This is a genomic window from Chryseobacterium sp. WG23 (genome assembly GCF_024586575.1).
Taxonomy (GTDB): domain Bacteria; phylum Bacteroidota; class Bacteroidia; order Flavobacteriales; family Weeksellaceae; genus Chryseobacterium.
The window spans coordinates 1-352,555 of record NZ_JALCZE010000005.1; the positions used below are offsets into that span (position 1 = coordinate 1).

At 36.2% G+C, this 352,555-nt stretch carries 326 protein-coding genes, 2 tRNA genes and 2 pseudogenes; 154 read left to right on the plus strand and 176 right to left on the minus strand.

The window, feature by feature from the left end; all coding sequences use genetic code 11:
• The 13 genes from MP477_RS08685 to MP477_RS08745 all read left to right on the plus strand — a co-directional run.
• On the plus strand, nt 1-4,555 hold a 4,555-nt coding region (locus MP477_RS08685), incomplete at its 5' end, for a non-ribosomal peptide synthetase (RefSeq protein ID WP_257190087.1).
• A gap of 63 nt (nt 4,556-4,618) precedes the next feature.
• The gene (locus tag MP477_RS08690) at nt 4,619-5,344 is read left to right on the plus strand and encodes a thioesterase II family protein (RefSeq protein WP_257190088.1); all 726 of its coding nucleotides are present in this window, start codon (nt 4,619-4,621) and stop codon (nt 5,342-5,344) included.
• Nucleotides 5,345-5,379: 35 nt separating this feature from the next.
• On the plus strand, nt 5,380-6,594 hold the full coding sequence (locus MP477_RS08695; RefSeq protein ID WP_230033197.1) for a TCR/Tet family MFS transporter: 1,215 nt from the start codon (nt 5,380-5,382) through the stop codon (nt 6,592-6,594).
• A 209-nt stretch (nt 6,595-6,803) separates the two neighbouring features.
• Nucleotides 6,804-9,041 carry a TonB-dependent receptor gene (locus MP477_RS08700; protein ID WP_257190089.1) on the plus strand — a complete coding sequence of 746 codons (2,238 nt, stop codon included), beginning with the start codon at nt 6,804-6,806 and terminating at the stop codon, nt 9,039-9,041.
• Between the two features lie 49 nt (nt 9,042-9,090).
• Nucleotides 9,091-9,750, plus strand: a complete 660-nt coding sequence (locus MP477_RS08705) for a hypothetical protein (protein ID WP_257190090.1) — start codon at nt 9,091-9,093, stop codon at nt 9,748-9,750.
• A 178-nt stretch (nt 9,751-9,928) separates the two neighbouring features.
• A complete protein-coding gene (locus tag MP477_RS08710) occupies nt 9,929-11,260 on the plus strand; it encodes a 2TM domain-containing protein (RefSeq protein ID WP_257190091.1) in 1,332 nt (443 codons plus the stop codon).
• Nucleotides 11,247-11,558, plus strand: coding sequence for a 2TM domain-containing protein (locus tag MP477_RS08715; protein WP_257190092.1), 312 nt, complete (start codon nt 11,247-11,249; stop codon nt 11,556-11,558). The genes MP477_RS08710 and MP477_RS08715 overlap by 14 nt, the downstream gene beginning before the upstream one ends.
• Nucleotides 11,559-11,601: 43 nt before the next feature.
• On the plus strand, nt 11,602-12,171 hold the full coding sequence (locus MP477_RS08720) for an isoprenylcysteine carboxylmethyltransferase family protein (RefSeq protein ID WP_257190094.1): 570 nt from the start codon (nt 11,602-11,604) through the stop codon (nt 12,169-12,171).
• A gap of 79 nt (nt 12,172-12,250) precedes the next feature.
• Nucleotides 12,251-13,873, plus strand: coding sequence for a hypothetical protein (locus MP477_RS08725; RefSeq protein WP_257190095.1), 1,623 nt, complete (start codon nt 12,251-12,253; stop codon nt 13,871-13,873).
• 18 nt (nt 13,874-13,891) lie between these two features.
• On the plus strand, nt 13,892-14,392 hold the full coding sequence (locus MP477_RS08730) for a hypothetical protein (protein ID WP_257190096.1): 501 nt from the start codon (nt 13,892-13,894) through the stop codon (nt 14,390-14,392).
• A 164-nt stretch (nt 14,393-14,556) separates the two neighbouring features.
• A complete protein-coding gene (locus MP477_RS08735) occupies nt 14,557-14,853 on the plus strand; it encodes a 2TM domain-containing protein (RefSeq protein ID WP_230033208.1) in 297 nt (98 codons plus the stop codon).
• A gap of 22 nt (nt 14,854-14,875) precedes the next feature.
• Nucleotides 14,876-15,151: a 2TM domain-containing protein gene (locus tag MP477_RS08740; RefSeq protein WP_230033210.1), complete on the plus strand. Its 276-nt coding sequence runs from the start codon at nt 14,876-14,878 to the stop codon at nt 15,149-15,151.
• Between the two features lie 58 nt (nt 15,152-15,209).
• Nucleotides 15,210-15,953, plus strand: a complete 744-nt coding sequence (locus MP477_RS08745; RefSeq protein WP_257190099.1) for a LytTR family DNA-binding domain-containing protein — start codon at nt 15,210-15,212, stop codon at nt 15,951-15,953.
• A 200-nt stretch (nt 15,954-16,153) separates the two neighbouring features.
• On the opposite strand, the gene MP477_RS08750 is transcribed toward MP477_RS08745, so the two are convergent.
• A complete protein-coding gene (locus MP477_RS08750; RefSeq protein ID WP_257190100.1) occupies nt 16,154-17,380 on the minus strand; it encodes a DUF6051 family protein in 1,227 nt (408 codons plus the stop codon).
• 184 nt (nt 17,381-17,564) lie between these two features.
• Nucleotides 17,565-18,461: a hypothetical protein gene (locus tag MP477_RS08755; protein ID WP_257190101.1), complete on the minus strand. Its 897-nt coding sequence runs from the start codon at nt 18,459-18,461 to the stop codon at nt 17,565-17,567.
• 148 nt (nt 18,462-18,609) lie between these two features.
• Between MP477_RS08755 and MP477_RS08760 the strand changes: the two genes are divergently transcribed.
• Nucleotides 18,610-19,329 (plus strand): hypothetical protein, encoded by a 720-nt coding sequence (locus MP477_RS08760; protein WP_257190106.1) that lies wholly within the window; start codon nt 18,610-18,612, stop codon nt 19,327-19,329.
• A gap of 23 nt (nt 19,330-19,352) precedes the next feature.
• Nucleotides 19,353-19,703: a hypothetical protein gene (locus MP477_RS08765; RefSeq protein WP_257190107.1), complete on the plus strand. Its 351-nt coding sequence runs from the start codon at nt 19,353-19,355 to the stop codon at nt 19,701-19,703.
• 59 nt (nt 19,704-19,762) lie between these two features.
• Here MP477_RS08765 and MP477_RS08770 read toward each other — a convergent pair whose 3' ends face one another.
• Entirely contained in the window at nt 19,763-19,972 is a 210-nt protein-coding gene (locus MP477_RS08770; protein WP_257190108.1) for a hypothetical protein, read from the minus strand.
• Between the two features lie 271 nt (nt 19,973-20,243).
• On the opposite strand from MP477_RS08770, the gene MP477_RS08775 reads away from it, so the two are divergent.
• The gene (locus tag MP477_RS08775; RefSeq protein ID WP_257190109.1) at nt 20,244-22,088 is read left to right on the plus strand and encodes an SPFH domain-containing protein; all 1,845 of its coding nucleotides are present in this window, start codon (nt 20,244-20,246) and stop codon (nt 22,086-22,088) included.
• Between the two features lie 64 nt (nt 22,089-22,152).
• On the opposite strand, the gene mnmA is transcribed toward MP477_RS08775, so the two are convergent.
• Complete coding sequence (mnmA, locus tag MP477_RS08780) at nt 22,153-23,340, minus strand: tRNA 2-thiouridine(34) synthase MnmA (RefSeq protein WP_230033226.1); 1,188 nt, start codon at nt 23,338-23,340, stop codon at nt 22,153-22,155.
• Nucleotides 23,341-23,538: 198 nt separating this feature from the next.
• Here mnmA and MP477_RS08785 point away from each other — a divergent pair, with 198 nt between their 5' ends.
• Nucleotides 23,539-24,066 carry a hypothetical protein gene (locus MP477_RS08785; protein WP_230033228.1) on the plus strand — a complete coding sequence of 176 codons (528 nt, stop codon included), beginning with the start codon at nt 23,539-23,541 and terminating at the stop codon, nt 24,064-24,066.
• 158 nt (nt 24,067-24,224) lie between these two features.
• Here MP477_RS08785 and MP477_RS08790 read toward each other — a convergent pair whose 3' ends face one another.
• Nucleotides 24,225-26,765, minus strand: a complete 2,541-nt coding sequence (locus tag MP477_RS08790; protein ID WP_230033230.1) for an ATP-dependent Clp protease ATP-binding subunit — start codon at nt 26,763-26,765, stop codon at nt 24,225-24,227.
• A 151-nt stretch (nt 26,766-26,916) separates the two neighbouring features.
• Here MP477_RS08790 and MP477_RS08795 point away from each other — a divergent pair, with 151 nt between their 5' ends.
• The 5 genes from MP477_RS08795 to MP477_RS08815 all read left to right on the plus strand — a co-directional run bounded on the left by MP477_RS08795 (nt 26,917) and on the right by MP477_RS08815 (nt 30,657).
• On the plus strand, nt 26,917-27,141 hold the full coding sequence (locus MP477_RS08795) for a uroporphyrinogen decarboxylase (RefSeq protein ID WP_257190111.1): 225 nt from the start codon (nt 26,917-26,919) through the stop codon (nt 27,139-27,141).
• A complete protein-coding gene (locus tag MP477_RS08800) occupies nt 27,141-28,235 on the plus strand; it encodes a glycosyltransferase (RefSeq protein WP_257190115.1) in 1,095 nt (364 codons plus the stop codon). The genes MP477_RS08795 and MP477_RS08800 overlap by 1 nt, the downstream gene beginning before the upstream one ends.
• A 145-nt stretch (nt 28,236-28,380) precedes the next feature.
• Nucleotides 28,381-28,800, plus strand: coding sequence for a SufE family protein (locus tag MP477_RS08805; RefSeq protein ID WP_230034228.1), 420 nt, complete (start codon nt 28,381-28,383; stop codon nt 28,798-28,800).
• Between the two features lie 2 nt (nt 28,801-28,802).
• The gene (locus tag MP477_RS08810; RefSeq protein ID WP_257190117.1) at nt 28,803-29,768 is read left to right on the plus strand and encodes a glycosyltransferase family 9 protein; all 966 of its coding nucleotides are present in this window, start codon (nt 28,803-28,805) and stop codon (nt 29,766-29,768) included.
• 4 nt (nt 29,769-29,772) lie between these two features.
• Nucleotides 29,773-30,657 carry a glycosyltransferase family 2 protein gene (locus MP477_RS08815; RefSeq protein WP_257190118.1) on the plus strand — a complete coding sequence of 295 codons (885 nt, stop codon included), beginning with the start codon at nt 29,773-29,775 and terminating at the stop codon, nt 30,655-30,657.
• A 62-nt stretch (nt 30,658-30,719) separates the two neighbouring features.
• Here the strand turns inward: MP477_RS08815 and MP477_RS08820 are convergent, their stop codons facing one another.
• The 7 genes from MP477_RS08820 to MP477_RS08850 form a co-directional block, all read right to left on the minus strand.
• Nucleotides 30,720-32,252 carry a hypothetical protein gene (locus MP477_RS08820; protein WP_257190119.1) on the minus strand — a complete coding sequence of 511 codons (1,533 nt, stop codon included), beginning with the start codon at nt 32,250-32,252 and terminating at the stop codon, nt 30,720-30,722.
• Between the two features lie 335 nt (nt 32,253-32,587).
• On the minus strand, nt 32,588-32,959 hold the full coding sequence (locus tag MP477_RS08825) for a JAB domain-containing protein (RefSeq protein ID WP_257190120.1): 372 nt from the start codon (nt 32,957-32,959) through the stop codon (nt 32,588-32,590).
• Nucleotides 32,960-33,059: 100 nt separating this feature from the next.
• Nucleotides 33,060-33,461, minus strand: coding sequence for a hypothetical protein (locus MP477_RS08830; RefSeq protein ID WP_257190121.1), 402 nt, complete (start codon nt 33,459-33,461; stop codon nt 33,060-33,062).
• A gap of 64 nt (nt 33,462-33,525) precedes the next feature.
• Entirely contained in the window at nt 33,526-33,840 is a 315-nt protein-coding gene (locus MP477_RS08835) for a hypothetical protein (protein ID WP_257190122.1), read from the minus strand.
• 68 nt (nt 33,841-33,908) lie between these two features.
• Complete coding sequence (locus MP477_RS08840) at nt 33,909-34,280, minus strand: hypothetical protein (RefSeq protein ID WP_257190123.1); 372 nt, start codon at nt 34,278-34,280, stop codon at nt 33,909-33,911.
• A 6-nt stretch (nt 34,281-34,286) separates the two neighbouring features.
• Entirely contained in the window at nt 34,287-34,571 is a 285-nt protein-coding gene (locus MP477_RS08845) for a hypothetical protein (protein ID WP_257190125.1), read from the minus strand.
• 38 nt (nt 34,572-34,609) lie between these two features.
• On the minus strand, nt 34,610-35,173 hold the full coding sequence (locus MP477_RS08850; protein WP_257190126.1) for a hypothetical protein: 564 nt from the start codon (nt 35,171-35,173) through the stop codon (nt 34,610-34,612).
• A 104-nt stretch (nt 35,174-35,277) separates the two neighbouring features.
• Here MP477_RS08850 and MP477_RS08855 point away from each other — a divergent pair, with 104 nt between their 5' ends.
• A complete protein-coding gene (locus MP477_RS08855; protein ID WP_257190129.1) occupies nt 35,278-35,499 on the plus strand; it encodes a helix-turn-helix domain-containing protein in 222 nt (73 codons plus the stop codon).
• 343 nt (nt 35,500-35,842) lie between these two features.
• Here MP477_RS08855 and MP477_RS08860 read toward each other — a convergent pair whose 3' ends face one another.
• The gene (locus MP477_RS08860) at nt 35,843-36,214 is read right to left on the minus strand and encodes a hypothetical protein (RefSeq protein ID WP_257190130.1); all 372 of its coding nucleotides are present in this window, start codon (nt 36,212-36,214) and stop codon (nt 35,843-35,845) included.
• 478 nt (nt 36,215-36,692) lie between these two features.
• Between MP477_RS08860 and MP477_RS08865 the strand changes: the two genes are divergently transcribed.
• From MP477_RS08865 to MP477_RS08880, 4 genes are read left to right on the plus strand one after another with little or no spacing between them, the layout of a single operon-like run.
• The gene (locus MP477_RS08865; protein ID WP_257190131.1) at nt 36,693-38,018 is read left to right on the plus strand and encodes a hypothetical protein; all 1,326 of its coding nucleotides are present in this window, start codon (nt 36,693-36,695) and stop codon (nt 38,016-38,018) included.
• Entirely contained in the window at nt 38,011-38,955 is a 945-nt protein-coding gene (locus MP477_RS08870) for a hypothetical protein (RefSeq protein WP_257190132.1), read from the plus strand. The genes MP477_RS08865 and MP477_RS08870 overlap by 8 nt, the downstream gene beginning before the upstream one ends.
• A gap of 6 nt (nt 38,956-38,961) precedes the next feature.
• The gene (locus tag MP477_RS08875) at nt 38,962-40,917 is read left to right on the plus strand and encodes a hypothetical protein (protein ID WP_257190133.1); all 1,956 of its coding nucleotides are present in this window, start codon (nt 38,962-38,964) and stop codon (nt 40,915-40,917) included.
• 6 nt (nt 40,918-40,923) lie between these two features.
• Complete coding sequence (locus MP477_RS08880) at nt 40,924-41,895, plus strand: hypothetical protein (RefSeq protein WP_257190134.1); 972 nt, start codon at nt 40,924-40,926, stop codon at nt 41,893-41,895.
• A gap of 29 nt (nt 41,896-41,924) precedes the next feature.
• Here MP477_RS08880 and MP477_RS08885 read toward each other — a convergent pair whose 3' ends face one another.
• From MP477_RS08885 to MP477_RS08915, 7 genes are all read right to left on the minus strand, one after another.
• Nucleotides 41,925-43,052: a DUF3871 family protein gene (locus MP477_RS08885; protein WP_373567415.1), complete on the minus strand. Its 1,128-nt coding sequence runs from the start codon at nt 43,050-43,052 to the stop codon at nt 41,925-41,927.
• Nucleotides 43,036-43,956 carry an ATP-binding protein gene (locus MP477_RS08890; protein ID WP_257190135.1) on the minus strand — a complete coding sequence of 307 codons (921 nt, stop codon included), beginning with the start codon at nt 43,954-43,956 and terminating at the stop codon, nt 43,036-43,038. Before MP477_RS08890 ends, MP477_RS08885 begins: the two co-directional genes overlap by 17 nt.
• Nucleotides 43,957-44,164: 208 nt before the next feature.
• Nucleotides 44,165-46,714 (minus strand): DEAD/DEAH box helicase family protein, encoded by a 2,550-nt coding sequence (locus tag MP477_RS08895; RefSeq protein WP_257190136.1) that lies wholly within the window; start codon nt 46,712-46,714, stop codon nt 44,165-44,167.
• Nucleotides 46,715-46,763: 49 nt separating this feature from the next.
• Nucleotides 46,764-47,957, minus strand: a complete 1,194-nt coding sequence (locus MP477_RS08900) for a site-specific integrase (RefSeq protein ID WP_306552734.1) — start codon at nt 47,955-47,957, stop codon at nt 46,764-46,766.
• 322 nt (nt 47,958-48,279) lie between these two features.
• Nucleotides 48,280-48,354, minus strand: a tRNA-Val gene (locus tag MP477_RS08905).
• Nucleotides 48,355-48,389: 35 nt separating this feature from the next.
• Nucleotides 48,390-48,464: transfer RNA gene (locus MP477_RS08910), tRNA-Val, on the minus strand.
• 41 nt (nt 48,465-48,505) lie between these two features.
• Nucleotides 48,506-49,750: a folylpolyglutamate synthase/dihydrofolate synthase family protein gene (locus tag MP477_RS08915; RefSeq protein ID WP_257190137.1), complete on the minus strand. Its 1,245-nt coding sequence runs from the start codon at nt 49,748-49,750 to the stop codon at nt 48,506-48,508.
• Nucleotides 49,751-49,934: 184 nt separating this feature from the next.
• On the opposite strand from MP477_RS08915, the gene MP477_RS08920 reads away from it, so the two are divergent.
• The 5 genes from MP477_RS08920 to MP477_RS08940 are packed head-to-tail and all read left to right on the plus strand — an operon-like array spanning nt 49,935 to nt 54,131.
• Nucleotides 49,935-51,257: a TolC family protein gene (locus MP477_RS08920; RefSeq protein ID WP_230033241.1), complete on the plus strand. Its 1,323-nt coding sequence runs from the start codon at nt 49,935-49,937 to the stop codon at nt 51,255-51,257.
• Nucleotide 51,258: 1 nt separating this feature from the next.
• The gene (locus MP477_RS08925; RefSeq protein ID WP_257190138.1) at nt 51,259-51,849 is read left to right on the plus strand and encodes a SprT-like domain-containing protein; all 591 of its coding nucleotides are present in this window, start codon (nt 51,259-51,261) and stop codon (nt 51,847-51,849) included.
• Nucleotides 51,850-51,851: 2 nt separating this feature from the next.
• On the plus strand, nt 51,852-52,934 hold the full coding sequence (locus MP477_RS08930) for a mannose-1-phosphate guanylyltransferase (RefSeq protein WP_257190139.1): 1,083 nt from the start codon (nt 51,852-51,854) through the stop codon (nt 52,932-52,934).
• 32 nt (nt 52,935-52,966) lie between these two features.
• The gene (locus MP477_RS08935) at nt 52,967-53,629 is read left to right on the plus strand and encodes a hypothetical protein (RefSeq protein ID WP_230033254.1); all 663 of its coding nucleotides are present in this window, start codon (nt 52,967-52,969) and stop codon (nt 53,627-53,629) included.
• On the plus strand, nt 53,598-54,131 hold the full coding sequence (locus MP477_RS08940) for a GNAT family N-acetyltransferase (protein WP_257190140.1): 534 nt from the start codon (nt 53,598-53,600) through the stop codon (nt 54,129-54,131). Before MP477_RS08935 ends, MP477_RS08940 begins: the two co-directional genes overlap by 32 nt.
• A 66-nt stretch (nt 54,132-54,197) precedes the next feature.
• On the opposite strand, the gene bcp is transcribed toward MP477_RS08940, so the two are convergent.
• A complete protein-coding gene (gene bcp / locus MP477_RS08945) occupies nt 54,198-54,647 on the minus strand; it encodes a thioredoxin-dependent thiol peroxidase (RefSeq protein WP_257190141.1) in 450 nt (149 codons plus the stop codon).
• A gap of 33 nt (nt 54,648-54,680) precedes the next feature.
• Between bcp and nth the strand changes: the two genes are divergently transcribed.
• Complete coding sequence (nth, locus tag MP477_RS08950) at nt 54,681-55,301, plus strand: endonuclease III (RefSeq protein ID WP_257190142.1); 621 nt, start codon at nt 54,681-54,683, stop codon at nt 55,299-55,301.
• Between the two features lie 247 nt (nt 55,302-55,548).
• Here the strand turns inward: nth and MP477_RS08955 are convergent, their stop codons facing one another.
• Both MP477_RS08955 and MP477_RS08960 read right to left on the minus strand, forming a co-directional pair.
• On the minus strand, nt 55,549-55,995 hold the full coding sequence (locus tag MP477_RS08955) for a DinB family protein (protein ID WP_230033261.1): 447 nt from the start codon (nt 55,993-55,995) through the stop codon (nt 55,549-55,551).
• Between the two features lie 92 nt (nt 55,996-56,087).
• On the minus strand, nt 56,088-57,884 hold the full coding sequence (locus MP477_RS08960; RefSeq protein ID WP_257190143.1) for a DUF885 family protein: 1,797 nt from the start codon (nt 57,882-57,884) through the stop codon (nt 56,088-56,090).
• 168 nt (nt 57,885-58,052) lie between these two features.
• On the opposite strand from MP477_RS08960, the gene MP477_RS08965 reads away from it, so the two are divergent.
• The 4 genes from MP477_RS08965 (at nt 58,053) to MP477_RS08980 (ending at nt 60,785) form a co-directional block, all read left to right on the plus strand.
• A complete protein-coding gene (locus tag MP477_RS08965; RefSeq protein ID WP_230033265.1) occupies nt 58,053-58,514 on the plus strand; it encodes a hypothetical protein in 462 nt (153 codons plus the stop codon).
• Between the two features lie 175 nt (nt 58,515-58,689).
• The gene (locus MP477_RS08970; protein WP_230033267.1) at nt 58,690-59,394 is read left to right on the plus strand and encodes a MotA/TolQ/ExbB proton channel family protein; all 705 of its coding nucleotides are present in this window, start codon (nt 58,690-58,692) and stop codon (nt 59,392-59,394) included.
• Between the two features lie 91 nt (nt 59,395-59,485).
• Complete coding sequence (locus MP477_RS08975; RefSeq protein WP_047484449.1) at nt 59,486-59,884, plus strand: biopolymer transporter ExbD; 399 nt, start codon at nt 59,486-59,488, stop codon at nt 59,882-59,884.
• Nucleotides 59,885-59,900: 16 nt separating this feature from the next.
• Nucleotides 59,901-60,785, plus strand: a complete 885-nt coding sequence (locus tag MP477_RS08980; protein ID WP_257190144.1) for a ferric siderophore ABC transporter substrate-binding protein — start codon at nt 59,901-59,903, stop codon at nt 60,783-60,785.
• 14 nt (nt 60,786-60,799) lie between these two features.
• Here MP477_RS08980 and MP477_RS08985 read toward each other — a convergent pair whose 3' ends face one another.
• The 10 genes from MP477_RS08985 to MP477_RS09030 form a co-directional block, all read right to left on the minus strand.
• Entirely contained in the window at nt 60,800-61,192 is a 393-nt protein-coding gene (locus MP477_RS08985) for a hypothetical protein (RefSeq protein ID WP_230033273.1), read from the minus strand.
• Between the two features lie 51 nt (nt 61,193-61,243).
• On the minus strand, nt 61,244-61,609 hold the full coding sequence (locus MP477_RS08990) for a four helix bundle protein (RefSeq protein ID WP_257190145.1): 366 nt from the start codon (nt 61,607-61,609) through the stop codon (nt 61,244-61,246).
• A 48-nt stretch (nt 61,610-61,657) separates the two neighbouring features.
• On the minus strand, nt 61,658-63,061 hold the full coding sequence (locus MP477_RS08995) for a nucleoside recognition domain-containing protein (protein ID WP_257190146.1): 1,404 nt from the start codon (nt 63,059-63,061) through the stop codon (nt 61,658-61,660).
• 338 nt (nt 63,062-63,399) lie between these two features.
• A complete protein-coding gene (locus tag MP477_RS09000; RefSeq protein ID WP_373567416.1) occupies nt 63,400-63,909 on the minus strand; it encodes a hypothetical protein in 510 nt (169 codons plus the stop codon).
• 54 nt (nt 63,910-63,963) lie between these two features.
• Nucleotides 63,964-64,818, minus strand: a complete 855-nt coding sequence (gene accD / locus MP477_RS09005) for an acetyl-CoA carboxylase, carboxyltransferase subunit beta (RefSeq protein WP_230033288.1) — start codon at nt 64,816-64,818, stop codon at nt 63,964-63,966.
• A gap of 96 nt (nt 64,819-64,914) precedes the next feature.
• The gene (fbaA, locus tag MP477_RS09010; protein WP_209800764.1) at nt 64,915-65,985 is read right to left on the minus strand and encodes a class II fructose-bisphosphate aldolase; all 1,071 of its coding nucleotides are present in this window, start codon (nt 65,983-65,985) and stop codon (nt 64,915-64,917) included.
• 69 nt (nt 65,986-66,054) lie between these two features.
• Nucleotides 66,055-66,921 carry an NAD kinase gene (locus MP477_RS09015; protein WP_230033290.1) on the minus strand — a complete coding sequence of 289 codons (867 nt, stop codon included), beginning with the start codon at nt 66,919-66,921 and terminating at the stop codon, nt 66,055-66,057.
• 1 nt (nt 66,922) lies between these two features.
• Nucleotides 66,923-67,576: a CBS domain-containing protein gene (locus tag MP477_RS09020; RefSeq protein ID WP_115919380.1), complete on the minus strand. Its 654-nt coding sequence runs from the start codon at nt 67,574-67,576 to the stop codon at nt 66,923-66,925.
• A gap of 187 nt (nt 67,577-67,763) precedes the next feature.
• Complete coding sequence (locus MP477_RS09025; RefSeq protein WP_230033292.1) at nt 67,764-68,294, minus strand: RNA methyltransferase; 531 nt, start codon at nt 68,292-68,294, stop codon at nt 67,764-67,766.
• Between the two features lie 5 nt (nt 68,295-68,299).
• Nucleotides 68,300-68,920 (minus strand): toxin-antitoxin system YwqK family antitoxin, encoded by a 621-nt coding sequence (locus MP477_RS09030; RefSeq protein WP_230033294.1) that lies wholly within the window; start codon nt 68,918-68,920, stop codon nt 68,300-68,302.
• A gap of 55 nt (nt 68,921-68,975) precedes the next feature.
• Between MP477_RS09030 and MP477_RS09035 the strand changes: the two genes are divergently transcribed.
• Nucleotides 68,976-69,575, plus strand: a complete 600-nt coding sequence (locus MP477_RS09035; RefSeq protein ID WP_257190149.1) for a hypothetical protein — start codon at nt 68,976-68,978, stop codon at nt 69,573-69,575.
• A gap of 12 nt (nt 69,576-69,587) precedes the next feature.
• Here MP477_RS09035 and MP477_RS09040 read toward each other — a convergent pair whose 3' ends face one another.
• The gene (locus tag MP477_RS09040) at nt 69,588-70,466 is read right to left on the minus strand and encodes a bestrophin family protein (protein WP_257190151.1); all 879 of its coding nucleotides are present in this window, start codon (nt 70,464-70,466) and stop codon (nt 69,588-69,590) included.
• 105 nt (nt 70,467-70,571) lie between these two features.
• Between MP477_RS09040 and MP477_RS09045 the strand changes: the two genes are divergently transcribed.
• Both MP477_RS09045 and MP477_RS09050 read left to right on the plus strand, forming a co-directional pair.
• A complete protein-coding gene (locus tag MP477_RS09045; protein WP_257190153.1) occupies nt 70,572-70,733 on the plus strand; it encodes a hypothetical protein in 162 nt (53 codons plus the stop codon).
• Between the two features lie 164 nt (nt 70,734-70,897).
• The gene (locus MP477_RS09050) at nt 70,898-71,776 is read left to right on the plus strand and encodes a cupin-like domain-containing protein (RefSeq protein ID WP_257190154.1); all 879 of its coding nucleotides are present in this window, start codon (nt 70,898-70,900) and stop codon (nt 71,774-71,776) included.
• Nucleotides 71,777-71,979: 203 nt separating this feature from the next.
• On the opposite strand, the gene MP477_RS09055 is transcribed toward MP477_RS09050, so the two are convergent.
• Nucleotides 71,980-72,510 carry a GNAT family N-acetyltransferase gene (locus MP477_RS09055; protein ID WP_230033302.1) on the minus strand — a complete coding sequence of 177 codons (531 nt, stop codon included), beginning with the start codon at nt 72,508-72,510 and terminating at the stop codon, nt 71,980-71,982.
• Nucleotides 72,511-72,633: 123 nt separating this feature from the next.
• Here MP477_RS09055 and mutS point away from each other — a divergent pair, with 123 nt between their 5' ends.
• Entirely contained in the window at nt 72,634-75,222 is a 2,589-nt protein-coding gene (gene mutS, locus MP477_RS09060) for a DNA mismatch repair protein MutS (protein WP_257190155.1), read from the plus strand.
• A gap of 29 nt (nt 75,223-75,251) precedes the next feature.
• Here mutS and MP477_RS09065 read toward each other — a convergent pair whose 3' ends face one another.
• From MP477_RS09065 to MP477_RS09075, 3 genes are all read right to left on the minus strand, one after another.
• The gene (locus tag MP477_RS09065; RefSeq protein ID WP_257190156.1) at nt 75,252-75,410 is read right to left on the minus strand and encodes a bacteriocin; all 159 of its coding nucleotides are present in this window, start codon (nt 75,408-75,410) and stop codon (nt 75,252-75,254) included.
• A 53-nt stretch (nt 75,411-75,463) separates the two neighbouring features.
• The gene (locus MP477_RS09070) at nt 75,464-75,625 is read right to left on the minus strand and encodes a hypothetical protein (protein ID WP_257190157.1); all 162 of its coding nucleotides are present in this window, start codon (nt 75,623-75,625) and stop codon (nt 75,464-75,466) included.
• A gap of 113 nt (nt 75,626-75,738) precedes the next feature.
• Nucleotides 75,739-76,584: a hypothetical protein gene (locus MP477_RS09075; RefSeq protein ID WP_230033306.1), complete on the minus strand. Its 846-nt coding sequence runs from the start codon at nt 76,582-76,584 to the stop codon at nt 75,739-75,741.
• Nucleotides 76,585-76,734: 150 nt separating this feature from the next.
• Here MP477_RS09075 and MP477_RS09080 point away from each other — a divergent pair, with 150 nt between their 5' ends.
• The 3 genes from MP477_RS09080 to MP477_RS09090 all read left to right on the plus strand — a co-directional run bounded on the left by MP477_RS09080 (nt 76,735) and on the right by MP477_RS09090 (nt 78,370).
• The gene (locus tag MP477_RS09080; RefSeq protein ID WP_257190158.1) at nt 76,735-77,223 is read left to right on the plus strand and encodes a TlpA disulfide reductase family protein; all 489 of its coding nucleotides are present in this window, start codon (nt 76,735-76,737) and stop codon (nt 77,221-77,223) included.
• Nucleotides 77,224-77,233: 10 nt separating this feature from the next.
• Nucleotides 77,234-77,887, plus strand: coding sequence for a thioredoxin family protein (locus MP477_RS09085; protein WP_257190159.1), 654 nt, complete (start codon nt 77,234-77,236; stop codon nt 77,885-77,887).
• Between the two features lie 99 nt (nt 77,888-77,986).
• Nucleotides 77,987-78,370 carry a DUF2809 domain-containing protein gene (locus MP477_RS09090; RefSeq protein WP_257190160.1) on the plus strand — a complete coding sequence of 128 codons (384 nt, stop codon included), beginning with the start codon at nt 77,987-77,989 and terminating at the stop codon, nt 78,368-78,370.
• Between the two features lie 25 nt (nt 78,371-78,395).
• On the opposite strand, the gene MP477_RS09095 is transcribed toward MP477_RS09090, so the two are convergent.
• The 5 genes from MP477_RS09095 to MP477_RS09115 are packed head-to-tail and all read right to left on the minus strand — an operon-like array spanning nt 78,396 to nt 81,996.
• Nucleotides 78,396-78,824 (minus strand): hypothetical protein, encoded by a 429-nt coding sequence (locus tag MP477_RS09095; protein ID WP_257190161.1) that lies wholly within the window; start codon nt 78,822-78,824, stop codon nt 78,396-78,398.
• Between the two features lie 10 nt (nt 78,825-78,834).
• Nucleotides 78,835-79,755 carry a YARHG domain-containing protein gene (locus tag MP477_RS09100; RefSeq protein WP_257190163.1) on the minus strand — a complete coding sequence of 307 codons (921 nt, stop codon included), beginning with the start codon at nt 79,753-79,755 and terminating at the stop codon, nt 78,835-78,837.
• Nucleotides 79,752-80,390 (minus strand): DUF2306 domain-containing protein, encoded by a 639-nt coding sequence (locus MP477_RS09105; protein ID WP_257190164.1) that lies wholly within the window; start codon nt 80,388-80,390, stop codon nt 79,752-79,754. The genes MP477_RS09100 and MP477_RS09105 overlap by 4 nt, the downstream gene beginning before the upstream one ends.
• A gap of 5 nt (nt 80,391-80,395) precedes the next feature.
• On the minus strand, nt 80,396-80,791 hold the full coding sequence (locus MP477_RS09110; RefSeq protein ID WP_257190165.1) for an energy transducer TonB: 396 nt from the start codon (nt 80,789-80,791) through the stop codon (nt 80,396-80,398).
• Nucleotides 80,788-81,996: an NAD(P)/FAD-dependent oxidoreductase gene (locus MP477_RS09115; RefSeq protein ID WP_257190167.1), complete on the minus strand. Its 1,209-nt coding sequence runs from the start codon at nt 81,994-81,996 to the stop codon at nt 80,788-80,790. Before MP477_RS09115 ends, MP477_RS09110 begins: the two co-directional genes overlap by 4 nt.
• 113 nt (nt 81,997-82,109) lie before the next feature.
• On the opposite strand from MP477_RS09115, the gene MP477_RS09120 reads away from it, so the two are divergent.
• The 4 genes from MP477_RS09120 (at nt 82,110) to MP477_RS09135 (ending at nt 85,991) form a co-directional block, all read left to right on the plus strand.
• Nucleotides 82,110-82,604: a thioesterase family protein gene (locus tag MP477_RS09120; RefSeq protein ID WP_257190168.1), complete on the plus strand. Its 495-nt coding sequence runs from the start codon at nt 82,110-82,112 to the stop codon at nt 82,602-82,604.
• Between the two features lie 66 nt (nt 82,605-82,670).
• Nucleotides 82,671-83,735: a thiamine-phosphate kinase gene (gene thiL / locus MP477_RS09125; RefSeq protein WP_257190169.1), complete on the plus strand. Its 1,065-nt coding sequence runs from the start codon at nt 82,671-82,673 to the stop codon at nt 83,733-83,735.
• A gap of 79 nt (nt 83,736-83,814) precedes the next feature.
• Nucleotides 83,815-84,633, plus strand: a complete 819-nt coding sequence (locus MP477_RS09130; RefSeq protein WP_257190170.1) for an AraC family transcriptional regulator — start codon at nt 83,815-83,817, stop codon at nt 84,631-84,633.
• Between the two features lie 167 nt (nt 84,634-84,800).
• The gene (locus MP477_RS09135) at nt 84,801-85,991 is read left to right on the plus strand and encodes a multidrug effflux MFS transporter (RefSeq protein WP_257190171.1); all 1,191 of its coding nucleotides are present in this window, start codon (nt 84,801-84,803) and stop codon (nt 85,989-85,991) included.
• A gap of 12 nt (nt 85,992-86,003) precedes the next feature.
• Here MP477_RS09135 and MP477_RS09140 read toward each other — a convergent pair whose 3' ends face one another.
• Nucleotides 86,004-87,833 (minus strand): acyltransferase family protein, encoded by a 1,830-nt coding sequence (locus MP477_RS09140; protein ID WP_257190172.1) that lies wholly within the window; start codon nt 87,831-87,833, stop codon nt 86,004-86,006.
• Nucleotides 87,834-88,001: 168 nt separating this feature from the next.
• Between MP477_RS09140 and MP477_RS09145 the strand changes: the two genes are divergently transcribed.
• A complete protein-coding gene (locus MP477_RS09145) occupies nt 88,002-88,910 on the plus strand; it encodes a DUF6268 family outer membrane beta-barrel protein (RefSeq protein WP_230033339.1) in 909 nt (302 codons plus the stop codon).
• Nucleotides 88,911-88,966: 56 nt separating this feature from the next.
• Here MP477_RS09145 and MP477_RS09150 read toward each other — a convergent pair whose 3' ends face one another.
• From MP477_RS09150 to pepT, 6 genes are all read right to left on the minus strand, one after another.
• Nucleotides 88,967-89,701, minus strand: coding sequence for a LytTR family DNA-binding domain-containing protein (locus MP477_RS09150; protein ID WP_257190174.1), 735 nt, complete (start codon nt 89,699-89,701; stop codon nt 88,967-88,969).
• Entirely contained in the window at nt 89,698-90,747 is a 1,050-nt protein-coding gene (locus MP477_RS09155; RefSeq protein ID WP_257190175.1) for a sensor histidine kinase, read from the minus strand. The genes MP477_RS09150 and MP477_RS09155 overlap by 4 nt, the downstream gene beginning before the upstream one ends.
• 79 nt (nt 90,748-90,826) lie before the next feature.
• Nucleotides 90,827-91,420: a porin family protein gene (locus tag MP477_RS09160; RefSeq protein ID WP_257190176.1), complete on the minus strand. Its 594-nt coding sequence runs from the start codon at nt 91,418-91,420 to the stop codon at nt 90,827-90,829.
• A gap of 166 nt (nt 91,421-91,586) precedes the next feature.
• A complete protein-coding gene (locus tag MP477_RS09165; protein WP_230033347.1) occupies nt 91,587-91,823 on the minus strand; it encodes a hypothetical protein in 237 nt (78 codons plus the stop codon).
• Between the two features lie 178 nt (nt 91,824-92,001).
• Nucleotides 92,002-92,568 (minus strand): energy transducer TonB, encoded by a 567-nt coding sequence (locus tag MP477_RS09170; RefSeq protein WP_257190177.1) that lies wholly within the window; start codon nt 92,566-92,568, stop codon nt 92,002-92,004.
• 6 nt (nt 92,569-92,574) lie between these two features.
• Nucleotides 92,575-93,822 carry a peptidase T gene (gene pepT, locus MP477_RS09175; RefSeq protein WP_257190178.1) on the minus strand — a complete coding sequence of 416 codons (1,248 nt, stop codon included), beginning with the start codon at nt 93,820-93,822 and terminating at the stop codon, nt 92,575-92,577.
• Nucleotides 93,823-94,010: 188 nt separating this feature from the next.
• On the opposite strand from pepT, the gene MP477_RS09180 reads away from it, so the two are divergent.
• Both MP477_RS09180 and MP477_RS09185 read left to right on the plus strand, forming a co-directional pair.
• The gene (locus MP477_RS09180) at nt 94,011-94,859 is read left to right on the plus strand and encodes a hydroxymethylglutaryl-CoA lyase (RefSeq protein WP_230033352.1); all 849 of its coding nucleotides are present in this window, start codon (nt 94,011-94,013) and stop codon (nt 94,857-94,859) included.
• A 305-nt stretch (nt 94,860-95,164) separates the two neighbouring features.
• Nucleotides 95,165-96,001: a sulfurtransferase gene (locus tag MP477_RS09185; protein ID WP_257190179.1), complete on the plus strand. Its 837-nt coding sequence runs from the start codon at nt 95,165-95,167 to the stop codon at nt 95,999-96,001.
• 46 nt (nt 96,002-96,047) lie between these two features.
• Here MP477_RS09185 and MP477_RS09190 read toward each other — a convergent pair whose 3' ends face one another.
• Genes MP477_RS09190 through MP477_RS09205 form a run of 4 tightly spaced genes read right to left on the minus strand, consistent with a single transcriptional unit; the run spans nt 96,048 to nt 97,949 of the window.
• Complete coding sequence (locus MP477_RS09190; RefSeq protein WP_047484523.1) at nt 96,048-96,374, minus strand: SUF system Fe-S cluster assembly protein; 327 nt, start codon at nt 96,372-96,374, stop codon at nt 96,048-96,050.
• A 3-nt stretch (nt 96,375-96,377) separates the two neighbouring features.
• The gene (locus MP477_RS09195; RefSeq protein WP_230033354.1) at nt 96,378-97,079 is read right to left on the minus strand and encodes a 3'-5' exonuclease; all 702 of its coding nucleotides are present in this window, start codon (nt 97,077-97,079) and stop codon (nt 96,378-96,380) included.
• Between the two features lie 16 nt (nt 97,080-97,095).
• On the minus strand, nt 97,096-97,443 hold the full coding sequence (locus MP477_RS09200) for a tRNA-binding protein (RefSeq protein WP_084086357.1): 348 nt from the start codon (nt 97,441-97,443) through the stop codon (nt 97,096-97,098).
• Complete coding sequence (locus tag MP477_RS09205) at nt 97,440-97,949, minus strand: hypothetical protein (RefSeq protein ID WP_257190181.1); 510 nt, start codon at nt 97,947-97,949, stop codon at nt 97,440-97,442. The genes MP477_RS09200 and MP477_RS09205 overlap by 4 nt, the downstream gene beginning before the upstream one ends.
• 212 nt (nt 97,950-98,161) lie before the next feature.
• Here MP477_RS09205 and MP477_RS09210 point away from each other — a divergent pair, with 212 nt between their 5' ends.
• The 3 genes from MP477_RS09210 to MP477_RS09220 are packed head-to-tail and all read left to right on the plus strand — an operon-like array spanning nt 98,162 to nt 100,571.
• The gene (locus MP477_RS09210; RefSeq protein ID WP_257190182.1) at nt 98,162-98,917 is read left to right on the plus strand and encodes an SDR family oxidoreductase; all 756 of its coding nucleotides are present in this window, start codon (nt 98,162-98,164) and stop codon (nt 98,915-98,917) included.
• Between the two features lie 54 nt (nt 98,918-98,971).
• Nucleotides 98,972-99,319: a YciI family protein gene (locus tag MP477_RS09215; protein ID WP_230033357.1), complete on the plus strand. Its 348-nt coding sequence runs from the start codon at nt 98,972-98,974 to the stop codon at nt 99,317-99,319.
• Nucleotides 99,320-99,335: 16 nt separating this feature from the next.
• On the plus strand, nt 99,336-100,571 hold the full coding sequence (locus MP477_RS09220; RefSeq protein ID WP_257190183.1) for an RNA polymerase sigma factor: 1,236 nt from the start codon (nt 99,336-99,338) through the stop codon (nt 100,569-100,571).
• 162 nt (nt 100,572-100,733) lie between these two features.
• Here the strand turns inward: MP477_RS09220 and MP477_RS09225 are convergent, their stop codons facing one another.
• Nucleotides 100,734-102,665, minus strand: a complete 1,932-nt coding sequence (locus MP477_RS09225; RefSeq protein WP_257190184.1) for an acyltransferase family protein — start codon at nt 102,663-102,665, stop codon at nt 100,734-100,736.
• A gap of 202 nt (nt 102,666-102,867) precedes the next feature.
• Here MP477_RS09225 and MP477_RS09230 point away from each other — a divergent pair, with 202 nt between their 5' ends.
• Nucleotides 102,868-103,551, plus strand: a complete 684-nt coding sequence (locus tag MP477_RS09230; protein ID WP_257190185.1) for a RimK family alpha-L-glutamate ligase — start codon at nt 102,868-102,870, stop codon at nt 103,549-103,551.
• Nucleotides 103,552-103,845: 294 nt separating this feature from the next.
• Here the strand turns inward: MP477_RS09230 and MP477_RS09235 are convergent, their stop codons facing one another.
• On the minus strand, nt 103,846-104,670 hold the full coding sequence (locus tag MP477_RS09235; protein ID WP_257190186.1) for a universal stress protein: 825 nt from the start codon (nt 104,668-104,670) through the stop codon (nt 103,846-103,848).
• 230 nt (nt 104,671-104,900) lie between these two features.
• Between MP477_RS09235 and MP477_RS09240 the strand changes: the two genes are divergently transcribed.
• The 16 genes and pseudogenes from MP477_RS09240 to MP477_RS09315 all read left to right on the plus strand — a co-directional run bounded on the left by MP477_RS09240 (nt 104,901) and on the right by MP477_RS09315 (nt 125,151).
• Nucleotides 104,901-106,019, plus strand: a complete 1,119-nt coding sequence (locus MP477_RS09240) for a sensor histidine kinase (RefSeq protein ID WP_257190187.1) — start codon at nt 104,901-104,903, stop codon at nt 106,017-106,019.
• Entirely contained in the window at nt 106,016-106,780 is a 765-nt protein-coding gene (locus MP477_RS09245; RefSeq protein ID WP_230033369.1) for a LytTR family DNA-binding domain-containing protein, read from the plus strand. Before MP477_RS09240 ends, MP477_RS09245 begins: the two co-directional genes overlap by 4 nt.
• Nucleotides 106,781-107,399: 619 nt before the next feature.
• Nucleotides 107,400-108,521 carry an efflux RND transporter periplasmic adaptor subunit gene (locus MP477_RS09250; protein ID WP_257190189.1) on the plus strand — a complete coding sequence of 374 codons (1,122 nt, stop codon included), beginning with the start codon at nt 107,400-107,402 and terminating at the stop codon, nt 108,519-108,521.
• Between the two features lie 30 nt (nt 108,522-108,551).
• Nucleotides 108,552-111,716, plus strand: a complete 3,165-nt coding sequence (locus tag MP477_RS09255) for an efflux RND transporter permease subunit (protein WP_257190190.1) — start codon at nt 108,552-108,554, stop codon at nt 111,714-111,716.
• A complete protein-coding gene (locus MP477_RS09260) occupies nt 111,703-113,118 on the plus strand; it encodes an efflux transporter outer membrane subunit (protein WP_257190191.1) in 1,416 nt (471 codons plus the stop codon). The genes MP477_RS09255 and MP477_RS09260 overlap by 14 nt, the downstream gene beginning before the upstream one ends.
• Nucleotides 113,119-113,330: 212 nt before the next feature.
• Nucleotides 113,331-113,909: a DUF4840 domain-containing protein gene (locus tag MP477_RS09265; RefSeq protein ID WP_230033377.1), complete on the plus strand. Its 579-nt coding sequence runs from the start codon at nt 113,331-113,333 to the stop codon at nt 113,907-113,909.
• Between the two features lie 140 nt (nt 113,910-114,049).
• Nucleotides 114,050-114,577, plus strand: a complete 528-nt coding sequence (locus tag MP477_RS09270) for an RNA polymerase sigma factor (RefSeq protein ID WP_257190192.1) — start codon at nt 114,050-114,052, stop codon at nt 114,575-114,577.
• On the plus strand, nt 114,570-115,943 hold the full coding sequence (locus MP477_RS09275; RefSeq protein WP_257190193.1) for a PorT family protein: 1,374 nt from the start codon (nt 114,570-114,572) through the stop codon (nt 115,941-115,943). Before MP477_RS09270 ends, MP477_RS09275 begins: the two co-directional genes overlap by 8 nt.
• Before the next feature lie 45 nt (nt 115,944-115,988).
• Nucleotides 115,989-116,951 carry a T9SS type A sorting domain-containing protein gene (locus tag MP477_RS09280; RefSeq protein ID WP_257190194.1) on the plus strand — a complete coding sequence of 321 codons (963 nt, stop codon included), beginning with the start codon at nt 115,989-115,991 and terminating at the stop codon, nt 116,949-116,951.
• A 429-nt stretch (nt 116,952-117,380) separates the two neighbouring features.
• Nucleotides 117,381-118,232 (plus strand): annotated as a pseudogene (locus MP477_RS09285) (YifB family Mg chelatase-like AAA ATPase); the annotation flags it as partial.
• 42 nt (nt 118,233-118,274) lie between these two features.
• Nucleotides 118,275-120,221: a recombinase family protein gene (locus tag MP477_RS09290; protein WP_257190195.1), complete on the plus strand. Its 1,947-nt coding sequence runs from the start codon at nt 118,275-118,277 to the stop codon at nt 120,219-120,221.
• Nucleotides 120,222-120,400: 179 nt separating this feature from the next.
• Nucleotides 120,401-121,855, plus strand: a complete 1,455-nt coding sequence (locus tag MP477_RS09295) for a hypothetical protein (protein WP_257190196.1) — start codon at nt 120,401-120,403, stop codon at nt 121,853-121,855.
• Entirely contained in the window at nt 121,855-122,964 is a 1,110-nt protein-coding gene (locus MP477_RS09300) for a hypothetical protein (RefSeq protein WP_257190197.1), read from the plus strand. Before MP477_RS09295 ends, MP477_RS09300 begins: the two co-directional genes overlap by 1 nt.
• A gap of 10 nt (nt 122,965-122,974) precedes the next feature.
• Entirely contained in the window at nt 122,975-124,174 is a 1,200-nt protein-coding gene (locus MP477_RS09305; protein WP_257190198.1) for an RHS repeat-associated core domain-containing protein, read from the plus strand.
• A 2-nt stretch (nt 124,175-124,176) separates the two neighbouring features.
• Complete coding sequence (locus MP477_RS09310; protein WP_257190199.1) at nt 124,177-124,692, plus strand: hypothetical protein; 516 nt, start codon at nt 124,177-124,179, stop codon at nt 124,690-124,692.
• Nucleotides 124,693-125,151 (plus strand): hypothetical protein, encoded by a 459-nt coding sequence (locus MP477_RS09315; RefSeq protein ID WP_257190200.1) that lies wholly within the window; start codon nt 124,693-124,695, stop codon nt 125,149-125,151.
• Between the two features lie 386 nt (nt 125,152-125,537).
• On the opposite strand, the gene MP477_RS09320 is transcribed toward MP477_RS09315, so the two are convergent.
• The 7 genes from MP477_RS09320 to MP477_RS09350 form a co-directional block, all read right to left on the minus strand.
• Nucleotides 125,538-126,044, minus strand: coding sequence for a hypothetical protein (locus MP477_RS09320; protein ID WP_257190201.1), 507 nt, complete (start codon nt 126,042-126,044; stop codon nt 125,538-125,540).
• A gap of 18 nt (nt 126,045-126,062) precedes the next feature.
• Entirely contained in the window at nt 126,063-126,428 is a 366-nt protein-coding gene (locus tag MP477_RS09325; protein WP_257190202.1) for a hypothetical protein, read from the minus strand.
• A 12-nt stretch (nt 126,429-126,440) separates the two neighbouring features.
• Nucleotides 126,441-126,851, minus strand: a complete 411-nt coding sequence (locus MP477_RS09330; protein WP_257190203.1) for a hypothetical protein — start codon at nt 126,849-126,851, stop codon at nt 126,441-126,443.
• Nucleotides 126,852-126,863: 12 nt separating this feature from the next.
• Entirely contained in the window at nt 126,864-127,148 is a 285-nt protein-coding gene (locus MP477_RS09335; RefSeq protein WP_257190204.1) for a hypothetical protein, read from the minus strand.
• Nucleotides 127,149-127,488: 340 nt separating this feature from the next.
• Complete coding sequence (locus MP477_RS09340) at nt 127,489-129,336, minus strand: hypothetical protein (protein WP_257190206.1); 1,848 nt, start codon at nt 129,334-129,336, stop codon at nt 127,489-127,491.
• Between the two features lie 6 nt (nt 129,337-129,342).
• Complete coding sequence (locus tag MP477_RS09345; RefSeq protein ID WP_257190207.1) at nt 129,343-129,933, minus strand: recombinase family protein; 591 nt, start codon at nt 129,931-129,933, stop codon at nt 129,343-129,345.
• Nucleotides 129,934-129,979: 46 nt separating this feature from the next.
• Nucleotides 129,980-130,522, minus strand: coding sequence for an antirestriction protein ArdA (locus MP477_RS09350; RefSeq protein ID WP_257190208.1), 543 nt, complete (start codon nt 130,520-130,522; stop codon nt 129,980-129,982).
• Nucleotides 130,523-130,936: 414 nt separating this feature from the next.
• Between MP477_RS09350 and MP477_RS09355 the strand changes: the two genes are divergently transcribed.
• Nucleotides 130,937-132,238, plus strand: a complete 1,302-nt coding sequence (locus tag MP477_RS09355) for a PIN domain-containing protein (RefSeq protein ID WP_257190209.1) — start codon at nt 130,937-130,939, stop codon at nt 132,236-132,238.
• Nucleotides 132,239-132,243: 5 nt separating this feature from the next.
• On the opposite strand, the gene MP477_RS09360 is transcribed toward MP477_RS09355, so the two are convergent.
• Nucleotides 132,244-132,507, minus strand: a complete 264-nt coding sequence (locus MP477_RS09360) for a hypothetical protein (RefSeq protein WP_257190210.1) — start codon at nt 132,505-132,507, stop codon at nt 132,244-132,246.
• Nucleotides 132,508-132,835: 328 nt separating this feature from the next.
• On the opposite strand from MP477_RS09360, the gene MP477_RS09365 reads away from it, so the two are divergent.
• From MP477_RS09365 to MP477_RS09405, 9 genes and pseudogenes are all read left to right on the plus strand, one after another.
• Complete coding sequence (locus MP477_RS09365) at nt 132,836-133,618, plus strand: GIY-YIG nuclease family protein (protein WP_257190211.1); 783 nt, start codon at nt 132,836-132,838, stop codon at nt 133,616-133,618.
• Nucleotides 133,619-133,669: 51 nt separating this feature from the next.
• The gene (locus MP477_RS09370; protein ID WP_257190212.1) at nt 133,670-135,229 is read left to right on the plus strand and encodes an ATP-dependent endonuclease; all 1,560 of its coding nucleotides are present in this window, start codon (nt 133,670-133,672) and stop codon (nt 135,227-135,229) included.
• Nucleotides 135,214-136,218, plus strand: coding sequence for a UvrD-helicase domain-containing protein (locus MP477_RS09375; RefSeq protein WP_257190213.1), 1,005 nt, complete (start codon nt 135,214-135,216; stop codon nt 136,216-136,218). The genes MP477_RS09370 and MP477_RS09375 overlap by 16 nt, the downstream gene beginning before the upstream one ends.
• A 310-nt stretch (nt 136,219-136,528) precedes the next feature.
• Nucleotides 136,529-137,368, plus strand: coding sequence for a hypothetical protein (locus tag MP477_RS09380; RefSeq protein ID WP_257190214.1), 840 nt, complete (start codon nt 136,529-136,531; stop codon nt 137,366-137,368).
• Between the two features lie 43 nt (nt 137,369-137,411).
• Nucleotides 137,412-140,096 (plus strand): UvrD-helicase domain-containing protein, encoded by a 2,685-nt coding sequence (locus tag MP477_RS09385; protein ID WP_257190217.1) that lies wholly within the window; start codon nt 137,412-137,414, stop codon nt 140,094-140,096.
• An 11-nt stretch (nt 140,097-140,107) separates the two neighbouring features.
• Nucleotides 140,108-140,632, plus strand: coding sequence for a hypothetical protein (locus tag MP477_RS09390; RefSeq protein ID WP_257190219.1), 525 nt, complete (start codon nt 140,108-140,110; stop codon nt 140,630-140,632).
• Nucleotides 140,633-140,680: 48 nt separating this feature from the next.
• Nucleotides 140,681-141,772: a DUF4297 domain-containing protein gene (locus MP477_RS09395; protein WP_257190220.1), complete on the plus strand. Its 1,092-nt coding sequence runs from the start codon at nt 140,681-140,683 to the stop codon at nt 141,770-141,772.
• Between the two features lie 38 nt (nt 141,773-141,810).
• Entirely contained in the window at nt 141,811-143,520 is a 1,710-nt protein-coding gene (locus MP477_RS09400) for a hypothetical protein (RefSeq protein WP_257190222.1), read from the plus strand.
• A gap of 65 nt (nt 143,521-143,585) precedes the next feature.
• Nucleotides 143,586-144,287 (plus strand): annotated as a pseudogene (locus MP477_RS09405) (YifB family Mg chelatase-like AAA ATPase); the annotation flags it as partial.
• A gap of 17 nt (nt 144,288-144,304) precedes the next feature.
• Here the strand turns inward: MP477_RS09405 and MP477_RS09410 are convergent.
• The 4 genes from MP477_RS09410 to MP477_RS09425 all read right to left on the minus strand — a co-directional run bounded on the left by MP477_RS09410 (nt 144,305) and on the right by MP477_RS09425 (nt 148,181).
• Nucleotides 144,305-144,718 (minus strand): recombinase family protein, encoded by a 414-nt coding sequence (locus MP477_RS09410; RefSeq protein ID WP_257190223.1) that lies wholly within the window; start codon nt 144,716-144,718, stop codon nt 144,305-144,307.
• Between the two features lie 252 nt (nt 144,719-144,970).
• Nucleotides 144,971-146,854: a right-handed parallel beta-helix repeat-containing protein gene (locus MP477_RS09415; protein ID WP_257190225.1), complete on the minus strand. Its 1,884-nt coding sequence runs from the start codon at nt 146,852-146,854 to the stop codon at nt 144,971-144,973.
• 169 nt (nt 146,855-147,023) lie between these two features.
• Complete coding sequence (locus MP477_RS09420; protein ID WP_257190226.1) at nt 147,024-147,290, minus strand: hypothetical protein; 267 nt, start codon at nt 147,288-147,290, stop codon at nt 147,024-147,026.
• A 72-nt stretch (nt 147,291-147,362) separates the two neighbouring features.
• Complete coding sequence (locus tag MP477_RS09425) at nt 147,363-148,181, minus strand: GLPGLI family protein (protein WP_257190227.1); 819 nt, start codon at nt 148,179-148,181, stop codon at nt 147,363-147,365.
• A 574-nt stretch (nt 148,182-148,755) separates the two neighbouring features.
• Between MP477_RS09425 and MP477_RS09430 the strand changes: the two genes are divergently transcribed.
• Complete coding sequence (locus tag MP477_RS09430; protein WP_257190228.1) at nt 148,756-151,872, plus strand: non-ribosomal peptide synthetase; 3,117 nt, start codon at nt 148,756-148,758, stop codon at nt 151,870-151,872.
• A 58-nt stretch (nt 151,873-151,930) separates the two neighbouring features.
• On the opposite strand, the gene MP477_RS09435 is transcribed toward MP477_RS09430, so the two are convergent.
• Nucleotides 151,931-153,148: a spondin domain-containing protein gene (locus MP477_RS09435; protein WP_257190229.1), complete on the minus strand. Its 1,218-nt coding sequence runs from the start codon at nt 153,146-153,148 to the stop codon at nt 151,931-151,933.
• A 215-nt stretch (nt 153,149-153,363) separates the two neighbouring features.
• On the opposite strand from MP477_RS09435, the gene MP477_RS09440 reads away from it, so the two are divergent.
• Nucleotides 153,364-153,657 carry a hypothetical protein gene (locus tag MP477_RS09440; protein WP_230033394.1) on the plus strand — a complete coding sequence of 98 codons (294 nt, stop codon included), beginning with the start codon at nt 153,364-153,366 and terminating at the stop codon, nt 153,655-153,657.
• A gap of 15 nt (nt 153,658-153,672) precedes the next feature.
• On the opposite strand, the gene MP477_RS09445 is transcribed toward MP477_RS09440, so the two are convergent.
• On the minus strand, nt 153,673-154,149 hold the full coding sequence (locus MP477_RS09445) for a YdeI/OmpD-associated family protein (protein ID WP_257190230.1): 477 nt from the start codon (nt 154,147-154,149) through the stop codon (nt 153,673-153,675).
• 77 nt (nt 154,150-154,226) lie between these two features.
• The gene (locus MP477_RS09450) at nt 154,227-156,434 is read right to left on the minus strand and encodes a S46 family peptidase (RefSeq protein WP_257190231.1); all 2,208 of its coding nucleotides are present in this window, start codon (nt 156,432-156,434) and stop codon (nt 154,227-154,229) included.
• 86 nt (nt 156,435-156,520) lie between these two features.
• Between MP477_RS09450 and MP477_RS09455 the strand changes: the two genes are divergently transcribed.
• Nucleotides 156,521-156,955, plus strand: coding sequence for an META domain-containing protein (locus MP477_RS09455; RefSeq protein WP_257190232.1), 435 nt, complete (start codon nt 156,521-156,523; stop codon nt 156,953-156,955).
• Between the two features lie 88 nt (nt 156,956-157,043).
• Here the strand turns inward: MP477_RS09455 and MP477_RS09460 are convergent, their stop codons facing one another.
• From MP477_RS09460 to MP477_RS09475, 4 genes are all read right to left on the minus strand, one after another.
• Nucleotides 157,044-157,454: a hypothetical protein gene (locus tag MP477_RS09460; RefSeq protein ID WP_257190233.1), complete on the minus strand. Its 411-nt coding sequence runs from the start codon at nt 157,452-157,454 to the stop codon at nt 157,044-157,046.
• A 6-nt stretch (nt 157,455-157,460) separates the two neighbouring features.
• A complete protein-coding gene (locus MP477_RS09465; protein WP_257190234.1) occupies nt 157,461-160,010 on the minus strand; it encodes a collagen-like protein in 2,550 nt (849 codons plus the stop codon).
• 5 nt (nt 160,011-160,015) lie between these two features.
• Entirely contained in the window at nt 160,016-160,501 is a 486-nt protein-coding gene (locus MP477_RS09470) for a T9SS type A sorting domain-containing protein (protein ID WP_257190235.1), read from the minus strand.
• Between the two features lie 159 nt (nt 160,502-160,660).
• Nucleotides 160,661-161,368, minus strand: coding sequence for a LytTR family DNA-binding domain-containing protein (locus MP477_RS09475; RefSeq protein WP_257190236.1), 708 nt, complete (start codon nt 161,366-161,368; stop codon nt 160,661-160,663).
• A 200-nt stretch (nt 161,369-161,568) separates the two neighbouring features.
• On the opposite strand from MP477_RS09475, the gene hflX reads away from it, so the two are divergent.
• The 9 genes from hflX to MP477_RS09520 all read left to right on the plus strand — a co-directional run bounded on the left by hflX (nt 161,569) and on the right by MP477_RS09520 (nt 171,057).
• On the plus strand, nt 161,569-162,792 hold the full coding sequence (gene hflX, locus MP477_RS09480; RefSeq protein WP_230033417.1) for a GTPase HflX: 1,224 nt from the start codon (nt 161,569-161,571) through the stop codon (nt 162,790-162,792).
• A gap of 71 nt (nt 162,793-162,863) precedes the next feature.
• A complete protein-coding gene (locus MP477_RS09485) occupies nt 162,864-163,421 on the plus strand; it encodes a DUF4919 domain-containing protein (protein ID WP_257190237.1) in 558 nt (185 codons plus the stop codon).
• A gap of 20 nt (nt 163,422-163,441) precedes the next feature.
• Nucleotides 163,442-164,728 carry a sodium:proton antiporter gene (locus MP477_RS09490; protein ID WP_257190238.1) on the plus strand — a complete coding sequence of 429 codons (1,287 nt, stop codon included), beginning with the start codon at nt 163,442-163,444 and terminating at the stop codon, nt 164,726-164,728.
• 26 nt (nt 164,729-164,754) lie between these two features.
• On the plus strand, nt 164,755-165,474 hold the full coding sequence (locus tag MP477_RS09495; protein ID WP_257190239.1) for a DNA alkylation repair protein: 720 nt from the start codon (nt 164,755-164,757) through the stop codon (nt 165,472-165,474).
• 132 nt (nt 165,475-165,606) lie between these two features.
• Nucleotides 165,607-166,275, plus strand: coding sequence for a hypothetical protein (locus MP477_RS09500; RefSeq protein ID WP_257190240.1), 669 nt, complete (start codon nt 165,607-165,609; stop codon nt 166,273-166,275).
• Between the two features lie 17 nt (nt 166,276-166,292).
• Nucleotides 166,293-168,314 carry a hypothetical protein gene (locus tag MP477_RS09505; RefSeq protein WP_257190241.1) on the plus strand — a complete coding sequence of 674 codons (2,022 nt, stop codon included), beginning with the start codon at nt 166,293-166,295 and terminating at the stop codon, nt 168,312-168,314.
• Nucleotides 168,315-169,550: a hypothetical protein gene (locus tag MP477_RS09510; protein ID WP_257190242.1), complete on the plus strand. Its 1,236-nt coding sequence runs from the start codon at nt 168,315-168,317 to the stop codon at nt 169,548-169,550. It abuts the gene before it with no gap.
• A 31-nt stretch (nt 169,551-169,581) separates the two neighbouring features.
• Nucleotides 169,582-169,920, plus strand: coding sequence for a DUF6122 family protein (locus MP477_RS09515; protein WP_230033431.1), 339 nt, complete (start codon nt 169,582-169,584; stop codon nt 169,918-169,920).
• A gap of 66 nt (nt 169,921-169,986) precedes the next feature.
• Complete coding sequence (locus MP477_RS09520) at nt 169,987-171,057, plus strand: calcium:proton antiporter (RefSeq protein ID WP_257190243.1); 1,071 nt, start codon at nt 169,987-169,989, stop codon at nt 171,055-171,057.
• Between the two features lie 43 nt (nt 171,058-171,100).
• On the opposite strand, the gene MP477_RS09525 is transcribed toward MP477_RS09520, so the two are convergent.
• Nucleotides 171,101-171,481, minus strand: coding sequence for a group III truncated hemoglobin (locus tag MP477_RS09525; RefSeq protein WP_257190244.1), 381 nt, complete (start codon nt 171,479-171,481; stop codon nt 171,101-171,103).
• Between the two features lie 156 nt (nt 171,482-171,637).
• Between MP477_RS09525 and MP477_RS09530 the strand changes: the two genes are divergently transcribed.
• The 3 genes from MP477_RS09530 to MP477_RS09540 all read left to right on the plus strand — a co-directional run bounded on the left by MP477_RS09530 (nt 171,638) and on the right by MP477_RS09540 (nt 173,526).
• The gene (locus MP477_RS09530; protein WP_257190245.1) at nt 171,638-172,609 is read left to right on the plus strand and encodes an ion channel; all 972 of its coding nucleotides are present in this window, start codon (nt 171,638-171,640) and stop codon (nt 172,607-172,609) included.
• The gene (locus MP477_RS09535; protein WP_257190246.1) at nt 172,610-173,098 is read left to right on the plus strand and encodes a YkgJ family cysteine cluster protein; all 489 of its coding nucleotides are present in this window, start codon (nt 172,610-172,612) and stop codon (nt 173,096-173,098) included.
• A gap of 113 nt (nt 173,099-173,211) precedes the next feature.
• Nucleotides 173,212-173,526: a hypothetical protein gene (locus tag MP477_RS09540; RefSeq protein ID WP_257190247.1), complete on the plus strand. Its 315-nt coding sequence runs from the start codon at nt 173,212-173,214 to the stop codon at nt 173,524-173,526.
• Between the two features lie 42 nt (nt 173,527-173,568).
• On the opposite strand, the gene MP477_RS09545 is transcribed toward MP477_RS09540, so the two are convergent.
• From MP477_RS09545 to MP477_RS09560, 4 genes are all read right to left on the minus strand, one after another.
• Nucleotides 173,569-173,937, minus strand: coding sequence for an iron chaperone (locus MP477_RS09545; RefSeq protein WP_257190248.1), 369 nt, complete (start codon nt 173,935-173,937; stop codon nt 173,569-173,571).
• 130 nt (nt 173,938-174,067) lie between these two features.
• Nucleotides 174,068-175,426 (minus strand): NADP-specific glutamate dehydrogenase, encoded by a 1,359-nt coding sequence (gene gdhA, locus MP477_RS09550; RefSeq protein ID WP_230033445.1) that lies wholly within the window; start codon nt 175,424-175,426, stop codon nt 174,068-174,070.
• 190 nt (nt 175,427-175,616) lie between these two features.
• Entirely contained in the window at nt 175,617-176,726 is a 1,110-nt protein-coding gene (dprA, locus tag MP477_RS09555) for a DNA-processing protein DprA (RefSeq protein WP_257190249.1), read from the minus strand.
• 35 nt (nt 176,727-176,761) lie between these two features.
• The gene (locus tag MP477_RS09560) at nt 176,762-177,529 is read right to left on the minus strand and encodes a rhomboid family intramembrane serine protease (protein ID WP_257190250.1); all 768 of its coding nucleotides are present in this window, start codon (nt 177,527-177,529) and stop codon (nt 176,762-176,764) included.
• A gap of 248 nt (nt 177,530-177,777) precedes the next feature.
• On the opposite strand from MP477_RS09560, the gene MP477_RS09565 reads away from it, so the two are divergent.
• Both MP477_RS09565 and MP477_RS09570 read left to right on the plus strand, forming a co-directional pair.
• Nucleotides 177,778-178,704 carry a DUF3078 domain-containing protein gene (locus MP477_RS09565; protein ID WP_257190251.1) on the plus strand — a complete coding sequence of 309 codons (927 nt, stop codon included), beginning with the start codon at nt 177,778-177,780 and terminating at the stop codon, nt 178,702-178,704.
• Between the two features lie 238 nt (nt 178,705-178,942).
• Nucleotides 178,943-179,866 (plus strand): DUF3078 domain-containing protein, encoded by a 924-nt coding sequence (locus MP477_RS09570; RefSeq protein ID WP_257190252.1) that lies wholly within the window; start codon nt 178,943-178,945, stop codon nt 179,864-179,866.
• 71 nt (nt 179,867-179,937) lie between these two features.
• On the opposite strand, the gene sufD is transcribed toward MP477_RS09570, so the two are convergent.
• The 7 genes from sufD to MP477_RS09605 all read right to left on the minus strand — a co-directional run bounded on the left by sufD (nt 179,938) and on the right by MP477_RS09605 (nt 184,845).
• A complete protein-coding gene (gene sufD, locus MP477_RS09575) occupies nt 179,938-181,245 on the minus strand; it encodes a Fe-S cluster assembly protein SufD (protein WP_230033456.1) in 1,308 nt (435 codons plus the stop codon).
• A 102-nt stretch (nt 181,246-181,347) separates the two neighbouring features.
• Complete coding sequence (gene sufC / locus MP477_RS09580) at nt 181,348-182,091, minus strand: Fe-S cluster assembly ATPase SufC (RefSeq protein ID WP_230033460.1); 744 nt, start codon at nt 182,089-182,091, stop codon at nt 181,348-181,350.
• Between the two features lie 18 nt (nt 182,092-182,109).
• Nucleotides 182,110-182,616, minus strand: coding sequence for a GNAT family N-acetyltransferase (locus MP477_RS09585; protein WP_257190253.1), 507 nt, complete (start codon nt 182,614-182,616; stop codon nt 182,110-182,112).
• 6 nt (nt 182,617-182,622) lie between these two features.
• Complete coding sequence (sufB, locus tag MP477_RS09590; protein ID WP_047484614.1) at nt 182,623-184,071, minus strand: Fe-S cluster assembly protein SufB; 1,449 nt, start codon at nt 184,069-184,071, stop codon at nt 182,623-182,625.
• Nucleotides 184,072-184,106: 35 nt separating this feature from the next.
• Entirely contained in the window at nt 184,107-184,313 is a 207-nt protein-coding gene (locus MP477_RS09595) for a four helix bundle protein (RefSeq protein ID WP_257190254.1), read from the minus strand.
• Nucleotides 184,264-184,371 (minus strand): four helix bundle protein, encoded by a 108-nt coding sequence (locus tag MP477_RS22815; RefSeq protein ID WP_257190255.1) that lies wholly within the window; start codon nt 184,369-184,371, stop codon nt 184,264-184,266. Before MP477_RS22815 ends, MP477_RS09595 begins: the two co-directional genes overlap by 50 nt.
• A gap of 144 nt (nt 184,372-184,515) precedes the next feature.
• The gene (locus MP477_RS09605) at nt 184,516-184,845 is read right to left on the minus strand and encodes an iron-sulfur cluster assembly accessory protein (RefSeq protein ID WP_230033464.1); all 330 of its coding nucleotides are present in this window, start codon (nt 184,843-184,845) and stop codon (nt 184,516-184,518) included.
• Nucleotides 184,846-185,281: 436 nt separating this feature from the next.
• On the opposite strand from MP477_RS09605, the gene MP477_RS09610 reads away from it, so the two are divergent.
• The gene (locus MP477_RS09610; protein ID WP_257190256.1) at nt 185,282-186,139 is read left to right on the plus strand and encodes a GLPGLI family protein; all 858 of its coding nucleotides are present in this window, start codon (nt 185,282-185,284) and stop codon (nt 186,137-186,139) included.
• 51 nt (nt 186,140-186,190) lie between these two features.
• Here MP477_RS09610 and MP477_RS09615 read toward each other — a convergent pair whose 3' ends face one another.
• The 13 genes from MP477_RS09615 to MP477_RS09675 all read right to left on the minus strand — a co-directional run bounded on the left by MP477_RS09615 (nt 186,191) and on the right by MP477_RS09675 (nt 202,214).
• Nucleotides 186,191-187,054: a neutral zinc metallopeptidase gene (locus tag MP477_RS09615; RefSeq protein WP_230033468.1), complete on the minus strand. Its 864-nt coding sequence runs from the start codon at nt 187,052-187,054 to the stop codon at nt 186,191-186,193.
• A 77-nt stretch (nt 187,055-187,131) separates the two neighbouring features.
• Nucleotides 187,132-189,210 carry an LTA synthase family protein gene (locus MP477_RS09620; RefSeq protein ID WP_257190257.1) on the minus strand — a complete coding sequence of 693 codons (2,079 nt, stop codon included), beginning with the start codon at nt 189,208-189,210 and terminating at the stop codon, nt 187,132-187,134.
• Between the two features lie 214 nt (nt 189,211-189,424).
• Complete coding sequence (gene ribH / locus MP477_RS09625; RefSeq protein WP_034734563.1) at nt 189,425-189,943, minus strand: 6,7-dimethyl-8-ribityllumazine synthase; 519 nt, start codon at nt 189,941-189,943, stop codon at nt 189,425-189,427.
• A gap of 3 nt (nt 189,944-189,946) precedes the next feature.
• Nucleotides 189,947-190,654: a tetratricopeptide repeat protein gene (locus MP477_RS09630; protein ID WP_230033470.1), complete on the minus strand. Its 708-nt coding sequence runs from the start codon at nt 190,652-190,654 to the stop codon at nt 189,947-189,949.
• 202 nt (nt 190,655-190,856) lie between these two features.
• Nucleotides 190,857-191,393: an adenine phosphoribosyltransferase gene (locus MP477_RS09635; RefSeq protein WP_230033472.1), complete on the minus strand. Its 537-nt coding sequence runs from the start codon at nt 191,391-191,393 to the stop codon at nt 190,857-190,859.
• Nucleotides 191,394-192,593: a hypothetical protein gene (locus MP477_RS09640; RefSeq protein ID WP_257190258.1), complete on the minus strand. Its 1,200-nt coding sequence runs from the start codon at nt 192,591-192,593 to the stop codon at nt 191,394-191,396.
• A gap of 50 nt (nt 192,594-192,643) precedes the next feature.
• The gene (locus MP477_RS09645; protein ID WP_257190259.1) at nt 192,644-193,660 is read right to left on the minus strand and encodes a hypothetical protein; all 1,017 of its coding nucleotides are present in this window, start codon (nt 193,658-193,660) and stop codon (nt 192,644-192,646) included.
• Between the two features lie 144 nt (nt 193,661-193,804).
• Entirely contained in the window at nt 193,805-195,136 is a 1,332-nt protein-coding gene (locus MP477_RS09650) for a quinol:cytochrome C oxidoreductase (RefSeq protein ID WP_257190260.1), read from the minus strand.
• Between the two features lie 8 nt (nt 195,137-195,144).
• The gene (locus MP477_RS09655) at nt 195,145-195,840 is read right to left on the minus strand and encodes a cytochrome c (protein WP_257190261.1); all 696 of its coding nucleotides are present in this window, start codon (nt 195,838-195,840) and stop codon (nt 195,145-195,147) included.
• Complete coding sequence (locus MP477_RS09660; protein WP_047484637.1) at nt 195,833-196,354, minus strand: DUF3341 domain-containing protein; 522 nt, start codon at nt 196,352-196,354, stop codon at nt 195,833-195,835. Before MP477_RS09660 ends, MP477_RS09655 begins: the two co-directional genes overlap by 8 nt.
• The gene (nrfD, locus tag MP477_RS09665; protein ID WP_047484639.1) at nt 196,341-197,738 is read right to left on the minus strand and encodes an NrfD/PsrC family molybdoenzyme membrane anchor subunit; all 1,398 of its coding nucleotides are present in this window, start codon (nt 197,736-197,738) and stop codon (nt 196,341-196,343) included. Before nrfD ends, MP477_RS09660 begins: the two co-directional genes overlap by 14 nt.
• 25 nt (nt 197,739-197,763) lie before the next feature.
• Nucleotides 197,764-200,832 (minus strand): TAT-variant-translocated molybdopterin oxidoreductase, encoded by a 3,069-nt coding sequence (locus MP477_RS09670; RefSeq protein WP_257190262.1) that lies wholly within the window; start codon nt 200,830-200,832, stop codon nt 197,764-197,766.
• Between the two features lie 23 nt (nt 200,833-200,855).
• A complete protein-coding gene (locus MP477_RS09675) occupies nt 200,856-202,214 on the minus strand; it encodes a c-type cytochrome (RefSeq protein ID WP_202272019.1) in 1,359 nt (452 codons plus the stop codon).
• Nucleotides 202,215-202,395: 181 nt separating this feature from the next.
• Here MP477_RS09675 and MP477_RS09680 point away from each other — a divergent pair, with 181 nt between their 5' ends.
• Nucleotides 202,396-202,953, plus strand: coding sequence for an SPOR domain-containing protein (locus MP477_RS09680; RefSeq protein WP_230033492.1), 558 nt, complete (start codon nt 202,396-202,398; stop codon nt 202,951-202,953).
• Nucleotides 202,954-203,008: 55 nt separating this feature from the next.
• Here MP477_RS09680 and MP477_RS09685 read toward each other — a convergent pair whose 3' ends face one another.
• From MP477_RS09685 to MP477_RS09715, 7 genes are all read right to left on the minus strand, one after another.
• Nucleotides 203,009-204,286, minus strand: coding sequence for a DUF6080 domain-containing protein (locus MP477_RS09685; RefSeq protein ID WP_257190263.1), 1,278 nt, complete (start codon nt 204,284-204,286; stop codon nt 203,009-203,011).
• A gap of 75 nt (nt 204,287-204,361) precedes the next feature.
• The gene (locus tag MP477_RS09690) at nt 204,362-204,670 is read right to left on the minus strand and encodes a T9SS type A sorting domain-containing protein (RefSeq protein WP_257190264.1); all 309 of its coding nucleotides are present in this window, start codon (nt 204,668-204,670) and stop codon (nt 204,362-204,364) included.
• A gap of 9 nt (nt 204,671-204,679) precedes the next feature.
• On the minus strand, nt 204,680-205,318 hold the full coding sequence (locus MP477_RS09695; RefSeq protein WP_257190265.1) for a choice-of-anchor J domain-containing protein: 639 nt from the start codon (nt 205,316-205,318) through the stop codon (nt 204,680-204,682).
• 85 nt (nt 205,319-205,403) lie between these two features.
• On the minus strand, nt 205,404-206,945 hold the full coding sequence (locus MP477_RS09700; RefSeq protein WP_257190266.1) for a YdiU family protein: 1,542 nt from the start codon (nt 206,943-206,945) through the stop codon (nt 205,404-205,406).
• 75 nt (nt 206,946-207,020) lie between these two features.
• On the minus strand, nt 207,021-209,399 hold the full coding sequence (locus MP477_RS09705; RefSeq protein ID WP_257190267.1) for a transglycosylase domain-containing protein: 2,379 nt from the start codon (nt 209,397-209,399) through the stop codon (nt 207,021-207,023).
• Nucleotides 209,400-209,405: 6 nt separating this feature from the next.
• Entirely contained in the window at nt 209,406-209,873 is a 468-nt protein-coding gene (locus MP477_RS09710) for a gliding motility lipoprotein GldH (protein WP_230033508.1), read from the minus strand.
• The gene (locus tag MP477_RS09715) at nt 209,863-211,257 is read right to left on the minus strand and encodes a regulatory iron-sulfur-containing complex subunit RicT (protein WP_230033510.1); all 1,395 of its coding nucleotides are present in this window, start codon (nt 211,255-211,257) and stop codon (nt 209,863-209,865) included. Before MP477_RS09715 ends, MP477_RS09710 begins: the two co-directional genes overlap by 11 nt.
• 278 nt (nt 211,258-211,535) lie before the next feature.
• Here MP477_RS09715 and MP477_RS09720 point away from each other — a divergent pair, with 278 nt between their 5' ends.
• The 5 genes from MP477_RS09720 to MP477_RS09740 all read left to right on the plus strand — a co-directional run bounded on the left by MP477_RS09720 (nt 211,536) and on the right by MP477_RS09740 (nt 217,554).
• A complete protein-coding gene (locus MP477_RS09720) occupies nt 211,536-212,777 on the plus strand; it encodes an OmpP1/FadL family transporter (RefSeq protein ID WP_257190268.1) in 1,242 nt (413 codons plus the stop codon).
• A 10-nt stretch (nt 212,778-212,787) separates the two neighbouring features.
• On the plus strand, nt 212,788-214,350 hold the full coding sequence (locus MP477_RS09725) for a G-D-S-L family lipolytic protein (RefSeq protein ID WP_257190269.1): 1,563 nt from the start codon (nt 212,788-212,790) through the stop codon (nt 214,348-214,350).
• A gap of 85 nt (nt 214,351-214,435) precedes the next feature.
• On the plus strand, nt 214,436-215,374 hold the full coding sequence (locus tag MP477_RS09730; protein ID WP_230033518.1) for a ribose-phosphate pyrophosphokinase: 939 nt from the start codon (nt 214,436-214,438) through the stop codon (nt 215,372-215,374).
• A 55-nt stretch (nt 215,375-215,429) separates the two neighbouring features.
• A complete protein-coding gene (locus MP477_RS09735; protein ID WP_257190270.1) occupies nt 215,430-216,083 on the plus strand; it encodes a 50S ribosomal protein L25/general stress protein Ctc in 654 nt (217 codons plus the stop codon).
• A 250-nt stretch (nt 216,084-216,333) separates the two neighbouring features.
• Complete coding sequence (locus MP477_RS09740) at nt 216,334-217,554, plus strand: cysteine desulfurase (protein WP_257190271.1); 1,221 nt, start codon at nt 216,334-216,336, stop codon at nt 217,552-217,554.
• A gap of 53 nt (nt 217,555-217,607) precedes the next feature.
• On the opposite strand, the gene MP477_RS09745 is transcribed toward MP477_RS09740, so the two are convergent.
• The 6 genes from MP477_RS09745 to hemA form a co-directional block, all read right to left on the minus strand.
• Nucleotides 217,608-217,730, minus strand: coding sequence for a GNAT family acetyltransferase (locus tag MP477_RS09745; RefSeq protein WP_230033521.1), 123 nt, complete (start codon nt 217,728-217,730; stop codon nt 217,608-217,610).
• A gap of 149 nt (nt 217,731-217,879) precedes the next feature.
• Nucleotides 217,880-218,911 carry a uroporphyrinogen decarboxylase gene (gene hemE, locus MP477_RS09750; RefSeq protein ID WP_230033522.1) on the minus strand — a complete coding sequence of 344 codons (1,032 nt, stop codon included), beginning with the start codon at nt 218,909-218,911 and terminating at the stop codon, nt 217,880-217,882.
• Nucleotides 218,908-219,354: a hypothetical protein gene (locus MP477_RS09755; protein WP_257190272.1), complete on the minus strand. Its 447-nt coding sequence runs from the start codon at nt 219,352-219,354 to the stop codon at nt 218,908-218,910. The genes hemE and MP477_RS09755 overlap by 4 nt, the downstream gene beginning before the upstream one ends.
• Nucleotides 219,351-220,037 (minus strand): uroporphyrinogen-III synthase, encoded by a 687-nt coding sequence (locus MP477_RS09760; protein ID WP_257190273.1) that lies wholly within the window; start codon nt 220,035-220,037, stop codon nt 219,351-219,353. Before MP477_RS09760 ends, MP477_RS09755 begins: the two co-directional genes overlap by 4 nt.
• A gap of 70 nt (nt 220,038-220,107) precedes the next feature.
• Nucleotides 220,108-221,016: a hydroxymethylbilane synthase gene (gene hemC / locus MP477_RS09765; RefSeq protein WP_257190274.1), complete on the minus strand. Its 909-nt coding sequence runs from the start codon at nt 221,014-221,016 to the stop codon at nt 220,108-220,110.
• Entirely contained in the window at nt 221,003-222,277 is a 1,275-nt protein-coding gene (gene hemA, locus MP477_RS09770) for a glutamyl-tRNA reductase (RefSeq protein WP_230033537.1), read from the minus strand. Before hemA ends, hemC begins: the two co-directional genes overlap by 14 nt.
• A 319-nt stretch (nt 222,278-222,596) precedes the next feature.
• On the opposite strand from hemA, the gene MP477_RS09775 reads away from it, so the two are divergent.
• The 7 genes from MP477_RS09775 (at nt 222,597) to MP477_RS09805 (ending at nt 230,791) form a co-directional block, all read left to right on the plus strand.
• Nucleotides 222,597-223,622: a rod shape-determining protein gene (locus MP477_RS09775; protein WP_045491741.1), complete on the plus strand. Its 1,026-nt coding sequence runs from the start codon at nt 222,597-222,599 to the stop codon at nt 223,620-223,622.
• A gap of 28 nt (nt 223,623-223,650) precedes the next feature.
• On the plus strand, nt 223,651-224,505 hold the full coding sequence (mreC, locus tag MP477_RS09780; protein ID WP_257190275.1) for a rod shape-determining protein MreC: 855 nt from the start codon (nt 223,651-223,653) through the stop codon (nt 224,503-224,505).
• Complete coding sequence (locus MP477_RS09785) at nt 224,498-225,004, plus strand: rod shape-determining protein MreD (RefSeq protein WP_230033541.1); 507 nt, start codon at nt 224,498-224,500, stop codon at nt 225,002-225,004. The genes mreC and MP477_RS09785 overlap by 8 nt, the downstream gene beginning before the upstream one ends.
• Nucleotides 225,001-227,034, plus strand: a complete 2,034-nt coding sequence (locus MP477_RS09790) for a penicillin-binding transpeptidase domain-containing protein (protein ID WP_257190276.1) — start codon at nt 225,001-225,003, stop codon at nt 227,032-227,034. Before MP477_RS09785 ends, MP477_RS09790 begins: the two co-directional genes overlap by 4 nt.
• A complete protein-coding gene (gene rodA / locus MP477_RS09795; protein WP_230033544.1) occupies nt 227,031-228,260 on the plus strand; it encodes a rod shape-determining protein RodA in 1,230 nt (409 codons plus the stop codon). Before MP477_RS09790 ends, rodA begins: the two co-directional genes overlap by 4 nt.
• A 43-nt stretch (nt 228,261-228,303) precedes the next feature.
• Nucleotides 228,304-228,936, plus strand: a complete 633-nt coding sequence (locus MP477_RS09800) for a pentapeptide repeat-containing protein (RefSeq protein WP_257190277.1) — start codon at nt 228,304-228,306, stop codon at nt 228,934-228,936.
• Between the two features lie 349 nt (nt 228,937-229,285).
• A complete protein-coding gene (locus MP477_RS09805) occupies nt 229,286-230,791 on the plus strand; it encodes an alpha-L-fucosidase (RefSeq protein WP_257190278.1) in 1,506 nt (501 codons plus the stop codon).
• Nucleotides 230,792-230,975: 184 nt separating this feature from the next.
• On the opposite strand, the gene MP477_RS09810 is transcribed toward MP477_RS09805, so the two are convergent.
• Nucleotides 230,976-231,686, minus strand: a complete 711-nt coding sequence (locus MP477_RS09810; protein WP_257190279.1) for a C40 family peptidase — start codon at nt 231,684-231,686, stop codon at nt 230,976-230,978.
• Nucleotides 231,687-232,024: 338 nt separating this feature from the next.
• Nucleotides 232,025-234,220: a glutamine synthetase III gene (locus MP477_RS09815; RefSeq protein WP_230033552.1), complete on the minus strand. Its 2,196-nt coding sequence runs from the start codon at nt 234,218-234,220 to the stop codon at nt 232,025-232,027.
• 312 nt (nt 234,221-234,532) lie between these two features.
• Between MP477_RS09815 and MP477_RS09820 the strand changes: the two genes are divergently transcribed.
• The 5 genes from MP477_RS09820 (at nt 234,533) to MP477_RS09840 (ending at nt 240,282) form a co-directional block, all read left to right on the plus strand.
• Nucleotides 234,533-236,224 (plus strand): hypothetical protein, encoded by a 1,692-nt coding sequence (locus tag MP477_RS09820; RefSeq protein ID WP_257190280.1) that lies wholly within the window; start codon nt 234,533-234,535, stop codon nt 236,222-236,224.
• Nucleotides 236,225-236,387: 163 nt separating this feature from the next.
• Nucleotides 236,388-236,858: a DinB family protein gene (locus MP477_RS09825; protein ID WP_257190281.1), complete on the plus strand. Its 471-nt coding sequence runs from the start codon at nt 236,388-236,390 to the stop codon at nt 236,856-236,858.
• Nucleotides 236,859-236,997: 139 nt separating this feature from the next.
• Complete coding sequence (locus MP477_RS09830; protein ID WP_257190282.1) at nt 236,998-238,836, plus strand: M1 family metallopeptidase; 1,839 nt, start codon at nt 236,998-237,000, stop codon at nt 238,834-238,836.
• Nucleotides 238,837-238,941: 105 nt separating this feature from the next.
• Entirely contained in the window at nt 238,942-239,700 is a 759-nt protein-coding gene (locus MP477_RS09835) for a type III pantothenate kinase (protein WP_257190283.1), read from the plus strand.
• Nucleotides 239,701-239,748: 48 nt separating this feature from the next.
• Nucleotides 239,749-240,282: a GNAT family N-acetyltransferase gene (locus MP477_RS09840; protein ID WP_257190284.1), complete on the plus strand. Its 534-nt coding sequence runs from the start codon at nt 239,749-239,751 to the stop codon at nt 240,280-240,282.
• A 62-nt stretch (nt 240,283-240,344) separates the two neighbouring features.
• On the opposite strand, the gene MP477_RS09845 is transcribed toward MP477_RS09840, so the two are convergent.
• The 9 genes from MP477_RS09845 to MP477_RS09885 all read right to left on the minus strand — a co-directional run bounded on the left by MP477_RS09845 (nt 240,345) and on the right by MP477_RS09885 (nt 247,187).
• Complete coding sequence (locus MP477_RS09845) at nt 240,345-240,776, minus strand: nucleoside deaminase (protein WP_230033562.1); 432 nt, start codon at nt 240,774-240,776, stop codon at nt 240,345-240,347.
• Nucleotides 240,777-240,779: 3 nt separating this feature from the next.
• Complete coding sequence (locus MP477_RS09850) at nt 240,780-241,403, minus strand: hypothetical protein (protein ID WP_257190285.1); 624 nt, start codon at nt 241,401-241,403, stop codon at nt 240,780-240,782.
• A 55-nt stretch (nt 241,404-241,458) separates the two neighbouring features.
• Nucleotides 241,459-242,379 carry a YafY family protein gene (locus MP477_RS09855; protein ID WP_257190286.1) on the minus strand — a complete coding sequence of 307 codons (921 nt, stop codon included), beginning with the start codon at nt 242,377-242,379 and terminating at the stop codon, nt 241,459-241,461.
• Between the two features lie 450 nt (nt 242,380-242,829).
• Nucleotides 242,830-243,075 (minus strand): hypothetical protein, encoded by a 246-nt coding sequence (locus tag MP477_RS09860; protein WP_230033565.1) that lies wholly within the window; start codon nt 243,073-243,075, stop codon nt 242,830-242,832.
• Nucleotides 243,076-243,202: 127 nt separating this feature from the next.
• Complete coding sequence (locus MP477_RS09865; RefSeq protein WP_230033566.1) at nt 243,203-243,757, minus strand: hypothetical protein; 555 nt, start codon at nt 243,755-243,757, stop codon at nt 243,203-243,205.
• Nucleotides 243,758-243,761: 4 nt separating this feature from the next.
• Nucleotides 243,762-244,445, minus strand: a complete 684-nt coding sequence (locus MP477_RS09870; RefSeq protein WP_257190287.1) for a hypothetical protein — start codon at nt 244,443-244,445, stop codon at nt 243,762-243,764.
• A 68-nt stretch (nt 244,446-244,513) separates the two neighbouring features.
• Complete coding sequence (locus MP477_RS09875; protein WP_257190288.1) at nt 244,514-245,101, minus strand: DUF2589 domain-containing protein; 588 nt, start codon at nt 245,099-245,101, stop codon at nt 244,514-244,516.
• 359 nt (nt 245,102-245,460) lie between these two features.
• Nucleotides 245,461-246,498 (minus strand): patatin-like phospholipase family protein, encoded by a 1,038-nt coding sequence (locus MP477_RS09880; protein ID WP_230033580.1) that lies wholly within the window; start codon nt 246,496-246,498, stop codon nt 245,461-245,463.
• 188 nt (nt 246,499-246,686) lie between these two features.
• Nucleotides 246,687-247,187 carry a M15 family metallopeptidase gene (locus MP477_RS09885; protein ID WP_257190289.1) on the minus strand — a complete coding sequence of 167 codons (501 nt, stop codon included), beginning with the start codon at nt 247,185-247,187 and terminating at the stop codon, nt 246,687-246,689.
• 259 nt (nt 247,188-247,446) lie between these two features.
• On the opposite strand from MP477_RS09885, the gene MP477_RS09890 reads away from it, so the two are divergent.
• Together MP477_RS09890 and MP477_RS09895 are read left to right on the plus strand one after the other, a co-directional pair.
• On the plus strand, nt 247,447-249,030 hold the full coding sequence (locus tag MP477_RS09890) for a Na+/H+ antiporter (protein ID WP_257190290.1): 1,584 nt from the start codon (nt 247,447-247,449) through the stop codon (nt 249,028-249,030).
• A gap of 185 nt (nt 249,031-249,215) precedes the next feature.
• Nucleotides 249,216-250,487, plus strand: coding sequence for a Y-family DNA polymerase (locus MP477_RS09895; RefSeq protein WP_257190291.1), 1,272 nt, complete (start codon nt 249,216-249,218; stop codon nt 250,485-250,487).
• A gap of 58 nt (nt 250,488-250,545) precedes the next feature.
• On the opposite strand, the gene MP477_RS09900 is transcribed toward MP477_RS09895, so the two are convergent.
• Entirely contained in the window at nt 250,546-251,157 is a 612-nt protein-coding gene (locus MP477_RS09900; protein WP_257190292.1) for a YdeI family protein, read from the minus strand.
• Between the two features lie 4 nt (nt 251,158-251,161).
• A complete protein-coding gene (locus MP477_RS09905) occupies nt 251,162-252,295 on the minus strand; it encodes a serine hydrolase (protein ID WP_257190293.1) in 1,134 nt (377 codons plus the stop codon).
• Nucleotides 252,296-252,394: 99 nt separating this feature from the next.
• On the opposite strand from MP477_RS09905, the gene MP477_RS09910 reads away from it, so the two are divergent.
• Nucleotides 252,395-253,708, plus strand: coding sequence for a M48 family metallopeptidase (locus MP477_RS09910; RefSeq protein WP_257190294.1), 1,314 nt, complete (start codon nt 252,395-252,397; stop codon nt 253,706-253,708).
• A gap of 21 nt (nt 253,709-253,729) precedes the next feature.
• Here the strand turns inward: MP477_RS09910 and MP477_RS09915 are convergent, their stop codons facing one another.
• From MP477_RS09915 to MP477_RS09925, 3 genes are all read right to left on the minus strand, one after another.
• Nucleotides 253,730-255,262 (minus strand): hypothetical protein, encoded by a 1,533-nt coding sequence (locus MP477_RS09915; protein WP_257190295.1) that lies wholly within the window; start codon nt 255,260-255,262, stop codon nt 253,730-253,732.
• A gap of 103 nt (nt 255,263-255,365) precedes the next feature.
• The gene (locus MP477_RS09920) at nt 255,366-256,187 is read right to left on the minus strand and encodes a hypothetical protein (RefSeq protein ID WP_257190296.1); all 822 of its coding nucleotides are present in this window, start codon (nt 256,185-256,187) and stop codon (nt 255,366-255,368) included.
• A gap of 109 nt (nt 256,188-256,296) precedes the next feature.
• Nucleotides 256,297-257,838, minus strand: a complete 1,542-nt coding sequence (locus MP477_RS09925) for a glycine--tRNA ligase (RefSeq protein ID WP_257190297.1) — start codon at nt 257,836-257,838, stop codon at nt 256,297-256,299.
• Nucleotides 257,839-258,090: 252 nt separating this feature from the next.
• Between MP477_RS09925 and MP477_RS09930 the strand changes: the two genes are divergently transcribed.
• Complete coding sequence (locus MP477_RS09930; protein WP_257190298.1) at nt 258,091-258,786, plus strand: pseudouridine synthase; 696 nt, start codon at nt 258,091-258,093, stop codon at nt 258,784-258,786.
• Between the two features lie 431 nt (nt 258,787-259,217).
• On the plus strand, nt 259,218-260,255 hold the full coding sequence (locus tag MP477_RS09935; RefSeq protein ID WP_257190299.1) for a quinone-dependent dihydroorotate dehydrogenase: 1,038 nt from the start codon (nt 259,218-259,220) through the stop codon (nt 260,253-260,255).
• Between the two features lie 47 nt (nt 260,256-260,302).
• On the opposite strand, the gene MP477_RS09940 is transcribed toward MP477_RS09935, so the two are convergent.
• Both MP477_RS09940 and MP477_RS09945 read right to left on the minus strand, forming a co-directional pair.
• Entirely contained in the window at nt 260,303-261,139 is an 837-nt protein-coding gene (locus MP477_RS09940; RefSeq protein ID WP_257190300.1) for a hypothetical protein, read from the minus strand.
• A gap of 74 nt (nt 261,140-261,213) precedes the next feature.
• Nucleotides 261,214-262,458, minus strand: coding sequence for a DUF445 domain-containing protein (locus tag MP477_RS09945; protein ID WP_257190301.1), 1,245 nt, complete (start codon nt 262,456-262,458; stop codon nt 261,214-261,216).
• Nucleotides 262,459-262,719: 261 nt separating this feature from the next.
• Here MP477_RS09945 and msrB point away from each other — a divergent pair, with 261 nt between their 5' ends.
• The 4 genes from msrB to MP477_RS09965 all read left to right on the plus strand — a co-directional run bounded on the left by msrB (nt 262,720) and on the right by MP477_RS09965 (nt 265,006).
• Nucleotides 262,720-263,166: a peptide-methionine (R)-S-oxide reductase MsrB gene (msrB, locus tag MP477_RS09950; protein ID WP_257190303.1), complete on the plus strand. Its 447-nt coding sequence runs from the start codon at nt 262,720-262,722 to the stop codon at nt 263,164-263,166.
• 21 nt (nt 263,167-263,187) lie between these two features.
• On the plus strand, nt 263,188-263,583 hold the full coding sequence (locus MP477_RS09955) for a hypothetical protein (RefSeq protein ID WP_257190304.1): 396 nt from the start codon (nt 263,188-263,190) through the stop codon (nt 263,581-263,583).
• An 88-nt stretch (nt 263,584-263,671) separates the two neighbouring features.
• Nucleotides 263,672-264,424: a murein L,D-transpeptidase catalytic domain family protein gene (locus MP477_RS09960; protein ID WP_257190305.1), complete on the plus strand. Its 753-nt coding sequence runs from the start codon at nt 263,672-263,674 to the stop codon at nt 264,422-264,424.
• Between the two features lie 159 nt (nt 264,425-264,583).
• Nucleotides 264,584-265,006 (plus strand): hypothetical protein, encoded by a 423-nt coding sequence (locus tag MP477_RS09965; protein WP_257190306.1) that lies wholly within the window; start codon nt 264,584-264,586, stop codon nt 265,004-265,006.
• 99 nt (nt 265,007-265,105) lie between these two features.
• Here the strand turns inward: MP477_RS09965 and fabF are convergent, their stop codons facing one another.
• The 5 genes from fabF to MP477_RS09990 all read right to left on the minus strand — a co-directional run bounded on the left by fabF (nt 265,106) and on the right by MP477_RS09990 (nt 269,923).
• Nucleotides 265,106-266,347 (minus strand): beta-ketoacyl-ACP synthase II, encoded by a 1,242-nt coding sequence (gene fabF / locus MP477_RS09970; RefSeq protein WP_257190307.1) that lies wholly within the window; start codon nt 266,345-266,347, stop codon nt 265,106-265,108.
• Nucleotides 266,348-266,551: 204 nt separating this feature from the next.
• Nucleotides 266,552-267,820 carry an acetyl-CoA C-acetyltransferase gene (locus MP477_RS09975; RefSeq protein WP_257190308.1) on the minus strand — a complete coding sequence of 423 codons (1,269 nt, stop codon included), beginning with the start codon at nt 267,818-267,820 and terminating at the stop codon, nt 266,552-266,554.
• A gap of 10 nt (nt 267,821-267,830) precedes the next feature.
• A complete protein-coding gene (locus tag MP477_RS09980) occupies nt 267,831-268,436 on the minus strand; it encodes a TetR/AcrR family transcriptional regulator (RefSeq protein WP_257190309.1) in 606 nt (201 codons plus the stop codon).
• A gap of 114 nt (nt 268,437-268,550) precedes the next feature.
• The gene (locus MP477_RS09985; RefSeq protein ID WP_230033632.1) at nt 268,551-268,970 is read right to left on the minus strand and encodes an OsmC family protein; all 420 of its coding nucleotides are present in this window, start codon (nt 268,968-268,970) and stop codon (nt 268,551-268,553) included.
• Nucleotides 268,971-269,056: 86 nt separating this feature from the next.
• Entirely contained in the window at nt 269,057-269,923 is an 867-nt protein-coding gene (locus MP477_RS09990) for an AraC family transcriptional regulator (RefSeq protein ID WP_257190310.1), read from the minus strand.
• 196 nt (nt 269,924-270,119) lie between these two features.
• On the opposite strand from MP477_RS09990, the gene MP477_RS09995 reads away from it, so the two are divergent.
• The 12 genes from MP477_RS09995 (at nt 270,120) to MP477_RS10050 (ending at nt 289,894) form a co-directional block, all read left to right on the plus strand.
• Nucleotides 270,120-270,998: an AraC family transcriptional regulator gene (locus MP477_RS09995; protein ID WP_230033636.1), complete on the plus strand. Its 879-nt coding sequence runs from the start codon at nt 270,120-270,122 to the stop codon at nt 270,996-270,998.
• Nucleotides 270,999-271,376: 378 nt separating this feature from the next.
• The gene (locus MP477_RS10000; RefSeq protein ID WP_257190311.1) at nt 271,377-274,334 is read left to right on the plus strand and encodes a SusC/RagA family TonB-linked outer membrane protein; all 2,958 of its coding nucleotides are present in this window, start codon (nt 271,377-271,379) and stop codon (nt 274,332-274,334) included.
• Between the two features lie 10 nt (nt 274,335-274,344).
• The gene (locus tag MP477_RS10005) at nt 274,345-275,970 is read left to right on the plus strand and encodes a SusD/RagB family nutrient-binding outer membrane lipoprotein (RefSeq protein WP_230033647.1); all 1,626 of its coding nucleotides are present in this window, start codon (nt 274,345-274,347) and stop codon (nt 275,968-275,970) included.
• Between the two features lie 165 nt (nt 275,971-276,135).
• Nucleotides 276,136-277,428 carry an MFS transporter gene (locus MP477_RS10010; protein WP_257190312.1) on the plus strand — a complete coding sequence of 431 codons (1,293 nt, stop codon included), beginning with the start codon at nt 276,136-276,138 and terminating at the stop codon, nt 277,426-277,428.
• 42 nt (nt 277,429-277,470) lie between these two features.
• The gene (locus MP477_RS10015; RefSeq protein WP_257190313.1) at nt 277,471-278,442 is read left to right on the plus strand and encodes a glycoside hydrolase family 130 protein; all 972 of its coding nucleotides are present in this window, start codon (nt 277,471-277,473) and stop codon (nt 278,440-278,442) included.
• 114 nt (nt 278,443-278,556) lie between these two features.
• Entirely contained in the window at nt 278,557-280,788 is a 2,232-nt protein-coding gene (locus MP477_RS10020) for a GH92 family glycosyl hydrolase (protein WP_257190314.1), read from the plus strand.
• Nucleotides 280,789-280,820: 32 nt separating this feature from the next.
• The gene (locus tag MP477_RS10025) at nt 280,821-282,248 is read left to right on the plus strand and encodes a glycoside hydrolase family 125 protein (protein ID WP_257190316.1); all 1,428 of its coding nucleotides are present in this window, start codon (nt 280,821-280,823) and stop codon (nt 282,246-282,248) included.
• Nucleotides 282,249-282,360: 112 nt separating this feature from the next.
• Complete coding sequence (locus tag MP477_RS10030) at nt 282,361-284,766, plus strand: endo-beta-N-acetylglucosaminidase H (protein ID WP_257190317.1); 2,406 nt, start codon at nt 282,361-282,363, stop codon at nt 284,764-284,766.
• A gap of 101 nt (nt 284,767-284,867) precedes the next feature.
• Complete coding sequence (locus tag MP477_RS10035) at nt 284,868-286,202, plus strand: alpha-L-fucosidase (protein ID WP_257190320.1); 1,335 nt, start codon at nt 284,868-284,870, stop codon at nt 286,200-286,202.
• Nucleotides 286,203-286,213: 11 nt separating this feature from the next.
• Nucleotides 286,214-287,074: an ROK family protein gene (locus MP477_RS10040; RefSeq protein WP_257190321.1), complete on the plus strand. Its 861-nt coding sequence runs from the start codon at nt 286,214-286,216 to the stop codon at nt 287,072-287,074.
• Between the two features lie 16 nt (nt 287,075-287,090).
• Nucleotides 287,091-289,373, plus strand: a complete 2,283-nt coding sequence (locus MP477_RS10045; RefSeq protein ID WP_257190322.1) for a GH92 family glycosyl hydrolase — start codon at nt 287,091-287,093, stop codon at nt 289,371-289,373.
• A gap of 23 nt (nt 289,374-289,396) precedes the next feature.
• Entirely contained in the window at nt 289,397-289,894 is a 498-nt protein-coding gene (locus MP477_RS10050) for a phosphoheptose isomerase (protein WP_257190323.1), read from the plus strand.
• A gap of 93 nt (nt 289,895-289,987) precedes the next feature.
• On the opposite strand, the gene MP477_RS10055 is transcribed toward MP477_RS10050, so the two are convergent.
• The 9 genes from MP477_RS10055 to MP477_RS10095 form a co-directional block, all read right to left on the minus strand.
• Nucleotides 289,988-290,095, minus strand: a complete 108-nt coding sequence (locus MP477_RS10055; RefSeq protein WP_230033673.1) for a hypothetical protein — start codon at nt 290,093-290,095, stop codon at nt 289,988-289,990.
• A 24-nt stretch (nt 290,096-290,119) separates the two neighbouring features.
• Entirely contained in the window at nt 290,120-290,398 is a 279-nt protein-coding gene (locus tag MP477_RS10060; RefSeq protein WP_230033675.1) for a hypothetical protein, read from the minus strand.
• A gap of 124 nt (nt 290,399-290,522) precedes the next feature.
• A complete protein-coding gene (locus MP477_RS10065) occupies nt 290,523-291,086 on the minus strand; it encodes a hypothetical protein (protein ID WP_257190324.1) in 564 nt (187 codons plus the stop codon).
• 27 nt (nt 291,087-291,113) lie between these two features.
• Nucleotides 291,114-291,308 (minus strand): hypothetical protein, encoded by a 195-nt coding sequence (locus MP477_RS10070; RefSeq protein ID WP_257190325.1) that lies wholly within the window; start codon nt 291,306-291,308, stop codon nt 291,114-291,116.
• Between the two features lie 315 nt (nt 291,309-291,623).
• Nucleotides 291,624-294,311: a TonB-dependent receptor domain-containing protein gene (locus MP477_RS10075; RefSeq protein WP_257190326.1), complete on the minus strand. Its 2,688-nt coding sequence runs from the start codon at nt 294,309-294,311 to the stop codon at nt 291,624-291,626.
• 68 nt (nt 294,312-294,379) lie between these two features.
• Nucleotides 294,380-294,739: a hypothetical protein gene (locus tag MP477_RS10080; protein ID WP_257190327.1), complete on the minus strand. Its 360-nt coding sequence runs from the start codon at nt 294,737-294,739 to the stop codon at nt 294,380-294,382.
• A 19-nt stretch (nt 294,740-294,758) separates the two neighbouring features.
• Complete coding sequence (locus MP477_RS10085) at nt 294,759-295,382, minus strand: hypothetical protein (RefSeq protein WP_257190328.1); 624 nt, start codon at nt 295,380-295,382, stop codon at nt 294,759-294,761.
• Nucleotides 295,383-295,460: 78 nt separating this feature from the next.
• On the minus strand, nt 295,461-296,147 hold the full coding sequence (locus tag MP477_RS10090) for a response regulator transcription factor (protein ID WP_002982671.1): 687 nt from the start codon (nt 296,145-296,147) through the stop codon (nt 295,461-295,463).
• 89 nt (nt 296,148-296,236) lie between these two features.
• Entirely contained in the window at nt 296,237-297,772 is a 1,536-nt protein-coding gene (locus tag MP477_RS10095; protein ID WP_230033695.1) for a sensor histidine kinase KdpD, read from the minus strand.
• Between the two features lie 200 nt (nt 297,773-297,972).
• On the opposite strand from MP477_RS10095, the gene MP477_RS10100 reads away from it, so the two are divergent.
• Entirely contained in the window at nt 297,973-298,458 is a 486-nt protein-coding gene (locus MP477_RS10100) for an SRPBCC domain-containing protein (protein ID WP_257190329.1), read from the plus strand.
• Between the two features lie 111 nt (nt 298,459-298,569).
• Here MP477_RS10100 and MP477_RS10105 read toward each other — a convergent pair whose 3' ends face one another.
• The 5 genes from MP477_RS10105 to MP477_RS10125 all read right to left on the minus strand — a co-directional run bounded on the left by MP477_RS10105 (nt 298,570) and on the right by MP477_RS10125 (nt 305,306).
• A complete protein-coding gene (locus tag MP477_RS10105) occupies nt 298,570-298,908 on the minus strand; it encodes a hypothetical protein (RefSeq protein WP_047484784.1) in 339 nt (112 codons plus the stop codon).
• A 256-nt stretch (nt 298,909-299,164) separates the two neighbouring features.
• Entirely contained in the window at nt 299,165-301,210 is a 2,046-nt protein-coding gene (locus MP477_RS10110; protein WP_230033704.1) for a S9 family peptidase, read from the minus strand.
• A gap of 158 nt (nt 301,211-301,368) precedes the next feature.
• A complete protein-coding gene (locus tag MP477_RS10115; RefSeq protein WP_257190330.1) occupies nt 301,369-303,714 on the minus strand; it encodes a T9SS type A sorting domain-containing protein in 2,346 nt (781 codons plus the stop codon).
• Between the two features lie 170 nt (nt 303,715-303,884).
• Complete coding sequence (locus tag MP477_RS10120; RefSeq protein WP_047485086.1) at nt 303,885-304,625, minus strand: uroporphyrinogen-III synthase; 741 nt, start codon at nt 304,623-304,625, stop codon at nt 303,885-303,887.
• Nucleotides 304,626-304,637: 12 nt separating this feature from the next.
• Nucleotides 304,638-305,306 carry a DUF4271 domain-containing protein gene (locus MP477_RS10125; RefSeq protein WP_257190331.1) on the minus strand — a complete coding sequence of 223 codons (669 nt, stop codon included), beginning with the start codon at nt 305,304-305,306 and terminating at the stop codon, nt 304,638-304,640.
• A gap of 224 nt (nt 305,307-305,530) precedes the next feature.
• Here MP477_RS10125 and MP477_RS10130 point away from each other — a divergent pair, with 224 nt between their 5' ends.
• The 4 genes from MP477_RS10130 (at nt 305,531) to MP477_RS10145 (ending at nt 309,016) form a co-directional block, all read left to right on the plus strand.
• Nucleotides 305,531-306,247: a polyprenol monophosphomannose synthase gene (locus MP477_RS10130; protein WP_230033708.1), complete on the plus strand. Its 717-nt coding sequence runs from the start codon at nt 305,531-305,533 to the stop codon at nt 306,245-306,247.
• Nucleotides 306,244-306,699, plus strand: coding sequence for a DUF4296 domain-containing protein (locus MP477_RS10135; RefSeq protein WP_230033710.1), 456 nt, complete (start codon nt 306,244-306,246; stop codon nt 306,697-306,699). The genes MP477_RS10130 and MP477_RS10135 overlap by 4 nt, the downstream gene beginning before the upstream one ends.
• Before the next feature lie 67 nt (nt 306,700-306,766).
• Entirely contained in the window at nt 306,767-307,897 is a 1,131-nt protein-coding gene (tgt, locus tag MP477_RS10140; protein WP_257190332.1) for a tRNA guanosine(34) transglycosylase Tgt, read from the plus strand.
• Between the two features lie 6 nt (nt 307,898-307,903).
• Nucleotides 307,904-309,016 (plus strand): LptF/LptG family permease, encoded by a 1,113-nt coding sequence (locus tag MP477_RS10145; RefSeq protein WP_257190333.1) that lies wholly within the window; start codon nt 307,904-307,906, stop codon nt 309,014-309,016.
• Here the strand turns inward: MP477_RS10145 and MP477_RS10150 are convergent.
• On the minus strand, nt 309,010-309,723 hold the full coding sequence (locus tag MP477_RS10150) for a biotin--[acetyl-CoA-carboxylase] ligase (RefSeq protein ID WP_257190334.1): 714 nt from the start codon (nt 309,721-309,723) through the stop codon (nt 309,010-309,012). The two genes, MP477_RS10145 and MP477_RS10150, sit on opposite strands and share 7 nt — an antisense overlap.
• Before the next feature lie 87 nt (nt 309,724-309,810).
• Here MP477_RS10150 and rsfS point away from each other — a divergent pair, with 87 nt between their 5' ends.
• The 5 genes from rsfS (at nt 309,811) to MP477_RS10175 (ending at nt 314,489) form a co-directional block, all read left to right on the plus strand.
• On the plus strand, nt 309,811-310,179 hold the full coding sequence (gene rsfS, locus MP477_RS10155) for a ribosome silencing factor (RefSeq protein WP_230033733.1): 369 nt from the start codon (nt 309,811-309,813) through the stop codon (nt 310,177-310,179).
• A 17-nt stretch (nt 310,180-310,196) separates the two neighbouring features.
• Nucleotides 310,197-312,218 carry an ATP-dependent zinc metalloprotease FtsH gene (ftsH, locus tag MP477_RS10160; RefSeq protein ID WP_257190335.1) on the plus strand — a complete coding sequence of 674 codons (2,022 nt, stop codon included), beginning with the start codon at nt 310,197-310,199 and terminating at the stop codon, nt 312,216-312,218.
• Between the two features lie 134 nt (nt 312,219-312,352).
• Entirely contained in the window at nt 312,353-312,934 is a 582-nt protein-coding gene (locus MP477_RS10165) for an LUD domain-containing protein (RefSeq protein WP_209800513.1), read from the plus strand.
• A gap of 24 nt (nt 312,935-312,958) precedes the next feature.
• Entirely contained in the window at nt 312,959-313,831 is an 873-nt protein-coding gene (locus tag MP477_RS10170; RefSeq protein WP_257190336.1) for a phosphatidate cytidylyltransferase, read from the plus strand.
• A 4-nt stretch (nt 313,832-313,835) separates the two neighbouring features.
• Nucleotides 313,836-314,489, plus strand: coding sequence for a phosphatidylserine decarboxylase family protein (locus MP477_RS10175; protein WP_257190337.1), 654 nt, complete (start codon nt 313,836-313,838; stop codon nt 314,487-314,489).
• A gap of 151 nt (nt 314,490-314,640) precedes the next feature.
• Here the strand turns inward: MP477_RS10175 and MP477_RS10180 are convergent, their stop codons facing one another.
• The 4 genes from MP477_RS10180 to MP477_RS10195 form a co-directional block, all read right to left on the minus strand.
• Nucleotides 314,641-314,988: a DUF1801 domain-containing protein gene (locus tag MP477_RS10180; RefSeq protein ID WP_257190338.1), complete on the minus strand. Its 348-nt coding sequence runs from the start codon at nt 314,986-314,988 to the stop codon at nt 314,641-314,643.
• Between the two features lie 19 nt (nt 314,989-315,007).
• Entirely contained in the window at nt 315,008-316,846 is a 1,839-nt protein-coding gene (locus MP477_RS10185; protein ID WP_230033751.1) for an ABC transporter ATP-binding protein, read from the minus strand.
• A gap of 231 nt (nt 316,847-317,077) precedes the next feature.
• A complete protein-coding gene (locus tag MP477_RS10190; protein ID WP_257190339.1) occupies nt 317,078-318,001 on the minus strand; it encodes a M28 family peptidase in 924 nt (307 codons plus the stop codon).
• 178 nt (nt 318,002-318,179) lie between these two features.
• A complete protein-coding gene (locus tag MP477_RS10195; RefSeq protein ID WP_230033755.1) occupies nt 318,180-318,569 on the minus strand; it encodes a DUF4293 family protein in 390 nt (129 codons plus the stop codon).
• 144 nt (nt 318,570-318,713) lie between these two features.
• Here MP477_RS10195 and rho point away from each other — a divergent pair, with 144 nt between their 5' ends.
• Together rho and MP477_RS10205 are read left to right on the plus strand one after the other, a co-directional pair.
• Nucleotides 318,714-320,552, plus strand: a complete 1,839-nt coding sequence (gene rho, locus MP477_RS10200) for a transcription termination factor Rho (protein ID WP_257190340.1) — start codon at nt 318,714-318,716, stop codon at nt 320,550-320,552.
• A 218-nt stretch (nt 320,553-320,770) separates the two neighbouring features.
• Nucleotides 320,771-321,367, plus strand: a complete 597-nt coding sequence (locus MP477_RS10205; RefSeq protein WP_257190341.1) for a superoxide dismutase — start codon at nt 320,771-320,773, stop codon at nt 321,365-321,367.
• A 56-nt stretch (nt 321,368-321,423) separates the two neighbouring features.
• Here the strand turns inward: MP477_RS10205 and MP477_RS10210 are convergent, their stop codons facing one another.
• From MP477_RS10210 to MP477_RS10225, 4 genes are all read right to left on the minus strand, one after another.
• On the minus strand, nt 321,424-323,262 hold the full coding sequence (locus MP477_RS10210) for a T9SS type A sorting domain-containing protein (protein WP_257190342.1): 1,839 nt from the start codon (nt 323,260-323,262) through the stop codon (nt 321,424-321,426).
• A 17-nt stretch (nt 323,263-323,279) separates the two neighbouring features.
• The gene (locus MP477_RS10215) at nt 323,280-324,017 is read right to left on the minus strand and encodes a hypothetical protein (RefSeq protein WP_257190343.1); all 738 of its coding nucleotides are present in this window, start codon (nt 324,015-324,017) and stop codon (nt 323,280-323,282) included.
• A 199-nt stretch (nt 324,018-324,216) separates the two neighbouring features.
• The gene (locus tag MP477_RS10220; RefSeq protein ID WP_230033766.1) at nt 324,217-324,636 is read right to left on the minus strand and encodes a DUF6146 family protein; all 420 of its coding nucleotides are present in this window, start codon (nt 324,634-324,636) and stop codon (nt 324,217-324,219) included.
• A gap of 52 nt (nt 324,637-324,688) precedes the next feature.
• A complete protein-coding gene (locus tag MP477_RS10225; protein ID WP_257190344.1) occupies nt 324,689-325,888 on the minus strand; it encodes an endonuclease in 1,200 nt (399 codons plus the stop codon).
• 393 nt (nt 325,889-326,281) lie between these two features.
• On the opposite strand from MP477_RS10225, the gene MP477_RS10230 reads away from it, so the two are divergent.
• Both MP477_RS10230 and MP477_RS10235 read left to right on the plus strand, forming a co-directional pair.
• On the plus strand, nt 326,282-329,026 hold the full coding sequence (locus tag MP477_RS10230; protein WP_257190345.1) for a TonB-dependent receptor: 2,745 nt from the start codon (nt 326,282-326,284) through the stop codon (nt 329,024-329,026).
• 10 nt (nt 329,027-329,036) lie between these two features.
• Entirely contained in the window at nt 329,037-331,196 is a 2,160-nt protein-coding gene (locus MP477_RS10235; protein WP_257190346.1) for a DUF5689 domain-containing protein, read from the plus strand.
• A 69-nt stretch (nt 331,197-331,265) separates the two neighbouring features.
• On the opposite strand, the gene MP477_RS10240 is transcribed toward MP477_RS10235, so the two are convergent.
• From MP477_RS10240 to MP477_RS10265, 6 genes are all read right to left on the minus strand, one after another.
• Entirely contained in the window at nt 331,266-331,835 is a 570-nt protein-coding gene (locus tag MP477_RS10240) for an inclusion body family protein (protein ID WP_257190347.1), read from the minus strand.
• 257 nt (nt 331,836-332,092) lie between these two features.
• Nucleotides 332,093-332,563: a DUF6702 family protein gene (locus MP477_RS10245; protein ID WP_257190348.1), complete on the minus strand. Its 471-nt coding sequence runs from the start codon at nt 332,561-332,563 to the stop codon at nt 332,093-332,095.
• A gap of 58 nt (nt 332,564-332,621) precedes the next feature.
• Nucleotides 332,622-333,374 carry a TIGR00730 family Rossman fold protein gene (locus tag MP477_RS10250; protein WP_230033778.1) on the minus strand — a complete coding sequence of 251 codons (753 nt, stop codon included), beginning with the start codon at nt 333,372-333,374 and terminating at the stop codon, nt 332,622-332,624.
• Nucleotides 333,375-333,384: 10 nt separating this feature from the next.
• Entirely contained in the window at nt 333,385-334,098 is a 714-nt protein-coding gene (locus MP477_RS10255) for a nucleotidyltransferase family protein (RefSeq protein ID WP_047484835.1), read from the minus strand.
• Nucleotides 334,099-334,169: 71 nt separating this feature from the next.
• Complete coding sequence (locus tag MP477_RS10260) at nt 334,170-334,586, minus strand: RNase adapter RapZ (protein ID WP_257190349.1); 417 nt, start codon at nt 334,584-334,586, stop codon at nt 334,170-334,172.
• 84 nt (nt 334,587-334,670) lie between these two features.
• Nucleotides 334,671-335,696: an aminoglycoside phosphotransferase family protein gene (locus tag MP477_RS10265; RefSeq protein WP_257190350.1), complete on the minus strand. Its 1,026-nt coding sequence runs from the start codon at nt 335,694-335,696 to the stop codon at nt 334,671-334,673.
• A 121-nt stretch (nt 335,697-335,817) separates the two neighbouring features.
• Here MP477_RS10265 and xrtF point away from each other — a divergent pair, with 121 nt between their 5' ends.
• Complete coding sequence (gene xrtF, locus MP477_RS10270) at nt 335,818-336,348, plus strand: exosortase family protein XrtF (RefSeq protein WP_257190351.1); 531 nt, start codon at nt 335,818-335,820, stop codon at nt 336,346-336,348.
• Nucleotides 336,335-336,769 (plus strand): exosortase F system-associated protein, encoded by a 435-nt coding sequence (locus MP477_RS10275; RefSeq protein ID WP_257190352.1) that lies wholly within the window; start codon nt 336,335-336,337, stop codon nt 336,767-336,769. The genes xrtF and MP477_RS10275 overlap by 14 nt, the downstream gene beginning before the upstream one ends.
• Before the next feature lie 30 nt (nt 336,770-336,799).
• Here MP477_RS10275 and MP477_RS10280 read toward each other — a convergent pair whose 3' ends face one another.
• From MP477_RS10280 to dnaB, 11 genes are all read right to left on the minus strand, one after another.
• Nucleotides 336,800-337,798 (minus strand): cation diffusion facilitator family transporter, encoded by a 999-nt coding sequence (locus tag MP477_RS10280; protein WP_230033788.1) that lies wholly within the window; start codon nt 337,796-337,798, stop codon nt 336,800-336,802.
• A gap of 56 nt (nt 337,799-337,854) precedes the next feature.
• Nucleotides 337,855-338,847 carry an aspartate-semialdehyde dehydrogenase gene (locus MP477_RS10285; RefSeq protein ID WP_115916649.1) on the minus strand — a complete coding sequence of 331 codons (993 nt, stop codon included), beginning with the start codon at nt 338,845-338,847 and terminating at the stop codon, nt 337,855-337,857.
• Nucleotides 338,848-338,921: 74 nt separating this feature from the next.
• Nucleotides 338,922-339,362 (minus strand): hypothetical protein, encoded by a 441-nt coding sequence (locus MP477_RS10290; RefSeq protein WP_230033799.1) that lies wholly within the window; start codon nt 339,360-339,362, stop codon nt 338,922-338,924.
• Between the two features lie 85 nt (nt 339,363-339,447).
• Nucleotides 339,448-342,051 (minus strand): TonB-dependent receptor, encoded by a 2,604-nt coding sequence (locus tag MP477_RS10295; protein WP_257190353.1) that lies wholly within the window; start codon nt 342,049-342,051, stop codon nt 339,448-339,450.
• 208 nt (nt 342,052-342,259) lie between these two features.
• Nucleotides 342,260-343,120, minus strand: coding sequence for a carboxylating nicotinate-nucleotide diphosphorylase (nadC, locus tag MP477_RS10300; RefSeq protein ID WP_230033810.1), 861 nt, complete (start codon nt 343,118-343,120; stop codon nt 342,260-342,262).
• Between the two features lie 13 nt (nt 343,121-343,133).
• Nucleotides 343,134-344,705: an L-aspartate oxidase gene (nadB, locus tag MP477_RS10305; RefSeq protein ID WP_257190354.1), complete on the minus strand. Its 1,572-nt coding sequence runs from the start codon at nt 344,703-344,705 to the stop codon at nt 343,134-343,136.
• 30 nt (nt 344,706-344,735) lie between these two features.
• Complete coding sequence (locus MP477_RS10310; protein WP_257190355.1) at nt 344,736-345,362, minus strand: NAD(P)H-dependent oxidoreductase; 627 nt, start codon at nt 345,360-345,362, stop codon at nt 344,736-344,738.
• Nucleotides 345,363-345,482: 120 nt separating this feature from the next.
• Nucleotides 345,483-347,744: a T9SS type B sorting domain-containing protein gene (locus MP477_RS10315; RefSeq protein ID WP_257190356.1), complete on the minus strand. Its 2,262-nt coding sequence runs from the start codon at nt 347,742-347,744 to the stop codon at nt 345,483-345,485.
• Nucleotides 347,745-347,837: 93 nt separating this feature from the next.
• Nucleotides 347,838-350,093 carry a T9SS type B sorting domain-containing protein gene (locus tag MP477_RS10320; RefSeq protein ID WP_257190357.1) on the minus strand — a complete coding sequence of 752 codons (2,256 nt, stop codon included), beginning with the start codon at nt 350,091-350,093 and terminating at the stop codon, nt 347,838-347,840.
• A gap of 165 nt (nt 350,094-350,258) precedes the next feature.
• Nucleotides 350,259-350,735 (minus strand): ribonuclease HI, encoded by a 477-nt coding sequence (rnhA, locus tag MP477_RS10325; protein ID WP_257190358.1) that lies wholly within the window; start codon nt 350,733-350,735, stop codon nt 350,259-350,261.
• Nucleotides 350,736-350,781: 46 nt separating this feature from the next.
• Nucleotides 350,782-352,371, minus strand: a complete 1,590-nt coding sequence (gene dnaB / locus MP477_RS10330; protein ID WP_084086489.1) for a replicative DNA helicase — start codon at nt 352,369-352,371, stop codon at nt 350,782-350,784.
• Between the last annotated feature and the right edge of the window lie 184 nt (nt 352,372-352,555).

Here is a 352,555-nt window from a genome sequence, read left to right on the forward strand (position 1 = left end):
GAAGGGAGAAAATGGAAGGCTGTACAGTACAGGAGATTTAGTACGCTGGCTTCCGGATGGCAATATAGAATACATTGGCAGAAATGACTTCCAGGTAAAGATCCGGGGTTACAGAATAGAATTGGGAGAGATCGAAAACCGTTTGTCTCAATATCCTGAAGTAAAACAGTCGGTAGTCTTAGCCAAAGAGAACAATGCGGGGATGAAATACCTTGCCGGATATTATGTATCAGAAGAAGATATTGATAATGAAATTCTTACGGAATACCTGTCAGAATCTTTACCGGAATATATGGTACCGAATGTTTTTGTTCATTTAACCTCTTTACCATTAACGATCAACGGTAAACTCGACAGAAAACAGCTTCCTGAACCGGAATTCAGCGGAGACAGAGAATATGTAGCCGTAGAAAATGAGTTACAGAGAACATTATCCCGAATCTACGGTGAAGTGTTGGGGCTTGCCGCTGAAAACATCAGTGTCCACGATGATTTCTTCCGATTGGGAGGAAACAGCATCATGGCGATTAAGTTAGCCAATAAGATCAAGCAGGAGCTTGGTATACAGGTGAAAGTAGCTAAGGTACTTACTCATAAGACGATAGCTTCCCTCGCCAATGTGTTAAGTGGAGATGATCATGTGGATGAACAGGTAACCATAACCCCGATAGTAATATCATCACCTGAAGAGCAGCGTTTATCTTTTGCTCAGGAAAGACTTTGGTTTATAGAAGCGTATGAAGGAGGAAGCAGTGCATACAATATCCCAATGACTGTTATTCTGAATCAGAAAACTGATGTTTCCGTTCTGTGTAAAGCTCTTGAAGCGGTAGTAATGCGTCATGAAGTGCTCCGCACATTGATTAAAACGAATGAAGATGGAATGGGCTATCAGGTAGTTACAGATCTTATTCCTGAATTTAAAATAACAGAAGTAGAGACGAGAGAAGAACTGGATCAGCACATAAATAAATGTGCCAATAAAGTCTTCCGTCTGGATTCAGAAATTCCTGTAGAGATCAATATCTTCAGATTCAAAGGACGGCATTATCTGTCTGTTGTGATTCACCACATTGCTTTTGACGGATGGTCTACAGAGGTCTTTTTAAAAGAATTGAGCAGTCTTTATCATACATTATCATTAGGAATAGCTTCTACACTTCCTGAATTGAAGATTCAGTACAAAGATTTTGCTTTATGGCAGCGTAATTATCTTTCAGGTAAACGTCTGGATAGCCAGATTGAGTATTGGAAGGTTAAATTCGATGATTATCAAAGTCTGGATTTGCCAACGGATTTCCATAGACCTGCAGACATCTCTTATGAAGGAGAAACGATTAATGTTGATATATCAGGAGAAATATCCGAAGGGATCAGAGATCTCTCCAGAAACCTTGGAGTAAGTGTATACAGTGTCATGCTGAGTGGATATTATCTGATGCTTTCAGCCTATTCCGGCCAGGAAGATATAGTCGTGGGAAGCCCTATTGCCAATCGCCATTATGTTGGTCTTGAGGATGTTATCGGATTTTTTGTCAATACATTGGCGCTAAGAGAGAAAATTGACTCAGAGCAAAAAGTGAAAGACTTTATTCTTCAGGTAGCAGGCTCGGTAACAGAAGCACAATCTCACCAGGATCTCCCATTCGAGAAGCTGGTAGAGGAACTTGGAGTAGAGCAGGATACCTCCAGACACCCTGTCTTCCAGGTAATGTTTGGGCTGCAGAATTTTGGAGGTGGAAATTCAGCAGTGAAGGAAGAAGAAGCCTTATTCTTTTCTTTTGATGGTGAAGTCGACTACCAGGCGGCGAAGTTTGATCTGACGACAATGGTGAATGATGGTCCGGAAGCGATACAGATGACTTTCAACTATGCAACCTCTCTGTTTAGAAAAGAAACGATTGTCCGTATGGCCGATTCTTATCAATTCCTTCTGAACCAGATGGTAAAATCAGGAACAGGGAATACAAAAATTGATGAACTTTCTCTGATCGCGGAGAAGGAAAGCAAACAGATTGTAGAAGTTTGGAATAATACCCAGAAAGCATATCAGGATAAGTTTACGATTCATCAGCTTTTTGAAAACCAGGTTGAAATGACTCCGGATACTACAGCTTTAGTATATCAAAATGTAAGATTATCCTATCGTGAATTGAATGAAAGGGCCAATCGTTTGGCCAATCATCTTATCAATGAATATCATCTTCAGCCGGATGATCTGGTACCTCTATGTCTTGAGCGTTCTGAAGATATAATTATAGCAGGTCTTGCTGTAATGAAAGCCGGAGCGGCTTATGTTCCTATGGATCCATCATATCCGGTAGATAGAGTTAATCATATTGTAAAGGATACGGGAAGCAAAGTTATTCTTACCCAAAAAAGTACAGTCAATAAATTAATAGAATCCTCTTTAGGAAAAACAGATTTAATGGTACTGGACAGCGAAAAGGTTATAGAAAAGCTTGATCAGTCAAATGCTGATAATCCTGCTGCCAAAGTAAGCTCAGACAACCTGGCTTATGTGATTTACACCAGTGGAACAACAGGACTTCCTAAAGGGGTAATGATTGAGCATTCAGGAGTGATCAACCTTATAGAATCAATGATAAAAATTCACCGACTTGAAGAATATCAGGAAGTAGGATGTTTTTCGAACTATGTATTCGATGCCTTTGTCTATGAAGCATTTCCGGCATTATGTAACGGGAATACCTTGTGGATTTACAGCAATGATCTTAGAACATCAGTGAACGAACTTAATGACTACATCAAAGAAAATAATATAGAAGTTTCCTTTATACCACCGGCTTTATTGAGGGAGGTTATAGATAACGGAACCCATTTGAAATTGATTTTTGCAGGAGGGGAAAGCTTCCCTGCCTTAGATAAAAATATTGATGATATTATCTTGGTGAATGAGTATGGGCCAACCGAAGGAACAGTCTGTACAACACTTCATTATTACAAAGAAGATGGCAACCCATTAAATATCGGAGATCCTATCAACAACACATCGGCGTATGTATTGGATAACCATTTCCGTCCTGTTCCTGTAGGGGCAGTAGGAGAGCTTTATATAGGCGGAGCAGGTATTGCCAGAGGGTACTTAAACCAACCTGAGCTCACGGAAGAACGCTTCCTGGACAATCCATTCCAGACATTAGAACAAAAAGAAAAAGGAGAAAATGGTCGACTATATAAGACCGGTGATTTAGTGCGTTGGTTATCTAATGGAGAACTGGAATATATGGGAAGAAATGACTTCCAGGTGAAGATCCGCGGCTATAGAATTGAACTTGGAGAGATTGAAAACAGGCTGCTCCAGTATCCCGGAGTGAAGCAGGCAGTCGTTATGGCCAAAGAAAACAGAGGAGGAATGAAATATCTTGCCGGATACTATGTTTCTGATCCGGTTATAGATCCGCATATGATCTCTGAATTCTTATCAGAAACACTTCCGGATTATATGATTCCGAATGTGTATATCCATCTGGAGCGCCTTTCTTTGACCATCAACGGAAAAATAGACAGAAAACGCCTTCCTGAGCCTGAGTTTATTGGAATCTCAGAATATGCTGCTCCTGAAAATGACATGCAACGAAAACTTGCCGGTATTTATGGAGAAGTATTGAATCTGGATCCGGAAGCAATTAGTATTCATGATGACTTCTTCAAATTGGGAGGAAACAGTATCATGGCTATTAAACTGATCAACAGGATACATCAGCAGCTGGATGTTCAGCTTAAAATTGTAGAATTGTTCAAAGAGAAAACGGTAAGTAAACTTTCCAGAACGGTGATGAGCTATGGAAAAGAGTATAAGCCAATCGTTGCTTTTAATCAGGAGAGCAACAATCCGAAAATGTTCCTTATACATCCTGGAAATGGAGGTTGTGAAGTCTATCAGTCATTGGCAGAACAATTGAAAGCAGAATATGACTGTTACGGAGTAGATTCCTACAACCTATACAATGAAGAGAAGATCAGTAACCTGAAAGGGCTGGCTCATTATTATCTGGCTCATATTGATGACATACAGAAGGATCATCAGCAGGAAGAATATATCCTGTTAGGATGGTCTTTGGGAGGAAATATTGCTCTGGAAATTGCTGCAGAGCTTGAGAACAGAGGACATCAGAAAATTACAGTTTATCTGCTGGATACTATTTTTTACGCCTCTGATCAGAAGCTGGTGGAATACCTTTCGTTCCCTACAGATGAAGAGCTGAGTGAGAAGCTGAATGTTTCTATTGATGACCGTCAGTTTACAGCCACTAAAAACTTTATGTCGGCAGAGTATACGATTATTAAAGAAAATATTTCAAACAATCTGAATTCAACAAAAGTGGTTTTATTCAAGGCAATGCTTGAGGGAGAAACCTTTAATGAGTCATTTAACAGCCATGTACAGGGATCAGCCTATAACAATGTAGATTCAGTCATTGAAAACCGTGATTTATTATCTGTTTATCCTATTAATGCATCCCATCAAACGATGCTGGAGCAGAAAGAGCATATTATTGACCTTATCCTTAAAACAGCTGCCAGTAATTAAAAAAAACCTGGGAGATGGTAAAAAGTCTCCCATGTTATCAACTACACACACTAAAGAAAACCTATGAACAGAACAACATCATATAAACCACAAGTATTTTTACTGCATTACGCAGGCGGAGACAAAAATTCTTTTCGCCCGCTAATTGAAGGCCTAGAACCCTTTTTTGAGGTAGAAACCCCTGAGCTTCCAGGTAGAGGAGATCGTATGGCAGAATCATTTTTAAAAAATAAACAGGACGCTGTAGCAGATCTGCTGAGTCAGGTAAAAAAAGCACGGAAAAAAGAAGTTCCCTATCTCATATACGGACATAGTATGGGAGCTATTTTAGGACATGAAATTTGCCTTGCAATGGAAGAATCTATGGATGCTCCCGCTTATTTTGTCCCCACAGGATATCCCGGACCCAAAATAAAAAATAACCCGCCTATTGCCGGACTGCCAAGAACAGAATTTTTTGCCGAAGTACGAAAATTGGGTGGACTTTCGGATGAAGTCATGGAATTTGAAGAATTGCTGGATTTTTTTGAGCCCGTACTCAGAGCAGACTTCGGACTGCTGGAAGACAAGGAAAATATTCCGTTTGATGAAAAAATAAAGACTCCTGTTTTTGCGGTGATGGGAAAAAATGAACGATATGCATTGAATATAAGAAACTGGAACCATTATACTGAAGCAGAATGTGAATGCCAGATCGTGAATGGGAACCATTTCTTTATCAATCAAAACTTCAATTACCTGGCACAAGTCATTAAAAATCTAATGAATGCGACGATGGCGAAATCGTAAAATATTCATACTTACCTTAAAAAATAACCCTGCTTATGCAAACAAAAAAAGATTACGCATTAGTTTTTATTTTTATTACCATCCTGATTGATATCATTGGAATAGGGATCGTTGCTCCCGTGCTGCCTACCCTTATTTTAAAGCTCTCAAACGGAGATTTAAGTACTACAACACAATATATAGGCTGGTTTATATCCATATATGCTTTAATGCAGTTTATATTTGCCCCAATCCTTGGGAATCTCAGTGACCGTTTCGGACGGAGACCTGTACTTTTATGGTCTCTATTGGGACTCGGAATAGATTATCTGATTCTTGCATTTGCACCAAACCTGATGTGGTTATTTGTAGGACGGATAATAACAGGAATTATGGGATCCAGTATGACTACCGCTACCGCATATATTTCAGATATCAGTACTCCTGAAAAGAAAAGTCAGAATTTCGGAATGATAAGCGCTGTTGCCGGACTTGGTTTAATCATAGGACCTGTGATTGGAGGACTGCTGGGGCAATATGGTGAACGAATCCCTTTCTATGCCGCCGCCGGGCTGAGCCTTCTTAATTTTATGTATGGCGTTTTTGTTCTCCCCGAATCTCTTAAAGAAAGTAACAGAAGGCCTTTTTCCTGGAAAACTGCCAATCCCATAGGAGCTATTAAAAGTATTAAAAAAGAGATACTGGCCCCAACATTGATTATTGCATTTGTATTCATCGCTTTGGCTGGTCATGCAATGCAGAGCACCTGGAATGTGTATGGGATGGAAAAGTTTAACTGGAAGGCGGATATGATAGGATATTCATTAGGGTTTTTTGGCGTTTTAATGGTGATATCCCAGGGATTGTTTATTGGATTATTTATCAATAAGCTGGGGCAGAAGAAATCGATCATAATTTGCTTGTTTATTTACTGTGTCAGTCTGTTATTATTTGGTTTAGTAAATAAATCTTGGATGGCTTTTGCCGTCATGGTTCCTTATGCATTAGGAGGGATGGCTACCCCCATACTCCAAAGTGTGATTTCTTCAAAGGTTCCCGACAACAAGCAAGGGCTCCTTCAGGGAGGGTTGTCGAGTATTGGCAGTATTACTGCTGTTTTTGGACCTTTGTTAATGACCAATGTATTCGCCTATTTTACATCTAGCCATAGTCCTGTGATCTTCAGTGGAGCTCCTTTTGTCTTAGCTTCTGTTTTGGCCTCAATTGGGAGTTTCTGTGTATATGCTGCAATAAAAAATGAAAAATCTTAGGATAATTTCAGTAATATCATGACAGCTTCAGATTTATCTTTTTAGAATCTATTCTTTCAGTTTTAAAGAACATCCCGAAGGAAAAATGGTTGTAGATTTCTGTATCCTATTCATTAATTTTCCATTCAGTAAGCAAACAATGCCTTTCAGTAAAAATTTTTTTACAAAAAGGCATTTCTTGTGATATTTTTGATCCAGAAATTATAACCATGAAAATACAAGGACAAAAATTACTATTCCTATTTTTCTTTTTAGCTTTTATAATGGCATATTCCCAGGTAAAAGTTTCAGGGAGGGTAGCTTTTAAAAATAAGGGAATAAATGAGGTAAACGTTACACTCAAAGATACTTATGATGGAGCTACAACAGATGGGCAGGGAAATTTTTATTTTGAAACATCCGAAAAAGGAAGCCATATCCTCACCTTCACACATCCAAAATACGAAACCGTTGAAAAATCAATTGTTATTGAAAACCAGGATGTTGCTGTAAATGCAGATCTGAAGGAGCAGATCAGTGAAATTGATGCGGTAGTTGTTTCTGCAGGATCTATAGAAGCAAGTGACAAGAAAAGAGCCACAGCATTGCTTACTCCTATTGACATTTATACCACAGCAGGAGCAGATGGGCAGATATCTTCAGCACTAAACTATCTTCCGGGCGTTCAGAAAGTAGGTGAATCCGGAGGCCTTTTTATCAGGGGAGGAACAGGAACAGAATCCAGGATTTTTATGGATGGAAGTCTGATCAATAATTATTTTTCTAATTCTATCCCCGGAATTGCAGGAAGAGACCAGTTTAATACTTCTCTTTTTAAAGGAAATGTATTTTCAAGTGGCGGATACTCTGCTCTTTACGGGCAGGCTCTTTCCGGAGTGCTGATGCTGGAAAGTGTTGACCTTCCCGATCAAAGCTCTTATGATATTGGGATTTCTCCTATTTTTTTGAGCGCCGGATTTCAAAAATTGGGAACCAATAAAGACTACTCTTTTGGCGCCTCTGTAGGCTATTCAATTTTAAGCCTGATGCAGAAAGCCCTTAATTTTAATACAGATTTTATTGATGCTCCCCATGGACTTAACGGTGACTTAAATTTTAGAGTTAAAACAAAATCAGGAGGCTTTTTTAAGTATTACGGAATGTACAATTCCAATACAATGGGGGTGAGGTCAGAAAGTCTCGAGCCGGAATACGATTTTGGGCTGGTAAGACTCAAAGGAAAGAATACCTATCATAACCTGTCCTTCAGACAGAAATTCGGGAAATATCTGTTAAATGTAGGAGGATCCTATTCCTATAACGAATCGGACCTTAATTTTTCTACAGAAACCCATGAAAATGAATCAGATAGAACAAAGCTGTTGACAGATGGAAACTATATCAATTTTAAAGCGGTCCTCGAAAGAAAAATTAATAAAATCAGCGCAGTAAGAGGAGGGTTTGAACTCAATAATGCAGATGAAAAACTCAATTTTGAAAGTGTACAGAAGAATTATAAAGACCTGATTTCTTCAGCTTTTGTAGAAACAGACCTTGGATTCAGCAATGCATTGTCTGCAAAAATAGGAGTGAGGGCTGAGCATTCTTCTTTCCTGGGAAAAAGTAATATTGCGCCCCGTTTTGCATTGGCTTACCGCCTTGCAAGAGACTGGACAACCTCTTTGGCTTACGGCCTTTTTTATCAGAATCCCGAAAGCAAATATATCAATGGCCCGGCAGAATTAGGCTTTCAGAAGTCACAGCATTTTGTTTTCCAGGTTCAGAGAAGTTCAGAAGGAAGAAGCCTGCGTCTTGAAGCTTTTTATAAAAAGTATGATCAGCTGATTAAAACATTTAATATAACCCAGGGAAATCAGCAGAATCAGACGGCTTTAAATAATGACGGTTACGGATATGCAAAAGGATTAGAACTATTTTGGAGAGACAACAAAAAGACATTCAAAAATATTGATTACTGGATTACCTACTCTTTTCTGGATTCAAAAAGAGATTTTCTTAATTATCCGGTAAGTTTAAAACCTAATTTTGCCGCGGAACACACCCTTTCAGCTGTTGTTAAAAGGTTTATTCCGGAATGGAAGATGGGTGTGAACCTCTCTTATACCTACGCCAAAGGCCGTCCCTACTACGATATTGCTTCTGCGTTTGATAACGGAAAAGCCATTAATTATACCAGAAATGAAGGAAGACTGAAGGATTATAATGCCCTTAATTTCAGCATCAACTACCTTCCGAATCTTGGAAAAAAAGATGGAAAAGCATTTACTGTACTGGTATTAAGTGTTTCCAATGTTTTAGGATCGAAAAATGTATATGGGTACAATTTTTCCATGGATGGCTCACGAAGTTCAGCGGTGGTTCCCCCTGTTAATACTTTTGTATTTGTGGGAGCATTTATCAGCTTTGGAGTAGATAAAACAGAAGATGCTATCAATAATAACCTATAAAAGTATACCTTAGACCAACAATATAACTAACCTTTAAAAAAATAATATAATGAAAAAATACTTTTTAAGCTTTGCTTTAGCTTGTATGAGTTTAACCGCTTTTGCTCAGACAGATTACGAAAAAATAATGACCGAAAAAATAGGCAGAATAGAAACCTGTAAAACACCGGAGGATTTTCAGGTCCTGGCCAACGATTTTGAGAGAATAGGAAGTAAAGAAAGCTCACAGTGGCTGCCTCCCTATTATGCCGCTTTTTCCCAGATTCAAAAAGGAAGAGTGATGATGAGAAACGGAAATATGCAGGAGCTTGATGGAGTGGCATCGCAGGCAGAAAAATATCTGGGCCTGGCGCAGAGTCTTGCCGGAGCTGATAATGCTGAAATTCATCTGCTGAAGAAAATGGCTTTTTCCCTGAGAATGATGGTCAATCCTTCGCAACGTTTTATGACAGATGGAGCAAGAGCTTCAGAAGAGCTTAATATTGCTGAAAAACTGGATGCCGCTAACCCCAGAGTTGCATTGATCAAAGCCGAAGACATTTATTTTACACCAGAACAGTATGGAGGAAGTAAAACAAAAGGACTGGAAATGTTCAAAGAAGCATTGGCTAAATTTAATAATTATAAGCCTAGGACTGCACTGGATCCTAATTGGGGAAGATCCGAAGCTGAATATTTTATCAGTCTTCCCGTTGAGAAAGCTAAATAAAAAGCAACGGGAAGAGAGCTGAAAATAGCTGTACTTTAAGTCTCAAAAACTAACCATCCAAAAAACCTTCATCCCATGAAGGTTTTTTGATACCATTCAGGATGAAAAACAGGCCTTTCGGTAAGAAATAATTTTTGATACCTTTAATAAAAACTAATTTTGAGCTAAGAAAACGATCATGAAGCGTAATAATTTTATAACACTGTTTTGGGTCTCTATGGCTGTATCCATGTTTTTCTTTTTTGCCTTTACATCAGAAAAGACCATAGAGAATTTCCTGTATACAATCCTTATTTCCATGCTGTATTCTTTCGTATTGGGAGGAGGAAACGGAATGCTTAACAGCTTTCTGAATAAAAAAATTCCCTGGGCAGAAGCCACCACGAAAAGAGCAATTTTAAGTATTGCCTCTATTCTTATCCTGAATTTTGCGCTGGTTTATTTTTGTAATTATGTCAATTTTGTGCTGATCCAGAAAGCGGTGACTACAGAAGTTTTTTTTTCGGAGAAATATAATTTTATCAATTGGTTTACCATCAATGTAGCACTGCTTATTTCGGCCTTTCTCCATGCAAAAGGATTTATGGAGGAGTTGAAGAAAACTTCCCGAAAAGAAGTGGTGGAGCAGAAGCTTATTGCAAAGTCTGCCAATGCACAGTTTGAGAGTTTAAAAAACCAGCTGGACCCTCACTTTCTTTTTAATTCATTAAATGTCCTCAGTGCTCTGATTGATGAGAATCCACAGCAGGCACAGAAGTTTACCGCTTCAATGTCAAAGATTTACCGGTATGTACTTGAGCAGAAAGATAAAGAGCTGGTGACGGTAGAAGATGAGATTGAATTTGCAAAAACCTATTGTAATCTTTTAAAAACAAGATTTGAAGACAGCGTAGATTTTGTCTTCGATGTTGCCCAGGAAGACTATCAGAAATATGTAGTTCCACTGTCGCTCCAGCTATTATTGGAAAACTGTATCAAACATAATTTTGCTACTTCCTCAAAACCTCTGGTCATCAGAATATTTTCGGATGGGGGAATTCTCTGCATTGAAAATAACCTTCAGTTCAGGGAGCAGATCAAAGAAAGCTCGGGGATAGGACTTTCCAATATTGTACAGCGGTATGCTCTCCTTACCAGAAAGAATGTTTTTATTGAAAAATCAGATGATTATTTTAAAGTAAAACTTCCGATGCTTTCCACTAAGCCTAATATTGTCAGTGTAAAACCTGATGATGAAATAAAAGCATACAAAAGAGCACAGAAAAGAGTAAAAGAAATTAAAGGATTTTATACCAACCTGATTTCTTATTGTATTATTATTCCCTTTTTAATCTTTATCAATCTCTTTACAGGAAGCCGCAGCCACTGGTTTTGGTTTCCGGCACTGGGTTGGGGAATTGGCCTGGCTTCCCACGCATTTCAGGTTTTCGGAATCGGAGAATCCTGGCAGGAAAAGAAGATTAGAGAAATTATGAATCAACAAAAAAACAGAAATAATGGAAACATTTGACGAAAATGATATTCAATACCAGCTCGCTAAAAAACAGGTAGACAGATTAAGAGGCTTTTATGGTCATCTATTTGCTTATATTGCTGTCAATGTGATGATTGTTGTGTATAATTATGCCAATCTGAAGCCTGGAGAAAGTTATTTTCAGTTTAAAAACTTCTTTACAGCAATATTTTGGGGAATTGGTCTCTTAGCACATGCTGTAACGGTTTTTATACCCAAAACTAACTTTATGAAAAAATGGGAAGATAAAAAGATCAGGGAACTGATGGAAAAGCAGCACTCTAAAGAAGACTGATCATGGGGAGTGTATAAATAGGTCTTACTAAAAAATAAACAAAATGGATACACTGCAAATCGTATTTAATGTTTCTATGGGTATTTGGTTTCTGAGTGAGTTCTTGTATAAAAACATATTGAAATCCAATAAAGAAGATCAAAAGAATAAAGATAAATCTACTTTGAACATTTTGTGGCTGGCCATTCCCTTCTCAATAGCTTCTTCCATAATGATTTCTCATTATATCCGTCTTCCGGTGGTTAAAGGAAGCTGGATACTGTATATAGGAGAGTTATTTATTATTACCGGAATACTTTTCAGGTTCATCATCATCAGGTCCTTAGGGAAATACTTTACCGTAGACGTGACTATAAGACAGGATCATCAGATCAAAAAAGAAGGATTTTACCAATACCTGAGACATCCTTCTTATGCCTTTTCCCTGCTGACATCTTTGGGATTAGGATTGTATTTAAACAACTGGATTTCATTGATTTTTGCTTTTATTCCTCCGTTTTTAGCCTTTGCTTACAGAATAAAAATTGAAGAACAGGCTCTTGTAGAACAATTCGGAGAAGAATACATTGAATACAGAAAAAGAACAAAGAAACTGATTCCTTTTATTTATTGATAATTAAACTCAATAGTTTTTATCTATTTAATAATTAATTGTATGATTCTTTGATTAGTCTTGTAAAAAACATGCACTAATGAATTTCTACAAAATTATTTCGTTATTGTCTGCGTGTGCCTTAATGCCCACACAGGCACAATCTCCGGGTGGTATAAATTCCGGATTGATTATCTGGATGAAAGCCAGTACCGGGTGGACTGCATCAAGCTGGACCAATCAGGCCCCATCACCATTATTTGCCAACCTGCCACAATTCACTTTAGGAAGTGTTGCTGCCCCAGCAAGAATAAATAATGTGGGTTTTAACTTTAATGATGCTATTCAGTTTACGGCAGGACCGGGAAGTTCAACAGGGTCGGCTTATAGCACAGGCAACTCTTTTGCTTTAGGCAGCTTTTATGGAGGCACAACGCCTACCGATAGAAGTATAACTTATTTTGGAGTTTCTAATAGCTCGAACTTTGATCTGCTTTCAAATTTTTGGTCGAATAATACAACCGGAACATGTGGATCAAATAGGTGTAATTCCGGTTTCAGAACAAATTCCGTTCAGTTTGGAAATGCAAGTGTAGGACTCACTTATGCAGCAACAGCACAAAATAATATTGGTGCAGGGAGAAGAGTAAGCAGCACAAACAGAAGCGGATTTGTAAATGGAATTGAAGCGAACGCTACCAGTACAGGCAATTTATCAGACGCAGGAAGCTATACATTTAGTTTAGGATACTGGCCTGTTTTTTTTGCCAGCTATGCTATTCCTGAAGTACTGTGGTATAACAGGAATTTATCTAATATTGAGGTTAATAGGGTAAGTTCATATCTGGCCTTAAAATACGGGACAACTCTTACACAGACTACAGCTCAAAATTATATTGCCGGAGATGGAACAACCGTTTATTGGAGCAATACCAGTGCTACATCTGCCGGAACATTTATTTATAACATTTTTGGGATCGGAAGAGATGATGCTTCGGGCCTTCAACAGAGGGTTTCCAGTTCTGTAAATAATTCCGGAACTACAACAACATCAGGTTCTTATATTACGGTGTCTACTAATAATAATTTTACTGCTGCCAATACTTCTGCTAACCACCCGGACATTTCAGTTAATAATAATTTCCTGATGATTTCTGATAATGGAGGTCTTTTAAATACTTATTCAACAGCTATTACAGGGATGCCCAACATGCAGAGAAGTAACCGTATCTGGCAAGCACAGAAAACAGGAAATGCAATAGGCTGTGTTTATTATCGGTTTAATTCCATTACAAATCCTACAGCCAACCAACGCTATTATATGATTGTAGCAGATAACCCGGGCTTTACTACCAATGTTTCTATCAAAGAAATTGCTGTTTCTGGAGGAACAGCAACAATACAGCTCAATCAAAATACAGGTTCTGCTAATTATTTTACCATTGGTCTCTGGGACAACACCACTGTGGCGGATGTTCCCGATACTCCATTTGGAATAGATGTTACAAATACCGCCAATTGGAAGCCTGTTTCCAAAAACGGATATATTCAGATCAATGCCGTAGGAAAACCGGTTGTTTTAACAAGAGTTACTGCTGTAGCATCAATTCCGTCTCCTGTTGAAGGGATGCTGGTTTTTGATACATCAGACAATACCACTAAAGTGTATAATGGAACGGTGTGGAGAGCCTTAGGAGGTAATTTCAACCGATATTGTAATTAATCTTAAATAAGCATAACAATGAAAAAAATCAATATAATTATATTAATCTTGTCCGGAGCTTTTTTTATGTTGCTAAATGCACAGGTAGCTATCGGGAAAACAAATGTTGACGGGTCTGGGATATTAGACTTTGGAACAAGTACTACAACGATAAGAACAATCATAATGAATCCTATTAACCTGCCAGCCTGTAACGGAGGTACCCGTGGTGCTATCGCCAGTAATGCATTGACAGGCCAGCTTGCAACCTGTAATGGAACCGTCTGGACAAACTGGGGGAGTGCTTCTACTCCTGTGACAGTAAGTGGAACAGATATAGGAGGAGGTGTTATCATAGGGGCGTCTACTTCAAGTGCCGTAGGCTCTTTAATTCTTGAATCAAACAATAAAGCACTTATTCTTCCAAAATATTCCTATCCTGATCTGCAGATTAAACTTCCCGTTAAAGGAGCATTGGTGTATGATGTAACCCGTAAAGCAGTGGTCTACTATAATGGTGCAAACTGGCAGGTTTTATAATAAAGGGTAGGGATTGTATTTGACACTGGTTTCCATTAATCGTAGAATTTTACAGCTCAGCTGTAAAATTCTACGATTCAGTTATATAAAATTGATGTAAAGGTATTTTTCATCATACATTTGACCCAACAAAAACAAATTACTAACCTTAAAAACAATACGTTATGGAAATTTTATCATCCGGTAAAGAAACAATAGCTTACGAAAAAGCTTCAAAAAGAGTAAAAGAATTAAAAGAATTCTATGGCAATCTTAGTTCGTTCTGCTTGGTCATTCCTTTTTTGGCAGCACTGAATCTATTAACGGCTCCCGGGTATCTATGGTTTTTATGGCCAATGCTGGGTTGGGGAATTGGAATAGCTTTTCATGCCATCAGTGTATTCGGAATCGGAAAAAATTGGGAAGAAAAAAAGATCAGAGAATTAATGGCTGAGGAGAAAGGAAAAACAAAAACACTATAATAATTTAAAACATTTAAGAATCATGGATTACAATACAGCATACGAAAGAGTTAACAAGATCAGAAAGTTCTATAAAAGCCTTTTATGGTTTGGTATCATTGCAGGAATCATCCTTTTTAATGATTTTTTGAAAGATCATTTTGTAGGAATTAACCTATTCAGCGGACATATCTTTCTGGTGATATGGGCGGTAATTCTTACAGTAAAAGCAGTAAAGCTATTTGTTTTTGATGCTGAATGGGAGAAAGAACTCATCCAGAAAGAGCTTGGAAAAAACAAAAAGCCTATAGATTTTTAAAACTGTCTGCTTTTATTTAACTTTATTTCCTAAAATCTGAATTAAAACGAATAACCCGATGATCAGAACTGTCATTATCGAAGATGAAAAACCTGCTTCAAGAAAATTAGAAAGAATGTTAAGTAACTTTACTGATATTGAGGTAGTTGCTAAAATAGAATCTGTGGAAGAAGGGGTTGGCTGGTTCACGGAAAATGAACATCCCCAGCTGATATTTTCAGACATTGTTTTAGGAGATGGGCTGTCTTTCGATATTTTTGAAAAAATACCCACCAAAGGTTTTATTATTTATACAACAGCTTTTGATCAGTACACCCTGAAAGCATTTAAATTAAACAGTATAGACTACCTCTTAAAACCTATATTGGAAGAAGATCTTTCAGCAGCTGTGGAGAAATTTAAATCATTTATTCCGGCAGACAATACAACAGGCTCCCAAGATATCAAGCAGCTGATCAAAAAGGAAAAATCTACCCTTTCCAGAGTGTTGGTAAAGATCGGATACAACCTTAAGATTGTGCAGACAGAGGAAATAAGCTGCTTTTTCAGTGAAAACAAAATTGTATACCTCCAGACCCAGGAACGGACCTATCCCTCAGATTTTACATTGGATGAGCTGGAAGATATTCTGGAAGAGAAAAAGTTTTTCAGAGTAAACAGGCAGTTTATTGTCAATTCTGATTTTATTAAAAATATCCATACTTCACCATATTATAAAGTGGAACTTGCATTTCAGCCGGAGGATGAAATTACAGTAAGCAGAGACCGTGTCAAAGACTTTAAAGATTGGCTGGTAAGTTAGGCCTGTTTAATCCTGAAATTTGAATTTTTGAAATAGAACGGTAATATTTTCAGGTGTTTACAGGAATTTTTACGTAAATTTTTAACCAACTAAAAACATAACCATGGACCTTATTATTTTATTTTTTAAATTTTTCCTTGAGATCTTTTACCCTCAAAGTTAAACCGTTTCCTGCCTTAAAAGTATAGATTTTGAAGAGCTTATTGCCCGTAAAAATCACTGGCTGACTTTACAAACTCGTGAAACCCTTTAGTCACTTCTTTCTTATTTTTATGAGTAAGCGGGAATGGTACCATATGAGAATATTCAAAAGGGAAATCCTTTATTTCAACTTCTACATCAATATCCCTGTAACCACCTTGTAGCGTATTCAAAGCCTCAATAGGAGGGGCAACGTCATCCTGTTTCAGTACATATACCTTTATCTGGGACTGAAGCTCCCGGATTCTGTCCTCCCTTTCTTTTTGGAAATAATTATATCTCAGCATTTTTTTAAACCAGCTTTCCTGCGGATGTAAATCCTCATTTTGGTAATGCTTTAACCGTTTGTCAGTTTTAAAATCTGAAATTAATAACTCTGTAAACGCAGACTGTACTTTAATGGCTGCCTGAGCATCCATAATATATTTTGAGATCGGAAACATTCTGTCAATGGTCATTCCTCCACAGAAACAAAAAAGCCTGGACTGAGAAAAGTAGCCTCCGGGATCAGCCATTTTAATAATCATGGAAAGAAACGAGCCTATAGAATATCCAAATAAATCTAAACCTGCATCCGCAGCAATACTTTTTATTTTGTTGTTCTTAATGTCTTTTATTACTTCAATGATATCTGAATACGTCTGTAATCCTGACCAGAAAATCCTTTGCGGATGAGCCTCCAGCCTGGAACTTATTGCTGCATTTACAAAAGAATAATTAGTGTTTTCAGGATATCTTTTTCTCCTGAAATTGACAATATCTGTCATATGCTTGCGGTCACTCCAAATAGGATCAGCCCGGTTCATATGAAAGGCAATAGGAAACAGAATAATCGCCTTATGGGTTCTTTGAGCCAGTTCATAGGCCCAGGGCAGATATTTGTCCCACTTCTTTTCATTCAGCCCGTGAAAAAAAATAATACTTCCTTTCGCTGTTTTTATATCAGCCCTTTTAAGAATATAATACTCAAAATTTTGATTACAGCTGATGTCGAAATCCTTTGTATCTATCGATGGCTGATGATAAACCAAATAAGCATTCTCATTGATCTCCGGTTGAGGGTGATGTCTCAGGCATTCAGCAGTAGAAGATCCATACAGTAAACCTGAGGCTTTTGATAAAAAGGGGATAGACTCTATGGTCACATTTAAATCCTTTATTTCTGTAAACTCTTTTTTGGAATCAAAATGACTTTTCAAAACCTCATATAATTCATAATATTCCATAATAAGATAATTAAGGCTTATAATTAGAACTATTAATGTATGTAATTATTACTGTAATACACAGATTTTAAGCGTTTAAATATATTCTAGGCATAGGAGAACATCCTTATACTGACTTTTCTATTTGTACCTCCAGACCTAATCTCTTATCCCGAATCTCGAACCTAGTGTTGATTTCGTTCAACTATCTGTAATCAATCCTGTTAGCTTCAGTATCTTCAAGCTGTTTTACTATGGTTTCCGGAATCTCGTCACTGTCTATCGGAAAGCTGATGGAATCTGAAATAAAGTTTTTCCGGTCTGCCTTCCTGAAAATTTCAAATAAGGCAATAGGTTCCTGATTGAAGCTGATACAGGTACTGATAAAGTGAAGTTCATGCAGTTTATAGTCAGGGTTTTTAAGCTTTTCCTTGATATCTTTAATTCTTGAAACAAAGTGTCTCTGCCGGATAAAAGTATTGCTGTTCATAATAATAAAAACATAATCTGAATAAGCGGTCACTTTCCCGAAATACTTATGGTGATCACCTCCGCTTCTCTCAACAAAATATTCTCCCGTAGTTTCAGATTTGTAGATCTCTGTCGCGGAACGCCAGATTCTGTCTTCTTTTGCCTGTAAAGGATTCTCGGGAAGATTTCTGTTATAAGAATACCAACAGCCCACTAAACGGTCTAAGAGAGTGGTATTCAGCACTGTATTATTCATATCAATTTTAAGATCATTAAAATTGAAAGCTTCTGTATTGGAATTAATGAAATCTATATAATTTGAATAACCCAGAACCCTGACAATCAGGCTTATCTTTGCCAGATTGGGACGGCTTAAAACGGCATTTTCATTGTGATGGTATTTCTTTAGTTTATTGATAATCAGATGCTCATAAAGGTAGTTTAACCCCAGGATGTCAGGATCTTTTTTTATCTCTTTTTCAGCATAATCGTTGATAATGAGATCATTAATTTCAGCACTGATGTAAGACCATTCCGTTTTGGTAACGTCTTGCCAATGGTTTTTCTTTAGAAACTGCCGGCTTAAGAAGTTCATGAGTTTCTCAAGGTGTAAAATATCTTCTTTTTTCATCTGTTTATTTTCTTTATTCAGGTTTCAGATGGACTTCGAAATTCTGCAAGACTAATTTAAGATTTTTATCGATTCAAATGAGACTATTGAAAGACTTTTATATTTTAAAATCAATTGATATTTGAGTAGAAAAATTAAAATAAAGACAATGGAAACAAAAATGGTATTACAAGACGAATTTCTTTGGAACAGGATCCAGGGATTTTCCTTAGATGCTCCTGATGCCGATTTTCCTTTCTCAAAAAAGCTGGCAAAAGAAGAAAACTGGACTTTGGATTTTGCCCGAAAAGCAATTGAAGAATATAAAAAGTTTGTTTACCTCTGCTGTATTCTTCCCAATGGAGCCTCTCCAAGCAAAATAGTGGATAAAGTATGGCACATGCATTTGATTTACACCCAAAATTACTGGGAAGAGTTTTGTCCTCACATTTTAAAAAGAAAGCTTCATCATCATCCTTCAAAAGGAGGAACAAAGGAAACAACAAAACACCGGGATTGGTTTTCAGAAACCCTGAAAAGCTATAAAGAGATTTTCCAATTGGAAGCCCCAGCCGATATCTGGTTTCAGCAAAGAAAAAAGCAATATTGGAGCAGCTGGTGGAAGAGGCTTCGCTTCATACCGTTACTGATCATTCTTACAACACTGTCATCCTGTCTTGGTGAGATTGTCATCACACTGGGGTCGGTGATACTTTCAATAGCTGTCATTTTTATCATCAGTGCCATTGCTAATACATTTCAGGAAAATAAAGCTAAAAACGGCAATGATTCCGGAACAGGTTGTGGAGGAAGCAGCTGTAGCGGAGGAAGTAGTTGTGGAGGAGGCTGCGGAGGCGGTTGTGGTGGATGCGGAGGATGTGGCGGGTAAAAGTATCAATTAAAACAGTAATTATGAAAAAATATATCATCCATTTAGTTCCGTTTATCATCAGTTTTACATGGCTTGTGGAAGAATGTCAGACATTGAATCCCATTTTTTTAAAAGGTCCTGAATTTCTAAAATTATATATCTTTCTTTTACTGGGATTTTATGCTTCCATTTTTATGCTGAGGCTATTTCATGAAGCTGTTTCAAAAGTAACTTTTTATGGGCTGGCTTTCATTTTTGGATTAGGCATTTTAAAGCTGATCAGGGGACTGATGCTGGGTAAGCCTATTGGGCTTTTAGTGATGATCCTGATCATTGAATGTATTGCAGGAGCATCAGTTATTCAATATTACTTCAAGAATAACACGAAGTAGTTGACTTAAAAAAAATAAACCCGAAAACACAATAGCTTCGGGCTTATCTATATGACTGATTAAATGTCTTTCTGTTCCTTCTTTATTGATTGGTAGCCATATTTTCGGAGCATAATATAGGTAAGAACCACCAAAATGAGGCTTAATCCAATATTTGAATGGTCGGGATGTACAATGGCCTGATACAGGTTATAGCCAAAAACGGCAGATACCAAAGAGATTAGAATATGGTTTGCATAAGCATACAGTTTTTTTGCAGTCGTTTTCATAGAATGTTTTTTAATGTTATTTACTCAGTAAGTACAACAATTTGACAAACGTTACAGAAAAAAAATTCTCTTTTTTCATTACATCATTATTCTTCTCTGAAATACGAATTTTTATAGCTCTGCGTGATGATTTCTTTCAAAAACGGCATATATTTTTTACAGTAAGACAGTTTTAACATCAATATAATTCTGAAAAACATAAAAGAAAGACTTTTATTTTTTTAAATCAAAAGACATTTGAGTAATAATACATAATAAAAAAATTATGATCATGGAAAATATTTTACAGTCAGTATGGTTTATCCCAGCAGTTATCATTCTCTTTGGTTTTGTTTTCTACAAATTCATACTAAGGGTTTTCTTCGGATTGGTAATTGTGCCGGAAGATAAAATAGGGTTGGTTACCAAGAAGTTTGTTTTGCTGGGAAGGCAGGAATTACCGGAAGGACGTATCATTGCGACCAACGGAGAAGCAGGATTTCAGGCTCAGACACTGGCACCCGGGATTTATTTCTGGAAATGGATATGGCAGTATTCTATTCACTTTCAGTCTTTTACTATTGTGCCGACGGGGCAGATAGGACTTATTTTGGCCAGAGATGGACATGAGCTGGAAACAGGCCGGATTTTGGGCAGAAAAGTAGAATGTGATTCTTTTCAGGATGCCGAAGCCTTCTTAAAAAACGGAGGCCGGAAAGGGCGGCAAACTGCCATCATTGCTCCCGGCTCTTATAGAATAAATACCTTATTGTTTGAGGTTTCACTTACGGATATGACACAAATTCCTGATAACGCAGTAGGCATTATCACTACTTTAGAAGGGAAACCTCTTGAAGAAGGGCAGATTGCCGGAAAAATAATCGACGAGCATAATAAATTTCAGGATGTAGATGTTTTTTTAAACAGTGGCGGATATAAAGGTCTTCAGGAGCAGGTGATCCTTGCAGGATCTTATTTCCTGAACCCCTGGTTTGTAAAACTTGAAATGGTAAAGATGACTGAAATTCCGATTGGTTCAGTAGGAGTGGTCATCAGCTATGTAGGTGAAGAAGGAAAAGACTTGAGTGGAATAGAATTTAAACACGGCAATATAGTGGAAAGAGGCTATAAAGGAGTTTGGGGTGAACCACTTGGACCGGGAAAATATCCGATAAATCCTTATATTATGAAAACAGAATTGGTTCCGACCACGAATCTTGTATTGAACTGGGCATCAGCGAGGAGTGAAGCTCATCAGCTGGACAAAAACCTTTCGACCATTACCGTTCGAAGCAAAGACGGATTTCCTTTCGACCTGGATGTCTCCCAAATCATTCATATCCCTTCCAATGAGGCCCCGAAAGTGATCGCACGCTTTGGAAATATGATTAATCTTGTTGGGCAGGTTCTGGAACCTACAATAGGAAATTATTTCAGAAATTCTGCTCAGGACAGTGATGTAATTGCTTTTCTCGGAACCCGTAAAGAACGGCAGCAGTCTGCCAGAGATCATATCAGCAGCGTTCTGGAACAATATAACGTTTCAGCAGTTGATACACTGATAGGAGATATTGTTCCCCCGGAAACACTCATGAAGACCCTCACAGACCGAAAGATTGCGGAAGAACAGAAAACAACCTTTGAAATGCAGAAACTGGCTCAGGAAACACGACAGAGCTTAGAAAAAGAAACTGCGGTTGCCGATATACAGAAAGAAATTGTAACGGCAGATCAGGGGGTATTAATTGCTGAAAGAGTAGCAGCAGCAGTGGTGAAAAAAGCCAATGGTGAAGCCGAAAAAACAAGGCTGCTTGCCAAAGCCAATGCTGAGCAGATCTCATTAATGGGTAATGCTGAAGCAGAGAAAATACTGGCGATTGGTAAGTCGAATGCTGAATCATATAAGCTGTCTGTTGATGCAATGGGTGACGAAAATTTCACACAATTAAAAATTATGGAATCTATTGCCAATCAGAATGTAAAAATAATGCCGGATGTATTGATCGGTGGAAGCGGAGATGCAGCTAACGGAGGAATCAGTGGATTACTGGGACTGAAGATCCTGGAACAGGTAGAAACTAAAAAAATGATGACAAAAAAGCCTGAAAAAAGAAATTTTGACGATATGTCGACATAAAAAACTGTAACTAAAAAAGAACCCCGGGATAATTACCCGGGGTTTTATACTTTTAAGAGTGTGGTTAAGATATCACACCACTTCCGATAAGTTCGTCATCTATATACCAAGAGGCAAACTGCCCTTCAGCAATGGCAGACTGAGATTCCTCAAATTCAATATAAAAAGCATCTTCAAACTGATATAAAGTAGCCTTCTGCAAAGACTGTCGGTATCTGAATCTCGACATTACCTCCATAGATTCACCATTTTTCAGTTTCATGTCTTCACGTACCCAGTGCAGCTCGGCATTGTCTATTTTTAACGCTTTTTTGTACAGTCCTGGAAAATGGCTTCCTTCACCTACAAAGATGATGTTGTTTTCCATATCTCTCGATACAATAAAGCAACTTTCTTTATGACCGCCTATTCCAAGACCCTTGCTTTGTCCAATGGTGAAAAACTGAGCCCCCTGATGCTTTCCGATTACTTTTCCGTCCGCTTTTTTATAATTGATTTTTCTCGACAAAAATTGAAGCTCTTCCTCTTTGGAGGAAAATTCCGGTATTTCTTCTGAAAATAAAGGAGAATCTTTGAAAATTTCTACAATCTCCCCCTCTTTAGGCTTCAGCTGTTGTTGTAAAAACTGGGGAAGACTTACTTTTCCAATAAAACATAATCCCTGAGAATCTTTTTTATCGGCTGTTACCAATCCTATTTCTTTGGCGATTTCCCTCACCTGAGGCTTTGTAAGCTCTCCAATTGGGAACAACGCCTTTGACAGTTGGTCCTGGCTCAGCTGGCAAAGAAAATAAGACTGATCTTTATTATTGTCTTTTCCTGCCAAAAGATGGAAAATTTCTTTACCGTTTTCGTCAAAAGTGGAATTCACTCTTGCATAATGTCCCGTAGCTACCTTATCAGCACCTAAAGACATGGCTGTTTTCATAAAAACATCGAACTTTACTTCTCTGTTACACAAAACATCAGGATTCGGAGTTCTTCCTTTCTCATATTCCGCAAACATATAATCTACAATGCGTTCCTTATAAAGTTCGCTCATATCAATCACTTGGAAAGGAATTCCCAGCTTCTGAGCGACCATTAATGCATCGTTGCTGTCCTCAATCCAGGGACATTCATCTTCTAACGTTACGGAAGCGTCATTCCAGTTCCTCATAAATAAAGCCACAACTTCGTGACCTTGCTGTTGCAGCAAATATGCTGTAACACTAGAATCTACACCTCCGGAGAGGCCTACTACTATTTTCATTTTATTTCAATTTTACGAAACTCTTAACGGGAGTTCTTAGTTTGATGCGGCAAAAATACAATTAAAAAAATTCGTAAAAAAACCATAATTTTAAACATTGATAAAAACGATGTTAAGATAGAAAACAAGACTAACGAAGTTTTTAACACTAATGCAGGAGGAAATTGATTAATTACCTTATACAAAATATAGATACATATGAAAAAGTTTATTATTCCATTGATGCTGATATGCTCAGGATCAGTTTTTTCCCAGATTTCAGTCGGAACACCCACTCAGGAAACCAACAGATGGACTTTTGGAGGAGGAATAGGTGTGGGTTTTGGAAGCAACAGTTCTTTTTACCTGCAGGCATCTCCAAGAGTAGGATACAGGCTTACCGAAGATCTTGAAGGGGGAGTTGTAGGGAGTGTTTCATGGCAGACTTCAGATTATTATAAGTCTACGATGTTTGGAGTAGGCCCATTTGTGAATTATTATATTGCAAGATCGTTTTATCTGGGAGCCAATTTTCAACATTATTTTATTAATTATAAAGACAAATACTACGATTATAAATACAATGAAGAAGAAAATGCGCTCTATCTTGGAGGAGGATATATGCAGAGAATAGGTAATAATTCTTTTATGCAGATCGGGTTGATGTATAATGTGCTTTATAAAGAAAATTCAAGTGTATTTTCAAGCGGACTGATTCCTAATATAGGATTTGTAGTGGGGTTATAATGATGCTTATCTGCGAATGTAAAACCATATAGACGTTTGTACTTTCTTACGTTTAATGAAAATAGCCATATCAGAAAGGATGTAACGAAAACTTACGAAAAAACAAAAAGCATCGGAAATTTTCCGATGCTTTTTTATAAGTGTTAAATTCATTTATTTTAAGACTGGGGAGAAGACTTTTCAGCCGCCGTTTTCTTAGGCTTTGAAGTTTTTCCGATTAATCCGTCCTTGGCTTCGTTAACTTCAAGGACAACGGTTTCTCCTTCATTCAATTGTTTATTCACAAGCATTTCTGCCAGTAAATCCTCAATGTATTTCTGAATTGCCCGTTTCAATGGCCTTGCACCGAAATCTTTATCCCATCCTTTTTCAGAAATAAAGTCTTTAGCCTCTTCAGTTAATTCTACTTTATAACCTAATTTTTCAAGTCTGCCATAAAGCTTGTTAAGCTCGATATCAATAATTTTCTTGATATCATCCTGTACAAGAGAATTGAAGATGACAATATCATCAATTCTGTTTAAGAATTCAGGAGCAAATGCTTTTTTAAGGGCATTTTCAATCGTACTTCTTGCTCTTGAATCTGTATTGGTCTTTTTAGCTGAAGTTCCGAAACCTACACCGTCACCGAAATCTTTAAGATCCCTGGTTCCGATATTGGAAGTAAGGATAATGATCGTATTTCTAAAATCTATTTTTCGGCCTAAGCTATCGGTAACATGACCTTCATCGAGGATCTGTAACAGAATATTGAATACATCAGGGTGAGCTTTTTCAATCTCATCCAGAAGAACCACAGCATAAGGCTTTCTTCTTACTGCTTCCGTTAGCTGACCGCCTTCCTCGTATCCAACGTATCCCGGAGGCGCTCCAACCAATCTTGAAACGGCAAATTTCTCCATGTACTCACTCATGTCGATTCGGATCAGAGATTCATCAGATTCGAAAAGTTCTCGTGCCATTACTTTTGCAAGCTCCGTCTTACCAACCCCGGTTGTTCCAAGGAAGATAAAAGTACCAATTGGGCGGTTAGGGTCTTTAAGACCGGCTCTGTTTCTTTGAATAGCCTTCACTACTTTCTTCACAGCATCTTCCTGACCGATCACTTTTCCGTTCAGTTTCTCATCCATCTGAGCTAATTTATCAAGCTCATTTTTGCCCACTTTTGTTACAGGAACACCGCTCATCATAGAAACTACTTCCGCTACATTTTCTTCTGTTACGGTTTCCTTCTTCTCTTTTACATCTTTGTCCCATTTTTCCTGTGCTGCATTCAGTTCCATCTGAAGACGTTCCTCTTCATCCTTAAGCTTTCTTGCCTCAAGATAATCCTGTGCTTTTACCGCTTTCTGCTTCATTTCTTTGATATCCTCAATTTTCTTTTCAAAATCAATGATCTCAGTAGGAACTTTCATGTTCTTAATATAAACACGGGAACCTGCTTCGTCCATAGCATCAATGGCTTTGTCCGGTAAAAAGCGGTCTGTAATATATCTTGATGTCAAATTGACACACGCCAGAATCGCTTCAGGAGTATAAATGACATTGTGATGCTCTTCATACTTATCTTTAATCTGGTTTAGAATCTGAATGGTTTCCTCTATAGAAGTAGGCTCCACCATTACTTTCTGGAATCTTCTTTCTAATGCTCCGTCTTTTTCAATATACTGACGGTATTCATCCAGAGTAGTAGCCCCGATGCATTGAATCTCACCTCTTGCCAACGCCGGTTTAAACATATTGGAAGCATCTAAGCTTCCCGTAGAGCTACCTGCACCTACAATGGTATGAAGCTCATCAATGAATAAGATGACATCTCTGTTTTTTTCCAGCTCAGTCATAATCGCCTTCATTCTTTCTTCAAACTGACCACGGTACTTTGTTCCGGCTACTAAACTTGCCAGATCCAAAGTGATCACACGTTTTCCGTAAAGAACCCTGGAAACTTTTTTCTGCTGAATTCTTAAAGCCAGCCCTTCTGCGATAGCAGATTTACCGACTCCCGGCTCCCCGATAAGAAGAGGGTTGTTCTTCTTTCTTCGTGATAAGATTTGAGAAACTCTCTCAATTTCTTTTTCACGGCCTATCACAGGATCTAATTTTCCATCTCTGGCCAAAGAAGTTAAGTCTCTACCAAAGTTATCCAATGTAGGCGTTTTACTTTTTGCAGAGCCTAAATTTCCTGTAGGCTTTCTCATCTGCTCAAATTCCTCTCTTTCATCATCATCATCATAAGCACTCATCTGTGGTGCCTGTCCGGAATTTTTAAGCATAGTCTGGTACTCTCTTGAAACACCCTCGTAGTCGATGTCATAAGCCCCTAGAATATTTGAAGTAGGATCCTCATATTTATAAAGAATGCCCAAAAGCAGGTGAACGGTATTAATTTCATTGCTTTTATACTGTCTGCATTCTAACTCTGCACGTTTAATAGCATGATCTGCCATCTTGGTGAAAGAAATATTGGTAACCTCCTCAGAAATAGGATTAAGACTTGCTGTATTTAGAGTTTCAATTTTTCTTCTGATTTGTGTTAAATCCGCATTAAGGTTTTGAAGGATTTCTTTTGCAGAGTTTTCCGTTTTTATAATACCTAAAAGTAGATGTTCTGTATTGAGAAATTCACTTTTCAGCCTTTTAGCTTCGCTTTTGCTTTGTTTGAACACCTGGCTCAAACCTTGTGAAAACTTATAATCCATAATATATCTCATTAGAATAAAAGCAACGTTGCTTTTTATTCATTATCTAAATTACAAATATTTTACCAAAAATCAATTAATGACTTTATGGCAGAAAAAATTTTATTATCTTATTGAAAATGATTAAGTTTGTTATTCGTAAAAAATCCCCATGAATCCCGAGATAACTACTTATATTGGCTATTCTGCTTCCGTTTTTATTGTATTGAGTTTCATACTGAAAGATGTAAGAAAAATCAGAGTTGTTAATATGATTGGCTGTTTTTGTTTTGTCATTTATGGTATCTACAACGGGATGCTTTGGCCGGTGATCATTCCAAACGGGCTTATTTGCTTTATTCAAGTCTACCATTTATTGTTTGGGAAAAAAAGCTGATGAATAAAAAAATCATTATATCTGCTTTCAGTAATTTGTATACCGATCAGCGCATTGAAAAAATATGCAGAACGTTGTATGAAAATGAATATCAGATAGATTTAATAGGGAACGACTGGAACGGAGCAGGAAAAATGGAGCGCCCATATCCTTTCTCCAGGGTTCATCTGGGTTCAAAAAGCTTAAAAACAGCTTATTTTGAATTCAACTGGAAATTGTACCACCAGATAAAGAAAAAAGCAGATCAGAATACCATTCTGTATGCTAACGATGTGGACGCCTTGTTTCCCAATTACCTTCTTTCTCAGAAATTAAATATTCCATTGATTTTTGACAGCCATGAAATTTTTTCGGAAATGCCCGCTGTTCAGGGTAAGATGTCACAAAAGCTATGGCGGTATCTGGAAAATACAATTATTCCAAAGCTGAAATTTATGATTACAGCAAGCGGAAGCTATGCCCAATGGTTCCAGAACAAATACGGAATACTTCCCGTAGTGATCCAAAATGCCCCAAGAAAATTGGTGTTTGATATTGAAATTCCTGAAAATAACCCTAAAAAGCTTTTGTACCAGGGAGCAATCAATCCATTTCGTGGAATAGACAAAGTGATTCTTGCCATGCATCATCTTGATAATGTAATACTACACATTGCAGGCGATGGGCCGAAGAAAAAAGAATATGAAAATCTCGTCATTAAAGAAGATCTTCAGCATAAAGTAAAATTTCTTGGGAAATTAATTCCTGATGAGTTAAGAAATATTACGGTAATGGCAGATTGCGGAATGAGTATTGAAGAAAATGGAGGTGACAGCTATCTCTACTCACTGCCTAATAAAATTCTGGATTGCATCCAGGCCCGGGTTCCTTTAATTCTGTCAGATTTTCCAGAAATGCAGAATGTTAAAAAACAGTTTGATATAGGGGAGATTATTCAAAGCCACCATCCTGAACATATAGCCGCTGCTATTAAAAAGGTTTTAAACAAAGGCAGAGTCAATTATCAGCAAGAGCTTGAAAGGGCTTCAGAAGCTATATGCTGGGAAAATGAGGAAATAAAATTACTTCAAATCATCCAAAAGGCAGCTCAATAATTTTTTAAAACATTGAGGCAATCCTATTTAATTTTATACTTTTATCATTTATCAGCAATGATTTACAGGTTAAATTTAATGAAAATTGAATTAAAAAATTAAAAGTCTAAAATTAATTATCTTTGCAGAAAGAAATTGGATTAAAATGACCATTAAAGAAAAACAGCAGGAAATTATCGACGAATTTGCGTTTCTTGAAGATTGGGAGCAGAAATATGAGTATATCATTGACCTGGGTAAAGAACTAAAGGGGCTTTCAGAAGATAAGAAAATAGATGACAACCTTATTAAAGGCTGTCAGAGTAAAGTGTGGATTGATGCTGAGTTTAAAGAAGGAAAACTTTTCTTTAATGCAGACTCTGACGGAATATTGCCAAAAGGAATTGTTTCTCTCTTAGTGAGTATTTACAGTGGTCATTCTACCCAGGAAATATTAGATTCAGATTTTGAATTTATTTCAGAAATAGGATTACAGGAATTCCTTTCCCCATCAAGAGCCAATGGATTGATGGCAATGACCAAACAAATCAAATTTTACGCTGTTGCTTATCAATTGAAATCATAACCGTGACCAGAATTTTAGCATATCGTTTTTCTGCATTTGGAGATGTTGCCATGACGGCACCTGTTTTCAGAGAGTTTCTGGAACAAAATCCTGATGTGGAAATTATTATGGTTTCCAGGAAGAATTTTGAAGCCTTATTTGCGGGGATTCCGAATGTGATATTCAAGGGAATTGATCTGGATGAGTATAAAGGTTTTTTTGGGTTAAGAAGATTAAGTAATGAGCTGATCAAGGAATTCAGTCCGGATTATATTGCCAATCTTCATGATGTGATCAGAACTAAAGTCTTAGATAAATTTTACGCAAGAAGAGGCCTGAAAGTCTTTAAAATAGATAAAGGAAAGGAAGAAAAAGAACACCTTACAGATGTCTGGAACCTGAATAAAGTACAGCTGAAAAAAACAGTGGAACGGTATGCTGATGTATTCCGTGCTATGGGCTTTCAGGTAACGCTTTCAGAAAAGCTGAGACCTCTTTCCGAAGATAAATCGGGGATAGGTTTTGCTCCTTTTGCCCAACATAAGGGAAAAATGCTTCCTTTGGAAAAATCATTTGAACTGGCTAGAATACTGGCGCAAAAAAATACCGTCTATTTTTTTGGGGGAGGAAAGAAGGAAACAGAAACGCTTGAAAACTGGGAAAGTCAGATCCCTAACACGAAAAGCCTTTCCGGAAAGTTGAGCCTTACGGAAGAACTTCATAAAATAGCAGGACTGGAAGTGATGATTTCTATGGATTCTGCCAATATGCACCTGGCAAGTCTTGTAGGGACAAGATGTGTTTCCATATGGGGAGCAACGCATCCTTACGCCGGATTTTTAGGATTTGGACAAAGTGAAGACGACGTGGTTCAGGTAAAAGATCTTACCTGCAGGCCATGTTCTGTTTTTGGCGATAAAGAATGCTACAGGGGAGATTGGGCATGTCTTGAAGAATTTAATATCCAAAAAGTGATAGACAAAATCTGATGACATGGAGCTTTCAATATGTATTCCCGTATTTAATTTTGATGTCCGTGAACTCGTCGTTGGGTTAAAAAAAGAAATTGATATCAATGGCATTGATGCGGAGATTATTTTGATTGATGACGCTTCAGAGACTTCTTTTAAACAAATTAACACTTCTCTTCAGGATCATGTTCATCATTTGATTTTTCTGGAAGAAAATATTGGAAGATCCAAAATCCGGAATCTTTTTCTTCAATATGTGCGAGGAAAATATCTTCTGTTTTTAGACTGTGATGTAAAGATTGACAGCAAAAAATTTCTTCAGAACTATTTGTGCCAACTAAAAAAGAAGCCGGATATAGAATTGATATACGGCAATTTTAAAATTGCATCTCAATACTCCAACACACTCAGAAACAGATACTCTGTGGAAAGAGAGGTTTTTTCGGGAGATCAGTCGGCTGATTTTTCACTGTTTAAAACCGTAAACTTTATCATCAAAAAAGAGGTTTTCGAGAAATTTCCTTTTAATGAAGAGCTGACGGAATATGGCTACGAAGATTTTATTTTTGCCAAGCTTCTTGAGCTGAATAAGGTAAAGTTTCTGGCGATTAATAATCCTGTTATTCATTTTGATGATACCAGTAATGAAGTTTTTCTAAGAAAAGCATCAATAGGTATGAATTCTTTGTGTAAGCTTTCAAAAGGCAGCCAAAATATTGCTTTTATAAAAGATATTAAGGTATATAGGGCGGCGATGAAATTAAGGCAATTAAAACTGGATTTTCTATTTCTTCTTATATATGGGATCTTTGAAAGAAAAATTAAAAAGAACCTTCTTTCGGAAAGCCCTCACATGAAGTGTTTTGATTTTTATAAACTGGGTGTATTGCTCAGGAAAATGAAATAACCTTTTATCCTTAAAACAAAAAAATCTCCCAGTTTCCTGAGAGATTTCTACTTTAAATAGTTTTATTTGTACTCAATATTAAATAAGAATCCATTGTCAATAGCTCCGTTTTTGTCTCTACATAAAATCTGCAAAGTATTATTGCTTAAAATGCCATAGCCAAAAGAAGGCAGGGTTGTAATGCTTGCATCCCCTTGCTGGGCTGTAATCTGTAGACTTTGGATCGTATTGATAGTATGGGGCAATGTAATGAGGTAGATTCCCTGGCTGTATCTCATTGACGTTAATCCATTTGTTCCATTAGTATATGTTCCATCTGCATTGATACTCAGCCTTCCGGTATTATATTCTTTCTTTAACTTTATAATGTTTTTTAAGTTTAAACTGGGCCTTAAAACTTCATCACTATAATAATTAAAATCAGTAATTTCAAAAGATTCTGAATTCCAGGGAATATGCCAGGCTGGTTTACCTGCTTCCGGAATAAAACTATTACCAGCGAGAAATCCATTACCTGTCATATTTAAAACCTGGTTTCCCTGGGCTTCTGCTGCTACCAGAATATTATAATAGGTGTGGTGGTCATTTGAAAGACGGTTAAAGGTATTCCCGGTTATATTATGTACTCCCTCTCTAAGATTGGTTATTTTTATATCAGCCTCTCCTTTATTACCTTCAAAATAATTATTAATTGCATTAAGGCCAACAGTTCCATTGGCAGCATTAAATACAATATCTAATGGATTGCCGGAATTTCCTTCAAATCCACAACTGTCAAATTTTACATTGTGACAGTTTTCTAAATAGACGCCAGAAACAGAGTTTGAGTGAAATCCACAACTGACAAAATTTATTAAATTCGGAGGAGTAAATCCTCCAGGTTGCATTGAGCCTTTTAATGCTGTTTTGCACCATCTTGCATTGACTCTGGTTAACATACCCAGGGCTACATCATTAAATTCTATTCCATTACTAAACCTAAAAGCATCAATGTCTTCCAATTCAACATAAACTGCTTTTTCAAATTTAAGACCGGTTCCACCGTTGCTAATTCCTATATCTGGTCTTACAATTGAAAATCCTTTCATTTTTACGAACTGAAATTCATTCATTCCTTTGAAGTAAATGGCTGTATTGCATTCATTATTATTTTCGCTTTTTATTATTGTTACACCAATACCTGCTCCTTCAATTTCATAACTTTTTAGATTATTTGTTTGGGATATGTCTATTGATATTTGATTAATAATTTTAATAACTCCACCTGGAAGCTTTAATTTTGCTCTAAGCTTGATTGCTATATCAATTGCTTTTTGTAAGGGTAAAGTATCATCAGCTTGGCCATCAGCTTTCAATCCTATTTTTTTAATATTAAAAGAATTGTTTGCAGTAAATTCCGTATCAACATAATACGTGTTATCCTTCTTTCTATATATGAAGCTGTCTAGCTTAGAATCATCCATTAAACTGCCATCATACCAATATGCAGTTTTTTTGAAATTTACATTCTCAAAAGTATGGCTATCTATTAAGCTTACTAAATCATCCATTGGATAATTACTTGTTGGTGAAAAAAAATCATCCGTGTAAATCATTTGTTTTTGTATTAATTGTTAAAATATTTATTTTAGTCCTTTAAGTTTAACTCAAAGGTAGTAGGGGATAGCGTCAAAAGTTGACGTATTATTTTAAAATTATCTGAAATAACCTTTATTTTAACAAGTGAAAACAAAATGTAAGAGTAAAAGAAAATTTTAGAGGGAAGGAATTCATCTCTATAGTGCATAAAAAAATCTCCCAGTTTCCTGAGAGATTTTGTGGGCCCTGAGGGATTCGAATTCTTTTAGTTTACAGACTGATATTTAATATTTTACATATTTTTTTGAATGGGGGTATGCCTATAAGTATGCCTTTTGAGGTCATTAATAATCTACAATAGTCCTTCATCATTAAAACTTGTATAATTCTCTTTCGTAATGATGATGCTATCAAGAAGAGCTATATCAAGTAGCTTACAAGCTGTATTAAGCTTCTTTACTATAGCTAAATCTGCATTACTTGGATTAAGATTGCCACCTGGGTGGTTATGTACTAATATTAATCCAGTTGCTAAACATTTCAAGGCTACTGATAAAATCAGTCTAATATCTACTAAGCTACTTGTAATACCTCCTTTGGATAGACTATAGAAGCCAATGACAGTATTTGAAGAATTTACGAAGAGTATTTTTACCTCTTCTTGCATTTCTATTATTCTATTATCCCAGATTGTCCTGATAATTTCTACTACATCACTACTCATAGTGAGCTTAGCCTCAGACATTTTGCAGGGATGGTATGTTACCTGTATCTCTGATACTGTTTTTTCTGTATTAATTTTTTTTTGGAGTATGTGAGGAAGCTTATTTCACATTTTTTGTAACCCCAAAATCATAAAACTTGTTTAGCACCTTTTTTTGATACATTAAGATAGTTACATCCTCTTCATCATGATAGGACAGTTTCAGAGTTACTGAGTTAGGAAAGTAGACTAATAATTCTGTTAGTCTATTTTTAAGATTCTCTACCCTATTCTCTTTGTATTTCAACTCAACCCTCATAAGCCTGTCAGCATTAAAGTATAAGAGTATCTGTTTAACTTTTAAGCCAAGAACTTCATTTATCTCTCCAAAGTATTCGTAAGATACTAAGGAGAGATTATTTTCGATAAACTCATAAGGTGGTACAGATATAATATCAAACTCAAAGTCATTATGTTCATCATCTAGCCTGAATTTTAGATACTTGTATATGTCATTCTTCATTTATTTTTAGATAGTTAAAGCTACCTTATTAGAGGTTGCTGATTGTTGTTTATCAAAAAGCTTATTAGTCGTATTCTGCAAGAACTGGTCTGTATTCTATAGCTTCTATACACCCACTTTTGATTTTAATTGAGAGATAATTTCCCTCAGCTTTATTAAAGCCAGGGATGAGGTTACCTGGGACTAAGATGTCACAATTAATCCAGTCATGAAATACCTTATTATCATCTTCAAGAATTTTATTAACATAAGATTTCTGATAAGCTTCATCATTAAATCTGCTGTATATCTCACAGATGTATAACTTACCTCTGTTCAGTTCCCAGGTTACAATACTGTTACTAAGGAAGAATGTAGAAGTAGTTATTATGGTAAACATGCTCTTTTTAAGGTTTTCACCAAAGTCAACATTACCTGTGGCACTGTAATAGTGAATAACTTCTAGTATCATGCTATCAGAACAATAAGCATGATAACACTAATCATACTTGTAATTAATGATAGCCTGGCATCAACTCTACCTGGGATGTATAATGGTGGTCTTCTAACTATATGATATTTGTACACATAGTTGTTAGCCATTACCATTGAAATCAGTAACCCTGCAACTATGAAGATTATTGCCCAATACCACTTGGAATAAAGAAACATTGTTATTGTGGGTGCTATTAAGCCTGTAAGAAAGAACCAAAGATTTAATAGTACTGTTTTTGTTCCTCTGTAGATAGTAGGAATATCTCCATCCTCCTCAGCAACATTTTTTGTTGCATTATGTAAGCTAAGGCTTAGAAAAACCAAAAAACAATAAACTAAGGACATATTATACTAATGCTTTTCATTGGAGTCTTTGGCTGTGCTGTTTGTATTGGTTTTCTTACCATGTTCATCATAAAATGCTATGTAGAGCTTGTTCTGTCTCTTGTTGTAATATCCAACAAGATGACTTTCTGAGCTTATTTCTTTATAATCTTCTGGTAAAACAACCTGTACAGGATAGTTGACGAGGTTATATCCTTCAATGTTTGACTCTTGGTAGAATTTAATGCCAAAGACTCCTAATAGTATACCTAATACAAATGTTATTGTGACTAGTAGTGATTTAAGTTTCATTTTTAATTAAGATTAAAAGTAGTTAGATGTATTGATGCTTATTCTGTAAAACTAGACCTGGAAATAATAAACACCTTATAGTTTAAATCATCAGTTTTTTCAAGGTTTTCCCCAAATATGAATACAAAGTCTGTTGTCTGCATAATGGTTATCATATTACCATTACCCTCAGTATGTTGCTTATACAGTTTTGCTCCCAGGTAATGGTAGGATTGTTCTATTAAACTTTCATACAAAGCTTCAGAATTGAACATATACTGAACAGCAATTTTTTCCTTTAACTCTTGAATATCTCCATAGAAAACCCCACTACCATCATTACCTTGACCAGGGAAGTAGTAAATTTCATCCTTACCATTAGTAAAGAGGTTATAAGTATTATTCTTACTTCTAAAATAATATCCTTTATTCAAAAGACTTTTAGAAACTCCTGAAAAAGTTGATGTTGTTTTAAGATGAACTAAGTAATCAAGACCTATACTCTTTGTATCATGTTTTGTTGAGGTCTTGACTGTTTGAGTCTTAGTCTTGCTTCTCACTTGACTTTTAAATGTTGTGGTTATACTTACTAGTACAGTAATTAAGAGTAAGGTTGTTCTCATAGTTAAAAATGTTTAGTTAAGGTTAGGCAAATATATATAATTATCAAAAATGATAACGATAATATTATCATTTTTGACCACTTTTGACATCAGTTATTGTGTTGATGGAAAAAGTAGACTTTCAAATAGCTTTAGGTAAGAGGATAAGACAGCTACGAGAAGAGAAAAAAATGTCTCAGGCTGAATTAGCCCTGTTATGCAATTTTGAGAAGTCTAATATGAATAGGATTGAAACAGGTAAGACCTGCCCCAGTAGTTTTACTTTATACAAGATTTCCATTAGCTTAGAGGTGAAACTCTCTGAAATCACAGATGTAATCGAGTAATTCAATCTCTCTACATACAAGGTCAAAAGTTACTGTAATCTTCTAGTAAGAGGTTACCTGGATGCTTCTGATATTATTTTCTATGACTTGTATAAGGACCAAGTATAAGTTGAAACTTTTAGCTATTAATAAAATCGTACCTAATCTTTAATTTCATTTAAAGCTAAAGTTACTTGGATATATTTAAAGGTAAGTATGAGGAAACAAGAAAAAATAAAGTAAAAGAAAAGGACAAAATTTACTCCCTTTCTTTAGAGTCTCCAGGTAAATTTTGTCCTGGAATAAGTCCCACTTTTTGTTTCTGTATATATACAATTTACAAAAACTGGGACTTATTGGATTTTTACTGAATAGTATTCAAAAGGTTACCTGGAGCTGTATAATTCTCTAAATAGTTATTGTGTGCTAGTTGTGAACTTTCATCAGGTGTGTACTCATACCTGTGATTCAGGGTAATAAGTTCTCCTGTTTCTTTGATAGTGTACTGGTAAGGTTCACATTCAACCTTGACAATATCTCCTTTCATCATAGTTCCTCGAAGACTTCTGCACACAGCTTCATCAAAGGTGGCAGGAATATAGCATTTTTTGGCAGAAGCATAATATTGACCTGTGGTCTGACTTTGTAAAAGTTCAATACCACTGTTAATTTCAAGAACACAGAATGTAGTTCCATCTTCTTTTTTTCTTTTGGTGTAATTCGTAATCGTTACCATAGTCTTTTTGATTTTGAGTTAATTGTTAATTATTGAAACAAGACACAAACCTTTACATCACCACTATTACCTGGGGTTTAAAGGTCTAATGCCTGTTGTCTCCTAATAGGTGGGGGTTATTCAGGAGTGTTATATTGTAAAAGAGAAAGATTGATACTCTACTTTAACTGCTCCAGGTTCAGTGTTGATGTGAGATGGGTAGAAATCAGTATAGGCAGGTGCAGTGAAAGCACATTCACAAGATAACACAGAGCTATCAAAAGTAAAGAAGTGAAATTGTAGTTACAATTGTTCACAGATGTAATAATTGACCTGTGGAAATTTCTGATCACTTGCAAGATGGGGAGGGGGATTTTCCTTTTTAAAATAAGTGCATCCCAATTATGCAGGTGTTGAACACAAGCATAATTTTTTTTGAAAAAAAAATAAAAATTAAATAAGTATTAATATCTTTGTAGATTAAGGAAATCAAAAAACTTTGGACTATAGGAAAAAATTTGAGACTATTTTAGCACAATATCAACAGCAAGGAGAACCTGTTTTTGTTGAATTTAGGCAATTAGTTGATTCTGTAAAATTCACAGAAAGAGCCACACATTCTATACATCCCTACACAGCAAAACTACTAGCTAATATTCCATATTTTTTTTTCAATAATTCTTACTTTATAAACCCAAAACATAAGATTTTAGATCCTTTTTGTGGATCAGGGACTGTTTTGTTAGAAGCAAAATTAGCTGGATTAAATTCATATGGAAGTGATGCTAATCCACTTGCAAGATTAATAACTAGAGTTAAGTGCAATAATTTTGATATTGTAAAAATTCAGAGTTATAAAGAAGAAATACAAAAAAAACTAAACGACAACGAAAAAGAAGAGGAAATTTCTTATAAAAATTTAAAATCTTTAGAATTCTGGTTTGAAAAACATATCCAACTTCAGCTAAAGTCAATTTATAATGCTATACTTCATATTTCAGATATTAAGTATAGAGAATTTTTCCTGCTCTGCTTTTCAAACTGTGTCAGAAAGGTTAGTAATGCTGATTCTAGAATTTCAGTTCCAGTTAAAATCAATCCAACAAGATATTCAGAGACATCACAACATAGAATAAAGTATGAAAAAAAATTAGAAGAGCTTAAAGTTGTTAATGTTACTGAAAAATATTTCGATATTGTTAATCAAAACATTAAAAGGGTTAAAAACAAAATCAATATAAATACCTCAAAGTATGTTGGTAAAGTGATTTCAAATGATTCTCGAAATTTATCAAATTTGAAAGATGAGTCTATAGATTTAATTCTTACTTCACCACCCTATGCTGGTGCACAAAAATACATAAGAGCATCTAGCCTAAACTTATATTGGTTAGGATATAACAACCTTAATGACCTAGATAAGGAGAACATTGGTAGAGAAAATTATAAAAAAGACGAATATAAAATACTTAGAAAAACAGGAATTAAAAACGCAGACTATTTATTACAGAAAATATTTGACATTAATCCTTTGAGAGCTTATATTGCAGCAAATTATTTACTTGAAATGACTGATGCATTACAAGAAAGTGCTAGAGTTTTAAAGAAAAACAGTCACTTAATTCTTATAGCATCAAATAATATGGTCTGTGGATTTGACTTTAAAACTCAAGAATATTTGAAAGATATTTTATTACAGCTTGGCTTTAGCATAGTTTGCGAAATGGTTGATGATATAAAATCATATGGTCTTATGACAAAAAGAAATAAAACAGCTAGTATAATTACCTGTGAACATATATTGATACTTAAAAAAAATGGATGATAAAAAAATAGAAGAACTTCTTCATAAAATAAAAATTTTTAACGAAACAGTATGGGAACACAAAGTTTCTAGAAAAAAAGTATTTAGTTGGCTTGGTAATTTCAAAGATGAAGAGAAAACAGATTTATTATTTTTACTATCACAGTTTATTTATTTCAGTAAATTTCAGATAGATAATATGCTACTTTCAATCCATAGAGATTTCTTTAAATACTCTATTGTTGAAGAATTTAGAGTGAACAATTTTGATACTTTAGATGAAACTTTAATTAAATCACACCTTGATGATGTTTTAAGCAAAACAAGATATGTTCCTATTGGAAATCCTTCAGAAAGTAGTGCTAAACTATACTATGATTTTAGAACAATAAACAATTTAAAGAAAAGACTCTTTATAGAACAATCAGAAATTAACAACTTAAAAGGAGAAGATATTGATTATTTTATTTTCATTGACGATGTTTGTGGTAGTGGAAGTCAAGTAAGCACTTATACAAGAACATCCATCACCAATATAAAAACAAATTTTCCAGATGCAAAAATAATTTATTATACTTTAGTAGCATCACAAAAAGGATTTGACTATGTAAAAAGTTTAAATTATTTTACATCTCAAAATTCTGTAATTTTCCTTGATGATACATATAAATGTTTTAGTCCAGATTCAAGATTCTTAAAGAACAATGATTTTGGCATTGATGTAGACAAGTTAAAAATAGTTTGCGAAAAATATGGATATGATCTTTTCAAATCTATATTGATAAGAGGAGGTGAAGATGAAAATCTTGCAGTTCACCACCAATTGGGGTTTAATGATGGACAATTAATGTTAGGGTTTCACCACAATACTCCTGATAATACATTGCCAATTTTCTGGTATAATGAAGACATGATATCTTGGAATCCAATATTTGAAAGAAAAAATAAAGTTTATTAAATAAATATGAATTCATATAACAATCCATTTGATAGGACTAAAGCAGTTGATTATTCAGATGACGAACTATTTAGTAACTGGGTAGACTTCCCCAACAGGGGCTTCAATAGTATTATTAAACCTACACTTGAAATGCCAATGATTATACTTGGTAGCAAGGGTAGTGGGAAAACTCATATTATGAAGCATTTTAGCTTCAAAATGCAGAAGTTAAGGAGCACAAATAATATTTGTGATACTATTATAAAGGAAGGGTATTTAGGTATTTATCTTCGATGTTCAGGTTTGAATGGATATAGATTTAGTGGAAGGAATGAAAGTGAAGAAACCTGGACTGATATTTTTTCATATTACTTAGAGCTGTGGTTGAGTCAATTATACCTCGATTCAATAATTGAATTAATTAAAACAAACCAACAACTTCACTCCTACGAAAAAAAAATTGTTGAGGAAATATACGACTTATTTAATGTTAGTAAAAAAGAGACTATAAATGATTTTGCTTCATTAAAAGCCTTTATAAATGTTCAACAAAGAAATATAGACCACGCCATAAATAATATTTCTCTCAGTTCACAGGGTATCAAAGAGCAATTAGTAATTTTAGTTAACCCAGGTGAACTTATATTTCAAATTCCCACTATAATTACTCGTATTTTACCAGATTTTTCAAAAATTAAGTCTGTATTTTTATTGGATGAATATGAAAATTTTTCAGCCAGTCAGCAAAAATATTTTAATACATTAATACGAGAAAGACAAGATCCTGTTTGCTTTAAAATAGGAGCAAGAAGATATGGCTTAAAAACTAAAATGACTTTAAGTGGAAATGAGGAAATAAAACTAGGATCAGAATATGAATTAATTGATTTAGATGAAGATTTTAGGAGAGATAAAAAGAACTACAAAGAGTTCTTAAAAAAGATATTTTTAAAAAGAATATCTAATGAATTTCCAGAAATCGAATTAGATATTACAAAACATTTTGAGTGCTCTAATTTTGATAATGCTATAGAATTAATAAATACGAAAAAAAAGCATATATCCAAATTTGAGTTGAAACTCACAAAATTGAAATTGACAAATATTACTGAAATAGTTAAAAATATTTCATGTGAAAAGAATCCTCTAGTTGAAAGATTAAATATCTATCTGATCTACAGAGGAATAAAAAACAAAGAAGATATCTTAAAATTATCAGAGGAATGTAAAATTTTTAAACAGGCATATCTAGAGGGTAAAGTGGTAGAACAATATGAGAAGATTTTGAAATATTACAAACAAGATCTAATTGACACACTGTATCGAGAAAATGGATTAAAAATAGATAATTACTGTGGCTTTGATAATTTAGTTAAGATATCAAATGGTATTCCAAGACACTTTTTAATTATCATGAAACATATCTACAGATGGGCTGATTTTTATGATGAAAGACAAGATACTATCAGTACTGAAATACAATTATTAGCAATCAAAGATACAGTACTTTGGTTTTTAGAGGATGCTAAATCTGGCACAAGCAATTTCAATTTTAAATATAGTATTGAAGGAATAGGCGATTATTTAAGAGAAGTAAGGTTTTCTGATCTTCCACCTGAATGTAGTATTTCAACTATTGAAGTAGAGGATTTTAAACTTTTTCCTCAGCTTGAGGAGATATTTTCTTTTTTTGAACAATATTCCTATTTTATAAAAATTGATGCAGGAAGAAGAAGTAAAAATTCAAACCAGAGAAATACAATGTACCAAATAAATGGACTGCTTGCTTGCTGGTATGAATTATCAATTTCTAGAAGAGGTATCTTTAAGGTTAATGAAGAAAATCTCAAAATAATTTTATCACCTCAAAATCAAATGGAATATAATAAAGTGCTTAAGCAAGAACTGTCTAAGTATAATACCCCATTTGCAAATGAAGATAATGGTGGTAAAAAAAACATTATTGAATCATTATTCTAATAAATTATGAATTATGAATTTTTTTATAAGAAAAAGTATGAAATTATTAGTGACAAAATTGATAATGATCATTTGTTAACAAATTATGACATACTTATTTCAGCATATAACTCAAGCACAAGAGTAAATTTTGTAATGGAAAACATTACAGCTCTTGAAAAACATATTTTCATCCTTTCAGAATACAATTTTTCTCAAGATGAAGTTGATCATCTAAATGGTAAATATCAAATTTTTGACATTAAAGAAACTGATGAAGCTGATGTTCTAGGTCAATATTTTCTAGAGTTTATACTTCCTAATAAAGGAAAAAAAATAATATTTGATCTAACAGGTTTTTTACGCCCTCATATAGTTTACTTTCTAAGATTATGTAAACAGTTTGATGTGCTAAAAATAGACTTTTTATATTCTGAGCCAAATAACTATAAGAAAAAAGAAAACACACAGTTTTCAATGGATTTTCAATATGTTAGAGATATAAAAGGATGTTCAGGCAGCCATAATCACGATACTTCCAATGATTTTCTTATAATTGGTTCAGGATATGATTATAGCTTGGTTATGAATATCGCTAAAGAAAAAAAGCAAACTAAAAAAGTACAAATACTTGGCTTTCCTTCGTTACAGGCAGACATGTTTCAACAAAATATATTGAAAGCATATCAAACAGAGGAGGAAATATATCCCAGTATAGAATTAGATTCAAAAGAAATTATTCTTGCACCAGCAAATGATCCTTTTATTACAGCTTCATTACTTAGTAAATTCATTAAAAAATCGAATAGTGATAACCTAATAACAAATTTGTACCTATGTCCTTTATCTACAAAAGCGCAAACATTAGGAATAGCATTATTTTTTGTTAGTGAATGTATTAACTCAAATGTAAGCGTAATTTTTCCTTTTTGTAATGGCTATGAAAAAGAAACCTCAGAAGGCATCTCAAGATTTTGGATTTATTCTGTAGAATTATAGTCACTTTTATAATAAAGTGACTATAAATATTAACTCAAAAACCAATGGTACTTATTATCACCATTGAGTGTTTTTTGGATGCCCTGAGTAAATTCAAAGGCATTCAAATTCCTGTCAAGGAATGTATCTATATAACTGCTCTTGTTTGCCTGTGTAAACAGATTATACACATTCCAGAGGTTAATATCCCCATCATCATTCCTACAAAAGCTTTCATCTTCGTAGTAGTCTTTTGCTACTGTATTAAGCTGACTGTCATTGAAGTTCAGACTTGGAATAACCAACTTTTCTTTTTTAGGTAAATGCTGATACAGCCTTGACCTACCTAAAAGTTGGGCGAATTGATGCTCTGTAATGTGGCTGTGAGATAGAGACTTCATAACCTCCAGGTGGCTTTGTGCATTGTAATTCTGAATAACAGCAGTAATTTTCTCTTGTAACTCATGATAATTTCCCACTCTCATTTCTTCAACAAAACCATCAGAACTTACACAAAGGTTACAACAAACCTTATTTTGAAAGCCAATGAAGAACTTAAATTTTTCAAAAGTTTTCTTATTATACAAATTCTCCAGATTATAACTTCTTACTCCTCCCAAAGTAAGAGCTAATTCATTACCATTGATAGTATCTACAATAGATGGTATTTGAATAATAAAAGCCATTCTTTCATAGTAAATGGTCTTCTCATGGTCTAATAATTCCTTAGCACTTTTATAGATAGCATCAGGAGTTCTGCCCTTAATTTGGTGTGATACTCTGATTTCAGGGTTGCTGATATTATGGTGAGGAAACAGCTTTAATACTGTATTCATAACAATCTCTATAAATTCCTGGTGAGCAATGGTCTTTTCATTATCCTTGCTGAACACAGGGATAATGCAGTCACTTTTAAGGTGGCTCAAATCTACCTGCAAGGTATTGGCTTCAATAAATGGCTTATGAATATAGGTAGAGCCTATTGTGCTAGTGACAGTACTGACTGCATTAGAAATCAAAAGAGGCTGAACAACTCTTGGTTCAACCTCCTTTATTTCATTCATTCTTCTTGGGTAAAACACCTCTGCATCTTGGATATTTACAGCCTCCAGGTTAAGGTGACTGCTTATTTGGGCATTGTGCAGTTCCATTACTGCTGTATTATCTATGTACTCCATTAGTTGAAAAGTTTTGAGGGTTGGACAATTTGATTAAAAATGATTTTCTGGCTTCATATTCTGATTTAAGCTGTTCCTGATAACCTGGATACTGTTTGTATAGAGACAAAAGTTCAGCCACAGTATTACAGTCTCCAATTTTACTAATCAGTTTACTAATCTCTTTAGGTTCCAGGTAATTCTGTGAAGCTTGTACAGAAGTTGCAACAGTTGCAGTTTCTGCAATTCCTGCATTACACCAGTCAAGAATCATTCTGCCAGTTTGAGAAGTAATAAGGAATTCAGGTTTGTTCATAAATAGTCCTGTTCTGTCTTTACTTGCTTTAGCCAAATGATTATCATTGACTAACTCGAAATTGACAGTAAGTTCATATTCAAAGCCATCTCTGGTGATTTCTTTAGTTCCATGTTTTACAACTTTTGTTTTACCATTAGAACCAATATCTAAAGAATAGTCCATCTTCCTTCTTGTAGTGGTAATGATATGACAGCTTGACTGTAATATCTTGTTGATGAACGCTTGATGTCTTGGAGTTACATTAGCCCAATCCTGAAACCTACCACCTAGTTTCTCATGGATTTCTAAGCATCCACCAGGGCCATTCCATTCATGGCTGGCTGAATCTATGATAATGACTTCTATTTCTGATTTTTCACATAGTTCAATAGCTTGTATGTATCTTTCAGGTGAATAGGGGGCTTGTAAGTCCAACACCTTATAGCTACCCAGGTCAGAATACAAGGAAGCTGAGGAGTTTTCTGTGTCTATGACTGCTATTTTACTCCAGTCCTGTGTCATTCCATAGGCTAATAATAAAGCTGATTTGGTCTTTCCAAACCCAGAAGCTCCAGATAATCCTAATCTGAGCTTTACTTGTTGTCTTTGTGACTGTTTTAATTGCATAATATTTGTATTTAAAATTGTTATGATTAATTTGTAACTTTTATAAGATTCTTTTTATAGAGTTCCTAAGGTGTAAACTTTAAAGTGTTTTTGCTGTGTTGCAAATAAAGAAGCCAACCTTACTGAATTGTAGGTTGGCTTAGTATAATGAAAACTAAAAAGTCCCTGTTTTTGTTTTTATATATATAGTCTCTACAAAAAGTAGGACTTATTCTTGAAGACGATTTAACATGTCAGCATAATATTCATCAGTAGTTTTATACTTGGAGCTATTATCTTCGACAGATTTTGGGATTTGTAAAATGAATTCTTCAACAACACTAGTGTAAACTTCATCAAAATCACTTGTTAATAACAGGTTAATTGTTGATGATTCAGGTAATTCAATGATTTTTTCTATGGTATGAATACCTTGATTCTTTCCATTTACCTTTACTTGATGAGTTTCATCAGATAAGATAAAGAAGTCATTAATGAGAGCTTTGTAGATAGATTCTATCTTCTTTTCTACATTATTTTTATTTACCAAGTTTCTTCTAAGAAGAAAAATATCATTCTGAAATAAAGAGTCTTCACCAAGAACAGTCATAATATTTTCTATTAGCTTGATGTCTTCAAGAGTTTTAAAATCATCAGATGGCTTAGTTGGCAAATACCTAAATTTGGGTGTTTTTGAACTTTCCTGTATTGCTTGAATCATCTTTTCTCTTAATGAGCCTAAATCTTGAAAAGCTTTTATTCTTGCCTTTTGCTTACCTGAATATTTAGAATTTGAAAAATCAAGAGAAGTTGCACTGACTATGCAGTCTAATAAGTATTCACTTCTAGTATAGTCAACATTGTTTTCAATTGGTAGTGTACTCCCATAACCTTGATAAAGCTTATGAATGAATAATAAAAATTGAATTTCAAATATTCTATTTGCTCCAGGTTTAATTGGGGAGTATTTATCAGATTTTTTTTCTTTTAACTGCATTTGGAAGTTGTTGAAAAACTCTCTTTTCAAGTCTTCATAAAACATACTGAAATTACTGTATATGTGTTTCATTCTAAAATACTCTATTCCAAAATGTTCATCAAAATATCTTGATAATTGTTGTTGAATCTTTCCTTCATCAAAAAGCAAAGAACCCTTTTCGTTTACTTCAGTAAGAGTACAGTTAATAAATTGATTAGTAAAAGCACAGTATGTAACATATGCTGATAGGTCTTCACCAAAGAATTTAATCTCATTAGCTAAATATTGTTCTCCTTTATTGAGTTTCCATATTTCAAATGGTGGATATTCAAGCCTAGGTAATGATGTGTTTCTTTTTGTTTTGTTTACTTCCAAATCCTCATTTACCACAAATCCATATAAAGTTTTATGATAAAAATTGTGAAGAATATCGTTCTGTTTGTTTAATGCAATATATTTTACTGGGCTTTTCTCTTCAGGATTGGTATGTTTAATTTTAGAGTAGTGCTCTTCAAATTTAGTTTTTTGCTCTTTGGACATTGCTGTTTTCTTCAAAGATTCAAAGTCAAACTCATCAGGTCTAGGAAGGATAATATGAATTTCTCCTTTTGTTCTCTGTCTTGCTAAAGCTTGGATTATATCATTTGTACCATTAGAGAAAATTCCATATAAATTCTTAAAAAACAGTCTTGCACCTCTAGGTGGCAGTATAATGATAAAGGAATGGTTATCCTTTTTTATACTAACTCCAGTCTTAAAGTTAGTACCTATATTACACATATCATTTTTGTACCTGTTTTTAGGTGGTTCATTTTCAGGTCTTTGATTGTAGAGTAATTCAGAGGTACAATCATTCAATGTCCCAAACCTATCTTTTAGTTTCTTTCCTATTCCATCCTTGTCCTTAATAATACTTTTTGCCAGACTCTTTGAATAAGAGAGAATGTCAATATTTCTATTTCTTTTTAATAGGTCATCTACCACATTTACAAGTTCATTGGTAGTTAATTTGAAATTATAGTCAGTAGAGTAATGAAGATATAGCTGGCTTTGTTTTTCAGGAAATATCCTCCTAACTGATTCTATGATTTGAATCTTCATGTCTGTTAGTTCAGCAAGATATTTTATTACAACCTTTGATGCTTCATTGTAGGTGGCACTTAAGATGATGTTTTTGTGTATTACATCTTTCCATTTCCACAGATAGAGCATGAACTCTTCCTTAAAGTTTTGGATTGAATCATGAATCTCATCATAAATAAAAAACACTTCAGAACTGTCGTTAACAGACTCACCAATTAGATTGTCAATGTAAAGCCTTTTAGCATCAGAGTTTTTAAAGCCATCTTCTCCTGGATTTCCAAGTAGGGTATTTACTGTAAGAACATGCACTCTTTTATTTTTGTAAGTCTCTTTTTTGTTCCTTCCTAGATTGGAATAGCTATAAATATCTTGGCTTGGCACGTTTCCTTCTTGATTTATATCTGTTACATACTGCTCTACTAAGCTTACAAAGGGTGTTGCTACAATAATTTTACTCTTGGGTTTAATCTCGTAGATAGCTTTAATAAGTTTTATAATAGCATAAGATTTTCCATACCCAACTGGGGCATTTACTACAACAGTGTTTTTTTCTGATATAGACATAGTGTCTTTCAGAGCATCAAAAATATATCCATCATCATTAGGTTCAATAATAACTTTGTTATCAACATCAAACCCTACAGAAATGAAGTCCTCAGGATTAATTTCTTTAAATTCAATGGGGAAATCTTGAAAGTGTTTGTTTGGTAGTTCCATATAGTAATTAACTGCCTTGTAAAAATAATACAAAGCAGTTAATATCATGTCATTTCAACTTAGAATTTAACTTACTCATCTGTTCTCCAATCTTCTTCTTAACCACCTTAGCATAATGCTGTTGAGTAATTCCTATCTCTGAATGCCCTAGCAACTCAGAAACTATTTCCATAGGAACATCATTGTAAAGTAGAATAGTGGAAGCAAAAGTCTTTCTAGCTATGTGGTGAGTAAGAGTTTTGTTGATGCCCATAATCTCTGCAATTTCCTTTAAATAAGAATTAAACTTCTGATTAGTAATTACAGGGAGAAGTTGAGTATCAGTTTTATACTTGCCTAAAATACTTTCAGCTTTGTATAGTAAAGGAATCTCATAATCCCTTTTAGTTTTCTGCCTGTGTATATGAATCCACTTGTTACTATCATAGCCTGTCTGAATATCACTTGCTTTAAGATTTGCCATCTCTGTATATGCTAGCCCTGTGTAGCAACAGAAAATAAACATATCAGCAACTTGCTGTAATCTTTCAGATGCAAACTGATGTTTCTCTAGTGCTTCCAGTTCCTCTTTAGATAAGAACACAACTTGTTTCTTAGGCTTCCTGTTCTTGTAGAGTAGAAAAGGGTCTTTAGCTAAGTAATCTAATCCTACAGCTAATTTTACTATCTGTTTGAATCTTTGTATAGTTTTATGAACAGTGTTCTGCTTAAACAGTTTTTCAGCCTTTAGATAGAACTCAAACTCAGTAATAAATGCCATAGTCATATCTTTCAGAAGATAATCAGACTTTTTGTACTGATGTTTTATGAAAGACTTTATATGGGTCTGTGTCTGATAAAACTTAGCTACAGATACTTTAGTGGTAGAAATACCTATCAGCTTTTCCTGTTTAGTGATATGAAGGTGAAACATTTCAGTAATTGATTTATCCTGCTTAATATTTTCTCCTTTGTATTGTCTGTAGATGTCATCTACATCAAAATCCTTTTCCTGAACTTGTAGGAATAAAAAAGCTTGATTAATGTCTTGTTTAATCAGGCTTAGTTGAGTGTTGATTTGTGTGTTTCCTTTATTGGGAGGATGGGCTTTCTGCTTGGAAGCATTCCAGTATTCTGGGTTGATAAATATCCCAGTTGAAAATGGTTTTCTTTGGCTGTCTAAAGTGATTCTACACTCAATAGGACAAAGCCCTTTTATGTTAGCTTTGTTTCTTCTTAGTAAAAATAGTATTGATAATTTCATAGTGTTAATGGGGATTTTAATGGGTAACCTAGATTAGAAATGGGTAACCTAATGGGTAACCTGAGTCTAATTTGTTTTGTGATTTTTGGAAGCAAATTTTTTCTCTTTTTAACTTTAATTTTAAGATAAAAATGAATGCAAACTGTTTAAAAACATAAATGGGTAACCTAGAATGAAAATGGGTAACCTAAAATTTTGCCTTAAAATTGAAAAATATTGAGATTTGAAAACTTAGGATTTACATGAGAATTACTGTAAACTCCCATGTATAGGAGAGAGTTGTATAAAACAAAAAAAATCTCCCAAAAAATTGAGAGATTTGTGGGCCCTGAGGGATTCGAACCCCCGACCCTCTGGGTGTAAACCAGATGCTCTGAACCAACTGAGCTAAGAGCCCTGAACTTTTTTTGAAAGGCTTCAGTTACCTTTGTGTGGGCCCTGAGGGATTCGAACCCCCGACCCTCTGGGTGTAAACCAGATGCTCTGAACCAACTGAGCTAAGAGCCCCTATACTTGTTTCCTCGTTTAGAGTGGTGCAAATATACGACTTATTTAGAAATCTCCAAATTTTTTTCTAAAAATTCTCCAACTACAAAGTTGCTTCCGCCGATAAAAATCATTTCTTCATTTGTACATCGCTCTTTTGCAGAAAGATAGGCTTCCTGTACAGAATTGAAAATTTTATAAAAAATTTTTGCTTCGCGAAGTAGATTTTCATAATCGTCCGGGTGTCTTCCCCTATTGATAGATGGTTTTGCAAAATAAAATTCAGAATTCTCGGGAAGTAAATCCATCACTTCATCTATCTTTTTATCGTTCACAAATCCCAAAATGACATGCTTATGCCTGTCTATAGAATTAAGTTGTGAAAAAACATACTCTAAACCGGCCTGATTATGTCCTGTATCACAAATAGTAAGCGGATTCTTTGAAAACTCAAACCAACGGCCAATGAAGCCTGTATTTTGATGAACACTCAGCAGGCCTTTCTCAATGGCTTCATCTGAAATTTTAATACTTAATTTTTTTAATTCTTCAATCATAGCCAATACCACACGGATGTTCTTCTGCTGATAATTTCCCTTTAAATCTGAGGTAAGGGTAGTAGGAAGTAATGTGGAGTCTATAAAATGAGCATTTTCCCGTGCCGCTTTTTCTCTGATGATATCTTTTACCAATTCGTTTTCATCGCCTGAAATAATGGGGGTATTGGGTTTGATAATCCCTGCTTTTTCTCCTGCAATCTCTTCAATAGTGTCTCCCAATATGTTTTGATGATCAAGCTGAACATTAGTGATAGCGGAAATCAGAGGGTTTATAATGTTTGTTGAATCCAGTCTTCCGCCTAATCCAACTTCAATAATGGCAAAATCTACCTGCTGCTGGGCAAAATACTCAAAAGCCATAATGGTGGTAAATTCAAAAAAAGAAGGAAGGATATTTTCAGGGAGCTTTTTAAGTTTTTGAATAAAATTAAAAACAAATTCCTGATCACAGTTTTTACCATTAATTTTGATACGTTCTGTAAAGTCGATAAGGTGGGGGGAATTGTATAAGCCAGTTGTATAGCCGGCCTCCTGCAGTACAGAAGCCAGCATATTGCTTGAAGATCCTTTTCCGTTGGTCCCTCCGATATGGATACATTTTAACTTCTCCTGAGGGTTTCCGAAAAAAGCGCAAAGTTTAATAATATTATCCAGTCCCGGTTTATAAGCTTTCTGCCCGTCTGTCTGATAGTTGGGCATCTGTATGAAAAGCCAGTCTATAGCTTCCTGGTATTGTTCATGTGTCATGGTGCAAAATTCTCAAAAGTTTTACTAAAATGAAACAATAATTTTTTCAATCTGTAACTTTTTTATATTTAGTTCGTCTAATAGGGAAAAATCTTAATATGAAATCGTTGTGATTTATAAATTACAATACTGATGAAGATGACACGATTCCATATGACCATTAAGAACAAATAAACATATACATATGAAAAAAGTTTGGATTATCGTTTTTGGATTAGGCTGTTTGGGATTGAACGCTCAAAAGAAATGGTCCTTAAAAGAATGTGTAAGCTATGCAGTGGAGCATAATCTTCAGGTTATCCAAAATCAATATACCAAACAAAACCAAGAATACAACCTTAAAGCAGCAAAAAAAGACTATTTGCCTTCCGTATCGGGGAGTATTACGAGTGGGGTGAGTTTCGGGCAAGGATCATTAGGAGCAGGAAGTTATAGAAACGATAGATTCAATAACAGTGTTGGTGTAGGTGCCGATATTTTGGTTTATAACAATGGGAGATTGGAGAAAAATGTAAGAAAACTCCAGTTTGATGTAGAGGCCAGCCAGTATGATATTGAAGCAATTAAAAATGATATTTCGGTACAAATTGCACAGCAATATTTAACCGCTTTATTGAACAAAGAAATTGTTAAGATTTCTCAAAGCGCTGTAGAAAATGCTAAAAAACAGCATGACAGAGCAAAGATAACCACTCAGGTTGGGACTACCGCACAGACTGTTTTAGCGGAAGCAGAGGCAGCCTGGGCGAGAGAAAAGCAAAATCTTAAGACCGCAGAGGTTAATGTAGGAAGAGCTCTGTTTGCGATCGCTCAGCTTTTGCAACTTTCAGATTATAAAGATTTTGATGTGGAAAATGTAGATATTCCTGAAGCACTAGATTCACAGTTGGTAACGGCTGACGAGGTTCTTACAAAAGCCTATGATATACAACCCCAGATAAAAGCAGCCGAAAGCAGGATAAGATCTGCTGAAGCACAAACTGAGGTAAGTAAAACGGCATTCTGGCCTACATTAACAGCAAGTGCTGGTCTTAACACTTTCTATAATAGGCAATTTAATGTTCCTCCAGGTGTGGTGCAGGGAACATTTTTTGAACAATATAAAGATCAGTTTGGACAAAATGTAGGATTATCACTTAATATCCCTATCTTCAATAAAGGGAAAACAAAATTACAGGTTGAGCAGTCCAAATTAAATGAAAGTGTTAGCAAAATTACCCTTGAACAGCAGAAACAAACAGTAAGACAAAATATACAGAAAGCCCAGTTTGACGCAGATGCCAATTATGAAAATTATCTGGCTGCTGTAGAAGCAGAGAAAAGCTCAAAGCTGGCTCTTGATTTTGCTGATAAAAGCTATGCTGCAGGAAGATCAACCATCTATGACGTAAATGTTGCAAGAAATAATTATGCAAATGCACAGGGATCAGTAGCACAGGCGAAATATAATTATCTTTTCAGCCTTAAGCTGTTGAATTTCTATGCAGGAATTCCATTAAGTTTGTAAAATGCCGATTAAATCATTAGAAAAATATTTACCACCAAACACACTTACGTATTTAAGAATCTGGTTTTCAGATTATTATATTCATATAAAAGTTACAAGAAACCGGAATTCCAAACTGGGAGATTATAGAAAGCTTCCGGACAATTCCCATGAAATTACAGTAAACTCTACTCTTACTCCACAGCTTTTTTTCTTTGTGCTGACGCATGAGCTGGCACATTTAATTGCTTTTGAGAAATATGGAAGAAGAATTTCTCCCCATGGTAATGAATGGAAAGAAACATTTAGAAAAATGCTTATTGAAAGTCTTGATATTTATGATGAGGATCTAAAGCCGATCATTGTAAAGTTTTCAAAAGCACCTAAAGCAAATTTTATGGCTAGCCCTGATCTTGTAAGATATTTTCATACTGAAAAACAAGATGATAGCCTGCAGTTTATTGAGGAGCTCCAAAAGGGAGAATTTTTTATATACCGCAACGAAAAGTATTTATTAGAAGGTCTGGTTAAAAAAAACTATCTTTGTAAGAACCTGGCTACTGGAAGAAAGTATTCTTTCAAACCTTTAGCAAGGGTAGAAAAATGTAGCTAAGAATGTTAAAATCAGATAGATACTGTGTGATAATGGCGGGTGGAATCGGTAGCCGGTTCTGGCCGATGAGTACACAGAAATTTCCAAAACAGTTTCAGGATATTTTAGGAGTGGGGCGTACTATGATTCAGCAGACTTATGACAGAATCAGTAAGCTTATTCCTAAAGAACAGATATTCGTGATTACGAATAAAGAATATGTTGCACTTTCCCAGCAGCAGCTGCCTGAGATTCCTGAAGAAAACATTGTAGGTGAACCCCTGATGAAAAATACAGCGGCCTGTAACCTGTATATGGCTAATAAGATCGCTGAAATTAACCCTGATGCTACCATGATTGTTCTTCCGGCAGATCATTTGATTCTTAAGGAAGATGTATTTTTGGAAAAAGTAGAGCTTGCTTTTGACCTTGCTTCAAAACATGATTACCTGGTAACGCTGGGCATTACTCCTACAAGGCCTGATACGGGATATGGATATATTCAGTTTGTAGAGAAAAAAGGCTCAGAATATTTTAAAGTAAAAACATTTACAGAAAAACCTATTCTTGAAATTGCCCAGAATTTTCTGGAAAGTGGAGACTTCCTGTGGAATGCAGGAATATTTATCTGGAATATAAAAAGTATTCATCATGCTTTTGAAATGTACCTGCCTGAGATGATGCAGCATTTTATGGCCTGCGAGTATAATTCTGAAAATGAAAACAGCTGCATTGAAACCATTTACCCTAAAGTACAGAAAATTTCCATAGATAACGGAATTCTGGAAAAAGCAAAAAATGTATATGTAATTCCTGCCAATTTAGGATGGAGTGATCTGGGTACATGGACCTCTGTATACGAAAATACGGATAAAGATGAAAACGGGAATGCTGTAAAATTAAAGCATTTACTGACCTACAATTCTAAAGGAAATATTATCCGTCTCAAAAACAATAATAAGGCGGTCATTATTGATGGCCTGGAAAATTATATCGTTGTAGATACCGATAAGGCCCTTCTTATCTGCCCACGCGATAATGATCAGCTGATCAAGGATTACGTTCTCGATTTAAAAAGCTTTAAAAAAGGAGATAAATTTATGTAAAAAATTGGTATATTTCTGCTGATTTCTAAAGTATGATAAAAATTACCACCCAATTCACGATTCTTGTATTTGTACTTTTAGGATTCCTGGGATATGCTCAGGAAAAGAAAAAGTTTTCAAACATTCCAAATATTCTACAACGTATAGAACCTGATGACAAAATAGATTCATGGGTGCTGGTATATAATAGCTATGGCAAAGGTCAGGAGCTAAAAACTTCTGGCGGAAAGATAAGCTACACCCCTCAGTTTTCAGGTTTTAATCTGTTCCCAAGTGAAGACAGCTTTTATTATATTGCTTACTCGGCGGGAGGTAAAATCAGCTATATTATGGATGTGGATGGCCTGAAAAAATTTGTAGGTAAAATCGATAATGCTGAAGAGGCAGCTGTTGTGCTGACCGCTGACGGATATCTTGTAGATGAGGAATTTAAAGATCTTGCAGGCAATTATCATGAAGACCGCACCAACTATTATTTAGATCTGGGAAAACTGACTTCAAAGGAATGCCCTTATCAAAAAACTCATTATACATTGACCGTAAATAAATCTACGGGAGAAATAGCCAATGTAAAAGATAATGGGACCTATATTGAGCTTTATAATAAAAAATGTGCTAATAACCCCCGTCTTTTAAAGATCGAGAAAAAAGAAGAACCAAAAGATGAGCCAAAAAGAACTACCAAACGAAAATAAATCTTACGAAACTGAACGATTGATTCTCCGTCCAATGTCTTTAGAGGATAAGGAGCTTATTTTTGAACTTTATAACAGCCCAAAGTTTATCCGGTATATTGGTGATCGTAATATTAAAACAGTTGATGCTGCTGAAGATTATATCAGAAATAAATTTATTCCGCAGATTGAAAGATTAGGCTACGGAAATTACCTTGTCATGACTAAAGAAGGGAATAACAAGATTGGAGGAGTAGGAATCTTTGAAAGAGATGGTCTTGATGTTGTGGATATCGGATATTCTCTGTTGGAAGAGTTTGAAGGTCAGGGATATGCTTATGAAGCGGCTCAAAAGGTTAAAGCCATTGCAATGGAAGAGTTCGGATTGTCGAAAATATCTGCCATTATTTCAAAAGATAATCTACCTTCTCAGAAGCTGATTGAGAAACTGGGGCTGAAATTTCAAAAACATATTACTCTTCCCGGTGAGGATGAAGAATTAAACTATTACGAAACAGACTAATAATCACAATAAAAAAATACAAATAGATTCACGAATATCATTTGTGAATCTATTTGTATTAAAAGACTATCCCTCCAAAATTTGCTCGGCAGCTGTTTTTGAAGTTACTTTGTCAATGAGTCTTGTGCAGATTCCGTTTTCATCAAAAATAAAAGTTGTTCTTACAATTCCCATATAGGTTTTTCCGAACGTCTTTTTTTCCTGCCAGACTCCAAATTTTTCAATGATATCATGATTTTCATCAGCAATAAGATCATATGGGAATGCAAACTTACTATGAAAATTTTTCTGCTTTTTTACAGAATCCCCACTTATTCCCAATAACTGAAAACCGGCTTTCTCAAGCCTGGAATAATTATCACTCAGATTACAGGCCTCCACAGTACATGTTGGGGTGTTCGCTTGAGGATAAAAGAAAACAACCAGCTTTTTCCCAATTAATTTTGATGAGGATACTGTTTCTCCATCCTGATTTATTCCTTCAAATTCAGGTAATTTGTCTCCAACTTTCAGCATAATGATTTAATTTTGTTCAAATTTAAGGGTTACATGACAAAAAAACAAAGAGCCGAGCTCGTTCAGATAGAACTGGATAAATTATATCCTACCACACCTATTCCTTTGGATCATACCGATCCTTATACACTAATGGTTGCAGTAGCACTTTCTGCCCAAACGACAGATAAAAAAGTAAATCAGGTGACTCCCGATCTTTTTGCCGTAGCAGGAACTCCGCAAAGAATGGCAAAACTGGAAGAATATCAGATCAAAGAACTGATTAAAGAAATAGGACTGTCCAATACCAAGGCTAAAAACCTGAAAAGAATGGCCGAGCTTTTATTGGAAAGACATAATGGAGTGGTTCCCCAAACATATGAAGAATTGGAAGCGCTTCCCGGAGTGGGGCATAAGACCGCTTCTGTAGTCATGAGCCAGGGATTCGGATTCCCGGCATTTCCGGTGGATACACACATCCATCGTTTGATGACACAATGGAAACTGACATCAGGGAAAAATGTAGTGGAAACAGAGCGTGATGCAAAAAATCTGTTTCCCGAAGAGGTTTGGAATAAACTTCATCTTCAGATCATTTTCTATGGTAGAGAATATTCACCGGCCAGAGGAAAGGGGGACAAGGATTTCATTACCAAAATGATGTTTGAGAAATAAAAGACGATCTATATCTATTTGAAGTCAGAAATAGTTGGCTATTCTGATATATTTTACAGCCCGTAACCTTATAGGTTTCAAAAATCTATAAGGTTTTGGCAAAAAGCTCAATGTGCAAAGAAAGGGTTTTCAAAAACAAATTTTTTCCAATAATCATAACCTATTTTAGGATATGTTTTCGGACGCCTCTTATTTCATATGTTTAATTTGGGCATCAGACTTTTACGAAATTATCAATTAGTAAGACTTAAATATCCAGCAGTCTTCTATGATAATTAATTTGCCCCAAATGATAATCCAAATGGGTAATCAGGTGGATCAAAAAATAATCTGTGGTCATTTTATATCCTAAAGGTTCAAGAGGATATTCTTTTTTCAAATCATCATCAGATAGTTGGCCTAATACGGAATCAGCCATTATCACAGTAGCTTCAACTTTTGCAATAAGCTCAGCTTTTGGAATGTTTTTCAAAGAAAATTCGAGGTCGCGTTGTCTTACATATCCGGTCTTTCCAAGCTCTGCTCCAATGAAACTGTTAAGGTTTCCCACCAGATGAAGACAAAGATTGCCTCCGCAATTGGCAATGTTTTTATCAGTCTTCCATAGATTTTCCTCATTTTGATAAGCTTCAATTTCTGCTTTTAATTTATTTAAATCTCTATTGTAAAGAGATCTCAGACTTTCTATAAACATATCTTATTTTATTTTTAAAATTATTGAAATTTTCTGAATGAAAAAAAGGTGCTGAAATAAACAGCACCTCTTAGGGTATTTAGATAAAAAATCTATTTTTGTTTTTTAGCCCAAAGTTCCATTTTTCTGTTCAGAACCTCCAGTGGAAGGCATCCCTGGCTTAGTACTTCATCATGGAAGCTGGCCAGGTTAAATTTATTTCCAAGTTCTTTTTGGTATTTTTCTCTTAATTCACGGATTCTTAATGAGCCTATTTTATATCCAAGAGCCTGACCAGGCATTGCCATATATCTTTCCACTTCTGCAGTAGCAGATCCTTCATCATAAGAAATATTACTTAAGAAGTATTTAATAGCCTCTTCTCTGGTCATTTTTCCTGTGTGGATGCCCGTATCAACTACCAGTCTTACCGCTCTCAGCATCTGATCACTCAGATATCCCATTTTCTGATAAGGATCTGTATATAACCCGAATTCAGGTCCCAGAGTTTCGCAATAATGCGCCCAGCCTTCTCCATAGGCTCCAAACCATCCGAATCTCATGAACTTGGGAAGGTTTGTGTTCTCCTGTTGAAGAGAAACCTGATAATGATGCCCGGGGATCGCTTCATGAAGGAAAAGGGACTCCATTCCCGAAGTGACATTAAATTGTGAGGGATCCGGAAGAGGAACATAAAAAATCCCTGCTCTTTTGCCATCCGGAGTTCCGGGAATATATTCAGCACTGGCACTGGCTTCTCTGAATTTTTCCGTTTGCCTGATTTCAAATTTGGTTTTCGGGGTAACGTTAAACATCGTCTTAAGCTTCGGGGTAATCTTTGCTAAAATGCTGTTAAAGCCTTGTAAAACTTCTTTAGAAGTTTTATAAGGCATTGCTTTTGAGTCTGTTTTAACAAAATTGATAAATTCTTCCAGTGTTCCGGTGAAGCCTACCTGTTTTTTTACCTTTTCCATTTCAGCACGAAGCATGGCTACCTGCTGCTGTCCGATTTTGTTGATCTCTTCAGGTGATTTTTTGGTGGTAGTCCAGCTTTTTACATAATAGCCGTAAATTTCGTTTCCATTGGGAAGGCTGTTGTAGCCATCATTATCTCTTGCTTTTGGAAGGTATTCCTTTTCCAGGAAATTACCCATTTTAGTATAGGCAGGAATAATTTTTTTGGTAATGGCCTCTTTATAAAGTTCTGAAAATTTATCTTTCTGAGCCTGGGTGAAACTTTTCGGGAAGTTTTTAATAGGTCCGTAGAAAATGTTTTTTTCCATATCAGGAGTGATAATTTCCTGAGAGGTCATTTGGGGTATCATTTTGGTAACCAGTTTTTTAGGGAGAACGATTTTATTGTTTATCCCTTCACGGAAGTTGTCTGCGGCGGCATCCATCCATGCCGGGAATTTTTCCATTCTTTTTAGCCAGTCGCTGTAATCTTTTTCCGTTTTAAAAGGTTGGCTTCCCTGCCCGCTTCCATACAGCGGAAAATTTAAAGGAAGACCTCCAAACTGAGTAAAAGGAATATATTCCGGATGATAGGCATAAGCCTCTATTTTATCCTTTAAGGTATAATCCAGTACATCATAAACGACTTTATCTTCATCGGAAAGGCTTTTATAATCTACATTGTCCAGTTGCTTTTGTACCGAATTATAGAAAGCAACTTCTCCTGAAATAAAATCTTTATCAATAGTAATGGGAAGCTGGTCATTGTATCTTGTATCTCCCTGTGCTGTAGCGTCTAAAGGGTAAAGTTTAAGATACTGTTCATAATAATTGGAGGCAATAGAATCCAGATTGGTAGGAGTAACTTTGGTAAGGGGAGAATCAGACTTCCTGCAGGAAGCAAGGCTTATCATCAATCCCAATCCCAAAATACTTTTTGATAAAACATTTTTCATTTTCAGAATCTTTATGAAACAAAAGTAAGTATTATTGGGTGATTCAGACTCATCATTAAACTTGAATTAAAAAATTATTTTCAAAATCCTTTTAACTTTCAATCAATTTTTTATCTTTGTCTAAAGCATTTAACAATCATATTATTACAGTTCTTTTTTTAAGAAAAAATGAAAGGGATTTTAAAAATTTACCATCCGGACGAAACATTAAAGTACAATATCCGAAATACTTATTGTAAACCAGTCTACAGCAACCAGCAACATTTTTTAGAGGTTGAAATTATAACGGATGACGGTTTGGATCATGTAGATGATGATTCATTACAGTACAACTTTCCGCAGCTTTCACTCGAAGTTTTCGATTTTCCTATTGAATCAGCGGAATTAGAAGGCAAAACGATTACAATCAGTGATTCTGATGAGGAAACTTACACAGAAGTAGACCTATTCGATGATGAAGATGCCTACATCTATGATAATGAGCTTCTATTTGAGAAAAATGAAGAGGACGTGCTTCAGGTTATATGGAAAGGAACTATTGATGATTTCTACACAGGATCAGATACGCCGATTCCTTTCAGACTAAAGTGCGAATTCAGCCAGGATGATATTGTGGTAGACGAAGACTAAACATCGCTACTCTCAATTTTTATATCAAATTTCTTTTCAAAATTTCTTTTGGAAAGAAATTTGCTGTTTATATCTGATAACAAACTTTAAGTTGTTTTTAAGCAATTTTTAAGATATCATTTCATAATATTCCACTACATTTGTCGTTAAAACTTTTATAAAAAAATTCACATTAATGCTGTTAACGGAACTTACTCAGATTTTATTTGCGCAAATTGCTACACCTGCAGTTGCTACAGACAATTTAGAATTTTCATTTTGGAAGATCATGTTCCACGGAGGAGCTTTCGCTAAAATAGTGATGGCAATTGTACTGCTGTTGGGAGTGTTTTCTTTATACCTGTTTTTTGAGAGGTTTTTCTTTATTAAAAGATTAACATCAAAAACAGATTCCAATTTCATGAATAATATTGAAGACTTTGTGAAAGCAGGAAAGATTGAAGCGGCTGCAGATTATTGCAAAACGCAAAACTCTCCGGAGGGAAGAATTTTAGAAAAAGGAATTTCAAGATTGGGCCGTCCTGTTTCTGATATTGTAAGCGCAATGGAGGCTCAGGCTCAGGTAGAAGTGGCCAATATGGAGAAAAACCTTAACCTTTTGGCTGTGGTTCCAAGTATTGCTCCTATGTTAGGGCTTTTGGGAACGGTGATCGGGATGATTATTGCATTCTTTAATTTATCACATGCAACGGGATCTTTCTCTCCTAAAACACTTTCAGAAGGTATTTATACCGCTTTAGGACAGACAGCTGTAGGTTTGGCAGTTGCTATTCCTGCTAATTTTTGTTACAATATTCTTTTAACAAGAATTGACAAGTTTGTATTGAAAGCTCAGAATATGTCTGGTGAATTTTTAGATCTTATCAACAAACCTTTATAAATCTTTCTTATGAAATCGCTGCCAAAAAACCTTTTCAGGAAATTATTAATTGAGCGATTCCATCTGACCATTAACCTATTAGAAGAAACAGATGAAAATTCAAAGAAGAAATAAAGCGAATCCGGAATTCAGTTTAGCAGCGATGACAGATGTTATCCTGTTGATGCTGATCTTCTTTATGATAACATCCTCTGCCGCCAACCAAAGTGCCATAGAGGTGAATCTTCCAAAAGCCGGAGCTACTGAGGATAATATTCCTAATCCTTTGACGGTAAGCATTAAACCTGATGGTTCATTTTTTGTAGATGATAATCCGGTAAATAAAGGTGAGCTTGAGCAGATTATTGTTAATAAGCTAGCTAATCAGACCAACAAGTCTTTTACCATCAGAGCTGATGAAAATACACTGCATAAGGATGTGGTTTTTGTGATGGAAATTGCTGAAAAAAACAAGCTTAATATTGCTATTGCAACCGTTAAAGATAAATAAGTAAGAATCATTGAAGATGAGAAGCTATACTGCCAACAAAAACGAAGAAAATAAAGACAGGGTAAAGAGTGCTTTGCTTACCGTCCTTATTTGGTCTGCCGTTTTGCTTTTTGTTTTTTTATATAAATTAAAACCCGAACTGGATAAAGATCCCGAGGTCATCACAACCATGCTTGTTAATTTCGGTGACAATAGAAACGGAAAAGGAATCGAAGAACCGGCCGAGCAACCGGGCAGTTTAGCGGCTGCTACGGAAGAGGTTACTCCCGAGCCGGCAGAAACACCCGTTCCTGAAACAAAGACGGTTGTAAAGCCCGAACCTGCACCTGAACCAAAGAAAGCTGAAGTGAAGGAAAAGGTGATCACAGGAAATAACTCGAAAACAACAGTTCCTAAAAAAGAGGAGTCAAAAAAAACAAATAAAAAAGAAACTACCAGCACCAGTGCCTCTAAAAACACTAAAAAAGCAGGGGCTGCCACTGCAAATTCCAAAACAGGAAATGGGGATGGAAAGGGGAATGCCGCTATCGGAAACCTGATCAAAGGAAGAGGTACAAAAGCAGGAAGCCAAGGAACTGGTGAGGGCATTGGAAACGCCGGAGATCCCTTAGGCGGAGACGGAAACGGAGACAGTAAGGTAGGAATAGACAGAAAGCTTGTTGGATATATTCCCGGAACAATGGGTAGAGGAGGAGCTCAGCCTGCTCATAGCTGTACTGCAAGTGGGTCTATTACCATTGCTTATACCGTAGATAAAGCAGGAAATGTAGTTTCTGCAAGAAGAGTAGGAGGCGTTTCAGATCCCTGTGTATCTTCTACATCCGTTACATGGGTTAAGAAGTATGTAAAGGCCGAAAAAGCCAGCACATCTTCAACCGGAACGTATAAAATAACATTCTAACATACAAAAGCACTTTATTCAAGTGCTTTTTTTATTTCATTAATTCTGTTGATGACAGGAAGAGCAAAAATTCCACTGGTCTGAAGATACAGCTCATAAAACGTTTTTGCTTTGTCCAGAAAATCATTGTTTTGACCTTGTTTTCCTGTGAAATAGAAAAGATTACCCAGCATTTCGTAATAATCTTTATGGTCCCTTTCCTGTCTTTCATTGACTATTTCTATCAGCTCTTCTTTAGTCTTTGAAGAGATTTCGGTAAAACTCACCTTAAAAATATCTCGCATGAGTGTATCAAAATCCAGTTCTTTCTGCATTAAACTTTCTTCCGGTTTATCTAAAATAAGCTTTTCCAGTGCCTGGGTCAATTGACGGATGAGTCTTAGGGTAAATTCTTTATCTGTAATCATAATGGGTTATTTTTGTTGCTAGTTGCTAGTTGCTAGTTGCTGATTATGTAGTTATGTTCGCCAGCTTAGCCGGACGTATTTTATAAAGTTGTTAATTTTTCCTCCTAAGAGTTTGTATTGCTCGGCTTTTTCTTTAAAGCCTGTACTTAATTCCGGGTAAAGCCTTATTATTTTTGATAGATGGCATACTGTTTCATCACAGCTAGCTTGAGAGTAGGTAAGAAATCTGATAAAGTCTCCTTTGTAATTATTTCTTCCATATCCTTCAGCAATATTGGTCACAACAGAATCTGCGGACCGTCTTAGCTGGCTGCCCAGCTCATATATTTCATATTTTGGTAATATAAGAGAAAGCTGGTGTGTTTCAATAAACAACTCAAAAGCAATATTATAAATATCAAGTTTTTCGTAGCTCATTAATAACTTTTTAACAGTTAAAACTAATACCTGGCAACTATCAACTGGTTATGCAAAAAACAAATAAGCTAGAGCAATAGACGTAATAATACCCACAAGATCGGCGAGAAGCATGGCAATTACCGTGTATCTCGTGTTCTTTACCGCTACGGCGCCAAAATAAACGGCGATTACGTAGAATGTGGTATCTGAGCTTCCCTGCAGAACGGCAGCAAGCTGTCCCTGGAAGCTGTCGGGTCCAAAAGTACCCATGGTATCCACCATCATTCCTCTTGCTCCGGAACCGGATAGAGGTTTGATGAGTGCTGTTGGAAGTCCGTCAACAAATCGGGGATCAAGGCTGGCAACGTTGGCAACCCATTTCATTCCGTCGATGATTACATCAAAAACACCGGAAGTTCTTAATAACGAGATGGCAATTAACATTCCAACCAAATAAGGGATAATCTTTACACAGGTGGTAAAACCTTCTTTTGCTCCTTCAATAAAAGCATCAAAAACATTGATTTTCTTATAAACGGCACCCAGTACAATAGCCAGGAATATAAAGAGAATCAGTCCGTTGCTCAATACTTTGCTGAAATCGTCCAGTTCATCCTTGCTTAGCTGTACGAGATAAACTACCAGTAAAGCAATCACTGCAGAAATTCCTCCTACATAGGCAATAACTACCGGCCGAAGCAGATTGATCTTCTGATATAAAGAAACGATAATCATGGCGGCCAATGTTGCTGCAAAAGTAGCAATCATACAGGGAAGGAAGATATCAGTAGGTGTTTTTGAGCCCATTGATGCCCTGATAGCGATAATGGATACGGGGATCAGGGTCATTCCTCCGGCATGAAGGCAGAGAAACATGATCTGAGAGTTGCTGGCAGTATCTTTATTGGGATTCAAGCTTTGCAAACTTTCCATGGCTTTTAACCCAAAAGGTGTTGCCGCATTATCAAGTCCCAAAAGATTGGCACTGAAATTCATCAGCATATGTCCGAAAGCGGGATGATTTTTGGGAATATCGGGAAAGAGTTTTGAGAAAAAAGGTTGAATGAAACGGCTCAGAAGATTAATTCCTCCTGCTTTTTCAGCAATACTCATGAACCCCATGAAAAGGGTCATGATACCAATAAGGCCAATACATATTTTTACGGCTGTTTCCGAAGTTCCGATGACACCATCAGCTTCCTGAACACGGTAAACCTTTACATTCTGCTTTAAAGAGTCTGTTTTATAGTGAATTCTGCTGTCTGCAAAATCATTTTTCTTCATCAGGCTGTCTCTGACAATGGGAGTGAGGGCGCTCATCTGCTGTGATGCAATTTGAACTGTATCTCCACCTTTCCCTACCACCATATCATTGAAAATGGTTTTGTAGTGACTTGATGAAATGTATTTTATACTTGCAATGGCTATGGCGATGATAATAAAAGCCGACCAAATTCTGCTGAGAACCATCCGATTTAATTAATTGTTTAAACTTATCAAAAATACTTTAAACCACAAAGGGGATAAAAGAATTAAACACTTTAGTTTCTGTAAAATAAATATTATGCAGCTGAGAAAAGTCCTTAATCTTTAAAAATCTTTGATTTCCACCTTTTGTATGCTGATTTATTTTAACGCTATGTTCGCCAAGATTTTATTGGGAAGTAAAAATTACGATCGCAGCGGCGTTAACACTTGGCAGAGTTCATAAGTTAGAGATCCTTGCTGAACGAAGTGCCTTGCGACCGAAAATATGCATAAGGATTTATCATCCCTTTGCGTATTCTCTGCGTTTGAAACAAAAAATATTACTCTTCAAGATAAACCAGATGACCTTCAAAATCATCATCCAGATTTTTCAGTACCTTGGCATCATCCATTTTCTTTACCAACCCATCAATGAAGAAATTTTTTTCAAAGAACTGACGGTGAATACCAGGCAGGAGCTCCATGAAATAATCCATTCCGATTTTGTTATTATGAAGATCCATTTTGGTTTCCAAAGGTTTATTGGGAAACAGTTCTTCATGCATATCCGTCATTCTTTTGCAAAAATCCAGTGCTTTTTTAGGGGAAGAAACCTTACAGCAGTATGAGGTGATGAAACAAGACCATAATGCATGCCTGAAGGCATTTCCTATGCCATTATTAGAGGCTGTTTCAGGGAATTTCTTCTGTGCAATGGCGAAAGCCTGAACGGTAGCATGAAAGCTTAATATGGCAAAAAGAGGATGGGGGAGAACAAGCGATAAAAGACGCATAATCTTTTTAAAGCTCATACTCCGGATGGTATCAAAAATTATTTTAAAAGTCCTCATAAATAAAAATCTCTCCCCAATTAGAGAGAGATTGTATTGTTTAGATTAAAGATACTATGCTTTTACCGCTAAAAAATTAACTGTTTTAGCTACAGTATCCTGAATTTCAGTTCTTTTTACAATAAAGTCTACAAATCCTTTTTCCTGTAAGAATTCTGATGTCTGGAATCCTTCCGGTAAATCTCTTCCGATCGTTTCACGGATAACTCTTGGTCCCGCAAACCCGATAAGAGCTCCCGGTTCAGCCATGATGATATCAGCCGTCATAGCGAAAGAAGCTGTAATTCCACCAAAAGTAGGATCACAAAGGTAGGCGATATATAAAAGCCCCGCTTCTGAAAGCTGAGCTAGTTTAGCCTGAACTTTAGCCAGCTGCATCAAAGAATAAGTAGCTTCCTGCATTCTTGCTCCTCCAGACTGACAGATGATCATATAAGGAAGTTTGTGCTGAATACAGTAATCTACTGCTCTTCTGATTTTTTCACCCATTACAGAACCTAAAGATCCTCCTATGAAAGCAAAATCCATACAAGAAACCACCATTTCAGTTCCTTTTACAGTACCTACAGCATTTCTGATGGAATCTGTAAGTTTTGTTTTAGCTTTTACTTCTTTTAAACGGTCTTTATACGGCTTTGTATCTTTGAAGTTTAAGATATCAATACTTTCAACATTAGCATCCAGTTCGGTAAATTTACCTCCGTCAAAAAGGATGTCAAAAAATTCTGCACTTCCTATTCTCACATGAAATCCGTCTTCAGGAGAAACATAGTTATTTCTCTTTAGTTCATCGTGTTCCACAACTTTTCCAGATGGAGTCTGATGCCAAAGGCCTTTTGGAACATCCTTTTTTTCATCAGTAGAAGTGGTAATGTTTTTTGCTTTTCTTTTAAACCAGTCGAATGCCATTTTTTATTTGTATTAATGTACGATGTATCATGCAAAATGTATAAAAACAGAGTGTTATGATTACCCTGTACTTTATACATTTTACTTTTTACAAATTTATTTTAAAGTATTTACGTTATTTAAATCTTCAAATGCTTTCACCAATCTTGTAGAGAATGTATCCTCACCTTTTCTTACCCAAACTCTTGGGTCGTAGAATTTTTTGTTAGGTTTTTCCTCTCCTTCAGGGTTTCCGATTTGAGCTCTTAAATAATCAATATTGTTTACCATATAATCTCTTACTCCTTCTGTATATGCAAACTGAAGGTCAGTATCGATATTCATTTTGATGACTCCATAGTCGATAGCTTCTCTGATTTCTTCTAAGGTAGATCCTGAGCCTCCGTGGAATACAAAGTTGATCGGCTTGGCAGCAGTTCCGAACTTTTCCTGAACATATTTCTGAGAATTGTCAAGGATTTTTGGAGTAAGAACTACATTTCCTGGCTTGTAAACTCCGTGTACATTACCAAATGCAGCTGCAATAGTAAAGTTGTCAGAAATAGCTTTTAGTTTTTCATACGTATAGGCTACATCTTCCGGTTGAGTATATAATTTAGAATTATCAACGTCTGAATTGTCAACACCGTCTTCTTCTCCTCCTGTAACTCCTATTTCTACTTCAAGCGTCATTTTAAGTTTAGCCATTCTTTCGAAATATTCAGCTGAGATGTGAAGATTTTCTTCCAAAGATTCTTCAGAAAGGTCCAGCATGTGAGAAGAGTAAAGAGATTTTCCTGTCTGCTTGAAGAATTCTTCGTTAGCATCCATTAATCCGTCGATCCAAGGAAGTAATTTCTTAGCACAGTGGTCTGTGTGTAAAATTACCGTTGCTCCGTAAGCTTCTGCCAGAGTATGGATATGTTTTGCTCCTGCGATAGCTCCTAAGATGGCAGACTTTTGTCCGTCATTACTTAATCCTTTTCCTGCATTGAAAGCAGCTCCGCCATTTGAAAACTGGATAATTACAGGAGCATTTAATTTTGCTGCTGTTTCCATAGTAGCGTTTACGTTGCTTGATCCAATTACATTGACTGCAGGTAATGCAAATTTGTTTTCTTTAGCATACTGAAAAATATCAGTAACTAACTGACCTGTGGCAACTCCTGCCGGAAAAATTCTGCTCATGTTTTACTTTTTATTATAAATTTATTAGGTGTTTTTATTCCTGTAAAGGTAATCATTTTTAGGAAATGACTAATTTCTTTTGTCTCTTCCCCAAAGTAGCTTCTGGCGAATGGTTTCGTAGAAACTTAAATTATTCGGCTGTACCAGAAGAAGCTGAAAACTTGCCTTCCTGATGATGATTTCCTTATCTGTTTCAATGTGTATCAACCTGGAATCTAAGGAAAGAGAATACTGTGGTACACGGCTTTCCACTTTGAATTTTATTTCCACTTTATCATTCACTACTAAGGGTCTCACATTCAGGTTGTGAGGAGCAATTGGGGTAATGACAAAGTTTTCATTATTGGGAGAGATTATAGGGCCTCCGCAGCTTAATGAATAGGCGGTAGAGCCGGTGGGTGTTGAAATAATCACGCCATCTCCCCAAAATACATTCAGAAATTCATTATTGATGAATGAATCTACAGTAATCATTGATGTTGTTTCCTTTCTGGAAACGGTAACGTCATTGAGTGCATAAGGGAAAGAGTCTTTCAGCTTTGGAGAAACCACTTCTATCACAGACCGGCGGCTTGTTTTTACATCTCCTTTTAAGATAGAATCTAATTCTTTGAATGCTTCTTCTTTGGTGAAAAAAGCTAAAAATCCCAGTCTTCCGGTATTGACTCCTACGACAGGGATCTCAAGATCTTCGATAAAGGTTAAAGAATTAACAATGGTTCCGTCTCCACCAAAAGTGAAGAAAAGATCCACTTCTTTATCCACAAGATCCTGCTTATTGTTAAAAGTTTCGAAAATTTTTGAAAATTGAAGCGCTTCAGCCATTTCATCATACAGAACGGATTTTACACCTCTGCTTTCAAGCTCAGAGATAAACTTGCTTAAGTATAAAAAAGTATCAAGATCTTTTTTCTGAGAATATATAGCTGCCTTCATGTTATATTTCTATAAATTTTTGAAAAAAACCAAATCGGTCTTTAAACAGATCGGATTTCTCATCAGAATAATATTTCTCAACAATTCTGTAATCATACCGGTCAAAAGTAGAATCTATCGAGGCCAGGTTTTCATTACTGATCTTTATGGTGATGTGAATGACCTCATCAGACATAAAGCTTATAAATCCGCCATAAAATTTTGAGTTATTGCTTTCAATAATATTGGCGATCTCGGTCATTGAATATTTTCTGGCAGGAGTTTCTATGGTAAGAATAGCTCCGGTTTCTGAAAATAACGGATACCGGGAAAGGTCCTGAAAAACATCTTCACAGGTAATATACCCTAAATATTTTTCATTCTTATTGATTACAGGGATCACATTAGAGCTGAAAGTATAAAACAGCCGGATACTATCCATAACATTACTGTCTTCCAGAATGGCAAACCGTTCAAGCTGATGTTCAAGATCCTTCAGTGTGCCTCCATCTTCCTCATAAAGGAAATCTTTGGCGATGGCCCCATAAAAATGGTGGGATTTTTTAATGAAAATATGGGAATATCCAAAGTCTTCCAACATATTCCTTGCTGACTCTATTGAGTCAGATAAGCTAAAACACGGAAAGTCTTTTGAGATATAGTCCTTGATAAACATTGTGCTAATTTATAAAAAATTAAATGAATCTTTTTCTGAAAACGCGACTTTTTTTGTGATCAGTCAAAAAAAATGACCTCAAAATTTGTTCGTGCCGAAAAAAAAAGTACCTTTGTCGCCTTTCATTTTTACTTTTTATTAGATTTATTTCAAACTGCACTGTCTATTAATGACATATGCAGTTTTTTTATTTTAGGGCTTTTGCAAACTCCCACATGACAATTCCGCCACATACACTTACATTAAGAGAGTGTTTTGTACCAAGCTGTGGAATTTCCAGAAAAACATCAATATTGGGTAATGCCTCATCACTTATTCCTTCTACTTCATTTCCTAAAATAAGGGCGTATTTTTTTGACCGGTCAATGGTAAAGTCTGTAATGATCTGACTGTTGGTAGTCTGTTCAATCCCTATAATTTCGTAATCTCTGCTTTTCAAATCAGCAATAGTGATATTAATATCCTTTTCATGTGCCCAGTCTACACTTTCTGTAGCTCCTAATGCCGCTTTATGGATCTCACGATGGGGTGGCTGAGGAGTGATTCCACAAAGAATTATTTTTTCAATCAAAAAAGCATCTGCTGTTCTGAAGGTTGCTCCTACATTATGCATGCTTCTGAGATTATCTAAAATGATAACCAATGGAATCTTTTCTACTTTTTTAAATGTTTCAACATCTATTCTGTTAAGCTCTTCCAGCTTTAGTTTCTGTACCAATTGTATTATTTTGTTGAGATTAATTTTCCGTCTCTGTAGACCTCTGTTTTTTCAATGCTTCCGTCTTCCCGGTAATAAATTCTGTTGCCATTGCGTTTATCATTGACTAATTCCGTTTCCCGTTCTAGTTTTCCGGAGGGATAATACGTTTTCCATTTCCCTTCAGCCAGTCCTTTTTCATGTTGCCCCACCTGTTTTATCGTTTTTCCGTCTTCGTGATAAAGGGTGCTCGCACCATCCAGTTTCCCGAATTTATAATTGGAAACCTCATTTATTTTCCCATTGGGAAAGTAGAATGTAGCGGTAGAACTATCATCATAGATATTTTTTTCGCCGTTTCTGTAATATTCTTTAGAGGTAAGAATGCCATTTTTGTCGTAATACTCCCAGGTTTTATATTTATATCCTTTTTTATTTTCTCCCTTGGCCTTTACTTTACCATTGTCGTGGTAATAAACAGCGTCACCATCTATCTTTCCCTTTTTCCATTCTACCACATTTTTTACCTGTCCATTTTCGTAAAATTCTTTACAGCTTCCTTCCTGTAATCCGTCTTTATAGCCGCAGGGTTTCTGAGCTGAAAGAGCAGCAGACGCGGAGAAAAGTAATATAAAAAAGTATTTCATAGCTATTTTTATTTCAAAAATACTAAAATACTTATATTTGGTTCAAAAATATACTATGAAAAAATTACTTACTTTATTCATATCGATGCTGGGCTTTATTTATTTGCACGCTCAGAATACGTATTATCCCCAAGCTTTTTTTGATAAAAAACTTGCCAGAGATATGCTGGCATTCGGAAATTCTACCATTGAAGGAGTAGCTTCTACAAAGCAAAAAACGACGTTTGGCATTAAGCCCCTATTGGGAGAAAAGCATTATGCCAGACAAGGAACGGTGGTTATGCTTTTTCCGGTAACCCCTTATTTTGAGGAGTTTTATAATATGAGAAAGAAGTATGAAAATAAAAAAACTACCGTTTATATGTCCGAAGATGCTTTTAAATACAGAGTAGAAGCATTAACAGATGACCGGGGTAGATTTAAGTTTGAAAAACTGAAGCCAGGAAAGTATTATCTTGAAACAATTATCAATTTTACGGCAACGGCAAATTATCAGAAACAAACAGGCACAACAGATACTTACAATGGTATGGGAGGCTATATGTATTCTACTCCTATATACAATACATTTTTCTACGGATATTCTGCGGCTAACCGGGAAAGTAAGTTTGTTGAAATTAAAGCAGACGGTGAACTTAAAGAAATCAGCCTTTAAAAGGTTGATTTCTTATTTTCTACCCATAATCTGATGAACATTTTTTTCAATATTCTGTGCCAGCATCTCCATAGGAATGTCATTTTCATCATTATTAAAAGGATCTTCAATTTCTTCTGCAATAAGCTCTAAACTCATCAGGACATAATATACAAAGACCGTAAGGGGAATCATAAACAGCCCGATAGTAATGACATACGCAATGGGAAGGGCAAAGACATACAGAATAATAAATTTCTTAATAAAAGAGGAATATGAATAAGGGATAGGAGTATTTTTAATTCTTTCGCAGCCTCCGCATACATCCAAAAAGCCAGATAGCTGAGTATCCAAATAAACCATTTCAATCTCTGAAACTTTACCTTCTTTTTTTAATTGATTCAGTTTATGGCTTAAAAGGATAACAATTTCGCTTGGCCCATGGTTTTTTAATGATTGTTCAATCTCAGAATAATCCTCATCCAAAGCCAGCCTTGTAGATTCTTTGGAAAGATGTTTTGCCAGAAAGTGAGGGAAAAATTTTAAATATCTTGCGATCTGCTCAGCATCCTGACGGCTGTCACCCAGAATTGTATTTATTTTTACCGCAAAATTTCTGGAATCATTCACCAGCTTTCCCCATAATTTTCTTCCTTCCCACCATCTGTCATACGCGGTATTGGTCCTGAAAACCAATAAGAGCGATAGCACAAACCCCAGTAAGGAGTGGATCATTCCTACATTACTGATCCCTGATTTTGAAGTCAGGTGAAAATATTCCACTTCTAAATATTGAATCCCCCAGGAATATAATCCTATAAGAATCATACTTGGGAAAAGTATTTTTAAAGTGTCACTTTTGTGTAAGCTGAAAAGTATTTTAAGGAAATGCTTGGTATTATAGGCTCTCATAAATTCGCATATACTACAAATATAATTTTTTTTCAATTAGTGTTCGCGTACGGGAAACCGTAAAATATATTCTGATAAAGCTCTTTATTTTGTTAAAAAAATAAAATGAGCTATTATAGAAAAGGGCATTTCAAAAAAAATGGAACATGGGTGAGTGGACATTATGTAAATACTTTTGGCAGAAAAAAAGGCTCTGGAAGTCCTCAGGGCTGTGCTGTTATTATTTTTGGAGGAATAATTTGGGTGTTGTTATATGTATTAAAATAAAGCATGTAATTCATCATTCTGTCCTTTTTCTGGCAGGCTTATGTAATGGATAAATAGTATATCTAATCTTCTGTCTCTTTGTTATTTGTCATCTTTACTTTCTATAACGTTTCCGCAGGTTTCAAAAAAATCACTATTTTTATTTCGCACAAAATACCAAAATAATGATCCTCGAAAACGTAGATGTAGTCAATGATATCAGTAAAGAAGATTTTCAAAAGAATTATTTTAAAAAACAAAAACCTCTTCTGATTAAAAATTTTGCCAGCCGATGGGAAGCTTTTGATCAGTGGAATCTGGGCTATATCCGTGACAAAGCTGGTGAGCAGGAAGTTCCGTTATATGATAATAAACCGGCTGATGCTGCTAAAAATTCAGATGCTCCGGTAACAAAGATGAAAATGAAGGATTATATTGATACCATAAAAACTAAGCCTTCAGATCTTCGCATTTTTTTTTATATCATTACAGACAGGCTTCCGGAACTGCTTAAGAATTTTACATATCCGGATTTGGGGATAAAGTTTTTTAAAAGACTTCCTACGCTTTTTTTTGGAGGAAGTGAGGCACATGTTTTAATGCATTATGATGTGGACCTGGGAGACTTTATGCATATTCATTTTGAAGGGAAGAAGAGGATTTTATTATTTGATCAGAAGCAGTCTGCCTTTTTATATAAAGTGCCGTTATCTGTTCATACCATCTATGATGTGGACTATGAGAATCCGGATTATGAAAAATTTCCGGCATTGAAATATGCGGAAGGATATGAAATTTTCATGGAACATGGTGATGCCCTTTTTATTCCGGGAGCATTCTGGCATTTCAACAGATATCTGGAGCCTGGCTTTTCATTATCCCTGAGGGCACTTCCCAATAAACCGAAGGTTTTTGCCAATATGCTGTATCATGTTTTTATTATGAGATATACCGATAAACTTATGCGTAAACTTTTTAAGGCTGATTGGGTAAATTATAAACAAAAATGGGCGTATAAAAAAAGCTCTGAAGCCTTGGAAAAACATTTGAAAACTGAAAAGTAACCTATCGAAGTTTAGAATGTTTGGTTTTAACGCTAAGCTCGCAATATTTCTAATATATTAATTTTATAAGGGTTCGCAAAGGCGTTACACTCAGCTAAACCATTATAATACTTTGATAAGTGTAACGCCTTTGCAGACGAAAAAAATGCTGAAAATTAGTTTCTTTGTGATCCTTGCGTTTTATCTTATACTTTAAATTCTGGTTATTTATTGATCAGTCCAAAAAGTTTCGCATCCACGAATTTTCCTTTTTCAAAGAAATAGTCTTTTAAAGTACCTTCTTCATTAAAGTTTAAGGAAGATAAAAGTTTTTCGGAAGAGATATTCTCCGGATCGATAAAAGCATCTACACGGTGTAATTGCATACTCTCCAACCCGAATGTTAAAATAGGAAGAATAGCTTCCTTCATATAGGATTGCCTCCAGAATATGGGATTCAGTTCATAGCCAATCTCTGCTCTGAAATGTTCCGGATACCAGTTGTGATAGCCACAGGTGCCTATTACCTTATTTTCAGATTTCAGTTCCAGCGCCCATCGGAATCCCTTTCCTTTTTCAAATTCACTGTTAAAGTGCCGGATAATGTTTACCGCATCTTCTTCTGTTTTGAATGCTTCCAGATCATAATATTTCATTACTTCCTCCAAAGAAAAATACTCAAAAAGGTCTTTTGAGTCTTCAGGGGTAAGTTGGCGCAGCAGAAGTCTTTCAGTTTCTAACACAGGAAATTCCATAGACTGTATTTTAAGGTGAAAATACAATTAATTCCTGATAGGGAAAAGTATATCAGAGATTAACCGATAAACAATTCTGTAACCATGGATTTATTTCTTTAAATTTGGGGCTCATTTTTTACTATGGCAAAATTGAAGAAGGAAACTCCGTTAATGACTCAATATAATACCATCAAGGCTAAATACCCTGATGCACTTTTACTTTTCAGGGTAGGGGATTTTTATGAAACTTTTGGGCAGGATGCCGTGAAAACCTCTCAGATTCTGGGAATTGTCCTTACAAAAAGAGCCAACGGGGACGGAAGCATAGAATTGGCGGGATTTCCCCATCATTCCGTAGACTCTTATTTACCCAAACTGGTAAGAGCAGGAATGAGAGTGGCAATTTGTGACCAGCTGGAAGATCCGAAAATGGTAAAAGGAATTGTAAAAAGAGGAGTGACAGAACTGGTTACTCCCGGAGTGACATTCAATGACCAGGTATTAAATTCAAAAAAGAACAATTTCCTGCTTTCTTTACACAAAGAGAAAGAGAAATATGGAATTGCGCTGGTAGATATTTCTACAGGAGAATTTTTGGTGAGTGAAGGGAATCTCGAGAAGCTTTTACATATCGTCAGTACCTTTGATCCCAGTGAAATTATATACCAGAGGAGTGTCCAGATTCCGGAACAGTTTAAAAATAAAAATGCTTTTAAACTTGAAGACTGGGCTTTCCAATATAATTTTGCCTATGAGAAATTGACGAACCATTTTAAAACGTCTTCTTTAAAAGGGTTTGGGGTAGAAAACCTGCCTTTAGCCATTACTGCAGCAGGGGCAATTTTTGCCTACCTGGTAGAAGATACCCATCATAACCTGCTTGCTCATATTACCAAACTTCAGGTTATTCCTCAGGAAGATTATCTGATGATGGATAATTTTACCTTAAGGAATCTGGAGATTGTATATCCAAGCAATCCACAGGGGAAATCACTGTTGGATATTATAGATAAAACGTCTACTCCCATGGGAGGAAGGCTGTTGAGAAGGAGAATTATCCTTCCTTTAAAATCTGTGGATGAGATTATGAGAAGACTTTCCCTGATAGATTTCTTAAATGAAAATGACGGGTTGAAATATGAGATCTGTCAGCTGTTAAAATCAATTTCTGACCTGGACAGGTTAATGGGAAAGCTGGCGGCTGAAAAAATCTCTCCGAAAGAGCTTGGATACCTTCGTCAAAGTTTAATCAATATTCATACAATAAAAGGACTTCTGCATCCTCATGCCGATGTATTGGCCTGGCTGGAGCCTCTGTATGACCTGGAAGAGCTGATTAAGTTTTTACAGAATAATCTTAATGAAGAACTTCCGGTAAGCATAGCCAAAGGAAATGTCATTAAAAATGATGTTTCTGAAGAACTTGACAGATTGAGAGGTCTTCAAAACAAAGGCCGTGGATTCCTTGATGAAATGTGCCAGCGGGAAATAGAAAGAACAGGAATTACAAGTCTTAAAATTGATTTTAACAATGTTTTCGGATATTATATTGAAGTCAGAAATACCCATAAAGATAAAGTTCCCAATGACTGGTTAAGAAAACAAACCCTTGTGAATGCGGAGCGGTATATTACGGAAGAATTAAAAGAATATGAAAGCCAGATTCTGGGTGCTGAAGAGAAAATAAGTGTCCTGGAGAATGAGCTTTACAGAAATGTTTGCAGCGAAACAATGGTGTATATTGACCAGATTCAGGAGAATTCCAATATCATTGCTCAGCTTGATGTAGCTTCCGGATTGTCGGAACTGGCTGTTTCTGAAAGTTATACAAAACCTGTTTTGAATGACGGATATGCTATTGACTTGCAGGAAGCTAGGCATCCGATTATTGAAAATGCACTTCCTTTAGGAGAAAAATATATTCCGAATGATATTTTCTTAGACAAAGATTCACAGCAGATCATTATGGTTACAGGGCCTAACATGGCCGGTAAATCGGCAATATTACGTCAGACGGCCATTGTATGTCTTTTGGCACAGATCGGAAGCTTTGTTCCTGCGAAACATGCTGAAATCGGACTATTGGATAAAATTTTTACCAGGGTAGGAGCTACAGATAATATTTCTGCCGGAGAGTCTACTTTTATGGTAGAGATGAATGAAGCGGCAAATATCCTGAACAATATTTCCGAACGAAGCCTGATTCTTTTGGATGAGATCGGACGCGGAACATCTACTTATGATGGGGTTTCTATTGCCTGGGCTATAGCAGAGTATCTTCATCAGCATCCTACACAGGCTAAAACCTTATTTGCAACCCATTATCATGAGCTGAATGAAATGACCGTGAATTTTGAAAGGGTGAAAAATTTCCACGTTTCTATTCAGGAAAATAAAGGAAATATTATTTTCTTAAGAAAACTGATTCCGGGTGGAAGTGAGCATAGTTTTGGTATCCACGTTGCAAAGCTGGCGGGAATGCCTGCAAAAGTAGTCAACAGAGCCAATGAAATACTGAAAACCCTTGAAGCCAGCAGAACTCAGGGCGGAGGAACATCTGAGAATATTAAAAGGGTAACAGAAGAAAATATGCAGCTTTCTTTCTTCCAGCTGGATGATCCTGTTTTGGAGAATATCCGTGAAGAACTGACGAAAATAGATATCAATACACTGACACCTATTGAAGCTTTAATGAAGCTGAATTCTATAAAAAAAATGATTGGAGGGTAATCCAATCATTTTTTTTAATTTTATTGTCGTTAGCAGCAGTATCCATCTGCACCTCTAGGGCCAATAATTAAAAAATGGCTTACTCCTCTAAGTTTACATAGGCCTTCTGCACAGGCAGCGGCACCACCATTGATTTCTTTCAACTCATTCTTCGTGAGTTTTCTCTTTTGAATGTCTGAATTTTTCATAATGATTTGGATTAAAGTTATAGGTTTACATGTTCTTGTTTACGCTGAGATAATTAACAGCAAGGTCCGTCCTGAATGCCGTACACTCCAGACATTTCCTGTCCTGTATTCGGGTCAAAACAGCTCAATACCAATGGGCAGTGTGGTCTTGCTCCACTGATTTCTTTCATTTCTTTTTTTGAAAGTTTTCTTTTTTGAAGGATTGATTTTTTCATGATAATTTTAATTTGGTTGTATGCTAATATACAAATTTTATCAATTAATTCTACTGATTGTGAGTAAAATAGCTATTCTTTGCAATAAAAAAGAGAGCCTAAGCTCTCCTGTATTATAAATGATTGTATTCATAAGTGGTGACTTCTGTATTGGTAACAGAGCTGCCCGTCTTATCATAATATTTCCGGGTATCTTTTATAGGATAGCCACTTGCATTGTAAACGTAAATGGAGCTGAATATGGTCCATTCGGTTCCTGTAGAAATAGAATACTGAATCACATTTTTGTAGTCTGTGACATTATGGGCTGATCCGTTTTCATCTTCCTGATCCATCAGTTTCAAATACCCTGTTACATTTTTGAAAGGAGCATTTTTTGTATCATAAACGATAGGTTGTAAGATGCCATTTCCTGTATCAAATCCCCCTGATGGGAGTGGGCTTGTCACAGTTTCTGTCCAGTTTTTAATTGAACCATCTGCATTTAATATTGCATTTCTGGTATATGCCTTTGTCACACTGGATCCACCTGTAGATAAAGTAACCACCATTTTTACATTATTGGGTGATGGATAAGTATATATGATTTCTGTAGTGGATGAAAGGTTAGTAGCTGTATGTACCGTTGCTTTTTTACTTAATCTGCTGCTGCCATCATAAGTGTAAGTCGTAGTATAGGTAGAATTGGATCCAGAGGTAACAGACTTCGTAATCAGATCTCCTGTATAGAAAAAGGTTGTAACAGTTCCGTCCGTGAGGTTTTTAGATTCAGATAATTTGGTTCCGTTATAGGTATAGGTAGATACATCTCCATCTGCTACCATCTTGGTGACCAGAACAGGGGTATTATTATTGTTATTGTTATTATTGCCGTTATTGAGCACTGCTTCAATATCATCATCACTGCTGGAGCATGAAGCCAAAAAGAAAATTGGCAGAAGTAAATAAGTTTTTTTCATTATCTTTTATTTAATGAGTGTAAAAATATCAAAAAAAAGAATCTGATCGTAAAAATAAAACACCAATTTGTGTGTAAAATAAAAAATAGAGAATTAAATATGTGTAGGCTGAGCAGAAGACTGATTTATAATATTTTATTACATTTGGATATGAAAAATTTAATAACAATAATAACTTTGTTTCTATTTGTTTCAGTTTTCAAGGCCCAGCAAACGGAAGTGAAAGTAATGAAATATGAAGAGCTTGAAAAACGCATTCATCAGGAGGATTCCCGGTTTCTTATTGTTAATTTTTGGGCAACTACCTGTGCTCCCTGTGTAAAAGAGCTGCCTCATTTTATGGAAGTGAATAATCAGTATGCCGGTAATCCGAAATTTAAAATGATTCTGGTTTCATTAGACAGGTTGGTAGATAAAGAAAGGGTTTTAAAATTTATTAAAACTAAAAACATCACAGCCGAGGTTGTTTTGCTTGATGATATTAAAAGAATGAATACCTGGATTCCGAAATTTGAAAAAAACTGGGATGGAAATATTCCGGTTACTATTTTTTATAAAAATGGAGAAAAAGTGTATTTCAATGATGGAGAAATGGGTAAAGAAGAACTTGAAAAAATAATTACAGAAAATCTACAATAAATAATTGAATATGAGAAATTTAAAAATTTTATTAGCAACATTCGCCATTGGTTTGGGACTGCTGAGTTTCACCACAATGAATGATAAGAATCATTCCTCTCAGCATGAAAAAGTAAACTCAAAAGGGTATGAAGTAGGAGACGAAGCCGCGGATTTTAAGCTGAAAAATATTGATGGTAAAATGGTCTCGTTAAATGATTTTAAAAGTGCTAAAGGCTTCATTGTAGTTTTTACCTGCAACCATTGCCCCTATGCAAAGAAGTATGAAGACCGAATTGTAGAACTGGATAAAAAGTTTAAAAATCAGGGGTATCCGGTAATTGCCATTAATCCCAATGATCCTAATGTGCAGCCTGAAGACGGTTATCAGCAGATGATTGAAAGAGCCAAACAGAAAGGGTTTACCTTTCCTTATTTAGTGGATGAAGGACAGAAAATTTATCCTCAGTACGGAGCAACAAAAACACCTCATGTTTTTGTACTGCAGAGAGAAAATGGAAAAAATATTGTAAAATATATTGGTGCCATCGACAATAATTATGATAACCCGAATGATGTATCTGAATATTATGTTCAGGATGCTGTCAACGCTTTACTCAAAGGAGAGCCGGTGAAAATGTCAAAAACTGTTGCTATCGGATGCACGATCAAAGTAAAGAAATAATATATTTGCCTAAAATTATGATCGGTGTTCATTGAATGCCGATTTTTTATGGCCTATATTTTATAATAATAAAGGCTGCATCCAGTATACATGATCCATATGAAATTTAAATTGAACCTGAAATATCTGCTTTTTAGTATTTTTATTTTCCTGACAGAAGTAGTAATTGCTACCGAACTGAAGAATGTCTTTTTTATTAGGGCCTATCTCGGTGATGTTATTGTAGTAATACTTCTTTATACCCTCGTAAAGAGTTTTATAAAGGTAAGCAATGACCGGAAGCTTATTCTCGGCATCCTGGCGTTTTCCTTTGTGATAGAATTTGCCCAATATTTCAATATTGCAGAAAAACTGGGTTTCAAACCCGGAAGCCTGATGTATATTGTGATCGGAAATTCTTTCTCATGGATTGACATTTTGTGCTACGCCGTAGGCTGTCTGTTTCTATATGTCCTTGTACAAATAAAGCCCTCAAAAAACTGAAGGCTTTCTATTGAGATTGATGCATTTATTTTACAGTCTTAAAAATCAGGGGCTGTCTCATTCTGATCCTCACTTTTTCACCGTCTTTTTCACCGGCAATCCATTTTGTATTGATTTTTTTGAGCGCTTTTAGGAACTCATCCCTTATGATTTCATTTTTGTAAGCTTCTATTTTTATATCAGACATGCTGCCATCCTTTTCTACAACAAACATTGCCGTAGCGGAAGCTTCTTTAATCCCCGATGCAAGTAAAGTCTGTGTTTGGAAGTTACTTACAAATTCCTTTCGAAAAGCTTGTAATCCGCCTGGAAACTCAGGATTTTTATCTTTTGACTGAGCATGGGGAGAAGAAACAGAATTCGCCTTTGGACGTGTGCTAGTAAGTAGGTCCTGTTGTGCCTTGGCAGAAAATAAACCTAAAAACACAAGTGATAAAAGCAGATATTTTTTCATGAGTTTACTTTTATCTTCCGAAACTGTCATATTTATCTTCAGCATACTTGGTAAAGCGGTTTAATAAGGCAACATTTTCTTTTTCCATGGGAGAAAGTTCGTTATCTACATTACTGGAAACAGGGATGTACCAGTCTGTTTGTTCAAAGAAGTTTCTATAGGTTTCCTTTTTGAAAGAATAACCGTGTCTGGCAAATACAGAATTTTTGATGATCTCAAGATCAAGTTTTCTTAAGTTTTTAAGATCCTTTTCTGTTAATTTCTGCTTGGAAGCATTAAGCCTGAATATGGCTTCAGAGGCCACCCTGTTTTTAGAGGTTTTATAGCTTTCTGTTTTTCCGGTTTCCTCATCGGTGTACTTTTCTACAAAGTCTTTCGGATTAGACCAGTCTACCAGATTGGAATCTTTATCCAGCATGAAATTCGGGTTATAAACAAATTCTTTTTTTGCTAATTTCAGGGTTTTAACAGGTGCTTTTACGGCTGTTTTATTGAAAGCGTTCCATTTTCCGGTTAAGCTGTCGCCATTGAGCTTTACTTCAAACCGTCCATCAGTCTTATCATTTCCCGGCTCATCCAGGACAAATAATTTTGAAGCTTCATTAAAGACCCCTCTGAAAGGACGTTGGTTTCCACTTACAATACTTTGTCCATAAACGCTGTCCTTTGTTATCCTGTTGATTTTTAAAGAAATCCTCTTATAAGATCCTCCTTCGTACTCAGAACCATCCGACTCGTCAATCATTTTCTCCATGCCGGCAAATTCACCGGTATAAATTCCATAATATTCTTTATAGATCTCCGGGATTACCACAGAATTTTTTTTTGCGGTTAGAGAATCTTTCCCTGATTCACTGGTTTTTCCGTCCTTTTTACAGTTCATTAAAGAAACTGCCAATAAAGCGGTAAGGGTGTAATTTAAAATTTTCATATCTGTTTTTTGGTAATTAAATATTCAATCAAAAGGATATTGGGAATCCAGCCCAGCCATGCAATGATTTGATAGACATCCATAGGATTGGGATGGAATAAATATACAATAATAACTTTCCACATTCGCAGGGTAATCGCAGATAAAGTAAGGGCAAAACTCCGCCACATCCATTGCTTATGTTCTTTAAACTTTTTCTGTTTTGCAGACTGATAGGCTTTATACGTAGAAACCCACCAAAGACTCCCTAAAATAACGAAAGAGATTTTGGAAAGGTAGCCTCCGTTGGCAAAAAATCCCATGTAGATTCCAGAGGGTGCAGCCAGAATCAGGATTAAAAAAATATAGACTTTTCCAATATTCCTGTGAAAGTTTCTTATTCCGAAATCCTTTCTGAGAATAGCCAGAAATCCGGTAAACAGTAAAAAAATACTGGTATACACGTGGATGTAGAAAAAAACGAGATATTCCGGTCTGTCCTGAACTTCCGTCTGTTTGATCATCAGAAAGCTTACATTTGGATTGAAAGGAATATATTCAAGAGTGATTTTCAGCATCAGCCAAAAGAAATATCCGAATCCTAAAATCAAAAGGATCTTGAAGCGTTTTGAGTTGTTTTTTTTGGCAGAAAGCATATTTTTTAATCAAGACTTACTGATACTTGTGTGGTATACCAATACTCAACCGGTTTATTCTTATAAGTGGCAGGTTTCCACTTTCTGCTGATGGTACTGATGGCCCGTACCACTTCTTTATTAAGACCTTCATGATCTCCAGTTGCGTTCACAGAGCTGATCTCTCCTTTGGAATCAATTAAAAATATAGCTTCTGACTTTACTGTTCCGGTTAGTGATGATAAAGCTTTAAAATTCAATTTATTCATAACAAGACTTCTGAACGAGGCGATCCCTCCGGGAAATTCAGGTTGCGTATCTGCTTTGTTGGTGTAAGTTTTTGTAGAATTCTGTTCGTGCTGTATTTGAGAAAAACATAAACCAAATGCCAGCAATACAACTAATATTGATAACTTTTTCATAATTCTAAGGTATTTAAGTCCTGTGCAATCAGCCACCCTTCACTCCAGCATGCCTGAAAATTAAAACCTCCGGTAACCGCATCTATATTGAGAACCTCTCCGGCAATATAAAAATTGGGAAGGATTTTTGAGGACATATTTTTAAAGTTAATTTCCTTTAAATCAACACCTCCTGCGGTCACGAACTCATCTTTAAACGTAGATTTTCCTGTAACCTTCAGCTTTTTTTTGCAAAGGTTTTCAAGGATTTTCTGCATTTCTTTTCCAGAAATATTAGAGACTTGTTTATTAAGATCAACTTTTGAAACATCCAGTACTTTTTGCCAGAATCTGTTGGTAACTTCAAAGATCTTTGCCTGCCCAATCGTCTTTTTCGGATTGGATTGTTTAAAATTCTGGAAACTTTCTTCCGCTTCATCCATAGATCTTGAAATAAAATTCACTTCGATCTCAAAATGATACTTTGATTTGGCCAGACTTATGGCTTCCCACGCAGAAATTTTTAAAACGGCAGGTCCCGAAAGGCCCCAATGTGTAATAAGGAGAGGTCCGCTTTCCTCTGTCTTTAATGCAGGAATCGAAATCTCTGCATTTTCAAAACTGGTCCCGGGAATATCCTGTAAAAGCTCATCTTTACTATTGAATGTAAAAAGAGATGGAACAAGATCCACAATTTTATGACCCAGATTTTCAATGATCTTTAATGATTTCGGAGAACTTCCGGTAGCATAAACAATATAATCTGCCTCAAAATCTCCTGAACTGGTTTTTACAATATACTTTTCCTCTATCTTCTCAATCTCTTTTACCACACATTTTGTCTTCACAGAGACATTTTTCTTTTGGGTTTCGTTCAAAAAAGTATTGATAATGGTCTGCGAAGAATTGCTTTCAGGAAAAGTTCTGTTGTCGTTTTCAATTTTCAGGGGAACGTTACGCTGCTCGAACCATTCCATGGTATCACCCGGCTGAAATTTGGTAAAAACGCTTAATAATTCTTTATTTCCACGGGGATAAAACTGTACCAGCTCTCTCGGATCAAAACAGGCGTGAGTCACATTACAGCGTCCGCCTCCGGATATTTTCACTTTCTGAAGGACATCCGAGTTCTGTTCAAGAATGGTAATATTATATTTCTTTTCGTCAAGGTTCGATGCACAGAAAAAGCCTGCGGCACCGCCTCCGATAATAATGATCTGTTTCATGTATATGCAATCCTATGCTGAAGATTATTTTTCCAAAAGTACAATTTTTATAAACCATCTTATTTGAGTATTTTTGGAGAATATAATTTTATGATCTTAAAAACGATTTTCAAATGATATTTTACCATAAATTCGAAGTACGATGGAGTGATCTTGATGCCAACAAGCATTTAGCCAACTCATCATACGTACAATACTGTGCTCAGGCCAGAATGGCCTTTATGACCAAAGAAAAAATGGGAGTTACCCAACTGAGCAGATGGGGAATAGGCCCGGTGATCCTGCACGAAAGATATTCTTTTTTTAAAGAAATCTATGCAGATCAGACGGTTATCGTAAGTCTGGAAATAGATGGATGTTCAGAGGATTCCTCTATTTACCGCTTTGTACATAAATTCTATACTCCGGATGGTGCCCATTGTGCAACCTCTGAAGCAACAGGGGTATGGATTGATATGATGCTGAGAAAAATGACCACTCCACCGGATGACGTGATGGAGGCTATGAATAAATATAAAACCCCGGAAACAGTATTGCTGTCAAAAGAGGATTTCAAAAAATTCCCTTTTCACCCACATAATATTGATCCGGCGGAATTTAATCAATAATCAAAGTTCAGCGTTTAATGTCATTAAAATATGACTTCATTGAACTTGGTACAAAAAAGAAATTTTATGTTTGAAGATAAATCACAGGAGCTGACTCCCATTTCAAAACTAGGCGAGTTTGGTCTTATTAAACATCTGACAGAGTATTTTCCACTATCCAATGAATCTTCGGAACTTGGGGTAGGAGATGATGCGGCAGTTATTAATCCTGAAAATAAAAAAGTAGTTCTTACAACAGATGTTCTGGCGGAAGGAGTGCATTTTAATTTGGGATATGTTCCATTAAAGCACTTAGGATATAAAGCTGTTGTGGTAAACCTCAGCGATATTGCGGCTATGAACGCTGTTCCTACTCAGATTCTTGTATCCCTTGCTGTTTCCAGCCGTTTTCCGGTGGAGGCTCTGGAAGAGATTTATGCTGGAATTCAGGCAGCTTGTGCAAGATATAAAGTCGATTTGATTGGAGGCGATACCACGAGCTCCAACTCAGGGCTGGTCATGAGTATTACTGCTGTAGGGATCGAAAATGGAGAGAATATCGTAAAAAGAAGTGGTGCAAAACCGAATGACCTTCTTGTGGTGACAGGTGATTTAGGAGGTGCTTATATGGGATTACAGATTCTGGAAAGAGAACATGCTGTTTTTCTTGCTGATCCTAATATGCAGCCGGAGATGGAAGGCTATGATTATATCCTGGAAAGACAGCTTAAGCCTGAAGCAAGAACAGACGTGAAAGCTATTTTGGAACAGCTGGATATTAAACCGACTTCCATGATTGATATTTCAGACGGTCTGGCTTCTGAGATCCTGCATCTTTCAGATCAGTCAAAAGTAGGATTCAGACTCTATGAAGAAAAAGTACCTATGGATAATCTTACTATTACTACGGCTGATGAAATGAACTTAAACCCTGTAATGACGGCATTAAGCGGAGGTGAAGATTATGAATTGCTGTTTACAATTTCTCCTAATGACTTTGATAAAATCAAAAATCACCCGGATTTTACGATTATAGGACATGCTGTGGAAAAAGAAGACGGAAACTTTATGGTAGCAAGAGGATCCAACCAATTGGTGGCCCTTACAGCTCAGGGCTGGGATGCTTTTTTAGGCAGCCAGCAGAACGGATAAAATTTATTTAATTGTAAATATTGTAGGAGACCGCAGCTTTTTCGCTGTGGTTTCCGTTTATATACTCATTGTTTTTGCTATGAACTCATCAGAAAAAAATATCCCCGTTCATGATCTGACTTCTGAAGAATTTCAGCTGAGTACCTTGCAGACAGGACATCCGGAAAATTTTAATGATGTCCACCGGCATAATTTTTTTGAAATCATATGGTTTAAAAAGGTTCCGGAAAACAGCCGTCTGGAATTGGACTTTGAAAGCCACCTTCTTTGTAACGGACAGATCTGTATTATTGCTCCGGGGCAGGTGTTTAATATGAGATTGCAAGGTGAAAAAGGATGTGTTCTTGCGGTGACAAGAGAAATATTTAAAGAAGCCTGCGCTATAGAATCCATACTGACCGGGGGAACGGCTCCTTTTTCTTTAGATCCTCAGAGCGAAAAGGCCTGTAATGCCATTATATCACTTATGGAACAGGAGTATAAAAGAGCTTCACGAATTGAACTGCTTAAAACGTATTTGAAAGCATTCTGTATTATCATTGCAGACCAGATCAATTTACAGGATCCTTTAATGAAAGACAGACAGCGGATCCAAAAGCTTATCAATCTGATAGAAGAGCATTATACCGTTCACAGGGATACCGCTTTCTATGCAGATAAAATAAAAATCAGTTCCCATCACCTTAATGATATTGTACGGTTATCGAGAGCAACTACGATCAAGAAAATGGTTGCCCAGCGGCTTCTTCTGGAAGCAAAAAGAGAATTGAGTTTCGGAGCTTTAACGGTTAAAGAAATTGCGTTTAAGCTGGGATTCAGTGATGCTTCCTATTTCTCACGATTTTTTAAAAAGCATACGGGTGATAATCCTGATAGCTTCAGGTCCGGAAAAGTCTAATCTTCAGAATGTTACTTTTTACTTGCTTAAAAATAGCTCTAAGACACAGCGTGTTAAAAATAACCCTCAGTTTGTGCTAGTCTTTCTTCAGTTCCTGTCGTGGGTGTTCCTACTTTTTAAAGCAACTTTGCAGCCAGAAAAAACGCCTGTGAAGGCTTATACTATTTATGAAGAATTTGAATATTGTAGTGTTTATCCTGGCGCTACTGAACACCCTGGAGTCACTGAGTATAGATCTTTATCTTCCTGCTTTCCCAAGTATGGCCCAAATTTTTAACACGGATATCGGGCATATACAGATCTCAATTTCTGTTTTCTTTGCCGGATTTGCCTTTGGCCAGTTATTATGGGGACCTTTGTCTGATAAAAAGGGACGTAAACCCATGCTGTATTGTGGCCTTTTACTTTTTATTGTAGGCGCAACAGCTATATTTTTCACATCAGATATTTATGTTTTATGGGCAATGCGTTTTCTGCAGGCCTTTGGAGGAAGTGCGGGCATTGTTATTGGACGTGCAATAGTTATTGACCTTTATGATAAGCAGAAATCCGTTACTATTTTCTCCCAACAGTCCCAGATCAGTGGTATTGCTCCCATTGTAGCTCCATTACTGGGGAGTGTATTTCTTAAGTTCCGGGGATGGAACAGCTCATTTGCTTTTTTAGTTATTATGGGAATCATTACCCTCTTTATGGTGTATCAGTATGTTCCTGAAACCAATGCTAAAATCAACCTTCCGGATCAGATTGAGAATGAAAAAGGGTTGAAGGATCAACTGAAAATGATCATCACCAATAAAGATTTCATCAACAGTACCATGATTGGGAGTGTAGCCTTTGCTTCGCTTATTATTTACATTTCTAACGCACCATTCCTGTTTATGGAGATCCATGGATTTTCCAGCGGTGTTTTCAGTTTCATATTTGCTTTTAATTCATTAGCGCTGATTACTGCCGCCTACATTACTCCAAAGTTGATTAAAAGAATAAGCAATGCAAAGCTTTTATTGATCGCTACACTTGTGTTGTTGTGTACCTGTGCGCTTCATATCCTGATTGCTGCCGGAAACCTTTCTGTTGGGTTGGAAATTGCGATGCTGTACGTTTCATTACTGGCTATAGGAATTTTATTTCCTCTTACTTCAGCATATGCTTTATCTCCATTTAAAGAGGGACGGGGTACAGCTGCGGCTTTACTTGGATTTATGCAGCTGATGGTTACCTTTTTAATGTCAGCATTCGTAGGTTTCTTAGAGGCAGATTCCATTATGCCGATGGTGGTTGCTCGTACAGGAATCGCGGTGATTGCTGTTTGGTTCGGCTATCGTATTTTTAAAACCCAGAAAAGTGCTGTTTAAAAAATACAGCGATTATTTTTTCTCTGCCATGACAGGGGTAAAGAAAGACATAAAATCTTTTTCCTTCTCTTTACCCAAAGAAATGGCACCATAAGTATTAAGGTGGGAGTCATTATAATACATCAGCGTATCCTTGTAAAAGGGCACGCTTTTAAATATCTCCCCTTTAGACAAGTCATAGAAATAGACATTCTTATACGTGGCAGCAAGCTTTTCCAATGCCAGCTTATTTTTTTCTTTACCGATGATTTTAAATGAGGCTGAAGTTCTTTTGATGTAATCCCGGTTTACTTTTACAGGATCCCGGTTAATAGACGGAAAAGTATTGAATACAACCAGCTTTTGATCCGGCCGTAGTGATCCCGCAAGTTTTTCCAGAGATTCATAAGCGGACATGGGTTCTATAAAGGAAGAACTGTTAATCAGGATAATCCTGTTTTTTTGGATATTCTGCTGGGTAAAATCTACAAGCTGCTGGGCAGCATCATAAAACTTCACTTCATTGCTGGTGTAATCCTCTCTCTTTACTCCTTTTAAAGCAAGAACTCCATCAGTGGTCACCGTGGAAAAAGAAAAATTATTTCGCTTTCCTATATAGTCTAAAAAAGGTTTAATAGTAAGTGCATGGCTGTCGCCGATAAGTAAAATGTGATTGTTTTTTGAAGTTTTATTTCCAAAAATTTCAATATTTTTCTCATTATGGGAAAGCATGCCGAATGTGGGCGAAGTATATACTTCCGGAATTTGATAAACAGCAGTTGCTTTCGGAACTAAAAAAGCCATAAAAATCAAGAGGATCCCTCCTGAAATAGAGTACCGGATGAGGGTCGTATTATTCTTTTTTCTAAAGAAATTCTCAATAAACCGATAGGAAAACCATGCTGAGGCAAAGGTTAGAATACACGTAAAAATAACTTCACCGGGGCTTAAAAAATATTCATCATGGTAATATCTTATAAATGAGATGATAGGCCAGTGCCATAAATAAAGTGAATAAGAGAGCTCTCCCAAATAAACGGGGATTTTCTTTGCAAAAAAATCAGAAATAAAATTGTTGCCGGTCACCAATAAGTTTGCTGTGGCTATCGTCGGAATTAAAGCAATTACTCCCGGGAAAAAAGAATCTTTACTGATAAAAACAGCTGATAATATCAATACCAACAGGTTCAGCGAAGCGAAGATCGTATTGCCCAATCTGCTGAAATTAATTTTGTTTTTAAAAGTAAGGCTGTAAAAACTTCCGATCAGGAACTCCGGAATTCTGGATACTAATGAAAAATAAGTTGAGGTATTGCTGTTTTCCATATACATTGAAATGCTTGTATAGGCTGTAAGAACAATAATGAGTAATACTATGGCTGCAGATAAATATTTTCTTTTAACCCAAATAAGAAGCAAAGGAAGTAACAGATAAAACTGCATCTCAATAGCCAGAGACCAGGTATGAAGAAAAGGATTTTCATTCAATGCTGCCCCGAAATAAGAGTCTCCACGGGAAAATAACAGGTTGGAAAGAAAGACCACGGAAGCCCCAGCAGATTTTTGAAGTGTCCAGATATCCCTTGCCAGATAAATAAAAGACCCTGCAAATGTAGCTGCAATAATAAGAAAAAGATAAGCAGGAAAAATTCTTTTCAGACGCTTCCAGTAAAAATCATAAAAGCTGAAAGTATCTTTATTCTTTTGATCAATAATGATGGAGGTCATTAGGTATCCTGATATGACAAAAAAAACATCTACTCCAATAAAACCACCCTGCAGCCAGGTGTGGTTTATATGAAAAATAAAGACTAAAAAGAAGGCCAGGGCTCTTATACCCTGTATATCATTTCTAAACTGCATCAGATGTTTTTATAAAGACAAATATAACAGAATATAAAGACTTCATTTCAAAGGTTTGCTGTTTTCTTAATCCTGCTATTTGATCCTGTCGTCATACTATCCCGGCACTTAATCAAGTAATTTTTGTGAAGAACAGCCAAAGGGCTCTCTTTGCGTAAAATTTAAATTATGAAGAGAAACCTTTTGACGGTTTTCTGCTGTGTATTGCCATTAGGATACTGGATCAATGCCCAATCCGGAATATCCGGTGAGCTTAAAACAGAGTATATTGCTTCCTCCAGTTATATCCGTCCGGAAGACAGCTTAAAAACAAATTCTAAAAGTGATTTTAAAAGAGTAGACCTGAATCTAAGTATCCCGTTGTCTGTAAAAAAAGACAGCAATGGTAAAGTAAAGGCCTGGTCTATGCTCCTCGGTGGATCCTATGCAAAGATGACCCACAAAAATTATGAAAATCAGCTATTTCCCAATCAGATGCTGAATGCCCAGATTGGAATACAGCACTTGAGACCATTAGGAAGGAAGTGGAGCATGATGATGACCGCATCAGTAGGCGTATATACCGATATGGAAAACATCAGTTTTGATGATGTACTGGGGCAGGGTGGAATTCTTTTTATCAGACATTTTAATCCTAATCTGGCCCTTGGTGGAGGTCCTGTGCTTACCACAGCATTTGGAGTTCCTATGATTATGCCATGGATTTACTTCGATTGGAAGACCAATGGGAAAATTAAGTTCAATATCAATTTCCCGGAAGGAATGGAAGCCGGCTATCAGTTTACCGATAAATTTGCATTAAAAGCAGTGGTAAACCTCAGCGGGATGTCTGTAGAAAGGAATAAGGATGGAAAATCTACCTTGCTCGGCTATCAGCAGATCACGGCAGGAATAAGACCTGAAATAAAGCTTAATGATAAACTGAGCCTTCATCTTACAGGAGGAACAGCCTTATTGAGAAGTTTTAGCGAAAGTGACAGGAAAATCAAAAGCATCTTCAGGGAGAAAAAGATAGCTGATCCCAAATTTGCAAGTACATTTTATGTGGCTCTTGCCTTACGCTGGAACTTACCTTAATAAAGCAATTGAAGAGGGAAAGTATCTCATCATTCCCTCTTTCAATTCCAATTTTTCTATTTGCTGATAAGCTTCTTATATACCACCTGATTGAGCAGTTCCTCTTTTCGGGTACGGGAAATAGGAAGCTCTATTTTATTGATAAACAGACGGCCTCCGGAAATCATGTCAATATGGGTAATATTAATCAGAAACGATTTATGGATTCTGAAAAAATGTTCGGAAGGTAAAGATTCTTCAATAGCTTTCATGGTCTGATGAATGATCAGAGACTTATCTTTAAAATGAAGCTTGGTGTAATTCTGCATACTTTCAACATATAGAATATCCACCCAGGAAACTTTGATAAAAGAATCAGACTGCCTTACATATAGAAAGGGATCATCCAAAGGCGTGTTTTTTTTCAGTTTCTCACTGATGATAAACTGTTGCTGGGCTTTATTGACGGCCTGATAAAAACGGTTAAAAGCAATAGGCTTTAAAAGATAATCGGCTACCTGCAGCCGGAATCCTTCCAGTGCATATTCGGAATACGCAGTTGTAAGGATGCATAACGGTGGGTTTTCGAGCTGTTCCAAAAATTCAAGACCACTTAAATAGGGCATATTGATATCCAGAAAAAGAAGATCTATTTCACATTCCTTTACTTTGGAATCTGCCTCTAATGCAGTTGCACAAGTGCCTTCAACGGATAAAAAATCTATCTGGTCTGCCAGTGCTTTAAGATGGAATCTGGCTAACGGTTCATCATCTATGATCAGACATTTCATTTTAGGTATATTATTGCTCATTCAGATAATTGTAAGGTTAAAGTGACTTTATAAACATGGCCGTCAGATTCAATTTTTAAATCATGAGAGTCCGGATATTGTAATTTTAAACGCTTTTTTACATTTTGAATACCAATTCCGCCGGTTCCTTCCTTCTTTTTATACATCACCCTGTCAGAATACGAGTTTTCTACATATAATAAAAGGCTGTTATTTTCTTCTTGACATGAAATTCTGATATATCCAATTTGTCCGGGAAGCCGACAAACATATTTAAAGGCGTTTTCAATAAAGGATACCAATAGCAGAGGAGCAATAGAAGCTTTTTTATGGTCAATTTTCCAATGGGCATCAACCTCCAGTTCATTTCCCCATCTTAATTTCTCCACTTCAACCAGGTTTTGCAAATATTCAATTTCTTTATCCAGAGGCACCAGGTTTTGATTACAGTGATAGAGCTGATACCTTAAAATATCTGAAAACTTCATCAGTAAGAAATCAGCAAGCTGGATATCTGTTTTCATCAGAATATGAATGTGGTTCAGGATATTGAATACCACATGCGGATTGATCTGATCCTGCAGCAGCTTGAGCTGATTTTCCAGGTGAGCCTGCTGAAGAAGAATATGATCCCGCTCTATTCTTCCGTGTTCCTTATAAAATTTAATGCCACAGGCTGATCCGTTAATCAGAAAAGAAGCGGGAAGCGCCATATAAAATCCTTGCCATAAAATAGGGAGATGTCCCTTAAAAGTGGGCGGAAGATCTGTTTTGGGAGCAACTTCCAGGTAAGTGAATATGACAGAATAAATGACACTTAAAAGAAGAATAACTATAGCCGCCTGTATCAGAAATCTCCTCATTTTTTTTAAATGTAAAGCCTTGGGAAGGAGTTTGGCAGTCAAAAAATGAGTGAACATAAAAGAACAGATGGTAATGATTACCGATTGAATCACAGCCAGGTATGTTTCTGTAGCAATCTGGAAATTACACCATAATACAATCGCAAAAACAAGCCAGAAAATAAAAGTGAAAATATATTCTTTAACAATAAAAGGTTTTGTCATGAGAAGATGTAAAGTAAAGTTATAAAAAAATAGAAACTGCAGAGTAGCAGTTTCTAATGGTAAAGATAATTTAAGTTTTTTAAAATAAGAAATAGCCTATTCCTAAGCTGAAACTGTGGGGTTTGGATTTAAAATCTTTGCTGATGCTTGAAAGTCCTGTTTCATACCTAAGGTCTACGGTGAAATTCTTATAATCTACACCTACACCTCCCGTAAGCCCTATATTGGATTTGTCAAACTTTTTAAAACCCTCCTGAAGAGCTTGTGAAGTTGATATTTTATTATTAAAAGCATAACTGTACACTCCACCGGCAAATACCCTTAGGTTGATGTCGTCTGTTTTTATTACTTTATATCCCACTACTACAGGAATATCAATAGCATTCCAGCTCAGTTTTGCTGAACTTCCGTCTTTTGCTTCGTAAGATGTTTTTCTTTTGTTGAATAATGCTTCTCCTTGTACATAAAGACGGCCAATATCCATTCTTGTCATAATTCCTGCCTGATAACCAAATCCGTATTTTCCTTCCAAGGAAGATTCCGTTGAGGTTTTTGTAAAATTTGTGCCTCCCTTTACTCCAATGTGAAAAGCCGGGGTCTGCTGTGCCTGAGTTTCTATGGAGCAGGTGATGCATAATAACAGGGAGCTGATTGCTAAAAATTGATGTTTCATAAATTGATTGTTGTTAAAAACTTGATGCAAAACAACAAATCAGAAAGATGAGGTGAAACTTTATTTGATGAACGGTAGAAATGTTATGATAAGTCTCCTTTTTTGAGAGAAGTAGAAAAGGCAGGGATAAAAAAAATCGAAAGATCTTTCTTTCGATTTTAAATATTTAAAAAGGTTGCTCTTCACAAATGATTGGTGGAAAACATCCGCCTCCGCCGCCGCCTGGAGTTCCTCCTCCCACGGCAATACATTGTCCGGGGCTGCCATCCTCATACATTTCACAGGCTTTTCCATAAGCACATTGGCAGTCACTCTGGCAATTATAAGAATCTCCACCCATATGGCAGTTGTCTATTCCGTTACCAAGAATTGTTGAGAGGTCTTTTCTCAAAAGTTTTTTCATTTTTTTCATAATGCAATTTGATGTTAAAAGTTAATAGTCTTTTTTGTATGTGAAAGTAAATATAATGAAAAATCAAATGAGTTGTACTTTTAAGTGCCTGTTAATAAGTGTAATGTCTGAATTATGCTTACCCCCTAGAAGAAAAAAAATAAACCCACTGTGTAGCGGGTTTATTCTGTTATTTTTTAAATGTTAACGTCAAAGGAATAGAGACTGTAGAAGATACCGGTTTCCCGTTGTTTTCGGCAGGTTTCCATTTGCCTTTATCTTTGATACGGTAGAAGGCGGCTTCAATGAATGCATTTACATCTTCATTATTCCCCTTTACCTGTGCATCAAGAGCGTTTCCTTTAGAATCTACTACGAAGCTCATTGTTGCTTTGTAAGAATCTGAAGCAAAATTTAGAAAATCAAGATCAGCTGCCTCATGCAGAAGCTGATGAAAAGCTCTTTTTCCCTTTTCATATTCTGCTTCCTTGGTAACTTTACCTTTTGTAGGTGGGTCTAAAGCAATTATTTTCTTGTCTTCAGCGGAAAGCTGATCTAAAGCATTTTTGTATGATGTTATTTTATCCTCAGTAAGAAGCCACTCCTTCTTGGTTCTTAGATCATTAGGCTTAGGATATTTTTTATACAGAGCCGTTTTCTTTCTGTCATAGCGGGAGTCTGCTCTCTGAAATTCAGAAATTTGGGCACTGCTGAAAACAAAAACAAAAATGAATGCTAATGCTGAGAGTTTTTTCATCAGTAATTAAGCTTTTACAATATTAATGATTACTTCGGTTGCTTTTTCCATACTTTCCAAAGCTACATACTCATAAGGTCCATGGAAGTTGATTCCTCCGGCAAAGATATTGGGACATGGAAGGCCCATATAAGAAAGCTGAGCTCCATCTGTTCCTCCTCTGATCGCTTTGATCTTAGGTTCAATACCTGCTTCTGTCATTGCTTTCGCAGCAAGATCTACAATGTGCATTTTGCCTTCGAACTGCTGCTTCATATTTCTGTATTGCTCCTTGATCTCCACTTCAGCAGTTCCTTCACCATGTTTTTGGTTGAATTCAGCTACTTTTTCTTCCATGAATTTCTTTCTGGCTTCAAATTTATCAGCATTATGATCACGGATGATATACTGAAGTTTAGCTTCAGAAATGTCAGCAGTGATATCCATTAAATGATAGAAACCGTCAAAACCTTTAGTGGTAGCAGGCGTTTCATTTGCCGGAAGGCTCTGTGCAAATTCGGCAGCTAAAAGCGCTGCATTGACCATTTTTCTGTAAGCATAACCAGGGTGTACACTTAATCCGTGGATTTTCACTACAGCTCCTGCAGCATTGAAGTTTTCATATTCAAGCTCTCCAACTTCTCCGCCATCCATTGTATAGGCCCATTCTGCCCCAAATTTTGCCACATCAAATTTGTGCGCCCCTCTTCCGATTTCTTCATCAGGGGTAAACCCTACAGCAATTCTTCCGTGTTTAATTTCAGGGTGGGCAATCAGATATTCTGCAGCCGTTACAATCTCTGCACATCCTGCTTTATCATCAGCACCCAGAAGCGTGTTTCCATCTGTTGTAATTAACGTTTGGCCGATATATTTTTTTAAACTTTCAAATTTTGAAGGAGATAAAGTGAATCCTGTGGTCTGGTTCAGCAGAAGATCATTTCCATCATAATTCTTCCAAACCTGAGGATTTACATTCTCTCCGCTGAAGTCCGGTGAAGTATCATAATGTGAAATGAATCCAATAGTAGGTCTGTCGTCATTTTCCAGGTTAGAAGGAATATATCCCATAATATAACCATTCCCATCAATGGAAACATTTTCCAAACCTATGGTCTTCAGTTCTTCAGTAATATAATTGGCAATATCCCACTGTCTTGGAGTGGAAGGTGTTGCTTCACTCTCGGCATCACTGGTTGAATATATTTTTACATAACTAAGAAAACGGTTCAGTAATTTCTCTTTCCACAAAGGGTTGAATTCTATTGTACTCATTAGATTAATCATAAATTTTAACAAAGTTAGCAAATTTGCTGCTCAGAATAGGTTATTTGCGATTGAATATCAGTTATTGAAATTTTAAATCGGATATAAATCTTTGAAAATCAAAATAATGTTAGATTTGTATGTACCGTATACGAACTGGTTTAGTTTTATTATATTTGAGAAAATGAAAAGTACCAATGTTTCTAACTGAATGCCCAAGAGATGCCATGCAGGGATGGGGAGAGTTTATCCCCACTGATAAAAAAATAGATTATATCAACTCTTTAATGGATGTTGGTTTTGATGTATTGGATTGCCTGAGTTTTGTTTCACCAAAAGCAATTCCGCAGATGGCAGACTCTGATGTGGTTGCTGAAAATATTGATAAATCCCGTTCCAAAACCCAGGTTTCTGCTATTATCGGAAACTACAGAGGCGCTGAAAAAGCATTAAAACATGCTTCAGTAGATATTCTTGGATTCCCTTTCTCTATTTCTGAAACATTCCAGCATAGAAATACGAATAAAAGCCAGGAAGAAGCTTTTGAGGAAATTATCAGAATGCTTGAGCTGACCAAAAGTGAAGGAAAACAGCTGAACATTTATTTCTCTATGGCCTTTGGAAATCCATATGGAGAAATGTGGAAATGGGAAGATGTAGACCGTTGGGCACAAAGATTTTCAGAAATCGGAGTGAAAGATATTCTGCTTTCTGATACAACAGGAGTAGCCACTCCCGAAACAATTGCTCTTTTATTTGAAAAAATTCCTTCAAAATATCCTGAAATCAATTTCGGGGGACATTTCCATAACCGTTATGAAGATTCTTATTCGAAATTAAAAGCGGCTTACGATCAAGGTTGCAGAAGATTCGACAGTGCAATTAAAGGAATCGGAGGATGTCCTATGGCTAAAGACGATCTGGTGGGAAATATGCCTACTGAACAGGTGATCAATTTTATGAGTGTTGAAAAAGCAGATCACAAGCTGAACCTCCTAAACTTTGAAAGTTCTTACAATAAGGCTAAGGATATTTTTCATTTTTAGAATGAATTAATAGTCAAATATCCAGCAGATTTGAACAATTATACAGACTGTATAAACGGCGTTAGGTTTGTCATTCCGTAAGAATCTCAATTTTTACTAAATATAATGGCTTAGATTCCTGCGGAATGACAAAAATACCGTTTGAGGCTACTAAAAGCAATTTCTATTGATCTTATAAGATAGAGTTCAGACTAAAATGTATTGAAATTACCCTTACGGAATAAATGGATACCCCGCTTTACTATATTCAAATATCAATGGTTTTAACCAAAATGTAATTATAATTAACTCAAAAAATCAACAAAATGTCTCCAATAATTTCACCTTCCGAATTAAAAAGCTTCCCTACAGGCAACCTCATCATTCTTGATGCAAGAACCGGAAAAGATGTTGCCGGGAATTACCTTGAGAAACATATCAAAGGAGCATTATTCATCGATTTGGATAAAGATTTGGCGGAGATAGGAGAGGATGCAGCTTTTGGGGGAAGACATCCACTTCCTTCCATAGAAAAATTTGCTGAAACGTTATCAAACCTTGGAATCTCTGAAGATTCCCACATCGTGGTATATGATGATAAAAACGCTTCCAATGCAGCAGCAAGAGCTTGGTGGATGCTCAAATCTTTTGGATTCGAAAAGGTACAGGTTCTTAATGGCGGAATGCAGGCAGCGGAAAAAGAAGGCATAGAATTTTCTTCTGGAAAAGAGGAGGTTAAAAAGGTTCCATTGATGAAAAAAGATCACTGGTTTCTGCCTGTTTCAAAACTGGAAGAAGTTGAAAATGAATTGAAAAATACTTCTGCTACTGTTATTGACGTAAGGGATGCCTACCGATACAGGGGAGAATCGGAACCTATTGATCTGGTTGCCGGGCATATTCCGGGGGCAATCAATATTCCTTTTTCAGAAAATTTGGATGAAAACGGATTCTTCCTGAAACCTGAGATTTTAAAGGAAAAATATAATAAATGGTTAGAAAATAAGCCGGAGCATTTGATTATCCATTGTGGATCAGGCGTTACGGCATGTCACACGATTTTAGCGTTAGATTATGCCGGGTTTAAAATTCCCAATCTGTATGTAGGTTCATGGAGTGAGTGGAGCAGGAGAGAAGGAAAAGAAATTGCAAAAGACATTTAAAAAACATAAACCTCAGAAATTTCTGAGGTTTTATATTTTATAATGATTAAAGCATTCCCAGTTCAAACTTAGCTTCCTCGCTCATCATATCCTTGTTCCAGCTCGGTTCAAAGGTAAGCTCTAAATCAACACTTTTTACATGTTCTACTTCCCCAACTTTATCTTTTACTTCTTGTGGAAGGGTTTCAGCCACAGGGCAGTTGGGAGTAGTAAGTGTCATTACAATTTTCACGTCTACATCATCGGAGATTTGTACATCATAAATCAGCCCTAATTCGTAAATGTCCACCGGTATTTCAGGGTCATATACGGATTTCAGTACCTTGATGATTTCTTCACCAATGTCAGCAATTTGATCGTCTGTAAATTTCATTTTTTAATCTAGATTGATATTCCTTTTCAACAAATCTTCCTGACGCATGCGCCGGAAAATATTTGCCAAAGTTAAGACATCTTTTTCACAATAATCAACTATTCGCTGCAAGTCTTTTTCTATGTAGTAGATTGATGAAACCATTGACCCATCTATATCGTCTTTTGGAGTAGGAATTCCAAAGACATGGGCAAGCAGTTCAAGGGAGACAAAACTTTTATAATCTCCAAATTTCCAAAGCTCCATGGTATCGATATGAGGAATCTCCCACGGCTTTTTTCCGAACATCTGAAACGGAGCCGGAGGCTGCATTCCGTTGATCAGGTATCGTCTGGCAATCCACGGAAAATCAAATTCTTTTCCGTTGTGGGCACAGAGAATCACATCCCGGAGCCTTGGACTGTTGAAAATCTCCCCAAACTCCTGAAGCATTTTTTTCTCATCATGTCCTGAGAAACTTTTGATCTTTAATGTTTCATTCTTTTCTACCATTCCGATGGTAATGCAGATGATTTTTCCGAACTCAGCCATAATACCGGCTCTTTCATAAAAGTCTTCTGCGGAAATATCTTCTTTTCTCTGAAACCTTGTTTTTTTGTCCCAGAGGTATTGGTCAGTTTCTGATAATTCATCCCAGGAACCAGCCTGTGGCACAGTTTCGATATCAAGAAACAATATTCTTTCTAATGGTATGTTCTGTATCATATGTGTTTTTTGTTTATTATCCTACCTGCATTCCGTTTTTGGTAGGTAAGGAAGGAGCCAGAAGAGTGACATCCTGCTTATCTTCACCATATAGCCCTAATACAAGGCATTCGCTGAAAAAGTTGGCAATTTGTTTTTTAGGGAAATTAACCACGGCGAGAATCTGTTTTCCTATCAATTCTTCTTTCTGATAGAGAGAAGTGATCTGTGCTGATGATTTTCTGATTCCTAGGTCGCCAAAGTCTATTTCCAGCTGATAAGAAGGGTTTCTTGCTTTTTCAAAATCATTGACGGAAAGAATGGTTCCGCATCGGATATCTATTTTTTCAAAATCTGCCCAAGTGATGTCTGGTTTTACGGTCATGGTAATACGTTAATTAAATGTTCTACTTCAGTTTTCTGTTCTGCATATTTTTGCTGTAATTCTGAACCTTCCCCCATTCTTCTGTAATATTCAAGAGCTTTGTCTCCGAAGAATTTTTTATGAAAATCTGAAACTTCAGGTACCTGTGGGAAAGCTTTATGAAAAAGCATCTCGTAGTACGCCTGAAATTCCCGCTCATTTTTATCTTCTATTACCTGTCCCGGAGCTTTTTGTCTCACGTGAAGCATCTCGTGGGCAATCATATTCAAGACAAGGTTCAGATCAAAATCGAATAAATTTTTTGGGATCATGACCATCTGCGGACCTCCCAGTTCTCCTTCTGCCGTAAGAAGCATCGAAGTAGGGGAAAGCTCCTGCCTGAATCCAAACCCCGCAAAGTTTTCATGCTCCAGATGAAAAGAGTGGATCAGGTATTTCGCTGCATCCAGGATCTGGTCATGTTCCTTATAAGCTTCAAGATGGAGGTTGATCTGCTCAAAATTCATGCTGAATAGGTTTTATAACAAATGTATTAAAATATTGAGAATTGTGAGGGTATTCTACAATTATAATGTTGAAGGATAGTATATCGATCGAATGAAGTCGAGTTTAGTCTCGAAATCTATGAGTTTTTTTACTAATAAAATTTTTTCAACATTTTTGTCCAAATTAAAAGAGTCAATTGTCATTACGTAATAAACCCATAAAATGATACATAATGAAAATTACAGTAATTGGCGGTACTGGCCTTATTGGTAGTAAACTTGTTAACAGTCTTAGAAACTTGGGATATGATGTTCTGGCAGCATCTCCCAACTCAGGAGTCAATACTATTACAGGAGAAGGTCTTGACCAGGCTTTAGAAAATGTAGATGTTGTAGTAGATGTTGCCAACTCTCCTTCTTTCGCAGATGATGAGGTAATGAAATTCTTCAAAATATCAGGAACTAACCTAATTGCTGCAGAAAAAAATGCAGGAATAAAACATCACATTGCTTTATCTGTTGTAGGCACAGAGCGTTTACAGGAAAGCGGATATTTCAGAGCGAAACAGGTTCAGGAGGATCTTATTAAAGAATCAGGAATTCCTTATACGATTGTTCACTCTACACAGTTTTTTGAATTTGTTGGTGGGATTGTTCATTCAAGTACAGCTGATCATAAAATAGTTGTTTCTCCAGCTTTGATTCAGCCTATCGCCTCAGATGACGTGGTAAAAGCAATGACGGATGTTACGATCAATTCTCCCAAAAATACCACAGTAGAAATTGGAGGACCAGAAAAAATAAGATTGGATGATCTGGTAAGAAAATATATATCATTAATGAAGAATCAGGATGAAGTAGTGACTAGCCCAGCTGCAACTTATTTCGGAGCCCCATTGAATGACAGTACCCTTGTACCCAACAACGACGCAAAATTAGGAAGCATCCGTTATGATGAGTGGATTGCAAATCCGGAAAACCAGAGATAGAATCAAAAGTTATTATTAAATTTATAGAAGCATTATATTTAAAATTTTCAAATCATGAATGAATTTTTAATTGCCATACACAGAGATATCATTAATAAGGATGCCAGCCCCTCACCAGAACAAATGCAGGCATCTATTCAGCCTTTCCAGGATTGGCTAGGAAGTATTGCCGCACAAAATAAATTGGTTTCTCCTCCTAAAAGATGGGACCTCGATGGAAGAGTTGTAAAAAATGATTTAGTTACTAATGGACCCTATGCAGAGATTAAAGAATCAATTGGTGGAATGTTTATCATAAGAGCTGAGAATTATGACGAAGCTGTAGAAATAGCAAAAGGCTGCCCTATACTTCAGTGGGGAGCAAGTGTAGAGGTTAGAATGGCTATCCCACCGGCTCAATAAATTATGTAACCATATAATGCAGGAACAGGCATTAATACCTAATTTATTCAGAACAGAGTATAGGAAAATTGTTTCTGTGCTCTGTTCTTTATTTGGTATTGATCATATTGAAATCGCAGAGGATATAGTAAGTGATACTTTTCTTACAGCGACTGAAACTTGGAGCATTAATGGAATTCCTGAAAATCCTACAGCGTGGCTGTACACCGTAGCTAAGAATAAAACTAAAAATCACCTTAAAAGAAACTCCTTATTTCAGCAAAAGATATCGAATGAAATAAAATATTCGTCTCGTAATTATGAAGAATTTGAAATAGACCTTTCTGACAAAAATATCATTGACAGCCAATTAGCCATGATGTTTACTATTTGTAATCCTTCTATTTCAAAAGATTCCCAAATTTCTTTAGCTCTAAATTTACTTTGCGGATTTGGAATACAGGAAATTGCAGATGCTTTTCTGGTTACTAAAGAAGCCGTTTATAAAAGACTGAATCGTGCAAAAGAAAAATTAAAAACAGAAGGAATAAAAATTGAACCGCCCTCAGTTTCACAGATTCTTTCTGGCTCAGAAACAGTATTCACAACACTCTATTTACTATTTTCAGAAGGATATTATTCAACATCGCAACATACAGTTCTTAGAAAAGATCTTTGTCTTGAAGCGATAAGATTAACCTTATTACTACTCGAAAACAAACTGACAAATGTCCCCGCTACTCATGCATTGCTATCTTTAATGTATTTTCATTCTTCGAGATTCAATGCCAGAATTAATGACAAGGGAGAAAACATTTTATATGAAGAACAAGATGATTCACTATGGGACGTTGAGCTTATAAAAAAAGGAATCAAACACCTTAACCAAAGTGCTACAGGAGATGCTTTAACCAAATTTCATCTCGAAGCTGCTATTGCCTATTGGCACACAAAAAAGAAAGATAATGATGAAAAATGGGAAAATATTTTGCAATTATACAATCGGCTTTTACAGATTGAATACTCTCCTATGGCTGCCCTTAACCGTACTTTTAGCTTTGCAAAAGTAAGAGGAAAATCTGCAGCAATTATTGAGGCTGAAAAACTAAAGCTTATCAACAATCCTTTCTACTATTCCCTGTTAGGTTATCTTTATACTGATATTGACAGGTCAAAAGCAATACAACATTTTGAGTTCGCCATAAAAATGTCTAGCTCGCAGGCCATCATTAATACTTTTAAAAGATATATTGATACGCTGGAAACTAAATAACTGAAGACTTCACGATAAGAAAAAATATAAGCGGACTTTATTCAGACGTTACTCTTTTACAAAAATTCAATTACTGTTTATTATGTAGTAATACAAGTTACAGGGAATAGTCTAAAATTGAATAACTCTTATATTTAGTTTTTCTATGATATAAAAACAGCTTTATTGCAAGATATATTTTTCAAGCTTTTTTATATGTATTTTAGTTCCTGCATATGAAAGGTGATCATCATCAAAATAGAGTATATCATTTTTATATGTAATTCTTACTTTTCCATTTGAATATATATCGCTATAAATATCTATAATCTTTATAAGGGAGTTCTTTTCTTGTAATTTTTTCAGGTACTCATTTGCTTTTGCTGCGGAATTATCTTTTGCTTTTACCATATGATATCCGTTAAATGGTTTTAACCCTAAGTAATTAAAATATTGCGAAGCATTCTGATCTTGAAAGAAATGTAAAACCGGCGGCTGATTTATAAGAATAATTTCTATTCCTTCTTTACCCAAAAACTCAAGCAGTTCTACAAAATGATTACGTTCATAAGTATCTAGGGTACTCCACCTACAGGAGAAAATAACTTTTTTAGGTTTCCATTTTTTAATATTGGAAATCATAGATATAGCAAATCCAACTCTTTGTTCTTTTGTAAAATAAGGATTTGGAATTTGATCCTTAATGTTGGAAATTGAGATAAAAGGTCTTGAAGCATTTGTAGTGTAAAATGATCTTGAGATATTTTTCGTGTCAGCTATTTCATCAATTATTTTAGCCCACATTACTCCATGAGAATCTCCTATTAATACTATTTCAGGATCTTTATTGCCTTTTTTTACTATAAAACCCTCCTTTTTAAAAGCGGTTGACAAAGAATCAGGTCTTACGGGCATGTTAATATTATAAAGCAAAGGATTATCTTTTTTTATCTTTACTTGTGTTGGCGAGATATCGTAATATCTCAAATAGTAGGAAGTTTTATTAAATTTATCCTTATAATAAATATTAAATAAATCTGATTTAAAATAAAAGAATAATAAAATAATTCCAAGAATACCGGAAAAAACAATTTTAGGTGTATGTTGATAATTTTTAGTCTTTTTTTCAATAAAATAATAGGATATACAAGAAAGTAAGAATGTAATGACCAGAATGCAGATGTATTTCTGTAAGTTGCTCCAGCTCTGAAGCTGAAAAGTAAGATTCTTAAATAAAATGATTACCGGCCAGTGCCATAGGTATAATGAGTATGAAAGCCTGCCGATAAAAATAAATAGCTTTGTAGAAAGGATTTTACCTAAAATATCTTCAGTACTGCAAAAATAAATGATCAGCATAGTGCCTAATACAGGCAAAAGAATGTAATAGTCAATTGCAGAGCTGCTAAAAACATAGCTGATAGCAATAAGTAAAAGTCCAAATAAAGGAAGCAAATTTCTAAAAATGTTATCTTTTACTCTCTTTATTGGTATACAACTTAAAATTCCACCCGCAGACAATTCCCATAATCTTGTTGGTAACATATAAAATGCAAATTCCCTGTCAGCTTTTACTAGAAAAAGAAATGCGAGCAAACTCACTGTAGTGAGTATTATTAAAGGCTTTAGAAAACTTTTAAAATATTTATAGGATACCAGTAAAAATGGAGGATATAATAAATAGAATTGCTCTTCTACTGAAAGCGACCAGGTGTGCAAAAAATAAGAATTTTCAGCTCCACGGCCCCAGTAATCACCAAAATTGAAATAAGCATGTATATTAAAATAGGAAAATAATGCAGGAAAGATATCCGAGAGAACATCTTTAAAATAAGGCTTGAAAACAAATTGAGGAATAATTATCAATACAGTGATAATAACAGATATAAGTAATGGTATTAACCGTTTTACACGTCTGATCCAGAAATTCAACATTGAAAACTTATTACCTTCTATACTTTTAATAAGTATACTGGTAATCAGATAGCCCGATAATACAAAAAAAACGTCTACGCCATAAAATCCACCTTTTAAGAAATATGAATTGAGATGAAATATGATAACAGCCGTTACAGCAATGGTACGTAAACCGTCAATTTCCGGTCTGTAATTCATGTTATAAGTTTTCCGACAAATATATTAAAACAAGATTATAACAAGGTGTAATTATTAACAATTCTGTTGTAATTTAATTTAATTTAATTGAATTGTTTTTGATAGTTTTAATTGTACCCTTCCAAATAAAAAAATCTGTGTCTCTGCTTATCCACGCATTCTTTGCAACTTTATATAAGATAAAATACATAATAACAGACGCATGAAAATCACAATAGCAGGCTATAAAAAAGAAGAAAGACTGTCACAGGGAGTGGCTAATGATGAAGATACAGAGCTGATTAATTTTTTAATACATAAAGGGCTAGACGTTGTTCCAACCATTTGGAATGATAAAAGTGTAGAATGGAGCAGCTTTGATGTAGCCATTATCAAGTCTCCATGGGATTATCATAATCATCTGAATGAATTTCTGAATTGGCTGGATCATCTTAAAAAGCTGGGTGTTAAAGTATTAAACCCCACAGAGGTTATCAAGTGGAACAGTGATAAACATTACCTGGGAGATCTTGTAAAAAAAGGATTGCCGGTGATTCCTGCAGAATATCTAAAAAAAGGCTCTTCTTTTGACAACCGTTTCTTCAATTATTTTAATGCTGATAAACTGGTCGTAAAACCATGCGTAAGTGCCGGAGCCCAAAATACAGTCACTGTTGACAGAAACAATTGTAACGGGCGTTCAAAAGAAATAGACCGGCTTCTGAGGGAACAGGATTATATGGTACAGCCTTTCGTAGAAGAAATCAAAAATGGAGAATGGTCATTTCTGTTTTTTAATGGAAAATACAGCCATTGTTCATTAAAAACTCCTAAGCAGGGAGACTTCAGGTACAGCATTATCATGGCGGAAGCATTAGCTACCCAACTCCTGATCCGAAACATATAGAACAGGCTGGAATTTATGTAGAAAGCCTGCCTGAATCAACACTGTATGCAAGAGTGGATGGAGTGCTTATCAATGATTCATTTAGTTTAATGGAACTGGAACTCATAGAACCTTATTTATTCCTGAATAGTAATACTCTTTTACTGGAAAATTACTACCAGGCTTTAATCGCTTTACTGTGATAAAAACAGGACCGGAAATTTTTCTCCGGTCCTGTTAAACAAGATTAAGTGTAAAATTTAGCCTTTAAAGGCAAAAAGGATAATTCAAATGTGTGCAGATTTTTATTGATTCTTAATCTATGTTTAAGGGAATTGATAATAAAGGGACTTTGTTTTTGTAAGCCATTATTATTGTTTTGCTTCTGTGGAAAAGAGATTCCACAAGATTGTATTTATAAGGAACCATTGTCAGTAAATCCGAATTGGTAAGTTTCACTTCCTCTTCAATCGCCTTGATGATTTCTATAGACTGGATCATTTTAAAGCTGTATTTAATATCATCAAGATCATATCCGGAGTTCAGATCAATATCATGGATGACCTCTGTAAAATCTTCCAGTCTCTCACTTACATTGAACACTTCAATTTCAGCTTTGAATTCATTGATGAAATTGTAAATATCGTCCATGGCAGACCAGGTCATGCTTTTGTGGGTGTCATAGGCAAAAAGAATTTTTCTGATTCCTGTATATTCTATGTGAGCCGGAATGATTAGTACAGGTTTTTTGAGCCGGTGGATGGTTTTGGTGACAATATTTCCGAGCAGTCTTTGTTCAAGTGTTTTCTCCGCCATACCCATGACCACAAAATCACCGTTATTTAGCTGGATACAGTTTTCAAGCTCCTCAATAAAGTTCCCTGAAGCCAGATAATACTGTGTTTCCAGATCATATAAGCTTCCCAGCTGAGCAGCTTTCTCCGAAATTTTCTTTTGATTTTTAAGCGTTTGCTCATGGAAAAAATCAGCAGAAACCTGGGCGTTTAAAGCATGAATAGAAACGGTCTGTAAGTGGAACAGAACAATCTTATACTTATTTTCTTTAGCCATAGAAGCTGCATAATGAGTAGCATTTTCTGCTTCTTTGGAAAAATCTGTGCAGACAATTATTGTTTTCATTGTACCAAAATTGATTCTGTAAAACTATAAGACAAAACCTTTCTATGGTAGTAAAAAGATGGTGACATTGCATAAAATGATGATGAAATGTCTTTTTAAGGTGATGAACCGTTAGCCTCCATTTTAAGTCGTCTATTTTACGCTTCAGGTACCGTTTTGTCCGTCTCGTCTGAAATGGAAGATATTCTTATAAAATCTATTTCTATATTTACAGCCGTAAAGCTCCCCATATGAACAGGATTTCTACATTCAGAAAAAATATAGTACGGAATAAAAAGATTCTTTCTGCAATGAAAAGAAGGCTGGCTATATGGGCTATAGCGGTTATTACCTTTTATGTTTTTTCCTATCTGATTGATCCGTTTGATCCGGCCTGGCAGATCTATTTGAAAGAACCGCTAAAGGTGATTGTGGAAGATATTCTGTGGATATTTCTCTTTTCCGTTGTTATCTCCGAGGTCAGTATATGTATTGACAGAATGCTCAATAGGCTGCTTCCATGGAGTAACAGAACGGTAAAGCGTCTGCTTCTTCAGTGTATTATACAGATTGTGGGAAGCGTGCTGATCGTTATTATCATTAACTTTATTATTGACTGTACATCAGTGAATTTACCGGAAATGGATGCCCGGAAAGAATATACGTTATTGGGACAGTGGATTGCTACCAATATTGTAATATCACTTACCATCAGCGCATTTAATACAGTGGATTATTTATTGGAAAACTGGAAGAAAACAGCCGTGGAGGCGGCTCAGCATAAACTGAGGGCTTCAAAACATAAACAGGCTGCTATGGCGGCGGAACTTCAGGCTCTTAAGCTGCAGATAGATCCCCATTTTATTTTTAACAACCTCAGCGTACTTTCTGAGCTTATTCTGGAAGATCAGCAGCTTGGCTATGAATATTCAGAGAAGTTTGCGAGGGTATACCGATACCTTCTTGTAAATTCTAAAAAAGATATTATAGCTCTGGAAGAAGAACTGAAATTTTTAGAATCCTATATTTTTCTAATTGAAAAGAGGATTGGAGAAGGAGTTGTGTTTAAAATTGACATTCAGGAAGAATACAGGTCCATGTATACTCTTCCGCTATCGCTGCAGCTATTGGTTGAAAATGCTATTAAACATAACCAGACCTCAAAAGCAAATCCTTTGGAAATACAGGTTTATACAAATTCTGATAAGGAACTCGTTGTTGCCAATACATTTCTGCCATTAATTAATAAACCGGATTCTTCAGGGGTGGGGCTTGCCAATATTGTTGCTAGATATGAGATCTTGGGATATATAAAACCCATCATAGAAAAAACCGAAAATCAATTTATTGTAAAACTCCCATTGATATGAAGCTCAATAAAATTTTAATAATAGAGGATGAAAAGCCTAATGCTGACAGGTTAAAAAGGCTATTGCTAAAGCTGAGACCTCATGCGGAAATAGTATCTGTAGAAGAGTCGATTATCTCGGCAGTAAACTGGCTTGAAAATAATCCTGCTCCAGATATGATTATGATGGATGTAAGGCTGGCAGACGGATTAAGCTTTGAGATATTCAATAAATTTGAGATAAGAAGTCCTGTAATTTTTACAACGGCATATGATGAATATGCAGTACAGGCTTTCAAATACAACAGTATAGATTATCTTCTGAAGCCTATAGAAGAAGAAGAACTTGAGCTGGCTTTAAGACGTTACGAGACTTTTATAGAAACAGTGCCATTTGTGGGAACAGCCATTGAAGGACTGCTTAATTATATCCAGCCTAAAGACTACAGGAAGCGTTTTCTTATCCCACATCGGGATGGTTATAAAACGGTTTTGTCTGAAGATGTTTTATACTTTTATACAGAATTGGGAATCAGTAAAGCCATGCTGAATACAGGGAGTATTGAAAATGTTCCCCAGACCCTGGAAGAACTTGAAAAACAGCTTGATCCGAAGTTCTTTTTCCGGGCCAACAGGCAGTTTATTATTCATATAGACGCTGTGAAACAGATTTTCAACCATTTTAACGGAAAGCTGAAGCTGGAATTGAGAAAGCAGCCTGAAATAGAGGTGGTTGTGAGCCGGGAGAAAGCTTCTGCATTCAAATCCTGGCTGGATTACTAGTCTATAGATTATTGAAAAATATAAGGTTGCTTTTCAGAAAAGCAACCTTTTTATTTGGTGAAAATTGACAGGATTGAAATGAATCAAGCGCACTTACATCAATACACCTTCTCTTGACGCAAAGTTCCTTTTATTACGCTTGATTTAAGTGAGCCAAGAATGAATCGATAGAAATCGATTTTGATAAACTAACTTTTTTATATCGTTTATTCAGCGACAAAGTCGCCCTTCTTTGCTTACTTAAAATAGAACATCCGAATTATTATTCCTTTGCGTAAATAAAAGGATATTTCCATCCTATTTTCAAGTCAAAATATAAGAATTACATATTTTATTTATGTGTACAGGTTTCTGGATGTCATCCAAATAAGAAGTTTTAGATTTAATCCAATTTACTTAGTTCCCCAAGTTTATAACCTGATCCGGTGAAATTCCGGAACGTTGAAGTTTTTCCACTAAAAATATTCTTTTTATGGTTTTCATTACACAAAAACGCTCTTTCTTTCATTTTTAGTATCATACACTTCACCTGCGATTAATTACGTTTCACTTGATTTCTACATGAATTCCCTGGGTATATGCATTTATTTTGCCCCTGTAAAATTTAAAATCAAATGTTATGAATTACAGAAAAGGATATCTGGTACTTTCACTTACAGCTACAGCAGTATTATTATTATATTCTTGCGGTTCAGGTAGTCGGGAAAATACCCAGCAGACGCAGGCATTACCTACGGATTTTATCCAGGTGAAGTCCGGAAATGAAGATGTTTCTATAGGATATCCCGGGAGCATAGAAGGACAGGATAATGTAGAAATTAAAGCTCAGGTGACAGGATATCTGGAAGCAGTATATGTGAAAGAAGGTCAGTATGTGAGCAAAGGGCAGACCCTATTTAGAATTAATCCTTCTGTGTACAATGAACAGGTGAATACCAATGCGGCAGCATTAAAATCAGCATTGGCAGCTCAGGAAACAGCAAGATTGGAAGTTGAAAAACTGAGACCTCTTGTAGAGGGAAAGGTGGTTTCCGATATGCAGCTGAAAACAGCTCAGGCAAACTTTAAAGCGGCCTCTGCACAGGTAGCACAAGCACAGTCTTCATTGGGTTCATCAAAGATTAATGCCAATTTTACTCATATCAAAGCACCGGTAAGCGGATATATAGGAAGAATCCCTAATCGGGTGGGTAATTTAATCAACCCTTCCGATGCTTCACCGCTGACAACGCTTTCCAATATAACGAGTGTAAATGTTTATTTCTCCATGAATGAGGCAGATTTTATAGCTCATAGCCGGGCAGCTGCCTCAGGAAAAAACACAGAGAATGTAGAACTTATTTTAGCCGATGGCTCTGCCTATTCTTACAAAGGAAAACTGGAGAATGCCAGCGGAAATTTTGATAAAAATACAGGAAGTATCCAGATGAAAGCCGTATTCCAGAACCCGGATAAATTACTGAGATCAGGAGGTACAGCAAGAGTTATGATCCACAACGATCTGGATGGTGTTATTAAGCTTCCGAAAATATCGGTAAAAGATATTCAGGATAAATTCTTTGTATATAAACTGGAGGGTAAGGATAAAGTAAAAATGTCCCAGATTGAAATTTCAGGAAGTACCTCTCAGGATTACTTTGTAAAAGAAGGCGTACAGGCAGGAGATAAAATAGCGGTTAACAGAATAGACGTCCTTACAGATGGGGCTCCCGTAGCCGCTAAAGTGGTTCCTTCAAAATAGTTTTCATAATCATTCTTAGAAAATTCGAAAATGTTAAAAAAGATAATTGACCGTCCGGTACTGGCGACGGTAATATCCCTGATCATCGTGATATTAGGGATCATAGGATTAAACCAGCTGGCGGTGACCCGGTTTCCGGATATTTCACCACCTACAATCACGGTTTCAGGATCTTATCCGGGAGGGAACAGTGAAACGGTAATCCGTTCTGTAGTTACTCCTTTGGAAGAACAGATCAATGGGGTGGAAGATATGCAGTATATGAAATCTACCGCGAGTAATGACGGGACATTTACCATCTCTATCATATTTAAACAGGGCGTTAATGCGGATCAGGCAGCGGTAAATGTTCAAAACAGGGTACAGCAGGCTACCCCGATACTTCCCCAGGAGGTCATAAGAATGGGATTGACAACTTCCAAGCAACAGAACAGTATGGTGTTGATTTTCAATATCTATACAGAAGACAATAAGCAGTATGATGAAACCTTCCTGCAGAATTATGCCAATATCAACCTTATTCCCCAGGTAAAAAGGGTAAAAGGAGTTGGGCAGGCTCAGATTTTTGGAATTAAGGATTACTCTATGAGAATATGGCTTAACCCACAAAAGATGTCTTCCTACGGACTTGAGCCCTCAGATATATCGGCAGCCATTGCAGATCACAGTTTGGAATCTGCACCAGGTAAACTGGGGGAAGAATCTAATGCAGCATTGGAATATGTAATCCGATACAAAGGAAAAAAGAATAAACCGGAGCAATATGAAAATATTATTGTCAAAAATGACGGAACCAATGTCATCAGGCTTAAAGATGTTGCCCGTGTAGAATTTGGATCCATCTCCAACAGTGGCGATAACCTTTCTAATGGGAAAAATGCGGTTACTGTAGCGATTATGCAGACTACCGGATCTAACGCCAATGAAATTGAAATAGGAGTTAATAAAGCCATTGACCAGCTGTCAAAATCATTTCCTCCAGGCATAAAATATACAAAGGTGCTGAGTACCAAGGAAAGGCTGGATGAGGCGACGGGACAGGTGAAATCTACTTTGATAGAGGCATTTATCCTTGTATTTATTGTAGTGTTTATCTTTTTACAGGACTTCAGGTCTACGATTATTCCGGCCATTGCAGTTCCTGTAGCGATTATCGGGACGTTCTTTTTTCTTTTGGTATTAGGATTTACAATCAATGTACTGACGCTTTTCGCGCTGGTTCTCGCCATCGGTATTGTGGTTGATGATGCCATTGTAGTGGTGGAAGCTGTTCACAGTAATATGGAAGGAACAGATCTCTCGGGAAGAGAAGCTACCCATAAAGCGATGAGTGAAATTACGGGGGCGGTTATCTCTATAACCCTGGTCATGTCTGCCGTATTTATTCCTATCGGGTTTATGTCCGGTTCAGCAGGAATTTTCTATAAGCAGTTCGCTTATACCCTTGCTATTGCAATTATTATTTCAGCAGTTAATGCTCTTACTTTAACTCCGGCTTTATGTGCCGTGTTCTTGAAAAATAATCATGCACACACAGGAGAAGGCGGGAAGCCAAAAGGATTCGGACAAAGATTCGCTGTAGCATTTAATGCAGGGTTTAATAATATGACGAACCGTTATGCAAAAGGAGTAAAGTTTTTAATAGAAAGAAAATGGATTGCAGCAGGATTGATCGCTGGAATTATCGGCCTGTCGGCCTGGTTGCTGTCGAGTACTCCCAAGAGTTTTGTACCGATGGAAGATGACGGGTTCTTTATGTACTCATTAAGTATGCCTCCCGGAACAGGGCTCACCAAAACAACAGAGGTTTCCGATAAAATTAATACGATTTTAAAAAGTGTAGACGCCGTTCAGGAAAATACATCCATTACAGGATATAACCTGTTAAGTAATAGTGCCGGCCCTGCTTATGCAATGGGGTTTGTGAAATTGAAGCCTAAAAAAGAAAGAGGCGCCGTTCAGGATATCGATGAGATCATGAATGTTGTTAGTGGAAAACTGGCTGAAATTAAGGAAGGAAGCGTAATGAGTTTCAGAATGCCTCCGGTAGAAGGATACGGAGTAACGAATGATGCAGAGATTGTACTTCAGGACCGTATGGGTAGAGATCCTCAGGCTCTGAAAGCAAAAGCAGATGATTTGATTGGCCAGCTAATGAAAACTCCTGAAGTAGCCTATGCTTATACCATGTTCCGGGCAGATTATCCACAACTGGAACTTGAAGTTAATGAAGATAAAGCTAAACAGCTGGGAGTAAGCATCTCCAATTTATTGGGAACGGTACAAACGTATTTCTCAGGAGATCAGTCTCAGAATTTCTCAAGATTTGGAAAATTCTATAGAGTCAATATCAAAGCGGATGGAGTTTTCAGAATGGATGAGCAGGCCTTCAATGATATTTTTGTGAAGAATAATAAAGGAGAAATGGTTCCTGCCAATACCTTAATCACTTTGAAAAAAGTATATGGACCCGAGTCTGTGAACCGATATAACCTTTATAACTCGTTAAACATTAACGTTGTGCCAAAACCGGGAGTGAGTAACGGAGAGCTGATGGGCAAAATAGAAAAAACACTGGAAAAGCTGCCTTCGGATTACAGTTATGAATGGACGGGATTAAGTTTAGAAGAAAAGTCAGCAGGAAATCAAACCGTTGTAATTCTTGGGCTGTGTTTACTTTTCGTTTACCTGCTTCTTGCCGCCCAGTATGAAAGTTATATTCTTCCTTTAGCTGTAATGCTTTCCATCCCAACAGGAGTAGTAGGAGCTTTCTTAGGAATAAAAGCGATTGGTTTTGATAATAATATCTACGTACAGGTAGGTTTGATCATGCTGATCGGTCTCCTCGCGAAGAATGCAATCCTTATCGTAGAATTTGCAATCCAGAGAAGGAAGGCAGGACTCTCTATCCTGGATTCTGCACTGGAAGGCGCTAAGGCAAGGCTGCGCCCTATTATTATGACCTCACTGGCTTTTATTGTGGGAATGATTCCCCTGATGATTTCCACTGGTGGAATGGCTTCAGGAAATAAATCGATCAGTGTAAGTGCTGCGATAGGAATGTTGAGCGGAGTGGTTTTAGGAGTGTTTGTAATTCCTGTACTGTATATGTTCTTTCAGTATCTCGATGAGAAGTTTTCGTCCAAAAAGAAGTATGAAACGATAAAAAATGAATTGACAAATGAGAATATTTAATATAAAGAATTTCCTTATTTCAGGCGCAATGTCATCAGTACTGGTGTCTTGTGCCGTGGGAAAACCTTATACAAGAACAGAGCTTCAGGTACCGGAACATTATAAAGAAGCTGTACAGGTAACCGGAGATACGGTAGTTCTTCCGTGGAAGACTTTCTTTAAAGACCCTAAGCTGATAGGTTTAATAGACAGGGCGCTGACGAGAAATAATGAAGTACATGTAGCTCTGAAAAATATAGAACAGCTGGATCTGATCTATAAACAGGCTAAGTTGTCCCTTATGCCAACACTGGACCTCTCTGCAGGAGCCAACAGAAGCTGGGCATCCAAAAATACACTTAATGGCTCCCTTAATGAACAGTTTGTAGGAACGAAATATATGGATGATTTCAGTGCAGCGCTAAGGCTTTCCTGGGAAGTTGATATCTGGGGTAAGGCAAAAATGCAGAAGGAGTCTGCTGCAGCCGAATATTTTGCCCAAAAGGAAAACCTGAATGCCGTGAAAAGCAGAATCGTTGTCCAGGTGGCACAGGCTTACTATAATCTGATAAGTTTAGATGAACAGTTAAAAATAGCTGAACAAAATATTGAGCTAAGTAACAATACCCTGACAATGATGGATCTCCAGTTTAAAGCCGGGCAGATCAATTCATTGGCGGTTCAGCAATCGGAAGCTCAGAAGAAAACGGCAGAGCTGCTGATTCCTCTGGCAAAACAGAATATTTCTATTCAGGAAAATGCATTGAGCATTCTTTGTGGAGGATATCCGGATAAAGTGGAAAGACGGGGAACACTAAAAACAATGATTCCTGAAAATAAACTGTCTGAAGGACTACCGGCGCAGTTATTGAGCAGAAGACCGGACTTGAAAATGGCAGAACTCAATGTTGTCAGCCTGAATTCAAAAACAGGATTAGCGAAAGCAGCCATGTATCCAAGCATCAGTTTATCTCCCCAAATAGGGGTGAACTCCAATAAGTTCAGCTCATGGTTTGATATTCCCGGTTCTATCACCAAGGCAATTGCGGCTAACCTTGCGGCCCCTGTTTTTCAGAAAAAACAGCTAAAGACAGCATATGAAACAGCCTTGATAGAGCAGGAAAAAGCTGCGATCAGTTTTAAACAGTCGGTAATGACCGCTGTTGGAGAAGTATCTGATGCCATGGCAAAATCTAAAGGATCCTCTGAAAGATTACAGCTTTTAGAGCAGAGGACAGCCATTTTAGATAAAGGAATTAATGATGCACTTAAGTTGTATAAAAGTGGTATGGCAACCTATTTAGAGGTAATAACTGCCCAGAATAATAAACTTCAGAATGATCTTGAAGCTATTAATGTTACTCTTGAAAAGTTAAATGCTGAGGTAGATCTATACAGAGCATTGGGCGGAGGAGTAGAGTAGAAGGTAAATGAGTGGTCAATACGGGAGGAAGCTATATTATATGGCTTCCTTTTGTTTTGTAGAATCAGTAAGTGTAAATTTTTATCGTTGTTAATCAGTGTTTTATGAAAATAGTATTCTTTTTTTTGAAAATTCATGCAAGATTTTAAAAGAACGGGATTTATATAAGTGAGTACTCAGAATAAAAAATGTTTAATGTAAAAAATAATGTAATGAAGAAATTTACAGTACCCAGAATTTTTATGACTGTTTTAGCAGTATTAGCAGGTCTCACTTTATTTTCGTGTCTTGATAATGACAGTCCGGAGATACCTCCTGTAAAGTTGGAAGACCTTAAAGGAAACTATAAAGGAAGATTGATCACTGTACAGGGTAATTCTAAAACAGAGAAAATAGTAGATTTTAAAGTAAAGAAAGATACCATCTCGTTTGCTGAATTTCCCATCAAAGAAATTGTAAAGTCTGTAGTGAAAGACCCTGCAAAAACAGAAACGGCCCTAACGGCAATTGGAAAAGTGAAATATGACCTGCAGTATACCGCAACTGTGAATACCAATAATAATGTTGTAGAACTTGTTTTTACTCCTAAAGTATTGGAATTTAAAATTCCGGTAGATGGCGTAAATAAGAATACGACAGTTGTATTAACAGCCAAGCAGAAAGGATTTTTTGTAGGAATGGATCACTCATTAAGATATGCTTTAGCTGCTGAAAAGATTACAGTAGACGGCGTGATATTGGATCCTTTTGAGACTATTAATTATAATTTTCCACTCTGTATAAAGAACTAATTAATAAATATTACCAAAAATGGATTGTGTTTTATATGATGCAATCTATTTTTGCTTAAAAATTTTAATCAATACCCAATCGGATACGGCAGCTCTACATGGAGGAAAATAAAGAACAGATTTTGGTAAAACACCTTCTTATGAAGGAGGAAGCCGCATGGAAAGAGCTTTTTGGAGCTTACTCCGGTAGCCTTACCTATATCTGTTCCCGTTATCTGGCTGAAAAGGAGGATGTTCATGATGTACTGCAGAACAGTTTTATCAAAATGTTTCGCTCAATAGACTCTTTTGAATACAGAGGAAGCGGTTCTTTGAAAGCATGGATGACCCGGATTGTGGTCAATGAATCTTTGAAACATATTAAACAGAATACTACAGATACAAAATCAAAAGTTGAGATAGAGGATCTCCCGGATCTTCCGAATGATGAAGAGCCTGATTTTGAGGAAATTCCAAAGGCTGTTATTATGGAAATGATACAGTCGCTTCCGGATGGATATAGAACGGTTTTTAACCTGTATGTATTTGAAACAAAAAGCCATAAAGAAATCTCCAGGCTTTTGGGAATTGCAGAGAACTCTTCTGCCTCACAGTTTCATCGGGCAAAAGGATTGCTTGTTCAGAAAATAAAGGAGTTTAAAATGTCAAAAAAAGCACAATATGAATAATGAATGGTTAAATAACCTGCGAAGCAGAATGGACGACCATGAAGAGGATGTTCCGGAAGGATTGTGGGATGACATCAGAGATGAATTATTCTCTGAAGAAGATAAAGATAAGATGATTGCCGGCTTTATTCCTGAAGAGCAACATGAAATAGGAAAGAATAATGGCCGCAAAGTAATCGACAGACGTTTGTTTTACCGTATTGGTGGTGCAGCCGCTGCAGCCGTATTGCTGTTTTTTGTGCTGCAGATTGACTCCCATATTGAAAGCCCTGAAAGAATTTCAAAGAATGCAGATGGCTTTAAAGAAAAGGGGAAAAAGAATATTGAGACAGGAAATGCAAAAGGTGATGAAGGTTATATTGTTGAAAATAAAGTAGATAAGGAGGTTTCGTTGGCGGAAACAACTATAGAAAGAACTTTAAAAGGAATACATGACATACAGTTCTTCAATAAGGAAGTGAAGAGCAATACAGAAGTGGCTCAGGATGCAGTAAGAGTTCCGGAAACAAAAATGTGGGCTCAGCAGGAGACTGAAATTTCTCAAAAACCTCTTTTAATTGAGAAGACGGTAGTTGGACCAATGAAAGAGAAAGAAACTGATGAAGTACTCTTCAAGCCAGAAAAGAAACAGGAAAAATACGCGGAAAACAAAAAACACAAATCTGATCAATCATGGATGCTGAGCATGCTCACAGGAAATGCATCTTCGAATGCTGCAGAACAACAGTTTCCGGGTTATGCTTCTATGAGCGGAAAACCAATGAATATTGAACAAGTATGGACTGCCTCTACTTATGATGATAATCCGCTTACCGAAGTATTGCTGGCCAACCAAAGCCAACCCGTAGAAGCGAAGATCCGTCATAAAGTACCGGTTACTCTGGGGCTATCCCTTTATTATAATTTAGGGAAAAGATGGGGAATCGGAACAGGGCTGAATTATACAAAACTGTCCTCAGAACTTCATTCCGGAAGCAGTACCAATTATATAAAAGGAGTACAGACGGTGCATTATATAGGAGTACCCGTTCAGGTTAATTATAATGTAGTTCAGAAAGGCCGGTTTACAGGCTATGTTACCGCAGGTGCACTCGTGGAAAAACCTGTTGGGGGGAACCTTACAACAAGCTATGTGGTAGATGATGAAATAAAGGAGACTACAAAGGAAAGCATTGATAATAAATCTCTTCAGTTTTCAGTAAATACAGCGGTTGGACTTCAGCTGAAAGTTATTGACAGATTCGGAATTTATGCAGAACCGGGGATTGGATATCATTTTAAAGAAAACAATGCCCTGAATACGGTTTATAAAGAAAAACCTTTACAGTTTAATGTAAAGTTCGGGATCAGATTACTGCTCGATTGAATATAGACTATTGATCACACCTAACATCAACTTAAATGTATAAATATGAAAACAAGACTAATTTTTTTAACATTTTTAGTATTCAGTGTGCTGAGTATCAAAGCACAGTGTAACCCTACGATTACCAGCCCAAGGCTAGGCGTACAATTCCCGGACAAGATTTTATTCTGTAATGTAGAAGATGAAATACTTTCTACACAGGCATTCGGCAGCTATCAGTGGTACAAACAGGAATGGACCTGGCAGACTCCCAATAATAATCCGTGGGTAGCAATTCCAGGAGCAACCTCACAACAGCTAACGATTAATGGAAATGATCAGTTGTTTTATTTTAAAGTAGCCGTTACACAAGGGGACTGTACTGCAGAAAGCCCGGCAATTATGGCAGATGGATTTGTGTATGGTCTTCCGGCGATGATGTCTACCTATACACCGGGAACGTATGAGGAAGTGGATCTTGGAGTAGTGAACGTATGTAACGGGGCTTCTGTAAAGTTTGATGATATATTTCCTGTTGTATATGGCAATCATACCTGGTTTAAATGTGTTCCGGGCAGCAATCCTCCGGTTCCGGGAGATCCCTGTATTATCGCTGGGGCGAACGGGGATTCTTTGACCGCTACAGAAACCGGAAAATATGGATTCTATGCCTGCACAGAGTACTGTCCGGACCAATGTGAAATGTTAGATCCTTTTTCTTTCGTACAGCTGAATTTCGGAAACTGGGATTTCTGCGAAAATTTAGGAACTGGAGAAACAAAACAAAAGGATAATAATCTGAAAATATATCCGAATCCTACAGCACAGTTCCTTTATATCGGAAAAGAGTCTGATAAAGGTTATAAAGAAGTTACCATTATAGATATGTCCGGAAAACTCGTGCTGCAGAAAAACGATCACAAATACAATCAGGCCATTGATGTAAGCCATCTTGTCCCTGGAAGCTATATCATTGTTTCTAAAGCTTCAAATGGAAACATTTATAAAAATAAATTCATAAAAAAGTAAAAGATTAAATAATCTTTTTTGTTAGTTTTAAAGTGGAGGATCGGTACAATTTATTTGTACCGATTTTTTTAGGGCCATGTAATCTGAGCCCATAAGAGAAGCCCGGAGACCCCAGTGTTATGGTAAAGATGTCCCGCGAAAACTTAGCAAATAATTATTATCCTCATGTTTATCAGACCGTGTATCCTTCACCTAATAATAATGGTAAAATTTGGAGAAGGCAGGCAATAAACCAAACAATCTGGGGAGATTTTATTGAAATCTCATAAGTGCATAATAAAAAGGTTCCGGAGATTATCCGGAATTTTTTTTTGCATGTACTTCGTTGATATGTTTTAGTTATCCCTATTTTTTTATAGAATATTATTAATATAAAATTCAATTTCCTAAAATAGCTTATTGGTTATATTTACTTTAAAAAACACACCCATGCTAATAAAAATTTATGGAAGTGCCATTCACGGAGTTGCCGCTCAGACAATTACCATTGAAGTGAATGTAGATACCGGCGGAGTGGGATATCACCTGGTGGGACTTCCCGATAATGCAATCAAAGAGAGCAGCTACAGGATATCTGCGGCCCTTAAAAATGTAGGCTACAAAATCCCCGGAAAGAAAATTACAATTAATATGGCACCTGCAGATCTCAGGAAAGAAGGATCTGCTTATGATCTGAGCATTGCCATTGGTATTTTAGCTGCTTCTGATCAAATTCTGGCCGAAGAAGCCCAGCATTATATCATTATGGGCGAACTTTCTTTAGACGGAAGCCTTCAGCCGATAAAAGGTGTTCTTCCTATCGCAATTCAAGCCAGGGAAGAAGGCTTTAAAGGCATTATCCTTCCGGTTCAGAATGCACGTGAGGCCGCAATTGTAAGTGACCTTGAGGTGTATGGAGTGCAAAATATCAAAGAAGTCATTGATTTTTTTAATGAGGGAAAACCCCTTGAAAAATTAACATTAGATACCAGAAAAGAATTTCAAGAGAAAATTAATGATTTCCCTTTTGATTTTTCTGAAGTGAAGGGACAGGAAGCGGCGAAAAGAGCTATGGAAGTTGCCGCAGCAGGAGGACATAATATCATTATTATCGGACCTCCGGGAAGTGGAAAAACCATGCTTGCTAAAAGAGTTCCCAGTATTTTACCTCCACTGACTCTGAAAGAAGCGCTGGAGACCACAAAGATTCATTCCGTAGCAGGAAAAATTGGAACAGAAGCTTCATTAATGACTGTCCGGCCCTTCAGATCCCCGCATCATACTATCTCAGACGTTGTTGTATAGAATGTGGTGTATCTGTATATTTGCAGGAAAATCAACTGTATGTTAGCTATCTATGCAAGACTCTCTCAGGACAAAGGGGATAATCTAAGTTCAATTGAGAACCAAATACATTTCGGAAAAGAGTATGCGAAGAAATTAAATGTAAGTTACAAAATTTATAAAGATGTTGGTGTGTCTGGAACATTACCAATAGAGAAACGTCCCGAACTATTTAGATTAATACAAGATATTGAAGCAAAAGAAATCACAATTGTTTTTGCTTATGACCAATCAAGAATTGAACGAGACCATATTGTTTGGAATAGTTTATGGTTACTTTTCCAAAAAAATGATACTAAACTCTATTTTCATTCAGGAGGAGAATTCAATTTTGATTCCCCTGACAATTTTCTTGCTTCAAATGTCCTATCCGTTTTTAATTCATTTTTTGTTAAGTTAACAAAGCAAAAGGTTGTAAATGCATTACAAAAGAATGTTGAAAGTGGAAAAGTTCACGCCAGTCCTCCATTTGGTTATACTAAGGATTCTAATAAGTTGTTGATTATTGACAAGGAAGAAGCAAAAATAGTAGAAAGAATCTATGCAATGTCATTGGAAGGAAAAGGAACAGATAAAATAGCAGAAATACTAAACTTAGAAGGGATATTAACTGCTTACAGTAAACTAGAAAAAGGAGGAATATACAAGATTAGAGACAGATATAATCCCAATATCATCACTGAAAGAAAAAAGAGTGATGCTAAGTGGAGAGGAAGAACAATACAAGGGATTATCAAAAATACTATTTACAAAGGAGAGAGAATTTGGAGAGGAAAACCTTACCATGCCCCTACAATTATTGATGAGGTTTATTGGCAAAAAGTCAATGATAACTTACAAAAGAATAGAAACAATACTGGAAAGAAAGTTGAGCATAAATACCTGTTAAAAGGTATCATTAAATGCCATTGTGGTAAAAATATGTATGGAAGAAGTAGAGTTGATAAAAGAGACCATACTTACATTTGCTCATCACGAAGAATCAAGGGCGAAAACTGTGGAAATAGAGCCATAAACATTGATAAAATTGAAAACATCATTTGGGAACATTTCTTTATAAAGGATGAGCTTTTAAAGCTTTTAAATGAAGCTTCAAATTCAGGAAATTCGGTTTTGGAAAATCTTTTAATTGAAAGAAAACTTTTGGAAAAGAAGTTAGAAAATAATGAAAAAGGCAAACAAAGTTTAATAAGGTCTGTTATGAATGATGTACTTACTGATGATGAGGTTAAGCTTGAAATAGAAAAGATTAGAAATGAAAATAGCAAAATTAAACTTCAAATTTCAGAAATTGATTTGAGAACATATAATTTGAAAGATTTTGAAAGCTTAATTATTGAGACAAAGGAGGATTTTAAAAAATATTCTTTGGAGACTGATTTTGAGATTAAAAGAAATCTTGTACATAAATATATTGATAAAATAGTTGTTACCTACAATGAAACAACTGAATTCCCTAATTGTTATTCTTTAGAGATTGGATTTAAAAACGAGATAGTTAGGGAGAAATATATTTTTAGGGTTAAAGATGGTTATCTATTTTCTTTTAGAGACAGAGCAATTAGAAAACTTGTAGGTTCAGAAATACAGTATATTGTAAGTTTTGAAGACATAAACGAACAAAGTCTTCACACTCAAAATGGAATATTATTAAAACCACATTTTGACCATGGAGATGGTCTTGAATTTATTAAAAATACATTTATTCCTTATGGTGAAATAAGAAGTTGGACTCTTGAGAAAGTTATAGAATTTTACAATTTAAATCCTCATTGGCTCTGTAATGATTCTGGACTTAATATCTATGCACTAGATAAGCCAGCCTCACTTTATAATTTGTTTGTAGAAAAATATAAGGGATATAAAAATGAAGGAGTAAAAGAGTGGTTTACTGCTGTATTTGAAGGACATTTGAATGCTGTAAATAGTAGATTTAATAAAATGTAATTTGGTTTAAGTTATTGAATACTCTTGATAAAATCATCTTTAAGACGACAAGTTTTGTCGTTTCCATCATATACTTTTGTCTAAATATATATATGTTTATGAGTGGCTGTAATTTTCACAACTCAATGAATTTTCGTAAAATTGCAAACCCTTAATAAGCACAAGAAAAAAGAGTATTTATGATGAAAAGACTACAAGTTTTTCCTTTGTTGTGTATCAGTATATGTGGATTTGGACAGATTCCTAATTTTCCAACTACCTCTACACCAAGTGCAAGTAGTATTCAAAATTACTCTAATCAAAACTATAGTAACCCAGCAAGGTCAAATTTTCCCTCAGTTCCTCATGGTGGTTTATATAATCAAAGAAGTTCACAGATAGACCAGCAAAATATGAGAATAGTTCAGGAGGATTTTAAAAGAGTTGCTAAGGAGCAGGAACTTACAACTAAACAGAAGGAATACACAAGATTACAAGCCACAGAAGATTCTTATTACAATTTACCATCTTTATCAGGAAAAGAAGGAACTCAGTCTTATTATGATGCTTACAATAAATTAGCCTCTCTTAATACTGACAACTACCCAGTAAGTGAAGCCAATTTCATTGTGGAAAATGCTTACTATGGGGGCAAACAAAATTTTAATCAATTTAAATCTGGAATTCAGAAAACTGCAAAACAACTTTTGCAGAAAATGAAAGAAAGAAAACAGGATACAGAGAGCAATACAGATAAAAATCTGATGATATTTGAATACTTCTCCAAAGACATGAAGCTGGGAGGAATTCAACATAAAGCCTACAAATATGATTTTGAGGATTATATGGGGCAAAAAGACCATTCCAAGATGTTTGTCACCAAGCTTTTAAAAACAGGTTCAGGACAATGTCATTCCATGCCTTTACTGTATCTGATGTTGGCAGAGGAAATGAATACAGAAGCATCTTTAGCCTATGCACCTAATCACACTTACATTAAGTTTTTAGATGAAGAGGGAGAATGGCAAAATGCAGAGCTTACCAATGGCATTTTTACAGCCAATTCTTTAATACTGGAATCAGGCTATATAAAATCAGAAGCTTTACAGAATGATATTTACATGAAAAGTCTGAGTAAAAAAGAATTGTTAGCACAGTTCTATGCAGATTTAGCCAATGGATATGCCCATAAGTACGGTATGGATGAGTTTGTGGGAAAAACTTTGGATAAAGCACTTGAATACTCACCCAATAACATTTATGCCAATCAACTTAAATCCATGTATCAACAGGCAAGACTGACTTATGTAGCCAATCAATTAGGAATTAAAGACCTTGAGAACCCAGAAGAACTCCAAAACATTAGATTTTATCCTAAAGCACTGGCTTTACTACAAGAGACCAAAGCCCAGTTTAATAACATTGATAATTTAGGATTTGTAATGATGCCCGAAGGAGCTTACGAGCAATGGTTGGGCAATATGAAAGGTGAAGCTAATAGACAGAAGAGTGAAGAACTTGCTGAAAGAATGAGACAGGTTAATGCTGAAAAACAAAAGCAAAAGCAACAGGAAGCCCAGAAACAAAAGAAAAAGGAATTCGAACAGTCTAAGGAGAAAGCTCAGTATTTCCCAATAGACCCAAAACATTTATAATGAAAAGACATTTACCATATAGAACTTTATTCCTAACTCTACTATTTTTATGGCTGAGTGCTGGAACAGCTAAGGCACAAAACAACCAGTTTTATAACGAAGCCTACCAGACTATTGATAACATGCTGAATGAAAAACAGCAATACAGCTTCAAAGAGGCTGTTTTTAGTGTGGAAAATGCTTACTATCAGGGTAAGTTAGACACAGACAAATTAAATCAAGAAATAGCCTTTTTAAAGGGCTTTGCCACTGCTATTGTTCAGAGCAGAGATTTAACCTACAAACAGTCTGATAAAGACAAAGTAAGCAAGTATGCAGCAATCTATTCCATCATGTGCCAGACCCTGCCCATTGCTATAAAAGATACAGTAATCCAGTACAAACCTTTCAACTATGATTTTGAAGATGTATTTGGGCATAAAGACATTACTAATCTGTTTGTATCTAAACTTCTGGCTACTAAAAAAGGGAACTGTAATTCTATGCCTTATCTGTATAAGATACTGGCAGAAGAATTAGGAGTTGAAGCTAATCTGGCACTAGCACCGAACCATGTTTATATCAAACATCAAATTAAGTCTGATGGCTGGTATAACACAGAGCTTACAAGTGGTATATTTCCACAGGATTCATGGTTAATGGCTTCGGGGTTCATTCATTTAGATGCTATTAAAAATGGGGTGTTTATGAAAGCCCTGAGCAACAAAGAAAGCCTTGCATTATGTCTGTTTGATTTAGCACAGGCATACAATAGAAATTTCCCTGATAATGATGGTGAATTCACATTAAAAGCTGTAAGCAGAGCATTGGAAGTTTACCCAAACTTTTCTAAAGCCCTTATCTTAAAAGCTGAAACTCACAAAGCACAGTTTGAAAAATTGATGGATAAACAGAATTTGAGTTCAACTAATCCTGAAAACATAAAAAAGGCTCAGCAAGACCCCAAGGCTAAAGACCTCATGGAAATTATGACCAAAGAATATGCTCATATTTATGAAACGGGTTATCGCCAGATGCCAGAGGAAATGTATCTCGATTGGTTGGTGTCACTAAAAACCGAAAGAGAAAAATATGAGAATAAAAAATTATTAAATAACTTTACGAAATAACCAAATGACTATGAAAAGAATTGTACTGACTGCTTTTATACTTGTTGCAGGATTTACACAGGCACAGGTAAAAAGTAAATCCCAAACTAAACCAAAGGCAGAGAAACCTTTTGTAAATCCTGTAAAACTTACCAAAGAGGAAAGAAACAGACCTTATATGGATGAGGTTTTAAAATCCAGAGACCCTTTAACTCCAGAGGAAGCTGAAAGGAGAAGAAAGAACATTGAGGCTGGAAACCCATTTAAGAAATATGGTTACTATCCTAAAGTAGCTACACTTAGCAAAGGAAAGTATTTAGAGTTCCATGACAAGGATTCTATTGTAAGTATAGGCTCTATAAGATTCAACAAAAAGACCAAAGAAATTGTTGAATTCAGAGAAATAGATTTGAGTGACCCAGATGCGCAACCCTACTTAGATACGGCGGGAAGATGGTTCTCTCCTGACCCATTGAGTGAAGAGTATTCAAGTTGGTCTCCTTATAGCATGGTATTAAACAATCCTATTAGTAATATAGACCCCGATGGGATGCAGGTTTTTACTGATTATAAACTTTTACAAGATGGTACGGTTACTAGAAAAGACCCCAATGATGGAAGTGAAAAAAGAAGTGATGACAGGCTATTTGCTACTGATAAAAAAGGAAATGTAACAAATACAGCACCAGTTGTAGTAGATAAAGCTAAACCCACTGATGGAAGTATTATAAGTAGCTTAGCAACTAATTATGGATTAACAGAACCCAGATATCCTCAAGGAATTAATTTTGGAAGAACTACTAACCCAACTGATGCTGCTAATGTATTTATGTTTGCTGCTAAAAACTCTGATGTAGAATGGGGATTAGAAGCCTTTCAAGTAGGAAAAGGAATTTCTTACACTGTATTTACTGGACATGATGATGATTCTACACCTCCTAATTTTTTTAACCAGTCCCCTTCAAAATCGTTATTTAATATCCATTCCCATAAAGATGTAAATGGACCTTCACCAATCAATGGTCAAACTAATGGAGATTATGGTATTTCAAGAGGAGGAGATAATTATTATAATCGAACCACAGGAAAAACAGACTATCCCTCTCACTATCTATACTATGCACCGAGTAAAGGGAAAAGTAGTTTATGGATGTATCACTGGAGAAATAAAGACATCTATAAAAAGAATTTAGGCACAAGTACAATTAATTTAAAAAATCTAGGGAAGTAATCATGAGAAATATAATATATCTTTCTATTTTATTATTTTTTTTATCTTGTAGTAAGAATCAAGATGAAAACAACGTTTTTTCATCGAATGAAATATATAGAGCTGTAATAGAGGGAATTGATATTGCAAAGAAAGATGTTTCTAAAACGGATAGTATCTTTTATGTTTTTAATAGACATGATACATTGATAGTAATGTCATCAGAATATGAAAATATATTACAACCAACTCAAACTATCAAAAAAGAGGGTTATTTTAGATACAAAAAAAACAAAATCATTATAACAGAACCTTACAAGCCAGCATTTCAAATCTTAAAAGAAAAAAACAATCTCATACCCATCAAAGAATATGAAGGAAAATACCCTTACTATGATGGTAAAGATTTCCAAAAGGGAGTTGTTTATAAAATAAAAGACTTAAACAATTTGGAATTAATAGACAAAGGTAATTTAACAAAGTATTTCTATAGAATACCTGAGTATGAAATACCAATGCCACCTGCACCAACCAATTAGATGAAAAAATTACTATTTTTCATACTCCTATTTTTTCTTTTTAGCTGTAAACAAGAAATTAAAAATATATCTGGACTGAATGATAATCTATACAATGTATTAATTGAATATCAGAATAAGAATCCATTTAAAGAAACTCCTGAGAACTCAATGTATGTTTATGAAGTTTATTTTTATCAGGATAGCACTCTATCTGTCTCACTTAGTCCGATTGGAGTTAATCTTGAAGAGAAGAATCCTTATGGCATTTATAAAGATGAAACTTTAAAAGGCACATACATTATTGATAAAAACAGAATTGGAAAAAATCTTGTAAAGAAATACATTCAAAGAGATTTGGATAAGTTTGTTTTAAAAGACTTTGTAATAAATGATGCAATGTATCCAGAATATATTTATAAAATCAAAGGGGAAAATCTAATATTTAAAGACTCTATAAGGGGGAATGTTCACAGGTAAATAAGACTAAATATAAACTTATTATTTGTTTTTAATAAAATACTGAAATTCAATTTTTTGATATGTGAAATATTGAATAAATTGTCTTACGAGGATAAAATAGAATAACTTCTCTCAAAAAATGGGAGAAGTTATTGTTTTTTGAAATATGGTAAAATGCTTACACCTCAATTTTTGTTATTTTTTAAACATTAAAAGTGATGAAAAATAGGTGAAATTTCAATCTGCCTTTTGTAATGAGAAGTGTAATGAATATCAGTAACTTAAATAATAAAAAAGTCTATTGAGTCGTTACGAATATGCTAATGTCAAAATTTCCTCTAAAAATGAGAAAATTAATTTTTTCAGAAATACTGTAGAACGGCTACGTCTTCTTTTTGTATCATTTAAGGAATTGCTTTTTCGGTAATAATAACCGTATAATTCGATTTCGTTTCAGTAATCATTAATAATTCATTGAAGTACCTCTCATACATACAATTTAATGGATTGTAATTTATAAATCCTTTCATTTCATTATCAGTGATTAATTCATAAATTCTGGCTTCCAAAATATTACCGTAATTATCACCTATAATCTCTAATAGATTTGGGTTAAGGAAATATGTAATATTATATCTGCCCCTTTTATCATTGTTCAATGAGATTTCACAAAACGATGTTATGAAATGATAAAGTTTACCTTCATGATTAAGTCCATTATTAGTAAAATTACCTTCAATTCTGATTCTCAATTTTTCATTTTCTAAAAAGCCTTGAATTTGAATTAATAACCGTCTAGTGTTCCAGAATGTTCTATTCAAATTATTGTTTGATTCTTGAGCCTCTCTTGGGTAAGATTTAAGCACTTTAGGAAATAACCAACTTTTCACTTTATCATAAACTCTATTCAATATTGCTTTGATTTTAGATTAATATTTTAGCACAATTTTAATCCTTGTTACAGGGTTTATGAGTATCAACTGTTGAAAATCTTTTGAAAGGTATGCTGGTTGCTTGTTTTCAGCAATAAGGCTGACCTTTACTTCATCACTATAAATATAAGGCACTTCAATAGCATCAAATGTCAATTTATTGCCATTTTGAAACTCAAAGAAAATCTTTACAGCATTGGTTTCATAGTAATTCATGGTAACTTTTACTTTATCATAATCACGTCCCATGAGTCGTTCGGTATCAACATTATACTGTTCCTGACGATTATAATTTCCTAAGACAACAGATTTAATAGGTTCATACCCAGTAATCTGTTTTAGTTTGTTAAAGAAACTTTTCATAGTAAAATTATTTTATTCTTTATCCAAGTAAACAGGGGGAATTGTATTACCAACCCATTGAATCCTTGTATCACTGATTTTCTTAAACTTATATTGGGCTGAACTTCCACCTGCAATAATGGTAAATTCATAGTAGAGGTCAGAAATTTGCTCATTTACCTTTGCTTGTTGCCCCGTATTGGCTGTTTGTTCTAAAACGGTTTTATAGCTGGTGTAAGGAGTTATAAGAATAAAATCTTGGTTTGTAAATTTAAAGAAAGGTGGTTGAGTTCCTGAGATTTTCCAACTGCCTTGAATCCATGCAGGAGGATGAAAGTATTGAGTTGTTACAGGATTGTTTTGTTGAGGTGTTGAATCGTCATCACTATTGGAACAACCAATGAAAGACATTCCAATAAAAAGTGTAAATAAAATCTTTTTCATCTTGTTTGGATTTTAATTACCTACACTTTGCATTATGTTTTGCATCTTGGAAGACTCCATAAAAGTAGTTCCAGCCTGCTTGTAAACCATTCTTTTACCACAAACCTCTAAGGCATAAGAACCACTTCCCATACCTTTAACTTTGTCAATAATTTTAATGTTTTCTACTGGGCAACCTTGCTCAACCGATACGATTTTAATTAGTTTACTTTCAGTAGCTCCTGTTGTTCCTCTGGTTATGGCTCCACAACTCAATAATACGATTGATAGTGAGCCAATTAATAGTAAATTTTTCATAAGTGAAATCTTATTAAATCCACTCAATCCCCAAAAGTGAAAGGTTTATAAACACAAAAAAGCATGGGGAAAACCATACTTGATTGAGGAGGCTCTGACAAAGCCAAACGATACAAATAGGTAATAACCCATGCCATATAGCACGAGTCACAACTATTTATTTTGTATCGTTTTTGAAACTGTCAGATTTCCTCAAACAAAATAAAAGCTATGCTTCTGTTTTCGATAAATTTTGAAATGCAAAGATATTAATTCAATCTGAAACTTTCAATTCTATTTCTTGAAAAATAGCTTTTTGAGTTTTCCAGTATGATAAATATCCTTTTTATTTGTTGATATATTATTCTAACTCAATTTTGGGGCAATTCCCAAATCTCGAAATAAATGCTTCTTCCAATTTTAACTTAGAAATATCAATATTTTTTTCTTGTACAGCAATGCAATCATGAATCGTAAACGTTTTAATTTTTTGCTTTATTAAGCCTCTTGCAACAGTGTCAACAATTATATCAGCCTCTAAATCGAATAACTCATTTGTAATAATTGTGTGGTCTCCTTTTTTCTCTTCACGTATCAAATCATATAAGATTGGAAACAAAGATTTAAATACTTTTTGTTCCTCTATATAATGATTGTTTCTTGCATAAAGCATTGAAATGAAAAGCTTTTTTGTTAAAGCTCTATCTTGTTTATACAACCCATTGTAATGTTCGTTGAATTCTTCTTCATATTTGAGAATCCATTTACTTAAACCTGTATTATTCTTGAACGGGTCAATAAAATGGTTGTATATAATTCCCTTGACGGTGAGTGTGTTGAAGTTTGTAACTTCTTTATCCATAAGGCTTTTAAAGGTTTTCGTCGAGATATAGTTAGAGTATAACTTTTTTTTTGAGTTAACCTCTTCTGCTGAGGTGAAACTTTTAAAGCTTTCAGTATAAAGTGTAGCCAAATTGGAATTATCATTTAAATCCTTTGATTTACTATAACTATTTGGATACAGATTACTTTTTGGAATCCAGTTACCTTTAGTTGTTTTATGAAACCTTTGGCTGTGATTTGTAACTTGTGAATCTTGTTGAACAGAGGGATGAAATTTTTTATTAAATTGAAGGGAATGGCTATAACTATACTGAAATAAACTTTTAGGTTTATCTAAAGAAAAGTATTCACTATAGCCCTGTTTTGATAAATAACCACCTGTAATAAAACTTCCTGTTGGTTTTTGTGGAAATAACATACCATACTTTTCAACAAAATATTTTTCTAACCTATTGGTATATAAATAGTCTTTTGTCGTGTAGCTTATATTTAATTCGTATTTAGTTTTGAAATCCGAGCAATTTTGAAGTCTTTCAATTCTTTTTTGATTTATATTTGCTATTTTAGTCAAATGTTGTGATAATAGGTAAGGAAACATATTTTTCACATCTAACTGTTGCAGCTTTTCACCCTCATAATAAAGTAAATTTCTTATGTTTTTATTTAAATTAGTCAGAGGTGAGTAAAACCTACCAGAAGGTTTTCTTTCATAATATTTCTTTTTTCTAGTAAAGCTATATTCACCATTTAGAAATTTCTTCAATTGTTTTAAGGAACCATGATATGCTGAATATTTTTTATCTAAATTATGTGGAATATTATCAAAATATTTACTAAATAATATATTTTCAGCCAGATTAAAATCAATTGAAAATTTAGTTTTATCAAAAAGATTATAAAGTGTTTCCTCACATTTTTTTGTATAAGAGTTATTAAAGTAATTATCAAATTTAACTGACTTTGTAGGATTAAATACAACTAAATTTAATCTTTTAAATAAGTGGAATGATGTAAATCCATAACCGAAAGTTTCTCCTTTCTTATCTATGCTATAAGGACTTCTTGTTGAAAGAATTTTTTCATCATATAAAAAATCATAATAGGTTTTATAATCATTTCCTAGTAATTTTTTCAATTCACCACTGTGAATATTCCCTTTTTTATGAGAAGTATATTTACTTTTATCAAAATTATACTTAACAGTCTTTGTAACTACTAGGCTTATAAAAGATAGTAATTTGTAAGTATCTATTTCTTTGTTGTAAGATGTAGCAGAATTAATAAGCTCCTCAACATTAATAGTTGCAGGAATTAAAAGGATTATCTCGTTTTGAGAAAGGGCTCTTGGTATTGTATTTTCAGTCATTACTTTTTAATTTAAAATCTTTTTTACTTTTTGTACAGTCCCCAGACTAACATTACACAGTTTAGCTGTATTTCTCAAAGACTGACCTTTCTTTAGATATTTGACAACCTCTTTATATTTATCTAAAACCTCTTCGTCTGTTTCTTTCGAACCTAATTCGCGACCTTTGTAAACTCCCTTTGCTTTTGCTAATGCAATTCCCTCTCTCTGTCTTTCTAATAGCGTATTCCGTTCCATTTCAGCGATGTTTCCCATAACCGATATAATCAATTTAAAAGCAGAATTAGGCTTATTATTAACTAAACTTTTTAATCCAAGATTATCAACTTCTAAAATAATTTTCTTTTCATTTAGAAGCTCTAAAGTGGTTAAAATATCAAATAGATTTCTTCCCAATCGGTCTATGGAATGCACACTTATATAGTCTATTAAACCATCTTCTATGTCTTCGAGCATTTTTTTTCCCTCTGGTCTTTGGCTGAATGGCGTAGCTCCACTAATAATGTCAATGTAAAGTTTTTCATCTGGGTGGTTCTTTTGTAACTGTCTTTGTGTGTTTTGATTTCCTGTGGAAATCCTTACATATCTTGCTTTCATTTGATTAAAGTTTAAAGCACCCTGATAACAGGGTGCAAGGTTATAGTTAATTTCTGAAATAATGTCCGTTTGAGCATGAATAGTCAAACATGAAATTATATGCTGTTTTCTCCCAGTCTATGAAGATGTACGAGGGCAGATTTTCGGAAATGCTACCATCTTGTTCTAACATTTCCTGTGTAAAGTCTTCATCTGAATTAAATTCACCAGAATAAGAATCCGAAACCCTATCTAAAAGCTCTTCTGTATCTGTGCAATAGTTTCCAATGCAATCTATAAAAGCCTCAATTATTTCAAAATCTATATCTGAGTCATTAATTTTCTCAGCAATCTGGTAAATGTCTTTTGAAATAGAGCTTTCACTTATTAAACCCTGATTGATAAAGAATTTTGGGGCTTCATAATCCTGAAACATAAATTCGGGGTCATCTTCATCGTTGTGAAGTTCCTTCATAGCCTCGTAAAGCTCGTTGTAATCTGAATAGTCAGAGAGATTTAACCACCCTCCAAAGATGCTCCCATTGTTGTACTTTGCATAAGTGCCACAGTAAAGTGAGCAGTTGTCAAGACAATTTTGTAAATTTGCCATAGTCGATAATTTTAAGTAAGAGTTAAAATTTATTGATTTGCCTTGTTGTGTACCACCACATCAAGGCTTTTTTTATTAATTCAAATGTACAACATTTTTCTAAATGTGCCAAATTTAGAGTAGGTATTTTTAGTATATTTTAAAACTTTTATATCATCTTTTTAAAATACTTTTTCTGTATCACGTTTAGACCTTAGTCTAAATATATTACTTGTCAAAAAAATAAATTTCAAAAAGTTTCTAAATGTGCTTTTTTGTAAAGCTCACAACAAAAAAACGTATTTTAAAAGTGGGGGTATAGGAAAAAGGAGAAGAAGATGGGGGGACTGTTTTCTATATCACTACTTGGGGTAGATAAATTCAAGATATTTCATTATATTTAACATGAATTAATACCACAGAAAAATCTTAAAAATGAGTACTGAAAATGATATTTTTATAATTAACAAGATTTATCCCGATGCTAAAGATATTTTTAATGTGTCGGTTGAGCCAATTTCAAATCTAAAGGAAGACTGTTTGTTCGTCTTAGACACAAATGCATTACTGATACCATTTACAATCAGTCCAAGCAGCATTGAAGAACTTAAAAAGGTTTATACTCAAATAATTGATGATAATAGATTGTTTATCCCTGCACAAGTTGCAAGAGAGTTTGCAAATAACAGACCAGAAAGAATTAAAGAAATTTTTTCTCAGTTTGAGAAAAAAAAGGGGAATGTACATCAATTAAAAATTGAAAAGTATCCTTTGCTAAATGGGATGAGTGAGTATGAAGATTTAATTAATTTTCAAAAGGAATTAAATGAAAAGCTAAGAGAATATACCACTAAGGTTAATGCAGTGATTGGAAAAATAAAATCATGGAATTGGGATGACCCAGTTAGTCAGATTTATCATGATTTGTTTAAAAAAGAGATTATTATTGAACATGGCTTAAGTGAAGAAGAAATAATTAAAAATCTAAATTTCAGATATCAATATAAAATTCCCCCAGGTTATAAAGATAAAAGAAAGAAAGATGATGGAATCGGTGATTTACTAATTTGGATTACAATATTAGAACTAGCAGAAAAAGAGAAGAAAAGTATTGTTTTTGTTTCTGGTGATGAAAAAACAGATTGGTTTCATAGAAGTGAGGGACAACCTCTTTATCCAAGATTTGAATTGATATCTGAGTTCAGGACAAAAGCACCTGATAAGACATTTAATATAATTAAACTTTCAGAACTTTTAGAATTATATGGAGCTGATGAGAAAATAGTGGAAGAAGTTGAATCGGAGGAAAGTATTATAAATCAAAACCATTTTTTTTCCGCCTATGAAGTAAACTATGTTAATTATATTCAAGATTGGATAGGAAAGAATATAATAGGATTTAATATTTCACTACATGAATCTGGCTTTCCAGAAATAGTTTTAGTAGATAATAATAATGAATCAAAAACCATAGCTGCAGAAATAATTATTTGGAGGGAAATAAGTCCTTTTTTAATGTCCCTTAAATTCTTTTTAGAGAAATTTACTCCAATAACATTAACAAGTGGTTACAGGAAATTGATAGTTTTTGTTGTTGTTAAACCGATTTTGATAGTACCTACAGTAATTGATGAAATAAAAAATCTAAAGCAGAATTTCGAATTAGATGAATTAGAAATTGAAATCATTTTAGGTAGAGTTATTAACGATGATTTTACAGTTATACAAGTAATATAAAGATTTTAAATGTTTGTAGATAAGTAATCTTTTAATACATCATACATATCTTTAAGAATATGATACTCTTTGCTGGGAGTTTCTAACTCCTTTGTGTTGACACTGCCAGCAAATTCCCATATCTCTAGAATATCTTTCCATTCAATCTCATAAGGTTCATAAAAAACATTATCAGAGCTTCCAAAAGTACCTGAATTATCGAGTTTACTAAAGCTTTTGTAAACTATACCGTCTCTAGTGATAAACATATAGCTTTTGCCTTTTTTCAAGTATTCCTTGTTAGTATGACATTTAGAAAACCATACCCACAAGAGCAAGAAATAGGTCTACCAAGACATAAAATGACTTGATTAAGGTTTTCCGCATTTTATAATTTTTTTTATTGCTTAAATTGCTTCGCTAAAATATATATACCAGTATAAAATATTCTGATGCTGAAATATAGATTGTTTTTTAGATATACAGGAATTCGTAAAATTAATATGAAGGGTAGCTACAAATAATTATAGAATTATCCTGAGAAAATAATTTAACTGAATCTAAATTATTAAAAAAAAATATATAATTTATTCTATATTTGGATATAAACTAACTACTATGAAAATTAAGTCCATTGATGAAAAATTTAATGAATGCTGCTATATTTTATCTAAAGAGGATATTTATGAATTTGACAAAAGAGATAATGGTTCAATCAATAATGTTATTTCAAGAATAAATAAGCATTGTTATGGTGTAAATCTATACGAAGGAGACCCCATGTTTGCTGAGATGTATTACATTAATCACGATTCATATTTACGTGGGGACTTAATACGTTTAGATATACGTGACCCAGATTATTTTAATTTGTTATTACAATTTTGCATTTTATTATCTGACAATTACGCAGAGTTAGATGAAATCAATGCTTTCAATATTTTTCAAACAAAATTGCGTGGATTTCTTGAAAAACTAGGATTTTTTACTATTACTGATTTTGAACTTGCCAAATATAAGGGTAGGAATTTAGCAATGATGGCAAAGTCTCCAATTTTTCGTGTAAGGACTATTGATAAAACAGAGTTCTATCAAATGCTTTTTAATTTTGACTCAAATCAATGTGATAATGAGAATTGTGATTATGTGTATTTAATGGTCAACGAAGACACTTCACTTATCAAAATAGGAACGAGTAAAAAGCCTCAGTATAGAGAAAAGACCCTGCATTCGCAAGAGCCTAAAATAAATCTTATTGCTAGATGGAAATGTGACAAAAAAATTGAACGACAGCTTCATGAAATGTTTGCAGATAAACGAGTTCGTGGAGAATGGTTTAGATTAACATTTAGAGAATTAAAGAGAATTGAAGATTTTATGTCTATCAATATTCAATCTTAAATAAGATTATGGCATTCTAAATATTTTATCCACATAAAGCTAAAATAATGCATGAAAAAAATAAAAAAGCTGAAATTACTTAATTTTAGAAAATTTAAAAATTTAGAGATTGATTTTGATGATGACTTGAATCTACTTATAGGAGACAATGAGGCAGGAAAATCATCAATTTTAACAGCTATTGACCTAGTTCTAAGTGGAAGTAGAACAAAAGTTGAGAATATTGGATTAGAAAACTTGTTTAATAAAGATATTATAAGGGAGTTTTTAAGTTCTGAAAGAAATAATAATTATTTACCAAAACTGTTTATAGAATTATACCTTGATGAACAAAATAATGACAGAACATCTGGAAGGAACAATAGCGATAATGTTGAATGTGATGGATTAAGACTTAATATTTTTCCTAATGATGAATATTCGAAATATATTAAAGAAATTTTAGAAAATCGAGATTGTGTATTCCCTTTTGAATTTTATACAATATCCTTTACTTCTTTTGGTGATATTTCGTACAATAATTTTGCGAAATATTTAAAGCATATATTTATTGATAATTCATCAATGAATAATGAGTATGCAATGAAAGAGTATGTAAAAGATATTTACAATAGCTCATTGACTGATACATTAGAAAAATATAAACATCATCACCAATACAGACACTATAAAGAACAATTTAAAAAAAGTGTTTTAAAAGATTTAAACGAAAGAATTGGTGATTATAACTTTTCACTGAAGAATAACTCTAAATCAAATTTAGATAATGATTTAACAATTTACGAGAATGAAATTTCTATAGATAATAAAGGAAAGGGGAAGCAAGCCATTATTAAAACTGAATTGGCATTAAGTAGAAATGTTCAAGATTTAGATATATTATTAATTGAAGAACCTGAAAATCATTTAAGCCACGTAAATACAAGATTACTAATTGAAAAGATTAAAGATTCTAATAATAAACAAATATTTATAACTACTCACAGTAATTTAATTTCAACAAGATTAGACTTGAGAAAATCTATACTTTTAAATAGTACAGATGATAAAGCTATAAAATTGACTTCTCTTCCAGAAAGTACAGCTAAATTTTTTATTAAAGCACCTGATAATAATATTTTAGAGTTTATACTTGCACATAAAAATATTTTAGTTGAAGGAGATGCTGAGTTTCTGTTAATAGACAAATTTTCACAAAAACATCTTAATAATAATTTATATAGTTTGAGAATTAATGTTTTATCTGTGGATGGGACGAGTTTTTCACACTATTTAGAAATAGCAAAACTTCTGAATATTAAGACTTGTGTTATTACTGATAATGATGGTCAGACTAAAGGGGAAATGGATGAAAATTTCGCAAAGTATGCTTCAGAAAATATTAAAGTCTATTTTGATTTAGATACAACTAGAAAGACTTTCGAGATTTGCTTATATCAAGATAATACTGATTTATGTGATAAACTATTTATAACGCCAAAAAGGAAATTGCCTATTCAAGAATATATGCTTAAAAATAAAACAGAGTCAGCATATAAATTATTACTTGATGAGAATATAGTAGAAGTCCCTTTATATATTAAAGAAGCACTGAAATGGATAAGTCAATAATTCTTTCTGTCGCAGGGTCTGGTAAAACATATTTTCTTGTAGAAAAAACTAATCTTCATCAAAGGTTTTTATTAATTACTTATACGAATAGTGGAGTTGAAAGTTTAAGAAATGAAGTAGTGTCAAAATATGGCTACATTCCTAATAATATTAGAGTATTAAATTTTTTTTCGTTCTTATATACTTTTTGTTATAAACCATATTTAAGCGATAAGTATAATGCTAAAGGTATCACTTGGCAATCGCCCAAGATTATATATGATAATGGTTTTGTAAATAAATTTAAATATCTCTATGGTAATAGATTATCTAAGTTGGTTAATACGGAATGTATCGAAGATGTAAGGAAAAGAATCGAAAAATATTTTGATTTTGTATTTGTTGATGAAATTCAAGATTTTGCATCGAGCGATTTTAATTTTATAATTAATGTTGCCGAGGGTCATTACAATGTTAATCTTGTGGGAGATTTTCATCAACACACTTTTGATACCAGTAGAGATAGGAACATTAATAAAAACTTATACAAGAATGAAGTTAATTTTCTAAAATACTTTGAGCAAAAAGGATTTAACAAAAATACGAAGTCCCTTATAAAAAGTAGAAGATGTAGTAAAAATGTGTGTGATTTTATTAGGAATAAGTTGGGGGTTAATATTGAATCATTAAATGAATTTGACACCGAAATAAAATTGCTTGAAAATGAAAATGAAATTAAAGAAGTGGTTTTTAATAACCAAATAGTAAAATTATTTTTGACAAGACATTATAATTACAGATGTATTTCGAATAATTGGGGAAATTGTAAAGGTTTAACTTTCGAAAATGTTTGCGTAGTAATTAATAATGAAATCTTGTCTCAATTTTATAATGATAAATTTATTTTTAAATCTGATATCACAAAAAATAAATTTTATGTAGCATGCTCAAGAACTAAAGGAAAATTATATTTTGTATCGGATAAAAAAATGAAATTATTTAAAAAATGATTATAATCTTTAATTTAACTATATGAAAAAATTTTGCACATATTAGAAGCATGAAATTTTACCCTGAACATGAAGAGTTCCATTAAAGAAAATAGTTTTACTGGAATCTAATATAAAGGATATTAAAGAAAATTTCGTGTTTAATTTCTTTGATTTAACTTTAAATTTTCAATAATTTTAATACTGATTCAACCGCAGGCATTTCTTTTAAATTTGATGTGATTGAAAAGATTTTAGTAAAGCTCACACTTTAGATAATATTTTACTGATACAATTCTACTTAACCAAATCATTTTTTACTGACTATATTATGCAGAATAATAACAATTTATTCCAAGGTTTAAATTTTTTTAAAGAGAATCTAACTCTCATTATAATAGGTATTTATAGTATTAGTTTTGCTAACTATCACTTATTCTACAGCAGTTTTAATATAAATATATTAAGTTATGTAGGCATAAATGATTTACTGTTTTTTACTTTAGAGCATTTCTTTAAAATATTAATAATTTTTATTTTGATTGAAATTTTACTATTTATAATTTTTGCATTCATTTTTACAATATGGCGAAATTATACCTTAATTAGAAGGAAAGGCATGTTGTATTTACAATCGACGAAAAAAAATCGTAAGAGATTAATTGGAGTCTTTGATAAAAAACTTGATGGAGGGTACAGAGATTTCCGAGTTAGTATGGCTTTTATTCTTCTATTTTGTGTAGTATTTTTACCGAACAAACTACTTTTAATGCCTACTATAATGGTTTATATGTTTTATTCTTTAGGAAGATATATAAAAGACAAGGATATTACGAATTTTACATTAACTTTTTCGATTAGTATTGTGACATTGTTTCTAATAGCTAATACTTTATATAATATTTATAGTAAACGATTTATTAAAGATGAATTTGAAATTTCATTTTATGAAAATGATAAATTTATCTCCACCGAGAAAAAATTGATGAAATACAATTATCTTGGAGAAACATCAACACATATTTTTATTTATGATTTAAAGCTTAAAAAGTCAAAGGTTATTTTTAAAGAAGCTATGACCAACTATACAATTAATTCTAATAATGATATAGATAACGTTGCTCAGATTATAGGTGATACAATTAAGGAATTTTTTAGAGATAAAAAATAAAGCTTATTCACATTAGAGTGTTCATTTATTTAAAAAACATAAGATGATTTCATATTTAGTTGCAGGAGCATTAACTCTTGGGGCGTTAGGTTGGGTAACCAATGCTATTAGAGAGCAGAAAGAACGAAAAAGAAAAGAAGGAAAAGAAAAATTAGAGAAGGAAAGGTTAAATAATCTTTTCAAATCCATTCTTCCTTGTATCTATTCAGCAAATCGAGGTTTTCGAACTTTGACGAGCAATACGAATGGATATTTCTCAAACTATAAACTTGTTCAATGGAGAGAAAAGCATAGTGAAATACTGAAAAATACTATTTTTCAACAATCATTTAAAAACATTGGTTTGACATCTTCAGAAGAAATGGAGATTGTTTTTTTTAAAAATCTTATCAGTAATGATGAAAATTCTCGTGAAAATTTTAATAATGAATTTTTAAAGTATGAACAAAAGCAAACCCAATCTCTATTGAGTGATATCGATGGGGGTAAATCTTTAGATGAGCAACAAAGAGAAGCAATTATCCGTGATGAAGATAATAGTCTAGTTATAGCAGGAGCTGGCTGTGGGAAGACTACGACAATTATGGGTAAAGTGAACTACCTTAATAGAAGTCTTAACGTTCCGCCTGAGAAAATTCTTTTAATTTCATTTACAAATCAAAGTGCAAAAGACCTTGCCAATAAAGTAAATATTACAGGGATTGATGCTAAGACATTTCATAAATTAGGATTAGATATCATAAAAAATGTTGAACAAGCGAAACCATCATTATATAATGCAGATGAGTTAAACTATTTTATAAAAGACACATTTAAAAAGTTACTAGCTGATGAAAGATATCTTGGGATTTTGACAAGGTACTTCACAGATTTTATAAAGATTAGTAAAAGTGATTTTGAATTTAAGAATCAGGCAGAACATATACAGCATCTTAAAGACCAAAATTTTAGACCCTATAAAAAAGTTGAAGTTAAAGTAAATAACAAATTAACAGTTCTAAGGGAAATTGTAAAGAGTCAAGAAGAGTGTAAAATAGCCAATTTTCTATTATTTAACGGTATCGATTATAAATATGAAGAGCCTTATGAGGTAGCTACAAAAACTTTAGACCACAGACAATACGAACCAGATTTTAGTTTATATCAAGGAAATAGGAGGATTTATTTAGAACACTATGCATTAGATAAGAATGGAAATGTTCCTCCATTTTTTGCTAACGAAAACACTAGTTTAGAGACAGCAAAGAGGAATTACCATACTGGAATTCGTTGGAAAAGGGAAACACATATAGAAAATGAGACAGTGTGCATAGAAACCTTTAGCTACCAGTTTAAAGATGGAACTGTTGAGAAAAGTCTCACCAACTTACTCAAATCTCATGGATTTAATATTAAACCTTTATCTGAAGAAGAAAAATGGAATTTAATTCAAGAGAATGCATCTGATGAGGTAACATCTCTAACTGCTTTGTTTACAACTTTTCTAAATCTTTATAAATCATCAAACATCACCTACGAGGAGCTACAGGATAAAATTAAAGCTAAATCAGGCTTTGATAAAGAAAGATGTGGATACTTTATCACACTATTTTATCCACTCTATAATGCTTATGTAGAAATGCTGAAAAGAAAACAACAGATTGATTTTAGTGATATGATAAATCAAGCTGTAAACTATCTTGAAAGAAACAAATATGTACATCAATATAAGTATCTCATTATCGATGAGTTTCAGGACATTAGTTTAGGAAGATACAAACTCATTGATGCTTTTAAAAAACAAAATGAGAATGTTAAATTATTTGCTGTCGGTGACGATTGGCAGTCGATATATCGTTTTACTGGTAGCGACATAAGTTTGTTCAATAGTTTCGAGAAATACTTTGGATTCACCAATACATCAAAGATAGAGACGACTTATCGGTTTGGTCTACCAATGATAGATATTTCAGGAAATTTTGTCATGAAAAATCCCGCTCAAATTAAAAAAAATCTTAGAAACAAGTTGAAAGCTCAATCTGACATGGAAATTTTTTACACTTTTTCTGATGACAATGACGATACAGAGGGCTTAGAAAAAGCTATCAATAAAATAATCGAGTCTAAGATATTAAGTGATGATAACGAACCAACTGATGACGAAATAAAAGATATCTTATCACATAAATACTATTTAATTGGCAGATACAACCACGACTTTAACAGAGTAAAAGTAGAACATACTAAGTTCAAAATTATAAAGGAAAACACTATAGAATACAAGTATAACGAACAGCTAAAAGTTAAATTGGAATTCTTTACTGCACATAAGTCAAAGGGATTAGAGGCTGAATATACATTTGTATTAAATTGTAATTCTGGAAGACTTGGATTTCCATCTGAAATGTATGATGACCCTGTCCTCTTGCTGTTGTTAGGAGGGTCTGAAACGTATCCCAATAGTGAAGAAAGGAGGCTTTTCTATGTTGCACTAACTAGGGCAAAACTGAAGACATCGTTAATTGCTAACAAAAGGTTTGCTTCGAAATTTATTATTGAGCTTGATGAAAACCTGAATAACAAAGTAAATGGTAATCTAAAGTGTCCAAATTGTCGTTCAGGTGACTTAGAATTGAAAACAGGAGTTAAAGATAAAAAAAAGTGGGCTTTTTATGGCTGTTCAAACTTTGCAATCTATGATTGTCAGTATAAAAAATGGCTTACTAATTCTGAAATTGCTAAAATATAAAACTAATCTACATGAATTTACAGAAAACTAGAGAGAACTTTGATAAAGCATTAGAAAATCTAATAGAACATGATTATCAATTATTACAGAGGAATTTATCGGAAAGAAGTATTGCTCATAAATTAGCTTTTTATTTAACAAGTTTATTTGCAGAATATCACGTTGACTGTGAGTATAATGGTGATGTGGATAGTGAAGGTTTAAGAAAGATTCTTGATATTCCACGAGAAGCCATGGAAGAGCTTGCTGTAAGGAGTATTAATAAAAATGATACATACAATATTTTCCCAGATATAATTGTACACAAAAGAGAAACAAATCAGAAAAACCATTTAGTGGTTGAAATGAAGAAAAAAAATTCATATCATAAACTAAAAGAGTACGATTTTATAAAATTGAAAGCATTTACTCGTCAATATAATTATAACTTAGGAATTTATTTAGAAGTACAAACAGGTGACAACTATATTATTAGTGATGTTAGATATTTTCAAAAAGGTGAAGAAAGAATTGAGATGCAACTAGAGGAGTTCTAGTTTTAACGATTTTTTATAAATTTAGACTAATCATTAAACAATTATAGTGTGAGCTTAACAGAAAAATTTAAGTATATAAGCCCCAGAGAAAATGCAGGTTCTATGGCTTCAAACAGATTTGATTTTCAGAAAAACTGGGCTATTTGTAAGTTGATAGAACTGACAAATTCAGGAGTTGATTTTTTATTGGCTTTTGAGTATCATGAAGATATAATTGTTCTAGATTCTGTTAATAACCCTACAAAAATTGATTTTTATCAAATTAAAACAAAAGATAAGGGTACTTATTCACTAAGTAATATATTAACAAAGAAGAAGTTAAAGAAAGGTGATGGTGGCTCAATCCTAGGTAAATTATATCAGAACAAATTAAATTTTGACTCAGAAACGAAAAGTTTAAATATTGTTTCCAATAATAGATTTAGTATTAAATCAATAAAAGAAAATAGATTAGTAATTTGTTGTAAAGAGTTAGATGATAAAGAAAAATTAGAAATAGAAGAGAATTTAAAAGCTGAATTGTCAATACAATGGCTGCATGAATTCTTAGATGTTATTTTTCTTCATAATTCTGAATTAACAATCGAGCATCATAACGAGATAACTAAAGACAAACTTAATAAATTAATTGAGAGCCTTTACCATACTGATGTCAAGTATAATCCATCTTTAGCATACAGAACCATTTTTGATGAAGTTAACAGGAGAAATAATATAGAAAGGAAAATTAATAATTTTGAGGAGCTAATACATTTCAAATCAATATCTAAAGATGATTTTGATAGGATGCTAAAAATAGTTGTTTCTGAACCAGATAAATTAAAACTAGCTAAAAACAGACTCTTTGATAGATTAGATAATGCTGGAGTTAGTATACCTTTGAGAAGAAAGCTATCTGAAGCATGGAAAGATGTTCAAATAGAATATTTGAGTCTCAATAATGACTTCTTTAATCAATGTGTTAACTCTATTAATAAGGTAATAGATAATAATATTGATGAACTTTATGGAGCAGTATGGGAGAATTTAGATAAGTTGTATGTGCTTCTTTTACAGCAGAAAGAAATACAAAATCAAAAGATATATACAGAATATTTTTTAAAAATGGTTATTTTAAAAGAACTTTATAATGAAGAGTAATTTTCACAAATTAATAAGAAACTTAAGAACTAGTAAATATGAAAAGGTTAATTTTCGAGGAGATTCAGATACTGTCTTACAGAGAAAAAAAAGCAATAAAAATACAATTCAACCCAAAAAAGACAATCATAAAGGGTCCTAATCAAGTCGGAAAATCTAGTTTGTTAAAAAGTATATATTATACTTTAGGTGCAACTCCATCAGTTTTGAATAGTAATTGGTTGAAAGCTGAACCTATTACATATCTGAAATTTAAAGTTGATGAACTAAGGTTGAGTGTTTTAAGGTATGATAAATCTCGATATGCTGTTTTAAATGAGAATCAAGAGATTGTACCACATGATTTTAAATCATTATCTATTTTTCTAAATGAACTATTTGGATTTAATGTTTTGATTACTAATAGAAAAGGTGAGGGTGAAAATCCTCCGAGTCCTTTTCTGTTCTTACCATTCTATATTGACCAAGATAAAAGTTGGAATGATAGCTGGAATGCTTTCTCTGGGCTCGGTCAGTATAGTAAATGGAAGAAACCTGTAATTGAATATCATTCGGGTATTAAAGGCTATAATTATTATCAAACTAAAACTGAGCTAGATAGTGCTAGAATTGCACATAACGAAATTAAGATTGAAGTAAGCACCTTAAACAAAATTCTTGGAGGGATAAAAGAAAAGTTAAATGATGAAGATTTTAACTTGACTATTGAGGATTTTAATACTGAGGTCTCTGAACTCTTGAAAGAGTGCGAAATATTAAAAACAGAACAGAATAAGATAAAGCTAAGGTTAACTGATTTGTATAATCAGAAGTCGATGCTGGATGCAAGAGTTATGATTATTGAAAATGCAATTGGGGAAGCTAAGGCAGACTATAAGTATGCTTTGAATGTCATTGATGATGTTGTAGATTGCCCAATGTGTGGAGCTCATTACGAAAATGATTTTAATGAAAGATTTTCTATTGCTGAAGATGAAGAGAAACTACAAGAACTACGCATCGAATTAAAAATGGAGATTGTTAAAGTTAATGATGAAATATCTGAATATAATAGTGACTTTGTAGAATCAAAAATTAGTTTTGAAAGGATAGAAGAGTTATTAAATACAAAAAAGGAAGAAATAAAACTAATTGATATAATAGAAAATGAGGGTAAGAAAAAGGTAAATGAGATATTTAATAAGGAGAAGAATTTAGTTTATCAAAAGATTGGAGACGCAAGTAATCGTCTAGATTTACTTGAAAAGCAACTTAAAGATATAAATAAAGAAAGCATCAGTAAAAAGCGTAAAATAATGTTATTTTACAAAACTAATTTAAGAAAATTTTTACTAGAACTTAATGTTGACCCCGATAAAATATCTAAAACTTTGTTTGATAGGTTAGATAATAAAATAAATGAACAAGGAAGTAATCTTCCTCGAGCATTGCTAGCTTATTATTTTGCATTTTTACATATTACAAATAATTATTCTACATCTACTTTTTGCCCAATTGTTGTTGATTCGCCTAACCAGCAAGAACAAGATGAAGAAAATAGGAAGGCGATTATGAATTTTATTTACAATAATCAACCAGAAGAATCACAAATTATTTTGGGAGTAGTAGATGATATTGATACGGAGCTTTTTGATGGAGATATTATAAAGCTTGAGGATGATAAATATTCTCTTTTGAAAAAAGAGTATTTTCAGGACGTTAATAACGAGATACTTCCAATAATAGAGAAAATTATTTTACACGAATAGGATGAATGGAATTATTACATTAATAATAGTTTTTGTGGAATAATTCTGCCCCCTCATTTAAGAAAGTAACAGACGTTGCTTTAGTTGGGGGAGGAAGTTATCCTCAGCCGGGAGAAATTTCCCTTGCCCATAACGGTGTGTTATTTCTGGATGAAATGCCGGAATTTAAACGGACCGTGCTGGAAGTGATGAGACAGCCCCTGGAAGACCGTGAAGTCACAATCTCAAGAGCTAGATTTACCGTGAATTACCCTGCAAGTTTTATGCTGGTAGCCTCTATGAATCCCAGCCCAAGCGGGTTCTTTCCGGATGATCCCAGTAATACATCTTCCGTTTACGAAATGCAGCGGTATATGAATAAACTTTCCGGACCGCTTTTAGACAGGATTGATATTCATATAGAAGTGCAGAAGGTTGAATTTGAACAGCTTTCTGAAAAAAGAAAAGGCGAAAAAAGCAAAGATATAAGAGATCGTGTGGTAAGAGCAAGAGATATTCAGAATAAAAGGTATGGAAGCCTGAATATCAGCTGTAATGCTCAAATTGGTCCCAAAGAAATTGAAGCATTTTGTGAGCTGGATGAACCCTCATTCGGTCTCATCAAATTGGCCATGGAAAAGCTAAACCTTTCTGCCAGAGCATATGACAGAATCCTGAAAGTTGCCAGAACGATAGCCGATCTCGAAGAATCTGAGAAAATACTTTCTTACCATATTTCCGAAGCTATACAATACCGAAGTTTGGACAGAGAGTTCTGGAATGGATAATTCCAAAATGAAGCTTTCTATTTATATTTAACTACTAGAATAGAATTATCCTTTTTGTCAATTCTATAAGTAGCTTTGCTAATACCAGCCTGTTTACAAGCTTTATCGATAGGAATGTTTTTGTTATCATATAAATGCTTGACAAATTGATATTTTTCTATGCTTTTTTGACTAGAGCCTGTAGGTTTTCCTAAAAGTTTTTTCCTTTTTCGCTCCCCCTCTAACCCAGCTTTGGTTCTTTCACTAATTAAATTTCTTTCAAATTCTGCGACTGCTCCAAAAATTTGAATAATAAATTTTCCATTTGCTGAAGTAGTGTCAAAAGCAGGCTCTGTGATGCTTTTGAAAAGAACTCCATTTTCTTTTAACAACTCAACTTGTGTAGTAATATTTTGATCTGAAGTTAAGACTCTAGCATATCCTACTGTCATGATTTTGGTTTCAAAAAAGGTTTATTTGTAAAAAAAAACGGAAAATGAGACTGTTTTAATTTCAAAATTAAGGAAGAAAAGACTGTGTCATAAAATGAACGTTTTTCGTAACAACATCTAAGTGCACCCCCTAATAGATAGATACTCTGCATTACTCTAATCATTAATTTTATTTTCTATCTGCATTTTTCATCATTCTTTGAAATTAAAATATTTTAAACGTAAACATTTTAACTAAAATATATAAATTTATTAGAGCAAATCCCAATTTCCTGTAATATTTTTTTTCTTAATTTGATTATTGTATATATCTATCCAAATTGAATTTTCAGGCATATTAATCGGTTCTGTATTTGAAGAAATAATACTGTTTGTTGTTCTTTGAGCATTTGTCCAAATACCTAGTTTTTCAACTATATACCAATTTCCATTATTAAATTCTAATGTTATTTTGTTACCAACATCTCTGCTTGAGAGATTGCCACCAATCACTGGAGGATATATATTATTACTGTCACTTACTATCGTAATCAAACTTCCATGTTTTTCAACTAAAAAAGATATTCGCTGTCCATCTGTCCATAAATTTCCTTGGATCCTAAAAAGCGGGTTATCCGCTAAATTACTATTAGTATATGTTGTTAAAAAACTTCCTGTTCTAACAAAATTGATAGTAGAATCTGTTTCCCAATAGTTACCTTTAATTAGATTCATCATATCAATAATAATAACACCTTTTACAATTCCCATTACGTTATTACCTCCATTAATATTTCTAACATTTTTTAAAATGATTGATTTTTTATTTGGATTCGCACTATGGCATTGAAATATACTGGTAGTTAGGTCTCCTATAGCTGTATAATCAAAGGTGGGATTTTTAATTAAAATGTTAGTGTTCCTATATTCATTAACATCATCTTCTTTTATAATACCTATTGCATGTTTGTAATAATAAAATTGATTTTTACTAGTATTCCAATTTTTTATAACTGGAGCATCAATAATTAATAAAGGAGCATATTCTTTTGCGTAATTTGAAATTAGTATCGCACCAGACTTATTGTTACTATATTTGGGGTTTGTAATATTTATACATCCTTCTAAACCATCTCGAAATGACGGAATGAAGAACCCGTGAAGAGATCCTAAATCAATATGATTATTTATATTAATATTAATCTGTGGATTATTTTCCGGCAAAAGATAGTTTGACACGAATAGCATAATTCCAGCTCCCATATTGTTTTCCGTTAATGGATTTATAATATTAATATTATCAATCACAATTGGCAGCCCATCAATTCCTTCTGGTTCTATATCAATCCCTGCCTGAGGGAGAGCTCCATTAACATTTCTTATTTTAGGATTATTAATAGTTATATTTTTATTTGATGTAATAGAAATGCCGTTACGGCGGACATTATCAATTAATGCATTATTTATAATAACATTCTCGGTTGAAATAATGGAGTCATGATTCCAATATTCATTTCCTATATATATTCCATCTCCCCAACAATTTTTAATATTCGGATTTTCAATTAATATATCCCTTGAGTTTGTAATAGATATTCCGTGCCCCCATTCTCCAGTAGTTCCAGCGTGTTCATCTCTTTCCCCTAAAATAAAAGGATTAATTATAGTTACATTAAAAGCATTATATATTTTTAAAATTCTATAGCTTTCACTTGTTGAAGCAATAGCTTTAAAGCATCCTTTTTTTGTAAATTTTATCGAAGTATTTGAAGGAGGCATTACACCAGAATCATTATTTTCTGCACTAATATAGTACGTATCATCTATAATAATATTTCTACATTTATATAATGCATTATTTATGATTATAGACTGATTAAGGTTAACTTGAGATTTAGCTCCAAAATAACGAACATCTACCTCTCCTAAAAATTCATGAAATAGTTTGAGTCCATTCAATATTATTAAACTTCCACCATCATCAATATTATCATTACCTAAATAGGAATAATATTCAATAGGTGCTGGTGTATCTCCTTTTTTGTAATATCCTAGCAATAATACCCCTTTATATATTCCATTTTGAATATCAGTTATTTCATTCGTAGACATATTTCGCATATCTACCATACTATCTTTAATAAGAAATTGATTCATAGTTTTATTTTTTTAAATTTATAAATAAAGTTCTAATAAGTAAACTCTCAACTTATTTTTCTCCATTTTAAAGATCTTATTGGATTCGGATCACTCCAAAGACCAAGATTTTTTCTTCTGTCAAATATTTGTTGTCATCATAATATATTTAGCAATAGTTCTTCCGAACCTATCCTATGTCAGTAGGAACACAAAAAACTGTTTTTTCAAAAATTTCATTATTTGTAAATTGTTTAGCATTCATGCCACAAGGCTGTCCATTTTCAAGACAACCTACTTCAGCAAATCGAGGGATAATTTGTTTTTTGTTTTCCCCTAAAACAGTTACAATATCCTCAGCTCTAATATCAATAACCGATACTTTAAATTTAGAAAAAAGAAAAGTTGGAAATGTGAAAACTATAAAAAGAACTATCAAAATAAGCATACGTTTCAAGGATAAATTTTATAAGTCAAAATACTGTAGATTATATCCAAGTTATTTTTGATAATTCCAATATGCTGCTTTCTATTTATATTGCATTATAAATTCTTTCTCAATATGATTGTTGAGGGCTTTGAGCTCCCGTTGTTTTTCTAATGTCATCTGTCTGTAATCATAAGCCTCTTCATTTCCATTCTCGTCAGTATACGATGTTATTTTGTCATTGATCATGTCTTCAAAAGGATTGTTGTATCCTGTTTGCTTCAGCTTAATGTATTTTTGCATATCAATGAGTAAAGGTTTTTCTCCAAAATGGGTTTCTACAATCCCTGAAGTATCATATTCTTTATCTAGCCTTTTATTTTTAACCAATGTAAAATGAAAATAATTATTGCTGTCATATATTTCTAGGATCATACCCGGAAGCCCCCGAAATTTATAAGGTCCCTCGGGAATTGGAATCGTGTCTGCAAACCATGCTGTCCATTGCCTGCCTCCAAAGTTGGTTGTAGCTGCCTGTACTTTTAGTTTATCCAGCATTTTTGTCTGTGGCAGAATGTTCCATTTCATGTTATCGCTGCTTTTCATTTTAGCAGTTACATTTCCTACAATAAAATAATTTGTGTTATTAAAACTATTTCTTTCTCTACTGATATAGTGATATAATTTTGTTCTTTCATATTCTGAATCTGAGCTTGGATTTTTCATTATACTATCATTTTTTTGATCAATTAATGAATAATATTTTACAGATTTAGGATTAATGTCGGTAATGAAAAATTCCTTTACTTCATAAGCAGCAATGGTGTCAGGCTTAAATTTTAATTCGTAATAGAATCTATTACTTTGAGCATTTACACTTGTGCCTAATAACAATAAAAAGAGAAAAATGAACCTGTACATGATATGCTGATTTATAATAATTCAACCAAAAATCAAACCCCTTTTTTTCTTATTGTATCTCTTTAATAGAAAGGAGCTGAATAAAATTAAATTTCTGCATTTTTAACATGTTTTAGTTTAAAAATTACCGGAACAAATGAATTTGTATGTTTTGTGTTTTCATAAGTTTCATTCTACAATAAGGTAGCTAAGTTGTAATTATATAACAATTAATAGATTTTATTATGTTAAATTTGATTACGTAATTATTAATCATAATAAATTATAGAAGCATTAATATTGTATTATTTGATTTTTTAGTGTAATATATGGAATAAATGAATGTATTTATTTTATATGTTGTTTTCGAAAGTAATAAATAACGCGAAAGCTTTATTTATAGTTCTGCACAATATGCAGATCGCTTGAATTACTGTTATATACCTTTCCATTACAAAAACTCCCAAAAGTATTGTATGCATTTGTTTCTGTTGAGAAAACAGATGCGCAAAATTATTTTTGTATCGGTTTTGATAGGTCTCTACAGGTGATAAGAGCTGTGAATATAATAAACTTTTAACCAAACCAACTTAAAATGTTAAACACAAGATCCACAATAGCGGAGCTGTCAACAGGTTCTGCTGTATTACTATCCTCTGAACACAGAGAAAAAATTCTGTATAGATTTAATAGAACCGGCTGGGACTACCATGATGAGGAGACGCTGGTTTCTCTTTTTCTAAAACAGGTAGATCTTCACCCTGAAAATACGGCTGTTGTCTGCCAGGGAAGGGAGATCACTTATAAAGAGCTAAACAGGAGAAGCAATCAACTTGCCAATGCTCTGCTGGAAAAAGGAATAAAAGAGGGAATGTATGTTCCGGTATGGCTGAACCGATCCCTGGAATGGGCTGTTGCCATTCTCGCCATTCTCAAAACGGGAGCGGCATATGTTCCGATAGATCCTGCTTATCCGGTAAGAAGAGTAGAATATATGCTGGCAGACACCGCGGCTCAGATCATTATTACCAATCATTTATTGGGGAAACTCTTATCAGAAAATGAAAATGCTGCGGTTTTTGTACTGGATCAAATGGAAGATCTGGATCATCTATCTTCTCAACAACTGGATATTGTAATTCATCAGGATGCTCTTGCCTATACAATTTATACTTCGGGATCTACAGGGAAGCCGAAAGGGGTAATGATAAGTCACCAGGCTATCCAGCATCTTGTGACCTGGCATAATCACCATTTTCATGTGGACTATACTTCAAGACTAACCGTTGTAGCTGGGTTAGCATTTGACATCTCAGTGTGGGAAGTATGGTCCGCGCTTACCTCAGGGGCAACTGTTTTTATTGCTGATCATGAAGAAAGGACAAATGCGGCTGCTTTGGTTGGCTTTTATCATAAAAACCGGATTACACACGGTTTTGTACCCACCGTTTTAGCGCCTGCAGCTTTGGAAGAAACCATGAAATATAAGGATCTGTCATTAAAATATCTTTTTACAGGAGGAGAGAAACTTAAGCCTGTTCTGACCTCTGAATTAAGTTATGAGCTGGTTGATTATTATGGCCCTACTGAATGTACTGTATTTGCTACTTTCAAAAAGGTAAAAGACACAAACGGAAAATATCGCTCTTCAATAGGTAAGCCGATAGCTAATGCAAAAGCCTATATTTTGGACGAAAAGATGGAACCCTTACCTGTGGGAGCTGTAGGGGAATTATATATAGGAGGTGATATATTGGCAAAAGGCTATCTCCATAACGAAGAACTTACCGCAGCAAAATTTATCGCCAATCCGTTCAGCGGAATGGGAACACTTTACCGTACCGGAGATTTGGCGAGATGGCATGAGGATGGTGAGATTGAGTTTTTAGGGAGGATAGACAACCAGGTAAAAATCCGGGGATTTCGGGTTGAATTAGGAGAAATAGAGAGAACGCTTACCCGGCAGGAAAATATCCGGGAAGCCGTAGTGATTACAAAAGAAACAGTGGGCAGTAATAATAAATATCTTGTTGCTTTTATCGTACCGGAAGCTTCTGTAGAAAAGGATGTTACTTTGATCAGAAGTCAGCTGAAAGAAGAATTGCCAGGGTATATGATTCCTTCCCAGATTATTTTTATTGATACAATACCCATAACGGCAAACGGAAAAACTGATACCCATGTTTTAAAAGAGCTGGCGGACAAAGAAGCCAGGGAATTCGTCTCTTTTGAGCCTCCTACAAACGAAACAGAAAGAATAATTGCTGATATATGGTCTGCAGAACTGGAAAGACCGGTCATCAATATGTCAGATGATTTTTTCGATATAGGAGGGAATTCTCTTCTGGTGGCTGTAGTAGCCGTAGCATTAGAGAAAAGGCTTAATGTAAAAGTATATTTAAGAGATATTTATCAATATCCCGTATTACAGCAGCTTTCGGAGGTCTTGATCAGCAGGTCTAAAGAGATGCAGGAATCTGCTCCTGTAGAAGATATGGAGCCTTATGTAGAACTTCAGAAAGATGTTTATCTTGCTCCCGGGACGGTATTTGCAGGAGGCTTTGACCCTAAACAGGTGGAAAATCCATCTGTACTATTTTTAACAGGTGTTACCGGATTTGTAGGGATTCATTTGCTGCAGGAGCTTCTGGATACTACAAAAGCCGATATCTACTGCCTGGTAAGAGCGCAGGATGAGTTTCATGCGATGGAAAAGATAGACCACTGCTTCAAACAGTATCATATTTCTCAGAAACATGAACAGAAATCAAGAATCATTCCTGTAATTGGTGATCTCTCCTTACCCTCATTAGGCCTTTCGGAGGATGTATTTACAATGCTGGCAAAGAAAGCTGACCTTATCTATCATTCAGGAAGCTCTGTCAATTTTATCGAGCCGTACTCTTATATGAAAGCCCCTAATGTAGAAGGCTTACGGGAGATTATAAAACTTGCAGGAGCAGAAAGAACCAAATGCCTGGCCCTATTATCTACTATTTCGGTGTACAGCTGGGGACATATATTTACCGGTAAAACAATAATGCTGGAAAGTGATGATATCACACAGAATCTAATGTCGGTAAGTAAGGATATTGGCTATGTAAGAAGTAAATGGGTGATGGAAGCTGTGGCCGACCTGGCGGCAAAAGAGGGATTACCGCTAATAACCTACCGTCTCGGATATGCAATGTGTCATAGTGAGACCGGGGCAAGTGCTCCTTATCAGTGGTGGTCGGGATTAGTGAAAAACTGCGTGGAATTTCAATCTTATCCTGCACTGACAGAGCTGAGAGAAGGCCTTATCACAGTAGATTATATGACGAAAGCCATGGCTCATATCACAAAAAATAAAGAGGCGGTAGGTAAAAAATTTAATCTGATTGCCAGCCCGGAAACCAATTTAACCCTGGAAGATTTCTTTGGCTTACTGAAAAAATATTATCCTTTTTCACTAAAGGCTCTTCCTTATAAAGAATGGCGAAAACAATGGGAAGATAACAGTAAAAACCGTCTGTATCCTCTTACCAGCCTTTTCAAAGATAATATGCATGAAGGACTGTCCACTGTAGAGCTTTATCAGAATACTTACGTCTGGGATTGCTCGAATGTTATTCAGTTTCTGGAGGGATCTGGTATTAAAGAACCCGTATTTGATAAAAATATGTTGGATTCCTATTTGAAATATCTTGAAATTCCAACTCCATCATATTGATTAAAAATAAAGATCAGGCAGAGAAATGCCTGATCTTTTATTCAAATTTTGAAAAATATTAGTTCAATGTAACTTTTATCACATTTTGCACTGTAGGAACAGGATATTGGTTTCCTACTTTTGAAATAAGCATACTTTCAGCCTGTGGAGTTCCTCCAAATAATGCCTGGTGGTTTCCGGCTCCCGGATATTGATCAATGCCGGTTCCGGAGTCAAATAAAGCTGTACCAGAGGTTACATCTCCTTTTGTGCTGGCATCAATAATTTGCTCATTGGCATAAAACCAGTCATTGGAAAAGCCAAACATCGTTACATAAGCGATCCTATCACCAGGTTCTGCTTTAAAATTAGTCATCACCTTGCTGCCGGGTGCTACCGGAGCATTTCCTGCAATAAATACTCCTTTCACGTTTGGTAAAGATTGTAAACTATTCTGAAGTTTCGTTACATTTCCCATCTGTGCAATTTCTTTTAACCCCACTCCGTTATCCTTTTTTCCTGCTTCATAAATAGGGTTTTTATCTCCGCGATACACCACAACTAATGCTGGTGAAAGCCCTGTCATAATGCCTGTTTCATTATTAAGCTTGGCTTTCATTTTTGCAATGTCTCCCATTTGTGCTATATCCGTAATCTCAGGATTTGATAAAGCGTTGGGTGTAAAGAAAGGCGCTGTATTCAACAGCTGCGAGCCATTGTAGTTGGAAACGGCCCAGACTCCGGGAGAAAAAGGTGTTTCATGAGCGGTTCCACCGGAAGTATTGGTAATGGTTAGGGTAAACTCAGACGTTACATCATTATAAGCAAGATTCAGCTTCATCAGTTGTGATGCAATGACATTAGGAACCTGCATAATAGGCTTGCTTTCCGCTAATCCTGTCATGTTGTCTTTGGTTCCGTTATCCCATAAAAGGACTTCGGAAGAAACATCACCTGTTATGGCAGTCCCATTGTTGTCAAATAATTTTATTCCGGGTTGCTTAGAAGCAAAGAACCAGTCTTTGGAAGCACCGTACATGGTTGAAAACATTAAAGATTGTGCTTTTCCAGCGCTAAATTTAATAGAAACTGATTGTCCTGGTAAGATCACCGGCTGCCCTGTTCCCTGAAAGCTGCCACTTTCTACAAAGTCCTTAGGGGTAACCACATTTTCGAAGGTAATAGTTCTCTCAAAAGACATATCCCCCATCATGTAATTGTCTGAATCGTCACATGAATAAAGAGTCAATGCAGCGATAAGACCTGCTGCTGTACATTTTAAAAAGTTCTTTTTCATAAGTTAATTTTTTATAGTTATAACTGTGCTAAAACTATAGTCGGAGACTTTTTAAAATCCTGACAAAAAAATAATTATTTTTTTTATGAGTTGGTTTTTAGTAAATAATACGTCGAGTTTTGTCGTTGGACAGGGCAATATTTGCTGCAGAATAAAAATAGATGTGACAAGACATCTTCTGACTTAAAAATTAACTTATAATCAAAGAATATTCAATGGATAATTTTATTGTTTTAACCAAAAGCTTTGCAGCCAATGAAAGTACAGTAGTAGATATTAAATCATTGGGATTTGGAACTGCACTGAACTCACTGGTGTTTCAAAATAAAACAGGACAGTCTGCCACATTTGTATGGCAAAAAAATGTAATGCCCGACAATGCTGAGAAAATAGGCTACTTCAAAGAAATTATCAATGAATTAGGGGTGAGAATAGCACATTATGATGGATTTATAACCGTTACCAATGGAGGAGGAGTTCAATATCTGAAGGCTGAATTAAAAAGGTGAAAGTAAAAGAAGGTATTATATTCCCTTTTTACCATCTAAGATCATCTGTATCATTTTGATCTTTCTTTTTTCTCTTGTTTCTGGCTTCTTAGCTTCCTCAATCCAGCGGATATATTCTTTTCTGTGCGTATAGCTCATCGTGTCGAATATTGTTTTGGCTTTAGGATTTTCATTAAAAATTGAAGTAATATCTTCTGCAATATCTACAGTTCTTTCCTCTTTATCTTCAATAAGAGAAACGGAAACCTCATCTCCAAAAGTTTTCCCAAGCTTTTTTCTCACCTCCTGGGTTAATCCTAAAAGGTGGCAGTCAGTTTTCATTTTGGCAAGGCTTCCCCGGTATTCTACCTTACCATCAAAAACAGCTTTGATCCTGACCAGTCCTTTTTTTCCAAATAACTCTTCGGTAGAAAAGGGAAATTCTACATAGGCGGCATTCATTTCTCCATTTTGTTGTATGGTGGCTGTAAACTCTATTGTTTTAGAAATCATGATGAAGGATTTTATTATTCAAAAATAAAAAAACCGTGAAACTAAATTTCACGGTTTTAAAAATAGATCAAAAGAGATTATTTTTTCTTTGTTTTCTTAGGTGTTGTAGTAGTACCTGAAGTTTTAGATTTTGTATCAGCAGGAGTGTTTTCACTTCTTACAAGCTTTAACTCATCCACTAATCTTCTTGCACCAGCATATTTGTCGATAGTCCAAAGAACAAAACGAACATCTACGTTGATTGTTTTCTGCCATTCCTGTTCAAATACGATATCTCCACTTAATGCCTCGCTGTTTCCGTCGAAAGCGATACCGATAAGGTTACCGTCACCATCAATTACCGGAGAACCAGAGTTACCTCCTGTAATATCGTTGTTAGAAAGGAAGTTTACAGGCATATATCCTGCAGCATCAGCATACTGTCCGAAATCTTTAAGGTTATAAAGGTCGATCACTCTTTGAGGAAGGTCAAACTCTTCATCACCTTTCTTGTATTTTCCTACAAGGCCAGTCATGTCTGTATAATAGTTATCTGTAATACCGAAATAATTTCTGTCATTTCTGATAGGAAGTTTATCTACAGTACCATAAGTTAATCTCATAGTAGAGTTAGCATCCGGGTAGAATTTTTTCTCAGGCATTGCCTTCATTAATCCAGCCAAGAACAGACGGTTGTTTTTTGCAAAATTATCATCTACCTTAACATATCTTTCAGTGCTCATTTTTTGATCTGCCATAATTCCGTTAGCTGTTTTCCAAAGTGGATCAGCATCAAGCTTTAATGCATCCGGATTCAATAAGAAGTTCGTAGCAGAAGTCTTGTTGGCAAAAATTGAAGAATAAGCAAGGTTAGAAACCGTTTTAGCATCCAATCCTAAAATAGTAGCAGAAGCAACATCTTTATTTTTAACTCTAGCCTGGTAAAGACTTGTCATAGCGGCAAGCATTTCTCCTTCTAACGCAGGATTGAAGTTTTCATAAGCTCCTTTGATAGCAGCCTCTGTTTTAGCCTTCATGGCCAATCTTCCCTGCATATCCTGAGCAGCATAAGCCTTAAGAGCAGAACCTACCTGTAGAGCAAGAGAAATATATTTTGTGTTTCTTGCAAACTGTGATGCATAGTTTCTTTCAACATTTCTGTCTGAAACCTGCGTGTAATAAGCTCCAATATCTTCCAGAATACCATCATAAGCTTCGTTTCCTGGCATTGCAGCCCATTTTTTATAAGTCTCTTCGATCTTTTGCTTGTCAGAGATGGTTCCGTTTTTATCTACAGCATCAATGGTTCCCTGTCTGTTTTTCCAGTAGTTTGCTACAGAAGCATATTGAGAAGCATAGTTAAGCTGAGTAGCCTTATCCTTATCCATATACTTTTTCATTACATCCATAGCCACTTTAGAAGCTTCCACCCAAGCCGGGTAGTCTTTGTTTACCATTTGCTGAATTCCGTAAGAAGTCAGGTAACGGTTGGTTCTTCCAGGGTATCCTAAGATCATTGAGAAATCACCAGGCTTAATTCCCTTAAGAGAAACCGGAAGGAAATGCTTAGGCTTCAAAGGAGTGTTGCTTGGAGAATATTCAGCAGGATTTCCTGCAGCATCAGCATATACTCTGAAAACCGTGAAGTCAGCAGTATGTCTTGGCCACTCCCAGTTATCAGTATCGCCACCGAATTTTCCTAATGAGGAAGGTGGAGCTCCCACTAATCTGATGTCTTTATAATCCTGGTATACGAAATAATAGAATTCGTTTCCGTTAAAGAAATCTTTTACGATTACTGTATATTTTCCGTTTTCAGAGTTTTCTGTTTGGATGGCTTTTGTTTCAGCATCAATAACAGCTTTTCTCTCTGCTCCGGTCATATTGTTGTTTAGTTTAGAATTGATTCTCTGTGTAGCATCATCCATTCTTACTAAAAATCTTACATAAAGGTCCTTTGCATTGAATTCATCTTTTTGTTTCATTGCCCAGAAACCATTCTTCAGATAGTCTTTTTCCGGTGTAGAAGCAGCAGCTACAGCGCCATAACCACAGTGGTGATTGGTAAATATCAGTCCTTTGTCAGAAACAATTTCACCAGTACAGAAACCTCCAAAGCTAACAATAGCATCTTTTAAGCTCGAATTGTTTACTGAATAAATTTCTTCAGGCGTCAGGTGTAGACCTTCTTTTTGCATATCAACACCGTTAAGTCTTTTGATGAGCATTAGCAGCCACATCCCCTCATCCGCCCTCATCTGAGCAAAGCTCAGCAAGAAAGTGAATAGTAGAAATAGTCTTTTCATTTTATAATATAATTTTTGTGTCGCTAATTTACTAATTTTTACGATATTCAGTCCCAGATTGGTATGAAAATGGAATGATAATGCGCATGAAAAAAATACTAGTATCAGTTTTCGCCGTTTTATTTCTGGGTCTTGTTTTAAATTGTTCGGCTATGCCGGATAAAAATCCTGCCCTTCAGAGACAATGGATGTTGATTTCTTTAGATGGTTTTTCTAAAGATCAGCTGATTGCCAATAAAGCGGAAATCAACCTTACAGGGAAGATGGAAGACGGAAAAATCCAGGGAAGTGCCTATATGGGATGCAACAGGATGTCTTTTGCTTTAGCATTTAAAAAGGGTGGAAAAGTAAAAATATCAAATGGGGCGAGTACCATGATGGCCTGCCAGAATATGGAGCTGGAAACTTCTTTTCAAAAGAAATTTGATACGATGACTAAATACACCGTAGAGGGGCATTTTCTGACACTTTCTGATGAGAAGGGAAATGCAATGAAGTTTGTAGCTGCTGATTGGGATTAATTATGATAATATCGCCAATATATAAAAGTCCGCCAACTTGGCGGACTTCTTTTGTTTAAAATCCAGATGGGTTACCCGCTTTAAGTTATCAGTTTTTGGGAATTGTTTTTTTTATTTGTTCCAGCGTTGCTGTATTGGGTAGTCCTGCCGTATTATTTGTGTTCCTAGAATTCGTTGTATTGCGGGATGCCTGTCTGTTGGGAATTGTTGTTTTTATTTCTTCAAGGCTTGCTGTGTTGGGAAGGAGCTTCCCGGAACCAGATGGAGCCTTAGGTTTGGGTTCCTGTTTCTTCACTTCCAGTCCCTGATCTGAAGCCAGCGCAGTTTGGGAAGTTTTTTTCTCTGTTTTTTCCTGGTTGTCTTTTGCTCTTTTTGCTTCCTGCTCTTTTGCCTGTTTTAAAACCTGAGCCTGATCTTCTGTCGGTGCTGCTTGTTTATTTTCCTGGGCATAGATAATGGAGCTTAAAAATAATAACACTGTGATATATACTACTTTCATGACGGTTTATTTTATGTTGACTAATACCTGAATTTTTCCAATTTCTTTCTGATCATAATCCTGAAGAGATTTTCCGATCACCTGTCCTATTTTTACCTTTTTAAGATTGGCTTTCATAGCGACTCCCGGTGTTGAGGAGGTCACCAGTAGGTCGCCCCTTCTGATTTTTCCGTTTTCCAGGCATACTTTTGTGGGAATCACTCCAATTACACCCATGGGAACTTTATCTGAAATGTCTGTATCAATATGCTCTTCCGTAAGAAGTACACCAGGTTTGGTAGCATATACGCCAGCAACAAGATTGGAGTAGGGTTTGGAGGATTTTTCTACGGTTCTGTCTGAATTTATCGAGATCACTAGAATATCTCCGGCTTCATATTCAGAAATGTTTCCTTCCACATCAAATGCTTCGGCAACATCAGCACCACTGGCTTGTGTTCCTCCATTAAAAAATCCTCTTCCCGCTTTGTTGATTCGGGCTACATTGGTTGAGGCACTCTGGTAGACGGCAATATCACCCGACGGTCCCTGATGGTTGACAAGCAGGGTAGAGCCTGTACCCGTAGTGGTTACATGTACTACCGGCTGGCCGTTACTGTTATTGAAGTTGGCAAATCGACCCGCTTTACCGGTACCAAAATTGGGTACAAAACCTGAAATAGCATTACCATTTCCATCGCAAGAAGCTTCAATACCATCACCGTTTCCTCCGGCATTGGCAGTAATTCCATTTCCGTTCCCTTCTGTTAAGGCTAATAATGCAGGGCCATTTCCTGATGGGTTTGATGAGTAGAATAAACCTCCAAATCCTCCTGTTCCGGATGATAAACCATAAATACCGGCTGTTCCGAAATTGGAAAATATTGAATTGACCTCCCCTTTTACTGCCGGGGAAGTTCCCTGAGTTCTGTCCACTTTAAAGTTTCCTGCAATACCATTTCCTACAGTAGTTACGGTAATTACATCACTGGTATTGGCGTCATTGAAGATATTGAAACGCCCTGCACGGCCGGTTGCAAATGTAGGCACCCAGGCATAAAGAGCATTTCCGTTGCCATCAATATTGGTTTCCACACCATTCCCGTTTTTGCTTGCGTTGGCTGTGATTGCATTTCCGTTACCATCTGTAATCGCTACCAATGCAGCGCCGTTACCTGAAGGATTAGAGGCGTGAAATAAACCAGCAAAACCTCCTGTTCCGGAAGAAATACCGAAAATACCTGCTGCCCCAAAGTTGCCGAAAATAGTTTTAACCTCTCCTCTTACTGCTGCTGCCACACTATTGGTGTTGTCCACAAGAAAAGAAGCGGCATTTCCCTGTGCATTATCAGGAATGTTTCCATTGCCATTGGTTTCTACCTCAAAAGTATTATTGGTGGTATTGGTTTGGTTCAGGTTTTCAAAACGGCCTGCACGGCCTGTGCTGCTATTTAGGCCTACCTGTCCATATACTCCTATACCCGTTCCGGAGGCATTGGTAGCAATGAATCCTCTTACGCCATATCCACCTCCGTCATTCCTTCCTACTACAGCTCCGGCAATGTCACTGGTTGTTCTCCCCACTACTGCTTCACCGGCGCCGTTATTATCACCTATGATACCTGCAGAAGTTTGGGCAGAGGTAATACCATGCACTGCAAAACCGTTTCCTGTTGAGCTCAAAATACCGGCTCCGTTTCCGGAAGAAGTAACATTGATGACGGTTCCGTTTCCTAGTGTAGAAGCATTAAGAACATTGTTGTTATTAGCATTGTTGAAGATAGCAATGTTGGCAGCAATTCCGCTATTACTGGTAGCATTGAGGCCGGTTCCTGTGTTACTGTTTGCGTATACCCCATATCCGCTTCCACTGGAGTTTCCATATACTCCCAAGCCATTAGGTGTAACCCCATATACTCCCCATCCGCTTCCGTTTTGGCTTCCCCAAACTCCTACGCCCAGTCCTCCGGTTCCGTTATTGATGCCGCGAACTCCTGAAGAAAATCCTCCGGGAGCAGTATTGGTAACAACTCCCCGCACTGCGGCAATACTTGAAGTGGTGGTATTATTAGTTCCCTCTAAAGAAGTTCCGTCTCCATCATTTGTTAATGAAAACAAAGTAGAGGCATTATTTACGGTATTGGTATAAGGAATGGCAAAGGTGCCGCCACTCGTTCCTGCAGCCTTTGCATACATAGCGTAGGGAACACTTAGCAGCTGGCTGGTTCCTGTGATGGTATAATTGGTGCCTCCCGCAGGGTCAGTTTCTGTTTTTAAATAATAGCTTCCTGATGACCAGTTGATCGAAGCAAATGTTCCTGTAAGAATGGTTCCCGTTCCTATTTCAAGGCTGATAAGACCATTGGTATTGGTGTTTCCGGTAAGCCTTTCCGAATAAACTGCTGCTCCGGCAGGAGATCCCTGCAATACACTTATTTTGACAGCAATAGCCTGGTTGCTTAGCAGCTGTCCTACACCATTTCTCATGACAGCCTGATAGCTCATTTTTTCCGGAGCCTGTGAAAGCCCCATAAAGAAGCCCAAGAGTATCCAGGACAGTAGTAATATTTTTTTCATGGCATTTATTTTTTAATGATTTTAAAAGTTTTAATATTTTCTCCATTCCTGCTAATCCGTATCATATACATGGCGGAAGGCAGAGAGGAGAAATTAAGCTCAGATTTTGATTGTAAAATCATGTCTTTTTTGATCAGTTTACCTTGAGAATCAAATAGCTGATACTCTGAATCCTTGTAGCTGTTTGTGGTAAAATCCAGATACAAATATTCCTGGAAAGGATTAGGGTAAATAAGAATGTCTTTCTGATCTTTCTGGCCTGATGAGGGATCCTGAGTGGAAAGTGTAGTGATTTCGAACCCTTGTTGTACTCCTTCGAGAAGCTGAATAGGGGTGCCTTTGTTGAGGTATGCAGTCTGGCCTATACTGTAAGAAACAGAACCATTGCCTGATGACGCATCGGTTCCGGTAGCTACAAGTGCAGACTGAGCCCGAAAGATGATGAGAGAAAATACAAGCAAGGTGAGGCAATAAATAGATTTTTTTTTCATGGATAGCCGTTTTTAGGTGATTAGTAAAAGTTTTTTAAGGGCAAATTTTGGAAGACTAAATTACCACCTATCCTCATCAGATTATAGAAAAATAGACCAACGGCAGAAATAATCGACCAATGGCGTTTTGTGAATTATTGTTGGAAAAAGTCTGTGTTTTTAAGGCTCGAAAAAAGAGAGGTTGTTCTTGTATGCTCTGCCTATGGGAAGCTTAATCTGATGGGTTAATTCTATTTCATGGCAGCTTTTACCACGGATAAGATGTCTCGGCACTGCATAGCTGCGGTGTATTCTTACAAAAGAATCAAAAAAGTTTTTAAGGAGCAGGTTTCCTAATGAATCTAAAATACAGTGATTTTTTTCCAGCGTAATAATCCGGGTATAGTCTTTTAAAGCTTCCAGATATAAAACATCTGTCTTTCTGATCTGAGAAATATGACCGCCTTCTTTTATTTTAATAAAATTTTCTCCGAAAAGAGCATCGTAGCAATCGCATTTTTCTTTTACTTTAAAAAACTCAGAAAGCCGTTGCATGGAATAATGGAACCGCTCTGCCGTTAATGGCTTAGTAATAAAGTCCAGTGTATTGATTTCAAAAACAGAAGCGGCCAGTTCAGGATGGGAACTGACAAAAATGCAGGTGGGTATTTTATGAGCCAGTTTTCTAAATTCAAGACCGTTCATTCCTCTTAAATTGGTTTCAATAATAAGAAGGTCAACAGGAAGTTCCAGGTAAGAAATTGCTTTCTCTGCCGAATCAAAAGAAGCGACAATTTCTATGTTTTCGTACTGTCTTATATAATGCTGAAGAACAAGCCTGTCCAGTTCATCATCATCAATAATCATACATTTGATTGGTGTCATCATGATTCTCTGGCAATTAGTTTTACTATTTTAATTTAAAGATTTAAAAATCAGAAAATTATTACCTAAAGTTATTGATTTTTATAAAACAATAATTGATTACACTTAAAATTATATTAAAAAGTGTTATTATATAAAATTTGATTTTGTTTTTTTTCTGAAAAATATTATCTTGTAAAAATCATAAACATAGATAGAACTTCATGTTAGAAAAGAAAGAACATAATTATGAGAAAGCGGTCTTGGTGGGTCTTATTACACAGCACCAGGATGAAGAAAAACTGGTGGAGTATATGGACGAACTGGAGTTTTTGGCTTTCACAGCAGGAGCAACCGTACAAAAACGCTTCACTCAAAAATTAACACAACCTGACTCCAAAACCTTTATTGGAAGTGGAAAGGCAATTGAGATAAAAGAATACGTAAAAGAAAATGAGATAGGAACCGTCATTTTTGATGATGAGCTTTCTCCTTCGCAGCTTAAAAACCTGGAAAGAGAAATGGAAGTGAAAATTTTGGACCGAACCAACCTTATTCTTGATATTTTTGCCCAGCGTGCACAAACTTCATATGCGAGAACTCAGGTGGAACTGGCACAGTATCAGTATCTTTTACCACGTCTGACAAGAATGTGGACTCACCTTGAGCGTCAAAAAGGGGGAATCGGAATGAGAGGTCCCGGTGAAACGGAAATTGAAACTGACCGTCGTATCATTCGTGACAGGATCTCCTTATTGAAAGATAAGCTGAAAACTATTGATAGACAAATGGCTACTCAGCGTAATAATCGGGGGAAAGTGGTTCGTGCAGCGTTAGTGGGCTATACCAATGTGGGAAAGTCTACACTGATGAATTCACTTTCAAAGTCTGAGGTTTTTGCTGAGAATAAATTATTTGCAACGCTGGATACCACGGTACGAAAAGTGGTCATCGGAAATCTACCGTTTTTACTTACCGATACCGTAGGGTTTATCAGAAAGCTACCTACTCAGCTGGTAGAATCATTCAAATCCACTTTGGATGAGGTTCGTGAAGCCGATCTTTTGATTCATGTGGTAGATATTTCCCACGAAAGCTTCGAAGACCATATAGAATCTGTAAATAATATCTTAATGGAAATCAATGCTCATCAAAAACCGATGATCATGGTTTTCAATAAAATTGATGATTTCAGCTACGAGAAAAAAGATGAAGACGATCTGACCCCAGGTACAAAGAGGAATATTTCTCTTGAAGAATGGGAAAAAACATGGATGGCAAAATCTAAATATCCTACCGTTTTCATCTCTGCACTGACGAAAGAAAATTTTCCGGAAATGAAGAAGATGATTTACGATGAGGTGATGAAAATTCATATCTCCAGATTCCCATACAATGATTTCCTTTTCGAGTATTTCGATAACGACGAGGAAGAAAGCAGCAATTGATGAAATATCACTTTTTCCTTCTGTTCATCTTTTTTTCGGTTTTTGGTTTCAGCCAGAAATCAAAAATTGATATGAAAGCTATTGAGAAAAGTCTAAGCAACAATGGTTCCCCATATAATTATGATAAACTTATTTTTAAGTACAAAGGGCTCCCAAGATCTTTAGACAGTATAGAATCTCAATATCTTTACTATGGAAGAAATTTCAGAACGGATAAAATCATCACTTCGGATGACCGTTTCAAAAGTCTGGCGGAAGCTTTTAAACAAAATAATTTTGAAGACTGTATAAAGCAGGGAAAAGCCTTATATGGTAAAGATCCTACCAATCTGGATATTCTGTTAATTCTTCTCAGGGCCTATGATTCTTTAAAAGATGGAAGCAATTTTATGCACCATCTTAATCAGTTTCGCTCATTAGCTGATGGCATAAAAAGCTCCGGAGACGGCAAATCTGAGAAAACAGCCTACCTGGTTAATTCCGTAGGAGATGAGTATATTTTACTGAATATTTTGAAAATTGGGCAGGACTATACCAGAGGTTCAAAACCTTCCAAAGACGGAATGTTTGACATCTGGGAAAAAGAAGGGGTTAAAACCTATATTAAAGTACTTTATTTAGACTCATAAATTAATTTAAAAAACACTTAGTGGAGTTATATTATTCATTCTCAGCATTAATCGTATTAGCATCAATATTTGCCTATCTTAACTATAGGTTCCTTAAACTTCCAAGTACTATCGGAATAATGGTTATCGCCATTGTAGTTTCTATTTTCCTGGTATTGTTTGGAGAAACGGTTCTTCCAAGAACGTTCGGGCATCTTCATAACCTGATGAACAGTATTGATTTTACAGAAGTTCTGATGGGAGCAATGCTTAATTTTCTTCTTTTTGCAGGAGGAATTCATATTAACATCAATGACCTGAAAGAACAGTTCAGACCGGTATTGATATTTTCTACGGCGGGTGTTGTCATTTCCACTTTTGTAGTGGGTTTTGGAATGTTTTACTTACTGCCCTATGTAGGAATTAAACTTCCTTTTATTTACTGTCTGGTTTTTGGAGCATTGATTTCCCCTACAGATCCTGTAGCGGTTCTGAGTGTTCTGAAACAGGCTAATGTTTCCAAATCACTGGAAACAAAAGTGGCCGGAGAATCTCTTTTCAATGACGGTATGGCGGTTGTCGTCTTTACAGTGGTTTTACAGCTGGCAGTGGGAAAAGAAGTAGACTTAAGTGTCGAAAATATAGGATTGCTTTTGCTTCATGAAGCTGGAGGAGGTATTTTACTTGGGGTTTTACTGGGATGGATTACTTCCAGGCTGATGCGTGAAGTGGATGATTATATTATCTCCGTTTTGGTAACGCTTTCTGTAGTGATGGGTGGGTATCTTATTGCAAGACAAATGCATATTTCCGGCCCGCTGACAATGGTTGCAGCAGGTTTATTTATGGGTAATTTTAACAGGAGTTTCAAAATGAAATCCGTTACGCAGGATTATTTGATTAAATTCTGGGAACTGATTGATGAGATCCTGAATGCTGTATTATTCCTGTTTATAGGGTTCGAACTTTTGATGATTAAAGATCTGAAACACTATATGATTCCCGGAGTATTGGCAATTATTGTAGTCTTGCTGGCGCGGTTTATTTCCATCTGGGGACCTACAAAGTTTACCTCTTTGAGACGAAGCTTTAGTCCGCAAACCGTAAAAGTACTGGTTTGGGGAGGAATCCGTGGCGGAGTATCTATTGCATTGGCAATGTCTATTCCGAAAAGCGAATACAGTGAGATCATTCTAAGTATCACCTACTGCGTGGTAGTATTCTCTATTATTGTTCAGGGTCTTACTATTGCCAAGGTTGCCAATCCCAATAAAATTGCCAAGGAAGAAGAGGAACAGGAGACTGTAGTGCTGGAAGATAAAGCTTAATATGTAACACACTAACAGCGTTTAGAATGAGTAGTATTGTTAAGGAAATACAGGAAGCATTAGCCGTTTTATCAATTCCCGAAAAGGCTGAATTCTTTCCAAGGTTCTTCAAAACAGGAAAGGGAGAATACGGCGAGGGAGATTTGTTTTTAGGGGTAACTGTTCCGGATCAAAGGTCTGTTGCCAAAGAATACTATTCAAAAATCAATTTAAAGGAATTAAGCGGGTTGCTGGCTTCAGGATATCACGAACACCGGCTCACAGCTCTTTTTATGTTGATTTCAAAGTTTGAAAAAACAAAAGATCAGGCAGTAAAAGATGAAATAGTAGCTTTTTATCTTCATCATCTTCCCTATATTAACAATTGGGATCTGGTAGATTCAAGCTGCTATAAAATCCTGGGCAGATATACCTTTGAGAACGGAAAAGAATATCTTCTGAGGGAGCTTTCCGAGTCTGAAGTAATGTGGCATAAAAGAATTGCTGTGGTGGGAACCATGCATTACGTAAAAAAAGGATCATTTGAACTTACCAAAGAATTGGTGACCAGAAATCTGAAACATACCCACGACCTGATGCATAAAGCAAACGGATGGCTGTTAAGGGAAATGGGAAATAAGAATGAAGGACAATTAATCAGTTACCTGAATCTGTACTATAAGGAAATGCCGAGAACCTGTCTCCGGTACGCTATTGAAAAATTGGACGAGGACCTCCGACAGAATTATTTGAAAGGACTTATTTAAAAAATAAAAGCAATAGTAGTACTGTTTCATATCTTGAAAAACTACCTGAAAACAGCTATTTATCTCCAAAAAATCAAAGATTGTAGGGATTTAAGACTGGAATTGAGTAGTTTTGTTGTTTTAAACTCAATCATGAAAAACATTCTTAAGTTATGTCTTCTGTTTCTGCCTTTGCTGGTGCTGACAAGCTGTTTCGATATTTTAGACAAGATTAATCTAAAAGCTGACGGAACAGGAGAATATACTGTTATTCTTAATGCGAGTAAAAGCAAAACAAGACTCGCTTCAATTTCTAAAATGGAAACTATTAATGGGAAAAAGGTTCCCAAGAAGTCTGAAATTGAAAGCAAAATCAATGAAGCCTCTAAAATTTTCAAAGGAACACCGGGAATCAGTAATGTGAAAACCTCTATGGACTTTGATAATTACATCATCAAACTGAGCTGTAATTTTAAGAAAATTGAAAATATCAATGCCGGACTAGAGAAACTAAAGGCTCAGAATATACTGGGTAAAATGATTCCAACACAGATATACAGCCAGAATCTTGAAAAAAAGGTATTGACGAGAAATAAAGTGAATACATTCAAAACGGATTACGACAAGATGAGTAAGGCAGACAAAGAAGTCTTTAATGGTGCCACATATACTTCCGTAATGCAGTTTGAAAACACTGTAAAATCCCAGACCAACAGTGCCTATCTGCTTTCTCCAAATAAAAAGGCCGTAAAGATGGACGCGGGCATCTTAGATGTAATTCTTCAGAAAAAGCAATTACAAAATACAATCCTTTTCCAATAAATTTCTAACATTAAACCATGAAATCTATAGTATTAAAAACACAAAAAATTATTTTCTTAGTCTTTGGCTTTAGTATTGTTTTAGCGCAAAATAGTATGAAAGTCCCAAATGATGCCGTATTTTATATGGAAGTCAATGGGAAACAGCTTAACAACAAAATCAATTGGAACAAGCTTAATCCTTTACTGCATGAACTAAGCAAAAAGAGCAAAGAAAAATCTTCATGGACAGATTATTCTAAAACCGGAATTAAATATGATGCCATTCAGTATCACTACGCCAGTTTTAATGACTCCATCAAAACCTACCATACTCATTTTATCATCGATAATAAAGAGAAGTTTCAGGAATTCATTAATTCCATTAAGAAAAAAGGACAGGAAACGTCCGGAAAAAATAACTATTCTTACGTTGATATAGATGATGATATTTTTGTTGCATGGAACGGAAGCCGTGCAGTGCTTAGCCTGATAAGCTATACGAAACCTTATAAAGATCTTTGGACAGATGAGGCTGCAACCGTGGCAGACAGTGTTGCCGTGGCGGTTGATAGTGTTTCGGTTGACTCAGTGTATGCCGAAGAACAGGAGAAACCATTTGATTATAAAGATGAAGTAAAAAACCTGAAAGAGGATATTAAATACCTGAGAGAAAGCATTAAAGATAACAACACGGAGATTGCAAGAATTCAGAAGGATATCAAATACCTGCAAAAACATCACCAATATCCTAAAGAAAAAGAGGAGGTTTTAGTCCCGGAACCAGAAGGTGAGGGGAACTATGGTTCGGAGTATGATGACTCTGAGTCTGAGAAAGCTTATCAGAAAGAACAGGATTCTATCCGCAGAGAGAACTTCAAGGTTGTAAAAAAATATGCTGAAGATCATTTTGACCAATATTTCAGTTCCAACCTGGAAGTGGAAGCTTCTAAAGAAATGTTGACCTTCAAAGATGTGAATTCTGACGTTTTTGTGTATACAGACTATGGAAGGATTGTCAATGACGGAATCTACGGCAAAGCGATGAAACGCTACGATTTCGGACAGGTTTTCCAGAATATGTACAACTCAAATTCTGCTTACAACTTATACTTTGACAAGGATAAAGTAAAGCTGATCAATAATTACCAGCATAAAAATGCTGAGATGCAAAAAAATATCTCGTCAATTTATAAAGGAAAAAAGAACAGAAAACTGCTGGACCTCATCAATGAAAAAAGTATTGGCTATTATGCCGTTAATGTAAACGGAGGAAAAGTTTTTGATGCGATATACAGTCTTATTCAGGATTCGGGAGAAGCCAAGTATAAAAAAGAATTAGAGCTGATCATGGAAACGATGAAAATTGTTTTGGATGAAGAAGCCATTACTAAAATAGCACCGGGAAACGGAATTTTTGTTTTAAATGAGTTGAAATCAAAAAAAATAGACTATACTGATTATGAATATGATGACGACTATAATGAAAAGGAAGTAAAGAAAACCAAAGATGTAGCAGTTCCTAATTTCACTTTTGCTTTTGCTACGGAGAATGAAGGGTACTGGAACCGTATTTTTAATGTGTTGACAACGAATAAAAAGCTGGCTAAAAACTTCTCAAAAGTAGGAAACTTCTATACTTTTAAGGATGATAAAAAAGAAGGGTATTTTGATCAGCTGTTCTTTACTGTAAAAGATGGGGTTGTTTACCTTACGAGTTCTACAGATAATATCACCACTGCTCACAGCCAGTCTGAAGTATCTAGAAAATGGGCAAAAGATTCATCCAGATATCCCTTATCCGGAAGACTGGACCTGCAGAAACTTTTAATCGGTTTAGATAAAGAGTTCGAAAGTCCTTCGGAAAGAAAAACATTGGATCTGTTCAGAAAAAATGTAGGGGAGCTGTATTATAAAACTGAAGTAAAAGAAGAGAGTATACAAACAGAAATGGATTATAATATTAAAAATTCTTCTGAAAACAGCCTGATGTATTTCTTTGATCTGTTTAATGAGATTTTTAAAATAAAAGATTCCGAAAAAAAACCACCGGTATTGTAGATGAATAAAAAGAAAGGTATTGCCTCGTTAATTCTGTTACTGGCTGTTACAGCTTATTTTGTGCTTTTTTATAAGGATAAGAAACTTAGGTTCATTCCTGAAAATGCCGATGCAGTAGTTTTAATAGACGTAAAGAATCTGACGAGGCAATATCTTTTCAGCCTGATCACACATCCCTCACAATGGGGCAGCAAGACGAAAGGGAAAGGTTCAGTTTCTCTGAGGGAATCGGGAATTACAATCCCGGATTTTTTACAGGTTTTCCATCTTAAAGGGACCCGGGTTTCAGAATGGTACAGTGTTTTAGAACTTAAAGATCCTCAGAAATTTATTGCGTTTTTAAAGCAGCAAAATTTTGCGAGTAAAGGGAAGAATATTTTTCAAAAGGATCATATTTTTCTTAGCATAGAAGGTGGAAACTGTATTGTAGGAACTTCCGATTCGGGTTTTGGAGCCATAAACAAAAAGCTTTTTCAAAATTCCCAAAAGAACATTTTAGATGCAGATCGGTTTATTCAAAATACGGCAGGGAGCATTTCTTTTCTTTCAGGACAGAAGATCCACAATTTCTCCATTGAGTTAAAAGATGATGAAATTGAAATAAAAAACAACTCAACTCCGGAAATCGTAGATGCGATTGTCTCGAAATTACAACAGGGGAACCATTTTCTGGAAGCGGAATTAAATGCTGATAATATAAAAAACTACACTCATTTTTTCAATATAAACAACGGAGATTCACTACAAATCAGTCATTTTAAAGCTACTGCTGATCTTGAGCAGGTAAATGATACCATCATCAGTTATGGTTATGATGATAACTTTAACGAAATTGAAAAGAAGACGTATCAGAAGATTATACAGCCGAACTATATTATTGATTTTCAAAGCCGGGTTCCCGAAAAAACATGGGACTATTTTCAAACTAAAAAATGGATTAATGCTCAGAATCAATTCACGGCAATTCCTTTTCAGCCCAATAATGTCAGCAGAAATACTGCCGGATTTGTTATAAAATCTACCCGAAAACCAATACAGCAGTCTCCAAAACTGGAGAAAAATTATATTTTCATCAGAAACAGTGAAATGCTGTTCTCTTCTCTGAGTACGTTAAGTAAAGCTGAAAAAAGGATTATTTCTGATATAGACTATGTGTTTTATGGTAATGAAGCTCAAAATTATTGGGTCAAAGTAAAGGCTAAAAATGGAAAATTACCCTTAATTTTACGGTGGTAAAATCTTTCATCCTAAAAATGATCCTATATTCATGGCTCCATCAGAAGTTGTCTTGCTAAAACAAATCACACATTATTCTTTACACCTGATTTTTCCGGTGTTTATTGCACTGGTTTTTTTTCGTAAAAACTGGAAAAAAGCGTACCTGATTATGTTAGCTACGATGCTTGTAGACCTGGATCATCTTTTTGCCAATCCGGTGTTTGACCCATCCAGAAATAGTATAGGCTTTCACATTTTACATTCCTATTATGCAATTGCAGTGTATGTTCTGATGCTGTTTTTTAAAGGGAATATTAGAATTGCTGCCGTTGGGCTTTTGTTCCATATGCTGACGGATTTTCAGGACTTTACCCTCTGGACTCATTAAAATAACATTAATATTACCTTTTAATCTTCCGATTTTTATAGATTTTTCGTATTTTGTAATCACTTTATGAGATTCAAAGAATTTTTACATTATACTTATATTTTTCCTGTCCTTACAGTCGGTTACTATTTTTCCGGACTCATGGGAGGCGGTGTTATATATGACATCATTGCAGGTATTTTTCTTATTGGAAGCGTCTTATCGGCGGTACATCATGCCGAAGTAGTCGCTCATAAAGTAGGAGAGCCTTTTGGAAGTATTATTCTAGCCCTATGTATTACCATTATTGAAGTGGCACTCATCATCTCACTGATGGTTGCCGGCGGAGATCAGGCGATCACGCTGGCCAGAGATACCGTTTTTGCCGCAGTAATGCTTATCCTGAATGGAATTCTAGGTATATGTATTCTGGTAGGCGGCGTAAAATACCATGAACAGTTCTTTGCAAGAACTTCTGCCACCACGTATCTGGTAAGTATTGTTTCCATTTTAGTGCTGACACTTGTGCTTCCTAATTTTACTTCCAGTGTCAACGGCCCTTTTTATAATGAAGCACAGCTTATCTTTATTTCCATTGCCTGTCTTGCTATCTACGGAGTATTCCTGATGGTACAGACGGTTCGCCATAGAAGTTATTTCATCGTTCCTGATGAACATCCTGAAGAACATTATATTCCCTCATTAACGAAGACATTCATAAGCTTTGCCTTTTTGGTGATTTGTCTGGTGATTGTGGTTCTAATGGCTAAAGGCCTTTCCGATACTATTGAGGGTATGGTACAAAGTCTTGGTGCTCCAAAGTCCCTGGTAGGGGTGATTATTGCCGCCGTAGTGCTTCTTCCTGAAGGGGTAGCGGCCATACGTGCTGCAAGGGCCAATCAGATACAGTCAAGTTTAAACCTGGCATTAGGTTCAGCGCTTGCAAGTATAGGACTGACCATTCCGGCAGTATCAGCGGTATGCATCATGTATGATATCCCATTGGTGCTGGGACTGGATAAAAAAGATATTATCCTGCTTTCCTTATCCGTGTTTATTGTCATGCTTTCGTTAAGCAGGGGAAAAACAAATATCCTTTATGGGACTGTCCTTTTAGTCAATCTGGCGGCCTATATCTTTACGGTAATCGTTCCTTAAAAAAATAAATATCTCGAAATCTTGTATTCCAAATACAAACTCACTAAAGTCTTCTGGCCAATTCCATTTTAAATGCCATTAATTTGGCAATATTTTCGGATTTGTAGATGGCCATATCCGCATTTTCACCCACAAAATTTTCCTCAATAGTCGTTCGCCAGAGTTTTAGCCATTGATCAAAGTGCTTTTGTTCCATGGCTTGCTTCTCATTGATGGGAAAATGTACGCCCATTGGATTTCCTTTATACGTCATCTGCCCAAAAAGAATAGACTCCCAAAAAGAATACATCTTTGGAAGATGTTTATCCCAGTCTACTTTTGCAATATCATTAAAAAAGAACCCAATGGTCTCATCTTTAACCACTTTGGTGTAAAATGAATTGACGAGGTGTTCAATGTCTTCTCTTGACTCCAGCTTTTTCATATTTCAAATGTACTGCAAAATCAATTTAAAAATCAAATCACAAGATTGATAAATTTCATGAAAACAATATTTTATCTTTGTACCGAAGTAAAGACGAATAGAAAATTTGCCGATTCACAAATTCCTGAAGTTCTTTAATCAAGAAAAAATACAAAAATGACAAGAGGATTCAGAAAAAAAATACGTCAGAAAAATACTGAAAACAGTGGCTTCGGAAGTAATGCATCGGGAAGATTTATCAATAAAGACGGCCTCCCGAATGTTCAGAGAACAGGAGTGAATGTTTTCAATAGGTTAAGCTGGTATCACACGATGCTGAACTTATCTTCATTCCGCTTTATTTCCTACCTGGTTGTGGCCTATATCCTGATTAATCTGGTCTTTGCCATGATTTATTATCTCATTGGAGTAGAACACCTGACCGGAATTGATAAGAGCGATCCCCTCAACGAATTTATTGACGTATTCTTCTTCAGTTCACAGACATTTACAACGGTAGGGTATGGAAGAATTGCCCCTGTAGGTTTTATGGCCAGCCTGGTGGCTACTTTTGAAGCTTTTTTGGGATTGCTTACCTTTGCTATTGCTACCGGACTTTTTTATGGGAGATTTTCAAGGCCCCGGGCTTATTTAAGATTTTCTGATATCGCTGTGATCGCTCCTTTTCAGGAGGCTACAGCATTGATGTTCAGGCTTGCTCCATATAAAAATAATGCCCTTACAGATGCTGATGTTATTGTATCTGCTGCCATTGAAGTGATTGAAAATGGGGTTCCCAAAAGTAATTTTTATCGATTAGAGACCCATTTAAGCAAAATCAATACATTGGCCTTAAACTGGACTGTAGTACATAAAATAGATGAAAATTCACCATTTTATGGGTTTTCAGAAGAAGATTTTAATGCTACGGATATTGAGCTTATTGTTCAGGTGCGTGCATTTGATGAAGTTTTTTCCAATACAGTAGTTCAGAGGTCTTCATATGTGACAGGAGAAATTATTTATGGAGCCAGATTTATTCCCATGTATTATCCTAATAAAGATAACCAGACCACAATTTTGGATCTGGATAAAATTAATGAATATCAAAAGGAAGAACTGACGGCTTTAGTAAGAAATAAAGAATAAATGGACTTAGATTTTTATAAAAAACAGGCTTTACAAAAGCAAAAAGAACATAAAAAGTTTTTGGATGGATTAAAGAAAAAACCTCCCAGAAATCTGGATTATATTGTTCAGGAAACCCATGATGAAGTCTTTGAAGAAATCAACTGCTTGCAATGTGCCAATTGCTGTAAAACAACCGGACCTTTATATACTGAAAAAGATATTGAACGTATCGCAAAACATTTGCGAATGAAGCAGGCCGATTTTGAAGCAAAATTTCTGAGAACAGATGAAGATAACGATAAAGTATTACAGAATCTTCCCTGTTTTTTTCTGAATAATGACAATACCTGTTCTATCTATGAGGTGAGACCGAAAGCCTGTAGGGAATATCCTCATACCGACCGTAAAAAGATCTACCAGATCAATCATCTGATGCTGAATAATACAGTGATTTGCCCTGCTGCTTTTGAATTTGTAGAAAAAATGATGAAAAACATTACAAAATAGAATATTTTGCTAAATCCTCTTAAATAATTATAAAGTACGTTAAATAAGACCTTTATGGATAATTTTATAAATGATGTGTCGTTTAGTTTAAACAATCATTTAAATATTACATTATGAAAAAGTTATTTTTAACGGCAGCGTTTACATTAGTCGGAGTAATCGCAGTATCGGCTCAAACACAAACTCAGAAGCCTGCCGAAACTACTACTAGTAACCAAACGACAACTCAAACACAACAGCAGAGTCCGCAGACTACCACAGACTGGACTACCTCATCAACTACCAGCGGGCAAAAACAAACCACTACAGCAGAGGCTTCTACTGCTACCCCTGCAGCAGATGCTACAGTAAGCACCGGAAGCACTGTGGAAGCGACTAAACCTGCCGAAGCAACTAAAGAAGAGAAGAAAAGTAAAAAGAAAAAGTAAAGCATTTTAGTAAACACCGAAAGAATCCTGAAATCTAGTATTTCAGGGTTTTTTTTGATCAATTTCTTTGATTCTGAATGCTACTATCCTGCGGACTAAATCAAGAGGTAAATCCTTTGTAATAGGGAACTGCACGGCTCCTTTCGAAAACTTGTAATTTCCTTCTTTGAAATCCTCCTCAAAAGTCTTTATCCCTTCAGCACCAGGATAAAAACCAATATGATTCTTATATGCTGCAAAATAAACTAAGGGTTTACCTTTATATCTAAAAGCCGGCATTTGATAGCTTATATACTCTTCCAGGTCTGTGGACTGAGTATGGATGGCTTTTCTGAGTTCCTCTAATTTTTCTTGAATTTCTTCCGGAAACAACAGGAAGTATTCATTACTATTTTTGAAGGTATTTGTCATGAAATAAAAATAAAAAAAGTGCTGCATATAGCAACACTTTCTCCTTTCACTTTTTACTTTTTTCCCATTATCCCGGGAACAGGCTGTATCAAAAAAGGTCGGGATTTTTTCCCAACCTTATATTTTTATGTTATACAACTCCCTGAGCCAACATTGCTTCTGCTACTTTTACGAAGCCGGCAATATTTGCACCTTTCACGTAGTTTACATAACCGTCTTCGTCTTTTCCGTAGTCTCTACAAGCTTTGTGGATACCGATCATGATTTCTTTTAATCTTGCGTCTACTTCTTCAGAAGTCCAGTTTAAACGGATAGAGTTCTGAGTCATTTCTAATCCTGATGTAGCAACACCTCCAGCATTGGAAGCCTTACCAGGAGAGAATAATACTTTATTATCAAGGAAATAGTTGATTGCATCCAGTGTAGAAGGCATATTAGCCGCTTCCGTTACACACAGACATCCGCTTTCAACCAGTTTCTTAGCGTCATCTAAATCTAATTCATTCTGAGTTGCAGAAGGGAAGGCAACATCACACTTGATGTCCCAAGGACGTTTCCCCGCGTGGAATTCAGCAGAAGGATATTTTTTAGCATAATCTTCAGCTCTGTTGTTTCCTGAAGATCTTAATTCTAATAAATAATCAATTTTTTCTCCGCTAATACCATCTTTATCGTAGATATATCCGTCCGGACCAGAGATGGTTACTACTTTAGCACCAAGCTCCGTTGCTTTTTTGATAACTCCCCAGGCTACGTTTCCGAACCCTGATACCGTTACTGTTTTACCTTTGAAATCTTGTCCGATAGTCTTAAGCATCTGCTCAGCAAAATATACTACACCATATCCTGTAGCTTCAGGACGGATCAATGAACCTCCATAAGCAAGACCTTTTCCGGTAAGAACTCCTGTAAATTCATTTCTGATTTTCTTATACTGTCCGAATAGGTATCCGATTTCTCTTGCCCCTACACCGATATCTCCTGCAGGTACATCTGTTTCAGGACCAATGTGCTTACATAATTCTGTCATGAAAGCCTGGCAGAAACGCATTACTTCCATATCAGATTTACCCTGTGGATCAAAATCTGAACCTCCTTTACCACCACCCATTGGAAGGGTTGTTAATGAATTTTTAAATACCTGCTCGAAAGCTAAGAATTTAAGAACAGACAGGTTTACTGTAGGGTGGAAACGGATTCCTCCTTTGTATGGCCCAATAGCAGAGTTCATCTGAATTCTGAAACCTCTGTTAACCTGGATCTCTCCTTTGTCATCAACCCATGGAACTCTGAAAATAATAATTCTTTCAGCTTCAGCCATTCTTTCAAGCAGCTTCATTCCGGTATATTCTTTTTTGGTAGCAATGAACGGAATTACGGTTACGGCAACTTCTTTTACAGCCTGTAAAAATTCCGGTTCGTTAGGATTTTTTGCTTCAATTTTTGCAATAAACTCTTGGATTTTCTGGTCAATATTATATTGTTCCATATATTAAGGTTGAATATTATTGTCAACAAATTTAATTTTTTTTTCAAGATTCACAACACTCTATTTTAACATTGTTGAAAATTAAATAATAATGTTTCAAAATATTATTAAATTAATAATTTACTATTAAATTTTATTAAAAATGAAATGTTATGTATGAAATAATGCAGTATTAAGAAATCGTTAATTCTTAAATTGCGATAAATTGCCTCCCGGAAAATGATTTTACTTTCCCTAAAAGCTCCAATTCTAAAATGACTGGTAAAATTTTGTGAGTTGAAATTTCAATTTCCATCGAAAGATCATCCAGGGATATTTGTGGATTCTCTTTTATAAATTGATATATTGTCTGTTGAAAATCAGTTAATTGTACCATTGATTCACTATACGGGAAAAGCTCTTCAATTTTCTGCTGAGGATGGTTCCATCCCAGCAGATTGATAAGGTCTCTGAGGGTGGAAATGGCGGTTGCTTTATGATGGAAAATCAATTGATTACAGCCTTGGCTACAGGAGTCAGTAATTTTTCCCGGAAGAGCAAAAACATCCCGGTTATAGTCATTGGCAAAAGTTGCCGTACTTACAGATCCTCCTCCGAATCCTGTTTCTACAACAATGGTAGAAGGCGAAATTCCAGCCACAATTCTGTTCCTTTGAATGAAATTTTCGCGGTCCGGTTTTCTGGCTGAGCTGAACTCTGTAAGTAATACTCCTCCTTCCTGAAGAATTTTTTCTGACAGTCTTCTGTTGTTGGCCGGATATAAAAACTGGAAACCGTGAGCAAGTACTGCTGCTGTAGGTTTTTTGTGTAGAATAGATTGTTCATGCACTTCTTTATCAACACCCAATGCAAGGCCGCTTACCGATAAAAAATGAGCAGACTGCGTTGCTTCAAAAAAATCATGGATGAATTGCCGGCCATAAGCCGTCATATTCCGGGTTCCTACGATGCTTACCTTCCGAAGTGAATCATCAAGTTTTCCTTTTTGATACAATATGGCAGGAGCATCCGGGCATTCATGAAGAAGATTGGGAATTTCTTTAAGATGTCTTAGTTTAATCTGGATATTATTCTTTTCGCAAAATTTTAATTCTTTTTCTGCAAAATCCAGATGTTCTTTATTTCCAATGCCGGAAACGGTTTTTTGTCCCATTCCTTCCAGTTTTTTATATTCCTTTTTAGCCCTTTTCCACGTTTCTTCTGCACTTCCAAAAGTCCGGATAAGTTTATAAAAATTAATATCACCAATCTGGCTGCATTCGCGAAGGGCAATTGCATATAAATATTCTTCGGAAATCATGTGTGTTTTTTTTCAAATGTAGTGAAAATAAGTTTTTATTTCTTCCTTAATTCCTCCAAATGATTCCAGATATCATCTCTCTTTTTATAAGGTAATTCCAGAAAATCTTCAGGATGATTTTCTTTATATTCCTGCCACAGTTTGTCATCCTTTTCACTGTAATAATTAGGGAATTCCCAGATGTATTTTTTCTTTTTTTCACCTACATTTTTAAAGGCAAAAGCAATAATGCTTCCTACTACCGCACCGGAAAGATGGGCCTGCCAAGAGATCTTACTCGGTTCTTGCATAGTATAGAATAGCTCCTCAGGAAGCATGCCCCAAACTAAACTTCCATAATACAGAACGACAAGCAATGATATGGTAAGCAGCTTTGTATTCCACTTAAATACTCCGCTAAAGAAAAGGAAAAATGCAAGAACGTAGACCACACCGCTGGCTCCAATGGTACAGGTGTACATATAATCACCGGTGAGAATATCTATAGGGGGAAGAAGCCAGACTAGAAGTCCTGTGGCCAGCCAGCCAATAATAAACACCTTATTGGCTACTAAAGGATAAAACTGATACAGCAGAAACATCAGGGCAGCAACAGGAATGGAGTTTCCTATAATATGATCTATATTTCCATGTAAAAGGGGAGAAGTGATAATCCCCAGCAATCCCTCCGGCACTAAAGGGATAATAGCTCCAAAGCAACTTCCAAAAAAGCCGCGCATCTGTAAAAAGTATCCGAACCACATTGCCGAAAGCATCAGCGGGGGGTATATCATTGCTTTTTTGGAAAGTACATTTTTAAACATGCAGATGGTACGTCAAATCAAAAGCCAACGGTAAATTTCGGAAAATTTGTCGATGAATCAGATTCTACTGAGCTGATTTTAAGACAAAAGGTATCAATTTATTTTTTGCAACGAGTATTTTGGCATTGAATTTATTCATATACTACCTTATTGAGGTTGAAATCTGATGAAAAATGAATTTTTTGGAGATCAATTGACCTTTAAGAAAAATTATATTTAATATTTTTGCATTGAAAATTTTTTAGAAGATGAAGCGGTTTTTATTAATTCTTTCCTTTTTCATAGGGATTTATGTAAGTGCACAAGAAGAATTGAAAAAAGATTCTGTAGTGGTAGACACAGTAAAATACTGGTCTGTGTTAGGGAAAAACACAGTAATGATTAACCAGGCCGCCTTTTCCAACTGGGTGGGTGGTGGAGCCAACAATGTGGGCTGGCTTGCCGGTATCAATTACAATATGACTTATGAAAAGGAAAATGACCTTTGGGAAAATATCGTTATCTTGGGATATGGACAAAATGATACTAAAGGGCAGGGAATAAGAAAAACCCAGGATGTTATGAATATTTCTACAAACTACGGGAGAAAGTTTTCCAAAAGCTGGTATTTCTCTTTAGGAGCTGGTGTACAGTCTCAGTTTGCTCCGGGATATGAAGATGGTAATAATCCAGATGCCAAGAAAATATCGAATTTTATGGCTCCCGGGTATCTGAATGTCGGGATGGGTATTACGTACCGGCCCAACGATGATTTAACGGTGACCTTGCGTCCTACCAACGCCAGATGGACTTTTGTATTGGATAAAAACCTTCAGCTGGCGGGAAATTATGGGTTGAAAAATGATGGGGATTCTTCATTACTGCAGTTTGGTTTTCTGGGAACGGCTATATATAAAGTGAAAATTATGGAAGATATTCATTTAACCAATACAGCTTCTGTCTTTTCCAATTACCTTGACCGCCCTGACAGGCTGGTTCTTGCTTACGGAGCCATTTTGAACCTGAAAGTCAACAAGTTTATTTCTTCCAATATAAGTTTAGATTTGCTGTATGATCATAATCAAATAGAGAAAACTCAGCTAAAACAAACGCTGGGGATTGGTTTCGCCTACACGCTGGATAATGGTGTGAAACGCTCTGACCGTAAAGACAGCCAGTGGTGGATTAAGAAATAGATGATCACAAAATATATAAAAAAAGTACTTCTGAAAGGAGTACTTTTTTGTGTATTAGTAAGATTTTATTTTTAAGTACTTTTAAGTTTAAGGTTTTTTGTTTTGATGCCGGTGAGTTTTAAACTGTTTATTTTTAATTGGTTATAAATAAAATTTTGTTGTTGTAAAATTCAAATTAAAGTGAGTATTACCAAGGCGTAAATTATTATTTATACATTTGCAAGGAAAATAGTTAATTATGAAAAAACTTTTATTGATGGCTTCCATTTCTTTTGGGGCTATTGCAACGGCACAGGAAACTAAAACTGATGCTCCCGCAACAGATACTGTAAAAGCCTGGTCTATTCAGGGACAAAACACATTAATGCTTAATCAGGCTGCCTTTTCCAATTGGGTCGGAGGTGGAGCCAACAACGTGGGATGGCTTGCCGGTGTCAATTACAACCTGACTTATGAAAAAGGCAAAGATCTTTGGGAAAATGTTATTATTCTGGGATATGGCCAAAATAATACCCAAGGAACAGGAGTAAGAAAAACCCAGGACGTTATCAATCTTTCTACTAACTACGGTAGAGAATTTGCCAAAAACTGGTATTATTCTATGGGAGCAAGTCTTCAGACTCAATTTGCTCCGGGATATGAGGATGGCAATAATCCTGATGCTAAAAAAATATCAAACTTTTTTGCACCGGGATATTTAAATTTAGGAGCCGGTGTTACCTATCGCCCTAATGATAATTTTACGATGACACTACGTCCTGCCAATGCAAGATGGACTTTTGTTCTGGATAAAGATCTTCAAAAAGCAGGAACATATGGCCTTAAAAATGACGGAGATTCTTCTCTTTTTCAATTCGGTTTCCTGGGAACAGCTATTTACAAGCTGAAAATCATGGAGAATATAAGCCTGATCAACACGGGTTCTGTTTTTTCAAATTATCTTGATCATCCGGACAGACTGGTTCTTGGATATAGTGGAGTGCTAAATATGAAGATCAATAAATATATTTCTACCAATGTAACACTGGATTTATTATATGACCACAACCAGATCAAGAAAACCCAGCTGAAACAAACATTAGGAGTAGGGCTAGCTTATAATATTGATAACGGAAAGAAACGTTCAGATAACAAGGATAACCAGGGGTGGCTTAAGAAATAATCTTAATCACTATACATAATAAGAAAGCACTTCAATTTGAAGTGCTTTCTTATGTATCAATTATATAAGTCTTAAAATTCTAAATCAACTTCTAATTTCTCCGCCAATAGCTTTGAAATTTTTTCTTTTAGAGGCTCTATGTCTATATTCTGCATCGCATCATTTGCAAATGCATATAAAAGAAGTGCCTGTGCTTCTTTTTTAGAAATACCTCTTGCTCTAAGATAGAACAGGGCATCTTCATTAAGCTGGCCTACTGTACATCCGTGAGAACATTTTACATCATCTGCAAAAATTTCCAACTGAGGTTTTGTATCAATACTTGCCCCTTCGCTTAATAAGACATTGTTGTTTTGCTGGTAAGCATTCGTTTTCTGGGCAATTTTGTCAACAAAAACTTTCCCATTGAAAACACCGTGTGCATTACCGTCAAAAATACCTTTGTAGTTCTGATAACTTTCACAGTTCGGATAATTGTGGTGAACCGCTGTATGGTGGTCTACCAGCTGATCTTTTCCGATAATGGTAATCCCGTTCATGAATGAATTGATATTTGATCCATTATGAATGAAATCCAGGTTATTTCTTACCAGTTTACCTCCAAAAGAGAATGTATTCACCGTCGTTAAACTGTCTTTCTCCTGTTTTGCGAAAGTGCTGTCAATCAGGTAAGAAGTATTATTGTCGTTCTGAAGTTTATGCCAATCTGCTTTTGCATTTGGAAAGGTGAAGATCTCAGTCACAGAATTGGTCAGCACATAAGTGCTGTCAAAATTATGGTGGCTTTCAATAACCTCTACTTTTGCTCCTTCTTCTACGATCAATAGGTTTCTTGTATTGTAGAATGTATTTTCCTCCTGGTTTTGAGAAATATAGAAAACATGAATCGGTTTTTCAATCACTACATTTTTAGGAACTTTTAAAAAGAATCCATATTTGCAGTAGGCAAGGTTTAAGTTTGTGAAAGCTAAATCCTTAGATGCAATAGTGTTAAAGTATTGATCAAAAACTTCTTTATGCTGATCATCATTCAATGCGTAATTGAATGAAAGGAATTCTACGTTTTCTATAGAAACCTTAGAAAGCTCTTTGTGAAGCTTCCCGTTTACAAAAACAATCCAGTCGAAATTTTCCTCTCCTAAGTGCAGTTGGTCAAACTGCTCTTTAGTGATGTTATGGTTCTCTTTTGGAAAGAAATTGTAGTCTTTCTCTGTGATTTCCCTTAGATTGGTATATTTAAACTCTTCGTCTTTTTTGGTAGGAAAACCTGTTTTGGCAAACTCTCCTAAAGCCTGAACTCTCGTTTCATCCAAAAAACGGTGACGAAGTGTACTGAGAAATTCGTTATGATTATTTAAAATTTGTTCGTTTAAACTCATTTTTTGAACGTTTATTCTGTCATGTATAAGAATTCTAGATTCCTACGGAATGACAAAGATTGCGTTGATTTTTAATTTTTAAATGCTTTTTTAATCTTTCAATTAATTTAAAAGCCAGTCGTAACCTTTCTCTTCAAGCTCTAACGCTAAAGATTTATCACCTGTTTTGATGATTTTTCCATTCGCTAAAACGTGAACAAAGTCAGGCTGAATATAGTTAAGCAATCTTTGATAGTGCGTAATCAAAAGAACTGCATTTCCTTCATTTTTAAAGTGATTTACTCCATCTGCTACAATTCTTAAAGCATCAATATCTAATCCTGAATCTGTTTCATCAAGAATAGCCAATTTAGGATTAAGCATCATCATCTGGAAGATCTCGTTTCTTTTCTTTTCCCCTCCAGAGAATCCCTCGTTTAATGATCTTGAAAGGAAATCTTTTTTGATCCCTAATTTTTCAGATTTTTCACGGATTAACGCAAGCATTTCTTTTGCCGGCATTTCTTCCAATCCATTTGCTTTTCTGGTTTCGTTTAGAGCAGCCTTGATAAAGTTTGTTACAGAAACTCCCGGAATTTCCACGGGATACTGGAAAGAAAGGAAGATTCCTTTATGTGCTCTGTCTTCAGGTGCATCTTCGCTGATGTTTTTTCCTTCGAAAAGAATTTCTCCATCAGTCACTTCATAATCCTCTTTTCCTGCAATTACAGAAGAAAGTGTGGATTTACCAGCTCCGTTTGGCCCCATGATAGCGTGAACTTCACCTGGCTTTATTTCAAGATTAATACCCTTTAATATTTCTGCGCCATCCTCAATTTTGGCGTGAAGGTTTTTAATTTCTAACATTTTATTTGCTTAAACAAATTATTTTTGAATTCTATATACTAAACTTCCAGGTTGACCGGGGATGTCATTAAGCTTCCCAATTTGTATCATTCCTGCCTTTTCCAAAACTTTAATAGAAGCTATATTGTCAGGACGAACAATTCCGAATATTTCTTCTTTGTTCATATCGTTACATCCAAAGTCTATAGCTTTCTTTGTGAACTCTGTGGCGTATCCTTTTCCCCATGCTTCTGGGGCAAAACGATATCCAAGGTTCAATTTTTCTTCCTCTCCATAGAGTTTATAGCTCAGCCCTCCAAAACCTATACTGTTTTCAGGGTTGTGTTTTTCAACGATAGTCCAACCTCCAAAATTGTGCTTTTCCCAATGGTCAAGCATTCTGGCAAATGTATCTTCTGCTTTTTCAAGACTCATTGGCCCGCTTGGGTTATGCATATTGGTTTTAGGATCATGATTAATTTCAAAAAATCTTTCAAAATCTTCTTTTACAGGTTTTCTTACAATTAATCTTTCTGTAGCTATCATATCTTTTTATCCTACAGATCCTTCTAATGAAATTTCCAATAATTTCTGTGCCTCGATAGCAAATTCCATAGGAAGCTTATTTAAAACTTCTTTACTGAAACCATTTACAATCAATGCAATGGCTCTTTCGGTATCAATACCTCTTTGGTTACAGTAGAAAATCTGATCTTCTCCAATTTTCGAAGTGGTTGCCTCATGTTCCAATTGTGCGGTAGGATCTTTGATCTCGATGTAAGGGAAAGTGTGAGCTCCACATTCATTACCCATCAATAAAGAGTCACATTGGGAAAAGTTTCTTGCCCCTTTAGCAGTAGGCATTACCTTTACCAATCCTCTGTATGAGTTTTGAGATTTTCCGGCAGAAATACCTTTTGAAATGATCGTTGACTTGGTGTTTTTTCCAATGTGGATCATTTTTGTACCTGTATCTGCATACTGGTGATTGTTCGTCACAGCAATAGAGTAGAACTCTCCGATTGATCCGTCACCTTTCAGAATACAAGATGGGTATTTCCATGTTACTGCAGAACCCGTTTCCACCTGTGTCCATGAGATTTTTGCATTTCTTTCGCAAAGTCCTCTTTTTGTCACAAAGTTGAAAACTCCTCCTTTTCCTTCTTCATTACCTGGATACCAGTTCTGAACAGTTGAGTATTTAATTTCTGCATCATCCATTGCAATCAGTTCCACAACGGCAGCATGAAGCTGGTTTTCGTCTCTTGACGGAGCCGTACATCCTTCCAGATAAGAAACATAACTTCCTTCATCAGCAATCACAAGAGTTCTTTCAAACTGGCCTGTTCCTGCCTGATTGATACGGAAATAAGTGGAAAGTTCCATTGGGCATCTTACTCCCTTAGGAATATAGCAGAAACTTCCGTCAGAGAATACTGCGGAATTCAATGCTGCATAAAAGTTGTCTCCTCTGGGAACTACTTTTCCAAGATATTTTCTTACCAAATCAGGATGGTTTTTAATGGCCTCAGAAATAGAACAGAAAATAATTCCTTTTTCAGCCAATGTATCCTGAAAAGTGGTTTTCACAGAAACTGAGTCTATTACAATATCTACAGCTACTCCTGAAAGTCTTTTCTGCTCTTCGATATTAATCCCTAGCTTTGCGAAAGTTTTCAATAATTCCGGATCTACTTCGTCAAGGCTTTCCAATTCAGGTTTTGCCTTTGGAGCAGCATAGTAACGGATTGCTTGAAAATCCGGCTTTTCATATTTGATGTTTGCCCATTCAGGTTCCACCATTTTCAGCCAGATTTTGAAAGATTCCAAACGCCATTCAGTCATCCATTCAGGCTCTTCTTTTTTTGCAGAGATAGCACGGACGATATCCTCATTTAAACCAATTGGGAAGTCTTCATAATCAATCTTCGTTTCCCAACCGAATTCATATTTTTTATTTTCTAGATCGACTCTTAAATCGTCTTCAGTGTATTTTGACATTTAATTAAATAATTAAAAATTAAATGATTAAAAAATTAGCTTTGCTTCCTTGTATCAGTTTTAGAGAGATAATCAATAAATTTTGATAGTTGTTTAGAAACCAATTTACAATCATTAATTAGTTCGTTTGTATCTTCGTCATATAACAGTGAGCAAAGATGTAACATATTTCTTACTTCTCCACAGCTTCCTTTAGAATATTTTAAATACCGGATAAAACTGGGCGTTGTTATTATACTCACTTCCTTCTGCAATGTTGTTTGAAATTGACAGCACCGCTCTTTTAATTTGGTTTGTCAATTCAAATTCTTTTTTATACTTGTCTTTATTTAAAAGATCAAAAATATCTTAGTTAGATTGACTGCAAGCTTATAAACTTCAAAGTTTTCAAATTCAACAGCCATTACTAATCTTTAAATTTTTAATTGTTTAATCTTTTAATAGCTACAAGCTAAATGATTCTCCGCATCCACATGTTCTGGATGCATTCGGGTTATTGAATACAAACCCCTTTCCGTTCAATCCTCCTGAGTACTCAAGAGTTGTTCCTGCTAAGTATAAGATAGATTTTTTATCAATAACAATTTTAATGTTATTATCTTCAAAAATCTGATCTGTGTCTGTTTTTTGGTTGTCAAACTTTAAAACATACTCTAAACCAGAGCATCCGCCGCTTTTAACTCCAACTCTTATATAATCTTCAGCAGGGTTAAAGCCATCTTCTGTCATCAGCTGAATGGCTTTTTCCTTTGCGTAATCTGATACTTTTATCATTGTATTTATTTAGAATGATTTAATTATGCAAAAATACGAACTAATTTCCGCAATCTCAAATCGAAGATATCTATTTTAATGATTCTGATCTTAATACAATATTTTTAATACTGTGTTAACGTTAAAAGATATATAAATTTTCGCTTATGAATATGAATATTTTTAACCTTGAATTGTATTTCCTATCTATAAAGGAAAGCGATAATGAAACAAAAAGTATTGTTTTTTTGCATTATTTTTAACTGTAATACCCCTCGGAAGACTGTAAAATACGTCTATGAAGCCTTTAGGAACACGCATTAAATTAATTTGTGAAGGTGAAAGGTGAAGAAACTTTTAGTATTAAAAAGAGCAGTTGCTATTTATCAATGAAGATAAAGTGAAAAAAAACGTCTTTTTTTGTGTCTTTTAAATTTGAATTAAAATAAAAATATAAATGAAAAAATTAGGTGTTATTGTTTTTGCCGTTTTTATGCAGCATATTTCTGCGCAAACCAACAGATTTGTGTATCAGGTAACTATGAAGCCGAACGCAGAAAATAAAACGGATATTAAAACTGAAAATGCGTATTTGGATATTTCCCCTGAAAAATCAGTTTTTTACTCTGAAAACAGGATCAAAAGAGATTCTATTATGCAAAAAGCATTTCAGGGAGGTGGCGGAAGAGGAAGTATCAACAGAGATCAGATGGAAAATCTGAGAACGAATATGAGCTATTCTGTAGAAAAAGATAAAATAAATCAGAAGACGTACTTTAAAGATAGAATAGGGAGAGATAGTTATTCTTATGAGGAAGACAGGCCTCTAAACTGGAAAATTTCTTCAGAAACCACAAAAATTGGGGAATATAAAGTTCAAAAAGCAGAAACTGATTTTGGAGGAAGAAAGTGGACCGCCTGGTTTACTACAGATCTTCCGTACCAGGATGGTCCTTATAAGTTTGGTGGGCTTCCCGGGCTGATCGTAAAAGTGGAAGATGATAGAGGAGATTATTCTTTTGATTTGATGAAAAATTTTAAGATTGCTGAATTTCCTGTTCTGAACCAGTTTGGATCTCCTATAAAAGTAAAAAGAGCCGATTTTGTAAAACAGCAGCAAAAGTTTAAGACTGATCCAGCAGCTTTTATGAACCAAAGCGGAGGGCAAGGTGGGTTTTCTACTACGATGAGAGTTGGTGGCGGAAGAGGCCCGGGTGGAGGTGGAAACCAAAATCCTGCTGATATGAAAAAAAGAATGGAAGAAAGGGTGAAAGAAGAAGCTAAGAAAAATTCTAATCCAATCGAATTGCAATAAATAAAAAGTCCTGAAGAAAACTTCTTCAGGACTTTTTTATATTCTATCTGTTTATTTTAAAAGCTGGTTGAAAGTGTCGCCTTGTCTGATATCACCGCTATTATAGCCCTTCATAAACCATTCTTTACGTTGTGCTGATGATCCGTGGGTAAAACTTTCCTGATTAACATATCCCTGAGCTCTTTTTTGGATGTTATCGTCTCCCACAGCCTGTGCTGCATCTATAGCAGACTGTATATCTCCCGGTTCCAGTATATGTTTGGAATCATCCGTTTTCTTGGCCCAGACTCCGGCATAGAAATCGGCCTGTAATTCTGTAGCAACAGACACTCTGTTCATCTCTGCTTCCGAATATCTTCCGCTTCTTCTGAGAGCATCTACTTTTTGTGTGGTACCCAAAAGAGTTTGTACATGGTGTCCTACTTCATGAGCAAGAACGTAAGCCACTGTAAATTCGGTAACCTTTGCTCCGAATCTCTGTTGAAGTTCATTGAAGAAACTCATGTCCATATATACTTTCTGATCAGCCGGGCAATAGAAAGGTCCCATTGCAGATTCAGCAACACCACATGCAGATCTGGTTGTATTTTCAAAAAGTACTACTTCAGGTGCGGCATAGGTCATCCCATTTTCTTTAAAGATCTGATCCCAGGTTAAGATATTCCATTTGGCCATCATGTCGACCATTTCACCGATCTGTTTTTCATTGGCCGTAAGTTCTCTTTTTTCACCGGAATTTCCTGAAGACTGTACACTGCCGGAATTCAATATACCGGAAGGGTCTCCTCCTAAAAAGAACACAATTGCTGCTATAATTAAAGTTCCGAGTCCGCCGCCTACGATCATGCCACCTCCTCCGCCTCCGGAACCACGGCGGTCATCAACGTTTCCGCCTCTGTCGTCTGTCCATTTCATGCTAATAATTTTATGGGTAAATTTAATTAAATTAAGTTAAAACTATATCAGTCAATATTTTAAAAATACATAATGTTTTATCTGTTGAGCTGTTTTGTTTTCAGCCAATAGGATGTAGACTGATAGGCTGAGATGGTTTCATCTATCAGTTTCTGATCGGTATTCTTTAATAGTTTTTCGTTATAATACAGCTTAAATTCCGGTGCAAGATCACTTTTATCCAGTTCTAAAGAATATTGTTTTGCTTTTTTTACCGGAGAAATTACTGTTAGATATCCGTCTTTTATAAAGCCCAGATCCTGATACGTGGCAACATAAGCTTTAGGCTGAAATTCTTTTGTGAAAACATCCTGACCCAGGAACTTAGACTGGTAACTGAAATTCAGAAGCCCTAAAACCGTAGGCATTATGTCGATCTGAGACATCAGTGAATTAAACTTTTGAGGCTCGATAAATCCTTCCGAAAAAATCATGGCTGGAATTCTGTATTTATCCATCGGAAGTTCTGTTTTTCCTGCACTGGAAGCGCAATGGTCTGCAATGATAACAAAGACTGTATTTTTGTACCAATCCTGTTTTTTAGCCATATCAAAGAAAAGTTTAAGCGAATAATCTGTATATTTTACACCGCCTTCACGGGATTTTGATGTTCCCGGAATATCAATCCTTCCATCAGGATAAGTGAATGGTCTGTGATTGGAAACGGTCATCCAATGATTAAAAAACGGTTTTCCTGATTTTGCTTCGGCATTCATCACCTGAATTGCTTTTTTAGCCATATCTTCATCCGCAACGCCCCAAACATTGGCAAAACTGATTTCCTCAGGTTTAAAATTATTTCTGTCTACGATGCCATACCCATTTCCTTGGAAGAAGTCCTGCATATTATCAAAATAGCTATATCCTCCGTAAAGAAATTTAACATCATAGCCTTTAGATTTAAAAACATTTCCTGTTGTAAATTTGTTTTTATTATCATCTCTTTTAATAATACTTTCTCCTGCTGTTGGAGGAATACAAAGGGTTAAAGCTTCCAGACCGCGTACGGTTCTGTTTCCTGTAGCATAGAGGTTGGTGAACATCAATGACTTCTCTGCCAGGCTGTCTAAGAACGGAGTGATTTTTTGAGTATTTCCATAATGTTCCATAAAATCTGCAGAAAGGCTTTCAATGGAGATCAGGACTACATTTTTCTTTAGCTCGGGCTGTTCAGCTACAATATTTCTTGCCAATGCAGGCGGTGAATACTGGCTTAAGAAATTCTTTTCTGCCTGCTGTTGATTGATCTGTGAATAAAACTGGAAATAGTCTAGCTCATTATGTGTAAAGGCCCAATAGAACTTAGGAATTCCATTCGCTTCAATTTCATTTGCAAAAACATTGTCAGACTTAATCTGCATCAATGAAGGGATTACCAATAAACTAATTCCGCAAAGAACAGCATAGGAGCCCAGCAAAATCATTTTTTCCTTGAAGTTTGGAAGTTCCAGAAGCTCATTCTTTGTTTTTTTATAGATGAACCAGGTAATAGATAATGTTACAACAAGTATTGCCGAGAATAAAGGAACTACAGGGTAGCTTTCCATAATATTTCCGATCACTTCATTGGTGTAGATCAGATAATCTACTGCTATGAAGTTATAGCGTACCCCAAATTCATTATAAAAGAAGTACTCACTTACTCCATTAAAGATGATGGAAAGTACATATAATAAAAGCGTGATAAAGTATAATGTGTTACGAATTTTAATCCTTTGAGTAGGAAGGAAGAGCATGAGTCCAAAGAAAAAGGTCTTTATTCCTACAAAGGCCAGTGCAACTTCTGTTATAGAACCTCCGTACTGCTTGAAGATATTGTTCGGGATGAGCCATATATAAAGGAAAAATAAGACTAATATTCCAAAAATAATATAGCCGTAGGGCTTTTTATATTTTGAATTGGAGAGAAATAAAAAGTAAAGTGCAAGCAATGCACTGGCCAGTATGAAGACAAAGAAATCATTCAAAAGGCCAACTAACAAGACTTTTATTATTTCAAAAAAACCAAAACTAGCGGTTGTAATAGGGTGAAAAAAGAATACTGTCCTTATTATTAACGAGATAATAAGATAGAAAACTCCTAAATATAGGAACGGTTTTATTTTTTTTAAAAACATGGAGATACTGTCTATAGTAGTTTACACAAAGATAGTTTTTGTGTCTAACTTTTAACAGAAAAAAATGAAAATATAGCGTTTATGGGTAAGATTTAGGAATTAAAAAAATAAATTTTCAGCCTGTTTATTTTCAGTTGTTCTGTGTGCTTTTGCAACAATTCAATAAAAAAAGGACTATTAAAAATAGCCCTCTATATTGGTATGTTGTATCAAATTAGGAGTGCCCGAATCCGATATTTCCTTTTTTATCTGATAATTTCTTTTTGAAATCAATCATTCTTAAAGCGGTTACTGCTGCTTCAACGCCTTTGTTTCCTAAGTCACCACCACTTCTGGCAATAGATTGTTCTTTGGTATCATCAGTCAATACGCAGAATATTGTAGGGGTATCCGTCATGATGTTACAGTCTTTGATTCCCTGTGCTACTGCAGAACAAACATAGTCGAAGTGAGGGGTTTCTCCACGGATTACACATCCAATGGATATCACGGCATCATATTTTCTTTCTTTGCAAAGCTGCATGCTTGCATAGTTCAGTTCAAAAGCTCCGGGAACAGGAAAAAGTTTAATGTTTTCAGGTTTTACCCCTTCTTTTTCAAGTATTTCTAAAGCTGCATCGCGAAGATTGTATGTTACAAAGTCATTCCACTCAGAAAAAACAATGCCGATAGAAAAATCTTCGGCATTAGTTATATGAAGTGGCTTGTAATCGGAAAGATTAACTGTTGCCATTTTTTAATAATATTTAGTCATTTCAATATAAGAATCAGACATTCCGTTGTCATAGTCCTGATATTTCTCGTCAATTGCTGAGAAGTATTTTTTAGCTTCCGGATTTTTCTTCAACCCTAATGCTACGATCCCTGCTTTTCTTGTGAAGAAATAAGTAGTGTAAGGATCATCAGAAGCTGTTGCTGCCTTATCTAATAAAGCTAAAGCCTCATCGTTTTTGTTAAGGCCTGATTTCGCATCCGCCATAGCTCCGTATTTCATTGCCATTAACGTTTTGTTATCAGATGAAAACTTATCTAAAAGGTCGTAAGACTCCTGGAATTTGCCTTCTTTAAATTTCAATAATCCGGCATTGTAAGCAGAAAGCTGACCTACGCTTGTTCCTGAATAATCGTTATATGTACCTACAAAACCTGGATTAGCTGCAGATTTTCCACCTAAAGCTTCTTTATCTTTACCTTCTACAAGGTTTTTTTGAGCAGCAAGGAAACTTTTTACAGCTTCAACATTCTTAGGAGCAACTACAAATTGCTTGTACCCAAAGAATCCTAGAACGCCTAAGATTAAAACTCCAAATACAATCCCTAAAGGTTTTGAATATTTTTCAAGAAATCTCTCAGTGTTTAAAGCCTCTCTGTCAAGGTCTTTAAAGAACTCAACCGTTTCTTTACCTTCTTGCTCATTCTGAGCATTCTTTCCCAATTTTGCCATAAGTTTTTAAAAATTGAACTGCAAATTTAATTGTTTCTGAATGATTTACAAAATACTTTATCAGTATTATTATGCAAATGTTATGAAATAGTATCTGTTTATCATAAAAATGCTTCGACTCCGCTCTGCAGGCTTTTTTTAAACCAACCTTTTGTTGATGTTGTCTCGCTGAGCGGAGTCGAATAATTTATAAGTAAAGTTCTTAGTATTCTAAGATATGATAGATTTCGGCACCGAACTTTTTAAGTTTTTCATCTCCCCCCAGGCCTTTTAAACCAATAAGGAAACTGAACTGAGAGACGGTAGCTCCTTGTTTCTCTACCAGTTTGGCTGCTGCTTCGGTAGTACCTCCGGTAGCCAATAGGTCATCATGTATCAGTATTCTCTGTCCTTTTTTGATTTGTCCTTCACGGGTTTCTATTTCAGCAGTACCATATTCCAGGTCATATTTCTCTGAAATAATAGGTGGCGGAAGTTTTCCTTTTTTTCTGATCAGAATGAACGGAACTTCCAATGCCACTGCAATGGCAATCCCAAAAAGGTAACCCCGGCTTTCTATTCCGCATACAGCGTCTATTTTTCCTTTGCTGAAGGTAACCAGATCGGCTATTACATCTTCATATAGTTTTGGGTCTAGAAAAATAGGTGAAATATCCTTAAACTGTATTCCTGGTATTGGAAAGTCAGGGAAATTTTCAATTGTTTCTTCTAGTCTTTTGATCAGTTCTGCTGAAGCCATTTATGGGTTTATTTTATAGCTGGAAATTTTCCAGTCTCCGTTTACATTTTTAAGTCCGAAAGTTACTTTTAGAGATGTCGTTTTACCGTTTTTATCGGTTACATCATACGTTGCATTTACACTTGCTCCATTAGGATTGGTAGCACTTGTAGTAATGTTTTTTACGCTTACATTTTTTACAGATCCGAAACCTGAAGTAGGGTTTGAGAAAGACTCATAGCTTCCCCAGCTTGGGTTGTTGGAGGCATCGTATGCTGCTTTTAGATTTTGAGAGCTTACGCTGTTCAAAAATTTACTTACTGTATTTTTAGGATCTGCGGCAGGTTGCTTCGGAGCAGCCGGTGCTGTAGGAGTTGCAGTTCCTGGTTCTGTAGTGGTAGGTGTTGTTGAAGGATTATTCGGATCTATTACACCACTTGGCTGCTGAGTTACTGATGCAGTGTCTGTTTTAGGAACGGCAGGAACTTTCAGGGCAGCAGCATTTACATCAAGCCCTATTTTTGACATCTTGAATGTTTTTGCCGTTGTTTTTACTGAAACAGTGATATCTATTTTATTATCAACTACTTTTGAAGCCGGAATAGACGAGAATTTCAGGTTAAAACCTTTAAAGTTATTATCCTGCATCAGGTTTTTGGCTGTAGAAAGTCTCACTCCGTTGCTGAAAACCTCTAATGTTGCCTCTAGTCCTGCACCGGTAAATGATACCGGATTGCCTGCAGCATCTACAAGTCTTGGAATAATCTGTATTGAGGTAGGAGCTCCAGTTCCGTCATCTCCCGTTGGTCTTGTAACAAGGCTTAGCGCTCCTGCTTTTACATCATTAGGATCACTTTCTTTGGCTTTATCATCTCCGAAGATATTCATTTCTCCCAATGAAGGCGGGCCGGTGCTTGCCCACTCGATTCCGTTTTTCTGTGCAATTTGGTCTGCCAGTGTCAGGATCTCAGGTACCTTTTTTCCGTCAATCAGTTTCCCAAGTGCTTTTAGCTCGTTCACATCACCATCTGCTTCCACACCGAATGTTTTAAGGATATAAAGAGCTTCATTAAACTTTATCTGTTTAATGGTTGATAAGCTGGCCGTCATATCATTGATACTCGACTGCAGTGTTTTAGTATTCGTAGCATCTACATGATCTTTCTTACATGCTGTGAAAAGCAACAGACTGAAAACAAGTAGAAAAGAAAACTTTTTCATTTTTATTTGGTTTGTTGCAAATTTAATAAAACCTTTATTAATAGTGGATTTTATTTTTTATTTTGTTTTTCCTTCAAGTTGTCCTTGAAAAAAGAGCTAAAAATGGTCTGCATATTGGGGAATGAGGAGTCTTGCCAATACTGGGTTTTGTAGTTGCTGTAGTCTTTATTAAATTTTACTTCATCAGTATCGTTGGTATCACTGAAGCTGATTTCTGAAGGATAAAGATTTTGATAAGAAATAATCTGGTTGTAGTTTTCCTCACTTTTATGCTTTAGTTTAATAAAAAGGATTTCATTAAATTCCAGTAAGTCTTTGAGTGTTTTTTGAGAATCCTTTTCAAAAGCCATATTCTGAATTCCTCTCAGATCAAAAAAACGGAATCCAAACAGTGCAAATTCTTGTTGCTGCAGGTACTCGCCACTAACCTCAATTTCATCCTTGCCGCTGCCTTTAAGTTCTTTAATTTTTATGTTTTTCTTTTTGTATTCATCAAGATTTCCCACTTTTTTCATATTGGGAATTCCTAATGAACTACCATAATCCCAAAGAGCGGTCTGTTTCTTTTCTTTCTTAGGATCTATAAGTCTGTATACCCGATATTGTTCCACCCGGCTGCTTTTCAGCTTTTTTGTTTTATTATCGAAGATATAGGTTACAATTCCATCAGCATAGGCATTCAGTTTATTGTTGACGGTAACATAAGAATTAAAATTCCCTTTGATAAGAATGTATTTTGCAGGCTTATTATTTTTAATGACTACCGTTTCTATTTCTTTCACCTGATCATTGATCTTAATAACAGGCTGGTCAAAATCTGAATAGGAGAGCGTTGCCACCAGAAAATTATTATAAACCAGCTGGAATTTTTCCTGAGCAGGGGACAAGGATTGCTTATCAATTTTTCCATCAATATCAGAATAGGCGAGTATGCTGCCGTCTTTACCAAAAACAGAAACCTTTGGAAGAGGAATGTTGCTTTTTTCGGAAACGAAAGTAATGGTCTGGGCATGGGTAAAAATGGAGGCCAGGCAGAATAGCAGGTAAACCAGATACATTTTTTTCATAGTACTATATTATTGCGATTAGACATCAGGCTTATGAATATGCAAAAAATGAATACTAATACGACAGCTGTCTGGGCTGACGGCATAAAAAAAGACTGATCGTTTACCAATCAGTCTTTTATAATTTTATTTTGTTACAAGCCCTTAGAAAGGATACTCATAAATTTCAGATTCGTGTAAGTAAGGGTTTCCTGTAGGAATCAGCTTCAGTTTAGATAAAGCGGAAAGTACAGTAAACATAAACAATCCAACTACGAATAGGAGAGCTCCCAATATTAATAGGAATACTTCAGGAGTGTTCCAGTATGGTCCTACCGTTCCAGGCATTACCATGTTGAAGTAATCCAGGATGTGTCCTAAAATAACTACTACAGCCATTATTGTTACTACTTTGTAGTTTCTCTTGATGCTGCTGCTCACTAATACCAATAACGGTAATAAGAAGTTTACAATAAGCATTGGTAAGAATGTAGTACCATAGTGCTGGAATCTTCCAAAGAAGTAGTTAACCTCTTCGGGAACGTTGGCATACCAGTAAAGCATGAACTGAGCGAACCATGTATACGTCCAAAGCATACTTGTAGCGAAAAGGAATACTCCTAAATCGTGTAAGTGATTGTCATTGAACTGAGGTAAGAAACCATTTTTCTTAAGATAAACACTTAATAGAATGATTACAGCAATACCACTTGAAAGGCAGCTAACCATTGAATACCAGATATACATTGTAGAATACCAGTGAGGATCAATAGACATTAACCAGTCCCAAGCCCAAGCAGCAGAAGCAAATCCGAAGAATGCAATATATCCTACTGCCCATCTGTAAAGCATCTGATACTCAACTTTAGATTTAGTTTCATCTACTTTTTTAGACTGAGCTTTCAGTTTCCATGCGAAGAATGAAGCACCTACTACATAAATGATCGTTCTGATAGCATAGAAAGGTATGTTTAAGAATCTTTTCTTTTCGAATAAAATGACATCAAAGTGTGCAGATTCAGGATTGGTTAATTCCGGATCCATCCAGTGGAATAGGTGGCCATTGTGCGTGATATTCAATATCATCATAATAACCAGAATTGCACCTCCGTAAGGAATATAAGAAGCAATAGCTTCCATTACTCTTGTAATAATAATTGGCCAACCAGCGTGGGCAGCATGCTGAATACAGTAAAAAAACAATACAGCACAACTTACTCCAAAGAAAAAGACAGCTACAAAGTGCAGCGATGCTAATGGCTGGTTGTGAACCTGAAGCTCGGCATGCTCTAAATGAGCCGCGTGATCCTGTGGTCCAACCATTTCACTTGAGTGTGTAGGAGCATTATGACCTGAAGCATGAACAGCTTCCATCATTTGTTCTATTTTCTCAGTAGAAAGTCCTTTATTCATAAAGAAGCCAATACCAAACAGAACTAAACCTACAACAAGAAGTATTATAGAAGTTGATTTTAATTTTGGTGAAAAACTATACATTTCTTTTCTTATTTTTTAGTTTCGGTAGTCGTTTCAGTTGCTGGCGCCGCTGCTGTAGCTGCTGCCGGTGCTGCTGCTCCTTTTTTGAAAGCACTCATCACATACATTGCCACTCTCCATCTGTCTCCTGCGTTCAGTTGTCCCGCATAAGATCCCATTGCATTTCTACCGTTTGTTAATACATAATGAACAGATCCTACCGTAATTTCTCTATCAGCATAGTTGGGTACACCAGAGAAAGCACCGGTTTGTACAATTGGACCTTGCCCATCACCTCCTGTTCCATGACATGCAGCACAAGTACGGTCAAACAACATTTTTCCTCTTTCAATATCTTTAGCAGCGTTTGCCGGATTAAGAGGAGAGGTTGTCATAGTCTTGGAAGCGTCATATCCTGCATTGTATTGATCTACATTTTTAGGAAGTAAACCTTCTTCAAAGATTCCGTCTTTATTTTGAGCCACTGAACCTTCTACGGGAGCAAGACCTGTTGCAAAGCTGTTTTTTACAAACGCAGGGATTTCATTTTCATGATCTGAGTATGCATCCTGAGCTTTCATCAATGGGTCATAAGCTACCGGAAAATACATGTCCGGGAAATATACCAATGGAGCATTGTCTTTTGGTCCGCAAGAGTTAAGTAAAACTGTAGTTAAACCTAAAACTGCTGTAATTTTTAATACATTCTTTTTCATTTTAAGCATCTTTAACAGTTATTTCTTCAACTCCAGTTTCAATAAGTAACTGTTTTACAGATTCTACATCTTCAGTTACAAATTCCATCATGAATTTATCATCAGTAGTTCTTGGATCCGGGTTCTGAGCGGGAGCTCCTGGATACATTTTGTTTCTAACCAAGAAAGTTAAAGACATCATGTGAGCTGCACAGAATACCATTAATTCGAACATTGGAACTACGAATGCCGGCATATTGTGTGCCCAGTCAAAAGCTGGTTTACCACCAATATTCTGAGGCCAGTCATGGTTCATTACATACCAGGTAACCGTAGCACCGATAGTAACACCATAAAGAGCATATAGAAAGGCCGCATCAGAAATTCTTGTTTTCTTTAATCCTAAAGCTTTGTCTAGTCCGTGAACCGGAAACGGAGTATATACTTCGTTTATTTTGATTCCTTTATCGTTGAATGCTTTAACGCCGTTCATTAAATCGTCGTCGTCAGCATAAAGTCCGTATACAATTTTAGTGGTGCTCATCTCCTTCTTTTGCTTTATAAGTTTCACCTGAAATTTTCAGAATCGATTTTAATTCAGCCTGTGCAATTACAGGGAATGTTCTTGCGTATAATAAGAATAATACAGAGAAGAATCCGATTGTTCCTAAGTATACACCCACATCAATGATCGTTGGCTTAAACATAGTCCAAGATCCTGGTAAGTAATCTCTTGAAAGGTTGATAACGATGATATCGAAACGCTCAAACCACATACCGATGTTAATGATCAATGCAACAATGAATGTCCAGATAATATTGGTTCTTGCTTTTTTGAACCAGAAAGATGCAGGAACAACAAGGTTACAGATAATCAATGACCAGAAAGCCCACCAGTAAGGTCCTACTGCAGCACCTGGTGAAAGGTACGTAAAGTCTTCAAATCTTGATCCGGAATACCATCCGATGAAATATTCAGTAGCATAGGCTACCGTTACCATACCCCCTGTTAAAACGATTACGATGTTCATAATTTCGATATGATACATAGTAATGTAATCTTCAAGGTGACAAACTTTTCTGGCAATCAACAATAGGGTCTGTACCATCGCGAATCCTGAGAAGATTGCACCAGCTACGAAGTAAGGAGGGTAGATTGTAGAGTGCCATCCTTTAATAACTGAAGTTGCGAAGTCAAAAGATACCGTAGTGTGTACCGAGAATACAAGTGGAGTAGCTAACCCTGCAAGAACCAAAGAAAGTTCTTCGAATCTCTGCCAGTGTTTTGCTTTACCACCCCAACCGAAAGCTAAGAATGTATAAATCTTCTTAGTCCAAGGAGTTTTTGCTCTATCTCTGATCATTGCAAAGTCAGGGATTAATCCCATAAACCAGAATACAGTTGATACTGAGAAATAAGTTGAGATCGCAAATACGTCCCATAATAGAGGAGAGTTAAAGTTCCCCCAAAGAGAACCGAACTGGTTTGGTAAAGGGAATACCCAGTATCCAACCCAAACTCTACCCATGTGAATTACAGGGAAGATTGCTGCCTGTACCACCGCAAAGATCGTCATCGCCTCTGCAGATCTGTTTACAGACATTCTCCATCTCTGTCTAAATAATAATAATACTGCTGAGATTAGGGTCCCGGCGTGACCGATACCTACCCACCATACGAAGTTGGTAATATCCCAACCCCAGTTAATAGTTCTGTTAAGCCCCCATGCTCCAATACCTGTCCCGATAGTATAAGCGATACAGCCGAATCCATAGATGAATAGAACTAGTGCGGCATATAGTGAAATCCACCATAATTTACCTGCTCTTTCTTCGATAGGTCGTGCAATATCTTCTGTGATATCGTGATAAGTTTTGTGACCAATAATCAGAGGTTCCCTTATCGGAGCTTCGTAATGTCCTGACATTTTTTACCTATTTATTATTTAAACTTTATTTTTCTACTCTGTTTCTTACTTTAGTATGATAGAACACATTTGGTTTGGTTCCGATCTCCTCTAGTAAATAATATCTTCTGTTGCTAGAATATAAATCTCTAACTTCAGATTCTTTGTCATTCATGTCTCCGAACGTCATTGCTCCAGTAGAACAAGCAGCAGCACAAGCACAAGAGTTTTTAAACTCAGCATCTGTTACTTTTCTGTTGTCTCTCTTAGCTGCTAAAATAGTAGCCTGAGTTTCTTGGATACACATTGAACATTTCTCCATTACCCCTCTAGTTCTTACAACTACGTCTGGGTTAAGTACCATTCTTCCTAAATCGTTGTTCATGTTGAAGTCGAACTTGTCATTTAGGTTATACGTAAACCAGTTGAAACGTCTTACTTTGTACGGGCAGTTGTTTGCACAATATCTGGTACCGATACATCTGTTGTAAGCCATATGGTTTTGACCTTGCTTACCGTGTGAAGTAGCCGCTACCGGACATACAGTTTCACATGGAGCGTGGTTACAGTGCTGACACATTACAGGCTGGAAGATTACATCCGGATTGTCTGCAGGGTGGTTTAATGCACCTCCTTCTTTATTGAAAGCAGTACCGTATAATTCTGGTACAGCCATTCCTTCTTTTAATCCTTCATATACCTCTACTTTCTGTCTTGAAGAATAGTAACGGTCAATTCTTAACCAATACATATCTCTGGACATTCTTACCTCTTCTTTACCTACTACAGGAACGTTGTTTTCAGCCTGACATGCAATAACGCAAGCTCCACAACCTGTACAAGAGTTTAAGTCGATAGATAAGTTGAAGTGAGGACCATCTGTATCATCAAAAGCATCCCAAAGGTCAATTTTTCTTGCTGGAAGTGCTCCACTGATGGTGTGGTATTCCAAAGGCTTATTCCATCCTTTGTGCTCATCATCAAAAGGTACGCTGATGAATTCCGCTAAAGGAACTTCCTTAGCAATTTCATAACGTCCCATTAAGGTGTTTTGAAGCTGGATACCTGCAAATTCGTGATCTTCTCCTGTCTTTTCAATTTTAACTCCTGAAAGAGCCAGATTAGAACCATCAAATAATGGATAAGCATTTACCCCTGTATCTGCAGTAGCTCCTGAGTTCTTTTTACCATAACCAAGCGCTAGACCTACAGATCCTTCTGCCTGACCAGGCTGAATGAATACAGGAACATCTTTTATTGTTACTCCGTTTACAGTAAGGTTTACGATAGAACCATCCAACTGCATTCTTGCATTAAGATCGTTATCAATCGCAAATTTCTCTGCATCTTTAGGAGAAATTGTCAAGTAGTTGTCCCAAGACATTCTGGTAAGAGGATCCGGTAATTCCTGCAACCAAGGGTTGTTTGCCTGAGTACCATCTCCCATTGAAGTCTTAGTGTATAATACCAATTCTAATTCGGAAGCTTTAAAGTTTCCTAATTCAGCAACCGCCTGTGCAGCGTTTCCACCTGTATAAGATAATGTTGTTGCGTTGTTAGAAGTAACAATACCGTTATATAAAGCCTTATTGAAAGAAGTAGCACCTAAGATAGAAGCTGAGCTGGCTTTTAAATAGTCATAGTAGTTGTTAGCAGCATTGTTTTTTCCATTCTTCCAAACCAATAAAGATTCTTCAATTTGTCTTGACTTGTAGATTTTCTGGATCGTAGGCTGCATTAATGAATATACTCCTGTCTGAGGTTCAATATCACCCCAGGATTCCAGCCAGTTAGCTACAGGAATTACAGCTTTCGCTGCTTTGTACATTTCATTTTTCTTATCAGCAACAGCTACTACACAGGCAACTTTTGATAAAGATTTTTTGAAATCTTCTCCTTTTGGATGAGAGTAAATAGGGTCTACATTGTTTGCGATTAATACGCCAACCTGACCTGCATTTACCCATCCTAAGAATTCCTGGTATCTTGCTTTATCAAATTCTTTCAGGAAGTTTGCTTTACCAGTGAAAGCTACTGAACCTAATTTTTGGTTGATTAAGTGTGCTAAAACCTGTGCTGCTTTAGAACTGTCAGCTAAAACAACAGCTTTGCTGCCTTTTGCTTTAAGTTCGTTCGCAATTTCAGTAGCCGTCTTATCAGAAGTACCACCACCTACGATTGCATTGTAAACCTCAACTAAAGTTTTGTTTACGGCACTTGGCTTTAATCTGTATCTTGAGTCAGCATTAGCACCTGTCAATGACATGTTAGATTCCACCTGGATGTGTCTCAACATGTTTGGACCCGGCTTTCTTGCTGCTGCGTAAGAAGTTTCTAAGCTTGAAGCATTATAGTCTCCTAAGAAGTCAGCCTGGAAAGAAACTACCAATTCAGAACCTTTAAGGTCATATACTGGTAATGCTCTCTGTCCGAATACTTCCTGAGCTGCATCCAGAGACGCAGAGTAAGGGAAAGCATCATAGGTTACTAATTCTGCTGTAGGATATTTTGCTTTGAATTCAGCAAATAGCTTTTTGAAAGTTGGTGAAGCAAAAGAGTGTGACAAAAGCACAATCTTTTTACCTGCAGCTTTCGCATCTTCCAATCCTTTAAGAACAAAGCTGTCTACTTTATCGAAAGTTTCGTCCTTACCATCCAGTTTAGGCTGCTTTACTTTATCATTATCATAAAGAGAAAGTACACTTGCCTGAGCTCTTGCGTTAGTTTTACCTAAATCACCAGCTGCTGGGTTTGGATCAATTTTGATAGGTCTACCTTCACGAGTCTTTACTAAAACACTGGCAAAGTCGAAACCATCAAAATAAGTGGAAGCGTAATAATTGGGTACTCCCGGAATAATATCATGTGGCTTTACCACATAAGGAATTGTTTTGATTACCGGAGCTTCACAGGCAGCTAATGTAACTGCTGCTGTAGAGAATCCTAAAAGCTTTAGGAAGTCTCTTCTTGAAGTACTTGATCCGTTGTTCTCAGCATCTCCAAGGAAATCTTCTACCGGAATTTCTTCCTGAAACTCTTTCTGAGCCAGCTTATTATTTAAAGCTGGGTCTTTAAGTTCATGAATACTTCTGAATTGTATTTTGTTTGAAGCCATTTATACTTCTAATTTTTTAGTTATTAATAATGACATTTACCACACTCAAGACCTCCAATTGCATCTACAGTGATTTTACCTCCATCCTTAGGATATTGTTTTTTCAACTTGTCATGTAGATTCTTGAAGTACTCTTTATTATAACCGTTGTTCATATCAACTTCAGTCGTTCTGTGGCACTCGATACACCATCCCATAGTAAAGTCGTTAGCCATTTGAACAACATTCATTGTATCAATTTTTCCGTGACAAGCTTTACATACAACATCAATTTTGTTGTCAGGATTCTTTTTGTTGAAAGAATTGATGATTGCCTGCTCACCAGCTACTACGTGCTGAGAGTGGTTGAAGTACACGAAGTCTGGCATGTTGTGGATTCTTGTCCATTCAACCGGCTGAGTTTTTCCTGTGTACTGTTGTTTTGCAGGATCCCAACCTGTTGCAGCATAGATCTTCTGGATTTCTCCGTCATAGAATGCCTTGTCTTTTCCTGGCTCCATGTAGTGATCTGCGTTGTATTCAGAAATTGTTCTGTGACAGTTCATACAAACGTTCATAGAAGGAATCTCAGATACTTTTCCATATTTGGCACTGGAGTGACATAACTGACAGTCAATTTTCTGTTCTCCAGCGTGAATTTTGTGAGAGAAGTAGATAGGTTGTTCTGGTTTGTACCCTTTGTACACCCCGATCCACATTAGCCAGTTCCATACTCCGTAAGCTGCAAGAATAGCCAGAATAGTTAAAGCTATCTTCCCAACGTAGTGGAACTTCTCATACATTTCCTTGAACGAACGAACCCTTGTTTCATTAAGACCCGCTAATTCTTCAGACTGACCTAGTGTTACCAGCTGTCTTAGTTTTACCAAGATCCAAACTAATAAACCTGCAATCGCTAAAAGAGAAATGATGACAATGTTTGTAGTAGTTTTGTCTGCAGGTGCTGCCGCGGCTGCGCCAGTTGCAGAAGTTGCTTCCGGTTTTTTCTCTTCCGGAGCCGGAGGATTAGTAGTGAAAGCTAAAATGTCATCAATATCCTTCTCTGTAAGATTAGGAAACTGTAACATCTCAGTCTTATTATACTTTTCAAAAATCTCATTGGCGTATTTATCCCCAGAAGCTCTAAGAGCTTTGTTGTCTTTGATCCACTTGTGAAGCCAATCTTTGTCTACACCACCCTCTGTCTTTACACGTTCTACAACCCCTTTTAATGGAGGTCCAATAACCTGTTTGTCCAGCGCATGGCATGCAGTACAATTCGCTTTGAAAAGTTTCTCTCCGTTTTTAGGATCGCCGTCTTGCCCGTAAAATGAAGCACTGGTTGATAGCAATAAGCCTATTGCGATCAACGTTTTTTTATAATGCTTTCTCCAACTAATCATTTAAATTATCTTATGTTAGTAAAATATTGAACATATCAATCCCGCAAAAATAATATTTTTAACACTAATTTAACGGCATATAAAAAGGGGAAAATGTCATTTAAGGTTAATTTGTATTGATTCTAAATAACCTGTTTGGTATAGTTTTTTAATTTGTATAAATTTGCGGAAACAAGTTTAAATGAGAAATCTGATCAAAATATTTTCAATATTATCATTATTAGGATTTTATAATATTGAAGCACAGCAAGTTGTTAAAAAGGATACGCTTTCGGGAACGGAGCTTGTCATGACTATGGATTCTAAAATTAATACTGCCTTGGAAGGAATTGAAGGCAAATGTTCCAAAGTTGCGAGTAATATTCCAACTAAAGATTCTAATAATACCGATAATGGTATTTCTACTGGAGGAATCACGAGGCCACCTAAAATTTATGTTCCAAATAGAGAACTTACAAATGCTGAGATTTGTAAAAAAAATCCTAGAATTTTAGGATTTAAAATTCAGATTACAACGGTTAAAAGCAATGAGGAAGCTAATGAGGTGAAGGCTTATTTCAGAAAGAGATTCCCCAATCTTAAGGTGGAAACCGATGCTTCTTTAAGACCAAATTATAAGATTTTAGCCGGAAGTTACTTTACAAAACAAAGTGCTGCGGGTGATCTTTCAAGAATCAGAGAATATTTCAAATCTGCTGTTGCTGTACAGTACAGAATTTTCTGTGCGGAAGCAAAATAAAAGAGATTTGATTTCACAAATACTAAAAAGGCTGAGAAAATTTTCTCAGCCTTTTCTATTGGTAATAAGTTTCCAGGAACCAGAAAAACTCGGACATTCTATACCAGTTGTTGGTCAGCAGGTAAACAAACAGCAGAGCAACGGTTAATGTTAAAAATGCGGATATTTTTGGGGATGATCTGTAAGCATAGAAAAGCCACCCTATGAGCAGTGGGTAGACAAAAACAAAGTGCCCTCCATAGATATAGGAGGTGTGGAGACCGAATCTCATGACACAGTGGATGGTCATATCAACAAAAAATGAGATCATAATAATCTGGACCCATTTATTTTTAAAATTCTTAAAATAACTCCAGGTTATCAATGCTAATAATACACCTACGAAAATATATGAAAACACTGATGAATACGGCTCCATATAAAGGGCCTTAAAGGAAAATCCTTTCATATTATGTTTGTCAGATATGATAAAACCCGGGAATAAAATGTTACCGCCAAAAAAGAATGAAAGAACCATATCCCACGTGGGTATGGATTCTACATTAGAGAATTTTTCATACTGCTGATTGGTTTTTGAAAATATGTTCTGGTATTTAAAATCTATCCGGTTCAGGTAGAGTAATGCATAGCAGATGATTGCAATACTTCCCCTTACAATTGCGTTGCCTATTTTTTTCCAATCCCGGAAAAGACCTTTTTCAAAAAATACCGGAATGAAAACCTTGACAAGATTGGTTATAGTAAGGCCTCCAATAGTAATGGCCGCCAATGATAGTGCTGCTGTAGGTGTTTTTTCCTGCTTTTTTAATTTGATGGCTGCATAGTGGTTGTATAAGCTAAGTAAGAATAGAGTATAAGTGAAGTTTTCAGGAGTGAATGACAGGATGATATTCGTTGAAAAAATACCAAAAAACAGAATGAGGAGTAGGTTGAACTGTAAAGGAAGCCTGATAATGTTTTTTAAGTACTTAAAAACCTGAACAATATTCAATGTTATGATGATATTGCTGAGCCATGCCAGTGTAAGCCTGAAGTTGGCATCCATTTTACCACCGGACATAAAAAGTGAGAATTCTCTGATCCAATTGAAAAAATAATAGGATAGAGGATGTCTTTCGAAACTTCCTCCCGTCATAAGGATTGATTTATTATCAAAACTAAAGTAAGCATCCCATGGAATTCTGCTGTCAAATATGATTCTGTAGTTAATGGCTATGTAAGAACCAAGGATTCCATAGCAGGTGATGAAAAATAAAAAAACGGCCACTTCTGTATAAGTGGAAGGAAATACCAGCTTTAAAAAATGAATGAATTTTGTTTTGATCAAAGACACGGGTCATATTTTTTGCAAAAGTAAAATAAAAAAACCACCAAAAACTGGTGGTTCTATAAAGTTTGTATAAACGTATTATTGCTTAATGATTTTTTCTGTAGTAGAAGTACCGTCTGCAAATTCTATCTTCATCAGATACGTTCCTTTTGGCAGGTCTGAAATATCTGTTTTTGAAGAATCTGTTTGATGGGTTGCTTTACCAGACATATCAAAAATTGAAGTAGTTTTTATTTTCTTATCAGTTTTGATATTGATTTCTCCTTGTGTAGGGTTAGGATAAAGAGAAATAGCAGATTTTGTTTTTGAAGTTTCACTGGTAGCAAGTACTCCCGTAGCTGTAACTTTTACGTCATCCAGCATAAACATGTATTTATCTGCCGACATGTATTGGAATCATATTTTTATAGTTTGTCCTGCATAGGCATCTAAATTCAAAGTAACCTGCTGCCATGCTGCATAAGGAGCAATTTTGGGAGAAATTCCTGAAATTATAGTAAAATTGGCACTGGACGTTGGGGTACCAGTTCCTGTGTATACTCCTACTTTATAGCTTTCTACAAAAGCAGGTGACATAGCTTTTACCCAAAATGTTAGAGTATTTGCACTGCTTCCTAAAGTTAATGCAGGAGAAATCAACCAGTCATTGTTGGCATTTACTCCCCCAGCAGGTGATCCTGCCCATGCTGCTGCATATTTAAGTCCGGTGTGAGGAGTGAAGTCTCTTACTTCTTCATCTGCTGCAGTTGCAGTTAAGTTGTTAGTAGCATTACTAGCTGACGGGTTGAAAATTTGAAAAGCCATTGGGCTTCCTGCGTTAGTCCAATCAGGTGCCCATGTTGGAGAAGTTTCACCACCAATTACCGGACCTCCGCCATAGTACGTGTTTAAACCGTCCAGATCGAGTGTGGACCAGTTTCCGAATCCTGTAATGGCAAAATTCGTGTAAGATTCAAAGCCTTCATCTAGTAAGACTGTTTGAGAGTGTGCTATTGTTCCGAACAATAAACTTAAACAAAGTATAGCTTTTTTCATGTTAAAATATTTTTCATAAAATTAAGAAAAATATTTTAATAGTGTAATGAATATTCAATGAATAAAGAAAAATATTAACCTTTTGCTAAGAACTGCAGGAAAGTGTAGAACATCCGGTAATGTCATTATAGCTGTTTGGGCGTTTGGCTGAAAACTCAGGATGCCTTTCTTCATAGGGGTTTTCTAGTGCTTCGGTTAGTTTTTTCAGCATGTCTGTTCTCCCAATGCTGATCTCTTCAATACATTCATAGAGCAGGTAGTTTCTGAGTGTGAATTTAGGATTTGTTTTTTTCATTAAAGCTAAAGAATCCTCTCTTGAAATGGTGTTTAGATTTAAACGGGAGTTGTATGTAGTAAGAAAATCTTCCAGCTTTTTCAGTTTTTCTTCATTAACCGGAGTATAGGAAACCTTGTTGAAGAAGTCTTTTACATCTGTAGTATAAGGGAGTTTTTCAAGATAATTGAAAAATAAAGTGTAATCCAGCTGCAATTCCTGCATCAGGCCCTGCCAGTTGGTAAAAAAATCTTCATCCTCTTTACGCAGCTCATCAAAACCGAATTTTCTACAAAGCATTGCATCATGGCTCTCCCAGAAATAGGTCCCAAAATGATTTAAGGTATCTTCTAAAAATTTTTCGTCTTTAATTATGGGATGAAGAGCATTGGCAAGCTGCCAGAGATTCCATTGGGCAATCTGGCCCTGTTTTCCAAAAGCATATCTTCTTCCCGGAAGGTCAGTGGTATTTGGTGTAAAATTCAAATCATATTCATCCATCATTGAATAAGGCCCGTAATCTATGGTTAATCCCAAAATTGACATATTGTCTGTATTCATTACTCCATGCACAAAGCCTACTCTGAACCACTCAACTATTAAATTTGCAGTTTTTGTACAGACGTTTTCAAAAAAATCTTTATATCTCTGAATGCCTGATGAAGAGATTTCGGGAAAGTAATTCTCAATGGTAAAATCTACAAGTTCCTGTAAGGTTTTATATTCCCTTTGTGCAGACATGAGTTCAAAATGACCAAAACGGAGAAAGCTTTCCGCTGTTCTTATGACCACAGCTCCTTTTTCCAGTTGTGGATTTCCGTTATACATCATATCACGAACCACATCTTCTCCTGTAAAAGCCAGGCTTAAGGCTCTTGTAGTGGGAACACCCAGATGATACATAGCTTCACTCATCAGATATTCCCGGACTGAAGATCTTAATACGGCTCTTCCGTCTGCATGCCGTGAGTAAGGTGTTGCACCTGCTCCCTTCCATTGCAATTCTGTCTTTTGGCCTGAATTATTTTCAATTTCCCCTGCCAGAATTGCTCTTCCGTCTCCAAGCTGTCCTGCCCAGTTTCCAAACTGATGTCCGGCATAGGCTGTGGCATAGGTTTGAATATTTTCTGGAAGCTTGTTTCCAACCAGAAAATCAAGATCTTTTTCTTCAAATGCCCCTAATCCTATTTCTTCGGAAAGTGTTTGATTAAAAGCTATTAGCTTAGGTTCGCCAAATCCTGCCGGGCTAATGGTAGCAAATAAAACCTTGGGCGTATTTCTCTGCATAAGGTTGCCGGAAAAATCTCCTGGAAATTTCTTAATGAAAGGTTGTCTGATGCGTTCGATATTCATACATCAAAGGTATTAATTATAAAAGAAAAGACCTTTCAAATTCTTGAAAGGTCTTGTGTATTTCTAAAAGAGAAATTATTTATTAAAATCTACCTCATCGTTTGAGTGAAGATTCTCATTGATGTTTTCCTCTTTCTTTTCTGTGGTTTTCTTTGGACTAGGGTCTGCTGCTCTTGGATTTTTAATTTCGTCAATTGTTTGAAGACTTCCATCATCTCCATAACCTCCGCTTAAGCCCCTAAGGTTTGAGCAACCGTCTTTCCAGTCTGAAGGCTTAATAAACTTATCATCCGGAGATACTCCCAGGGTTTTATCTGCCCATACCTTTTTCATGTAGATAGCCCAAATTGGCAATGCCATTCTTGCTCCCTGACCTTCACCGGTACCAAAGAAGTGAGTGGCTCTGTCTTCCCATCCAACCCATGCTCCGGTTGCCAGTTTAGGAGTGATTCCCATAAACCAACCATCAGAGTTGTTCTGTGTGGTACCTGTTTTGGCGGCAATTTCCACTCCTTTTGAAATTCCTCTTCTTCCCAGCTCTCCTGAAGCTGTTCCGTACTGTGCCACACCTTTCATCAATTCGATCATGGTGTAAGCGTATAGTGGGTTCATTACCTCTTTTGGTTCTACATTTACTTCTTTGATTACTCTTCCGTTGGCATCTTCAATTCTCCAGATCATTTCCGGTTTATTGTGGTTACCATAATTCGCAAAAGTACTGTAGGCACCTAGCATTTCATAGATGGTAATATCTGATGAACCCAGGGCAATAGTATTGTTTCTCGGGATATCTTCCGTTACACCAAGATCTCTTGCTGTCTGGATTACAGCATCTACGCCTGTCATCTCAATAAGTCTTGCGGCAATAGGGTTTTGAGAGTGTGCCAAACCATCTTTTAAAGTAAGCATTCCTCCTCTTCCCGGCACATGCCATCCATTGTGATCGTAAGTTCCGTTAGAAACTGTTGAGCAAGGTGTCATTCCAAGTTTCATAATAGCCGTAGCATATACGAAAGGTTTGAAGGTAGATCCTACCTGTCTCTTACCCTGCTTGATATGATCATATTGGAAGTGCTGCCAATCAATACCTCCTACCCAGGCTTTGATTTCTCCGGTTCCCGGAACCATGGACATTAGTCCTGCCTGTGCAATCTGCTTGTGGTATCTGATAGAATCCCAAGGTGACATTTCCACCTCTTCTTCTCCGCTCCATGTAAATCGTGATGTTTTGATAGGCTTTTTAAACTCCATCATGATAGAATCTTCAGGCATACCATCAGCTTTTAACAGCTTATATCTACCGGTTCTTTTCATGGCCTGAAGCATTACCTGACTGATCTGTTTGTCCGTAAGATAGTAGAATGGCCTGTTTTTTCTTCCTCTCTGTTCTGCATCAAATCTCTTCTGAAGATCTGTTAAGTGTTCTTTGATTGATTCTTCGGCATACTTCTGCATTTTAGAATCAAGGGTAACATATATTTTTAAACCGTCTTTATAAAGGTTAAGCTTTTTACCGGTTTCTTTTTCATATCCTGCCAGGTATTTGTCAATTTCCTTTCTCAGGTAAAACTTATAATACGCGGAATATCCGTCAGTGATACTTTTAATAGGGTGGAAATCTACTTCTACAGGCGTATTGATTGCTTTTTCATACGTTGCCGCATCAATATATCCGGTTTTTTGCATCTGATCCAATACAACATTCCTTCTTTCCTTTGCTTTTTCAGGATATCTGTAAGGGTTGTTTTTTCTTGGGTTTTCGAGCATAGCTACAAAAGTGGCAGCTTCAGGCAATGTAAGTTCCGAAGTTTTTTTATTAAAATAAACTCTGGAAGCCATCTCAACACCGTTTGCATTGAAAAGGAAATCAAATTTGTTGAAATATAAGGTAATGATTTCTTCCTTGGTGTATCTTTTTTCAAGACTTACTGCCACTACCCATTCTTTAAGCTTTTGGAAAGCTCTCTCTATTTTGTTTTGAGAAGCTGTTCCGGTAAAAAGAAGCTTTGCCAGCTGTTGGGTAATAGTAGAACCACCTCCACGGCCTCCTCCGTAAGCAACGGCTCTGGCAATAGAGTATAGGTCAATTCCTGAATGTTCTTTAAAACGTTCATCTTCTTTAGCCTGTAATGCATAAATAAGATATGGAGGAAGATCCTTGTAAACAATAGGCTGTGTTTTTTCTTTTTCAAACTTACCCAGCGTAACGCCATCTGAAGAGATAATTTCAGAAGCGACAAAGATATCCGGATTTTCAAGTTCTTTTACATCCGGCATTTCTCCAAGGAAACCCTGAGAAACAGCGAAGAAAAGGCCTGAAATTCCTAATACTACTGCAATGAGCCCAATCCAGATAAATGAAACCCATTTTTTCCAAGAGGTATTTTTCTTTTGTTTGGGAGGCAGAGGGAAAGTTTTCCCTTTGTTTCCTGTATTTTTTCTGTTTTCTTCCATTTATGATTACGGTTTAGCCGTTTCTAATTTTATCCCAATATCTTCAATTCCCGGAAGGTTGTCATTCCTCATAGCCTGAGTCAGCCCGATTTCATATTTACCTTTTCCTGGAAATCTATAATTCAATTTATACTGAAACAACGTTTCCTTTGTATCACCAAAGCCTGTACCAAGCCATTCTCCATTGGGTTTTGCCAAAACATAATTCAACGTGTCGGTTTCCTTCTTTTTATTCTGGAGATTGGTAAAATTGACAATGAATCTTATATTGCTGTAAGGATAATCGTTATTATTCCTTACAACAAATATAATATTTTTAGGATTCTGCGGATCTGAAATTTCAAGATTAAATTTTTGCTCACTTTTCTTATTCCATTTGTTATCAACGGAATTCATAATGACATCTTCTCCTGAAGAAGAAGTACAGCTAAAGAAAAGGATAAGGGAAAATAATCCTAAAATGTTACGCATCATTATCTTTTTTTGGAGGAAATTTCTTTTTAAATTTCTTCTTATTTGGGTTCGTTTGTGGCTTTTTCTCAGCATCAGCACTGTTTTCTGTCTTTTCCACAGGACGTTTTTGCTGTGGATTAGGTTTTTGTTGTCTGGGCTGCTGATTTCCTGATTGAGTATTTGGGTTTTCCGGTTTTTCAGACCTTTCGGGTCTGTCTTGTCTTTCCGGTCTGGTTCTCTTCTGTCCCTGTCCTTGCCCTCCCTGTTGAGGGTTGTTTGGCTTATTCTGGTTATTTCTGTTTCTGTTTCCCCGGTTTTTCTTTTCGAAACGGTCTACATTGTTTTCCTGAATAAGGTCAATACTTTGAAGGGGTAAGTCAGGTTGTTTTAAATCTTCCAGTGGAAGGGTTCTTTCGCCTCTTTTATTTTTTGAAATCAATTTTTTTACAAGATCAATATCAAAATCATACCAGGCAATAGAGCTGTCTACATAAGCAAACCACATTTTCTTTTTGAAAACGTCTATTTTAATACAGAATGCTCTCCCTTTTTCTGTTTCCAAAACGGTGGAAGAAGACGGGAAATTGCTTAATGCATCCAGATAACTGTCCAGTTCATAGTTAAGACAGCATTTAAGCTTTCCACATTGTCCTGCCAGCTTTTGAGGGTTGATACTCAGCTGCTGATATCTTGCTACATTGGTATTTACAGATCTGAAGTCGGTCAGCCAGGTTGAACAGCAAAGCTCACGTCCGCATGATCCTATTCCTCCTACTTTTGCAGCTTCCTGTCTGAAACCGATCTGTTTCATGTCGATCTTTGTTCTGAAGGAGCCTGCATATTCTTTTATCAGCTGTCTGAAATCCACTCGGGTATCAGCAGTATAATAAAACGTAATCTTTGAAGAATCACCCTGGTATTCTACATCAGTGACTTTCATTTCAAGTCCTAATCTGTGGGCAATTTTTCTTGCTTCAAGTTTTACTGCGTCCTCTTTTTTTCTTGCTTCCTGCCATACCTCAAGGTCTTTTTGGTTGGCTTGTCTGTATATTTTTAGTGCTGATTCTTCAGATGCTTTTTTCTTTTTCATCTGGATTTTCACTAATTCTCCGGTAAGGCTTACAACACCTACATCGTGTCCCGGGCTAGATTCTACTGTAACTACGCTACCAATATGTAAAGGGATATTGTTTACATTTTTATAAAAAGATTTCCTGTCATTTTTAAACCTAACTTCTACAAAGTCACACCTGTTAGATGCTGGATTGTTGATGTTAGAAAGCCAGTCAAAAACACTTAATTTATAACTATTCCCGCAGGTATTTACATTTTCACAACCACTTGCAGTCTTCTTGGGACCGCAAGAATGTGCAGAATCGCCGGATGTTTTGCATCCACAACTCATATTACTATTATTTATAATCTTGCAAATTTATGTATTTTTATCTTTATGCAATTCTAAAATATTTAAATATTCAATAACCTTATTGTTTAAGGTTAAACAAAATAATTGAATATGTTTATATAGGCTCTTAAGTATTTATAAACAATGGTTTTATGGGTAGTTTTATCTAAAGTGTTATTTTAAACATAGTTTTCTTTAAGTATATTGTTTAAAATATTGGGAAATATTAACAGACGTATTCAAAATAACTTTATATTTGGATTATATAATAATAGTCTATGAAAAAAATATTAGTATCAACTGCTTTATTGGCGGGGGTTTTATCTTACGCAGGGGGCTTCAGAGTTTCTTTGCAGGGGGTAAAACAATTGGCAATGGCGCATACTAGTGCTCATGCCGAAGACGCGAGTGTGACATTCTTTAACCCCGCGGGTATGTCATTTATCCCTTCCAAACTGAGTGTAGTGGCAGGAGGGTTTGGTGCAAGTAATAAAGTTACTTTTCAAAACTTAAATACTTTACAGAGTACAGAAACAGATAATCCTCTGGGAACACCTATCTACGCAGCGATTACTTATAAACCAATAGAAAATCTATCCGTAGGGTTAAGCTTTTCCACACCTTTTGGAAGCACTGTTCAATGGCCGGAAGATTGGGAAGGCAAAGAGTTGGTGCAGAAAATGGAGCTGAAGAGTTACTATTTTCAGCCTATGGTTTCTGTGAAACTGGCTCCTTGGTTGTCTTTTGGTGCCAGCTATATTTATGCAAGAGGAAAAGTAGATTGGGATAAAGCGGTAACGCAATTCGGAGGACAGGTTAACATCAATGATGAAAAAGCCAGTGGCCACGGATATGGATTCGGTTTCTATTTCAGACCTGATCCTAAGTTGGATGTAAGTATAGCTTACCGTTCAGCAATAGATATGAAAGCTAAAAACGGAACAGCTACGTTCAAGTTCCCTACACAGTCTCCTTACTCTCTGTTAAAATTAAATGCAGCAGGACAGGACGGCTTTTCAGCAACGCTTCCATTGGTTGAAGAATATACAATTGGTTTAACCTATAAAGTGACTCCAAAATGGCAGATTTCTGCAGATTTTAATTACCATGGATGGGAAAGATATAGCAAATTGGTGTTGGATTTTGACAATGCACCACTTGCCCCGAACAATCCTTCAGATCCGACGGTTTTAGTAAATCCTAAGAATTTCAGAAATTCCAAGACATTCAGATTGGGAACTCAATATGCATTCACCAATATGATCTATGGACGCTTGGGAGCTTATTATGATGAGTCTCCTTACTCCAATGAAAACTTTATTCCTGAAACCCCTTCATTTAATACCTATGTGGTGACCGGTGGGGTAGGATTCAAGTTGAAAGAATTTGGAATTGATATTGCCGGAGGATATGCAATGCCTCAAGCCAGAGATGTAAACAATTCTGCTATTGGGCTTTACGGACAAGCGAAAGCAAAAGCATTCTACTTCGGTCTAGGTTTATCTTATAATCCTTTTTAATTGAAAGACTATGAAAAAAATTATAATATCAACAATTGCTGTCTCTGCACTTCTTTTCACTGTAACGAGCTGTAATACAGATTTCGATACGGATGTGAAAGATATTCCGGTAACGAAAGGAGACGCAGATTTTTCAAAATATATTTCTTTAGGTAACTCTCTTACTTCCGGATATCGTGATGGGGCGCTATATAGCAGCGGCCAGAATGAATCCTATCCGAGCATGATTGCCGGACAGATGAGACTTGCGGGTGGAGGAGATTTCAAACAGCCTCTGATGCCTAATGACGTAGGAGGGTTTAACAATCTTCCTGGTTTCCCTGGAAAATTAAACCTTCAGATAGTTAATGGATCCCCGTCTCCGGTACCAAGTGCTCCGGCAGCGGCATTGGATCTTTTGCCTAGCGGCAGTTCTTATAATAATATGGGGGTGCCGGGAGCGAAGTCATTCCATCTGGTTGCACCCGGATATGGTAACCAGGCAGGTCTTGCTGCTGGAAAGGCTAATCCTTATTTTGTAAGATTTGCCTCTTCTGCCACAACAAGCGTTTTGGCTGATGCGATGGCTCAGAAAGCAACATTCTTTTCTCTTTGGATAGGAAATAATGATGTATTATCATATGCTACCAATGGAGGAACAAATTCGCAGACAATAGGTGGAGTTACAACATATACTACTGCTACAGTTCAGACAGGAAATACTGATCCGACGTTATACAAGTCAAATGATATTTCTGATCCGGCGGTAGTGGCGGGTTCTATTAAAGGAGTTTTGGACGGCCTTAAAAGTGTAGGAACAACTAAAGGGGTTATTGCAAACATTCCTTATGTTACCTCTGTGCCTTTCTTTACGACAGTTCCTTACAATCCTTTGACACCTGAAAAACTGGGTGCTAATTTAGCAACACTTAATGCGAGTTTATATGGTCCTTTAAAGCAGGCGCTTACCGCTTTTGGTGCTGGAGACAGAATTAATCTTCTTTCTTCTACTTCTCCCAATCCTGTTTTAATTAAGGATGTATCCCTTACGGATTTATCGGCTCAGCTTACAGCAGCGTTAACTCCTTCTTTAGGAGTGGGGCTGGCTGGTGCTTTCGGACAAATCTTTGGACAGGCAAGACAGGCTACGTCAAGTGATTATATCCTGCTTACTACAAGTTCTGTGATTAGTACTACTGCACCTGGTGTGCCGGCTCCGGTAAATGTATATGGAATTTCTTATCCTCTACAAAACCAACATGTATTAACAAAAACAGAGGCTGCTTATGTAAAAACTGCAACAGATGCATACAATGCCTCTATAAGATCACTTGCTGATTCATATGGATTGGCTTTTGTAGATGCAAATGCTAAAATGATTGATTTGAACGGACAATCCGGAATTTCATTTGACGGCGTAAAATACTCTGCAAAATTTGTTACGGGAGGAGCTTTCTCTCTTGATGGTGTTCACCTTACAGGACGGGGATATGGTGTTATAGCCAACGAGTTTATTAAATCTATAAATGCAAAATACAGATCTACATTACCACAGGTAGATCCAAACAAATATGATGGTGTTAAATTCCCATAATAATTGATAAAATAAAAACTTAAAGACCACAAGAGTAATTCTTGTGGTTTTTTTTTAAATTTGCAAAATCTTTTAAAAAGTAAAAATGGCCGATCAGTTAAGTTATCTATTTTGTACAAGAACCAGCAGGGACTTGGCAGAGAAAATTGCCCAGCATTATGGGAAAGAATTAGGGAAAATCAACTTTCAGGAGTTTAGCGACGGGGAATTTGAACCTGTTTTAGACGAATCTGTAAGAGGAGGAAGAGTTTTCTTAATAGGATCTACGTTTCCACCCGCAGACAATCTTTTGGAGCTTCTCCTAATGATTGATGCAGCGAAAAGAGCTTCTGCAAAGAGTATTACCGTTGTAATTCCTTATTTCGGACTTGCGAGACAGGACAGAAAAGACAAACCAAGAGCGCCGATCGGTGCTAAGCTAGTTGCTAACCTTCTTACTGCAGCAGGGGCAACAAGAGTAATGACAATGGATCTTCACGCAGATCAGATTCAGGGATTCTTTGAAATTCCTGTAGATCACCTTTATGCTTCCTCTATTTTCGTGGATTATATCAGATCTTTAAATCTTGATAATCTTACCATTGCTTCACCGGATATGGGAGGTGCAAAGAGAGCTAAAAACTATGCAGGCCACTTGGGGGCAGAAGTAGTAATTGCTTATAAGGAAAGAAAGAAAGCAAACGTTATCGAAGAAATGTTCCTAATCGGAGATGTTACAGGTAAAAACGTAATCCTTATTGATGATATGATTGATACTGCGGGTACGCTTTGTAAAGCTGCAGACATCCTAATTGAAAAAGGTGCAAAGACAGTAAGAGCGATGGCTACGCACGGAGTGCTTTCGGGTAAGGCTTACGAGAATATTGAGAACTCTAAAATCTTGGAAGTTATTGTAACTGACTCAATTCCTGTTAAAAATAATTTGTCAACTAAAATAAAAGTGCTATCTTGCGCCCCATTATTTGCGGATGTTATGACAATGGTTCATGAGCATAGATCAATTAGTAGTAAATTTGTTATTTAATTGATTTTTAGCGACTTGCAAATTAAAACTAAAATAATTTTTTAAATTTTTATAAATGAAATCTATTACAATTCAAGGTACAAAAAGAGAAAGCGTGGGCAAAAAGTCTACAAAAGCTTTACGTGATGCTGAATTAGTTCCTTGTGTTGTTTATGGAGGTGGTGAGCCTTTGAACTTCTCTGCTGAAGAGAGAGCTTTCAAAGGATTAGTATACACTCCTGAAGCACACACGGTATCTATTGAAGTTGATGGTCAAACAATTCCAGCAGTTCTTCAGGATATTCAGTTTCACCCAATTACAGACAAGATTCTTCACGCAGACTTCTATCAATTATCTGACGATAAGCCAGTTGTTATGGAGGTTCCTGTAAGAATTACTGGACGTTCAAAAGGTGTTGTTGCTGGTGGTGCTTTACGTCAGTCTTTCAGAAAATTGAAAGTAAAAGCTATTCCTGCTAACTTGCCGGACGAAATAGTTGTAGATGTTACTCCATTAAGAATTGGTAACAAACTTTACATCGGAGGTATCAAAACTGAAGGATATACTTTCATGCACCCGGACAATGCAGTTGTAGTAGCTGTTAAGATGTCTAGAAATGCAATGAAAGGAGGTGCAGCAGCAGAGGACGATGATGAAGAAGAAGTGGCTGAAGAAGTGGCTACTCAATCTCCTGATGTTCCAACAACAGAAGAAAAATCTGCAGAATAAGAATTGCTTATTATGCAAAGGTATAAGAACCTGTCATTTTATTGGCAGGTTTTTTTTATGGGAGTAAGGTAGCTGTTAAAGAAAGACAATAGGCAATGGATTTATTTGTTACTTCTCATTTCAATCTTATCCATCGAATAATTCTATTAACTGACAACAATCAGCAGGCAGCCGGATGTATCCTTTCGGAAAAAAAGCCGTAAATTTGAAGTGTTCTAAATAAGGACGTTTTAATTTAAAATGTAAATAAATGTTTGACATTCAGGAAATAAGAAGCCAGTTTTCTATATTGGACAGGGAAGTGAACGGTAAGCCATTGGTTTATTTGGATAATGCAGCTACATCTCAAAAACCAAATTCGGTGTTGGAAGTTTGTCATGCATATTATACAGAACTTAATGCTAATGTTCACAGAGGAATTCATACATTAAGCCAGCTCGCTACAGAAGAAATGGAGCTTTCGAGAAGAAAGATTCAGAAATTCATCAATGCTGAACATGACTTTGAAGTTATTTTTACAAAAGGAACTACAGAAGGGTTAAACCTCATTGCTTATATTTTAACTCAAAAATTAAAAAAAGATGATGAGATTATTATTTCCTATCTGGAACATCACTCGAATATCGTTCCATGGCAAATGCTTTGCGAAAGAACCGGAGCAAAACTGCGTGTAATTCCTATTGATGAAAACGGTATTCTGCAGATGGATCAATTTGATCAGTTCCTAAGTGAAAAAACCAAAGTGGTATCTGTAAACCAGGTTTCCAATGCGTTGGGAATTGTAAATCCTATTGAAGAAATTATATCAAAAGCAAGAAAAAATACAGACGCCTATATTGTTATTGACGGGGCCCAGTCTGCTCCTCACTTCAATATAGATGTTCAGAAAATGGATTGCGATTTCTTTGTGTTTTCCGGCCACAAAATGTATGCTCCGATGGGAACAGGTGTTTTATATGGGAAACGTGAAATATTAGAGGCTTTGCCGCCATTTCATGGAGGAGGAGAGATGATTGCTACCTGCTCTTTTGATGGAACTACCTATGCAGGGCTTCCATTTAAATATGAAGCAGGAACACCAAATGTAGGAGGGAATATTGCATTGGGAGCTGCCGTGGATTTTATGAACAGAGTAGGACATGAAAATATTCAAAACCATGAAAATGCGTTGTTGCAATATGCTCAAAAACAGCTTTTAGAAATAGAAGGAATTAAAATATATGGTGAAAAAGCAAAAAGAACAGGTGTTGTTTCTTTTAACCTGGAAGGAGTAGGGATTTCTTCCGATGTAGGAATGATTCTCGATAAAATGGGAATTGCCGTAAGAACAGGGCACCACTGTACGCAGCCTATTATGAACTTCTTTAATATTGCAGGGACTGTAAGAGCCAGTTTTGCTGTGTATAATACTTTTGAAGAAATTGATGCTTTGGTAGAAGGTGTTAAAAAAGCGCAGCGAATGTTAAGCTAGTATATATTACTTTTCAATATATCAATAAAAAAGCAGCTGGACAGCTGCTTTTTCTAGTCAGGTTCACAGGTACATCGACCGTTGATAATAACCTGATGATAGCCATCAGCACATGGAAGACAGATTTCCCCTCCTGCCATTATATGCTTTAGGGTTGTTTTATTAAGTTTTTTCATAATAATGGGATTAAAGTGTTAGTTACCCGAATATAAGATAAATAGTTGATAAAATATTATGCCGGCGAGATTCTTTAGCATATATTAATTTAAAAGCCCTGACGGCAAACGTCAGGGCTTTTATGTATCATAAAATTGCATTTGAGTTACTACAGACCCGGTTTCCAGTCAACAACGGCTCTGATGAATGCTTCTGCATTTTCTACAGGAACGTTAGGTAAAATTCCGTGTCCAAGGTTAGCAATATATCTGTCTTTTCCAAAACGGTTGATCATCTCGGTTACCATTTTTTTGATAGTTTCAGGAGTTGAATGAAGCCTGGCAGGATCAAAATTTCCCTGTAGGGTCATCGTATGATTGGTCAATGTTCTTGCAAATTCCGGCTTAATAGTCCAGTCAACACCAAGAGCTGAAGCTTTAGACATTGTCATATCTTCCAGTGCAAACCAACATCCTTTTCCAAATACTACCACGTGGGTAAGAGGGCTTAATGCTTCAACGATCTGGTTGATGTATTGCCATGAGAATTCCTGGTAATCAGTAGGAGAAAGCATTCCTCCCCATGAATCAAATATCTGTACTGCAGAAACTCCTTTTTCTACTTTTCTCTTCAGATAAGCAATAGTAGTGTCTGTGATTTTCTGAAGTAATAAGTGAGCTGCTTCAGGCTGCTGGAAGCAGAAAGATTTTGCAATATCAAATGCCTTACTTCCTTTTCCTTCCACACAATAACAAAGAATAGTCCATGGAGAACCTGCGAAACCAATTAAAGGGATTTCATTATCTAATTTTTGAAGAGTAAGCTCAATAGCATCAAAAACATAACCTAATGTATCATTCACATCCGGAGTTTCAATATTCTGAACCTGTTCCATTGTTCTGATCGGAGTATCCAACCATGGGCCAACAGATTCTTTCATTTTGAAATCAATTCCCATCGCCTGAGGAACTACCAGGATATCTGAAAACAGAATCGCAGCATCCAAAGGAAACCTGCGGATAGGCTGTAGTGTAATTTCAGCAGCAAGTTCAGGGGTCTGACATCTTGTAAAGAAATCATATTGGTCTCTCAGAGCAATGAATTCCGGCAGATATCTTCCAGCCTGCCTCATCATCCAGACAGGAGGTCTTTCAACGGTTTCTCCGCGAAGTGCTTTTAAATATAGGTCGTTTTTTATCATAGTTTATTTGAAATGATATTGCCATCATATTGCTTGCTGACAATAAGTATTTTTGCAGGGAGTATAGTATAAGAGTTTTCTGTACTTTCCTCTTTTACAGCATAAGAGAGAATAATATTTTCTTTCTCTTTAACAAGATTTTTAACTAAAAAATCAGTAGATTTATTAGTCTGGGTTCCAATTAATGCAATTATATAGTTTTTTGAGAAGTCAATATTGGTAGGCATTCCGTTGGGTCCCATGGTGGTGGCAGCTCCAAAAATTTCGTCAAATTCTTTTTGAGAAGCTATTTTTTTGACAGCTATCTCGTTGCTTTGGTATGTATTTTTTACAAAATAGTTTTTGGCTTCTGAATAGGGGACTTTTAAGGTTGATGTTTCTTTTTGTGAAGTACAAGAAAACATAACCATTAATCCTAATAATAAAAATGCTAAATTTTTCATATTTGTTTGTTTATATAAATTTCCTGTACCATATTCAAAACTGATACCAGACTGTTGCCTTCAGAAGTATAAATTTTTTCTTTAGTATATTTTCTCAGCTCTCTGGAAGTGGTTTCTCCGATCGAAAAAAGCGTCATATCCTCCAGAGAATTTTGCTTTGCAAAACTACGAACTCCACTCGGACTAAAAAATACTGCAGCATGATATTTTTCAGTTATTAAAGGATTGGTTTCCTCGGTGTTATATACGACGATTTTTTTGTACTTAATGTTTTGCAGCGGAAGCTCATTATCCAGAACATTAATAGCAAGATTGCCACAGAAATGAATAAATTGCTCATGTTGGCATTTCCCGATGATAAATCCGGAGAGTACTTCTGCATTTTTCAGCACTTTAAAAGTTCCAAAACCGTGTTTTCTAAGTTCTCTCTTTGTTTTTTCACCTACACAGTAGATCTTATTGTAATTTTTTGCCGTAAAATCCTCGTTAGGCTTGAATCCGTTTTCAAAAAATGAAGATACTCCATTAACGCTGGTAAAGATCAATGAATAATTTTTCAGATCAAATGGGCTGATCCTGATCGATTGTGTCTTAATCACTTCAATGCAGTCAACCGAAATATGCTCTCCTAATTCTTTGGATATAATCGCTTGGTCTATATTTTTGGTAAATAAGATTTTCATGACTTTACATTTGAAAATGAAAAAAGAGAGAATAAAAATATAAATTTAAAATCTATACTTTGATGTGATCTTATATCTGGCTTTTGATTTCTGCCATTAATTCTTTTCCACCGTTTTCGAGAACTACTTTAGCATACTTTTCTCCAAAATTTTCTGTAGTGTTGTATTCGAAATTTTCATCAACTGCAATACAGTTTTTACCATCCAGAGAACAGAGTGCAGCTTTGAAACGGATCTGATCACCGATGATTTCTGCAAAAGCGCCGATAGGTGCAGTACAGCCGCCCTCCAAAGTGCTTAGGAAATTTCTTTCGATTTCTACGCAGATTTGAGTGGGTGCATGATTGATCTGTTTTAATATCTCATTGATCTCCGGTTTGTCAGAATGTCCGGCTACGGCAATAACGCCTTGTGATGGTGCCGGAATCATTAATGGAAGCATTTCATAATCAATTTCCATTTTCATTCTTTTGATGCCTGCTAAAGATAGAAGGGTAGCATCAAAATTTCCATCTTCAAGCTTTTGAAGACGGGTCTGGATATTTCCACGGATATCCGAAAACTCAGTATCAGGATAATATTTTAGCCAAAATGCCCTTCTTCTTAAGCTGCTTGTGGCCAGTTTAAGCTCATGGAATTCTTTATTTCTTGAAGATTCCTTTCTGATCAGAATATCCTGGGGATAATCTCTTTCCAGATAGCTCACCATCTCAATGTTTTGAGGTAATTGGGTGGGAACATCTTTTAAAGAATGTACGGCAATATCAATTTCGTCATTCAACAGGGCAACATCCAGGTCTCTTGTGAAAACCCCTGTAATTCCTAAAGAATATAATGGCTGATTAAGATTCTTATCACCGGAAGAGACGATAGGAACAATGTCTGTTAAATAATTGCGGTTCTGAAGGTGCCTTGCAACCTCTCTAGCCTGCCAAAGTGCAAGTGCGGAATTTCTGGTTCCAATTCTAATGCTTTTCATTGAATTCGTTGTTTGGTTGTTCAACTAATATTTCGTGCATTAATTTACTAATTTCTTCGGCTTTTAAAGGGTTGTCGATGATATATTTTGCAAAACGGTTGGTGATTTTCTGGATCATTTTGTCAGAAAGTTCCATGTCCGTGATGTTTATGTATTTATTCTTTTTATAAAAATTATGCATTTCATTGCGCTCCATATTCTTTAAAACAGCTTTGAAATGATGAATATTGGGTGCCAGCTTTCTCTTTTTTTCCCATTCAATAAAGTCTTTCATCAGCTCCTTGATAATCTTTTCAGCTTTTGGAATCTCTTTTTCCCGTTGCTGAATAGTTTCCTGGATTTGTTTTGAAAGCTCGTCAACGTCAATTAATGTCACATTTTTATTCTCAGTGACATTTTTTTCAACGTTATGCGGAATAGACAGGTCAATAACCAATGTTTCCCTTCCGTTCGGGAAATGAGATTGGTTGATAATAGGATGTTTTGCTCCCGTGGCCACAATGAGAATATCCGTCTCCTTTAATTCCTTGTCAACATCAGAATAATCAACATGTGGAATATTATATTTCTCAGAAATCTTTTCAGCTTTTTCCTGAGTTCTGTTGGCTATCTTGATTTTAGGCTGGTAAACATGTTTTACTAAATTTTCAACAGTGTTCTGCCCAATTTCCCCCACCCCTAAAAGAAGAATGTTCTTTTCATTAATTCTCTTTTGGCTGTTCAGGATATAGTGAACCGCAGCATAAGATACAGAAGCAGCTCCGTTGGAGATCCCCGTTTCATTTTTTATTCTTTTCGAAATCTGAATAGCAGCATTAATTGCCCTTTCCAGATAAGGATTGGAATTCTGTCTTTCTTTTTTAAAACGGGTATAAGCTTTTTTGATCTGACCTATAATTTCAAAATCCCCGATAATCTGGCTTTCAAGTCCGGCGGCAACTCTGAAAAGGTGTATCAGAGCTTCTTCTTTTGTCAGAATATTGGCAAACTGAAGAAAATCTGTAAGATGTACTCCAATTGTTTTACAATATTCTTCAGCCACTAAAAGATAATTGGAGGAAGTAGTGTAAATCTCAGTCCTGTTACATGTAGAAACCACAAAAGCATCACCAAGATCTTCCTGATGGACCCGGGAAACAAAGTTTTTGATGTTTTCATCAAAGAATGCAAATTTTCCTCTCGTTTCTACATCGGCCTTTTCGTAGCTTATAGAAAGCACGGCAAAATTCGATGTTTGATGGATGTTGGAATACTGTAACATAAGCAGTCGCAAATTTACGCTTTTTTTAATTAACCAACCCCTGATAGTGTATATGATAATTATCGTAAAAAACTATAGAAACCATCCGGAATTTATTGTGCTGAGCAAATTTAGCTGTTTTTAAATCTGCTTTTTACTCATTTTTAACCCATAATTTCCCCTGTTAATTTTGGTTTAACTCAAAGTCTGTAAACATCTAAAGTAAAAGTTAATAAAGAATTATAAATTTTAATAAAATTTTAACCAAATTATGTTGGTGTGAAATTTCTTTAGTAGTGTTAAATTTATATCTTTGTAAACTTAAAATCAGAAGAAATATATGAGTTTATTTGATATGTTTACGCAAGAAATTGCGATAGACCTGGGAACAGCTAATACCCTTATCATCCATAATAATAAGATTGTTATAGATCAGCCGTCAATTGTAGCAATTGAACGTTCTACGGGTAAACCCATTGCTGTTGGTGAACAGGCTAAACATATGCAAGGTAAAACTCATGAGGATATCAAAACAATCCGTCCTTTGAAAGATGGGGTTATTGCTGATTTCCACGCTTCTGAGCATATGATCAAGGAATTTATCAAAAAAATTCCTGGAATTAAAGGTAAATTCATACAGCCTGCATTAAGAATTGTAATCTGTATTCCTTCCGGCATTACTGAAGTTGAAAAGAGAGCGGTAAGAGATTCTGCTCAAAAAGTAAACGCAAAAGAAGTAAGGCTGATCTATGAACCAATGGCAGCCGCAATTGGGGTGGGGATCGACGTACAAAAACCTGAGGGGAACATGATCATTGATATAGGTGGAGGTACTACAGAAATTGCAGTAGTAGCGTTAGGAGGTATCGTATGTGATAAATCTGTGAAAATTGCTGGTGATGTATTTACAAATGATATTGCGTATTACTTAAGAACTCACCATAACCTTTATATTGGCGAAAGAACTGCTGAGAGGATTAAAATTGAAGTAGGGTCTGCAGTAGAGGATCTTGATGTAGATATTGAAGATATTCCGGTACAGGGTAGAGACCTTATTACAGGAAAGCCTAAAGAAATTATGGTTGGATATAAGGAAATTGCACGTGCACTAGACAAATCTATTATCAGAATTGAAGATGCTGTAATGGAAACGCTTTCTCTTACTCCGCCGGAATTGGCTGCTGATATCTACAAAACAGGTATTTATCTTGCTGGAGGAGGAGCGTTACTAAGAGGCCTTGCGGACAGAATTCACAAAAAAACAGGTCTTCCTGTATTTGTGGCTGAAGATCCGTTAAGAGCTGTTGTTCGAGGAACCGGTATTGCCCTTAAGAATATGGATAAGTTCAATTTCTTAATTAAATAATTTTAACTTTTTACGACTATATATCTGAATGGGATTTTTGCTGAGATTATTTTCGAAGAACACCCTTTTCGTCTTCTTTATATTCCTGCAAATTATTGCTTTGGCTTTGATATTCTCCAGAAACGCCATGCAGAGATCCTGGATAGCGGGGCAGACGGCTGCACTGAATTCCTGGGTTTCCGGATATATTGATGAGGGAGTTACCTATCTGAAGCTTAAACAGATCAACGAAGATCTTGTTATTCAGAATAAAGCCCTTATGACCGAACTTTATGGAAAAGAAGGCGGGAAAAATCCTGTTTTCAAAAAAGTTCATGATACCATAGGAGGTGGTCAGATCTATACTTTTGTTGATGGTGAAATTGTTTTTAACAGCATCAACCGTAGAAATAACTATTTTACAATCAACCGCGGCCGCAGAGACGGTGTTTTCCCACAAATGGGGGTGATGGCACCAAGAGGTATTGCGGGAATCGTTATCAATTCTACCGATAACTATGCATTGGTTCAGTCTGTATTAAGTGTAAACAGGATCAGAATTAATGCGGCACTTAAAAATTCCGGATACTTTGGGACGTTAACATGGAACGGAGATAATTCACGAGTGATGCATCTTGCCGATATTCCTAAATATGTAGCGTTGAAAGTGGGAGACAGTGTGATCACAGATGGAAAATCTGCCATCTTCCCGAAAGGGGTTATGATTGGAACTGTTGCCGGTTATTCGGTAGATAATAAGACAGGCTTCTGGGATATCTCGGTGGAGCTTAGTGAAAAAATGGGCGCGTTAAATAAGGTGTTTGTAGTAAAGAATCTTAAAAAGGCTGAAGTGCAGAAGATTCAGGATACTATGCAGGCTGTAATAAAAAAAGAAAATGATTAGCAGGACTTTATTTACAGACATATTGATTATGATCTTCCTGGTTGCATTACAGATATTTGTACTGAACAGGATTACGTTGTTCGGAAAGTATACACCGGTGCTGTATCCTGTGTTTGTTATGTTCTATCCTTTTTTCAGAAATAAATTTCAGTTCCTGGCATTAAGCTTTTTAATTGGGCTGGCCATAGATGGATTTCACTATTCCTGGGGAATCAATGCATTTGCTACCACCCTCATTGCTTATTACAGAACATTGATATTCAGGACTTCCACAGATACTTCCACAGACTTTTTCTCTTTTCAGTCCTTACAATGGGCGCAGTTTTTGCTGTTTTTATTTTCAAGTATATTCCTGCATCAGCTTTTCGTACAGTATATAGAGTTCTTTAAGTTGAGCCGGTTTTTTGAAATATTGTTTAATGTGTTGGTGACTAGTGTAATTTCATTTATATTTATAGTTATTTACGCATTAATATTTAAAATCAAACAAAAAGTTTGAACACACGTTATTTAAAAATCTTTTCCGTCCTTGTTGTTATCGCTCTTATTTTTGTGGCGAGGCTGGCTTATTTGCAGTTATTTACAGATCGTTACGCTCTGAATGCGGCCAATACATCCATTAAAATTGAATATGTTATTCCACAGCGTGGGGTGATTTTTGACAGAAATGGGAAAATCATGGTAGGAAATCAGCCTGCTTATGAGATTTCTTTTACCCAGGGACTAATGAAACCCGATTTTGATACATTAGGCTTTTGCAGCCTGATGAAGATCAGTAAACAAGACTTCATCAATAAAGTCAATATCATTAAAAAAGAAAAATATTATTCCAAGCTGACCCCAATGACATTCATAAAAGACCTCAGCAGAGAAGATATTGCAAGAGTGCAGGAGATTATTTTTAAGTATCCCGCATTTACTATTGTACAGCGACCTCAGCGTCAGTATGAAGTTTCTACTTCCGGAAATCTTTTGGGATATACCAGTGAAGTAAACGAAAGAGATATTAAAAAAGATTCTATTTATTACCTGCCGGGAGACTTTATCGGAAAAACAGGAGTTGAAAAATCTTACGAAAAAGAACTTAGAGGAGTAAAAGGGATGAAATATATCCAAAAAGACATCAGGCTCCGAAATATTGGTTCTTATAAAAACGGGTCTCTGGATAAAGATGTTATTACCGGGAAAGATATTACATTAACTATTGATTATGATCTTCAGAGAACTGCTGAAGAAATGCTCGTTAACAAACATGGAGCCATTGTAGCCATTGACCCTAATAATGGTGAAGTATTAGTGGCTGCAACGGGACCGGATATCGATCCTAATCTTTTCACCGGGCCCAATAAATCAAAAAATTTATACGCTTTATCAAAAGATACACTTTACGAAAATAAACCTACATTCGATCGTTCTTTACAGGCGGGCTATCCTCCGGGATCTACTTTCAAATTATTAACCGCTTTGGCTGCAATGCAGATGGGAGTAATGGATGAAAAAACAGTTTTCCCTTGTGGTGGCGGTTTCTTCTATAAAGGTAAAAGAATTAAGGGCCATGGCGGAGCCGATCCGCTGATTCCTTCTATCCAGGTTTCCAGTAACTGTTTTTTTACCTATGCATTTATTGCCATCATCAAAAAATATCCAGGAAATCCTTCAAAAGGTGTTGATGAATGGAAAAAAATCATGAGCAGCTTTGGAGTGGGAGAGTTTTTAAATAATGATTTTGCGGTGGGTGCAAAAGGGAGAATTCCTTCCGGAGATTTTTATGAGAAGAGATTTAAAGCCATCATGAAAGCGAGCGGTTCCAAGAGAACCGATTTTAAAAACTGGGATGAGATGTCCACTGGAGCCATTTATAACGGGATGGGGCAGGGAGATGTATTGGTAACGCCAATTCAGTTGGCCAATTATGTTGCTGCTATTGCTAATAAAGGCTGGTATTATACTCCGCATATTGTAAAAGCAATTGATGGCAAAGCCAATCCTGATAAAAGATTCAAGGTTAAACATAAAACCCTTGTAGATCCCAAGCATTTTGAACCTGTCTTAAAAGGGATGGAAGCGGTGGTCTTAAGAGGAACGGCAAGAAGCTTGAAATCAAATGATTTCACCCAGCTGGCCAAAACAGGTACAGCACAGGTTCCGCAAGGAAAAGATAACTCTATCTTTGTACTTATTGCTCCTGCTGATAAACCTAAAATTGTAGTAGTGGCAGTAATGGAACATGCTGGGTTCGGAGCAACCTGGGCCGGGCCGGCTTGTACCGTAATTGCTGAAAAATATATTACCGGTGATCTGAAGAGAGATAATCTCTATAAAAAAATGATCGGCGCAAGCTTTATGCCTGAGTATAAAAGGCAGTGGGTAGCAGACCTTAAACGTAAAGGCTGGTATGTAGATCCTAAACCGGACTCTATTAAGCGTAAAAAAATGCAGGACAGTCTGGAGCTTGTGAAGCAACAGAAAGCGAAACTAAAAAAGAAAATAGAAGAAGAAACTAAAAAAACCAAATCTGCAAAGCCATGAAATGGACAGAAGGAATAGATAAACTTGGACTTGGGCTGTATTTCCTGCTTTGCATTTTTGCCATTGCCAATATTTACAGTGTAGACCAAAAACTGGGTGAAAAACAGTTGGTTTTTTTCTGCATCTCTTTATTTGTGGGGCTGATGATATTCTTTAGCAGAAGTAAATTCTTTGAGAATATGGCCGGTATTATTTATATTGGCGGGGTTCTCCTGCTGATAGGGCTTTTTCCTTTTGGAAAAGAAATTCTCGGGCAGAAGAACTGGTATAAATTCGGAAGCTTTACCATGCAGCCTGTGGAATTTGCCAAGATTGGTACCGCGCTGATGCTTGCCAATTATGTTTCAGGACCTGATTTTAATCTGAAAAATAAAAAATCCTTGTGGACTACCCTGGCTATTATAGGAATTCCTGCGGCGGTAGTACTTGCTATTCCGGATGTAGGATCTATGCTGGTGTTCATTGCGTTTTTTATTGCTTTATACAGAGAAGGTTTAAGCGGGCTTTTATTTGGGATAGGATTTATGTTTGCAGGAGTTTTCCTGGTTTCATTAGCCATACCTCCGGTGTATGTGGCCGCTGCAATTGTATTGATTGCCGGGGTGCTAATCGCGATGAATTATCACAGAATGTCCTGGGATGTGATCTCCATTTCCGGAATAGCCGGATCTATCCTTTTGTTGTGTGGATTAGCTTTCGGTTCTCCTTACATTTTAGAGAAACTTCCAAAACACCAGAGAGAAAGAATTGAGGTTCTTTATAAAGGTGAAAAAGCATTTAGAGATACTTCAGGGTATAATTTATTATACTCCAAAACAGCTATCGGATCAGGAGGACTTTTAGGAAAAGGATATCGTGAAGGATCTGTTACTCAGGGTAAGTTTGTCCCAGAACAGGAAACCGATTATATCTTCTGTACCGTAGGTGAAGAATGGGGATTTGTAGGAAGTGCAGTGTTGATTTTGTGTTATATGGTATATATAGGACGGATCTACTATCTTGCAGAGCAGCAGAAATCCACTTTTAACCGTGTGTTTGGGTATTGCTTTGCTTCCATTCTTCTGATGCACTTTTCAATCAATTTAGGAATGGTTATGGGGCTTTTTCCAACAGTAGGGATTCCTCTTCCGTACTTTAGTTATGGAGGGAGTTCTTTGCTTGCCTTTTCTATGATGACTTTTATTTTCTTTAAACTTAATTATTCAGATAAGAACAGTTTGGTGTAGACGGAGGATTAAAAAATGTTCTGTTTACTTTCTTTTTATATCCATGAAAAAAATCGTGGCCGGAAAGTTGATTCCCGAAAAATTATTACAACATATGAAAGAGGCTTATATTGTAGATCAGAATTTTGAAAATACAGACTTTACACAGTTTCCTTTAGAAAAAGGGGAATATGAGAACTGTGCATTCAGGAACTGCAATTTTGAATATGCAGGGCTGTCAGCATTTAGTTTTACAGACTGTGAATTTATAGGATGCAACCTGAGTATGGCAAAGCTTATTAAAACTGCTTTCCGTGAAGTTATTTTTAAAGAGTGCAAGATGTTCGGGCTTCAGTTTAATGACTGTAATGAATTTGGACTATCCTTCACCTTTGACGGCTGCTCGCTGAACAATTCCGTATTTTATCAGACATCGGTTAAGAAAACCGTCTTTAAAAACTCCAGGCTGATTGAAGTTGATTTTGCAGAATGCGACCTGTCCAATGCGGTCTTCAGTCATTGCGATTTGTCGGGTGCTGTTTTCGATAATACAAACCTTGAAAAAGCAGATTTAAGAACATCGGTCAACTATTCTATAGATCCTGCTTTAAATAAGCTTAAAAAGGCCAGATTTTCACTGTCTGAAGTTTACGGACTCCTGTATAAACTGGATATAGAAATAGACAGAACCAACTAACACCTGGCGAATGGATGCCAGGAAACAGAAATAGTTCCGTATTTTTTGCGCTTAAACTACAGAATTTGGCTTTATTAACTTTTTTAAGCCTGTTACCTATTTTAATTACATGACTGCTAAAACTGATCAGATATTCCCTCCTTCAGCTTCTGGGCTTGTCTTTGTTTGCTTTATCCCGAATTCAGGTTAAATAATTAAGCTTAGTAGAATGGTTAATGGTTTGTTATTCAGCAGATTAATTTGTTTTTCAATTGTTGCATTGCTTGATTTTGTATCTTTATCATTACTGAGATGGCAAATTCTTTATACTATTGTAGACGAACATAAAAAACGCAAATAATAAATACAAATGAAGAAAACTTTAATTATACTACTGTTGATGGCGAAAGCTTATGGGCAACAAAAAAGTTTTGTACCTATTGCCAAAACAGATGACGAAAGTACTATAATAGCAAAAGCAGCCAATGTTGTGCCTTCTCCCAGGCAAATGCGATGGCAGGCTCTGGAACTTACGGCATTTTTCCATTTTGGAATCAACACCTTTACCAATCAAGAGTGGGGAGACGGAAAGGAAGATATATCCAAATTCAATCCCCAATTGCTGGATGCAGAACAATGGGTTAAAGCCATAAAAGAAGCAGGTTTTAAACAAGCTATAATCACAGCTAAGCACCATGACGGTTTTTGCTTATGGCCGAGTAAATTTACTGAGCATAGTATAAAAAATACACCTTATAAAAATGGCAAAGGGGATATTGTAAGAGAGGTTGCAAATGCCTGTAAGAAATATAAAATCGGATTTGGAGTGTATCTGTCTCCGTGGGATCGCAATAATCCCTCTTACGGATCAGAAGCATATAATACTTATTTTGTAAACCAGTTAACAGAATTGTTAACCCAATACGGTAAGGTAGACGAGGTGTGGTTTGATGGAGCCAATGGAGAAGGTCCAAATGGTAAAAAACAAATCTATGATTTTGATGCCTGGTATGCTTTAATTAGAAAGCTTCAGCCTCAGGCGGTTATTGCTGTTCAGGGACCGGACGTACGGTGGGTTGGGACTGAAAGCGGTGTTGGCCGTGAAACAGAATGGAGTGTATTGCCAACCTCTGAAAAGGATCAGGAAAAAATTGCTTCTTTATCACAGAAAGAAGTAAATGTCATTCCAGCATTATCAGGTTCTTATGAAGACCAGGATCGGGGTAGCAGGGCTAAGTTGATTAATGCAACAGGCTTGGTCTGGTACCCTGCAGAAACAGATGTAAGTATCCGTCCGGGATGGTTTTACCATATTAATGAAGATGCTAAAGTAAAAACGCCCAAACAGTTGATGGAAATTTATTTTACTTCAGTGGGGAGAAATGGTGTTTTACTTTTAAATATTCCACCAAATACCAATGGAATGATAGCAAGCAATGATGTCAAAAGTCTGGCTGCTTTTGGTAAGGAAATGAAAAATATATTTTCAAATAATATAGCAAAAGCGGCTACTGTGAAGGCTACTTCTGGTAAGGAGCTAAAGGCCATGTTTGATGGCAGATTGAGTACCTATTTTACGACTCCTGAACGAGAGACAACTACAACCATTGAATTAAACTGGCCTAAAGATGTCCGCTTTAATGTATTGTCGTTACAGGAAAATATTGCAGTTGGACAACGCATAGAAAAATTTGAATTAGCATACTTCGACGGCAAGCAATGGATTAATTTCACCTCTGGTACTACTGTTGGTTATAAGCGATTATTAAAATTTGATACGATTACCGCAAAGAAAGTGAGATTCAAAATTTTATCTTCAAGATTGAACCCAACACTTGCAGAGTTTGGATTGTACCTTTGGGATGAAAGTAAATAAAACTGAGTTCTTCCTGGAAATATCCATTTTTGAATGCTAAATAGATTACCACCGGCTTTTGAAGGTTGAATGTATTTCCGCAATAATATTCCTTTCCCATGAAGGGATGAATTTCAGAAAGAGCTAAAATAAAAAAGCCATCAGATTCTGATGGCTTCATTATTTAAATCAATTATTTATAAAATTAAAAATTTGCTGGTGTAGCTGGAGTAATTGCCGCTAAGTTATTATAAGCTTCTCCTTCTTCGTTGATTACTCTTTTTGCGAATCTGAATTTAGGTCCCCAGTAAGAATCATTAAGTGAAGAGATCATCACTCCTTTTGATGTTGCTGCATGGATAAATTTAATTTCACCCTCTTCAGAAACACTTTCTACAATACCTACGTGAGAGATTCTTCTTCCATGAGAAAAGAAAATAAGATCTCCTTTCTGTAAGTTACCTTTTTCAATTCTTTCTCCTTCCTGAGCCTGAGAAGCTGCTACTCTAGGTAAACTAAGACCTGCTGCTGCTCCGAAAACGGAAAGAACGAAAGCTGAACAATCAATACCGTTTCTTGTTGTTCCTCCATATCTGTAAGGAGTTCCCAAGTACGTTTCTGCCTCTTCCAGGATACCGTCAATTGTTTTGTTGTACTTCACAACTTTTGCAATCTCAGAATTCTTAATAGCTTTTTTAGCATTAGCTATGGTTGCAGCCTTTTCAGAAAGAAAAGAATCGATAAGTTTTTGCTTATCCTGCTCCATTTTTTTGCTGTCTATAGAGGCTAGTTTGGCATCTGTTTTGTATTCTTTAGTGTAAGTAGCTGGTTTTGAAACCACATAATTGGTAGCACACGATTGCATTGATACTGTAGTAACTAAAGCAACTAAATAAAACAAAACTCTTTTCTTCATATATATTTGATTATCCGTGTTAAAAAGGAATATTTATTTTCAAAAGCATTACAAAAGTAGAGATTCCGAATAAAAGACCCCTGATATGATAATTGTCAGGATCTTATTTTAACACTATTTAACATATTAATTACATATGTTAAAGAAAAATAAACCGCAACTGCCTATTTTTGGCGAGTGTGCGGTTTTTTTTATTATGATTCTTTAACAAACGCTATCGATTTTCTTCTATAAATCAGGTTTTGTAATTTAAAACTCTAATTTTCCTGTTGTTAATAAAAACCAAAAAATTCCCCGGAAAACCGAGGAATTTAAACTAATATGGAACTTTACAGATGTTATTTTGTAAACAACATTTCTCTGTATTTTGTCATTGGCCAAAGCTCATCGTCTACCATCATTTCAAGATCATCAGAAGCTTCTCTGATAACATCAAATAAAGGAATTACTTTAGTACAGTAAGATTCTGCCTGCTTTTGGCTATTGGGTACAGCTTTCGCTGCTTCTCTTGCTTTAATAAGATCTTCTACGCCAAGTTTAATTTTGGAAACATTTTCAGAGATATTCGTGATCAGGCTCATTTGCTCTTTCGCCAGTGTTTTGAATTCTTTATCTCCAAAGATGTCTTTCAGCCCTTTCACGTTTTCAATTAATCGGTTCTGATATTTTAAGGCAGAAGGAATGATGTGGTTTCTTGCGATATCACTTAAAACTCTTGCTTCAATATCAATTACCGTAGAATATTTTTCTAATTTGATTTCGTTTCTTGCTTCAACCTCTCTGTGAGTAAATACTCCGATTTCTTCGTAAAGGCTAACAAATTTTTTATCCATTTCCTGTTTAAGAGCTTCAGGAGTTGTTTTTAAGTTATTTAAACCTCTCTTTTTAGCTTCTTTAGCCCAATCATCAGAATATCCGTCACCTTCAAACATAATGCTCTTGCACTGCTTGATGTATTCTCTCAATACATTGAAGATTGCTTCATCTTTTTTAAGGCCTGTCTCAATAAGAGCATCCACTTCTTTTTTGAAATCGATTAATTGCTTTGCAGCGATTGTGTTCATTACCGTCATAGACTCTGCACAGTTAGCAGAAGATCCTACTGCTCTGATCTCAAATTTATTTCCTGTAAATGCAAACGGAGAAGTTCTGTTTCTGTCCGTATTATCTAACAGGATTTCTGGAATTTTTCCAACTACATTTAATTTAAGATCTGTTTTTTCGTCCGGAGAAAGTTTTCCTTCCGTTACTTTTTCAAGTTCTTCCAGTACTCTGAACAGCTGGCTTCCGATGAATACGGAAATAATTGCCGGCGGAGCTTCGTTGGCACCTAATCTGTGGTCGTTGCTTGCAGAAGCAATGCTTGCTCTTAAAAGGTCAGCGTATTCATACACTGCTTTGATTGTATTCACGAAGAATGTTAGGAACTGTAAATTTTTCTTAGGGTTTTTTCCCGGGCTTAGAAGGTTTTCGCCTGTATCCGTTGCTAAAGACCAGTTGTTGTGCTTACCGCTTCCGTTTACTCCGGCAAATGGCTTTTCGTGGAATAAAATATGGAAATGGTGCTTGTGAGCAATTCTCGCCATGATGTCCATCAATAAAGAGTTGTGGTCTACGGCAACGTTTACTTCTTCAAACATGGGAGCCAGCTCAAATTGGTTAGGAGCAACCTCGTTGTGTCTTGTCGTTACAGGAATACCCAGTTTCATACATTCAATTTCCAACTCTTTCATGAAATTCATTACTCTTGTTGGGATAGAACCGAAATAGTGGTCATCCAGTTGTTGTCCTTTCGCCGGAGAATGTCCCAGCAATGTTTTACCTGTCAATACAAGGTCCGGACGTGACTGATATAAAGCTGAATCTACAAGGAAGTACTCCTGTTCCCAACCCAGGGTAGGGGTTACCTTTGTAACATTCTTGTCAAAATACTGCATGACGTTGGTTGCTGCTTCATCCACAGCATTCAAAGCTCTCAAAAGAGGAGCTTTATAATCTAACGTTTCTCCTGTATAAGAAATGAAGATGGATGGAATACATAATGTAGTTCCCATGATGAAAGCAGGAGAAGTAGGGTCCCAGGCTGTATAGCCTCTTGCCTCAAAAGTATTTCTGATACCTCCGTTAGGGAATGAAGATGCATCCGGCTCCTGTTGGATCAATAGATTTCCGCTGAATCTTTCGATAGCTCTCCCTCCTTCGATAGGCGTGAAGAAAGAGTCGTGCTTTTCAGCAGTGGTTCCTGTTAAAGGCTGAAACCAGTGTGTATAATGGGTTACCCCTTTGCTCATAGCCCAGTCTTTCATTGCTACAGCTACCTGGTCAGCAATATGTCTCTGGATTTTAGTTCCTTTTTTTACAGCATCCATAATAGAGTTGAATGCTTCTTTTGTTAAATATTCTCTCATGGTCTCTTCCGAGAAAACATTGGTACAGAATAATTCTGACAGTTTTGCAGGAACCTCAACAGAATTATCTTTTCTGAAGTCCTTAAATGGTAGGGTTTCTAATGCTTTGAATCTTAAGGTTGACATATTAGGGTGATTTTTACAGGGCAAATTTACAAAAAAAATGAAATGAAATCATTTTAACCCTAAAAAAATTAGGGGTGTTTTGAGAAATTATATAATTTAAACAATGGTTTAACGTTTTTGTAAGGGGGTGAAAAGATATCCAATGCTTAAAAATTTAATGTCTAAAACGCTTTTTAAGGCTCAAATACTGTAAAAATACGCTGTATGAGGAATGTCTTATAAGATACAGTATTATATGGATTAAACGACTTGTTAAAAGATAGTTAAAATAAAATGGACAAAGATTTTGTATATTTGTGTGAAATTTATTTTATGACAAATTCTAGAGCAAGAGAAACAACAGAGGCTATTGAAAGATTATATATTTCTATGAGACACTTATTTTATAGAGGATTTTTCAAGCCAGGAGGAGTTTCAGGAGAAAGCATTAGAAGCTTGTTGAAAACAATCAATCCAGAGATTTATGGTACCATGAATATTCCAAATAAATTGGAGCTTGATGGTTTGATGTATGTTTTAGACAGGCTTCCTGAAGGGATTGAGGAATGTGCTTTTATTCATCTTACATCTGATGAAGGGTTTGATAAAGGAAGTTTCGAACCTATTGTTCCTAAGAAAAGAAGAAGAAACTGTTATAGAATAGACGAACACCAGATGAATATTGAGGTTCTTTTGGGCCGTTCCGAAATTTATGACATTCTTACCCACCTTACCTTCTTATTTATAGAAGCTGATAAAATCCGTAATCTGGCTTTCATCCAGGATGAAAACTGGAAACCGACCCGCGCCTTTAAAATTATTGAAGAGGTAGTGAAAGGGGAAAAGAAATTCAGCAGAAGAGAAAAAGAGGTGGCTATTATTCATCTGTCATCTTTAATAGGAAGAACTTTTGATGAGACGTTGAGAGCTTACAACACCTTTGGGGATGATCATAATCCTGACCGTTTGTTCAAAATCATTTACAACTTAGGAAAAGTAAGTCTTGAAGATGCAAAACAGACCAGAGAGAGAGAAATTCATTTCAGTGCTATATTAAAGGAAAGAGTGGGACATCACTACTTTGGAGAGAAATGGGCTAATAAAGTGAAGGAGGTTTTATTTGAAAATAATCTTCATATGCGTCCGTTACATATTATTTCTGCCAATATGCATTCGGTGAAAAATATGCTGTACGGTAATGAAGCTCTTAAGAAGAAACATCATCATGATGTGGACTATAAAATGTATGAAGAGATTTCAAACAAAAAAGAACTTCGTGATAAAGTATCAAAATATGCTTTAGATGAAGGGATGATTCATATTGCTGATAAAAGCGGAAGTAATATCGATGTTCAGATCATTGACCTTAGCAAAACAAATCTAAAGAATACTCCTTTCGGTGATATCAAGTTTGGCGGTGATGATGTAGTAATGGTATTTGATTATGCTTTCGGAGAGCAGGCTTTTGAGGTGATGGACGAGCTACTGAGACCTTTCGAACATAAAGGAGAAGTTTATATGATGCATGTGAGATCTGTTTCCATTATGGGTAAAGCCGGAATTCTTACAGGAGAAAAAGGAGATATTATGATCCCTACCTCTCATATCTTTGAAGGAACAGCAGATAATTATCCTTTTGGAAATGCATTAAAGCTTGACGATTTCCACGATGAAGAGCTAAAAGCATTTGAAGGACCTATGATTACTGTTTTAGGAACATCACTTCAAAACAGGGATATCCTTTCTTATTTTATGAATACTTCATGGAAGGCAATTGGTCTTGAAATGGAAGGAGCACATTACCAGAAGGCCATTCAGGTAGCATCGAAGATCAGGAATCATATTGCACCGGATCTGTTTGTATGTTATGCTTATTACGCTTCGGATAATCCTTTGGAAACAGGAAGTACATTGTCATCGGGAGGGTTGGGGCTTACAGGAGTGAAACCTACTTATCTGATTACCTTAAGAATCCTTGAAAAGATTTTAAAAAGTGGGAAAAAAGAAGTTGTAGCTAAGAAATAGCTTTGATTTCCTATTGTAATATAAGCCTCAGATGTCAAGATATCTGAGGCTTTTGTTTTCTCCAACACAAATTTCTATGGGTAGAATCCATTGCAAAATCAGTAAGCGCTTAAAAACAATTCTTTAATTACTTACCTTTAAATAAATATAAAATAACCGATCTATGGGCTCTGCAGTACAATTATCAAAAAGATTCAGAGAGGTTTTGCTTGATGGCCTCTGGATTGCCAATACCAATTTTAAAGACCAGCTTTCCGGGGTAAGCTGGGAGCAGGCTGTTGCCAAAGTTGGACCACTGAATACCATCGCAATGCTTACTTTTCACATACATTATTATATAGCAGGCGTTATAAATGTCTTTGAAGGGAGAGGTCTTGAGATAAAAGACCAATATAGTTTTGACCTTCCCACTATTGAATCTCAGGCTCAATGGGAAGAGTTGGTAAATCAATTATGGGCTGATGCTGAAAAGTTTGCGGCATTGGTTATGCAAATTCCCGATGATCAGCTTGATGAAATTTTTGTAGATGAAAAATATGGAACCTACAGAAGAAATATAGAGGGAATGATTGAGCATAGCTACTACCATTTAGGACAGATCACCTTAATAAAAAAGCTGTTGATGAGCCAGTAGACTTATGTTTGTTAAAAAGAGGTAACAAAGTGAATTAAAATCAATCCAAAACCACATTAAACAGAATAAAACCTCGGTACAGCTCCTATTTGAGGTCTTATTTAAATTACATACCTTTAGAAAAAAAATAAAATTTTAAATGAGAAAATCGGCTGCAATCATTTTTGCGTTTATCATTTCACAATTTCATGCTCAGCAAGGAGCTTATTATCAGCAGGCTGCAAAGTACAAGATGGACATTGATGTTAATGTTGAAAAATTTACTTATCAGGGAAAACAGACTTTGGAATACACAAACAATTCACCGGACGAGTTGAATGTGGTTTATTTTCATCTCTACTGGAATGCTTTTAAGCCCAACTCCATGATGGACCAAAGAATAACTTCTCAAGGAAAAAATGGTGACTCTAGGTTGCAGAAAGATGGGATCTCAAGATTGGCATCTATTCCGAAAGATCAGGAGGGAGCCCAAAATATTCACTGGATCAGACAAAATGGAAAGGATTTGAAATTTGAAATCCAGGAAACCATCATGAAGGTGTATCTGGCTGAGCCTATAAAACCTAATTCCTCTACAACGTTTACCATGGATTGGGATGCTGTGATTCCGCAGCAGATCAGAAGAAGTGGAAGAAACAACAGGGAAGGAGTAGACATGACTATGACTCAATGGTATCCAAAAATTGCCGAGTATGATTATGACGGCTGGGCAACTTTTGATTATATGGGAAGAGAATTTCATGCACCATTCTCAGATTTTGATGTTACCATTAAAATCAATAAAGAGTATGTTATAGGAGCAGGGGGAACCCTTGAAAATCCTGCCGACGTAAAAGGATATGATGCCAACGCAAAAATTAAAGCGGAAAAAGATAAAAAAGTAACCTGGAAATGGACGGCTAAAAATATTCTTGACTTTGCATGGAGTGCAGACAGGGATTACGTGGTCAATGGTTTTGATGTTCCGGAAGGTCCAAAAGTATATTTGGTTTATCAGAAAAACGATAAAACAAAGGTGTGGGAACAGGCACCGCTTTATGTGACCAAGTATTTCGAGATCATGAATGCCCATTTCGGAAAATATGTATACCCTACCTATGCCTTTATCCAGGGTGGTGACGGTGGAATGGAATACGGAATGTGTACCATGATTCTTGGAGAAGCTAAAGATATTAAAGGCTTAATGGGCTTAATGGCTCATGAAGGGTCTCACTCCTGGTATCAGCAGATGCTTGCCACCAATGAATCTGTACGCCCATGGATGGATGAAGGCTTTACAAGCTACGCAGAAGGCTACACCATGCATCAGCTATTTCCGGAAGATCTTCCGAACCCTTTTGTAAAAACATTGGATGCTTACAGAAGTTTTATTAAAAAAGGAATTGAAGAACCGGCTGTCTGGTTGGGAGATCACCATGATAACGGAACTTCTTATACCTATTCATCTTATGTGAAAGGTGAATTGTATCTGGTTCAGCTGGGGTACATTATGGGTGAGCAGAAGCTGGCCGAAACATTAAGACAGTATTATGCCCAATGGAGTATGAAGCATCCTTCAGACAGAGATTTCCTTCATATCGCCCAAAAAGTTTCGGGGATGGACCTGAAATGGTTCCACAATTACTGGATTAATACAACAAAAACCATTGATTACGGGATTAAGGATGTGAAATATGATGCAAAATCTACAACAATTACCCTGGTAAATAACGGACAGGTTCCTATGCCTGTTGATTTCAGTGTAATGACGATGGAGAAGAAAATTGTAACCTACCAGATCCCATTAAACATGACACATACATGGAAAGAAAGTGATATCTATGGTAATTTTAAAACGATGCCTTACTGGCCTTGGACTCAGAAAGAATATACCTTTACTATTCCTTATCCAAAGTCTCAGTTATCAGTCTTAGGAATAGACTTCAGTCAAAGAATTGCTGATGTGAATATGGCGGATAATTTTGTACAGGTGAAATAAGAAAAGATAAACATATAGAATAAAAGGAGTATTTGAGGATACTCCTTTTATTTTTTTATAAATTTGGAACCAGAATTTAAAATTTTAGCCTGTTAAAAAAAATCAATGAATTCAATTGTAATAAACGTAGGAAACAGCAATATCAGATTCGGCCTTTTTAATGGAGATAACTGTGATGTTTCATGGGTCATCAATACTAAACCCTACAGAACCGCAGACGAGCTATATGTACAAATGCTGATGCTTTATCAGACCTATAAAATTGATCCTAAAGAAATAAATAAGGTAATCATTGGATCTGTAGTTCCCCAACTTACCAAAGTGATGAGCTCAGGAATAAAAAAGATCCATGGGGTTACCCCTGTTATTGTGGACCGAAATACTCCATCAGAGGTTCAGGCCAAATCTAAGCAGATGGGAACAGATATTTATGCCAACCTGGTTGCTGCCCATAATCTATATCCAAACAGGAAAAAGATTGTCATTGACTTTGGAACCGCTCTTACAGCCAGCTGTGTGGCAGAAACAGGCGAAACTTTAGGAGTGATTATCGCTCCGGGAATTGTGACTTCTTTAAATTCACTGATCAACCAGACGGCACAGCTTCCTGATATTGAGCTTAAAAAACCGAAATCAGTGCTGGGATTGGATACGGTAACCTGTATGCAAAGCGGCATGGTATATGGTTTTCTGGGAATGGTAGAAGGTTTCGTTGACCGTATTAATGATGAGGTAAATGACGATTGTTTTGTAGTGGCCACAGGAGGGGTATCTCATGTTTATAAGCCTTTGACAGATAAAATCCATGTAATGGACAGGCTTCATACCCTGAAAGGACTTTATTTCCTTGGTAAAGATTTGTAAGGGTGAAATTAAATGATTAACCCTATTTTAGCCTAAACCCTTTATATAATGAATGAATTTCCAATAATAGAAACAGAAAGACTTATTCTCTCCCAGCTTGAAGAGAAGGATATCCCTTTCATTACAGAATATCTTCAGCACAGAATCTTTTCAGATCTCACTTCTAATATTCCCTATCCATATACAGAAAACGATGCTCAGCTCTGGCTGAAAATGTCAAAGGAGGCCTTTGAGGATAACACGGGATATACCTTTGGAATCCGTAATAAAGAGGGGCATATTATCGGAGCGATAGGTCTTCATGACCGGGATGATGATAAAGCTGAATTGGGATATTGGATAGGAATGTCTTACTGGAACAAAGGCTATGTAACAGAGGCGGCTAAAGCTATTGTACATTTTGGTTTTAAAGAACTGAAGTTCAATAAAATTTTTGCTACCCATCTTTATCAAAATCCTGCCTCCGGAAAAATTATGGAGAAGATTGGTATGGAAAAAGAAGCCGTTTTGAAACAGGATGTTAAGAAAGGCGGAGAATATTTCGATCTCGTAATGTATTCTATTTTTAATGATATGAAATAAGATACACTAACGTATTGATTTTACCCCGGAAATATAAAGAGGAACAAGTATATATTGTTCCTTTATCTTTTACTTTTAAAAAATTCTTTGACGATCATAGAACATTCATTTTCCATAACTCCTGTTACGATTTCCGTTTTTGGATGCAGGGAAAGATGTTTGTTGATAAAACCTCTCTGCTCATCTCTTGCTCCAATTACTACTTTTGAAATTTGCGACCACGAAAGTGCTCCGGAACACATGACACAAGGTTCTAATGTGACATAGAGTGTACAGTTTTTAAGATACTTACCGCCAAGGAAATTAGCAGCAGAAGTTATAGCCTGCATTTCTGCATGGGCAGTAACATCATTTAGGGTTTCAGTAAGGTTGTGGGCTCTTGCAATAACTCGGTTATTAGAAACAACTACACATCCTATAGGCACCTCATCTTTTTCCAAAGCGGCTTCTGCTTCCTGCAGGGCCATTTTCATGTAATATTCGTCAGTAAACATTGATTATTCCATCGTTAATGTTAAAGGAAGTCTGAACTGGAATCTTGCAGGATCCCCTTTAGCCATAGCCGGAACAAATTTTTCAGAAAGAGAGTATAAGGCAATTTCAGCCTGTCTGTTAAACGTGAAATTATCACCCTGTGCATGAACATTACTGATGCTTCCGTCTTTTTCAACAATAAAAGCCACACTTGTTTTAACCATCTTTACTTCAGAATACACACCGTCTGTATACATAAGATTAGCTACTTCCTTCCTTAATGTATTGAGTCCTCCGGGATAATTGGGTGCTGTTTCCAAATCCACAGACTTGTCAACGGGATCTATGGAAATATCTTTCGGTACTTTTATAGATTCCAGGTCTTCCAGATTTCTTACCCGTAATAAAGCTCCTACTAATGCTGTATTTTCAATGCTGTCCATTTTTTTCATAAAAAAAAGAAAATCTCCTTTTATAGCAGCTTTTTTAAAGGTATTGGACTCTGCATCAAATTTTTTCCTGAATTCTTTATTCAGCATAGTTCTATGCTGGTTGTAATAGCCTTTCACAGCCCTGAATTCCTCTTTCTGCTGGGAAAGAAGAAACGAAGAAATAAAGCAGCTGATACCAATAAATAAAGCTCTCAATACAGGTATATTTATGTAAATATAATTAAAAAATATGAGATAGAATTATTCCCGGTTAGCTTTCAAGATAACGGTTCAGAGACTCCTGAAGATGGGTGCGTATGTCATCAACTAAACATTTAGGTTTTAAAACAGTCACCTCCTTTCCATAGGAAAGAATTTCCTGCATAAAGTCATACGTAGGATGAAGGAAGAACTCAAAATAGATCTCTTCCGGCGTTTCTTTGGTTTCCTTCTGCGACTGATGAAGAGGGAAGCTTCTGATATATTCCCCTTGATGGCGGCTGCATTTCAACACAATGTTTTGCGGTTTCTGTTCCGTAAGATTCATCACCCCGAATGCATTTTTGAAATGCTCTCTGAAATTGTAACTGTATTTTTCACGGAATTTATTTTTGCCCACATCCAGATAATTAATCCTGTCCAGTCCAAATGATTTTAAGGCTTTATCTTTTGTATCAATAGCAATAAGATACCACCTGTCTTTAGACTCCTTCAAAGCGAGTGGGTGTACCTTTCGGGAGGTCATCAGCTTATTTTTATAATTGTAATGTTCGAAACTAACCACTCTTTTATTACGGATAGCAAAGAACAGATCATAAAAATGCTCCACACCGGTTGGTTTTCTGCTTTCAAAAAAGATAAAATTTGAAAAATCCGGGTGAAGATTCAGGGCATTGCTTACCTGGAAAGACTCCAGTAATTTTTGGTTGTATTCATCCACCTCCATGATGGGGCGACTTTCAATATAATACCGGTTATCTCCCTTTTTTTTGTTGTGAATAGAAAGATTAAAAAGATCTGAAATCTCACGGATATCCCTTTGCAGGGTACGGATAGAATAACTCTTGATTCCGGCATCCTGAAATTCAAAAGAGTTTAAAAGGTATTCCTCCAGCTGTGAATAAGTAGCTGGGGAACTTTCCAATCTTTTAATGATTAAGGCATATCTCGTTAAATAAAAATCTTTTTTCATGGTAAAATTTTGTACCACAAATATATGGGCTTAATGCGACAAAACGTGTCGTGTTATATTTTTTTGTGAAATTTCCGAAAGAAAAAACGGCCTTAGAATGATAAATATTCTGCTATAGAAGGTTAGCGTTTACTGAGCATCACTATTATTTTTAATACTGTGAGGAAGGTTGCCAACCTTTGTATAGGTATCAGATAAAAGAGAAACCAGCTATTTCCTATTATGGATCAGGTAAGCTGCTGGTTTCATAAATGTAAGGTTATTGATATAAAAATAATTGCTTACACTAAGCTGTATTATTAAATGATTCGGTGTTGTTTTTATAACACAGTTCTGGCTGCCCACTCGTTTGTGATGGTGAATTCAAAGGCTTTTTGAAAATTGGCGAGATTGCAGTAGATGCATAAAGGATGGTGGGCAGCTTCAGAATGTATAATGCTTATGTTATATTTATAGTGTATCTTCTTCAAGAACATCATTTTCAAAATCTTGTCTGAAGAAGTTTTCAATGTCGTTGAGATAGTTTTCATAATCCATCTCTGCATTTTCGATGTCACTCCATTCTATAGTATAGAGATCTTCATCGAAGATAATATCTGTGTGGTGATTGGGTGTCTCCATGTTTTGTGTTTTAAGGTGTGGGTTAATTTTTGAACATATTTCAGGCTGTTCAGCATAGATCAATGTTGAATTCAAGGGCTTTTTAAAGTTTTTTATTAATTGTTTTTGTGTTCTTGTTTATATTTCAAAAGTAATCGAAGGAGGCGTCAAAACTTGACGCATAAAAAAAATAACTCAAAAAAAATTTTGAGCTATTTTAGTTTTAAGAAAAATCTTTGATATCTATTTCATCAGCAATAAGCATAATGATGTCCATTTCAGAAAGCATGGATTTGAGCTTGATTCCACCTAATTTTAAATCATCATCCGAAATAATATGCAACCAGACTCTCTGTATAAAGTCCTCGAATGTAATTTCTGAGGTATAAAGGCTGTTTGTCGTTTGTGCAGCTAAAGCCAATATTTGTTTGGTGATATCTCTGCATTCATTCATTTTTGTTTCATGAGGTAGCAGTACATTAAGCACGCAGTTTTGTGCATCATGAAGAAGATTTGCAGTAACCTTGAGTTGATTTTTTTTAGCATTAAAACTTCTCTCATCGCTGATTTTACCTGCCAGGATCTTACTTCTGAATCCTGCTATTTCCGAAACTTCACTGATCGTGTTTGTAGAAAGAATATTTTCTACAGACTTAAGCCAGGAAAGCATTTTCTCAACAAAAAAAGGGTCTTTTTTCTCCAAAGAAGAAACAATACCCGGAAATTCCAGCAACTGATTCTTTAACTGGGAAACCAATATAAACTGTGACTTTTTCATTCTATTATTCAGGGATAAGCGTTTCTATAATATTTCCATTGATATCTTCATATCTTGACCACTCCATTCCTGCTTCGCTCACACTCATTTTAGCATAAATCAGGCATTTTGCATCCAGCTGCATCAATTTGCTTGCCTCTACAATAATCTCGCGGTCATCTGTTTTCTCAATAACCCTTCGGACTTCGGAAACAATTCTGCTGAAAAGACTTTGCTGCAGCAACTGAGGATCTGTGTTATTCCATGTAAAATTGGGAAGGGAACGACAGTATTCTACTGTATATTTTGAGATAGGTTCAAAATACTGTATCTGTGAATCGGTGAGGGTAGGCTTGTTTTCAGCTTTGATCTTCGTTATGTAATCATTGTAACTAAGCTCCTGATTGGCTAGAAAGTTCCTTAAATTCTGATCATTTTTTGTGTCAGCAGGATTATAATCTGTTGAGGCTACTTTTGTAATCTCGTCATAAGAAAAGTCTCTGAAAAGCAGGACAGGGGAACTTCCGGCTGCTGCAAAAGGAATGGTAAGGTCTACTGTTCCCACTTTCATTCTTGGAATGGAAAAATGTTTCAACAGGTCATCTTTAGCATATTCTTTTGCTATCTGTACAGTCTGTAAATCGGTCATTTTTCTGGCTGCAGCAATTTCAGAGACAATACCTCCTAAATATTCATTCAATTTTGGCATGATAAGTTTTTTTTAATTGATAAAAATTTTTAAAAGGATGGCTGCCGGAGCAGCCATCCTGAAAATTATTAAGAAGTAGCCACGGGTGTTGCGGAAGCAACAATAGCATCTTCTAACATATCCATAATTTTTGAAAGCCCTGCGGGTAATTCATCATTTACAGCTTTTACGTGTACTCCCAACGTATATGTTTTTTCTGTCGTTGAGGTACTTGAGTTGGTTTTCTTATAAGAAGCTGAAGCATTGAATTTAACCTTCCAGAACTTAGCACTGATAGAAGCGCTTCCCTGGAATTCACTGGCAATACTCTGAGTTTCTACTGAATTAAGTTTGGCATTGAAATCAATCGTCATTTCATCAATTCTTAAAGCCGGAATCGTCAGCATAGAAAGCAATGGAACGCTTAATTTAACTTCTGATTTTACTACACTATCACTGTTCTCAACAGTGCTGGGAACTGACTTTGTATACGTGAAATCCACATACTTAAGCTTTTTAGCGCCTCCTTCTGCGGCTTCTTCCTCAAAACCGACCTCTTTAATGAAGTTTACCTGTGACATAGATGCATCATGCTGAGCTTTGATAGCAGCCTGCATAGGCCCTCCGATGTAAACGCTGAAATCTAAACTGTTTAATTCTTGTACTAAATTTGCCATAATTCTAAAATTGTTAAGGTTATTAATTGGTTAATAATATATAGTAGTGCTAGCAGACTAATATTCAATATTGAGCAATAGCTATCCTGTTCAGCATTTATAAGCTGAAAATTATTATTAAAAATAATTGGGATATTGTAAGTTTGGAACAAGCTTATTTAGCTTTGGTTTCCCTGGTTATTTTGTTTATTTAAAGATAGTTGGCCGCAGCGTCAAAACTTGTCGTGTTATAATTTATTTTCACTTTTATTTAATTTTTTATGAATATTATAAACTGGCCTGGCCAACTGCTTTAATTCAGTGAGAATTTTATAATATAAGCTTTTAAGCTTATTTGGAGGCATTATAAGTTTTTAAGCTTATATTTTGTTTCTGATGAGCTTTTGAACAATCTGGTTTAAAACTTCCCTGTTGTCATCAATATAACTCAGGCCGGCCTGGATCAGGTTTTCAATATTGGAGCGCCTTACATTATCCATTGCCGGTGAAGCATTTTTCAGAGACGGGTTCAGACGGTAATAGTTTTTCTGATTTCTTAAACCTAATGTCTGAAACATTTGGGACAGCTGATAATCTACCGTTTCTGCATTGGCAGACATCAGAATATCAATGATGGGATTTACCCATCCTATTTTTCCTGCTTTTTCTAATCTTTTAAACGGATAAGGGCGGGATTCCACTCCCGTACCTATAGAAATGAGGATCATATCATTGACGCCGGGATGATTGGCTTTCTGATGGTTTCTTAAAACTTCTGCAAAAGGGATCTTTCTGGCTTCTGCATAAGCACAAAGAGCAGGATTGTTCGCAAACATTCCTCCATCAATCAGGCTGAAGATCTGTCCGTACATCGATTTGATCTGTACAGGGCTGAAATAGGTAGGAGCTGCAGCAGTAGCTCTGCAAATGTCTTTTACATAAAAATTATCAGTACTGAGATTGGCTTCCCAGGAATTGAAAAGCTTGGCTCTTCTGTTTTCTATATCATAACTTGTAATTAAACACGGTTTTATTAATTCTTTTAATTCTAAATTTCCAAAAAAATCATTCAGATTTTTTTCAAGTGCTTCCTGGGAAATCCTTTCGTTCAGCAATCCAAATGGATTAACCAGTTTTTCCCAAAAAGATACCTGAAAGATGTCTCCACCCTTTTCAGCATATAATTCTAAGCCTTTCTGGATAGAATATTTTGCCTTTCGGGTTTCGTCGGGGCATAAGATAATAGAAGCAATCAGACCTCCTGTGCTGCTGCCTGCTACCAGATCAAAATAATCCCCGAGCCTTGCAGTCGGTTTATCATAATACTGGAGCTGTTCTTCTATGTAACGTAGAATAATACAGGTGATAATTCCCCTTATTCCACCCCCGTCCAAAGAAAGAATGGTTGTCTTTTTCATGTGATGTTTTAATTGTTTTTTAAAGGGACATATGCAATTTTAAATCTATAGAATCCTTTATTTACTGGGAAAATTGAGATTCTGTATTTAGGTTTTCATTGCTTTTTTAGTTGTTTTCTTGTCAGGTAAAGGTAGGCGGGGGAAGCGACAGAACATGTCGTATTATAATTATTTTAAATAAAAGACAATTAAAATAGGATATAATTCTGTTGATCTCTGGGCATTTTTAAAAGGGTTTTCCAAGTGATTTTAATAAGGTCTTTCCCTGAAGGGATATTCTTTTTCTCAAAGTGGGGAAGGTCTTTGAATGTTTTCCAGTTTCCACCCCAATCCCAGCCGTGTCCGGCAAATATTTTTACACATTCGTACCAGTCGGCAACCTGATCATTATCCCAGTCTTTTGCAGTATCCCAGCTTACGGTTTTTCCATCAGTAATCATACAGATATCTACAGCAAGACCATAATTATGAATACTTTGCCCGGCTTTGGCATTAGTTACTTTTTTTCCTGAAGTAAGCCTTCCAATGGCATAAAGCCTTTCCTGTTCTTCAAAAGACCTCAGACCCTGGGTGATCCTTATTTTTGCTCTTCCGGTAAGTGCTTTGTCACATTCTTTAATGATCTGCTTTACTTCATCCCTGATCAGTGGGTGAAGTGTCTGGATTCTTTCTGATGTTACTTTGTCCATATTTTTTACTATTATAGAGCAAAGGTATAGGGCGGAAGCGACGAAACTTGACGTGTTTTAATTGATTTTTTACTATTTTAAATCTCCTTCTTTATGAGAAAAGATACTGTTGGGATATTCTTCTACAACTTCTAATTAAGTTTTGATAAGGTTGAAAAAATGGCTCCGAAAATGCAGATTGATTGTATATTTGTAAGAGAATCTGTCTTCAGATAATAATGAAGATAACAGATGGAAAATTAAAAAAAACACAATATCAATGCACACCGTTTTACCCTTTTTATTGGCGATGATAGCCGCTATTGTATTATTAAATATGTGGGCTGTTAAATTAAAAATTGCTTATCCTATTTTACTGGTTGTATTTGGACTTCTTGTCAGTTTTATACCCGGTTTACCTGCTGTAAAGATCAATCCGGATCTTATTTTTTTTATATTCTTACCACCACTGTTATTTGAAGCCGCCTGGTCAATTTCCTTTAAAGAAATGAAGAGATGGTGGCGGATTATTGGAAGCTTTGCTTTCCTTGTGGTATTTTTTACCGCATTTTCAGTGGCCATTGCTGCCAATTATTTTATTCCGGGATTTACTATTGCTCTGGGATTCTTACTGGGAGGTATAGTGTCTCCGCCAGATGCCGTAAGTACAGGTGCCATTATGAAATTTGTGAAGATTCCCAATACAACGTCAGCTATTCTGGAAGGAGAAAGTTTACTTAATGATGCTTCTTCACTTATTATTTTCCGTTTTGCATTAATCGCTGTAGGAACCGGACAATTTGTATGGCAGGATGCTTCTTTAGATTTCTTATGGATGATGATTGGAGGATCAGGAATTGGATTATTACTGGGCTGGATTTTTGTACAAGCCCACAAACGTCTTCCTACGGAGGCTTCTTCAGATATTGCACTCACTTTAATTGAACCTTACTTAATGTATTGGGTAGCCGAACAGTTTCATAGCTCCGGAGTATTGGCTGTGGTATGTGGTGGATTATATATGTCAGGTAAAAGATTGATATTCTTAAACAGTACCAGCCGTATAAGAGGATATAGCGTCTGGGAAAGTTTTGTATTTATTCTGAATGGGATTGTATTTTTAATTATCGGATTGGAGCTTCCGGAAATTGTAGGTGGGCTGCGTTCCGAAGGAATAGCCTTAAAGACTGCTATTAATTATGGAGTATTAGTAACCATCACTCTTATCGCTGCCAGAATAATAAGCTCCTATGCGGCAATGATTGCCACGATTATTTTTCGCCCTTCTGTAACTCCCAGGGCATCTTCCACGGGAAGGCGCCTGATGATGCCTCTTTTACTTGGATGGACGGGAATGAGGGGAGTAGTATCCCTGGCAGCAGCACTTGCTATTCCTATAAGTCTTGAAAATGGGACTCCTTTTCCAAACAGAAACCTTATATTATTTATCACTTTTGTAGTGATATTGCTTACCCTTCTGGTACAAGGACTTACATTGCCTTATTTTATAAAATATGGAAAGGTATTTGAGGATTTTATAGATGAAGAAAAAGAAGAGCTAGCCCGGAAGGAAGTCAAACAAAAATTAAGAGAACACGTTTATCATTTTCTTAAAAATAAGCATGAAAGTGAACTTCACAGTCATGCAGGAATAGAACGGCTGTTGAGACATTGGGAAGAAAAAAATAAAGCCAATGATGCAGACTGGATGAATGAAAAATTCAAAGCTGTTTTTATTGAAATGCTTGAAAGTCAAAGGCAGTTTCTCACAGAGCTTAATAAGGATATTTCGATTGATGAAGAAATCATTCGTCATCAGCTTTTTCAGCTTGATCTGGAAGAAGAACGTCTGAAAATGATCTAAGGCTAAATATGCAACGGATACTGTTTTTGAAGACCAAATTAAAGCGCTGATGCGACAAAACCTGTCGTATTATAAAAAAATAATTATTTAAAATACAGTATGTTAAAAGTGATGTTAATGTTTAACTGAAACTGATTTTATACTTTAAAAGTTTATAATTTTGCAGTATATATTCACACATCATCATGTATGCCCTCGTAGATTGCAATAACTTTTTTGTTTCCTGTGAAAGGACTTTAGACCCTTCCCTTGAAAACAAACCCGTTGTGGTTCTTTCCAATAACGATGGATGTGTGGTATCCCGGAGCAAAGAAGCAAAAGAGCTGGGAATTCCTATGGCAGCTCCTGCTTTTAAATATAAAGAACTCTTCCAGAAGTATGATGTGAAAATTTTTTCGGCAAAATTTGAATTGTACAACTACAAAAGCCAGCAGGTGATCAATATTGCTAAATCTTACGTTATTGAATACGAAGTATACAGCATTGATGAGCTTTTCCTTGATTTGACAGGCTTTAAGTATATTGATATCCATGAATATTGCGATAACATCAGAAAAGAAATTGAAGAAAAAGAAAATATTCCTGTAAGTATAGGAATTGCCCCCACCAAAACGTTGTGTAAAGTGGCCAACAGAATCGTTAAAGACTTTCCTGCTCAGTTTAAAGGGGTATATATTCTGGATACGCCTGAAAAAATTGAGAAAGCCCTGAAATGGCTCAATATAGGTGATGTATGGGGAATAGGAAGGAAGCTGGCTGTAAAAATGAATGACAATGGGGTTTACAAAGCTTGGGATCTTCTTCAGAAACCTGAAATGTGGATCCGCAAGATTATGGGGATTCATGGGGTAAGAATGCTTAACGAGCTGAAAGGAATCCGCCAGCTGGAACTGGATGCACCATCGCCGAAAAAATCTATAGCCGTTACCCGAAGCTTTATGGAAATGCTGACACAAAAAGAGGAGGTACGGGAAAGAGTAGAAACTTTTGGAATGTACTGTTCAGAAAGACTGCGGAAACAAAGCACATGCTGTAAAATGATCACCGTTTTTGTGCAGACCAATCGTTTCAGAAAAGATCTTCCCGAATATAGAAATGCAGTGACCCGGATCCTTTCCAATCCTACCAATTCCTCCATTATAATAGGAAGAGTGGTGAACGAGCTTTTTGAATCAATTTATAAAGATGGTTTTCATTATAAAAGAGCCGGCGTTATGGTCAATGATTTTGTTCCCGAAGATCAAAGACAGATTGGTCTTTTTGAAGAAGATACCCAAAACCAACACCTTCCTGTAATGAAAGCCATGGATGCTATGAACAGGAAGTTTGGAAAAGATAAAGTGCGTCTTGGAAGTATGAGCGGCGAAAATACCTTTGGCCGGGCACAGCTGTCCCCTGAATATGAAGCTTTCTTAAAGAAAAATACACTTCCTGAAGCTAATTTTAGGTTTCATTAGTCTTTATTCCTGTCTTATGTTTAAATGTCTTGAAAATTCTGTTTCTTTCCCGAAGTCTCTACTTCCTCTCATATTTCCAATTCCGCCCTTTCCCTTCTGCAATCCATTCCAGGGCCTGTTCCATCCTTTTATTCCGGGTGGCTTCAGTTTTAGCTTCAGTGATCCAGGTGATGTATTCTTTTCTGAAGGACGGTGAAGCTTTCTCAAAGACGTCCAATGCTTTTCCATTAGCGTGTAAAGCATCATGAAAATATTCAGGAGCCTCCATTTCTGTTTTAGAAGGAGCTGCTTTCTTCATGGTAACTCCCATGTCCGTAAGCTCCATAGCCTCTTTAATGGCTTTTTTAAGTTGAAGTTTTGAAGGAAGATCTTCCATTTTGGTGATCTTGCCCAAGCTGAACATCGAACTCTTTTCAGCTGTAGTTTCTATTTCCTTTAAAGTTTTCATTTCCTGGTGTAGCCAGAACCCAAGACTGCAATAGTGCTTAAAAGAAGTAATAGAGCAGAGAATCTTTCCTTTATACATGAAGGTGGGAAACTTCCATTTGATAGCTTCTTCTGCATCAGGGCAGGCTTCATGAATTATTTCACGAAGATAAATTAAGACAGGTTGAGCAAAATCCGGAGATTTATCGATATATTCATCAACTTTGATGCTGTATTTTTCCATGTTTTTATTGAAATAATTGTACGGTTTCATTCACCAGGAACCCTACCTGGTCCGGCCTTCCTCTGTCATTTTTAGGACTGTTGAAGTAGCTTCCCGTTCTTACAATGACCATATTATGTTCAGGGACCATAATGATATACTGCCCCTGAAGTCCCAGAAAATAATAATGTTTGATTGGGTTGTCGTGATTGATCCAAAGGCCCATTCCGTAAATGTTTTCAGACTTTTCTGTAGGAGTTCTCATGTGTTCAATAAAATCTGTATTAAGAATCTGCTGATCCCCAACTTTGCCATCATTCAGAAATAGCTGTCCCAGTTTGGCAAAGTCTCTCGCATTGGAGTGGATGCAGCAGTATGCTTTTTCTATTCCGTGGTTGTCTGTGCTCCATTTGGCATTTTGTTCCATGCCCAACGGAATCCAGAATTTTTCAGAGAGGTAACTTGCCAGAGGTTTTCCTAATGCTTTTCTTACCGCAAAACCCAGAAGCTGTGTAGATCCGCTTTGGTATTCAAACCTTGTTCCCGGCTCTTCTTTAAAATTTCTTGTGAGCACGGCTTTTACAAGATTTTTCCCGTAATAGGCTTTGGCGTTGGGAAGGAAAGGATTATTGTAGTTCTCATCCCAGTCGAGTCCTGCTTCCATTTGAGCCAGATTTTTAAGTGTGACTGTATTTCCGAATGTTTTCTCTTTGAGTTCAGGATAAAATTCTGAAATTTTTTCATCAATACTTCCTATAATACCTTCTTCCAGAGCTTTCCCCAGAAGCATTACCGTAACGGCTTTTGCCATAGAGAAAGAGTTGGTCTGTGAAAGCTGATTATAGCCGGCCCAATACTGCTCGTGCAGAATTTTACCATTTCGGATCACCACAAAAGCAGCCGTTTTAGACGTTTTTAAATTATCAATTAAATGCTTCGGTAATTCCTTTTGGTTGTAACCGGAATCTTCTTCCCAGAGCTCGGGTGCTTCAGTATCAATAGGGTTGCTGGGGAAAAGATCTCCGTCATCAATATAGGCGCTTGATTTTCCTTTAAGGTAGGTTTTGGAAATACCACTAAACAAATAATCATATCCCAAAAAATAAGCTGCCACAGCACCTGCTGCCGCTCCACCTATCATATACTTTAATATTCTCATATTCACGTGAATCGGTCTCTAACAAATTTAAAATAATTTAGTTAGAAAAATGAAAATGAATGGTCAAATAAGCTATTTTTGTTTTATTGATGAAAAAATATGATCAGAAAACTTATTGTATCGATGGGCTTCCTATTTTCGATAATGGGAATGGCACAAGCTTATAAAGCGATAGACACAGCAGATTATTTACAGAGAAAAGAATTTTTGAAGGGTTTTGCCGGGAATAACGAATCTACCATTAAAAGATTAAAATCACAGTATTCCGGGAAAACAGGTTCAGCGTTATCTAAGATTTATAATGAATTTGAAACAGACTTTGAAAAGCAGGTGAAGAATAAAGACTTCATCTTTAAATCTGAATTTGAAACCAGTATACAGTCCCTGATTCAGCGCCTTAAAAAGAATAATCCCCAGATTCCCCAAGATCTGAAAATTTTAATAGCAAGAGATAATACCCCTAATGCTTACTGTCTTCCAGATGGAACTTTTGTTATTAATATGGGACTTTACAGCTGGTTTAAAAATGAAGAACAGATTGCAGCAGTGATCTCACATGAATTGGGGCACAAAATACAGGAGCATTCCCTGAAATCTTTTTTAAAGCTTATTGAGCAGGATAAACTTGATAAAATTACAGTTCAGGATATAAAGGCCACCACTTCCAGCCGCAGCCAAAGTCAGAACCAGAAAGCTTTTGATATTTTGAAAAACAAAGTCTACAAAAAAGGAGTAGAAAGAAGGCAGCAGGAAATGCAGGCAGATTCTTTGGGATATATCATTTTTAAAAACAGTAATTTTAAGAAGTCCGAATTTGTGAATGCACTTCAAAGATTGCAGGATTTTGATACCATTTCACCAAGGGAACTTAAGATGGAAACATATAAAAAACTTTTTAATCTTCCAAAGCAGACTTTCAATGATAAGTGGATGAAAAAAGAAGACTTTTCGCTATACAATTATAATTTTTATAAAGAAAAACTGGATAAAGATTCTCTGGCCTCCCATCCTGAAATGTCGAGAAGAATAACTATGCTGAAAAAAACGTTTACAGAACTTACAGCTTTAGATCCATCGGGAGACCCTGCCGATTCTTTTATTGCGTTAAAGAAAACAGCGAGGGCGGAAGTCTTGCCCAATTATTTTCATGCAGAAGACTACGGTGTAGGGATTTATGTAGCCATGCAGTTTTTACAGGATAGTGAAGAAGAAAAATATTATAAAAGCTGGCTGGGGAAATGTTTTTCTAAAATATATGAAGCCAGAAAAAATTATAATCTCAACAGATATTTAGATAGAGTAGATCCCAAAAACCAAAGTGAAAGCTATCAGCAGTTCCTGAGCTTTATGTGGAATCTGAGTCTGGATGAAATAAAAAATATTGCAGATTATTATCAAACAAAAGAATCCTGATGTCACCAGGATTCTTTTTATCTAGTAGTTCAGTTTTTCCAAACGGATTTTATTGAATTTCTCTTTTTCATTAAACTCACGAAGTAAAATATAACCTTCTTTTCCTACGTACGGGATTACCGTGTAATTATCTTTTTCTGAAATAGGAATGGTCTCCTGCTTAAACTTTCCGTCGATAATGGTGTTGATGAAAAGGTTCCATCTTTTCTGTCTCGTTACTTCGTCTTTTTGATAGTCGCGGTAGAAAAATACTACATCTTTCCCTCCATTGAGGTATTGTGAGAATAGATAATCATTGTTACTCCATTTTGTTTTTTCTTTTTCAAAAACTTTAAGATCTTTGATTTTAAAATCCTTATCAGTGTAAACATACACTAGATCTGTAGTTTTTGGAGCGTTATATTGCCCTGCAGGTTTATATTTTTCTGTAAGGATACCCACACTGCCATCACTCATAAAATATAAATCTTTAGTTTGAAGATAATATCCACTTTCTACAAACCCATGTCCATCAATTTTAGGGAGATAAGGCACAAAATCCGGTTTATAATCAAGTGTTTTTACACTAACGGTGAAGTCGGATTTATTAATCATTAATCTTGCAAATCCTGTATCATAGTCGTCGATCCCATAATTTCTGCCTGTTAATACTATTTTGTCATCAAAAGTTTTATCATTATCAATGGGACTGTAATTGGCGACAAAAGTATTAATATATTCAATAGTCTTGTCAGAAACTCCTGTGATAGGCTTATTGACAACCTCCTTTCCTGTTTTCATATCCAGCACAAGAAGGCTGAACGTTTTCTTCCTGTCATCTACTTTTTTCATGATGCAGTACATATAGTTGTCATCTTTTTCCAAAGGAGACAACGTAGAGAAAACCTTTTTGTCGCCATTGGTATTGTACTGATACTTCCATACTTCTTTTTTGTTTTCATTAAATTTCATCAGGCTATTGTTGTTCACATACTTTCCGTAATCTTTGTATTCAATAACAAAGTAGCCGCCTTCTTTTATTTCTCCCACCGCCGAAATGTAATTGTAGCCTTTTTCTTTTTTCTCTTCCCTATTTTCTTTACGCTGCTCTTTCCAGCTTTTAGGTTCGTTAATCTCTTTGAAACTTCTGTCTTCGAGATAATCATAATAAATTTTTCGGGTAATGGTATTGGTTTTCGGATCAATTATCATGGAAACAGGTGTAAATACTTCTCTGCTTTTTATCAGAGAATAATCGATCATGGAAGGTTTTAAGATAATCTGTCCTTTGAAGTCAACATAGCCCATATAGGAAGCCGCGGTAATGTCTCCTTCGAATTCCTTATTGGCAACGGGGTTGAGGTTTTTGTCTAATACTACGTATTCAAATTTTTTGGTCTTGTCTCCGGATTTCCCATAAGAATATAGTGAAATATAGCCATAAAGATTATCTTTATCGTCAAACAGGGCATTCATACCCACATGGTCTCCTGTGGCCAAGGCTGTCAAATCCTGAGTTTGGGATAATACTAATGTTTGGATGAGCCCAAACATTAAGAAAGTTATTTTTTTCATATTTGAATTTTTTGAGATCTAAAATAATAAATTAAGAGATAAGGTTGAAAATAAAAAAAGCCCTGAAATTATTCAAGGCTAAGTATGGTAATAAATAAGATCATTACTTGTTATACTCATAAAGATAAGTATGCTTATTGGTTCCCAAAGCAGAACTGGTATATGTCATAACCGATTTGGTAGGATAATCGGAACTGTTAAGCGTATGAACCCCGGTGGTTCCACGTGTTCCACTTACGGTTCCTGAATAACTTCCGTTGTAGCTTAACAGGTTATTGTAAGCCATTTCACCATCATCAAGCGAAAACATCTCCATTTTTACGAAACCTTTTACATTTTTCATAGGATGGTTATTGGAGTCATACATAAATGTGGCATTGTATGTAGTTCCATTGCTCGTATAGCTGGAAGAAGCTATATTCCCGTTAGAATTAAGATAAACATCTTTCTGAACGTATTGTATATTGGAATAAGTTCCTGTTGACGGATTATATGTAGCGGAGCTATACTTATTATACCTTACATGGTTATCGCTCAGGTACTGGTAGTTTTCTGTGTATACCAACGTTCCAGCCTGTTCTTTATCAGTCACTTTTTCAGAAGCAAGCCTTCCGTTAGAATAGGTAAATTCTCTCATGAATTTCATGACTCCATTCCTGAACAGTTCTGTTTTTACAATATTATCCCCGTCATAAGTGTATACTTCCTTTTCGTTGTCTGTAACGTCAAAAGCCTCAGTTATTTTATTTCCGTCGTACTTATATTCCACAACATAAGATTGCCCGTCTTGTGTAACTTCGGTAAATTTTTTTAAAAGATAAGGGGTATTGTCATTAGTATTGTTGTTGTCTTCCGGATTATCGTTGGATGAGCTACAACTTACGATCACTGCCATAGCCAGTGATGAAATAATTAATTTCTTCATAGTTATTATTTTTTTAGCTTTAAAAGTTCTCCAAAAATAATAATTTCCGTAATATATTTATCTATTGTGTGTAAAAATAAAAAAGCCCTGAAAAATCAGGGCTCTTACATTATATTTTAGAAAGTAAATTTCTGAAGTTGGTTTTCTCATCAATGATCCTTCTCAGTTCAGAAACAGGAACTCTTTCCTGCTTCATCGTGTCTCTGTCTCTTATCGTTACAGTGTGATCCGTTAGAGAGTCATGATCAATGGTAATACAGTAAGGCGTACCAATCGCATCCTGTCTTCTGTATCGTTTTCCGATCGCATCTTTCTCTTCGTAGAATAAGTTGAAATCATACTTCAGGTCGTTGAAGATATTTTCTGCATACTCCGCCAAACCATCTTTCTTCATCAATGGAAGAATAGCTGCTTTAATTGGTGCTAAGGCTGGTGGTAAAGATAAGACCGTTCTCTCAGATCCATCTTCCAATACTTCATCTCTTAAGCAATGAGAGAAGATAGAAAGAAATAACCTGTCTAAACCTACCGAAGTTTCCACCACATAAGGAACATAGTTTTCGTTTCTTTCAGGATCAAAGAACTGAAGTTTTCTTCCTGAGAATTCTTCGTGAGCCTTTAAGTCGAAATCCGTTCTTGAGTGAATCCCTTCCAGTTCCTTAAATCCAAACGGGAAGTTGAACTCAATATCAGCCGCTGCATTCGCATAGTGAGCCAGTTTTTCATGATCATGGAATCTGTAATTGTCATTCCCTAATCCTAGAGCCAGGTGCCAGTTCAGACGTTTTTGCTTCCATTGTTCGTAGAACTCTAATTCAGTTCCGGGAGCAACGAAGAATTGCATTTCCATCTGTTCAAATTCACGCATTCTGAAGATAAACTGTCTGGCAACAATCTCATTTCTGAATGCCTTACCAATCTGTGCAATACCGAAGGGAAGTCTATGACGTGAAGTTTTCTGAACATTCAGGAAGTTCACAAAAATACCCTGAGCTGTTTCCGGTCTCAGGTAAAGGTCCATAGCACTGTCTGCGGAAGCACCAAGCTTGGTTCCGAACATTAAGTTGAACTGTCTTACTTCCGTCCAGTTTTTAGAACCTGTATCAGGATCAGCAATTTCAAGCTCTTCAATTAAAGATTTTACATCAGCAAGGTCTTCGTTTTCCAAAGACTTTGCCAGCCTTGAAAGAATAGCCTCTCTTTTTGCTCTGTATTCCAAAACTTTTGGATTGGTAGCTTCAAACTGAGCTTTATCGAAAGAATCACCAAATCTTTTCGCCGCCTTTTCGATTTCTTTATTCTCTTTATCTTCAATTTTAGCGCAGTAGTCTTCTACCAAAACATCTGCTCTGAAACGCTTCTTAGAATCTTTATTATCAATCAATGGATCATTGAAAGCGTCTACGTGGCCCGATGCCTTCCATGTAGTAGGGTGCATAAGGATTGCTGAATCAATACCCACAATATTTTCGTTAAGCTGTACCATAGCTTTCCACCAGTATTGTTTGATATTGTTTTTTAGTTCAGCCCCGTTCTGTCCATAATCATAAACAGCGGATAAACCATCATAGATCTCACTCGATGGAAAAATAAAACCATATTCTTTAGCGTGAGAAATCACTTTCTTGAAAACATCTTCTTGCTTTGCCATAATTTTTTTAACGTCTGATGTGCAAAAATATGAATTTGAATTCCAATTCCATGAAATTCAACAAAAAAAGCAGTAAATAAAAGTTCAAAAATTTACATTTTAATTCCTAGGAGCCGGGAACCTGCTTTCACTACTCGCTATTTTGTAGGAATTGGCGCGGCGGCAGAGCCGCCGCGCCAATTCCTACAAAATGAGCTCAAACATACCGCTTCAATCAGGGCTAGATCGGTCGAAAATTTCTATTTTTGTCCCATGTTAGAAATTCTTTATCGTGACGAACATATTATTGCCATCAACAAACCCAGCGGATTACTGGTTCATAAATCCTTCTATGCGGGAGAAGCTGATACTTACGCTATTCAGGAGCTGAAGAAACAGATTGGACAAAAAGTGTTTCCTGTACATCGTTTAGACCGGAAAACTTCAGGTGTTCTGCTGTTTACTTTAGATAAAGAGACCCTTAGAATCATGAGCGAGCAGTTTGCCTCACGCGAGGTGGAGAAGAAATATCTGGCAATTCTTCGTGGCTGGACAAAAGAAGAAGAAACAATTGATTATGATTTAGTTAATGAAAATGAAGTCAAGCAAAATGCAGTTACCTACTACCGTCGTTTGCAGACTTCGGAAATAGATTTACCCTTTTTAAAACATCAGACTTCGAGATATTCTTTGGTAGAAGCCATTCCTGAAACAGGAAGATTTCACCAGTTAAGAAAACATTTTAAGCATATTCTGCATCCTATTTTAGGTTGCCGTAAACATGGATGCAATAAACAGAATAAGTTGTGGCTTCAAACATTTGAGATTAGCAAAATGACGCTGCATGCCCATCAATTGATTTTTAATCATCCTATTTCTAATGACAGGATTACGGTAAATGCTACTATAGATGATGAGTTTGAAAGGGTAGGGAAGATTCTGAACTTTGATTTGAGCCCCTATTCTTAATTTAACCAGATATTTTAAACATTTTATAAAGGAATCTTCAGGATAGAGCCTTGCCAAGGTTTTAAACCTTGGCAAGGCTCCGTTACCACATCACCACAAAGTTTGCCATCCTGTAAGGATTTTAAGATTGTATTAGAAAATAGTATGGAAAGATTAGGTCTGGATTCCTGCGGAATGACAAACTTTGTGGTTATTTCATCATGTTGGAATAAAAGTCCGCAACCTTAGCCCCGATTGTAATGAAAATCCTTTTTTTGCAAAAAAAGATTGCACTGAAAAGCGGGAAATAGCTTCAGCTAAAAATTTTTATACAACTGTATCTTGCAAATGTTCCTGCTTTATAGATACTGTTTATCAGCTATTTTGATAAAAGGACATATGTTAATCCACGATTAATTTTAAAATGAGTAATTTTGTAAAACTTTTTTTCAATGTACAAATCGCTCATTCGTCCGATTCTTTTCAAATTTGATCCTGAAGAAGTACATCACTTTACTTTTTCAATGCTCAGGAATTTTGGATTTCTCACCAAATTATTTCTCCCAAAACCTATTGAAGACAAACGTCTGGAAAGAGAAGTTTTCGGATTAAAATTTAAAAATCCTGTAGGACTGGCTGCCGGTTTTGATAAAAATGCTGTTTTATTCAATGAATTGGGAGACTTAGGTTTCGGTTTTGTGGAAATAGGAACTGTGACACCAAGAGCTCAAGCAGGAAATCCTAAGAAAAGATTATTCCGTCTTATTGAAGATGGCGGAATCATCAACAGAATGGGCTTCAACAATGAAGGACTTCAGGCAGCAATCGAAAAATTAAAATCCAACAAAGGAAAAATAATTATCGGTGGAAACATCGGAAAAAATACCGATACAAAAGCAGAGAACTATACACAGGATTATCTGGATTGTTTTGAAGGTCTCCATCCTCATGTAGACTATTTTGTACTGAATGTAAGCTGCCCGAATGTGGGAAGTCATGCCAAACTTGAAGATGTAGAATATCTGCGTGAGCTGATTACGGAAGTAAAGAAAATCAACCAGTCAAAATCTGTACAGAAGCCGATATTACTGAAAATTGCTCCGGACCTTAATCACACTCAGCTGGATGAAATTGTTGAGCTGATTGCTGAAACAAAAATAAATGGAGTAATTGTTTCCAATACCTCAGTAAACAGAGAAGGTCTGAAAACCTCTCCTGAAGTTTTGGAACAAATAGGAAATGGCGGTTTAAGTGGAAAGCCTATTCGTGAGAGAAGCACAAAGATGATCAGATACCTCTCAGAAAAAAGCAACAGAGCTTTCCCTATCATTGGGGTGGGAGGAATACATTCTGCAAAAGATGCCATTGAAAAGCTGGATGCCGGAGCGAGCTTGATACAATTGTATACAGGGTTTATTTATGAAGGCCCACAACTGATCAATGATATCAATCAGGAGCTGCTAAAAAGAGCAAGCCGACTGCCAAGATAAATATAAAAGAGAGTTTGAACAGCTCTCTTTTTTGTTTTTATATTCCGTTACTTTGATTTGGAAACCGAAGCGTTTTTTATACCCACGGTCAGAATATAAGGAGCAGCAGCATATGATTTTTTAACATTAAACTGGAGTATATTGGGATCTTTGGTCTTTATCTTTTGTGTTTCTGATATTCCTTCCAGACAACTTTCAGTAAGGAATTCTTCATAGTTTTTATAATTCCAGTTCTTGGTAAAATACAAAACCCTGTATCCTTTTTCACCATCACTGGCTCCGCATATTCCGCAAAAATTAAAATTGGACAGGTTTTCAAAATAAAGCAACACCCTGTTTCCTGTACTATAAGAGGCTGTTGATAACAGTGTATTTCCTCCCAGCCGGTTCATAAAATCAAAAGTATTGAGTTTCTTATTGTCCGGAAGAAGTAAATAGTTGTTATACCGGTAGATTGTCGGATTGCCGGTGTATAATTTAGCGGGTTGGGATTGCTTTCCCATATAAAAAGTTCCGGATACCTCCTGTTTAGTATCATTTTTTTCAAATAGCAATGCTTCTTTGGGCTTTAAAGTGCGGGCAATGCTGTCTGTTTTTTCTACTTTACGCGGAGAAGTGATCACTTTCCTTAATTCTTTTGCATACAGTGTATGCTTATTTCCAAAATTATAGAGATAAAGAGTTCCCAAATCATAAATTCCTGTAAGTGGAATTTTCTTTTGATATTTGTCATAATAATACCATCCTTCTACAAAATGCTGATACTGATTACAGTCAACAATTCCTGTGTAATTAAGCTGCATGGTAAAAGGAACTCCCCAAATTGCTCCTTTGAAAACCTGGGAAGAATCTGTTACAGCTTTCAATTCAACTTTTTGGCTCATACAAAAGATGAAAAAGGGCAGGAATACTGCGGTGTATATTTTTTTCATGGCTGGAAGATGGTGGTTTTTATTTTTTAAATGAAAAAGTTGGCTACAGTATAGATAATTAAGCCTACCAGGCCACCCACTAAAGTTCCGTTTACCCGGATAAACTGCAAGTCTTTTCCTACTTCCAGTTCCATTTTTTCACTCAGCTCTTTTCCTTGCCAGTTTCCTACGGTTGTACTGATGAGGTTCCCGAATTGGTGGGTGTTTTTCAGAATATATTTATAAGCGGTGACACGCACCCAATGATCTATTTTATTCTGAAGGTTTTCATCAGTCTTTAAATTTTGTGAAAATTCATCCAGGTTTTTATACAGATAATTTTTCAGTGCTGACTGCTCTTCCTGAAGTTCTTTCATGAGTGTTTTCTTGATAGAAATCCAGATATCACTGGAATATTCATCCAGCTTATCATTTTTCAGAAGTCCGTTTTTGATGGTTTTAAACTCATCATCCCATTTCGGATCTTCTTTAAGATCAACAGAAAATTCATATATTTTTTGTGTGATTAATGCCCTTACTTCATGTTGGGAATTTTCTTCAATTTCCCTGAAAAAATCAGAAAGCCCATCTGTAATCTTGTCTGCTATTTTATTATCCACAAAAGAGGGAACAAATGAGTAGCTTCCCTGTTTTACCCGCTCTTTGATCATTTCATCATTTTCAATAATATAATCTTTAATCTGCTTAGAAAGATTGGTGATAATTCTCTGATGGTCGTTCTTTTCCAAGATATAATGAATTCCGTTTCCTACGACTTTGTTGAGCTTGATATCATCTGTCATGTCAGATACCTTCTTACTGATGAATTGACTTACCGTAGAATCATCAAGCTTATTAAGGATATCCAGTACGATATCTGAAATATTTCTGATCAGGATATTTTGGTTTTTTTCCTTACCCAGCCATTCGCCCACGAAGTTTGAGACCTTAATTTTTTGAATGTAGGGACGTATATTTTGAGGCGAAAGAAAATTACTGACCACAAAACTTCCCAGATTATCACCGAGCCTTTGTTTGCTGTTTTCAATCAGGTTGGTATGCGGAATCGGCAGCCCGAGTGGATGACGGAATAAAGCCGTTACAGCAAACCAATCTGCCAGTGCACCCACCATTGCCGCTTCAGCAAAAGCCCGGACATAGCCTATCCAATGAGAATGGTTAGATTTCTGTAAAATTGTGGTAATAATGAAAATAACGGCCATCAGAACAAATAATCCCGTGGCAAATGCCTTGTATTTCCTTAGCTGTTTTCTTTTTGCTTCGTCATTCATATTCTCAAATTTACTAAATTTGGCTATTAAACCATTTACTATTTAAACCACAATAGACACAAAATTTTTGTTTTTAAGACTTTTGAACACTTTAGTGGGTTGAGAATAATACCCTATTGACTTAAGTGTTTACATTTCCTATCACTTTTGTGGTTAAGATATGAGCAATTAAAATTGACGGTGAAATTTTTAGTTTCAATCATCATATTAACTTTTCTGCTGGGATGTAAGCAGAAACATCAACCTATTAAAATTACTTCTATGGAAAATAAAGAAGCAAAAAACAATCCATATTATTCAAGAACTGATACCACCAAACTGAGCATTTCCAATGAGGAATGGCGAAAAATTCTGGCTCCGGACCTGTATGCAATATCCAGAGAAGCCGCAACAGAAAGAGCTTTTACCGGAAAATATAATGAATTTGATGAAATAGGAGATTATTATTGCGCCGTTTGTGGAAACCACCTGTTTCGCTCTACATCAAAATTTGCAAGCAGCTGCGGATGGCCAAGTTTTTTTGAAGCAGACAAAGAAGGGGTGTATTACAAAAAAGATCAGACCTACGGAATGGAAAGGGTAGAGGTGCTTTGTAAACGATGTGATTCCCATCTGGGACATGTTTTTGATGACGGCCCAAAGCCTACAGGACTGAGATATTGTATGAATTCTATCAGTCTGGAATTCGTTTCGGATTCACAACCATAAAAGTATTTTTATCCACTTGCTATGGGAGAAGAGAGTCTGGAAAACAGAAAACAAGTTTGGATCGTTCTATCAGAGCTATATCTTGATACTGAACTTCAGGAATCTGATTTCAGATATATAGCAAAAACTCTCCTTGAAAGCCCTTTTACTTTTGAGGAAGTAAAAAGAATTGACCAATATGAAGTTTTTCCTGTCCTCTTTTCAAATCTGCTAAGTCCGGCAGGAGAATGGGCAGGATTTAATGAATTATTATTGGTTAAAAATATTATGAAATGGATTGAAACAAGAAGTAAGCTGGATATTTTCGCTGTTAAATGTATTTACCTTTTCTATGATAAGATAAATAGGAGTTATTGGAGAAGAATAGAAGAGATTTATAATCAGGCAGATGGAGGAAGCCCCGTTAAAGTTTCTTAAATTGCGTTAAACTTTTTGGATTTATAAGTGTCTGACAGTTATGTTTTTATAATTTTGCCCCACTAATTTGGAATTAATATATTATTGAATGAAAGGATTTTATGGCCTGATCGGCCTTGTATACATGGTAACGACTTCATTCTATCTTTCTCCAAGACTGGCGGTAAAGAATGAAAACGGTATTACGACAAAAACTGAAAAAGTAACTGACATGAAATCTGAGAAGAAGGCAGCAGCATCTTCATCAGAGGTATTATACCAATCAATTGCATTTGACCCGGAACATGAATTAAACTATGAAGTGTTCGCAAAAGCATTGACGGGATTTGAAAATTTAAAGAAAGCGGGATTGCTTACTGAGGAGTCGCATTTATTAACAATCTGCGATTTTTCTATGTCCTCCAATACAAAAAGACTTTGGGTAATTGATCTTAATGACAAGAAAGTGCTGTTCAACTCACTGGTTGCTCACGGAAAAAATACAGGTGAAGAATTTGCGACGAATTTTTCTAACAGGGAAAGTTCGTTGCAGAGCAGCCTGGGATTTTATATCACGGATGCAACATATCAAGGGGACAACGGATATTCTCTTAAATTGTTAGGAATGGATAAAGGCTTTAATGATGCAGCATACAGAAGAGCAATTGTACTGCACGGTGCCAATTATGTAAGTGATGACTTTGCTGCAATGCATAAGAGAATTGGAAGAAGCTGGGGTTGCCCTGCTGTTCCTAAAGAACTTACACAGTCTATCATCAACAGTATAAAAGGGAGAAATCTTCTGTTCATTTACTATCCTGATCAGAATTACCTTTCCTCCTCAGAATGGTTAAAAGCATAAGAGAAAAGCAGTCAATTTTGACTGCTTTTTTTATCAATTTCCGTGAAATCTTCAGGGTATGAAAATTATGTAGGGACTTCCTGTTTTATGTAAGAAATGGTTGTTTTTATTTTTAAATAATTAAATTTATCAAAGCCAACTATGTAAGTATTGACGAATATGAATGCAGAGCACGAAAATAACCTCGATATAAACCTGACTTCGGAAATTTTCACAGAATTTATTCCCGCTGTAAGGCTTTTGAATAATGCCGATGGCTCATGTACATTCGAAAAAGGGAAAATGCCCAGCCTGAAACTTATACCCACTACAGGATTTTGGTTCAGTACGAGAACCGAAGAATGGGAGAAAAATGCACATGTTGCTCCCCGAAAACAGTACGTCATTACAATCAAAGGAAATATAAGATTTAAAGTAAGTGATGGTTCAACATTTATGATTGAACCGGGAATTGTTCTTTTAGCAGAAGATCTTAAAGGAGACGGACACAGTTGGGAGATGGTAGAGAGTAATGAATGGGAAAGGCTCTATATCCCAATGACAGAGAGTATTGAAGATTTTTTTATTCCGGATCCAAAGTAATAATCTCTTATGTGGTAATCTACCCAATCTGCAATAAAAAAACAAAATCCCCTGCATTATTATCATGTAGGGGATTTTAAAATTATTTTTAGTTGAAGGCTAGCTGAATTTCTTAAATACAACAGTTGCATTGTGACCTCCAAATCCAAAGGCATTACTTAGTGCAAAGTTGATCTCCTTTTCTTTTGCCTCTCCGAAAACAATATTGATATCCCTCGGAATATTTTCATCAATACTATGAAGGTTGATGGTTGGAGGTATAATACCATTTTGAATAGCCTTAATAGAAAGAATAGCTTCAACAGCTCCCGCAGCACCCAATAAATGTCCGGTCATTGATTTAGTAGCGCTGATATCAAGGTTTTTACTTCCTTTAAATGCATTGTTGATTGCTTTCAATTCAACAAGATCTCCCAATGGAGTGGAAGTTGCGTGGGGGTTGATATAGTTGATATCTTCCATATTGATACCGGCCTCTTTCACTGCCAGTTGCATTGCTTTGATAGCTCCGGCTCCTTCAGGATGAGGGGCTGTCATGTGATAAGCATCTGCAGTCATCGCTGCTCCTGCCAGTTCTGCATAGATTTTGGCTCCTCTGGCTTTTGCATGCTCATATTCTTCAAGAACCAAAGCTCCTGCGCCTTCACCCATTACAAAACCGTCTCTTTCCGCATCATAGGGACGGCTGGCTGTAGCAAAGTCATCATTTCTTGTAGACATCGCTTTCATCGTAGAGAAACCACCAATAGAAGCTGGCGAAATAGCTGCTTCAGATCCTCCGCTGATGATCACTTTTGCTTTTCCGAGACGGATATAATTAAATGCATCCATTAATGCTGTATTTCCTGTAGCACAAGCAGAAATAGTGGTGTAATTAATCCCCTGAAGGCCATATTTCATGGAAATCATTCCCGATGCCATATTGGCAATGAACTTAGGGACAAAAAATGGATTGAAACGCGGTGTACCATCACCCTGAGCAAAATCCATCACCTCTTTTTCAAAGGTCCACATACCGCCTTGTCCTGTACCCCAGATTACTCCGGTATCAAAAGGGTCCATTTTTTCAAGCTCCAATCCTGAATCCTGAATAGCTTCTGAGGATGCATACAGAGCATACTGTGTAAACAGATCGCTTCTTTTGATTTCGTTATGGTTCAGGTAAGCTTTCGGATCAAAATTCTTAACCTCACAGGCAAAGTGTACCTTAAACTTTTCAGTATCGAAATGAGTGATTAATCCAGCACCGCTAACCCCGTTAATACTGTTTTGCCAAAATTCTTCGACATTATTTCCTAAAGGCGTCACGGCGCCTAATCCTGTAATGACAACTCTTTTCATATCTAGTTACTAATTTTAAATAGGCAAAATCTCTATAGACTACTATCAATGTATCTACAGTCTGTTTTGCTTCTTTATTGTATCAATTTAGTTTTAACCTGCAATATTATCAATTTTCTTTCGCTATACACGAATATTTAGACATATTATTTGTGGCATAGCAAAAGAATTTTTGCCGTTAAAAACTCTTTTATTATTATATTGTTACTTTTCTAAGATCATTGTGATGCCTTGCCCACGGGCGGCGCAGATAGAAATAAATCCTTTTCCGCTTCCCTTTTCATTAAGAAGTTTGGCCAATGTGGCAATAATTCTCCCACCGGTTGCTGCAAACGGATGCGCTGCTGCAAGGCTTCCTCCTTTCACATTCAGTTTATTCCTGTCAATCTTTCCTAAAGACTTTTCTAAGCCGAACTTTTTAGCAAGCTCATCATCTTCCCAGATTTTTATAGTGGCTAATACCTGAGCGGCAAAAGCTTCATGAATTTCATAATAATCAAAATCTTCAAGGCCTATCCCGGCTTTTTTAAGCATCCTTTCTGCTGCAAAAACAGGAGCTAAAAGTAGATTCTGTTTAGTGTCAACATATTCTATCCCTGCCAACTCTGAAAAAGTAATATAGGCTAAAATTGGAAGATGATTGGCTTTGGCCCATTCTTCACTGGCCAGCAAAATGGCGGAGGCTCCATCGGTAAAAGGAGTGGAGTTTCCGGCTGTTAGAGTGCCATTTTGCTTATCAAAAGCTGGTTTTAGCTGAGAAAGTTTTTCCAGGCTGGTATCACGGCGAAGATTATTGTCTTTATCCAAACCAAAAGCTGGAGTAATCATATCATCAAAAAATCCTTCGTCATAAGCTTTTGTCATATTTTGATGGCTTTTAAATGCCAGCTCATCCTGTTCCTCTCTGGAAATTTGATAATATTTGGCCGTAATTTCTGTGTGTTCACCCATAACAAGCCCTGTTTTGGGTTCCTGTCCTTTATAGGGAACAGGCATCCAGTCTTTCAGTTTTGGGCTTAGCAGGTGTTTCAGTTTCCCGAATGCAGATTTTTCTTTATTGGCTTTTAAGAGTGCTTTTCTTAATCTGGGTGCAGATTCAAAAGGAATATTGCTCATGGCTTCTACACCGCAGGCAATGCCGCTTTCTATCTGCCCCAAAGCAATTTTATTTCCTATATAAATGGCAGCTTCAATACCAGTATCACAAGCCTGCTGAAGATCACAGGCGGGAGTGGCGGGATCAAGAGACGTATTCATGACGGATTCTCTGATGAGGTTACTTTCTGAAATATGTTTAATCACAGCACCACCGGCAACTTCTCCAAGAAGCTTACCTTTTAATCTGTAGCGGTCTATCAAACCATTGAGGGCAGCCAGTAAAAGATCCTGATTTCCCTGTTCTGTATAGGCTGTATTCATTCTGGCAAATGGGATTCTGTTGTATCCTACAATAGCCACTCTTTTTGTTTCCATATGGTGAAATTTATGATGGAAGAATAGTTAGTTCATAGTCAATCATGTGGGTAATTTTATCCAGGGCGTCATTCAGAAAACTTTGAGTACCCATGGTTTTTGAAAGCAGGATTCCACCTTCAATAAGCATAATAAATAGTGAAGCATATTTTTCAGCATCTACTTTCTCATTGATTTCTCCGTTTTTTTGGCCCTGTAAAATGACTGTTGATATTTTTGCCATCCATAGTTTAAAAGAATTTCTGACATAAGGCTTAAGAGCCGGAAAGGAGTCATCTGCTTCTGTTGCTGCATTCATCAGGGGGCAGCCTCCATTGGAAAAGACCGTCTTCCAGTTTTTTCGGTAAAACTCTACAAAAGCATGTAATTTCTCAGCTGACGTAGGATATTCATCCCCAAAAGAATAATTAATTGTTTTACTTAATAGTCCAGCATTGTATTTGTAAACTTCAATAGCCACTTCATCTTTATTTTCAAAATTTCCATAAATACTGCCTTTGGTAAGGCCGGTGGCCTCCGTAATATCCGATAGGGATGTAGAAATATAACCCTTTGTGTTAAATAAAGTTGCTGTTTTTTCGATGATGTGCTGTTTCGTTTTTGCTGCCTTCGACATATTGGTATAATTCTGAATACAAATATACAAAAATATACCACTCGGTATATTTTGTTTGAAGATTAAATCTGAGAATTTATAAGACTCAGATTTAATATATGATAAATTTGAATTTTACTGTTCTAAAGTAGCATTCAAAGTAATCTCAAAATTGAATGCGGCGCTTACAGGACATCCTTCTTCAGCAATTTTAGCATATTTCTGGAATTCTTCTTCAGAAATTCCCGGAACTTTAGCTGTTAAAGTCAACTCAGATTTTGTAATTTTCCCAATGTTTGGATCAAGAGTGATTACAGAAGTTGTTTTAAGCTCTTCAGGATTGTAGCCGGCTTGTGAAAGTTCTGCGTCTAGCTTCATCGTAAAACATCCTGCGTGAGCTGCGGCCAGTAATTCTTCAGGGTTTGTTCCCACGCCATCAGCAAAACGGCTGTTGAAAGAATATTGAGTCTGGTTTAAAGTAGTACTTTGTGTTGTTAAATGTCCTTTACCTTCTTTGATAGTACCGTTCCAAACGGCTGTTGCGTTACGTCTCATAATGTTTGTTTTTTATTTTAATACTAATTGTTTTTGATGTTACAAAGATATGTCGGTGATCTGCCACTTTGAATAGATAAAAGGACTTAAATATTGTACTTTTTTCCCGAGCTGTAATTTTTCTTGAAATTGGAGGGTGTGCTTCCTGTTTTATTGGTAAAAAGACTGTTGAAATAGGCAGGATCTTCATATCCCAGGTCATAGGCGATTTCTTTAACGGGTTTATCAGTATAAAAAAGGAGTCTTTTGGCTTCCAATAAAATCCTGTTGATAATAAACTGGTTGGGAGAATCCAACCGTAAATTTTTAAATTTATGGGTTAAAGTTTTTGGGGCAATGTGAAGCAATTCTGCATAATCTGCTACAGTATGTTTTTCTCTGAAATGAATTTCCAGATGCCTGCTGAAGTCTCTGAAAATATCAAGTTCACTGCCCGGAATTTTTATAATATCATTATTTAAATTTTGCTTTTTCCATTGTCTGGTAGCCCGGATAATAATTTGCTTTACATAGGTTCTGATCATTTCTTCAGCTGAAGAGTCTTTCCACTCGAGTTCGCTTTGGATGTTTTGAAGCAGGTTTTTAATGATCCCGGTTTCTTCATGGTCAAGCTCTACAAAAGGTATTTCAAAGACATTATGAAAAAGAAGACCGTCGCAGGCTACTTCTTTATCATGAATCTGAATACAGTAAAAATCGCGGTTATAGTACAATAATACAGATTCTTCTTTTCCTTTTTCTATAACCAGGTGCTGATTGGTAAGAAAAAATAAAGAAGGCTTTTGTGTTCTGTAATGATTGAAATCCACCGTAAGCTCATATCCTGCAGGAATAAAAAAGACTTTAATATCTGTACTGAACTGATTCCCGTTTACATCTTTCAGATTCTTTTCTGAGAATATTTCCAGTCCAAGTCTTTTATAGTGATCTTGAAAAATAAGCTGTTGTGGCATATTATAACTTTAATTTAAAGATACAAAAAAGTGTGATTTCAAAAGGATTAATTATTTAAACAGTGCTGTATTGTGATATCGGAACTATTTTACAAATAAAAAAATCAAAAATATATTTTTACATTGATATTATTTTATCACTTTTACAAAGATTTGTACTACACCCTTATTGCTTAATTATTTTCAAAACTGCTGCATGAGTGAATTAGAAAATATTTTGAGAGAAATAACTCCACTCTCTCCGGAAGACAGTTTTCTTGTATTCGACAGGATCAAGGCTTCCTTTGATTTTCCCTATCACTATCATCCCGAAATTGAAATCAATTTTATCTATAAAGGAAAAGGATATCGAAGAATGGTAGGAGACCATACCGGGGAAATTGGTAATATCGAATTGGTACTTATAGGTCCCAATTTGCCGCATTGTTGGGCAAATCATAATTGTAAGAACAGGAAAACGCACGAGATCACCATACAGTTTAATCAGGATTTCTTTAGCCAGTCTTTAATGCAAAAAAATATCCTGAAACCCATCAGTAACCTGGTAAAGGATTCCATCAGAGGAATTCTGTTTTCTACTGAGACGGCTGAAAAACTAAAGGACTCGTTTCTTAACCTGTCAAAAATGAACAGTTTTGAATCTTTTATAGAAATGATGAAGATCCTTAATGAACTGGCAATTGCGGAAGATAAAACGTTTTTATCCTCTTACAGCATAGAGCTTGAAAGTTTCGCGGATAATGATAAAATGAAGATTGTTCATGATTTTGTTCACAAAAATTTTGAAAATAAAATAACTCTGGATGATGTCGCTTCCCTTATCAATATGAGTAATGTTACTTTTAACAGGTTTATTAAAAAGAGGACAGGGAAAACTTTTGTTAATTACCTCAATGAAATAAGAATCAGCTATGCTGCCCGCTGGCTGATGGAAAAAAATCTTACCGTTTTTGAAATCGCTTTTGAGGCAGGGTTTAATAATATTGCCAATTTTAATAAAGTCTTTAAATCTATTAAGAAAACAACTCCTACAGAGTTTAAAGAACAGTTTAAGGGAGTTAAAAAAATTGAATAGTCTATTAAACTTAATAAAATACTTTATCAGAGATCCGGATTTGATTATCGGATCTTTTTTTTAAATAAAAAGTGAAATAAATTCTCTTTAATTACATGCTTTCAGAGTATTGTATATTGTTGTAAATCACTTATTTGTGATAGGAATTTAAAATTGTATGAAAGAATAATATCGTTTTATGACAAAATAGTATTATATCGGACTGCCAACAAAATTTAGATTTGCTAATATGAATTAAATCTTAACAAAACTTTAAATTATTTAATACATAAAGAGCATTTTATTGCTTAAAAAATAAAAGAATTTTGTATTAAACACTAAGGAACTATTTAAAGGGATGTGATTGATTTTCAAATAAATCTAACTAATCTAAACCTTATGAGAAAAGCAGTTATACCGGTTCTATTAGTTTTTTCCTTTTTTGCAAGCGCACAGGAGAAAAAAGCAGCCGACACCACGAAGGCAACCGATATTCAGGAGGTCGTTGTCACTTCTTTGGGGATAAAAAGACAGGCTCGGTCTCTTACTTACTCCAGCCAGCAGATTGGTGGAGATGAGCTTACAGAAGTGAAAACTCCCAATCTTTTAAATTCTATCAATGGGAAAGTTTCTAATGTGCAGATCAATAGAACAAACGGAGTAGGAAGTTCTGTAAGGGTGATTATGAGGGGGAATAAGTCCGTTTCTAACAGCCAGCCATTGTATGTAATCGATGGGATTCCTATTATTAACGGATCAGGGAAATCTGCGGATATAAGCCAGTATTCCAATATGCCGGATCCCGGAGATGTATTGAGCTCGATCAATCCGGACGATATTGAAAGTATCAATTTCTTAAAAGGGGCTTCTGCGTCAGCATTGTATGGTTCTGCAGGAGGGAATGGAGCCATATTGATTACCACAAGAAAAGGAAAAATAGGAAGGAGTTCTATCTCTTATAGCACCAGCTTAACTGTAGAACGTGCATACAGTCTTCCAAAACTGCAGCACAGCTATTTATCTTATGATCCATCTGTATCTGGCCAGGTTCCGGGGGATAATATTGAGAGTTGGGGTGCAAAAGGAGGTTCCAAGGATTACCTTAAAGATTTCTTACAAACAGGAACGACATGGGTTAACAGCCTTTCTTTTCAGTCAGGAAATGAAAAATCAACCAACTACTTTTCTATTGGAAATACAACCAATAAAGGAGTTATTCCAATGTCATATTTTGATCAGTATAACATCTCTTTCAGAAACTCAAGCAAGTTCTTGGATGATAAATTAACATTGGATGCTAACTTCATAGGCTCTTTACAGGATTCTAAAAACAGACAAACTCCTGGGGCTTCTTTTTCACCGTTGGTAAGTTTATATTGGTTGCCGAGAGGAGTGGATTTTGATCAGTATGGCCCAGATAATTATTCCTATTTAAATAAAAGCAGGCTATTACCTGCACAAAACTGGTGGGAGGTAAAACCTGACGGAGCCTTTAAAGGGAATCCGGAAACACAGAATCCCTATTGGATTTTAAACAGAAATCAGGTAGCAGTTAAAAATAAAAATGCATACAGTGCAGTTACGTTATCTTATGAAATCAATCCATGGTTGACGGCAAGGGTAAGAGGAAACTATAGCTGGAATAGTTCGGATAGCCAGCGTGATATTTCTGCATTTTCAGCACCAAGTTTGTTGGCTGGAGGTGAAAATGGAAGAATTCTTAAGAATGTATATGAAAATTCTTCTACCTACGGCGATGTTTTGCTTATCGGTAGCCCGAAGTTAAGTGAATCTATTTCTTTGGACTTTACGATAGGAGGAAGTGTAAATTCTACCAGTAATAAAGTAACACAGGTTGATAATGCTTACTTGGCAAATCCAAATTTGTTTGCATTAAACAACCTGCAATGGAACGTAGACAGAAGTCCAGGAGATGGATACCACAATATTTATTGGAACCTAAAGAAACAGGTTCGATCAGTTTTTGCAAGTGCTTCTGTAGGATATAAAAACATGTTCTATATTGATATGACCTTTAGAAACGATTGGGATTCTACTTTGGCATTAACCGGAAGAAGTGGGTTTGACTACGAATCTATAGGTGCTAATGCTATATTATCTTCAGTTTTTAAGCTTCCGGAAATATTTAATTTCTGGAAAGTAAGGGCTTCTTATGCCAGTGTGGGGTTGGGGTTACCAGCGAATATATCTAATGCAATGGTTGCTTATTATAATGCCTATTCTTATGGAGTAGATGCAGGAACTATTGTATATCCAAAAAGTTCGTTTGTTACCGACAGAGCAGAACTGATACCAAAACCGGAACTTAATAAAACATTTGAGGCAGGAACGGAACTAAGAATGCTTAATAACAGGTTAAATTTTGATATTACCTATTATAATTCCAATGCTACCAATCAATTGTTAGAGACCACGATAGGTTCTAACTTTGGAGGAATTCCATCAGGTTCGTATTACATTAATGCCGGAAAGATACGCAATACAGGTTTTGAATCATCCGTATCATACAAAGTGTTTAATACAGAAAAATTCGGTTGGACAACTACATTAAATGCTTCAGCAAACAAAAATGAAATTGTTGAATTATTTCCATCAAGTTTACCTATTTCAGAAAAACAGCTTTTCTCACTAACAGGAGGAGGAGATTTTACAAAGCTTAGGCTGGGAGGGTCTTTTGGAGATCTTTATGGAGTTAAATTCCAAAGAGATGATCAAGGCCGTGTTTTAGTAGATGCCAATGGAGTTCCATTAGGCACTACAGGAGATCCGCAATATTTAGGTAATCCAAATCCCAAATTTATTCTAGGGTTTAATAACTCTTTTAATATTGGTAAACTGGGAATATCTTTCCTTATTGATGGTAAATTTGGAGGTAAAGTATTATCTCTTACGGAGAAAGCAAATGATTTGTATGGTGTAAGCCAGACTACTGCTGATGCAAGAGATGCCGGAGGAGTGTCTATCCCGAATGCTGTTTATGCTCCGGGAACACCTTTGGCAGGACAAGCCTATACTGGAGCAACCGATCCAAAAGCTTACTATAAAAGAACCGGAGGTGCCGGAGGTATAGGCACCGGAATTGATGAAGCCTATATGTACAATGCTACAACAGTTCGTCTGCGTCAGGCATCTATTTCATATACTTTTGATATTAATACAAAATATATGAGAAATGCTACCGTAAGTTTGGTGGGAACTAATCTGTTCTTCTTCTATAAAAAAGCACCATTTGATCCTGAACAGGTATCCGGAAATACACCGGGGGGAGTGGGAGTTGATTCATTCGGACTTCCTATTACACGATCTATCGGACTATCATTAAAGGCTAACTTCTAATTTAACGAAAATGAAATTCAATAATATTAAAACATTGGCATTCGGAGCAATAGTATTGTTTTCCGTTTCAGGATGTGGTGATCTAGATCAATATAACCAGGAAAAGCTGGGAGATCCTGAAAACTTTTATGCAGATTATAATGCGGTTGTAAATCCTCTGAAATCCATTCAAAGAGGTCTGCAATCAGATTATCAGCTGTATCCCAATCTGAGTGCAGATATGTTCAGTGGCATGTTCAGTACGGCAACTCAGTTTAATGGGGGAAAAAATAATATGTCCTACTTTATGATGGATGGGTGGAATAATAGGATTATTGCAAGACAACAGGATATTTTTAATTATTCTATCATCATTGACAATGCTGCTAAAAATTTCTACCCGGATGTAGACTTTACCGCTACATTTGCGGTTAAAAAAATATTAAAAGTATTCACTGCTGCAAGAGTATCAGATAACCATGGCCCGGTAGTATACAGTAAATATGAAACACCGAATGCCAACGGAGTAACCGATTTTGACTCCCAGCAGGATGCATACCAATATTTTATCAATGACCTTAGTGCGGCTATTATTAATTTGCAGAAAGTACAGAATATGCCTGCTGGAGAAAATGAAGGAGATAAATCTGCACTGAAAAGAGCAGACTTGGTGTTTAATGGAAATATTGGCCAATGGGCAAAATTTGCAAACTCTCTTAAGTTGAGATTAGCTATGAGAATGAGCTATGCCGATCCTGCAAAGTCAAAGCAATATGCTGAAGAAGCGCTTGCATCATCTGCAGGATTGATTACTGATAATGCTGATAATGCCTTGATCAGTGTAGGACAATCTGAATTGAGTTTTATCATCTACTCTTGGGGAGATTGTTTGATAGGAGCTCCTTTAATGGCCTATATGAACGGGTATAATGACCCAAGGCTGCCTGCATATGCAATTCCTGCAACAGACAGCCAGGTTCAGGGAAAATATATCGGAATTCGTCAGGGAATAGATTTGTTAAATGGAAAAACTACTTACGGAGGCTTTTCTCAGCCACAGGCAAAATCAGCTAATGGAGATTATTTCTCCGGAACAAATGGAAAACTTAAATTATTTACTGCTGCGGAAGGTTGGTTCCTGAAGGCTGAAGCTGCTTTGAGAGGTTATGCAGGCGCTGGAGATGCCCAAACCAATTATGAAAGCGGTGTAAAACAATCTTTTGGAGAATGGGGTAAAAGTGCAGATGTAGCAGCTTATCTTACCAACACGACGGCTACCGAAGCGCCTTATATTGACCCTAAGAATGCTGCCAACAACATCAATATCGGAGATACTCAGCTGAGCACCATTACCATTGCCTGGAACAATGCTGATTCTCCTGAAAGAAAATTAGAAAGAATTATTACCCAAAAATGGTTATCCCTTTATCCCAACGGACCTGAAGCATGGGCTGAACAAAGAAGAACGGGTTACCCTATTTTGTTCAAAATCAGACAAAATGATAGTGGCGGACTGATCAGTACAGAGGCAATGATCCGAAGAATTCCTTTCACTACAGATACAAAAACGTCTCTTTATAATTATCAACAGGCTTCACAAATGCTTAATGGACCAGATAATGGAGGAACAAAATTATGGTGGGATAAGAAATTATAATTAATCAGAATCATTTATATACAGAGGCATCTCAAAAAATCAGGTTGTACTTGAGTATTCATTTCAAGGAGAGGAGAATCTCCGATAATTTATTCTTCTATAGTTTCGTTTTAAGTCGGAATGAAATTTTGAGATGTCCTCTTTTTCTTAGAATCTTATTTTAATATGGGAAAAAACAACTCTGAACCCCGTTCAATACAACCCATCCTTTGGATATCCACATTATATTTTGCAATGGGAGTACCCTTTGTAACCATTAATGCAGTTTCCGGGATTATGTATAAAGATATGGGAGTTTCAGATGCCCAAATTACATTTTGGACAGCTCTTGTTATGTTCTCATGGACGTTGAAGCCTCTTTGGAGTCCTTTTCTGGAGATCTATAAAACCAAAAAGTTCTTTGTTGTGGTTACCCAGTTTGCGATAGGAATTTTATTTGCTTTGGTGGCATTAAGCCTTCCTTTGCCGGATTTTTTCAAATACAGTATTGCTCTTTTTGCGGTTATTGCCTTTTGTGGAGCTACTCATGATGTGGTAGCAGACGGAACCTATATCAGTTTCCTGACCAATAAAGAGCAGGCAAAATATATAGGCTGGCAGGGAGCTTTTTACAATCTGGCCAAAATTATCAGCAGTGGGGCATTAGTTTATTTTGCAGGAGTTTTAGAAAAAACAAAAGGGGTAACCCATGCATGGATGATCATTATGGTGATTTATGCTTTATTGTTTTTTGTATTAGCCATATATCACTACCTGATCCTTCCAAAAGAAACCAAAGAAGTATCAGAGGAAGATAAAAAAACAGCAGGAAATGTCCGTAAAGAATTGCTGGAAGTTATTACTTCCTTTTTTACAAAGAAGAATATCCTATGGTCTGTACTGTTCATTATTTTGTACCGTTTTGCTGAAGGATTTGCTATAAAAATTGCTCCGTTATTTTTTAAAGCACCAAGATCTTCAGGAGGATTAGGATTATCAACATCAGATATTGGACTTATTTATGGAACGTATGGTTCTGCAGCATTTATTTTAGGATCTGTACTGGCAGGCTATTTTATTTCAGCCCGCGGATTGAAAAGATCATTGATATGGCTATGCTCGGCATTCAATATTCCATTTATAGTCTATGCCTTATTAGCATACTACCAGCCTGCAGACCTCTTACCGGTAGGAATTGCGGTGGTGGTGGAGTATTTTGGATACGGCTTTGGATTTGTGGGACTTATGCTGTATATGATGCAGCAGATTGCCCCGGGGAAACATAAAACTGCCCATTATGCATTTGCAACAGGGATTATGAATCTTGGGGTGATGATTCCGGGAATGTTCAGTGGGATGATCAGCGACTGGATAGGGTATAAAATGTTTTTTATCTGGGTACTGGTGGCCACTATTCCGGCATTTCTTGTCACATTATGGGTGCCGTTCCCGTATTCGGAAAATCAAAAAGGACAATAAATCAATTAGTAAACAAATTTAAATAAAAAGTAAAAATACTTTATGACAGCTCAATCAGTAATGATCCCATGGCAGGATCGCCCGGAAGGTAGCAATGATATCATGTGGAGGTTTTCCGAAAACCCGATCATTAACAGATATGCAATACCAACGTCAAACAGTATATTCAACAGTGCAGTGATTCCTTTTGAAGATGGATTTGCAGGGGTGTTCCGTTGTGATAACAAAGCGGTACAGATGAATATTTTTGCAGGTTTCAGTAAAGATGGAATCAACTGGGAAATAAACCATGACCCTATTGAAATGAAGGCCGGAAACACAGAGATGATTGAATCTGACTACAAATATGATCCCCGCGTTACTTTTATCGAAGATCGTTACTGGATTACATGGTGTAACGGATATAACGGACCTACCATCGGAATTGGATATACTTTTGATTTTAAAGAATTTTTCCAGTGCGAAAATGCTTTTCTGCCGTTCAATAGAAATGGAGTGCTTTTCCCTGAAAAAATCAATGGAAAATATGCGATGCTGAGCCGTCCGAGTGATAACGGGCATACACCTTTTGGAGATATTTATATCAGCTACAGTCCTGATATGAAATACTGGGGAGAGCACCGTTGCGTAATGAAAGTAACGCCTTTTGAAGACAGTGCATGGCAGTGTACAAAAATCGGGGGAGGTCCGGTTCCTATCAGAACAGAAGAAGGATGGCTGCTTTTCTATCATGGGGTAATCAATACCTGCAGAGGGTTCAGATATTCAATGGGAGCGGCATTACTGGATCTTGAAGATCCTACAAAAGTATTGTACAGAACAAAGCCTTATCTGCTGGCTCCGGCAGAAGTGTATGAACTGACAGGAGATGTGCCGAATGTGGTTTTCCCATGTGCGGCACTAACTGAAGGGGATAAAGTAAGCGTATATTATGGTGCTGCAGATACAGTGGTGGCTATCGCGTTTGGATATATTTCAGAAATTATTGATTTTATGAAAAAAAATTCAATCTAAATGAGGTTCTTTAATATGTTGATCAGCTTAATTCCCTTTATTATTGGGATCTTTGTAATGGTTTTCATATTTTTAAACCAATTTTTAAAATAAAAAAATACTGATACTCTTATCATGAAAAAAGAATTGCTTATCTGTTTTTTTACAGTCCTGGTTTCTACGGTGAATGCCCAACAACAAAAGGGTGATATCTTGTCCTGGGTAGATCCTTTTATCGGAACAGGAGGCCACGGCCATACGTTTCCGGGAGCTACCACACCGTTTGGGATGATTCAGCTAAGCCCCGATCAGAATACAAAAAGTGGAGACTGGGACTGGTGTTCCGGTTACCATTACAGCAGTAAGACGATCATGGGATTCAGTCATAATCATCTTAGTGGAACAGGATGGGCAGATCTTGGAGATATTCTGGTTATGCCTACTGTGGGCCAGGTAAAGATGGTTCCGGGATCAGAAGATAAACCTGAGACAGGCTACCGCTCAAAATTCAGCCATGAAAAAGAAACGGCGGCACCGGGATATTATTCTGTAATGCTGGACAGCTATGGAATCAAAGCCGAGCTTACCGCTTCCCCAAGAGTGGGATTTCATAAGTATACATTCCCCAAGAGTGATGAATCCAATATCATTATTGATCCAACCAATAAAATTTTTGGAAATATTTACCATACCCTGGTGAGTGTAGAAGGCAATAATAAAATAAAAGGATACTGCTACAGCAATGGTTGGGGAGGTAAGCGATTTGCTTATTTCGTGATGGAGTTTTCAAAACCGTTTAAATCTTACGGGGTGTATGCGGAAGGGAAAATAAAAAATAACGAAAAAATTGCCCTTGCTAAGGACGCGAAAGCTTTTGTAAGGTTTTCTACAGAAGATAATGAAAGTATCGAAGTGAAAGTTTCTTTATCTCCGGTAAGTACAGAAAATGCACAGGAGAACTTTGATGCTGAGGCTACGAATGTGGATTTTGTAAAAGCTAAAGAAACGGCACAAAAGACATGGAGAGACCTTATCGGAAGATTTCAGGTGGCAGGAGGTACAGACAGTCAGAGAAAGATTTTCTACACAGGGGTTTATCATACATTTATAGCTCCTAACCTTTATATGGATACCAACGGAGATTATGTGGCAGCTCAGGAAAACATGAATACCAAATGGTTTACCAACTACAGCACCTATTCTTACTGGGATGGCTTCAGAGCAACCCATCCTCTGCTGACCATTATGGATCAGAAACATACCAAAGAATTTGCCAATTCCCTGATCAGCAGATATACAGACCGTAAAGACCATATGCCCATCTGGGAACTATGCGGATATGATAATTTCTGTATGCTTGGCTATCACAGTGTATCGGTCATTTGGGATGCTATTTCAAAGGGGGTACCGGGTATTGATGCTGAAAAAGCGTTTGCTGCCATGAAAGATGCTTCTTTAACAGATAAAATGAGCAGCAGTGACGGCGGAGGAGGCCTCAACGATTATATTAAGCTGGGATATTCTCCTTCAGAGAACGGAGCTTCTGTTTCTGCCACTCTTGAATATGCTTATGATGACTGGTGTATTCAGCAGCTTGCAGAAAAACTGGGTAAAAAAGAGGATGCAGAAGTCTATAAAAAACGTTCCATGAACTTCCTGAACACCTTCAATAAAGAAAATAACCATTTCTGGCCAAGACAGAAAGATGGAAAATTCTTAGCAGATTTTACACTGAACGACTGGAAAAAGCTTCAGCCGCATTGGGTTTCAGGGAATATCTGGGCATATGATTTTTTTGCCCCTCATCAGATTGATGAAATGATGAACCTGTACGGAGGGAAAAAAGGGTTTGAAGAAAAACTGGATAAAACATTTACTGAGGCTCTTAATATGCAGGGAGAGCAACATGTGGATATCTCAGGGTTCATCGGATCTTTAGGATTTGGAGACGAACCTGGGCATCATGTTCCATATCTGTATAACTATGCGGGAAGTCCTTATAAGACTCAGAAAATGATCAAATATATCCGTGATAATATGTATGCAGCTAAGCCTGATGGAATTGTGAATAATGAAGACTGCGGACAAATGTCAGCATGGTATATTTTCTCTTCATTAGGATTTTATCCGGTGACACCGGGGAAACCAGTCTATGCAATTGGTGCTCCTCAGTTTCCTAAAGCTTCATTGCAGCTGGAAAATGGGAAAACATTTACCGTGGTAGCGGACAAGATATCCGATAAAAATATCTATGTTCAGAAAATGTTCCTGAATGGGAAAGAGTACAAGAGCTGGGAATTGAACCACAGTGATATTATGAATGGCGGAGAGCTGAAATTTGTAATGGGAAGTAAGCCTGTAAAATAAGACTCATAAAAATAAACGAAATAAAAGTATCAATGGAAAGGAGAAATTTTATTAAAACAAGTGCACTGGCAGGAGCCGGATTGCTGTTTACACAGAATGTTTTTGCTAAGAATCTGGTTATGGACGATTTTCCTATTGTTCGTGTTCCAAAGGATAAAAGACATTTTACCAGTGAATCCGTAGAAAGTGCTATTGCAGCTTTTAAAAAGAAAGTAAAAAATAAAGAATTAAACTGGCTTTTTGAAAACTGTTTTCCGAATACATTAGATACGACTGTTTTTTACAGTGAAAGCAACGGAACTCCGGATACGTATGTGATTACGGGTGATATTGATGCCATGTGGCTCCGTGACAGCTCTGCCCAGGTTTTTCCTTATCTGCAGTTTTCAAAGAAGGATGAAAAACTTCACAAACTTATTTCAGGGGTTATCTATAAACAGACGAAGTTTATTCTTAAAGACCCTTATGCCAATGCATTTTATAATGATGACAAAAAAATAAGTAAGTGGAAAGAATATGATCATACAGATATGAAACCCGGTACCCATGAAAGGAAGTGGGAAATAGACTCATTGTGTTATCCTATCCGTCTGGCTTATCATTTTTGGAAAACAACAGGAGATACAAAACCTTTTGATGCTAATTGGCTGCAGGGCATTAAACTTACGCTGCAGACATTTACAGAGCAGCAGAGGAAAAAAGATCTGGGGCCTTACAAATTTGAGCGTACAACGGCTTGGGCTACAGATGGGGTTCCTATGGGAGGATATGGATATCCTACAAAACCGGTTGGGCTGATCAGCTCTATGTTCCGTCCAAGTGATGATGCCACGATTTATGGATTTTTAATTCCTTCTAATTTATTTGCGGTGGTAAGCCTACGTCAGGCAGCAGAGATGGTTTCTCAGATCAAAAATGAAAAAGGATTGGCTCAGCAACTTACAAGCCTTGCCGATGAGGTGGATGCTGCCATTAAAAAATATGGAATTTATAATCATCCTGAATATGGAAAAATATATGCTTTTGAAGTCAATGGCTTTGGAAGTTATAACCTGATGGATGATGCCAATTGCCCTAGTTTATTAGGTCTGCCTTATTTAGATGCTGTAAAGGCAGATGACCCTGTGTATATGAACACAAGAAAATTCGTCTGGTCAGAAAATAACCCATTCTTTTTCAAAGGTAAACTGGCAGAAGGTATAGGAGGACCACACATTGGACTTGATATGATCTGGCCGATGAGTATCATTATGAAAGCACTCACCACTAAAGATACGGGTGAGATTAAATGGTGCATAGACACCTTACAGAAAACGCACGGTGGGACAGGCTTTATGCATGAGTCCTTCCATAAAGACAACGACAAAAAATTCACCAGAGAATGGTTCGCATGGTCGAATACTTTATTTGGAGAATTATTATGGAAAACCTTTAATGAAAACCCGGAGCTGCTGACATAGCCCCCTTATTTTATATTGCCTTTCTATATTAGGTATGTTTCTTTAAAATGGGCATACCCGGGGAGTAGTATATAAAATCCAAACACCAAAAACATCAAAATAATTTTATACTATGAAAAAAAAATCCTTTTTTATGGCGCTGATGGCAATGATGCTTCAGTCAGGTTCTCTTCTCAATGCACAACAGCTTAATAATCCTGTCGGAATATGCTATGTGGAAGTAAATAACAACAATATGCTGAATGCAGGATCCTATACCCTGCAGAACAGTGGAAAACAGCTCTTTGATGTCGCTATTATTTTTGCAGCCAACATTAATTATGATGTGTCCAAAAGCAGAGCCTACATCTCAAACAATAACAATGTTACTAAAGTATTGAATGATGTCAATACGTATGTGAAACCTTTACAGCAAAAAGGAATTAAGGTGTTACTTGATATTCTGGGAAATCACCAGGGAGCTGGGATCTCCAATTTCCCGAACAGAGAAGCGGCGAAAGATTTTGCCTTACAAATAGCAAATACTGTTTATACTTACGGCCTGGATGGGGTAGACCTGGACGATGAATATGCTGATTATGGAAATAACGGAACGGGACAGCCCAACAGCAGCTCTTTTGTAATGCTGTTGCAGGAGCTTAAAGCGGCAATGCCTGATAAACTGATTACCTTCTATTATCTGGGCCCTGCAACTTCAAGACAGAGCTACAATGGAGATCAGGCCGGAAATTATATTGATTACAGCTGGAATGCCTATTACGGAACCTACAGCGCGCCCAGTGTACCTCCTCTTACCAAAGCTAAGCTTTCTGCTGCGGCAACATGGATCAATAATACCTCTACTTCTACGCTTTCCAGTTTGGCTACCAATTCAAAAAATGACGGCTATGGCGTATTTATGTGGTATGACCTCCCGGGAACGAACATGGCCAGCTATTTAAGTACAGGATCCAATATATTGTATAGCCAAAATACATTATTGTCTGGCCAACTTTATTCATGGACTCAGGGAGCAGCCTGTGATCCGCCGCTAGGATTAGGAACCAGCAATCTTACAGGAACTTCTGCAAAATTAAACTGGACCTCCAGCGGCTCCCAGACTTACAATATAGATTATAAGCCGGCCGGTTCAACAACCTGGACGAATGTAACAAGTAATTACGCGGGAAGCAATATTGTAGTAAATAATCTGACAGCTGATACAGAATACGACTGGAGAATACAGTCTAACTGTTCTTCAACGTCAAAAAGTACCTACATTTTTGCCCCAAGATTTAACTCAGGAAACGGATGTGCCACTCCATCCAACTTAACGGCATCCAATACCCTTGGAACGACCACCAAATTATCCTGGGATACCGTAGGAACAGCGGCCTCTTATACTTTACAATATAAAACTTCAGCAGCCACAACATGGACAACAGTTCCCAATATTGTCACCAATACGTATACCCTTCAGAATCTGACTGCCAATACCAACTATGTATGGAAAATACAGTCTGTGTGCGGAGGGACAACCACCAGTGCCTATTCAGCGGATACTCCATTCAATAGTGGAATTGTTCCTGTTACCAGCCCTGGCCCGAGATCTCTTTCTTTTAACGGAAGTAGCCAGTATCTTAATGGCGGGCAATTTAACCTCAATGGAAATGCTGTGACCTTTGAAGGCTGGGTAAAAGTAAATGCATTCAAAACTGCCTTCCCTTATATTTCGTCAGTAATCGGGATTGAAGTGGGAGATAATAATTCCGCAATACTAAGATTGGGAGATGCTAATCTTGCCAACAATAAACTGCAGTTCACCTTAAGTTTTGGTTCATCCCAGATAAAATTGAACGGAAATACAGCTCTTAATGCCAATACATGGTATCATGTGGCAGCTACTTATGATGGTGCAGCTATGAAGCTCTATGTCAATGGTAATCTTGATGCAAGTACTGTGGCTACCGGCAATTTTACAGCAAACGGTATCCTTTATATGGGCAGAAATTATGATAACTCCCGTGCACTTAACGGATCGCTGGATGAATTCAGAGTATGGAAAAAAGCATTGACCGCTCAGGAAGTCCTGGATAACAAATGTGATATTGCGGCCAACTCAACGAGCCTGGAAGCCAACTGGAAAATGGATGACGGAAGTGGAAACGGAGCGGTAGATGCTACTCCAAACGGTCATTCCGCTACTTTAATCAGTATGTCGGATGCGAACTGGAAAACAGAAGTTCCTTGTCCTTCATCTTTATCTGTAAAAACAGCAAAAGGAATTGAAAATAAACAGGAAGGTACAGCTTATCCGAATCCTGTTAAAAGAGGAGAAGATATTAAGTTTAGAATTGACGACAGGTCTGCAAACGAAATATCAGTGTATGGAGCTTCCGGAACATTGTCTAAAAAACAGAATATCAATCAAAATAATAATGTAGTTAATACTCGGGATTTGCCAGCCGGTACTTATCTTTACAAAATCACATCAGCCAATGGTAAGGTGATATCTTCCGGTAAAATACTTGTGAAGTAAAATAAAATATAATAAAGAAACTGCGTTATGTTCTTATGGCATAAGGCAGTTTTACCTGTTTTACCCGTTGAAGTTTAGAAAATAATTTAAAAAACCAAATCATGTTAAAAAAAGTACTATTAATAACACTGATGATGAGCTCTTATGTAGGGTTCTCACAGCAGAAAGACCAGCCTTCGCAGGTTAATCTTAAAGCAAGAACAGAATTTCAGAATGAAAAGTTTGGTATGTTCATCCATTTTGGATTATATAGTGAATTGGGCAGGGGAGAATGGGTGATGAATAATGATAATATCCCGGTGAATGATTATGCTAAACTGAAAGGTTTCTTTAATCCTATTGAATTTAATGCCAAAGATTATGTTTCAATGGCTAAAAATGCAGGGGTAAAATATATTACACTGGTTACGCGGCATCATGATGGATTCAGCATGTGGGATACCAAGTATTCAGATTTTAATATTATGAATACACCTTTCAAAAGAGATTTGGTAAAAGAACTGGCGGATGAATGCCATAAGCAGGGGATAAAAATAGTCTTTTATTATTCACTGCTGGATTGGACAAGAACCGATTATTCCTACTGGACGGGCCGCACCGGGAAAGGAACCGGCCGTACTGAGAAAGGTAACTGGGATGACTATATCCGGTTTATGAAAAATCAACTGACGGAATTATTAACCCAATACGGTGAGGTTTCCGGAATATGGTTTGATGGATATTGGGATCAGATGGAAGAAGAGAAGGCAGGCAGAAACGAAAAAACGTATGTAGATTGGAAAATGCCGGAGATCTATGAACTTATTCATAAGCTTCAGCCTCAGTGTCTTGTAGGGAATAACCATCATATCAGCCCTTTGGCGGGAGAAGACTTTCAGATGTTTGAAAGAGATATTCCGGGAGAAAATAAAGGAGGACTTAGCTTTCAGAAAACCTCACAGCTACCTTTGGAAACCTGTGAAACTTTAAACGGCTCCTGGGGATTCGACTTAAAAGATAACAAGAACAAAACAGGGAAAGAGCTTTTAGATTTATTGGTCAATGCAGCAGGAAGTAACGCCAATTTACTCATAAATGTAGGGCCTATGCCTAATGGTAAAATTCCGGAACCTTTTATTCGCTCATTTACAGAAATCGGAGATTGGATGAAAGTTTATGGAGAAAGTATCTATGGGACAAGAGGAGGATATATGCCTAAGCAGAAATGGGGAGCAATCACTCAGAAGGAGAATAAAATCTACGTTCATATTCTTAATAATAATGGAGGGAAAACAATTACGCTGGAGAAATTTCCCTTTAAAAAGATTAGCTCTGCTTATTTGCTGAAAGATAAAAAACCAATAAAATATAATTTAAAAAATAATATCTTAACATTTGATAGTTACCCTGTGGATAATGAAAACCCAGATGTTGTGATAGCTTTTGAAGGAAGATAAATAAAAAAATGATGCAAAATATACTAGGAATAGATATTGGAGGATCTCATATTACGCTGGCTCAGGTAAGTCCTGAAAAACGCGAAATCATTTCTTCAACATATGTGCGGGAGCACGTCGATTCTTTTGAATCTAAAGAAATTATTTTCTCTGCATGGGTTTCAGCGATTGATAAAGCAGCTCATGATTTGAATAAAGAGGATCTTTTATTGGGAATTGCAATGCCCGGGCCTTTCGATTATGAAAATGGAATATCTCTGATGCAGCAAGGGAAATTTATAGACATCTATCAGGTTAATATCAAAGAAGAACTGGCCAAAAGATTGTTTATTTCTCAGGATCGGATATATTTTGCGAATGATGCTGCAGCCTTTATGGAAGGTGAAGTTTTTGGAGGTTGCGTGCAGGATTTCAACAAGGTTTTTGGAGTAACATTGGGAACAGGACTGGGGACTACTTTTTATAACGGGGAATTTGCCACTGACGAAGATTTGTGGGATTCACCGTTTAAAAACTCTATTTGTGAAGACTATCTGGCAACACGTTGGTTTGTTAAGTATTACGCTGAATTAACGGGGGAGCAGATTTCAGGAACCAAAGAACTGCTAGATAAACCCATTGAAATACAAACCAAAATATTTGATGAATATGCAGATTCTTTTTCCGAATTTGTCATAAAATATGTGAGCCATTATGAGCCCGAAGTTTTAGTAATAGGAGGGAATATTGCGAAAGCATATCCTTACTTTGAGAAACGGTTTATTCAGAATTTAACAAAGAATAATATTAACTTGCCCGTTAGAATTTCTGCTATTTTTGAAGATGCAGCCATCTTAGGTGCAGCTAGTTATGCTTTGAAAAAGTTTAAATAAATAATAAAACGATACAATGAAGTCTCTATTTTCTACTTTTTTTCTTTTATTACAGGTCTGTGCATTCAGCCAGAACGTATCTCTGGTAGATTACGTGAACCCGTTAATGGGAACTCAGTCTAAGCCTTCTTTATCCAATGGAAATACCTATCCGGCAGTCGGGCTTCCCTGGGGAATGAATATCTGGACTCCACAGACAGGTAAGATGGGTGACGGATGGGCGTATACTTATGATGCCGACAAAATAAAAGGATTTAAACAAACCCATCAGCCTTCTCCATGGATGAATGATTATGGCGCTTTTTCTATTATGCCGGGTGTTGGTCAGCTAAAATTTAAAGAGGACGACAGAGCAAGCTGGTTCAGCCATAAAGCTGAGGTCTCAACCCCTTATTTTTATAGTGTATACTTAGCTGATATTAATGTAACTACTGAATTTACACCTACAGAAAGAGCCTCTTTCTTTAAGTTTGATTTTCCTAAAACAGACAGTGCTTACGTAGTCATTGATGCTTTGAATAAAGGCTCTTACATTAAAATTCTTCCTAAAGAAAAAAAAATCCTGGGGTATACGACCAGATATTCAACAGGGAAATATGAGAATTTTAAAAACTATTTTGTGATTCAGTTTGATAAAGATTTCGAGCTGACAAGAGCCTGGAAAAATGATAAATTGGTCAATGATCAGTTAGAAATTACCAGCGATCATGCCGGCGCAGTTGTTGGATTTAAACTTAAAAACAAAGAAGCTGTTTATGCAAAAGTAGCCTCTTCATTCATAAGCTTTGAGCAGGCTGAGCTGAATCTGAAAAGAGAAATTGGCAGCAAAAATTTTGAGCAGGTAAAAACCGATGCTAAAAATGTATGGAACAAAACATTAGGAAAAATAGAGGTGAAAGGAGGAACGGACCAACAGATGAGAACCTTTTATTCTTCTTTATACAGAACCTTGTTTTTCCCACAAAAATTATATGAGGTTGATGCTCAGAATAAAATAAAGCACTGGAGCCCTTACAATGGCAAAGTGCTGGATGGGAGAATGTTTGCGGGAACCGGTTTCTGGGATACATTCCGTGCCTTGTATCCTTTCCTGAATCTGGTATATCCGGGGATCAATGTTGAAATGCAGGAAGGATTGGCTAATGCCTATAAAGAGGGAGGTTTCTTACCGGAGTGGAGCAGTCCGGGATATTCAGATATTATGATTGGAAACAATTCTGCATCCGTAGTGGCAGATGCTTATATAAAAGGACTTCGTGGGTATGATGCAGAAACCCTTTGGCAGGCGGTAAAACACGGAGCCAATAATGAAGGACCTATAGAAGCTGTAGGACGCGCAGGTGTAGAGTATTACAATAAGCTGGGCTATGTTCCTTATGATGTAAAGATTAACGAAAACGCAGCCCGGACACTGGAATATGCCTATGATGATTTTTCTATCTATCAATTGGGTAAAGCATTAGGAAAACCAGCTTCAGAAATTGATATCTATAAAAAAAGGGCCTACAATTATAAAAATGTGTTCGATAAGGAAACAGGCTTGATGCGCGGTAAGAATAAGGATGGAAACTTCCAGAAACCCTTCAATCCCTTCAAATGGGGTGATGCCTTTACAGAAGGAAACAGCTGGCATTATACCTGGTCTGTTTTTCAGGATATTGATGGGCTTGCCACATTGATGGGAGGCAAAAAGAAATTTGAAGCCAAGCTGGATGAGGTTTTCTCTCTGCCACCGGTTTTTGATGACAGTTATTATGGAAGCGTGATCCACGAAATCAGAGAAATGCAGATCATGAATATGGGACAGTATGCCCATGGAAACCAGCCTATTCAGCATATGATTTATTTATACAATTATGCGGGCTCTCCCTATAAAACACAATATTGGGTAAGACAGGTTATGAATAAATTATATATGGCAACACCTGATGGGTATTGTGGTGATGAAGATAACGGACAGACTTCCGCCTGGTATATTTTCTCAGCATTAGGATTTTATCCGGTAACACCGGCCACAGATCAATATGTTTTAGGAGCTCCATTGTTCAAAGAAGCTACTATTCATCTTGAAAATGGCAAGAAAATTGAAATAAAGGCCCCGGAAAATAATTCCGAAAACCTGTATGTAAAATCATTGAATGTAAACCAACAGCCCTATTCCAAAAACTGGTTAAGTCATAAAGAGCTGATGAATGGTGCTGTGCTGGATTTTAAAATGGATAGCCAACCTAATAAAGAAAGAGGTTCACAGGAAAAAGATTTTCCATATTCAATGTCAAAAGAAGAATCAAATAAATAATTTTAACCTACAAATACAACTGTATGAGTACAGAAAAGAAAGAAATATTCGATAGAGTAGAAAAAATGCTGGCGACGCAAGGTTTTAATCTTGCCGCAAAAGATGATACAAGACCATGGGGTGGTTTTTTTGTGATTGATGAAACCCAGGCACAGGATTTTGCCAACCAATATTTTGATGGGATTGATGTAGACAGTTTAAGAATAGGAGGGAAATTAAGCCCTAAAATTCTTATAGTGGCTCCTGAAGCAAGATTAAGCTGGCAGTATCACCACAGAAGAGCCGAGATCTGGCAGGTAGTGGAAGGAACAGTAGGTATTAAAAGAAGCAATACCGATGAAGAAGGAGAATTGAAAACCTACCATCCGGCAGATCAGGTAAAACTTCAGCAGGGAGAAAGACACCGTTTAATCGGTTTAGACGGTTGGGGAGTTGTTGCTGAAATCTGGCAGCATACCGATGCTTCTCATCCTTCTGATGAAGATGATATTGTAAGAGTACAGGATGACTTCGGAAGATAGTTCAGGATAAGTACAAATAAATATCCCATTTTAGCTGATCATTTGATGTCTAAAATGGGATATGTTTATTTCATTCAGTGAAAAAAGATCAACTTAAGTTTTATTTTCCTGCCATGTATTCTCTATTTCTTCCAGTGTCTTTCCTTTGGTCTCCGGAATCCTTTTCCAGATAAAAAGAAAAGTGACTAGAGAAATCAACATATAAAATCTCAATCTGTGTTCTTTTTAAATTAATTCTTTCAAATGATTAGCCAGATATGTTACAGAGTTTTTGTTCTTAATGTAGCTACTCTCAAACTCATCTATTATTTGAACATTTTTGATTAAGTTATAGCTTAGTTCATCTCCCAAAATATTTTCTAATACAATATCTACAACTGTATATTGGTCATCTTTTTTTAAATGATTAATATTTATTGGCTTAAAAATAATATCAAAAGTATTGTCCTTAAATTTCAATAACACATACTCCCAACTACTCACATCAATACTTTTATTATCCATGCCACCTTCTTTATCGATATCTTTCTATTCTATATAAAGTCCATGTCCTTATTTATATCAACTCAAAGTCACAGACTTTGAGCTTGCGGAGTTGACTAGAACTAGCTGTTTGTTGTGGAGTTTTTTAATCAATCCAACATGGATTATTTAATCTAGCTTTACAATTTGCGCAAGAAATAATTCCCTCTCTCGATAAGTTTTCGAATGCATTATTACAAATAGGGCATAAAATCCAATTTTCTTCCATTATGATAGCTGAATCTAATGACTCATCGGGATATTCATTATCTATTAATTTCTTATAGCTCTGAAAAATATCGTTTGCTCCATTAATGCCTTTAAACATATCCTCTTCAAAATATTTATTAATTTTCCATTCTTTAAAAGTTATTATGTTTGGGTAAATCGGGTTTTGTATAGGATATAACTGATTATCATTAGTCCGTTCCCAGTATTTTGACATACGGGGATCACTTATTTCAAAGAATTCAGAGGGATAATTACTGGGATAAATATTCCCCCCTTCATCTAATAAGAAAAAATTAATTTTTCTTTCATCTGTATATTCAATGGCATATACTGTATAATTCTTACCTTGAATTAAAGGAAAATCAGAAAAAGGTCGTTGCCAATTAATCTTATAACTTACATTTTCAGGGGAATCTATTTTAATATATTTTACTCTCATAACTGCTGATAATATTTATTATTAATATCAAGGATAACGAGATCCACGGCTACTGGCATTAGTATCGTCCTTAATTTTGAATCCGCTTCTCTCTCCGGTTGCTCTATTTTGATCGTAATGTACTTCTGTTGAAGTCCCATCTCCATGATCGTGATTATGCTTCATTTTATCATGAGTTCCTTTTATATGATCATATTTAGGATCCTTTAGTTTACCTTCCATAAATTTATCACTTTTACCACTTTTTGCTTCCTCTAATGTTAATTTTTCTTATATATCTTTTGGATTTGTCTAGCTCTTTTATAGCGGACAAAATAATAGAAGCGAGTAAGCTTGATACAATAGAAAAAGCGTGGTACTTTGTTTACTGCTCTGGAGGTACTGGCTTACCCGACAAACAAATAAATAAGCCCACGCCTAGCGTGAGCATTGCCTATCCTTGTTTGCCTTTGAAAAGTGCCAGTTTTCCAGAACAAGGAAGCTAATGCTTTATATTTTTTCCGTTAAATATATATTTTTTCTTAGGTCGAAACCATTTTAAAAAGTAACATCCAATCCTACATAGAAATTAGCTTTCATAATAGGAGCGTACACCATTCCTCCATCAAAATAACTTCCAAAAGGATTTTTAAAATCAATAATTGCATTTTTCTGATAGTATGAAGTAAGGTTCTCCCCACCTACATAAGCTCTGATCTTTTTATTGAAGTTTCTTGAAATCTGTGCATTAAGTATGGCATAAGATTCAGAATACACCGGTAGCTGGAATTCTGCGGGGTTGCTAGACGTATCCGGAAGTCTCTGTTTTCCTACCCAGTTTAAAGTAGTGTCAAAACTCCAGAATCCGCCTTTATCATTTTTATTGGTGGCATAGGCTAAATTCACAAATCCTCTGTGTTTGGCCATAAAAGGAATTTCTCTTCTTCCACCGATATAATCTGCCTGCACATCGTAATATTTATAAGCTAGTCTTACATCAAAGTTTTTGAAAGGTGTAAAATCCCACTGCGTTTGGAATGAGTTGGCAAAAGACTTGCCTTCCAGGTTATAAAATGTAAGCTGCTGAGGCGATTTATCCAAATCTACCAACACCTGGTCCTGGAAATCCGTTCTGAAGAAATCTGCAATAATGGTTGATTTTCTCCCGAAAATTTTGAATTCCTGTTGCAGGCTTACTCCATAATTCCATGCTATTTCCGGTTTTAAACCATAGATGTTTCCTCCGTTTGATAGAATATTAATGGCTCTGTTGGAAGCAAAATACTGTTGGTTTTCTGCAAAAACATTGGCTGTTCTGAATCCTCTTCCCGCAGAAAGCCTTAAGATCGTCTGGGGGGTGAAATCATATTTAAAATTAAGTCGGGGGGTAAACTGAGTTCCTGCCAAATTATGAAAATCAGCTCTTGCTCCTGCTACTAAGGTATATTTTAAGCCTGTTAAAGTATATTCTGCAAAAATTCCCGGAACAATTTCGTTTCTCTTAAGATGATCTGTTAGGTAATTTTCTTCATAGCCATCATATAAAAAACTTGCCCCGGCCTTGTATTTGTGGTTGGTATTTCCAATAATACTTTCAAAAATTAAGTTGGAATAATAGGTATGCTGTTTCCCGTTATAATTTCTCAATCCGAAAAAGCTGTCCTGCTGGTGATATACATACTGGTTCATCCATCCAATACTCTGGTAAGGCTTTCCTTTAAAAACATATCCTGTTTTGTTCCAAACCTGGAATCTTGAAATATCAATACCCACCCCATACAGATACTGCTCATCCTGAGCCCGCTTTTTATCAAAGCCTACTTGCCCGGCAGTTCTCTCATCTCTGATAAAATTAATTCCAAAGTGAGATCCGAATCCGGATTTTTCCAGATCATTATAATTAAGAAGGTAAGCCGCATTGATCTGTGTCCCTTTCGGCCTGTCCAGGAAGCCGTCATCATTCATATCTGTATTTCCGAAAGTTCCGTTTCCATGAAGTAAAAATGTCTGTGACCATTTCTCATTGATAAGAGAAACACTTGTAATATTGGCTTCAGCTCTTCCATTGAAGTCAGAAAAAAGATTCAGGGACGTTTCGGGTGTTTTTGCATTTTTCAGAAGCTCGGTATTGATCTGCCCGGTAATACTTTCATACCCATTGGTTACCGTACTTCCTCCCTTTGTCAGCTGAATACTTTCAATCCACCTTCCAGGAATGAAATTCAGCCCATAGGCAGAAGCTAATCCTCTGATTTCGGGCAACTGCTCTTTTGTTAAACTGGTATATTTCTGATCCAGTCCCAACATTTTCAGCTGCTTGGTACCTGTAACAGCATTACTGAAAGATACATCTACCGTGGCATTGGTTTCAAAACTCTCAGAGAGATTACAGCAGGCAGCTTTTAAAAGTTCTTTTTTATCAATATTAAAAACAAGTCCGGCTTCTTTCTTACTTAAAGATGTCGCGGCTTTATACCCTGTTACCACTACACCGTCAATATTCTTTTCATGCTGGCTGTGATCTTCGGTACCGGCTCGTTGCTGATACTCTTTATGGTCCTCATGCTTCGTTCCTTGTTCATAGTGCACATTAGGATTTGCTTCTCCAAACGGAATAGCTCTGTCATACAGGCAGCATCCCTGAAGATTTTTGTAAACGGCATCGGAAGTTTTATACTTTTCATTATCATGACCTGCATCAGCAATTGCTTTTAAAATCTTATCTGATGAGGTTTTTGAGGCATCAAAATCCATCGTTACGGTTTGTTTTTCTGCGCTCCATTCCGCCGATCCGGCTCCCGCATCTTTAGCTGCTTTTTCAATTCTTGCTTTACAGGAGGCACAGTTTCCTTTTACATAAAACTCGTTTTCTTTCTTAGGAGCATGATGGTTGTGAGATTCCGTAGCAGAAGGCTGAAGATCTCTATCATAATGACAGCATCCCGGAAGTCCTTCATAGATATCATTGGAAGCTTTGTATTTTTCATTATCATGACCTGCATCAGCCACTTTCTTTAAAATTTCATCTGCTGAAACATGCTCTGTTTCTAATGTTAAAGTTTGTAGATCAATTGAGTATACGGCGGTTTTTGCCCCTGCTTTTTTAGCGGCTCCTTCAATTCTGGTTTTGCACATTTCACAGTTCCCTTTTACTTTGAACTGATTTTTTGAAAGACCCTGAGCAGCCATAAATTGTGTAAACAGGAATAAGGTACCAAGCAGTAACCTGGAAATATATAATTTCATTTTGTTTAAAAGTTTAGATTAATTAAAAAACGGTTCATTACATCATGTAATGAACAGGCTCTGTTTAATTAGCCTATTTTAGGCGGCTGCCAGATTTCTTTTAAACGGTCAGAAAGATAAGGATCTGAGTGTTGAAACTGAGGATTCTTATTGGATTTGTAATAAGACAGTTCCAGACGTAAATTTTTTGAAAATGGAGTTTCTATAAAAGTATAACAGGCAACACATGATGAGCAGCAGTCGTCATTACAAGATCTTGTTGTGCTGTCTTTGCTGTCTTTTTTGGAAGAATGATTTTTGCAGCAGTCGCTCTTTTTAGATTCTGCCTTACAGCAGGTATCCTGCATGGATTGGACATAGAAGCTGTCTCTAGGAACCAAAAAAATTCCTAAACAAAATACTATTATAAATAGGTGAAGCAGCTTCATGCCTGCAAAAATACAACATTTATGGCAAAGGATCACCAACTTTTACCGCGCAGTTATGCCAGGGCTCACCATGAGCAGGGTTGGCCTTTGGTTTTTCTCCCATAGCCAGGTTCTGCGAGGCCGGACCCGGTGCTGGAGTTGGAATAGTCTGTACATTAGCCGGTGGCTGAGGAGCCGGTGCCGGCTTACTGTTTAAGGGCTGCCCCACAGGAATATCACATCGGTGCCCCGGCTCTCCATGAGGAGGATTCATCCCTGGAGCGGTTTTTACCTGCTTACCGTTATTGTCAATGGTAATTTTTCCGGGAGATACAGCATTAGGGTCAATTTTAATGGCATTATTGCCGTTTACTGTTATGTTTTGAGAAACCGGAGTAGGGCTGTTGTTTAAAGGCTGTCCTACAGGAACATCACAGCGGTGTCCCGGCTGTCCGTGTGGCGGGTTCATTCCCGGAGCTGCTGCAATAGGAGAAGGAGTGGGGTTAGATTGAATTCCTGCCTGATTCAGCAGGGATGCTTTTGGAGAATTCAATGCTACTTCAGGCTGAGAGCCTGCTTCTTTTATATAGGTTGCTCTTTCATCCTTTTTACAGGAAACAATAAGTAATGATGCGGTCATTAAACCTACAAATGTATTCTTCATATCCATGGGTATGAAACAAAATTAGCAAAACATTTTGAATTGTTTTGCTAATTTTATATTTATAGTTTGATTTTAGAACTAATTTTTCACTAAAAGTCTGAAACCTTCTCCGTGAACATTGATAATTTCCAATCCTTCATCGTCTTTTAACAGCTTACGAAGCTTTGCAATATATACGTCCATACTTCTGGCCGTAAAGTAATTCTCTTTCTTCCAGATTTTTCTTAAAGCAAGATCTCTCGGCATGAAATCATTTCTATGGATACAAAGAAGTTTTAACAGCTCATTTTCTTTTGGAGAAAGTTTGTACTCTTTGTCACCTACTTTTAGCTGTCTCAGCATAGAGTCAAAGAAAATATTACTGATTTTGAACTGTTCCTGTTCTTCATTTTCAAGGGTAGAGCTTCTCTGAAGAATAGCTTTGATCTTATATAAAAGAAGTTCAGTGTCAAAAGGTTTGGTGATATAATCATCAGCTCCCAATTGGTATCCTTTCAAAATATCCTCTCTCATATTTCTTGCCGTAAGGAAGATTATAGGGGTGTTTTTATCAATCTTTTTTACATCCTCAGCTAATGAAAACCCGTCTTTTTTAGGCATCATTACGTCAAATATGCAGATGTCGAATTCGTTTTCTGTAAACTCTTTAAGTCCCTGCTCTCCGTCAGTGGCAAGGGTAACTTCAAAATTATTGATTGTTAAATAATCTTTAAGCACCGCTCCAAAACTCTGATCGTCCTCTACTAATAATATTCTGTTGCTCATAATTTCAATAATTAAAAATTAATAATAAGAATGAACTTTCTCACTCTCTCTTCTATATTTTGTTATTTGATTTTTTACTTCATTTAATGCTAGCTCATGGGCAGCTTTATGGTGAATGTGCTTCCATTTCCTTTATTGGAATCTACAATAACCTGTCCTTTGTGCAGCTCTACAATTTTCTTAACGTACGAGAGACCTAATCCCTGCCCTTTTACGTTGTGTATATTTCCGGTTTCTTCCCTAAAGAATTTTTCGAAAATCTTGGTTTTGTTCTGGGTATCCATTCCCATTCCTTTATCAGAAACTTCAATAATATACCAGTTTCCTTCATTTTTCGTTTCTACATGAATTTCAGGAGCTTCGGGAGAGTATTTGTTGGCATTATCCAATAGATTAACCAGCATATTGGAGATGTGGAATTCATCTATTTTAAAAGTATAATGCGTCGCTGTAAATTTCTGGGTAAGAGATCCGTTCCTCTGTCCTACAATAAGATTGAAGGATTCTGTAGTTCTTTTGATGAGTTCCCTTACATTGGTTTCCTTCAGGAACAGCTTTACTTCATTTCTTTCAAGCTTAGACATATTAAGCACATTTTCTACCTGCTTTTTCATCCTCAGGTTCTCCTGTTTGATCAGTTCCGAGTAATATTTTACCTTATCGGGATTGGTGGCAATTTTATCATTGGCTAAAGAATCTGTAGCTACGGAAATAGTAGCTAAAGGTGTTTTAAACTCATGAGACATATTATTGATGAAATCTGTCTTTACTTCAGCCAGTTTCTTCTGTCTCATCATATAGTTGATGGAAATAATATAGATCCCGAGAATCGTAAGTAACGATAGAAAAGTTCCCAGCAGCATAGGCCAGTTATTCATCGCCAGGGAATATTCTTTTTTAGGAAAAACCAGGGCAAGACTGTATAACGTATTCTTTTTGTCTGTAAAAAGCGGATAGTTATACGTATTGCTGTCTTTTTTCTCTTTATATGTTTTATTGGCAATACTGGTGAGCTTATTGTTTTTGTCAATAACTCCATATCCAAATTTTGCTGTAATACCTCTTATTTTCAATTCTTTTGCAATAACGGAATCCAGAATAACGGGATCCACTCTCTTCGCAATCGGTAAGTTGCTGCCGTATACTTTTACAAACTCTTTAATGGCATAGTCTCCATTTTCAATATCTGTATTAAGATCAGCCGTAAGAAGTTCCCGGTTGGTGGTATCTCTCTTGATCTTATAGGCTGCCTCGTCAGTATATAAAGTAGTCAGCTTTACGGTGTCTCCTTTTTTAGAAATCGGAAGCTGGGTATTTGAAATAATATTTTTAGAGTAGATGATCTGTCTCTGGGTGCCAGAGTCCTCTACCTGTTGAATAGTTGTCAAAGAAGGTTGGCTACTGTTGGCAAGAATTGTTTTTCTGTTTTCTTTATTCAGGTATTTATCAGCTTCAATTTCTTCAATATTCTTGGATACGTTTTCCAGAGCTGAATAAACTTTGTTGGAAAAGTCCTGTTCAAGAGTGCCGTAATAACGTTTCAGCCAATAAAATTGGAGCGTAACAAAGACAATCAGTGAGATCGTCATAAACACCGAAATTATTGGGATGAATTTATTATTCATTATTTTATTTTATATGTTTTGGAAAAATGAATGTTAAAATTAATTGTTTTAAGACAAGGTAAACAAAAAACGAGCCAGAAAATTGTGTTTTTTTTCTTAAAAGGATGTTTTTTAACAATTATTTATGAATTATATAATACTTGTCATATGAAAAGTACGGTAAATAAATAAAGAAGTAACTTTATTAAAAATAATTAATTATGGAATCAACGATCATTTTCAACAAAGATTTTGACTCAAATGCTGTCTATGTAATGAAAGTTTACGAAGCAGATGTTTCAAAAGTATGGAACTATTTTACTCAATCCGAATTATTGGATCAGTGGTGGGCGCCTAAGCCCTGGAAATGTGAAACAAAGAGGCAGGATTTTAAAGAAGGTGGAATTTGGTTATACGCTATGGTAGGACCGGAAGGGGAAAGACATTATGCGCAGGTAAAATATGGTGAAATTATGGAACATAGAAGTTTTGATGGAGTCGATGCTTTCTGTGATGAAAATGGCAATATAAATGAAAATTTCGGGCAGTCAAAATGGCTTATCGGGTTTACCGGAGTAGAAGAGGGTACAAAAGTGACTGTCAATATTCATTTTCCGTCGGCAGAAGCATTAAAACAACAATTGGAAATGGGCTTTGAAGAAGGATTTAAAATGGGACTGAATCAGCTTGAGGAAATTTTAAAATAATTAAAGATTTTGCTAGCTGTTAAGAATCTAATATACCTGGTATAAAATCAGTGTTCTTCTTAATGAAGCTGGTGAGTAAAAAAAGCTTGGAAAACATCCAAGCTTTTATCTTTATAGCAATTCTTCATCCTGAAAATACTGAATAATCGCCTTTTTCATAAGCAGAGACTGCTCATTGGGTCTTAATTCAGGCAGGCCCTCTACTTTATCAAAATGGGGCCATCCATCTTCGTAATGTGTAAATTTATAATATCCAAAAGGTTCTAATAATCTGCATACCGCAATATGAAGGATGTTCAGTTTATCGTCTTTCGTATATTTTTGCTGGCCACTCCCCAGTTCCTGAAGCCCAATCAAAAATAATATGGTTTCAATTGGTGGATTTTTTTCTGTCTGGAAATTATCTTCAAAGAATTGTTCTATTTTTTTCCAATATTCGGATTCGTTCATACCTTTATAAATGATAAATTATAAGTGCTAAATGATAAAGTTAATTCTTTAGCATTTTTCTTTAGGAAGAAATAATTTTTAGTATTTCTTCCGTTTTGTTTTTTATATCTGTTTACTATCTCTTTTTAGATCGTAATATTTTTTTATGACCCAAAAAAACTTCGTTATAAGAGTTTTGATAATTCCTTTAATGATGGTGATGGCTAACTGTTTATTTAAAGCCGAAAATTTTGTTATAATCTACACCATCCATCATTTATAAACTATCATTGATTTTTAAAAGAAACGCATATTCCAGCGCATCTTCCTTCAGTGATTCAAATCTTCCACTTGCTCCTCCATGTCCTGAGCTCATATCCGTTTTGAACACTAAAATATTATCATCTGTTTTTAATTCTCTCAGCTTTGCTGTCCATTTTGCAGGTTCCCAATACTGTACCTGTGAATCATGAAACCCTGTGGTAATAAGCATATGTGGATAATCTTTTGCTTCCACATTGTCATAAGGAGAATATTCTTTCATGTAATGATAATATTCTTTATCATTCGGGTTACCCCATTCATCATACTCCCCGGTTGTTAAAGGGATGGTATCATCCAGCATAGTTGTCACTACATCCACAAATGGAACCTGTGCTACAATTCCATGGAATAACTGAGGTTCATAATTAACAACAGCTCCCACTAAAAGCCCTCCGGCGCTTCCACCCATTGCAAACATATGTCTGGATGAAGTATAATTTTCTTTTATTAAATATTTTCCGGCATCAATAAAGTCAAAAAATGTATTTTTCTTAAAGAGCATTTTTCCATCTTCATACCATTCTCTTCCCAGATATTCGCCACCTCGGATATGGGCAATAGCATAAATAAATCCTCTGTCCAGAATTGACAATCTCACATTGGAGAAGCTGGCATCTACGGTATGCCCATAACTTCCATAACCATACAGAAGAAGGGGTGTGTCTGCAGATTTTTTGGTGTCTTTATGATATACCAGAGAAATTGGAATTTTTGTTTCCCCATCTCTTGAATCAGCCCATATTCTTTCGGAAATATAATTTTCAGGGAAGAAATTTCCGCCCAAAACTTCTTGCTGCTTAAGAAGTTTGGTTGTTTTTTCTTTCATATTATATTCATAGGTAGAGCTTGGCTGCGTCAGTGAAGTATAGCCATAACGCAGAATCTCGGTGTCAAATTCGAGATTCACACCAATATAGGTAGTGTAAGTGGGATCTGAGAAAGGTAAATAATATGATTCCTGCGTTTTTTCATCAATAATTTTGATTTGCAGCAATCCTCTTTCTCTTTCTTCAAGAACCAGATAGTCTTTAAAGATTTCGAAACCTTCCAATAAAACTTCAGCACGGTGAGGAATTACATCAACCCAGTTTTCCATACCACAATTGCTGATCTTTGTTTTTACGATTTTGAAATTGAAGGCATCATCAGCATTGGTAATGATATAGAATTCATCTTCATAATGCTCTACAGAATATTCAAGATCATCTATTCTTGGCTGAATGATCGTCCATTCTGCAAATACATTATCAGAAGGAATGAAACGGTGTTCATCAGAAATAGTGCTTGAGCTTGCAATGAAAATATATTCTAATGATTTTGTTTTGAAAACATTTACGTCAAAAGTGTCATCTTCTTCATGGAAAATCAAAATATCTTCTGATGAATCAGTTCCCAGCTCATGTCTGTATACTTGAAACGCGCGGAGGCTTTGATCTTTCCTGATATAAAAAACATGCTTGTTGTCATTGGCCCATACGGCCTTTCCTGTGGTATTGGGAATACTGTCCGGAAGGATCTCTCCTGTTTCCAGGTTTTTAAATTGCAGAGTGTAAATTCTCCGCCCTACATTATCCGCAGAAAAAGAAGCCAGCTTATTATCCGGGCTTACTGCTACACTCCCCACTTCAAAGAAGTCTTCACCTTTGGCAAGTATGTTGACGTCAAGTATAATCTCTTCCTGATTGTCCAGGCTCTTATGTTTTCTACAGAAAATAGGATATTCTTTACCCTCTTCATAGCGTACAATGTACCAGTATTCATTAAAGAAATAAGGAAGAGACTCATCGTCTTTTTTGTAACGGGCCTTCATTTCTTCAAAAAGCGCTTCCTGAAGTTCTTCAGTGTCTTTCATGATGAATTCTTCGTAAGCATTTTCCTCTTCAATATACCGGATAACTTCAGGATTCTCCCTTTCGTTAAGCCAAAAGTAATTGTCGGTCCTTTTATCGCCGTGAGTTTCTAATATTTTTTCTATTTTTTTTGCCTGTGGAGCTTTCATCCGAATATTTTGATTTTTTACTGAAGAAAATAAATCCTGATACCTTTCATTTTGAAAGGAGCTTTATACGGACATTTCATTCAATGTTAATTTTTATTCAAATATAAGAAAGGCTATCAAAAATCAGATAGCCTTTACCATTAATATCGTTGAAGAAATTATTTTTTTATGGTTTTTATGGTTTTTGAAGTTCCATCTTCCATATTTAAAGTGATTAAATACATTCCTTGTTTTAAATCACCTAAATATATCGAAGATGAAGGTTTCTTAATTACCTTGGTTAATCTTCCTGAAATATCTGTTATATGAATAGATTTTACGTGAGATACATCAGAAATATTGAGCAGGTCAGTAAATGGATTTGGGAATATTTTTATTTTTTCTTTTTGATCAGAAACTTCATGGGTTGATAATAACGTGTCATCATAGGCTGCAATCTGGAATTCCCCACTGTCTGTAGTGTCACGATATTTCCAGACACTGATATATAAAGTAGTGCCAGGAGTTTGCCCCGTTAACGAAAGAAGTGAAAAATAACCGTCACCACCATCCTCGTTACAGCCAACTTCCGTTAAAGAACCACAACTTCCACTGTAAGCTGTAAGTACAGCGTCATCAAAACCGGAACCGGAAGCTTCCTTCGTTTCTATCTTAAGATTTCCGCTTTGTGGTACTACAACTGTAAACCATACGTTTTCCACGGCATATGAATTGCATGTAGGCAATGAGCCATCAATAGTTGCTCCTGTGTTATCGGAAGTAATTGAACCCGACGCAAAATCTGTTCCCACGTTTAATGGTGATGCTCCTGAACAATTATCATTACTAGGAGGAATAAATTCATAGGCTGAGATTTCGAATTCTCCATTATCTGCATAGTCGTTAGATTTCCATACACTTATGTATAATGTAGCTCCCGGTGTCTGACTTGTTAATGAAATGGAACCAAAATCATCTTTACAGGCAATTTCTGTCAGTGAATTGCAGTCTCCGCTATAAACAGAAATTGTTGAGTCATAAAATGCAGAGTTGAAAGTTTCTCTGGTTTCTATGGCAATATTTCCACTTGGCGGAACAACTGCAGTAAACCAGACATTTTCAATAGCATCCGGATTACAGGAAGGGGAAGACTGATCAGTGGAAGCTCCTGTGTTATCGGAAGTAATTGCTCCTGAAGCAAAATTTGTTCCAACGGTTAGAGCGATTGCTCCTGTGCAGTCATCATTGGCTGGTGGAATAAGTTCATAAGCTGAGATTTCGAATGCTCCATTATCTGCATAGTCGTCATATTTCCATACACTTATATACAATGTGGCTCCGGGAGTCTGTCCGGTTAATGTAATGGGAGAAAAATAATCTTCACAGGCAATTTCAGCCAGGGAATTGCAGTCTCCACTATAAATAGAAATTGTTGAGTCATAAAATGCAGAGTTGAAAGTTTCTCTGGTTTCTATGGCAATATTTCCACTTGGCGGAACAACCGCAGTAAACCAGACATTTTCAATAGCGTCCGGATTACAGGAAGGGGAAGACTGATCAGTGGAAGCTCTTGTGTTATCGGAAGTAATTGCTCCCGAAGCAAAATTTGTTCCAACGGTTAGAGCGATTGCTCCTGTGCAGTCATCATTGGCTGGTGGAATAGGATCATAAGCTGAGATTTCGAATGCTCCATTATCTGCATAGTCGGCAGCTTTCCATACACTTATATACAATGTGGCTCCGGGAGTCTGTCCGGTTAATGTAATGGGAGAAAAATAATCTTCACAGACAATTTCTGTCAGTGAATTGCAGTCTCCACTATAAATAGAAATTGTTGAGTCATAAAATGCAGAGTTGAAAGTTTCTCTGGTTTCTATGGCAATATTTCCACTTGGCGGAACAACCGCAGTAAACCAGACATTTTCAATAGCGTCCGGATTACAGGAAGGGGAAGACTGATCAGTGGAGGCTCCTGAGTTATCGGAAGTAATTGCTCCCGAAGCAAAATTTGTTCCAACGGTTAGAGCGATTGCTCCTGTGCAGTCATCATTGGCTGGTGGAACAGGATCATAAGCTGAAATCTGAAAATCACCACTATCTGTAGTGTCATCATATTTCCAAACACTGATGTATAAAGTAGCCCCTGGAGTTTGCCCGGTTAACGAAAGAAGTGAAAAATAGCCGTCACCATCATCCTCGTTGCAGTCAATTTCTGTTAAAAACCCACAGCTTCCACTGTAAACTGTAAGTACAGTGTCATCAAAACCGGAACCGGAAGCTTCCTTTGTTTCTATCTTAAGATTTCCGCTTTGCGGTACTACAACTGTAAACCAAACGTTTTCTACAGCGTCTGAATTACATGAAGGTAAAGAGCCGTCAGTAGTTGCTCCTGTATTATTGGAAGTAATTACTCCCGAAGTGAAATCTGTTCCTATAGTTAGGGAGATTGCTCCTGAGCAGTCGTCATTTTGTGCATTTACAAATACAATTGCGAATAAAAATAAAGAGAATAATATTTTTTTCATAATAAAATTTTAATAAATATAATTATAAAAAATCCCAATATTGTGAAAAAGAATAATGTATTAAATATTTGATTTTAAGCAGTATATTTTTTATGCTTAATTGCTTTTAAAATAAAAAAACCATCTTTCCCCTATGGAAAAGATGGTTTTTTTTAAATTCTTAGTATAGACTATTTATGCAGAGCCTTAACATATTTTTCCAGAGCCATTGTCATGGACGGAGTTTCTTTAGTGGGGGCCATTAGATCTACCTTTAAGCCCGCTTCTTCAGCTGCTGCTAAAGTAGTGTTTCCAAAAACACCGATTTTTGTTTCCTCTTGTTTGAAGTCAGGGAAATTTTGCTGTAAAGATTTAATTCCTTGTGGGCTGAAGAAGATCAGCATATCATAATCTTTAATGGTGATGTCTGTCAGATCACTGCATACCGTACGGTACATAATAGCTCTTGTCCATTCTACATTGGAAGAATCGAGAGTTTTTACAATATCCGGACTTAAAACATCTGAAGATGGCAGCAGATACTTTTCAGTAGGAAATTTTTTGAAAAGAGGAAGCAGGTCTGAAAAATTTTTCTCTCCAAAGCTGATTTTTCTCTTTCTGTACACAATGTGCTTTTGAAGATAGTTGGCAATGGCTTCGGACTGACAAATGTATCTCATCGTGTCCGGAACTGCAAAACGCAGATCCTCTGCAAGTCTGAAGTAATGATCAATCGCATTCTTACTGGTAAAAATAATCCCGGTATATTGCGTCAGATCAATTTTCTGAGTTCTGAGTTCTTTATTGTCAACTCCTTCGACGTGGATGAAAGGGCGGAAATCAATCTTTATTTTTTCCTTCTTCGCTATATCCAAATATGGAGAAGACTCACTAGGCGCTGGTTGAGAAACCAATATAGACTTTATTCTCATCATTGACATTTATTAAAAAAATAACAACTTCCAAAGCAGTAATAATGGTGCTATTTGGAGGGTGCAAATATACAAAAATTTATAATACCATTTCTCAGGAAGAATCTTGTTCTTGTGAAATAAATAGAAAAAGACCTTGAAAATGAACACGAAAGAAAAGAAGAAAAAATAGTAAACAAATATTTTATTTCTGTCAATAGGGAAGTAATAGTGGGTTACACAAAGAATTATTAATAAAAATGACAGGATAAAATAAAATTTAGTGGAGGTAAAATAAAAAATAGACCATTTTTTTCCATCTCCTATACTTTGGTAAAATAAAAAGCCCAATGCAGATTTTATGAGATAAAAAAACAGAACCGCCAGTAATGTATACCCAAATTTATTGAGCTGATATCCTAAGAGCTGTACATCTGCAATATATTTAGGCACCAGCGGAATGTACTGGGAAATTAAAACAGACAGTGTAAGCGTTGTTACACATGATGTAATAATCCAGCTTGGCAGGTTATTGCTTGCGTCAAAATACTTTTGAAGCAGAAAATCTTTAAGGCTAGCATCTCTTTCTATGATATTCATCATAAAAACATATAAAAATATGCAGCCTACAAGAATGAAGATGACCCAGTCATTATTCTCGGGTATTCTTACTTGATTTATAAAGTTTTGTGACGATAGCAAAGTTTATTTTTTTTAATTTTTATGTAACCACAAATAACACAGCTTGGCACAGATTTTTATTATTACTTCATCTGTAGCTAAAATATATTCCTCCATAATATTATATATGATTCAGGTTTAGTGAATATCAAATTCGGTTAAACCTGTGAGAAGTATTTTTTGCAAAATTATAGATTATTTTGTATAAAATAAAAAGGTTAAATAAACTATCTTTGCAAACTGAAATGAAAAAACTAGTCATTATCCCCACTTATAACGAAAAGGAAAATATTGAAAATATTATTTCCGCAGTTTTTGCATTGGAAGATGACTTTCATATTTTAGTGGTGGATGACTCTTCTCCGGATGGTACTGCCGAGGTGGTAAAAGAACTTCAGAAAAGGTTTTCCCATCATCTGCATTTGTCTGTAAGGCGTATAAAGGACGGTTTGGGAAAAGCATATATCCATGGATTTAAATGGGCCATCGAAAATAAATATGATTACATTTTTGAAATGGATGCCGATTTTTCTCACAATCCGAATGACCTGCCTAAGCTTTATGAAGCCTGTCTTCATGCAGATATGGCGATTGGATCCCGTTATTCCAAAGGGGTAAATGTGGTCAACTGGCCCATGGGAAGAGTGTTGCTTTCTTATTTTGCCTCAAAATATGTGAGATTTATCCTGGGACTTTCAATTCATGATACTACAGCCGGCTTCGTTTGCTTTTCCCGAAAAGTATTGGAAGATATAGGCTTGGAGAATGTGAAACTAAAAGGATATGGGTTTCAGATAGAGATGAAATTCAGGGCTTATAAAAAAGGCTTTAAAATTGTAGAAGTTCCTATTATATTTACCAATAGAATTTTAGGAGAAAGCAAAATGAACGGTGGCATCATTCATGAAGCTGTATTTGGTGTTTTAAACTTAAAGTGGAAATCAATTATCAACAGATTATGAAGCAACGCATGACCAATTCTTCTCATACAGAGGGAAATTTACATGTGAAGCTCCATCAGATCGTTAAAAAATATAAAAATAAGCTGATGAAAAAGCTGATGTTTATTTTCGTTTTGTTAAGCATGTTTTCATGCAACGATTATATCGATAAGCCTAAAAACCTGGTCGATAAAGATTTGATGGCTGAAATTCTGGTAGATCTTACGATCAATGACCAGGCAACTTTTATGTATCAGAACAGTAATTTAGAGGCAGGTACAAGATTCATTCTTAAGTCTCATAAGGTAAAACCCAATGATTTTGTTGAAAGTTTTAAATATTATGTGATCAAAGACGAGATGCAGGATATTGCCAATAATGCTCAGGAGATTTTATTGAAAAAAGATCCGAAAGCAGATAAATATATAAAAGATAAGCAGAAGAATAGTGGAATTCCACCTATCATGAAGTAGTGATGGTATTGGAATCCCTATTTGATAAAATTATGAATTACTGACCCGATCAGTTAAAAGTATACTAATGAAATTTTTTAATATAGAAAAAACCTCCGAAGGAAAGGCCAGAGCAGGAGAAATTACCACAGATCATGGGAAAATACAGACGCCCATTTTTATGCCTGTGGGAACAGTAGCGAGTGTAAAGACAGTTCATCAGAGAGAATTAAAAGAAGACATTAAGGCCCAGATTATTCTGGGAAATACCTATCACCTGTATCTTCGTCCGGGTATGGAAACAATGCAGGCTGCAGGAGGGCTGCATAAATTCATGAACTGGGATCTTCCTATTCTTACAGATTCAGGAGGTTTTCAGGTATTTTCATTGGCGAGCAACAGAAAAATGACGGAAGAGGGAGCGAGATTTAAATCTCATATTGACGGAAGTTATCATATGTTCTCACCGGAAAGATCAATGGAGATCCAAAGACAGATCGGAGCCGATATTTTTATGGCTTTTGATGAATGTACTCCTTATCCTTGTGAGTATAATCAAGCCAAATTATCAATGGAGCTTACCCATCGCTGGTTAAAAAGATGTATAGAGTGGACCAATGATAATCCTGAATTATACGGACATAAACAAAGGCTTTTTCCTATTGTACAGGGATCTACCTATTCAGATTTAAGAAAAATTTCTGCTGAAGTTATTTCAGAAGCCGGAGCAGAAGGTAATGCTATTGGAGGTCTTTCTGTAGGAGAGCCCGAAGAGGAAATGTACCGGATTACAGATGAAGTTACGGATATTCTTCCAAAAGAAAAACCAAGATACCTGATGGGAGTGGGAACTCCCTGGAATATCCTCGAATCTATTGGATTAGGAATTGATATGATGGATTGCGTAATGCCTACAAGAAATGCAAGAAATGCAATGCTTTTCACATGGCAGGGTATAATGAACCTTAAAAATGAAAAGTGGAAACAGGACTTTTCTCCTTTAGACGAGTTTGGTACAAGCTTCGTAGACAGGGAATATTCAAAAGCGTATCTTCGTCACTTATTTGTATCCAAAGAATATTTAGCAAAACAGATTGCTTCTATCCATAATCTGGCATTTTACCTTGATTTGGTTAAAGTAGCGAGAGAGCACATCCTTGCAGGAGATTTTTATGAGTGGAAAAACTCTGTAGTTCCGGTTCTCAGACAAAGACTGTAGAAGACTATGCTTAAAATAATAGACAGATATATCATCAAAAAATATCTTGGAACCTTTAGTTTCATGCTGATACTGCTGTCTATAGTAGTACTCGTTATTGATGTTCAGCAAAAGATTCCAAGGATAGAAAATGCAAAAGCTATTGATGCCAAGCTGGATCTGGTGTACTTCCTTATTCATTTTTATCCTTTCTGGATTATTAATCTTGTGGTAACATTTCTCTCTATTCTGGTGTTTATTACAGTGATTTATTTTACATCCAGAATGGCCAATAATACGGAAATTGTAGCCATTATAAGCAGTGGTGCCAGTTTTCACCGGTTTGCAAAACCTTATCTTTATACTTCCATTCTGATTGCCTTGATGTCTCTGGTGGTCAATCATTTGGTTCTTCCTTGGGCCAATATCAAGAAAAACGAACTGGAGGCATATACCTATAATGCTGCCAATAAGGAAAAGATTTTAGGAACAGCCCCGGCATCTTCACAGCTTAGTAAAACGGAGTATATTTTTGTTGCTTCATGGAATAAAAGGGATAAAAGAGGGTCCAGTTTTATATATCAGAAGTATGATAAAGACAGAAGAATGGTTTATGAGCTGAAAGCCAGTGAGGTATATTGGGATCTTACCAAGAAGCAGTTTGTGCTGAACAATTATCTTGAAAAAACCATTAATAAAGACAATACCGAAAAACTGGGTAATGGAATAGAGCTAAGGAAAAACTATGGGCATTCCCCGGAAGAGCTTTTCCCTAATGAGCTTTTAGGACAGAATAAAACTACACCGGAGCTTTTAAAATTTATTGATAGAGAAAAAGCCAGAGGAAACAGTAACCTGAATTCTTATCTGAATGAGCTGTATCAAAGGACTTCTATGCCTGTTTCTATCATTATCCTGACTTTTTTAGCGCTTTCATTATCCTCGCAGAAGAAAAGAGGAGGGCTTGGAGTTAACCTTGCGATTGGGATCTCATTAGCATTCCTTTTTGTGTTTTCATTTGAAGCTTTAAAGGTGGTTTCTGAGAATAAAAGCCTGCCGCCGGCTTTGGCGATGTGGCTTCCGAACCTGGTATTCCTTCCGCTTACTCTTTATTTATATATCAAAAGAGCCAATCAGTAAAGGAGCTTTACTTCTTTGTGGTAAAAAGAGCGTAATCCGTTTTCCAGTTCTATCCAAAGTTCACCTTTTTCATCAGCATGACGGATAATGCCATTTTGGCGTTCTTTTTCAATTTCAAAAACCGAGATTTCATCTTTCCGGAACAGATTTGCATTGAACAGGTCCAGAATTTCCTGGTCAGAAGGAATATTTTTCAGTTTTTCAGATACATATTCATGAAGGTTTACCGCTACATTTTCGAGATCAAATAGCTGTCCTGTTTGCGTGAGAAGGGATCCTGCATTGGATATCTCGTCAAATTTCTCCTGAAGGATATTAATTCCGGCTCCGATAATGAAATAATTATTTTGATTAATTTTTTTCTTTTCAATCAAAATTCCAACGATTTTTTTACCTTTAAGGATAATATCATTCGGCCACTTTATTCTGATGTCATGATCAGCCAATTTGGCCAGGAAATCCCTGATAATAATTGCGGTATAATAATTGAATATAAAGTCAGAGCACAAGATGCTCTGAGACTTCACTGCCAGCGTATAAGCCAGGTTTTTTCCGGCAGTTTGAGTCCATACATTTCCATACTGACCGCGGCCTTTCGTTTGGTTAAAAGTATGAAGTCCTATAAAATCTAAATTTTCATAAAGTAAAAACTTGGATATTTCGTCATTAGTAGAAGAACATTCTTTCAGGTAGAAGAGTTGGCTCATTTAAGAAAACTTTAAGACATTAAAGGGGTAAAAGTAAGGGTAAAGTAAAGAAAAAACAATAAATTTGCAGATTATAGTATTTTTTTAATGAATAAAACAGCAGAAAAACAAGCATTATTAGATAAAATCGTTGAAGCTATCCAGGATGTAAAGGGAGAAGATATCATGATCTTCGATCTTTCAAACATTGAAAACTCCGTAGCAGAGACGTTCGTAATATGTAGTGGAAACTCAAATACACAGGTATCTGCATTGGCAGGAAGTGTAGAGAAGAAAGTAAGAAACGAACTTCAAGATAGACCTTGGCACGTAGAAGGTACGGAAAATGCAATGTGGATACTTGTAGATTATGTTTCAGTGGTAGTTCATATATTTCAAAAAGATGTACGCGAGTACTATGACATAGAAGAACTTTGGGGTGACGCAGTCATTACCAAAATAGAAAATGAATTTTAAAATTTTAAAAAGTATAAATGAATAATAAAGGATTCAACTGGTTCTTTCCTATTGCAATCATAGCTCTTTTGCTATTTTTCGGCTCCAATTTTTTAGGAGGAGATAGTGCAAAATCTATTGATGAAGATGGTTTCTTTAGAGAAATGCAGGCGGGGAAAGTCCAGAATGTAATTATATACAAAGACACAGAGAAAGCAGACGTTTTTCTTACAAAAGCAGCAAAAGCAGCAACGGTAACTAAATCTGCCAATGAAAGTAACCCACTTTCGGCGTTGGAAATGGCTCCTAAAGCAGATTTTTCTGTAAAATATGGAGATCTCCAGCTTTTCCTTCAGAAATTTGATCAGGTTAAAGCAACAAACCCAGCTATTAAAACGACAAAAGATTACGGAGCAGGTAAAAACCCGTTCATGGATATCTTAGTGTCTGCATTGATCTGGATTGCGATCTTAGGATTATTTTACTTCCTTCTTTTCAGAAAGATGGGAGGTGGCGGAGGCCCTGGCGGACAAATTTTCTCCATCGGGAAATCTAAAGCAAAACTGTTTGACGAAAAAGAAAGAATTCAGGTAACATTTAAAGATGTTGCAGGATTGGAAGGAGCTAAAGAAGAAGTTCAGGAGGTTGTAGACTTCTTGAAGAACTCTGAAAAGTATACCAAACTGGGAGGTAAAATCCCTAAAGGTGTTCTTTTGGTAGGCCCTCCGGGAACCGGTAAAACATTATTGGCAAAAGCTGTTGCCGGTGAAGCTAAAGTTCCGTTCTTCTCGCTTTCAGGTTCTGATTTCGTAGAAATGTTTGTGGGAGTAGGTGCTTCAAGAGTAAGAGACCTTTTTGCCCAGGCAAAGGCAAAATCTCCGGCGATTATCTTTATTGATGAGATTGATGCCATCGGACGTGCCAGAGGAAAAAATAATTTCTCAGGAGGTAACGATGAAAGAGAAAATACCCTGAACCAGCTTCTTACAGAAATGGATGGTTTCGGAACAGATGTGAATGTAATTGTAATGGCAGCGACCAACAGAGCGGATATCCTTGATAAAGCTTTGATGAGAGCCGGACGTTTCGACCGTTCTATCTATGTAGACCTTCCTGAATTGCATGAGAGAAGAGAGATCTTTGATGTTCATTTGAAAAAAATCAAACTGGATGACAATGTAGACAGAGACTTCCTGGCAAAACAAACTCCTGGATTCAGTGGGGCGGATATTGCCAATGTTTGTAATGAAGCCGCTCTTATTGCAGCAAGATACAATCATACCTCTGTTACAAAACAGGATTTCCTTGATGCGGTAGACAGAATCATCGGAGGTCTTGAAAAGAAAAATATGGCAATTAAGCCTTCTGAAAAGAAAAGAGTGGCTTATCATGAAGCGGGTCATGCTACCATCTCATGGTTGGTAGAACATGCTTCTCCACTTTTAAAGGTAACGATTGTCCCAAGAGGACGTTCTTTAGGGGCAGCATGGTATCTTCCGGAAGAAAGGCAGCTTACCACTACGGAACAGATGCTGGATGAGATGTGTGCTACATTAGGAGGTAGAGCAGCAGAGCAAGTAATCTTTAACAATATTTCTACCGGGGCACTATCAGATTTGGAAACAGTGACGAAAAGAGCTCAGGCAATGGTTACAGTTTACGGATTAAGCCCGAATATTGGTAATATTTCTTACTATGACAGTTCAGGGCAGTCTGAATATTCTTTTGGAAAACCTTATTCTGAAGATACGGCTACGAAAATTGATGCTGAAATCAAAATGATTATCGAAAATCAGTATGAAAGAGCTGTAAGAATTCTTACAGAAAATAAAGATAAGCTTGATGCCTTAGCCAATAAGCTTTTAGAAAAAGAAGTTATTTTCCGTGAAGATTTGGAAGACATATTTGGAAAGAGAGCATGGGATCCTGAACTGACAGAGAAACCTGTGACCAATACAATTCCGGAGAAAGACAAACAGGAAATATTGGATATTCCTCAAATAAAAGAGAAGGAAGAAGAGAGCGAAATACAGGCTCCGGAAACTCCGACACAACTTTAAAGATCTTTAAAATAAGATAAATATAACCTGACAATTTTAAAATTGTCAGGTTTTTTCATATTTAAGGAGATATTTTAGAATCTATTGTAATTAATTTTCTATTTTTGTATAAAGTTGACTAAAAATAGATTAAGTTGAATTTATTCAAGAGAATTGTAAGCAAACTTACCAACCAGCCTGAAGAAGAGGACAAACAGAGTCTGGAGAAGCTTGGGGACTCGCTGAAAAATGCGGATCTCGACTATAAGTTTGCGCAATTATTTACGCATTCGGGGGGATTTTTTAATTATTGTGCAGATGAAGCGGAGGCTCTACAAACTTTAAATCAAATTATTAAGATAGAAGGTATTGATAGCCTGTTCTGTTGGGATAAAGAACTTCAGAACTTTTTGAACGTTGTGAGGTCTTCTTACACATCAGAATTACAGCCATCCAACAACGCTGCATTTATCACTTGTGAATATCTGATTGCCTATGACGGAAGAATTATGCTTTCACACAATAATATCCTTCACTACCATTCTTCAAGGTTGCCAGATAAGATTATTATCATTGCCAATGTTTCACAGATTGTGAACAACCTTAATGATGCAATGGGAAAAATAAAAAGGAACGGAAATATCAAGAACCTTACTTCCATTAGTGGAGGGCAGTCAAAATTAGACGGTTCTTCTTCCTCCAGTCCTAAACTGTTTCTATTACTGCTTGAAGACTAAGCACGCAATTCTAAATTTTAAATTTTGGACAAAAACCTTATTCAAAGAACGATCTCAGGTATTGCTTATGTAGCTATAATCATTCTTTGTACCACTCCGATTGGAGCACAATTGATCAACAATATTTCCCCGGGACTTATTAAACAGCAATACCTTTACCATGGGCTGATCAGCCTTTTATTGGTGGTGGGATCATGGGAATGTATTAAAGTTATGAAGTTTGGAAAAGGATATGAGAAATGGGTGGTATTTCCACTGGTCATTTTTATATTTTATATTTTTTCCAAGCGGTATTTCAATCATGATTTCTTTTTTGATTTCAGGTTGAGTGAAATACTGGCCCTTGCTTTAATTGGGATTGCTGTAGTCACTCTATTTAAATATCCTAACGAATTATACTACGATAGCGGAAAACTGATTTTTACAGTCATTTACGTAGCTTTACCGTTTAGTTTTGCATTGGGGCTGCCTAAGTTCTCCAGCTATAACGATACGTTCTCTCTGGAGGTTCTTTTTCTGTTTGTCCTGATCTGGAGCAGTGATACCTTTGCGTACCTTGTAGGAAAATTCTTTGGAAAACATAAAATGGCTCCTAAAATTTCTCCTAAAAAAACCTGGGAAGGTTATGCTGGAGGCGTAGTTTTAACATTGGTTTTATCATACTTCATAGAACAGTATCAGCCGGAACTTAGAGGAAACTGGATGGTAGTCGGGTTTTTAGTGGCTGCTTTCGCTCCTTTAGGTGATCTGGTAGAAAGCCAATTGAAAAGAAATTTCGGGGTAAAAGACAGTGGAAACATCATTCCCGGGCATGGAGGAGTATTAGATAGGCTGGATAGTTTCATAATCTGTGTTCCTGTCGTATATTTGTACTTTATTTTAGAAAAATTTATTTAGTCTCATGAAATTACATAGAGAATCAAAAGGAACGATTACCGTAGCAACCCTGCTTTTTATTGTATTGGGCGTGTTAGCGATTTACTTTCTTAAAATCTGGTCGTTAGTGATCATTATGCCTTTATTGGTTATTTACTGTCTTGTATTCTGGTTTTTCAGAGTTCCGGACCGCAGTATCCTTGACCATAAAGAAAATGTAATAGCTCCGGTGGACGGAAAAGTAGTAATGATTAAAGAAGTGGAAGAAAGCGAATTCCTGAATGGAAAAGCAATCCAGGTTTCTATTTTCATGTCTCCTCTTAATGTTCACATCTGCAGATATCCGGTAACGGGGAAAGTGATCTACAAAAAATACCACCCAGGAAAATATCTGGTAGCATGGCATGAAAAGTCTTCTACAGAAAATGAAAGAACTACCGTTGCTGTGGAAACGCTGACGCATCATAAAGTAGTCTTCAGACAGATTGCAGGATATGTGGCAAGAAGGATTGTTTTCTACTGTAATGAAGGAGATCAGGCAAAAGCAGGACACGAGTTCGGATTTATTAAATTCGGTTCCAGAATGGATGTATTCCTGCCGTTGGATACTGAGATTACTTGTAAGATCGGAGATATAACAACAGGAGGGTTGGATGTAATTGCCAAATTAAAACATTAAGATTTACAATAAATCATATAAATGAGACCGTTCGAAAGAGAACGGTCTTTTTTATTTTTAAGCACAAATACCACGAATGGATGTACAAATGTCATAAAAAACGGGACAGCTTTCCATCTTTCTTTTTATATCAAGCGTTTTGTAATCTTTCTTATCTGATGTATTGTTTAATCTCATCCAGCAGGCTCAATATAAATTCCAGGGGTAAGTCCTCTTCCACGTCAATTAGAAGGATTTTAAACTTCTTTCTGCCATCCTGAGTAAGTTCGGGATAATCCAGTTTATCCCCATGATAAAAACTGATATAATGTTTCTTATATTTCTTGCTGTAGTAGAAATAGCACAGCATCTTCTTCTTGTATTTGATAAAAGGAAGTCCAAAGCTGAAAGTCTCAGTAATGTTTTCCGTATCCGATGCTAATATTTTTTCACGCAAAAATAAAAGAGTACTTCTTTCAGGCTCTTCGATTCTGTAGAAATACTCTTGTATAGGGTTCATTTTAAATTACTTAAAATAGTTAGTCGAAGTTTTGAAGCTCCACAAGCTTATTGTACATTCCTTTTCTGGCAATCAGTTCATGGTGGGTTCCCTGTTCTACGATATCACCTTTTTCCATAACTACAATCCAGTCAGCTTTTTGGATCGTTGAAAGCCGGTGGGCGATAATAAGGGAAGTTCTGTTTTCCATCATTTTTTCCAGGGCATCCTGTACGAATCTTTCAGATTCCGTATCCAGCGCAGAAGTGGCTTCATCTAGGATCATGATCGGTGGGTTTTTCAGAACAGCCCTTGCAATAGAGACCCTTTGTTTCTGTCCTCCGGAAAGCTTACCGCCATCATCTCCGATATTTGAATCATATCCTTCAGGAAGTCTTGTGATAAATGCGTCTGCATTGGCAATTTTTGCTGCGGCAATAACTTCTTCTTTTGTAGCATCAGGCTTACCCATCAGGATATTATTGTAAACGGAATCATTGAATAATACAGATTCCTGCGTTACCATGCCTAAAAGCTTGCGATATTCCTGTAATTTTAAATTTTTAATATTGGTTCCGTCAATCATGATTTCTCCTTCAGAAACATCGTAGAATCTTGCTAAAAGATTGGCAATTGTTGTTTTGCCGCTTCCACTTTGCCCAACCAGAGCGACCGTTTTTCCTTTTGGGATAGAAAGTGAGAAGTTTTTAAGAATCGTATGATCTTTATCGTAGAAAAAACCAATATTATTAAACTCGATTGAATTATTTAATGTTGATATAGAAACAGGATTTGCTATTTCGTCAATTTTCACATCAGCATCAAGAATTGCTAGAACTCTTTCAAGGGAAGCTTCTCCCTTCTGCACATTCGAAATTGACTGAGATAAACTTTTCACAGGAGGTAAAATCTGGAAAAAAATACCCAGGAAAACCAAGAAATCCGCAGGTGAAATACTTTGCTCTACAATGATTTGTTTCCCACCGTACCAAGCGATAATTAAGAAAGTAACCGAACCTAAAAATTCGCTCATGGGAGATGCCAATTCTTTTTTTCTTCCTAAGCTTATAGAGCTGTTAATCCATTTCTGCATTGACTGCATAAAACGATTGTCCATTATTTTTTCTGCACTGAAAATCTTAATCACCTTTGTAGACTTTAATGTTTCGTCTACAATCGAGAAAATATTTCCCATCTCATTTTGAGCTTGATGAGAGTCTTTTTTCAGGCTTTTTCCTATTAAAGCAATCATAGTCCCCATTACAGGTAATACTAGAAGTGAAAAAAGAGTCATTTCTGTACTTAAAAAGAAAAGAGTAACCAGTGTGCTTATCAGCATAAAAGGTGCATTGATTAATTCAACTAAACTTCCCAAAATATTACCTTCAACTTCACCCACATCATTTGACATACGAGACATCAGATCTCCCTTTCTGCTTTCTGTAAAAAAGGAAACAGGCAAAGAAAGAATCTTTCTGTACATTGCTCCACGAAGGTCTTTAGTAACGCCTACGCGATAATTGATCAATAAAAATGAACCTAAATATCTGAAAAGGTTTCTCAGTAAAAACATAAAAGCCGTTATCACACAAAGCCAAGCCAAAACGTTAAGTGCACCATGCTCTGTTACTAAACTCTGAACATAATAATTGGCATATTCTTTTGCGTAAGAGAAAAAATCTAAAATTTCTCCTGAATAAACAGGTGCTTTGCTGTATTTTTTAGCCTCAATGGTTCCGAAAAGCATCCCCAAAACAGGTAAGATAGTTCCCAGGGAAGCAATCTGAAAAACAGAGTACATAAGGTTGAAAAATAAACTTCCGTAGATGTATTTTTGGTGAGGTCTTGCGAACTTCAGTATTTTAATATATTGGTTCATTCAATGAAAAAATTGGATAGCAAAATTACGTAAAATTAAAAGATAAGACGTTCTTAATCCTATTTTACTTTATCTTATATGTTTCAAAAAATACCTTTTTGTTACACCAGGGAAATGTTCTCTTTTATTTTTGAAACAAAATAAGGGGGATAATACTATGGAAGTATTGAAAAGAAATGACGGTATGATAAAAAATAAACCGCCATTACGACGGTTTTATTGCTGTTAAGATTAGTTAAATTTAACCTGGTCATTATATTTCGGAGTGAAATTCTTAGGATTTAACTGGTCTAATGTTTTTCCGAAGTTATTGATGATCTGTGTCATATTATTAAAATCAACAATGTTAATATCATCATTTTCATGATGATAGTGTGATGCTTTAGTCATGTCAACCGTTGAAAATGAATGGGCAATAATTTTCTTTTTTACAAAGCTCACATTATCTGAACGGTAAAAAAGCTGTTCTTCCGCATAAGGGTCTGGCTTTATTGCCAATCCATTTATGGCATTTTTATTGAAAAGTTCATCTAAGTCTGAGAAGCTGTCACCGGTCATATATAATGCATTTTTCCCCCATTGAGATTCGGTGGCTACCATTTCAAAATTGAAAAGAGCGGTCATTTTATGATAGATCTTATCCAGATTTTTATCTTCAGAAATTGCTGTGGAACCGAGCATTCCTTTTTCTTCTCCGTTAAAGGCCATGAAAACCATTGAAAACTGAGGTTTTTTATTTTTAAAATAATCGGCAATACCTACCAAAGTTGTAATTCCACTGGCATCATCATCAGCTCCGTTATAAATATTATCGCCACTTTTATTGCTGGTTCCAATATGATCAAAGTGTCCGGAAAACCCTAAATACTGATCTGATGTTCCTTTTTTAACCCCACATACATTATATGCTTTTTGGCCTTTGTATTGAAAAGGAATCAGGTAAGAGTTTCCTGTGCAGTATTCAAGATTATTCTCTTTGAAAAGTGCGGCAATATAGTTGGCTGCATTTTCATTTTCAGGAGTTCCTATTTCACGTCCTTTCATTTCGTCTGATGCAAGAGTAGAAAGGATGGTTTTCACTCTTTCCTGTGAAACTTCCTGTGCAAAAGTACATATAGAGAACACTGATAGAGCAAGATAGGTTAGCTTTTTCATTATTTTTTTTATTAATATTATTATGATCTGTCGTACATTTAAGTGAAATGTTGCATGAGATTACATCAATAAAGATAATTAATTTGTAGAAATTGTTTTATAAGAGGCAGAACCTGGTTCTGATAAAAAAAACAGCTCCTAAAAAGAAGCTGTTCTCACTCAAAAAATCGTTGTAAGGTTACCGAAGTCTGTCTACAGATTTCACGAGCCTCTCATCTTTACGGATGTATACATTTGCAATAAGCAAACAGATCACCGCGATTAATGGGAAAATCGGCTCAATACCCTTCTCAGGAAATTGAATTCCTCCGGATAAGCTTAGCAGCCAGTACGCCAATACACCAATCAACAAAACGTTTATAATGATGCTGACAGAATTCAGCAAAATTTGTCTTTTTCTGTTTTTAAAACTGAAAATACTTAATGCTCCGGCTAAAACCAGCAGGATACACCCTATAGTAAGCACCGGAATATTGTTCAAAATAACAACATCCTGTCCTGTAATGAAAAGAAAAACAGCAGATAAAACTGCCAGTAACGTCCATATGGTTTGTATTCTCTGTAGCATTGAATATTAAATTCTTGGCAAAAATAACATAAATTTTGCACAATTCAAAAATAAGTGTAGATTTGCATTATACAATGTACTTGAAAACCAAAGTCACCGGACTTACTTTTCTTACTCACAATTAATTACATTTTTACATTAAGTATGTTTAACATAGAAACGTTAAGGTCAAAATCCGTAACGGAACTGACGAAAATCTTAAAGGATTTAGGCGTTAAAGTTGCAAGAAATAGCAATGAGAATGATAAAATCTTTGCAGTTCTTGACTTTCAGGCTTCCAACCCTAAAGTTGCAAAAGATTATTTCAACGCCACAGAAACCAGTCCAAATACGGAAGAGGCCACAGCAGATAAACCTGTAAAAGCCCCGGCAAAAAAAGCTGCTCCAAGGAAAACGGTAGCAAAGCCAAAAGTGAATGCCAAAACTCCGGTTGAACCGAAAGTGGAGCAAAAGGCAGAGGAAACGGTTCCTGTTTCTGAAGAAATAAAACCCGAAGAACCTAAACCCGAAGCAGTGGTAGCCGCAGCAACAGAAGAAGTGACTGCTGCATCACAAGCTAAAAAGAAAAGAAAAAGGGTTTCTGGAAATACAGGTGATACAGAAGTATCTCAGGAAAGAACAGAAGCTCCTAAAAATACAGAATCTCCATCTCAGGAGCCTGCCCAGGCAGAAGAGAAGCCTAAGAATCCTCAGCAACAGGCTAACAGATCCCCAAAAGGACACAACCATCCGCAGAACAGCGGAAATCAACATAGAAATCAGCATCAGCAACAAAATCAACAACAACAGCACCAACACCAGAATCAGAATCAAAACAGACATTCTGAAAAGGCGGAGGAACAGACTGACCATAAGAAAGAATTTCATTTCGACGGTATGGTAAGTATTGAGGGGGTTTTAGAGATACTGCCTGATAACTATGGATTCCTTCGTTCTTCAGATTTCAGCTATATTTCTTCACCTGATGATGTGTATGTTTCTACAGCACAGATCAGAAACTTCGGTTTAAAAACCGGAGATACCGTGAAAGGAATTGTAAGACTTCCGAAAGAAGGGGAAAAATATTTTTCTTTACTAAAACCTACGGAAGTAAACGGACGCGATCTTGCTTTTATCAAAGACCGGGTTGCCTTTGAATATCTTACACCACTTTTCCCACAAGAGAAATTTAATCTTGCAGGGAGCGAATCTACCATTTCAACAAGAATTGTAGATTTATTTGCACCTATCGGAAAAGGACAGAGAGCAATGATTGTTGCGCAGCCTAAAACTGGTAAGACCATGTTGCTTAAAGATATTGCCAATTCTATTGCAGCGAATCACCCGGAAGTATACATGATGGTTCTTTTGATTGATGAACGTCCTGAGGAGGTTACTGATATGGAAAGAAGCGTGAATGCAGAAGTAATTGCTTCTACATTTGATGAAGCGGCTGAAAAGCATGTAAAGGTAGCTAACCTTGTTCTTGCAAAAGCTCAGAGAATGGTAGAATGTGGGCATGACGTTGTTATCCTGCTGGATTCTATCACAAGGCTGGCAAGAGCATATAATACCGTGACTCCGGCTTCAGGTAAAGTTCTTTCCGGGGGAGTTGATGCGAATGCACTTCACAAACCGAAAAGATTCTTTGGAGCAGCGAGAAAAATTGAAGGAGGAGGTTCTTTAACGATTATTGCTACAGCACTTATTGATACCGGTTCCAAAATGGATGAAGTGATCTTTGAAGAATTCAAAGGTACCGGAAACATGGAGCTTCAACTGGACAGAAAAATTGCTAACAGAAGAATTTATCCGGCTATTGACTTGATTTCTTCAAGTACACGTAGGGATGATCTTCTTCTTGACGAGGTTACCTCTCAGAGAATGTGGATCTTTAGAAAATATCTTTCTGAAATGAATCCTATAGAAGCTATGGAATTTGTAAATAAAAACATCAAAGGAACTCTTAATAATGAGGAATTCCTGATGTCTATGAATAAATAAATTTAATTATTGTTAAATAGAAAAAGCATGGATCCTGTTTTAGGATTCGTGCTTTTTCATTTTTAGGAGGGTAATAAGTACATGCGGGTATTTTATTTTAAACTTTAATTCATTCTAAATCAATATATCAATGTTAAAGATTTATTAAAGTAATCCCCAAACCTTGATAATACCTTAAATATTGGCTAATTTTGGATATAACATTAAAAATAAAGATTATGTCATTTGAATTACCAAAACTAGGATATGCATACGATGCATTAGAGCCAACTATTGATGCAAAAACTATGGAGATCCATTATACAAAACATCACCAGGCGTATATTGACAACTTAAATAAAGCAATTGAAGGAACTGAGCTGGCAGGGAAAACTATCGAGGAAATCTGTAAAACAGGAACTGATAAACCGGCAGTAAGAAACAATGGTGGAGGACACTTCAACCATTCTTTATTCTGGACTATTTTAACTCCTGGAGGAAGTAAAGAACCTGTAGGAAACGTAAAAACTGCTATTGAAAACTATGGCGGTTTAGAGAAATTCAAAACTGATTTTTCTGATGCTGCTAAAACAAGATTCGGTTCAGGATGGGCTTGGCTAGTGAAAAATGCTGACGGTTCTGTATCTGTTTCTTCTACTCCAAACCAGGATAACCCGTTAATGCCTGTTGCAGACGTTAAAGGAACTCCGGTTTTAGGATTAGATGTTTGGGAGCATGCTTATTATTTAAACTACCAAAACAGAAGACCTGATTATGTTTCTGCTTTCTTCGATGTAGTAAACTGGGATAAAGTAGAGGAGTTATTCAACAAATAATTTTCAGCTATTATAAACAAAAGGTTCAGAAATTTCTGAACCTTTTTTGTTGTGTATTATTTTAAGATAACGGTTTTACTCACCTGCCTCTTTTCAAGATTTATTTTTAAGAAATAATTACCTTTTAAAAGATTCTGAACATGGGCTTCAGAAGTATTTCCTTTCAGTACCATCTTTCCGGAAAGGTCATACATTTCCCATGAAAGAAGTTTTTCGTTGCCTGTACTTATTTTAAAATACCCTGAGGCAGGATTGGGATGGATTTTAATCTCTGCCGTTAATATTTGAGTTTCAGAGGTCCTCATTGAATTTACAGGAGGGATTTTGGTAAACGTATTGTTTTCTTCGCAGGGGCCGATATATGCATGAAATATTCCAACATCCTGGCCAGTAGCGTAGAAGCCTGGCAATAGATGAACCTGATATCCCGCTCTATAAGTAACTTCAAGGTTAGGATAAATCTGTGAGCTCGCATAGATTCCTCCGCTTGCCTGAAAAGTTTGAGACGTAACTACCTTTTCATTGATGTACATTTCTTCAAAACATGGGCTGTTACAGTTTTTAAATGAAACATCGGGACCAGGAGGATTGGTGTAGTTGGCCGAAACTTCCGGCTGGTTAATTCCTCCCATATTATAAACCATTCTTACCCTAAAGTTGAACTCTGTATTAGAGGTCATTCCTGAGGGGTAAAAGGAGTAACTACTTACATAAAAACTGAAGCTGTTAGTATTTGGAAAGTTGGGAGAAATTAAGGTCGTTACAAGATTTCCTGTGCTTGCTTCTAAGATGTCTAGCTTAATGCCGGCTCCGGGCATTTGAAACGTTGCATTGGGAGGAAGCTGATAATTACCCGTGATATACATAGGGTCTTCGGGACATCCTGTTTGGTTTCGGGGATGAAGATTGATTGTTCCAACAGTAGGAATATTGCAGTTAGGAGGCAGCCCGCAGAAATCATCAAAATAACCATATCCGTAATGGCCGCTGTTTCCACAGTTTGACATAATAATTTCCAGTGTTACAAACTGCCCCATATATTGTGAAGTATCAATGTTTTCACATCTCCACCCTGAGTATAAAATATTGTTTGCCGGATTATAATTGAAAAGAGGATTGGAGACTCCGTCAACGGTTCTTTGGTATACTATATTTCCACTGCTGTTTTTAAGTCTTACCTGATAATAGGGATATCTCGTATCGTTTGTGTGGCCTCCGTCTGCAGGATTTTGGAAAAATAAAGCATAGGCATAGCTGATGCTCCTCTCATTAACAATAAACTGCCTTCTTAGCAATGAGGCTCTTCTGGACAACACACTGGTAGGCTGGTTGAGCCTAATGGCATATTTTCCGGAATATACCCTGGGAATACTTGGAATGTTGGGATCTGCAGAACTGGTATCTACTAATGTAACGTTGGAGTTGGGCGCAGGGTTGACCACAGTGGTCGGTGTAAGGGTGTATTGTGCCCAGGTAGACTGATCATATACATCACTGGCAAATCCATAGCCTGCTGTAGAGCCGCCATTATCTTCAAAACCTCCATTGGTACACTGCTGAAGAACCTGTGCGAAATACAGGCTTACTTTTTCAGGATTTCTTTTGAAATATTCATTTCTTAGCTTTTGCCGCTTTGCCGTATTAAGTGCAGTGTTGTAGTCTGAGACAGAAAGAGGCTGTCCGGTTTCTTTATTTGTAGTATCTGTAGCGTTGATGACTTCTGTAAAATCAAATGTATTGATATTCTGAGTGATAAAGTTTTCAATTTCTATTTCAGTAAGAGTTACTTTATCAAGCCTTTTCTTCTCATCTTTCAGATAAGTTTCCTCATAACTTTGTGCGGTAATCTGAATTACAGCCAGGCACAAGGTTAATAGTATTAGAATTTTTTTCATAAATAATACTGTATAGGTTATTTTTTAGCTTGTTCTAAAGCCTCGATTCTTTTTTGCTGTTCCTTAATCAGCTTATTCTGTTCAATCGTATAAAGAGTAAGTTCTTCAATTTTCTGCAACAGTAAATTGGACATTTCCCCTATATTCAGTCCTTTTTCCTGTATTTCTTTTGCCGATGGAATATTCGGAAGGTGGTTGTTTTCCTTGGTGAATTTTTCTACATCTTCAAGAGTAGGCATTGTATATTCCGGTTGTAAGCTGGAAGCTCCTGTGTAATATTTCTGGAATACATAATCAGCAGGCACGTTAAGATCCACTTTTACCTCTTCAGCATGGATCTTTCCTTTTACAGTTAACTTGGCATCCGGATTTAAGGAACCCATTCCAATATTTCCATTGTCGTGAAGGAATAGTGGAGCATCACAGATTCCTGTTGAGCAGGGAGAAATAGCATCATACCTCATAAAAGCTAATCCTTTTGCCCATTGATTTCCTTTCCATATTGCCCATTCTTTTACAGTTCCCTGCTGAGTGTAAGAATCATCAATAAACCTTAAGCCAGTGGGAATATACCCACCGTTTCCTCTTATTATGGGAATATTTCCATTAGCATTAATATCTAATGACCCTTGGGGAGTTGAAATGTTAATTCCAACATTTGTATTCGTGGAAGCAGACAGTGTTCCCGGAACATAAAGCTGAGCGCTTAGCAGGCATACGGATAGCACAGACAGTGCTGAAAACATTTTCTTCATGAGTTAAATTAGTTTTATAGGTTATTAGTTCACTGAAAATCAAAATTCAGTGATATACAAATATAATTAAATCTTATGATGAATTTCTAGATAATTTATTAATTTTATTCTGGTATTATAGATAATATGCTGTGTAATGAATGGTTTAAATAATAAAGGTCCAGAAATTTCTGAACCTTTATTATTTTATTGGATGTTATTATCTTATTGCATCACTTCCGGACAGGCCATTCATTTTGAGGCCGTATTTCCAATTTACGTATGCAAAGACCTGATACAGTTTATATTCAAATTTTATCCCGTAGTTTTCCCGTGGATCATAATCTATTCCTGATTCTATAACATTTCTGTATTTGCCGGTGTTGTAATAACTATTCCATTCATTGACCAGGAATGTATTCTTATTTTTCAGATAAGATTCTGAATACTGATTCATAGGTTTGGCAATAGCATTCAAAAAATAATCAAACTGGGTATCTATGACAACAATATCCCACTCTCCATCTTCATTTTTAGAAGGTTTCATTTCTGCATGTTCTTTATTATTTTTAGGTGTATTCTGAGAATAGCAACTGTATGGAAGAATGGCCATAAGCAGCAGTAAAACAAAATTTTTCATGATTCAATTATTTATACTAAAAAAGCACTCCAATAAGAGTGCCTTTCTATATTTATTTTTTAATATATTCTTTCTGAACTACAGAAACCGCAGGGAAGTGGTCACTGTATCCACCTGTGAACCGGTCTCCATCCCAGGAACGTAATGGATATCCTTTCCATTGTCCTTCCTTGTTTACAAGATAAGGCGGAGCATAGATCTCTGCTTTATAGATGGTATAGGTAGGCGTTATTTTTTCCGGTGAGTAAAGATTTCTTGAAACGATAATCTGATCAAATAAGTTCGGAGCATCTCTGTATGCCAGTGAAGCAACGCCAGCTTTATATAATTTATACATCAGGTTGTAATAAGGAGTCTTATCTGATAACTCACCTGGATCACCTACGGCAGCTAAGTGTTTTTTCAAACTCGGGCTTACAGGGTCGTCGTTGTAATCACCCATTGAGAATAGCTTTATTCCCGGATTTTCAGCAGCTATTTTATCCATTTCACTTTTCAGGACAGTGGCAGCTGTATTTCTTTTGGCAAGAGAAATTGCCTCACCACCCCTTCTGGACGGCCAGTGGTTCATAAAGAGACCTACTTTTTCTCCATCCAGTAATCCAATAGCGATAACAATATCTCTGGTATATTCTCTTCTCCCGTTTTCATCGTAAATTTTGATCTCTTTTTTATAAGAATCCAATACGGAAAATCTTCCTTTTTGATAAATAATGGCTACATCAATTCCTCTGGAATCATAAGAATTAAAATGAACAATCCCATAATTGCTTTTTGCCAAAGCTGGCTGTTTGATTAAATCTTCAATGACCTGTCTGTTTTCAACCTCTATTAATCCACAGATTGCAGGGTTGTCATTGGTGTATTGTCTTCCCAGTTCCGAAATCACCTTAGCCTCATTAGCCAGTTTCTGATTATAATATTTTGTTCCCCATCTTTTAGGGCTGTTGGCTGTAAAGTCTTCAGATAAAAACTGTTTTCTGATCACTTTTTTTCCAATCAACAGATCATCGCTCCATTCTCCTTTATAATCTTCCGTTGTTTCAAGAAACTTTAAAGAATCTACAGGTACACTTCTGTGAAATTTAGGATTAGAAAGAGGAAGAGTTCCATCAATATAATCTGCAGAAGGAATGGTATCCCAAAGGTTTTCTACGTTCAGGAAGGCAATAGCTGCTCTTTTGACCTGCTTTTGTTGTGAAAAAGCAGAACTGAAGCAAAACAGAGCGGCGATGATTAAATATTTTTTCATATTCTTAGTATATTCAAAAAAACTGAGGGGGTAAAATTACTAATTTTATATAAGAATAAAGACTAAAATAATTTGAGTTCAGTTTAATAAGAAATTAAGGATTAGGTTGAAAGCCAAAGCTGGAGCTAAGAAAAGCTATTATTTTACCTTTCCCGGCTTCCGGATTTCTTATATTATATACGAAAAAAGGCCTTCATTTTTAAGATAAGTTTAACTATAAGAATATTATTATTCTATTTTTTGTAATCGATGGAAATTAGCATATATTTTTATGATAATACCGGGGCGTTAAGAAAATTTAATAGAATAAACAGCTAAAACTGTTTGACTTAATGAAAATAGTTCTAAATTTGTTGCCCCTTAAATAAAGAAGGAGTTAAAAATAAGTTTATTATGATTAAAAAACTATCCCTAATCTCTTTATTTACTTTAATGCCTGCATCTTTTTATTTTGCGCAAACCACTGTATATGCGTATGTTAAAGATCAGGATGGTAAGCCTTTGGAGAAAGCAGAAGTAGATCTGGCACAATCCGTTGACGATGTGACTGCGGATAAAATTGGATACTTCCAGTTTGTGGATTTAAAACCTGGACACTATCTTATTACAGTGGCAAAACCAAACTTTGAGTCAAAAATCTTAGAGTTTGATGTAGCTGAAAATGAGAAGAGAAAAGACTTAGGTGTTATTACACTTAATTACACTTTGGGATCAGATGCAGGAGTAATAGTCATTGATGACTCTGCAAGTGATTCTGAAGACGGGGGCTCATCTATGCAGCCTACTGTAGGACTTTTAAGCTCAGGAAGAGATGCTTTTCAGAATGTTTCTGCTTTTGAACTCGGTGCTTACTGGTTCAGACCAAGAGGGGTAGACAACAGATTTGAAGATGTTCTTTTTAACGGTGTATCCATGTCTAAGAATGATGACGGAAGAATAGACTTCAACAATTGGGGAGGGATGAATGATGTGACGAGATATCCTTATGAGAATGTAGACAATATTACTCCTTCAGAATATACCTTTGGTAATTTAGGTGGGGTAGTATATTATAATACCAGAGCTTCCAGCTATAGAAAACAAACTTCATTAGCCTATTCATTTACGAACAGAAGTTACCTGCACAGAGCCATGGCTACCTATTCATCAGGTCTTACTAAAAACGGATGGGCTGTAACTGTTTCTGCAAGCAGAAGATGGGGAGACAGGGCAATTATTGATGGTGTTTATCAGGATGCCTATGCTTATTTTGCATCTATTGAGAAAAAATTCACGGATAGACACTCCATTAATTTAACAGCCTTTGGGTCTCCTACGTACAGGGCTTCCAACGCTCCGAATACTCAGGAAGTATACGACCTGATGGGTAAAAATTATAATTCGTACTGGGGATGGCAGGATGGAGAGAAAAGAAACTCCAGAATCAGAAATGTTTTTGAGCCTATGTTCATCTTAACAGATTACCTGAAAGTGGGTAAAAACTCTAACTGGACAAACACCGTATCTTATCAGTTTGGTAGCGATGCGAGAAGCAGATTAGACTGGTTCCACGCTCCAGACCCAAATCCTACTTATTACAGAAAACTGCCAAGTTACGGACTTCTTTCTGCTGATGAATTCAGACAGCAGTCACAAATAGACTGGAATTCTCTTTATAATGCCAACCGTCTTAACCTTGTTGATGGTGAAGGAAAGCCAAGAGGAGCTGTTTATACTATTGTAGAAGATGTTAATAAAGATAAAACATTCAACTTTTCATCTCATTTTGATACAAGGCTGAAAGATAACTGGAAATTGAATGTAAACTTCAACTATCAGAATTTAAAATCTGATAACTTCAGAAGAGTTAAAGATTTATTAGGAGCTAATTTTGCCAGTAATCTCAATGCATTCAACGGTGATACAAGATATGATGCAGATAATGCTAATGCAGAAGTAAGAGAAGGAGACAGAACTCAATATTCTTACGAGCTGACAAGAAATCATTATTCACTGAACATTTCTTCTGAAATAGATTTCAATAAATGGAATGTAGTGGCTTCTGTATTCTCTTCTTATTCTGAAGCATACAGAGAAGGACACTTCAGAAGTGGAATTGCCAGATTCAGAGACAATTCCAAAGGTAAAAGTACAGTATATGATGCTTTGGATGCCGGGGTTAAAGGGAAGATTACCTATAAAATTAACGGTAAGAACTTTATCGTTTACAACGGGGCATTCTTTAGCTTAGCACCTACGCTTAATGAAATCTATATCAACCCTAGGATGGTGGATTACCAAACTCCGGGAGTTACCAACCAGATGATCAATTCTAATGATCTGAGCTACGTAATGAGAGGACAGATTTTAAAATTGAGACTATCAGGTTATTTAACAACGATTCAAAACGCCACGGAGATTTCAAGATATTATGCTGACGTAAACGACGGTACCCTGGGAAATTCTTTCAGTACTTTGGTTAATGAAGCGATGAGCGGAGTTAATAAAAGATACATGGGGCTTGAATTAGGTTTCGATGTTAAGATTACACCTACCTTAAATGCAGTAGGGGTAGCCAGTGTAGGAGAATACAAATACACCAACAATCCTGAAGTGTCCACTTTTGATGACTTAAACGGGTTCAGAGGAACAGACGTTTGGGGTAAAGCTAATGTTAAAGGATATAAAGTAGCCGGAACACCTCAAAAAGCATTCTCTTTCGGATTAAAATATAACTCTCCGAAATACTGGTGGGTAGGAGCGTCTGCAAACTACCTGATGGATCAGTATCTTGATTTCTCAGCGTTGAACAAGACTCCTTATATGTATACGGATCAACAAACTAATGATCCTTTTGCCGGAGTAACTCCTGAACTGATTGAGCTTATTACCAAACAGAAAAAATTCGATAACCAGTTTATGCTGAATGCCAATGCCGGCAAATCTTTCCAGTTTGGAAAATACAGAATGGGAATCAGTGTTTCTGTAAATAATATCCTGAACAACAGGAATTATGTGACCGGAGGATTTGAACAAGGACGAAATGTAAACTTTAGTGATGCACTTGCTGATGCGCAGAGAGAAACTCCTTATTTCGGACCAAAACTTTGGTATGACAGAGGAATAACTTTCTTTACTAATGTTTATTTAAGATTCTAAAACGACTACAATGAAAAAATATAACTCAATTTTAAAATATATTTTTATCACAGCAGCTTCCTTGTTCATAACGACAGGATGTGTGCATGATGATAAATACGACCAACCCAATCTTGACGGGTATGACTGTGCCGACAAAAATGGGATTATAATGCCTTTTGCCGACGTTAAAGCTAAGTTTCAGAATAATGTAACCTATGTTTTCCCGGAAGATACCACACCCAATAATGAGGAAGATGATTTATATATGGTAGGGTATGTTTCTTCTACGGATGAAACAGGAAATATTTATAAGACGATCTACGTTCAGGATGCACTGGAAAATCCTACACAGGGGTTTACCGTGAGTGTAGATGCAGTAAGTACTTATACCAAGTATCCTCAGGGATCAAAAGTATATATCAAGCTTAACGGCCTTGCTGTAGGTGCTTATGGAAACCTTGTACAGCTTGGTATGAAAACAGGGGCGGAAACCACTCCTTCGTCTGTATCAAGAATTCCTGAAAAACTTGTTGGAAAGCATATCTTCAGATCTTGTGCTCCAAAAGGAAAGATTGTACCGAAAATAATGAAACTGGCTGACATGGTTCCTGCCAATGACCAATATTTCGGATGTCTTATTCAGGTAAATGATGTAGAATTTGATGCGAGAGCTTTATGTACTACGTATGCACCCAATGGAGTAACGGTAGATAAAACAATAGGTGAAGGATGGACAGCTGGAAAATATGCAAAAACTGCGGTGGTAAGAAACAGTGGATATGCTGCATTTGCAGGTCAGCTTCTTCCTTCTGGTAATGGTAAATTTGTTGGGATTTACAGTAAATTCCAATCTGGAAATACACCTACTTATCAATTATATGTAAACAAGTCGGAAGATCTTGATATGAAGAAGTTCCCACGTTTAGACGGTCTTACAGAAGGACCATGTGACTTTAATCCAGGTTCACTTACCGCTAAAACAGTGGCTGATGTGAAACAGTTGGCTGCAGGCACTACAAACTGGGTACAGATCACTTCAGATTCTTACCTTAAAGCTCAGGTGGTAGCTAATGATGAAACAGGAAACCTTTATAAGTATATGTATGTAGAAGATGCTACAGGAGGAATCAGAATAAACATGAACAAAACGAACCTGTATCTTGACAGCAGATTCAGATTAGGTAAAGATGTGAATATCAAACTTAAAAACCTGTATGTAAGAAGTGTAAACGGAGAAGTTCAGTTAGGGGCTTTATTCAATAATGATACACAGTTCGGACAGATAGAGGAAATAAATATGTATAAATATTTCTTCGACAGCAATACCGCTTCAAGACCGGTGGTACCTACCGAAAAAACAATTTCTCAGTTAACAGCCGGTGATGTAGGAAGATGGATTAAAATTAAAGATCTTCAGTTTGTTGATGGAGACCTGGGAAGAACACTAACTGATGGAAGTGCCGTAACAAGCAGAACGCTTCAGGATTGTTCAGGAAATACTGTTGTCCTGAGAACAAGCGGACAGGCAAAATTTGGTACTGTTGCTCCGGGAGGTTACGAAGTAAAAGGAGGAAAAGGTGATGCATACGCTATTTTAAGTATCTATAATGGAACCTATCAGTTGTGGATCACTAAACTGGCGAATATTGACTTTGATGCACCAAGATGTGACGGAAGCGTATATACGCCACTTCCGGTTGTGTACAGTGATGATTTTGCAGCAGGTGGATTCAGTTCAGACTGGACGGTAAAGAATGTGACGGGTCCTCAGGTTTGGCAGACATCTAACCAAGGAAACGGACAGAATTACTACGCAATGATGAATGGTAATGCCGGAGGTGCCGGAAATAATATTGTGAATGAAGACTGGTTGGTTTCCAAAGCGGTGAGCCTGGTTGGAAAAACTAAAGCTGCAGTAAGCTTTTCAACAGACGTAAGATACGCAGGAAATGCATTACAGGTGTATGCTACAGATAACTATACCGGCGATCCTGCAACCACAACGTGGACTTTGTTACCGGCTACTTTAGATACCAACGCCAATGCATTCGGCGACTGGGTTGGGTCTGGTAACGTAAACTTAAGCGCTTTCCTAGGGAAAAACGTAAGAATTGCATTTAAGTATACTTCTACTACTGCTGCCGCAGCAACATGGGAAGTAGATGATTTCAAGATAAAAGCACAATAATCATTGCTTATGATATGGAAAGCCGGCTCGCAAGAGCCGGCTTTTTTATGCCATATAAAGTAATATGTACTACTTAACCGTAATTGTAGGGTCCCAACGACAGTAACTATAAAGATTTTGTTTATCACTGTTTTCTGGATCTAAAGTATATAAAGCAAAATAAATATAATAGCTTCCCTGTCCGGTGCTGCCTACCCTTGCATCCAGACTTTGAAAAAGAATATTGGCAGATAAAGCAGGAAGGCCATCGGCTTTTGTATGATCAGGTATTGCAGCTTGCTTTCTTTCTACGCCCTCATATTGAATAGTATTGCCATTAAATACATCCACTCCGGCATAGTTTTGAACATTGTAGATAATAATAGCATCATCTGAGTTCTGATATATCGAACAGCCTCTGAAACATACAGTATCTCCGGCTCTTGCGGTGAAGTTTAAGTCTCCTGTTGCCTGCCCACCGGCAATGTTTTCCGTAGGAACGATCATATACTTTCCTGCATGATCAATAGGTACCGCTTTAGTGCTGTCATCTGTACAAGGGGTAAGGTTATTTAATTTCATGTATTCTTTTACATAATCAGTGTCTATTACGACCATAATGTCTATTTCCCTGCTTGATGCTAATTGTGATGTGTCCATGTGATTTGCTTTTTAATGATTGTTTTTCCTACTCGTTGGCTTTTCAGATTCCGCCCCGTTTTTTATGTGATGTCGGCTTCAACATTGTAATTACATGACAAATGTAGGACGTTAAAAAGACGTGTGTTAGCGTATAAGTGCGGAATTTGCAGTCAGTATTTTTACGCATTAATCCCTTGTTGGTGATTTTTATTGTAAAAAAATACCCTGAAAGTTTAACTTTTAGGGTACCTTATACTGGTTAAATTTAATTGTTTTTAAAAAGAAACCTCGTTCACTTCTTTTCCTCTCTGGAAGTTCATTGTTTTCTGGCTGCCTTTATAGGCAATATTCACCAGGTTGATTTGCTTCGGAAAGGAGCTTAAAAGGATCGTGTTTTTAATTTTTAAGGTGTTAATATCTGAAACTCCTGCGGTTTCAAAATACACCCATACAGTTTCTCCGCTTACTTGGCTTCCGGTGAAGGTTATTGTTTTGGGAGCACCATTGACAAATACATCAAAATTGTTATTCACATATTTTTTAACTTCAGCTTCAAATCCTGCTGTGTTAGGATTTATTTTAATAGCGTCAGAGATATGGCTTGTATTCATTTTTGTGGTAAACTTCAATGTTTTGCTTCCATCAATATAATCCACCTTGGTCATTGAAGAGAAAAAGTCTACATACATAAAACTCATTAACACAAAAAATGTTAAAATTCCTGATATATATAAAAGTTTTTTCATCTTAATTAATAGATTTACAATCATACTTGCTATTTATAAGTCACAAATAATATGCCAATTAAAAATTAACATTTACAGAATATTTATCATAAAATGCTTTAATATGCGCTACGGCCTCATCTGCAGTGTCTACCACCCGGTAAAGATCCAGATCATCTTCGGCAATCATCCCTTCTTTCAGTAAGGTTGCTTTGAACCAATCCAGCAATCCGCCCCAGAATTCACTTCCTACCAGAACAATGGGAAATTTCCCTATTTTATTGGTTTGAATCAGTGTCATTGCTTCTGTAAGCTCATCCAAAGTACCAAAACCTCCCGGCATCACCACGAAGCCCTGAGAATATTTTACAAACATTACTTTTCTCACGAAAAAGTAATCAAAATTCATGGAATAGGATTTATTGATGTAAGGATTGAAATGTTGTTCAAAAGGAAGATCAATATTAAGTCCTATGGATTTCCCTTTAGCATTGAAAGCTCCTTTATTTCCTGCTTCCATGATTCCAGGGCCTCCTCCGGTAATAATTCCGAATCCTAATTTGGTGATCTTTTCAGCAATTTCTACAGCCATTTCGTAGTATGGGCTTTCCGGTTTCAGCCGGGCAGAACCAAATATCGAAACACATGGGCCTATCCTGGCCAGTTTTTCATAGCCGTCTACAAACTCAGCCATGACCTTGAAAACCATCCAGCTGTCCTTAGCGATTGTTTCGTCCCAGGTTTTTTGCCTGAAACTGTTAAGCAATTTTGTTTCGTTAATGTCGAGCTCTGGATTTACTAAACTTTCATCCCTGGTTCCCTCAATTTCCATGTGCAAAAAATTATTTAAAATGTTTTTCGGCTTCTATTACAGATTCCGGTCTTCCGACATCTACGAGAATACTGTCATGTACAAAACCGTGAATATGTTCGGTAAGCATCAGATCCAGATATTCTTCCATAACAGAGAATTTGCCCGTTCTTTTTATTTTTTCAAAGATAAGAGGGTTGATGCAGTGAACACCACTGAAGGCAAGAGCTTTAAATCCTTTATTGAATTCTGCCAGCCTCTGCTCTCCTGTCTGTACATTCAGCCAGCCTCGTAAAACCATCTCATCGTTGAAAAGGAGTTTTCTCGAACTTTCACGGTCCGAAACTGCTAAAGTAGCAAAATCTTTTATCTTTTTATGATATTCTACCAATGTATTGATGTTTATATTGGTTAATATATCAGCGTTCATGATTAAAAAATCTTCACCATGATCAAGAAATTTTCTTGCAAAAATTAAGCCGCCTCCGGTTTCCAGAAGTTCATTGGTCTCGTCAGAGATTTCTATCTTACAGCCGAAGTTATTGTTTTTATGTAAAAAATCAACAATCTGATCTCCAAAATGATGAATGTTGATTACAAAATCCTGTATTCCAAAACTTTTTAAATATTTGATATTTCTTTCCAAAAGAGGAATACCATTCACTTTGGCCAAAGCTTTCGGATGATGGTCTGTAAACGGTTTAAGCCTTGTGCCTTTTCCTGCTGCGAAAATAAGAGCCTTCATAATAGTAAGAGTAATGAGTTAACGAGTAATCGAAAATAGGGAATGAGTAATAAGGGTATTCCTTATGCTGATTACTGATTACCAATGTTCAGTTGATGTTGTTCATCATGATGAAGGCTTATTTCTGTCCCTTCAGGATATTTCTCTTTGATGAATTCAGCAATTTTAATTGCACAGTATACTGATCTGTGCTGTCCTCCGGTACACCCGAAATTGATCTGAAGATTTTCAAACCCTCTAGCCAGATAGTCCTCGATATTAATGGAGATGATGGATTTTACCAATTCTAAAAACTTAGGCATTTCTGTCTTTGTTTCCAGGTATTCCTGAACTCCGATATCATTTCCGGTCTGTATTTTATATTCTTCAATTCTTCCGGGATTTAAAATTCCTCTGCAGTCAAAGGCGAAACCACCTCCGTTTCCTGAGCTGTCTTTTGGAATTCCTCCTTTTTTATACGAAAAGCTGTGTATGTCTATGTGTAGCATTTTTCTTCTTTTTTATTTTTTTACCATTAAGGTATTTAAAGTTTTTAAGATAAGTTAAGATTTTGATCCATCAAAAAAACATTCTTAATGGTTTAAATTTAAAATTTCCTTAATTTTTATTTTTGATTTTTCAAGTGACAACTGTTGAATAACCTTTTTAAGTTCAGGATAATTTTTCATACCCTCCCAGGCATCAGCAAGCTGAGTGATATTTTGGATTCCTTTTTCCAGGCTTGCCATAAAATGCTGTTTCCTTTGGATTAGCCCCCGGAATCCATACGCCCCCAAAACCTGTAAAAACCGCATCATCTGAATAGGTTTCACAGCATTGTGCAACTGAGTCCTTGTCTCCGGATCTTCAAACTGCTGAATATAATACGCTAGCATTTCGTTTTTGAAATCTTCTGGAAAATCAGCTTTTGCCTGATAAAGAAAGGAGATGACATCATACATCAAAGGACCTTTCATGGCAGACTGATAATCAATGAATGAAACTTCATTTTTCTTATTCACCATAATATTTCTGGCCTGAAAATCACGGATCATGATTCCTTTAGGCTCCAGATTTTCTATAAGAAGGGCAATTTGCTTGAATTCCTTAAGCAGGGTAGATTTGTTGTACTCCAGCTCTAAAATATCTGCTACAAAGTTTTTAAAATAGTATAAATCATGAATAACAGGGAGTTCATCATAATTTTCATATTCAAAAGTTTTTGTAAAATCAATTCTTCCCTGGGTTTGAATCTGCAGTCTGAACAGCTGTTTCAAAGTCTGTTTTACAAGGTATTTTACATCAGGCGATAGCTGCTCTTTTGTAATCACCTCCGAAAGGGTCTGCTCCCCCAAAAACTCCTGTATATACATTTTTCTATCCTCTGAAACCGCCAAAATCTTTGGGGTATTAAGGTTTAGTTCAGAGAAAACACTGGAATAGTAAAGAAAACTTTCGTTTTCGGGAATGTTTTCATTATAAGTGATAATGTATTTTTCAAGGTCTGTTGTAGCCAGAAAATTCACCCTGGCAGAGCCACTTTGAGCTAATGTGACGAATTCGGAAGATTTTTTACCACAATGGTTTTCAAAAAATTGTTTTGCGTTTTCAGAAGTCATAATATAAAAACAAATATACTAATTTAACATGAGTTGGAAACAAGAGATTATTACGGCTTCCCATCTTAACTTTTTTCATTAGTGTTCAGGTTATTACAGCCTAATTTTTATCTTTGTAGTTATGTTAAAAGATTTCAAGCCGGTTTTGGGTATTTTGCTGCGATTCATCATCGTTTATCTGGTACTGCTTCTTGCCTATCAGTTTTATCTGAACAGTGAGAAAGATCATGGGCTGGATTCTTTTTCACGAATGATCGGAAACCAGGTCAGCTATCTTCAAAATAAAGGGGGTTATGAAACGGCTCTTTATGATGATGTAAAGAATGAGCAGGTTTGGTTTTATGTAAAAGGGCAGTACGTAACCAGAATGGTGGAGGGCTGTAATGCTGTTTCGGTAATCATTCTATTTATGTCTTTTGTTTTTGCTTTTTATAAAGGAGCGAAAACCTTTGTTTTTGTGGGAGTAGGATTGGTTTTACTCTATATCATGAATCTCCTGAGAATAGTAGGATTGAATATTGTCATGTCAGACTATCCGGAATATGGTAAGATGTTCCATGATTTTATTTTTCCGGCTATAATTTATGGGAGTGTTGTGGTGCTTTGGTTAATCTGGATTAAATTCTTTGCTTTAAAAAATGAAAATTCTTAACTGGCTTTTGGTTATACTTGGCATTTGTGGCCTTATAGGAATAAGGGTGCTTGAGGACAGCCTGTTTTATGATCCTTTTCTTGCATATTTTCACGAAGCCAATAAAAATATTGAGTTCCCGGAATTTGAATGGGGAAAATTGATTGTAGGATACCTGTTCAGGTTTATTTTAAATCTTCTTTTTTCATGCCTGATTGTTCAGGGGTTATTTGAAAACAGACAATGGACATTGCAGGGCACTGTTTTAATGAGTATTGTTTTTATTATTACTTTTCCTGTATATCTATACTGTATCTATAACAAATTTGAAATAGGATATCTTTTCTCCTTTTATATGAGACGGTTTGTGATCCAGCCCTTGATTATACTATTAGTGGTTCCTATATTTTATTATAGAAAGCAGATGAATAAAGTAGACTGAGCAATAGAGTAAGTGTTCGCCTATTTATTCCTATTCTGCGGTATGCTTATCTGCACTGGTTACATTTTCGGGGGTCCATTCCACACGTTTTACGAAATCTTTTTCACGAACAGGGCAATCTTTAATCTGACATACCGGACATGAGATCGGTTTACAGTCATCCATATGAAAATTAAATTCTATGCTCCGTTTCATATGTTTTGCCAACAGGAGGATTACTTTTTCCATCTCATTGTGAGCATCGCGGAGACTGTAATACCAGGGAAGAGTAATATGGGCATCAATATGAAGAGAGGCACCAAATTGCTGGATTTTCATATTGTGTACATCAATCCATTCTGTCCTTCTGTTTTTTTCAAGGATCCTAATGATCTGGTTTAATATTTCAGGATCTTGTTCATCCATAATACCGCTTAAAGACTTGCGGACAATCTTATATCCTACAACAATAATATAAAGACCAAAAATTAAGGCTACTACAGAATCCAGCCAATAGATTTTTGTAAAATAAACAATCACTAAACTGACAACAACTCCCAGTGTGGTAATGGTATCAGACTGAAGATGTTTTCCTGAAGAAATGAGTACCAGAGAATTTTCCCTTTTCCCCTTTTTTATCGAAATATACCCCAAAAGATAATTAACAATAGCTGTTGCGGCAATGATCCATATTCCCAGATCAATTTTGCTCAGTGTTTTACCTACAATAAGACTGTTAATTCCTTCATAGATGATCATAATTCCTGCAATGGCAATTAGGGCACCTTCTATTCCGGACGTTACAAATTCTACTTTCCCATGGCCATATGGGTGGTCTTCATCTTTAGGTTTTGCAGCAAGATGAAGAGAGTAGAGGCCCATAAATGCACTGATGACATTGACTACACTTTCCATGGCATCAGAAAATACAGCATCAGAATTGGTCAGTTTCCAGGCAATAATTTTTCCAACAAAAAGGATAACCCCAAAGGCAGCAATGATCTTTTGGAATCCTATTTTTTCTTTGTGAGTGTTTTTCTGGGTATTCATATGGAGTTTGATAAAAAAAAGAATCTCAATTTGAGACTCTTTTTTATTTTGTTAGTTTATACTAAGTTGTTTGCTACTAGGTATTCTGCGATTTGCACGGCGTTGGTTGCCGCTCCTTTCCTCAGGTTGTCTGCTACAATCCAGAGGTTAAGCGTTTTCGGCTGTGAGAGATCCCGTCTTATCCTTCCGACGAAGACTTCGTCTTTCCCTTCCGAATACAGAGGCATTGGATAGTGGTTGTTTTTTACATCATCCATTACGACTACTCCCGGAGTCTCAGATAAGATTTTTCTTACTTCATCCAGCTCGAATTCGTTTTCAAATTCAATATTTACACTTTCTGAGTGCCCTCCCTGAACAGGAACTCTTACGGCTGTTGCCGTTAAATTAAATGTGTCATCCCCTAAAATTTTCTTAGGCTCTTTCATCAATTTAATTTCCTCCTTAGTATAATCATCTTCCGCAAATACATCACAGTGTGGCAATGCATTTTTGAAGATCTGGTAAGGATATACTTTAGCAACAGAATCATCACCGCTGATCTCACCATTTAACTGGTCAACCGCTGCTTTACCTGTTCCTGTTACGGATTGGTACGTAGAAACAATTACTCTTTTTAAATCATATTTTTTGTTCAATGGCCCAAGAACCATTACCAACTGAATGGTAGAACAGTTTGGATTGGCAATAATCTTGTCCTCCTTTGTCAAAACATCAGCATTGATCTCAGGAACCACCAGTTTTTTATCAGGATCCATTCTCCATGCAGAAGAATTGTCAATGACTGTTATTCCTGCTTCTGCAAATAAAGGCGCAAATTCAAGAGACGTAGAACCTCCGGCAGAGAAGATCGCAATATCCGGTTTGGCAGCTATAGCGTCCTTCATGCTTACAATTGTAAATTCCTTCTGTTTATACTTCACCTTCTTGCCTACAGATCTTTCGGATGCTACCGGAATTAATTCTGTTACAGGGAAGTTTCTCTCCTCCAAAACTTTAAGCATAACTTGTCCAACCATTCCTGTTGAACCTACTACAGCTACTTTCATTGATTTAATTAAAAATTTAAAGATTAAACTATTTATAAATTATAACGCATAATGCATAATTTCCTTATTGTATTTTATGCCCCAAAAACTCTTGTCCAAGGGAAGGCAAATGCAAATAAACCTGCGGCAATCAATCCCATAATTACGATTCCTAAAGAAATAGTATCGTTGGATTTTACCTTTTTATTGATAATGGTCATCAATACAGCCGCAATAAGCATAGAAAAAGGGTGCTCAACAAATGTTTGTCTGCTGTAGGCATCCTTCATTAAGGTTCCTGCATCTAAGGCTGCTTTGAAACCTGGAGAAAATATGAATAACAAGCATATTCCTATTAAAAACTGAACGTGAAAGAAAATCATGGTGAATAAAGTTGTTTTCTTTAAAAACTTATTCACTTTTCCACTGAACCCGAACATAGTAGCTAAAAGTGCAATGATAAATAATGCAACTAAAAGGAGTTCTAAGTATCCAAATCCTTTGTGTGCACTAAGAAAAATCTTGTAAAAATCCATAATCCTATTTTTTTGTACACAAAGATAACAAAAATCCCGGCTCAAAGCCGGGATTCATATTTATAAAATCTAATATTATGATTTATTAGAAATTGAATGATAATGTTGCTGCCCAAGTAGTTCCGAAACCGAAGTAAGCACGGTTACCAGTTGCAATACCATTGTACATCATACCTAATTGTTCGTAAGTCTGATTTTTAGAGTTAGGTGTTTTTCCATCAGCTAAAAATCTTGGCTTGTCATCAGAAAATACACTTGTTGCAGAATCAGAGATATAAACTTTGTCAAATAGGTTGTAAACGTTAGCTCCAATAGTAAAATACTGAGCCTGGTCTCTTAATCTAATTTTATAAGAGAATCCTACATCAAATAAATTGAAGTCAGGTAACTGTAATACACCTCTTTCCTGTGCAGAAACATTGGTAAATGTTCCAGCATCTACAGTAGAATATAGTTTACCTACATATCTCCAAGTTCCGAAGATATTAAGATCTTTTACCGGTTTTACAGTTACACCCAATGATGCGGTCATCTGAGGGATACTGTTGTTACTTGTTCCACCAACTTTTACTTTATCAAGATATAATGTATTTCCTGAAGCTCCAGCTAAAGTAAGTGGATTGTTGTTATCATCAAATGATGCTACGCTAGCATTTCCTTTGTAATAGTAATCTCCCCATGAGAACATCCCCTGGAATTCCAAGAATGTAGTTGGTTTGTAAACTCCGTCAAATTCTACTCCTTGGTGAACTTCAGTAATACCGTTGATTTCAGAATAACCTGTTGTTGTTGTATTGTCAGGCAATGTAAATGTTTGGCTGGTTTTTCTTAACCATCTGTCTTTCCATTGTGTTCTGTACACGTTAACGTTTGCACTGAATTTTGCAGATCTGAATCCATAACCAATTTCAGCAGAAGAAATCTTCTCGTTAGTTAAAGTTGGGTTGATAAGTTGTTGGTTACTTGGATAAACTGTGTTAAGGAAAGGCTGTTTGCTATAATAACCAATGTTTGCAAAAACGTTATGCTGTTCATTAATGTTATAGTTAGCACCCGCTTTGATGTTATATCCAAAAAGGTTTTTGAATCCTGTTTTAGTATTAACTGTTTGCCCTTTTAACGTACTTCCGTCTACTACATAATTATCAATTCTTTGATAAGCCTGGTTAGAAACGGAACCTTGTAAGAATGTAGATAATTTATCTTTAGTATATTCTACCTGTGCAAATCCACTATACCAAAGAACCTCTCCGTCATTGCTATATCCTACCTGATCTTCAGCTGGGGCCATTTTACCTCCGAAAGGATTCCATGCAAGTTTTTTGTAATCATATACATTGCTTACAATTCTAGGTGCTAGATTTTTGTTAGCATTATCTTTATATCCTGCAGCTCCGTAAAGGTCAGTAAGAACCTGATAGTGGTAACCATAGTAATATCTGTCATCTGTACCTACTGAGAAGTTCCAGTTGTCATTGATTTTATGCTGGAAGTTTGCCAGGATACCGTACCAGTTGTGAGAGTTAATGCTTGATCTACGAACGATCGTACTTCCTGCACCTGCTGTATTTAAATTAACTGCTGCGTTAGCTGCAAAAATAGCATCATAGTTAATGTGTCCTGAGTTGTCAGTAAAGCTCACATCATTGATGGTTTTAGTTCCAAGTTTCCCTAGGTCACCAGTTCCACCACCTCTACCATTTGACATATATAAAACAGTACTTAACTTAGATTTTTCGTTCATTGTCCAGTCCCAGTTCAACATCATTACCGGCTTAGAGTAATAGTTGGCTCTGTTGGCTAGAGCAACTTTGTTACCTGCAGCATCTGTGTAGTATCCGAAGTCAGAGTTATATTTTCTGTAAGGACTTGTTCCATCATATTCAGGATTGTAGTTGATATAATTTTGAATTGTTGGAGCAAATGTTCTTTGATCGTGCCATTGAGGAGCAGAAGTGATCGTAAACTGTAAGTTATGTTTTGGATTGATTTCATATCCTAGTGCTAAAAAGTAAGCATAGGATTCATAATCTGTATTTTGGATATAAGTACCTCCTGCTTGTCTGCTCATTAAGAATGATGCAGAAACTCCGTTTTCGGATTTTCCGGTGTTATAAGCAAAAGAAGTCTTTAAATAATCATTGTTACCAACTCCTAATCTTATTGCTCCTCCTTTCTTCATATCCGCTGAACGGGTAAGGAAGTTTACTGTACCTCCTACAGAAGCAATTGCTAATTTAGATGAACCAAGACCTCTTTGAACCTGTAATGTACTTGTTACATCAGCTAAACCAGTCCAGTTAGAGAAATAAACAGACCCACCTTCCATGTCGTTAACCGGCATACCGTTTACCATTACTGCAATGTTTCTTGATTCGAAACCTCTAATGGTAAGACCTCCATCACCAAAACCACCTCCGGATTTAGTAGCATAAACAGATGGAGTCGTATTCAAAATCTCAGGTAATTCCTGATTTCCTAATCTTTCTACCAGCTGCGCTGCTTTGATTGTAGATGCAGCAACGGGTGTTTTTCTATCTTTGGCGATATCCGTAACACCTCTTAGGATTACCTCATCAATGTCTTTTGACTTGGCTTGCACCGTATCCTGAACTTGTTGAGCGTAATAAACACTAGCTGTAGATAAAGTAATAACCGCAGTTAGTATCGATTTGTTGATTAATTTCATAATCGTTAGTAATAGTTAGATTTAATTTTCTGCAAAATTCGCAAAATAAAATTTAACCATTATTAACTCAATGTTAATTTTTAATCAATCTTAATAATATCAAGTACTTGATTCTCAATATTATAAATAAAAATTGAATTTTTGTATGAAAAAAGTCATGTTATTGTATTTTTAACAAAGTAGGGTTGTTTTTGTTAAAAATACAACGCTATTTCACAGCTTTGAGACTCAGATCAATATTTTCAGCCGAGTGTGTAAGGGCTCCGGCAGAGATAAAAGTAACTCCTGTAGAGGCAATTTCTTTTAACATATCGCGGGTAATTCCACCGGAAGCTTCCGATTCACATGATCCATTGATCATTTCCACTGCCTGCTTCATCATCTCCACATTCATATTATCAAGCATGATTCTATCCACTTTTGCTTTGATGGCTTCCTGAACTTCTTTAAGGTTTCTGGTCTCCACCTCAATTTTTAATTTTTTCTTAGTCTTTTTAATATAATCCTTTGCCATCTTTACAGCGTTGGTAATGCTTCCGTTATAATCAATATGGTTGTCTTTAAGCATAATCATGTCATAGAGCCCATATCTGTGATTGGTTCCGCCTCCAATAGCTACAGCCCATTTTTCACATATTCTGAAATTGGGAGTGGTCTTTCTGGTATCCAGAAGTTTAGTTTTCGTACCTACCAATCTTGAGTCCCAATCATGGGTAAGGGTGGCAATGCCGCTCATTCTTTGCATACAGTTAAGGATCAGCCTTTCAGTAGAGAGAATAGACCTGGCGCTTCCAGTTACAATAAGGGCGATGTCTCCCACTTTTGCAGCATCTCCATCTTTAAGGAAGATTTCAACTTTTAAATCTTTATCAAAAGTTTTGAAAATAAACTCAGCCAGCTCCACACCTGCTAAGATGCAGTCTTGTTTTACCAGAAGTTTAGCACTTTGTTTCAGATCTTGGGGAATTGTGGACAGAGTGGAATGATCACCATCCTGGATATCTTCTTCCAGCGCATTCTTTATAAATGTCTTTAATGCTTTATCGGTAACGTAACTTGGTTTTTTCATTATGTATGCTTTTTTAAGCTAAATCTTTATTGTAAAATGCGCCCTTATTTTCTGTCATTTCCATAGACTGGGTAATGATAAGATGGGCCACGGTAGTTAAATTTCTTAGTTCTGAGAGTTGGGGAGAAAGAATGGAGTAGTGGTAAATCTCATCTACAGCTGCTGCAATTTCCTGATGCTTCTGCAATGCCATATTCAGACGTCTGTTGCTTCTCACAATTCCTACCAGGTCACTCATCATTTCCTGGAGTTGTTTTCTAAGGTAGCTGATGATCACCATTTCATCCATGATTTTCATTCCTTCCTCATTCCATTCTGGAACGGCCTTCAGATCGTCAAAATTGAAATTGTTTTCGTTCAGCAATGCCATTGTTTTCATGGCGGCATTGTGTCCGAAAACGAGTCCTTCAAGTAATGAATTGGAAGCTAGTCTGTTGGCTCCGTGTAATCCGGAATTGGTACATTCCCCTACGGCAAAAAGATTTTTAATAGAAGACTGCCCGTCTCTGTCTACTTCAATTCCTCCCATCAGATAATGGCAGGCAGGAACTACGGGTATCAATTGAGTGAACGGATCTATTCCTTCATCTTTACATTTTTTATAAATATTCGGGAAATGCTCCAGAAATCTTTCCTGGTTCATCTCATGACAGTCAAGACCTGCATATTCGTCCCCTGAAATTTTCATTTCGTTGTCAATGGCTCTGGCAACGATATCTCTTGAGGCTAATTCTTCACGTTCATCATATTTCTGCATGAACTTTTCGCCTCTTTTTGTTCTTAATTTGGCACCATCACCTCTTACGGCTTCAGAAATAAGGAATAGCATTCCGTCAATCTTGCTGTATAAAGCTGTAGGATGAAATTGATAGTACTGCATATTGGAAACCTTCCCCTTCGCACGGGCCACGAAAGCAATTCCATCTCCTGTTGCAATCTTGGGATTGGTTGTGTTTTTATAAACATGTCCGGCACCTCCGGTGGCTACCAATGTTATTTTAGAAGTGATTTTTTTAATCGTTTTGGAATTTTCATCCAGAATATAGGCCCCATAGCAATGGATATCTCCTTCGTTCAGTTCTTTTCCGGGAACATGATGCTGAGTGATGATATCAATGACATAGTGGTGGTCTAAAATTTCAATATTAGGACTGTTATTGGCGGTTTCCAATAAGGCCCTTTCAATTTCAAATCCGGTGATATCTTTATGATGGACAATTCTGTTTTCGGTGTGGCCTCCCTCTCTTCCCAAAGCAAATTTGCCATTTTTCATGTCGAATTGGGCTCCCCACTCTACAATTTCATTGAATCTTGCAGGAGCTTCCCTGACTACCATTTCTACCACATTCCGTTTGTTTTCTCCATCTCCGGCCCTCATGGTGTCATCAATATGCTTCTCAAAATTATCATTCTGAAAATCTGTAACTACAGCAAGTCCGCCTTGAGCATATTTGGTATTGCTTTCGTCTTCGTCAGATTTTGTTACGATAATAATCTTGGCATCAGGGAGCTGTTCGGAAACTTTAATGGCATAGGAAAGTCCGGAAATGCCGGAACCAATTACTAATACATCCGCTTTTATCATATGCTTGCTTTAGGTACAATCGTTTAAATATTACATAAATTTAAACAATTTTTCGTTTGGTTTTCTTACTTTTTTCATGTGTTGGAAGTAATCTTCTTCAGAACGGTAGCCTAAAGCGAGGGTAACGGTTACTTTTTCTGTTTCTGGATTTATGTTGAGAATTTCTTCTATGATGTCCTGTCGGAAACCTTCCATTGGACAAGAGTCAATATTTTCTATAGCCGCTGCATACATTAAGTTGGCCAGTACTATATAAGACTGTTTCTCTGCCCAGTTGAAAATTTCATCCTGTGTTTTCTGTACAATATGCTGGTTAATACTGTTTTTGAATGGCTCAAGCTTCTCGAGAGAAGTTTCCCTTACCTCAGAAATATGATTGAAATACCCCCGGATATAGCTCTCATCAATTGTTTTTTTTGAAATGATTACAATAAGGTGAGAACAGGTAGAGATTTGTGATGGATTATAGAAAGCCGGAATCAGTTTCTGTTTCATAGCTTCACTTTCAACAACTAAAATTTTATAGGGTTGAAGTCCCAGTGAGCTGGCAGAAAGTTTTCCCGATTCAAGAATGTTATAAAGTGTTTCCTGAGGAATCACCTGATGATTAAATTTTTTTACAGAATATCTTCTGCTCAAAGCTTCCAAATAATTCATAAGGCAAATTTAAGAATTGAATATGAATAAAATGGGTTTAAAATGAAATATATCCTCTTAAATAATGCTAAAAATCACTCCCGATAGAGGAGTGATTTTTTTAATACGGGTCAGTTATTTTTAATCTCTGTTTTTTACCATGATCCAACCGGAGAATTGTATCGGTGTATTTTTCTGGTTGTTTTCATTCCATGTTACAGAATACCAGTAATTTCCTGTAGGAACTTTTTTGCTTCCATGGATGGTTCCATTCCATTTATATCCGTTAGATTGATCGGCCTGGAATATTTTATAACCATACCGGTCAAATACTGATATTTCGAGATTTCGTTTGCCTGATAATGCAGAATAGTCTACGAAATCATTGACGCCATCATCGTTAGGGGTAATTACATTAATGAGATTAGGAACAGTAATGGTAATTTCAATAGGTGTACAGTTATAGCTGTCTTTTACATAAACTTTAGCCTCACCTCTGGCAATATTGGTAAATACGTTGGAATCCTGCCAGTTAATATTATCCATAGAATATTGGTAGGGAGGCGTTCCTCCGTTAACGTATACTGTGACAGTTCTTCCTGATACATCAATACTCGTTACTACCGGGTTTTCGGAAGCGTATACTTTTACAGTTTGTGTGACAATACAGTCTCCGGTCTTTAATTTTACCCAGTACGTACCTACTCCTACATTATTGATAGCCTGCGTAGTGGCACCGGTGCTCCATTCATAACTTTTAAACCCGGGCCCTGCATCTAAAGTCGTTTTGGTTTCTATACAGATAATCTTGTCTTCTAAAATAGTAGAAAAGGTTGGTGGTATAACAGTTATGTTAATTTTAGCTATTGCATAACATCCGTTTGAGTTCGAAACTTTTACATACACAACACCGGTAGGGGCTATGTAAGTAGATGCATTGGTAATCTCATTGGTTTCATTGATAGCATCAGTTAATGAAGGATAATATTTTTTTGTTGTTCCATTTTGAGTGGTCACTACTGCTCCGGTAAGGTTAAATGAAGCCATTGACGGATTGCTTTCTATAAAGCAGGACCTTATATCAGTATCATTAACAACAACTACCGGGTGAATGTTCAATGTGATCTTGGAAGAGCTTACACATCCCTGGGGAGTCGTCACTTTTACATAAATAGTTGCTGCTGCAGAAGCATAGGCTGTAGGATTAGTTATTTGATTGGTTCCTGCGTTCATATCAAACAGGGTAGGGTAAAACTCTTTAATGACTCCAGGAATAGAAGTTACCGTTGCTGAAGTAAGGTCAAAGGTAGCCGTACCTGCATTGTTGTTATTACATTCTGTAAGACTGGCATTATCTGCGGCAAATGGTGTCGGATTAAGCTGTATAATTCCATCTCCGTTGTCACAGAGAGTGGAAGTAGGGTCTTTAACGATTACCTTAATGGTTGTATTTCCTGAATACTGAAAGCTGGCAGGATTGGTAATAGGTGTTGGACTTCCTAAAACATAATACGTGAAAATATAATTTCCGGGATTATTGACAAATTGAGAATTATAAGAAGTAAGGTCCACAACACCATTTCCTGTTGCCGGGTTGGTGCAGACAAAAGGGGTGATCGTGTTGCTTAATATAGGCACTTTGTCTACGAATACCTTTGCGTTTTTAATAGAATGTCTGGCACTGGCTCCTCCTGTTGCCGCGGAAAATCCAAAATAGCCCTGCGACATTCCTGCTGCTGCACCGGAAGGAGCAAAAGACTGGTCAACAATAAGAACTCCGTCTATTTTTATTTTGATGATCCAGTTGGTTGGGTTGGTAAGATCTGTTTCTCCATTCACTTCAACGTGTTTATAGGTGTCACCCACGAAAGGTTGGGTAGCGTTAAGGTCAGGTGAATGAAAGGTGCTTCCGGCAGTATTGTTAAATTCTATATTGTTGCCTGCTGTATTGTTGGTTCCATATAAGAGGTGTACTTTGCTCATCTGACCCTCGGTAGTATTGTTGAAAATATCAAATCCTACCATCAGTCCTGATGCATTGGCTGGAATACCTAATCCTCCTCCTGATACAAAACCTGTGGGTGGGTTAGCAAGATACCAGAATGTGAATCCGTCACCTCTTCCAAACTGTGTTGTTCCGTTTCCGTCAATTCTGAAATCAAATTCTACTTTCCACTTGTCACAGTAGCTTAGCGTAATGGGATCTGCCAAGGTTATAGCGCCAAATCTACTTGTTTGGTCAGTTGTAAGTCTTATAAAATCCGTACTTACAGTAGCATCTGAAACCAGATTCCAGCCGGCTGTATTAACCGGATTTCCTACAAGCTGATAGGTTTGGGAATATATTGTGCCGGGTAAGCAAAATATGAAAATAAATAAAAAAACAAGTATATCTTTTTTCATAATCTTTTAGTTGTAATTATTAGTGATTGTAAAGTGGAAGGGTGCTTTTTTCATGTAAAAAACTATCCCTTTAAAAAGGATAGTTTTTAAAATTTATTCTCTGTTTTTTACCAATACCCATCCTGAGTATTTGGTTTCAGTATTGTTTTTATTATTTTCATTCCAGGAAATAGTATACCAGTAAGTTCCTGTAAGGATTTTTTTCCCGGAAGCAGTACCATCCCATTTGAAGTTTCTTATTTTGCTGGCTTCATAGAGTTTGTTTCCGTATCGGTCATAAACAATGAAAACTAAGTTTCTCTTATAAGCCAGTGCAGAATAATCAATAACATCATTGATGTTGTCTCCATTGGGAGTAATGGCGTTGATCAGATTCGGAACTGTGATCTGTACTTCGACAGGAGTACAATTGTAGAAATCTTTTACAAAAACTTTTACTTCACCTCGTGGAAGCCCTGTGAAAGTGTTTGAATCCTGCCATGTAGTGCCATCCAGAGAATATTGATAAGGAGGTGTTCCTCCTGATACATTTGCCGTAATACTGTTATTATTGATGTCAATCGTTGAAATAACAGGATTTGCAGAAGGAATTACTTTTACAATCTGTTTGGTAATACAGTTTCCTGTTTTCAGAAGTACCCAGTAAAGTCCTGCGGTCACATCTTTTATAGATTGGGTTGTTGCTCCGGTATTCCATTGGTATCCATCAAAGCCTGGCCCGGCGTCTAAGTCTGTTTTACTGTCTATGCAGATTATTTTATCTTTTAAAACAGCAGATGTGACAGGTGGCAGTACGATGAGGTTGATTTTAGTGATGGCAAAACACCCATTTGCATCCGTTACTTTTACGTAAACAGTAGTGCTTGGTGAGATATATTGAAGGATGTTTACAATCTCGTTGGTTCCGTCTAGTGCATTGTTTAAAGTAGTGTAATATTTCTTGCTTGCCGTTGTTAACGGAGTGACATCAGCTGATGTAAGGTCAAACTGGGCATTGGTGATATTATTTTCAATAAAACATGACCGGAGGCTTGCTTCTTTTACTTCTGTTTCAGGATAGAATGTCAGAGTTATTTTTGCTGTACCTACACATCCCTGTGGAGTTGTTACCTTTACAAATACGGTTCCAGGAGCCGATAAATAATTATCAGGATAAGCAATTTCATTGATATCGGCGTTCAGGTCATTTAATGTCTTATAATATTTTTTTGCAGCACCCGGAACACCCGTTACATTAGCTGTAGTTAGATTAAAAACTGCAGTGCCGGCTTTATTATTGTTGCATGCCGTAAGTGTTTTATCTTCTGCTTTAAAAGGAGCCAGAACCAGTAAAATCCGGGCATCGGGATTATCGCACAATATTCCTGCATTATCCTTGATGACAACGGTAACAGTGGTGTTGGCATTGAATTCATAATTGGCGGGAGTGGCAATTGGAGTAGAGCTGCCAAGGGGATAATATGTGAAAGTGTAGTTAGCGGGATTGCTGACGAACTGAGAATTGAATGTTGTTAAATTTACATTTCCATATCCTGTAGTTGGATTAGGACAAAAAGACTGAGTTGCCGTGTTCTGCAGAATAGGAACTTTATCCGTGTAGATTTTTACATTTTTAATGGAATGTCTTGATCTTGCCCCTCCTGTAGAAGCTGAAAATCCAAAATAGCCTACCGTCATTGCCGCGGCAGTACCCGAAGGAGCGAAAGACTGATTGCAGATTAAGGTGCCGTCAATGGTTATAGTGACAATCCAGTTGGTAGGAGCGGCCGGATCTACTTGCGCACTTACTTCAACGTGCTTAAAGGCGGTGCCTTGAAAAGGGAGTGTGGTATTCATATCCGGTGAGTGAAAAGAACTTCCCGGAACATTAAAAAACTCTACGTTGTTGGTGTCGGTTGTATTGATAACCTGGCCGTACGCAACATGAACCTTACTCATGGTAGCGGTAGTTGTATTGTTATAGGTGTCAAACCCTGCAATAAAGCCAACTGCATTTTGGGAAACCCCAAGACCGGACCCCAGTACACTTGCAACCGGTGGATTGGCTAGATACCAAAAAGCAAGACCGTCTCCATTTGAAGTCTGGTTAGAATCCATTCTGAAATCGAATTCTACCCTCCATTTGTCACAGTATTTTAAGTTAATGGGATCATTCAGCCGGATGGATCCGGATTGGTTGTTGGTATCAGGTGTGAGCTGAATAAAATCACCATTTACCTGAGTAGGAGAAACCATGGTCCATCCTGTAGTATTAACGGGATTTCCGGTAAGTTGATAAGTTTGGGCGAAAGATTTTCCCGGTAAACAAACTAGTAGAAGGATAAGGAAAAAAAATAAATTTTTATTCATTTAAGTGGGACTTTTGATTAATAGGTAAAGATATTAAATCCCAACTGAATAATATGTATTTAATGTTAATTTTACTAAAATTTATAGTTTTTATTCAAAATATGATACATATTTATAGTTAATAATGAATGTTTTTAGCGGGTATTTAAATTTATATTGATTGGATCAAAATAGGGAATTGCTTTCCAGCCCCTCAAAATAGGTGTCAATTTCCAGATTTTGGGAAGCTGCAGCCGCAACGGCCAGCTTATCGCAAAGTTCATTTTCAAAATGTCCTGCATGTCCTTTTATCCAATGCATTTTGGGTTGATGCTTGTTATAAAGATCAATGAATTTTTTCCAAAGATCAGGGTTTTTTACATTTTTCCATCCTCTTTTTATCCATCCTGAAATCCAGTTTTGATTGATAGCATCCGCTACATATTTACTGTCGGTATAAACATGGATGTCGTTTTCTGCAGACTTTAACTTTTCCAGCGCTGTAATCACTGCCAGAAGTTCCATTCTGTTGTTGGTCGTCTTTCGGAAGCCCATGGAGAAAGTTTTCTGATAATTTTTTTCAGGAACACGCATAAGAATGCCATATCCTCCTTTACCGGGATTTCCACTGCAGGCTCCGTCCGTATAAATTTCGATTTTCAAATTGATCTTTTTAAATTGATTTGCTTTCTAAAGCTAAGCTCTGGTTTTAAAACGGAAAATCATCATCGTCATCAAAATCATTCATTGACGATCCTGAAAGTTTTGAACTATCCGGCAAATCAAATGCTGCGCCAGGCTGGATGGTTGTTTTGATTTTGTCGAAGCCACTTGGGTCAGGAGAACCAAAATTGGAAGGATATCCTCCGCCGGCACCATCAAATGCTGCTTCAATATCACCAAATTTCGCAAAATGCTTCAGGAAAGATAATCGGACATCAGCCGTAGCACCATTTCTGTGCTTGGCAATAATCAGCTCAGCCTGATTTTCTGTAGAAGTCTCCTGTCCTTCATCATCATTATCCCAAACCGTAATTTTATAATACTCAGGTCTGAAGATAAAAGATACAATATCCGCATCCTGCTCAATAGCTCCGGATTCCCTCAGGTCAGAAAGCTGAGGTCTTTTTCCCGGGCGGGCTTCCACACTTCTGGAAAGCTGAGAAAGTGCAATAACGGGAACATTTAATTCTTTTGCAATAGCCTTTAGTGAACGGGATATCATAGAGATTTCCTGCTCACGGTTTCCAACACCCTTTCCACTGCTTCCGGCTGTCATCAGCTGAAGGTAATCGACCATGATCAGCCTCACCCCGTGTTGCATTACCAGTCTTCGACATTTGGCACGGAAGTCAAAGATTGATAATGATGGAGTTTCATCAATATATAGAGGTGCATTTTCCAATTCGGAAACATTAGAAAACAGCCTTTGCCATTCTTCATCATCAAGAGTTCCTTTTCTCAGTTTTTCAGATGAAATTTTAGTCTCGGAAGCAATCATCCTGGTGATAAGCTGTACCGAGGCCATCTCGAGAGAGAAAAGGGCCATTGGGATCTTGTGGCCTACTGCAATATTTCTTGCCATAGAAAGAAGGAATGCTGTTTTACCCATTGCGGGACGTGCAGCAATGATGATAAGATCGGAATTCTGCCATCCCCCGGTTTCTTTATCAATATCTCTAAAACCAGACGGAACTCCGGAAAGTCCTTCCTTATCTTTTAATGATTTAATGGTATCAATAGCTTGTTTTACTAATGAGTTGGCAGTGTCGAATCCTTTTTTTATCGTTCCGTTGGTGATCTCAAAAAATGATTGTTCCGCTTTGTCTAAAAGCTCAAAAACATCAGTGGATTCCTTGTATGAGGAATCAATCACATTAGCAGAAACATTAATCAGACTTCTTAAAATATATTTTTCAAGAATGACACGAACATGGTATTCAATATGAGCCGATGAGCTCACACCCATCGTCAGATCTATAATATAATGGTCTCCTCCTGCCTGGCTAAGCTTATCCACTTTTTTTAAATCCTGGATAATCGTCATTAAGTCTACAGGATGGTTACCCTCATAGAGCTTTAAGATCGCGGAAAAGATGACCTGATGTCTCGGGTCATAAAAAACTTCGGGAGTAAGGAGATCAATGGAATGATCCAATCCTTTTTTGTCAATTAAAAAAGTTCCGATAACGAGTCTTTCGAAATCCACTGCATTGGGTGGCATTTTTCCATCCGCAATAGACAGCTCTTTTGCAAAGTTTCCGTGTGTTAAGGATGATAATGTTTCTTTCTGCGCCATGGTGCAAAGATAGCTTATTTAGAAAATAATTAAAAAATAGTATTCAACAAATTATGATCAGTTGTCAGGAATATACTGTAAACAGGCGGTTCATTATGTTGATAAAAAAAATCACCCCGGTCCGGGGTGATTTACATAAGGTTATGAATAAAATTTATTCTTTATTTTTCACCAATACCCATCC

Bases quoted from the DNA above. Each gene is read 5' to 3' on its own strand.
- MP477_RS08690 (WP_257190088.1), top strand. From the start codon at position 4,619: ATGAACAGAACAACATCATATAAACCACAAGTATTTTTACTGCATTAC.
- MP477_RS08695 (WP_230033197.1), top strand. From the start codon at position 5,380: ATGCAAACAAAAAAAGATTACGCATTAGTTTTTATTTTTATTACCATC.
- MP477_RS08700 (WP_257190089.1), top strand. From the start codon at position 6,804: ATGAAAATACAAGGACAAAAATTACTATTCCTATTTTTCTTTTTAGCT.
- MP477_RS08705 (WP_257190090.1), top strand. From the start codon at position 9,091: ATGAAAAAATACTTTTTAAGCTTTGCTTTAGCTTGTATGAGTTTAACC.
- MP477_RS08710 (WP_257190091.1), top strand. From the start codon at position 9,929: ATGAAGCGTAATAATTTTATAACACTGTTTTGGGTCTCTATGGCTGTA.
- MP477_RS08715 (WP_257190092.1), top strand. From the start codon at position 11,247: ATGGAAACATTTGACGAAAATGATATTCAATACCAGCTCGCTAAAAAA.
- MP477_RS08720 (WP_257190094.1), top strand. From the start codon at position 11,602: ATGGATACACTGCAAATCGTATTTAATGTTTCTATGGGTATTTGGTTT.
- MP477_RS08725 (WP_257190095.1), top strand. From the start codon at position 12,251: ATGAATTTCTACAAAATTATTTCGTTATTGTCTGCGTGTGCCTTAATG.
- MP477_RS08730 (WP_257190096.1), top strand. From the start codon at position 13,892: ATGAAAAAAATCAATATAATTATATTAATCTTGTCCGGAGCTTTTTTT.
- MP477_RS08735 (WP_230033208.1), top strand. From the start codon at position 14,557: ATGGAAATTTTATCATCCGGTAAAGAAACAATAGCTTACGAAAAAGCT.
- MP477_RS08740 (WP_230033210.1), top strand. From the start codon at position 14,876: ATGGATTACAATACAGCATACGAAAGAGTTAACAAGATCAGAAAGTTC.
- MP477_RS08745 (WP_257190099.1), top strand. From the start codon at position 15,210: ATGATCAGAACTGTCATTATCGAAGATGAAAAACCTGCTTCAAGAAAA.
- MP477_RS08750 (WP_257190100.1), bottom strand. From the start codon at position 17,380: ATGGAATATTATGAATTATATGAGGTTTTGAAAAGTCATTTTGATTCC.
- MP477_RS08755 (WP_257190101.1), bottom strand. From the start codon at position 18,461: ATGAAAAAAGAAGATATTTTACACCTTGAGAAACTCATGAACTTCTTA.
- MP477_RS08760 (WP_257190106.1), top strand. From the start codon at position 18,610: ATGGAAACAAAAATGGTATTACAAGACGAATTTCTTTGGAACAGGATC.
- MP477_RS08765 (WP_257190107.1), top strand. From the start codon at position 19,353: ATGAAAAAATATATCATCCATTTAGTTCCGTTTATCATCAGTTTTACA.
- MP477_RS08770 (WP_257190108.1), bottom strand. From the start codon at position 19,972: ATGAAAACGACTGCAAAAAAACTGTATGCTTATGCAAACCATATTCTA.
- MP477_RS08775 (WP_257190109.1), top strand. From the start codon at position 20,244: ATGGAAAATATTTTACAGTCAGTATGGTTTATCCCAGCAGTTATCATT.
- mnmA (WP_230033226.1), bottom strand. From the start codon at position 23,340: ATGAAAATAGTAGTAGGCCTCTCCGGAGGTGTAGATTCTAGTGTTACA.
- MP477_RS08785 (WP_230033228.1), top strand. From the start codon at position 23,539: ATGAAAAAGTTTATTATTCCATTGATGCTGATATGCTCAGGATCAGTT.
- MP477_RS08790 (WP_230033230.1), bottom strand. From the start codon at position 26,765: ATGGATTATAAGTTTTCACAAGGTTTGAGCCAGGTGTTCAAACAAAGC.
- MP477_RS08795 (WP_257190111.1), top strand. From the start codon at position 26,917: ATGAATCCCGAGATAACTACTTATATTGGCTATTCTGCTTCCGTTTTT.
- MP477_RS08800 (WP_257190115.1), top strand. From the start codon at position 27,141: ATGAATAAAAAAATCATTATATCTGCTTTCAGTAATTTGTATACCGAT.
- MP477_RS08805 (WP_230034228.1), top strand. From the start codon at position 28,381: ATGACCATTAAAGAAAAACAGCAGGAAATTATCGACGAATTTGCGTTT.
- MP477_RS08815 (WP_257190118.1), top strand. From the start codon at position 29,773: ATGGAGCTTTCAATATGTATTCCCGTATTTAATTTTGATGTCCGTGAA.
- MP477_RS08820 (WP_257190119.1), bottom strand. From the start codon at position 32,252: ATGATTTACACGGATGATTTTTTTTCACCAACAAGTAATTATCCAATG.
- MP477_RS08825 (WP_257190120.1), bottom strand. From the start codon at position 32,959: ATGAGTAGTGATGTAGTAGAAATTATCAGGACAATCTGGGATAATAGA.
- MP477_RS08830 (WP_257190121.1), bottom strand. From the start codon at position 33,461: ATGAAGAATGACATATACAAGTATCTAAAATTCAGGCTAGATGATGAA.
- MP477_RS08835 (WP_257190122.1), bottom strand. From the start codon at position 33,840: ATGTTTACCATAATAACTACTTCTACATTCTTCCTTAGTAACAGTATT.
- MP477_RS08840 (WP_257190123.1), bottom strand. From the start codon at position 34,280: ATGTCCTTAGTTTATTGTTTTTTGGTTTTTCTAAGCCTTAGCTTACAT.
- MP477_RS08845 (WP_257190125.1), bottom strand. From the start codon at position 34,571: ATGAAACTTAAATCACTACTAGTCACAATAACATTTGTATTAGGTATA.
- MP477_RS08850 (WP_257190126.1), bottom strand. From the start codon at position 35,173: ATGAGAACAACCTTACTCTTAATTACTGTACTAGTAAGTATAACCACA.
- MP477_RS08855 (WP_257190129.1), top strand. From the start codon at position 35,278: ATGGAAAAAGTAGACTTTCAAATAGCTTTAGGTAAGAGGATAAGACAG.
- MP477_RS08860 (WP_257190130.1), bottom strand. From the start codon at position 36,214: ATGGTAACGATTACGAATTACACCAAAAGAAAAAAAGAAGATGGAACT.
- MP477_RS08870 (WP_257190132.1), top strand. From the start codon at position 38,011: ATGGATGATAAAAAAATAGAAGAACTTCTTCATAAAATAAAAATTTTT.
- MP477_RS08875 (WP_257190133.1), top strand. From the start codon at position 38,962: ATGAATTCATATAACAATCCATTTGATAGGACTAAAGCAGTTGATTAT.
- MP477_RS08880 (WP_257190134.1), top strand. From the start codon at position 40,924: ATGAATTATGAATTTTTTTATAAGAAAAAGTATGAAATTATTAGTGAC.
- MP477_RS08885 (WP_373567415.1), bottom strand. From the start codon at position 43,052: ATGGAGTACATAGATAATACAGCAGTAATGGAACTGCACAATGCCCAA.
- MP477_RS08890 (WP_257190135.1), bottom strand. From the start codon at position 43,956: ATGCAATTAAAACAGTCACAAAGACAACAAGTAAAGCTCAGATTAGGA.
- MP477_RS08895 (WP_257190136.1), bottom strand. From the start codon at position 46,714: ATGGAACTACCAAACAAACACTTTCAAGATTTCCCCATTGAATTTAAA.
- MP477_RS08900 (WP_306552734.1), bottom strand. From the start codon at position 47,957: ATGAAATTATCAATACTATTTTTACTAAGAAGAAACAAAGCTAACATA.
- MP477_RS08915 (WP_257190137.1), bottom strand. From the start codon at position 49,750: ATGACACATGAACAATACCAGGAAGCTATAGACTGGCTTTTCATACAG.
- MP477_RS08920 (WP_230033241.1), top strand. From the start codon at position 49,935: ATGAAAAAAGTTTGGATTATCGTTTTTGGATTAGGCTGTTTGGGATTG.
- MP477_RS08925 (WP_257190138.1), top strand. From the start codon at position 51,259: ATGCCGATTAAATCATTAGAAAAATATTTACCACCAAACACACTTACG.
- MP477_RS08930 (WP_257190139.1), top strand. From the start codon at position 51,852: ATGTTAAAATCAGATAGATACTGTGTGATAATGGCGGGTGGAATCGGT.
- MP477_RS08935 (WP_230033254.1), top strand. From the start codon at position 52,967: ATGATAAAAATTACCACCCAATTCACGATTCTTGTATTTGTACTTTTA.
- MP477_RS08940 (WP_257190140.1), top strand. From the start codon at position 53,598: ATGAGCCAAAAAGAACTACCAAACGAAAATAAATCTTACGAAACTGAA.
- bcp (WP_257190141.1), bottom strand. From the start codon at position 54,647: ATGCTGAAAGTTGGAGACAAATTACCTGAATTTGAAGGAATAAATCAG.
- nth (WP_257190142.1), top strand. From the start codon at position 54,681: ATGACAAAAAAACAAAGAGCCGAGCTCGTTCAGATAGAACTGGATAAA.
- MP477_RS08955 (WP_230033261.1), bottom strand. From the start codon at position 55,995: ATGTTTATAGAAAGTCTGAGATCTCTTTACAATAGAGATTTAAATAAA.
- MP477_RS08960 (WP_257190143.1), bottom strand. From the start codon at position 57,884: ATGAAAAATGTTTTATCAAAAAGTATTTTGGGATTGGGATTGATGATA.
- MP477_RS08965 (WP_230033265.1), top strand. From the start codon at position 58,053: ATGAAAGGGATTTTAAAAATTTACCATCCGGACGAAACATTAAAGTAC.
- MP477_RS08970 (WP_230033267.1), top strand. From the start codon at position 58,690: ATGCTGTTAACGGAACTTACTCAGATTTTATTTGCGCAAATTGCTACA.
- MP477_RS08975 (WP_047484449.1), top strand. From the start codon at position 59,486: ATGAAAATTCAAAGAAGAAATAAAGCGAATCCGGAATTCAGTTTAGCA.
- MP477_RS08980 (WP_257190144.1), top strand. From the start codon at position 59,901: ATGAGAAGCTATACTGCCAACAAAAACGAAGAAAATAAAGACAGGGTA.
- MP477_RS08985 (WP_230033273.1), bottom strand. From the start codon at position 61,192: ATGATTACAGATAAAGAATTTACCCTAAGACTCATCCGTCAATTGACC.
- MP477_RS08990 (WP_257190145.1), bottom strand. From the start codon at position 61,609: ATGAGCTACGAAAAACTTGATATTTATAATATTGCTTTTGAGTTGTTT.
- MP477_RS08995 (WP_257190146.1), bottom strand. From the start codon at position 63,061: ATGGTTCTCAGCAGAATTTGGTCGGCTTTTATTATCATCGCCATAGCC.
- MP477_RS09000 (WP_373567416.1), bottom strand. From the start codon at position 63,909: ATGAGGACTTTTAAAATAATTTTTGATACCATCCGGAGTATGAGCTTT.
- accD (WP_230033288.1), bottom strand. From the start codon at position 64,818: ATGGCATTCGACTGGTTTAAAAGAAAAGCAAAAAACATTACCACTTCT.
- fbaA (WP_209800764.1), bottom strand. From the start codon at position 65,985: ATGAGCAGAATTTTTCCGGCAGGAGTTGCCACAGGTCAGTTAGTTACT.
- MP477_RS09015 (WP_230033290.1), bottom strand. From the start codon at position 66,921: ATGAAGGCAGCTATATATTCTCAGAAAAAAGATCTTGATACTTTTTTA.
- MP477_RS09020 (WP_115919380.1), bottom strand. From the start codon at position 67,576: ATGTTTATCAAGGACTATATCTCAAAAGACTTTCCGTGTTTTAGCTTA.
- MP477_RS09030 (WP_230033294.1), bottom strand. From the start codon at position 68,920: ATGAAATACTTTTTTATATTACTTTTCTCCGCGTCTGCTGCTCTTTCA.
- MP477_RS09035 (WP_257190149.1), top strand. From the start codon at position 68,976: ATGAAAAAATTACTTACTTTATTCATATCGATGCTGGGCTTTATTTAT.
- MP477_RS09040 (WP_257190151.1), bottom strand. From the start codon at position 70,466: ATGAGAGCCTATAATACCAAGCATTTCCTTAAAATACTTTTCAGCTTA.
- MP477_RS09045 (WP_257190153.1), top strand. From the start codon at position 70,572: ATGAGCTATTATAGAAAAGGGCATTTCAAAAAAAATGGAACATGGGTG.
- MP477_RS09050 (WP_257190154.1), top strand. From the start codon at position 70,898: ATGATCCTCGAAAACGTAGATGTAGTCAATGATATCAGTAAAGAAGAT.
- MP477_RS09055 (WP_230033302.1), bottom strand. From the start codon at position 72,510: ATGGAATTTCCTGTGTTAGAAACTGAAAGACTTCTGCTGCGCCAACTT.
- mutS (WP_257190155.1), top strand. From the start codon at position 72,634: ATGGCAAAATTGAAGAAGGAAACTCCGTTAATGACTCAATATAATACC.
- MP477_RS09065 (WP_257190156.1), bottom strand. From the start codon at position 75,410: ATGAAAAATTCAGACATTCAAAAGAGAAAACTCACGAAGAATGAGTTG.
- MP477_RS09070 (WP_257190157.1), bottom strand. From the start codon at position 75,625: ATGAAAAAATCAATCCTTCAAAAAAGAAAACTTTCAAAAAAAGAAATG.
- MP477_RS09075 (WP_230033306.1), bottom strand. From the start codon at position 76,584: ATGAAAAAAACTTATTTACTTCTGCCAATTTTCTTTTTGGCTTCATGC.
- MP477_RS09080 (WP_257190158.1), top strand. From the start codon at position 76,735: ATGAAAAATTTAATAACAATAATAACTTTGTTTCTATTTGTTTCAGTT.
- MP477_RS09085 (WP_257190159.1), top strand. From the start codon at position 77,234: ATGAGAAATTTAAAAATTTTATTAGCAACATTCGCCATTGGTTTGGGA.
- MP477_RS09090 (WP_257190160.1), top strand. From the start codon at position 77,987: ATGAAATTTAAATTGAACCTGAAATATCTGCTTTTTAGTATTTTTATT.
- MP477_RS09095 (WP_257190161.1), bottom strand. From the start codon at position 78,824: ATGAAAAAATATCTGCTTTTATCACTTGTGTTTTTAGGTTTATTTTCT.
- MP477_RS09100 (WP_257190163.1), bottom strand. From the start codon at position 79,755: ATGAAAATTTTAAATTACACCCTTACCGCTTTATTGGCAGTTTCTTTA.
- MP477_RS09105 (WP_257190164.1), bottom strand. From the start codon at position 80,390: ATGCTTTCTGCCAAAAAAAACAACTCAAAACGCTTCAAGATCCTTTTG.
- MP477_RS09110 (WP_257190165.1), bottom strand. From the start codon at position 80,791: ATGAAAAAGTTATCAATATTAGTTGTATTGCTGGCATTTGGTTTATGT.
- MP477_RS09115 (WP_257190167.1), bottom strand. From the start codon at position 81,996: ATGAAACAGATCATTATTATCGGAGGCGGTGCCGCAGGCTTTTTCTGT.
- MP477_RS09120 (WP_257190168.1), top strand. From the start codon at position 82,110: ATGATATTTTACCATAAATTCGAAGTACGATGGAGTGATCTTGATGCC.
- thiL (WP_257190169.1), top strand. From the start codon at position 82,671: ATGTTTGAAGATAAATCACAGGAGCTGACTCCCATTTCAAAACTAGGC.
- MP477_RS09130 (WP_257190170.1), top strand. From the start codon at position 83,815: ATGAACTCATCAGAAAAAAATATCCCCGTTCATGATCTGACTTCTGAA.
- MP477_RS09135 (WP_257190171.1), top strand. From the start codon at position 84,801: ATGAAGAATTTGAATATTGTAGTGTTTATCCTGGCGCTACTGAACACC.
- MP477_RS09140 (WP_257190172.1), bottom strand. From the start codon at position 87,833: ATGCAGTTTAGAAATGATATACAGGGTATAAGAGCCCTGGCCTTCTTT.
- MP477_RS09145 (WP_230033339.1), top strand. From the start codon at position 88,002: ATGAAGAGAAACCTTTTGACGGTTTTCTGCTGTGTATTGCCATTAGGA.
- MP477_RS09150 (WP_257190174.1), bottom strand. From the start codon at position 89,701: ATGAGCAATAATATACCTAAAATGAAATGTCTGATCATAGATGATGAA.
- MP477_RS09155 (WP_257190175.1), bottom strand. From the start codon at position 90,747: ATGACAAAACCTTTTATTGTTAAAGAATATATTTTCACTTTTATTTTC.
- MP477_RS09160 (WP_257190176.1), bottom strand. From the start codon at position 91,420: ATGAAACATCAATTTTTAGCAATCAGCTCCCTGTTATTATGCATCACC.
- MP477_RS09165 (WP_230033347.1), bottom strand. From the start codon at position 91,823: ATGAAAAAACTTTTGAGAAAAGACCTCTCAACAATTCTTGGTAACGGA.
- MP477_RS09170 (WP_257190177.1), bottom strand. From the start codon at position 92,568: ATGAAAAAACTCTCAGCATTAGCATTCATTTTTGTTTTTGTTTTCAGC.
- pepT (WP_257190178.1), bottom strand. From the start codon at position 93,822: ATGAGTACAATAGAATTCAACCCTTTGTGGAAAGAGAAATTACTGAAC.
- MP477_RS09180 (WP_230033352.1), top strand. From the start codon at position 94,011: ATGTTTCTAACTGAATGCCCAAGAGATGCCATGCAGGGATGGGGAGAG.
- MP477_RS09185 (WP_257190179.1), top strand. From the start codon at position 95,165: ATGTCTCCAATAATTTCACCTTCCGAATTAAAAAGCTTCCCTACAGGC.
- MP477_RS09190 (WP_047484523.1), bottom strand. From the start codon at position 96,374: ATGAAATTTACAGACGATCAAATTGCTGACATTGGTGAAGAAATCATC.
- MP477_RS09195 (WP_230033354.1), bottom strand. From the start codon at position 97,079: ATGATACAGAACATACCATTAGAAAGAATATTGTTTCTTGATATCGAA.
- MP477_RS09200 (WP_084086357.1), bottom strand. From the start codon at position 97,443: ATGACCGTAAAACCAGACATCACTTGGGCAGATTTTGAAAAAATAGAT.
- MP477_RS09205 (WP_257190181.1), bottom strand. From the start codon at position 97,949: ATGAATTTTGAGCAGATCAACCTCCATCTTGAAGCTTATAAGGAACAT.
- MP477_RS09210 (WP_257190182.1), top strand. From the start codon at position 98,162: ATGAAAATTACAGTAATTGGCGGTACTGGCCTTATTGGTAGTAAACTT.
- MP477_RS09215 (WP_230033357.1), top strand. From the start codon at position 98,972: ATGAATGAATTTTTAATTGCCATACACAGAGATATCATTAATAAGGAT.
- MP477_RS09220 (WP_257190183.1), top strand. From the start codon at position 99,336: ATGCAGGAACAGGCATTAATACCTAATTTATTCAGAACAGAGTATAGG.
- MP477_RS09225 (WP_257190184.1), bottom strand. From the start codon at position 102,665: ATGAATTACAGACCGGAAATTGACGGTTTACGTACCATTGCTGTAACG.
- MP477_RS09230 (WP_257190185.1), top strand. From the start codon at position 102,868: ATGAAAATCACAATAGCAGGCTATAAAAAAGAAGAAAGACTGTCACAG.
- MP477_RS09235 (WP_257190186.1), bottom strand. From the start codon at position 104,670: ATGAAAACAATAATTGTCTGCACAGATTTTTCCAAAGAAGCAGAAAAT.
- MP477_RS09240 (WP_257190187.1), top strand. From the start codon at position 104,901: ATGAACAGGATTTCTACATTCAGAAAAAATATAGTACGGAATAAAAAG.
- MP477_RS09245 (WP_230033369.1), top strand. From the start codon at position 106,016: ATGAAGCTCAATAAAATTTTAATAATAGAGGATGAAAAGCCTAATGCT.
- MP477_RS09250 (WP_257190189.1), top strand. From the start codon at position 107,400: ATGAATTACAGAAAAGGATATCTGGTACTTTCACTTACAGCTACAGCA.
- MP477_RS09255 (WP_257190190.1), top strand. From the start codon at position 108,552: ATGTTAAAAAAGATAATTGACCGTCCGGTACTGGCGACGGTAATATCC.
- MP477_RS09260 (WP_257190191.1), top strand. From the start codon at position 111,703: ATGAGAATATTTAATATAAAGAATTTCCTTATTTCAGGCGCAATGTCA.
- MP477_RS09265 (WP_230033377.1), top strand. From the start codon at position 113,331: ATGAAGAAATTTACAGTACCCAGAATTTTTATGACTGTTTTAGCAGTA.
- MP477_RS09270 (WP_257190192.1), top strand. From the start codon at position 114,050: ATGAAGGAGGAAGCCGCATGGAAAGAGCTTTTTGGAGCTTACTCCGGT.
- MP477_RS09275 (WP_257190193.1), top strand. From the start codon at position 114,570: ATGAATAATGAATGGTTAAATAACCTGCGAAGCAGAATGGACGACCAT.
- MP477_RS09280 (WP_257190194.1), top strand. From the start codon at position 115,989: ATGAAAACAAGACTAATTTTTTTAACATTTTTAGTATTCAGTGTGCTG.
- MP477_RS09290 (WP_257190195.1), top strand. From the start codon at position 118,275: ATGTTAGCTATCTATGCAAGACTCTCTCAGGACAAAGGGGATAATCTA.
- MP477_RS09295 (WP_257190196.1), top strand. From the start codon at position 120,401: ATGATGAAAAGACTACAAGTTTTTCCTTTGTTGTGTATCAGTATATGT.
- MP477_RS09300 (WP_257190197.1), top strand. From the start codon at position 121,855: ATGAAAAGACATTTACCATATAGAACTTTATTCCTAACTCTACTATTT.
- MP477_RS09305 (WP_257190198.1), top strand. From the start codon at position 122,975: ATGAAAAGAATTGTACTGACTGCTTTTATACTTGTTGCAGGATTTACA.
- MP477_RS09310 (WP_257190199.1), top strand. From the start codon at position 124,177: ATGAGAAATATAATATATCTTTCTATTTTATTATTTTTTTTATCTTGT.
- MP477_RS09315 (WP_257190200.1), top strand. From the start codon at position 124,693: ATGAAAAAATTACTATTTTTCATACTCCTATTTTTTCTTTTTAGCTGT.
- MP477_RS09325 (WP_257190202.1), bottom strand. From the start codon at position 126,428: ATGAAAAGTTTCTTTAACAAACTAAAACAGATTACTGGGTATGAACCT.
- MP477_RS09330 (WP_257190203.1), bottom strand. From the start codon at position 126,851: ATGAAAAAGATTTTATTTACACTTTTTATTGGAATGTCTTTCATTGGT.
- MP477_RS09335 (WP_257190204.1), bottom strand. From the start codon at position 127,148: ATGAAAAATTTACTATTAATTGGCTCACTATCAATCGTATTATTGAGT.
- MP477_RS09340 (WP_257190206.1), bottom strand. From the start codon at position 129,336: ATGACTGAAAATACAATACCAAGAGCCCTTTCTCAAAACGAGATAATC.
- MP477_RS09345 (WP_257190207.1), bottom strand. From the start codon at position 129,933: ATGAAAGCAAGATATGTAAGGATTTCCACAGGAAATCAAAACACACAA.
- MP477_RS09350 (WP_257190208.1), bottom strand. From the start codon at position 130,522: ATGGCAAATTTACAAAATTGTCTTGACAACTGCTCACTTTACTGTGGC.
- MP477_RS09355 (WP_257190209.1), top strand. From the start codon at position 130,937: ATGAGTACTGAAAATGATATTTTTATAATTAACAAGATTTATCCCGAT.
- MP477_RS09365 (WP_257190211.1), top strand. From the start codon at position 132,836: ATGAAAATTAAGTCCATTGATGAAAAATTTAATGAATGCTGCTATATT.
- MP477_RS09370 (WP_257190212.1), top strand. From the start codon at position 133,670: ATGAAAAAAATAAAAAAGCTGAAATTACTTAATTTTAGAAAATTTAAA.
- MP477_RS09375 (WP_257190213.1), top strand. From the start codon at position 135,214: ATGGATAAGTCAATAATTCTTTCTGTCGCAGGGTCTGGTAAAACATAT.
- MP477_RS09380 (WP_257190214.1), top strand. From the start codon at position 136,529: ATGCAGAATAATAACAATTTATTCCAAGGTTTAAATTTTTTTAAAGAG.
- MP477_RS09385 (WP_257190217.1), top strand. From the start codon at position 137,412: ATGATTTCATATTTAGTTGCAGGAGCATTAACTCTTGGGGCGTTAGGT.
- MP477_RS09390 (WP_257190219.1), top strand. From the start codon at position 140,108: ATGAATTTACAGAAAACTAGAGAGAACTTTGATAAAGCATTAGAAAAT.
- MP477_RS09400 (WP_257190222.1), top strand. From the start codon at position 141,811: ATGAAAAGGTTAATTTTCGAGGAGATTCAGATACTGTCTTACAGAGAA.
- MP477_RS09410 (WP_257190223.1), bottom strand. From the start codon at position 144,718: ATGACAGTAGGATATGCTAGAGTCTTAACTTCAGATCAAAATATTACT.
- MP477_RS09415 (WP_257190225.1), bottom strand. From the start codon at position 146,854: ATGAATCAATTTCTTATTAAAGATAGTATGGTAGATATGCGAAATATG.
- MP477_RS09425 (WP_257190227.1), bottom strand. From the start codon at position 148,181: ATGTACAGGTTCATTTTTCTCTTTTTATTGTTATTAGGCACAAGTGTA.
- MP477_RS09430 (WP_257190228.1), top strand. From the start codon at position 148,756: ATGTTAAACACAAGATCCACAATAGCGGAGCTGTCAACAGGTTCTGCT.
- MP477_RS09435 (WP_257190229.1), bottom strand. From the start codon at position 153,148: ATGAAAAAGAACTTTTTAAAATGTACAGCAGCAGGTCTTATCGCTGCA.
- MP477_RS09440 (WP_230033394.1), top strand. From the start codon at position 153,364: ATGGATAATTTTATTGTTTTAACCAAAAGCTTTGCAGCCAATGAAAGT.
- MP477_RS09445 (WP_257190230.1), bottom strand. From the start codon at position 154,149: ATGATTTCTAAAACAATAGAGTTTACAGCCACCATACAACAAAATGGA.
- MP477_RS09450 (WP_257190231.1), bottom strand. From the start codon at position 156,434: ATGAAAAGACTATTTCTACTATTCACTTTCTTGCTGAGCTTTGCTCAG.
- MP477_RS09455 (WP_257190232.1), top strand. From the start codon at position 156,521: ATGAAAAAAATACTAGTATCAGTTTTCGCCGTTTTATTTCTGGGTCTT.
- MP477_RS09460 (WP_257190233.1), bottom strand. From the start codon at position 157,454: ATGAAAGTAGTATATATCACAGTGTTATTATTTTTAAGCTCCATTATC.
- MP477_RS09465 (WP_257190234.1), bottom strand. From the start codon at position 160,010: ATGAAAAAAATATTACTACTGTCCTGGATACTCTTGGGCTTCTTTATG.
- MP477_RS09470 (WP_257190235.1), bottom strand. From the start codon at position 160,501: ATGAAAAAAAAATCTATTTATTGCCTCACCTTGCTTGTATTTTCTCTC.
- MP477_RS09475 (WP_257190236.1), bottom strand. From the start codon at position 161,368: ATGATGACACCAATCAAATGTATGATTATTGATGATGATGAACTGGAC.
- hflX (WP_230033417.1), top strand. From the start codon at position 161,569: ATGTTAGAAAAGAAAGAACATAATTATGAGAAAGCGGTCTTGGTGGGT.
- MP477_RS09485 (WP_257190237.1), top strand. From the start codon at position 162,864: ATGAAAGCTATTGAGAAAAGTCTAAGCAACAATGGTTCCCCATATAAT.
- MP477_RS09495 (WP_257190239.1), top strand. From the start codon at position 164,755: ATGAGTAGTATTGTTAAGGAAATACAGGAAGCATTAGCCGTTTTATCA.
- MP477_RS09500 (WP_257190240.1), top strand. From the start codon at position 165,607: ATGAAAAACATTCTTAAGTTATGTCTTCTGTTTCTGCCTTTGCTGGTG.
- MP477_RS09505 (WP_257190241.1), top strand. From the start codon at position 166,293: ATGAAATCTATAGTATTAAAAACACAAAAAATTATTTTCTTAGTCTTT.
- MP477_RS09510 (WP_257190242.1), top strand. From the start codon at position 168,315: ATGAATAAAAAGAAAGGTATTGCCTCGTTAATTCTGTTACTGGCTGTT.
- MP477_RS09515 (WP_230033431.1), top strand. From the start codon at position 169,582: ATGGCTCCATCAGAAGTTGTCTTGCTAAAACAAATCACACATTATTCT.
- MP477_RS09520 (WP_257190243.1), top strand. From the start codon at position 169,987: ATGAGATTCAAAGAATTTTTACATTATACTTATATTTTTCCTGTCCTT.
- MP477_RS09525 (WP_257190244.1), bottom strand. From the start codon at position 171,481: ATGAAAAAGCTGGAGTCAAGAGAAGACATTGAACACCTCGTCAATTCA.
- MP477_RS09530 (WP_257190245.1), top strand. From the start codon at position 171,638: ATGACAAGAGGATTCAGAAAAAAAATACGTCAGAAAAATACTGAAAAC.
- MP477_RS09535 (WP_257190246.1), top strand. From the start codon at position 172,610: ATGGACTTAGATTTTTATAAAAAACAGGCTTTACAAAAGCAAAAAGAA.
- MP477_RS09540 (WP_257190247.1), top strand. From the start codon at position 173,212: ATGAAAAAGTTATTTTTAACGGCAGCGTTTACATTAGTCGGAGTAATC.
- MP477_RS09545 (WP_257190248.1), bottom strand. From the start codon at position 173,937: ATGACAAATACCTTCAAAAATAGTAATGAATACTTCCTGTTGTTTCCG.
- gdhA (WP_230033445.1), bottom strand. From the start codon at position 175,426: ATGGAACAATATAATATTGACCAGAAAATCCAAGAGTTTATTGCAAAA.
- dprA (WP_257190249.1), bottom strand. From the start codon at position 176,726: ATGATTTCCGAAGAATATTTATATGCAATTGCCCTTCGCGAATGCAGC.
- MP477_RS09560 (WP_257190250.1), bottom strand. From the start codon at position 177,529: ATGTTTAAAAATGTACTTTCCAAAAAAGCAATGATATACCCCCCGCTG.
- MP477_RS09565 (WP_257190251.1), top strand. From the start codon at position 177,778: ATGAAGCGGTTTTTATTAATTCTTTCCTTTTTCATAGGGATTTATGTA.
- MP477_RS09570 (WP_257190252.1), top strand. From the start codon at position 178,943: ATGAAAAAACTTTTATTGATGGCTTCCATTTCTTTTGGGGCTATTGCA.
- sufD (WP_230033456.1), bottom strand. From the start codon at position 181,245: ATGAGTTTAAACGAACAAATTTTAAATAATCATAACGAATTTCTCAGT.
- sufC (WP_230033460.1), bottom strand. From the start codon at position 182,091: ATGTTAGAAATTAAAAACCTTCACGCCAAAATTGAGGATGGCGCAGAA.
- MP477_RS09585 (WP_257190253.1), bottom strand. From the start codon at position 182,616: ATGATAGCTACAGAAAGATTAATTGTAAGAAAACCTGTAAAAGAAGAT.
- sufB (WP_047484614.1), bottom strand. From the start codon at position 184,071: ATGTCAAAATACACTGAAGACGATTTAAGAGTCGATCTAGAAAATAAA.
- MP477_RS09605 (WP_230033464.1), bottom strand. From the start codon at position 184,845: ATGATAAAAGTATCAGATTACGCAAAGGAAAAAGCCATTCAGCTGATG.
- MP477_RS09610 (WP_257190256.1), top strand. From the start codon at position 185,282: ATGAAAAAATTAGGTGTTATTGTTTTTGCCGTTTTTATGCAGCATATT.
- MP477_RS09615 (WP_230033468.1), bottom strand. From the start codon at position 187,054: ATGAAATGGACAGACGACAGAGGCGGAAACGTTGATGACCGCCGTGGT.
- MP477_RS09620 (WP_257190257.1), bottom strand. From the start codon at position 189,210: ATGTTTTTAAAAAAAATAAAACCGTTCCTATATTTAGGAGTTTTCTAT.
- ribH (WP_034734563.1), bottom strand. From the start codon at position 189,943: ATGGCAACAGTTAATCTTTCCGATTACAAGCCACTTCATATAACTAAT.
- MP477_RS09630 (WP_230033470.1), bottom strand. From the start codon at position 190,654: ATGGCAAAATTGGGAAAGAATGCTCAGAATGAGCAAGAAGGTAAAGAA.
- MP477_RS09635 (WP_230033472.1), bottom strand. From the start codon at position 191,393: ATGGCTTCAGCAGAACTGATCAAAAGACTAGAAGAAACAATTGAAAAT.
- MP477_RS09640 (WP_257190258.1), bottom strand. From the start codon at position 192,593: ATGAAAAAGTTTTCTTTTCTACTTGTTTTCAGTCTGTTGCTTTTCACA.
- MP477_RS09645 (WP_257190259.1), bottom strand. From the start codon at position 193,660: ATGAAAAAAATGTATCTGGTTTACCTGCTATTCTGCCTGGCCTCCATT.
- MP477_RS09650 (WP_257190260.1), bottom strand. From the start codon at position 195,136: ATGTATAGTTTTTCACCAAAATTAAAATCAACTTCTATAATACTTCTT.
- MP477_RS09655 (WP_257190261.1), bottom strand. From the start codon at position 195,840: ATGCTTAAAATGAAAAAGAATGTATTAAAAATTACAGCAGTTTTAGGT.
- MP477_RS09660 (WP_047484637.1), bottom strand. From the start codon at position 196,354: ATGAGCACCACTAAAATTGTATACGGACTTTATGCTGACGACGACGAT.
- nrfD (WP_047484639.1), bottom strand. From the start codon at position 197,738: ATGTCAGGACATTACGAAGCTCCGATAAGGGAACCTCTGATTATTGGT.
- MP477_RS09670 (WP_257190262.1), bottom strand. From the start codon at position 200,832: ATGGCTTCAAACAAAATACAATTCAGAAGTATTCATGAACTTAAAGAC.
- MP477_RS09675 (WP_202272019.1), bottom strand. From the start codon at position 202,214: ATGATTAGTTGGAGAAAGCATTATAAAAAAACGTTGATCGCAATAGGC.
- MP477_RS09680 (WP_230033492.1), top strand. From the start codon at position 202,396: ATGAGAAATCTGATCAAAATATTTTCAATATTATCATTATTAGGATTT.
- MP477_RS09690 (WP_257190264.1), bottom strand. From the start codon at position 204,670: ATGTCGGCAGATAAATACATGTTTATGCTGGATGACGTAAAAGTTACA.
- MP477_RS09695 (WP_257190265.1), bottom strand. From the start codon at position 205,318: ATGAAAAAAGCTATACTTTGTTTAAGTTTATTGTTCGGAACAATAGCA.
- MP477_RS09700 (WP_257190266.1), bottom strand. From the start codon at position 206,945: ATGAATATCGAACGCATCAGACAACCTTTCATTAAGAAATTTCCAGGA.
- MP477_RS09705 (WP_257190267.1), bottom strand. From the start codon at position 209,399: ATGGAAGAAAACAGAAAAAATACAGGAAACAAAGGGAAAACTTTCCCT.
- MP477_RS09710 (WP_230033508.1), bottom strand. From the start codon at position 209,873: ATGATGCGTAACATTTTAGGATTATTTTCCCTTATCCTTTTCTTTAGC.
- MP477_RS09715 (WP_230033510.1), bottom strand. From the start codon at position 211,257: ATGAGTTGTGGATGCAAAACATCCGGCGATTCTGCACATTCTTGCGGT.
- MP477_RS09720 (WP_257190268.1), top strand. From the start codon at position 211,536: ATGAAAAAAATATTAGTATCAACTGCTTTATTGGCGGGGGTTTTATCT.
- MP477_RS09725 (WP_257190269.1), top strand. From the start codon at position 212,788: ATGAAAAAAATTATAATATCAACAATTGCTGTCTCTGCACTTCTTTTC.
- MP477_RS09730 (WP_230033518.1), top strand. From the start codon at position 214,436: ATGGCCGATCAGTTAAGTTATCTATTTTGTACAAGAACCAGCAGGGAC.
- MP477_RS09735 (WP_257190270.1), top strand. From the start codon at position 215,430: ATGAAATCTATTACAATTCAAGGTACAAAAAGAGAAAGCGTGGGCAAA.
- MP477_RS09740 (WP_257190271.1), top strand. From the start codon at position 216,334: ATGTTTGACATTCAGGAAATAAGAAGCCAGTTTTCTATATTGGACAGG.
- MP477_RS09745 (WP_230033521.1), bottom strand. From the start codon at position 217,730: ATGAAAAAACTTAATAAAACAACCCTAAAGCATATAATGGCAGGAGGG.
- hemE (WP_230033522.1), bottom strand. From the start codon at position 218,911: ATGATAAAAAACGACCTATATTTAAAAGCACTTCGCGGAGAAACCGTT.
- MP477_RS09755 (WP_257190272.1), bottom strand. From the start codon at position 219,354: ATGAAAAATTTAGCATTTTTATTATTAGGATTAATGGTTATGTTTTCT.
- MP477_RS09760 (WP_257190273.1), bottom strand. From the start codon at position 220,037: ATGAAAATCTTATTTACCAAAAATATAGACCAAGCGATTATATCCAAA.
- hemC (WP_257190274.1), bottom strand. From the start codon at position 221,016: ATGAAAAGCATTAGAATTGGAACCAGAAATTCCGCACTTGCACTTTGG.
- hemA (WP_230033537.1), bottom strand. From the start codon at position 222,277: ATGTTACAGTATTCCAACATCCATCAAACATCGAATTTTGCCGTGCTT.
- MP477_RS09775 (WP_045491741.1), top strand. From the start codon at position 222,597: ATGAGTTTATTTGATATGTTTACGCAAGAAATTGCGATAGACCTGGGA.
- mreC (WP_257190275.1), top strand. From the start codon at position 223,651: ATGGGATTTTTGCTGAGATTATTTTCGAAGAACACCCTTTTCGTCTTC.
- MP477_RS09785 (WP_230033541.1), top strand. From the start codon at position 224,498: ATGATTAGCAGGACTTTATTTACAGACATATTGATTATGATCTTCCTG.
- rodA (WP_230033544.1), top strand. From the start codon at position 227,031: ATGAAATGGACAGAAGGAATAGATAAACTTGGACTTGGGCTGTATTTC.
- MP477_RS09800 (WP_257190277.1), top strand. From the start codon at position 228,304: ATGAAAAAAATCGTGGCCGGAAAGTTGATTCCCGAAAAATTATTACAA.
- MP477_RS09805 (WP_257190278.1), top strand. From the start codon at position 229,286: ATGAAGAAAACTTTAATTATACTACTGTTGATGGCGAAAGCTTATGGG.
- MP477_RS09810 (WP_257190279.1), bottom strand. From the start codon at position 231,686: ATGAAGAAAAGAGTTTTGTTTTATTTAGTTGCTTTAGTTACTACAGTA.
- MP477_RS09815 (WP_230033552.1), bottom strand. From the start codon at position 234,220: ATGTCAACCTTAAGATTCAAAGCATTAGAAACCCTACCATTTAAGGAC.
- MP477_RS09820 (WP_257190280.1), top strand. From the start codon at position 234,533: ATGACAAATTCTAGAGCAAGAGAAACAACAGAGGCTATTGAAAGATTA.
- MP477_RS09825 (WP_257190281.1), top strand. From the start codon at position 236,388: ATGGGCTCTGCAGTACAATTATCAAAAAGATTCAGAGAGGTTTTGCTT.
- MP477_RS09830 (WP_257190282.1), top strand. From the start codon at position 236,998: ATGAGAAAATCGGCTGCAATCATTTTTGCGTTTATCATTTCACAATTT.
- MP477_RS09835 (WP_257190283.1), top strand. From the start codon at position 238,942: ATGAATTCAATTGTAATAAACGTAGGAAACAGCAATATCAGATTCGGC.
- MP477_RS09840 (WP_257190284.1), top strand. From the start codon at position 239,749: ATGAATGAATTTCCAATAATAGAAACAGAAAGACTTATTCTCTCCCAG.
- MP477_RS09845 (WP_230033562.1), bottom strand. From the start codon at position 240,776: ATGTTTACTGACGAATATTACATGAAAATGGCCCTGCAGGAAGCAGAA.
- MP477_RS09855 (WP_257190286.1), bottom strand. From the start codon at position 242,379: ATGAAAAAAGATTTTTATTTAACGAGATATGCCTTAATCATTAAAAGA.
- MP477_RS09865 (WP_230033566.1), bottom strand. From the start codon at position 243,757: ATGAAAAAGTCACAGTTTATATTGGTTTCCCAGTTAAAGAATCAGTTG.
- MP477_RS09870 (WP_257190287.1), bottom strand. From the start codon at position 244,445: ATGCCAAAATTGAATGAATATTTAGGAGGTATTGTCTCTGAAATTGCT.
- MP477_RS09875 (WP_257190288.1), bottom strand. From the start codon at position 245,101: ATGGCAAATTTAGTACAAGAATTAAACAGTTTAGATTTCAGCGTTTAC.
- MP477_RS09880 (WP_230033580.1), bottom strand. From the start codon at position 246,498: ATGAAAAAGACAACCATTCTTTCTTTGGACGGGGGTGGAATAAGGGGA.
- MP477_RS09885 (WP_257190289.1), bottom strand. From the start codon at position 247,187: ATGGACAAAGTAACATCAGAAAGAATCCAGACACTTCACCCACTGATC.
- MP477_RS09890 (WP_257190290.1), top strand. From the start codon at position 247,447: ATGCACACCGTTTTACCCTTTTTATTGGCGATGATAGCCGCTATTGTA.
- MP477_RS09895 (WP_257190291.1), top strand. From the start codon at position 249,216: ATGTATGCCCTCGTAGATTGCAATAACTTTTTTGTTTCCTGTGAAAGG.
- MP477_RS09900 (WP_257190292.1), bottom strand. From the start codon at position 251,157: ATGGAAAAATACAGCATCAAAGTTGATGAATATATCGATAAATCTCCG.
- MP477_RS09905 (WP_257190293.1), bottom strand. From the start codon at position 252,295: ATGAGAATATTAAAGTATATGATAGGTGGAGCGGCAGCAGGTGCTGTG.
- MP477_RS09910 (WP_257190294.1), top strand. From the start codon at position 252,395: ATGATCAGAAAACTTATTGTATCGATGGGCTTCCTATTTTCGATAATG.
- MP477_RS09915 (WP_257190295.1), bottom strand. From the start codon at position 255,262: ATGAAAAAAATAACTTTCTTAATGTTTGGGCTCATCCAAACATTAGTA.
- MP477_RS09920 (WP_257190296.1), bottom strand. From the start codon at position 256,187: ATGAAGAAATTAATTATTTCATCACTGGCTATGGCAGTGATCGTAAGT.
- MP477_RS09925 (WP_257190297.1), bottom strand. From the start codon at position 257,838: ATGGCAAAGCAAGAAGATGTTTTCAAGAAAGTGATTTCTCACGCTAAA.
- MP477_RS09930 (WP_257190298.1), top strand. From the start codon at position 258,091: ATGTTAGAAATTCTTTATCGTGACGAACATATTATTGCCATCAACAAA.
- MP477_RS09935 (WP_257190299.1), top strand. From the start codon at position 259,218: ATGTACAAATCGCTCATTCGTCCGATTCTTTTCAAATTTGATCCTGAA.
- MP477_RS09940 (WP_257190300.1), bottom strand. From the start codon at position 261,139: ATGAGCCAAAAAGTTGAATTGAAAGCTGTAACAGATTCTTCCCAGGTT.
- MP477_RS09945 (WP_257190301.1), bottom strand. From the start codon at position 262,458: ATGAATGACGAAGCAAAAAGAAAACAGCTAAGGAAATACAAGGCATTT.
- msrB (WP_257190303.1), top strand. From the start codon at position 262,720: ATGGAAAATAAAGAAGCAAAAAACAATCCATATTATTCAAGAACTGAT.
- MP477_RS09955 (WP_257190304.1), top strand. From the start codon at position 263,188: ATGGGAGAAGAGAGTCTGGAAAACAGAAAACAAGTTTGGATCGTTCTA.
- MP477_RS09960 (WP_257190305.1), top strand. From the start codon at position 263,672: ATGAAAGGATTTTATGGCCTGATCGGCCTTGTATACATGGTAACGACT.
- MP477_RS09965 (WP_257190306.1), top strand. From the start codon at position 264,584: ATGAATGCAGAGCACGAAAATAACCTCGATATAAACCTGACTTCGGAA.
- fabF (WP_257190307.1), bottom strand. From the start codon at position 266,347: ATGAAAAGAGTTGTCATTACAGGATTAGGCGCCGTGACGCCTTTAGGA.
- MP477_RS09975 (WP_257190308.1), bottom strand. From the start codon at position 267,820: ATGGAAACAAAAAGAGTGGCTATTGTAGGATACAACAGAATCCCATTT.
- MP477_RS09980 (WP_257190309.1), bottom strand. From the start codon at position 268,436: ATGTCGAAGGCAGCAAAAACGAAACAGCACATCATCGAAAAAACAGCA.
- MP477_RS09985 (WP_230033632.1), bottom strand. From the start codon at position 268,970: ATGAGACGTAACGCAACAGCCGTTTGGAACGGTACTATCAAAGAAGGT.
- MP477_RS09990 (WP_257190310.1), bottom strand. From the start codon at position 269,923: ATGCCACAACAGCTTATTTTTCAAGATCACTATAAAAGACTTGGACTG.
- MP477_RS09995 (WP_230033636.1), top strand. From the start codon at position 270,120: ATGAGTGAATTAGAAAATATTTTGAGAGAAATAACTCCACTCTCTCCG.
- MP477_RS10000 (WP_257190311.1), top strand. From the start codon at position 271,377: ATGAGAAAAGCAGTTATACCGGTTCTATTAGTTTTTTCCTTTTTTGCA.
- MP477_RS10005 (WP_230033647.1), top strand. From the start codon at position 274,345: ATGAAATTCAATAATATTAAAACATTGGCATTCGGAGCAATAGTATTG.
- MP477_RS10010 (WP_257190312.1), top strand. From the start codon at position 276,136: ATGGGAAAAAACAACTCTGAACCCCGTTCAATACAACCCATCCTTTGG.
- MP477_RS10015 (WP_257190313.1), top strand. From the start codon at position 277,471: ATGACAGCTCAATCAGTAATGATCCCATGGCAGGATCGCCCGGAAGGT.
- MP477_RS10020 (WP_257190314.1), top strand. From the start codon at position 278,557: ATGAAAAAAGAATTGCTTATCTGTTTTTTTACAGTCCTGGTTTCTACG.
- MP477_RS10025 (WP_257190316.1), top strand. From the start codon at position 280,821: ATGGAAAGGAGAAATTTTATTAAAACAAGTGCACTGGCAGGAGCCGGA.
- MP477_RS10030 (WP_257190317.1), top strand. From the start codon at position 282,361: ATGAAAAAAAAATCCTTTTTTATGGCGCTGATGGCAATGATGCTTCAG.
- MP477_RS10035 (WP_257190320.1), top strand. From the start codon at position 284,868: ATGTTAAAAAAAGTACTATTAATAACACTGATGATGAGCTCTTATGTA.
- MP477_RS10040 (WP_257190321.1), top strand. From the start codon at position 286,214: ATGCAAAATATACTAGGAATAGATATTGGAGGATCTCATATTACGCTG.
- MP477_RS10045 (WP_257190322.1), top strand. From the start codon at position 287,091: ATGAAGTCTCTATTTTCTACTTTTTTTCTTTTATTACAGGTCTGTGCA.
- MP477_RS10050 (WP_257190323.1), top strand. From the start codon at position 289,397: ATGAGTACAGAAAAGAAAGAAATATTCGATAGAGTAGAAAAAATGCTG.
- MP477_RS10055 (WP_230033673.1), bottom strand. From the start codon at position 290,095: ATGTTGATTTCTCTAGTCACTTTTCTTTTTATCTGGAAAAGGATTCCG.
- MP477_RS10060 (WP_230033675.1), bottom strand. From the start codon at position 290,398: ATGGATAATAAAAGTATTGATGTGAGTAGTTGGGAGTATGTGTTATTG.
- MP477_RS10065 (WP_257190324.1), bottom strand. From the start codon at position 291,086: ATGAGAGTAAAATATATTAAAATAGATTCCCCTGAAAATGTAAGTTAT.
- MP477_RS10070 (WP_257190325.1), bottom strand. From the start codon at position 291,308: ATGGAAGGTAAACTAAAGGATCCTAAATATGATCATATAAAAGGAACT.
- MP477_RS10075 (WP_257190326.1), bottom strand. From the start codon at position 294,311: ATGAAATTATATATTTCCAGGTTACTGCTTGGTACCTTATTCCTGTTT.
- MP477_RS10080 (WP_257190327.1), bottom strand. From the start codon at position 294,739: ATGAAGCTGCTTCACCTATTTATAATAGTATTTTGTTTAGGAATTTTT.
- MP477_RS10085 (WP_257190328.1), bottom strand. From the start codon at position 295,382: ATGAAGAATACATTTGTAGGTTTAATGACCGCATCATTACTTATTGTT.
- MP477_RS10090 (WP_002982671.1), bottom strand. From the start codon at position 296,147: ATGAGCAACAGAATATTATTAGTAGAGGACGATCAGAGTTTTGGAGCG.
- MP477_RS10095 (WP_230033695.1), bottom strand. From the start codon at position 297,772: ATGAATAATAAATTCATCCCAATAATTTCGGTGTTTATGACGATCTCA.
- MP477_RS10100 (WP_257190329.1), top strand. From the start codon at position 297,973: ATGGAATCAACGATCATTTTCAACAAAGATTTTGACTCAAATGCTGTC.
- MP477_RS10105 (WP_047484784.1), bottom strand. From the start codon at position 298,908: ATGAACGAATCCGAATATTGGAAAAAAATAGAACAATTCTTTGAAGAT.
- MP477_RS10110 (WP_230033704.1), bottom strand. From the start codon at position 301,210: ATGAAAGCTCCACAGGCAAAAAAAATAGAAAAAATATTAGAAACTCAC.
- MP477_RS10115 (WP_257190330.1), bottom strand. From the start codon at position 303,714: ATGAAAAAAATATTATTCTCTTTATTTTTATTCGCAATTGTATTTGTA.
- MP477_RS10120 (WP_047485086.1), bottom strand. From the start codon at position 304,625: ATGAGAATAAAGTCTATATTGGTTTCTCAACCAGCGCCTAGTGAGTCT.
- MP477_RS10130 (WP_230033708.1), top strand. From the start codon at position 305,531: ATGAAAAAACTAGTCATTATCCCCACTTATAACGAAAAGGAAAATATT.
- MP477_RS10135 (WP_230033710.1), top strand. From the start codon at position 306,244: ATGAAGCAACGCATGACCAATTCTTCTCATACAGAGGGAAATTTACAT.
- tgt (WP_257190332.1), top strand. From the start codon at position 306,767: ATGAAATTTTTTAATATAGAAAAAACCTCCGAAGGAAAGGCCAGAGCA.
- MP477_RS10145 (WP_257190333.1), top strand. From the start codon at position 307,904: ATGCTTAAAATAATAGACAGATATATCATCAAAAAATATCTTGGAACC.
- MP477_RS10150 (WP_257190334.1), bottom strand. From the start codon at position 309,723: ATGAGCCAACTCTTCTACCTGAAAGAATGTTCTTCTACTAATGACGAA.
- rsfS (WP_230033733.1), top strand. From the start codon at position 309,811: ATGAATAAAACAGCAGAAAAACAAGCATTATTAGATAAAATCGTTGAA.
- ftsH (WP_257190335.1), top strand. From the start codon at position 310,197: ATGAATAATAAAGGATTCAACTGGTTCTTTCCTATTGCAATCATAGCT.
- MP477_RS10175 (WP_257190337.1), top strand. From the start codon at position 313,836: ATGAAATTACATAGAGAATCAAAAGGAACGATTACCGTAGCAACCCTG.
- MP477_RS10180 (WP_257190338.1), bottom strand. From the start codon at position 314,988: ATGAACCCTATACAAGAGTATTTCTACAGAATCGAAGAGCCTGAAAGA.
- MP477_RS10185 (WP_230033751.1), bottom strand. From the start codon at position 316,846: ATGAACCAATATATTAAAATACTGAAGTTCGCAAGACCTCACCAAAAA.
- MP477_RS10190 (WP_257190339.1), bottom strand. From the start codon at position 318,001: ATGAAAAAGCTAACCTATCTTGCTCTATCAGTGTTCTCTATATGTACT.
- MP477_RS10195 (WP_230033755.1), bottom strand. From the start codon at position 318,569: ATGCTACAGAGAATACAAACCATATGGACGTTACTGGCAGTTTTATCT.
- rho (WP_257190340.1), top strand. From the start codon at position 318,714: ATGTTTAACATAGAAACGTTAAGGTCAAAATCCGTAACGGAACTGACG.
- MP477_RS10205 (WP_257190341.1), top strand. From the start codon at position 320,771: ATGTCATTTGAATTACCAAAACTAGGATATGCATACGATGCATTAGAG.
- MP477_RS10210 (WP_257190342.1), bottom strand. From the start codon at position 323,262: ATGAAAAAAATTCTAATACTATTAACCTTGTGCCTGGCTGTAATTCAG.
- MP477_RS10215 (WP_257190343.1), bottom strand. From the start codon at position 324,017: ATGAAGAAAATGTTTTCAGCACTGTCTGTGCTATCCGTATGCCTGCTA.
- MP477_RS10220 (WP_230033766.1), bottom strand. From the start codon at position 324,636: ATGAAAAATTTTGTTTTACTGCTGCTTATGGCCATTCTTCCATACAGT.
- MP477_RS10225 (WP_257190344.1), bottom strand. From the start codon at position 325,888: ATGAAAAAATATTTAATCATCGCCGCTCTGTTTTGCTTCAGTTCTGCT.
- MP477_RS10230 (WP_257190345.1), top strand. From the start codon at position 326,282: ATGATTAAAAAACTATCCCTAATCTCTTTATTTACTTTAATGCCTGCA.
- MP477_RS10235 (WP_257190346.1), top strand. From the start codon at position 329,037: ATGAAAAAATATAACTCAATTTTAAAATATATTTTTATCACAGCAGCT.
- MP477_RS10240 (WP_257190347.1), bottom strand. From the start codon at position 331,835: ATGGACACATCACAATTAGCATCAAGCAGGGAAATAGACATTATGGTC.
- MP477_RS10245 (WP_257190348.1), bottom strand. From the start codon at position 332,563: ATGAAAAAACTTTTATATATATCAGGAATTTTAACATTTTTTGTGTTA.
- MP477_RS10250 (WP_230033778.1), bottom strand. From the start codon at position 333,374: ATGGAAATTGAGGGAACCAGGGATGAAAGTTTAGTAAATCCAGAGCTC.
- MP477_RS10255 (WP_047484835.1), bottom strand. From the start codon at position 334,098: ATGAAGGCTCTTATTTTCGCAGCAGGAAAAGGCACAAGGCTTAAACCG.
- MP477_RS10260 (WP_257190349.1), bottom strand. From the start codon at position 334,586: ATGCTACACATAGACATACACAGCTTTTCGTATAAAAAAGGAGGAATT.
- MP477_RS10265 (WP_257190350.1), bottom strand. From the start codon at position 335,696: ATGACTTCTGAAAACGCAAAACAATTTTTTGAAAACCATTGTGGTAAA.
- xrtF (WP_257190351.1), top strand. From the start codon at position 335,818: ATGTTAAAAGATTTCAAGCCGGTTTTGGGTATTTTGCTGCGATTCATC.
- MP477_RS10275 (WP_257190352.1), top strand. From the start codon at position 336,335: ATGAAAATTCTTAACTGGCTTTTGGTTATACTTGGCATTTGTGGCCTT.
- MP477_RS10280 (WP_230033788.1), bottom strand. From the start codon at position 337,798: ATGAATACCCAGAAAAACACTCACAAAGAAAAAATAGGATTCCAAAAG.
- MP477_RS10285 (WP_115916649.1), bottom strand. From the start codon at position 338,847: ATGAAAGTAGCTGTAGTAGGTTCAACAGGAATGGTTGGACAAGTTATG.
- MP477_RS10290 (WP_230033799.1), bottom strand. From the start codon at position 339,362: ATGGATTTTTACAAGATTTTTCTTAGTGCACACAAAGGATTTGGATAC.
- MP477_RS10295 (WP_257190353.1), bottom strand. From the start codon at position 342,051: ATGAAATTAATCAACAAATCGATACTAACTGCGGTTATTACTTTATCT.
- nadC (WP_230033810.1), bottom strand. From the start codon at position 343,120: ATGAAAAAACCAAGTTACGTTACCGATAAAGCATTAAAGACATTTATA.
- nadB (WP_257190354.1), bottom strand. From the start codon at position 344,705: ATGATAAAAGCGGATGTATTAGTAATTGGTTCCGGCATTTCCGGACTT.
- MP477_RS10310 (WP_257190355.1), bottom strand. From the start codon at position 345,362: ATGAATTATTTGGAAGCTTTGAGCAGAAGATATTCTGTAAAAAAATTT.
- MP477_RS10315 (WP_257190356.1), bottom strand. From the start codon at position 347,744: ATGAAAAAAGATATACTTGTTTTTTTATTTATTTTCATATTTTGCTTA.
- MP477_RS10320 (WP_257190357.1), bottom strand. From the start codon at position 350,093: ATGAATAAAAATTTATTTTTTTTCCTTATCCTTCTACTAGTTTGTTTA.
- dnaB (WP_084086489.1), bottom strand. From the start codon at position 352,371: ATGGCGCAGAAAGAAACATTATCATCCTTAACACACGGAAACTTTGCA.